General features: G+C 60.0%; 420 protein-coding genes, 6 tRNA genes, 1 pseudogene and 2 riboswitches (2 of these 429 cut by a window edge). Of the genes and pseudogenes, 246 read left to right on the top strand and 181 right to left on the bottom strand.

The features are described from left to right. Together AAGF34_RS22945 and AAGF34_RS22940 are read left to right on the top strand one after the other, a co-directional pair. A protein-coding gene (locus AAGF34_RS22945; protein WP_342618020.1) for a hypothetical protein crosses the window boundary here: on the top strand, positions 1-1,079 show its 3' portion. The gene continues 349 nt to the left of window position 1, outside the view; 1,079 of the gene's 1,428 nt are visible here — the last part of the coding sequence; its start codon lies beyond the left edge, outside the window; the stop codon is at positions 1,077-1,079. A 26-nt stretch (positions 1,080-1,105) separates the two neighbouring features. Further along, complete coding sequence (locus AAGF34_RS22940; protein ID WP_342618019.1) at positions 1,106-2,749, top strand: NAD-binding protein; 1,644 nt, start codon at positions 1,106-1,108, stop codon at positions 2,747-2,749. Between the two features lie 2 nt (positions 2,750-2,751). Here AAGF34_RS22940 and AAGF34_RS22935 read toward each other — a convergent pair whose 3' ends face one another. Continuing rightward, complete coding sequence (locus AAGF34_RS22935; protein ID WP_342618018.1) at positions 2,752-4,320, bottom strand: methyl-accepting chemotaxis protein; 1,569 nt, start codon at positions 4,318-4,320, stop codon at positions 2,752-2,754. 240 nt (positions 4,321-4,560) lie between these two features. On the opposite strand from AAGF34_RS22935, the gene AAGF34_RS22930 reads away from it, so the two are divergent. Beyond that, entirely contained in the window at positions 4,561-5,373 is an 813-nt protein-coding gene (locus AAGF34_RS22930) for a crotonase/enoyl-CoA hydratase family protein (protein WP_342618017.1), read from the top strand. Positions 5,374-5,376: 3 nt separating this feature from the next. Here the strand turns inward: AAGF34_RS22930 and AAGF34_RS22925 are convergent, their stop codons facing one another. Further along, complete coding sequence (locus AAGF34_RS22925) at positions 5,377-8,934, bottom strand: transglutaminase family protein (RefSeq protein WP_342618016.1); 3,558 nt, start codon at positions 8,932-8,934, stop codon at positions 5,377-5,379. A gap of 165 nt (positions 8,935-9,099) precedes the next feature. Between AAGF34_RS22925 and AAGF34_RS22920 the strand changes: the two genes are divergently transcribed. The 4 genes and pseudogenes from AAGF34_RS22920 (at position 9,100) to AAGF34_RS22905 (ending at position 14,860) form a co-directional block, all read left to right on the top strand. Next, positions 9,100-9,948 carry a ComEC/Rec2 family competence protein gene (locus tag AAGF34_RS22920; protein WP_342618015.1) on the top strand — a complete coding sequence of 283 codons (849 nt, stop codon included), beginning with the start codon at positions 9,100-9,102 and terminating at the stop codon, positions 9,946-9,948. A 743-nt stretch (positions 9,949-10,691) separates the two neighbouring features. Then, positions 10,692-12,353 (top strand): annotated as a pseudogene (locus AAGF34_RS22915) (DNA internalization-related competence protein ComEC/Rec2); the annotation flags it as partial. 89 nt (positions 12,354-12,442) lie between these two features. Next, the gene (locus tag AAGF34_RS22910) at positions 12,443-13,900 is read left to right on the top strand and encodes a circularly permuted type 2 ATP-grasp protein (RefSeq protein WP_342618014.1); all 1,458 of its coding nucleotides are present in this window, start codon (positions 12,443-12,445) and stop codon (positions 13,898-13,900) included. Between the two features lie 3 nt (positions 13,901-13,903). Next, a complete protein-coding gene (locus tag AAGF34_RS22905; RefSeq protein ID WP_342618013.1) occupies positions 13,904-14,860 on the top strand; it encodes an alpha-E domain-containing protein in 957 nt (318 codons plus the stop codon). A gap of 13 nt (positions 14,861-14,873) precedes the next feature. Here AAGF34_RS22905 and AAGF34_RS22900 read toward each other — a convergent pair whose 3' ends face one another. Next, a complete protein-coding gene (locus AAGF34_RS22900) occupies positions 14,874-16,436 on the bottom strand; it encodes a methyl-accepting chemotaxis protein (protein WP_342618012.1) in 1,563 nt (520 codons plus the stop codon). 139 nt (positions 16,437-16,575) lie between these two features. Between AAGF34_RS22900 and AAGF34_RS22895 the strand changes: the two genes are divergently transcribed. Then, on the top strand, positions 16,576-17,445 hold the full coding sequence (locus AAGF34_RS22895; RefSeq protein ID WP_342618011.1) for an HDOD domain-containing protein: 870 nt from the start codon (positions 16,576-16,578) through the stop codon (positions 17,443-17,445). Between the two features lie 24 nt (positions 17,446-17,469). On the opposite strand, the gene AAGF34_RS22890 is transcribed toward AAGF34_RS22895, so the two are convergent. The 5 genes from AAGF34_RS22890 to AAGF34_RS22870 form a co-directional block, all read right to left on the bottom strand. Continuing rightward, a complete protein-coding gene (locus AAGF34_RS22890) occupies positions 17,470-18,729 on the bottom strand; it encodes an SPOR domain-containing protein (protein WP_342618010.1) in 1,260 nt (419 codons plus the stop codon). 3 nt (positions 18,730-18,732) lie between these two features. Continuing rightward, positions 18,733-19,704, bottom strand: coding sequence for a lytic murein transglycosylase B (mltB, locus tag AAGF34_RS22885; RefSeq protein WP_342621165.1), 972 nt, complete (start codon positions 19,702-19,704; stop codon positions 18,733-18,735). Between the two features lie 206 nt (positions 19,705-19,910). Next, the gene (locus AAGF34_RS22880; protein ID WP_342618009.1) at positions 19,911-21,980 is read right to left on the bottom strand and encodes a DUF3488 and transglutaminase-like domain-containing protein; all 2,070 of its coding nucleotides are present in this window, start codon (positions 21,978-21,980) and stop codon (positions 19,911-19,913) included. Continuing rightward, positions 21,977-22,975, bottom strand: a complete 999-nt coding sequence (locus AAGF34_RS22875; protein WP_342618008.1) for a DUF58 domain-containing protein — start codon at positions 22,973-22,975, stop codon at positions 21,977-21,979. Before AAGF34_RS22875 ends, AAGF34_RS22880 begins: the two co-directional genes overlap by 4 nt. Before the next feature lie 5 nt (positions 22,976-22,980). After that, positions 22,981-23,901, bottom strand: coding sequence for a MoxR family ATPase (locus AAGF34_RS22870; protein ID WP_342618007.1), 921 nt, complete (start codon positions 23,899-23,901; stop codon positions 22,981-22,983). A gap of 41 nt (positions 23,902-23,942) precedes the next feature. Here AAGF34_RS22870 and AAGF34_RS22865 point away from each other — a divergent pair, with 41 nt between their 5' ends. The 7 genes from AAGF34_RS22865 (at position 23,943) to AAGF34_RS22835 (ending at position 31,330) form a co-directional block, all read left to right on the top strand. Further along, on the top strand, positions 23,943-24,896 hold the full coding sequence (locus AAGF34_RS22865) for a histone deacetylase family protein (protein ID WP_342618006.1): 954 nt from the start codon (positions 23,943-23,945) through the stop codon (positions 24,894-24,896). A gap of 22 nt (positions 24,897-24,918) precedes the next feature. After that, on the top strand, positions 24,919-26,199 hold the full coding sequence (locus tag AAGF34_RS22860; RefSeq protein ID WP_342618005.1) for a mechanosensitive ion channel domain-containing protein: 1,281 nt from the start codon (positions 24,919-24,921) through the stop codon (positions 26,197-26,199). 123 nt (positions 26,200-26,322) lie between these two features. Then, complete coding sequence (locus AAGF34_RS22855) at positions 26,323-27,072, top strand: electron transfer flavoprotein subunit beta/FixA family protein (protein ID WP_342618004.1); 750 nt, start codon at positions 26,323-26,325, stop codon at positions 27,070-27,072. A gap of 26 nt (positions 27,073-27,098) precedes the next feature. Further along, positions 27,099-28,031 carry an FAD-binding protein gene (locus tag AAGF34_RS22850; protein WP_342618003.1) on the top strand — a complete coding sequence of 311 codons (933 nt, stop codon included), beginning with the start codon at positions 27,099-27,101 and terminating at the stop codon, positions 28,029-28,031. Positions 28,032-28,094: 63 nt separating this feature from the next. Further along, positions 28,095-29,885, top strand: coding sequence for an acyl-CoA dehydrogenase (locus AAGF34_RS22845; protein WP_342618002.1), 1,791 nt, complete (start codon positions 28,095-28,097; stop codon positions 29,883-29,885). A gap of 51 nt (positions 29,886-29,936) precedes the next feature. Next, positions 29,937-30,893 (top strand): nitronate monooxygenase family protein, encoded by a 957-nt coding sequence (locus AAGF34_RS22840; protein WP_342618001.1) that lies wholly within the window; start codon positions 29,937-29,939, stop codon positions 30,891-30,893. Positions 30,894-30,943: 50 nt separating this feature from the next. Continuing rightward, on the top strand, positions 30,944-31,330 hold the full coding sequence (locus AAGF34_RS22835) for an MAPEG family protein (RefSeq protein ID WP_342618000.1): 387 nt from the start codon (positions 30,944-30,946) through the stop codon (positions 31,328-31,330). On the opposite strand, the gene AAGF34_RS22830 is transcribed toward AAGF34_RS22835, so the two are convergent. The 4 genes from AAGF34_RS22830 to AAGF34_RS22815 all read right to left on the bottom strand — a co-directional run bounded on the left by AAGF34_RS22830 (position 31,331) and on the right by AAGF34_RS22815 (position 34,636). After that, positions 31,331-32,011, bottom strand: a complete 681-nt coding sequence (locus tag AAGF34_RS22830; protein WP_342617999.1) for a glutathione S-transferase — start codon at positions 32,009-32,011, stop codon at positions 31,331-31,333. An 11-nt stretch (positions 32,012-32,022) separates the two neighbouring features. Continuing rightward, entirely contained in the window at positions 32,023-32,958 is a 936-nt protein-coding gene (locus AAGF34_RS22825; RefSeq protein WP_342617998.1) for a rhodanese-related sulfurtransferase, read from the bottom strand. Between the two features lie 19 nt (positions 32,959-32,977). Further along, the gene (locus AAGF34_RS22820) at positions 32,978-33,772 is read right to left on the bottom strand and encodes a class III extradiol ring-cleavage dioxygenase (protein WP_342617997.1); all 795 of its coding nucleotides are present in this window, start codon (positions 33,770-33,772) and stop codon (positions 32,978-32,980) included. A gap of 129 nt (positions 33,773-33,901) precedes the next feature. Further along, a complete protein-coding gene (locus AAGF34_RS22815) occupies positions 33,902-34,636 on the bottom strand; it encodes a siderophore-interacting protein (RefSeq protein WP_342617996.1) in 735 nt (244 codons plus the stop codon). A 33-nt stretch (positions 34,637-34,669) separates the two neighbouring features. Here AAGF34_RS22815 and AAGF34_RS22810 point away from each other — a divergent pair, with 33 nt between their 5' ends. Continuing rightward, complete coding sequence (locus AAGF34_RS22810; protein ID WP_342617995.1) at positions 34,670-35,134, top strand: MarR family transcriptional regulator; 465 nt, start codon at positions 34,670-34,672, stop codon at positions 35,132-35,134. A gap of 3 nt (positions 35,135-35,137) precedes the next feature. On the opposite strand, the gene AAGF34_RS22805 is transcribed toward AAGF34_RS22810, so the two are convergent. The 6 genes from AAGF34_RS22805 to AAGF34_RS22780 form a co-directional block, all read right to left on the bottom strand. Further along, positions 35,138-36,502 (bottom strand): MBL fold metallo-hydrolase, encoded by a 1,365-nt coding sequence (locus AAGF34_RS22805; protein ID WP_342617994.1) that lies wholly within the window; start codon positions 36,500-36,502, stop codon positions 35,138-35,140. Between the two features lie 79 nt (positions 36,503-36,581). Continuing rightward, entirely contained in the window at positions 36,582-37,718 is a 1,137-nt protein-coding gene (gene dnaJ / locus AAGF34_RS22800; RefSeq protein WP_342617993.1) for a molecular chaperone DnaJ, read from the bottom strand. 90 nt (positions 37,719-37,808) lie between these two features. Further along, complete coding sequence (gene dnaK, locus AAGF34_RS22795) at positions 37,809-39,755, bottom strand: molecular chaperone DnaK (RefSeq protein WP_342617992.1); 1,947 nt, start codon at positions 39,753-39,755, stop codon at positions 37,809-37,811. Positions 39,756-39,845: 90 nt separating this feature from the next. After that, on the bottom strand, positions 39,846-40,409 hold the full coding sequence (grpE, locus tag AAGF34_RS22790) for a nucleotide exchange factor GrpE (RefSeq protein ID WP_342617991.1): 564 nt from the start codon (positions 40,407-40,409) through the stop codon (positions 39,846-39,848). Positions 40,410-40,526: 117 nt separating this feature from the next. Beyond that, a complete protein-coding gene (locus AAGF34_RS22785) occupies positions 40,527-40,880 on the bottom strand; it encodes an FKBP-type peptidyl-prolyl cis-trans isomerase (protein ID WP_342617990.1) in 354 nt (117 codons plus the stop codon). A gap of 116 nt (positions 40,881-40,996) precedes the next feature. Next, positions 40,997-41,308: a winged helix-turn-helix transcriptional regulator gene (locus tag AAGF34_RS22780; protein WP_342617989.1), complete on the bottom strand. Its 312-nt coding sequence runs from the start codon at positions 41,306-41,308 to the stop codon at positions 40,997-40,999. Positions 41,309-41,484: 176 nt separating this feature from the next. Between AAGF34_RS22780 and AAGF34_RS22775 the strand changes: the two genes are divergently transcribed. Beyond that, the gene (locus AAGF34_RS22775; RefSeq protein ID WP_342617988.1) at positions 41,485-41,772 is read left to right on the top strand and encodes a late competence development ComFB family protein; all 288 of its coding nucleotides are present in this window, start codon (positions 41,485-41,487) and stop codon (positions 41,770-41,772) included. A 15-nt stretch (positions 41,773-41,787) separates the two neighbouring features. Here the strand turns inward: AAGF34_RS22775 and pabB are convergent, their stop codons facing one another. The 10 genes from pabB to AAGF34_RS22725 all read right to left on the bottom strand — a co-directional run bounded on the left by pabB (position 41,788) and on the right by AAGF34_RS22725 (position 59,605). Further along, the gene (gene pabB / locus AAGF34_RS22770) at positions 41,788-43,671 is read right to left on the bottom strand and encodes an aminodeoxychorismate synthase component I (RefSeq protein ID WP_342617987.1); all 1,884 of its coding nucleotides are present in this window, start codon (positions 43,669-43,671) and stop codon (positions 41,788-41,790) included. Between the two features lie 78 nt (positions 43,672-43,749). Next, on the bottom strand, positions 43,750-46,038 hold the full coding sequence (rpoD, locus tag AAGF34_RS22765) for an RNA polymerase sigma factor RpoD (RefSeq protein ID WP_342617986.1): 2,289 nt from the start codon (positions 46,036-46,038) through the stop codon (positions 43,750-43,752). A 213-nt stretch (positions 46,039-46,251) separates the two neighbouring features. Next, the gene (dnaG, locus tag AAGF34_RS22760) at positions 46,252-48,177 is read right to left on the bottom strand and encodes a DNA primase (RefSeq protein WP_342617985.1); all 1,926 of its coding nucleotides are present in this window, start codon (positions 48,175-48,177) and stop codon (positions 46,252-46,254) included. A 16-nt stretch (positions 48,178-48,193) separates the two neighbouring features. After that, positions 48,194-50,026 (bottom strand): gamma-glutamyltransferase family protein, encoded by a 1,833-nt coding sequence (locus tag AAGF34_RS22755; RefSeq protein ID WP_342617984.1) that lies wholly within the window; start codon positions 50,024-50,026, stop codon positions 48,194-48,196. Then, entirely contained in the window at positions 50,023-50,595 is a 573-nt protein-coding gene (locus AAGF34_RS22750; protein WP_342617983.1) for a peroxidase-related enzyme, read from the bottom strand. The genes AAGF34_RS22755 and AAGF34_RS22750 overlap by 4 nt, the downstream gene beginning before the upstream one ends. Before the next feature lie 73 nt (positions 50,596-50,668). Further along, positions 50,669-50,890 (bottom strand): SlyX family protein, encoded by a 222-nt coding sequence (locus tag AAGF34_RS22745; protein WP_342617982.1) that lies wholly within the window; start codon positions 50,888-50,890, stop codon positions 50,669-50,671. Positions 50,891-50,929: 39 nt separating this feature from the next. Beyond that, a complete protein-coding gene (locus AAGF34_RS22740) occupies positions 50,930-53,821 on the bottom strand; it encodes an EAL domain-containing protein (RefSeq protein WP_342617981.1) in 2,892 nt (963 codons plus the stop codon). 103 nt (positions 53,822-53,924) lie between these two features. After that, a complete protein-coding gene (locus tag AAGF34_RS22735) occupies positions 53,925-56,984 on the bottom strand; it encodes an efflux RND transporter permease subunit (protein WP_342617980.1) in 3,060 nt (1,019 codons plus the stop codon). A gap of 12 nt (positions 56,985-56,996) precedes the next feature. After that, positions 56,997-58,154: an efflux RND transporter periplasmic adaptor subunit gene (locus AAGF34_RS22730; protein ID WP_342617979.1), complete on the bottom strand. Its 1,158-nt coding sequence runs from the start codon at positions 58,152-58,154 to the stop codon at positions 56,997-56,999. A 56-nt stretch (positions 58,155-58,210) separates the two neighbouring features. Then, positions 58,211-59,605 (bottom strand): efflux transporter outer membrane subunit, encoded by a 1,395-nt coding sequence (locus AAGF34_RS22725; protein WP_342617978.1) that lies wholly within the window; start codon positions 59,603-59,605, stop codon positions 58,211-58,213. A 105-nt stretch (positions 59,606-59,710) separates the two neighbouring features. Here AAGF34_RS22725 and AAGF34_RS22720 point away from each other — a divergent pair, with 105 nt between their 5' ends. Beyond that, positions 59,711-60,655: an AEC family transporter gene (locus AAGF34_RS22720; protein ID WP_342617977.1), complete on the top strand. Its 945-nt coding sequence runs from the start codon at positions 59,711-59,713 to the stop codon at positions 60,653-60,655. 22 nt (positions 60,656-60,677) lie between these two features. Here the strand turns inward: AAGF34_RS22720 and AAGF34_RS22715 are convergent, their stop codons facing one another. The 8 genes from AAGF34_RS22715 to AAGF34_RS22680 all read right to left on the bottom strand — a co-directional run bounded on the left by AAGF34_RS22715 (position 60,678) and on the right by AAGF34_RS22680 (position 68,794). Then, complete coding sequence (locus AAGF34_RS22715) at positions 60,678-61,898, bottom strand: lyase family protein (protein WP_342617976.1); 1,221 nt, start codon at positions 61,896-61,898, stop codon at positions 60,678-60,680. A gap of 23 nt (positions 61,899-61,921) precedes the next feature. Further along, entirely contained in the window at positions 61,922-62,821 is a 900-nt protein-coding gene (locus AAGF34_RS22710) for a sugar phosphate isomerase/epimerase family protein (RefSeq protein ID WP_342617975.1), read from the bottom strand. 6 nt (positions 62,822-62,827) lie between these two features. After that, positions 62,828-63,718, bottom strand: a complete 891-nt coding sequence (locus AAGF34_RS22705) for a 4-hydroxyphenylpyruvate dioxygenase (protein ID WP_342617974.1) — start codon at positions 63,716-63,718, stop codon at positions 62,828-62,830. Between the two features lie 24 nt (positions 63,719-63,742). Further along, entirely contained in the window at positions 63,743-64,504 is a 762-nt protein-coding gene (locus AAGF34_RS22700; RefSeq protein WP_342617973.1) for an ABC transporter ATP-binding protein, read from the bottom strand. Between the two features lie 392 nt (positions 64,505-64,896). After that, on the bottom strand, positions 64,897-65,685 hold the full coding sequence (locus tag AAGF34_RS22695; protein ID WP_342617972.1) for an ABC transporter ATP-binding protein: 789 nt from the start codon (positions 65,683-65,685) through the stop codon (positions 64,897-64,899). Next, positions 65,682-66,668 carry a branched-chain amino acid ABC transporter permease gene (locus tag AAGF34_RS22690; RefSeq protein WP_342617971.1) on the bottom strand — a complete coding sequence of 329 codons (987 nt, stop codon included), beginning with the start codon at positions 66,666-66,668 and terminating at the stop codon, positions 65,682-65,684. The genes AAGF34_RS22695 and AAGF34_RS22690 overlap by 4 nt, the downstream gene beginning before the upstream one ends. Before the next feature lie 20 nt (positions 66,669-66,688). After that, positions 66,689-67,564, bottom strand: a complete 876-nt coding sequence (locus tag AAGF34_RS22685) for a branched-chain amino acid ABC transporter permease (RefSeq protein WP_342617970.1) — start codon at positions 67,562-67,564, stop codon at positions 66,689-66,691. A 30-nt stretch (positions 67,565-67,594) separates the two neighbouring features. Further along, positions 67,595-68,794, bottom strand: coding sequence for an ABC transporter substrate-binding protein (locus AAGF34_RS22680; RefSeq protein WP_342617969.1), 1,200 nt, complete (start codon positions 68,792-68,794; stop codon positions 67,595-67,597). A gap of 269 nt (positions 68,795-69,063) precedes the next feature. Here AAGF34_RS22680 and AAGF34_RS22675 point away from each other — a divergent pair, with 269 nt between their 5' ends. Together AAGF34_RS22675 and AAGF34_RS22670 are read left to right on the top strand one after the other, a co-directional pair. After that, on the top strand, positions 69,064-69,870 hold the full coding sequence (locus AAGF34_RS22675) for an IclR family transcriptional regulator C-terminal domain-containing protein (protein WP_342617968.1): 807 nt from the start codon (positions 69,064-69,066) through the stop codon (positions 69,868-69,870). A 9-nt stretch (positions 69,871-69,879) separates the two neighbouring features. Beyond that, positions 69,880-70,713 (top strand): ThiF family adenylyltransferase, encoded by an 834-nt coding sequence (locus AAGF34_RS22670; RefSeq protein ID WP_342617967.1) that lies wholly within the window; start codon positions 69,880-69,882, stop codon positions 70,711-70,713. Between the two features lie 30 nt (positions 70,714-70,743). Here AAGF34_RS22670 and AAGF34_RS22665 read toward each other — a convergent pair whose 3' ends face one another. Next, a complete protein-coding gene (locus tag AAGF34_RS22665; protein ID WP_342617966.1) occupies positions 70,744-71,646 on the bottom strand; it encodes a LysR family transcriptional regulator in 903 nt (300 codons plus the stop codon). An 85-nt stretch (positions 71,647-71,731) separates the two neighbouring features. On the opposite strand from AAGF34_RS22665, the gene AAGF34_RS22660 reads away from it, so the two are divergent. Both AAGF34_RS22660 and AAGF34_RS22655 read left to right on the top strand, forming a co-directional pair. Further along, a complete protein-coding gene (locus AAGF34_RS22660) occupies positions 71,732-72,085 on the top strand; it encodes a protocatechuate 4,5-dioxygenase subunit alpha (protein WP_342617965.1) in 354 nt (117 codons plus the stop codon). Between the two features lie 27 nt (positions 72,086-72,112). Beyond that, positions 72,113-72,961 (top strand): class III extradiol dioxygenase family protein, encoded by an 849-nt coding sequence (locus AAGF34_RS22655; protein WP_342617964.1) that lies wholly within the window; start codon positions 72,113-72,115, stop codon positions 72,959-72,961. Positions 72,962-73,018: 57 nt separating this feature from the next. Here AAGF34_RS22655 and AAGF34_RS22650 read toward each other — a convergent pair whose 3' ends face one another. Then, positions 73,019-73,573 carry a PAS and helix-turn-helix domain-containing protein gene (locus AAGF34_RS22650; RefSeq protein ID WP_342617963.1) on the bottom strand — a complete coding sequence of 185 codons (555 nt, stop codon included), beginning with the start codon at positions 73,571-73,573 and terminating at the stop codon, positions 73,019-73,021. A gap of 105 nt (positions 73,574-73,678) precedes the next feature. On the opposite strand from AAGF34_RS22650, the gene AAGF34_RS22645 reads away from it, so the two are divergent. The 5 genes from AAGF34_RS22645 to AAGF34_RS22625 all read left to right on the top strand — a co-directional run bounded on the left by AAGF34_RS22645 (position 73,679) and on the right by AAGF34_RS22625 (position 76,343). Continuing rightward, positions 73,679-74,386, top strand: coding sequence for a CoA transferase subunit A (locus AAGF34_RS22645; protein ID WP_342617962.1), 708 nt, complete (start codon positions 73,679-73,681; stop codon positions 74,384-74,386). A gap of 2 nt (positions 74,387-74,388) precedes the next feature. Beyond that, complete coding sequence (locus tag AAGF34_RS22640; protein WP_342617961.1) at positions 74,389-75,027, top strand: 3-oxoacid CoA-transferase subunit B; 639 nt, start codon at positions 74,389-74,391, stop codon at positions 75,025-75,027. A 60-nt stretch (positions 75,028-75,087) separates the two neighbouring features. Next, entirely contained in the window at positions 75,088-75,702 is a 615-nt protein-coding gene (locus AAGF34_RS22635; protein ID WP_342617960.1) for a cold shock and DUF1294 domain-containing protein, read from the top strand. A 138-nt stretch (positions 75,703-75,840) separates the two neighbouring features. Next, positions 75,841-76,083, top strand: coding sequence for a type II toxin-antitoxin system Phd/YefM family antitoxin (locus tag AAGF34_RS22630; RefSeq protein WP_342617959.1), 243 nt, complete (start codon positions 75,841-75,843; stop codon positions 76,081-76,083). Further along, the gene (locus tag AAGF34_RS22625) at positions 76,080-76,343 is read left to right on the top strand and encodes a Txe/YoeB family addiction module toxin (protein WP_342617958.1); all 264 of its coding nucleotides are present in this window, start codon (positions 76,080-76,082) and stop codon (positions 76,341-76,343) included. Before AAGF34_RS22630 ends, AAGF34_RS22625 begins: the two co-directional genes overlap by 4 nt. Positions 76,344-76,381: 38 nt before the next feature. Here the strand turns inward: AAGF34_RS22625 and AAGF34_RS22620 are convergent, their stop codons facing one another. From AAGF34_RS22620 to AAGF34_RS22610, 3 genes are all read right to left on the bottom strand, one after another. After that, the gene (locus tag AAGF34_RS22620) at positions 76,382-77,602 is read right to left on the bottom strand and encodes an MFS transporter (protein ID WP_342617957.1); all 1,221 of its coding nucleotides are present in this window, start codon (positions 77,600-77,602) and stop codon (positions 76,382-76,384) included. Positions 77,603-77,679: 77 nt separating this feature from the next. Next, on the bottom strand, positions 77,680-78,210 hold the full coding sequence (locus AAGF34_RS22615; protein ID WP_342621164.1) for a YbhB/YbcL family Raf kinase inhibitor-like protein: 531 nt from the start codon (positions 78,208-78,210) through the stop codon (positions 77,680-77,682). 159 nt (positions 78,211-78,369) lie between these two features. After that, a complete protein-coding gene (locus AAGF34_RS22610) occupies positions 78,370-79,278 on the bottom strand; it encodes an AraC family transcriptional regulator (protein WP_342617956.1) in 909 nt (302 codons plus the stop codon). Between the two features lie 129 nt (positions 79,279-79,407). Between AAGF34_RS22610 and AAGF34_RS22605 the strand changes: the two genes are divergently transcribed. From AAGF34_RS22605 to AAGF34_RS22560, 10 genes are all read left to right on the top strand, one after another. Beyond that, positions 79,408-80,076: a lamin tail domain-containing protein gene (locus AAGF34_RS22605; protein WP_342617955.1), complete on the top strand. Its 669-nt coding sequence runs from the start codon at positions 79,408-79,410 to the stop codon at positions 80,074-80,076. A gap of 27 nt (positions 80,077-80,103) precedes the next feature. After that, a complete protein-coding gene (locus AAGF34_RS22600) occupies positions 80,104-81,093 on the top strand; it encodes an SdiA-regulated domain-containing protein (protein ID WP_342617954.1) in 990 nt (329 codons plus the stop codon). Between the two features lie 108 nt (positions 81,094-81,201). Then, positions 81,202-81,732 carry a TlpA disulfide reductase family protein gene (locus tag AAGF34_RS22595; protein ID WP_342617953.1) on the top strand — a complete coding sequence of 177 codons (531 nt, stop codon included), beginning with the start codon at positions 81,202-81,204 and terminating at the stop codon, positions 81,730-81,732. A gap of 14 nt (positions 81,733-81,746) precedes the next feature. Further along, positions 81,747-83,735, top strand: a complete 1,989-nt coding sequence (locus AAGF34_RS22590; RefSeq protein ID WP_342617952.1) for a cache domain-containing protein — start codon at positions 81,747-81,749, stop codon at positions 83,733-83,735. 10 nt (positions 83,736-83,745) lie between these two features. Next, positions 83,746-84,381 (top strand): response regulator transcription factor, encoded by a 636-nt coding sequence (locus AAGF34_RS22585; RefSeq protein ID WP_342617951.1) that lies wholly within the window; start codon positions 83,746-83,748, stop codon positions 84,379-84,381. A 150-nt stretch (positions 84,382-84,531) separates the two neighbouring features. Beyond that, complete coding sequence (locus tag AAGF34_RS22580; RefSeq protein WP_342617950.1) at positions 84,532-84,900, top strand: c-type cytochrome; 369 nt, start codon at positions 84,532-84,534, stop codon at positions 84,898-84,900. 91 nt (positions 84,901-84,991) lie between these two features. Beyond that, complete coding sequence (locus AAGF34_RS22575; protein WP_342617949.1) at positions 84,992-85,984, top strand: DmsE family decaheme c-type cytochrome; 993 nt, start codon at positions 84,992-84,994, stop codon at positions 85,982-85,984. A 63-nt stretch (positions 85,985-86,047) separates the two neighbouring features. After that, complete coding sequence (locus AAGF34_RS22570) at positions 86,048-88,141, top strand: MtrB/PioB family decaheme-associated outer membrane protein (RefSeq protein ID WP_342617948.1); 2,094 nt, start codon at positions 86,048-86,050, stop codon at positions 88,139-88,141. Between the two features lie 16 nt (positions 88,142-88,157). Continuing rightward, on the top strand, positions 88,158-91,223 hold the full coding sequence (locus tag AAGF34_RS22565) for an OmcA/MtrC family decaheme c-type cytochrome (RefSeq protein ID WP_342617947.1): 3,066 nt from the start codon (positions 88,158-88,160) through the stop codon (positions 91,221-91,223). A 125-nt stretch (positions 91,224-91,348) separates the two neighbouring features. After that, positions 91,349-91,741 (top strand): helix-hairpin-helix domain-containing protein, encoded by a 393-nt coding sequence (locus AAGF34_RS22560; RefSeq protein ID WP_342617946.1) that lies wholly within the window; start codon positions 91,349-91,351, stop codon positions 91,739-91,741. Between the two features lie 67 nt (positions 91,742-91,808). Here AAGF34_RS22560 and AAGF34_RS22555 read toward each other — a convergent pair whose 3' ends face one another. From AAGF34_RS22555 to gabT (AAGF34_RS22510), 10 genes are all read right to left on the bottom strand, one after another. Continuing rightward, positions 91,809-93,377 (bottom strand): DHA2 family efflux MFS transporter permease subunit, encoded by a 1,569-nt coding sequence (locus AAGF34_RS22555; RefSeq protein WP_342617945.1) that lies wholly within the window; start codon positions 93,375-93,377, stop codon positions 91,809-91,811. 41 nt (positions 93,378-93,418) lie between these two features. Further along, positions 93,419-94,639, bottom strand: coding sequence for an HlyD family efflux transporter periplasmic adaptor subunit (locus AAGF34_RS22550; protein ID WP_342617944.1), 1,221 nt, complete (start codon positions 94,637-94,639; stop codon positions 93,419-93,421). Positions 94,640-94,676: 37 nt separating this feature from the next. Continuing rightward, positions 94,677-96,131 (bottom strand): efflux transporter outer membrane subunit, encoded by a 1,455-nt coding sequence (locus AAGF34_RS22545; RefSeq protein WP_342617943.1) that lies wholly within the window; start codon positions 96,129-96,131, stop codon positions 94,677-94,679. Further along, entirely contained in the window at positions 96,118-96,642 is a 525-nt protein-coding gene (locus AAGF34_RS22540) for a MarR family transcriptional regulator (protein ID WP_342617942.1), read from the bottom strand. The genes AAGF34_RS22545 and AAGF34_RS22540 overlap by 14 nt, the downstream gene beginning before the upstream one ends. Before the next feature lie 136 nt (positions 96,643-96,778). After that, positions 96,779-98,257 (bottom strand): NAD-dependent succinate-semialdehyde dehydrogenase, encoded by a 1,479-nt coding sequence (locus AAGF34_RS22535; protein WP_342617941.1) that lies wholly within the window; start codon positions 98,255-98,257, stop codon positions 96,779-96,781. A 121-nt stretch (positions 98,258-98,378) separates the two neighbouring features. Next, the gene (locus AAGF34_RS22530) at positions 98,379-99,194 is read right to left on the bottom strand and encodes an ABC transporter permease (protein ID WP_342617940.1); all 816 of its coding nucleotides are present in this window, start codon (positions 99,192-99,194) and stop codon (positions 98,379-98,381) included. A gap of 9 nt (positions 99,195-99,203) precedes the next feature. After that, a complete protein-coding gene (locus tag AAGF34_RS22525; protein WP_342617939.1) occupies positions 99,204-100,442 on the bottom strand; it encodes an ABC transporter permease in 1,239 nt (412 codons plus the stop codon). Between the two features lie 24 nt (positions 100,443-100,466). Further along, positions 100,467-101,492 (bottom strand): ABC transporter substrate-binding protein, encoded by a 1,026-nt coding sequence (locus AAGF34_RS22520; RefSeq protein ID WP_342621163.1) that lies wholly within the window; start codon positions 101,490-101,492, stop codon positions 100,467-100,469. Between the two features lie 46 nt (positions 101,493-101,538). Then, positions 101,539-102,615 (bottom strand): ABC transporter ATP-binding protein, encoded by a 1,077-nt coding sequence (locus AAGF34_RS22515; RefSeq protein WP_342617938.1) that lies wholly within the window; start codon positions 102,613-102,615, stop codon positions 101,539-101,541. Positions 102,616-102,626: 11 nt separating this feature from the next. Then, positions 102,627-103,919, bottom strand: a complete 1,293-nt coding sequence (gene gabT / locus AAGF34_RS22510) for a 4-aminobutyrate--2-oxoglutarate transaminase (RefSeq protein WP_342617937.1) — start codon at positions 103,917-103,919, stop codon at positions 102,627-102,629. A gap of 179 nt (positions 103,920-104,098) precedes the next feature. Between gabT (AAGF34_RS22510) and AAGF34_RS22505 the strand changes: the two genes are divergently transcribed. The 3 genes from AAGF34_RS22505 (at position 104,099) to AAGF34_RS22495 (ending at position 109,916) form a co-directional block, all read left to right on the top strand. Continuing rightward, a complete protein-coding gene (locus AAGF34_RS22505; RefSeq protein WP_342617936.1) occupies positions 104,099-105,490 on the top strand; it encodes a PLP-dependent aminotransferase family protein in 1,392 nt (463 codons plus the stop codon). Positions 105,491-105,563: 73 nt separating this feature from the next. Continuing rightward, positions 105,564-108,188 (top strand): alanine--tRNA ligase, encoded by a 2,625-nt coding sequence (gene alaS, locus AAGF34_RS22500; protein ID WP_342617935.1) that lies wholly within the window; start codon positions 105,564-105,566, stop codon positions 108,186-108,188. 204 nt (positions 108,189-108,392) lie between these two features. Next, a complete protein-coding gene (locus tag AAGF34_RS22495; RefSeq protein WP_342617934.1) occupies positions 108,393-109,916 on the top strand; it encodes a methyl-accepting chemotaxis protein in 1,524 nt (507 codons plus the stop codon). Positions 109,917-109,934: 18 nt separating this feature from the next. Here AAGF34_RS22495 and AAGF34_RS22490 read toward each other — a convergent pair whose 3' ends face one another. Together AAGF34_RS22490 and AAGF34_RS22485 are read right to left on the bottom strand one after the other, a co-directional pair. Further along, positions 109,935-110,939, bottom strand: coding sequence for an ATP-binding protein (locus AAGF34_RS22490; RefSeq protein WP_342617933.1), 1,005 nt, complete (start codon positions 110,937-110,939; stop codon positions 109,935-109,937). 65 nt (positions 110,940-111,004) lie between these two features. Continuing rightward, complete coding sequence (locus AAGF34_RS22485) at positions 111,005-111,742, bottom strand: response regulator transcription factor (protein ID WP_342617932.1); 738 nt, start codon at positions 111,740-111,742, stop codon at positions 111,005-111,007. Between the two features lie 223 nt (positions 111,743-111,965). On the opposite strand from AAGF34_RS22485, the gene AAGF34_RS22480 reads away from it, so the two are divergent. Continuing rightward, positions 111,966-112,592, top strand: coding sequence for an EF-hand domain-containing protein (locus tag AAGF34_RS22480; RefSeq protein ID WP_342617931.1), 627 nt, complete (start codon positions 111,966-111,968; stop codon positions 112,590-112,592). Between the two features lie 24 nt (positions 112,593-112,616). Here the strand turns inward: AAGF34_RS22480 and AAGF34_RS22475 are convergent, their stop codons facing one another. Further along, the gene (locus tag AAGF34_RS22475) at positions 112,617-112,982 is read right to left on the bottom strand and encodes a thioredoxin family protein (RefSeq protein ID WP_342617930.1); all 366 of its coding nucleotides are present in this window, start codon (positions 112,980-112,982) and stop codon (positions 112,617-112,619) included. A 116-nt stretch (positions 112,983-113,098) separates the two neighbouring features. On the opposite strand from AAGF34_RS22475, the gene AAGF34_RS22470 reads away from it, so the two are divergent. Then, complete coding sequence (locus AAGF34_RS22470) at positions 113,099-113,875, top strand: ferredoxin--NADP reductase (RefSeq protein ID WP_342617929.1); 777 nt, start codon at positions 113,099-113,101, stop codon at positions 113,873-113,875. Between the two features lie 26 nt (positions 113,876-113,901). Next, positions 113,902-114,909, top strand: coding sequence for an adenosine kinase (locus tag AAGF34_RS22465; RefSeq protein ID WP_342617928.1), 1,008 nt, complete (start codon positions 113,902-113,904; stop codon positions 114,907-114,909). Positions 114,910-114,911: 2 nt separating this feature from the next. On the opposite strand, the gene dinG is transcribed toward AAGF34_RS22465, so the two are convergent. From dinG to AAGF34_RS22435, 6 genes are all read right to left on the bottom strand, one after another. Beyond that, complete coding sequence (gene dinG / locus AAGF34_RS22460; RefSeq protein ID WP_342617927.1) at positions 114,912-117,059, bottom strand: ATP-dependent DNA helicase DinG; 2,148 nt, start codon at positions 117,057-117,059, stop codon at positions 114,912-114,914. A 4-nt stretch (positions 117,060-117,063) separates the two neighbouring features. Further along, positions 117,064-118,008, bottom strand: coding sequence for a pseudouridine synthase (locus AAGF34_RS22455; protein ID WP_342617926.1), 945 nt, complete (start codon positions 118,006-118,008; stop codon positions 117,064-117,066). 28 nt (positions 118,009-118,036) lie between these two features. Next, the gene (trmB, locus tag AAGF34_RS22450) at positions 118,037-118,792 is read right to left on the bottom strand and encodes a tRNA (guanosine(46)-N7)-methyltransferase TrmB (protein WP_342617925.1); all 756 of its coding nucleotides are present in this window, start codon (positions 118,790-118,792) and stop codon (positions 118,037-118,039) included. A 39-nt stretch (positions 118,793-118,831) separates the two neighbouring features. Further along, on the bottom strand, positions 118,832-119,734 hold the full coding sequence (gene gluQRS / locus AAGF34_RS22445) for a tRNA glutamyl-Q(34) synthetase GluQRS (RefSeq protein WP_342617924.1): 903 nt from the start codon (positions 119,732-119,734) through the stop codon (positions 118,832-118,834). Continuing rightward, positions 119,731-120,774: an FAD-dependent oxidoreductase gene (locus AAGF34_RS22440; RefSeq protein ID WP_342617923.1), complete on the bottom strand. Its 1,044-nt coding sequence runs from the start codon at positions 120,772-120,774 to the stop codon at positions 119,731-119,733. The genes gluQRS and AAGF34_RS22440 overlap by 4 nt, the downstream gene beginning before the upstream one ends. A 78-nt stretch (positions 120,775-120,852) precedes the next feature. Beyond that, on the bottom strand, positions 120,853-121,794 hold the full coding sequence (locus tag AAGF34_RS22435; RefSeq protein WP_342617922.1) for a LysR family transcriptional regulator: 942 nt from the start codon (positions 121,792-121,794) through the stop codon (positions 120,853-120,855). Between the two features lie 89 nt (positions 121,795-121,883). Here AAGF34_RS22435 and AAGF34_RS22430 point away from each other — a divergent pair, with 89 nt between their 5' ends. Further along, positions 121,884-122,585 (top strand): pirin family protein, encoded by a 702-nt coding sequence (locus tag AAGF34_RS22430; protein WP_342617921.1) that lies wholly within the window; start codon positions 121,884-121,886, stop codon positions 122,583-122,585. An 89-nt stretch (positions 122,586-122,674) separates the two neighbouring features. Beyond that, positions 122,675-123,229 (top strand): flavodoxin family protein, encoded by a 555-nt coding sequence (locus AAGF34_RS22425; protein ID WP_342617920.1) that lies wholly within the window; start codon positions 122,675-122,677, stop codon positions 123,227-123,229. Between the two features lie 55 nt (positions 123,230-123,284). Here the strand turns inward: AAGF34_RS22425 and AAGF34_RS22420 are convergent, their stop codons facing one another. The 3 genes from AAGF34_RS22420 to AAGF34_RS22410 all read right to left on the bottom strand — a co-directional run bounded on the left by AAGF34_RS22420 (position 123,285) and on the right by AAGF34_RS22410 (position 125,286). Next, a complete protein-coding gene (locus AAGF34_RS22420) occupies positions 123,285-124,097 on the bottom strand; it encodes a DUF2145 domain-containing protein (protein WP_342617919.1) in 813 nt (270 codons plus the stop codon). Between the two features lie 2 nt (positions 124,098-124,099). Further along, the gene (locus AAGF34_RS22415; RefSeq protein WP_342617918.1) at positions 124,100-124,459 is read right to left on the bottom strand and encodes a hypothetical protein; all 360 of its coding nucleotides are present in this window, start codon (positions 124,457-124,459) and stop codon (positions 124,100-124,102) included. A gap of 77 nt (positions 124,460-124,536) precedes the next feature. Beyond that, positions 124,537-125,286 (bottom strand): sulfurtransferase, encoded by a 750-nt coding sequence (locus AAGF34_RS22410; protein WP_342617917.1) that lies wholly within the window; start codon positions 125,284-125,286, stop codon positions 124,537-124,539. 38 nt (positions 125,287-125,324) lie between these two features. Here AAGF34_RS22410 and dnaE point away from each other — a divergent pair, with 38 nt between their 5' ends. The 4 genes from dnaE to AAGF34_RS22390 all read left to right on the top strand — a co-directional run bounded on the left by dnaE (position 125,325) and on the right by AAGF34_RS22390 (position 131,473). Continuing rightward, positions 125,325-128,894 (top strand): DNA polymerase III subunit alpha, encoded by a 3,570-nt coding sequence (dnaE, locus tag AAGF34_RS22405; RefSeq protein ID WP_342617916.1) that lies wholly within the window; start codon positions 125,325-125,327, stop codon positions 128,892-128,894. Between the two features lie 153 nt (positions 128,895-129,047). Next, positions 129,048-129,311: a FeoA family protein gene (locus tag AAGF34_RS22400; protein WP_342617915.1), complete on the top strand. Its 264-nt coding sequence runs from the start codon at positions 129,048-129,050 to the stop codon at positions 129,309-129,311. 1 nt (position 129,312) lies between these two features. Beyond that, positions 129,313-131,208 (top strand): ferrous iron transporter B, encoded by a 1,896-nt coding sequence (locus AAGF34_RS22395; RefSeq protein WP_342617914.1) that lies wholly within the window; start codon positions 129,313-129,315, stop codon positions 131,206-131,208. A 4-nt stretch (positions 131,209-131,212) separates the two neighbouring features. Next, on the top strand, positions 131,213-131,473 hold the full coding sequence (locus AAGF34_RS22390) for a hypothetical protein (RefSeq protein WP_342617913.1): 261 nt from the start codon (positions 131,213-131,215) through the stop codon (positions 131,471-131,473). Positions 131,474-131,483: 10 nt separating this feature from the next. On the opposite strand, the gene tolA is transcribed toward AAGF34_RS22390, so the two are convergent. The 16 genes from tolA to AAGF34_RS22310 form a co-directional block, all read right to left on the bottom strand. Next, positions 131,484-132,410, bottom strand: a complete 927-nt coding sequence (gene tolA / locus AAGF34_RS22385) for a cell envelope integrity protein TolA (protein WP_342617912.1) — start codon at positions 132,408-132,410, stop codon at positions 131,484-131,486. A gap of 17 nt (positions 132,411-132,427) precedes the next feature. Next, positions 132,428-132,868, bottom strand: a complete 441-nt coding sequence (locus AAGF34_RS22380) for a biopolymer transporter ExbD (RefSeq protein ID WP_342617911.1) — start codon at positions 132,866-132,868, stop codon at positions 132,428-132,430. A gap of 18 nt (positions 132,869-132,886) precedes the next feature. Continuing rightward, positions 132,887-133,585, bottom strand: a complete 699-nt coding sequence (gene tolQ / locus AAGF34_RS22375) for a protein TolQ (protein ID WP_342617910.1) — start codon at positions 133,583-133,585, stop codon at positions 132,887-132,889. Between the two features lie 15 nt (positions 133,586-133,600). Next, entirely contained in the window at positions 133,601-134,785 is a 1,185-nt protein-coding gene (locus AAGF34_RS22370) for a pyridoxal phosphate-dependent aminotransferase (RefSeq protein WP_342617909.1), read from the bottom strand. A gap of 10 nt (positions 134,786-134,795) precedes the next feature. Beyond that, a complete protein-coding gene (gene nusB, locus AAGF34_RS22365) occupies positions 134,796-135,329 on the bottom strand; it encodes a transcription antitermination factor NusB (RefSeq protein ID WP_342617908.1) in 534 nt (177 codons plus the stop codon). Next, positions 135,329-135,802: a 6,7-dimethyl-8-ribityllumazine synthase gene (gene ribH, locus AAGF34_RS22360; protein WP_342617907.1), complete on the bottom strand. Its 474-nt coding sequence runs from the start codon at positions 135,800-135,802 to the stop codon at positions 135,329-135,331. The genes nusB and ribH overlap by 1 nt, the downstream gene beginning before the upstream one ends. Before the next feature lie 24 nt (positions 135,803-135,826). Further along, positions 135,827-136,942 (bottom strand): bifunctional 3,4-dihydroxy-2-butanone-4-phosphate synthase/GTP cyclohydrolase II, encoded by a 1,116-nt coding sequence (ribBA, locus tag AAGF34_RS22355; RefSeq protein ID WP_342617906.1) that lies wholly within the window; start codon positions 136,940-136,942, stop codon positions 135,827-135,829. A gap of 21 nt (positions 136,943-136,963) precedes the next feature. Next, entirely contained in the window at positions 136,964-137,608 is a 645-nt protein-coding gene (locus AAGF34_RS22350; RefSeq protein ID WP_342617905.1) for a riboflavin synthase, read from the bottom strand. 57 nt (positions 137,609-137,665) lie between these two features. Next, on the bottom strand, positions 137,666-138,802 hold the full coding sequence (ribD, locus tag AAGF34_RS22345) for a bifunctional diaminohydroxyphosphoribosylaminopyrimidine deaminase/5-amino-6-(5-phosphoribosylamino)uracil reductase RibD (protein ID WP_342617904.1): 1,137 nt from the start codon (positions 138,800-138,802) through the stop codon (positions 137,666-137,668). 23 nt (positions 138,803-138,825) lie between these two features. Continuing rightward, entirely contained in the window at positions 138,826-139,449 is a 624-nt protein-coding gene (locus tag AAGF34_RS22340) for a hypothetical protein (RefSeq protein WP_342617903.1), read from the bottom strand. A 61-nt stretch (positions 139,450-139,510) separates the two neighbouring features. Further along, the gene (locus tag AAGF34_RS22335) at positions 139,511-144,532 is read right to left on the bottom strand and encodes a PilC/PilY family type IV pilus protein (protein WP_342617902.1); all 5,022 of its coding nucleotides are present in this window, start codon (positions 144,530-144,532) and stop codon (positions 139,511-139,513) included. 14 nt (positions 144,533-144,546) lie between these two features. Further along, positions 144,547-145,152: a hypothetical protein gene (locus tag AAGF34_RS22330; protein WP_342617901.1), complete on the bottom strand. Its 606-nt coding sequence runs from the start codon at positions 145,150-145,152 to the stop codon at positions 144,547-144,549. A 21-nt stretch (positions 145,153-145,173) separates the two neighbouring features. Next, positions 145,174-146,397, bottom strand: coding sequence for a hypothetical protein (locus AAGF34_RS22325; RefSeq protein WP_342617900.1), 1,224 nt, complete (start codon positions 146,395-146,397; stop codon positions 145,174-145,176). 59 nt (positions 146,398-146,456) lie between these two features. Then, positions 146,457-146,915 (bottom strand): type IV pilus modification protein PilV, encoded by a 459-nt coding sequence (gene pilV / locus AAGF34_RS22320; RefSeq protein WP_342617899.1) that lies wholly within the window; start codon positions 146,913-146,915, stop codon positions 146,457-146,459. 13 nt (positions 146,916-146,928) lie between these two features. Continuing rightward, positions 146,929-147,459, bottom strand: a complete 531-nt coding sequence (locus AAGF34_RS22315; protein WP_342617898.1) for a GspH/FimT family pseudopilin — start codon at positions 147,457-147,459, stop codon at positions 146,929-146,931. Next, on the bottom strand, positions 147,453-147,914 hold the full coding sequence (locus AAGF34_RS22310) for a type IV pilin protein (RefSeq protein ID WP_342617897.1): 462 nt from the start codon (positions 147,912-147,914) through the stop codon (positions 147,453-147,455). Before AAGF34_RS22310 ends, AAGF34_RS22315 begins: the two co-directional genes overlap by 7 nt. A 310-nt stretch (positions 147,915-148,224) precedes the next feature. On the opposite strand from AAGF34_RS22310, the gene AAGF34_RS22305 reads away from it, so the two are divergent. After that, a complete protein-coding gene (locus tag AAGF34_RS22305) occupies positions 148,225-148,779 on the top strand; it encodes a GspH/FimT family pseudopilin (RefSeq protein ID WP_342617896.1) in 555 nt (184 codons plus the stop codon). Here the strand turns inward: AAGF34_RS22305 and nrdR are convergent, their stop codons facing one another. From nrdR to AAGF34_RS22290, 3 genes are all read right to left on the bottom strand, one after another. Further along, positions 148,780-149,229, bottom strand: coding sequence for a transcriptional regulator NrdR (gene nrdR / locus AAGF34_RS22300; protein ID WP_342617895.1), 450 nt, complete (start codon positions 149,227-149,229; stop codon positions 148,780-148,782). A gap of 16 nt (positions 149,230-149,245) precedes the next feature. Beyond that, positions 149,246-150,490 (bottom strand): serine hydroxymethyltransferase, encoded by a 1,245-nt coding sequence (gene glyA / locus AAGF34_RS22295; RefSeq protein ID WP_342617894.1) that lies wholly within the window; start codon positions 150,488-150,490, stop codon positions 149,246-149,248. Between the two features lie 42 nt (positions 150,491-150,532). Continuing rightward, a riboswitch (ZMP/ZTP riboswitch) is annotated at positions 150,533-150,661 on the bottom strand. Positions 150,662-150,678: 17 nt separating this feature from the next. After that, complete coding sequence (locus AAGF34_RS22290) at positions 150,679-151,488, bottom strand: lytic transglycosylase domain-containing protein (RefSeq protein ID WP_342617893.1); 810 nt, start codon at positions 151,486-151,488, stop codon at positions 150,679-150,681. 701 nt (positions 151,489-152,189) lie between these two features. Between AAGF34_RS22290 and AAGF34_RS22285 the strand changes: the two genes are divergently transcribed. Then, positions 152,190-154,853: a DUF349 domain-containing protein gene (locus tag AAGF34_RS22285; protein WP_342617892.1), complete on the top strand. Its 2,664-nt coding sequence runs from the start codon at positions 152,190-152,192 to the stop codon at positions 154,851-154,853. 52 nt (positions 154,854-154,905) lie between these two features. Continuing rightward, positions 154,906-156,558: an HD domain-containing phosphohydrolase gene (locus AAGF34_RS22280; protein ID WP_342617891.1), complete on the top strand. Its 1,653-nt coding sequence runs from the start codon at positions 154,906-154,908 to the stop codon at positions 156,556-156,558. Here the strand turns inward: AAGF34_RS22280 and AAGF34_RS22275 are convergent. The 4 genes from AAGF34_RS22275 to AAGF34_RS22260 form a co-directional block, all read right to left on the bottom strand. Continuing rightward, a complete protein-coding gene (locus AAGF34_RS22275; protein ID WP_342617890.1) occupies positions 156,536-157,315 on the bottom strand; it encodes a UDP-2,3-diacylglucosamine diphosphatase in 780 nt (259 codons plus the stop codon). The genes AAGF34_RS22280 and AAGF34_RS22275 overlap by 23 nt on opposite strands. A 15-nt stretch (positions 157,316-157,330) precedes the next feature. After that, positions 157,331-157,837, bottom strand: a complete 507-nt coding sequence (locus tag AAGF34_RS22270; protein ID WP_342617889.1) for a peptidylprolyl isomerase — start codon at positions 157,835-157,837, stop codon at positions 157,331-157,333. Positions 157,838-157,840: 3 nt separating this feature from the next. Continuing rightward, positions 157,841-158,428: a peptidylprolyl isomerase gene (locus AAGF34_RS22265; RefSeq protein ID WP_342617888.1), complete on the bottom strand. Its 588-nt coding sequence runs from the start codon at positions 158,426-158,428 to the stop codon at positions 157,841-157,843. Between the two features lie 71 nt (positions 158,429-158,499). Continuing rightward, positions 158,500-159,042, bottom strand: a complete 543-nt coding sequence (locus AAGF34_RS22260) for a tetratricopeptide repeat protein (protein ID WP_342617887.1) — start codon at positions 159,040-159,042, stop codon at positions 158,500-158,502. A gap of 226 nt (positions 159,043-159,268) precedes the next feature. Here AAGF34_RS22260 and cysS point away from each other — a divergent pair, with 226 nt between their 5' ends. The 7 genes from cysS to AAGF34_RS22225 all read left to right on the top strand — a co-directional run bounded on the left by cysS (position 159,269) and on the right by AAGF34_RS22225 (position 165,107). Then, on the top strand, positions 159,269-160,663 hold the full coding sequence (gene cysS / locus AAGF34_RS22255) for a cysteine--tRNA ligase (protein WP_342617886.1): 1,395 nt from the start codon (positions 159,269-159,271) through the stop codon (positions 160,661-160,663). Continuing rightward, positions 160,663-161,313 (top strand): DNA-3-methyladenine glycosylase 2 family protein, encoded by a 651-nt coding sequence (locus AAGF34_RS22250; protein ID WP_342617885.1) that lies wholly within the window; start codon positions 160,663-160,665, stop codon positions 161,311-161,313. The genes cysS and AAGF34_RS22250 overlap by 1 nt, the downstream gene beginning before the upstream one ends. A gap of 49 nt (positions 161,314-161,362) precedes the next feature. Then, positions 161,363-162,340 (top strand): acetyl-CoA carboxylase carboxyltransferase subunit alpha, encoded by a 978-nt coding sequence (locus tag AAGF34_RS22245; protein ID WP_342617884.1) that lies wholly within the window; start codon positions 161,363-161,365, stop codon positions 162,338-162,340. Between the two features lie 12 nt (positions 162,341-162,352). Continuing rightward, positions 162,353-163,327, top strand: coding sequence for a tRNA lysidine(34) synthetase TilS (tilS, locus tag AAGF34_RS22240; protein ID WP_342617883.1), 975 nt, complete (start codon positions 162,353-162,355; stop codon positions 163,325-163,327). A 4-nt stretch (positions 163,328-163,331) separates the two neighbouring features. Beyond that, entirely contained in the window at positions 163,332-164,612 is a 1,281-nt protein-coding gene (locus tag AAGF34_RS22235; RefSeq protein WP_342617882.1) for an aspartate kinase, read from the top strand. 25 nt (positions 164,613-164,637) lie between these two features. Continuing rightward, positions 164,638-164,730 (top strand) — tRNA-Ser (locus AAGF34_RS22230). A gap of 125 nt (positions 164,731-164,855) precedes the next feature. Next, positions 164,856-165,107: a hypothetical protein gene (locus tag AAGF34_RS22225; RefSeq protein ID WP_342617881.1), complete on the top strand. Its 252-nt coding sequence runs from the start codon at positions 164,856-164,858 to the stop codon at positions 165,105-165,107. A gap of 14 nt (positions 165,108-165,121) precedes the next feature. Here AAGF34_RS22225 and AAGF34_RS22220 read toward each other — a convergent pair whose 3' ends face one another. The 3 genes from AAGF34_RS22220 to AAGF34_RS22210 are packed head-to-tail and all read right to left on the bottom strand — an operon-like array spanning position 165,122 to position 167,755. Then, positions 165,122-165,964 (bottom strand): ABC transporter permease, encoded by an 843-nt coding sequence (locus AAGF34_RS22220; RefSeq protein WP_342617880.1) that lies wholly within the window; start codon positions 165,962-165,964, stop codon positions 165,122-165,124. After that, positions 165,961-166,764, bottom strand: coding sequence for an ABC transporter ATP-binding protein (locus AAGF34_RS22215; protein WP_342617879.1), 804 nt, complete (start codon positions 166,762-166,764; stop codon positions 165,961-165,963). Before AAGF34_RS22215 ends, AAGF34_RS22220 begins: the two co-directional genes overlap by 4 nt. A gap of 4 nt (positions 166,765-166,768) precedes the next feature. Beyond that, on the bottom strand, positions 166,769-167,755 hold the full coding sequence (locus tag AAGF34_RS22210; protein WP_342621162.1) for an ABC transporter substrate-binding protein: 987 nt from the start codon (positions 167,753-167,755) through the stop codon (positions 166,769-166,771). 178 nt (positions 167,756-167,933) lie between these two features. Between AAGF34_RS22210 and AAGF34_RS22205 the strand changes: the two genes are divergently transcribed. The 18 genes from AAGF34_RS22205 to AAGF34_RS22120 all read left to right on the top strand — a co-directional run bounded on the left by AAGF34_RS22205 (position 167,934) and on the right by AAGF34_RS22120 (position 184,162). Then, complete coding sequence (locus tag AAGF34_RS22205; RefSeq protein WP_342617878.1) at positions 167,934-168,485, top strand: prepilin-type N-terminal cleavage/methylation domain-containing protein; 552 nt, start codon at positions 167,934-167,936, stop codon at positions 168,483-168,485. Beyond that, positions 168,478-168,945: a prepilin-type N-terminal cleavage/methylation domain-containing protein gene (locus tag AAGF34_RS22200; RefSeq protein ID WP_342617877.1), complete on the top strand. Its 468-nt coding sequence runs from the start codon at positions 168,478-168,480 to the stop codon at positions 168,943-168,945. Before AAGF34_RS22205 ends, AAGF34_RS22200 begins: the two co-directional genes overlap by 8 nt. 2 nt (positions 168,946-168,947) lie before the next feature. Next, a complete protein-coding gene (locus tag AAGF34_RS22195) occupies positions 168,948-169,805 on the top strand; it encodes a prepilin-type N-terminal cleavage/methylation domain-containing protein (RefSeq protein WP_342617876.1) in 858 nt (285 codons plus the stop codon). Continuing rightward, on the top strand, positions 169,802-170,212 hold the full coding sequence (locus AAGF34_RS22190) for a hypothetical protein (RefSeq protein WP_342617875.1): 411 nt from the start codon (positions 169,802-169,804) through the stop codon (positions 170,210-170,212). The genes AAGF34_RS22195 and AAGF34_RS22190 overlap by 4 nt, the downstream gene beginning before the upstream one ends. 46 nt (positions 170,213-170,258) lie before the next feature. Continuing rightward, positions 170,259-172,031, top strand: coding sequence for a GspE/PulE family protein (locus AAGF34_RS22185; protein ID WP_342617874.1), 1,773 nt, complete (start codon positions 170,259-170,261; stop codon positions 172,029-172,031). A gap of 5 nt (positions 172,032-172,036) precedes the next feature. After that, positions 172,037-173,275: a type II secretion system F family protein gene (locus AAGF34_RS22180; protein WP_342617873.1), complete on the top strand. Its 1,239-nt coding sequence runs from the start codon at positions 172,037-172,039 to the stop codon at positions 173,273-173,275. A 2-nt stretch (positions 173,276-173,277) separates the two neighbouring features. Then, complete coding sequence (locus AAGF34_RS22175; protein WP_342617872.1) at positions 173,278-173,754, top strand: hypothetical protein; 477 nt, start codon at positions 173,278-173,280, stop codon at positions 173,752-173,754. A 144-nt stretch (positions 173,755-173,898) separates the two neighbouring features. Next, positions 173,899-174,291 (top strand): type II secretion system protein, encoded by a 393-nt coding sequence (locus AAGF34_RS22170; protein ID WP_342617871.1) that lies wholly within the window; start codon positions 173,899-173,901, stop codon positions 174,289-174,291. Between the two features lie 45 nt (positions 174,292-174,336). Then, entirely contained in the window at positions 174,337-174,621 is a 285-nt protein-coding gene (locus AAGF34_RS22165; RefSeq protein ID WP_342617870.1) for a hypothetical protein, read from the top strand. Beyond that, a complete protein-coding gene (locus tag AAGF34_RS22160; protein WP_342617869.1) occupies positions 174,618-175,334 on the top strand; it encodes a methyltransferase domain-containing protein in 717 nt (238 codons plus the stop codon). The genes AAGF34_RS22165 and AAGF34_RS22160 overlap by 4 nt, the downstream gene beginning before the upstream one ends. Positions 175,335-175,348: 14 nt before the next feature. Further along, on the top strand, positions 175,349-177,529 hold the full coding sequence (locus AAGF34_RS22155; RefSeq protein WP_342617868.1) for a tetratricopeptide repeat protein: 2,181 nt from the start codon (positions 175,349-175,351) through the stop codon (positions 177,527-177,529). 251 nt (positions 177,530-177,780) lie between these two features. Then, entirely contained in the window at positions 177,781-178,761 is a 981-nt protein-coding gene (locus AAGF34_RS22150; protein WP_342617867.1) for a hypothetical protein, read from the top strand. 9 nt (positions 178,762-178,770) lie between these two features. Beyond that, positions 178,771-179,457: a PilN domain-containing protein gene (locus tag AAGF34_RS22145; protein WP_342617866.1), complete on the top strand. Its 687-nt coding sequence runs from the start codon at positions 178,771-178,773 to the stop codon at positions 179,455-179,457. Then, entirely contained in the window at positions 179,454-180,104 is a 651-nt protein-coding gene (locus AAGF34_RS22140) for a hypothetical protein (RefSeq protein WP_342617865.1), read from the top strand. Before AAGF34_RS22145 ends, AAGF34_RS22140 begins: the two co-directional genes overlap by 4 nt. Beyond that, positions 180,101-180,460 (top strand): hypothetical protein, encoded by a 360-nt coding sequence (locus AAGF34_RS22135; protein WP_342617864.1) that lies wholly within the window; start codon positions 180,101-180,103, stop codon positions 180,458-180,460. The genes AAGF34_RS22140 and AAGF34_RS22135 overlap by 4 nt, the downstream gene beginning before the upstream one ends. Next, complete coding sequence (locus tag AAGF34_RS22130) at positions 180,457-182,175, top strand: secretin N-terminal domain-containing protein (RefSeq protein ID WP_342617863.1); 1,719 nt, start codon at positions 180,457-180,459, stop codon at positions 182,173-182,175. The genes AAGF34_RS22135 and AAGF34_RS22130 overlap by 4 nt, the downstream gene beginning before the upstream one ends. Then, a complete protein-coding gene (locus AAGF34_RS22125; RefSeq protein ID WP_342617862.1) occupies positions 182,175-183,080 on the top strand; it encodes an AAA family ATPase in 906 nt (301 codons plus the stop codon). Before AAGF34_RS22130 ends, AAGF34_RS22125 begins: the two co-directional genes overlap by 1 nt. Beyond that, entirely contained in the window at positions 183,077-184,162 is a 1,086-nt protein-coding gene (locus AAGF34_RS22120; RefSeq protein ID WP_342617861.1) for a hypothetical protein, read from the top strand. Before AAGF34_RS22125 ends, AAGF34_RS22120 begins: the two co-directional genes overlap by 4 nt. A 22-nt stretch (positions 184,163-184,184) precedes the next feature. On the opposite strand, the gene AAGF34_RS22115 is transcribed toward AAGF34_RS22120, so the two are convergent. After that, on the bottom strand, positions 184,185-184,646 hold the full coding sequence (locus AAGF34_RS22115; RefSeq protein ID WP_342617860.1) for a DUF192 domain-containing protein: 462 nt from the start codon (positions 184,644-184,646) through the stop codon (positions 184,185-184,187). Between the two features lie 243 nt (positions 184,647-184,889). Between AAGF34_RS22115 and icd the strand changes: the two genes are divergently transcribed. The 3 genes from icd (at position 184,890) to clpA (ending at position 189,068) form a co-directional block, all read left to right on the top strand. Continuing rightward, positions 184,890-186,149 (top strand): NADP-dependent isocitrate dehydrogenase, encoded by a 1,260-nt coding sequence (gene icd / locus AAGF34_RS22110; RefSeq protein WP_342617859.1) that lies wholly within the window; start codon positions 184,890-184,892, stop codon positions 186,147-186,149. 157 nt (positions 186,150-186,306) lie between these two features. Continuing rightward, positions 186,307-186,669 carry an ATP-dependent Clp protease adapter ClpS gene (clpS, locus tag AAGF34_RS22105; protein ID WP_342617858.1) on the top strand — a complete coding sequence of 121 codons (363 nt, stop codon included), beginning with the start codon at positions 186,307-186,309 and terminating at the stop codon, positions 186,667-186,669. A 77-nt stretch (positions 186,670-186,746) separates the two neighbouring features. Continuing rightward, positions 186,747-189,068, top strand: a complete 2,322-nt coding sequence (gene clpA, locus AAGF34_RS22100; protein WP_342617857.1) for an ATP-dependent Clp protease ATP-binding subunit ClpA — start codon at positions 186,747-186,749, stop codon at positions 189,066-189,068. A gap of 37 nt (positions 189,069-189,105) precedes the next feature. On the opposite strand, the gene AAGF34_RS22095 is transcribed toward clpA, so the two are convergent. Further along, positions 189,106-189,594 (bottom strand): DUF1499 domain-containing protein, encoded by a 489-nt coding sequence (locus tag AAGF34_RS22095; RefSeq protein WP_342617856.1) that lies wholly within the window; start codon positions 189,592-189,594, stop codon positions 189,106-189,108. Positions 189,595-189,786: 192 nt separating this feature from the next. Here AAGF34_RS22095 and AAGF34_RS22090 point away from each other — a divergent pair, with 192 nt between their 5' ends. Next, positions 189,787-190,593, top strand: a complete 807-nt coding sequence (locus AAGF34_RS22090) for a patatin-like phospholipase family protein (RefSeq protein ID WP_342617855.1) — start codon at positions 189,787-189,789, stop codon at positions 190,591-190,593. A gap of 198 nt (positions 190,594-190,791) precedes the next feature. Here the strand turns inward: AAGF34_RS22090 and AAGF34_RS22085 are convergent, their stop codons facing one another. Beyond that, the gene (locus tag AAGF34_RS22085; RefSeq protein WP_342617854.1) at positions 190,792-191,337 is read right to left on the bottom strand and encodes a phasin family protein; all 546 of its coding nucleotides are present in this window, start codon (positions 191,335-191,337) and stop codon (positions 190,792-190,794) included. Positions 191,338-191,581: 244 nt separating this feature from the next. On the opposite strand from AAGF34_RS22085, the gene AAGF34_RS22080 reads away from it, so the two are divergent. From AAGF34_RS22080 to AAGF34_RS22040, 9 genes are read left to right on the top strand one after another with little or no spacing between them, the layout of a single operon-like run. After that, positions 191,582-192,025, top strand: a complete 444-nt coding sequence (locus tag AAGF34_RS22080) for a thioesterase family protein (protein ID WP_342617853.1) — start codon at positions 191,582-191,584, stop codon at positions 192,023-192,025. Next, entirely contained in the window at positions 192,022-192,717 is a 696-nt protein-coding gene (locus AAGF34_RS22075) for a nitroreductase (RefSeq protein WP_342617852.1), read from the top strand. The genes AAGF34_RS22080 and AAGF34_RS22075 overlap by 4 nt, the downstream gene beginning before the upstream one ends. Before the next feature lie 9 nt (positions 192,718-192,726). Then, complete coding sequence (locus tag AAGF34_RS22070) at positions 192,727-194,577, top strand: ABC transporter permease (protein ID WP_342617851.1); 1,851 nt, start codon at positions 192,727-192,729, stop codon at positions 194,575-194,577. Continuing rightward, the gene (locus tag AAGF34_RS22065) at positions 194,570-195,397 is read left to right on the top strand and encodes an ATP-binding cassette domain-containing protein (RefSeq protein WP_342617850.1); all 828 of its coding nucleotides are present in this window, start codon (positions 194,570-194,572) and stop codon (positions 195,395-195,397) included. Before AAGF34_RS22070 ends, AAGF34_RS22065 begins: the two co-directional genes overlap by 8 nt. After that, the gene (locus tag AAGF34_RS22060; RefSeq protein WP_342617849.1) at positions 195,390-196,064 is read left to right on the top strand and encodes an ABC transporter ATP-binding protein; all 675 of its coding nucleotides are present in this window, start codon (positions 195,390-195,392) and stop codon (positions 196,062-196,064) included. The genes AAGF34_RS22065 and AAGF34_RS22060 overlap by 8 nt, the downstream gene beginning before the upstream one ends. Further along, positions 196,061-197,269 carry a nicotinate phosphoribosyltransferase gene (pncB, locus tag AAGF34_RS22055; protein ID WP_342617848.1) on the top strand — a complete coding sequence of 403 codons (1,209 nt, stop codon included), beginning with the start codon at positions 196,061-196,063 and terminating at the stop codon, positions 197,267-197,269. Before AAGF34_RS22060 ends, pncB begins: the two co-directional genes overlap by 4 nt. Positions 197,270-197,320: 51 nt before the next feature. Beyond that, on the top strand, positions 197,321-198,313 hold the full coding sequence (locus AAGF34_RS22050; protein WP_342617847.1) for a D-glycerate dehydrogenase: 993 nt from the start codon (positions 197,321-197,323) through the stop codon (positions 198,311-198,313). Positions 198,314-198,337: 24 nt separating this feature from the next. Continuing rightward, positions 198,338-199,717 carry a DNA recombination protein RmuC gene (gene rmuC, locus AAGF34_RS22045; protein WP_342621161.1) on the top strand — a complete coding sequence of 460 codons (1,380 nt, stop codon included), beginning with the start codon at positions 198,338-198,340 and terminating at the stop codon, positions 199,715-199,717. 58 nt (positions 199,718-199,775) lie between these two features. Continuing rightward, entirely contained in the window at positions 199,776-200,894 is a 1,119-nt protein-coding gene (locus tag AAGF34_RS22040) for an MFS transporter (RefSeq protein WP_342621160.1), read from the top strand. A gap of 30 nt (positions 200,895-200,924) precedes the next feature. Here the strand turns inward: AAGF34_RS22040 and AAGF34_RS22035 are convergent, their stop codons facing one another. Together AAGF34_RS22035 and AAGF34_RS22030 are read right to left on the bottom strand one after the other, a co-directional pair. Further along, positions 200,925-201,797, bottom strand: coding sequence for a TIGR00730 family Rossman fold protein (locus AAGF34_RS22035; protein WP_342617846.1), 873 nt, complete (start codon positions 201,795-201,797; stop codon positions 200,925-200,927). Between the two features lie 29 nt (positions 201,798-201,826). Further along, positions 201,827-202,417, bottom strand: a complete 591-nt coding sequence (locus AAGF34_RS22030; protein WP_342617845.1) for an XRE family transcriptional regulator — start codon at positions 202,415-202,417, stop codon at positions 201,827-201,829. A 115-nt stretch (positions 202,418-202,532) separates the two neighbouring features. On the opposite strand from AAGF34_RS22030, the gene kbl reads away from it, so the two are divergent. Next, complete coding sequence (kbl, locus tag AAGF34_RS22025; protein WP_342617844.1) at positions 202,533-203,756, top strand: glycine C-acetyltransferase; 1,224 nt, start codon at positions 202,533-202,535, stop codon at positions 203,754-203,756. After that, a complete protein-coding gene (locus tag AAGF34_RS22020; protein ID WP_342617843.1) occupies positions 203,753-204,700 on the top strand; it encodes an NAD-dependent epimerase/dehydratase family protein in 948 nt (315 codons plus the stop codon). Before kbl ends, AAGF34_RS22020 begins: the two co-directional genes overlap by 4 nt. An 81-nt stretch (positions 204,701-204,781) precedes the next feature. Here the strand turns inward: AAGF34_RS22020 and efp are convergent, their stop codons facing one another. Both efp and earP read right to left on the bottom strand, forming a co-directional pair. Further along, entirely contained in the window at positions 204,782-205,336 is a 555-nt protein-coding gene (efp, locus tag AAGF34_RS22015; protein ID WP_342617842.1) for an elongation factor P, read from the bottom strand. Between the two features lie 119 nt (positions 205,337-205,455). Next, a complete protein-coding gene (gene earP, locus AAGF34_RS22010) occupies positions 205,456-206,589 on the bottom strand; it encodes an elongation factor P maturation arginine rhamnosyltransferase EarP (RefSeq protein ID WP_342617840.1) in 1,134 nt (377 codons plus the stop codon). Between the two features lie 31 nt (positions 206,590-206,620). Here earP and uvrC point away from each other — a divergent pair, with 31 nt between their 5' ends. The 6 genes from uvrC to AAGF34_RS21980 all read left to right on the top strand — a co-directional run bounded on the left by uvrC (position 206,621) and on the right by AAGF34_RS21980 (position 211,830). After that, positions 206,621-208,597: an excinuclease ABC subunit UvrC gene (uvrC, locus tag AAGF34_RS22005; protein ID WP_342617839.1), complete on the top strand. Its 1,977-nt coding sequence runs from the start codon at positions 206,621-206,623 to the stop codon at positions 208,595-208,597. A 19-nt stretch (positions 208,598-208,616) separates the two neighbouring features. Beyond that, the gene (gene pgsA / locus AAGF34_RS22000) at positions 208,617-209,192 is read left to right on the top strand and encodes a CDP-diacylglycerol--glycerol-3-phosphate 3-phosphatidyltransferase (RefSeq protein ID WP_342617838.1); all 576 of its coding nucleotides are present in this window, start codon (positions 208,617-208,619) and stop codon (positions 209,190-209,192) included. 167 nt (positions 209,193-209,359) lie between these two features. Continuing rightward, positions 209,360-209,632, top strand: a complete 273-nt coding sequence (locus tag AAGF34_RS21995; RefSeq protein WP_057675617.1) for an HU family DNA-binding protein — start codon at positions 209,360-209,362, stop codon at positions 209,630-209,632. A 17-nt stretch (positions 209,633-209,649) separates the two neighbouring features. Next, positions 209,650-209,725, top strand: a tRNA-Val gene (locus AAGF34_RS21990). Between the two features lie 65 nt (positions 209,726-209,790). Next, on the top strand, positions 209,791-211,722 hold the full coding sequence (locus AAGF34_RS21985; RefSeq protein WP_342617837.1) for a SurA N-terminal domain-containing protein: 1,932 nt from the start codon (positions 209,791-209,793) through the stop codon (positions 211,720-211,722). Positions 211,723-211,754: 32 nt separating this feature from the next. Further along, positions 211,755-211,830: transfer RNA gene (locus AAGF34_RS21980), tRNA-His, on the top strand. A 179-nt stretch (positions 211,831-212,009) separates the two neighbouring features. Here AAGF34_RS21980 and AAGF34_RS21975 read toward each other — a convergent pair. Together AAGF34_RS21975 and AAGF34_RS21970 are read right to left on the bottom strand one after the other, a co-directional pair. Beyond that, entirely contained in the window at positions 212,010-212,411 is a 402-nt protein-coding gene (locus tag AAGF34_RS21975; RefSeq protein ID WP_342617836.1) for a hypothetical protein, read from the bottom strand. Positions 212,412-212,649: 238 nt separating this feature from the next. Further along, on the bottom strand, positions 212,650-213,864 hold the full coding sequence (locus tag AAGF34_RS21970; protein ID WP_342617835.1) for an acyl-CoA dehydrogenase family protein: 1,215 nt from the start codon (positions 213,862-213,864) through the stop codon (positions 212,650-212,652). A 91-nt stretch (positions 213,865-213,955) separates the two neighbouring features. Here AAGF34_RS21970 and cdd point away from each other — a divergent pair, with 91 nt between their 5' ends. Genes cdd through deoA form a run of 4 tightly spaced genes read left to right on the top strand, consistent with a single transcriptional unit; the run spans position 213,956 to position 217,400 of the window. Then, a complete protein-coding gene (gene cdd / locus AAGF34_RS21965) occupies positions 213,956-214,396 on the top strand; it encodes a cytidine deaminase (RefSeq protein WP_342617834.1) in 441 nt (146 codons plus the stop codon). Continuing rightward, positions 214,393-215,199: a purine-nucleoside phosphorylase gene (locus AAGF34_RS21960; protein ID WP_342617833.1), complete on the top strand. Its 807-nt coding sequence runs from the start codon at positions 214,393-214,395 to the stop codon at positions 215,197-215,199. The genes cdd and AAGF34_RS21960 overlap by 4 nt, the downstream gene beginning before the upstream one ends. A gap of 4 nt (positions 215,200-215,203) precedes the next feature. Next, positions 215,204-216,037, top strand: coding sequence for a deoxyribose-phosphate aldolase (gene deoC, locus AAGF34_RS21955; protein ID WP_342617832.1), 834 nt, complete (start codon positions 215,204-215,206; stop codon positions 216,035-216,037). Positions 216,038-216,050: 13 nt separating this feature from the next. Then, positions 216,051-217,400 (top strand): thymidine phosphorylase, encoded by a 1,350-nt coding sequence (gene deoA, locus AAGF34_RS21950; protein WP_342617831.1) that lies wholly within the window; start codon positions 216,051-216,053, stop codon positions 217,398-217,400. Here deoA and AAGF34_RS21945 read toward each other — a convergent pair. Further along, complete coding sequence (locus AAGF34_RS21945) at positions 217,390-217,827, bottom strand: universal stress protein (protein WP_342617830.1); 438 nt, start codon at positions 217,825-217,827, stop codon at positions 217,390-217,392. The two genes, deoA and AAGF34_RS21945, sit on opposite strands and share 11 nt — an antisense overlap. Positions 217,828-218,168: 341 nt before the next feature. Here AAGF34_RS21945 and AAGF34_RS21940 point away from each other — a divergent pair, with 341 nt between their 5' ends. Beyond that, positions 218,169-218,537, top strand: a complete 369-nt coding sequence (locus AAGF34_RS21940; RefSeq protein WP_342617829.1) for an H-NS histone family protein — start codon at positions 218,169-218,171, stop codon at positions 218,535-218,537. Between the two features lie 64 nt (positions 218,538-218,601). On the opposite strand, the gene AAGF34_RS21935 is transcribed toward AAGF34_RS21940, so the two are convergent. Genes AAGF34_RS21935 through AAGF34_RS21925 form a run of 3 tightly spaced genes read right to left on the bottom strand, consistent with a single transcriptional unit; the run spans position 218,602 to position 220,393 of the window. Next, on the bottom strand, positions 218,602-219,177 hold the full coding sequence (locus AAGF34_RS21935) for a YceI family protein (RefSeq protein WP_342617828.1): 576 nt from the start codon (positions 219,175-219,177) through the stop codon (positions 218,602-218,604). Positions 219,178-219,228: 51 nt separating this feature from the next. Continuing rightward, positions 219,229-219,804: a YceI family protein gene (locus tag AAGF34_RS21930; RefSeq protein ID WP_342617827.1), complete on the bottom strand. Its 576-nt coding sequence runs from the start codon at positions 219,802-219,804 to the stop codon at positions 219,229-219,231. Positions 219,805-219,832: 28 nt separating this feature from the next. Further along, positions 219,833-220,393 carry a cytochrome b gene (locus AAGF34_RS21925; protein WP_342617826.1) on the bottom strand — a complete coding sequence of 187 codons (561 nt, stop codon included), beginning with the start codon at positions 220,391-220,393 and terminating at the stop codon, positions 219,833-219,835. Between the two features lie 153 nt (positions 220,394-220,546). Here AAGF34_RS21925 and surE point away from each other — a divergent pair, with 153 nt between their 5' ends. From surE to rlmD, 5 genes are read left to right on the top strand one after another with little or no spacing between them, the layout of a single operon-like run. After that, positions 220,547-221,311, top strand: a complete 765-nt coding sequence (gene surE, locus AAGF34_RS21920; protein ID WP_342617825.1) for a 5'/3'-nucleotidase SurE — start codon at positions 220,547-220,549, stop codon at positions 221,309-221,311. Between the two features lie 12 nt (positions 221,312-221,323). Continuing rightward, the gene (locus AAGF34_RS21915) at positions 221,324-222,091 is read left to right on the top strand and encodes a protein-L-isoaspartate(D-aspartate) O-methyltransferase (RefSeq protein ID WP_342617824.1); all 768 of its coding nucleotides are present in this window, start codon (positions 221,324-221,326) and stop codon (positions 222,089-222,091) included. 19 nt (positions 222,092-222,110) lie between these two features. Beyond that, on the top strand, positions 222,111-223,013 hold the full coding sequence (locus tag AAGF34_RS21910; protein WP_342617823.1) for a peptidoglycan DD-metalloendopeptidase family protein: 903 nt from the start codon (positions 222,111-222,113) through the stop codon (positions 223,011-223,013). 11 nt (positions 223,014-223,024) lie between these two features. After that, positions 223,025-223,987: a sigma-70 family RNA polymerase sigma factor gene (locus tag AAGF34_RS21905; protein ID WP_342617822.1), complete on the top strand. Its 963-nt coding sequence runs from the start codon at positions 223,025-223,027 to the stop codon at positions 223,985-223,987. An 18-nt stretch (positions 223,988-224,005) separates the two neighbouring features. After that, positions 224,006-225,472: a 23S rRNA (uracil(1939)-C(5))-methyltransferase RlmD gene (gene rlmD / locus AAGF34_RS21900; protein WP_342617821.1), complete on the top strand. Its 1,467-nt coding sequence runs from the start codon at positions 224,006-224,008 to the stop codon at positions 225,470-225,472. A 40-nt stretch (positions 225,473-225,512) separates the two neighbouring features. On the opposite strand, the gene AAGF34_RS21895 is transcribed toward rlmD, so the two are convergent. Continuing rightward, complete coding sequence (locus tag AAGF34_RS21895; RefSeq protein ID WP_342621159.1) at positions 225,513-225,914, bottom strand: hypothetical protein; 402 nt, start codon at positions 225,912-225,914, stop codon at positions 225,513-225,515. A 125-nt stretch (positions 225,915-226,039) separates the two neighbouring features. Beyond that, a complete protein-coding gene (locus tag AAGF34_RS21890; protein ID WP_342617819.1) occupies positions 226,040-226,735 on the bottom strand; it encodes a Bax inhibitor-1/YccA family protein in 696 nt (231 codons plus the stop codon). Positions 226,736-226,918: 183 nt separating this feature from the next. Here AAGF34_RS21890 and AAGF34_RS21885 point away from each other — a divergent pair, with 183 nt between their 5' ends. Then, a complete protein-coding gene (locus AAGF34_RS21885) occupies positions 226,919-227,326 on the top strand; it encodes a heme-binding protein (protein ID WP_342617818.1) in 408 nt (135 codons plus the stop codon). Between the two features lies 1 nt (position 227,327). On the opposite strand, the gene AAGF34_RS21880 is transcribed toward AAGF34_RS21885, so the two are convergent. Continuing rightward, positions 227,328-228,149: a pyruvate, water dikinase regulatory protein gene (locus AAGF34_RS21880; protein ID WP_342617817.1), complete on the bottom strand. Its 822-nt coding sequence runs from the start codon at positions 228,147-228,149 to the stop codon at positions 227,328-227,330. A 150-nt stretch (positions 228,150-228,299) separates the two neighbouring features. On the opposite strand from AAGF34_RS21880, the gene ppsA reads away from it, so the two are divergent. The 7 genes from ppsA to dnaB all read left to right on the top strand — a co-directional run bounded on the left by ppsA (position 228,300) and on the right by dnaB (position 236,157). Next, positions 228,300-230,690: a phosphoenolpyruvate synthase gene (gene ppsA / locus AAGF34_RS21875; protein WP_342617816.1), complete on the top strand. Its 2,391-nt coding sequence runs from the start codon at positions 228,300-228,302 to the stop codon at positions 230,688-230,690. Positions 230,691-230,695: 5 nt separating this feature from the next. Further along, positions 230,696-232,966, top strand: a complete 2,271-nt coding sequence (locus AAGF34_RS21870) for a VC_2705 family sodium/solute symporter (RefSeq protein ID WP_342617815.1) — start codon at positions 230,696-230,698, stop codon at positions 232,964-232,966. A gap of 122 nt (positions 232,967-233,088) precedes the next feature. Further along, entirely contained in the window at positions 233,089-233,454 is a 366-nt protein-coding gene (gene rpsF, locus AAGF34_RS21865) for a 30S ribosomal protein S6 (RefSeq protein ID WP_342617814.1), read from the top strand. An 83-nt stretch (positions 233,455-233,537) separates the two neighbouring features. After that, entirely contained in the window at positions 233,538-233,780 is a 243-nt protein-coding gene (gene priB / locus AAGF34_RS21860; RefSeq protein WP_342621158.1) for a primosomal replication protein N, read from the top strand. Positions 233,781-233,797: 17 nt separating this feature from the next. Then, positions 233,798-234,079, top strand: coding sequence for a 30S ribosomal protein S18 (gene rpsR / locus AAGF34_RS21855; protein ID WP_117173696.1), 282 nt, complete (start codon positions 233,798-233,800; stop codon positions 234,077-234,079). A gap of 12 nt (positions 234,080-234,091) precedes the next feature. Beyond that, positions 234,092-234,544, top strand: a complete 453-nt coding sequence (rplI, locus tag AAGF34_RS21850) for a 50S ribosomal protein L9 (protein WP_342617813.1) — start codon at positions 234,092-234,094, stop codon at positions 234,542-234,544. Positions 234,545-234,750: 206 nt separating this feature from the next. Continuing rightward, positions 234,751-236,157 (top strand): replicative DNA helicase, encoded by a 1,407-nt coding sequence (gene dnaB, locus AAGF34_RS21845; RefSeq protein ID WP_342617812.1) that lies wholly within the window; start codon positions 234,751-234,753, stop codon positions 236,155-236,157. Positions 236,158-236,184: 27 nt separating this feature from the next. Here the strand turns inward: dnaB and AAGF34_RS21840 are convergent, their stop codons facing one another. The 3 genes from AAGF34_RS21840 to AAGF34_RS21830 all read right to left on the bottom strand — a co-directional run bounded on the left by AAGF34_RS21840 (position 236,185) and on the right by AAGF34_RS21830 (position 239,002). After that, positions 236,185-237,843 (bottom strand): PhoH family protein, encoded by a 1,659-nt coding sequence (locus AAGF34_RS21840; RefSeq protein ID WP_342617811.1) that lies wholly within the window; start codon positions 237,841-237,843, stop codon positions 236,185-236,187. Between the two features lie 179 nt (positions 237,844-238,022). Further along, on the bottom strand, positions 238,023-238,502 hold the full coding sequence (locus AAGF34_RS21835; protein ID WP_342621157.1) for a peroxiredoxin: 480 nt from the start codon (positions 238,500-238,502) through the stop codon (positions 238,023-238,025). A 134-nt stretch (positions 238,503-238,636) separates the two neighbouring features. Beyond that, positions 238,637-239,002 (bottom strand): Mth938-like domain-containing protein, encoded by a 366-nt coding sequence (locus tag AAGF34_RS21830; protein ID WP_342617810.1) that lies wholly within the window; start codon positions 239,000-239,002, stop codon positions 238,637-238,639. A 113-nt stretch (positions 239,003-239,115) separates the two neighbouring features. Here AAGF34_RS21830 and AAGF34_RS21825 point away from each other — a divergent pair, with 113 nt between their 5' ends. Genes AAGF34_RS21825 through moaD form a run of 5 tightly spaced genes read left to right on the top strand, consistent with a single transcriptional unit; the run spans position 239,116 to position 244,683 of the window. Continuing rightward, positions 239,116-240,384 (top strand): pyridoxal phosphate-dependent aminotransferase, encoded by a 1,269-nt coding sequence (locus AAGF34_RS21825; protein WP_342617809.1) that lies wholly within the window; start codon positions 239,116-239,118, stop codon positions 240,382-240,384. 31 nt (positions 240,385-240,415) lie between these two features. Beyond that, positions 240,416-241,738 (top strand): homoserine dehydrogenase, encoded by a 1,323-nt coding sequence (locus tag AAGF34_RS21820; protein WP_342617808.1) that lies wholly within the window; start codon positions 240,416-240,418, stop codon positions 241,736-241,738. Beyond that, positions 241,735-243,174 (top strand): threonine synthase, encoded by a 1,440-nt coding sequence (gene thrC, locus AAGF34_RS21815; RefSeq protein ID WP_342617807.1) that lies wholly within the window; start codon positions 241,735-241,737, stop codon positions 243,172-243,174. The genes AAGF34_RS21820 and thrC overlap by 4 nt, the downstream gene beginning before the upstream one ends. A 13-nt stretch (positions 243,175-243,187) precedes the next feature. Next, the gene (glp, locus tag AAGF34_RS21810; RefSeq protein ID WP_342621156.1) at positions 243,188-244,435 is read left to right on the top strand and encodes a gephyrin-like molybdotransferase Glp; all 1,248 of its coding nucleotides are present in this window, start codon (positions 243,188-243,190) and stop codon (positions 244,433-244,435) included. Further along, positions 244,432-244,683 carry a molybdopterin converting factor subunit 1 gene (gene moaD / locus AAGF34_RS21805; protein WP_342617806.1) on the top strand — a complete coding sequence of 84 codons (252 nt, stop codon included), beginning with the start codon at positions 244,432-244,434 and terminating at the stop codon, positions 244,681-244,683. The genes glp and moaD overlap by 4 nt, the downstream gene beginning before the upstream one ends. On the opposite strand, the gene dapA is transcribed toward moaD, so the two are convergent. After that, positions 244,680-245,579: a 4-hydroxy-tetrahydrodipicolinate synthase gene (dapA, locus tag AAGF34_RS21800; RefSeq protein ID WP_342617805.1), complete on the bottom strand. Its 900-nt coding sequence runs from the start codon at positions 245,577-245,579 to the stop codon at positions 244,680-244,682. The two genes, moaD and dapA, sit on opposite strands and share 4 nt — an antisense overlap. Positions 245,580-245,853: 274 nt before the next feature. On the opposite strand from dapA, the gene AAGF34_RS21795 reads away from it, so the two are divergent. The 3 genes from AAGF34_RS21795 (at position 245,854) to AAGF34_RS21785 (ending at position 250,513) form a co-directional block, all read left to right on the top strand. Continuing rightward, positions 245,854-246,339, top strand: a complete 486-nt coding sequence (locus tag AAGF34_RS21795; RefSeq protein ID WP_342617804.1) for a molybdenum cofactor biosynthesis protein MoaE — start codon at positions 245,854-245,856, stop codon at positions 246,337-246,339. Positions 246,340-246,599: 260 nt separating this feature from the next. Then, on the top strand, positions 246,600-249,203 hold the full coding sequence (gene clpB, locus AAGF34_RS21790) for an ATP-dependent chaperone ClpB (protein ID WP_342617803.1): 2,604 nt from the start codon (positions 246,600-246,602) through the stop codon (positions 249,201-249,203). Positions 249,204-249,286: 83 nt separating this feature from the next. Continuing rightward, on the top strand, positions 249,287-250,513 hold the full coding sequence (locus AAGF34_RS21785; protein WP_342617802.1) for an MFS transporter: 1,227 nt from the start codon (positions 249,287-249,289) through the stop codon (positions 250,511-250,513). A 13-nt stretch (positions 250,514-250,526) separates the two neighbouring features. On the opposite strand, the gene AAGF34_RS21780 is transcribed toward AAGF34_RS21785, so the two are convergent. Beyond that, positions 250,527-251,420 carry a DMT family transporter gene (locus AAGF34_RS21780; protein WP_342617801.1) on the bottom strand — a complete coding sequence of 298 codons (894 nt, stop codon included), beginning with the start codon at positions 251,418-251,420 and terminating at the stop codon, positions 250,527-250,529. A gap of 115 nt (positions 251,421-251,535) precedes the next feature. Here AAGF34_RS21780 and AAGF34_RS21775 point away from each other — a divergent pair, with 115 nt between their 5' ends. From AAGF34_RS21775 to AAGF34_RS21750, 6 genes are all read left to right on the top strand, one after another. Next, positions 251,536-254,823 carry a response regulator gene (locus tag AAGF34_RS21775; protein ID WP_342617800.1) on the top strand — a complete coding sequence of 1,096 codons (3,288 nt, stop codon included), beginning with the start codon at positions 251,536-251,538 and terminating at the stop codon, positions 254,821-254,823. An 86-nt stretch (positions 254,824-254,909) separates the two neighbouring features. Beyond that, positions 254,910-256,712: a fumarate reductase (quinol) flavoprotein subunit gene (frdA, locus tag AAGF34_RS21770; protein WP_342617799.1), complete on the top strand. Its 1,803-nt coding sequence runs from the start codon at positions 254,910-254,912 to the stop codon at positions 256,710-256,712. Then, positions 256,705-257,460: a succinate dehydrogenase/fumarate reductase iron-sulfur subunit gene (locus AAGF34_RS21765; protein WP_342617798.1), complete on the top strand. Its 756-nt coding sequence runs from the start codon at positions 256,705-256,707 to the stop codon at positions 257,458-257,460. The genes frdA and AAGF34_RS21765 overlap by 8 nt, the downstream gene beginning before the upstream one ends. Then, positions 257,457-257,882: a fumarate reductase subunit C gene (locus AAGF34_RS21760; protein ID WP_342617797.1), complete on the top strand. Its 426-nt coding sequence runs from the start codon at positions 257,457-257,459 to the stop codon at positions 257,880-257,882. Before AAGF34_RS21765 ends, AAGF34_RS21760 begins: the two co-directional genes overlap by 4 nt. Continuing rightward, positions 257,879-258,235: a fumarate reductase subunit FrdD gene (gene frdD, locus AAGF34_RS21755; protein WP_342617796.1), complete on the top strand. Its 357-nt coding sequence runs from the start codon at positions 257,879-257,881 to the stop codon at positions 258,233-258,235. Before AAGF34_RS21760 ends, frdD begins: the two co-directional genes overlap by 4 nt. A 104-nt stretch (positions 258,236-258,339) precedes the next feature. Continuing rightward, positions 258,340-260,016 (top strand): formate--tetrahydrofolate ligase, encoded by a 1,677-nt coding sequence (locus tag AAGF34_RS21750; protein WP_342617795.1) that lies wholly within the window; start codon positions 258,340-258,342, stop codon positions 260,014-260,016. 317 nt (positions 260,017-260,333) lie between these two features. Here the strand turns inward: AAGF34_RS21750 and AAGF34_RS21745 are convergent, their stop codons facing one another. The 6 genes from AAGF34_RS21745 to AAGF34_RS21720 form a co-directional block, all read right to left on the bottom strand. Next, complete coding sequence (locus tag AAGF34_RS21745) at positions 260,334-261,956, bottom strand: ABC transporter substrate-binding protein (RefSeq protein WP_342617794.1); 1,623 nt, start codon at positions 261,954-261,956, stop codon at positions 260,334-260,336. 63 nt (positions 261,957-262,019) lie between these two features. Then, complete coding sequence (locus tag AAGF34_RS21740; protein WP_342617793.1) at positions 262,020-263,003, bottom strand: peptide ABC transporter ATP-binding protein; 984 nt, start codon at positions 263,001-263,003, stop codon at positions 262,020-262,022. Next, complete coding sequence (locus AAGF34_RS21735; RefSeq protein WP_342617792.1) at positions 263,000-263,995, bottom strand: ABC transporter ATP-binding protein; 996 nt, start codon at positions 263,993-263,995, stop codon at positions 263,000-263,002. Before AAGF34_RS21735 ends, AAGF34_RS21740 begins: the two co-directional genes overlap by 4 nt. 44 nt (positions 263,996-264,039) lie before the next feature. Further along, positions 264,040-264,942: an ABC transporter permease subunit gene (locus AAGF34_RS21730; RefSeq protein WP_342617791.1), complete on the bottom strand. Its 903-nt coding sequence runs from the start codon at positions 264,940-264,942 to the stop codon at positions 264,040-264,042. Then, positions 264,939-265,949, bottom strand: coding sequence for an ABC transporter permease subunit (locus AAGF34_RS21725; protein ID WP_342617790.1), 1,011 nt, complete (start codon positions 265,947-265,949; stop codon positions 264,939-264,941). The genes AAGF34_RS21730 and AAGF34_RS21725 overlap by 4 nt, the downstream gene beginning before the upstream one ends. Before the next feature lie 106 nt (positions 265,950-266,055). Beyond that, positions 266,056-266,511 (bottom strand): SWIB/MDM2 domain-containing protein, encoded by a 456-nt coding sequence (locus tag AAGF34_RS21720; RefSeq protein ID WP_342617789.1) that lies wholly within the window; start codon positions 266,509-266,511, stop codon positions 266,056-266,058. Between the two features lie 176 nt (positions 266,512-266,687). On the opposite strand from AAGF34_RS21720, the gene rraA reads away from it, so the two are divergent. Continuing rightward, entirely contained in the window at positions 266,688-267,206 is a 519-nt protein-coding gene (gene rraA, locus AAGF34_RS21715; RefSeq protein ID WP_342617788.1) for a ribonuclease E activity regulator RraA, read from the top strand. Positions 267,207-267,213: 7 nt separating this feature from the next. Here rraA and AAGF34_RS21710 read toward each other — a convergent pair whose 3' ends face one another. Further along, entirely contained in the window at positions 267,214-268,164 is a 951-nt protein-coding gene (locus tag AAGF34_RS21710; RefSeq protein ID WP_342621155.1) for a DMT family transporter, read from the bottom strand. A gap of 125 nt (positions 268,165-268,289) precedes the next feature. Here AAGF34_RS21710 and speB point away from each other — a divergent pair, with 125 nt between their 5' ends. Both speB and AAGF34_RS21700 read left to right on the top strand, forming a co-directional pair. After that, a complete protein-coding gene (gene speB, locus AAGF34_RS21705) occupies positions 268,290-269,213 on the top strand; it encodes an agmatinase (protein WP_342621154.1) in 924 nt (307 codons plus the stop codon). Positions 269,214-269,254: 41 nt separating this feature from the next. Next, on the top strand, positions 269,255-270,556 hold the full coding sequence (locus AAGF34_RS21700; RefSeq protein WP_342617787.1) for an FAD-binding oxidoreductase: 1,302 nt from the start codon (positions 269,255-269,257) through the stop codon (positions 270,554-270,556). A 15-nt stretch (positions 270,557-270,571) separates the two neighbouring features. On the opposite strand, the gene AAGF34_RS21695 is transcribed toward AAGF34_RS21700, so the two are convergent. Continuing rightward, positions 270,572-272,044, bottom strand: a complete 1,473-nt coding sequence (locus AAGF34_RS21695; protein ID WP_342617786.1) for a PLP-dependent aminotransferase family protein — start codon at positions 272,042-272,044, stop codon at positions 270,572-270,574. Between the two features lie 112 nt (positions 272,045-272,156). Here AAGF34_RS21695 and AAGF34_RS21690 point away from each other — a divergent pair, with 112 nt between their 5' ends. The 24 genes from AAGF34_RS21690 to AAGF34_RS21575 all read left to right on the top strand — a co-directional run bounded on the left by AAGF34_RS21690 (position 272,157) and on the right by AAGF34_RS21575 (position 298,239). After that, a complete protein-coding gene (locus AAGF34_RS21690) occupies positions 272,157-272,930 on the top strand; it encodes a gamma-glutamyl-gamma-aminobutyrate hydrolase family protein (protein WP_342617785.1) in 774 nt (257 codons plus the stop codon). Between the two features lie 39 nt (positions 272,931-272,969). Continuing rightward, positions 272,970-274,337 (top strand): glutamine synthetase family protein, encoded by a 1,368-nt coding sequence (locus tag AAGF34_RS21685; RefSeq protein WP_342617784.1) that lies wholly within the window; start codon positions 272,970-272,972, stop codon positions 274,335-274,337. A gap of 66 nt (positions 274,338-274,403) precedes the next feature. Further along, positions 274,404-275,852 (top strand): aspartate aminotransferase family protein, encoded by a 1,449-nt coding sequence (locus AAGF34_RS21680; RefSeq protein ID WP_342617783.1) that lies wholly within the window; start codon positions 274,404-274,406, stop codon positions 275,850-275,852. Between the two features lie 148 nt (positions 275,853-276,000). After that, positions 276,001-277,065, top strand: coding sequence for a polyamine ABC transporter substrate-binding protein (locus AAGF34_RS21675; protein ID WP_342617782.1), 1,065 nt, complete (start codon positions 276,001-276,003; stop codon positions 277,063-277,065). A 41-nt stretch (positions 277,066-277,106) separates the two neighbouring features. After that, positions 277,107-278,261 (top strand): polyamine ABC transporter ATP-binding protein, encoded by a 1,155-nt coding sequence (potA, locus tag AAGF34_RS21670; RefSeq protein ID WP_342617781.1) that lies wholly within the window; start codon positions 277,107-277,109, stop codon positions 278,259-278,261. 5 nt (positions 278,262-278,266) lie between these two features. Continuing rightward, positions 278,267-279,193 (top strand): ABC transporter permease subunit, encoded by a 927-nt coding sequence (locus AAGF34_RS21665; RefSeq protein WP_342617780.1) that lies wholly within the window; start codon positions 278,267-278,269, stop codon positions 279,191-279,193. Beyond that, a complete protein-coding gene (locus AAGF34_RS21660) occupies positions 279,190-280,032 on the top strand; it encodes an ABC transporter permease subunit (protein ID WP_342617779.1) in 843 nt (280 codons plus the stop codon). Before AAGF34_RS21665 ends, AAGF34_RS21660 begins: the two co-directional genes overlap by 4 nt. Before the next feature lie 61 nt (positions 280,033-280,093). Beyond that, the gene (locus tag AAGF34_RS21655; protein ID WP_342617778.1) at positions 280,094-281,419 is read left to right on the top strand and encodes a DUF3138 family protein; all 1,326 of its coding nucleotides are present in this window, start codon (positions 280,094-280,096) and stop codon (positions 281,417-281,419) included. Positions 281,420-281,565: 146 nt separating this feature from the next. Then, entirely contained in the window at positions 281,566-283,053 is a 1,488-nt protein-coding gene (locus AAGF34_RS21650; RefSeq protein ID WP_342617777.1) for an aldehyde dehydrogenase, read from the top strand. A 59-nt stretch (positions 283,054-283,112) separates the two neighbouring features. Continuing rightward, positions 283,113-284,417: a 4-aminobutyrate--2-oxoglutarate transaminase gene (gene gabT, locus AAGF34_RS21645; RefSeq protein WP_342617776.1), complete on the top strand. Its 1,305-nt coding sequence runs from the start codon at positions 283,113-283,115 to the stop codon at positions 284,415-284,417. A gap of 11 nt (positions 284,418-284,428) precedes the next feature. Continuing rightward, entirely contained in the window at positions 284,429-285,760 is a 1,332-nt protein-coding gene (gene glnT / locus AAGF34_RS21640) for a type III glutamate--ammonia ligase (protein WP_342617774.1), read from the top strand. 282 nt (positions 285,761-286,042) lie between these two features. Beyond that, the gene (aceA, locus tag AAGF34_RS21635; protein WP_342617773.1) at positions 286,043-287,362 is read left to right on the top strand and encodes an isocitrate lyase; all 1,320 of its coding nucleotides are present in this window, start codon (positions 286,043-286,045) and stop codon (positions 287,360-287,362) included. Positions 287,363-287,466: 104 nt separating this feature from the next. Then, positions 287,467-288,087, top strand: a complete 621-nt coding sequence (locus tag AAGF34_RS21630; RefSeq protein WP_342617772.1) for a 2'-5' RNA ligase family protein — start codon at positions 287,467-287,469, stop codon at positions 288,085-288,087. 279 nt (positions 288,088-288,366) lie between these two features. Beyond that, positions 288,367-290,280, top strand: coding sequence for a threonine--tRNA ligase (gene thrS, locus AAGF34_RS21625; RefSeq protein ID WP_342621153.1), 1,914 nt, complete (start codon positions 288,367-288,369; stop codon positions 290,278-290,280). A 151-nt stretch (positions 290,281-290,431) separates the two neighbouring features. Then, complete coding sequence (gene infC / locus AAGF34_RS21620) at positions 290,432-290,956, top strand: translation initiation factor IF-3 (RefSeq protein ID WP_342617771.1); 525 nt, start codon at positions 290,432-290,434, stop codon at positions 290,954-290,956. Between the two features lie 187 nt (positions 290,957-291,143). After that, positions 291,144-291,347: a 50S ribosomal protein L35 gene (gene rpmI, locus AAGF34_RS21615; protein WP_094481090.1), complete on the top strand. Its 204-nt coding sequence runs from the start codon at positions 291,144-291,146 to the stop codon at positions 291,345-291,347. A 24-nt stretch (positions 291,348-291,371) separates the two neighbouring features. Beyond that, entirely contained in the window at positions 291,372-291,731 is a 360-nt protein-coding gene (rplT, locus tag AAGF34_RS21610) for a 50S ribosomal protein L20 (RefSeq protein WP_342617770.1), read from the top strand. Positions 291,732-291,833: 102 nt separating this feature from the next. Continuing rightward, on the top strand, positions 291,834-292,904 hold the full coding sequence (gene pheS / locus AAGF34_RS21605; RefSeq protein WP_342617769.1) for a phenylalanine--tRNA ligase subunit alpha: 1,071 nt from the start codon (positions 291,834-291,836) through the stop codon (positions 292,902-292,904). Between the two features lie 31 nt (positions 292,905-292,935). Next, a complete protein-coding gene (gene pheT, locus AAGF34_RS21600) occupies positions 292,936-295,371 on the top strand; it encodes a phenylalanine--tRNA ligase subunit beta (protein ID WP_342617768.1) in 2,436 nt (811 codons plus the stop codon). Between the two features lie 32 nt (positions 295,372-295,403). Further along, positions 295,404-295,739 (top strand): integration host factor subunit alpha, encoded by a 336-nt coding sequence (locus tag AAGF34_RS21595; protein WP_342617767.1) that lies wholly within the window; start codon positions 295,404-295,406, stop codon positions 295,737-295,739. A 102-nt stretch (positions 295,740-295,841) separates the two neighbouring features. Continuing rightward, a complete protein-coding gene (locus AAGF34_RS21590) occupies positions 295,842-296,291 on the top strand; it encodes a MerR family transcriptional regulator (protein ID WP_342617766.1) in 450 nt (149 codons plus the stop codon). Between the two features lie 38 nt (positions 296,292-296,329). After that, positions 296,330-296,406 (top strand) — tRNA-Pro (locus AAGF34_RS21585). Positions 296,407-296,532: 126 nt separating this feature from the next. Then, the gene (locus tag AAGF34_RS21580) at positions 296,533-297,555 is read left to right on the top strand and encodes a sensor domain-containing diguanylate cyclase (RefSeq protein ID WP_342617765.1); all 1,023 of its coding nucleotides are present in this window, start codon (positions 296,533-296,535) and stop codon (positions 297,553-297,555) included. A 51-nt stretch (positions 297,556-297,606) separates the two neighbouring features. Then, complete coding sequence (locus AAGF34_RS21575) at positions 297,607-298,239, top strand: heme-binding beta-barrel domain-containing protein (RefSeq protein WP_342617764.1); 633 nt, start codon at positions 297,607-297,609, stop codon at positions 298,237-298,239. A gap of 43 nt (positions 298,240-298,282) precedes the next feature. Here AAGF34_RS21575 and AAGF34_RS21570 read toward each other — a convergent pair whose 3' ends face one another. The 5 genes from AAGF34_RS21570 to AAGF34_RS21550 all read right to left on the bottom strand — a co-directional run bounded on the left by AAGF34_RS21570 (position 298,283) and on the right by AAGF34_RS21550 (position 302,482). Then, positions 298,283-299,146 carry a hypothetical protein gene (locus AAGF34_RS21570; RefSeq protein ID WP_342617763.1) on the bottom strand — a complete coding sequence of 288 codons (864 nt, stop codon included), beginning with the start codon at positions 299,144-299,146 and terminating at the stop codon, positions 298,283-298,285. Positions 299,147-299,442: 296 nt separating this feature from the next. Then, positions 299,443-300,879, bottom strand: coding sequence for an exonuclease domain-containing protein (locus tag AAGF34_RS21565; protein WP_342617762.1), 1,437 nt, complete (start codon positions 300,877-300,879; stop codon positions 299,443-299,445). Positions 300,880-300,884: 5 nt separating this feature from the next. After that, positions 300,885-301,430: an NUDIX hydrolase gene (locus tag AAGF34_RS21560; protein ID WP_342617761.1), complete on the bottom strand. Its 546-nt coding sequence runs from the start codon at positions 301,428-301,430 to the stop codon at positions 300,885-300,887. A gap of 21 nt (positions 301,431-301,451) precedes the next feature. Then, on the bottom strand, positions 301,452-302,147 hold the full coding sequence (locus AAGF34_RS21555) for a fumarylacetoacetate hydrolase family protein (protein ID WP_342617760.1): 696 nt from the start codon (positions 302,145-302,147) through the stop codon (positions 301,452-301,454). 29 nt (positions 302,148-302,176) lie between these two features. Further along, on the bottom strand, positions 302,177-302,482 hold the full coding sequence (locus AAGF34_RS21550; protein ID WP_342617759.1) for an antibiotic biosynthesis monooxygenase: 306 nt from the start codon (positions 302,480-302,482) through the stop codon (positions 302,177-302,179). A gap of 50 nt (positions 302,483-302,532) precedes the next feature. Here AAGF34_RS21550 and pgeF point away from each other — a divergent pair, with 50 nt between their 5' ends. After that, on the top strand, positions 302,533-303,324 hold the full coding sequence (gene pgeF / locus AAGF34_RS21545) for a peptidoglycan editing factor PgeF (protein ID WP_342617758.1): 792 nt from the start codon (positions 302,533-302,535) through the stop codon (positions 303,322-303,324). On the opposite strand, the gene AAGF34_RS21540 is transcribed toward pgeF, so the two are convergent. Further along, positions 303,253-303,564, bottom strand: coding sequence for a hypothetical protein (locus AAGF34_RS21540; protein ID WP_342617757.1), 312 nt, complete (start codon positions 303,562-303,564; stop codon positions 303,253-303,255). The two genes, pgeF and AAGF34_RS21540, sit on opposite strands and share 72 nt — an antisense overlap. A gap of 89 nt (positions 303,565-303,653) precedes the next feature. Between AAGF34_RS21540 and phaC the strand changes: the two genes are divergently transcribed. The 5 genes from phaC (at position 303,654) to AAGF34_RS21515 (ending at position 309,843) form a co-directional block, all read left to right on the top strand. Beyond that, entirely contained in the window at positions 303,654-305,384 is a 1,731-nt protein-coding gene (phaC, locus tag AAGF34_RS21535) for a class I poly(R)-hydroxyalkanoic acid synthase (protein ID WP_342617756.1), read from the top strand. Between the two features lie 30 nt (positions 305,385-305,414). Next, positions 305,415-306,593 (top strand): acetyl-CoA C-acetyltransferase, encoded by a 1,179-nt coding sequence (locus tag AAGF34_RS21530; protein ID WP_342617755.1) that lies wholly within the window; start codon positions 305,415-305,417, stop codon positions 306,591-306,593. Between the two features lie 41 nt (positions 306,594-306,634). Beyond that, positions 306,635-307,372 carry an acetoacetyl-CoA reductase gene (gene phbB, locus AAGF34_RS21525; RefSeq protein WP_342617754.1) on the top strand — a complete coding sequence of 246 codons (738 nt, stop codon included), beginning with the start codon at positions 306,635-306,637 and terminating at the stop codon, positions 307,370-307,372. Between the two features lie 99 nt (positions 307,373-307,471). Beyond that, a complete protein-coding gene (locus tag AAGF34_RS21520; protein ID WP_342617753.1) occupies positions 307,472-308,434 on the top strand; it encodes a 1-phosphofructokinase family hexose kinase in 963 nt (320 codons plus the stop codon). A gap of 140 nt (positions 308,435-308,574) precedes the next feature. Continuing rightward, positions 308,575-309,843, top strand: a complete 1,269-nt coding sequence (locus AAGF34_RS21515) for an HD domain-containing phosphohydrolase (RefSeq protein ID WP_342617752.1) — start codon at positions 308,575-308,577, stop codon at positions 309,841-309,843. Between the two features lie 3 nt (positions 309,844-309,846). Here AAGF34_RS21515 and AAGF34_RS21510 read toward each other — a convergent pair whose 3' ends face one another. From AAGF34_RS21510 to AAGF34_RS21500, 3 genes are all read right to left on the bottom strand, one after another. After that, positions 309,847-310,662 carry a sulfite exporter TauE/SafE family protein gene (locus AAGF34_RS21510; protein ID WP_342617751.1) on the bottom strand — a complete coding sequence of 272 codons (816 nt, stop codon included), beginning with the start codon at positions 310,660-310,662 and terminating at the stop codon, positions 309,847-309,849. 256 nt (positions 310,663-310,918) lie between these two features. After that, on the bottom strand, positions 310,919-311,254 hold the full coding sequence (locus tag AAGF34_RS21505) for a cell division protein ZapA (RefSeq protein ID WP_342617750.1): 336 nt from the start codon (positions 311,252-311,254) through the stop codon (positions 310,919-310,921). Then, positions 311,251-311,472: a DUF904 domain-containing protein gene (locus tag AAGF34_RS21500; protein ID WP_342617749.1), complete on the bottom strand. Its 222-nt coding sequence runs from the start codon at positions 311,470-311,472 to the stop codon at positions 311,251-311,253. The genes AAGF34_RS21505 and AAGF34_RS21500 overlap by 4 nt, the downstream gene beginning before the upstream one ends. 57 nt (positions 311,473-311,529) lie before the next feature. Next, a riboswitch (cobalamin riboswitch) is annotated at positions 311,530-311,764 on the top strand. 70 nt (positions 311,765-311,834) lie between these two features. Between AAGF34_RS21500 and AAGF34_RS21495 the strand changes: the two genes are divergently transcribed. Genes AAGF34_RS21495 through AAGF34_RS21425 form a run of 15 tightly spaced genes read left to right on the top strand, consistent with a single transcriptional unit; the run spans position 311,835 to position 326,863 of the window. Next, on the top strand, positions 311,835-313,784 hold the full coding sequence (locus tag AAGF34_RS21495) for a TonB-dependent receptor (protein WP_342617748.1): 1,950 nt from the start codon (positions 311,835-311,837) through the stop codon (positions 313,782-313,784). After that, positions 313,784-315,121 (top strand): cobyrinate a,c-diamide synthase, encoded by a 1,338-nt coding sequence (locus AAGF34_RS21490; RefSeq protein ID WP_342617747.1) that lies wholly within the window; start codon positions 313,784-313,786, stop codon positions 315,119-315,121. Before AAGF34_RS21495 ends, AAGF34_RS21490 begins: the two co-directional genes overlap by 1 nt. Then, positions 315,118-315,969, top strand: coding sequence for an ABC transporter substrate-binding protein (locus AAGF34_RS21485; RefSeq protein WP_342617746.1), 852 nt, complete (start codon positions 315,118-315,120; stop codon positions 315,967-315,969). Before AAGF34_RS21490 ends, AAGF34_RS21485 begins: the two co-directional genes overlap by 4 nt. Continuing rightward, positions 315,966-316,583 (top strand): bifunctional adenosylcobinamide kinase/adenosylcobinamide-phosphate guanylyltransferase, encoded by a 618-nt coding sequence (cobU, locus tag AAGF34_RS21480; RefSeq protein WP_342617745.1) that lies wholly within the window; start codon positions 315,966-315,968, stop codon positions 316,581-316,583. The genes AAGF34_RS21485 and cobU overlap by 4 nt, the downstream gene beginning before the upstream one ends. Beyond that, complete coding sequence (locus AAGF34_RS21475; protein ID WP_342617744.1) at positions 316,571-317,479, top strand: ABC transporter substrate-binding protein; 909 nt, start codon at positions 316,571-316,573, stop codon at positions 317,477-317,479. The genes cobU and AAGF34_RS21475 overlap by 13 nt, the downstream gene beginning before the upstream one ends. 53 nt (positions 317,480-317,532) lie before the next feature. Beyond that, positions 317,533-318,564: an iron ABC transporter permease gene (locus AAGF34_RS21470; RefSeq protein WP_342621152.1), complete on the top strand. Its 1,032-nt coding sequence runs from the start codon at positions 317,533-317,535 to the stop codon at positions 318,562-318,564. After that, the gene (locus AAGF34_RS21465; protein WP_342617743.1) at positions 318,561-319,385 is read left to right on the top strand and encodes an ABC transporter ATP-binding protein; all 825 of its coding nucleotides are present in this window, start codon (positions 318,561-318,563) and stop codon (positions 319,383-319,385) included. The genes AAGF34_RS21470 and AAGF34_RS21465 overlap by 4 nt, the downstream gene beginning before the upstream one ends. After that, on the top strand, positions 319,375-319,944 hold the full coding sequence (cobO, locus tag AAGF34_RS21460) for a cob(I)yrinic acid a,c-diamide adenosyltransferase (RefSeq protein ID WP_342617742.1): 570 nt from the start codon (positions 319,375-319,377) through the stop codon (positions 319,942-319,944). The genes AAGF34_RS21465 and cobO overlap by 11 nt, the downstream gene beginning before the upstream one ends. 4 nt (positions 319,945-319,948) lie before the next feature. Beyond that, positions 319,949-320,668, top strand: a complete 720-nt coding sequence (gene bluB, locus AAGF34_RS21455) for a 5,6-dimethylbenzimidazole synthase (protein ID WP_342617741.1) — start codon at positions 319,949-319,951, stop codon at positions 320,666-320,668. Continuing rightward, a complete protein-coding gene (gene cbiB, locus AAGF34_RS21450) occupies positions 320,665-321,681 on the top strand; it encodes an adenosylcobinamide-phosphate synthase CbiB (protein ID WP_342617740.1) in 1,017 nt (338 codons plus the stop codon). Before bluB ends, cbiB begins: the two co-directional genes overlap by 4 nt. Then, positions 321,678-322,697: an aminotransferase class I/II-fold pyridoxal phosphate-dependent enzyme gene (locus AAGF34_RS21445; RefSeq protein ID WP_342617739.1), complete on the top strand. Its 1,020-nt coding sequence runs from the start codon at positions 321,678-321,680 to the stop codon at positions 322,695-322,697. Before cbiB ends, AAGF34_RS21445 begins: the two co-directional genes overlap by 4 nt. Further along, positions 322,694-324,334: a cobyric acid synthase gene (locus tag AAGF34_RS21440; protein ID WP_342617738.1), complete on the top strand. Its 1,641-nt coding sequence runs from the start codon at positions 322,694-322,696 to the stop codon at positions 324,332-324,334. The genes AAGF34_RS21445 and AAGF34_RS21440 overlap by 4 nt, the downstream gene beginning before the upstream one ends. A 42-nt stretch (positions 324,335-324,376) precedes the next feature. Beyond that, entirely contained in the window at positions 324,377-325,462 is a 1,086-nt protein-coding gene (gene cobT, locus AAGF34_RS21435) for a nicotinate-nucleotide--dimethylbenzimidazole phosphoribosyltransferase (RefSeq protein WP_342617737.1), read from the top strand. A gap of 28 nt (positions 325,463-325,490) precedes the next feature. Next, complete coding sequence (locus AAGF34_RS21430; RefSeq protein ID WP_342617736.1) at positions 325,491-326,315, top strand: adenosylcobinamide-GDP ribazoletransferase; 825 nt, start codon at positions 325,491-325,493, stop codon at positions 326,313-326,315. Further along, positions 326,312-326,863 (top strand): histidine phosphatase family protein, encoded by a 552-nt coding sequence (locus AAGF34_RS21425; RefSeq protein WP_342617735.1) that lies wholly within the window; start codon positions 326,312-326,314, stop codon positions 326,861-326,863. The genes AAGF34_RS21430 and AAGF34_RS21425 overlap by 4 nt, the downstream gene beginning before the upstream one ends. Before the next feature lie 33 nt (positions 326,864-326,896). Here AAGF34_RS21425 and nth read toward each other — a convergent pair whose 3' ends face one another. Beyond that, positions 326,897-327,538 carry an endonuclease III gene (gene nth, locus AAGF34_RS21420; RefSeq protein ID WP_342617734.1) on the bottom strand — a complete coding sequence of 214 codons (642 nt, stop codon included), beginning with the start codon at positions 327,536-327,538 and terminating at the stop codon, positions 326,897-326,899. A 1-nt stretch (position 327,539) separates the two neighbouring features. Then, the gene (locus AAGF34_RS21415) at positions 327,540-328,340 is read right to left on the bottom strand and encodes an HDOD domain-containing protein (protein WP_342617733.1); all 801 of its coding nucleotides are present in this window, start codon (positions 328,338-328,340) and stop codon (positions 327,540-327,542) included. A 68-nt stretch (positions 328,341-328,408) separates the two neighbouring features. Between AAGF34_RS21415 and AAGF34_RS21410 the strand changes: the two genes are divergently transcribed. Together AAGF34_RS21410 and AAGF34_RS21405 are read left to right on the top strand one after the other, a co-directional pair. Next, positions 328,409-329,599 (top strand): PLP-dependent aminotransferase family protein, encoded by a 1,191-nt coding sequence (locus AAGF34_RS21410; protein WP_342617732.1) that lies wholly within the window; start codon positions 328,409-328,411, stop codon positions 329,597-329,599. Between the two features lie 84 nt (positions 329,600-329,683). After that, positions 329,684-330,328, top strand: a complete 645-nt coding sequence (locus AAGF34_RS21405) for a DsbA family oxidoreductase (RefSeq protein WP_342617731.1) — start codon at positions 329,684-329,686, stop codon at positions 330,326-330,328. Here AAGF34_RS21405 and serB read toward each other — a convergent pair. Together serB and mfd are read right to left on the bottom strand one after the other, a co-directional pair. Further along, on the bottom strand, positions 330,325-331,050 hold the full coding sequence (serB, locus tag AAGF34_RS21400) for a phosphoserine phosphatase SerB (RefSeq protein ID WP_342617730.1): 726 nt from the start codon (positions 331,048-331,050) through the stop codon (positions 330,325-330,327). The two genes, AAGF34_RS21405 and serB, sit on opposite strands and share 4 nt — an antisense overlap. 21 nt (positions 331,051-331,071) lie before the next feature. Continuing rightward, on the bottom strand, positions 331,072-334,560 hold the full coding sequence (gene mfd, locus AAGF34_RS21395; protein WP_342617729.1) for a transcription-repair coupling factor: 3,489 nt from the start codon (positions 334,558-334,560) through the stop codon (positions 331,072-331,074). 44 nt (positions 334,561-334,604) lie between these two features. Here mfd and ispD point away from each other — a divergent pair, with 44 nt between their 5' ends. The 7 genes from ispD to ispF all read left to right on the top strand — a co-directional run bounded on the left by ispD (position 334,605) and on the right by ispF (position 340,630). Continuing rightward, positions 334,605-335,339: a 2-C-methyl-D-erythritol 4-phosphate cytidylyltransferase gene (gene ispD / locus AAGF34_RS21390; RefSeq protein ID WP_342617728.1), complete on the top strand. Its 735-nt coding sequence runs from the start codon at positions 334,605-334,607 to the stop codon at positions 335,337-335,339. 114 nt (positions 335,340-335,453) lie between these two features. Further along, on the top strand, positions 335,454-336,227 hold the full coding sequence (locus AAGF34_RS21385; protein ID WP_342617727.1) for an ABC transporter ATP-binding protein: 774 nt from the start codon (positions 335,454-335,456) through the stop codon (positions 336,225-336,227). A gap of 1 nt (position 336,228) precedes the next feature. After that, the gene (locus AAGF34_RS21380) at positions 336,229-336,930 is read left to right on the top strand and encodes an ABC transporter ATP-binding protein (RefSeq protein WP_342617726.1); all 702 of its coding nucleotides are present in this window, start codon (positions 336,229-336,231) and stop codon (positions 336,928-336,930) included. Positions 336,931-336,961: 31 nt separating this feature from the next. After that, a complete protein-coding gene (locus tag AAGF34_RS21375) occupies positions 336,962-338,176 on the top strand; it encodes an ABC transporter substrate-binding protein (protein ID WP_342617725.1) in 1,215 nt (404 codons plus the stop codon). A 98-nt stretch (positions 338,177-338,274) separates the two neighbouring features. Next, positions 338,275-339,162 (top strand): branched-chain amino acid ABC transporter permease, encoded by an 888-nt coding sequence (locus tag AAGF34_RS21370; RefSeq protein ID WP_342617724.1) that lies wholly within the window; start codon positions 338,275-338,277, stop codon positions 339,160-339,162. A 28-nt stretch (positions 339,163-339,190) separates the two neighbouring features. After that, positions 339,191-340,129, top strand: coding sequence for a branched-chain amino acid ABC transporter permease (locus AAGF34_RS21365; protein ID WP_342621151.1), 939 nt, complete (start codon positions 339,191-339,193; stop codon positions 340,127-340,129). Positions 340,130-340,150: 21 nt separating this feature from the next. Next, on the top strand, positions 340,151-340,630 hold the full coding sequence (ispF, locus tag AAGF34_RS21360; RefSeq protein ID WP_342617723.1) for a 2-C-methyl-D-erythritol 2,4-cyclodiphosphate synthase: 480 nt from the start codon (positions 340,151-340,153) through the stop codon (positions 340,628-340,630). Here ispF and AAGF34_RS21355 read toward each other — a convergent pair. Beyond that, positions 340,590-341,903, bottom strand: a complete 1,314-nt coding sequence (locus tag AAGF34_RS21355; protein ID WP_342621150.1) for an ATP-binding protein — start codon at positions 341,901-341,903, stop codon at positions 340,590-340,592. The genes ispF and AAGF34_RS21355 overlap by 41 nt on opposite strands. Before the next feature lie 104 nt (positions 341,904-342,007). Further along, positions 342,008-342,751: a two-component system response regulator OmpR gene (ompR, locus tag AAGF34_RS21350; RefSeq protein WP_342617722.1), complete on the bottom strand. Its 744-nt coding sequence runs from the start codon at positions 342,749-342,751 to the stop codon at positions 342,008-342,010. 217 nt (positions 342,752-342,968) lie between these two features. On the opposite strand from ompR, the gene AAGF34_RS21345 reads away from it, so the two are divergent. Genes AAGF34_RS21345 through AAGF34_RS21335 form a run of 3 tightly spaced genes read left to right on the top strand, consistent with a single transcriptional unit; the run spans position 342,969 to position 346,401 of the window. Beyond that, a complete protein-coding gene (locus AAGF34_RS21345) occupies positions 342,969-343,208 on the top strand; it encodes a hypothetical protein (protein WP_342617721.1) in 240 nt (79 codons plus the stop codon). A 24-nt stretch (positions 343,209-343,232) separates the two neighbouring features. Continuing rightward, on the top strand, positions 343,233-343,955 hold the full coding sequence (locus AAGF34_RS21340; protein ID WP_342617720.1) for an SIMPL domain-containing protein: 723 nt from the start codon (positions 343,233-343,235) through the stop codon (positions 343,953-343,955). Between the two features lie 10 nt (positions 343,956-343,965). Further along, the gene (locus AAGF34_RS21335) at positions 343,966-346,401 is read left to right on the top strand and encodes an HDOD domain-containing protein (protein WP_342617719.1); all 2,436 of its coding nucleotides are present in this window, start codon (positions 343,966-343,968) and stop codon (positions 346,399-346,401) included. Positions 346,402-346,431: 30 nt separating this feature from the next. On the opposite strand, the gene AAGF34_RS21330 is transcribed toward AAGF34_RS21335, so the two are convergent. Further along, positions 346,432-347,202 carry a 3-hydroxybutyrate dehydrogenase gene (locus tag AAGF34_RS21330; RefSeq protein WP_342617718.1) on the bottom strand — a complete coding sequence of 257 codons (771 nt, stop codon included), beginning with the start codon at positions 347,200-347,202 and terminating at the stop codon, positions 346,432-346,434. Positions 347,203-347,271: 69 nt separating this feature from the next. Between AAGF34_RS21330 and AAGF34_RS21325 the strand changes: the two genes are divergently transcribed. Continuing rightward, positions 347,272-348,159, top strand: coding sequence for an alpha/beta hydrolase (locus AAGF34_RS21325; protein WP_342617717.1), 888 nt, complete (start codon positions 347,272-347,274; stop codon positions 348,157-348,159). Positions 348,160-348,189: 30 nt separating this feature from the next. Then, positions 348,190-350,445, top strand: a complete 2,256-nt coding sequence (locus tag AAGF34_RS21320; RefSeq protein ID WP_342617716.1) for a bifunctional (p)ppGpp synthetase/guanosine-3',5'-bis(diphosphate) 3'-pyrophosphohydrolase — start codon at positions 348,190-348,192, stop codon at positions 350,443-350,445. 20 nt (positions 350,446-350,465) lie between these two features. Here AAGF34_RS21320 and AAGF34_RS21315 read toward each other — a convergent pair whose 3' ends face one another. From AAGF34_RS21315 to AAGF34_RS21305, 3 genes are all read right to left on the bottom strand, one after another. Beyond that, positions 350,466-350,963, bottom strand: a complete 498-nt coding sequence (locus AAGF34_RS21315; RefSeq protein ID WP_342617715.1) for a heme-degrading domain-containing protein — start codon at positions 350,961-350,963, stop codon at positions 350,466-350,468. Continuing rightward, the gene (upp, locus tag AAGF34_RS21310) at positions 350,960-351,613 is read right to left on the bottom strand and encodes a uracil phosphoribosyltransferase (protein ID WP_342617714.1); all 654 of its coding nucleotides are present in this window, start codon (positions 351,611-351,613) and stop codon (positions 350,960-350,962) included. Before upp ends, AAGF34_RS21315 begins: the two co-directional genes overlap by 4 nt. Positions 351,614-351,697: 84 nt before the next feature. Further along, entirely contained in the window at positions 351,698-353,272 is a 1,575-nt protein-coding gene (locus tag AAGF34_RS21305; protein ID WP_342617713.1) for a helicase HerA-like domain-containing protein, read from the bottom strand. A gap of 57 nt (positions 353,273-353,329) precedes the next feature. On the opposite strand from AAGF34_RS21305, the gene AAGF34_RS21300 reads away from it, so the two are divergent. From AAGF34_RS21300 to AAGF34_RS21240, 13 genes are read left to right on the top strand one after another with little or no spacing between them, the layout of a single operon-like run. Continuing rightward, positions 353,330-354,049: a YebC/PmpR family DNA-binding transcriptional regulator gene (locus AAGF34_RS21300; RefSeq protein WP_342617712.1), complete on the top strand. Its 720-nt coding sequence runs from the start codon at positions 353,330-353,332 to the stop codon at positions 354,047-354,049. An 8-nt stretch (positions 354,050-354,057) separates the two neighbouring features. Then, complete coding sequence (purD, locus tag AAGF34_RS21295) at positions 354,058-355,350, top strand: phosphoribosylamine--glycine ligase (RefSeq protein WP_342617711.1); 1,293 nt, start codon at positions 354,058-354,060, stop codon at positions 355,348-355,350. A gap of 29 nt (positions 355,351-355,379) precedes the next feature. Further along, positions 355,380-355,994: a 1-acyl-sn-glycerol-3-phosphate acyltransferase gene (locus AAGF34_RS21290; RefSeq protein WP_342617710.1), complete on the top strand. Its 615-nt coding sequence runs from the start codon at positions 355,380-355,382 to the stop codon at positions 355,992-355,994. A gap of 5 nt (positions 355,995-355,999) precedes the next feature. Next, entirely contained in the window at positions 356,000-356,926 is a 927-nt protein-coding gene (gene hemF, locus AAGF34_RS21285; RefSeq protein ID WP_342617709.1) for an oxygen-dependent coproporphyrinogen oxidase, read from the top strand. Continuing rightward, entirely contained in the window at positions 356,923-357,537 is a 615-nt protein-coding gene (gene nadD / locus AAGF34_RS21280) for a nicotinate (nicotinamide) nucleotide adenylyltransferase (protein WP_342617708.1), read from the top strand. The genes hemF and nadD overlap by 4 nt, the downstream gene beginning before the upstream one ends. Further along, the gene (gene rsfS, locus AAGF34_RS21275) at positions 357,537-358,235 is read left to right on the top strand and encodes a ribosome silencing factor (RefSeq protein WP_342617707.1); all 699 of its coding nucleotides are present in this window, start codon (positions 357,537-357,539) and stop codon (positions 358,233-358,235) included. The genes nadD and rsfS overlap by 1 nt, the downstream gene beginning before the upstream one ends. Positions 358,236-358,243: 8 nt before the next feature. Further along, positions 358,244-358,711 (top strand): 23S rRNA (pseudouridine(1915)-N(3))-methyltransferase RlmH, encoded by a 468-nt coding sequence (rlmH, locus tag AAGF34_RS21270; RefSeq protein ID WP_342617706.1) that lies wholly within the window; start codon positions 358,244-358,246, stop codon positions 358,709-358,711. Positions 358,712-358,759: 48 nt separating this feature from the next. Continuing rightward, on the top strand, positions 358,760-359,353 hold the full coding sequence (locus AAGF34_RS21265) for a Maf family protein (protein WP_342617705.1): 594 nt from the start codon (positions 358,760-358,762) through the stop codon (positions 359,351-359,353). After that, complete coding sequence (gene rng / locus AAGF34_RS21260) at positions 359,353-360,834, top strand: ribonuclease G (RefSeq protein ID WP_342617704.1); 1,482 nt, start codon at positions 359,353-359,355, stop codon at positions 360,832-360,834. Before AAGF34_RS21265 ends, rng begins: the two co-directional genes overlap by 1 nt. Positions 360,835-360,856: 22 nt before the next feature. Beyond that, the gene (locus AAGF34_RS21255) at positions 360,857-363,289 is read left to right on the top strand and encodes a glycosyltransferase (protein ID WP_342617703.1); all 2,433 of its coding nucleotides are present in this window, start codon (positions 360,857-360,859) and stop codon (positions 363,287-363,289) included. A gap of 21 nt (positions 363,290-363,310) precedes the next feature. Beyond that, positions 363,311-364,198 (top strand): alpha-1,2-fucosyltransferase, encoded by an 888-nt coding sequence (locus AAGF34_RS21250; protein WP_342617702.1) that lies wholly within the window; start codon positions 363,311-363,313, stop codon positions 364,196-364,198. A 2-nt stretch (positions 364,199-364,200) separates the two neighbouring features. Further along, the gene (locus AAGF34_RS21245; RefSeq protein ID WP_342617701.1) at positions 364,201-365,226 is read left to right on the top strand and encodes a glycosyltransferase; all 1,026 of its coding nucleotides are present in this window, start codon (positions 364,201-364,203) and stop codon (positions 365,224-365,226) included. Between the two features lie 11 nt (positions 365,227-365,237). Continuing rightward, on the top strand, positions 365,238-366,455 hold the full coding sequence (locus AAGF34_RS21240) for a glycosyltransferase (RefSeq protein WP_342617700.1): 1,218 nt from the start codon (positions 365,238-365,240) through the stop codon (positions 366,453-366,455). Here the strand turns inward: AAGF34_RS21240 and AAGF34_RS21235 are convergent. Genes AAGF34_RS21235 through AAGF34_RS21215 form a run of 5 tightly spaced genes read right to left on the bottom strand, consistent with a single transcriptional unit; the run spans position 366,450 to position 371,922 of the window. Then, complete coding sequence (locus tag AAGF34_RS21235) at positions 366,450-367,796, bottom strand: hypothetical protein (RefSeq protein WP_342617699.1); 1,347 nt, start codon at positions 367,794-367,796, stop codon at positions 366,450-366,452. The genes AAGF34_RS21240 and AAGF34_RS21235 overlap by 6 nt on opposite strands. A 5-nt stretch (positions 367,797-367,801) precedes the next feature. Next, positions 367,802-368,689 carry a DUF6492 family protein gene (locus AAGF34_RS21230; protein WP_342617698.1) on the bottom strand — a complete coding sequence of 296 codons (888 nt, stop codon included), beginning with the start codon at positions 368,687-368,689 and terminating at the stop codon, positions 367,802-367,804. Beyond that, positions 368,686-369,405 carry a polysaccharide deacetylase family protein gene (locus AAGF34_RS21225; RefSeq protein ID WP_342617697.1) on the bottom strand — a complete coding sequence of 240 codons (720 nt, stop codon included), beginning with the start codon at positions 369,403-369,405 and terminating at the stop codon, positions 368,686-368,688. The genes AAGF34_RS21230 and AAGF34_RS21225 overlap by 4 nt, the downstream gene beginning before the upstream one ends. Then, positions 369,402-371,135, bottom strand: a complete 1,734-nt coding sequence (msbA, locus tag AAGF34_RS21220) for a lipid A export permease/ATP-binding protein MsbA (RefSeq protein ID WP_342617696.1) — start codon at positions 371,133-371,135, stop codon at positions 369,402-369,404. The genes AAGF34_RS21225 and msbA overlap by 4 nt, the downstream gene beginning before the upstream one ends. Beyond that, positions 371,128-371,922: a glycosyltransferase family 2 protein gene (locus tag AAGF34_RS21215; protein WP_342617695.1), complete on the bottom strand. Its 795-nt coding sequence runs from the start codon at positions 371,920-371,922 to the stop codon at positions 371,128-371,130. The genes msbA and AAGF34_RS21215 overlap by 8 nt, the downstream gene beginning before the upstream one ends. A gap of 82 nt (positions 371,923-372,004) precedes the next feature. Here AAGF34_RS21215 and AAGF34_RS21210 point away from each other — a divergent pair, with 82 nt between their 5' ends. From AAGF34_RS21210 to AAGF34_RS21180, 7 genes are all read left to right on the top strand, one after another. Beyond that, on the top strand, positions 372,005-372,859 hold the full coding sequence (locus AAGF34_RS21210) for a glycosyltransferase family 2 protein (protein WP_342617694.1): 855 nt from the start codon (positions 372,005-372,007) through the stop codon (positions 372,857-372,859). Positions 372,860-372,869: 10 nt separating this feature from the next. Further along, positions 372,870-374,138: a Tol-Pal system beta propeller repeat protein TolB gene (gene tolB / locus AAGF34_RS21205; RefSeq protein WP_342617693.1), complete on the top strand. Its 1,269-nt coding sequence runs from the start codon at positions 372,870-372,872 to the stop codon at positions 374,136-374,138. A gap of 23 nt (positions 374,139-374,161) precedes the next feature. After that, positions 374,162-374,704, top strand: coding sequence for a peptidoglycan-associated lipoprotein Pal (gene pal, locus AAGF34_RS21200; protein ID WP_342617692.1), 543 nt, complete (start codon positions 374,162-374,164; stop codon positions 374,702-374,704). Positions 374,705-374,712: 8 nt separating this feature from the next. After that, positions 374,713-375,510, top strand: coding sequence for a tol-pal system protein YbgF (gene ybgF, locus AAGF34_RS21195; RefSeq protein WP_342617691.1), 798 nt, complete (start codon positions 374,713-374,715; stop codon positions 375,508-375,510). 11 nt (positions 375,511-375,521) lie between these two features. After that, the gene (locus tag AAGF34_RS21190; protein ID WP_342617690.1) at positions 375,522-376,310 is read left to right on the top strand and encodes a tRNA threonylcarbamoyladenosine dehydratase; all 789 of its coding nucleotides are present in this window, start codon (positions 375,522-375,524) and stop codon (positions 376,308-376,310) included. Positions 376,311-376,358: 48 nt separating this feature from the next. After that, positions 376,359-376,434, top strand: a tRNA-Lys gene (locus AAGF34_RS21185). Positions 376,435-376,452: 18 nt separating this feature from the next. Further along, positions 376,453-376,528 (top strand) — tRNA-Lys (locus AAGF34_RS21180). 112 nt (positions 376,529-376,640) lie between these two features. Here the strand turns inward: AAGF34_RS21180 and AAGF34_RS21175 are convergent. The 3 genes from AAGF34_RS21175 to AAGF34_RS21165 form a co-directional block, all read right to left on the bottom strand. Beyond that, positions 376,641-376,838, bottom strand: coding sequence for a hypothetical protein (locus AAGF34_RS21175; RefSeq protein ID WP_342617689.1), 198 nt, complete (start codon positions 376,836-376,838; stop codon positions 376,641-376,643). Positions 376,839-376,940: 102 nt separating this feature from the next. Continuing rightward, complete coding sequence (locus tag AAGF34_RS21170; protein ID WP_342617688.1) at positions 376,941-377,177, bottom strand: hypothetical protein; 237 nt, start codon at positions 377,175-377,177, stop codon at positions 376,941-376,943. Positions 377,178-377,307: 130 nt separating this feature from the next. Then, positions 377,308-377,619, bottom strand: coding sequence for a DUF805 domain-containing protein (locus tag AAGF34_RS21165; protein WP_342617687.1), 312 nt, complete (start codon positions 377,617-377,619; stop codon positions 377,308-377,310). A gap of 115 nt (positions 377,620-377,734) precedes the next feature. Here AAGF34_RS21165 and AAGF34_RS21160 point away from each other — a divergent pair, with 115 nt between their 5' ends. After that, positions 377,735-377,977 (top strand): hypothetical protein, encoded by a 243-nt coding sequence (locus tag AAGF34_RS21160; protein ID WP_342617686.1) that lies wholly within the window; start codon positions 377,735-377,737, stop codon positions 377,975-377,977. 22 nt (positions 377,978-377,999) lie between these two features. On the opposite strand, the gene AAGF34_RS21155 is transcribed toward AAGF34_RS21160, so the two are convergent. From AAGF34_RS21155 to dapC, 6 genes are read right to left on the bottom strand one after another with little or no spacing between them, the layout of a single operon-like run. Next, entirely contained in the window at positions 378,000-379,940 is a 1,941-nt protein-coding gene (locus AAGF34_RS21155; RefSeq protein WP_342617685.1) for an ATP-binding cassette domain-containing protein, read from the bottom strand. After that, positions 379,937-380,821 carry a 50S ribosomal protein L3 N(5)-glutamine methyltransferase gene (gene prmB / locus AAGF34_RS21150; RefSeq protein WP_342617684.1) on the bottom strand — a complete coding sequence of 295 codons (885 nt, stop codon included), beginning with the start codon at positions 380,819-380,821 and terminating at the stop codon, positions 379,937-379,939. The genes AAGF34_RS21155 and prmB overlap by 4 nt, the downstream gene beginning before the upstream one ends. Further along, positions 380,818-381,978: a succinyl-diaminopimelate desuccinylase gene (dapE, locus tag AAGF34_RS21145; RefSeq protein ID WP_342617683.1), complete on the bottom strand. Its 1,161-nt coding sequence runs from the start codon at positions 381,976-381,978 to the stop codon at positions 380,818-380,820. The genes prmB and dapE overlap by 4 nt, the downstream gene beginning before the upstream one ends. Then, positions 381,978-383,141 (bottom strand): PilT/PilU family type 4a pilus ATPase, encoded by a 1,164-nt coding sequence (locus AAGF34_RS21140; RefSeq protein WP_342617682.1) that lies wholly within the window; start codon positions 383,139-383,141, stop codon positions 381,978-381,980. The genes dapE and AAGF34_RS21140 overlap by 1 nt, the downstream gene beginning before the upstream one ends. Before the next feature lie 24 nt (positions 383,142-383,165). Continuing rightward, on the bottom strand, positions 383,166-383,990 hold the full coding sequence (gene dapD / locus AAGF34_RS21135) for a 2,3,4,5-tetrahydropyridine-2,6-dicarboxylate N-succinyltransferase (RefSeq protein ID WP_342617681.1): 825 nt from the start codon (positions 383,988-383,990) through the stop codon (positions 383,166-383,168). Positions 383,991-384,011: 21 nt separating this feature from the next. Next, a complete protein-coding gene (gene dapC, locus AAGF34_RS21130) occupies positions 384,012-385,217 on the bottom strand; it encodes a succinyldiaminopimelate transaminase (RefSeq protein ID WP_342617680.1) in 1,206 nt (401 codons plus the stop codon). Positions 385,218-385,306: 89 nt separating this feature from the next. Here dapC and AAGF34_RS21125 point away from each other — a divergent pair, with 89 nt between their 5' ends. The 7 genes from AAGF34_RS21125 to AAGF34_RS21095 all read left to right on the top strand — a co-directional run bounded on the left by AAGF34_RS21125 (position 385,307) and on the right by AAGF34_RS21095 (position 394,019). Next, on the top strand, positions 385,307-385,672 hold the full coding sequence (locus AAGF34_RS21125; protein WP_342617679.1) for an Hpt domain-containing protein: 366 nt from the start codon (positions 385,307-385,309) through the stop codon (positions 385,670-385,672). A 19-nt stretch (positions 385,673-385,691) separates the two neighbouring features. Continuing rightward, entirely contained in the window at positions 385,692-386,099 is a 408-nt protein-coding gene (locus AAGF34_RS21120; protein ID WP_342617678.1) for a response regulator, read from the top strand. A gap of 114 nt (positions 386,100-386,213) precedes the next feature. Further along, positions 386,214-389,729: a chromosome segregation protein SMC gene (gene smc, locus AAGF34_RS21115; RefSeq protein WP_342617677.1), complete on the top strand. Its 3,516-nt coding sequence runs from the start codon at positions 386,214-386,216 to the stop codon at positions 389,727-389,729. 13 nt (positions 389,730-389,742) lie between these two features. Continuing rightward, the gene (locus AAGF34_RS21110) at positions 389,743-390,780 is read left to right on the top strand and encodes a cell division protein ZipA C-terminal FtsZ-binding domain-containing protein (protein ID WP_342617676.1); all 1,038 of its coding nucleotides are present in this window, start codon (positions 389,743-389,745) and stop codon (positions 390,778-390,780) included. A 33-nt stretch (positions 390,781-390,813) separates the two neighbouring features. Further along, entirely contained in the window at positions 390,814-392,910 is a 2,097-nt protein-coding gene (ligA, locus tag AAGF34_RS21105) for an NAD-dependent DNA ligase LigA (RefSeq protein WP_342617675.1), read from the top strand. After that, positions 392,907-393,446, top strand: coding sequence for a peptide deformylase (def, locus tag AAGF34_RS21100; RefSeq protein WP_342617674.1), 540 nt, complete (start codon positions 392,907-392,909; stop codon positions 393,444-393,446). The genes ligA and def overlap by 4 nt, the downstream gene beginning before the upstream one ends. After that, entirely contained in the window at positions 393,447-394,019 is a 573-nt protein-coding gene (locus tag AAGF34_RS21095; protein ID WP_342617673.1) for a hypothetical protein, read from the top strand. A 2-nt stretch (positions 394,020-394,021) separates the two neighbouring features. Here AAGF34_RS21095 and AAGF34_RS21090 read toward each other — a convergent pair whose 3' ends face one another. Beyond that, positions 394,022-396,619 (bottom strand): [protein-PII] uridylyltransferase, encoded by a 2,598-nt coding sequence (locus AAGF34_RS21090; RefSeq protein WP_342617672.1) that lies wholly within the window; start codon positions 396,617-396,619, stop codon positions 394,022-394,024. A gap of 13 nt (positions 396,620-396,632) precedes the next feature. After that, positions 396,633-397,448, bottom strand: coding sequence for a type I methionyl aminopeptidase (gene map, locus AAGF34_RS21085; RefSeq protein ID WP_342617671.1), 816 nt, complete (start codon positions 397,446-397,448; stop codon positions 396,633-396,635). Between the two features lie 99 nt (positions 397,449-397,547). Between map and purL the strand changes: the two genes are divergently transcribed. Further along, positions 397,548-401,585 carry a phosphoribosylformylglycinamidine synthase gene (gene purL, locus AAGF34_RS21080; protein ID WP_342617670.1) on the top strand — a complete coding sequence of 1,346 codons (4,038 nt, stop codon included), beginning with the start codon at positions 397,548-397,550 and terminating at the stop codon, positions 401,583-401,585. Position 401,586: 1 nt separating this feature from the next. Here purL and AAGF34_RS21075 read toward each other — a convergent pair whose 3' ends face one another. Beyond that, on the bottom strand, positions 401,587-403,608 hold the full coding sequence (locus tag AAGF34_RS21075) for a U32 family peptidase (RefSeq protein ID WP_342617669.1): 2,022 nt from the start codon (positions 403,606-403,608) through the stop codon (positions 401,587-401,589). A gap of 145 nt (positions 403,609-403,753) precedes the next feature. Here AAGF34_RS21075 and AAGF34_RS21070 point away from each other — a divergent pair, with 145 nt between their 5' ends. After that, entirely contained in the window at positions 403,754-403,981 is a 228-nt protein-coding gene (locus AAGF34_RS21070; RefSeq protein ID WP_342621149.1) for a hypothetical protein, read from the top strand. A gap of 73 nt (positions 403,982-404,054) precedes the next feature. Here AAGF34_RS21070 and AAGF34_RS21065 read toward each other — a convergent pair whose 3' ends face one another. Genes AAGF34_RS21065 through AAGF34_RS21045 form a run of 5 tightly spaced genes read right to left on the bottom strand, consistent with a single transcriptional unit; the run spans position 404,055 to position 407,594 of the window. Continuing rightward, entirely contained in the window at positions 404,055-404,840 is a 786-nt protein-coding gene (locus AAGF34_RS21065; RefSeq protein WP_342617668.1) for a peptidylprolyl isomerase, read from the bottom strand. Positions 404,841-404,855: 15 nt separating this feature from the next. After that, the gene (locus AAGF34_RS21060; protein ID WP_342617667.1) at positions 404,856-405,131 is read right to left on the bottom strand and encodes a BolA family protein; all 276 of its coding nucleotides are present in this window, start codon (positions 405,129-405,131) and stop codon (positions 404,856-404,858) included. Further along, entirely contained in the window at positions 405,128-405,682 is a 555-nt protein-coding gene (locus AAGF34_RS21055) for a septation protein A (RefSeq protein ID WP_342617666.1), read from the bottom strand. The genes AAGF34_RS21060 and AAGF34_RS21055 overlap by 4 nt, the downstream gene beginning before the upstream one ends. Continuing rightward, a complete protein-coding gene (msrB, locus tag AAGF34_RS21050) occupies positions 405,679-406,089 on the bottom strand; it encodes a peptide-methionine (R)-S-oxide reductase MsrB (RefSeq protein WP_342617665.1) in 411 nt (136 codons plus the stop codon). The genes AAGF34_RS21055 and msrB overlap by 4 nt, the downstream gene beginning before the upstream one ends. Positions 406,090-406,112: 23 nt before the next feature. Beyond that, a complete protein-coding gene (locus AAGF34_RS21045) occupies positions 406,113-407,594 on the bottom strand; it encodes a YdiU family protein (protein ID WP_342617664.1) in 1,482 nt (493 codons plus the stop codon). 90 nt (positions 407,595-407,684) lie between these two features. On the opposite strand from AAGF34_RS21045, the gene AAGF34_RS21040 reads away from it, so the two are divergent. The 6 genes from AAGF34_RS21040 (at position 407,685) to AAGF34_RS21015 (ending at position 414,248) form a co-directional block, all read left to right on the top strand. Further along, positions 407,685-409,313 carry a 3-(methylthio)propionyl-CoA ligase gene (locus AAGF34_RS21040; RefSeq protein ID WP_342617663.1) on the top strand — a complete coding sequence of 543 codons (1,629 nt, stop codon included), beginning with the start codon at positions 407,685-407,687 and terminating at the stop codon, positions 409,311-409,313. A gap of 115 nt (positions 409,314-409,428) precedes the next feature. Then, positions 409,429-411,531, top strand: a complete 2,103-nt coding sequence (locus AAGF34_RS21035; RefSeq protein WP_342617662.1) for a 3-hydroxyacyl-CoA dehydrogenase NAD-binding domain-containing protein — start codon at positions 409,429-409,431, stop codon at positions 411,529-411,531. Between the two features lie 24 nt (positions 411,532-411,555). Next, entirely contained in the window at positions 411,556-412,731 is a 1,176-nt protein-coding gene (locus AAGF34_RS21030) for an acetyl-CoA C-acyltransferase (protein ID WP_342617661.1), read from the top strand. 10 nt (positions 412,732-412,741) lie between these two features. After that, complete coding sequence (locus tag AAGF34_RS21025; protein ID WP_342617660.1) at positions 412,742-412,966, top strand: hypothetical protein; 225 nt, start codon at positions 412,742-412,744, stop codon at positions 412,964-412,966. 13 nt (positions 412,967-412,979) lie between these two features. After that, positions 412,980-413,774, top strand: coding sequence for an SDR family oxidoreductase (locus AAGF34_RS21020; RefSeq protein WP_342617659.1), 795 nt, complete (start codon positions 412,980-412,982; stop codon positions 413,772-413,774). A 21-nt stretch (positions 413,775-413,795) separates the two neighbouring features. After that, complete coding sequence (locus tag AAGF34_RS21015; RefSeq protein ID WP_342617658.1) at positions 413,796-414,248, top strand: PaaI family thioesterase; 453 nt, start codon at positions 413,796-413,798, stop codon at positions 414,246-414,248. Positions 414,249-414,250: 2 nt separating this feature from the next. On the opposite strand, the gene AAGF34_RS21010 is transcribed toward AAGF34_RS21015, so the two are convergent. Continuing rightward, positions 414,251-415,204, bottom strand: a complete 954-nt coding sequence (locus AAGF34_RS21010) for a histone deacetylase (RefSeq protein ID WP_342617657.1) — start codon at positions 415,202-415,204, stop codon at positions 414,251-414,253. 98 nt (positions 415,205-415,302) lie between these two features. Between AAGF34_RS21010 and AAGF34_RS21005 the strand changes: the two genes are divergently transcribed. The 8 genes from AAGF34_RS21005 to AAGF34_RS20970 all read left to right on the top strand — a co-directional run bounded on the left by AAGF34_RS21005 (position 415,303) and on the right by AAGF34_RS20970 (position 424,970). Further along, on the top strand, positions 415,303-415,473 hold the full coding sequence (locus tag AAGF34_RS21005) for a hypothetical protein (RefSeq protein WP_342617656.1): 171 nt from the start codon (positions 415,303-415,305) through the stop codon (positions 415,471-415,473). Positions 415,474-415,589: 116 nt separating this feature from the next. Further along, on the top strand, positions 415,590-417,164 hold the full coding sequence (gene pap, locus AAGF34_RS21000; protein WP_342617655.1) for a polyphosphate:AMP phosphotransferase: 1,575 nt from the start codon (positions 415,590-415,592) through the stop codon (positions 417,162-417,164). Positions 417,165-417,296: 132 nt separating this feature from the next. After that, the gene (locus tag AAGF34_RS20995; protein ID WP_342617654.1) at positions 417,297-419,684 is read left to right on the top strand and encodes a Tex family protein; all 2,388 of its coding nucleotides are present in this window, start codon (positions 417,297-417,299) and stop codon (positions 419,682-419,684) included. Positions 419,685-419,755: 71 nt separating this feature from the next. Further along, positions 419,756-420,562: an HDOD domain-containing protein gene (locus tag AAGF34_RS20990; RefSeq protein ID WP_342617653.1), complete on the top strand. Its 807-nt coding sequence runs from the start codon at positions 419,756-419,758 to the stop codon at positions 420,560-420,562. A gap of 5 nt (positions 420,563-420,567) precedes the next feature. Continuing rightward, positions 420,568-421,653, top strand: coding sequence for a phospholipase (locus tag AAGF34_RS20985; RefSeq protein WP_342617652.1), 1,086 nt, complete (start codon positions 420,568-420,570; stop codon positions 421,651-421,653). A gap of 55 nt (positions 421,654-421,708) precedes the next feature. Next, entirely contained in the window at positions 421,709-422,794 is a 1,086-nt protein-coding gene (locus tag AAGF34_RS20980; protein WP_342617651.1) for a DUF3617 family protein, read from the top strand. Positions 422,795-422,803: 9 nt separating this feature from the next. Next, on the top strand, positions 422,804-423,625 hold the full coding sequence (locus AAGF34_RS20975) for a serine hydrolase (RefSeq protein WP_342617650.1): 822 nt from the start codon (positions 422,804-422,806) through the stop codon (positions 423,623-423,625). After that, positions 423,603-424,970, top strand: coding sequence for a tetratricopeptide repeat protein (locus tag AAGF34_RS20970; protein WP_342617649.1), 1,368 nt, complete (start codon positions 423,603-423,605; stop codon positions 424,968-424,970). Before AAGF34_RS20975 ends, AAGF34_RS20970 begins: the two co-directional genes overlap by 23 nt. Here AAGF34_RS20970 and AAGF34_RS20965 read toward each other — a convergent pair. Next, on the bottom strand, positions 424,962-426,098 hold the full coding sequence (locus tag AAGF34_RS20965) for an iron-containing alcohol dehydrogenase (RefSeq protein WP_342617648.1): 1,137 nt from the start codon (positions 426,096-426,098) through the stop codon (positions 424,962-424,964). The two genes, AAGF34_RS20970 and AAGF34_RS20965, sit on opposite strands and share 9 nt — an antisense overlap. A gap of 70 nt (positions 426,099-426,168) precedes the next feature. On the opposite strand from AAGF34_RS20965, the gene AAGF34_RS20960 reads away from it, so the two are divergent. Beyond that, on the top strand, positions 426,169-427,149 hold the full coding sequence (locus tag AAGF34_RS20960; RefSeq protein WP_342617647.1) for an alpha/beta hydrolase: 981 nt from the start codon (positions 426,169-426,171) through the stop codon (positions 427,147-427,149). Between the two features lie 4 nt (positions 427,150-427,153). On the opposite strand, the gene AAGF34_RS20955 is transcribed toward AAGF34_RS20960, so the two are convergent. Both AAGF34_RS20955 and AAGF34_RS20950 read right to left on the bottom strand, forming a co-directional pair. Beyond that, the gene (locus AAGF34_RS20955; protein WP_342617646.1) at positions 427,154-427,780 is read right to left on the bottom strand and encodes a protein phosphatase CheZ; all 627 of its coding nucleotides are present in this window, start codon (positions 427,778-427,780) and stop codon (positions 427,154-427,156) included. 103 nt (positions 427,781-427,883) lie between these two features. Then, positions 427,884-428,831 (bottom strand): folate-binding protein, encoded by a 948-nt coding sequence (locus AAGF34_RS20950; protein ID WP_342617645.1) that lies wholly within the window; start codon positions 428,829-428,831, stop codon positions 427,884-427,886. 88 nt (positions 428,832-428,919) lie between these two features. On the opposite strand from AAGF34_RS20950, the gene mltG reads away from it, so the two are divergent. From mltG to AAGF34_RS20920, 6 genes are read left to right on the top strand one after another with little or no spacing between them, the layout of a single operon-like run. Continuing rightward, a complete protein-coding gene (gene mltG, locus AAGF34_RS20945; protein ID WP_342621148.1) occupies positions 428,920-429,864 on the top strand; it encodes an endolytic transglycosylase MltG in 945 nt (314 codons plus the stop codon). Next, entirely contained in the window at positions 429,861-430,487 is a 627-nt protein-coding gene (gene tmk, locus AAGF34_RS20940) for a dTMP kinase (RefSeq protein ID WP_342617644.1), read from the top strand. Before mltG ends, tmk begins: the two co-directional genes overlap by 4 nt. Beyond that, positions 430,484-431,497 carry a DNA polymerase III subunit delta' gene (locus AAGF34_RS20935; RefSeq protein ID WP_342617643.1) on the top strand — a complete coding sequence of 338 codons (1,014 nt, stop codon included), beginning with the start codon at positions 430,484-430,486 and terminating at the stop codon, positions 431,495-431,497. The genes tmk and AAGF34_RS20935 overlap by 4 nt, the downstream gene beginning before the upstream one ends. Positions 431,498-431,506: 9 nt before the next feature. Continuing rightward, positions 431,507-431,866, top strand: coding sequence for a PilZ domain-containing protein (locus AAGF34_RS20930; protein ID WP_342617642.1), 360 nt, complete (start codon positions 431,507-431,509; stop codon positions 431,864-431,866). Beyond that, positions 431,867-432,652 (top strand): TatD family hydrolase, encoded by a 786-nt coding sequence (locus AAGF34_RS20925; RefSeq protein ID WP_342617641.1) that lies wholly within the window; start codon positions 431,867-431,869, stop codon positions 432,650-432,652. 7 nt (positions 432,653-432,659) lie between these two features. Further along, entirely contained in the window at positions 432,660-433,316 is a 657-nt protein-coding gene (locus AAGF34_RS20920) for an ankyrin repeat domain-containing protein (RefSeq protein WP_342617640.1), read from the top strand. Positions 433,317-433,381: 65 nt separating this feature from the next. Here the strand turns inward: AAGF34_RS20920 and AAGF34_RS20915 are convergent, their stop codons facing one another. The 5 genes from AAGF34_RS20915 to guaB all read right to left on the bottom strand — a co-directional run bounded on the left by AAGF34_RS20915 (position 433,382) and on the right by guaB (position 439,654). Continuing rightward, on the bottom strand, positions 433,382-434,299 hold the full coding sequence (locus AAGF34_RS20915) for an adenylate/guanylate cyclase domain-containing protein (RefSeq protein ID WP_342617639.1): 918 nt from the start codon (positions 434,297-434,299) through the stop codon (positions 433,382-433,384). Between the two features lie 112 nt (positions 434,300-434,411). Then, on the bottom strand, positions 434,412-435,332 hold the full coding sequence (locus AAGF34_RS20910; RefSeq protein ID WP_342617638.1) for an LD-carboxypeptidase: 921 nt from the start codon (positions 435,330-435,332) through the stop codon (positions 434,412-434,414). 22 nt (positions 435,333-435,354) lie between these two features. Next, a complete protein-coding gene (gene tadA, locus AAGF34_RS20905; RefSeq protein ID WP_342617637.1) occupies positions 435,355-436,398 on the bottom strand; it encodes a tRNA adenosine(34) deaminase TadA in 1,044 nt (347 codons plus the stop codon). Positions 436,399-436,416: 18 nt separating this feature from the next. Further along, positions 436,417-438,030 (bottom strand): glutamine-hydrolyzing GMP synthase, encoded by a 1,614-nt coding sequence (gene guaA, locus AAGF34_RS20900; protein WP_342617636.1) that lies wholly within the window; start codon positions 438,028-438,030, stop codon positions 436,417-436,419. Positions 438,031-438,184: 154 nt separating this feature from the next. Further along, positions 438,185-439,654 (bottom strand): IMP dehydrogenase, encoded by a 1,470-nt coding sequence (gene guaB / locus AAGF34_RS20895; RefSeq protein ID WP_342617635.1) that lies wholly within the window; start codon positions 439,652-439,654, stop codon positions 438,185-438,187. 74 nt (positions 439,655-439,728) lie between these two features. On the opposite strand from guaB, the gene AAGF34_RS20890 reads away from it, so the two are divergent. Continuing rightward, a complete protein-coding gene (locus AAGF34_RS20890) occupies positions 439,729-440,250 on the top strand; it encodes a DUF4124 domain-containing protein (RefSeq protein WP_342617634.1) in 522 nt (173 codons plus the stop codon). A gap of 1 nt (position 440,251) precedes the next feature. On the opposite strand, the gene AAGF34_RS20885 is transcribed toward AAGF34_RS20890, so the two are convergent. Both AAGF34_RS20885 and AAGF34_RS20880 read right to left on the bottom strand, forming a co-directional pair. Continuing rightward, a complete protein-coding gene (locus AAGF34_RS20885) occupies positions 440,252-440,599 on the bottom strand; it encodes an RnfH family protein (protein ID WP_342617633.1) in 348 nt (115 codons plus the stop codon). Continuing rightward, positions 440,589-441,032 (bottom strand): type II toxin-antitoxin system RatA family toxin, encoded by a 444-nt coding sequence (locus tag AAGF34_RS20880; protein WP_342617632.1) that lies wholly within the window; start codon positions 441,030-441,032, stop codon positions 440,589-440,591. Before AAGF34_RS20880 ends, AAGF34_RS20885 begins: the two co-directional genes overlap by 11 nt. A gap of 96 nt (positions 441,033-441,128) precedes the next feature. Between AAGF34_RS20880 and smpB the strand changes: the two genes are divergently transcribed. After that, a complete protein-coding gene (smpB, locus tag AAGF34_RS20875; protein ID WP_342617631.1) occupies positions 441,129-441,602 on the top strand; it encodes an SsrA-binding protein SmpB in 474 nt (157 codons plus the stop codon). Here the strand turns inward: smpB and AAGF34_RS20870 are convergent. The 11 genes from AAGF34_RS20870 to AAGF34_RS20820 all read right to left on the bottom strand — a co-directional run bounded on the left by AAGF34_RS20870 (position 441,599) and on the right by AAGF34_RS20820 (position 456,607). Next, positions 441,599-442,480, bottom strand: a complete 882-nt coding sequence (locus AAGF34_RS20870) for a DMT family transporter (protein WP_342617630.1) — start codon at positions 442,478-442,480, stop codon at positions 441,599-441,601. The genes smpB and AAGF34_RS20870 overlap by 4 nt on opposite strands. A 14-nt stretch (positions 442,481-442,494) precedes the next feature. Beyond that, the gene (typA, locus tag AAGF34_RS20865; protein WP_342617629.1) at positions 442,495-444,318 is read right to left on the bottom strand and encodes a translational GTPase TypA; all 1,824 of its coding nucleotides are present in this window, start codon (positions 444,316-444,318) and stop codon (positions 442,495-442,497) included. Between the two features lie 16 nt (positions 444,319-444,334). Next, entirely contained in the window at positions 444,335-445,333 is a 999-nt protein-coding gene (truB, locus tag AAGF34_RS20860; RefSeq protein WP_342617628.1) for a tRNA pseudouridine(55) synthase TruB, read from the bottom strand. A 2-nt stretch (positions 445,334-445,335) separates the two neighbouring features. After that, positions 445,336-445,704, bottom strand: coding sequence for a 30S ribosome-binding factor RbfA (rbfA, locus tag AAGF34_RS20855; protein WP_342617627.1), 369 nt, complete (start codon positions 445,702-445,704; stop codon positions 445,336-445,338). 10 nt (positions 445,705-445,714) lie between these two features. Next, entirely contained in the window at positions 445,715-448,639 is a 2,925-nt protein-coding gene (infB, locus tag AAGF34_RS20850) for a translation initiation factor IF-2 (protein ID WP_342617626.1), read from the bottom strand. Between the two features lie 81 nt (positions 448,640-448,720). Continuing rightward, on the bottom strand, positions 448,721-450,217 hold the full coding sequence (nusA, locus tag AAGF34_RS20845; RefSeq protein ID WP_342617625.1) for a transcription termination factor NusA: 1,497 nt from the start codon (positions 450,215-450,217) through the stop codon (positions 448,721-448,723). Positions 450,218-450,258: 41 nt separating this feature from the next. After that, positions 450,259-450,879 (bottom strand): ribosome maturation factor RimP, encoded by a 621-nt coding sequence (gene rimP / locus AAGF34_RS20840; RefSeq protein ID WP_342617624.1) that lies wholly within the window; start codon positions 450,877-450,879, stop codon positions 450,259-450,261. Between the two features lie 140 nt (positions 450,880-451,019). Further along, positions 451,020-452,612: a dipeptide ABC transporter ATP-binding protein gene (locus AAGF34_RS20835; RefSeq protein ID WP_342617623.1), complete on the bottom strand. Its 1,593-nt coding sequence runs from the start codon at positions 452,610-452,612 to the stop codon at positions 451,020-451,022. Then, a complete protein-coding gene (locus tag AAGF34_RS20830; protein ID WP_342617622.1) occupies positions 452,609-453,673 on the bottom strand; it encodes an ABC transporter permease in 1,065 nt (354 codons plus the stop codon). Before AAGF34_RS20830 ends, AAGF34_RS20835 begins: the two co-directional genes overlap by 4 nt. A 112-nt stretch (positions 453,674-453,785) precedes the next feature. Further along, positions 453,786-454,811, bottom strand: coding sequence for an ABC transporter permease subunit (locus tag AAGF34_RS20825; protein WP_342617621.1), 1,026 nt, complete (start codon positions 454,809-454,811; stop codon positions 453,786-453,788). Continuing rightward, on the bottom strand, positions 454,811-456,607 hold the full coding sequence (locus AAGF34_RS20820) for an extracellular solute-binding protein (RefSeq protein ID WP_342617620.1): 1,797 nt from the start codon (positions 456,605-456,607) through the stop codon (positions 454,811-454,813). Before AAGF34_RS20820 ends, AAGF34_RS20825 begins: the two co-directional genes overlap by 1 nt. 42 nt (positions 456,608-456,649) lie before the next feature. On the opposite strand from AAGF34_RS20820, the gene fabI reads away from it, so the two are divergent. Next, a protein-coding gene (gene fabI, locus AAGF34_RS20815) for an enoyl-ACP reductase FabI (RefSeq protein WP_342617619.1) crosses the window boundary here: on the top strand, positions 456,650-457,282 show its 5' portion. Its footprint extends 165 nt past the window's final position; the window shows 633 of its 798 coding nt (coding positions 1-633); its start codon is at positions 456,650-456,652; the stop codon falls past the right edge of the window.

Below are 457,282 nucleotides of genomic sequence, written 5' to 3'. Positions count from 1 at the left end.
AGATCATGGCAGGTGGCCAGACCTCCCTGTCTGCCTACGGCGGCGTGCACGAAGCGGGCAAGGAGCTGGGCGACAAGGCTTGGCCCTTCTGGTGTCCGGACGCGGATCGGCCCGACACTTGGAAGGCGCAGGGCTATCCGGTGGTGCCGGGCTTCGTGGCACGGGCCAGCGCGCAATTGCAGTCGCCCGGCCTGGGCTTTGCCTGGACCAGCGTACCCGGCAACCATGACGTGATGCGCCAGGGCACCGCCTTGCCAAACCCGGCGATCGAGGCCATTGCCCGGGGCAGCGTCAAAGCACTGGCCGCCACGCCGGGTTTTAGGCCCGAGGACCCGCTGAATCTGTTCGTGGACCAGCCCGAGCTGTTCTCCACCGGGGGCGTGAACCGCCAGATTTCTGCCTCGACCCAGCGGCGCGCCGTGGATTTGCGTGAGTGGATGGCTGCCCATATGCAGCACGGCGCACTGGGCTACGACCCGTCGCACCTGCGTGACGGCCGGGCCGACACCTGTATCGATACCGAGCATGTGCGCATCATCCTGCTGGACACCAACCACCCGGGCGGTGACTACCAGGGCAGCATTGGCGCTGCGCAAGTGGCGTGGCTGGAGGCCCGTCTGGCCGAGGTGGAGCGTCAGCCCGGGCGGATTGCGGTGCTGGCCAGCCACCATGGATCGGTCTCGCTCATCAACACCCGAGGCGACGATCCGGAACGGCTGCTGGCCCAGGCATTGACGGACGTGGTACATCGCCATCCCTGCGCGGTGGCCTGGCTGGTGGGGCACAGGCACTTGCATCGTGTCATGCCGCATCCCAGCCCGACTGGCAATGGTGCGGGTTTTTGGGAAATCACCACCGCCTCGCTGATCGACTGGCCATCGCAGACCCGGGCTGTGGAGTTCATCCGCCACGGCGACGGCACGCTTGAGATTGTCTGCACCTTGCAGGACCACCACGCGCCAGCAGGTAGTCTGGCCGCCTTGCACAGGGACCTGGCCAGGCTTTTCGCCGGTGATTCTGCGGGGCACATGCAAGGCACTGCGGGTGACGGAAACGTGCGCCTGTTTCTGAAGCGCTGATCAACCTGAAACCTGCACACTTCTTCATGCAATTCCATCTCAAACGATCCAGCAGACGATTCTTGGCCATTCTGGTGGTGCTTCCCATCACCGTGGTGTTCCTGGCACTCATCTACATGGTCGGCATGGAGCACCTGGAGGGGCGCACGCGGACCTTTTTGCAAAGCCTGCAGTGGGCTACCGAGACCATCACCACCACCGGCTATGGTGCCGACAGTGCCTGGAGCCATCCGGCCATGGCGCTGTATGTGGTGCTGGTGCAGTTTGCCGGGCAGTTCCTGATCTTCCTGGTGTTTCCGATGGTCATCCTGCCGTACTTCGAGGAGCAGTTCGAGGTGCGGCTGCAGCACCGCCTGCCCGCCATGGACGGCAAGGTGCTGTTCTACCGGTTCGGCCCCACCATCGAAGCGCTGCTGGATGAGTTCAAGAACAAGGGAACGCCCTTCGTCATCCTGGAAGAGGACATGGAGGTTGCGCGCAACCTGCGTGACCGTGGCTATGAAGTGGTGTTTGGCAAGCTGGCCGATGACCCGGCGGTTCTGACCAATGTGGCGCAGGCCAAGGCTGTTGTGGCCAACGACAATGACCACGCCAACGCCACTTTCACCATGGTGGTCCGCGAGCAGGGTTTCACGGGGCCCTTGTACGCGCTGGCCGACGATCCGGTCTACCGCTACCCCATGATCCGCATAGGTGCATCCGAGGTGTTCACTCCGGCGCACGTGCTGGGTGCGGCCCTGGCGTCGCAGGCCAGTACGCGCATCAGTCCTCCGGCCGAAGGCATGCACCTGTTGGGAACCAAGATCGGCATGGCGGAATTTCGTGTGCGCGCCGAAAGCCCGCTAGCCGGCAAAAAGCTGGGCGAGCTGAGGCTGCGGGAGCGCCACGGCGTCACCTTGATCGGCCAATGGATGGGCGGCGTTTTCACCACCACCAAAGGGCCCCAGACCCAGGTGGAGGCGGGCGCCATTCTGGTGGCCGTGGGCACGCACGCCAATCTGGAAGCCGTTGAGCGCATGGCCATGCCGATTCGCCGCGCCGGCCCCATCGTGCTGGCCGGGTTGGGTGCAGTCGGGCAGAAGGTTGTGGAGATGCTCAAGGATGCAGGCGAAACCTGCGTGGTGATTGACCGCCAGCCCGGTCCGGGCGTGGATCTGGTGGGCAGCGTGCTAGAGCGTGCCACTTTGAGCCGTGCCAACTTGCGCGATGCCAGCGCCGTGGTGCTGGCACTGAGTGATGACAGCGAATCGGTCTTTGCCAGTGCCGTGGTGCGCGATTACGCACCGCAGGTGCCGCTGATCGTGCGGGTGCAGCGCACGCGCAATACCGCGCGCATGTACCGCTCGGGTGCTGACTTCGCCATTTCGGTTGGCCAGGTGGCCGGGCAGATCCTGGCCTTTCAGCTGCTGGGCGAGCAGGCCTTGCAGGTCGAAAACCGCATCAAGTTTGCCCGTCTGCATCCTGGCGCCCTGAGTGGGCGCCATCCCTGGCGCAACGAGGAACTGGACAGCACGGGTGCCAAGGTGATTGCGGTGGAGCGTGCGGGTGAAATCATCGTGGAGTTTGCCGATGACTTCGTCGTGCAGGATGACGACGCATTGTTCGTTTGCGGCTCACTCAACAGCCTGGAGCGCTACCAGCGCGCCTTCAAGACGACCAGCACGGTCTAGGGTCAGCCCTCCAGCCGGGGCAGGTGCAAGTTGTTTTGTGCGCCCAGGTTGAAGACGGCCACGGCCCGTACCAACTCCTGCGCCTGGTTTTTCAGGCTGGCTGCGGCGGCAGCCATTTCTTCCACCAGGGCGGCATTTTGCTGGGTGGTCTGGTCCATCTGCCCCAGGGCGGAACCTACCTGCACCATCTCGTGTGCCTGATGGTCTGTTGCCGAACTGATGCCTCCCATGAGATCGGTGACGCGGCGAATGCTCTGCACCACCTCGGTCATGGTTTCACCCGCCTGATCCACCAACGTGGTGCCTTGCGCAACGCGGTCCACACTGGCTGATATCAGCAACTTGATTTCCTTGGCTGCGTCAGCGGAACGGCCCGCCAGCGCACGTACTTCGCTGGCCACCACGGCAAAGCCTCGACCCTGCTCACCGGCCCGCGCAGCTTCGACGGCGGCATTGAGCGCCAGGATGTTGGTCTGGAAGGCGATGCCGTCGATGACGCCAATGATGTCGCTGATCTTGCGCGACGACTCGTTGATGCCCTTCATGGTTTCCACCACCTGAGCTACTACCTCGCCACCCTTGGCGGCAACCTGGGATGCGTTCAAGGCCAATTGGTCGGCCTGGCGCGCGGCTTCTGCGTTCTGGTTGACGGACTGATTGACCGTGTCCATGGATGCGGTGGTGGTCTGCAGCGCATTGGCCTGGTTCTCGGTCCGCACCGACAGGTCGTGGTTGCCATTGGCAATCTCTGAGCTGGCAATGGCCACACCTTCCGAGCCGGAGCGCACACCTGCCACTACCTTGCGCAAGGACTCCTGCATTTGCGAAAGTGCCGCCATGATGCTGCCGGGTGCCGTCGTGCCAGCCTGAGAGGTCTGGCTCAGGTCGCCGCCTTCGATCTGGTTGGCGTATGCCACCACATCACTGGGGTCTGCGCCAATCTGGCGCAGCACGGTGCGCCCGGTCAGGGCCAGGAAGGCACCCACCACGCCCAGGACCAGTGCGCTGATGCCCAGCATTCCCAGCAAGGCCGCACGGGTCAGCGTGGTGGCAGATTCGCGTTGCTCGTCCGCCGTCTTGTTGGCCTGATCCACGATCTTGGCGATCGCACTGCGATGGCCCGCATATTCGACCTGCATGGCGCGAATGGTGGAATTGATGGTGTCAATGTCGCTGGCGGCCATTGCCGGGATCAGCTCCTTATTGATCAGTTTGAAGATGGCTTGTGCATGCTTGTCCGACTCGACCAGGCCTGCGTGCAGTTCATCGCCAATGTCCTGCTGTTTCCAGTATTCACTGCGGGTTTCGTAGGCCTTCTGCAACACGGGCAGTTGCTTGATCAACGCCTCCTGCTCGGAGGAGGGGGAGTTGATGGCCTGTACCGACACAAGATAGCTTTCCATCACGAACAGAGGCGGCGGAAGCACGTCGGCTACAAGGTCCTTGGTCTGGATGATGCGTTCATAGACCGGGCCGTTGACCTTGATGCGACCAAGGACCACATAAGATACCAGGCTGACAGCCAGCAGGCCAATACCGAACACAGCGGCCAGTAGCCAAAAACGTTTCACAAGTCTCATAAATCCAACCTCTTTGTCTATTGTCGTTACGCGAAATAATGCTTCCAACCGGTTTGCCAACCCATCCGATAAGGCCACAATGTAACTGCACTTATGGTTGCCAGAAATTTCCGGCTTGGCAACCGGATAAACACCTGCAAGCCCTGTGCAAAGATGGGTACGGTGAAGGCAATGCATCAAGTATCGTGCCAGGCGGGAAGGCGGATTGGCAATCACAGGAGAGGTAAGTACATGGCCTATGAAACACTGACGATTGATCTTCAGGACCACATTGCGACCGTCACTTTGAACCGGCCCGAAAAAGGCAACGCATTGAATGCGGGTATGTGGAGTGAAATCCGGCAGGCATTTGAATGGGTCGATCACACCGCCCAGGCACGTGTTGCCATTTTGCGGGGCGAGGGGCGACATTTCTGCACCGGCATTGATCTGCACATGATGATGAACGTGGTGCGTCAGATCCAGACCGATTGTGACGGTCGCACCCGCGAAGAGCTGCGCAACATCATCATCGACATGCAGGGCACGCTGACCAGCCTGGAGCGCTGCCGCAAGCCGGTGCTGGCCGCCGTCCATGGTGCCTGCATAGGCGGTGGGATAGATCTGATCTGCTGTGCCGACATGCGCTACGCCACGGCAGATGCACAGTTCAGCATCCGCGAAATCGACATTGGCATGACTGCCGATGTGGGTACCCTGCAACGCATGCCCAAGCTGGTGGGCGAGGGCATGGTGCGCGAGCTGGCCTATACCGGTAGGGTGTTCAGCGGTACCGAGGCGGCAGCCATGCGCCTGGTCAACCGCACGTTTGAGTCGAAGGAGGCCTTGTACCAAGGGGTGCAGGAAATCGCCGCGACCATCGCGCTCAAGGGCCCCCTGGCCATACGCGGCACCAAGGAGATGATCACCTACGCCCGCGACCACAGCGTGGCCGACGGACTGAATTACGTCGCAACCTGGAACGCCGCCATGCTCATGAGCGCGGATCTGGCCGAGGCCATGCAGGCCTCCCTGCAAAAGCGCAAGCCGGTATTCAAGGACTGAGCGTCAGCCCCTGCGCAAATCCTTGGTGAACGGAAACTCCTTGCTGGCCGCCACGTTGATGGTGGCCGGGGGAATGACCAGGGTGCCAGGCGTATGGCCCATGGCGGCAAAGCGCGACAGGCGGCGGCTCTCGGCCTCAAACGCGTTGACCGGGAAGTTCTCGTAGGCCAGGCCGCCCGGGTGGGTAACGAAGTACTGGCAGCCACCCACCGAGCGCTTCATCCAGGTGTCCACGATGTCAAAGGTCAGCGGCGCATGCAGGCCGATGCTGGGGTGCAGGCTGCTGGGCGGGTTCCAGGCCTTGTAGCGCACACCGGCAACAAATTCGCCCACCGTACCCGTGCTCTGCATGGGCAAGGCCTTGCCGTTGCAGGTGATGACGTAGCGGCTCTCGTTGAGGCCGCTCACGCGCACCTCCATGCGCTCCAGGCTGGAGTCCACATAGCGCGCGGTACCACCGGCACTGCTTTCCTCACCCATCACATGCCAGGGTTCCAGCGCGTTACGCAAGGTGAGCTCGATGCCCATGGACTGCACACCACCCACCAGCGGAAAGCGGAACTCGAAATGCGGTGCAAACCAGCTCTCATCGAATGCATAGCCGGCCTGCTTCATCTCACCGATGACATCGTGGAAGTCCATCTGGATGAAAGTCGGCAGCATGAAGCGGTCATGCAGCTCGGTGCCCCAACGGGTGACCGGGGCCTTGTAAGGCGTTTTCCAGAAGCGGGCCACCAGGGCACGCAACAGCAACTGCTGCACGCTGCTCATGTGCGGATGCGGCGGCATCTCGAAGGCGCGCAGTTCCAGCAGCCCCAAGCGGCCCGTGCTGGAATCGGGCGAGTACATCTTGTCGATGGAGAACTCGCTGCGGTGGGTGTTGCCGGTAACGTCGATCAGGATGTTGCGCAAGGTGCGGTCCACCAGCCAGGGCGGCATGCTCTGGCCATAGGTTTCGCGGTTCTTGTAAATCTGCTCGATGGCGATTTCCAGCTCGTACAGCTGGTCGTTGCGCGCCTCGTCCACACGCGGTGCCTGGCTGGTCGGGCCGACAAACATGCCGCTGAACAGGTAGCTAAGGCTTGGGTGGTTGTGCCAGTACAGCAGCAGGCTGGCCAGCAGTTCGGGTTTGCGCAAAAAGGGGCTGTCCGCCGGTGTGGCGCCACCCATCACGAAGTGGTTGCCGCCACCGGTGCCGGTGTGGCGACCATCGGTCATGAACTTCTCGGCCGACAGGCGCGACTCGAAGGCCGCGTTGTACAGGAACTCGGTGTTGTAGACGAGTTCCTTCCAATGGGTAACAGGGTGGATGTTGACTTCGATCACGCCGGGGTCGGGCGTGACTTGCAGCAGCTTGAGACGTGGATCGCGCGGAGGCGGGTAGCCTTCCAGCACGATCTTGACCTTCAGCTCGGTGGCAGTGGCTTCGATGGCGGCCAGCAGGTCCAGATAGTCCTCCAGCAGTTCCAGCGGCGGCATGAACACGTACATCACGCCGGACTTTTCCCCCACAGCCTCGGCCTTGGGGCCGTTGGCGCGGCGCGGGTCACGCACTTCCACGCACAGCGCGGTGCGGGTGATCCAGTGGGCAGACTCCTGCCGGTTGGGCATGCGGGCAAAGTCGGCCGGTTCTGCCTGGGCGCTGCTTTGGGCATTGGCCGCGACTGCGCTGCTTGCCGCACTGGCGCGGCTCTGGGTTTTGCGCGCGGCTTCACTCTGCGCGCCGGTGCCAGCCAGATACGGTGTAGCGCCACCTGGAGCACCGTTGCTGCCCAAGGTACCCGCCTTGTCGGCTCCTGTTGCCGCCGTTGAGCCAGCAACCGAGCCGCCCGGCGCATAGCGCTGTGCAAATGCGGCATGCGGGGGCAACGCGCCGCGCGGCGCGGTCGGGTCCAGCTCCACCAGATAGGGATAGTCGCCTTCGCTGACCCAGGGCAGGGAGTCCAGCGGCAGGCGCAGGCCCATGGGGGAGTCGCCGGGCATCAGGTACATGCGCTCGTCCCGGAAGAACCAGGGGCCGGTCTTCCACTCAGGGCCGGTCAGGCGCGGGCCGTCACTGGACTTGAGTGGCAGCACAAAGCCCACCACCGAGTCGAGCTTTTGCTCGAACACGCGGCGCAGGCGCGAGCGTTCCATCTCGTCGTCCAGGCGCGACTTGAAGGGGTCCACATTGACCGGCAAGCGGCGTTCGCGCCAGAGGTAGTACCAGGTGTCCTCGTAGGCGGGCTGCACGTATTTGTCGGTCAGGCCCAGGCGAGCCGCCAGGGTGCGGATGAAGCGGCCCGCTTCCTCGCTGCTGTAATGCGTGGGGTTGCGCTCGTCCACAAATAGCGCGGGATTTTTCCAGACCGGTTGCTTGTCGGCGCGCCAGTAGATGTTCAGGGCCCAGCGCGGCAATTGCTCGCCCGGGTACCACTTGCCCTGGCCGAAGTGCAGAAAACCGCCCTGGCCGTATTCGTCACGCAGCTTGTGCACCAGGGCAGTGGCAAAGCCGCGCTTGGTTGGGCCCAATGCGTCGGTATTCCATTCGGCCGCATCGCGGTCATCCACCGCGACAAAGGTGGGCTCGCCGCCCATGGTCAGGCGCACGTCGCCAGCAACCAGTTCGCCATCGACCTGCTCGCCCAGTTCCATCACCGCGTCCCATTGTTCCGGGGTGTAGGGCTTGGTGACACGCGGTGACTCGTACAGGCGGGTGACCTGCATGTGGTGGCTGAACTCGACCTCGCTCTTGTCCACGCCGCCTTCGATAGGCGCAGCGCCCGAGGGTTGTGGCGTGCAGGCCAGGGGGATGTGGCCTTCGCCCGCCAGCAGACCGGAGGTCGCATCCAAACCGATCCAGCCGGCACCGGGCAGGTACACCTCGCACCATGCGTGCAGGTCGGTGAAGTCCACTTCGGTGCCGCTGGGGCCGTCCAGTGCCTTCACGTCGGGCTTGAGCTGGATCAGATAGCCGGAAACAAAACGCGCGGCCAAGCCGCAGTGGCGCAGCAGTTGGACCATCAGCCAGGCCGAGTCACGGCAGGAGCCGGAGGCCTTGGTCAGGGTTTCATCCGGCGTCTGCACGCCGGGCTCCATGCGGATGGTGTAGTTCACATCCTTGTGCACCATCTGGTTCAGGTCCACCAGGAACATGACGCTGCGGCGCTTGGTGTAGTCGATCTTCTTGAGATAGCTCTCGACCAGCGGCGTCATCTTGTCCGCCATCAGGTAGGGCGCGAGCTCCTGCTTGAGGTTGGCTTCGTAGGTGAAGGGGAACTCTTCCGCCTCGGGCTCCAGAAAGAAGTCGAAGGGGTTGTACACCGCCATTTCGACCACCAGATCCACCGTGACCTTGAACTCGCGGGTCTTTTCCGGAAACACCAGGCGCGCCTGGTAGTTGGAAAACGGGTCCTGCTGCCAGTTCAGAAAATGGGTCTCGGGCTCGACCTTGAGCGAATACGAGATGACCTTGCTGCGGCAATGGGGCGCCGGGCGCAGGCGGATGACCTGCGGGCCCAGGGCCACCAGCCGGTCGTAGCTGTAGTGGGTAACGTGGTTGAGCGCTGCGTGAATGGACATAGGTGGTGTATCTCGGTAGATAGGTGCTTGGGCCTCGTCTGGCGTGTGCAGGTCGCTTCGATAGTAGCAAGAGTTCATTGTCCGGCTTTGACAGCCGTCACCTTGGTAAAAGCAAGAGACGGGCCATCCCGCTTGGTGCCTGCCCGAACCGCTAGCATGCAGGGCATGGCCGAAGTGCATCTTTTCAGCTCAGACCCACCGCACCAGCGCGTCGGCCCCTTTGCCGCATTGCTGGGCTGGGTGCTGGGGGCGGCCCTGCAACTGCAGCAGGCTAACCTGTGGCCGCTCCGGGCCTACCTGCTCCTGGCGCTGGCGGGTCTGGCGTGGTGCGTGTGGCAACGCCGCCGGCCGGCCTGGGCACGGAAGCACCGACAGTTGGGCTGGTTGCTGGCGATGGCACTGCTCGGGTTTGCCAGCACCGGTTTGCGTTGCCTGGCATACGAGACGCGAACCCTGCTGCCGGCGCTGGAAGGGCGGGACGTGCAGGTCACGGGCGTGGTCGTCGACATGCCGCAGCGCAGTGAGGCCGGCTTGCGCTTTACCTTGGCCATCGAGGCGGCCGTGTTGGACGGGCAACCAGTGGACATGCCACCCCGGGTTGATGTGGGCTGGTACACCACCGGTGTATCTGCAACAGGCGATACGGTGGCCTTGCAGCGCCAGCCCGAGGACGTGCATGCCGGAGAGCGTTGGCGCATGACCTTGCGGCTCAAGGCGCCACACGGCAGCCGAAACCCTTTTGGCTTTGACTACGAACTGTGGTTGTGGGAGCGCGGGGTCCAGGCAACGGCCTATGTGAGGGCCAGTGCAGCGGACCCGGTACCGCAGCTGCTGGGGCAGACCTGGACGCACCCGGTGGCGCTGCTGCGTCAGACGGTACGTGAGCGCATTGCGACCCATGTGGAGCAGCGTCAGTATGCAGGGCTGATTGCCGCATTGGTGGTGGGCGACCAGAACGCTATAGATGGTTTTGGGAAAAAGAGTTCTTCCTTGAGCTATTTCCTCAATAAATAAAGAAAAACTGAGGAAAATCAACGAACTTTTAAGAAGGGCTAACTCTTCGAGCTGCCCAAACCACATTTGGGCGGGCAAATGAGTGCTTCCCTGGCATATTGGGTCCTTCCGCACATGTGGGTAAAAGAGTCTTTCTCTGACCGAAAAGATTGCATCCGCAAGAGTGCACCAAATTTGAATCAATCTGCTCTTTGGATGCTGAGGCACCCAATGGGGGCGGTTAGTTGCACTCCCGCACTTTGTTAGGAGCGGATTTTCAAGGAGCGTTTTCGATAAGTACTGCCGAATGCTGCCGGAGAAGTTTTCTATTGCCGGGTACTCTTGCGAAGGCTGTGTAGCTCTTTGCCATATCGCTGCATCACGTTGGCGATCATTTCCGGAAGGCCAATTTCCAAGCCTAAAGCGAACGACTCAATTACCCATGGCATATCTCAGGGAATCACTATTTGCCCAATAAGTGGAAAATTCCTTATAAATCAACGGTCAGTTACATTCTCTAACGCCTGAGAGAGAAGGAGGCTGCAGTTATTGCCTTTGAGTGTGCAATGTTGAGGTTTCCTGCAAGGTAGGACAAATTTCAGCTGCCCATTCGGAAAGCCGCTATTGGCGCGGGTTTCGGCGCTTTAGGGAATAACTCTTTTATCCTGCGCTTTCACTGAAATCGAGACTCAGGGAAGAACTATTTACCCAAAATTCCTAGGGAAGAACTCATTGCCCAGGGAAGGACTAAATTACCAAAAACCATAGACCGGGTGGACTGGGACGTGTTTCGTGCTGCGGGAGTGGCGCATCTGGTCAGTATCTCCGGTTTGCACATCACGATGTTCGCCTGGGCTGCTGCCTGGCTGGTCGGCTGGCTGTGGCGCCGATCGGGGCCCTTGTGCTTGTGGTTGCCCGCACCCACCGCCGCCCGGGTCGGCGGCCTGGCACTGGCCTTGGCGTATGCCGTGTTTTCGGGTTGGGGGATTCCGGCGCAGCGCACCTGCCTGATGCTGGGTATCGTGACCGTGCTCAGGCTGTCCGGAGCGCGTTGGCCCTGGCCGCAGACCTGGATGCTGGCGTGTGCGGCGGTGGTGGCCATGGATCCCTGGGCGCTATTGCAGGCTGGCTTCTGGCTCAGTTTTGTGGCGGTGGGTGTTCTGTTTGCCACAGATGACGGCGCCTTGCGCGAGCCGGTTGCGGATGGCCGGCTGCAGGATGCCGCGGCGCGCCTGCGCGCCATGCTGCGCGAGCAATGGGTGGTCACGGTGGCACTGGCGCCGCTCACGCTGTTCCTGTTTGGGCAGTTGTCCATCGTCGGGCTGGTGGCCAATGCCTTTGCCATTCCCTGGGTCACGCTGGTGCTCACGCCGCTGGCGATGGCTGGCGTTGCCTGGCCGTGGTTGTGGAATTTGGCAGGCAGCGCCATTGCGCTGCTGCTGTCCGTGCTGCAGGCGTTGGTGGCTTGGCCCTGGGCCACACTGGCATTGCCTGCGGCGCCCTGGTGGCTGGCAGCGGCCGGTGTTGTGGGCGGGATTCTGCTGCTGGCGCGTCTGCCCTGGCATGTACGCGGTCTGGGGCTGCCGCTCCTGTTGCCGGTGCTGCTGTGGCAGGCGGCGGTTCCGGGCCACGGTGCGTTCGAGTTGTTGGCGGCCGACGTGGGGCAGGGCAATGCCGTGCTGGTGCGCACGGCCAGTCATGCGCTGTTGTACGACGCCGGGCCGCGCTACAGCCTGGAGAGTGATGCCGGACACCGCGTGCTGTTGCCCCTGCTGCAGGCCCTCAACACGCGTCTGGATACGGTGGTGATCAGCCACCGCGATACCGACCATATCGGCGGCGCTGCGGCGGTTCTGACCATGCAACCCCAGTCCACCCTGCTGAGCTCCATTGCGGCGGACGACAGGCTGCAAGCTGTGCATCCGGCGCAGCGCTGTGTGGCGGGCCAGCATTGGGAGTGGGACGGCGTGCAGTTCGACATGCTGCATCCGCAGGCTGGGGATTACGAATCACCGCGCAAGCCCAACGCGCTGTCCTGCGTGCTGCGCATCCAGAGTGCCGCCATGCCCGTGCCCGTGGTGGCATTGTTGGTAGGCGATATTGAAAAGCCCCAGGAGGATGCGCTGGTTGCGGCCCAAGCTGCCATCAAGGCAGACTTGCTGCTGGTCCCTCACCACGGCAGCAAGACCTCCAGCAGCGATGCGTTTCTGGATGCCGTGCAGCCGCATGAAGCATGGGTTCAATCGGGGTATCGCAACCGCTACGGACATCCGGCTGCCACGGTCTTGCAGCGCTACCAGGAGCGCGGCATTGTGGTGCGTGACTCGCCTCATTGTGGTGCTATGCAATGGCTCTCGACAGAGCCTGCGCAGGTGCACTGCACGCGTACCGAAAGCGTGCATTACTGGAGTCACCGTGTTCCATAGGAGTGCATGAGTCGAGCGATGAATCAGGGTTAGTATGTTGGTGCGAAGCTTGCTTAGAAGATCAACAGAGATTGAGTTCAAGAGGATTTATGCAGAAATTTGACGAGATGTACACCAAGCTGCCCTACGAGTTCTTCTCCAAAGGTGAGCAAATCCGCGATCACTACAAGATCTACGATGAGTGGCTGGCCCGCCAACCTGGCGACATGATGGCCAAGCGGCGCGAGGAGGCGGAAATGATCTTCCGCCGCGTCGGCATCACGTTCGCGGTGTACGGTGAGAAGGACGAGAGCGGAGCCGGTACCGAACGTCTGATTCCCTTTGACCTCATCCCCCGCATCATTCCTGCCCACGAGTGGGCCAGCATGGAAAAAGGCCTGGTGCAACGCGTCAATGCGCTCAACCGCTTCATCCACGACATCTACCACGAGCAGGAAATCCTCAAGGCCGGCGTCGTGCCGCGCGACCAGATCGAGGGCAATGCCCAGTTCCGCCCCGAGATGGTGGGCGTGGACGTGCCGCACCAGATCTATTCCCACATCTCCGGCATCGACATCGTGCGTGCGCCCGACGCCAAGGGCAACGGCGAGTACTACGTGCTGGAAGACAACCTGCGCGTGCCCAGTGGTGTGAGCTACATGCTGGAAGACCGCAAGATGATGATGCGGCTGTTCCCCGACTTGTTCAGTGCACACCGCGTTGCACCGATCGCGCACTACCCCGACCTGTTGCTGGAAACGCTGCGCGCCAGCAGCCCCGAGACCAGCGCCGACCCCACGGTGGTGGTGTTGACTCCCGGCATGTACAACAGCGCCTACTTCGAGCATGCCTTCCTGGCCCAGCAGATGGGCGTGGAACTGGTCGAAGGCCAAGACCTTTTTGTGAAGGACAAGTTCGTCTACATGCGCACCACGCGCGGACCGCGTCGCGTGGACGTGATCTACCGCCGTGTGGATGACGACTTCCTGGACCCCACCGTGTTCCGCCCGACCTCCACCCTGGGTTGTGCCGGGCTGGTGGATGCCTACCGCTCGGGCCATGTGACCATCTGCAACGCAGTGGGCACGGGCATCGCGGACGACAAGTCCATCTACCCGTATGTGCCCAAGATGATCGAGTTCTACCTGGGTGAAAAGCCCATCCTGAACAACGTCCCCACCTACATGTGCCGCAACAAGGACGATCTGGCCTACACCCTGGCCAACCTGAAGGATCTGGTGGTCAAGGAAGTGCACGGCGCCGGTGGCTACGGCATGCTGGTGGGACCGGCTGCAACCAACGCAGAAATAGAAGACTTCCGCAAGGCCCTGCTGGCCAATCCCAGCGGCTACATCGCGCAGCCCACGCTCAGCCTCTCGAGTTGCCCCACCTTTGTGGAAAGCGGCATCGCACCGCGCCACATTGATTTGCGCCCTTATGTTCTCTCTGGCAAGACGGTGCAGATGGTGCCCGGCGGCCTGACACGGGTGGCCCTGAAGGAGGGCTCGCTGGTGGTGAACAGCAGCCAGGGCGGCGGCACCAAAGATACCTGGATTTTGGAGAACTAGAACATGCTGTCACGTACCGCCGATCACCTCTTCTGGATGTCCCGCTATACCGAGCGGGCCGAGAACACCGCGCGCATGCTGGATGTGAATTACCAGACTTCACTGCTGCCCCAATCCGAAGCCGTGGCCCTCATGGGATGGCAGGGCCTGCTGAGCATCAGCGAACTCACCGGTGCCTACAACAAGCGCTTTGAAACGGTCACAGCGCAGAATGTGATGAGCTTCATGGTCAAGGACGAAAGCAATCCGTCCTCCATCGTCTCCTGCCTGGGCGCTGCCCGGGAAAATGCGCGTGCCGTGCGTGGCACCCTGACCACCGAAGTCTGGGAGACGCTCAACCAGACCTGGCTGGAAGTCAAGCGCATGATCAAGAGCGGCGAGTTCGAGGCCGATCCCGCGCAGTTCTTTGAATGGGTGAAGTTCCGCTCGCACCTCTCACGCGGTGTCACCGTGGGCACCATGCTGATGGACGAGGCCCTGTACTTCATGCGCATGGGCACATTCCTGGAGCGCGCCGACAACACCGCGCGTCTGGTGGATGTGAAGTTCCATGCGGTGCAGAGCGACTTTTATGGCGTGGCCAATGAGCGCGACCAGGAATACGACTTCTACCACTGGAGCGCCATCCTGCGCAGCGTCTCGGCCTTCGAGGTCTACCGCAAGGTCTACCGCGATGTGATCCAGCCTGAGCGCGTGGCCGAGCTGCTCATCCTCAAGCCTGACATGCCGCGCTCATTGCACGCCAGCCTCAATGAGGTGGTGAACAACCTGGCCCTGGTCTCCAGCAATCCTGCCAGCGAAACTCTGCGTCGCGCGGGCAAGCTGCGCGCTGAACTCAAGTACGGCCGCATCGACGAGATTCTCGCCACGGGCCTGCACGCCTATCTCACACAGTTCCTGGACCGTGTGAACGATCTGGGCGCGCACATCAGCCGCGAGTTCCTGGTCGCGGGAGCCTGACGGCGCAGGGCGGTCACGACGTTTCCAGCTTGAATACGGAAACGTTGTGCACCAGGTCATCGGCCAGTGATTTCAGTCGCGCAGCGGCGTCGGCCATCTCGTGCACCAGGGCGGCATTCTGCTGGGTTGCATGGTCCAGTGAGCCAACAGCTTCACCAATCTGAGCCACTCCCAGTGCCTGCTCTTCGCTGGCACTGGTGATTTCGGTCATGATGTCGGTGACCCGCCGTATGGAGTCCACCACTTCCTGCATGGTGGCACCCGCCTGATCGACTTGCAGTGTGCCTTGCTCCACGCGTTCCACACTGGTACTGATCAGGGTCTTGATTTCACGCGCGGCCTCGGCACTGCGACCAGCCAGCAGGCGCACTTCACTGGCAACCACGGCAAAGCCGCGTCCCTGCTCGCCCGCCCGTGCTGCTTCAACGGCTGCATTGAGCGCCAGGATGTTGGTCTGGAAGGCAATGCCGTCGATCACGCTGATGATGGCGGAGATGCGTGTGGAGGCTTCATTGATGCCCTTCATGGTGTCTACCACCTGGCTGACCACGGCTCCACCCTTGGTCGCAACCGCCGAAGCACTCACTGCCAGCTGATTGGCCTGCCGGGCCGAGTCGGCATTGCGTTGCACTGTGGCATTGAGCTCCTGCATATTGGCAGCGGTTTCTTCCAGTGCGCTGGCCTGGTGTTCGGTGCGGGCCGACAGATCGGCATCGCTTTGGGCGATATCTGTACTGGCGGCGGCAACACCTAGCGCGCCGCGGCGAACCTCACTCACGATGGAGGCAAAGCTGCGCTGCATACCCTGTATGGCATGCAACAGACTGGTCTGGTCACCCGCACGCAGTTCAATGGGCGTGGCCAGATCACCACCGGCCATGCGCTGCGTAATTGCCACGGCCTTCACCGGTTCTGCACCCAGCAGCGAGATGACCCCGCGCGAGATCAGCATGCTCACCGCAATCAGCACAGCAGCGAACACCACGGTGGCCAACGTGGCGTGGAAGATCCGTTGGGAGATGTATTTGTCCACCGTGTCCACATACACCCCCGAACCCAGCACCCAACCCCAGGGCGCAAAGCCCTTGACAAAAGACACCTTCTGCACCGGCGTGTCGCTGCCGGGTTTGGGCCAGAGGTACCAGACAAAGCCACTGCCGTTGGTCTTGACCGTCTGAGCGAATTCCACGAACAGGTGCTTGCCGGTGGGGTCTTGGGTGTCGCTGACATCCTTGCCGTCCATTTCCGGCTTGATCGGATGCATCACCATGTGCGCATCCATGTCGTTGATCCAGAAGTACTCGTTGCCGCTGTAGCGCATCACCTTCAGGGCGTTCATGGCGCTCTTGCGGGCCTCTTCATCCGAGAGCTTTCCGGCGGCCACCTGAGCATGAAAGTGACTCACCACACCATGCGCCGTTTCCACCGCCTGCTGCACACCCAGTTGCCGCTCTTCCATGATGAGTGTGCGTTCAGTCACCAGCAGAAAGGCCACCAATGCACTGATGCCCAGCAGGCAGATGGCTGTCAGAAGTGCCAGTCGACGGGAAATCGTGAGGGAATCAAAATGAAACATGATCGTCTCCTCTTTACATGCGTGACACAAACATGTCACTTTTGCCGACTGTGGCACCTTCATCACCCCAAAGTCTTTGACTGAAGTCAACCGCGGACGCGAAACATCCCACCGATAATCTTTGTCAAAAGGGGCCTGTATGGACGTAGCTGAGATTGACCGGGAACTGGATCACGCGCGGGACAAGGGCCCTGTGAAGGACATCGTCATACCGCCTTGCCCGGACCTTTTGATGGAGTTGCGCAAGGAAGTAGGCAAGGGCGATCCGGACCCCGGAGAAATTGCGCGTATTGCCGCCAGCGACGTGGCCATGGCCGCATCCCTGCTGCGCATTGCCAACAGCCCTTTGTACGCACGCTCGCGTTCTGCTTCCACCGTGGCACAGGCCGTGGCCATGCTGGGTGTGGGGCAGACCATTGACATCCTGACGTGCTTTCTCACGCGCAACGCGATTCGGGTCAACTCACCGCTCATCGAGCATTTCTGGGAGACGTCCACCCGGCGCGCCATTGCCATGGGCTTCATTGCCAGGCAGCTGTATGGCGTGGACCCGGACATCGCCCATACCTGCGGACTGTTTTGCCACGTTGGCATACCCATCCTGTTGATGGGTGTCAAAGGCTATGCCGGAACGCTGGCCGAGGCTCTGGCGCGTCAGGATCGCAGCTTCGCCCAGACCGAGAATGCCGCCCACAAGACCGACCACGCGGTGGTGGGCGCCATAGTTGCCAAGACCTGGCGGCTACCCCCGGTGGTTGCGCTGGCCGTACGCCTGCACCATGACTTCACCATATTGCAGGACAAGGGCTTTTCGGAAGAAGTGCGTACGCTGGTTGCCATGGCACTGGTGGCCGAGACGCTGGTGGCGCGGCATGAGGTCGTTACAGTGCACCGCGAATGGGACCGGTTTGGAGCGGCCTGCCTGACCCATTTGAATGTGGTCGAAGCAGAGATGGACGCCTGGCTGGATACGCTGTACCCGCTGTTTGAAAGCGCTGCCGTGCTGTAAACGCCGCGCATCGGCACAGGTCTTTCAGGGCTTGAAGACCTGGGCCTCCAGATGCAGGCCGCGTATGGTGTCCGCCGCGCGGTCGGCCTCGGCCTGGGTCTCGAATGGACCGACCCGCACCCGGGTGCGCGGGCCCTTGGACGACTTGACCTCCTGCGATTGCGCGGGCAAACCGGCATCCTTGAGCTTGGTGTAGGCATTGCGGGCGTTGTTCTCGTCGGCAAACAGTCCCACGTTGACCACATAGCTGTCTGCAGTCTGCGCCGCAGCCGCCGGGCTGGATGCCGCCGGTTTGGGTTTGGCTGCGCGCGCACTCCTGGCGGCCTCTGCATGGGCCCGGGCTTCTGCCTTTGCCGCCTTCTTGCCTTTTGCGACCTTGGCCGGTTTTTCTGCTTTGGCCGGGGCTTGCGCCGTCGGCGTTGCAGCAGATGCGGCAACAGGTGTTGAAGCTGCCGGCGCAGGCGTTGGCGCGGAAACGGGCGTTGGCGTTGGCATGGGAGCGGAAGTCGCGCTCTGTGGTTCGGGTACTGCGGCCGAGTTGGCCACCTGCACCATACCCTGGCTCATGCGCGAAACGGTGTTGGATGCCTGCGTGGCCGGTGCCGAGGCGGTATCTTGCGGCGCAGATGCCATTGCTACTGCTTGCTTGCCCTGTGCGGCTTGCCACTCTTCCACGGTCGCGGTAGGCGCCTGGCCCATCTTGCTACTGTTCAGGGGCAAGCTACCGGTGTCAGGTAGGGACTGCACGATGACGGCCACCAGGGCGCACAGCACCACATTCAAGCCCGCGAGGAGCCCCAAGCGCCGCCGTCCGGCCAACTGCTGTTGCAGCAGGGTCTGCGCTTCTTCCAGCGTGGCGCTGTCGGCCAGCGCACGCTCGATGCGTTTGTTGGTTGCCGCATACAGCCAGGCATTGCCCAGCGCACCGGGTACCGCAATGGCTGCCAATACCAGCAGCGCCAACAATCCCCACAGGCCGCTGGAAGGGAGTTGGAATACCAGGCGACCAATGCCGAACAGCAGCAGGGCCGCAAACACCACCGCACCGCCGTAGGCCAGGGCTGCACCCCAGAGGCGCCGAAATGCCAGCCAGTTGAGCGTGAGCAGCGCCGCTTCCCAATTCCAGCTCAGGCTGCTGCGGCCGGCCGCATCGAAGCGGGTGAAGGCCTTGAGGTAGTAGTCCGTACGGATGGGGCCGAGTGCGGCGCGATACAGATCGATGGTGGCGCTGGCATCGGAGCGATCCAGCAGCATTTTTTCGGGGGCGGCGTTGGGTGGGGCCATGCCTTATTTTGTCACGCCACTTTCGCGCGTTGTGGCCATTTGGGTCTGCGAACCCATGGCATCGGCCACGGCCCGGCCCAGCTCAATGACGGCCATGGCGTAGTAGCTGCTCCAGTTGTAGCGGGTGATGGTGTAAAAGTTCTCAGTGCCAGCCAGGTACAGCGGTTCGGCGTCCCCGTTTTGCAGTTCAATCAAGGCCAGGGGGCCACCGTAGGTTCTTGCCGCTTCGTCCACTTGCACGCCCTTGGCGGCCAGCTGTTCCACGCTGAAGGTTGGCACGATGTCCGGTGCCATCAGGGCTTCCTTGTCAAACAAGGCCGGGTCCACGCTGACGCCAAAGTGGGTGGGCATGCCGCGTTGCCAGTTGAAGGCCTTGAAGTAGTTGGCGACTGACCCTATCACATCGGCCTGGCTGTTGAACAGATCCACGCGCCCGTCACCATCGAAGTCAATGGCGTACTTGACCCAGCTCGACGGCATGAACTGCGGCCAACCCATGGCACCGGCATAACTGCCGCGCAGCGCCAGCGGATCGGTGTGGGTGCGGGCGGTCAGAGCCAGGTACTCTTCCAGCTCCGACAGAAAGAAGGCAGTGCGGGCCTCGGCCTTGGGGTGGGCCGCGGGAAAGTCGAACGCAAGCGTGCACAGCGCATCGATCACGCGGAAGTTGCCGGTGTGCTGTCCATAGATGGTTTCCACACCAAGAATGCCCACGATGATGCTGGCGGGCACGCCGGTCTGTTCTTCGGCACGCTGCAATGTCTCGATGTTGGCCAGCCAGAATTGGGTTCCGGCCTTGATGCGCACGGGCTCCACGAAGCGGCTGCGGTAGGCCTGCCAGTTCTTGGGCACGCCTGCGGGCGGCGGGAGAATGGCCTTGGTGATGGCCGGTACAAGGCGTGCCTCACCGATCGCATGGCGCACCCAGTTCACATCCAGCCCACGGCGTGCGGCAATGGCATCGGCCTGTTGCATCACCTCCGGTCGGCTGGCATAGGGAGTGCCGGTTGCCTTGCTGTTGGTCGAAGCGGTTTTGGCCTTCACCTTGAGCTTGGTCTTGGCTTTGGAGGGCGCGGCGTGCCCTGCGTGATTTCTTTGGTAAGGAAGGGACTGGATGGCCGTAGCCGCATGGGCTGCGGTAGCGGCGCACAGCACGGCGGCAATTAGGAGGGCAAAGGGTTTCACGGTGTCTTGGGAGCTCGTTGAGGCCAGTGCAACTGGCGGTATTGCCGCTGCAGTGTACCTAGCGCGATACGCGTGGCATGTGCGTCCTGCGATGCAGGCGCATAGCGCCATGCCTCCAGACGCAATAGCCAATCGTGCAATTGCCGGATATCCGCGCTGGCCTGCCTGGAAGCTCCGCTCGGGTCGAAACCCCATTGCTTCCGCAAGGCCATCGCCAACTGCCGGGGTGCGGCATTGGCGTCCACGACCAGCCCAGCCTGTTCCAGGCGGTGCGCCGCGCCGTGCAGCAGACGCAGCCAGGGGTCCTGGCGCATGCGCTCCCACTGTGTCCAGGCCGCGCCTGCCAAACTGACCAGTACGATCAGACCAATGAGCAGATAGCTCAGGTCTTCCCAACCCGGTGATTCAAATCCGATGTTGCGCAGCAGGTCCAGTTGGCGCGCCTGCGAGTAGTTGAGCACCCACTGGTTCCAGCGGTTGTTGGTGGCTTCCCATAGCGCACGCAGATTGACTTCGAAGCCTGGGCTCAGCGTATTGAGCGCCTGGGCCACCAGTCCCGGTACCGGCACCAGACGCTGCAGCGAACCGGTGCGCCCCGGTGCCACGGCAGATGTGGGGTCCACGCGGACCCAGCCGCGGCCTGCCATCCAGACCTCTGCCCAAGCGTGGGCATCACTCTGACGCACTGTCCAGAATCCGTCGACCGCGTTGGGCTCGCCGCCCTGGTAGCCCGTTACCACGCGCGCCGGGATGTCCAGTGCACGCATCAGCAGCACAAAGCTCGATGCGATGTGCTCGCAAAAGCCCTGCTTGCGGTCAAACCAAAATTCGTCGGCCGTGTGGGTGCCGAACACACCCGGGTCTAATGTGTAGGTGTAGCCACCGGTGCGCAGCTTGTCCATTACCACCTCCACCAGCGCCGGCGCATTGGCACGGGCATAGCGCGGGTCGCGCCGTATGTCTTGTGCCAGTTGCAAGGTGCGCGGGTTGAAGCCTGGAGGCAGCTCGACCAGATCCTGCAAGCCCAGTTCCTCCTTCATAGGGCCGTGCCGGAAGGTGGTGTAGCTCTCTGCCTTGAAGCGCACCAGGTCCACCATCGGCCGGTCCGCCGTCCATTGCAGGTCCGCCTGCATGTGCACGCCGTAGCCCGGCAGTGCGGGCGCTTTCGGCGCGGCATCGAGCAAGGGCAACCAGGCCTGGTTGCTGCCTTCCAGCGTGACTTCGTAACGCACTGGGTCGCCACGCACCTCAAGCCGGTCTGCCAGTTGCATGTGCGCGGGAAAGCCGCTGCGCAGTGGCTTCCAGTCCCGTCCATCAAAGGTGGACAGCACCGGCCCGCGGAAGTACAGGTCGCGCTGGGCCGGCGGCTTGCCCTCGAAGCGGATGCGCATGGCAATGCTGTCGTCTAGCGCCAGATTGGCAATGCTGCCCACCCGCATGCTGTTGGACAGCCCGGTATGCCCGGCCCCGCCATCACCCGGCATGCCCCACAGCGGCGCGATGCGAGGGAACAGCACAAACAGCACCACCATGATGGGTGCACCTAGCAGCGCCATGCCCGCCGCCGTGCGTGCCGCCAGTGCCAGAGGCGGGCGACCCACCGGCATGTGGTGGTTGACCAGGGCCGTCAGCAGCCCCAGCAAGCCGATCACCATGGCGAACGCTGTCAACAGGCTTTGCGAGAAAAAGAAGTTGGACAGCAGCGTGAAGAAGCCCAGGAAGAACACCACAAAGGCGTCGCGCCGGGCATGCATCTCCAGTGTCTTGAGCGCCAGCAACACCACAATGAAGGTCACGCCGGCGTCGCGGCCCATCAGAGTGCGGTGGCTGTAGAACGTGGCGCCGCTGGCGGCCAACAGCATCAGCAGCAACAGCCAGCGCGAAGGCAAGGTGCCACCGCGAACCGCAATCCAGCCACGCCAGACCAGCACCAGCGCCGTCATCACGCTGCACCACAGGGGCAGGTGGTTGACCTGGGGCAGTGTGATCCAGGCAATCACACACAGCAGGAACAGCGTGTCGCGCGTGTCGCGGGGCAGATGCTGCAGACGGTCGAGGACATTCATCGCGGTGCAGCTCCATACAGAGCCAGGGCCGCCAGACAACTGCGCTTGTGCGCTTCGCCGCTATCCGGCGCGACTTCCACGCCCGGCAGTTGCAGTCCATAACGGAAGTCCTGCTGGTTGGCCAGCAGCACCCAGGCGCACAGGCGCGAGAGTCTGGCCTCCAGTGGCATGGAGACGCCGGTGTGCTGCAGGTCCAGCCAGAGCTCAAAGTGTTGGGCTTGCTGGGTGTCGCGGCTGACCAACTGGTCGGCCTTGGCCATTTTTTTCCACACCACCATCTTCAGCGGGTCGCCGCGCCGGTAGGCCCGCACCCCATCGAACTCGCCGCTGTTGTGCCGCTGTACCGTGTGGGCGCCAGCGGCGCTGGGCTCACCCGGCGGAAGCGGTGGCGGATGGATTTCTGGCGTCGGGTACACCAGTACCTGGGCGGCGGGACGCCAGACCGTCCATACCCGGAACGTGCCCATGGGAAAGTGGGTTTCCGCCGTGAGGGTGGGCAGTGCCTGCAGGCCCCGCTGCCGGGGGTGAAACGCCAGTGTGACCTTGGCACTTCCCTCTGGCGGCACATCGGTCCAGGTCCAGTGCTGCGTGCCCAGCACGGCCAGTCCAATGCCATAACGCGTGCGTTTGCGCTGGCTGTGCAGATAGATGGGAATGCTGGCCACACCGCCGGCAAAGCAGGGCTCGGGCGCCGTCAGGTGCAGGGTCAGGCCGCGCAGGGTGCCGTGGCACACATGCATGCCCACCACGGCACAACCCGCCAGCAAAAAGGTGAGAACGTAGCCAAGATTCAGTTGGTAGTTGATGCTGGCAATCAGCAACACCAGTAGGGTGACAGCCAACATCCAGCCCGGGCGTGTGGGCAGGATGTAGACCGTGCGCTGGGTCAGCGTGATGCTGTCGCTGGGTCTGAGGCGGCTGACCCAGAAGTGCTGTACCCGGGCACGCGCATGCTGCACCGGGTGCCATAGGGGGTGGGGGAGCGCAGCCTGCACGTCTCTTATGGCAGCGGTACCGCCGCCAGCATGGCCAGCACCTGCTCCCGTGGTCCGCGTGCCGCACTGTCCACGGGGACCAGGCGGTGGGCAATGGTTTGTGGCAGGATGGCTCGTACATCGTCGGGTGCCACATAGTTGCGCCCGCTCAGCAGGGCCTGTGCTTGGGCGGCCCGCAGGACCGCAATGCCGGCGCGCGGGCTCAGGCCTTGCACAAACCACTGACCGCTGCGGCTGGCCGCAATCAGGTCTTGCACATAGTCCAGCAGCGGGCCAGCCGTATGTACTGCGCGTACCGCAGCCTGCAACTGCTGCAGCTCACCGGTCCGCAAAACCGGTTGCAGTGCATCGGCCATGCCGCGCCGGTCGGTGCCACTGAGCAGTTCACGCTCCGCAGTACGGTCCGGGTAGCCCAGCGAGATGCACATGAGAAAGCGGTCCAGTTGCGACTCGGGCAGAGGATAGGTCCCGACCTGCTCCAGCGGGTTCTGGGTGGCGATGACAAAGAAGGGTTCGGGTAAGGGGCGGGTCTGGCCTTCCACCGAAACCTGTTTTTCTTCCATGGCCTCCAGCAGCGCACTTTGCGTCTTGGGGCTGGCGCGGTTGATCTCGTCGGCCAGCAGCACCTGCGCAAAGATGGGGCCGGGGTGGAATACAAAGGCCTCCTTGCCACGTTCGTACACCGAAACGCCGGAGAGGTCGCTGGGCATCAGATCGGAGGTGAACTGCACCCGAGAAAACTGCAGACCGAAGCTGCGCGCCAGCGCGTGGGCCAGAGTGGTCTTGCCGACTCCCGGCACATCATCGATCAGCAGGTGTCCACCGGCCAGCAGACAAGCGACACAGTCCTGGATCTGGGCCGACTTGCCCACAATCACCGTGTTAAGCTGATCCATCAAAGTATTGAGCGTATGTTGGGCGTCCATGGTTGGACGTTACCCGAATTTTCTGAAAAGCGAGTTTTCAGGTGAACAAGACAGGTTTCTTTTTTCACGGCGATTGCAGCCAGCATGAAATGGGGGCAGGGCACCCGGAATGCCCGCAGCGTCTTGCGGCCATCGAGAAGCGGCTGCAGACGCAGGGCGTGGCCGAACAGCTGCTGCGCCGGGAGGCACCTCTGGCCTCCATTGCCGATCTGGAGCTAGCCCATGACCGCATGTATGTGGCGTCGCTACGCGGTCTGACCGATGGCCTGCGCGATGAAGTGCTGGCAGGTGGCCCGGAGCATGCGCAGATCGATCCAGACACCAGCATCAATATCCACACTTACGATGCCGCGCTGCGTGCCGCAGGTGCCGCCGTTGCAGCAGTGGATGCGGTGATGGATGGTGAGATGGACAACGCGTTCTGCAATGTGCGCCCGCCCGGTCACCATGCCTGCCACGCCAAGGCCATGGGGTTCTGCTTTTTCAACAACGTGGCGGTGGCGGCGCGTTACGCACTGGAGCGTCGTGGCCTGCAGCGGGTGGCCATCGTGGATTTTGATGTGCACCATGGCAATGGCACCGAGGACATCGTCGCCGGCGACGAGCGCATCCTGATGGTGAGCTTTTTCCAGCATCCGTTCTATCCATATGGCGGCACAGCGTCCACGGCCAGCAATCTGGTGAATACGCCAGTGCCTGCCTATACCAAGGGTGAAGCCATCCGTGAATTGGTGGCATCCAGCTGGATTCCTGCTCTGGATGCGTTCCGCCCAGAATTGGTTTTGATCAGCGCCGGCTTTGATGCCCACCGTGAAGACGATCTGGGGCAGATGGGTCTGGTCGAGAGCGACTATGCATGGATCACCCTGCAACTGATGGAAGTTGCAGCACGCCATGCCCAGGGACGCATCGTCTCCTGTCTGGAAGGCGGCTACAACCTGGACGCACTGGCCCGCAGTGTGGAAGCACACGTGCGCGTCCTTGCGGGACTTTGAATAGATTGGAGTTGAGGAACCCATGGCAATCGTGCAAATCATCCCTGCACCCGAACCCATAGACGATTTTGAAGGCTGGCTGAATGCCTTTGCCCAGACCACGGTACTGATAGAGCTGGCGGCCTTGCTGGTCTGCGTGTTGCTGGCCTGGGCATTGGTGCGCGGGCTGCGGCGCGGTCTGGGTCTGCAGGAGGAGCGCTCCATCTGGTTTGGGCGGCGCAATATCGATGGCGTGCTGTTCCCGCTGGCGTTGCTGTGCCTGGCATTTGTTGCGCGCGAGATCCTTGCCAAACATGTGTCGGTGGCCCTCTTCAAAGTGGCCATCCCGGTGCTGGTGTCCCTGCTGGTGATTCGCGTGGGCGTCAAGGTGCTTCAAGTGGCATTCAGCGAGTCCAAGTGGGTACGTCCGCTGGAGCAAACCATATCCTGGGTAGCCTGGTTGATCATGGTGCTGTGGGTCAGCGGACTGCTTCCGGTGGTACTCAATGAGCTGGACATGATCACCTGGAAAGTGGGCTCTACTACGCTGTCGGTGCGCAATGTGCTGGAGGGCGCACTCACCGGCGGGGCTGTACTGATATTCACGCTCTGGATTTCCGCCGGAATTGAATCCAGGGTGCTGCGCAACGCCACCGGCGGCGAGTTGTCCCTGCGCAAGGCCATCAGCAATGCCACGCGTGCCTTGCTGATGTTCGTGGGTCTGATGCTGGCGCTCTCCGCAGTGGGGATTGACTTGACGGCGCTGTCGGTGCTGGGTGGTGCGGTCGGCGTCGGTATCGGACTGGGCTTGCAGAAGCTCGCCGCCAACTATGTCAGCGGCTTTGTCATCCTGGCCGAGCGCAGCATGCGCATTGGGGACAACGTGCGCGTGGACGGCTTCGAGGGTTTGATAACCCAGATCAATGCCCGTTACACCGTGATCCGGTCGCTCACCGGGCGGGAGTCCATTGTTCCCAACGAGCTAATGATCACCAGCCGGGTCGAAAACCTGTCCCTGGCCGATCCGCGTATCTACCAGTCCACGGTGGTTACGGTGGGGTACGACAGTGATGTGGATTTGGTCCGGTCGCTCTTGCTCAAGGCGGGACAAAGTCAGCCTCGGGTGCTCTCGGATCCTCCTTGCACGGCGACGTTGTCCAACTTTGGAGCCGATGGCCTGGAGTTCACCCTGGGGTACTGGATAGAAGACCCGCAGAACGGGCAGGGCAACCTCAAGTCCGACATCAATCTGGCCATTTTGGCGGCGTTGCGTGCCAACCAGATCGATATTCCGTACCCGCAGCGCGTAATACACCAGCGCTGACGAGAGGCGAAATAAAAAATAGTACGACCGTGCTATTTTTTGGATAATTAGCCGCATACAATCAAAAGAGTTGACGTGCACGTCAATTCCGAACACCCCATTACAAACTCTGGAGCAGCAAGCATGAAAGCAATGGTCGCGGTCAAACGCGTGGTGGACTACAACGTCAAGGTCCGGGTCAAAACCGACGGCACAGGCGTGGATATTGCCAACGTCAAGATGAGCATGAACCCCTTTGACGAGATCGCCGTCGAAGAGGCTGTGCGCCTCAAAGAGAAGGGCGTGGTCACCGAAATCATCGCCGTCTCCTGCGGTGTAGCCCAGTGCCAGGAAACCCTGCGCACCGCCATGGCCATTGGCGCAGACCGCGCCATCCTGGTGGAAACCGCTGCCGACCTGCAACCCCTGGCGGTAGCCAAGCTCTTGAAGGCTTTGGTGGACAAGGAACAGCCCGGCCTGGTGATCCTGGGCAAGCAGGCCATCGACGACGACTGCAACCAGACCGGCCAGATGCTGGCGGCCCTGGGCGACTGGCCCCAGGCCACCTTTGCCAGCAAGGTCGAGATCGTGGACGGCAAGTTGAAGGCTACGCGTGAAGTCGACGGCGGCTCCGAGTCCCTGTCCTTGACCCTGCCCGCCATCATCACCACCGATCTGCGCCTGAACGAGCCGCGCTATGTGACGCTACCCAACATCATGAAGGCCAAGAAGAAGCCGCTGGAGACCGTCAAGCCCGAAGATCTGGGGGTGGATGTGAACCCGCGCATCAAGACCTTGAAGGTCAGCGAGCCTCCGGCCCGCAGCGCCGGCATCAAGGTGAGCGATGTGGCCACATTGGTCGACAAGCTCAAGAACGAGGCGAAAGTCATCTAAGAACACAGCGACAAGGAACACACACCATGACATCCCTCGTTATTGCCGAACACGACAACGCCAGCATCAAGCCCGCGACCCTCAACACCATCACCGCAGCCACCCAGCTCGGTGGCGATGTGCACGTGCTGGTGGCTGGCCACAACGCTGCAGCCGCTGCCGCCCAAGCCGCCCAGATCGCCGGTGTAGCCAAGGTCATCCATGCCGATGAGGCCGGTCTGGCCCACGGCCTGGCAGAAAACGTCACCGCCCAGGTGCTGGCCATTGCAGCCAACTACAGCCACATCGTGCTGGCTGCCACGCCCTCGGGCAAGAACATTGCGCCGCGCATTGCCGCCAATCTGGATGTGGGTCAGGTGAGCGACATCACCAAGGTGGTGAGCCCCGACACCTTTGAGCGTCCCATCTATGCGGGCAACGCCATTGCCACGGTGCAGGCGCTGGATGCCACCAAGGTGCTGACGGTGCGCACCACGGGCTTTGACCCGGCAGCTGCCACCGGTGGCAGTGCTGCAGTGGAAACTGCAAGTGCAGTCGTCGCAGCAACCAGCGTGAGCTTCCTGGGCTCGGAGATTGCCAAGAACGACCGCCCGGAGCTCACCAGCGCCAAGATCATCGTGAGCGGCGGCCGTGCCCTGGGTTCATCCGAGAAGTTCACCGAGGTCATCACCCCACTGGCCGACAAGCTCAATGCGGCCATGGGTGCAAGCCGTGCGGCGGTGGATGCGGGCTACGCGCCCAACGACTGGCAAGTGGGCCAGACCGGCAAGATCGTGGCACCCCAGCTCTACATTGCCGTAGGCATCAGTGGCGCCATCCAGCACCTGGCGGGCATGAAGGACTCCAAGGTGATCGTGGCCATCAACAAGGATGGCGAGGCTCCGATCTTCTCGGTGGCGGACTACGGTCTGGAGGCGGACCTCTTCACCGCAGTACCGGAGCTGGTCAAGGCGCTGTAATTTGCGCAGGTTAGAAGGGCATCCAGAGTGGTGCCCTTTTTTTGTATCTTTTTGGAGTTTGTCATGAGTTTTGTTGCCCCCGTCAAGGACATGCTGTTCAACATCGAGCACCTTGCCAACATCGAACAGATTGCCCAAATCCCGGCCTTTGCCGATGCAGGGCTGGACACGGCACAGGCTGTGCTGGAGGAAGCCGCCAAGTTCACCGAAGGCGTGCTCGCTCCCCTGAACTGGGAAGGCGACAAGAACCCCACCAGCTGGAAGGACGGTGTGGTCACCGCAACGCCGGGTTTCAAGGAGGCGTTCAAGCAATTCGCAGAAGGCGGCTGGCAAGGTCTGCAGCACCCGGCTGACTTCGGCGGCCAGGGCCTGCCCAAGACCATTGGCGCGGCCTGCATCGAAATGACCAACAGCGCCAACCTGAGCTTTGCGCTGTGTCCGCTGCTGAGCGACGGCGCCATTGAAGCCTTGTTGACCGCAGGATCTGACGAACTCAATGCGGTCTATCTGGAAAAACTCGTCAGCGGCGCCTGGACCGGCACCATGAACCTGACGGAGCCGCAAGCGGGCTCCGATCTGGCCGCCGTGCGCACCCGTGCCGAACCGCTGCCGGATGGCACCTACAAGATCTTCGGCACCAAGATATTCATCACCTGGGGTGAGCACGACATGGCCGAGAACATCGTGCACCTGGTGCTGGCCCGCGTGCAGGGCGCGCCCGAAGGCGTGAAGGGAATCTCCCTCTTTGTGGTACCCAAATTCCTGGTCAACGCGGACGGCTCCCTGGGCGCGCGCAACGATGTGCACTGCGTGAGCATCGAACACAAGATGGGCATCAAGGCCAGCCCGACGGCCGTGCTGCAGTACGGTGATCACGGCGGTGCCATCGGTTATCTGGTAGGCCAGGAGAACCGCGGCCTGGAGTACATGTTCATCATGATGAATGCGGCCCGCTATGCGGTGGGTGTGCAGGGCATCGCGGTGGCCGAGCGCGCCTACCAGAAGGCCGTGACCTTTGCCCGCGAACGCGTGCAGAGCCGCCCGGTAGATGGCTCCATGCCCAGCGCAGCACCCATCATCCACCACCCCGATGTGCGCCGCATGCTCATGACCATGCGCGCCTACACCGAGGGTTGCCGTGCGATGGCATCGGTTGCTGCCAGTGCCTACGACGCCGCCCACCACCATCCGGACGCCGACACGCGCAAGGCCAACCAGGCCTTCTATGAATTCATGGTGCCCCTGGTCAAGGGGTACAGCACCGAGATGAGCCTGACCGTGACTTCACTGGCGGTGCAGGTGCATGGCGGCATGGGTTTCATCGAAGAGACCGGTGTGGCGCAGTACTACCGCGATGCCAAGATCCTCACCATCTACGAAGGCACTACCGCCATCCAATCCAACGACCTGGTGGGCCGCAAGACGGCACGCGACGGTGGCCAGACAGCCAAAGGCATTGCCAGCCAGATCGCAGCGACCGAAGCCGAGCTGGTGCAAAGCGGTTCGGCAAACGCAGCGGCCGTAGCCAAGCGCCTGAAGGCTGCGCGCGAGGCGTTCCTGCAGGTGGTGGACTTTGTGGCTGGCAATACCAAGGCCAGCCCGAATGCGGTGTTTGCAGGCAGCGTGCCTTATCTGATGCTGGCCGGCAATGTCATGGCCGGCTGGCAGCTCGCACGCGCATTGTTGGTGGCAGAGAAGGCAGTGGCTGCAGGCACCGACGTGCCGTTCATGCAGGCCAAGATCACCACCGCGCGCTTTTACGCCGACCACATCCTGAGCCAGGTACCCGGTGTGCGCGATGCCATTGTTGAAGGCGCTGACAGCGTGACCAGCATGGCGCTGGATGCGTTCTGAAGACAAGACAAAGCCCAGACAACGATAAACACAAAGAGAGAGACTCGCCCCATGTCCAAACTGCCTTCTCCGCTAGACCGCCTGCCGTTTCCGGTCATTGGTTCACCGCTCTTCATCATCAGCAATCCCAAGCTGGTGATTGCCCAATGCATCGCCGGCGTGGTGGGCTCCATGCCCGCACTCAACGCCCGGCCTGCTGAGCAACTGGAAGAGTGGCTGATCGAAATCACCGAGGCACTGGCCGCGCACAACGCAGCGCATCCGGACCGTCCCGCAGCGCCCTTTGCCATCAACCAGATCGTGCACAAGAGCAACGAGCGGCTGGAACACGACATGGCGCTGTGCGTCAAGTACAAGGTACCGATCATCATCACGTCGCTGGGTGCACGGGAAGACGTGAACGCCGCGGCGCATTCTTATGGCGGTGTGGTGCTGCATGACATCATCAACAACAAGCATGCACACAAGGCCATCGAGAAGGGTGCTGACGGTTTGATCGCGGTGGCTGCAGGTGCCGGCGGGCATGCGGGCGTGAAGAGTCCGTTTGCATTGGTGCAGGAAATCCGCCAGTGGTTCGACGGTCCGTTGGTGCTCAGCGGTTCCATCGCCACCGGCGGCGCCGTGCTGGCAGCACAGGCTATGGGCGCGGACTTTGCCTACATTGGTTCGGCCTTCATTGCCACAGCGGAAGCGCGTGCGCCTGAGGCCTACAAGCAATGCGTCGTCGACAGCAACTCGGACGATATCGTCTACAGCAACCTGTTTACCGGCGTGCACGGCAACTACCTGGCACCCAGCATCCGTGCCGCTGGCATGGATCCCGACAACCTGCCGGTCAGCGACCCGAGTGCCATGAACTTTGGTGGAGAAAAAGCCAAAGCCTGGAAGGAAATCTGGGGTTGCGGCCAGGGCATTGGTGCCGTGACCAAGGTGCAGACTGCGGGTGAGTACATCGCCCAGCTCAAGCGCGAATATGCGGAAGCCCGGGCGCGTCTGCTCGCACTTTGAGCGCATGATCCGCCTTGCGCGCTGGTTGCGTTTTCAACAAGGAATAAGACATGGTTTGGATTGACCTGGTGGCCGTGCTGGCCTTGCTGCAGATGATCTTCTTTGCGGTGCTGGTCGCGCTGGCGCGTACCCGCTATCAGGTGCATGCACCCGCCACCACGGGACATCCCCAGTTTGAACGCCTCTACCGGGTGCAGATGAATACGCTGGAATTGATCGTGGTCCTGTTGCCGGGGCTGTATCTTGCTTCGCATTACTGGTCACCCCAGCCCGTGGCGTGGGGCGGCGCCATCTATCTTGTGGGCCGCATGGTGTACTGGAAGTCGTATGCCAAGGACCCCGCCAGCCGCAGCCTGGGTTATGGGCTCAGCGTTTTCCCGGTGCTGGCCATGCTGGGAGCCGCCCTGCTGGGCATTGTCCTCAAGGTCGTGGTCTGACTACTGCAGATTGGGCCGATCTGAACCGGGCAACGCAAAGCGGGTGATACGGGGCGCGTCGCCCGCCTGCCATGGTGGTACTTTTTCCATGATGGCCTGAAAGGCCGCAGAATCCTCGAAGCGCTTTAGCCACTGCGCCAGTTGCGGCCAATCCTGTGCGGCAAACCATTGCGGATCGGTGTGGGCAAACTGCCGTACAAAGGGCGCAATTGCAGCATCCAGAAATCCCCATTGCACGCCATGCAAGCATGGGTTTGTTGACAGGCGCTCGGCCAATGGGCGCAAGAATTCGCTACCGGCCTCCCTGTGGGCCAAGCCATCAGCCAACGCAAAGCGGGCAGGGTACTTGTAGCGATCCAGGGCTTGCTTGAAAGGGCCGTCATTCAATGCAATGCAGTTCAGCGCGTCTTGCATGGCCGTCTCATCGGCGGGCAACCAATGGTGTTCATCGCCTTGCTGCAGGGCCCAGAGCATGATGTCCAGACTCTGCTCAATCACTTGGCCGTCAGGGAGCAGCAGCACCGGCACAGTTCCCTTGGTGGATGCCATAAGCATCTGCCGCGGCTTGTCCCTGAGCAGAATTTCGCGCAGCTCGACTTCCACGCCACTGGCCTGCAATGCCAGCCGCGCACGCATGGCGTACGGGCAGCGGCGAAAGGAATAGAGAACCGGCAGGGTCATATGAACAGGCCCTAGGCGGCGTCACCAATATGTGTGCGTTGCCGGGCCTTGGCCAGCTCCCACTGGCGTTGGCGTTCCCGGGCGCCGTTCTTCTGCGCCTCACTGGTGTGGGCATGGCAACGCGGGCAACTGACGCCAGCCTCATACAGCGGCGACTCCATGGCGCCGTCCTCCAGTGGCTGGCGGCAGGCGCGGCACAGCGCGTGCGAGCCGGGCACCAGGCCGTGGCCCACCGATACCCGCTCATCGAACACAAAGCACTCGCCTTGCCACAGACTCTGTTCTGGCGGCACCGTCTCCAGGTACTTGAGAATGCCGCCCTCCAGGTGATAGACCTCGTCATAGCCCTGGGCACGCATGTAGGCGGTCGACTTTTCACATCGGATGCCGCCGGTGCAGAACATGGCGACCTTGGGCTTCTTCCCTTGTGCGGTGGTATGTGCCAGTGGCTCGGACTGCTGGACCCAGGCGGGCAGTTCGGCAAAGGTACGGATGTGCGGATTGATGGCATGGGCAAACGTGCCAATCTCCACCTCGTAATCGTTGCGCGTGTCCACTACCACCACGTCGGGATCGCTGATGAGTGCGTTCCAGTCCTGCGGCTTGACGTAGGTACCGGCCATCTGGGTGGGGCTGATGCCCGGTACATTGAGGGTGACGATCTCTTTCTTCAGCCGCACCTTCATGCGGTGAAAAGGGGCTTTGTGTGACCAGGATTCCTTGTGCGGCAGGTCGGCCAGCAGCGGGTCGGAGCGCAGAAAGGCCAAGACGGCATGCACGTCCTCTGCAGCCCCGGCAATGGTGCTGTTGATGCCTTCACGCGCCAACAGGATCAGGCCCTTGACGTTGTGCTGTTGGCATAGGGCCAGCAGCGGCGCCTTGCGGCTCTCGAAGTCGGGAAGGTCGACGAACTTGTAAAAAGCCGCAGTCAGAAAGGGGGCAGACATGCCCGTATTTTGCAACGCTTCAATCAAACGCCCAGGCACCCAGGCAACTCGGGCCCACGGCGCCACGCCAGAGTCGGCGTGCCGGTTGGTTCGAGCCCGCGCCGCTGGCCACCATCAAGGGCAGTAGATGCTCTTCGCGCGGATGGGACGCACGGCCGCCGGGTGCGCTGCTCCACTGCGCCAAATGCCGGGTGCGCCCGTCGCGGTCAGTGCTCAGCGCCGTGTCCAGCCAGTCGTGAAAGGCAAAGGACGCGGGAGCCGCCGCCTGGAAGTCGCGCAGGTTGTGATAGCTCATTCCCGAACCCACGATCAGCACGCCCTCGTCGCGCAGAGGTGCCAGGGCTGCGCCCAGCGCGCAATGCAGGGCAGGGTCCAGACTGGCTTGCAACGACATGGCCACGACCGGAACGTGCGCCTCGGGGTAGATAACTTTGAGCGGTATGAAGACACCGTGGTCCCAGCCGTATTGCGGATCAACCCGGGATGCATGTCCCGCAGAGCGCAGCAAACTGGCAGCCCGTTCCGCCAACTCCGAATTCCCCGGAGCCGGGTACTGCAGCGCATAGGTTTCTGGCGGGAAGCCGTAGTAGTCGTATATCAGTTCGGGGTGCAGGCCGCCGGTAAAACTGGGCACGGACTCTTCCCAATGGGCAGTCACAATCAGTATGGCTGCGGGCTGGGCGGGCAACAGCGAGGGGATGCTGCGCAGGAAATCTTCGGTGGCCTGGTAGCGCTGTTTGCGCTCACCGGTCATGAAAAATGAGGGGCCACCCCCGTGGGGCAGGTACACGGCGGGCATGCGCACAGTGGTCATGGGTGTTCCAATGGGTTGAGCCGCCATTTTGCGGCAGGTAAAGAGCGCGTATCGCCATAGCTGCTATGTGCCATTGGCATGACTTGGCGCACACGTTTCATGCAAGCACTCTCACTGCGTGCGCGCCAGTTACAAGGTCTCGTGAAAGTCGGCAGCGCCGGCTTTCCAGTACGCAGAAATGCGTGAAGCCTCGCGCGGCAATTGGCGCCCATTGATGAGTACCTCGCGCGCCTGGACCATGACGGATGCTTCACCGGCGCACCACACAAAACCTTCGCCCGCAGGCAACGGCGTATTGCGCAAGGCGTCCACCCACGCACGCGCATCAGTCAACCAGTGAACCTGCGCTGCACTGCGGGAAGTCGGCAACTGGCGGTCCAGCGGGTCGGCGATCTGTGCAAACACCAGGGCCGTGCTGCCTGTGGGAAGCTCCAGCAGCCTGCGACGTATGGCGGGCAGGGCAGAGGCGTCGCCCGCCAGCAGATGCCAGTCGTAATCGGTGGGCACGATCATGGAACCCTTGGGGCCGCCAATGACGGCTGCATCGCCAACACGGGCCTGCCGCGCCCATTCGCAGGCCGCGCCATGGGCATGCAGTGCGAATTCCAGCGTCAGTTCGCCGCGAGCCGTATTGATGTGCGTGGGCGTGAAGTCGCGCATGGCGGTTGCGCCGTTGCGGTCCGGGATGATGAGTTTGACATGGTCGTCAAACGACAGCGATACAAAGCTGTGGAGTGATTCACTTGCAAAGGTGAGGGACAGAAAGCCAGGGCTTGGTGCTTCGATACGGCTGATGTGCACGTCGCGCCGGAGCAATTCGTGCCGCACACGCTGAATGCGGCGCAAGGGGGATGCAATGGTCATGTGTTTGCAATCTAGTTGATAATGTCATCTATTATGAAAAAAGAAGTTGATATTGTCAACCAATTGCCTTTTGCGTCCGAGGACGATGTGCTGGAGCTCATCCACGCCGTGATGCATCAGGTACGCGCGCGCCACGGGCGAGCCGCTCCCGATGGGGGCCAATCCATCGCGCACATGGAGGGCAAGGTGATGAATTTCTTTGCCCGGCACCCGGGGGCCACGCAGAGCGATCTGGTTGTGCACTCAGGCCGTGACAAGGGGCAAGTCGCGCGCCTGCTGGCGGGCATGAAAGACAAAGGCCTGCTGGAGTCCGTCACTGACGAAAAGGACCGCAGGGTGGTGCGCCACTTCCTGACCGAAAAGGCAAAGGACCTGCATGCCGACGTCAAACGCCAGCGTCAGCAGCTTTCTCGGTTGGCGGTGGCAGGGTTCAGTGCGCAGCAGAAGCAGCAACTGCTGGAGTTGCTGCGCCAGGTGCAGAACAACCTGCGTGAATAGACCCTAGGTCGGCCAGGTGGAGCCGTGCTCCGGCACCATGGCGCGCCAGCCGAGTTCCCGCGAGATGCGGGCGCGCAACGCGTCCGAAGCCTGCAGCTCGCCATGCACCACATACACCTGTGACGGGGCAGAGGGCATGGTCTTGAGCCAGTTCAAAAGCTGGCCGGCATCCGCATGGGCCGAGGCCGATTGCAGTGACACGATTTCAGCCTGGACTTCCACATCGCGGCCATGGATGCGCACCGAACGCGCGCCGCTGGCCAGCGTGGCACCGCGTGTACCGGGCGCCTGGTATCCGGTCAGGATGATCATGTTGCGGTGGTTGCCGGCATGCTGCGCCAGATGGTGCAATACGCGCCCGCCAGTGGCCATGCCGCTGGCCGAGAGAATCACCATGGGGCCATGGCGTGTGGCCAGGGCCTTGGACTCGTCGGTGCTGCTGACCATGGTGGCACTGTGGGTGAGGGCACGTACCTCCGCTCCGGTAAGCCGGTGTTCGCCGGGATGCGATTCAAACAAATGCGTGGTGTGGACCGCCATGGGGCTGTCCAGAAACACCGGCAGACCCTTGGGCACTTCACCGCGCGCCTTGAGCTGGTTGATGGCGTGCAGGATGGCCTGTGCCCGGCCCACCGCAAAAACGGGAACCACGGCCACGCCACCGCGTGCAGCCAACCGGTGCAGTGCGGGGCCGAGTTCAGCCAGCACATCATCCAGTGGATGGGTACGGTCACCGTAGGTGGATTCGATCAACACCGTATCCGCAGCAGGTGCCCTGTCGGGTGGATTCATCAGCGAATCGTCGGGTCGGCCCAGGTCACCGGAGAACAGAATGCGGCGCCCGGCCAACTCCAGCAGAATGCTGGAGGCGCCCAGGATGTGGCCCGCAGATTGAAAGGTGGCTTGCCAGCCGGGGATGGGCTGGAACGTAACGCCCATGTTGACTGACTTGATCAGGGGCAGACAGTCCAGCGCGTCCTGGCGCGTGTACAAGGGCAAGGCTGGTGCATGTTTGGAAAAGCCATGGCGGTTGGCAAACAGGGCGTCCTCTTCCTGGATATGGCCGCTGTCGGGCAACAGGATCTTGCACAGGTCGCGCGTGCCGGTGGATGCGTACACATGGCCTGCGAAACCTTCCTTGGCCAGCAGGGGCAGGTAGCCGCTGTGGTCCAGATGGGCATGGGTCAGCAGCACCGCATCGATGGTATCGGGCACCACGGGCAGCGGGCTCCAATTGCGCAGACGCAGTTGCTTGTAACCCTGGAACAGCCCGCAGTCCACCAGCAGGCTTTTGCCTTCGTGGCGGACCAGGTACTTGGAGCCGGTGACCGTGTTGGCCCCGCCCAAGAAGGTAATGCTTACGCCCATGATTGTCTATCCCCAAAAAGAAATGCCGTCTGATCCTTTATAGACCGGACGGCATGATTTGCCCAGCGACTGGGTCAGCTTAGCTGAAGAAACTCTTCAGGCGATCGGCCCAGGTGTCGCCCGAAGGAGAGTGCTTGCTGCCTCCCTTCTTGAACGACTCATCAAGCTCGCGCAACAGCTTGCGCTGGTGCTCGCTGAGCTTGACCGGCGTTTCCACCACGATGTGGCAGTAGAGGTCGCCGGGGTAGCTAGAGCGCACACCCTTGATGCCCTTGCCGCGCAGACGGAACTGCTTGCCGGTCTGGGTGCCTTCGGGAATGTCGATGGCAGCCTTGCCCGCCAGCGTGGGTACATCAATCTCGCCACCCAGGGCAGCAGTGATCATGCTGATAGGCACAGAGCAGTGGATGTCATCGCCGTCGCGTTCGAAGATGTCGTGCTTCTTGAGCCGGATCTCGATGTACAGATCGCCTGCGGGGCCGCCATTGGTGCCGGGTTCGCCATTGCCTGCGCTGCGGATGCGCATGCCTGCATCGATACCAGCGGGGATTTTGACTTCCAGCGTCTTCTGGCGCTTGATCTTGCCCTGGCCATGGCAGGCGGTGCAAGGTTCAGGAATGACCTTGCCATTGCCGCGGCAGGTAGGGCAGGTCTGTTGCACGCTGAAAAAGCCCTGGCGCATCTGCACATTGCCGCTGCCGCCGCAGGTGCTGCAGGTCTTGACCTGGGTGCCGGGCTTGGCGCCGCTGCCCTTGCAGGTGTCGCAGTTGTCCCAACTGGGGATGCGGATCTGGGCGTCCTTGCCCTTGGCCGCTTCTTCCAGCGTGATTTCCATGGCGTAGCTCAGGTCGCTGCCACGGTAGACCTGACGGCCACCGCCGGCGCGACCGCGCTGCTGGCCGAACATGTCGCCAAAGATGTCGCCGAAGGCTTCGGCAAATCCGCCAAAGCCTTCCGCACCAGGACCGCCCGCACCGCGGTTGGGGTCCACACCGGCATGGCCATACTGGTCGTAGGCGGCGCGCTTCTGCGCGTCCGACAGCATTTCGTAGGCCTCTTTGGCCTCCTTGAATTTCTCTTCTGCGACTTTGGAGCTGTCACCCTGGTTGCGGTCCGGGTGGTACTTCATTGCCAGTTTGCGATAGGCCTTCTTGATGTCCTCTTCGCTGGCGTTCTTGGGTACGCCCAGAATTTCGTAAAAGTCTCGTTTGGCCATGTTCAGTTTGGGTCTGTTTACAACGAAGAAGCCGCGTTGAGCCACCCAAGGTGTTCAACGCGGCGCAGGGGGCGAAAAACGCCCGGGTGATTAGCCCTTCTTGACTTCCTTGACTTCGGCGTCCACCACATTGTCGTCCGCGGGCTTGGTGGAGGCTTGCGCGCTTTCGTGCGCAGCACCTTCCGTGCCACCGGCTTCGGCAGCCTGCTTGGCCTGCATGTCGGCGTACATCTTCTCGCCCAGCTTCTGGCTGGCAGCCATCAGTGCTTCACTCTTGGCCTTGATCGCGTCCTTGTCGTCGGACTTGAGCACGTCTTCCACTTCCTTGAGGGCGGCCTCGATCTTTTCCTTCTCACCGGCTTCGAGCTTGTCGCCGTACTCGCCCAGGCTCTTCTTGACGCTGTGGGCATTGGCTTCGGCTTCATTGCGGGCCTGCACCAGTTCCAGCTTCTTCTTATCGTCGGCAGCGTTCAGCTCGGCGTCTTTCACCATTTGTTGGATCTCAGCTTCGGTCAGACCGGAGTTGGCCTTGATGGTGATCTTGTTTTCCTTGCCGGTGCCCTTGTCCTTGGCGCCCACGTGCAGGATGCCGTTGGCGTCGATGTCGAACGACACTTCAATCTGCGGCACGCCACGGGCTGCTGGCGGAATGCCTTCCAGGTTGAACTCACCCAGCAGCTTGTTGGCAGAGGCGATCTCGCGTTCACCCTGGAACACCTTGATGGTCACGGCAGGCTGGTTGTCGTCCGCGGTGGAGAAGGTCTGTGCAAACTTGGTCGGGATGGTCGTGTTCTTGGTGATCATCTTGGTCATCACGCCGCCCAGGGTTTCGATACCCAGGGACAAAGGTGTCACGTCCAACAGCAGCACGTCCTTGCGGTCACCGGACAGCACCTGGCCTTGAATGGCAGCACCCACGGCGACGGCTTCATCGGGGTTCACGTCCTTGCGCGGCTCCTTGCCGAACAGTTCCTTGACCTTTTCCTGCACCTTGGGCATGCGGGTCATACCACCCACCAGAATCACGTCATGGATGTCGGCAGCGGACACGCCAGCGTCCTTCATGGCAGTGCGGCAGGGAGCGATGGTGCGCTCGATCAGTTCCTCGACCAGGCTTTCCAGCTTGGCGCGGGTGAGCTTGATGTTCAGGTGCTTGGGGCCGGAGGCATCGGCAGTCACATAGGGCAGGTTGATGTCGGTCTGCGCGCTGCTGGAGAGCTCGATCTTCGCCTTTTCGGCGGCTTCCTTCAGGCGTTGCAGGGCCAGCACGTCCTTGCTCAGGTCCACGCCTTGTTCTTTCTTGAACTCGCTGATGATGAAGTCGATGACGCGCTGGTCAAAGTCTTCGCCACCCAGGAAGGTGTCACCGTTGGTGGACAGCACTTCGAATTGCTTTTCTCCATCGACATCGGCGATTTCAATGATGGACACGTCAAAGGTACCGCCGCCCAGGTCATACACAGCGATCTTGCGGTCGCCCTTTTCATTTTTGTCCAGACCGAAGGCCAGTGCGGCTGCAGTCGGTTCATTGATGATGCGCTTGACATCCAGACCAGCGATGCGGCCAGCGTCCTTGGTGGCTTGGCGCTGGGCGTCATTGAAGTAGGCCGGCACGGTGATCACGGCCTCGGTCACGGCTTCACCCAGGTAGTCTTCGGCAGTCTTCTTCATCTTGCGCAGAACGTCGGCGCTGACCTGTTGGGGCGCAAGACGGTTGCCGCGCACTTCCACCCAGGCGTCACCGTTGTCGGCAGCAGCAATCTTGTAGGGCATCAGGTCGATGTCCTTTTGCACTTCCTTTTCGGTGAACTTGCGGCCGATCAGGCGCTTGACTGCGTACAGCGTGTTCTTAGGGTTGGTCACGGCCTGGCGCTTGGCGGATGCACCGACCAGCACTTCGCCGTCTTCCTGGTAAGCAATGATGGAGGGCGTGGTACGCGCGCCTTCTGCGTTCTCGATCACTTTGGCCGTATTGCCTTCCATGATGGCAACGCAGCTGTTGGTGGTACCGAGGTCAATGCCGATGATTCTTCCCATGATTTACTCCTGATAATTCAAAAAATTCAGATGTGGATAACTTGTGGGCTACTTGTGTGCTTTCAAGCCCATTTGGTGGATTACTTGTGATTACTTGGGAGCTGCCACAGTGACCAGGGCAGGGCGCAGCACGCGGTCTGCGATGGAGTAGCCCTTTTGCAGCACGGTGACGACCGTGTTGGCTTCCTGCTCGGCAGGCACCATGCTGATGGCCTGGTGCTGATGCGGGTCAAATCGTGTTCCCGCGGCGGGGTTGATGGCCACCACCTTGTTGCGTTCCAGCGCGGCAACCAGCTGGCGCAAGGTGGCTTGGGCACCTTCGCGGATCTGTTCAACCGTAGCGTCCTTGATGATCAGACCGGCTTCCAGGCTGTCGGCAACCGGCAGCAGGCTTTCGGCAAAGCTTTCCACCGCGAACTTGCGCGCCTTGGAGATTTCGTCTTCAGCACGGCGACGGGCGTTTTCTGCTTCTGCCTTGGCGCGCAGGAACTGGTCGGCCAGATCCGCACTTTTGGCCTGCAGCGTAGCCAGTTCGGCTTGCAGCTTGGGCAGGGCGTCCGCTTCATGCGCATTCAGGGTGGCAATGAGCTCCTCGGCACTTTGCTGGCTTTGCGTGGATTCAGTGGGAGTGGGGTTGGAAGTTGGTTCAGTCATGCTGGATGGGGTGCCGCAGTGGCTGCTAATAAAACGTTGCCCAGCACATGGGGGCAATCGGGAAGGTTTCAAGTACTCGCTAACACAAATTGTGTAGGCGGGGACGGGCTAGGGGAATCAGCCGATGACGTCCAGCAGTTCGACGTCGAACTTGAGCGTGGCGTTGGGAGGAATCACGCCGCCCGCACCGCGTGCGCCATAGCCCAGGGCGGCAGGGATGATCAGGGTACGGGCGCCGCCCACCTTCATGCCTGCCACGCCTTCGTCCCAACCCTTGATGACCATGCCAGCACCCAGACCAAAGACAAAGGGGTCATTGCGGTCCTTGCTGGAGTCAAACTTGGCGCCTTGCACGCCGTCGTTGTAGAGCCAGCCGGTGTAGTGCACCTTGACGCGCTTGCCAGCGACCGCTTGCGTGCCGCTGCCCTCGACCGTGTCCAGATACTGAAGTCCGCTTGTAGTGGTTTGCATGAAGTTTCCTTGGGGTTATGCGTGATGGCGCAGGGCACCAATCCTGCGCTCCTGATTCGGCAGCGCGGGCAAACCGGCAATTATGCCGCAAGGCCTCTGAGCCGGGCCTATGGGAATTACTTCACTTTCTTGGTCAGCCCGGCTGCCCAACGGGTGGCGAATGCAGGCAACTCAGCCAGTCTTTTGGCCAGATCGGAGCCGGCCGGGGTCAGGCAGTAGCCTTCGCTGACATGGGTGACGAACCCCGCTTCGCGCAGTTCCTTGATACGGGTGTTCAGTGTGTTGGGGGTGATTCCGCCCACGCTGTCCTGCAAAAGCCGGAAGGTCTGTGCGTGCCCATCCCTCAGAGCCCAGATCACTCGCATGGCATAGCGGGATTCCAGCAAACCCAGCAACTGTCCCAGAGCCTGCGATTCTTTTGCACTCATGCACTCAACCTTCTTTTAGCAACGCGTTTTCTTGCCAGCTTATCGCAATTCAGGCCTTGCTACAAGATTCATAGCTAAGAGTCGGCCAAATGGTTGTCTTGCACTTGTCAGTGCCCTGGCGTGGTGCTAAGGTGTCCGGCAGTCAAAAGGCACATGGCCCGCAATGGAGAAAATAAATGGAATACAACTTTGATCAGGTCCACAATTATTACGAACGCCTGGTATTCGAGGAAGTCGCTGTCCGCGCGCAAAGCGAGGCATATAGCCACTTCACCCCTGACATGCTGGCCGACGTGGCCTGTCTCTCGCTGAACCGGCTGCCCGCCCGCTATGTGCGCCACGATGTGGACATGATGTTCTACCTCACCGAGCAGGAGCGCCATGCGATCGAGCAGTCGCTTGATGAGGTGCTGAAGTTCTCTTTCGGCTTTGTGCAGGAGCGCCTGGCCCGCTCGGCGCGCTGATCCGGCACTACTTACTCAAACCCGCTGCACATCTCCTGTTGCATCGCGCACCCACTGCGCGCGCTGCAGGCCGCGTAGCGCGCTGCAGACCATCAGGGCTTGCGCTGACAGTGCGTCCTGCAGGTGCAGCACTTTCTCGGTGATGTGGGGGCAGCGCTCCAGCAGGCGCGTGCGCATCACGCCTCTCAATACGCCGCTGGCCAGCGGCGGTGTGTACCACCGACCGTTGGATTGGATCAGCAGGTTGCTGCGTGCGCCTTCGCTCAACTCTCCCAGCGCGTTGACAAAGATGGTGTCAAACGCGTCCAGTGCCACGGCCTTCCGGATGGCCGCGTCGTAGCCGCTGCGCAAGGATGTCTTGTGCATCAACAGGGCAGTCTCATGCGGTGGCAGCAGGGTGTCCGACAAGACCAGACGCGCCGGACCGAGGGCCAATGGCGGCAGCGCTGCATGCTGCACGGTCATGCTGCCATCGTGGCACAGGTCCAGACGCATCCGGTACTGCTGCGTCGGCTCCAGCGTGGCGAGCTTCTGCTGCAACACCTCGTCCATGTCCTGCTCATCCATGCGAAAGCCCAAGGCCTCTGCGCTGCCCTGCAAACGGCGGCGATGGTGGTTGAGGTGGTGGATGCGGCCGTGGCTCACGCGCATGGTTTCAAACAAGGTGAAGCCCGGGTCCATGGCAGTGAGGAAGCGGGCCTTGGCCTGGGTTTCGGCATATTCCGTGTGCGCGTCTGAATCCAGCACCACCCCACTGCCCACGCCCAGGGTGACAGGCCTGCGCCCGGCCTGGGCAGCGCCCAGGGTCAAGGTTCGGATGGCAACCGACAGGCAGAAATCTCCCATTGCTGCATGCGCCTTGGGCGCATCTATCCAGCCGATGGCGCCGCAGTACAGGCCGCGCGGCGAAGACTCGAGATCGGCAATCAGGTCCATGGTGTGCAGCTTGGGCGCCCCAGTGATGGAGCCACAGGGAAACAGGGCGCGCAATACCTCAGCAAATCCCACGCCATCACGCAAGGTCGAAGTCACCGTAGACGTCATCTGGTGCACGGTGGTGTAGGTTTCAATCGAAAAGAGATGCGGGACCCGGACCGAGCCTATCGATGAAATGCGCCCCAGGTCATTGCGCAGCAAGTCCACGATCATCACGTTCTCGGCGCGGTTCTTGGTGTCGTGCTGCAACCAACGGGCCTGCTGCTGGTCGGCTTCAACATCCTGCAGGCGCGCAGCGGTTCCCTTCATGGGTCGGGCAGTCAGTTGCCCGACGTGGTGACGCAGAAACAGTTCCGGGGACGCAGAGATAACCCATTGGGCATCTTGATCAGTTCCGCCATCCTTTGAACCGGGCAGGCATGCCAACGCACCAAAGGCCACGGGCTGCATGCTGCGCAGGCGCCGGTACAGCGCCACAGGAGAACCATACTGTGACCCCTGCATCCGCAGGGTGTAGTTCACCTGGTAGGTCTCACCCCGGCTGATCAGGTCGCGAATGCGCGCAATGTCACTCGCGAATCGCTCGGGTGTTACGCTGCTCTGCAGATCGCATACGCCTGCGGCACCGGGCGCATCGCAGCCTTCGCGCTGTGCCAGCCACTGGGATACGGCATCTGCGCAGAGGTGCTGCAGAGAACGAAAAAGGAATACACGCAACGCGCTGGCGTCGTCCTGCGCGAGCGCAGCCAGTCCTGCTTGCTGGAGCTTGCTGCCCCATTCGTAGTCGATGAAGAGCGCCGCATGCAGGCCCGCTTGCTGGTCGGTCTGCACCAACTGCCAGAAGGCGTCCAGCGACTGCGCATCGGTGCAGCGGCGCTCATGCACAAACCCGCTGTACAGCCTGCTGGTGGGACTCTGCGCCGTGGCATCACAGTCGTCCAGCAGGACAAATACGTCATCCAAAGCAACTCCTCATCAGGGGAAAAGCCTCTGCGCTGGCGCAGAGGCGTCCCGGCGCAACACCGGGAACCGTATCCCTGATTACAGCGTGTCGGTGAAGCTGCGCAGTTTGTCGGAGCGACTTGGGTGTTTCAATTTGCGCAAAGCCTTGGCTTCGATCTGGCGAATGCGTTCGCGCGTCACGTCAAATTGCTTGCCCACTTCTTCCAGCGTGTGGTCGGATGTCATTTCGATGCCGAAGCGCATGCGCAGCACCTTGGCCTCGCGCGGCGTCAGGCTGTCCAGGATGTCCTTGACCACGTCGCGCAGACCGGCCTGCATGGCGGCTTCCATAGGCGCCGTGTTGGCGCTGTCCTCGATGAAGTCGCCCAGGTGGCTGTCGTCGTCGTCGCCGATCGGCGTTTCCATGGAGATCGGCTCCTTGGCGATCTTCATGATCTTGCGGATCTTGTCTTCCGGAATCTCCATCTTCTCGGCCAGCACGGAGGCATCGGGCTCAAAGCCGAATTCCTGCAGGTGCTGACGGCTGATGCGGTTCATCTTGTTGATGGTCTCGATCATGTGCACCGGAATACGGATGGTGCGTGCCTGGTCGGCAATGGAGCGGGTGATGGCCTGACGGATCCACCAGGTGGCGTAGGTCGAGAACTTATAGCCGCGGCGGTATTCGAACTTGTCCACCGCCTTCATCAGACCGATGTTGCCTTCCTGGATCAGATCCAGGAACTGCAGGCCGCGGTTGGTGTATTTCTTGGCAATGGAAATCACCAGGCGCAGGTTGGCCTCGATCATTTCCTTCTTGGCCGCGCGCGAAGAGGCCTCGCCTTCGTTCATGCGCTTGTTGATGCCCTTGAGCTGATCCAGCGGCACCACCACACGGGCCTGGATGTCGGCCAGCTTTTGCTGCAGATCCTGCACCGGCGGAATGTTGCGGCCCATGATGGAGCTCCAGGGCTTGCCGGCAGCGGCCTGCTTTTCGATCCACTTGAGGTTCAGCAGATTGGAAGGTGCCGGGTTGCCGTTCTTGTCGCGGCCACTGAACTCGGCAATGAAGTTTTCCTGCGGGTAGCCGCACTTGTCCACGATGATGCGGCGCAGTTCGCGTTCCTTCTTGCGCACATCGTCCACCTGGCCACGCACCATGTCGCACAGCTTCTCGATGGCCTTGGCGGTGAAGCGGATGGTCATCAGCTCTTCGCTCAGCAGCTTCTGGGTCTTGACGTAGTTAGGCGTGCCGTAGCCTTCCTTGTCGTAGACCTTGTGCACTTTTTCGAACAGCTCGCGCAGGCGGTCAAAGCGTTCCAGCGCCTGCTTCTTGAGCTCTTCGAGTTTCTTGGTCAGTGCCTTGGAGCCGCCCTTGCCGTCGTCATCGTCGGCTTCGTCGAACTCGTCGAAGTCTTCTTCGGCCACATAGTCGTCGGCCTCGTTGGGGTTGGAGAAGCCGTCCACAATGGTGGTGATGACGACTTTGCCTTCGCGGATTTCCTCGCCCAGGCGCAAGATCTCGGCGATGGTGGCGGGCGATGCACTGATCGCTTCCATCATGGCCATCAGGCCGCCTTCGATGCGCTTGGCGATTTCAATTTCGCCTTCGCGGGTCAGCAGTTCCACGGTACCCATTTCGCGCATGTACATGCGCACCGGGTCGGTGGTGCGGCCGAATTCGCTGTCCACGGTGGACAGGGCGGCTTCGGCTTCTTCTTCAGCTTCTTCCACCGTGGCAGCGGTGGATACATTGTTGTTGAGCAGCAGGGTTTCCGCGTCCGGCGTCTGTTCGTACACCGCCACGCCCATGTCGTTCAACATGGAAATCACCACTTCCAGTGTTTCGGCATCGATCAGCTTGTCGGGCAAGTGGTCGGAGATTTCGCCGTGGGTCAGGTAGCCGCGGGTCTTGCCCAGGGTGATCAGGGCCTTCAGGCGCGAGCGGCGCTTGGCCATGTCTTCTTCGGACAGCACGGTCTCGTCCAGACCGAATTCCTTCATCAAGGCGCGTTCCTTCGCCTTGCTGATCTTCATGCGCAGTGGCTTGACCTTTTCGCCGCTGGCAGCTGCAGCTTCCGGTTCACCGACCAGGTCCGCTTCAATGTCGGACATGTCCAGATCATCGGCGTCACCAGCCGACGCAGCGGCCGCCTTGGGTTTGCGTCCGCGCTTGGCTCCGGTCTTGGCAGGTGCGCTGGATTCCGCAGCCGCAGCCTTGGGAGGGCGACCCGGCTTCTTCTTGGTCAGTGTGTCTTCGGGTTCTGCGGCTTTGGAGGAGGCTTTGGATGCGGGCACGGAGCTGGCTTTCTTGTCGGTCTTGGCGGCTGACTTTGCGGCTGGTTTGGCAGTGGACTGAGCGGGCTTGGCTGATTTTTGAGCGGGCATGCGAAAACCTCAGGACAACAAAAACAATTTGGGCGAACAGAACAAACTTCAACCAGAAGCGCAAATGGGCCTCAGGTGGCAGGGATGGGAAGGAGATTCCCTTGGCAAGATGTGGGGGCGATCATTTGGGATGCAATCCTTGCGGAGAGGTGGCCTGTGTGAACGTGGTCTACTTTGGCCGGGCCCGGAGGTGTTGCTGTCGCTCTTGCCGAATCAACCGAGGATTATACCGTCGTTTTGGATTTTCTCGATAGCGGCAATGAGTTGTTTCTTGCGTGCATTGAGGACTTTGTAGCGCTCCAGGGCCTGCGGATCGGCCTTGGAGGCGGCAATGGCCTCCTGCTCCAGCAGGTTGAGGCGGTCTATCAGCATGCGGTTGAGCAGATCGCGCAACTCCGTGCCGGATTCGCTGACCGGCTGCACCGGAATGGCCAGCTCGCCCATCAGCCGCAGAGCCAGGGGCTCGCAAGCGTGTCCGGCCAGGCTCTCGCGCAGGGCTTCCCAGGGCAGGGCACCATGGTCATGCAACTGCGCTTCCAGCCAGGCCATCAGGGGGCCATGGGGTTCGGGCAATTCGCATAAAAGCCCGTGGTCCTCATTGCTGAGTACAGACCACAGTTCGGAGTGCCCCAAAAGAATGCGCGTTGCGTGGTCGGCCCTGCTGGTTGGTGCGGTGCGGGAGCCCGTTCGTCCGCCCGAGTAGCCGTAGTTGCCCCCAGAGCCGCCCTTGTTGTAGGGGCGCTTACCGGAGTTGCCAAAACCCTGGCCCGGAGCAAAACCGCTCTCTGTCTTGCGCCAGGTGTTGTTGCGCTGCTGCTGGGCCGGAGCAGCGGTGGGGTTCCACAGCTCGGCCAGCTCTCGACCGGTGAGTTGCACCAGGTCGGCGATCTCGCCCAGCAGCTGCATCTTGAGAGCGCCCTCGGGCATCAGGTTCCACAGCGGTTTGGCATTGCTGGACAGGTGTGCCCGGCCTTCCGCGCTGTTGAGGTCCAGGCCTTCGCGCGCCGATTCAATCAGGAAGCGGCTCAGGGGTGTGGCCTCCGACACATAGCGCGCAAAGGCCTCTTTGCCATGGGCGCGGATGAAGCTGTCCGGATCGTGCTCGGGCGGCAAAAACAGGAACTTGATGCTGCGCACGTCGGTGGCATAGGGCAGGGCGCCGTCCAGCGCCTTGCGCGCAGCCCGGCGGCCGGCGGCGTCGCCGTCAAAGCTGAACACCACAGCGTCAGTGAAACGGAACAGCTTTTGCACATGGTCGGTAGTGCAGGCCGTGCCCAGCGTGGCTACCGCATTGGGAAAGCCCAGTTGTGCCAGGGCCACCACGTCCATATAGCCCTCGGTCACCAGCACGTAGCCCTGGTCACGCAGGGCCGAACGGGCTTCGAACAGGCCATAGAGCTCGCGGCCCTTGCTGAACACAGGCGTTTCGGGTGAGTTCAGGTATTTGGGCTTTTCGTCACCCAGCACGCGCCCGCCAAAGCCTATGCACTCGCCCTTGATATTGCGGATGGGAAACATCACCCGGTCACGGAAGCGGTCATAGCGCTTGTCTTCACCACCGTCCTCTTCCACGTTGTGGATCACCAGGCCGCTTTCCACCAGCAGCGGATCGTCATAGTGCGGGAACACGCTGGCCAGGCTGCGCCAGCCCTCGGGTGCATAGCCCAGGCCGAACTGCTTGGCCACTTCGCCGGAGAGGCCACGCCCCTTGAGGTAGGCAATGGCGCGGGGCGAATCCTTGAGGTGCTTGCGGTAGGACTCACCGGCTTTTTCCAACACCGAGGTCAGCGTGTGCTGCTTTTCGCGCTGCTCCTGCGCGCGGGCACGGTCCTGGGGCGAGGCGTCATCTTCCGGGACCACCATGCCGTATTGCTGGGCCAGGTCGTGCACCGCTTCGATAAAGGTCATGCCGGCATGGTCCATCAGAAAGCTGATGGCGTTGCCGTTCTTGCCGCAGCCGAAGCAGTGGTAGAACTGCTTGGTGGGGCTGACCGAGAACGAGGGCGACTTTTCACCGTGAAAGGGGCACAGCCCCATGAAGTTGGCGCCGCCCTTCTTGAGCGGCACATAGCGGCCCACGATCTCCACGACGTCGGCGCGGGCAAGCAGTTCCTGGATGAAGGTTTGCGGGATGGCCATGGCTGTACTGTAGTGGCTAGTCGCCCAGGACTACGCCTTCGCGGCGGGGGTCGGCGCCGCCGAAGAAGCCGGTGGCCGTGCGGGTGATGGCCTGCAGGCCACTGGGCAGTGCGGTGGGCGTGACTACGTGTCCGCGTGCACGCAGGGCTTCCAGGGTGGTGGTGGGCATGCGCCCTTCTTCGACGTACAAGGGCCCACCCAGGCTGCCGAAATTGGGCAGGTCAATGGCCTGCTGCGCGTTCAGGCCCCAATTCAGCGTGGCTATCAGCGTCTTGGCGGTGAAATGGATGATCATGGCGCCACCCGGGCTGCCCGCACTCATCACCACCTGGCCGCTGTCCTTGTCGAAAACCAGCAGGGGTGACATGGAGGAACGCGGACGCTTGCCCGGCTCCACCCGGTTGGCAATGGGCCTGCCGTCGCTGCCCACCGGTTCGAAACTGAAGTCGGTCAGCTGGTTGTTGAGCAGAAAGCCCCCGGCCAGCCCTTTGCCCCGGTTGACCAGCAGGCGCGCACCCCAGTTGCTCTCGATGGTGGTCGTCATGGCCAGCGCATTGCCGTAGCGGTCGAAGATGGAAATGTGCGAGGTGCCGTACTCCGGCTGATCCGGCATGGGCGCGTATGCCATGCGGATAGCCCCTTGCGCACCTTGAGCTTGCGGGGACAAGGCGGGCACGCCTGGCGATACGCTGGGCATGCGCATGCTGCCGGGCTGCAGGTTGATGGCCTTGGCGCGCGCTGCCAGGTAGTCGGGTGCCAGCAGACCGCTCCACAGGGCGTCGGGCACCTTCACGAAAGCCGGGTCCCCTACGTACTGGGCGCGGTCGGCAAAAGCAAGTCGGGATGCCTCGGTGTACCGGTGCAGCCACTCGGGGCCGGGCAGGCCGTTTTCCAGCGGCAGTGCGTCCGCACCACTGGCCTGGAGCATGCCCAGGATCTGGCCTATGGCCAAGGTGCCGGAACTGGGCGCGGGCATGCCGCACACGGTGTACGTCTTTGTGGCAACGGCATGGTCAAAGCACAGCGGCGTACGCACCTGGGCCTTGTAGCCGGCCAAGTCCTGCAGGGTCATCCCACCGGGGTTGGTGTGCTGCTGCACCTTGCGCACGATGGCCTTGGCAACGTCGCCCGCCATCAGGGCGTCGGGCCCCTGCTCGGCGATGGCCTGCAAAATGGCGGCCAGCTCGGGATTGCGCAGTACATGGCCCACGGCGAGCGGCTTGCCCTCTGCATCGAAGTAGAAGTGGCGCGCGTCCGGATCCAGCTGCAAAGAGGTGTCGCCGGAAAGCAGCGTGGCCATGCGTGGACTGATGGCAAAGCCCTCAGTGGCTAGACGTATGGCTGGCGCAAACAAATCTTTCCAAGGCAGCCTGCCATGGTCCTTGTGCGCCAGCTGCAGCATGCGCAATACGCCTGGCACACCGACCGAGCGCCCGCCCACGATGGCATCCTTGAATTCCATGGGCTTGCCCTGTGCATCCAGAAAGAGCTCCGGCGTGGCAGCGGCTGGCGCTGTTTCACGTCCGTCGTAGGCCTGGATGCCGTCGCGGTTGGCATGCATCAGAAAGGCGCCACCGCCTATGCCGCTGGACTGCGGTTCCACTAAGTTCAGGACCATCTGGATGGCGATGGCCGCATCCACAGCCGTGCCGCCCGCTTGCAGGATGTGTTGCCCGGCCTGGGTTGCCAAGGGATTGGCTGCTGCTATTGCGTAGGTCCGGGTGGCACGGCCCTCCTTGGGCGTAAAGCCACTGGCGCCTTCTGGCTGCACCAGCGGCTGCGCCAGCGCGGCAACGCCAAGCCCCAGCAGCGCGCACCAGCCGAGGGCGGTGCGCACACGGTGCTTCATGTTTTGGCCCTGGGCACGCGACCCAACAGGTAGAACTCCGGATTGGGCATCATGCCGGTGACACTGGCCACGCGATTGGACAGACCAAAGAAAGCGGTGATGCCGGTGATGTCCCAGATGTCTTCATCATTGAAACCATGGGCCTGTAGCGCTTCAAAGTCGGCTTCGTCCACGGCATGGCTTTGGTTGCAGACCTTCATGGCAAAGTCCAGCATGGCACGCTGGCGCGGGGTGATGTCGGCCTTGCGGTAGTTCACCGCGACTTGGTCGGCAACCAGGGGCTTTTTCTCGTAAATGCGCAGCAGGGCACCGTGGGCCACCACGCAATACAGGCACTGGTTGGCCGCACTGGTGGCGGTGACGATCATTTCGCGGTCGCCCTTGGTGAGGCCGGAGTCTTCGCGCAGCATCAGCGCATCATGGTAGGCAAAGAAGGCACGCCACTCGGCAGGGCGGCGCGCCAGCGCGAGGAACACATTGGGGACAAAGCCGGATTTTTCCTGCACCTCCAGAATTTTGGTCTGGATGTCCTGGGGCAGGGTATTGAGATCTGGCAGTGGGAAGCGCATGGCAAGACTCCTGGGGTTGGCATGGGGCGGTGTGGGGCAGGGCGATTGCCGTGCCGGGCTACCGGAGCGCGGGTCAATAGTGGGGTGGCAACTCGTCGCGCAATGTGCGCGCCTGGCCGCCTTCGGCGGTACTGGCCGAGAGTTCGCGCAGATCGCGCACCTGCGCAACCAGGGCGTCGATGGTCTGTTGCTGGCGGATGATGATCTGGTCGAGCTTGTCAATCACATCCTCGGCAAAGCTGGCCTTGATTTCCAGCGCTTCCAGGCGGCGTTCGATGTCATTGGTGTGGGTCATGGCATGGATTGGAACAGAAGACCGGGGCATGCACCTGGGTCACATGATCTTGACCAGCGTCTCCAGCTCATCTGGACTGACCGGTCGGGCAAACAGATAGCCCTGGCCGTAGTCGCAACCCGCTTCCAGCAGCAATTGGCGCTGCTGTTCGGTTTCCACGCCTTCGGCAATCACCTTCATGCCCAGCGCATGGGCCATCACGATGATGGCCTTGCACAGGGCCAGATCGGTGGAGTCGGGTATCAGGTGGCGCACGAAGGACTGGTCGATCTTGATGTAGTCGATGTCGAACTTCTGCAGATAGGCCAGGGACGAATAGCCCGTGCCAAAGTCGTCCAGCGATACCTTGATGCCGGCATCGCCAAAGGCCAGCAACTGCTCGCCCACGACCTCGCTGGTGTCGAGCAGCAAACCTTCGGTGATTTCCACCACCAGTGCTTCACCCGGCAAGCCCATGGCTTGCATCTGCATTCCCCAGGGCGCCTGTCCGGTGTCAACGTGGCGGAACTGCACCGGTGAGCGGTTGACGCTGATCTGGAAGTCGGGATGCAGGGTGTGGCGCCATTTCTGCACCTGGGCTGCGGCCTGCTGGAACACCCAGTCCCCGATGTCCACGATGAGCCCGCTGGATTCGGCGATCGGAATGAATGCCGCCGGGCTCACCATGCCGCGCTTGGGGTGCTGCCAGCGGATCAGGGCTTCGGCCTTGCGGATGACACCGGTGCCCAGCTCAATGATGGGCTGGTACAGCACGCGGAACTGGCCGTCGTTGAGCGCGGTGCGCAAATCGCTGGCCAGCCGTACCCGGGTCTGCGCTGCCTCCTGCAAGGCGGGTGTGAAAAAGCTGAAGCGGTTGCGGCCTTCGCCCTTGGCCACGTAGAGCGCCTGGTCGGCATTTTTGAGCAGATCCTCGATTTCGGTGGCGTCCAGCGGATACATCGTGATGCCGATGCTGGCGGATACAAAGACCTGCTCATCACCAATCTGGAACAGGGCGTCCATGGAGCGCAGGATCTTCTGCAGCAGCGGCTCCAGATGGTTGGTGTTGGAGATGTCGGTCAGGATGATGGTGAACTCGTCACCGCCCATGCGGGCTACGGTGTCGGAGTCGCGTACACAATGCTTGAGTCGCGTGGCTGCCTCCACCAGCAACTGGTCGCCGCTGTCATGGCCCAGGGTGTCGTTGACTTCCTTGAAATGGTCCAGATCGATGAACAGGATGGCCAGCTGCAGACCGTCGCGGCGGCAGCGCTTGATTTCCTGTTCCAGACGGTAGCGCAGCATGCGCCGGTTGGGCAGACCGGTGAGGGTGTCAAAAAAGGCCTGCTGGCGGATCAGCGCCTCTGCGTTCTTGCGCTCGGTAATGTCGGTATGGGTGCCAATCATGCGCAGTGGGCGTCCGTCAGCGTCACGGCTGATCACCATGCCGCGGCTCAATACCCACTTCCAGGTGCCGTCCTTGCAGAGCACCCGGTGCTCATTGTGGTAGGTCGGGGCTTGTCCGCTGAAATGGGCTTCCCGGTCCAGCTCCATCTGTTCCAGGTCGTCCGGATGGGTGCGTCGGTCCAGTTCCTCGGCGGTATTGCCGAGCTCGCCTTCGACAAAACCGTACATCTCGATCAGTCGCTTGGAGAAGTATTCGATTCCGGTGGAGATGTGCCAGTCCCAGACGCCGTCGCCCGTGCTCTCCAGTGCCAGTTTCCAGCGGTTTTCCGTGTCCAGCAAGGCAGCCTGGGCGACCTTGGCTTCGGTGATGTTCTGTATCACCGAGGTGCGCAGCACCAACTTTCCCTCAACCTTTTTCGAGGTGCCCACAGAATGGAGCCAGATGCGTCGACCCTTGGTCGTAATGGCCTGCAACTCAAGGTCATGGGACTGCTTGTCGCCGTAATAGGACTCGCGTAGCAAGGCGACCGACTCCGGCAGGAAGAAACGCTCCACCGTCCCCATGGCCGTGGTGGGCGTGTATTCCTGGGCCGAGGTTTCGAATATGCGATAGACGCCCTCGGTCCAGTACACGTGATCGGCCACCAGATCCACTTCCCAGCCACCCACCTGGGCCAGCGACTGCATGGAAGCCAGCAGCTTGTCCAGCCGCAGGCGGTCACTTTTTGCCTGCACGTAGTCGGAAACGTCTGTAAAAGTTCGCACCATGCCGCCGTCGGGCAACAGTTGCGACTTGACTTCCAGGGTGCGACCCTGGGTTGTCACGCGCAGATATTGCGAGGGCAAGGGTGCTTCTCCACCACTGGCAACATAGCTGCGGGCATGGTCATCCACCAACTCCAGCCTGGGGCCGAAATCGCCGCGGTCCATCTGCCTTTGGTTCATCTCCTTGAGCGTGGGCTGCGTGCTAAGGAATTCCGCGTCCAGGTTCAGGAGCTCGCACGCCCGCGCGTTGAAGGAACTCAGCTGCATCTGTCCATTGAAGACAAAAATGCCCTGGCTGATGCTTGAGAGCGTGTCGCGCAGGAGGTTGGACCGCTTCAGCAGCTCGGCTTCCACCGCCTTGCGGTCGGTGATGTCGGTATGGGTGCCGATGATCCGCAACGGTTGACCCTCCGGATCACGCTGCACCACCATCCCGCGCGTCACGATCCAGCGCCAGCTTCCGTCCTTGTGGCGCATGCGCATGTCCAAGGTGTAGACAGGCGTCTTGCCATCCAGATAATTCCGGAAGGTCTGTTGCATCAGCGCTACATCGTCGGGATGCACCAACCTCACAAAGGCTTCGAAGTTGGGCTTTACTTCCCCAACTTCATAACCCAGAATTTCTTGCCACCGGGCCGAGAAGGACTGCTCGCCGGTTGCCATGTTGTAGTCCCATACACCCAGGCCCGAACCTTCCAGTGCCAGCTTCCAGGGGTTGTCCTCCTCGGAAAAGGGCTTGGAATTGCTCCAGTGTTCGGTGGCTGAATGGTCGCTTGGCATCTCGGATTCGTATCGGCACGCAGGTTGGGCACACCTGCTTCCCCACTCGCCTGTTGGCGCTCAGATGCAAGCTCCGTCCCCCGCTTTAACTCTCAACCGCATATTACTTGCTTGGCCGTGCAAATTTGCGCGTCGTCCATTGCCCAAGGTCATCCACATAGGTAAATACCGCAGGGATCACCAGAAGGCTCAGGAAGGTGGAAGTGATCAGGCCGCCGATCACCGCAATGGCCATGGGCGCCCGGAAGCTGGTATCGGCTGCACCCAGCCCGATGGCAATGGGCATCATGCCCGCACCCATGGCCAGCGTGGTCATGATGATGGGGCGGGCCCGCTTGCGGCAGGCGTCCAGCAGCGCATCCCAACGGCTCATGCCGTGCTCGCGGCGCGCCAGGATGGCGTACTCCACCAGCAGGATGGAGTTCTTGGTAGCCACGCCCATGAGCATGATCAGCCCGATGAGGGACGGCATGGAGAAGCTCTTGTCCGCCAGCAGCAGCCCCACGAAGGCGCCGCCCAGCGACAGGGGCAGGGCAAACAGGATGGTCACCGGGTGCAGCAGGCTCTTGAACAGCAGCACCAGCACGATGTAGATGCACAGCACGCCGGTGAGCATGGCCAAGCCGAAGCTGGCAAACAGTTCGCCCATGACCTCGGCATCACCCACCTCGCGCACCGCCACGCCAGGCGGCAGGTTGCGGATGGAGGGCAGGTTCTGCACGGCAGCCGCCACCTCGCCCAGGGGCAGGCCGGAGAGTTCCACGTCGAAGTTGATGTTGCGCGAGCGGTCATAACGGTCAATCACAGCCGGGCCACCGGCCACCTCCAGCGTGGCCACTTGGCTGAGCATCACCGGACCGCGTACACCCGGCACGCTCAGGCGACCCAGCAAATCCAGGTCGCTGCGCGCCGCACTGTCGAGCTTGACCACGATGGGAATCTGCCGCTGGCTCAGATTGAGTTTGGGCAGGGCCGCGTCATAGTCGCCCAGCGTGGCGATGCGCAGGGTCTCGCCAATGGCGGAGCTGGTCACACCCAGGTCGGCGGCACGGGCAAAGTCGGGCCGTACCGCAATTTCGGGCCGGACCAGGCTGGCGCTGGAGGCAATGTTGCCCAGGCCCTGGATGGTGCGCAAATCCTTCTCCACCGCCAGTGCGGCCGAGGTGAGGGTGGCTGGGTCCTCGCCGCTGAGCACGAGCACATATTTCTCACCCGAGCCACCCAGCCCCACCTTGCTGCGGATGCCCGGTATGGGCTCCAGCGCGTTGCGGATTTCCTGCTCGATGCCCTGCTTGCGGGGGCGTTCGTGGCGCGGGTCGAGCTGGATGGTGAGTGTGGCCTTGCGCACTTCGGCTGCGCCGTCCGGTGCAAACGGGTCGCTGCCGGCGGTACCGCCGCCAATGGTGGTGTACACGCTCTTGACGTGGTTGATCTTCATCAGGCGCAAGCGGGCGTCTTCGGCCACGGCCTTGGTCTCAGTCAGCGTGGAGCCGGGGGGCAGTTCCAGAAAGGCCTGGGTCTGCGAGTTGTCATCCGGCGGGATGAAGCCCTTGGGCAGCAGCGGGATCAGCATCAGCGAACCCACAAAGAATGCCAGGGCTGCCAGCGCGGTGGTGAAGCGGTGCTTGACGCACCAGGCTGCCCAGCGCATGTACAGACCCAGCCAGCGCGGCTCCTTGTGGGCGGCGACCATAGGTTTGAGGATATAGGCCGCCATCATGGGTGTGAGCACCCGTGCTACCAGCAGCGAGGCGGCCACCGCCAGCGAAGCCGTCCAGCCGAACTGCTTGAAGAACTTGCCGGGAATGCCCGCCATGAAGGCTGTAGGTAGAAACACGGCGATCAGGGTGAAGGTGGTGGCAATCACGGCCAGCCCGATTTCATCTGCGGCTTCCATGGCCGCCTGGTAGGGCGTCTTGCCCATGCGCAGATGGCGCACGATGTTCTCCACCTCCACGATGGCGTCGTCCACCAGAATCCCGATCACCAGCGACAGGGCCAGCAGCGTCACCACATTGATGGTGAAGCCCAGATAGTGCATGCCGATGAAGGCCGGGATGGCTGACAGTGGCAAGGCCACGGCCGACACAAAGGTGGCGCGCCAGTCGCGCAGGAACAGCCAGACTACCAGCACCGCCAGCACCGCGCCTTCGTACAGCAGGTGCATGGAGCCGTCGTATTCCTCCTGCACCGGGGTCACGAAGTCGAACGCCTCGGTGATCTGGATGTCGGGGTGCTGTTTGCGCAGCTCGTCCAGGGCGCTGCGTACGGCATTGCCCACCTCCACTTCACTGGCGCCCTTGCTGCGGGCCACCTCGAACCCCACCACCGGCTTGCCATCCAGCAGCGCGGCAGCACGCGGTTCGGCTACCGTGTCACGGATGGTGGCGACCTGGTCCAGGCGGATGCGGCGGCCATCGCTGAGCGCAAACTCCATGGCATTGAGTTCCTGCGCCGAGGCCACGGTGGCCAGTGTGCGCATGGGCTGCTCCGCGCCGCCCAGATCGGCACGGCCACCGGCCGATTCCTGCTGCATCTGCTTGAGCTGGCGCGAGATATCTGCCGCCGTTGCACCCAGTGCCTGCAGCTTGGCAGGGTCCAGTGCCACCTCCACCTGGCGATTCACGCCGCCGACACGGTTGATGGCACCCACTCCGCGCACCGACAGCAGTTTGCGGGTGATGGCGTTGTCCACAAACCAGCTCAGGGCCTCGTCATCCATCTGCGTGGAACCAATGGTGTACGCCAGCACCGGTGAGCCTGCCAGATTGATCTTGCTGACGGCCGGGTCCCGCAGATCGGCTGGCAAGTCGGCGCGCACCTGTGCCACGGCAGAGCGCACATCGTCCACCGCTTCCTGGCCCGGCTTTTCCAGGCGGAATTCGGCGGTGATGGTGACGCCCCCATCCTGCACCTTGGTGTAGATGTGCTTGAGCCCCTGCAGGCTGGCAATGGCGTTCTCTATCTTGCGTGCCACCTCGGTTTCCAGCTGCGCCGGTGCGGCACCGGGCAGGGATGCGCTCACCACCACGGTGGGCAGATCCAGGTCCGGGAAGTTCTGCACTTTCATGGCGTTGAAGGACAGCAGGCCGGCAAAGGTGAGCATGACAAACAGCATCACGCCCGCTACCGGGTTCTTGATCGACCAGGCCGATACATTCATGGCGTGGTCCTCTTACTTGGCGGCAGCCGCAGCTGCCTTGCCATCGGCCACCGTGCCAATGCGCACGGTATCGCCATCGTTCAGGAATCCGGCACCGGCCACGGCGATGGTGGCATCGGCCTGCAGGCCCTTGAGCACCTCCACCTGGTCGCCCAGGCGCCGTCCGATTTCCACTTTCTGCTGTGCTACCTTGTTGCCCGCACCCAGGGCGAACACATAGTTGAAGCCGTCGCGCACGACCACCGACTGTTGCGGCACCGTCAGCCCGGCCGAGTTGCCCAAGGCAAACTCGCCCTTGGCAAACATGCCGGCCTTGACGCCGGCTTGGGTAGGGCTGCCTGCCAGATCTACGTAGACCAGAGCGGCGCGGGTCTGAGTGTCCACGGTGGGAGCCACCATGCGCACCTTGCCCTTGACCACCGTGCCGCTGGCCGTGGTGACCTGCACGGTGCTGCCAACCTGGATGCGGCCCAGTTCGGCAGCGGTCACTTCCGCGCGCCACTCCAGACGCCCCTGGCGTATCAGGCGGAACATCTCCGTGCCGGCTCCCAGCACCGCTCCGACCGTGGCGCTGCGCGCAGAAATCACGCCGCTGTCTGGTGCCAATACCTGTGCGTGTTGCAGGCGCAGCAGTTGCGAGTCCAGTTGCGCCTTGGCAGAGTCGACGCGGGCCTTGGCCGATAGCTCAGCAGTGAGATATTGGTTGACCTGCTGATCGCTCAGGGCGCCACTGCCTTTTACGGCGCGGGCACGTTCGGCATTGGCTGCTGCTTCGGCGGCATTGGCGGTGGCTTCGGCCAGCGCGGCGCGCGCCAGGGCCACATCGGCCTGCACGCTCTCGGCGGCAAAGGTGGCCAGCAACTGACCGCGGCGCACGCTGTCGCCAATGTTGGCGTGCAGCTCCTGCACCCGCAATCCGCCGGTCTCGGCGCCAATGCTGGCCTCCTGCCAGGCGGCAATGTTGCCGTTGGCGCTCAGCTTGATGGGCAGGTTGGCGGATGCGGCCTTGGTCACGCTCACGGTCAACGCGGCCTTGGCCGGTGCCGCAGCGGCGGGTGCATCCACTGCGTGTGCGTGGGGTGCTGCCAGCAACAGGGCGGACAGCCCCAGCACGGCGGTGACAGACAGGAGCAGTCCAAGGGAGACAGGGCGCAAGGTGAAGCGTTTCATGGTGTGTTTGGTTTCAGGCTATTGGGGTTGTTATGGCGTTGAACGGTGTGTTCGGCTCAGGGTGTGTTGGCGTCCCAGCCGCCACCCAAAGCCCGGTACAGGGCGACCCAGGCGCGGTTGCGTTCCAGCAGCAGATTGAGCTGGGTGGACTTGGCCGCCAGCGCTGTGCGGCGCGCGTCCTCCAGCTCCACCAGGCTGGCAAAGCCTTGCCGGTAGCGCTGCTCGGTGGCTTGCAGTGCCTCGTCATACCCTTGTGCAGAGACTTCGGTGTCTGCGCTGCGGGCATCGGTGCTTTGCAGATTGACCAGGGCTTCCTCCACTTCGCGCACCGCCTGGCGCACCTTGCCCTGGTAGGTCACCACCGAGGTGGCATAGGCGGCCTCTGCGGACTGCACGGCGGCGGCGCGTTTGCCGTTGTCAAACAATGGCAGGTTCAGTGCCAGGGGGCCGAAAGACCAGGTATTGAGATCCTGGTCCGCGTCATTGGCACTGAAGCGCAGCGCCCCGATGGAGCCGTTCAATGTCAGGCGAGGCAGGCGCTGGGCCTTGGCGCTGCCCACCTGGGCAGCGGCCACGGCCACATCGCGCTCGGCACTGAACACGTCCGGCCGTTGTGCGATGGTCTGTGCGGGAACATGCGTCACCGCCAGTGGTTTGGCGTGCAGCGGCTGCGCCAGCGCCGCCTGCAGCTGGGGCTGCAAATCGGCCTCTGCCAGGCCGGTGAGCGCCACCATCGCCTTGGTATTCAGCGCACACTGGGTGGACTGCTGCACCACGCGGTTGTTGGCTTCCGCAGCGCTTGCGCGTGCCAGTGCGGCCTGGGCCGGCGCAGTGAATCCGGCCTTGGCATTGATATCTGCCAGCCGTGCGGTCTGGGCACGCGAGGCCGCATCCGCGCGGGTCACCTCCAGCAACTGCATGCAGGTGGAAAGGTCGTAATACAGATTGGCCACATCGGCGGCAACCGACACGCGGGCGTCGTGCCACTGGGCCTTGCTGCCATCCACCTGGGCCTGTGCCGCGTTGTTCACGGCCTTGTTGGCCCCGACCAGATCGACCTCCCAGGCTGCCTGCAGACCCAGCGTCTGGGTTGTTCCCATGGGAACGCCGATTTGGGTGACGCCTCGGCTGGCGCTGTACTGTGCACTGACCTCGGGCACCAGTGCGGAAGCTGCTGCAGCCTGGTTGGCGCGGGCGGCCTCCATGCGTGCCAGGGCTTGCGAGACTGACGGGCTCACGCCTTGTGCCGCGTTGATCAGCTCCACCAGCAGCGGGTCTCCCTGCTGTTGCCACCACTGGGCCAATGCCACTACGTTGCCTTCATGCGGCAAGGGAGCCTGCCACTGATCGGCCACGGTGGCTGGTACCTGCGAGGGGGGGATCAGGCTGGAACATGCAGCCAATGTGAGCGTAGCTGCCAGGATGGTTAGGCGAAGAATGGGCGGATTCATGGTGGCGATTTTGCAGTGGTTTGCAATTTGGCATATCAGGTATGCAGGCAGCGAAGGATGGCGGCACGTACACTGCCCCCCAATTTCCTCGCAAACGCCCGGCCCATGCTTGATATCCTGTCCATCACCAGTCCGATCTACTTCATCATCGGCTTGGGATTTGGCCTAACAAAAGTGGGGTTGTTTTCCAAGCTGGACATGCGGGTGTTTGGCAAGTTTGTGCTCAATCTGGCCCTGCCTGCGCTGGTGTTCAAGGCGCTGTCGCAGCGGCAGTTTTCCGAAGTGTTCAACAGCAGCTATCTGCTGGCCTACATGGTGGGCACCTTGCTGGTGCTGGGCGTTGGCTATTCCTGGACGCGGTATGCAACGCGCCAATCGCCGCTGACCAGCACCTTCTACGCCATGGGCATGGGGTGCTCCAACAGCGGCTTCGTGGGCTACCCCATCCTGCTGCTGACGCTGGCACCGGTGGCCGGCGTGGTGCTGGCGCTCAACATGCTGGTGGAGAACCTGGTCATCCTGCCGCTGCTGCTGGTATTGGCCGAGCGCGGCAAGGGCAGTGGCCATGCGGGCAAGGCGTTGGCCCAGTCGCTGGTCAAGGTCGCCAAGACGCCCTTGATCGTGGGATTGCTGGCCGGGCTGGCCATCTCTATCTCGGGCTGGAAATTGCCAGCACCGGTGACACAGACCGTGACGCTGTTTTCCAATGCCAGCGGTGCCCTGTCGCTGTTCGTGATTGGTGGTGCGCTGGTGGGCTTGCCACTGGCCGGCATGGGGCAACGGGTATGGCCCATCGTGCTGGGCAAGCTGGTGCTGCATCCGCTGATGGTCTTGCTGTGCATTCTGGCCTTGCCGTATCTGGGGCTGGCAGCGTTGGACCCGTCACTCAGGACCGGTGCGCTGCTGCTGGCCGCCATGCCGATGATGGGCATCTACCCCACACTGGCACAGGCCTACGGGCAGGAAGACTTTGCCGCAGCGGCCACATTGGCTGCCACCGTGCTCTCGTTTTTCTCCATCAGCGCCTTGCTGTGGGTGCTGCAACACTGACTGTGATGGGAGCGATCGCCGCTCAGGCGGCCAAGCGGTGGTTTGCGGCGGGTAGCTCGGCGCGCAGGGCGTTCAGGTAGTTGCGTGCCATCTGGCCGGCGCCCACGGCAAGGGCGGGGTCGAACCAGGTCTTGGCACTGTCCTTGTCCACCGAACTACCGGCGGCCTGCACATGGCCTTGCATGCGTTCGGTATCCACCACCAGATAGGGCAGGGCGGATGCCATGGCCTTGGAGGCGGCGTGGGCAGACATGAGGAGCTGCGCCCATTCGGCCAACTCGGCCTGCCAGCCACCCAGGGCGCGCTCATGCTCCTGCGGCATGCTGGCCAGAATGGCCGCCACGCGCTGCGGTACGCGTTGTGCAGCGGCAAGTACCGCCATGCTGGCCACCGGATTGTTCTTGTGCGGCATGTCGCTGGATGCGCCGCGGCCGGGCTCGTGGCGCTCCCACACTTCACCCACCTCGAACTGGCCGAGCAGGGAGATGTCCTTGGCAATCTTGCCCAGGCTGCCGGTCATCAGCCCGAGTTCGCAGCCCAGCGCAATCCATTCGTCACGCTGGGTATGCCAGGGCGCGCAAGGCACGCCCAGTCCCAGCGCCTGCGCCATGTGTGCGGCGATCTGCGGGCCCTTGTCGCCCATGCGGGCCAGGGTGCCAATGCCGCCGCCCAATTGCACCTTGAGTGCGCCGGTCTTGACGGTCTGCAAACGCTTGAGGCTGCGCACCAGCGGGCCGGCCCAGTTCACGCATTTGAGGCCGAAGCTGGTCACCGAGGCCGGCTGCATCAGGGTGCGTGCCAGCATGGGAGTGTCCATGTGCTTCTGCGCCAGGTAGAAGATGGCGTCTATGCACTGGCGCAGATCGGCTTCCACCATTTCCAGCACGTCGCGGGTAATGAGCGCCATGCCGGTGTCGATCACATCCTGGCTGACACTGCCAAAGTGCACAAAGGGCACGGCATCGCGATTGAAGAGGCCCACGGTCTCCTTCAGCGTCTTCACCAGCGGAATGGCCAGACTGCCAGAGCGCGCGCTTTCGCGCACGATCTTGGAGGCGTCGAACAGATCGACCTTGCAGGTTCCCACGATGGACTGCGCAGCCGACTCCGGGATTAGGCCGGCAGCTGCCTGGGCCTGGGCCAATGCCGCTTCAAAGCGCAACATGGCGGCCACGAAATTGCGGTCGCCAAAGGCACCCATCACTTCTGGGGTCGACAGAAAGCCTTCAAAGACGTTGCTCATGGCCAGGTACTCGCAGCAGGCGCTCAGCCGGTGCGCTTGAGGCGCAGGGCATTGGGCAGCGGCACCGAGCGGCGCAGCACATCCTCACCCAGCCAGAGCGCCGCTTTTTGCGCGCGGCGGGCCACGACGTCCAGCGGCATCTGCTGGTAGTCATCGTTGAAGACTTCAAAGCTGTAGTCGCCGCGATAGCCCAGTTGGTGCAGCTTGAGCACCAAGGCGGCCAGGGCATCGCTGTGCACGCCTTCACCGGGGAAGACGCGGAAGGTGCGCGCCGTGCTGATGCGCTCCTCCACCGTCTTGATTTCGTTCCACATGAAGTCGGCCAGCTGCACCAGAAAGATCTTGTCCGGGTCCAGCAGCTCCAGGTCTTCCATGGGCGTCTTGGTGGCGAACATGTGGAAGGAGTCAAAGCCCAGCCCGAGGTTGGGCATGTCGGCCTCGGCAATGATGTCCCAGGCTTGCGGAAACTCGTTGATGTTGCGTCCCCAGGACAAGGCCTCGAACGCGATTTTGATGTTCATGGGAATGGCCAGCATGGCCAGCTTGCGCAGGTCCTGCACCAGCTTGTCCTTGTCGCCGGTGGCGTGCGTGGAGGTGGAGGAGCAGGCCAGCATCACGTGGCAGTCCAGCGCGTGGCACATCTCCATCATGGACTTGGCAATGTCCACCTTGTAGTCGTGCAGGTGTCCTGACAGGCCCTCGAAGTCGCGCAACACCTGAAAGCCGGTGACGCGCAGGCCGCTGTCCTTGACTTCCTGCACGGCAGCGCGCCAGCCGTCCGGGTGCCCTACCAGGTCGCGCGCCAGCAACATCACCTGGGTGAAGCCGGCGTTCTTGATGGCCTGCAGCTTGGCCTTGAGCGGGCCGGCCAGCGAGATGGTGTCCATCCCGAAGTTGTCGAAATTGCCCTGGAATTGCGTCATGGCGGATCAGCTCCGGACCTGTAGCACCAGCTCGAACATGGCTCCACTGACTGGTGTGCGGGTCAGGGCACCGCGCTGGGCCTGCTGCTCATCCTTGGGCGGAACGAAGTCCATGCCCAGCTTGCGCAGCGCTGCCACGGTGGCAGGCACGTCGGGCGTGCCCAGGCCTATGCGCTGCAGGCACTCGTCGTCTTCCACATCCAGGATGCCGGGCTCGGGCTCGATGAGCTGCAGGTAGAAGGTCTTGCACGGGCTTTGCAGAATGCGCCCCTTGGGCAGAATGCCAAAGCGTTGCGTGTCTTCCAGCGCGGTGAAGCCGAACAGTGAGCCGTAGAACTCGGTCCAGTCTGCCGTGCGCTCGTTGCCGATGTACTGCACCACGCCGAAGAGGTGCAGGCCGGTGACGGCCGGTGGATGCTGGTCCACGGTGGGAATGGGTATGAAGTCCACGTCGTAGATGGAGAAGTCGCCATGCCGGTCCACAAAATAGATGCGGCTGGTGCCCACGCCATGGATGGCCGGGATGTTGAGCTCCATCACCTCCACATGCACAGGTACGGCCCAGGCGCCGCGGTCTAACGCGCGCTTGTAGGCGGCGGCGGCATCCTGCACGCGCAGGGCGATGGCTGCAATCTGTGGGCGCTCGGTGACCACCGCACCGTCGCCATGGGCATTGACGATGATGTTCAGATCGCCCTGACGGTACAGCAGCACTTCACGCGAGCGGTGGCGGGCTATGGGCCGAAAGCCCATGGTCTCCAGCACGTTACCCAGTGATTGAGGTTTGGAAGTGGTGTATTCAATGAATTCCACCCCCATCAGACCCAGCGGGTTGGGGCCTTCGAAAATGTCCTCACGCTCGATGCCGCCTTGGCGTAGGTTCTGACTCTGTGGCATGGTAGGTTCTCCCGGTAGAAGGCGTCAGACGACGGAAGTCAGATCAGAGGCAGGCGCCGCAGCGGCACCGTGCGCACCGCCCAGGAACAGGCGTTCGATGTTCGGGTCCTCCAGCAGGTCGGAGGCGGGTTTTTGCAGCACCAGGCGGCCGGACTCCAGCGCAATCGCTTCGTCCGAAATCTTCAGGGCGCTCTTGACGTTCTGCTCCACCATGAGCACGGTGGTGCCCTGGTTGGCCAGACGGCGCAGCAGCTTGAACACATCCTGCACTACCATGGGGGAGAGGCCGATGGAGGGTTCGTCGATCAGGATCACCTTGGGGCGCAGCAGCAGGGCGCGGCCGATCTCCAGTTGCTTCTGCTCACCGCCGGACAGGGCCGATGCGGCCGAGTTCATGCGCTCTTTCACGCGGGGGAAGAACTCCAGCACCTCGGGAATGCGCTCGTGCGTGGTCTTCATGCCCAGCGTGATGCCGCCCAGTTCCAGGTTCTCGAACACGGTGAGCTGGCCAAACAGGTTGCGGCCTTGCGGCACGAAGGCAATGCCGTGTGCCAGCAATTGTTTCTGCGTTGCACCAGCGATTTCCACACCGTCGAGCTTGATGCTGCCTTGGCGCGGTTTGAGCAGGCCAAAGAGCGTCTTGAGTACGGTGGACTTGCCCGCGCCGTTGGGTCCGAGCAGCAGGGTAATGGTGCCCTTCTTGGCCTTGAACGACAGGTTGTTGAGGATCATGAAATCCTTGTAACCGGCCACTACGTCGTTGAATTCAATGCAGGTTTCAGACATGTTTTGTTCCAGGTGTTGTTTCTGCTTGCGTTTGGTACGAGGCATTGCGCGCGTTGCGGGTGGGCATGCTGCTGCCACCGGGGTGGATGGTTCCGCGAATGTCCTCCGCCCTGCAGGCTCCCCCTTTATTTCGCTGCACCACCCACCCCGATGTCAGCGGCAAACCGCAGTGTTGGCGTGCAATGACTGAAAGCCCTTGGCGTGCCAACAATGCCTCTTGACTCGGGATGGCGTGGCGCTCAGCGCGGTGAGGTAAAGGAGGAGGCCGAAGGCCGGGGGACACGAACGGCGCTGAGTGCCACGTCAGCCCGAGTCCCGCATGGCCACGCCCAGAAGAGCAAGCGACACGACGAGAACAGACGGCGGTGGTACGTGCGGAATGCGGCATGGCGTTAGCTGCCCAAATAGGCGTCCAGCACCTCTTTGTTGGCGCGGATTTCCGCCGGAGTGCCGATGGCCATGACCTTGCCTTCGACCATCACCATGATGCGGTGGCACAGGTCCATCACAAAGTCCATGTTGTGTTCAATCACCACAAAAGAACTGTGTTTGCCAATCTGCGGGTTCTGGTTGAGTTGCTTGAGCAGGGTGGAGATGCCGCCCACCAGACTCGGGTTCACACCGGCGCAGGGCTCATCCAGCAACACCAGATCGGGCTGGCTCATGAAGGCCATGGCAATGTCCACCAGCTTTTGCTGGCCGTACGACAGCTCGCCCGCTTTCTTGTGGGCCACGTGGCGGATGCGGAACTGGTCGATCAGTGCGTCGGCCTTGTCACCCAGACCGGAGTCGCCGGGGGCGAACATGCGGCTGAACATGGAGCCCTTGTGTTCCTGGGCAGCCACGATCAGGTTGTCGCGCACGCTCATCTTGCCGAATACCTGCAGCGTCTGGAAGGTACGGCCCACGCCGCGCCGGTTGAGCTCCAGCGGACCGAGCTGCGTCACGTCTTCGCCGTTGAGTTCGATCTTGCCGGCGTCAGGTGTGATCTGGCCCAGCATGCTGTTGAACAGCGTGGTCTTGCCTGATCCGTTGGGGCCGATCACGCCGAAGATTTCTCCGGGTTGCACCTGGAAGCTCACGCCGCCTACAGCCTGGATCGCGCCGTAGGATTTCTTGAGGCCGGTCACCTGGAGGACCGGAGCATTGGCTGCGCGGTCATGGTGGTGGGGATGTGTCATGCCTGGGCTCCCATGCTCTTGGCAGAAAGCGCGCGTGCAGCAGACGCTTCCTTGGCTTGTTTCTTGGCGCGGATGCGGTCGGGAATGCTCAGCAGACCGTCGGGCAACCAGATCATCAGCAGCACCACGGCGCTACCGAACACGAACAGATACCAGGCTTGGGCAAAGCGCAGCCACTCGGGCAGCACCACACCCACGGCAGCACCCAGTACCGGGCCCAGGAAGTAGCCGGGGCCGCCCACAACCACCATCAGATACATCATGATGGAGGAGCCCACGGCGAAGGGGGCAGGCTCAATGAACTGCACCAGCGAGGCCAGCAGGCCACCCGCAATGCCTGCATAGGCGGCACCGATGGCAAAGCTCAGCAAGGTGTAGGCGCGGGTGTTGATTCCCAGGCTCTCGGCGCGGATGGGGTTGTCACGCAGGGCAGTGAACGCCTTGCCCCAGGGGCTGCGCAGCAGGCCCATCAGCAGCAGGCCCATGACCACGGTAGCACCCAGCACGAAGTAGTAATAGGCCAGGTTGCTTTCCAGCGAATAGCCGAACAGCGAGGGGCGGGCAATGTTGTTGATGCCGAAGGTGCCGCCGGTCAGCCACTCTTCGTTGCGCATGACCAGCCACACCGCCGTGTTGAAGCCCAGGGTGGCGAAAGCCAGGTAGATGGTTTGCACGCGCAGGGCCGGAAAGCCCAGGATGATGCCCACCACAAAGCAGATCGCTGCGGCAACGGGCAGGCCCAGCCAGAAGCTCAGGCCGGCCTTCATCATCAAGGCGACCACGTAGGCGCCGATGCCGAAGAAGGCGGCATGTCCCAGGGACTTTTGACCGGCATAGCCGACGGTGAGGTTCAGGCCCATGGTGGCGATGACGAACACCATCCAGTAGCTCAGCAGGTAGATGCCGTAGTTCTTGAGAAAGGGCGGGGCGATCAGCAGAATCGCGCCAGCCACCAGCCAGGCAATGAGAGAGAATTTTTTCATGATGCGTGTCTCTTGCGGGTTCAAACCTTGCGCTCTTCCTTCTTGCCCAGGAGTCCCTGCGGCTTGAAGAGGATCACAACCATGAAGATCACCAGTGCGACGGCGTCCTTGTAGGCTGGCGAGATGTAGGCCGCAGCCAGGTTCTCGCAGATGCCCACAATCAGCCCGCCCAGCAGGGCGCCGCGGGAGTTGTTGAATCCACCGATGATGGCGGCGAAGAAGGCCTTGTTGCCCAGGCTCTCACCCATGTCGAACTTGGCCAGATAGGTGGGCGTGACCAGCAGCGCGGCAGCCACGGCCAGCACGGCGTTGATGGCAAATGCGTAAAAGATCATGCGGGGCACGTTGATGCCCAGCACCGAAGCACTTTCGGTGTTTTGCGCAACTGCCTGCATGGCGCGACCGGTCACCGTCTTGGTCATGAAGGCCTGGGTTGCAAACACCAGCGCGATGGCCAGCACAAAGGTACCCACATCAGCCAGCGTGATGGTCACGCCGGCGATGTTGTACAGCTTGTCGGCAAACAGACTGGGAAAGGGTGAGGCTTCTGCGCTGTAACCAGCACGGATGACGCTGCGCATGGAGATGGACAGGCCGATGGTGGCCACCACGATGGGCATCATGCCGTACTTGAACAGTGGGTCCACTATGCCGCGCTTGAAGACCCAACCCAGGACCACTACAGCCACCAGGGCCGACAGCCCGAAGCTCACCAGCAAAGGTGCGCCCATGGACATGAAGGCCAGCATCATGAAGGCCGGCAGCATCACAAACTCGCCTTGGGCGAAGTTGATGGTGCCGCTGGCCTGCCACAGCAAGGTAAAGCCCAGCGCAGCCAGGCCGTAAATTGCGCCCGTGGCCATGCCACTGAACAGCAGTTGGAGGAAGTCGGTCATGGGAAGGTCCGCAGTACGTTCAGAAAAGGCTTACTTCTTGGCGGCAGGCTTGGCGGCGCCAGCAGGTGCAGCAGAGGCAAACAAGGATGGATTGACCGGTGGCAGCACGGTGGTGACTTCCTGCTTACCGTTCTTCACTTCCACCAGATAGCTTTCGCGGTCCAGGTCGCCGTTCTGGTCAATGGCCACGTCCACCAGCACGCCAGGGTACTTCTTGGCGCTGATGACCAAGCCGTGCAGGGCTTGTGCAACGGCCTTGCGATCGAGTTTGCCGACCTTTTCAATGGCAGCCTTGAGCATGTAGACACCGGTGTAGCCCTTGATGCCGTTGTGATCGGAGATGTACTTGTATTCCTGGTAGAACTTGGCCTTGAACTTCAGCACCTCGGGGTTGGGTGCGTCCACGGTCAGACCGACGTGGCCTACTGCACCATTGGCAGCGTCGCCAGCGAGCTCAATCACCTTTTGGCCGGTCAGGGTGGTTTCACCGATAACAGGCTTGTTCCAGCCTTGCTTGCGCAGCTCGCGCAGGATGCGGGCGGACTCTTCCTCGTTGGAATAGCTGAACAGGGCGTCAGCGCCGCTTTGCTTGGCTTTGAGCACTGCAGCGGAGAAGTCGACCTGACCGGAGTCGGTGGAGATTTCTGCTACGACCTTGGTGGCGGTGTTGGCCAGGTTCTTCTTGATGTTGTCCAGACCGCCCTTGCCGAAGTCGTTGTTCACGTAGAGGACAGCCAGTGTCTTGACCTTGGCCACGTCGCTGATGTAGCGCGCAATCTTGGGGAAGCTCTGGGCCTGGCCAAACGCGGTACGGAAGATGTAGGGGTTGCCCTGCTGGGTGATGGCTGCAGCTTCACCACCGGTGAAATTGGGGATCTCAGCGCGGCGGCTTTCGGCCATGGACACCATGATGGAGCCGGAGAACACCGGGCCGTAGATGGCGAACACGTCTTCATCAATGGCCTTTTGTGTCAGGCCCTTGGCCACGCCGGGGTTGCTCTGCGTATCGGCCGTGGTGGTTTCGATCTTCTTGCCCAGGATGCCGCCAGCGGCATTGATTTCCTTGACGGCCATTTCAACGCCGTTCTTGAAGTTGGTGCCGGAAGTTGCGCCCGCACCGGAGAGTTCCACGATGTTGGCGATCTTGATGGTTTGCTGTGCGAAGGCGGTGCCAGCACAGACCAGCGCCGCGCAGGCTGCGATCAGTTTGAGGGTGGTGCGTTTTTGCATGAAGGTGTCTCCTCTAGGGAAGTAGTTACTCATTTGGGCCAACTGAGCCAGTGCAAGGAGAGCGGCAGTCGCGGAGCGGTTGGTGTTCCGTTTTGTGCGTTGATCGCTCAATTTGGCTGATTCGGAGCGAACTTTAGCGGTGACATCTCAAAACAAAAAGCTTAATTTCCAATTTATGACCGATTAACGAACATAAATGTTCGATAATCGATCGTTTCGAGGGTTAGCACTTAGGCCGGGCGGCGCTCCTTGAAATCAAAATTGCTGCCATGGCATTCCAGACACCACAAGACCCAAGCACCCAGAGCGCGCTGGCTCAGGGGCTGGACAAGCGCGACTGGATTGCCGGCCTGGAAAAAGGGCTGTCCATCATCGAGGCCTTTGACGACGCACATTCCCGCATGACGGCCAGCCAGACCGGTGAGCGCTGCGGCATGACCCGCACCGCCGCGCGCCGCTATCTGTTGACCTTGCAGCATTTGGGCTATGTGGCCACCGATGGCAAGCTGTTCTGGCTGACGCCGCGCGTCTTGCGGCTGGGCCAGTCCTATCTGGAGTCGGCGCGCCTGCCTCGCGTGGTGCAGCCTTTCCTGCAGCGGGTCACCGCCGGCACCAACGAAATTGCGTATGTGAGCGTGATGGACGGGGACGACATCGTCTACGTGGCACGCAACGGCAGCAACCGCAGCATGAATACCGGCTTTGTCCTGGGTTCGCGGGTGCAGGCGCGCGTCACTGCGGCAGGCATGCTGATGATGGCCTTGCGCGGCCCGGAGTGGGTGGACCGCTGGCTGGCAGACCACGAACTCAAGGCCTACACCTCGCACACCATAGACAACAAGGACCGTTTGCGCCTGGAGCTGGCCCGCGTGCGCCAGCAGGGCTGGGCGGTTTCCGAGCAGCAGCTGGAGCTGAATTACCGGGGCATCGCCGTGCCACTGATAGACCACCATGGGGATCTGGTGGGCGCGGTCAGCGTCTCCATGCCCATGGGCCATGAATCGACTGAGGACGCGCTGCGGCGTGTCCTGGGGGTGCTGCAGGAAACTGCACGCGCCATGCGCAACCTTCTCTGACAACACAGCATGATCAACGGAAACACAGAAATCATCGCCCACATCGGCTACCCCACCCACACCTTCAAGTCGCCGATGATTTACAACCCCTACTTCGAGCAGGCGGGAATCAATGCGGTGGTGGTACCTATGGGGTGCCAGGTACCGGACTATCCGGCGTTTCTCAAGGCCGTGTTCAGCCTGACCAATATCCGCGGTGCCCTGATCACCATGCCGCACAAGGTGACCACCGTAGGGCTGCTGAACGAAGTCACGCCCACGGTCAAGGTGGCCGGTGCCTGCAATGCAGTGAAGCGCCGCGCCGACGGCAAGCTGGTGGGTGACATGTTTGATGGCGAGGGCTTTGTGCGGGGCGTGCAGCGCAAGGGCTTAAGCCTGAAGGGCAAGCGCGTGCTGGTGGTGGGTTCTGGCGGTGTGGGCAGTGCCATCGCGGCATCCCTTGCCGCAGCTGGCATTGCAGCGATTGCCCTGTATGACGTCAACACAGCCAGCGCAACCGCCCTGGGCCAACGCTTGCAGCAGAACTACCCCTCTATCAACGTGACCACCGGTTCCAACGATCCGCACGGCTTTGATTTGGTGGTGAACGCCACACCCATGGGCATGAACGAGGGCGACCCGCTACCGCTGGACGTCTCTCGCTTGTCGGCCAACACCTTTGTGGGCGAAGTGGTGATGCGCACCGAGATGACCGCCTTCCTGCAGGCGGCCAAGGCCCAGGGATGCGCGGTGCAGGTGGGCTCGGACATGCTGTTTGAGCAGATTCCGGCTTATCTGGAGTACTTTGATTTGCCGACCACGACGGCGGAGGTGTTGCGGTCGGTGGCGCGGTTGAGTTACTGAGTTTCTTGTTGGGAGAGGGGGCCAAACACCTCAAGCAATAACCGCCTTTGCAACCTCATCCACCTGCCCCCGCAACCAGGCATGCGCGTGGTTGTGCTGGTGCCGCATGTGCCAGACCATGAACATCGGCATGCGTGGGCAGGCCAGGGGAACCTTGGTGCTCGCGAGGTCGCGCAGCATATGCCGACCCAGCAGCCCAGGCCCGGTTGCCAGCAGATCCGTTCCCTGGACGAAGGGGGCAATGCCCGCAAAGCCGGGTACGGTGACGGCGAATTGCCGGTGCACGCCCTTGTCGGCAAGCCACTGGTCGAAGTCCAGTGAGCGGCGTGGCTCGTACACCACGGTCACGTGGCGGGCTGACAGGTATTGCGCGCGCGTGAGCGGCGGCTGACGTACCTGCGGGTCATAGAACACCTGGTACTGGTCTTCGAACAGGCGTTTTTGCACCACGTCTGTCCCGTCGGGCGGTCGGGGACTGATGACCAGTTGGCAGCGCTCGTTGCGCAGCATTTCCAGGCTGGGTACGTCGGACGGAATGACCCGCAGCGCCAATCCAGGCGCCCTGGTGCGCAGGCGCGTCATAAGTGCTGGCAGCAGCAGATCGCGCTGGAAATCGTTGGCGGCAATGGTGATGGTGGTGTTCCAAAGGGCCGGATCAAACTGGTCGGACTGGGCAAATCCTTGCAGCGTGGACAGCAGCTCGCGCGCTTGCGCAGCCAGCTTTTCGGCGCGTTCGGTCGCCACGATGCCGCGCCCGGATTTCACAAACAACGGGTCGTTGGTGATGGCGCGCAGCTTGTCCAACAGGTGGCTGACGGCGGATTGGGTGACGCCCAGGCGCTCAGCCGCGCGGGTGACGGAGCCGGTTTCCACTACCGCCACAAGCAATTGCAGCAGACGCCCGTCCAGGTCCAAATGATCGAATTTACTCATATATTCAATCATGATTGATCTGTTTATCTTTGGCAATGGATGGCTGACACTGCAACCACTTTCAACCCCATGCAGGAGACAGACTGTGGCTTCCAAACCGGCATTGCCCCCCATTCCGGGCACCAATCCTTTTGATGGCGAGTACGCCAAGCGTGGTTACGCACTCAACAAGATGTGCTTTTCGTTCAACTCCGCCGAAAACCGCGCCGAGTTCCTGAAGGACGAAGAGGCCTACATGACCAAATACCAGCTCACCGATTCGCAAAAGGCGGCCATCCGCTCCAAGCAGGTGCTGCAGCTGCTGGAAGAGGGCGGCAATGCCTACTACCTGGCCAAGTTCGCCGGCATCTTCAAGCTCGACATGCAGGACATTGGCGCGCAACAGCGCGGCATGACCAAGGACGAATTCAAGGCCATGCTGGTGGCCGCCGGTAAATAAAACACCCTACGTAGGAGCACACACAACATGGCAAAAATCATTGGCGGTCTGGGCACTTCCCACATTCCCGCAATCGGCGGCGCAATCCACAAGGGCTTGCAGCAGGAGCCCTACTGGAAACCCTTTTTTGATGGCTTTCCACCCGTGCAGCAGTGGCTGGGCAAGGTCAAGCCCGACGTGGTGGTGATGTTCTACAACGACCACGGCCTGAACTTCTTCCTCGACAAGATGCCTACCTTCGCCGTGGGCGCCGCAGCCCTGTACAACAACGCCGACGAAGGCTGGGGCATTCCCACGCTGCCTCCGTTCAAGGGCGAGGTGGATCTGTCCTGGGAAATCATCAACCATCTGGTCGACCAGGAGTTTGACGTCACCACCTGCCAGGAAATGCTGGTGGACCATGCCTGTACCCTGCCGCTCAAATTGTTCTGGCCCGAGGGTGATTGCCCGGTGACGGTGGTGCCGGTGTGCATCAACACTGTGCAGTTCCCGCTGCCCCATGCCCGCCGCGTGTTCGCATTGGGTCATGCCGTTGGCGAGGCGGTGGCTGCCTGGAACAGCGACAAGAAGGTGGCTTTTGTGGCATCCGGGGGCCTGAGTCACCAGCTTGAAGGCGAGCGCGCCGGCTTCATCAACAAGGAATTCGACCTGCAATTCCTGCAAAGCCTGGAGACCAACCCCGCGTGGGCGACCCAGTTCAGCATCCATGAGCTGGTGGAAAAGACCGGCACCCAGGGTATCGAGCTGCTGGCCTGGTTGGCCATGCGCTCGGCATTGTCCGCTGGCGCCAACAGCGGCGTGCGCAAGGTACACAGCAACTACCACATCCCGATTTCCAACACGGCCACCGGGTTGCTGGCACTGGAAACTTTCTGACCAGAGCGTGGCTCCAGGAAGCAAAGGGCAGGCGAGAAGTCGCTTGCCCTTTTTCATTCAGCCGGCGGTGAGCTTGTGCACCAGATCGGCGGTGGTGGACGCCTTGTACTTGCGCATCAAGCGGGCCCGGTAGATTTCCACGGTGCGGTGGCTGATGGCCAGGGTCTTGCCTATGAGTTTGCTGGTGAGACCTTGCATCAGGTAGGCTGCCACTTCGCGCTCTCGCGCCGTCAGCTCGGCTTTGACCGGGCGGCTGGCGCTCAAGTCCTCAAAGCACCAGATGCCGGCCTCGTGAGGCGCGTTGCGGTTCAACGCCCGTCCGGTGACATGGCACCAGAACGGTTCGCCTGCGTGGCTGCCACCCACACGTTTCATGATGCGGTCGTCTGAATAGGTACCGTTGCGGTTCAGGATGGGTGCTATGCGCGCACCGGTTCGCTCATATTCGTCGGCGCTGGGGTAGAGCACCAGAAAGGACTGGCCCACAAGTTGCGTGCGCTCGGCACCGAACATGTCACACAGATGCTGATTGCAATCCATGATGGTGCGGTTGCGCGACAGGGCCAGGCCGACCGGGGCCATCTCGAACGCGAGGCGGTAATCAATATCCATGGCGTGTTCAGCGGTGAACGGTTTACAAGGGTTGGACTCTACGAAAAACTACGTATCTCATTACGTAGTATCGTATGACCATCTGTTTTTGAGGAGAACCAGGCAGTGAACAAGATATATCCCAGCGCCGATGAAGCGCTCAAAGGTCTCGTCCGAGACGGCCAACTGATGGCTGTGGGCGGTTTCGGTCTGTGCGGAATCCCGGAGGCGCTGATCGAAGCGCTCAAGGACAGCGGCGTCAAAGACCTGACTGTCATTTCCAACAACGCCGGCGTGGACGGCTTCGGTCTCGGCAAGTTGCTGGAAACGCGCCAGATCAAGAAGATGATTTCCTCCTATGTGGGCGAGAACAAGGAGTTCGAGCGCCAATATCTGGCGGGCGAACTGCAACTGGAGTTCACGCCCCAGGGCACACTGGCAGAGAAGCTGCGTGCTGGCGGCGCGGGCATACCTGCCTTCTTCACCAAGACTGGTGTGGGCACCATCGTGGCCGACGGCAAGGAACTGCGCGAGTTTGATGGTGAAACCTATGTGATGGAGCGCTCCCTGGTTCCTGACGTCTCTCTCGTCAAGGCGCACCGCGCCGACAAGTCGGGCAACCTGCAGTTCCGCTTTACCGCGCGCAACTTCAACCCGGCTGTGGCTATGGCCGGCAAGATCACCGTGGTGGAAGTTGAAGAGATCGTGGAAACCGGAACCTTCGAGCCCGATCAGGTGCATCTGCCAGGCATCTACGTACACCGCATCGTGCTCAATGCAACGCCCGAAAAGCGCATCGAGAAACGCACCATCACCGAGAAAGCAGGAGTTTGACCATGGCCTGGACGCAAGACCAAATGGCAGCACGCGCTGCGCGGGAACTGGAAGATGGTTTCTATGTGAACCTGGGGATTGGTATCCCCACGCTGGTGGCCAACCACGTGCCCGCCGACAAGGAAGTCTGGCTGCAATCGGAAAACGGCATGCTGGGCATCGGCCCGTTCCCCACGGCAGACGCGGTGGACGCAGACCTGATCAACGCTGGCAAGCAGACGGTGACCACCATCAAGGGCTCCAGCATCTTTGGCTCGGACCAGAGCTTTGCCATGATCCGTGGTGGCAAGATCAACCTGAGCATTCTGGGCGCCATGCAGGTGAGCTCCAAGGGTGATCTGGCCAACTGGATGATTCCCGGCAAGATGGTCAAGGGCATGGGCGGCGCCATGGACCTGGTGGCAGGCGTGAAGCGCGTCATCGTGCTGATGGAACACGTTGCCAAGAAGAAGGACGGTACCGAAGACTTCAAGATCATCCCCAGCTGCACACTGCCGCTCACCGGCGTGGGTGTGGTAGACCGCATCATCACGGACTTGGGCGTCTTCGACGTGACGCCACACGGCATCAGCGTCGTTGAGCTGGCTGAGGGCGTGACGCGCGAGTTTGCGCAGAGCAAGACAGGTGTGCCGCTGATCTGACAACCGCATTGGCAACACACGTGCAAAAGCCCCGGGCTCCTAGCGTTCGGGGCTTTTTTTATGCGATTTGAAGGCGTCCTCACGTACTGGAACGAAGAACGCGGCTTTGGCCGTATCGACTCAATGCAGGGCGGCGAGCCCATCTTCGTTCATGTGTCTGCTTGGCCCAAAGGGGTAGGGCGACCAACGCCGAATCAAGCAGTCACTTTCGAAGTGGAGATGAGCCCAAAGGGTAAGAGAGCGCGTAACGTTCATTTGATTCGCCCTCGCCGGTTGTCTGTGCCAAGGCAACGCGACAGTTCGGCCCAATGGGGCACTGCGTCTCTCTTTGCCATACCAGCATTCCTCTTGCTCTACGCGGCGCTCAGCTACTTGTGGCGACTCCCGCTTTGGGTGGCAGGCATTTATGTCGGCCTGAGCGCAGCGACCTTTATCGCCTATGCAGTTGACAAATCAGCAGCAGCGCGCGGCAATTGGCGCACGCCAGAGAGCACGCTCCACTTGCTGTCACTTTCCGGCGGCTGGCCGGGGGCATTGCTGGCGCAGCAGCTGCTACGCCACAAGTCTTCCAAGCGTGAGTTTCGGTTGGTCTTCTGGGGTACGTTCACATTGAACATCATCGGTCTCGTCAGTCTGGCATCTCCTTTGGTTCGCAAAGTACTCGCTGGCGTGTGAGTCCGGTTCTTTCGATTCGTGCTGATGTGAATGGCGAATCGCGAATTGCAGAAATTCCGTGCTTCAAGTTGTACGTTGGTTGGTTGACATAGCGTACGAAATTGCGTACCATTATTGCCGAATCTAAGGAAGTACACCATGCACGCACTCACCGCCAGCGAAGCCCGCGCGAATCTTTATCGCATCATTGATGAGGCGGCAGAGTCTCATCAACCCATCATGATTTCTGGCAAGCGATCCAGTGCTGTATTGCTGTCGGCTGAAGATTGGAGTGCCATCCAAGAAACGTTGTATCTTCTTGCGGTGCCGGGGATGCGCGAATCCATCAAGGCCGGTATGGCTGAGCCTCTGGCAAAGAGTGCGAAGGCACTGAAGTGGTGAGTTGGGAAGTGGTGTTTGCCAAGCAGGCACTCAAAGACGCAAAGAAAATTAGCACCAGCGGGTTGAAGCCAAAGGCGCAGGAATTGCTGGAGATTCTGGCGGCTGATCCGTTTCAGAATCCACCGCCGTATGAAAAGTTGGTAGGTGACCTTGCAGGTGCCTATTCGCGCCGCATCAACATTCAGCACCGTATGGTGTATGAGGTTTTCACCGAGGAACGTATTGTTCGTGTGTTGCGAATGTGGACGCATTACGAATAAGCGGTCCAACGGTGCGACCCACTAGGGCGGCAGCGGCTCTAAGTTGCCGCAACGCAGACCGAGTCGTTGACCCTGCCGTTGCGCCGCTCAAGCAGCACGGAAGCCGCAAATACAAACAATCCAAAGAACGACAGCACGGCGCCAACATAGCCGGTTGCCGCATAGCCATATCCGTAGGCGATCACCAGGCCGCCTAGCCATGCGCCCAATGCGTTGGCGATGTTGAAGGCGGAATGCATCGACGCAGCAGCCAAAGTCTGGCCGTCTGCGGCCACGTCCATCAGCCGGGTTTGTATGGCCGGGCCAGCGGCAAAGGTGCAGCCAATCAGGAACGTCGAGATGTACAGCATGACGGGATAGGCTGCCGTGAGGCTGAACAGAGTCATCACCACGATGTTGAATACCAGCATGCCGCCTATGGTTCCCATCAGGGACTTGTCGGCCAATTTGGAGCCCACCACATTGCCCACATTCATACCGATGCCAAACAGCACCATGATCACCGGGATCATGGCGGCAGGCAGGTGAGTAACCATGGTGGTCGTACTGGCAATGTAGGAGAAGATGGAAAACATTCCACCAAAGCCGGTGGCAGCCAACGTGAGTGTCAGCAGCACCTGCGGATGCGTGAACGCTACCAGCTCCCGCATCACGCTGGCACCCGCAGCCGGCTTGTCGCGCGGCAGGTAGATCCAGATCAGTGTCACGGTCAGCGCGCCAATTATTCCAACGGCCAGGAACATCATGCGCCAGCTGAGGAATTGCCCGAACAGCGCCATGACCGGTGTGCCAGCCAAGGTGGCAACCGTAAGCCCCAACATCACATAGCCTACGGCCCGTGTGCGCATGTGAATCGGCGCGAGTGAGGCCGCCACCAGCGCGGATACGCCGAAGTAAGCGCCGTGCGGCAGCCCCGAGAGAAAGCGCAGGACGATGAAACTCAGGAAGTCGGGAGCTAGTGCACTGGCCAGATTGCCGATAGCGAAGACTGTCATCAGGATGAGAAGCAATGTGCGGCGCGAAGACTTCGCACCTGCAATGGCAATCAGCGGTGCGCCGACCACCACACCCAACGCATAGGCGCTGATCACATATCCTGCCTGCGGGATCGTCACGGCAAATGTGCTGGCGACACCCGGCAGCAGACCCATGATGGCGAACTCACCCGTTCCTATGCCAAAACCGCCGCAGGCCAGAGCGACGATGACCAGGCCTATTTGCAGAGGTGTCAATGGGGAAGAGTCTTTTTTCGCAGTCATGGTTTCCTTGGAATGAGGTCACCGAGTCTATGCAAAACACGATGCCCTCATGCCGGGCTGCGGCAATGGATGGCGCGCTAGCGCCCGTACCGCGCCGTGATGGATGCGGTAGCCAGCTTGTTGGCGTTCAGCATGAAGCCAATCAGCGCTGCGGAGGCATCGGCGGGCACATCGAGCTTGTCTACCTTCAGCGCAAAGACGGTGAAGACGTAGCGGTGCGGTGCGTCGCCGGGAGGCGGGCAGGCGCCGCCGAAGTCATTGCTGCCAAAGTCGTTGCGACCTTGTTTGGCGCCTGCCGGCATGGCGCCAGCTTTGCCCGCGCCCGCTGGCAGGCTGCTCACCGAGGCCGGCAGATCGTAGCTGACCCAATGCCACCAGCCGCTGCCGGTGGGGGCGTCCGGGTCATAGGCGGTGATGGCAAAGCTCTTGGTGCCAGCAGGCACATCGCTCCAGTGCAGGGCAGGGGAGATGTTGCCGCCCGAGCATCCGAATCCCTGGAACACCTGGGCGTTGCCCAGTGTCTTGCCATTGCCAATGTCGGTGCTGCTCAGCTCCAGCGCGCTTGCTTGCAAAGAGACACCTGTGGCCAAGGCGAGTGCGCACACCATGGGGAAAAAAGACTTGTTCATGTACAACTCCTGATAACAACCGAGATCTGAACCGCCGATCTCCAAAGGCCGGCACGGACAGCAAAGCGGTGCTGCGTGCTGGGTCCCATGTTCCAGGAATGTGCCTGCGCCGTGCGCTCAAAACGCCACGCGAAACGCTCAGGTATTGGCGACCGCAGTGGGGGCAACCCCAAACTGGGCTGCAAAGCCGCGGCTGAAGCTGGAGAGGGACTGGTAGCCGCAAGCCAGCGCAATGGATTTGAGAGGGCGGCGGCTGGATTGCAACAGGCCCAGCGCATGGTGCAGCCGGGTTTCCTTGAGTATGGTTCGCAACGAGGTCTCTTCTTGCGCCAATCGCCTGCGCAAAGTGGCGCCACTCACGTGCAAGGCCGCTTCGAAGTCGCTGGAAGACCAATTGCGCGCCGGCGCTTGGGCCACCAGCAGCCGGATGCGCGCGGCCATGGAAGGGTCCTGCGCATGCAGGAACTGGTCATGCCCGGCGCGCGCCAGTGCCAGCAGCAATCCGATCAACGCATGGTCGCGTTGTGCGGCGTTTGGCGCCTGGCTGGTGGGGGCCATGGCAGCCAGGTAGTTCTGCACGCCGCTCAGCAAGGGTGTCAGCTCGCCACAGGTGAATGGTCTGGCGATAGCGGTGGCCCGGGAGGTGCGGTCGCCATGCTCGCCCAACAGGGTGCGCGTCATGGAAATGACGTGCCAGGAAAAAGGCTGCACCCAGGCGCGATAGCCTGCATTGCCCCCCGGAGGTGGCAGATTCTCCACTCCCATGCGGCAGGCATGGTGCACCATCAGAAATTCGCCACAGGCAATATCCGCCTGCTTACCCTCCACATCCACGCGCTTCACCCCGGCCAGGGGAACCACCAGCAGAGGTGCGTCCACTTGTACCGCGCGCAGGCGGTAGGCGCGTTGCGCCAATACGGTGATGTGCTCCGCGCCCGACTGCAGGCCAGCCTCCAGCCACCCGGGCAGACTGGGGGCTGATGGTGCAAATCCTGGAATCAGGTTGGGTATTGCCGAAGAAGAATTTTCGCGGTGTGGTTCGTTCATATTGCTCATCCTTTTGGTGGATCAAATGTGGCGAATCTGGTCACTTTCTGTAACACCCGGTGTCTAGTATCGGCCTTTTAGAAATTCAGGGTCATCCGATCCTTGGCTCACTTCTTAGGAACCTCACACATGTTTTCACTGAAGAAATCGCTTCTCGGTTGGGCTGCCACGGGCCTGGTTTTCTGCGCCATGTCGGCACAGGCGCAAGTTCGCATTACCGAAGTCGCGCCCTGGAGCAGCAGCAATTCCACGGTCGCCGCCGACTGGTTTGAAATGACCAACTTTGGAAGTACCGCGGTGAGCATTGCGGGTTGGAAAATGGACGACGACAGCGCCAGTTTCAGCTCGGCGGTCGCGCTAAACGGTGTGACCACCATCAACGCCGGCCAGTCAGTGATCTTTGTGGAAGGAGGTGCTACGCAAGTCACCGCCTTGAAGAACGACTGGCTCACAGGCAGCACCCCTATTGGTTACTACAGCGGCAGTGGAGTCGGCTTGAGTACCACCAGCGACCAGGTGAACATTTTCGATAACACAGGTACCCTGCAGGCCAAGGTGATCTTCGGTGCATCGGACGCCACCTCTCCCTACCAGACGTTTGACAATGCCGCTGGCCTCAATGGTGTGACCATTTCGCAGCTTAGCCAAGTGGGTATCAACGGTGCACACACCGCAGTCTCCGGCACCGAGATCGGATCCCCTGGCAGCATTGCCGCTGTGCCAGAAAACGAGACCTTTGCCATGCTGCTCGCTGGCCTGGGCATCGTTGGCGCTATCGCGCGTCGCCGCCGGTCCTGATTCTTTTTATCCCGGATTCCATCACGCATGAAACTCAAACACATTTTCCTGGCTGCGTTGGCAGCCACCAGCTTGTGCGCTAACGCGGCAAGCTCCATTCAACTGGGCAACTACTCCGTCAGCGGCATCTATTCGCTGGATATTCTTGCCGGAACCACGGGTACGGGGGTGTCCGGCCTGGAAGCTTCTGCAGTGGCGTATGCCCGTGACCGCGGCACCCTGTTCTTTGTCGGCGATGAAGGCACCGGCGTGGTGGAGATTTCCAAGACCGGCCAGACCCTTGGCACCATGTCCTTTGACTGGACCGGCACCGGAAGTACCAAGCACGATACGGAAGGCCTGACCTACTTGGGCAATGGAACGCTGGTTGTGGGCGAAGAGCGCCTCTATGACGCCTACAAGTTCAACTACAGCCAGGGCGGCACCGCTAGCCTGACCAACAGCTCTGTGCACGTTGTCACGGGTTACCCCAACAACAACAGCGGCATGGAAGGTATCAGCTACGACCCGCGCAACGGCAGCTTTGTTGCCGTCAAGCAGGAAAGCCCCGAGAACATCTTTGCCGGCACACTGAGCTTCGCCGCGGGACAGACTGGCACATCGACTGTGACCCAGCTGTTTAATCCTGCGCTGATGGGTTTGAGCACACTGTCCGATGTGCAGACGCTCTCTCCGGTGGATTCCTTTGCGGGAACGCCAGCCGCCGACAACCTGCTGGTGCTCAGCTTGGGCTCCAAGATGCTGATCGAAGTCAACCGCCAGGGGCAGGTGCTGAGCTCGTTTGACCTCTCGACCGTTGTGCCGAACAACGCCATTGAAGGCGTTACGGTGGATGAAAAGGGCGTCATCTATCTGGTTGCGGAGCAGGACCAGACCGCAGGCGCTCCGGCGGGAGCGAAGTCGCAACTGATCGTGTTGACGGCTGCGGTGCCAGAGCCTGAAACCTATGCACTGTTGCTGGCTGGCCTGGGCCTGATCGGTGCTGCCGTCAAACGTCGCAAGCGCCAGCAGGCCTAAGCGCGCGGGAAGCATTTGGCGACGGGGGCTTGGCCCCTGTTCTTGTTTCCGTATTGGCTGACCTAAAGCAAATCCGCAGGCAATCGGCTTCTGCTATGTTCGGTCCCTATGCAAATACATTCATGCAGGGTGCTGTGCGCGGTGGGCCTGAGCTGCGCGCTGGCTTGGGGCGGGCCCGTCCTGGCCAAGACCGCCGATGAGGTGGTGGTCGGCGCGAGCTTGCGCGAGGCTACCCTGCGTGGACTCAACGGACCGGACCGGGCGCTGTCCCAATACCGGGGCAAGCCGCTGCTGATCAATGTGTGGGCGAGCTGGTGCGGCCCGTGTCGCATGGAGATGGGCTCGTTGGAGCGGCTGGCTTGGCAGACCCAATCCAGGCAGTTTGCCGTCATAGGCATCTCCACCGATGACAGCGAGGCCGCCGCGAAGGCGTATTTGCGCAGTGCCAACGCCACACTCAACCACTACATTGACCGGGCGCTGGAAATGGAGAACATGCTGGGTGCCAATCGCCTGCCGCTTACCGTGCTGGTGGATGCCAAAGGGCGCGTGTTGGGCAAGTACTACGGTGCCCGGGAGTGGGACAGCCCGCAGGCGCAAAAGTGGATTGCCGGCCTGATCCGTTCGGCGCAACCTTGAGGGCCCGCAGAACCATGGTGCAAGGGTCTGGTCGCTACGTGAAGCTGTTGGCTACGCTGACCATCTCGGCCATTCTGTTATCGGTGGGTTTTCTGCTCTGGGGTTTGCGTGACCGGGAGATGAACCATGCCCGCATGGAGACGGCCAATCTGACCCAGATGGTGGTGCAACAGACGGAGCGGCAGTTTGAGACCATGGATCTGGTTCTGAAAGGCGTGCAGGAGCGCCTGCAAACCCCCTTTGGTACGCAGCAGGATTTATCAGGCCAGACGGTGCGGCTTTTGCTCAATTCCAGAGTGGCGGGGATGCGCCAGGTCCGCTCCCTGTTTCTGCTGGATGCCCAGGGTCGGCTCATCAATGCCTCCGGTACCAACGCGCCGGCGTCGACCAACCTGGCAGAAACCGACTATTTCCGGCGCCTGGTGCAGCGCGGGGCAGATGGCCTGGTGATAGGGCGGCCACTGCGCAACAGTGACGACACCGGCTGGACGCTCAACCTGGCACGTCCGCTGCTTGCGGAGAACGGGCGTTTTCGCGGGGTAGTGGTAGTGGCCGTGGACCTGACAACCTTCGAGAAGATGTACAGCGTGGTGCAACTCGACTACGTGCGGCCCATTGCCTTCTACCTGTCTGACGGAACCTTGTTTGCGAGTTGGCCCCATCGTGAAAGCGCCTTGGGGCAGTTCGCTCCCGAGTGGGGCAAGTTGCTGGAAACAGACCCGACCAGCGCCGTGCAGGCGGTGGACCATGTGGCCGAGGACGGCACGCCACTGACCTATGCCATGGGCCATCTGGCCGGATTTCCCATACGGGTCAGCGTGGCGGATGACGCGTCCCAACGGCTGGTAGCCTGGCGCGAGACGGCATGGCCGATCGGCATTGGTGCCTTGCTGGTGAGCGTCTTTACGGCCTTGGTGGCCACTTATCTGGTGGGAAAGCTGCGCCTCAAGCACCAGCTCACCATGGCTTTGAATGCGGCCGATGAGCGCTACCAGCATACGGTGAATTCGGTCATGGATGCCATCGTGGCAGTGGACGAAGCGATGCGCATCGTGCTGTTCAATCCGTCTGCGGAAAAAATGTTTGGCCGCAAAGCAGTGGCAGTCACAGGCCAGCCCTTGGACCTGCTGATCCCGTCGGGTTTGCGCGGTATGGAGTCGCCACGGGCCGCAGCGGGAAACGCAGAGATCATGGGCCTGCGATCCGACGGCACGGAATTCCCTCTCGAAGCTACGCTTTCACGCTCCGTCATCGGCGGAAAGATGCAGATGACGGCCGTCTTGCGCGACGTTTCCGAACATCGCGCTGCCGAGGCAGAGTTGCGGCTGGTCAACACGCAGTTGCGCGAGCTTTCGGCGTCCTTGCAGAGCGTGCGGGAAGAGGAGCGCAAGCGCATTTCGCGCGAGTTGCATGATGACCTGGGCCAGCAGCTCACCGGGCTCAAGCTCAGCCTGTCCTGGCTGGGCAGCCGGCTCAAGGATGGCAAGCCGACGACGGTGAAGGATGTGGATGAAATGCGTCACCAGATGGATGCCGCCATCGGTTCGGTCAGGCGCATCGCCACGGAATTGCGGCCCCGGGTTTTGGACGATCTGGACTTTCGTGAGGCCTTGAGCTGGCAGGCACAGGACATGTTCAAGCACAGCGGAATCCAGGTCGACCTCCATTTGCAGGATGCGGACCGGGTCCAGGACGACATCCTGGCCACGGCACTGTTCCGTATCGTGCAGGAGGCTTTGACCAACGTGGCGCGGCATGCGCAGGCCAGCAAGGTAGAAGTTTCCCTGGGGTTCCGCGACAACGCCTTGCTCCTGTCCATTCAGGACAACGGCTGCGGCTTTGATTCCGGCAGGGCCAGCCGGGGCATCGGGCTGGTCAGCATGCGGGAGCGATGCGCTGCCATCGGCGCAGGTTTTGTGGTCCGCAGTTACGCGGGTGAGGGAACGCGGCTGGAAGTCAGAGTGCCGGCTGAAGAGGCTGAGTCGCCCCAGAGAAACGCATGAAAGCAGTTATATGAAGCACGATGTATTGATCGCCGACGACCACGCCATCATTCGCGACGGTCTGAGAAAGATCCTGGCAGACACCGATGACCTGGTGGTGCAGGGCGAGGCGGCCAATGGCAACGCTTTGCTGGAGCAAGTGCGGGCAAGGGACTGGAGTCTGCTGGTGCTGGACATTTCCATGCCGGGGCGCAATGGTTTGGAACTGGTCAAGATGGTCAAAAACCTGCGCCCCAAATTGCCCATATTGATCTTCAGCATGCATCCGGAGGAGCAGTACGCGGTGCGCGCCATTCGTGCTGGCGCATCCGGGTACCTGTCCAAGGAAGGTGATTCGGAGCTGCTGTTGCCCGCTATGCGCCGGGTGGTCGCGGGCGGCATGTTCATCAGCCCGAACGTGGCAGAGTTGCTGGCCAGCGATATGGCGCCCCAGAGCCAGAGTCTGCCGCACACCTTGCTGACGGACCGGGAGTTCGACGTGTTCAGCCGCATCGTGCGCGGCATGGGGCTGACCGCTATCGCTGCGGAGCTTTCACTCAGTGTCAAAACCGTCAGCACGCACAAGACCCATATCCTGGCAAAGATGAACTTGAGCACCCAGATTGACTTGGTCCGCTACGCAATTGACCACCATTTGGTTGACTAAGCTCAAATAAAGCTTCGTATAGGAATATTCCTATGCGAAATCTACTGTGCTTCCTATATCGGTAGACAAGGTACGCGCGCAAAATTGTTTGCAAGGTAAACCGCGAGTAAACCTTTGTTAATCAATCTGCATTGTTAGGGGCCAAGTCGTATGAAATCCGCAACCTTTACTTCTTTTCGTGCTGTGACGTGTGTCACTTCGTTTGCATTGGCTGCTTTCCTTGGCCTGGGCGGAAGTGCATTTGCTGCCGATGTGGACGCCGATGCTGCCCAGTCGCTGGCCAAGAAGAACGACTGCTTCAAGTGCCACGCCATTGACAAGACCAAGAAGGGCCCCTCGTACAAGAAGATTGCCGCCAAGTACGCCGGCAAGGCTGATGGTGAAGACAAGATCATTAAGAACATCACCACGGGTCCCAAGATCAAGCTGGAAGATGGCACCGAAGACGAACACAAGATCATCGATACCAAAGACGCCAAGGCACTGAAGAACCTGGCGCAGTGGATCCTGGCGCAATAGGCCCTTGACGCCCGGGGCGCAAGCGCCGGGCTTGAGCGGCTAGGACTGTCGGATGGGCCCGGAAACACGGGCACACATTAGGGAAACGGAAATGAAGCTCATGAGACGGTTGATGACGTGGTGTGTGGCCGCGGGGGTGGTGCTGTGCGTATCGTCGGTGCAGGCCGCCGACGAGCCCCAAGACCTGGTACTAAAGGGTGATGCAGCCTGCACGGCCTGTCATGACGAATCCGATGCACCCGAACTTCTTGCCATCGGCAAGACCCGGCATGGAACGGTGGCCGACACCCGCCCTCCAAACCCGATCGGCAAAACCCGCCATGGAACGCAAACGGACATTCGCACACCTACCTGCACCAGTTGCCATGGCGCGAGCGAGGCCCATCTGGACTACAAGGGGTCCGGAAAGCGGCCTCACCCTGATGTCGTCTATGGTGGCAAGACGCCTTCGAGCGCACAGGTTCGAAACGAAACATGTCAGGAGTGCCACTCCCACGATAGCAAGCGTGATCACTGGGACGGCAGCGTACATCAGACACGTGATGTAACCTGTTCCGCTTGCCACAAGGCGCACGTCGCCAAGGATCCGGTGCGTGACAAACGGATGCAGAGCGAGACCTGCTTCGCATGCCACAAGGCCCAGCGCACACAGCTGAACAAGCCGTCACACCATCCTTTGGTTGAAGGCAAGATGTCGTGCTCCGACTGTCATAACCCGCATGGCTCGGCTGGTCCCAGCTTGATGAAGCGCGACAGCGTAGTTGACACCTGCTATGCCTGCCACATGGAAAAGCGTGGCCCCTTTGTGCATAGCCACCAACCCGTTGATGAGAACTGCGGCAACTGCCACGAGGCGCATGGCACCACGGCACCAAGTCTGTTGAAGAGCCGACCGCCGTTCCTGTGCCAGACCTGCCATACCACCCATGGAGCGATCCAGCCTTCTGTGGCCAGCGGTTCAGTCGGCAATCCGGGCTGGTGGAATGGAGCCGCAATCACCCAGGGACGGGGCTGTCTCAACTGCCACACCCAGGTGCATGGCAGCAACAACCCAGCTTCCGCTGGACAGCGCCTCTTCCGTTGAGAAGGTGTAACGATCATGACAACACGCAAAGAACATTGCAGCTTTCAGCAGACGGTACTTGTCGTGGCGCTGTTGGCGGCCTTTGGTCAGGCCTATGCCGACGACGACATGGACAAGCTGACCAAGCCCGACACGACCTCCGTTTCCGTAGGCGCTGCAGGCACATCGGGTTCCCGCAAAGACCGCAGCCTCTGGAGCCAATACAACGGCTACGGCGATTCCGACTCTGCTGTCCTACTGGACTATGAGTACATCCGGCGCGAGGAGGCAACCGGGCTATGGACGCGCAGCGAGGGTCGCAATCTGGGGCTGGACAACCGGGAGCTGAACTTCTCCCGTGAGATGCAGAGCGACTGGAAGTTCTCCATTGAATACAGTGAGCAGGTTCATCACGATCCGCTGACGCTCAACACGGGCATGCAGGGCATTGGCAGCACCAATCCGGTAACCAATTCCGTGGCATTGGCGGGTGGAACGAATGTCAACCTGGACCTTAAGAGAAAATCGTTTTCGCTCTCAGGTCTCAAATGGATTTCATCCAACCTGTCCGTCGAGGCGAACTTCAAGAGTGAAGACAAAGATGGAACCCGCCTTTCCGGCGTCGGTGGATATTGCTCCAACGTAATCAGCCCGATCTGTTCAGGGACCAATTCAACGGTGGCTGCGTTGTTCCTCATGCCGGAGCCGGTCAATTCCACTACCCAGCAATTTGAAGGTGCCGTCCACTATTTTGAAGACAAGCTCAGCATCACTGCCGGCTACTACGGATCTTTTTACAAGAACGATAACAGCACCGTTTCCCTCGGCGGGATTGGCGGCGTATTGGGCGCCGGAGCGACGCAGGCTGCACTGGCCACCAACCTTTCGCAACCGGTTGCGCTCGCCCCCGACAACCAGGCACACCAGATCTATCTTTCGGGCACCTACGCGTTCCAGCCCACCACACGTGCCAATTTCAAGGTCGCCTACACCCATGCCACACAAGATGAAAGTTTTGGCAGTCTGGGTTCTGGAAGCTTGGGCGGCGCTGTTGATACCACCTTGGCGCAAGTTGGACTGACCATGCGACCCGGCAGCGACTGGACGCTCAATTTCAATGGCCGCTACGAGCAGAAAGATGACAGCACCCGGATCGCCAACTATTACGCCGACAGCTCGGGTACTCTTTACACGAACTCGCCGAGCAACTCCTTGCGCATGACTGGCAAGGCCGAGGCACTTTACCAATTTTCACGTGATACACGCGGGTTGTTGGCCATTGACTATGCGTCCATCAACCGCAATCGTCCTGTTTCCACGTCGCTGGTTCCAAGTGACTCCATGGCCGCCATGCGGGAGCGGACAAATGAAGTCGGGTTTACCGCGGAGTTGCGTCGATCACTGTCGGAGACCCTCAATGGCTCCCTTAGTTTGAGGCATAGCGAGCGGGATGGCTACCGCTGGTATTCGCTAGATCCCACCACCGGCTATGCGTTCATTTCCTACTCTGCCAGCAGCAATCTGAGCGGAACGTTCCCTGTGACGATGCTGGACCGCAATCGCGACGCCGTGAAGATTGCGTCTGACTGGATGGCAAGCGATGCGCTGTCGATTCAAGCTTCGGTCGAGCAAGGAACGGATCATTACAGTGGACCCACGTCGGCAGGCGTGAACAACGCAGACACGTTTTCTGTCAACCTGGATGCCAGTCTCAAGCTCAATGACAAGTGGGCTTTAACGGCGTATGCCAGCAGCGGAAAACAGACCATGGGCATGCGCCAAGATGTTGGGTATATCGCTGAATTAGGCAACCTGAATACCACGGTCGGATTGGGTGCAACGGCAAAGATCAGCTCGAAGCTTGAACTGGGGGGCAACGTTTCCTTTCTGGAAGACCGCAATACCTACCGGATCAACATGACCACGGGTGCTGCAGTCGTCAACCCGCCTTCGGACGAAATCTATCGTTCCATGACTCTCAAGCTGTATGCCAAGTACCAGTTGGACAAGGCATCGGAAATCCAGTTTGAACTGATCAATCAGCGCACTGAATACAACCAGTGGGCCTGGGGCAGCAGTACGACACCTTTCGCTTACGCCGACAACTCGACAGTCTCGCTGCAGCCCATTCAAAACGTCACTTTCGTAGGCGGCCGTTACGTCTACAAATTCAAGTAAGCACAGGGGAACCGACATGAAACGCACATTCTTTGGCAGTAGCCTGCTGGCATTAATCAGTGCAACACTGATCAGTTGCGGCGGCGGTGGCAGCGACGGCGTTGCCACCAGTTCTTCTTCCACTTCCGGAACGGCGCCTGTTACAACTTCCGGTACGACCAATGCGGCGGCTCTGTCCACAGCGGCTATGGCCAATTTGTCCATCAGCGGTTCGGTGCAGGGAGTGACCATCCACAGCCCACCGGTCATCACGTTCCAGCTGGTCAATTCGGACAACAACACGGCCTTGACTGGTGTTGATCAATTGTGGGTCAAGCGAACTGACGTGAAGACAGGTGCAGTAGCCAGCCCCGCTGGAAGCGGCACAACGGACAGCGTTCCCTTCTATCCCAATCTTTCGTTTGCCATTGCAAAGTACGTCCCTGGTTCCAATGGCAGCCCGGGAAAGTGGGTGAGCTACATGGTTTCGACGCCAACCCTGGATTCGACCGGAAAGGCAACCGCCTACACGCCCGGAGCACCCGGAACCGAAAACAATGGCACGCTGGAATACCTCGGCAACGGCCAATACAAATACACCTTCCGTCGAGATATTACGCAAGTTGCCCAGCAGGTTGCCAGCTCCACTGCACCCAACGGCACTACACAGCAGATCGCTGATCTTGGCGATCTGACCTACGATCCCAATGCGCTACACCGTCTGGTTATCCAGGTCTCCAGTGTGGTGCGCGGCTCCAAGAGCAGCAGCACAAGTTCCTCTGCCAGCACGTACTGCCACACCAACAACGGCATCTGCCCGGATGGCTATGCCAATACGTCCTACGACCAGATCCGTACACCAGTCGACCTGGTATTCGACTGGATTCCGGCAACGGGTCGCGTGATCACGGCAAGCGACACCGATGTTGAGCAGCGCGAAATCGTCAACGTTGCAGCCTGCGCGTCTTGCCATAACAAGTTCACTTTCCATGGCGGAAATGAACTCAAAGGTTGGGGCGGCGGACGTCAGGAAGCACGCCAGTGCGTTGTTTGCCATACCGATCAACGCAAGTACGGAAGCGCCGGTACGGCAGCCACACAGTACGCAGCTGACGGCCTCACTTTCACAAGCGCCACCACTCCGACCATCAACGGACTGGATGCATCGGATCGGCATTCCAACCTCGACTTCCCGGTGTTCATCCACAAGATCCACATGGGTGAAGAGCTCAGAAGGTCCGGCTACAGTGTCGGTGGGGTTGCGTTGAACGATACCAAGTATCCACAGCTGATCACCAACTGCGCCAAGTGCCACAGTGGCGACACCACAAAGCCTGATGGCACCGCCAACACGGTGACCAAGATTGACGGTACCGTTGTGCAGATGGCGACGCCACAGGGTAACAACTGGAACACCAAGCCCAGCCGACTGGCGTGCGGTGCCTGCCACGACATTATCAACTACAACACCGGCGCAGGCCACGGAGCGAATGGTGTAGGCGGTGCGCAGCCAAATGACAGCATGTGTAGCAGTTGCCACAACTCGGTGGCGATCAAGAAGGTGCACGTCGCCGTCACACCGCAGGACACGGCCAGCAGCATGTTCGCAAATTGCGCTAGCGCCGGCACTTGCAACGGAAATACCAATGCCGCCTGGTTGGCCTCCAATCCGAACAACCTGCCTGATGGTGCGGTCAAGGTGACATACGACATAAGCAGTGTGTCGCGCAACAGCAGCAAGCAGCCGGTCATGGTCTTCCGCATGCTGCAGAACGGCGCACGTGTGGATTTCAATGCCAAACCGGCTCCAGGAACACCCAACTCCACCTTGAGCGGGCTTGAAATGTGGGATGGCTTCATGGGTTCACCCAGTGTGTACTTTGTATTCGCAAGACCACAAGACGGCGTCACGGCTCCTGCCGACTTCAACGGCAGCAGCAGCAAGTATTTGCGCAGCATCTGGAATGGCAAGGACACGGGAGCCACCATGACCGGTCCTGACGCCAATGGCTACTACACCGTGACGTTTACGGGGGTAACGCTGAACGACGACGCAACCATGTTGACCGGCGGCCTTGGCTACACCTATGCGCCCGCAACCACGATGCCTTTGACCCAGACCAATCTGACGAACTACCCCATCACCCCAGCCACGGCCAATGGCCAGAACGGATCGGTCACGCTGACCGCAGGAATGCCCAACAAGACGGGCGGATTGATCGTGGTGGCGCCTGATGTGCAGGTGGTCGGTACGGGCTATACCGGACGTCGCCAGATTGTTGAAGACAAGCGTTGCAACAACTGCCACCAGGAGCTGGGCGCGTTCAATACGTCCCAATTCCATGCGGGTCAGCGCAATGACGGAACCACATGTTCTTGGTGCCACAACCCGAACCGGACCAGTTCCGGATGGTCGGCCGATTCGACCAACTTCGTCCACGGCATCCACGGCAGTGCGAAGCGCAAGAACAGTTTCACCTGGCATGCCGCTTCCACCACGGATGGGTTCTGGACCATCGGATACCCCGGCGTCCTCAAGAACTGCGAGGCCTGCCACGTACCCGGTTCCTATGACTACTCGGCCAATGGACGGTTGACGGTCGCTGCGAACAAGACGTATCGCTACACTGCGGTCAGCCCCAATAACGATACAAGCACTTTCAGTAGCTCTGCATCGGCCCTGACCAAGTTTGCCTATTCGCCGTACATCGTTCAGGATACCAATTACGGTGTCGGCTTCAGCACCTCGACCAACAATGGGTCTACGGCAGCGGCCTCCACAAATCTGGTGGAGTCCCCGACGGCAACGGTCTGCTTTGCATGCCATGACGACTGCGACAGAACCAAGGACGGTACGACTTATACGGCTGCAAATGGCACCACTGCAACGTACAGCTGCCCAGTGCCCACTGACTCGACGAAGACCTACGCCAGGAACGCCAATCTGAACGCCTATGCCCGTGACCACATGCTGGCCAATGGTGGTGTTCTCTATGCGCCGCGCGGATCCAATGCAACGCCGAATGCTGCTGGCACGGAGACCTGCTTCACCTGCCACGGTCCAAACAGTGCCGCCAACATCAAGGCAGCGCACTCGAAATAGCGGCCTTTGTGCGTGACATACTCAAACCCGGGCGCGAAAGCCCCCGGGTTTTTTTTGGACAGCGAAATGGATTTATTTCTTGAAGGTTAGCTATGCAAGTGAAATGCATTTTCTTGGTTGTGGCGATGGTCTGTATTCCAATTGCACAGGCACAACCGGCTGCTCCGCATCAGGATGGTGAGCCAGCGGTGATAGGCGGTATGGAAAGCACGCCCAAAAGCAAGGCCCGCTTGGCCGAACGCCGCAAGGCGTTGGCAAAGATCAAGCTGGTTGATATCAACAGTGCCACTGAAGTTCAACTCAAGAAGCTGCCGGGCATAGGCGACGCCGAAGCCAAACGCATCGTTGCAAACCGGCCGTATGGGAGCAAGGTTTGGCTGGTGACCAATGGTGTCATTGGTGAAGGACCGTACACCAACATTAAGCACCTGATCGTTGCCAAGCAGCCATTCAAGACCGCGGAGGAAAACGTGGCCCTCTACGACAAGTTGAAAAAGGAAAAGGCCGTCAAGCCTTGAAAGCAGAAAACCCGCGGACGCAATGGCCGCGGGTTGCATGGGTAGCTGACTCAGTGGCGCTCGTGCATCAGTGCGCCCCGGCAGCAGCCTCAGCCGAAGCCGCTGCACCAGCCCCTTTCTTTGGCGGGCGTGACAGCCACACCATGGGGATGAGCAGGATGAAGATGATGGCTGAGCCGTGGAACACGTCATTGGCCGCCAGCATGAAGGCCTGTTGATCAATCAGGCGATTGATTTGCGACAGCGCCTGCTCGGTGTCCATCCCTGCAGCTGAAAAGTTCGCCAACGTGGAGTTGGTGGCCATGCTGCCGCGGTTGATCAGTTCCGCGAGTTGGGCATGGTGCATGGCGGCCCGGTCCTGCCAGACCGATACGGCGATGGATGTGCCGAACGAACCGCCCACGATCCGCGCAAAACTCGACAGACCGGAAGCGCCTGCGATCTTGTCAGGTGTCATGCCGCTGAGCGTGATGGTGGTCAGCGGGATAAAGAAGAATGCCAACGCAATGCCCTGGATGATGGTGGGAATCATGATGGTTCCAAAATCCGCCTGGGTGTTGAATTGCGAGCGCATCCACAGCACCAGCGCGAAGACCACAAAGGCAAAGCTGGTGAGCGCACGCGGGTCGTATTTCTGGACGTTCTTGCCCACCAAAGGTGAGAGCAGAATCGCAAACAACCCCACCGGCGCCATCAACTCACCGGCCTGGGTAGAGGTGTAGCCCATGAACTGCTGCAACCACAGGGGCAGCAATACCAGGTTGCCCATGAAGAGGCTGTAGGCCACCGTCATGCACAGCGTACCCGTCCAGAAGTTGCGGATCTTGAGCATGCGCAAGTCCACCACCGGGTGCTCGTCGGTCAGTTCCCAGGCGATCAGGAACGCGAATCCGATCGCGGATGCTGCCGTCAGCGCGATGACTTCCGGCGACTGGAACCAGTCCAGCTCCTTGCCCTTGTCCAGCATGATCTGCAGGCAGCTCACCGACACCACCAGCAGTGCCAGACCGGTGCTGTCAATCGGCAACTTGCGGATCTGGGTTTCACGCTTGTGAAAGATGGTCCAGGTCATGGAGGCCGCAGCGATGCCAACCGGGATGTTGATGAAGAAGATCCAGCCCCAATGGGTGTGATCCGTGATCCAGCCACCCAGCAAGGGCCCCATCACCGGGGCCACTAGCGTGGTCATGGCCCACATGGCCATGGCTGTCCCCGCCAGTGCGGGCGGGTAGCTGCTGAGCAGCAGCGTTTGCGCCAGCGGCATCATGGGACCGGCCACAAAACCTTGCAGCGCCCGCATGGCAATGAGCGTGCTCATGTTGGGAGCCAGGCCGCACAGCCAGGATGAAATCACAAACAGCAACACGCTGGTGACGAACAGGCGCACCTGTCCGAAACGTTGCGACAGCCAGCCCGTAAGGGGAAGGGCAATCGCATTGGCCACGCCAAAGCTGGTGATCACCCAGGTGCCCTGGTTGGGGCTGACGCCCAGGTCACCCGCAATCGCGGGCAACGACACGTTGGCGATGGAAGAGTCCAGCACGTTCATGAACGTGGCAGCGGACAGCGCAATCGTTCCCCACAGGCGGGCGGAGCCCTGCAGGGGAGGATGCGCAATATGAGCAGGTGCGGACATGTGGGGTCGCAGTGTCAGTGTGTGGTGCCGTGAGGCGGGCCTTAGTGGCTACCCTTGCCCGCATTGGCGGCAATGATCTTGTGGACTTCGTCGTCCGCGCCCTTGTCCATCAGTGCATAGACCTCGGTCTGCACAGCAGAGGACGGATGGGCCGCATCGGCCAGCGACTTGCCGCTCTGGTCCGTGATGTCCACCGTGGCTTCCATCGACAGGCCCACGCGCAGAGGGCTTTGTGCAACTTGCTTGGGGTCCAGCGCGATGCGCACCGGCACACGCTGCACCACCTTGATCCAGTTGCCGGTGGCATTCTGCGCGGGCAGCAAGGCAAAGGCGGCACCAGTGCCGGCACCCAGACCTGCCACCGTACCCTTGTATTCCATTTTCTTTCCGTACACGTCGGCAGTCAGCGTCACGGGTTGGCCAATGCGGATGTTGCGCAGCTGCACTTCCTTGAAATTGGCGTCCACCCAAAGTTGGTTGAGCGGGATGATGGACATCAGGGGCGAACCGGCAGCCACACGCTGACCCAGTTGCACGCTACGCTTGGCCACATAGCCATCGACAGGAGCGGGCAGGGCAGCACGGTGCAGCGCCAGATAGGCCTCGCGTACCTTAGCGGCGGCAGCCATCACGCTGGGATGCGAGTCAACGCGCGTGCCTTCGGTCAGCGTCTGGTTGCTGTTGAGCTGTTCACGTGCGGCCGTGACACCGGCCTGCGCTGCAGACAGGGCATTTTGGGCGGCAGCCACTTGCGACAGCGTGTGGTTGAGCTCTTCCTTGGAAACCGCGCCATTGCCCACCAGCGACTGGCGGCGGTTCAGGTCATCGGTAGCGCGTGCCAGATCGGTCTTTGCGCGTGCCACGTCGGATTCACGGATGGCGATCTGTGCCGAGAGGGTGGTGTTGTTGGCATACAGGGTGCGCACTTGGCGTACGGCCTGGGCCAGGTTGGCCTCAGCCTGGTCAAGTGCGACCTTGGCATCGGCCGGGTCCAGTTGCACCAGCGCCTGACCGGCCTTCACGAAGTCGGTGTCATCGGCAAAGATGGATGTGACGGTTCCGCCTACTTGGGGCGTGATCTGCACCACATTGCCTTGCACATAGGCGTTGTCGGTGGACTCTTCATGGCGTTGCAGGTACCAGTCGTAGGCGCCGTAGGCCAGGCCGATGAGAACCACGATGCTGACAAATTTGAGTGCTTTGGCGCGCTTGGATGTGGGAGCTACGGCAGGAGTGGCAGCGGGTGTTACAGGTGCGTTCATGGTGCGTACTTTTCTGTTTGGGGTGGTGCGATGTGGCTTATTGGGCGGTGGCGGGCTTCAGGTCTCCGCCTACGGCATTCAGGATTTGCACTTGGGTGTCCAGTGCGCGTGCTGCCAGGTCTACTCCCTGGCGACGTTGCTGCAGCACAGGTGCTTCGGCGCTCAATACATTGAGGTAGTTGCCCAAGCCCGCCTGGTAGCGCTGCAAGGCAATGGAGTAGGCGGTTTCGGCCGAGGCCAGTGCGGCGCTTTGTTCGGTCTGCTGGCGGCGTATGGCCTGTGCAGATGAGAGGCGGTCGGCCACTTCATGCACGGCTTCGAGGACCTGCCCGTTGTAGCTCTCGATGGCGGCGTCCAGATCGGCGGTTTTGCCGCGCAGGTTGGCGCGCAGGCGGCCGCCTTCGAACAGTGGCAGGCGTATGGCTGGGCCCACGCCCCATTCGGAGCTCTTGCTCTCCAGCAGCTTTTCAAAGCCAAAGCTGGAGAATCCTGTGAAGGCCACCAGATTGACGTTCGGATAGAACTGGGCTTTGGCGGCGTCCACGTCGTTCTGCGCAGCCTCCACGCGCCAGCGCGCCGCAGCAATGTCGGAGCGGCGACCCAGCAGATCCAGCGGCATGCTCTGTGCCACGGCCACACCCTGAATCTTCTCCAGTGCCGGTAAGGTCATGTTCAGCGCAGATGCCGGCTGGGCGGTGAGCGCAGCCAGAGCATTCACTGTCAACGCTTTCTGTTCCTTGAGCACTTCGATCTGGAACCGAGCGTCGGGTAGTCCGCCAGCTGCCTGTTGCAGTTCGAGTTGGGTGTCCAGTCCGGCATTCAGTCGGTCATGCACCAATCCCTGGATCTGGATACGTTGGTCCAAAGTACGCTGAGCCACGTCCAGCTGGGCCTGGATGCGCACCAACTGAAAGTAGTTGCGGGCGACGTTGGTGGCCAGCAAGCCCCTGGCGGCACGGGCATCGGCTTCGGCAGCCTTGATCTGACCGATGGTGGCGTCCAGCGTTGCACGGTTCTTGCCGAAGAAGTCCAGCTCCCAGCTTGCGGATGCCTGCAGGTTGCCGCTGTCCCACTCTGATCCCCCAATCGGAGGCGGGTAGATGGAGTTGGCCGAGTAGAGCTGGTGCTGCAGGTCCAAGGCGGCGGTCACTTGAGGGTAGTCCGCAGACTTGGCCGTGGCACTTGCGGCCTGTGCCCGTGCCAGACGCGCTTGCGCCGTTTTCAAGGTCGGGCTGTCCTGCAATGCCTTTTCCACCAGACCATTGAGCTGGCTATCGCCAAATGCCTGCCACCAGTCGTTGTCGGTTGCCACGCGGTCAGCATCCTTGCTGGCGTCCAGATTCTTCAGGCCCAGTGTGTCTGCCTTGATCGGCTGCGCAACAGGCTCGATGCCTGAAAAATTGGCACATGCAGCCAGCGTGGCAATCGCGACGCTGCTGAGGGTCAGGCGCGCAAGCTGCGCTATGCCGCGGGAGTAATCAGTGCGCTGCATCGGTATCGGTTCCGTGGGTAGGGTTGTCATTTGCAAGGTTGGAAATGGATTTGGCGTTGTTCAGGATGCGACGCAGGTACTCGCGCAGGTTGTGGAAATCGTCATCCGTGAAGCCTGTGAGATGGGCGTTCTGCACGCCACACAATATGCCGGGTATCTGCTCTGCAGCCTGCTTGCCGGCAGGGGTGAGTTCGATATTCACCACGCGACGGTCGCTCTCGGAGCGCACGCGTCTGCACAGGCCCTTGGCTTCCAGACGGTCCAGCATGCGGGTCATGGCGCCGGCATCCAGATTGCATTGGCGGGCCAGTTCGGCAACCGTGCTTGTCTCACCCCGATAAAGCTTGTAGAGGGGAACCCACTGCGCATTGGTCAGATCGGTGTGGGCGAGCTGTCGCTCCACTTCCTGCCCGACCATATTGATGATCTGGCGCATCAGATAGCCCACGCTGTCTTCGGGTCGGTAATTCTCCGACCGGTAAAAAGAGCGGGGAGGCAAAGATTTCTTCATGGCTGGCAATTGTTATTGCCTAGGCAATTAATGTCAAGGCTGTTAATGCCATGACATATATTGAAGCAGGGTTATTCAGAAAGCACAAAGCCCCTTGCGGGGCTTTGTGCTTGGATGGGTGTAAACGGTTACATGCTTACTTCAGGATGTCGCCCACGCAGAGGTACTTGATCTCCACGTAGTCGTCCATACCGAAGTGCGAGCCTTCGCGGCCCAGGCCGGATTGCTTGACGCCGCCAAAAGGCACGTGTTCGGTGGCCAGAATGCCCACGTTGACGCCGACCATGCCGTATTCGAGCGCTTCACCCACGCGGTGGATGCGGCCGATGTCGCGGCTGTAGAAGTAGCTGGCCAGGCCGAACTCGGTGTTGTTGGCCGCATCGATGGCTTCTTGCTCGGTCTTGAACTTGAACACCGGGGCGAAGGGCCCGAAGGTTTCTTCCTTGGCGCACAGCATGTCTGCAGTGGCGCCGGATACCACGGTGGGTTCAAAGAACTGGCCTTGCAGGGCGTTGCCACCGGTTTCCACCTTGCCGCCCTTGGCAATGGCATCGGCCACATGGCGCTTGACCTTGACGATGGCGGCGTCCTCGATCAGCGGGCCCTGGGCTACGCCGTCCTCAAAGCCGTTGCCGACCTTCATGGCCTTGACCTTGGCGCTGAACTTGGTCACGAACTGGTCGTATACGCCCTCTTGCACATAGAAGCGGTTGGCGCAGACGCAGGTCTGACCGGCGTTGCGGTATTTGCTGGCCAGTGCACCTTCCACAGCGGAGTCGATGTCGGCGTCGTCAAACACGATGAAGGGTGCATTGCCGCCCAGCTCCAGCGAGAGCTTCTTGATGGTGGGAGCACATTGCTTCATCAGGATGCGGCCGACTTCGGTGGAACCGGTAAAGCTCAGATGGCGAACCACGTCGCTTTCGCAAATGGCCTTACCTACGGCGATGGACTGATCCGCGTCGGCGGTGATCATGTTGAGTACACCGGCGGGGATACCGGCGCGCAGGGCAAGCTCGGCGGCGGCCAGAGCAGTCAGCGGCGTCAGCTCGGCCGGCTTGATGATGACGGTGCAGCCGGCAGCCAGGGCGGGCGCCACCTTGCGCGTGATCATGGCCAGTGGGAAGTTCCAGGGCGTGATGGCGGCGCAAACGCCGATGGGCTGCTTGATCACCATCAGGCGGCGGTTGTTGTCGAACTGTGGCAGGGTCTCACCGTTGACGCGCTTGGCTTCCTCCGCGAACCACTCCACAAAGCTGGCGCCGTAGGCTACTTCGCCCTTGGCTTCGCCAAAAGGCTTGCCCTGCTCAGCGGTCATGATGCGCCCCAGGTCTTCTTGGTTGGCCATGAGCAGGTCGAACCACTTGCGCAGGATGATGCTGCGTTCCTTGGCGGTCTTGGTTTTCCAGGGGCCCCAAGCGGCGTTGGCTGCGGCAATGGCTTTTTCGGCATCGGCCGCGCCCAGGTTGGCCACGTCGGCCAGCTTGCGGCCGTTGGACGGGTCCAGCACGTCAAAGCGGGAAGTCCCGGCGATCCATTGCCCGTTGATCAGTGCCTCCGTCTTGAGCAGGCTGGGGTCTTTGAGCAAGGCGAGAGGAGAGGTTTTCATGTCCATGGTTCTATTCCTGTAAGGCAAATGTCTGGGGCTGTCGGGGCAGGGCGAAAGCTCTAAGCGTAGCGGCTTTTTGATTTCCGCACTGTGCCAGATGACACGGGGTTGTTGGTTCCATTTGGCATCACTTCCTTCTTCCCCTGAGCCATTCCAATACCATCATCAGCGAAGCAGTGAACAGTATCAGCAACGTGGCAACGGCGGCAATGGTAGGCGAGATGTTTTCGCGAATGCCGGTGAACATCTGGCGCGGCAGTGTGGTCTGCGCTGGTCCGGCAAGAAACAGCGTCACCACGACTTCGTCAAACGAGGTGGCAAAGGCAAAGAGCGCACCCGAGATCACGCCGGGCGCAATCACCGGCAAAGTGATGCGAAAGAAGGTGGTGACCGGGTTGGCGCCCAGGCTCAGGCTGGCCTTGACCAGGTTCTGGTTGAAGCTCTGCAGCGTGGCCAGCACGGTGGTCACCACAAAAGGGGCGCCTAGCGCAGCATGGACCAGTACCAGCCCGGTGTAGGAGTCTGACAGACCGATCTTGGCAAAGAACAGGTAGGTGCTCACGCCCACCACCACGATGGGCACCACCATGGGGGCAATGAGCAGGCTGGTGACCAATCCCTTGCCGAAAAAGCGCACCCGCGCCAGGCCCACAGCGGCCAGGGTGCCCAGTGAAGTGGCAATCAATGTGGCCAGCGGGGCGACGATGAAGCTGTTGCGGGTGGCGCGCGCCCAGTCGTCGGACGCAAACAGCTCCTGGTACCAGCGCAGGGACCAGCCCGGGATCGGGTACGACAGGAATGAGGAATTGCTGAACGACAGCGGAATGATCACCACGATAGGCAGCAACAGGAAGCCCAGGACGGCGGCACAGACCAGTCGCAGGCCGTACCAGCCAGCCTTGTCGGCCGGGGTGTAGTACGCGGGAAATTGAGAAGGGCGCATAGTTTGGATTTATCCCAGGCTGAGTTCGGCCTTGCCAAAGCGGCGGTACACCGCGTACAGGGCCAGCGTGGTGATCAGCAGCACCGAACCCAGTGCGCAGGCCATACCCCAGTTGACTTCTACATTGGTGTACTGGGCCACGTAGTAGCTCAGCATCTGGTCACCGGCACCACCGAGCAAGGCAGGGGTGACGTAGTAGCCAATGGCCGTGATGAACACCAGCAGGCCGCCCGCGGCCACGCCAGGGTAGGTCTGCGGCACGTAGATGCGGAAGAACGCGGCCAGCGGCGCACTGCCCAGGGATACGGCGGCGCGCACGTAATTGGCGGGCACCGACTTCATCACGCTGTATAGCGGCAGGATCATGAAGGGCAGCAGGATGTGCACCATGGCGATCACCACGCCCAGGCGGTTGAACAGCAAAGGCACAGGGCCGTCGGTCAGGCCTGAGAACATCAGGAAACGGTTCACCAGTCCGTTGCTTTGCAGCAGCACGATCCAGGCAGCAATGCGCACCAGCACCGAAGTCCAGAAGGGCAGCAGCACCAAAATCATCATCAGGTTGGCACGGCGCTCGCTCAATGTGGAGAGCCAATAGGCCAGTGGATATCCAATGAGTATGCAGATCAGTGTGACGACGGCGCTGATGGAGAAGGTGCGCAGCAGGATGTCGCTGAAGGCCGCTTCTTCGGCACCCACCCGCACGATGGAGCCTTGCGCATCGCGCTTGAGGTCCAGCGAGGTCAGCAGATAGTCGGGCGTCCAGCGTGAACTGTTCTTGGCAATGGCCCACCAGTAGGGGAGTTCGCCCCAGCGGGCGTCCTGCGCAATCAGTTTGTCCTTCACCTGCGCTGCGCTCAGGCCTTCCACGTCCAGCTTGGCACGGTAGGTGCTCATGATGAGCGAGCGTGCACCGCTCACTTCCGAATTGAGTCTGCGCGCCAACACACCGGCCTGTGCGGTTTCGGGGATGGCGGCGAGGTCACTGACAAGCGCTTGGTAGGCCTCGTCCGGTGGAGCGGCCTTGCGGTCCCAGCCCGACAGGGCCTTGCCGGTTTGCACCAGGCTGTCTGCGACCTCCGGGTTCTCCACTGCGCGGATCAGCAGTGCTCCCAGCGGCACCAGAAAGGTGAGCGCCAGGAACACCAGCAAGGGCAGGGTCAGGGCCATGGAACGCAAGCGCTTGCGTCGTTCAACCCGGGCCAGTTTGGTGGCCAGGGACACCGGTGAAAGCGCTGCTGCGGTCATGGTCTGTCTTACCCCTTGTTCAACTTATTGCGCTGCCCAGGCGGCAAAGCGCTTTTCCAGAGCTTCGCCCTGGTCGGCCCAGAAGGTGATGTTGAATTGCAATGCGTCCTTGCTGTTGGCAGGGGAAGTGGGCAACAGGGCCAGCACCTTGGCATCGATCTTGGGCAGGGCCTTGTTGTTGGTCGGGCCGTAGGAGATGTACTTGGCGTACTCGGACTGCTCGTTGGCGCTGGAAGCCATGGCGATGAACTTGGTGGCCAGGTCCTTGTTGGGCGTGCCCTTGGGCATGACCCAGTAGTCCAGGTCATAGATGCCACCGGTCCAGGTGATGGCCAGGTTCTTGCCTTCGCGTTGTGCGGCGTCGATGCGGCCGTTGTATGCGGTCGTCATGGTTACGTCGCCCGCCACCAGGAACTGGGGCGGCTGCGCACCGGCTTCCCAGAACTGGATGTTGGACTTGAGTTCGCTCATCTTCTTGAAGGCGCGGTCAGCACCTTCCTTGGTGGCCAGCACCTTGTAGACGTCAGCCGTCTTGACGCCGTCCGCCATCAGCGCAAATTCCAGGTTGTAGCGCGCACCCTTGCGCATGCCGCGCTTGCCAGGGAACTTCTTGGTGTCCCAAAAATCGGCCCAGGTAGTGGGCGGTGTCTTGAGCTTGTCGGCGTTGTAGGCCATGACCGTAGACCAGATGAAAGTGCCTACGCCGCACTCGTGCACGGCTGCCGGCTGGAAGTCAGCCTTGGGAGCCAGCTTGGACCAATCCAGCTTTTCAAACAGACCTTCGTCGCAGCCGCGGTTGATATCGGGGCTTTCCACTTCAACCACGTCCCAGGTGACCTTCTTGGCTTCAACCATGGCCTTGATCTTGGCTTGCTCGCCGTTGTATTCCACCGGCACGATTTTGGCGGCTCCGCTCTTCTCGAAGGGCTCAAAGTAGGCCTTCTTCTGCGCGGCGCCGTTGGCACCGCCAAAGTTCACCACGGTCAGTTGGCTTTGCGCCAGCACCGGCAGGGCCAGAACACCAGCAATAGCAATCATCAGGGGCTTCATATTCATCGACGTTTCCTTCTAGAGAGGTAGGTTGAAATGCTGAGATTCAGCGGTACACACGCAGGTGTTCTGGGGGGGCATAGACATGAATCGTCTGGCCGGGGTGGGGCAGGGCGGCGTGTTCCAGCGGCATCTTGATCGTGGCGGCTTCCTGGCCGGCCACTTCGCAGCGCACGCGCAGGTGGTCCCCGAAATAGATCAGATCGATCATGCGGGCCTCGATGGTGTTGGGGCCTGCAGATTGCGCCAGTTGCAGCCGCTCGGGCCGCACGCCGCACTGCACGGTGTCGCCGATCTGCGCGCGATTGACATTGACGCCATGCAGCTGTACGCCATTGGGCAGCACCACATTGCATTGGTTGCCCTGGGTCTGAAACACCTTGGCATCGAGCACCGTGCTGTCACCCACAAAGCTGGCCACGAAGCGGTTCACCGGTGTTTCGTACAGCGTCTCTACAACATCGATCTGCTGGATGATGCCGTCGTTGAAAACAGCCACACGGTCCGACATGGTCAGCGCTTCCGACTGGTCGTGTGTCACGTAGACAAAGGTCACGCCCAGGCGGCGATGCAGCTCCTTCAATTCGATCTGCATGTGCTCGCGCAGCTGCTTGTCCAGCGCGCCCAGCGGTTCGTCCATCAACACCAGCTGCGGATCAAACACCAGGGCACGCGCCAGGGCCACGCGCTGGCGCTGGCCGCCGGAGAGTTGTGCCGGATAGCGGTTGCCCATGGCGCCAAGCTGCACCATGTCCAGTGCGCGGGCTACCTTTGCCTGCTGCTCGCCGGCTGGCACCTTGCGCACGGTCAGCGGATAGGCGATGTTGTCGGCCACCGTCATGTGCGGGAACAGGGCGTAGTCCTGAAACACCATGCCGAAATTGCGCTTGTGCGGGGGCGTGCGGGTAATGGGCACGCCCGCCAGGCTGATTTCGCCAGCGGTGGGCGACTCGAAACCAGCCAGCATCATCAGCGTGGTGGTCTTGCCCGAGCCCGAAGGTCCGAGCAATGAGATGAACTCGCCTTGCTGGATCTGAAGGTTCAGGTCCCGTACAACCAGATTCTTGCCGTCATAGGTCTTCTCGACGCCAGTAAAACTGACGAGGGCTTTCTTGTCACTCATCACGGTCAAACTCAGGCGACCGCGTCAAAGCAGGCAGCAATGATGTCCAGACCTTCATCCAGGATGGCGTCGCTGGCGGTCAGCGGCACCAGAACGCGAATCACGTTGCCGTAGGTGCCGCAGGTCAGCAGAATCAGTCCGCGTTTGGTGGCTTCGGCGGCGATGCGCTTGGCCAGATCGGCATCGGGTTGATGGATGTCACCGTTCTTGAACAGCTCCATGGCCACCATGGCACCCAGGCCCCGCACGTCGCCAATGGCCTTGTGCTTGGCTGCAATCGCCTTCAGGCCCTGAGTCAGGCGTACACCGACATCACGGCTGCGCTGCAGCAGGTTTTCCTTCTCGAATACGTCGAGCACTGCCAACGCGGCGGCGCAGGCAATGGGGCTGCCGGCATAGGTGCCACCCAGGCCGCCAGGGCCGGCTGCATCCATGACTTCGGCACGACCGACCACGGCAGAAATGGGGAAACCACCGGCCATGGATTTGGCCATGGTGATCAGGTCCGGGGCAACACCGCTTTGCTCCACGGCGAACCAGGTTCCGGTGCGGCCGGCACCGGTCTGCACTTCGTCGCAGATGAGCAGGATGCCGTTGGCATCGCACAGTGCGCGCAGCCGTTGCAGCAGTTCTGGAGGCGCCACGTTGAAGCCGCCTTCGCCTTGCACTGGCTCCAGGATGATGGCTGCCACACGCTTGGCTTCGATGTCGTTCTTGAAGATGGCTTCGATGGAGGCGATGGAGTCATCCACGCTCACGCCGCGCAGGGCGTTGGGGAAGGTGGCGTGGAACACTTCCGAGGGGAAGGGGCCAAAGCCTGTCTTGTAGGGCGCTACCTTGCCGGTCATGGCCAAGGTCATCAGTGTGCGGCCGTGGTAGCCGCCGCCAAAGCAGATCACACCAGAGCGGCCGGTGGCGGCGCGGGCGATCTTGATGGCGTTTTCCACCGCTTCGGCGCCGGTGGTCAGGAACAGCGTCTTCTTGGCAAAGTTGCCGGGGGCCTTGGCGTTGATGCGCTCGGCCAGTTCCACGTAGGGCTCATACGCCAGCACCTGGAAGCAAGTGTGGGTGTACTGGTCGAGCTGGTCCTTGACGGCCTGGATGACGGCAGGGTGGCGGTGGCCGGTGTTGAGCACGGCGATACCGCCGGCAAAGTCGATGTAACGGCGTCCTTCCACATCCCACACTTCGGCGTTTTCGCCCTTGGCAATGAAGATCTGGTGGCTGTGGCCCACGCCACGGGGTATGGCCGCTTCGCGACGGGCAAACAGGGCAGCGTTGGTGAAATTGGCGTCGCGTTGCATGCAAAAAAACTCCTGATGGATATTGGGAATGGCAGTCCGGGGCGGGCCTGCGGTGAAGCGGCGACTTTAGGGCCGGGTGGGAGGGACTAACATATACAGATAGCCCTTGGTTTTGAATGCACTGTGCAGGCTGCCGGGCCAGTACATATTTCCCCTTACTCTCGTTGGCAGCGCCTTACATGTTTGTTCTTGATCCCAAATCCACCGTTCCGTTGGTGACCCAGATCGTTGTGGGTTTTCGCCAAATGGTGGATGACGGCTCGTTGCGGGCCGGAACCAAGGCGCCATCGATTCGCCAGTTCGCCCATGCCCACGGCGTGAGCGTCTACACCGTGGTGGACGCCTACGACCGCCTGGTGGCACTGGGGTACTTCCAGTCGCAAGCACATTCGGGCTTCTTTGTGCGCAGCCGGGGCACGGCTGGCACGACCGTGAGCGGCGGAGCCGGGTCGTACAGCTTTGACTCCATGTGGTACCTGTCGCGCATTTTTGAAAACCGCAAGCTGCACAACAAGCCCGGATGCGGCTGGCTGCCCGGTGACTGGCTCTTCGGCGATGGTCTCAAGCGCAGTCAGCGCGCGCTGCTGGCCGCTGATGTCGAGATGGGCGGCTACGGTGACCCGCGCGGCTTTTTGCCTCTGCGTCAATTGGTGCGCGACAACCTGGCTGCCCGTGAAATCGTTCTGGGCGCGGACCAGGTGCTGCTGACCCAGGGCTCAAGCCAGGCCATGGATCTGGCTGCGCGCAACCTGGTGCGGGCTGGGGACACGGTTCTCGTGGACGAGCCGGGCTATGCCAATTTGCTGTTTTCGCTGCGCTTTCTGGGCGCCAAACTGATAGGTGCCCCGCGCTCGCCCAGTGGCTACGACCTGGATGTGCTGGAACAGCGCATCATCGCGCACCGCCCCAAGGTGTTCTTCACCCAGCCGCGCCTGCAGAGCCCGACCGGGTCGACCGCATCCCTGTCCCATCTGCACCGGGTGCTGCAACTGGCGGAAAAGTACGACTTTGTGGTGGTCGAGAACGACATCTACGCCGACCTCGACCCGGAGTCCCGCCCTTCGCTGGCCAGCCTGGACCAGCTCAAGCGGGTCATTTATGTGGGCAGCTTTTCCAAGACCATTTCACCCAACATCCGGGTCGGCTTCATGGCCGCTTCGGCGTCTCTGCTGGAAGAATTGACGCGTCTCAAGATGTTTTCAGGCCTCACCTCTTCCGAGTGGACCGAGCGTCTGGCCTACGGGGCCTTGATAGACGGCCGCTGGCGCAAGCACATCAAGTCGCTCAAGGACCGATTGGCCCAGGCGCAGCAACTGCTTTCGGCGCAGCTGCTGGCAGCAGGTTTTGCGCTCTTTACCGAACCCAAGGCCGGCATGTTTCTCTGGGCCTGTCATCCGGCGGTCCACAACGCTGCAGAACTGGCCTACAAGGCGGCCGAGCAGGACGTGCTGCTTGGGCCGGGGCATCTGTTTTCCGTCGATCTGGAGCCCAGCCCCTGGTTGCGTTTCAATGTGGCATGGTCGCAGGACGAAGCGGTCCAGCGCTTTCTGGCGGAACTGAAGACTCCCTGAGCGGGCACCGCTGGGGCCGCGGCGGGCGATAATACGCGGCTAATCTTTTTGAACCTGCCCCGAGAAGCCCGACATGACCCAGCCTGTAATGAGTGTTGCCGACATCCGCAAGACCTTCCTCGACTTTTTTGCCTCCAAGGGCCACACCGTGGTGGAAAGCAGCCCGCTGGTGCCGGGCAACGACCCCACGCTGATGTTCACCAACTCGGGCATGGTGCAGTTCAAGGACGTGTTTCTGGGTACCGACAAGCGCTCTTACGTGCGCGCGGCTTCCGTGCAGGCTTGCCTGCGCGCCGGCGGCAAGCACAACGACCTGGAAAACGTGGGCTACACCGCGCGCCACCACACCTTCTTCGAGATGCTGGGCAACTGGAGCTTTGGCGACTACTTCAAGCGCGAGAGCCTGAAGTGGGCCTGGGAACTGCTGACCGAGGTCTACAAGCTGCCCAAGGAACGCCTGCTGGCCACCGTGTATGCCGAAGACGATGAGGCCTTCGACATCTGGACCAAGGAAATCGGCCTGCCGCCTGAGCGCGTCATCCGTATCGGTGACAACAAGGGCGGACGCTACAAGAGTGACAACTTCTGGATGATGGCCGACACCGGCCCCTGCGGCCCCTGCTCGGAAATCTTCTACGACCACGGTGAAGGCATTCCCGGCGGCCCACCCGGAAGCCCGGACGAGGACGGCGACCGCTTCATCGAAATCTGGAACAACGTGTTCATGCAATTCAACATGGACGAGACCGGTGCCGTCACGCCGCTGCCCGCGCCCTGCGTGGACACCGGCATGGGCCTGGAGCGCCTGGCCGCCATCCTGCAACACGTGCACAGCAACTACGAGATTGATCTGTTCGACCAGCTCATCAAGGCCGCAGCGCGTGAAACCGGCACCACCGACCTGAGCAATCCGTCGCTCAAGGTGATTGCCGACCACATCCGCGCCACATCCTTCCTGGTCAGCGACGGCGTCATCCCCAGCAACGAAGGCCGCGGCTATGTGCAGCGCCGCATCGTGCGCCGTGCCATCCGCCATGGCTACAAGCTTGGCAAGAAGACACCGTTCTTCCACAAGCTGGTCGCCGACCTGGCCCGCCTGATGGGTGACGCCTACCCCAAGATGCGCGAGCAGGAAGCCCGCATCACCGAAGTGCTGCGCGTGGAAGAAGAGCGCTTCTTCGAAACCCTGGCCACCGGCATGGAAATCCTTGAAGGCGCGCTCAAGGACGGCGCCAAGGTGCTGCCCGGTGACGTGGCTTTCAAGCTGCATGACACCTATGGCTTTCCGCTCGATCTGTCGGCCGACGTGTGCCGCGAAGCGGGCGTGCAGGTGGACAGCGAAGGCTTCAACGCCGCCATGGAAGCGCAGAAGGCCAAGGGCCGTGCCGCAGGCAAATTCAAGATGGACAAGGCGCTGGAGTACACCGGCGCGGGCAACACCTTTGTCGGCTATGACCACCTGACCCAAAGCGCCAAGGTATTGGCGCTGTATGCCGAGGGCACGCCGGTTGCCGAGCTCAAGGCAGGCCAGAACGGCGTCGTGGTGCTGGACACCACGCCCTTCTATGCTGAGAGCGGCGGCCAGGTGGGCGACGTGGGGGCCATCTTCACCGACTCCTCCATGTTTGAAGTGTCTGACACGCAGAAGATCAAGTCCGATGTCTTCGGCCACCACGGTGCGGTCAAGTCCGGCACCCTGGCAGTGGGTGACACGGTCACTGCCCATGTGGACGCCGCAGTACGTGCCGCCAGCATGCGCAACCACTCGGTCACCCACCTGATGCACAAGGCCTTGCGCCTGGTGCTGGGTGACCATGTGCAGCAGAAGGGCAGCCTGGTGGACTCCGAGAAGACCCGCTTCGACTTCACCCACAACGCGCCGGTCACGCCCGAGCAGATCCGCGAGATCGAAGCCCTGGTGAACACCGAAATTCTGGCCAACGCGCCAACGCAAGCACGCCTGATGCCCATAGATGAAGCCAAGCAGACCGGCGCCATGATGCTGTTCGGCGAGAAGTACGGTGACATCGTGCGCGTGCTGGACATCGGCACCACCACCGAGTTGTGCGGCGGCACCCATGTGCAGCGCACCGGTGACATCGGCTTCTTCAGCATTGTGAGCGAAGGCGGCGTGGCCGCCGGTGTGCGCCGTGTGGAGGCCGTCACCGGCTTGGTCGCCTTGCACCATGTGCAGGAACTGGAAAGCACACTGGACGACGTGGCGGGTAAGCTGCGCGCCACTGCCGAAGAGCTGCCGGTGCGCGTGGACGGCATGCTTAGCCAGATCAAGGAACTGGAAAAGGAACTGGCGGCCGTCAAGGGCAAGCTGGCTTCTGCGCAAGGCGACGAACTGCTCACCAGTGCGGTGGACGTCAAGGGCGTGAAGGTGTTGGCAGCTCGCCTGGAAGGCGCTGACGCCAAGACCTTGCGCGACACCATGGACAAGCTCAAGGACAAGCTCAAGACGGCGGTCATTGTGTTGGCAGCGGTGGACGGCGAGAAAGTGCAGATCGCAGCCGGCGTGACTGCCGACACCGTGGGCAAGGTCAAGGCCGGTGAACTGGCCAACCACGTCGCCAGCCAGGTCGGGGGCAAGGGCGGTGGCAAGCCCGATATGGCCATGGCCGGTGGCACTGAGCCCGGCAAGCTCTCCGGGGCATTGGACAGCGTGTTGGCCTGGGTTACCGCCAAGCTGTAATACCCTGCCGGGGCGTGTGACTTAACGGGGCCTTACAGCCCCGTTTTTTTATTTGCGATTTAGCCAACATTTGAGGGTGTTCTCGGGTGTTCACACGTCCGTCATGCAAGTACATTACGCGCATCGAGCATCTGGCACGTTGGTTCACGCAGGTCCGGTTGACGGGTTCGTGGATGACGGGTCGGAGATAAGGGAAAAAATACGATGCAAACAAATGGTGTGTTAGGGCTTGGCGTCGCGGTGCTGCGACGGTTGACGTTCTCCCGCAAGATTGCATTGATCGGTTTTCTTTCCGCCATGCCCATCCTGGTTGTGCTCTGGGCATTTTTCGTCGGCACAGAACCCAAGGACGCTTTTCAGGTTGTCATGGGGCTCTGCATCGTGGACGCCGCGGCTTTGGTGTATGTCCTGGTGGCTTGCTACGTCAGCGTGACGCAGGACATCGCGCAGATGGTGCAGTATGTGGATCGCATGGTTGCCGGCGATCTGCGCCAGCCTGTGGTGAGCCGCAGCAAAGACGAATTGGGGAGCGTTTTGACGGTGGTTGGTCAACTGGGACGGACAGTGTCTGCCATGGTGGCCAATGTGCGCGGAAATGCCGCCTTTGTAGCCTATGCCGGGCAGAGCCTGGAGCGTGACAGCCGTGATCTGTCGGATCGCACAGAACAGCAGGCGGCCAATCTGGAGCAAACATCCGCCAGCGTGCAGGAGCTGGCCTCTGCAGTGCAAGTCAATGCGGGGACGGCAGTCAGCGCCAACGGCCATGCCAGCGAAGTGCGGGATGCGGCAGTAGGTGGCGCCAGCGCCATGGAGGAGGCCGTCGTTTCCGTGGAGGCGATTCAGGCCAGCGCCAAGCGCATGGATGAAATTGTGGGTGTGATCGATGGTCTGGCTTTTCAGACCAATATCCTGGCGCTCAACGCGGCGGTGGAGGCCGCACGCGCAGGCGAGTCGGGACGCGGCTTTGCCGTGGTAGCTACCGAAGTGCGTTCACTGGCACAGCGTTCAGCCGCCTCTTCCAAGGAAATCCGCGAGTTGATCGGAGCCTCTTCCGCGCAGATTGCGGCCAGCGTGCAGAAGATCCATGCAGCCGGTTCCACCATCAAGGGCATGGTGGCGGGCATCCGCGAAGTGGCCGGCAGCATGTCGCAGATCTCCAATTCCAGCGCCGAGCAGAGTTCTGGTCTGAGCGAGATCACGGCTGCAGTGCGCCAGCTTGACGAGATCACGCAGCGCAACGCACAGATGGTTGGTCATGCGGTGGAAAAGGCCGAAGACATGCGCCGTCGCGCCACTACGCTGGTGGATTCGGTAGCCATGTTCAAGCTGATTCAAGGCTCACCTGAAGAGGCGGTTGCGCTGGTGCAGCGCGCTGTGGCGCACAGGCGCAGTGGCAGCAGGGACAGCTTCCTGCGCGACCTGACGGAGCCATCCAAAGGGTTTCATGACCGGGACATGTACGTCTTTGCTCTGGATGAGCACGGTACCTACCTGGCCTTTGGCGGCAATCCATCCAAGGTCGGCACGCGGGTGCAGGACATTGCCGGTATCGATGGCGAAGGTTTGCTGCAAACCATCATGGCCCAGGCCAATTACGAGCCTGGATGGGTGGAGTACAACATTACGAACCCCACAACGGGTACCGTGCAGACCAAGATGTCTTACGTGACGGCTGTCGACGATATCTATTTGGGCTGCGGCGTATACAAGAACCTGGTTGCCAACTGAGCCCGGTTGGGGCGCTGTTCAGGTCGTTGCGGGAAAGCGCATTTCCACCTGCAGGCCGCCGCCGGATCGGTTGCTGAGTGCGAACGTACCGCCATGGCGTTTGACAATGTCGTTTGCTGTGGCTAGGCCCAGTCCCACACCCCCGGTGTGGCGGTTGCGTGAGGACTCCACTCGGTAGAAGGGCAGCAAAACCTTGTCCAGGGCCTCGGGCGGTATGCCAGGGCCGCGGTCGCAGATGCACAGGCTCACCTCGGAGCCAATGCGTTGCAGGATGATTTCGGCGCCTCCGCCGTAACGCACGGCGTTGTCCATGACATTGGCAATGCTTCGGCGTATGGCGGAGACTTGGGCCTTGATAGGCAGCGCGTAATGCTGCTCGGCGGTGGTCTGCACCATCGCAACGGCATCACCGCAATCCTGGCTATCGTGTACCTGGCTTTCCACCAGGGAGCGCAGGTCCAGCTCCACCCAGGGTTCCGCCTCAGCCGCGCCGCGCAGATAGTCCAATGTGGCGCGGATCATCTGGTCCATCTCGGCAATGTCCCTGCCCAGACGCTGTCGGTCGTGCTCGTTGTTCAGGGACTCCACACGCAGCGCCAGCCGGGTTAGCGGTGTGCGCAAGTCATGCGACACGGCGGCAACAAACTGGTCACGTTCTTCCAACTGGGTGCATATATGCGCCTGCAGCTGATTGATCATGCTGGTGGCCTCCCGGCATTCGCGGGTTCCTTGCGGTGTGATGGGCGCGCGATGGATATTGCCGGCCAATTCGCGTGTGGCCTGCGCCAGCCGATGCATGGGGGCCGCCAGCCAGCGTGCACCTACCCAGGCCGCCAGCAACACCGCGCTCAGGCGCACGCTGATGTCCATCAGCATGCCTTGCAGCGGCGAACCGTGCGGGGGAGGGGGCATAGGGTGTGGTGGCGGATGCACGCCACCCCATGGCTCGGGGCGGAATTCGAAGAGCAGGGAAAGCGCCAGTACATGGCTGGCAATGGCCACTACGCTCAGCAGAAGTGCCAATCTTCCGAACAAGCTGTCGGGGAGCCATCTTTGCAGGACTTGCGCAGTCCTGCGCAGCAGGGGCATCAAGCGCGCCACGCGACCCTTCCCTGCACGGACTGCACGTTGAACATATAGCCCGCACCGCGTATGGTCTTGATCATCGAGACCTCGCGGGAATCGTCGGCCAGCTTATGGCGCAGACGCGACACCAGCAGATCGATGCTGCGCTCAAACGCGTCCATGGCCCGGCCACGGGCCTGCTCCATCAACTGGTCTCGGCTGAGCAGTCTGCGTGGTGTTGAAAGAAAGGTGTTGAGCAGGCGGAACTCCGCATTGGACAAGGCCACCACCAGGCCGGTGGGGGAGACCAGGGTGCGCAGATTGCGGTGCAGTTCCCAGCCATCAAATACCACCACTTCGCTGGACGCCACGGCCTCCTCCGGTTGCGGGCCTTGCGAGCGCCGCAGAACGGACTGGATGCGCGCAACCAGTTCGCGGGGTTCGAAGGGTTTGCTCATGTAGTCGTCCGCACCGTTTTCCAGACCCAGGATACGGTCCAGGGTGGAGGTGCGGGCCGTCAGCATGATGATGGGCGTGCGGGTCTGGCGGCGGATCTCCCGTGCCAGCATCAGGCCGTCCGCGCCGGGCAACATGATGTCCAACACCACCAAGTCCACGTTGTGGCGCCTCAACTGCTCGCGCATGCTTGGCCCGTCGCTGGCGCAATGTACCTCGTAGTTGAATCGGGTGAGGTATTCACCCAACAGCTCGGTGATCTCGGCGTCGTCGTCGACCAGAAGGATGGAGGTTTTTGCAGTCATGGCGTCCCTTGTGCAGAGACAAGTTTAGAAACAAGGTCCCGGGCATAAGCGCTGAATTGCCACGGGAAACCGGTACTGTAACGGGCTTCTTTTGCAGTTTTGTATCAGCTTTGATACCAATTTGAAAAGACCAGCTTACCTGCGCCGCCAAGAATGGAGTGGTCGCTCGGGCCCTGTATGCAACGGGTGACATCTTCATTCACCAGCAGTAAAGGAATTGACCATGAGCACAATCGGGGGAGTCAGCAGCTCCGGCAATGCATGGGCCACACCCAGCGCGCAGCGTAGTCAGCACCAGGCAAAAATGTTTGCCAAAGTGGATACGGATGGCAGCGGCAGTGTGGACCAGAGCGAACTCAGCGCCATGCTGAGCGACATCAGCCAGAAGACCGGGACCAGTCTGGGTGACAGCAAGCAGCTGTTCACCAAGATGGACACCAATGGTGACGGCAGCCTGTCCAGTGACGAATTGGGTCAGGGCATGAAGGACCTCCTGCCACCACCCACCACCATGGATTTCGCCCAGTCGCACGCGCAGGACGGCCAACCAGCGCGGTCAAGCGGCGCTGGCGGAACAGGTGGAACGCAGTCAACCTCCAGCATCTCCAGTAGCACGACCTACGATCCATTGGACGTCAACCAGGACGGTACGGTGTCCTCCATGGAGCGGCTGGCTGGCATGCTCAAGGAACTGGCGCAAGGCGCAAACTCCTCGGATTCTTCTGGCAGCTCAGGAAGCTCCAGCAACTCGGAAGTGGCCAAGCTGGCACAAAAGCTCTATGAGCAGATCAGCGCCAGCCTGCAGCAGTCCGGCAACAGCACCACCAGCACACTGAGCGCGACAGCCTGATCTGCCCGGCTCGCCTGAGGTGGGTCAGGCAGCCCGCTGCATGCTGATGCGCTGCGTGATGGCCTGCACTTCGGCAGGCAAGCGGCTGAGCCCAGTATTGCCCAGGTGGGACTGAATCAGCCGCCGCAACGTCTCCAGGTGGGGCGTCACAGTGCCAAAAAAGCGGGCCTGCCCGCCCGTGGCAATCAGAATGGTGGGGAAGTTCTCTACTTCGATGGGGTCGACCAGGTCCGATTCGTCTTCGATATCAATCCAGCGGAACGTGGCACCAGGGAATTCCCCCTGCAGACGCTCAAACAAGGGGGCGTACTCGTTGCAGGTACCACACCACTGAGCGCACAAACAGGCCACCAGCAAGGGGGCGGAAGACGGGTTTTCTGGGTTTGACATGGCGCAAAAGGACTGCTTATAAGTTCTGGAGCTATGGATATGCCGGATTGTGGCAGGCCAACCTTTTACACTATAGGGTTTGCTGCAACGCAACTTTGACCCACCACAAGGCCCCCATGAGTGCATTTCTGGAAGAAACCGTATTAAGCGTACACCACTGGACAGACCGCTTGTTCAGCTTCACCACCACCCGTGACCCCGCATTGCGGTTTTCCAACGGCCACTTCACCATGATCGGCCTGCGCCAACCCAACGGCAAGCCGCTGCTGCGCGCCTACAGCATCGTCAGCGCCAATTACGAAGAGCATCTGGAGTTCCTCAGCATCAAGGTGCAGGACGGCCCGCTGACCTCCCAGCTGCAACACATCAAGGTGGGTGACAAGATCGTGGTCGGCAAGAAGCCCACGGGTACCCTGTTGATCGACTACCTGCTGCCGGGCAAGAACCTGTATCTGCTGGGCAGCGGCACCGGCTTGGCGCCGTTTCTGAGCGTGGCGCGCGATCCGGCCACCTACGAGCGCTTCGAGAAGGTCATCGTGGTCCATGGCGTGCGCGAAGTGAAGGAACTGGCCTATTACGACTACCTCACCAACGAGCTGCCCGACCACGAGTTCCTGGGCGACATGGTGCGCGAGCAGATGCTGTACTACCCCACGGTGACCCGTGAGCCCTTCCGCAACCAGGGCCGCATCACCGACCTGATCGAGTCCGGCAAGATGCAGGCGGATCTGGGTCTGCCCAAACTTGACCCCGCAAATGACCGCGTCATGATCTGCGGCTCCCCCGGTTTGCTCAAGGACTTGAAAGTCATTCTGGAAAAGCGTGGCTATGCCGAAGGCAGCACCACATCGCCCGGCGACTTTGTCGTTGAGCGTGCCTTCGTCGAACAATAGCTTCAACCTGCTACCTCCGGAAACCCATGTCCCATTACGATCTTTACGCCATTGGCAACGCGCTGGTGGACTCCGAATACGAAGTCACTGACGCGCAACTGCAGGCCCTGGGCGTGGAGAAGCGGCACATGACGCTCATCGATGCCGAGCGCCGCGCCCATCTGCTGGCGGGTGTGCAGGGGCTGCACAGCCGTCGCACGGGTGGCGGCTCGGCCGGCAACACCGTGGTGGCCGTGGCGCAGCTGGGGGGCAAGGCCTTCTATTCCTGCCGTGTGGCCGATGATGAACTGGGGGCCTTCTACCACCAGGACCTGCTGGCCAATGGTGTCGCCACCAATCTCTCGCATATGCCGTTTCCCGAGGGGCAGACCGGCATCTGCATGGTGATGGTGACGCCCGATGCCGAGCGCAGCATGAGCACCTTCCTGGGAGCAACGGCAGACATCGATCAGACCTCCTTGCATGCCAAGGACATTGCCAAGTCCAAGGTCTATTACATGGAAGGCTATCTGTCCGCCTCGCCCACCGGGCTGGACGCCGCCCTCAAGGGGCGTGCCATTGCCAAGGAAGCGGGCGTCAAACTGGCTACCACCCTGAGCGACATGACCATGATCAACTTCTGCCGTCCCGGTCTGGAAGCCATGGTCGGCAGCGATCTGGACTACCTGTTCTGCAACGAGGAAGAGGCGCAGGTCTGGTGCGGCAGCAAGGACCTGCCCACCATCGTCACCCATATGTCCAAGCTCGCCAAGGTCGTCTGCCTGACCCGCAGCGCCAAGGGCTGCCTGGTGATCGAAGGTGCGCAGCAGACCGAAGTGCCCGCGGTCAAGGTTCAGGCCATCGATACCAATGGCGCTGGCGACATGTTTGCGGGTGCCTTCCTCTTCGCGGTCACCCACGGCCACAGCCACGCGCAGGCAGCGGCGTTGGCCAACCGTGCGGCAGGACAGGTGGTATCGCAGTATGGCAACCGCCTCACGCCCGAGCAATTGCAGGCCATCCGGGCTGAATTCGAAGCGTCGCTCAGCGCCTGATTTCAGACGGGCTGTGCAGCCTCGCGGCCCTGGCGCCGCAGCTGCCGGTAGGGTGGCAAGCCACCCAGCATTCTTCTTCCATACGGCTGCAATTGCAGCCGTTTGTCATAGCAGATCACCTGGGCGCGGTCTTCCTCGGTGCGGATGGCACGGCCGGTCCACTGCAGCAGCTTGATGGCGGTGGCCGGGATCACCAGCTCGCTGAACGGGTCACGTCCCATCTTGCGCAGCCATTCGGCGCGCGCCTCGTCCACCGGTTCGCTGGGCGGCGCAAAAGGCAGCTTGCAGATGAACACGGTTTCACACAGCTTGCCGGGTAGGTCCAGCCCTTCGCCAAACGATTGCAACCCGAACAGCACCGAGGGCAAACCCGCTTCCACACGCGCCATATGGCTGGCCAGCAGGCGGGTGCGCGACAAGCTGCCCTGCACCAGCACGGTGTCCATCAGGCGTGTGGGCAGTGCCTGGGTTGCGGCGCGCATCTGGGCACGCGAGGTGAACAAGGCCAGCGCGCCGTGCTGCACCTCGTCCAGATCGCGGATCAGCAGCTCCACCATCTCGGCCGTGTAGGCATCTGCCTGCTTGGGTTCGGCACGGGTGTGCACCACGGTCAGCGTGCCTTGTTCGGTGTAGTCAAAAGGGCTGGAGACTTCCAGCGTGCTGACGTTGGGGTTGCCGGACAGACCGGCCTCCTGCAAAAAGTAGTCAAAGCTGCCGCAACTGGTCAGCGACGCGGAGGTGACCACCGCACCCCGCACTTGGCTCCACAGAAATTGGCGCAGCAGGTCGCCCGGCACCATGGGGCAGGCGTGGGCGCTCAGGTTGAGGTAACCGTTTTCGCTCTCGGCCTGCAGCCATTTAGCCAGGGGCTGCTCGCCATGCTCCAGCAGCAGCTGGGCCGTGCCGCTGAGGCTGGCCAGGCGTGGCGCCAGCGCGCCCAGCTTGGCGTAGAGCTGCGCGCACAACGCAGCCATGGACGGGTCTTCCTTGGCGATGGCTTTCACATCCACACCCAGCGCTTCCAGCGCCTTTTGCAGGCCAGTGGCTTGCGCGCTGATCTGGGCGATGGGCTCATGCAAGGGTTCCGGCAGCACACCATGCGCAAACCGCAGCGTGCCGTCGGCGCCTTCTGTCGTGCCGTGCACCAGGTCCAGGGCCAGGCGCTGGGTTTGGGTCAATACGGTCTTGAGCTGAGAGCACACGGTGGTAATGTCCTCGCCCAGGTGCAGATGCAGGCGCTTGGCCACGTCCTGCATGGTGCGTGGCAGCTTGTCCAGCCAGCGCAGGTTGCTCAGGTCCATGGCGCTGGAGAATTGGTCTAGCGCGACGGCAGGAAGGTGGTGGCCTTCGTCAAACACCACCAGGCAGTTGTCCAGATCGGGCAGGGTCTTCAGGCCCAGGGTTGCCAGCACCAAGTCGTGGTTGGCGACGATGACCTGCGCCTCAGCCAGGCGGGTGCGCGCGTTGTAGTAGCTGCAATCCTTGTAGCGCGGGCAGTGGCGCGCGGTGCAGGTGTGGCGTTCGGCGGCCACGGCAGACCAGTCGCTGGGTTCGGGGGCTTGGGCCAGGGTGTCGCGGTCCCCGTCCCATTTGTTGCCAGCCAAGAGTGTGGCCATGTGGTCGTAAAGCTGGATGCGCCGTTCCTCGATGGCTTCTTGTGACGCGGTGGACAGAGCAACGGCCGGGAAGTCCTCCTCGAACAGGTCTTCTTCACCGCTTCCGGTGCCGGCCAGGCGGTCCAGCTTGACCTTGCACACATAGCGTCCGCGCCCTTTGGCCAGGGCAAACACAAAGGGTTTGTCCATGCTGGCGGCCAGCACAGGCAGGTCCTTGTGGATGAGTTGCTCCTGCAGGGCCACCGTGGCAGTGGACACCAGCACGCGGGTCTTGCGCTCCAGCGCCATGGCCACGGCTGTGCTGAGGTAGGCAGCGCTCTTGCCCACACCGGTGCCGGCCTGGATCACGGCAATGGCCTTTGCCGGTGCGGCCTGGTCTCCCAGGTCGGCTGCGGCCAGTGTTTCGGCCACGCGCTCGGCCATGGCGTGCTGGCCGCTGCGGATTTTGAAGCCGGGGGAGCTGCGCACCACCTGTTCGAAGGTCTGGAGGGCGAGCGCGCTCAAAGCGGCGGGAGTGGAAGGGGTAAAGCTCAAAACATCAATCTGAAATAGGAACCGGATGGTCGGCCGCCACGTCTTGCAGGGGCAGCAGCGACAGGCCGCTGGTGAAGTGGCGCGGCTCGCCGGTCACCGGGTCGGTAAAGGCCAGCGTCTTTGCCAGCAGCTGCAAGGGCTTGCTGGTGTCGGCACTGCCTTCGGGCGTGAGGGTGGGGTAAATGCCGTCATGGACCAGCGGCAGCCCGAGCGCATGCATATGCACCCGCAGCTGGTGGCGCTGGCCTGTGACGGGCTGCAATTCATAGAGTGCATATTCGCCAGTCTGTTGAATCGGGCGGATATGGGTGAGGGCGTTGGCAGGGCCCGGCACTTCGGCCTGCTGCATGAAGTGGCTGCCTTCGGCGATGCGGGTGTGGCGCGTGACCGGCCAGGCCAGCGCCGGGTTCCAGCGGGCCACCGCATGGTAGGTCTTGCGTACCTGGTGTTCTCGAAACAGCCGGTGGTAGAGGTTGCGCGTGGCCGGATTGCGGGTGAACAGCACCAGCCCGGCGGTATCGCGGTCGATGCGATGGGCGGGTGCCAGGCTGTCGGTGCCAAAGGCTTTGTTCAGGCGCACCAGCAGCGTCTCGCGTACATATTTGCCAGACGGAATCACCGGCAGAAAGTGTGGCTTGTCGGCTACCACGATGTGTTCGTCCTGCCAGACGATGCGTTCTTCAAAGGGCACCTTGGGTTCGGTCGGCAGACTGCGGTAGTAGTAGATGCGCTGCCCGGTGTGGACCGGTGTGTCGGCTCGCAGGACCAGTCCTTGTGAATCCACGATGTCGCCCGCGTTCAGGCGTTGCTGCCAGTCTTCGCGGACCACGGCAGTGAAGCGCGCTGCGAAGAATTCCAGTGCATTGGCCCGGACTCCGTCAGGCACCACCACGCAACTCGGGCTCAGGCCGTCGCGCGGTGGCGGTGGATTGGGGCGATAGCGGGCCATGGTCTCAGGATTGCCTGACGCGAGAAACTCAGACGCGCTCGAAGACCAGATCCCACACGCCGTGGCCCAACCGGATGCCACGGTTCTCGAACTTGGTGAGGGGGCGGTAATGCGGCTTGGGCGCGTAGCCCTTGAGCTCGGGGTTGCTCGCCAGCGCGCGGTTGCGCAACTGCGGCTCGGCGCTGAGCACTTCCAGAATCTGCTGGGCGTAGGGCTCCCAATCAGTGGCGCAGTGCAGATAGCCGCCGGGCTTGAGGCGTGCCGCCAGCTTGGCCACCAGCGGTGCCTGGATCAGCCGGCGCTTGTTGTGCTTGGTCTTGTGCCAGGGGTCGGGGAAGAAGATGTGCACGCCGTCCAAGCTGGCCAGGGGCAGCATGTGGTCAATGACCTCCACCGCGTCATGCGCACAGATGCGGATGTTGGTCAGCTGGTTCTCGCCAATGCGCTTCAGCAGCGCGCCCACGCCGGGCTCATGCACCTCACAACACAGGAAGTTGGTATCGGCCAGGGTGGCCGCAATCTTGGCCGTGGCTTCGCCCATGCCAAAGCCGATCTCCAGCACCACAGGGCGCTGGGTGGGCGCTGCGTCCGGCGAGGCAAAGGCCGCCTGGAAATCCAGCAGGCTTTGCTGGTAGGGGAGCAGGAACCTGGGGCCCAGCTGCTGAAAGGCTTTGGCCTGGCCGACCGTGGTGCGACCTGCGCGTTTCACAAAGCTCTTGATGGTGCGCATGAAAGGCTTGGGGGCCTCCGCGCCGTCTTGGGGTGGGGTGTTCTCGGTATTCATGATCAGGTGGGGTGTCGCCAACGGACACGCTATTGCGACTCAATACATGGCGCGCCAGTGGGCAACCCAGGCGGCCAGTGCCATCCCCCTATTGTCGCGGTTTCCGCGGGGATGCAGTCCCAGGCTTTCGGCGGCCTGATCCAATGCAGCCAGCGCGGCTTCAGCGGTGCTGGTATCCAGCGCAGCGGCGCCATTTTGTTTGCTGAGCTTTTGGCCATCTTCTGCCAGCACCAGCGGCGTGTGCAGGTAATGTGGCGTGGGGTAGCCCAGGGCCCGCTGCAGCAGGATCTGGCGCGGCGTGTTGTCGGACAGGTCTTCCCCGCGCACGACATGGGTGACGCCCTGGTCCGCATCGTCCACCACGACTGCCAGCTGGTAGGCAAACAGGCCGTCTGCCCGCAGCAGCACGAAGTCGCCCACGGCCTGGGCAACATCCTGCACCTGCGGGCCGCAGCGCCTGTCCGTCCAGTGCACCACCGATTGCTCTGGCGTGCGAAAGCGCCAGGCACGTGCCGGCTTGCCGTGCAAGCCATCGCGGCAGGTTCCGGGGTACACCAGTTCACCGTGGCGCGGCTTGGTCTTGCCATTGGCGTGCAGGGCTTCTTCTATGTCCTTGCGGGTGCAGGCGCAGGGGTAGGCCTGGTCGCACTCTATGAGCCGGTCCAGGGCCCGGCGATACAGGTCTGTACGCTGGCTTTGCCACACGGGCGGTTGGTCGGGGTACAGGCCGCAGGCGGCGAGTTGTTGCAGGATGTGCTGGTCTACTCCGGGCACACAGCGCGGCAGATCGACATCTTCGATACGCACCAGCCATTGGCCTTGCTGTGCGCGGGCATCCAGCCAGCTCGCCAGCGCGGCCACCAGCGAGCCTGCATGCAGCGGACCCGTGGGAGAGGGCGCAAACCTGCCCCTATAGGCTTGCGACGGCCCGGCGGCGCTCACAACATGGCGAGTGCCAGTTCCAGTCCTGACACAAAGGCGTCTTCCACGCGGTGGCCCAGGCACCAGTCGCCGCAAACACCCAGGCCTAGCTTGGCGTCCCACAGGTGGGACACGCCCAGGGGCTTTTCCGTCTTGGCGTAAAGCCAGCGGTGCACTTCGGCGTGGGCCGGTTCGGCACGGATGCCGGTGACTTCGGCAAAGGCCTTGATCAGCTTGGCGGTGACACGGCTGGCGTCGTCCTGCAGATGTTCCTGTGACCAAGCGGCGCTTGCCTGCACCGTCCAGCGCTCCACGGCACTGCGTCCGGGCTTGCTGGATTCACGTGCCAGCCAGGCGATGCGGTGGTGGGTGCTTCGGGCGGCATTCCATTGCGGGCCCAGTGTGGTCAGACCGGGCTGAACGGCTTGCGGAAAGGCCACCATCAGGGTCCAGCATGGTGCCACCGTGGACTTGGCCACTTTCTTGGCCAGTGCCGAAGCCGCCTTGTGCGTCTTGAGCAGCACTTCGGCTTGCGGGCCGGGAATGGCCAATACGACGGAGTCAAACCCGCTGAATACATGCGTGCTGTCTTCTGCACCTGCGGTGCGCAATTGCCACTTGTGCGAATCCAGCGCATCCTTTTCGATGGCGGTGACGCGCACCTGCAACTCGACCGAGCGGTTGTCAATCAGGGGCTGGGCCCAGGCGCGCACCAAGCTGCTCATGCCGGGTTTGGCGACCCAGTGCGGCTCGCGCGCCGGCAGGCCTGCTTCGGCCACGCGGCCGTGGGAGTCCAGCACTTGCACCGTATTGGCACTCCAGCGGCGGCAGATGCTGGGCGTGGTTTCCAGCGCTTGCGCAAAACGGCCGTCACGCACCGTGAAATATTGGGCGCCATGGTCAAAGCTGCCAAAGGCACTGCTGCGGGTGGACATGCGTCCGCCAAAGCCATGGCTCTTCTCGAACACCGTCACGCTATGGCCCGCCTGTACCAGAGTGCGGGCACAGGCAATGGCTGCCATGCCTCCCCCCACGATTGCGATGCGTTTGGAATTGCTCATGTGCGCTTTCTCCGTTTGTGAAAGGGTTTGCATGGTTTATACACGCACATAGAGCCGCCTTCGGGCTTGGCAGCGACTTTAGTAGCTGGCGTGGTTCTCCAGCAGCGCGTTGCGCGTGGTCGGGCTCTCCAATTGAGACAGCCACCACTGCATGGCGCGGCCCTGGCTCTGGTTCTTGGTCTGGCGCCAGGCGTAGTGCACGGTGACCAGGCGTTTGGCGCGTTCGGTCTGTTTGAACACCAGGCGGCCGGACTCCAGATAGCGCGTGGCCATGCCCGCGGGCAGGTGACCGACACCCAGTCCGCGCAGTTGTGCGTCCAGCTTGTCGCGCATGCTGGCCACGGTAAAGACCTCCTGGCCACTGAAGATGCCAAAGGTCTGGCCACTGCCGCGCTGCACCGAGTCTGCTACCGCCACGGCCCGGTGCTGTTGAATGACTGCATCGGATAACGGCTCCTGTGCCTTGGCCAATGGGTGGTGCGGGGCGATGGCAAAGATGAAATGGGCTGTGCCCAAAGGCTTGCTCTGCAGTCCGCTCACATTGCTGGAATCCGGGCCTGTGCCTATGGCCAGATCGGCCTGGCCCGAGGTGAGGGCTTCCAGCGTGCCCGAGAGCGTTTCGTCGCGCAGGCGGATTTGGGTGGGAGGGTTCAGGGCGTAAAAGGCATCGCAGAGTTCCATCATGGTGGTTTTGGAAACAATGGTGTCCAGGGCGATGGTGAAGCGCGATTCCCAACCGGTGGCGACACGTTTCACGCGGTTTGCCACCGCGTCAATCTCCCCCAGCAGGCGCGCGCCTTCACTGAGCAGCTCGGCGCCGGCCGCAGTCATCTTTGCCTGGCGCGAGCTGCGGTCAAACAGCAGCACGTCCAGCGCATCTTCAATTTGGCGAACCCGGTAGGTCAGCGCGCTGGGCACCATGCCCATTTGACGGGCCGCCGCGGCAAAGCTGCCGGTACTCGCAATGGTTTGCAGCATGGAGAGAGCGTCGGGCGTCAGTACATCGCGGGGAGTTTGCATGAAAGAGGGTGTTTTGGTTGAAAACATTTGAATGATGCCATCAATCAGCATGCAATGCAGAAGGTCACCCCAGCCCTAAAGTAGATGCCATGATCACATTACGCAAATCCTCTGAGCGCGGCTATGCCGACCACGGTTGGCTCAAGTCTTTCCACAGCTTTTCATTCGCGGGCTACTACGACCCCAAGCACATGGGCTGGGGCAATCTGCGCGTGATCAACGAAGACCGCATCGCCCCAGGCACCGGCTTTGGCACGCACGGCCACCGCGACATGGAAATCATCAGCTACGTGGTGCAGGGCAATCTGGCCCACAAGGACAGCATGGGCAACGTCAAGGGCATCCCGCCCGGCGACGTGCAGCGCATGAGTGCGGGCACTGGCGTGCAGCACAGCGAGTTCAACCATGCAGAAGGCCAGACCACGCACTTTTTCCAGATCTGGATTGAACCTGATGTGCGCGGCATTGCGCCCGGTTACGAGCAAAAGACGTTTGCCGCAGATGAAAAGCGCGGTGTCCTGCGCCTGCTGGCCTCCAGTGACGCGGCGGGTGGGTCCGTCAAGATTCATGCAGATGCGCGTCTCTATGGCGGCCTGTTTGATGGTGAACAGGCTGCTTCGCTGACCCTGGCACCGGGACGCAAGGGCTATGTGCAAATGGTGAGCGGCGAATTGCAGGTGAACGGTTTGAAGCTCGGCAGCGGTGACGCGGCCATGCTCGAGGGAGAGACCCGTATCGAACTTGGTGCGGGCAAGCAGGCAGAGGTGCTGGTGTTTGATCTGGCACCCTGATCGTGTTGAGAGTGGAGTGTGCCGCCCTGCGGTAGATTCCCAGTTGTTGTGTTTGTGTTTTCCAAATTAACCAATCAAGGAGTATTCGAATGGCAAAAGTTGTTGTGATTTACCACTCGGGCTATGGCCACACCCAGCGTTTCGCCCAATCCGTGGCACAGGGCGCTTCAGCCCAGCTGATCGCGATCGACGCGGACGGCAATCTACCTGAAGGCACCTGGGAAACACTGGCTGCAGCGGATGCCATCATCTTTGGTTCGCCCACCTACATGGGCTCGGTGAGCTGGCAGTTCAAGAAGTTTGCGGATGCCTCGTCCAAGCCCTGGTACACCCAAGCCTGGAAGGACAAGGTCTTTGGCGGCTTCACCGCCAGCGCCAACGTCAATGGCGACAAGTTCAGCACCCTGCATTACTTTATGACCCTGGCCATGCAGCACGGTGGCATCTGGGCTGGTACCGGCATCATCTACAACAACACCAAAGCCTCACAACGCACGGACATCAACTACCTGGCATCCAGCGGTGGCCCGATCGCCCAGACCCCGGGTGACGCAGGTGCTGACGAAATGAATACCGGTGATCTGGAAACCGGTCGCCAGTACGGCGAGCGCGTCGCGGCTCTGGCCGCCAAGTTCCGCGGCTAAGCGGCAGGGTGGGCGCCCTCTGCGGGCGCTGCCTTCAAAGTGGACCCTTGGCGGCTCAGCGAATGACTTCGCTGGCGCTGGTTGGGTCCACTTGCCGTATGTAGCTGGCCATGGATTCCACGGTTACCGTGTCAATCAGGTCGGCAAAACGGCGCTCGTCGGGGTGGTCGTCAAATGCCACATTGGCCCGAAACATGCGCGCACCCAATCGTGTGAAGGCGTTCAGCTTGAGCGTGCTGGGCTGGTAGCCCGTCAGCTTGAGCCATTGCTGCGCCTGCTGGCGAGTGGCAAGTGGCGGAGTGATGCCGACTTGCTGTGAAGTGGCAAGGGTCAGCAACTCCAGTACCCACTGATTGGAATTCTGGTATTTGTCGGAAAACGGATACGCCAGCATGTTGTAGAGCGGCTGGTGCATGGACAACGCGCGTTTGTCGTCGTTCACTATTGCCAGTAGCTTTTCCTGCACAGCGGGTGAGGGCACGATGAGCAGCGCTTCGTATGCGAACAGGTCATCCAGAAAGAAGTTGGCCAGACCTTCGTGCCACAGAGCCGACTGGTTGGAGTTGCAGGCATTGAGCAGGTGGGTGGTGCGCCACTGACCGCTTGCCGCATCCTTGCTGACAAACGCTATGTGGGAGTAACGCAAGCCGTATTTGGAGAGGTCTTGACCGACCCTTCCAACCAGTGCAATGCGAGGTTGCAACTGCTCCAGCCGTTGGTGGAGCTTGTACGCCGCTTGAAAGGCCTGCTGGATGGATTCCGGCTTGGGAGGCGCATCCGAGCAGGCAGTACCGGCTGTAGCTGCATTCGTCATGCACAGGCACAGGCACAGCAGTAGCGTGCCCCACAGTTTGGCTGCAGTGCGCATGCTTACTTGATCTGCGATTGGTGCAGCAGCGCTTGGCCGATGGCATTGGGAACAAATGCCAATAGTTGACCGGATGCCATGAGCGCGTAGCCAGTGGATTCCGCCACCACCCGAATGCTGGTGCCTGTGGCCACCGAAGCCGCCTTGACGGCCTTGGTGGATGCCTTGACGACAAAGGTGCTGCCCGCTTCCACGCCCTTGAGCGTCAGAGACACTACTTCACTTGCGCCTTCCACCACCCCCACGACAACGAAGGCGCCGCCCAGGCCCAGTGCCGAGGCCTGGCTGCCTTTGTCGCTTTGGGCAAATGCGGGCGCGCACAAGGCGGCGCCAAGGCAGGCGATCGTGATCAGTCTTTTCATGGAAGGTTTCCTGTGGGATTGCAGACCGCTGGAATCATACTGAGAACGAACGCGGCCAATTCAGGGGCGTATGCGTGTCATCCCTGTGTCAGTTCAGGTGCCGCCTCGAGCCGCGCATCAACCGCACGGCGCTCGTCAAATACAAAGCAGCCGCCGTGGTAATGGGCATCGCCGACTTCCTCGAAGTACTTGAGGATGCCGCCTTCCAACTGGTACACGTGCTCCAGACCCATCTGGTGCATCAGGATGGCGGCCTTCTCGCAGCGAATGCCACCGGTGCAAAAGCTCACCACGGTTTTGCCTTCCAGCTCAGCCTTGTGTTCCTGCACCGCGTGAGGGAACTCCGTGAACTTGGTGATGCGCCAGTCGATGGCGCCATCAAAGGTACCGGCGTCCACTTCAAAGTCATTGCGCGTGTCCAGCGTCACCACGGGCCGGCCTGAATCGTCATGCCCTTGGTCCAGCCAGCGTTTGACCGTGGCAGGTGGTACTGCTGGTGCGCGCCCTTCTGCCGGCCGTATGGTGGGGTGGTTCATGCGGATGATTTCGTTCTTGACCTTGACCAGCATCTTCTTGAAAGGCTGGGTGCCCGACCAACTCTCCTTCGGCGCAATGTCGGCAAAGCGTGCATCGGTGTGCAGCAGGGCGACAAAGCCGCGCACATACCACTCGGGCCCGGCCAGGAACAGGTTGATGCCTTCCTCCGCCAGCAAAATAGTCCCCTTGAGCTGCAGGGCCGTTGCGCGCTCCAACAACAGCTCGCGCAGGGCGTGCGCGTCGGGCAGGGGGACGAATTTGTAGGCGGAGATGTTGAGGATGGTGTTCACGCCCCAATTTTAAGTGGCCGCATCCCTACAATCCCACCATGTTCGTACATCTGCGCCTTCACACCGAATTTTCCGTGGTTGACTCCACCTGCCGTATTGACGAGGTGGTCAAGGCGGCTGCCAAGGACGGCCAACCCGCACTGGCCATCACCGATCTGTCCAATCTGTTCGGTGGTATCAAGCTCTACAAGGAGGCGCGTGGCAAAGGCGTCAAGCCTTTGCTGGGGGCCGAGATCGTGCTGGAGGGGCTGGGATCGGACGTGCTGGCTGTTTCGCGCATGATTTTGCTGGTGCAGAACAAGCAGGGTTACCTGAACATTTCCGAGTTGATTGCCCGTGCATTTACCCAGAACGTGCTGACCACGGGCGGCAAGCAGCAGGCCGTGGTCAAGTTGGCCTGGCTGAAAGAACTGAATGAAGGGCTGATCTGTCTGGCAGGCGCCCAGGCCGGGCCGGTGGGGCAGGCGCTGGTGCAGGGCGATACGCAGCGCGCCTATGACGTGGCGCTGCAGTTGGCGGGCATATTCACCCACCGCTTCTACCTGGAATTGCAGCGCGCCGGACGTACGGACGACGAGCCCCACGTCATGGCCACGGTGCAACTGGCTGCACGCATGAAGCTGCCGGTGGTGGCTACGCATCCCATCCAATTCACGCTGCCCGACGATTTCGAGGCGCATGAGGCGCGTGTCTGTATTGCCGATGGCGAAGTGCTGGGCAATGCCAAGCGCGTACGCCGCTTCACGCGCGAGCAGTATTTCAAGAGCAGCGCGCAGATGGAGGCCTTGTTTGCCGACATTCCGTCAGCCATTGCCAACACGCTGGAGATTGCCAAGCGCTGCAGCCTGACGCTGGTGCTGGGCAAGCCGCAGTTGCCGGACTTCCCCACGCCCGAAGTCAACGGTGTGCGCATGTCGCCGGAGGAGTATTTCCGCTATGCGTCACTGGAGGGTTTGAAGGAGCGCATGCTGCATCTGTATCCCGATGCCGCCGAGCGCGAGAAGCGCATGCCCGAGTACCTGGAGCGGCTGGAGTTCGAGCTGGCCACCATTCTCAAGATGGGCTTCCCCGGCTACTTCCTGATCGTGGGCGACTTCATCAACTGGGCCAAGAATAACGGTTGCCCGGTGGGGCCCGGACGGGGCTCCGGTGCCGGTTCGCTGGTGGCCTATGCGCTCAAGATCACCGACCTGGACCCGATCAAGTACAAGCTGCTGTTCGAGCGCTTCCTGAACCCGGAGCGGGTGTCCATGCCCGACTTTGATATCGATTTCTGCCAGACCAACCGCAACCTGGTGATCGACTATGTGAAGAGCAAGTACGGCAAGGACGCCGTGAGCCAGATTGCCACCTTCGGTACCATGGCCGCGCGTGGCGTGGTGCGCGACGTGGGCCGCGTGCTGGACATGAGCTACACCTTTTGCGATGGCATCAGCAAGCTCATCCCCAACAAGCCCGGCACCAACGTTACCCTGCAGTTGCCGCCCACCGATGGCAAGAAGAGTGACAAGTACGTCTACGCCACCGAAGCCGAGCCGATTCTGGCCGAGCGCGAGGCCAAGGAAGAAGACGTCAAGACCCTGCTGGAGCTGGCACGCAAGCTCGAAGGCCTGACCCGCAACATCGGCATGCACGCCGGGGGCGTGCTGATTGCGCCGGGTAAGCTCACCGACTTCTGCCCGCTGTACCAGCAGCCCGGTAGTGAGTCGGCGGTGAGCCAGTACGACAAGGACGACGTGGAAGCCATCGGCCTGGTGAAGTTCGACTTCTTGGGTCTGGCCACGCTCACCATTCTGGAGATTGCGCGCGAGTTCATCATGAAGCGCCACCCGGGGCAGGAAGGCTTTGCCTACGAAAACCTGCCGCTGGACGATGCCAAGGTGTACCGGCTGTTCCAGGAAGGCAAGACGGAAGCCGTGTTCCAGTTTGAAAGTCGCGGCATGCAGGGCATGTTGCGCGACGCCAAGCCCACGCGCCTGGAAGACCTGATCGCCTTGAACGCGCTGTATCGCCCGGGCCCTATGGACCTGATTCCCAGCTTCGTGGCCCGCAAGCACGGGCGCGAAGAGGTGGAGTACCCGCACCCCGCCGTGGCCGACATGCTCTCCGAGACCTACGGCATCATGGTCTACCAGGAGCAGGTGATGCAGACGGCGCAGATCCTGGGCGGATATTCACTGGGCGGCGCCGACTTGCTGCGCCGGGCCATGGGCAAGAAGAAGGCCGAAGAGATGGCCGAGCACCGCGAGAAGTTCCGCGCCGGTGCCCTCAAGACCCACAACATTCCACAGGAGAAGGCCGACGAGGTGTTCGACTTGATGGAGAAGTTCGCGGGTTACGGCTTCAACAAGTCGCACGCGGCAGCCTACTCGCTCCTGGCCTACCACACGGCCTGGATCAAGGTGCATTACACGGCCGAGTTCTTCTGCGCCAACATGACCGTGGAAATGGACGACACCGACAAGCTCAAGGTGTTGTTTGAAGATGCGGAGAAGATGGGCCTGACCTTTGAGCCGCCCAATGTGAACCGTGGCAAGTACCGGTTCGAGCCCATTTCCGACAAGCAGATCCGCTACGGGCTGGGCGCCATCAAAGGCACTGGCGAACAGGCGATCGAGGCCATCGTGGCTGCGCGCGAGGGCAGGGGCCCGACCGCTGAGGCCGGCCCGTTCACCAGCCTGTTTGACTTCGCCCGCCGCGTCGAGCGCAGCCGCTTGAACAAGCGCTGTGTGGAAGCACTGATCAAGGCTGGTGCCTTTGACACACTGCAGCTCAACCGCGCCAGCCTGGTGGCTTCCATTGACCTGGCGTTTGACTTTGCCAATGCATCTGCGGCCAACGCCAACCAGGTGGGCCTGTTCGACATGGGCGACGACGACCACGGCTCCAGCACGCAGGAACCCGATCTGGTGGAAGTCACGCCCTGGGGCGTGAAAGAGCGGCTGACCTTCGAGAAGACAGCGGTAGGCTTTTATCTCTCCGGCCATTTGTTTGACGAGGTGGAGACCGAGGTGCGCAAGTTCGCCAAGCGGCCCATTGAGGAACTGCTGGAAACCCGCGAGCCGCAGTTGCTGGCCGGCATCGTGACCGACCTGCGCGTGATCAACGGGCAGCGGGGCAAACTCGGGCTGTTCAAGCTGGACGACAAGTCCGCCACCATCGAAGCGCGTGCGGACGAGAACCTGCTCAATGCGCACAAGAACCTGCTCAAGGACGATGAACTCATCATCGCTATGGGCAAGGCCCAGCCGGACCGCTTCTCAGGCGGCATGCAGTTCACCGTGCAGCAGATCTGGAGCCTGGAGCAGGCACGTTGCCGCTTTGGCAAGTACCTGCGGGTAGCGGTCAATGGCCGCGCACCAGACATTGCGCGCTTGCTCAAGGACTTCCCGGCCCAGCGCGAAATATCCGAGCAGGGCGAACTGGTGCGGGGCCTGGGTGTGCGCCTGCAGCTCAAACGGGATGCCGATGAAGCGGCTCAAGGTTGTGCGGGTGCCGAAGTGGTGCTGGCACTGGGTGAAGAAGCGCGCTTCTACCCCAGCGATGCGGCGCTGGCGAGCTGGCGTGCACAGGCTGATCAGGGCCGCGCCGTCATCGCCTACGACTGACAGGCGACGCCATAAAACCGGTCCTTTGATCTGGCTCAAACGCCGCGCGATTGGTACGGATAGGGGGCATGCCAATCAATCTAAATGAGATAGACTCTCATTTAGATTGCGCGTTGTCCATGCCTTGGAGACGCCAAACCCCAAGGATCCAACATGCTTCTGTCCCAATTGCCCAATGGTGCCCATGCCCTTGTGAAGCGTGTCTTCAGCGGTTCAAGCGAAGTGGATCAGGCAACGGTGCAGCGGCTGGAGGAGTTAGGTTTCATCGCCGGTGAGCCGGTGCTGATGCTGCGTCGTGGTCCTGGTGGCCGTGAACCGCTTGCCGTGCAGGTGGGCGAGACAATGTTTGCGCTGCGCCTGGTGGAAGCCTGCAGCGTGGAAGTATCGGCGCCTGATTCGGTGAAGGCGCTAGCCTGATATGTCCCAAACGTTGACCGCCGCGCCCAAAGTGATTGCCCTGGTGGGCAACCCCAACTGCGGCAAGACCGCGCTCTTCAATCTGCTGACAGGTGCTCGCCAGAAAGTGGCCAACTATGCCGGCGTCACGGTGGAGCGCAAGGTCGGCACTGCCCGGCTGCCGTCCGGCAAGACGATATCGGTGGTGGATCTTCCAGGCTCCTACAGCCTCAAGCCCAGCACGCCCGATGAGCAGGTCATGCTGGAAGTGGTGGAAGGGCGCCGCGTTGGCGAAGCCGCACCCGATGCCATCGTGGCGGTGGTGGACGCCACCAACCTGCGCATGAATCTGCGCCTGGTTTTGGAGCTCAAGCAGTTGGGCAAACCGCTGATCGTGGCGCTCAACATGGCGGACGTCGCACGGGCCCATGGTTTGCATATCGACGTGCAGCGCCTCAGCGCTGAGTTGGGCTGCCCGGTGGTGGAGACTGTCGCCGTCAAACACGAAGGCCACGCAGCATTGCTGGCGCAATTGGAAGTGCAGATCAACCAACTGGCGCAGGTGCCTGATGCGCAGGCCACAAAGCAACCGCGGGCTGCAGCAGCATGGAGTTCGGTGGAGCTGCAAACCCAGGTACGCCGCATATTGGCGCTGGTGGCGCCACAAGTGCCTGCCATGGGCCGCTTTCAGTACCGGCTGGATGCGGTGGTGATGCACCCGGTGTGGGGGCTAGTGTTGCTGGCCACCATCCTGTTCCTGATCTTTCAGGCGGTGTTCTCCTGGGCCAATGTGCCCATGGACCTCATCAAGGACGTGATGGCAGCGGTGGGGGACTGGACCACGGCTCATATGGAAGACGGCCCGCTGCGCAGCCTGCTGGTAGACGGCGTGATTGCTGGCGTGGGCGGCGTGTTGGTGTTCCTTCCGCAGATCCTGATTCTGTTTTTCTTCATCCTGTTGCTGGAAGATTCCGGCTATCTGCCGCGCGCCGCCTTCTTGCTGGATAACCTGATGGGCAAGGTCGGGCTCTCGGGGCGCGCGTTCATTCCGCTGCTGTCGAGCTTTGCCTGCGCCATCCCCGGCATCATGGCCACGCGCACCATTGCGAACTGGCGTGACCGCCTGGCCACCATCATGGTGGCGCCGCTGATGACCTGCTCGGCCCGCCTGCCGGTGTATGCCTTGCTGATTGGCGCCTTTGTCCCAGCGCGCCAGGTGGGCTGGTTTGATCTGCGCGGGCTGACCCTGTTCGGCTTGTACATTGCCGGCGTGGTCAGTGCCATGGCGGTGGCTTGGCTGCTCAAGCGGGTTTGGATGAAGTCGCACTACCAGCCTCTGATGCTGGAGTTGCCGCCGTACCGCCGCCCCAGCTTGCGCAATCTGGGGCTGGGGTTGTGGGAGCGGGCGCGCATCTTCATGAGCCGTGTGGGCGGCATCATCTTTTCCCTGATGGTGATCCTGTGGTTTTTCTCCACCTTCCCCGGTCCGCCAGCGGGTTGGGATGCATCCCAAGGACCGGCCATCCAATACAGCCTGGCCGGCATGCTGGGCAAGGCACTGGAAGTGGTGTTTGCGCCCATTGGTTTCAACTGGCAGATTTCCATTGCCTTGGTTCCGGGCCTTGCCGCTCGTGAGGTGGCTGTAGGCGCACTGGGCACGGTGTATTCACTGTCTGCCGCCGAGAGTGGTGTGGCCGAGGCACTGGCGCCAGTGATTGCGCACGGCTGGTCCCTGGCCACCGCCTACGCGCTGCTGGCCTGGTATGTGTTTGCACCGCAATGCTTGTCCACGCTGGCGGTGGTGCGCAGGGAAACCAATTCGTGGAAATACCCGCTGCTGATGGCGGGCTACCTGTTTGCGCTGGGCTATGTGGCCGCCTTTGCAACCTTCCGCATCACGCAGGCATTGGGAGGCTAGTGCGATGGTGCAGTCTTTGATCGCAGGTTTGCTGGTGGGCGCTAGTGCAATCTATGCGCTGTGGACTCTCTGCCCCAAGGCAGCACGCGGTCGCCTCACTGCCAGTCTGCTGAAGCTGCCGCATCCGCGCTTCCTGGAAAAGCCTCTGCTTCAGGCGGTCAAGCAGCAGGGTGGTTGTGGTTGTGATGGGTGTGACCGGGTGTCCTTGAAGGCGCCTGCCAAGCCCCAAGAAGGTTACGCGTCCATCGTGATTCACCGCCGATAGGCGGCTATGCCTAGTCCTTGGGGCGAAAGCCAATCAACATGGGATTGGGGATACGGCCGTCCACATCTCTTGGCAGCACTCCGGTCTTTTCGATTGCACGGGTAATGGCGTCATCCCACGATTTCACTCCGCTGGATTGGGTGATGCGGGCACTCAGGATATCGCCGCTTGGGGATGTGCGAATTTCCACCTCGACGCGCGGGTTGCCGTTGATGTTGTCCGGATAGGTGATGTTGGGCTTGATGCGCGCCTGGATGCGGCCGGCATAGCTGGCAGATGGGCCGCTGGACTGTGCTGCTGAAACACCGCCCGGCGTACTGCCGCCGCCATCACCTCCGGCAAGCCGCTCGAAGCGCTTGATCTGGTCTGCCCGCGCCTTGGCCGCCGCAGCTTCAGCCTGCTGGTCCTGCTTGCGTTGCGCTTTTTCCTTGTCCGCAGCCAGCTTGTCAGCCTGCTCTTTCTTGAGCTTGTCCTGCTTCTCTTTGTCTTTCTTTTCCTGCTCCAGCTTGGCCTGCTTTTGCTTTTCCAGCTCTGCCAGTTTCTTTTTCTCCAGCTCGGCCTTTTCCAATGCCAACTGCTTCTCCTTGAGCTGTTTGGCTTTTTCCTTTTCCTTGGCAAGGGCGATGTCGGCCTGGGCCTTGATCTCTGCCGGCGTGGGGCCAGGGTCGGGCTTGGGTTCTGGTTTGACCTCCGGCGGTGCCGGTTTGGGGGGCTCGGGCTCAGCCACCGGTTCGGGTGCAGGTGGGGCTGCCTCCACCGGAATGGCGGACCACAACTCGGCTTCCACCGGGGTCTGAACCGCTTCGCGTTTCCATTGCACGCCCACGGTGAGAACCGCTACAAGCACCAGATGCGCCAGGATGGCCAGAATCAGCGCACGCAGCATCCCCGGCGCGGGTGGCGGCGCAAATTCCAGGCGACGAGCGGAGGATTCCATGGGGTGTGGCGGGGAGCTTAGTTGGCGAGCTGCACCGACAGGCCCACACGCTGGATGCCGGCGCGTTGCAGTGTGTCCATCACACGGACCACGCTTTCGTATTTCACGTTCTTGTCGGCGCTGATGACCACCGCCGAATTGGCCGCTGCCGCGCTGTCCTTGCCGCCTTGGGCACGTTTGACCGCTGCAGCCAGATCCTTGAGGGAAATGGGAGCAGTCTGGTCGCTGGTCTTGAGTTCCAGCGCGTCATCCTTGCTCACGGTGATCTGGATCACTTGGTCCGGCTGGCGTGCGGCCTTGCCCACACTGGGCAGGTCGATCAGGCTGGGCGTGATGAGCGGTGCGGTCACCATGAAGATGATGAGCAGCACCAGCATCACGTCGATGAAGGGCACCATGTTGATTTCGTTGATGGTGCGGCGTCCGCGTCCATGACCTCGGCTGGCAACGGCTGGCATGTTGGGCTCCTGATTTCTTCAGCGTTGCGTGGGTTGCGCAGCCTGCGCACCCACATTGCGTTGCAGGATGTTGGAGAACTCTTCGATGAAGGTCTCCTGCTGGATGGCGATGCGATCCAGGTCGCGCGCAAAGCGGTTGTAGGCCACCACCGCTGGAATGGCGGCAAACAGGCCGATGGCCGTGGTGGCCAGCGCTTCGGCAATGCCGGGTGCAACCGTGGAGAGCGTGACCTGCTGCAAAGAAGCCAGGCCGGTGAACGCATGCATGATGCCCCACACCGTGCCGAATAACCCCACGTAGGGCGATACCGAGCCGACGGAGGCCAGAAAGGACAGGTTGCTTTCCACCGCGTCCATCTCGCGCTGGAAGCTTGCACGCATGGCGCGGCGTGCTCCGTCCATCAGCGTGCCGGCATCGGTGATGCGGCGTTCACGCAGCTTCTGGTATTCACGCATGCCGCTGGCAAAAATGCGCTCCATGGGACCGCAGTGGCTGGCGCGCTTGACGGCGGCATTGAAGAGCTCGTTGAGGCTGGCGCCGGACCAGAATTCACGCTCGAAGTCTTCGTTCTGGCCCTTGACCTTCTTGAGCGCAAACAGCTTGCGGAAGATGGCGGCCCAGCTGGCGATGGACACCAGCATCAGCAGCAGCATCACGGCTTGCACCACGATGCTGGCATTGAGCACCAGATGGAGAATGTTGAGGTCTTGGTTCATGGATGGCTTCGGTTGTCAGGCGAGGAGGGCGCGCAGGCGCTCCACCGCGGTTTGCAATTGCGCCAGCGAACTGGCAGTCGAAAATCGGATGAAGTTAGCAGTCTCAAAATGTCCAAAATCGCGACCCGGTGTCACTGCCACATGGGCGCGGTTCATGACTTCCAACGCAAAATCCCAGCTGCCGTTGACGCCCAGTTTGCTGCACGCGGCCGAACAATCGGCCCAGGCATAGAACGCGCCGTCTGGCATGACGGGTACGGTCAGACCCAATGCGTTCAGTGCGGGAATGAAATAGTCGCGCCGGGCCTTGAACTCTTCGCGCCTTTGTTCAAAGGTGGCAATGCTTTGGGCTTCAAAGCAGGCCAGCGCGGCATGCTGCGCGATGGCGCTGGGGCAGATGAACAGGTTCTGCGCGAGGCGCTCCAATGCCGACACCAGCTTGTCGGGCACCACCATCCAGCCCAGGCGCCAGCCGGTCATGTTGAAGTACTTGCTGAAGCTGTTGATGCTGATGATGGAGTCGTCAATGTGCAGGGCGGTCTGGCCGAACTGCGCATCAAAACTCAGGGCCAGATAGATTTCGTCCACCAGGGTGATGCCGCCGCGCGCCTGCACTACTTGGTGGATGCGACGCAGCTCGTCGGGATGAATCGAGGTGCCGGTGGGGTTGGAGGGCGATGCCAGCAATACACCGCGCGTGCGCTGAGTCCACGCGGCTTGCACTTTGTCAGCGCTGAGCTGGAAGCGCTCGGCAGCCGTGGTGGGGATCAGTGTCGCCTGGCCTTGTGCCGCGGTCACGAAATGCCGGTTGCAAGGGTAACTGGGGTCGGGCATGAGGATTTCATCACCCGCGTCGATCAACGCCATGCAGGCCAGGTGCAGCGCTGCGGACGCACCAGCCGTCACCACAATGCGGCTGGCCGGCACTTTGGCGCCAAATCGCGTGGCATACCAGTCGGAAATACGTTCACGCAGAGGCATCAGCCCAAGCGCCGGGGTGTACTGTGTCAGGCCGTCACGCACGGCACGTGCTGCTGCTTCCTGTACCAATGCGGGGGCGGTGAAGTCGGGCTCGCCAATGTTCAGAAATACCATGGGCGAATCGGTGTGGGCCACGGTGGCGCCCAACTCGGCCGCCGCCTTGGCCACTTCCAGCACGTAAAACGGCTCTATGTTTCGTGCGCGCTCGGAAATCTGCATCGGTGCTGGTTTAGCGAGGTTTCTTGGCGCGGTCGGCTTCGACTTCGGCCGCACGCAATTGCGGAGCCAAGCCGTTGAGCACGGCGTTCACGTATTTGTGGCCATCGGTGCCACCAAATTCCTTGGCCAGCTCGATGCACTCGTTGATCACCACGCGCCAGGGCACGTCCAGGCAATGCTGCATCTCATAGACACCAATCCACATGACGGCGTGCTCAATGGGCGAAATTTCGGCAAACGGGCGATCCAGCAAGGGCGTGATCAGTGCGTCCAACTGTTCGGCTTGCTCGTTGCAGCCATGCAGTAGTGCGTCGAAATGCGCGGCGTCGGCTTTGTTGAAACCGGCCAGGTCACGGGTGAAGGCATCCACATCGTCCACCGGGTTGCGGCCCACCAGGCTTTGGTATAGGCCCTGCAGTGCGAATTCGCGGGCGCGGCTGCGGTTGGATTTGCTGCCAGCCTTGCGCGCGCCGGTGCTGGTCACGCCGGTGCGTGATTGGCGGGGCGGTCGGGCAGGGGCGCTGGGGTGGTTGAAATCACTCATCAGATGGACTCCAGCAGATTGGCCATTTCCACGGCCACACGGGCCGCGTCACGGCCTTTTTCTTCCTGGCGGGCCACGGCCTGCTCCAGGTTTTCCGTGGTCAGGATGGCGTTGGCAATGGGGAGTTGGTAGTCCAGACCAATGCGCGTGACAGCGGCACCGGATTCATTGGCAACCAGCTCGAAATGGTAGGTTTCCCCACGGATGATGCAGCCCAGGGCAATCAACGCATCGAACTGCGATTTTTCCGCCATCGCCTGCAAGGCCACGGCCACTTCCAGTGCGCCCGGTACGGTGATATGGGTGATGTGTTTCTCGGCCACACCCAGTGCCAGCAACTCCGCCTTGCAGGCCTGTGCCAGGGCATCGGTGATGTTGGCGTTGAAGCGCGCCTGCACGATGCCGATGGTCAGTTTCTTGCCGTTCATGCGGCTGTCGCTTGCGGCTACGTTGCCTTTGTCTGCGCCAAACATAAAGAGTTCCCTTGAAGAATTGATTTACTTGCTGATGTAGCCGGTGATTTCCAGGCCATAGCCGGCCATGCTGGGCATGCGGCGCGGGCTGCCCATGAGGCGCATCTTGTGCACACCGCACTGGCGTAGCACCTGTGCGCCTATGCCGTAACTGCGCAAATCCATGCGGCCACGCTCGGGGCCATGGGCAGCACGTGCAGAGCCCTCAAACTGGGCCAGCAGCTGCTCGGCGCTTTCGCCACAGTTGAGCAGGACCACCACGCCCTTGCCCTGCTGGGCGATATGGGCGAGGGTGGACTCCAGGCTCCAGGTGTGCATGGTGCGGCCCACTTCCAGTGCGTCCAGCACCGAAAGCGGTTCGTGCACGCGCACGTCCACCGTGTCATTTGCACTCCACTCGCCCTTGACCAGGGCCAGGTGGATGCCGCTGCCAGTGCTGTCCCTGAACGCATGGGCAGCAAAGTCGCCAGACGCTGTGTGGATGGTGCGGGTTCCAACCTGTTCGATCAAGGACTCCACGCGGCTGCGGTGGGCAATCAGGTCGGCAATGGTGCCGATCTTCAGGCCGTGCTCTGCGGCAAACAGCTGCAGGTCAGGCAGACGAGCCATGGTGCCGTCGTCGTTCATGACTTCGCAAATGACCGCAGCGGGGCTGCAGCCCGCCATGGCGGCCAGGTCACAGCCGGCTTCCGTATGACCGGCGCGCATGAGAACGCCGCCGTCCACCGCTTGCAGGGGGAAGATGTGACCGGGCTGCACCAGGTCAGCAGGGACGGCATTCTTGGCCACCGCGGCTTGCACGGTACGCGCGCGGTCTGCGGCAGAGATGCCAGTGGTGACACCTTCGGCCGCTTCGATGGACGCGGTAAACGCAGTGCCCTTCTTGTCGCCGTTGCGGGCGGTCATGGGGGGCAGCTGCAGGCGCTCGCAGCGCTCGCGGGTGAGGGTGAGGCAGATCAGACCACGGCCATAGCGGGCCATGAAATTGATGCCGTCAGCCGACACATGGTCAGCCGCCAGAATCAGGTCGCCTTCGTTTTCGCGGTCTTCCTCGTCCACCAGGATGACGATCTTGCCGGCGCGCATGTCGGCCACGATGTCTTCAATGGGGGAAATGGGTACGGGGGCGTAAGTGCTCATGGGGAGAAGGAAAATGGATGATTAAACGGGTGCCGAGGGCACAGCTTGAGCTGGTGCCGTCAGCATGCGCTCCACGTAGCGTGCGATCAGGTCAATTTCCAGGTTGACCTGGCTGCCTTCCCGAAGGGCTGACAGAGCCGTGTTTTCAACGGTATGGGGAATCAGGTTGATGCTGACCTCGCAACCCTGTGCCAGATCGGCAACCTGGTTGACTGTGAGGCTGACACCGTTGATGACGATGGAGCCCTTGTACGCCAGGAATTTGCCCAATGCAACGGGGGTCAGTACACGCAATTCCCAGCTTTCGCCAACTTGGGCAAAACGGGTTACGGTGCCTATGCCATCCACATGGCCTGATACCAGGTGGCCACCCAGGCGATCATTGGCGCGCAAGGCCTTTTCCAGATTGATCGGGCCTTCGCGGTCCAGTCCGGCGGTCTTGGCCAGGGATTCGGCTGAAATGTCCACGGTGAACTGATGGGCAGGGGCGTCCAGAGTTGTGACCGTCATGCAGGCGCCGTTGAGCGCAATGCTGTCTCCCAGGCTCACGTCTTCCAGGTAGTCCGCAGGGCAGGTGATGGTTAGGCGCTTGCCGTGCGTGGAAGAGCTGCCTAAAGCGTGAGCGGCGGCGATGCGCCCCACGCCGGTAATGATTCCGGTAAACATCCCCGCATTTTCGCAGGGATTGGGGCTTGATCCGTGTCTGGCTTGTAATCCCGCAAATTAAAAATTGTCGCGACCTGTTACCCGTGCCAGGATGCGCAGGTCCGGGCCGACCATTGCCGTGGACAGGAAGGTGAGTGGCAAAGCCTGCGAAAGTTCGGAAAGGGGGCCGAATTGCGCCATATCTGCCCCCTGTCCCATCAGTTTGGGTGCCAGATAGACTAGAAATTCGTCGATAAGACCTTCGCGCACCAATGACCCGTTGAGTTTGTGGCCTGCTTCTACGTGCAGTTCATTGATTTCCCGGGTTCCCAGATCCCGCAACATGGCAGCCAGATCCACCTTGCCGGTGGGGCTGCCATCCACGTTGTGTCCAGGCTGGTACAGAACGGTGGCCCCTTGCGATTCCAGTGCACATGCCTTTTCTGCATCTTCCTGCGCGGCATAGATAAACAGCTTGCGCCCCGCAACGAAGATGGGGGAATCCAGTGGTGTCTCGAGCTTGCTATCCACCACCACCAGATGCGGTTGTCTTGGGGTTTCCACAAGACGTACATCCAACCGCGGCTTGTCCTGTAGCACGGTTCCTATGCCAGTCAATACCGCACTGGCGCGGGCGCGCCAGGCATGGCCGTCAGTGCGTGCCTCTGTGGAGGTAATCCATTGGCTCACTCCGTTGGGAAGGGCGGTCTTGCCATCCAGCGAAGCGGCAACTTTCATGCGCACCCAGGGCATCTTGCGCACCATGCGGCTGAAAAATCCAATGTTGAGTTCCCGCGCTTCAATCGCCAAAGGGTGGTCGGGAGCCAATACTTCCACCTCCACGTCCGCGGCGCGCAGGCGGGCAAAGCCTTGCCCCGCGACAAGCGGGTTGGGGTCGGTATTGGTTGCAATGACCTTCTTGATACCTGCAGCGATGAGCGCGTCACAGCACGGGCCGGTGCGGCCATGGTGTGAGCAGGGCTCCAGGGTGACGTAGGCTGCGGCGCCAACGACCGAGTGGCCCTTGGCCGCGGCATCGCGCAGGGCCATGACCTCGGCGTGCTGGCCACCGGTTTGCTGGGTGTGGCCTTGGCCGAGAAGCGCACCGTCGGGAGTCATGATGATGCAGCCGACTCTGGGGTTGGGGTCGGAGAGTTGCATCGCTTCAGCCGCAAGTGCAAGTGCTGTTGTGAGTTGTGGACTGGCAAGCGGCATTTCAATTTTTGGATTTGGATCGGCTATTGCGAGGGTAGGGTGGGGTCAAGCTTCACTTCAAATTCCAACAGGGACTTGACTGCCAAAGTCCCCAAAATGCCGGGGCTAAAGCGCATCGCAGTGAAGGAGTCAACTATTAGCTTGCGAGCAATTTCCGACAGAAAATTATCGCTCAGTACCACCCGATCCACTTTGCCATTTTCGTTGATGAAAATGCGGACCATTACCGGCAACGGCATTACATCTGGTATGAAGGTGGCGGGGGGGGCGCCACTGTCGTCCAGAAATGCAGGCTTGGAGGTAAGCTGCTCCACAGGGAAGTAGTATGGGCCAGACACGGAGTCTCCCGAAGGTATCGTGCTCACTTCGCTTGGGTGCGAAATGGGAGGGGCTGATTGTTCCATCTCCTTTTGCACGATTGCTTGCACTTCTTTTTGTGTGAGCGAGGAAGTGGCGATGTCAGGTGAAGGCGGTAGGTCTGAACTTATCAGGCGCATTGAGACCATGGAGGCACTGGCATTCACATATTTGCTGCCCAAGGGATTGGAATCACTCCAGATCAGCAACACAACGCTGTGAGCGGCCACCGAAATTATCACGGCGGCCAGCCATTCGCCCTTACCGCGCAGCAACGCTCCTTGCTTCAATCTGGGTGACGTGGGAATGCCGACAAGTGACATATGGATGGATCACTGCCTATTTCCAACTCTATTGGCTCGTTAGCTCGCGCCAGGAAACCCGCCGAACTCCCGCGCCGCTGAGATAAATGGGGGGCTTACTGGTTATCGTTGACACTGGGCTACCCAGCGCGGCAGTTCCTTGAGTGATGGCAACGATAGATCCATTTTGCAATTCAATAGGAACCGGTCGAGTGGCAATGATGGCGCCAAGGTTTGTTCCAACTACACCGTTTGATCCATTTACTGCACCGCCATTTACATAATTCAGTGCATAAAGGTAACTGTCTCCACCTGCGGTGCTGTTCAGGCAAGGGTCAGCGGAGGGGAGAGTTGGCGTGATGGTGGTAAAAAGAACTGTGCCCAGGACCAGCGTCGCATCCGTTGCCGAGCGTTCTCCGGCAGTAAGGAAGTCTACATACCAGCCGTCGTTTGTTGCCCAGTCCACTGTATTGGATGTGCTGGTTTTGACTTGGTCATTGGGCACACAAATGGAAGCGGGCGTATTTGCTGGACACAATCCCGCAGTCAGTACCTGTCTGACAAATTTGCTGCCCGTGTCCCTTGGAGACGTGAGTGTATTGGTATCGCTACGGTCAACTACTCCGTAGAACGTCTGGTAGTCAGTATTGGTAATGTCGCTAATACCTAAATATCTTCCGGTGCCAACGTAAACCATGGTCTTTCCATTTACGGTTGCCATGTCAGGCTTTGCAGTAATAGGTTGAGCCTTTCCATTTGCATCCTTGAAACTAACAAGCTTCTGCGCATCGTAGCCCGAGGCACCAATGTCTCCATTGATATCGAACCGCCACAAATTTCCGGCGGTGTCTCCACCGTAGGCTGCAACGCTGGTGTTGTCTGTATCGGGATACAGCGCACGTGAATCAATTCGCCCCATCTCTCCGGTGACGCCGGTGTCTATCTGACTTGCGCCCAGGCCGGTCGTTGTGCCATCTATAACATTGCGAATATAGAGATGAGACTTGCCATCAGCGGTGTTGTAACCGGAAGACAGCAGCACCACCCATTTGCCATTCTTGAGTTTGGTTATTTTGGGGTTTCCATAGGTATATCCCATATTTGTGTCGGTAAATTCCCACAAAAATATAGGGTTGGCGGGATCCGTCACATCCAACGCGTAATACCCTTTGCCACCGCCATTGAGTCCACCAATAAGAATAGTTCGCCATTCATTATCAATGCAACCCGTTACGCCACTTCGACAAGGGCCATATACATCACTGATGGTCGGAGTGCCGTCCACAAAGTATTGATGGTTATTGGAATATGTCATGTCAGCCAATTTATAGAGGTTGGGGACGACCCTTGATGGAATATAGGCCCAAGCCTCCTTGCCTGTCGTTGCATTAAATGCATGCAACATTCCGTCATTTGCTCCAACATAAACCATACCTGTTCGACTGGCCATTGCAGTCTTGAAAACATTGAAGCTTGTATCGGTATAGTTTTGCAATGGCACCTTTACATAGCGCGCTTCTGAAGACACGATGTCACCCAAAATATTAACACGACTGCGATAGTATGTGCCTTCATTTGTTCTATCACCCCGGATATAGTTGATCAGCATTTGCGCTGTGGCACCGGACGGGTTGCTCACACAGCCAGTTCCCGTAGAGCAGAATTGAGACAGGTATGGTTTCCAATTACTGGTGGAAAATGTACTAAGCAAACTGGCATTCGAATCCACAAAATCCACCAAGGTGCCAGAAATATTTGTCTTGATTGTGCGAGATGTATTGGGGGTTGCGGGGATTAGTGATGTTGCTGCCTCGTCAACATTAACGACTAGAGTATTGTTGGTCTCATTGCTGTTGGCGTCGAATGAGTCGCCAGAAGTATAGGACACAACACTGGATTTGACATAGTAGCATTTTGTTCCACTGGAGTCGGTGTAGCGGAACGCGCTATTTGTATAGTACGTGGTTTGGGCTGTCCACACTGTTGTGGAGCAATCAAGTAGTCTGCTGGCGTACCAGTTTGGACTGGATAAGCTGCCGTCTGACGCAATCACTTTGCGAGTTAACTCGCCTGTCCAGAGCATGGACTTGTAGGATGAACTGAAAACAAAATTATCTGTAGTCGTAACATTCGGGTTGCTGCTGGCTGCCGCGGCAGAAGTTCCGTCACGCGGCTGTGCTGGAATATTACCCAAAGTGGTCGCCAGACCTGTCGACAACGAAGTGGGATCCTTCGCACTGAAGTAGGTTCCTCTGCCGTTTACTGCGGCATGCCACAAGTCATCGATATTGGCGTTGGAGTCAGCAGAGGGAATGGGCCAATAACATTGGCCTGAGCTTTGCCACGAGCAAACGCCGGTAGAAGTATTGGCAGTCGCTCCAATCAGGATTGATTTGAAATCTCCTGAAGTATCACTCCAGTAATCATTGGTCTGCGAGTTGGTAGGCGCATAAATCATTTGCCCTTGCGATCCCAGACCCAGTGTAAATGTAGTCATGTGTTGCCAAGTTGCCGTGTCACGGTCTCCTCCCTTTGGGACACTGTTATTGCACAAATCGTAGCCGGTGGAAGATGTGCACGTTCCGGTGGTATCGGCGGTGGAATTGGGAGTGGCGGTGCGAAGGTCTGTACTATAGTAATACTGTGCCACGTCTGCCAGGGTATCTGACGTGCCGTTGGCGATAACAGTCTGGCATTGTGTAGCCAGTAACTGAGTGTAGGGTGAATTCGCGCTTTGTGAAGCGTTCGTACAGGAGCTAACGTTACCCCAACTGGACCAAGATGTGTATTGGCAGCGGGTCGTCGAACTCGTGGTACACGTAGCAGTCGCGTCCACATAGGCACTAAATGAACCGATTACCTGCTGACACTCCGTTGCAACCAATACGGTGTAAGGCGATGAAGGTGAGGCCGTAACGGGAGTGCATGCGGCGTTATTGGTTGTGTTGGTAAAGCTGGTGGTTGGTTGATAGTACCGACATTCTGTGGTTCCTCCGACCGTGCATGTGCCTGTGGCATTGACCCAAGCTGTATAGCCAGTAAAAACGGTACCCGAACAGGCTGTACGGGTGCGACCTGTCGTATCAGGAGTGCATTGCGCGTCTACGGCGTAATAGGCCCAGGCAGTCCAAGTTGCTCCACTATCCGTGGAATTGGAATAAGGAAATTGACATTGTGTACGATTGCTTCCAGTGCCAACCGAAACACAACTGGAAGCGTTACCCCATGCTGTCCATGAGCCGCCGCTGTTGGTGGATGTCCTTTTTAGAATAGAGGGGGCAGTGGCAAAAACCTGGGATCGGGTCTGCAAATAAGTGTTTCGATACTGATTGATCAAGGGCGCAGTAGAGACTTGCAGCTTGCTGGTCCTTGCTTGCAAGGTAGAAGTGCCGCCATCACCATACGGGGCCGGTAAACCAATGTCCTGATTGCCGACGGCTGTGCTGCCATCCAATTTGTAGCCTGCTCCGCCGTTCCAGAATCCATCGGTTGACAGAATCGTATAGTTGCGCTGGCAATAGTATTGCAATGGATCAGAAACTACCACGCCGTTGTACGTGGTTCCATTGAGTTTCCCACCATATAAACGACCAGCATCCGACAATCTGGCTCGCAACGGCGTGGAATTACTTGGCTTGGCTTTTAGTAATTGGCTGTACCACGTGAACTTCTGAGTTCCGGTAAATTCGCCAAGATTGACAAAATCCGTATTTGCGTTATTGTTAATTGTCATGTAGCCAACGCGATAACGTGACTTGCCTGCAGCAATATCAGAATTTGTATCTATAGAAGCAAATGCATTGCTGGCCGCCGTCTTCATCATCTGCATGCGGGTGCGATAGTAGGTCCACCAATTCGCATAGTTGGTCATTTCTTCGTTGCCAGTGCATGTGCTGGCGGCGCAGTCTGATCGTGTTGCGTACTTCACCGTTCCTCCCGGATAGGGATATAACGCTGTAGTACTAGGAACGATGACAGTCATTATGGTGAAGCCCGGTACCGTTGTGGTGGTGAAAGCGGTCTGAGTCGATGTGAAGGTGCCGGAGTTGGAAATAGTGGGAGTACCCAAGGAAGTGCTCAAACTCGAAGTGGCAACCGGCCCAGCAGTAATTGTGATGACATTCGACGAAACCGTTGCGGCAAAGCCTGAAACATTACAAGCAGTAGAGGACGGAAGACTGCCGTTACATGCATTGATTGCCGCAGCAATTTGGGCCGCAAATGTACTGGTATTTGTACCTGTCGATGTGACGGTGCTATTCAGAATTTGATAGGTATTGCTGCCGACGACAAATGAGATGGAAGAAACTGTGGTACCACTTGCGACAGAGTTAATGGCAATTGTGCTTGTTCTCGGCGCTGGCGCTCTCACATAAGCATGGGTGCTTGAAAATGCTGCTTGGCAATTGGCACCGTTGCTGTCACACCAGCGCACTGGTGCCGGAAATGTGTAGGTGCCTGTCGGTGTGCTGGAAGTGGTGCAGTTCTTTAAACTACTGGAGTCGCAGTATTCACCTGCGATGGTCGTGAAAAAATACCGCTGACTGGTCGATGTAGGGGTGATGTTGCTGGTTGACGTACTTTGTACGCCATAGGCATCATTCTTGACCGCATTCCAGTTGGGATTGCTGGTGCTTCCATTCGAGTCGGCGCCTGTACTTGTACTGACACCGGTCATATTGAGGTAAGTTGTCGAATTGGTGGCACCTGTGGAGCCCACCGCAATTGGCGGGACGTAGCGCACGGCAGGGTTGTAATAAACACCGTTGTAGGCAGCATTACGGAACATATATTCGTAACGTGTGGAACTCGGATCCTGTCCCGTACTGCCGCAAGATGAATTGGTCGTGGACTGCGACGCACAGGCCCAATCCGGCATGAAATCCCAACTCATACTGCCAGAGTCATCCAGCAAAAAAAGTACGTTCGGTTTTACATCATTTGCCGAGGTCACTGCATAGGTACTCAGTGGCGTACTGGAAAGGTCGGTTGCTTCAGTTTGACCTATTGCAGATAACAATAAAGTCGTCGCCAAACATCTGATAATCGTTGGAGATATATTAAAGGACATGATGCAACTCCTTCTCATTTGTACACAATGGATTGCACATAACTAACCGTACTGTGTGGACCATCTACTCGGACAGTAATCCGGTAGCAAAAGGGATGTGGTGGATTGGGCTGGGTTGAACCAGCAGATGCACTGCCACCGGAGTTGGCCAAACTCGCAGCGGTTGGTGAAATGACGCAGGTCATTTTATCGGTGGAGCCTGCGGCCGGGCATAGCCTGTCAATGATGTAGGACACGGTGTTCCCAGAGGCATCGGTTGTCAGCGTCTTCACGCTACGATTGACCTTAATGTAGCGATTCCAGTAGTTATCCCAAGATAGTTTGTCGTTTGTAGCATCAGGTGAAAATAAAGGATCACTTCCGTTGGCGACGTATCCTTCAGTATTTACGTCCACCGCTAGGGTCGTATCCGTTGCGCTATTAAGCCATGTCGTAGCCGACTCAATTCCCAAATCAGCAGAGTGCGTTGCGGCTTGCTGAAACGCCAAGTTGCCGGCAATCAAATTATTGGTGTCCACCGACCGTATGATTGCCAGTGCAGCCAATGTCATGGCCACTAGCACAATCAAGGCGATGATAAGTACCACTCCCTCCTCAGTTTTTTTAATTGAGCTTCGCATTTGGCAATTTCCGGTAACTTCTTACGAGCACAAAGTTGAAGATGCAATTGGGGGTCTCAATTGCGGTACTAGCCACACCGAATTTCTAACGGGTATCAAAGTCTGGAAAGCCCTATATCTGTAGTGACGCCACTCCTGATCAGTTGCATCGTCTGTGCCTAATACAATCGGTTGCGCCAAGTCAAAGGAATTGTGTGTTACATCATGATTCACATCCCAGGATGGAGCCATTGCTGGGCCATCTGATATTGATGCTAATGCTGACGTATTTGAAACAATGGCACTGTTGTTGGCAACAGTCACTATATTTTTGTCGCGCTCGTCACTTCGGGTGACTAGCATGATATTCAGTCCCCAAATTCTGGCCCAACCACATGAGTCGATAGGTTGGGTTTGATCATTGGTTACGACACTGCCATCCCATAATGCACCACTGTTGTCCTTCCAATATACTGCGCGCATGCTAACAACATTTTCTGCTATCGGAATCCATACGGAACTCAATCCAGATTTGCTATTCAGACTGCAATCGTTCACATTGAAATCACATACAGTGAGGCTCTTATTTCTTACGGCATATACAAGCACGGTCGGACCATTTGTAGGCATGGTAGGAGTGGGGGTGGCATTGACTCCACTTGGTCCGGGACCAAGGTTGAAAAGTGTTACGCCGGCTCCCCCCGAAGAGGCTGAAACAGTACCGTCGGTTGAACTGACGGAAGTAACTTGAGTAATGGGTAAAACAGCGGAACCACAAGAATCAGCAGTGGTGCCAAGCGTGGCGATGACTCGATCTCCAACAGAAAATACGGTTGTTGTACTCTTTAACTTGTAAACCGATCCACTGGATCCACTGGGATCAATTTCACTGCCTTGCGAAAGACTGTTGCCGTTACCATACATCACCATGATAATGTCAGTATTGGCATCACCCGCCGGTATTAAAGATGTGCCATCAGTGCTGACAGGATTCACTGATACCGGTGCCAAACGGACCGACTTGCTGATTGCACTATTGTCTGCAACATTCCACGTTACGCCGCAATTCAATAGCGCGACTGAGCTCAATCCATATCCAGCTCGCTGGACGTTGGTTTGCAATTGATAGAGCGTAATAGCGCCCGTGCTTTGTGCGTTAGCTCCACCCGATGCATTTCGATTCCGTGCTTCTGAATAGGTAAATACTTGAAGCACGACCAGGCTGGCAATCATACCAATGACTAAGCCCACCAGGATTTCAATCATGCTGAATCCTGCCACGTGGGAACGGTTCTTGAATATACGGTGAGTCAATTCAATATCCCCTATGGTTTAATCTGCGCAATCGCTACATATCGATGTGGCGCAACGTAATGGGGATCATTTGTGTCACTAGGATCACTTGGCGAACGCCAAAACAATGTGATGGTGACGGTTCCTTCCCCTGGATCGTTTGCCGTATTGTTTACAGACACCGTGGGATCTTGGGGCGTAGGCAGCGTGGATGTAACTAGTGCCTTCCAAGCATCGTATTTGTCGTGGACTGCTCCGCCTGCAGTAAAGTTATTAAAAAGCGATGTTGACTGTCGGTCACTCATCCACATTTGTCCGAGCAATTGATTGGCAAGCATCGATGCCTCTGAACGGAATCTCGCTTCCGTCACTTGCTTCACGGCAGTACCTTGGAGACCCACTATGCCGAGAATGCCAACGGCAAACAGAAGAATGGCAATAAGAGCCTCAATGAGCATCATGCCGCTTTGAGAGTGTTGTGCTTCTTTCATATTCATCGTCAGATCAGCATGCCTGCGGACTGCTTGGGTTTGTGTCAGTTAAACGCGGATCACAGCTTCGAATTTGCCCTCCCGGTGCCACAATGATGCGCAGGCAGCGAATTGAGCCGCCATCTTTTTCACATGTGCCATTGCTATTTGAAATATTAATTACCGAAGTACTTCCATCGGATAGCGAAGTAACCTTGCCGAAGCCATTGAAATTCAATACTAAAGGGGTTGCACTGGTGGAAATTGCAATTTCAGCTGGAATTTCCGTTGCCGGCATGGATGGCAATGTGTCCGCGCAATTTGTGCAAGTCAGACTCCAGCTACGGTTTGCCGATAAGTTGAAAGCAACGATTGTGTTACGTCTCACAGCCTCGGCTTTTGCAAGACTCAATCCGTTGTGAATTGCTTCTGTCGCATTGCGAACCTTTCGATTCTGCAAAAATGCTGAGAAGCTAGGTAGTCCCATAACCACCAACACAACCATGATGACCACTGCCATCATGGTTTCGATGAGGCTGACACCTCTTTGTCTGGAAATTAACACGTACCCCCCGTGTTAGTTAGCCAGCAAGCCTGGGTGGAGCTGGTTCGCCAAGCAGAAGGCGCCGGCGATGCGATGGTTGTAGTCTTCGCATTGGTTTGATCCAATGTATAAGTAAATCCCGCCATCGAGCCTTGCCCTTGCGCCCGCAGCGTATAAACAGAGGCCGTGGCCGCGACGGAACAATCAAAATTAAAATATTTGCTGGTTGTGGTGTCGGAATTGCAATCCGGGGCACCAGCATAGGTTTTGTTATCTTGGTAATACTGTTCGAGCTTGACTCGCTTGACGGCCAACGTTGAAGTAGCATCAGGAATCTTTCCGCGAATCACATAATTACTGTAGGAAGGTAAGGCAATGGAGGCCAAAATTCCCACAATCGCAACAGTAATCATTAACTCAATAAGGGTAAATCCGCGCTCAACGGGCAGGCCGTGAGCAGTATTTCTAATTTGCATAAATTGAGTTCCGTAGGGATATCTGAATTACAAAAAATACCCAATGTCCCAGGGGTTAGTTTGGGCTACTGCGTTGCATGCTAAATGAAAGAATTGACACGTGCGTGTCTGATTGACAAGTGGTCGCCAAAAGAGTACGGGCGGTAGCATCCAGGGCAACGAGTTGCGGGCGTCGATTGTGAGGCGTTAGAATCCCTGCGCCTGATTCAACGGCTACAGGCATTTCCAACTTCAAGCAGCTTTCTGCCGCGCTGCAATTTCCCTCTTCCTAATTTATTGAGCGCTCCTAATGGAGCGGGAAATGGTGTGCATGCGAAAAGTTGGGTTGCAAATTGGAAGTTCACCAATTGAAATGCTGCTAGTAGTCGCTATTTTGACTGCGACAGTGGCGCTTTGTGCTTCAGGAATGAGTAATCTGGTGAGCGAATGGCGTCTTCGCTCCGTGTCATTGGCTGTATGCGATGGTTTGCGTCTGTCCCGTATCGAAGCAATCCGCAGGAACGGGCATGTCGTGATGTGCAAATCCAATGATGGGTTCCAGTGCAAAACTACTGGAGACTGGTCGCAGGGGTGGATTGTTTTCCACGACATCAACAATAGCCGTCTAGTCGACGGTGGAGAGACAGTCTTGTTTCGGGAAGCAGCGATATCCGGAAAATTGCTGCTTTCCGGGAACACCCCAATTTCGAAAGATGTCTCTTACACTTTTTCGGGCGAGGCCATTTTGCCTAAAGGCGGATTTCAGGCAGGCACGTTCACTATTTCCACTCGAGACTCGAGCTCAGTGCCAATTTTTTGCATTGCAGTCAATAAGAGAGGTACATATCGTGTGTATAAATCCTACAGCGGAATTTGTGCCAGCTAACTACTTGCTCACCTCATCCACCAACGTCTTGAACTCATCAATATCCTCAAAGTTGCGGTACACGCTAGCGAATCGCACGTAAGCAACCTTGTCGAGCTTTTTGAGCTCGCGCATCACCAGTTCACCAATGCGGGTGGATTGCACCTCACGCAATCCCAGATTCAGCAGCTTTTCCTCGATCCTTTCGATCGCCGCGTCCACCTGTTCTGTGCTGACCGGCCGTTTGCGTAGCGCCAGGTTCATGGAGGCCTGGAGCTTGGCTCGCTCAAATTCGATGCGTCGTCCATCCTTCTTGACGATGGACGGGAAGTTGACGTCCGGGCGCTCGTAAGTGGTAAAGCGCTTCTCGCAGGAGCCGCATTGCCTGCGACGACGAATGAAGTCCCCATCTTCGGCAATCCGGGTCTCCACGACCTGGGTTTCGGAATTTCCGCAGAAGGGGCACTTCATGTTCAGGTCACTCGACTTATTTGTAGACCGGGAACCGCTGGGTCAGGGCGTGCACCTTGGCTCGAACGGCTTCGATGTTGGCTGCGTCGCGTGGATTGTCCAGCACGTCCGCAACCAGATTGGCAGTCAAGCGCGCTTCTTCGTCCTTGAAGCCGCGCGTGGTCATGGCTGGTGTGCCTATACGCACGCCGCTGGTGACCATGGGTTTCTCCGGGTCGTTGGGGATGGCGTTCTTGTTGATGGTCATGTGAGCGCTGCCCAAAACGGCTTCAGCTTCCTTGCCGGTGATGCCTTTGGACCGCAAGTCAACCAGCATGACGTGGCTTTGGGTGCCGCCGCTCACAATCCGAAGACCGCGTTGCGTCAGGGTTTCGGCCACGATCTGGGCATTCTTCAATACCTGCTGCTGGTACTGCTTGAAGCCGGGTTCCAGCGCCTCCTTGAACGCGACTGCTTTTGCGGCAATCACGTGCATGAGGGGGCCGCCTTGCAAGCCAGGGAAGATCGCGCTGTTGATCGCCTTTTCGTGCTCAGCCTTCATCAGGATGATGCCGCCACGGGGGCCACGCAGACTCTTGTGGGTGGTGGAGGTCACAATGTCGGCGTGCGGCACCGGGTTAGGGTAGACGCCAGCGGCAATCAGACCCGCATAGTGGGCCATATCCACCATGAAAATGGCGCCGATGTCTTTGGCCACCTTGGCAAAACGTTCAAAATCAATGTGCAAACTGTACGCCGAAGCGCCGGCCACGATCAGCTTGGGCTTGTGCTCATGGGCCTTGCGCTCCATGGCGTCGTAGTCAATGGCTTCTTTGGCGTCCAGTCCATAGCTCACCACGTTGAACCATTTGCCACTCATGTTGAGGGGCATTCCGTGGGTCAGGTGGCCACCTTCGGCCAGGCTCATGCCCATGATGGTGTCGCCTGGCTTCAGGAAGGCCAGGAATACGGCTTCATTGGCAGAGGCACCGCAATGGGCTTGCACATTGGCCGCTTCTGCGCCAAACAGCTGCTTCACGCGGTCAATGGCAAGTTGCTCGGCAACGTCCACAAATTCGCAGCCGCCGTAGTAGCGCTTCCCTGGATAGCCTTCTGCATACTTATTAGTAAGCTGGCTTCCCTGGGCAGCCATGACGGCGGGGGATGCGTAGTTTTCGCTGGCAATCAGCTCGATGTGGTGTTCCTGACGGGCATTTTCGGCCAGGATGGCCTTCCACAGTTCGGGATCGGTCTGTTCAACAAGAATGTTGCGGTCGTACATGGCAGTCCTTTAAGACATTGGGCCTGTGGGTGTGGTTTGACACAGGGCTGCCCAGGCGAACGGCTGATCGCAGCGACTTATCACCATCGTGCGGCACGCTCCCCTGTGGTATCCCACATCAGCCCTGAAAACCGGTTGGTCAAGGGCCTATCGCCAGTCGCGTGCAGTGCGAGTTTAACTGAGCCGGATCAGGAACTGAAAAGGCTGGCCACGGTTTCCGTTTGTGGCTTGGCAGGCGATGAGGCTTTTACCGGTACCGACGTTGTGTTTAGCTGAGGGACGGAGCGACCTGCAGCGACCTGCTGTAGGCGAGCGTGCTCGGCCATCACCTTGGCGGCGTAGCCACCGTCTTCATCCAGATTGCCCGCGCCTACGTAGAGCTTGAGTCCACCCTCCAGCGAGCCAGCGCGTGCCACGCACTCCTGCAGCACTTTGACGCCCACGCGAAGATTGGTGAGCGGGTCAAAGGCGGCGAACTGGCCACCGAAGAATTGGTACTTCTCGCTATGCACCTTGGTCATGACTTGCATCAAGCCTTGGGCGCCCACATTGCTTTGGGCAAATGGATTGAATCCCGACTCCACGGCCATGACAGCCAGGATCAGCGTTGGGTCGAGCTTGTTCTTGGCGCCTGCGTCATAGGCTTCGGCAACGAGCGCACTAAGGGGTTCTGGCGCAATGCCGTACTTCTTGCTGAGCCAATAGGTGATGGCCGCCTGTTGCTTGGGCAGGCTCTTGGGGTCAGCGGCTGTGGCGCGGTCTACAGCGTCGGTATTGCTGACAAAGCCGTTGATGGCGGCTTGGCGTTCCTGCAGCCAGGTGATGAGTTGTGCCTCGCCAGCATCCCGCAGTTCGGGGCGGGCAGCCAGTGTGATGATGGCAAACATCACGGCCAAGCCCAGCAGGGCGAAACCGTTGTGTGTGATTTCAAAAAAGCCCTGGGCGATGTCGCTTACAAAAACGCGCAGCCCTCGGTTGAATTTTTCGGTCGCTGTCATAGCTCTTCCTTCTTAGGCGGGTCCCCATTCCATTGGCCGCCAGCAGAATGGCTGGAGCAAACAGTGGGTACCACGTTTGGGTTGGTACGCTATCAATATCCTGCGTCGTCCTCTAGACATGTGCAGCGATTTGAATATGCCGGGTTCGGCAGCGGATGCGGGTAATCCCTCGGGTGGTTGAGGGATGCGCGGATTCTAGGTGTTCGCATTATAACTAGTCAACCATATCAATCATGTTTTATATATGTCTTTGTTTTGACAAATGGTCGATTTCAATCCCCATGCGGGTTCCGACTGCATGGCACGTCCAGTGAAATTTCCCAATGGCACTTGCTCTGTTCATTGAAACAGCGGTTTGAAAAGCTGGGGGCATTCATCTAAAGTGCACTGGCCTGCGCAGGTGGGCATGTGTCGGCAGTAGCCAGTCCGTCAACTGAGTTGAGCGCGATAAAGCGGCCCCGACGCTCTTGGAGGCAATCCATTGCTTCCGGTCTGTCCGGTGACTTCAATCTCACCAGACAGCGAAACCAGGCGAATCAGGACAGACCGTCCCTCGCCAAGCCCGGATTTCTTGCACATCGCAGGTATCCGGGCTTTCTTTTGCCCGCAAATAGGGACTGTCAGTCGAAAAAAAGGGAATGCAGTCAATTAACAGCGAAAATAGCGGGCTGTTTTACCCATCACCTCGACCTGAGCCTACTGTGACGTCATCTCATTCCGCCAAACACACCGACATCTCCCAACTGGACGCATTGACCAAAGGTGCATTTTCCGCACCTACTGCCGGCGAGCGCGCAGCACGGGTTCGCGACTGGCTGGCAGGCAAGCCTTCATCGGAAGAGCTGGCAGAAGTATTCAAGGAGCTCAGTGTCAAAGACAAGGGCGCAGCCAAACTGGTGCGCGAGCGCCTGGACGAAGTGCGCCGCTCCAAAGGGCAGGAGGCCATGGCCGCCGAGTGGGCTGCCAAGGCACAAGCTCTGCTGGCCATAACCAAGCTCAATATTGCCGACGCACTGGCATGGCAACGCGACGCCGCCAAGGCTGGCGCGCCTTTGAGCAAAGAACCGTTGGCCACTTTGAAGCTGGAGTTGGCCGAGCGCGTGCGCGGTATCGAAGATTTACAGCATCAGGTGCAGGTGCAGCGCGAGGCCGCGGTGCTACTGGCCCAACGGATTGAAGTCCTGTCCACAAAATCCTGGAAGGATGCAGAAGTGGCGCTGGACAGCCTGAAAGTGGATGTTGAACATTGGCAGGCCCAGGCATCTGCTTTATTGAGCAATCCTGGCTGGGCCAGCGTGGATGCCAAGTTTCCTCCGTTGCTGGACGCGTCGCGGGCCCAGTTGCTGGTGGTTTGGGATGCCTTTCAGGGCGCATTGGCACAGGCTGTTGCGGCGGCCAATGACCCCAGTAGCGCGTTGCCTCCCGTTCCGGTATGGGCCGACGAGCTGCGGGTGGCACGGGGCGTGCCGGTAGAAGTTGTTTCCAAGCCGTCAAAGCCGCAAGTCGACCCGGAAGTGCGTGCTCAAGCCACCCAATCGGTCAAGGAAGCGCTGTCCAAGTTGGAGTCGGAAGTGGGCGAGGGCCACGGCAAAGCCAGCGCGGGTGCTGCTGCGGCACTGCGCCAGGCCTTGAAGGAATTTGGAAAGCTGATTGATTCAAGTCTGGAAAACCAGGCGCATGCGGCTCTGGCTGCGGCTGGTGAACTGGAAGGGTGGCAGCGTTGGCGGGCCGACCAGCTTCGCGAGGAGTTGGTCGCAAAGGCCGAAGGCCTGCTCAAGCGCCCGGAAGGTCAGGCCATTGGCGGTCGCAAGATGCAGGAAAACTTGCGCACCCTGCGCGAGCAGTGGAAGCAGACTGACCAGGGAGGTGTACCCAACCACGCCTTATGGAAGCGCTTTGATGAGGCCTGCAACGAAGCACACAAGGTCGTTGAAGCCTGGCTGGAAAAGGTCAAGGCAGAGGCGGCCGAGCACAAGGCCCAACGCTTGGCCCTGATTGAAGAGGTCAACGCCTGGGCCGAGCAAAACCGTACGGCCTTGGATGACGACTGGAAGGGTTTCAATCGCATCCTGCACCAGTTCGGTGACCGTTGGCGTGAAGGCGGTCACGTGGGTGAGAAGGTGTTTGCCGAACTCCAGCCACTCTGGAAACAGGCAATCGCCAATGCGGCGGCTCCGTTGGAGGCTCTGCAGGCGCAAAGTCTGCTGAGGCGCCAAGCCATGATTGAAGAGGCCAAGGTCCTTGGCGCGGCGCCAGTGCTGCGTGTGGATGCCGTCAAGGCGCTGCAGCAACGCTGGCAGGCCGAGGCGCACACGGTTCCCATGGACCGGCGCCAGGAGCAAAAGCTGTGGGACGCTTTCCGCAAACCCATTGATGATGCCTTTAACCGCAAGACACAGGAGCGGGAAAAAGCACAGTCCACCCTCAACGCACGTGACCGCGTAGTGCTGGAAGCCGCAAAGGCGCTGGAAGCGGCCAATGCTTCGGGTGATGCACAGGCGATCCGGGCTGCCATGGCTGCACTGGATGCGGCCTTGAGTGGCCAAGCGCTGGCTCAGGAAGAAGTCAAACAAGCCGGTGCTCAGGAGGATGCTGCCAAGGAGGCCGTTGCGCCCGAAGCGCAGCCCGCCGAGGCACAGGCCAACGAAGGTGAAGCGGCCGAGCCGGCAGCAACCGCACCGGCTCCAGTAGTGGCTCCCAAACCCAAGCCCGTGGTGGCTGTGCGGGGCGATGACCGTCCTGGCATGAAGAAAGAGGCGCCCGCTGCGCCGGCTGGAAGGGCTGGCAAATGGAATGACCGCAAAGATGCGCCCAGGGCAGGGCGGGACGGCAAGCCTGATGCCAGAGGGCGCGGGGATGAGCGCGCACGTCCTGCCGCCTGGCAAGAGGCTCCCCGTCTGGGAGATGCCGCTTTCCGGGCTCAGCGGGAGGCGCTGGAGCATGCGCAGCTCGCACTCAAGAAGCTGGCCGCCCAAGCCCATGGTGAAGCACTCAGTCAGTTGCTGACGGCCTGGGAAAAGCGTGATGCAGCGCTCTTGCCCAATGCCCAGGAGCTGGGTCCCAAGGTCACTTCGGCCACCCGCAGTGTCTGGCAACAGGCTTTGGGCGGACAGTTCAAGGCGGCTCCCAAGGGGGTGACACCGGCAGAGGCACTGTTGCGTCTGGAAATGGCGGCGGAAGTTCCCACGCCTGCCGAACACCTGTCCGCAAGGCGCATGCTGCAATTGCAACTACTGACTCGCCGCAATGATCCAGCTCCAGCGCAGACTTGGGGGCAGGATACGGCGGTGATCTTTTCTGGTGCGTACAACGCGGAAGATGCACGTCGTCTCCAAAATGCGGTAAAGGCCTTGCTCAAACGCTAGCTCCTGGCAGCGCTAGGCACGCAGTTGTGGAACAATGTTTTCGGCACATGCGATGTGCCGCCTTGGTGAACACCAGGAGGTTTATGTGGATTCGGTAGAAAACCTGTTGCGCCGCCTTGAGCAACTCAACTCCATCGGGACGGCCTTGTCCAAGGAGCGCGACATCACTCGCCTGCTTGAGAGCATCGTGGTGGCGGCCAAAACCATTACCCATGCGGACGGTGGAACCTTGTATCGCATGGCCGAAGATGGCAAGTCCTTGCGCTTTGAAATTTTGCGCACCGACTCGCTCCAGATAGCCATGGGCGGTACTTCGGGCAACCCCATCAATTTCCCTGAGCTACCGCTCTACACTGACAAGGGTGCCAACAACGACTCGCTGGTGGCGGCGTATTCAGCGATTCACAAGCAGACTGTCAACTTCGCAGATGCCTACACGGCGGAGAATTTTGACTTCTCCGGTACGCGCAGTTTCGACAAACGCACCGGTTACCGATCTCAGTCGTTTTTGTCGGTTCCCATGAAGGACCAGGACGGTGAGGTATTGGGAGTCTTGCAACTGATCAATGCCACCGATCCAAAGACTGGCCGGGTTGTCTCGTTTTCCGGCCCCGACCAAAGCCTGGCGGAGTCCTTGGCGTCCCAGGCGGCGATTGCCATCACCAACCGCAACCTGACCAACCAGCTCGAAGAGCTGTTCGAGTCGTTCATCAACCTTATCAATCTGGCAATTGACGAAAAGTCCCCGTACACGGGCGGTCATTGCCAGCGGGTGCCGGCATTGACGATGATGCTTGCCGAAGCGGTCAACGCCCATGCGCAAGGCCCTCTGGCTGACTTTGTGATGGATGACCGGGATCGCTATGAGCTCAAGATAGCCGGCTTGTTGCACGACTGCGGCAAGGTCACCACGCCCGTGCATGTGGTCGACAAGTCCACCAAACTGGAGACGTTGTGCGACCGTATACAGCTCATAGATACACGTTTTGAGGTTCTCAAGCGCGATCAGGAAATTGCTGCATTGCGGGCGCAACTGGCGTTGCGCGACGTCAAGGACGCCGATGCGGAAGGCAAGCTATGGGAACAATGCCAGGCCCAGGTCGACGCGCTGACCAGTGATCGGGAATTTTTGCGTACTGCCAACAAAGGCGGTGAGTTCATGAGCGACGCACATTTGCAGCGCGTGCGTGAAATTGGTACCGGCAAGACCTGGCGCAGTGTCAATGGTGAAGAGACGCAGTTCCTTACCGACGACGAAATGGATAACCTGACCATACGCGCCGGGACATTGAATGCCGCTGAGCGGGAGACCATCAATCACCACATCGTGGCCACGATCAAGATGCTGGAGCAATTGCCTTGGCCCAAGCATCTGCGCAATGTGCCGGAGTATGCGGGTGGACACCATGAGCGCATGGATGGCAAGGGCTATCCCAAGGGGCTGACGCGCGACCAGATGTCGGTACAGGCGCGCGTCATGGGCATAGCTGATATTTTTGAAGCGCTGACAGCGCGCGACAGACCTTACAAACCAGGCATGAAGCTGTCGCAGGCCATGTCCATCATGAACAAGTTCCGCAATACCGGGCATATTGATCCCGACCTGTTTGACGTGTTTGTGAAAGAAGGCGTGTATCTGCGCTATGCCCAGCAGTTCCTGGATCCGTGGCAGATTGACGAGGTCAATCCGCAGTCCTGGCAATAGATGCCAAAGGCAGCCGTGCCAGGTTTGCCCGGGGGCCGTCGATCGTCAGGCGAAGCACTTCGGCCCGCACCGGTTTCGCGTTGACATCCCAGTCGCTGAGAACCGTGCGCAGGCATTGTGCGCCCAATTGGTGCTGCGCCGGCTGGTGGGTGTGCCCGTGTATCAGATGCTTGCTGTGGGCGTCTTGCAGCAGTCGCAGCGCCGCTTGGATATTGACATCCGCATAGGCCGGCTGGGATTGTTTTCGGTTCTCGCTTGCGTTGCGTATTGCGCGTGCAATGCCTTGGCGCTCGGACAACGGTTTTGCCAGGAAGTCGCGCTGCCATTCACTGCTACGTACCTGTGAGCGAAATGCCAGGTATTCGTGGTCTTCGGTGCACAGTGCATCGCCATGGCTAAGCAGCCAGCGCTCTCCGCCAAAGACCAGCACGCTGGGGTCGGGTAGGGCGGTTGCCTGGCAGGCCTGCATCAGGGGTGGGCCCATCAGGAAGTCCCGGTTACCCTGCATGATGTAGAGCGCCAACCTGTCACCCGCAGCGCGCAATACGTGGACGCATTCTGCTTCAAAACTGCCCGGTTGCAATGCGTCATCGCCAACCCATACTTCAAACAGGTCACCCAGGATGAAGACCGCGTCTGCATCGGTAGATCGCATGTAACCGGCCCACGCTTCAAAGGTGTTGCGGTCAGCGTCCTGCAGGTGCAGGTCGGATATGAAGTCCACGCACCGCCAGTGGGATGGAGCCAGCAGATCCATCCCTGTCCTCAGCGTTTAAACGACAACTGCTTTTTCGATGACCACGTCATCGACTGGCACGTCGTCGTGGTAGCCCTTGCGCGTTGTCTTGACGGCCTTGATCTTGTCGACCACGTCAGTGCCCGAGATCACCTTGCCGAATACGGCATAACCCCAGCCTTGCGAAGTGGGGGATGTGTGGTTCAGGAAGCCGTTGTCCGCCACATTGATGAAGAACTGCGCGGTGGCGGAATGCGGATCGCCGGTGCGGGCCATGGCTACGGTGTAGTTGGCGTTCTTGAGGCCGTTGTTGGCTTCATTCACGATGGGGGCATCGGTGGGTTTTTGTGCCATGCCGGGCTCCATGCCGCCACCCTGGATCATAAAGCCGGGGATGACGCGGTGGAAAACGGTGTTGTTGTAGTGGCCCTTGTTCACATAGGCCAGGTAATTGGCAACCGACTTGGGCGCCTTGGCCTCATCCAGTTCCAGGGTAATGACGCCGTAGCCGGTGACGTGGAGTTCTACTTTAGGGTTGCTCATGATTTATTTAACCAAAGTGGCAGAGTTGATGACGATGGGAGTGAGGGGAACGTTCTGGTACGGGCCTTTGTTGCCGGTTGGGGCGACGCGGATCTTGTCAATGGTGTCCATGCCGGCCACAACCTTGCCGAATACGGCGTAGCCGTATCCATCGGGCGCGGGCGCGTTCAGCCCCTGATTGTCCACCACGTTGATGAAGAACTGGGCCGTGGCGGAATTGGGGTTACCGGTACGGGCCATGGCAATAGTGCCGCGATCGTTCTTCAATCCGTTTCTGGCTTCCAGGGGGATGGGTTCGCGCGTAGGCTTGTCTTTCATTTCTTGGGTCAGACCGCCACCTTGCACCATGAAGCCGTCCATCACGCGATGAAAGATCGTGCCGTTGTAGTGCTTGTCCTTGACGTACTGCAGGAAGTTCTCCACCGTCTTGGGTGCCTTGTCGGCATACACCTCCACGGTGAAGTCGCCCAGGCTGGTCTGAAACTTGACCTGGCTGGTTGTACTTGCCGCATCGGCCAGAGCCGCTGTGCTCAGGCACAGAGCGGCGGTGATTCCAAGTGCCAGGCGGCGGCTGATGTATGTCATCTTCATTGCAACATTCCTTCAAAAAATATGCGTACTCGGTCCGCTTGTGCGGGCACGGGATTGTCGCTTGGGTTGGCTCAGTTTGCTTTTGGGCAAGCACTGTCAGACATTTTGCAGGGCGCATTCACTGGCGTTTTCAAAAGCTGACGGATCAAAGTCAGTTTGGGGCCGAGTGTCGCCTGACTGGCTGGGGCGAGTTCTGCCGCTTTGCTGTAGGACTGACTCGCCAGCTTGGCGTACACATCGCCCAGATTCTCATGCGCAGTGGCATAGCCCGGATTGATGCGGATTGCCATTTCCAGTGCAGAGCGGGCCTTGTCGAGTTGGTTTTGTCCTGCGTACAGCACGGCAAGGTTGTTATAGGGTTCAGGTAGCTCAGGGTAGTCTTGCGTGAGCTGCGCAAAGGTGGCGATCGCTTCTTGAGGGTCGCCGCTATCGCGCTGGATCACCCCCTTGATGAAGCGCATTTGCGGATCTCTGGGCTGGGTTGCCAGAAACGCATCCGCCTTGACCAGGGCTGCGCTCAGCTTGCCTACGCGTACCAACTGCGTTACGTCGGCGTATTCATCCGCTCGGGCGGTCTGGCAAAACATGCCCATTCCCAAGGCGACAAGCCACAAGGACGAAAAAATCAGTGAACGTACTTGCTGCATGCAACCTCATGTGCTTTTCCTGCCCGTTGCCCAGCGAATGTGGCCCAAGTCGGGAGGCGCTTTATACTGTGGTGATTGTATCTTAGCCCCCCGAGGCAGGCGCCTGCGATAGCCGGGGCTGTGCACCTCGAAACACCCATACCCGACACCCTGTTGCAATAGCCATCAGTCCAGAGACCGATTTCACAGCCCCATGAGTTTGCGCATTCACAACACGCTGAGTCGTGCCATAGAAACCTTTGTCCCCTCAGAGCCCGGGCACGTTCGCATGTACGTATGCGGAATGACCATTTATGACCTCTGTCACATTGGTCACGCGCGCATGATGATGGCATTTGACGTGGTGCAGCGCTGGCTCAAATGCAGCGGCTATCGCGTCACCTATGTGCGCAACATCACGGACATTGATGACAAGATCATCAACCGTGCGCTCGATCGCGGTATCACCATTCGCGCATTGACTGACGAAATGGTGGTGGCCATGCACCAGGACATTGATGCGCTGGGCATCGAGCGGCCCACCATTGAGCCGCGGGCGACGGAATATGTACCGCAGATGCTGGACCTCATCAGCCAGTTGCAGAAGAAAGGTTTGGCTTACCAGTCAGACTCGGGCGATGTGAACTATTCGGTACGTAAGTTTCCTGGCTACGGCAAGCTTTCCGGCAAATCCCTGGACGAATTGCGGGCTGGTGAGCGCGTTGCAGTGCAGGATGGCAAGGAAGACCCGCTGGACTTCGTGTTGTGGAAGGCTGCCAAATCTACGGAACCCGAAGATGCCAAGTGGGATGCCGCCCAGTGGGGCCATTCTTTTGGAATTGGCCGTCCGGGCTGGCATATTGAATGCTCTGCCATGAGCTGCCAGACGCTGGGTGAAACATTCGACATCCATGGCGGCGGTGCGGATCTGCAGTTCCCGCACCACGAGAATGAAATCGCACAAAGCGAAGGCGCCAGTGGCAAGCCCTTGGCGCGCTTCTGGGTGCACAACGGCTTTGTGCGCGTGGACAACGAGAAGATGTCCAAGAGCCTGGGCAATTTCTTCACCATCCGTGATGTGCTGACCCAATACGACGCCGAGACGGTGCGCTTCTTCCTGCTGCGCACCCATTACCGCACCGCCCTGAATTACAGCGACGCCCATCTGAACGATGCGCGTAGCGGCCTCAAACGGCTGTACACCGCATTGGACCTGGCACCTACAACCGATTCAAGCGTCATCGATTGGAGCAACCCCTATGCCGCTCGATTCAAGGCCGGCATGGACGAAGACTTTGGAACCCCTGAAGCCGTAGCTGTGTTGTTTGACCTGGCTTCCGAGATCAATCGCACCAAATCGCCCGAGCTGGCGGCATTGCTCAAGTCGTTGGGTGCCTGCCTGGGCTTGCTGCAACAGGAGCCCAAGAGCTACTTGCAGGCGGGCGCCACTGTTTCTGAAGACCGCATTGCGGAACTGATTGCCGAACGTGCAGCTGCCAAGGCGGCCAAGGACTTTGCCCGGGCGGATGGCATTCGCAAGCAGTTGCTGGAAGAGGGCATTGTGCTCAAGGACTCGCCCACCGGAACCACCTGGGAAGCAGTGCAGTAATGTCGGCAGCCAAGACCCAGGAAATCATTCCCGTCACGCCCGACTACTGGGAAGAAGCGTGCAAGCATCTGGTGAAGAAGGACCGGGTGATGAGCAAGCTCATACCCCAATTCGGCGACGCCTGCCTTCAGACGCGGGGTGATGCCTTCATCACACTTGCGCGCAGCATCGTGGGCCAGCAGATCTCGGTGTCTGCTGCGCAAAAGGTATGGGATCGATTTGCACTCTTGCCCCGCAAGATCACGCCCGCCAACGTGCTGCGCCTGAAGGTGGACGACATGCGTGCAGCGGGTTTGAGTGCGCGCAAGGTGGAATACCTGGTCGATCTGGCGCTGCACTTTGACAGCGGTGCACTGCACGTGAAGAACTGGGCCAGCATGCCGGATGAGGAAATCATTGCCGAATTGGTGGCGATTCGCGGCATTGGGCGTTGGACGGCCGAGATGTTTCTGATATTTCACATGATGCGGCCCAACGTGCTCCCCCTGGATGACGTGGGCCTCATCACGGGCATCAGCCGCAACTATTTTTCGGGTGATGTGGTCAGTCGCAGCGACGCCCGCGAGGTGGCCGCAGCCTGGGTTCCATATTGCAGTGTGGCAACTTGGTATATTTGGCGGTCTTTGGACCCGCTGCCGGTCGCGTATTAACAGAACGGCCCCTTTGTGTGGGGCTTGCTTCTTTTTGAGGAGAATTGCATTGGCCAAAAGAACTTTTTTGGATTTCGAGCAACCGATTGCAGAACTGGAAACCAAAATCGAGGAGTTGCGCTACGTGCAGAACGAATCTGCAGTGGACATTTCTTCCGAGATTGATCAACTGGCCAAGAAAAGCCAGCAGCTCACCAAGGACATCTACAGTGACCTCACGCCCTGGCAGATCACCAAGATTGCCCGGCACGCTGAGCGTCCCTACACGCTGGACTATGTGTCCGAAATCTTCACCCATTTCGTGGAGCTGCACGGCGACCGGCATTTTGCCGACGACCTGAGCATCGTGGGGGGACTGGCCCGTTTCAATGGCACACCTTGCATGGTGATAGGCCAGCAAAAAGGGCGCGATACCAAGGAGCGTGGTCTGCGCAACTTTGGCATGAGCAAGCCCGAAGGCTATCGCAAGGCGCTGCGTCTCATGAAACTGGCCGAGAAGTTCAAGCTGCCGGTATTCACCTTTGTGGACACGCCTGGTGCCTACCCCGGAATTGACGCCGAAGAGCGAGGCCAGTCCGAGGCCATCGGGCGCAATATATTCGAGATGGCGCAGCTTGAGGTCCCGATCATCACCACCATCATTGGCGAGGGCGGCTCTGGTGGCGCACTGGCTATTTCGGTGGCAGACCAGGTGGTGATGATGCAATATTCCATCTACTCCGTCATCAGCCCCGAAGGTTGCGCTTCCATCTTGTGGAAGACCTCCGACAAAGCCCAGGAAGCGGCTGATGCGCTGGGAATTACGGCGCACCGTCTGAAGGCCTTGGGTCTGGTGGACAAGATTGTCAATGAGCCCGTGGGCGGTGCCCATCGCGATACCAAGCAGGCCGCGGCTTTTCTCAAGCGCGCACTGGCTGATGCCTACCGGCAGCTGGCCGACCTCAAGGTCAAGGAATTGCTGGATCGCCGCTATGACCGCCTGCAGAGCTACGGCCGCTTCACCGACACCAAAGCGGGCAGCAAGTAAGCTGCACCTGCCATGACGCAATCGCTGCAGCAGGCGATGCGTGCCTTTGACCCGGCGCTGCCCTTGGGGGTTGCGCTCAGTGGTGGAGCAGATTCCACCGCGTTGCTGATCCTGTGTGCCCGCAAGTGGCCAGGACAGGTGGTTGCACTGCATATCAATCACGGTTTGCAGGAGGCTGCCAAAGATTTTCACGCGCATTGCCAGCAGTTGTGTGAGTCGCTGCAGGTGCCGCTGCGTGTGAAATCAGTCAATGCTGCCAACGATCCCGGACAAAGCCCGGAAGACGCTGCACGCATTGCGCGCTACCAGGGCTTGGTGGAGTTGGCAGCGGAGGGCGAAACACTGCATTCCATCGCAGTCGCTCAGCATGCGGATGATCAAGTCGAAACCCTGCTGTTGGCGCTGAGCCGGGGTGCCGGCTTGGCAGGCTTGAGCGGGATGCCGTTGCACTGGGTGCGCAATGGAGTCGACTTCTATCGACCGTTGTTGGAAGTGCACGGCGCAGTGATCCGCGCTTGGCTGGAGCAGGAACACATCCGTTTTGTGACGGATCCGACCAATGCAGACGAGCGCTACACCCGCAACCGCATCCGCAAGAATTTGCTCCCGGCATTGCAGGATGCGTTTCCCTCGTTTCGCGAGACCTTTGCCCGTAGCGCACGCAATGCCGCACAGGCGCAGGAATTGCTGGACGAGATTGCGTCGCAGGACTTGCAGCAGGTCTTGCGCGAGCGCGATGGACGACCCACCATCGAGTCACTGCAACGGCTGAGCGAAGCCCGGCAGGCCAATGTCTTGCGCCATTGGCTCAAGACCCGCTTTGGAGTCATTCCTGCCGCTGCGCAGTTGCAAGAGCTGCAAAGCCAGATTGCGGCATGCACCACGCGCGGCCACCGCATCCACATCAAAGTCGGCTCTGGTTTTGTGGAGCGCAGGAGGGAAGTGCTCGATTGGTACAATCCAAAGGTTTTGCCCCACTCCAATTGATTCAATGGCTTTGATTGTTCACAAATACGGCGGCACGTCGATGGGTTCCACGGAACGCATCCGCAATGTCGCCAAACGCGTCGCCAAATGGGCACGCGCCGGTCACCAGATGGTGGTGGTTCCTTCCGCAATGAGCGGTGAGACCAACCGTCTCCTGGGCTTGGCCAAAGAGCTGGCCCCCGCCAAACCCGGCGAGGCCTATGGTCGCGAACTCGACATGCTGGCCGCCACTGGCGAGCAGGCTTCCAGTGCCTTGCTGGCCATTGCGTTGCAGGGTGAGGGCATGGAGTCAGTGAGCTATGCCGGATGGCAAGTTCCCATCCGCACCAACAGCGCCTATACCAAGGCGCGCATCGAGTCCATCGAAGACGCCAAGGTCCGCGCCGATCTGGCCGCAGGCAAGGTGGTCATCGTCACCGGCTTCCAGGGGATCGACGACGGCGGCAACATCACCACACTGGGCCGTGGTGGCTCAGACACCTCTGCGGTAGCCGTGGCTGCGGCCATGAAGGCCTCTGAATGCCTGATCTATACCGACGTGGACGGCGTCTACACCACCGACCCGCGTGTGGTGCCCGAGGCGCGTCGCCTGAAGACCGTGAGCTTTGAAGAAATGCTGGAAATGGCGTCCATGGGCTCCAAGGTTCTGCAAATCCGCTCGGTCGAATTTGCCGGCAAATACAAGGTTCCACTGCGCGTACTGAGCAGCTTTACACCCTGGGACATCGACATTAACGAAGAGGCCGCATCCGGCACATTGATCACCTTTGAGGAAGACGAACACATGGAACAAGCCATTGTTTCCGGCATTGCATTCAACCGCGATGAAGCCAAAATCTCCATTCTGGGCGTGCCCGATACCCCCGGCATTGCGTACCAGATCCTGGGCGTGATTGCCGACGCCAACATCGATGTGGACGTGATCATCCAGAACGTCAGCAAAGAGGGCAAGACCGACTTCAGCTTTACCGTCAACCGCGGCGACTATGCCAAGGCAGTGGACCTGCTCAAGACCGCCGTGCTGCCCAAGCTGGGCGCCAAGGAAGTCATTGGCGACACCAAGATCTGCAAGGTTTCCATTGTCGGCATCGGCATGCGCAGCCACGTGGGCATCGCCAGCAAGATGTTCCGCGCCCTGAGCGAGGAGGGCATCAACATCCAGATGATCTCCACCTCTGAAATCAAGACTTCTGTGGTGATCGACGAGAAGTACATGGAGCTGGCCGTTCGCGCTTTGCACAAAGCTTTTGACCTGGACCAGCCAGCGTTTCCAGAAAACGCTTGAAGTCGTGCGATAATTCGCACCGCCAGGAAACGTGACCGAGTGGCCGAAGGTGCTCCCCTGCTAAGGGAGTATGGGGTGTAGAGCCTCATCGAGGGTTCGAATCCCTCCGTTTCCGCCAAGAAGTGAAAGCCTGAGTTCCGATTCACAAGGAATTCGGGCTTTTTTCTTTGTGCCACCCTTGCGCTGACAAGTCTATTGGCTCTGTCGTACCCTGTAGGCCCACCACCCTGAAGGAGTGTTGCCATGACCAAGATGCTGGAAGTCAACATCAAGCTTTTCATCCATGCACCAGACGACTGGGAGATCCACAAGACTTCCGAAGCCACGGATGTGATCAAGTTGCCCAACGGTCAGTACCTGGATATGACCTTTACCCCCATGCTGGCACATGACCCCGAGCAGGAGTGGACCACCGAGGGTACTGATGCGCTCACGGAGGAGCTGATGGATTGGGTCGAGTACGAAGAGGTTACCTTCGAATTCGTTGGGCACTAGCCCAGCCGGTGCATTCAGAGTTTCTCGCCCGCGCTGCGTGGTTGCCACTTCAGCAGGCGTCGCTCCAGCAGGCCCACCAAAGCGTCAATCGCCAGTGCACATGCTGTCAGGACAACGATGCCGGCCACCACGGTGTTGACGTCAAATGAGCCTTCGGCTTGCAGGATCAAATAGCCCACGCCGCGGGCCGATCCCAGGTATTCCCCCACCACGGCACCCACAAAAGCCAGCCCCACACTGGTGTGCAAGCTGGAAAACACCCAGCTGGTGGCACTCGGCAGGTACACGTGGCGCATCAACTGGCGTTGGCTAGCTCCCAGCATGCGCGCATTGTTGAGCACGATGCTGCTGACTTCGCGCACACCTTGGTAGACATTGAAGAACACGATAAAAAACACCAGCGTGACTGCAAGCGCCACCTTGCTCCAGATGCCCAGGCCAAACCATAGGCCGAAGATGGGCGCCAGGATGACCCTGGGCATGGAGTTGGCCGCCTTGATGTACGGGTCCAGCACTGCGCTGGTGGCAGGGGAGAGCGCTAGCCACAAACCGGCAAAAAGGCCGGTGGCAGTGCCTATGGCAAAGGCCAGCAGGGTTTCGCTGAGCGTAATCAGCAGATGGGGGTAAATCTCCGCAGGCAAGGGCAAGGTGAACCAGGTGCTGTCCTTGGTGCCCACTTCCAGCGATGACGGGTTCTGGGTGAACCATGCCCACAGACGCTGCGCCACGGCCAGCGGATCTCCAAAGAAGAATGCCATTTGCGGAGTGCGCGAGGCCCAGTGCCAGGCCATCAGCAGCAATGTCAGCAGCGCCAGTTGCCACAAGCGGGTGAATCGGGGTTGGCGGTACTGGCTCATGCGCGCTCCATTTGCTGTTGGTATCCGCGCAATACCTCTTCGCGCAGACAGTGCCAGATGGCGGTGTGAAGCTCCACAAAACGAGGCAATGAGCGCACTTCGATGACGTCACGCGGGCGTGGCAAATCAATCGCGAAGTCACCGATCGGGTGGGAGGCCGGCCCGGCGGAGAGCACCACCACGCGGTCACTCATGGCAATTGCTTCGTCCAGATCGTGCGTAATGAATAGCACCGCCTTCTTCCTGGCGCTCCACAGTTCCAGCAGTTCGTTTTCCATCAGCTGGCGGGTCTGAATGTCCAGGGCGGAGAAGGGCTCATCCATCAGGATGATGTCCGGATCGAGAATCAGGGTTTGAGCCAGCATGACCCGCTTGCGCATGCCGCCACTCATCTGGTGCGGGTAGCGGTCGCCAAAGGCCCCCAGACCTACGCGCTTGAGCCAAAGTTGGGCCTGTGCGCGTGCATCGCCGCCAGCGGCGCCACGAAACAGCAGGCCTGCCGCCACATTGTCCAGCGCGCTTTTCCAGGGCATCAGGCTGTCGCCTTGAAACATGTAGCCGGCACGGGCGTTGATACCGCGCAGCGGCTCACCAAATACCTGCACCTCGCCTTGCGAAGGTGCAAGCAACCCGGCGGCCACGTTCAGCAAAGTGGACTTGCCGCAACCGGTGGGGCCCACTACCGATACAAACTCCCCCGCTGCTATTTGCAGGTCCACAGCATGGGTGGCCGTATATGCACCCTGGCCATCGCGGGCCGGGAAGGTGCAGCTCACGCCTTCTAAAGTCAAAGCGTGCATGGGGTCAAGGCTTGGCGTATTTCACATTGGCTTTGCGTACAAAGTCATTGGTGTAGATCCGGGGCAGGTCTATGTTCTTGCCTTCCAGGTCCTTGTCAAACTGCTTGAGCATGGCAAGCGCCGTGGCTGCTCCTTTCTCCGGAAAAGTGCCGTCCGGGGAAATCGCCTCACGCACCTTGAGCCAGGCGTCCAGGTACAGTGCACGGTCACCCAGCAGATAGCTTTCGGGTACCACCTTCACGATGTCGCTGGGCCCGGCTGCTTGCAGCCATTTGAGCGCACGCACCATGGCATTGGTCAGGGCCTGCGTGGTCACCGGGTTGCTGTCAATGAATTCCTGGCGGGTATAGAGGCAGCCCGCAGGCATGGGGCCACCATAGACCACTTCGGTCTCCTTGAGCTTGCGCGTGTCCGCCACAATTTTGAAGTCGCCGGCGCGTTCCAGCGTGCTGATGACGGGGTCCAGGTTGGCAATGGCATCTATCTGACCACTGCGAAATGCCGATACCGCGCCCGGGCCTGCGCCCACACCGACGAAAGACACGTCGGAGGGTTTGAGCCCTGCCTTGGCCAGCACAAAGTTGGTCATGATGTTGGTCGAAGAGCCTGGCGCCGTTACACCAATTTTCTTTCCCTTGAGGTCGGCCACCGTCTTGTAACTGGGTAGCGTCTTGGTATTGACTGCCAGCACAATTTGCGGGGCGCGACCCTGCAATACAAAGGCACGTATGAACTGCCCTTTGGCCTGCATGCTGATGGTGTGCTCAAAGGCTCCGCTGACCACGTCAGCGCTTCCGCCCACCAGGGCCTGCAAGGCCCGACTGCCACCAGCAAAGTCGCTGATTTCCACGTCCAGCCCCTCTGCCTTGAAGTAGCCGAGTTGCTCGGCAATGGTCAGTGGAAGGTAGTAAAAAAGGTTCTTGCCGCCAACCGCTATGGCAACCTTCTTCTTCTCCGGGACCTGTGCACCGGCAATACCGCACAGGCCCATGGTTGCCAGTGCCAAAGTACCGCCCACTACAGCGCGGCGTTTCATGCGTGGATCAAATTGCAACATGTGTCGTCCTCATTTTTTGTAAGTACCCCGACTGAAGGGGTGCATCAATTATGATGGCTTGCCCGTACCACGGCGAGCGAGCTTTTCGAACACCGACGCGTGACGAGAGACTGTGTACAACAACGACCAGATGACCCAGAAGACCGGCAGATTGCGCTGTGCCAGCCAGCCTGTGGTGTATCCGTCGGTTTTTTTGCAGCATGGTTTTACCTTGATCGAACTGATCATGGTGCTGGTTGTAACCGCCGTGTTGGCAGCCGTGGCAATGCCCAGCTTCAACAGCGTGAGTGGATTCAGTGCACGCGGCTTCCATGACCAGACCCTGGCCTACTTGCGGTTTGCTCAAAAGACGGCCATAGCGCAAAGGCGTACCGTGTGCGTGGGTTTTACCAGCAGCTCCATCACCCTGGCGATAGCCTCGGCAGTAGGCACCAGCAACTGCGCTACGGCAGGCAGCTTGATCGGGCCGCAAGGCGAATCTCCGGTGGTACTCAATGCAAAGGCCGGCGTAGCCTACAGCGCAACGCCGATTGCTTTCAATTTCGACAGCCTGGGGCAGCCCATTACCTCCAGCGGCACGGCGCAGACCACGCAAACCATTCAGGTCAGCGGCGTGGGCAGCACGATTGCCGTTGAAACAAGCACAGGGTTCGTCCATGAGTAGGCGGCTCAGCCGGGGTTTTACCCTGATTGAGCTGATCATCTTCATAGTGGTGGTCGGTCTGGCCATGGCTGGCATCCTGGCGGTCTCCAACACGGTGGTCAGGTCCAGCGCCGATCCGCAGGTGCGCAAGCAGGGGCTTGCCATTGCGCAGTCGCTGCTGGAAGAAATCCTGCTCAAGGAGTACAGCAAACCCGCAGGCAGTACGGTGGTGGGATTTTCCGGAGGGGGGGCACGCAACCTGTATGACTGTGTCAGCGATTACGACGGCTACGTCACCACCGGTGGCATTGTGGACGCCAGTGGAAGCGCCGTCAGTGGTCTGAGCGGGTACAACCTGTCGCCAGCCGTATCCGTCACGTCCGCATCTTTGGGTTCCGTGGCAGCCTATCGGATCGTGGTGTCGGTCACCAGCCCGCGAGGCGATGTCATATCGCTCACGGGCTACCGGGGAAACTACTAGCGATGCGTGCGTCGCCCCATCTGCCACAGGATCAACTTGGTTTCACCCTGATCGAATTGGTGATCGTGATTGTCATACTGGGCGTGGTCAGCGCCATGGCGGCCGTCTTTATGCGTGGACCAATTGATGCCTACTTTGCCGTAGCGCGTCGCGCAGCGCTTACCGACCTCACCGACACCGTATTCCGGCGCCTCGAACGGGATGTGCACAAGGCCTTGCCCAATTCCGTACGCACGCCGAATACGGCGGGGGCCAATCAGTGTCTGGAGTTCATCCCGACCAAGACTGGCGGACGCTACCGGGCCGACGGTACGTCGTCGGCGCTGACCTTCAATGCGGCGGATACGTTATTCAATATGCTGGGGCAGAACAGTCTGTTGCCTAATGACCAGCGCATCGTCGCCGGGGACATCATCAGCGTGTACAACCTGGGGCCCATGGTGAGCGGGGCAGATGCCTACAACCAGGACAACACTTCGGTGGTGACTGCGGTGGGCACCGAATTCCAGAACACCACACCATACACCGGCTGGGAAACGCCGCTAACCATTGCCAACAAGCAGTTTCCGCTGGAGTCCGGCGGCAGCCGTTTTCATGTGATTCCGGCGGCGGAACATATCGTCTCCTACGTGTGCAGCGGCAACAAGCTCTACCGCACCGTAAACGCAACCAGTTTCACCAGCGCCTGTCCTGCAAGTGGTTCGGTCATTGCCAACAATGTGAGCACCTGTTTTTTCGACTACAGCGGCGATGATCTTTCCCGCAATGCCCTGTTGCGCATCGTGCTGCAGGTGAGGGACAGCAGCGGCAATGAGTCGGTGCAGATGCAGCAGGAAATTCATGTGAACAACACGCCATGAAGCGCAGAGTCCATTTCCAGTCAGGTTTCGCTGCGATTGCCGCCATCATCGTCCTGACCGTGCTGGCAGGCATGGGGGCGTACATGGTGAGCTTCTCCAATACACAGCAACTGGGTTCGGCGCAGGACATGCAGGGCACGCGCGCATATTGGGCGGCGCGAGCTGGGCTGGAGTGGGCATTGGGTGCGGTGACCGTGGACGCCACTACCTGCCCGTCGTCACCTCCTGCAACGGTGGATACCGGGAATGTATTCAATCTGAACGTGAGCTGCAGCATGCAGACCTACCCGGAAAACGGGGTGACGGTGACCATCTTTTCGTTTCAGTCCATTGCATCCAGCGGTACCGTGGGCTCCATCGGGTATGTGGAGCGCAGTGTTTCGGCGTCCTACGAGGTGCCGCGATGAAGACCCCCGTGCTATCATTTTTTCCAAACCGCACAAGGAATTGCGCATGAACTTGGCCGCCACAGCGCTTGGCACGCCCGCTGTACCCGAAGCTCCCCGTCCCGTACCCGGGCGTCCGGAGAAGCTGCGTCTGGGGGATGTGCTGGTTCAGCAGAAGCTGATTTCGCAGGAGCAACTGCAGCAGACCCTGGACCTGCAGCGCACCACAGGCAAGAAGGTTGGCCGCCTGCTCATAGAAACCGGCATCATCACCGAAGAGCTGCTCGCCAATGGCTTGGCGCGCCAGTTGCGCATTCCATTCGTCAACCTCAAGACCTTTCCATTTCGTGCCGACGTAATCAAGCTGCTGCCGGAGTCCGTGGCCCGTCGCTTCAAGGCGCTGGCGCTGGAAGACAAGGGCGATGTGCTGCTGGTTGCACTGGCCGACCCACTGGACCTGTTTGCCTACGACGAGCTCACCCGCATCCTCAAGCGCAATATCGCCATTGCCGCGGTGCCGGAAGGCCAATTGTCGGCCGCCTTTGACCGCCTCTATCGCCGTACCGAAGAAATCAGCGGTCTGGCGCGCGCCCTGGAAAAAGACCTGGGCGACGCGGTGGACTTCGGTGAACTCACTGCATCCGTAGGCACCGAAGGTGCGCCCGTGGTGCGCCTGCTGCAGTCGCTATTTGAAGATGCCATGCAGGTGGGGGCTTCCGACGTGCACATCGAGCCGCAGGAAACCAGCCTGCAAATCCGCGTGCGTGTGGACGGCGTGCTGCAGGTGCAGACGCAGGCCGACAAGCGTATTGGTGGCGCCCTGGCGCAGCGCCTCAAGCTCATGGCCGGGCTCGATATTTCCGAAAAACGGCTGCCGCAGGATGGCCGCTTCAGCGTGCGTCTGAAGGACCACACGATTGACGTGCGTCTGTCCACCTTGCCGACCAATTACGGGGAGTCCGCCGTCATGCGCTTGTTGGTGCAGGGCGCCGGCATGCGCCGCCTAGACAGCATTGGCATGCCAGAGGCCATGTTGGCGCGCTTTCGCGATCTGCTGGGCCGCACCTCCGGCATGGTGCTGGTCACCGGTCCTACCGGTTCCGGCAAGACCACCACGCTGTATGCCGCGCTGGCGGAAGTGAATGCCGCCGAGCTCAAAGTCATTACCGTGGAGGACCCGGTCGAATACCGCCTGGCCGGGCTGACGCAGGTGCAGGTCAACGATAAGATCGAACTCACCTTCGCCAAGGTGCTGCGCTCCTGCCTGCGGCAGGATCCGGATGTGATTCTGGTGGGCGAAATGCGCGATGCCGAAACGGCAGAGATCGGTTTGCGGGCCGCCATCACAGGTCACCTGGTGCTGTCCACGCTGCATACGCGGGACGCTATCAGTACCCCGTTTCGTCTGCTCGACATGGGTGTGCCCGCGTTCATGGTTTCCACATCATTGCAGGGCGTGATTGCCCAGCGTCTGGTGCGGTTGAACTGCCGTGAATGCAGCGCCCCGCACAAGCCTACGGCGCAGGAGGCTGGCTGGCTCACCGGCATGCTGGCCGATGGAGAAAACATCCAGGCCAAACGCGGCTTGGGTTGTTCTGCATGCAACGGCACCGGCTATGTAGGTCGGCAGGGCGTATATGAGTTGTTCGAAATGGACGCGGTGCTGACCCAACTGGCGTCACGCGCCGATCCGGGCGAATTCATGCGCGCCGCGCGCGACCGCATGAAGGGGCAGACCATGGCCTTTCACGCACTAGAGTTGGTGCGTCAGGGGCGAACTTCGCTGGCCGAGGCCATGCGCATCGGTTTCGAAATCGATGCCGCTGACCTGGAAGACTGAGCCGGATGCCTACCTACACCTGGCGCGGTCGCAATTCCCGCGGAGAGTCCGTCACGGGCGAACTGGACGCGATGACCGAAAGCGGTGTGGCAGACCAGTTGCTGGCCACCGGCATTGCGCCGGTTCACATCGCCGAGGCAAAAGTCACCAAGTCGGAGCAGGGCGAGGGCCTGCTGGCCCGGTTGAACCGCAAACCGGTGGTGGTGGATGACCTGATGATTTTTTCGCGCCAGATGTACACCCTCAACAAGGCCGGGGTGCCTATCCTGCGCGCCTTTGCCGGCTTGCAGGCGTCGGCCACCAAGCCCGCCATGGTGGAGCTTTTCAAGGACATTCGCTCCAGCCTGGACCAGGGGCGGGAATTGTCGGCCTCGCTGGCGCGGCATCAGGACTTGTTCGGGAACTTCTATATCTCCATGGTGCGCGTGGGCGAGATGACAGGCCGTTTGACCGAGGTGTTTCTGCGGCTGAACGAGCATATGGAGTTCGAGCGTGATGTGCGCGAGCGCATCAAGCAGGCCATGCGCTACCCGACCTTTGTGATGATCGCAATGGCCCTGGCCATCGTGGTGCTGAACATCTTTGTGATTCCGGTATTTGCCAAGGTGTTTGCCGGCTTCAATGCGCAGCTTCCTTTGCTCACGCGCGGCTTGCTGGCGTTTTCGGGTTGGATGGTGAGCTGGTGGCCGTTGCTGATCGCACTCACCATAGGCGCCGTGGTGGCGGTTCGCGCGTACCTGCGAACGCCACAGGGGCGCTACAGATGGGATGCCCAAAAGCTCAAGCTGCCCATCGTGGGCGACATCATTCTGAAGGCTACGCTGTCTCGATTTGCGCGCAGTTTTGCCCTGTCCAGCCAGAGTGGCGTGCCACTGGTGCAGGCGCTGACCGTGGTGGCGCAGACTGTGGACAACGCCTTCATAGGAAGCCGCATCGAGCAAATGCGCGACGGCATTGAGCGGGGCGAGAGCATTTCCCGTTGTGCCACGGCAACCGGCGTATTCACTCCGGTGGTGCTGCAGATGATCAACGTAGGTGAGGAGACCGGCGAGCTGGACAACCTGTTGTTCGAGATCGCCGAAATGTATGAGCGCGACACCGATTACGCCATCAAAGGCCTGTCAGCCGCCATCGAGCCCATCTTGCTGGCCGTGATTGCAACCTTGGTGCTGTTGCTGGCGTTGGGCGTCTTCTTGCCGCTGTGGAACCTGGGCCAGGCTGCCATGGGCAAGGGGGGTGGCTAGGGATGCGGCGCAATTACACGCGCAGGGCGCTGGAATGGGGCCTTTTGGCCGCGGTGATTCTGGCGTTGACAGGTTACTTTTTCCGGGAGTTTCGGTTGGTGCAGGCGCAAGGGGAATTGGCAGCTGTCAAGTCCACGCTGGGATCTCTTCGTACGGCGTTGCTGCTCGACTTCCTGCAACGTGAAGCCAAACATACGGGTGCCGATGTGGCGATGCAGCGCAATCCGTTTCTGCTGCTCGATCACCTTCCGGGCAACTACGTCGGCGTGCTCGACAGCAGCAAGGGCCAGTCCGTTCAGGCCGGAACCTGGGTATTTGATTCGTACTGCGTATGTATCGGCTACGAGCCATTGAATACCCAGGGCCTGAATACACAGGAATATGCCCCGGCCATGTGGTTTCGCATCAGTACGCCACCGGGCCCGCTTCAGATCAACGCTACGCAAAACTACCAATGGGCGGGGCAGCTCGTTGAATGATGCCGCATACGCAACAGAACTTTGACTCAGCGCAGAAAAGTTTGGCCTGTAAGGTAGTGATTAGCTAAAAGTCAGTATCATTTATAGCAATGTGCAGGTAGCCGCCTGGGCTGAATCAAACTACATACTTGGAAGGCGAACATCATGGGCAATGAGCAACGCGGTTTTACGCTGATTGAGTTGGTAATGGTCATCGTGATTTTGGGCGTATTGGCTGCAGTCGCATTGCCTAAGTTTGTCGATCTGAGTTCCGATGCCAAGAACGCAGCCATTACGGGCGCTGCTGGTGCGTTGTCTTCGTATGCATCGATCAATTACGCCGCTGCACAAGCCAAGAATACCCAATCCATAGCGGTTTCTGGCGCAACCCCAGCCAACGCACTTACGGCCGGTATGGCGACATGGGATAGTGCTTTTCAAATTTCTTCCCAAGGGTCGTGCGGCACAGTAGCGGGTGCAACGGCTGGCGTAACGTTGACTCATAGCAAGGGTACGTCTGCCAACTCCGCCGTCGCAACCATCGTGTGCACTGGCTGATGTCCTCTGGGTGCGCCTGCGGTGCACCCCAAAATGGGGGCCAACGTGAGTAAGTCTGCTGCGGTCGCCGCCGCTTTGCTGGAAGCCTTTTTCCGATCGGTTCCGGCCAATCGCAAGAAGCGCATTACCGATGGTGAATGGGCCGGGGCATTGCATGCCTTTCACAAGGAAGCCATAGCCATTCGCAAGCAGTTTGGACTGGGCCCTTTGGGGCGGGCGTTGGCAACCTACCAATTCCAGAAGAAACTGCTGGCCGCCGGATTTGACGCGGCCACTGTTCGCAAAGTTGTTTTCTCCCTGGTACTCAATGCATTTGTTTCCAGCACATGAGTGTCTGGAGCGGATGGATCGTGCGTCGCATTGAGAGCTGGTTTTCCAGCTTCCAGAGGCGCCATGATTTGTTACCCGTTGTCACTGCAGTTGCACCCAATGACGGCAATAAATTGCTGCTGCACGTGGGTTGTGGTCACGCTACTTTGGCCCATATTCCAGTTGAGGGCTTCCATCGCGAGGGCTGGAAGGAATTGCGTCTGGACGCGGATGCAACGGTGCACCCGGACATTGAAGCGACGATGACCCACATGGTCAGCGTGGGTAGCGGTTTTGCCGACGCCGTCTACTCTTCGCATGGCCTGGAACACCTGTACTGGCACGATGTGCCCAAAGCTTTGGCCGAATTCTGGCGCGTGTTGAGGGACGATGGATTCGCTGTGATCACTTGTCCGGATGTACAGGCCGCGGCTGCCATGATTGCGCAAGACCGCATGTTCGAACCGGCTTACGAGTCGCCGTCCGGAACCATTACTCCCTTCGACATCTTGTACAGCTACCGGCCCTTTGTGGAGCAGAACCCGCAATGGATGTCACACCACTGCGGTTTTACCTTGAGCACGCTGACTCAGGTGCTACGTGAAGCGGGCTTTCCCATGGTTGCGGGTTTCAGGCGTCCAGGCGCTTTCGATCTGTGGGTGCTGGCGAGCAAATCGCAACGCTCAGAGGGTGAAATGCGCACGTTGGCAAAAGATTATTTGGTCAGCATCTGAGCGAGGCACATAGCATGCGCCTCCTTGCACGTTGGGTGTCACGCTGGCTGGAGAGCCGGGGTTTGGGCCACGTTGCAGATGCCGTGGATCAAAGAGGGGCCTCCGCTGGCGACGCGTCTGCCTTGCACGCCATGGCCAAGCGTGCTTTGGGCCGCAGTGACCACCTGCAGGCGATAGCGCTTTTGCGTCAGGCCATTGCTGTCAACCCGAAGGCGCCAGACATCTGGTGCAGTCTGGGCGCGGCCTGTCGCCATGGCGGCGCCTTCGAGGACGCCCGTACGGCCTATGAGCAGGCACTGGCACTTAAGCCCGATTACCCCGAAGTGCTCAGCAACCTGGGGGAATGGCATATCGCCAACGGGGAGCCCGAAGCGGCCTTGCCTTGGTTGGAGAGGGCCTTGCAGATTGCTCCCGGTTTCTTCCAGGCGCGCATCAACCAGACGGCGGCGTTGTTCGAGTTGGGGCGCTTTGAGCAGGCCCGCCAGATCGCAGAACAGATAGTGAATGACGAGCCTGCCAGCGCGGAGGCCTGTCTGAACTTGGGCAACGTGCTGGTACATACGGGTAAGACCAAACTGGGGATCAGGCAATACCAAAAGGCACTGGAGTTGCAGCCGCACTATGCCGAAGCGCACTTCAATCTCTCTTCCTTGCTCGGTTCCAAGGAAGACTTGGCCCTGGCCATTGGCTACCTCAAGCGCCGGCTGGAAGAGCGCGGGGACAGCGTGCAGAACCTGGGCATGCTGGCGTCTGCCTACCAAGCCGCCGGTCAGCTGGAAGAATCGGAGCGGTTGTGCCACCGGATCCTGCAGCGCCAGCCAGACAATCTGACAGCGCTGATCACGCTGGGCTCCTGCCTGAGCAATGGCGGGGATTCGGCGGCTGCAGCTGCGCTATACAAACGGGTGGTGGACAGCGACCCGACCCAGGTGGCCATGGGCTCCAACATTCTGTTTGAGTACAACAACGTTTATGCCGTGGGACGCGAGCAGCTATTTGCGCTTCACCGTGCGTGGGCCCAGCGTTTTGAGAAGCCCGTGCTGGAGCTGCCGGACTTTGCCTCGTACGACCGCAATCCACAACGACACCTGCGCATAGGCTATGTTTCTGGAGATTTCATCCGTCACCCCGTGGGCTTTTTGTTGCGCGACGTTTTGCAGAACCACGACAAGCAGCAGTTCTCGGTCCACTGTTTTTCCATGGTGATCCGGTCCGAGGACGTATTGCCGGAGCTGCGCCAGGCGGCTGACAGCTGGGACGACATCTTCTTCCTGTCGGACGAAGAGGTGGTCAAACTGGTGCGCGAGCAGCAGATCGACATCCTGGTGGACCTGTCGGGTCACACGGCCTTTCACCGGCTGCTGGCATTTGCTCGCAAACCAGCGCCGGTGCAAGCCGAATGGATTGGCTACTTTCACTCGACCGGGCTGGAGTCCATCGACTACTTCATCACTGACCCCGTGACTTCGCCGCGTGGTAGCGGGCAATTGTTCAGCGAGGTTCCGGTGCACCTGCCGCATACCCGCTTTTGCTATGGACCACCCGATTACGCGCCCGATGTGTCGTCCTTGCCGTCACGCGCCAATGGGTACATTACTTTTGGCTCTTTCAACCGCCTGCCCAAACTCACCGACGAAACAGTGCAAGCTTGGAGCCGTATTTTGTTGGCATTACCTCACAGCCGGCTGGTCCTCAAGAGCGGGGCGCTTTCAGATGCCGCTGTCAGCAGGCGTGTGCGCCAACGCTTTGAGCAGCAAGGCATCGACTCTGCCCGCCTGCAGCTGCGCGAGGGTTCCAGTCACCGCGACATGCTAGTGGAATATGGCGACATCGACATTGCGTTGGACACTTTCCCTTTCAACGGCGGAATGACCACGCTGGAGGCGCTATGGATGGGTATACCGGTAGTGACACTTGCGGGGGACACAGTGGTATCGCGGCAGACAGTATCGGCGTTGGCCAATCTGGGGCTGGATGCAGAGCTGGCCTTTGCAAGCGTTGATGCCTATGTGCATGGCGCAGTGAAATTGGCGTCAAACCCGCTGCGCCTCGCACAGTTGCGGCAGAGTCTGCGTCCGTTGATGATGGCCAGTCCGTTGCGCGACGCTCGCCAGTTCACGCTGGATCTGGAGGCGCTGTTTCGCCGCATGTGGTCGGCCTGGTGCCAGGGAAGCAAGCTACCCTCGGACCTTTAGCTGTGCGGGTACTGCCTGCGCATCGTGATCGCAAACCGTGGAGTCAACGCAAAAAACGCGCACCGTCGCCCGTTTAGAGGGGCAATAGCTATTATTATGTGAGCAAGCCAGCCAAGCCCTCGGGGTTGGGCTTGGTGAACTAGATAAATCTGTACCCAATTCCGCATTCGAGGTAGTTCCTGAAAATGCAGTGGCCCTGGAAACGAGCTAGCTCGAAAGACCAACTGATCGTTTCGTGGTCCGCGCAGCAATTGGCGTATGTACAAGCCACCAGGGAAAGCGGGAGCCTGGTTGTAAAGCGCATGGGCGTGGAGCAGCAGGGGAGTGACAAGCTCAAGGATTTCACTGACCGGCTGATCGCCAGTGGCCTGGGCAACAGCAGCGCAATGGTCATGCTCAGCACAGAGCAATGCATGTTGCTGCAAATTCCCGCACCCGCCGTCCCACCTGAAGAATTGCGTTCCGCAGTGCGTTACCAGATACGCGACATGGTGGACACCCATATCGATGACCTCACGCTGGATGTACTGATGGTGGGTGATGGCCAGGACAAGAGTGCCGGTCAGGTCTTTGTGGTGGCGGCCCTAAATACCGTGGTGCGCGAAGCCATGCAACTGGCCGAAGCCATGGAGTGGGATTGCCGCGTCATCGATGTGCAGGAGATGGCCCAGCGCAACCTGCAATCCGCGTGGGCCAAGTCTTCCGGTCTGGCCGATCGCGCCACGGCGGCCTTGGTGATCGTCAACGAAAAGCAGGCGCTGTTTACCATCAGTGCACGGGAAGAGCTGTATTACAGCCGCCGACTGGACCTGCCCGCTGGCTTCTTGGCCATGCAGTGGCATAGTGATGTGCACCAGGCAACCGCCGCACTGGATGCCTACACCCCAGTGGGCGAATACGTTCCCGACTACGGGAGCCCGGCCAGCGGATTCGGGGCGGATGACTCCACGCTGGGTGGTAATGACCGCGTGCAACGCTTTCTGGTCGAAGTCCAGCGCTCTCTGGATTTGTGGGACCGCACCTGGACCAGCCTGCCGATGGCGGGCGTGGCGGTATGTGCAGGTAGCCGCTCGGCGGATCTGGCGGATTGGCTGAGCCGTGGACTGGGACAGACCGTGGCCGTCATGGATCCAGCGCAGATGTTCGACGGGGTTCCGGAGCTCAACGATCAGGAGCGCATGCAATGCCTGCCGCTGCTGGGACTGTTGTTGCGTGTCGAAGGATCCGGCTGAAGTCAGACCATGCCCCAGCAAATCAATCTCTGTACCGCAGTTTCCGCCCCGCAGCGGCAGCGCTTTCCTGCCTCCGTGATGGTGGCTTACCTGGTTGCCAGTCTGGTGCTGCTTGCGCTGGTGTCGGGTTTCTGGCTCTGGAGTCTGGACAGCTCGGCAAAGACCTATGAACAAACACTGGAGCTGCAGGCGCGCGAAATCAAAAGCCTGCAGGCCGCCATTCAACGCGGGCGCGCCGCCGCGAGTCCGGTGGACCCGGCCCTGTTGCGCGAGGTGCAGGATCAGCGTGCTTTGATTCAGCAGCGTGAAAACATGCTGCAGCAAGTGAGCCAGGGCTTGTACCAGCCGGGTGGCAGGCACTCGGACCGTCTGCAGCTGCTGGCACACAGTATCCCGGCGGATACCTGGGTCACCCGTGTCAAGGCGGATAGGGCGGTTTTTGAAGTGTCCGGCTACACGCTGGATACCAGCAGCCTGAACGATTGGGTAACGCGACTGGGCCAACATCCTTTGATGCAAGGCCTGAAGCTGGACACCGTAGCCGTAAACCTGGTGCCGGAAGCCACCGCGGCAATTGCCAAGGCGGCTGCATCCGCGCCGGCCGCTGCGGCCCGACCCATGTGGACCTTTACGCTGCTAAGTGCTGCCCCTGCAACCGGCGCAGAGGCTTCCTCTCCCACAGGAGCCAAGCCATGAAGCAACAATGGCAGGAACTGCTGGCGCGCGTGGACGCACTGAGTTTGCGGGAGCGCGTGTTTCTTTTTCTTTCGGTATTTGTCTGTGTGCTGGCGGGCGCCGACTTCTTCTGGTTCACTCCGGCGACGGTCGCACACCGCCAGCTGCTGCAGCGCTTTTCTGCCCAAAGCGCCGAACTCGATCGGCTGCGCAATGAGTTGCGCGTCAGCGGCGTACCCAGTGACCCGAGCAAGGACGCCCGGGATGAACTGCAAAGCGCCAAAGCGCGTGTGCAGGAGCTCAATGCACAGATCACAGCCCTGGCGCCAACCGACACCAAGGGGCCGGCTTTGGAACTGGTACTGCAGCGCCTGCTACGCCGCCAGGATGGTTTGACCTTGGTCAGCCTGGATACGATGCAATCTGCCAACGCGTCCGGTAGCAATGGCGCAGCCGCTTCAGCGTCTGCCGCGAATGCCGGTGATGCAGCCGTCTCCAAGCGCGGGTTGGTGCTCAAGGTCACGGGGCCCTATGGCGAACTAGTGAAATATGTGCAGGCGTTGGAGTCAGCCCTGCCGGGTCTGCGTTGGGGGACCATGGAGCTCAAGACCGACAAGCGTGGCAACGAATTGACATTGCGCGTGTATGCCGTGGGAGTACAGCTGTGAAGACTCTCAACCTGGCAAGATGGCTGGCCGTTGCATTGGCGTTGCTTGCAACGTCGCTGTGCGCGCAACAGCGAGACCCAACGCAACCTCCACCCGGATTTTCCGATGCTCCCGTAGCGGACAAGGGCAAGGCTGACCTGCCCGTCGTGGACGGTGCTGCCATCGTCACGCGCAACGGAAAGCCTTTCCTGGTTTCGGGGACCCGACTCTACGCGGCGGGCCAGTCGATCGGCCCGTACAAGATCGAGCGCATCACCGAAACCGAAATCTGGCTGCGCCAGGGTAAAGAGCTTCGCAAAATCCAGAGATTCAACGGCATCGAGCGCCACACTGCCACCGAAAGGCCCACTCCATGACCCCACCTTTTTCGCACGCACTGTGCGTTGCCTGTCTGCTGTCCCTTGGCTTTCTGGGCGGTTGTGCCAATGACCACGTGTTGCGTACCCCCGATGTGAGCGCAGCCATGCGGGCCGACTTGCCGGTCGCGGCGCCCAAGGCGCCACCGGTCGTACCCGCGCAGGTGAGCGAAGCGCTGGCTGAGCCCGCACCTGCACCCGTCAAACCTGCGCCGGAACCACGGCTGGATCTGCTGGTGAGCAACGCGCAGGCGCGCGACGTGTTTCTGGCCATCGTGGCCGATACGCGCTACAGCATGCTGATGCACCCGGACGTAACGGGCACACTGTCCGTCACCCTGCGTGGCGTCACTGTGCAGGAGGCGCTGGAGTCGATCCGTGATGTCTACGGCTACGACTTCAAGATCGAGGGACGCCGCATCACGATTTACGCGCCCACCCTGCAAACCCGCATCTTCACCGTGAACTATCCCAATTCGCCGCGGTCCGGCACCAGCGAAATCCGGGTTTCAGCAGGCGGTTCGCAGATGACCTCGACCAGTGCCGGCACATCAACAAACGGCGGATCTTCATCAACCACCACCCAGCAGGCCGAGAGCAGCAAGGTATCCACCACCAGCAAGACGGACTTCTGGTCCGAGCTGACCGGTGCAGTCCGGGGTATCGTGGGAAATGGCGATGGACGCAACGTCATCACCAGCCCGCAGGCCGGCATCATGGCTGTGCGTGCCATGCCGGATGAGTTACGCCAAGTTGAGAAGTTTCTCAAGGCTGCGCAGATCGCCGTGGAGCGTCAGGTCATGCTGGAAGCCAAGCTGGTGGAAGTGGAGTTGCGTGACGGCTTTCAGAGCGGCGTGAACTGGGGCGCTTTTGCATCTGGTGTCGATGGCACTTTGGCTGTCGGTGTGCTGGGTAGTGCTGTCAACAGCACCAACGCCTTGCTGCAAGGGGGCGCTACCGCAGTCAGCGGGGTGGTTTCTGCTCCGGCCGTTGCAGCAGGCGGCGGCCTGTTCGGCCTGGCCTTGCAGACCAACAGCTTTGGCGCCGTGCTGGGCTTTCTGGAAACCCAGGGTGACGTACAAACCCTGTCCAGCCCACGCGTGGCCACGCTGAACAACCAGAAGGCGGTGCTGAAGGTCGGCACTGACGCGTTCTACGTCACCGGCGTCTCAGGCGGCTCCAACACCACTACAGCGGCCAGCTCCACAGGCACGACAACGACATTGCCCACGGTCAACCTGACGCCGTTCTTTTCCGGCATTTCGCTGGACGTTACCCCCCAGGTGGACGATGGTGTCAACATCACGCTGCATGTGCACCCGGCAGTGACATCTGTGACCGAAGTGTCCAAGCAGATTGACCTGGGTTCGGTGGGCTCCTACAAGCTGCCGCTGGCATCCAGCGCCGTGAACGAAACCGACACGCTGGTGCGCATTCAGGACGGGCGCATCGTGGCCATCGGTGGGTTGATGCAGATGGATTCCACACGCAATGTTTCGGGCGTGCCCGGTACGACCGGAAGCGCGTTTGCGGCCCTGTTCGGCAACAAGCTGTCTTCGGGGCGCAAGCGCGAGGTCATTGTGCTGATCAAGCCCACCATCATTCGAAGTGCCGAGGACTGGGAAGAACAAAGTCGTAAGGCACGGTTGGCGCTAGAGGATATGGACGACGCACGGGCCCGCGTGATCCAACTGGACGGCAACTCCGCAAAGTAATGTATCTGGGGCATTTTTCGCTGCGGGAAGCGCCTTTTTCCATCACACCGGATACCGACTTTTTCTATCCGCACGAAGGTGCGCAGGCCACGCTCAATATGCTGCTGGTTGCCCTGCGTAGCGGCGAGGGCTTTCTCAAGGTAGTGGGAGAGTTGGGGTGCGGCAAGACAGTGCTGTGCCGTCAGTTGCTCAAGACATTGCAGGGCGAGTTTGTCACCGCCTACATTCCCAACCCCGACATGGGTCCTGACGATTTGCTGCTGGCGCTGGCTGATGAGCTGGGCGTGCCCATAGGGCAGCCGGTGCAGCGCCACCAGATCATGAATGGCATAGGCGCCTGCCTGGTGCAGAACGCACGCCAGGGCAAGCGGGTGGTGGTGTGCATCGATGAGGCACAAGCGATTCCGGTGCGCACCGTGGAAAGCCTGCGCCTGCTGTCCAATCTGGAAACCGAAAAACGCAAGCTGCTGCAGATCGTGTTGCTCGGACAACCCGACCTGGACAGCAAGCTGGAGAGGCCGGAAATTCGCCAGCTGCTTCAGCGCATCACCTTTAGCGAATACCTGGGCCCCATGCCGCTGAAGCATGTGCCGGTGTATCTGGCGCACCGCCTTGCAACGGCGGCGCTGGACGCAGACCGTGTTGCGGATGTGTTCACCCCCGAGGCCGCCACTGCCATCGCCCGCGCCAGCGGCGGCGTGCCGCGCCTGATCAATGTGCTGGCACACAAGTGCCTGATGCTGGCCTATGGGGAAGGGGAGTCCGAAGTCAGTCTCTCGCATGTACGGCTGGCCGTGGCTGATACACCGGGACTCAGGCGGCCGGCACCCTGGTGGCGGCGCTTGCGCGCCGTCTGGATGCGCAGACCGGGTGTGCTGCGGGATGCCAATGGGGGTGCACTGTGAGCGTCATCAACAAGATGCTGCGCGATCTGGACGCGCGCAACCACACCGATGGCAGTCCGACGCACGGAATGCAGGACGGTTCGGGCGCCGCAACGGCCAGTCGGGGCGTGGCCGCATTGCCGGCTGTGGCACGAGCCACCCCGGCGCCACGCCTGCTGCTTGCGGCTGGCGCGGTGGTCGTGTTGGTTGCAACGATGTGGTGGTGGCTGCGTAGCGCCCCGGCCCCCGAACCCCACCTTTCGACGCCAGTGCCAAACGCGCTGTCGCAGCCATCAGTTTTGAATGCTGTTGACACGCAAGCGTCAGCTACGCCTCCTGCACTGGTGCCGGCAACACAGCCGGAAGCGCCTGCAAAGTCTGCAGTCAAGGCGCCAGCTCCCGTGCAGCGCGCACAACGGTCCAACGTCGTACCCGCCACGCAACCGGTTGCGCCATCCAAAGCCGCAGTGGTCGCCGCGATCAAGCCTGTCGCGCCAACGCCTGTGCCGTCGGGTGCAAGCAGTGGTGCCGTGTCGCCCGCGGTGACAGCACCCGTGATTGCGGCAGAGCCTGCCGCTACGGGCAGCCGCCAACTGCAGGCTGGGCGCGAGGCGCTGCTGCAGGCACAGGTCTTGTGGAATTCCGGCTCGCATGACGCGGCGATGGACTTGCTGCAACAGGCCCTGAGCGTGGTCGAACGTTCAATCACCGCGCCCGCAGGCCAGGCGCAGACTGCGCTCATGGCTTCACTTGCACGAGAGCTGGGGCGCATGCTGGTGGCAGACGGCCGACCGGCAGCTGCCATTGATCTACTCAGCCGTCTGGAACCCGCGCTGGGCCGGGAGGCCGATATCTGGGCTCTGCGGGGCAATGCCGCGCAGCGGCTGGGTCGGCATCAGGACAGTGTCAACGCCTACGCCATGGCCTTGCAATTGCGGCCCAATGAGCAGCGTTGGATGCTAGCGTCTGCCGTCTCCCTGGCAGCCATGGGGCAAACTGTGAATGCTACGGAAATGGCAACCAAAGCCAGTGCGCTGGGGCCCGTGAGCAAGGAAGTGCAGGCCTATCTGCGCCAAGCCGGGGTGCGACTGGGCGAACCCTGATGCTGGCGCTTGCGCAAGATGCCTAGTTGGCGCCTTCCTGGGTGAAGATCTTGCCGTTCAGCTTGCTGCCGGCCTTGATGCCTTTCTTGGCAAACCAGCCTTGGTTCATCTCCAGCACATAGCGGACCGGCCTGAGCGAGCAATGGGAGTCCGTGGTCTGCGGCTTCATGTCTTCCAGGTTCACGATGGTGCCGTCATCCGCAACAAATGCCGCAGTGAGTGGCAGAACGGTGTTCTTCATCCAGAAGCACTGCTTGCTGGGCGCCTGAAACACAAAGATCATGCCTTCGTTCTGGGGCATTTCCGAGCGGAACATCAGGCCGATCTGGTGCTGTTCCGGTGTCAGGGCCACCTGGGTATCGATCTGGTGGATACCGGCGGACAGGGTGATGCGCTGCAGCTGCGTTTGCGGCGTTCCCTGCGACCATGCCGGAGCGGCGAAACACAGGACCAGGGAGAGGCAAGCGGTGTAAATGGATTTCATGGCGCTATTTTGAAGCATGTCCGCTTGGCGCCCGTGCGGTCCGGTCAGGTTCACCGTGACTTTACAAATACCGGGCGGCCAATTCGAAGTTGCAGGAGCTTGATGCAGGTCTAAAGGCGCCCGCGAAGTGCAAGGCATTGCCGTGAGTGCACCATACATTGCGGATAATATGGCTCAGCGCATTGTCTTGTGGTGCCACACAGGTGCTACAGCAAGATTCCCCATCCACGGAGACGGTTATTCATGTCCAGCTACCAGCATATCCAAGTTCCTGCCCAAGGCAGCAAAATCAGTGTCAACGCGGACATGTCCCTGAATGTTCCCGATGAACCCATCATTCCGTACATCGAAGGAGACGGAACCGGGCTGGACATCACGCCGGTGATGCTCAAGGTGGTGGATGCTGCCGTTGCCAAGGCCTATGGCGGCAAGAAAAAGATCCACTGGATGGAGGTCTATGCCGGCGAGAAGTCCACCCGTGTCTACGGCCCGGACGTCTGGCTGCCGGAAGAGACGCTGCTGGCGCTGCGCGAATACGTGGTTTCCATCAAGGGCCCGCTGACCACTCCGGTTGGTGGAGGAATCCGGTCGTTGAACGTGGCCTTGCGCCAGGAGCTGGACCTGTATGTGTGCCTGCGTCCGGTGCAGTATTTCAAGGGCGTACCGTCCCCGGTCAAGGAGCCAGAGAAGACCAATATGGTGGTGTTCCGCGAAAACTCGGAAGACATTTACGCGGGTATCGAATACGAAGCCAAGAGCGACCAGGCCAAGAAGCTGATCAAGTTCCTGATGGAAGAAATGGGGGTGAAGAAGATCCGCTTCCCCGACACGTCCGGCATTGGCGTCAAGCCCGTGTCCATCGAGGGAACCGAGCGCTTGGTGCGCAAGGCCATCCAATACGCCATCGACAATGACAAGCCCAATGTGACCATCGTGCACAAGGGCAACATCATGAAGTTCACCGAAGGGGGCTTCCGCGACTGGGCCTACGCCCTGGCCAAGCGCGAATTTGGCGCGCAACCCATTGATGGCGGCACCTGGTGCCGTTTCAAGAATCCCAAATCCGGCAAGGACATCGTCATCAAGGACGTGATTGCTGATGCCTTCCTGCAGCAGATACTGACCCGACCGGCCGATTACTCGGTGCTGGCTACGCTCAACCTGAATGGTGACTACATTTCCGACGCTCTGGCCGCCCAGGTGGGAGGCATTGGTATTGCGCCTGGTGCCAACATGTCTGACTCGGTGGCCTGTTTTGAGGCCACCCACGGTACCGCTCCCAAGTACGCGGGTAAGGACTACGTCAATCCCGGCTCCGAAATCCTTTCGGCTGAGATGATGTTGCGTCACATGGGCTGGAAAGAGGCGGCCGATTTGATCCTGCGTTCCATGGAAAAAGCCATCCTGAGCAAGAAGGTGACCTACGACTTTGCCCGCCTGATGGAGGGGGCTACCCAGGTGAGCTGCTCCGGCTTCGGGCAGGTCATGATCGACCAGATGTAAACCACATCCGGGCCGCTCATCGCGCGGCAGGCAAAAAACCGCAGTTGGATTGAAGGTCTTCTGCGGTTTTTTCGTTCCTGTGTCTTGATTGCCACAAGAATGTCACCAGATCATGACTGTGATGCAGTCTTTGAGGGTGATCGATAGAATCGAAAGCATGGCAACTAAAAAACCTGAAACCCCACCTCCCAACCCGGTACGCGTGCCGGATCGGGATGATAGTGATTCGGTGGTGCTCGAGCGGGTTCCCCTGCGGGTCAAGCCGCCCGGTATGTACCAGGTGGTCATGCTCAACGATGACTACACCCCTATGGAATTTGTGGTGGTGGTGATCCAGGAGTTCTTCGGAAAGGACCTGGAGGCTGCCACACAGATCATGTTGAAGATTCATCTGGACGGTAAAGGCGTGTGCGGCGTGTATTCCAAGGATGTGGCAACCACCAAGGTGGACCAGGTCCTGGATGCGGCGCATAAAGCGGGGCATCCGCTGAAATGTTTGGCCGAGCCGGTTGAATTTTGAGAAGAACCCCAGACCTTGCAACTCTGTCGTTCAAAACGGTTTACAGTTAATCATCAACGCAAGGCAAAGGAAACCACATGATTGCCCAAGAATTGGAAGTTAGCCTGCACATGGCGTTCGTGGAGGCGCGTCAGCAACGCCACGAATTCATTACCGTGGAGCACCTGCTGTTGGCTTTGCTTGATAACCCCAGTGCTGCCGAAGTGTTGCGCGCCTGCTCGGCCAACATCGACGACCTGCGCAAATCGCTGGCCAACTTCATCAAGGACAACACGCCCCAAGTGGCGGGTACCGACGAGGTGGATACGCAACCCACACTGGGTTTCCAGCGCGTGATTCAACGCGCCATCATGCATGTGCAAAGCACCGGCAGTGGCAAGAAGGAAGTGACTGGCGCCAATGTGCTGGTGGCCATCTTCGGCGAAAAGGATTCCCATGCCGTGTATTACCTGCATCAGCAGGGTGTGACACGACTGGACGTGGTCAACTTCATTGCCCACGGCATCAAGAAGAGCGACCCGCCCGAAGCTACCAAGTCCAATGATGCACCCAGCGAGTCGGAAGAGGGTGGTGGCGAGAAGAACGAAAAATCTTCTCCGCTGGAACAGTACACCATCAACCTGAACCAGCTTGCCAAGGAAGGCAAGATCGATCCGCTGATCGGTCGCGAGTACGAAGTGGAGCGCGTCATCCAGATCCTTTGCCGCCGTCGCAAGAACAATCCTCTGCTGGTCGGTGAGGCAGGCGTGGGCAAGACCGCCATCGCCGAAGGTCTTGCATGGCGCATCACCCAGAACGACGTGCCGGAAATCCTGGCCGAGGCCGTGGTGTATTCGCTGGACATGGGTGCGCTCCTGGCTGGCACAAAATACCGTGGCGATTTTGAGCAGCGCCTCAAGGGTGTGCTCAAGGCACTGAAGGACAAGCCGCACGGCATTTTGTTCATTGACGAGATCCACACCCTGATCGGTGCGGGCGCTGCTTCCGGCGGTACGCTGGATGCGTCCAACCTGCTCAAGCCAGGTCTGAGCTCAGGCCAGCTCAAGTGCATTGGTGCGACCACATTCTCCGAATACCGCGGTATCTTCGAAAAGGATGCAGCGCTGTCACGCCGCTTCCAGAAGGTGGACGTGGTGGAGCCCACCGTTGAGCAGACCGTGGAAATTCTCAAGGGCCTGAAGTCCCGCTTTGAGGAGCACCACAACGTCAAGTACGCGGTGGCCGCTTTGCAGGCCGCTGCTGAACTGAGCGCCAAGTACATCAATGACCGTCATCTGCCCGACAAGGCCATTGACGTGATTGACGAGGCGGGTGCCGCACAACGCATTTTGCCGGCCAGCAAGCGCAAGAAAACCATTAGCAAGACCGAGGTCGAAGAGATTGTGGCCAAGATTGCCCGCATTCCCCCGGCCAATGTGTCCAACGATGACCGCGGCAAGCTCAAGACGCTGGAGCGCGATCTCAAGAACGTGGTGTTCGGTCAGGACAAGGCGCTCGACGTGCTGGCAGCGGCCGTCAAGATGGCCCGCTCCGGACTCGGCAAGGGCGACAAGCCGATCGGCTCGTTCCTGTTCAGCGGACCGACAGGCGTGGGCAAGACCGAAGCTGCCAAGCAGCTCGCCTACATCATGGGCATTGACCTGATTCGCTTTGACATGAGCGAGTACATGGAGCGCCATGCGGTGAGCCGTCTGATCGGTGCGCCTCCCGGTTATGTGGGCTTTGATCAGGGCGGTTTGCTGACCGAAGCGATCACCAAGAAGCCGCACGCGGTGCTGCTTCTCGACGAAATCGAGAAGGCACATCCGGACATCTTCAATGTGCTGCTGCAGGTGATGGACCACGGTACCTTGACGGACAACAACGGACGCAAGGCCGACTTCCGCAACGTCATCATCATCATGACGACGAATGCGGGTGCTGAGACCATGAACAAGGCCACCATTGGCTTCACCAATCCGCGCGAATCGGGCGACGAATTGGCAGACATCAAGCGTCTGTTCACACCGGAGTTCCGCAACCGTCTGGATGCACAGGTGAGCTTCAAGGCGTTGGATGAAAACGTCATCCTGCGCGTGGTGGACAAGTTCCTGCTGCAGCTCGAAACCCAGTTGGCCGAGAAGAAGGTGGACGTTACCTTCACCGACAAGTTGCGTAAGCATCTGGCCAAGAAGGGCTTCGATCCGCTCATGGGTGCACGACCGATGCAGCGTCTAATTCAGGACACCATCCGGCGTGCGCTGGCAGACGAGTTGCTGTTTGGTCGCCTGACCGACGGCGGTCGCCTGACGGTGGATCTGGACGACAAGGACGAAAGCAAGACCGAAGTGTTGCTGGACATCCAGCCTTTGCCCAAGAAGGAAGGCAAGTCCAAGCCGGAGGAAGCTACCGCAGGCTGATCCGATACTGCGCCATGCGGCGCAGGCCAAACAGGGCTCAGTTCTTCTGGAACTGGGCCCTTATTTTTTCAACGCGCTTGCGGTTGACACCCAAGTCCGACGCACCCAGTCGGCTGGCGGAGCGAACCTGAATGACGTGTGCACTGCGGTCCAGCCAGAATTCCACGTCGTCTGTAAATTTCAAAACAGCGGTGGTGCATTGGACATACAGGTAGTCTGCCTGCTGGGTGACAACGGTGGTGCGATCCATGCCCTTCAACAGGGTCGCCAGCCGGGCCATGGCTGCATCTCCATCGCCGGCGTATCCCAAGGGCGCGATGCGCGCATAGTCCCGCTGCGGATGGTTGGGGTACAGATCCGCCTGACTGGAGACGCTATTGGGCGTGGAGGAGGGCGGTTTCAGTCTGCCTTCGCGCACGCCCAGATCGGCGGGCATGCGGCCTTTGAGCAAGCCCAGTTGACCCACCAGCACTACGGCTGCGGCCATCAACAAGATGAAGAGAATTCCAAATCCCAGGACTTTCACAGGTATTCCTCGCAATATCGGGTGCCGCAGAAGGCGTCGCCTTTGCAGACAGAATAGCGGATATAGAAACACCGGTCCTTTTCGAACGCAATGACGTCATTTCGCCCCTTCTTTTTTCCCGCCTTGCTGGCATTTGTTTTGGCTGCTTGCTCATCGGCACCCGTCATCGAAACGCCAGTACCGACGCAGCCTGTGCAGCCTCCCGTTGCCATCAAGGTGCCACCCAGAGTCGGTCTGGCCTTGGGTGGCGGCGCAGCGCGCGGGTTTGCCCATGTCGGCGTGATTCAGGTTCTGGAGGAAGCGGGCATACGTCCTACATTGGTGACCGGAACTTCTGCGGGCAGTCTGGTCGCTGCCATTTACGCCAGCGGCAAGAACGGTGCGCAGTTGCAGCAGGTCGCCGAAACTATGGAAGAGGCGGCAATCGCCGATTGGAGCCTGCAGATATTTAGCCGAGGAGCATTACGTGGCGAGGCATTGGGCCGCTATGTCAATGCGCAGGTGAATGGCCGGCTCATAGAAAACATGTCCCTGCCTCTGGGCATAGTTGCCACCGACCTGAATAGCGGGCAGGAGACGCTGTTCCAGCGCGGGGATACGGCCACGGCGGTTAGGGCTTCCAGCGCGGTTCCAGCGGTATTTCAGCCGGTGCGGATATCCGGGCGCGACTACGTGGATGGTGGCCTGGTGTCTCCCGTGCCAGTACGTGCCGCGCGCCGAATGGGCGCGGAGCTGGTCATTGCGGTGGACATTTCCACACCGCCGGACGGTAACTTGTCGGGCGGGACCCTGGAAATCCTGCTCCAGACGTTTTCCATCATGGGTAAGAGCATCAACGCCTATGAGCTCAAAGACGCCGATGTGGTGATTCGCCCCAATCTTTCCGGCATATCGAGTGCCGACTTCAGCGCACGCAAGCGCTCCATTGAGGCGGGCCGCCAGGCCATGCTGCAAGCCTTGCCCCTGTTGCGTGCGGCCATCGCTGCCAAGACCCGGTGAAATGGTTGAGCCAAAAAAAAGGCCCCGTCTTGCAACGAGGCCTTGAAGGGATCCCTGAACCTGATGGTTTCGAAAGGACCCGAGGAGACAACCGGTAGAAACAAAGAGTTCCTGATGGGTTTAATTATCTCAGGGTTTTCCCTCGGTTTCTAGAGCCAGAAGAGAAAAAAGACAAATATTCTCTTTCTGGCGTCGAAATTAGCGCTTCTTGGCAGTGCTGGCTGCTTTGGTAGCAGTGGAAGCAACAGCGTTGAAATTGGCTTCTGCCACTTCAGTGGCCTGCTTTACAGCCTTTTGCACGGATTCCAGTGCGTTGTTGGCGGCAGAAACAGAGCTCTTCAGGATGGCAACAGCGGCTTCAGAGCCAGCAGGTGCATTCTTGGCAGCGCTGTCAACCAGGGTTGCAAACTTGGCTTGAGCGTCGGCGGCCTGGCCTTCGATAGCCTTGGTGAACTCGGCACCGGTGCTGGTGGCGATGTCATACAGGTGACGGCTGTAGGCAGCGGTCTTTTCGGCCAGGGGTTGCAGCAGGCCGGATTGCAGGGCGATCAGCTCTTGCACGTCCTTCACGCTCAGAACGGTCTGGGCGTGGCTGGAAACTTCAGACAGGGCAGCCTTGGAGGCCGTCAGGTTCAGTTCCACAATCTTTTCAACGCCTTCGAATGCCTTGTTGGTCAGACCAAACAGGGTTTCGATGTTGGCTTTTTGTGCTGCGACGACTTGTTCAACGGTAAGAACGGACATTTTGTAACTCCAAATAGGTATGAATCGACGGGACTACTTGCCTGCGTTCCCATGGGGCTTGTGCGACTCAATGTTGCACCGCAGCATGGTTTGCATTGTAGTCAGGCATTCGGCCTTTGCAAGCTCTTTTTGTTGCGATGCAGCAATTTAGAGAGGAGCTTCTAAATGTTTACGGTGGTGAGGGGGCCGGTCACGCCCGCGACACCACCGAATTGAATCGTCGACGGACTGGCAAAATCAAGGGATGTCTACCACGCCTACCCAGCGCCCAGAACCCGAACCGCGCAGTGCCTACAAGGTCTTTCGCACGATACCCACGCGATGGAATGACAACGATATTTATGGGCATGTCAACAACGTCGTTTATTACAGCTGGTTCGATACTGCGGTCAACACCTGGCTGATCGAGAGTGGTGTGTTGGATATCCATGCCGGCGCAACCGTAGGGTTGGTGGTGGAGACGCATTGCAATTTCTTTGCGCCGCTGGCTTTCCCGCAGCCTGTAGATGTTGGGCTGCGCATTGCGCACCTGGGCAAGAGCAGTGTGCGCTATGAGCTGGCGGTGTTCTCCGAGTCCGGAGCGTGCGCGGCCAAAGGCCATTTTGTGCACGTCTACGTAGATGCGCAGACGCACCGACCGGTAGACCTTCCCATCCCTTTGAAAAACCTCCTGGAGACCGCTGCATGACCCGCTCTGCGATAGACGAAGCTATTACCTCCCGACGCTCGGTGCGCGCATTCACCCAGCAGCCGGTGGCCCGCGCCGACATCGAGCACATTCTGGAGGTCGCCAGTCGCGCGCCGTCGGGCACCAATTGCCAGCCCTGGAAGGTGTACGTCCTGCAGGGAGCCAAGCGCGACGAACTGGTGCGCCTGACATGTGCTGCCCATGACGCTCTGCGCGCCGACCCCAGCCTGGCGGAGCTCTACAAGGAAGAGTACGACTACTATCCCCAGAAATGGGTCAGCCCCTACATCGATAGGCGTCGCGAAAACGGCTGGAGTCTGTACGGCTTGCTGGGTATCGGCAAGGGCGACAAGGACAAGATGCATGAGCAACACCAGCGCAACTTCCATCTATTCGACGCGCCCGTGGGCCTGATGTTTACCGTGGACCGCGTCATGGGCCGCGGCTCCCTGGTGGACTACGGTGCTTTTCTGCAGAACGTCATGGTGTGCGCTCGGGGGCTGGGGCTGGACACCTGCCCGCAGGCGGCATGGAACGGCTTTTCCAGCATCGTCCTTCCGCTGATTGGCGCGGGCCCGGACGAAATGCTGGTCTGCGGCATGGCCCTGGGCTATGCCGATCAACAGGCCATTGTGAACACGTTTCACACACCCCGCGTACCGGTACAAGATTTCACGCACTGGCTGGACTGAAGCGCCGCAATGGCTGCCTTGGCGATTGCACTGCTGGACGGACTGAGCTACGCAAGTACGCTGTTTCTGGTGGCAGCCGGACTGACCCTGATCTTCGGGGTCACGCGCATCGTCAATTTTGCCCATGGCAGCTTCTTCATGCTGGGTGCGCTCTTTGCGGCCCACTGGCTGGTGGACTGGTTTCCGGCGTGGGCTGATAACGCATGGCTGTATGCCTGCGCCATGGCGTTGGGAGCGCTGTGTGCCGCATTGGCCGGGGCGCTGGCCGAGGTGGTCTTGTTGCGCCGGCTTTATGGCGTCCCTGAGCTCTATCAGCTGGTTGCCACCTTTGGTTTGACGTTGGCAATGCACGATGGCATGCGCTGGATATTCGGACCCGACGAAGTGTTTGCGCCACGCTTTCCTGGCCTCAAGGGTTCGATTGCCATCGGCGACGGCTTTTTCCCCACGTATCAGTTGCTCACGATTGCGCTGGGCCCCTTGTTGTGGGCCGTTCTGCATGGCACCTTGCACCATACGCGCTGGGGTGTGCGCCTGCGTGCGGCCACGCTGGACCGTGACATGCTGTCCGCACTGGGTGTATCACCCCGTCCCCTGATGCTGATTGCCGTGGCGTTGGGGTGTGCACTTGCGGGGCTAGGCGGAGCGCTGCAGTTGCCGCGCGAGCCGGCCAACCTTCAGATGGACATGAACATCATTGTGGAAACATTTGTGGTGGTCGTGACGGGCGGGCTCGGCAGCATTGGTGGCGCCTTTCTGGCGGCTTTGCTGATCGGCCAGGTGCACTCCTTGGGGACCGCACTGATGCCTCAGGCCACGCTGGTCCTGGTCTTTGTCACCATGGGGCTGGTGCTGGCCTTGCGCCCTCAGGGGCTGGCGGGAACCGAGCTGCAACCCGTGCCACATGAGCAGGGCATCCGTTTTGCCCTATGGCCGCGAACCGCCGCGCGATTCTCGTGGTTGTGTGTCGGCCTGGTCGGGCTTGCCGCTCTGGCATGGTCTGCCGGACCGTATTGGCAATCACTGTGCGGTGATGCACTGATACTGATCGTTGTGGGTGTGAGCATGCAGGCCATGATGGCCTTAGGTGCCCTGGTGAGCTTTGGTCATGCGGCCTTCTTCGGATTGGGGGCTTACGTTGCTGCATGGGTGCATCTGAGCTGGGGTTGGGGCCTGGGGCATGCCCTATTGGCGGCCAGCGTTTCCAGCTTGTGTCTGGCTGCCTTGGCTGGGCTCGTTCTGGTACGCCGCAGCGGTGTGTATCTGGCGATGCTCTCGCTGGCGTTGGCGCAGGTCCTGTGGGCCACGGCAAGCCAATGGGGCCCGGTGACCGGGGGCGACAACGGTCTGATCGGCCTGCAACTGGTTACGGAGGCTGGCCGACCGGTTTTCTACGCATTGCAGGTGCTGTTGGCCGTGGGGGCCGTTGTTTTGTTGCGGAGCTTGGTGCGTTCGCCCCTGGGCGCGGCTGTGCAGGCCGTGCGGGATGCGCCCTTGCGGGCTGCTGCCAGTGGTCTGCCCTTGTATCGGGTTAAATGGAACATGCTGGTGCTCAGTGCGACGATGGCCGGCTTGGCCGGCGGCCTGTTCGCCGCGCACAAGGGCTCGGTGTTCCCATCAGCCCTGGCGGTTGCCACCTCGGTCGACATCCTGTTGGTGGTGTTGCTGGGTGGCATGCACCAGCTCTGGGGCAGCGTGGCCGGCGCCTTGGTGCTGGTCGTGGCCAGCAGTGCGCTTGGTCGCGGGTTTGACTATTGGCGCGGAGCGCTGGGCCTGCTGGTGATGATCATCATGGTGTGGGCGCCTTCGGGCCTGCTCGGATTTCGCCGCGCGCTTGCGACCAGGGATTTTCATGACTGAAACGTCGGGTCTGGAGGTACGCGATCTGGCTCGTCACTTTGATGGCGTGCAGGCGGTTCGTGGCGTGAGTTTCAAGGTTCTGCCCGGTGAGTGCGTGGCGTTGATTGGTCCCAATGGGGCAGGCAAGTCCACCACCTTCGCCTGCATCGCGGGGCAGCATGCCCTGAGCGCCGGGCAGATCGTGTGGAATGGCGAGCGGGTGGACCTGCTGCGGCCGGCGCAGCGCCTGCATCGCGGCATGGCGCGCACCTTTCAGGTGGCGCAGACCTTCGAGGCCTTGACCGTGCTGCAAAACGTGCAGCTTTTGTTGCGCGATACACCGGTACTTCACCCCTTGCGATCGCTGGATGCCATGCCGCAGGATCGTGCCCTCGCGCTGCTGCAACGTGTGGACTTGCACGAACAGGCTGCATTGGATGCACGCCAACTCCCTTACGGCGCCAAGAAGCGGCTCGAGCTGGCCATGGCGCTGGCCGGGCTGGAACCTGGTACATCGCAGCGAGCGGTCCAAACAACCCATACCGCCAGACTGTTGTTGCTGGATGAGCCGGCGGCAGGTCTGGCACCCGCAGAGCGCGCTGCATTGATGCGTCTCGTGCAAGCGCTGACCCGCAATCCGGGCGCAGACTGTCCCCTGGCCGTGCTGTACACCGAACACAACATGGACGCAGTGTTTGGCGTGGCAGATCGCGTGATAGTGCTCATGGAAGGGCGCATCGTGGCCAGCGGCAGTGCGCAGGAAGTTGCCGCGGATCCGTTGGTGCGTTCGCGTTATCTGGGGCAAACCTTCCGACTGCAAGAGGAGGGTGCCCATGCTTGAAGTAACCCGTCTCAATGCCTGGTATGGGGACGCACAAGCGCTGTTTGACGTGTCCTTGCAGGTGAAGCCGGGCGAGCTGGTGGTGCTGGATGGGCTCAACGGAGCTGGCAAATCCAGCTTGCTGCAGTCCCTCATGGGTCTGGGACCGCGTGCGCAAGGAGGCATCGTTTTTGCTGGTCGGGACATTTCCCATTTGCCAACGCATCGGCGCGCCTTGATGGGGCTGGGTTATGTGCCCGAGAATCGGCGCCTCTTTGCGGATTTGACGGTACTGGAGAACCTCACCGTGGCCGCACGTCCTGGCGTGTCTCATGGTCAGCAGCCTGACATGTACGGCCAACTGGAACAGGTATTTGCCATGTTTGCCCCGCTGAAGCCTCTGCGCAAACGCCGCGCGGCCGAGATGAGCGGGGGAGAACAGCAAATGCTCAGCATTGCCCGCACGCTCATGACTGCGCCCACCATGCTGCTGCTGGATGAGCCGTGTGAAGGGATCGCTCCGGTGTTGGTGGAGTCGATTCGGGATGCCTTGTTGGCGTTGAAAGCACAGGGTTTGCCCATGTTGATTGCGGAACAAAATGCCCTACTGTCCGATCATGCGGACCGGGTCATTACACTGGTGACCGGGCACATCAGCCGGCCCCTTTCCGAGCACAACGAAACATGATCATTACCAGCCTTCTGGATACCGACCTTTACAAGTTCACCATGATGCAGGCGGTGCTGCACCAGTTCCCCGGTGCGCAGGTAGAGTACCGCTTCAAATGTCGCAACCCCGGAATCCAGCTGGCTCCGTTTGTCGATGAAATCCGTGAGGAAATCCGGGCCTTGTGCGGCTTGCATTTCCTGGACAGCGAGTTGGCCTACCTGCGCTCCATGCGCTTCATCAAGAGCGACTTTGTGGACTTTCTGGGCCTCTTCAAGCTCAACGAAAAGTACATCACGGTCACGCCGTTGCCGTCGGGCGAAATCGGCATCGAGATCGTCGGCCCCTGGCTGCACACCATCTTGTTTGAAATACCGGTTCTGGCCATCGTCAACGAGGTCTATTTCCGCAACATGCAGAAGGTGCCGGACTTTGTCGAAGGGCGCAAGCGCCTGGATGTGAAGATCGGCCAGTTGCGGGCCGAAGGCCTGAGCGACCTGAAGATCGCAGACTACGGAACCCGGCGCCGTTTTTCGCGCGCCTGGCACGAGGAAGTCATGCGCGTGCTGGCCGCACGCCTGGGCACCAGCCACAGCCCCGGACAGACGCGCTCCATGCCGGGTCAGCTCGCCGGCACCAGCAATGTGCTGCTGGCGATGAAGCTGGGCCTCACCCCCCTGGGAACCATGGCGCACGAATATCTGCAGGCCTGCCAGGCACTGGGGCCTCGCCTGCGTGATAGCCAGATCTTTGCCTTTGAATCCTGGGCCCGGGAATACCGTGGAGACTTGGGCATTGCGCTCAGTGACGTCTATGGCATGAATGCCTTTCTGCGCGACTTTGACATGTATTTCTGCAAGCTCTTCGATGGCGCACGGCACGACAGTGGCGACCCGTTCCAGTGGGGCGAGCGCATGCTGGAGCACTACACGCGAAACCGTGTCGACCCACGCACCAAGACGCTGATCTTCAGTGACGCGCTGACCGTGCCACGCACCATTGAGCTGTACCAGCAGTTCCGGGGGCGTTGCCAACTGGCTTTCGGTATTGGCACCAATCTCACCAACGATCTGGGCTACGAGCCCCTGCAAATCGTCATCAAGATGGTGCGTTGCAACGGCCAGCCTGTGGCCAAACTCTCTGACACACCCTCCAAGAACATGTGCGAGGACGAACGTTATCTGGCCTATCTGCGTCAGGTGTTTGAAATCGAGCAGCCAGCCTGAGGCGCACTGCGTGCCCTGAACTGAAGACCCCCAATCCCAATTCACTGATCCATGACCCAACCCGCCGTCCTCATCACCCGCGCCATATTCCCGCACGTTCTGGAGCAGCTCAGCCAGCACTTTGATGTCGAGTCCAACCAGGAGGACGTCATCTGGTCGCGCGAAGAGCTGGTGCGGCGCCTGCAGGGCAAGGCTGGCGCCTTCATGACTGGGACCGAACGGGTCGATGCCGAATTGCTGGCGAAGTGCCCCGGGCTGAAGCTCTGCGCCAACATGACTGTCGGGTACAACAATTTCGACTTAGGCGCGATGAGCGCAGCTGGTGTGCTGGCCACCAACGCCCCCGACGTGCTGACCGAAACGACGGCGGACTTTGGCTTTGCCCTGTTGATGGCAACGGCGCGCCGCATAACTGAGAGCGAACATTACCTGCGTGCCGGCAAGTGGACGCGCTGGAGCTACAACATGTTTGCCGGAGCTGAGGTGCACGGAAGCACCCTGGGCATCGTGGGCATGGGACGCATCGGGCAGGCGGTGGCCAAGCGCGCGGCACTGGGCTTTGGCATGCAAGTGATCTACCACAACCGCTCCCGTCTGGACGCCGCCACCGAGGCGGCCGTGCAGGCGCGTTACGTGGGCAAGGAGGAACTGCTCAAGACGGCGGACCATGTGATGCTGGTGCTGCCGTATTCGGCCAGCTCGCACCATACCATTGGTGCCGCCGAGCTCGCGCTCATGAAGCCCACAGCCACGCTGATCAATATCGCCCGTGGCGGCATTGTGGATGACGCTGCCCTGGCCGAAGCGCTGCGCGAAGGGCGCATCGCTGCCGCGGGCCTGGATGTGTTTGAAGGCGAGCCTTCGGTCAATCCGGCTCTGCTCACCGTGCCCAATGTAGTGCTGACTCCGCACATCGCCAGCTCCACCATCGGAACGCGTAAAGCCATGGCGGCCCTGGCGGTGAGCAACCTGATCGGCTTTCTGGTGCATGGCAAGCCGGTCACACCGCTGAACCCAGAAGTCCTGTCGCCGCGTGGCGCTTAAGTGGAAGTTGCATCCTTGAACCCTATGCTTTTCTGGGCCTTGCTGGCCCTGGTGCTGTTGAACACCGTGGTCCTCGCGTGGCTGGCCTTGCGCAAGCACGATGCGCAGCACGACCAATTGCGTCTTCAGCAGGAAGAGGCCGCGCGCCAGCAACTGCTGTCCGCCATGGCCGCGCAGACGCAGAACATGGAGCGCGCCTTGCGCCAGGAGATTGCCGAGTCCGGCCGCAGTGCGCGGCAGGAAGCATCGCAGAGCTTGGCCACCTTCCAGCAGACCTTGGTGCAGCAGGCGGCTGAGGCCACCCGAACCCAGAACAGCCAGATTGATGCCTTCGGCCAGCAGCTTGCTTTGCTGCAAAAGACCTTGTCCGATACGCTGACCTTGCAGCTTGGCAATGTGAGCGAGTCCAACGCGCGTCGCATGTCCGAAATCCGCCAGACGCTGGAGGCGCAACTGGCGCAGCTGCAGACCAGCAACGCCGCCAAGCTGGACGAAATGCGCTCCACCGTGGACGAGAAGCTGCAATCCACCCTGCAGGCGCGTCTGGGTGAGAGCTTCAAGCAGGTGGCCGAGCGGCTGGAACAGGTGCACAAAGGGCTGGGCGAAATGCAGACCCTGGCGCAAGGCGTGGGCGACCTCAAGCATTTGCTCACCAACGTCAAGACCCGTGGCATGTTCGGTGAAGCGCAGCTGGCCAGCCTGCTGGAGCAGGTGCTGGTACCGGACCAATACGCCGCGCAGGTGGCCACCAAGCCGGGCAGCAAGAACGTGGTGGACTTTGCCATCAAGCTGCCGGGCAAGTCCGACTCGGGCGAGCCACTGTGGCTGCCAATCGACGCCAAATTTCCCAATGAAGATTACGAACGCCTGCTCGATGCGCAGGGCAGGGCGGACGTGCTGGCGGCTGAGGCGGCAGGCAAGGCACTGGAGCTGCGCATGCGTCTGGAAGCCAAGTCGATCAACGAAAAATACGTGGAGCCGCCCTACACCACGGACTTTGCAATCCTGTTTCTACCTACCGAGGGCTTGTATGCCGAGGTGCTGCGCCGCCCCGGTCTGATGGAAAGCCTGCAACGCGACCACCGCATCACGCTTGCGGGTCCGACCACGCTGCTGGCCATTCTGAGTTCCCTGCAAATGGGCTTTCGCACACTGGCACTGGAAAAGCGCAGCAGCGAGGTCTGGCAGGTGCTGGGCGCGGTCAAGAACGAATTCGGCAAGTTCGGCGATGTGCTAGCCAAGGTCAAGTCCCAGACCGAGACGGTGCTCAAGACACTGGACAACGCCCAGGTGCGCAGCCGGGCCATGGACCGCGCCTTGCGCAAGGTGGAGAGCCTGCCAGACACCCAGGCCCAGACACTGATCGCGATGGACAGTGGTGATCTGGACGGCGAGATTGGCTAAGGCTTCTTCCTGGGCCCTGGCCCGCCTGGTCGCGGGTCACATCTGTTTGCATGGCGCCATGGCCGGTACCCGCATGGCAGCGCCCTTGCTGGCTCTGCAGCAGGGCTATGGTGCGCTGTCGGTCGGCAGCCTGTTGGCGCTGTTTTCGCTCACCCAGGTATTTCTAGCCATTCCTGCAGGGCGTTATGCCGACCGCCATGGGCTCAAGCGCCCGGTGGGTCTGGCCCTGATTGTGGCCGTGTTGGGTGCAACGCTTGCCGTACTGTGGCCACGTTTTGAAATCCTGTGTCTGACTGCCCTGTCCATGGGTGGTGCCACGGGGTCTGCCTCGATCGCACTGCAACGCCATGTCGGACGCGCGGCCCATGATGCAACCGAGCTCAAGCGCGTGTTCAGCTGGCTATCCATAGGACCTGCCGTGTCGAACTTCTTTGGCCCCGTGGTCGCCGGACTGTTGATCGACCATGCCGGCGTGTGGATGGGTGGCGCGGCGGCAGATAGCAATGGTTTTCGTGCAGCCTTCCTGTTCATGGCCTTGTTGCCGCTGCTGACCTGGGCCTGGGTGCGGCATACCGAGGAATTGCCACCCGTGGAACATCCTGCCGGTGTGCCCAAACCCCAGGTGTGGCATTTATTGCGCGAGCCCTCCATGCGCCGTCTGCTACTGGTGAACTGGCTGCTCTCCAGCTGCTGGGATGTGCACACCTTTGTCGTCCCCGTGCTGGGGCACGAGCGGCAGTTCAGTGCCTCAGTGATTGGCGCCATTCTGGGAAGTTTTGCGGTGGCCGCAGCCTGTGTGCGTGTCCTTATGCCCATGTTGGCAGTGCATCTGAAAGAGTGGGTGGTGGTCAGCGGCGCGATGGTGATAACAGCGTTGCTGTTTGCCATCTATCCCCTGATGCATACGCCGCTGGCCATGGGTATCTGCTCGGTGTTACTCGGACTGGCGCTGGGAACGGTGCAACCCATGATCATGAGCACTTTGCATCAGATCACGCCCCACGCGTTGCACGGGCAGGCGATTGGCCTGCGGCTGATGAGCATCAACCTCTCCAGCGTACTCATGCCCATGCTGTTTGGCACTGCGGGCATGGTGGTGGGCGTGTCCATCGTGTTCTGGACTGTGGGCGCAGCGGTGGGGCTGGGCTCGCGCGCCGCCTGGCATCTGCGCCCCTGAAAGGCCTGCCCGACGGACAGGTTGGAGCAGTCAGTCGGCCCGAAGCCCGTAAAAGGATCGGATCATGTCCCAGGCTTCCTGTGGATCGTCGGAATACTGGACCAGGGCCAGATCCTCCTGCGCAATGGTGCCTTCCTCCACCAGCACATCCAGGTTCACCAGCCGCTTCCAGTAGTCGGTTCCGAACAGAATAATGGGTACCGGTTTGGACTTTTGCGTTTGCACCAGCGTAATCACTTCAAATAGCTCATCCAAGGTGCCAAAGCCTCCTGGGAAGGCCACCAATGCCTTGGCCCGCATCATGAAATGCATCTTGCGGATGGCAAAGTAATGGAACTTGAAGCTCAGCGAAGGCGTCACATACGGGTTGGCCTTTTGCTCATGTGGCAAGGTGATGTTGAGGCCGGGTGTGGGGGCACCCAGTTCGTGCGCACCGCGGTTGGCCGCTTCCATGATGCCGGGACCGCCGCCAGTGCAGATGTACAGCCGCTGGTCCTTTGGAGCGTTCAGGCTGTACTGTGCCACCAGGCGCGCAAACAGGCGGGCGTTGTCATAGTGTCGGGCGTTGCGCATATGCCGTTGGGCAATGGCGATTTGCTCCACGTCACCAACGGCCTGTGCCTTGGTCAGGCGTTCCTGTGCGACTTCGGGGGAGACAAAGCGTGCGCTGCCAAACACCACCACGGTATCGTCCACACCCTGTTCAGACTGGTCCAGATCGGGCTTGAGCATTTCCAGTTGCATGCGCATGCCGCGGGTTTCGCGGCGCAACATGAACTCGGGGTCGGCAAAGGCCAGGCGGTAGGCGTCCGGTTGCAGGACAGTGCCTTCGTAGGCCATTGCATTGAGTTCGGCCCAGGCGTTGGCGAGGCGGCTTTCTTTGAGGTTTTGCGTGTTTTCCATGGGGTTATTGTGCACGCTGAAAAAGACACTTATGCCGGGTGTATCACTACCAGCCAACCGCTGGCCGCGGTTTTTCCCGTGTTGCGAATGCAGTGTGCATTGTCGGCACTGTAGCGTGCTGTTTCGCCGACCTTGAGCTTCTGGCTGGTATCTGCCAATTGCACTTCCAGACTGCCGGTTGTGACGGTAATGTGTTCCCGGGTGCCGGGCTCATGCGCCTCGGAGTCCAGCGCGCCACCGGGCTGCAGCCTGAGCTCATACCATTCAAACTGCCCAGCCATCTCCACGGGGCCCAGGATGCGCAGTTCGCACAGACCATCCGGACTGCGCAGCGACGGTGTGGCCTGGGTGGCTACCAGCGTGATGGCCGGCGCGGCCTGCGGCGGTGCACCGCCCAGCAGATCTGCGATGGGCACACCCAGCGCATTGGCCAAGCGCCAGACCACGGCGACGGTAGGGTTGGCCTGCGCCCGTTCAATCTGCGACAGCATGGACTTGGATACTCCAGCCTTGCGGGATAGCTCTTCCAGTGACAAGGCACGCGCCTGGCGCAGTGCGGCCAGGGTATCGCCCACACGGGGCGGCTCGTTTTCGATTTCACGGGGTTTTCGGCTAGCCATAGGTATACGTACGGTAATCGGGTGTTGTTCGATATAATGAAAAAATATTCGATATGCTGTATATTTGCAAAATCGTTAAACCATTGTGCCAGACTCCCGAACAAAAGGTGCCGCCATGACAATCAACGCTTCTTTCTATGCTCATCTGAACAACGAGCTCGACAGCATCCGTGCGGCCGGGTTGTACAAGTTCGAACGCATCATTGCCACGCCGCAGGGCGCGCACATCCGCATCTGCAAACCTGACGGCACGCAGCAGGATGTGCTGAATTTTTGCGCCAACAACTACCTGGGCCTGTCCTCGCATCCCCAAGTGGTGGAGGCCGCGCACGAGGCGCTGCGTACCCACGGCTACGGCCTGAGCTCGGTTCGCTTTATTTGCGGCACCCAGGATTTGCACAAGACATTGGAGGCACGCCTGTCCCGCTTCCTGGGTACGGAAGACACCATTCTTTATGCAGCAGCATTCGATGCCAATGGCGGCCTGTTCGAGCCTCTATTGGGCGAGCAGGATGCAGTCATCAGCGATGCGCTGAACCACGCTTCCATCATTGACGGCATACGCTTGTGCAAGGCGCAGAAGTACCGCTATGCCCACAACGACATGGCCGACCTGGAGCGTTGCCTCAAGGAAGCGCGGGCCGCGGGTGTGCGGCATATCCTGGTGTTTACCGATGGTGTGTTTTCCATGGACGGAACCGTGGCGCAGCTCGACACCATGCGCGCTCTGTGTGACCGCTATGACGCGCTGCTGGGTATAGACGAATGCCATGCCAGTGGCTTCATGGGCAAGACCGGTCGCGGCACGCATGAGTTCCGCGGTGTCTATGGCAAGGTGGACATCGTCACCGGCACGCTGGGCAAGGCACTGGGCGGCGCATCGGGCGGCTTTACCAGTGCCCGTCGCGAGGTGGTGGAGTTGCTGCGCCAACGCTCACGCCCGTACCTGTTCTCCAATACCGTGGCGCCCAGCATCGTGGGTGCGTCACTGGCGGTCCTGGACTTGCTGGAAGGTTCCACCGCCCTGCGCGACAAGCTGGAGGACAACACGCGCTATTTCCGTCAGGCCATTACCGCTGCAGGCTTTGACATCAAGCCCGGTGACCACGCCATTGTTCCCATCATGGTGTACGACGCGGTGGCCGCGCAAAAGCTGGCGGCTCGCATGCTGGAGCTGGGTATTTACGTGGTGGGTTTCTTCTTCCCCGTGGTGCCCAAGGGACAAGCCCGCATCCGTGTGCAGATGAGCGCCGTGCATGACCGCGCCCATCTGGAACAGGCGGTGGCTGCCTTTACCCAAGCCGGTACCGAACTCGGATTGATCGGAGGCAAGGCGTGAGTGTTCCCAAGATTTTGATCATCGGTGCCAATGGGCAGATTGGTACCGAGCTGACAGTTGCGCTGGCACAGCGCTACGGCACTGAAGCCGTGGTCACCAGCGACTTGGCGCCCGAAGGGCGCGTGGTCGGCGTGCACCACGAAATGCTGGATGCCACGGAGGCCTCTGCCTTGACCGAAGTGGTCAAACGCCATGAGGTGACACAGATCTACCTGCTGGCTGCGGCCCTGTCGGCCCGGGGTGAGCAACATCCCCAGTGGGCCTGGGACTTGAACATGAAGGGCTTGCTCAATGTGCTGGAGCTGGCCCGTACGCACAAACTGGAACGTGTGTTCTGGCCCAGCTCCATTGCAGCCTTTGGCCCGACCACACCGCGCGATGCCACACCGCAAAAGACCGTGATGGAGCCCACCACCATCTATGGCATATCCAAGCTGGCGGGCGAGGGCTGGTGCGCCTGGTACCACCGCAACCACGGTGTGGACGTGCGAAGCCTGCGTTATCCGGGTTTGATCAGTTGGAAGACCTTGCCCGGTGGCGGCACCACCGACTATGCCGTGGACATCTTTCACTCGGCCATCAAGACCGGGCGCTACACCTGTTTTCTGGGGCCGGACACGCGCCTGCCCATGATGTACATGCCGGATGCCATACGCGCCACGCTGGAACTGATGGATGCACCTGCGGACAGCGTGCAGGAGCGTGGCTCCTACAACCTGGCGGCGGTGAGCTTCACGCCCGAAGAGATTGCCGCAGCCATTCGCAAATACATCCCCGGCTTTGAGATCAGTTACGCGCCGGATTTCCGTCAGGCCATTGCCGACAGCTGGCCGCGCTCCATTGACGACACTACCGCGCAGGCGCAATGGGGTTGGAAGGCCAGGTTTGATCTGGACGCCATCGTGGCGGACATGCTGGAAAACCTGCGGCGCACCTTGAAATAAAGCCTGCCTCCTTTGGACCAATGAAAAAGCCCCGCATCGCGGGGCTTTTTTGTAACCGACCGAGGCCTTGCGGCCGGGCGCTTAGACGCGCTTGCGGTATTCGCCGGTACGGGTGTCGATTTCGACCTTGTCGCCTTGGGCCACGAAAATTGGCACGCCCAGTTCGAAACCGGTGGCGATCTTGGCGGGCTTCAGAACCTTGCCGGAGGTGTCGCCCTTGACGGCGGGTTCCGTCCAGGTGATTTCGCGCACCACGCTGGTGGGCAGTTCCACGGAGATGGCCTTGCCGTCGTAGAACACCACTTCGACTTCCATGCCGTCTTCCAGGTAGTTCAGCGAGTCGCCCATGTTTTCGGCTTCCACTTCGTACTGGTTGAATTCGCTGTCCATGCACACGTACATGGGGTCGGCAAAGTAGGAGTAGGTGCATTCCTTCTTGTCGAGGATGACCTGGTCCATCTTGTCGTCGGCCTTGAAGACCACTTCGGTGCCAAAGTTGGCAATCAGGCTCTTGAGCTTCATGCGCACGGTGGCGGAGTTGCGGCCGCCACGGCTGTATTCGGTCTTGAGGACGACCATGGGGTCCTTGCCGTGCATGATGACGTTGCCGGCGCGAATTTCTTGAGCGATTTTCATAAAAGTCTGGTAGCAGTAGTTGCTGCGGGCCACAGGCCATCAGCGGTGTATGCCGCGTTCTGCGGCGGAGCGTGATTGGTCGCCAAAAAGTCAGGGCGAGATCAGCAAAGCCCTGGATTTTAACGGTTTTTCTGCACAAATTGAAGCAAACGAGTCAACAGGTCACTCATTTCGAGCTGCCGTGCACGTGCCGCTGTGACCTGGAATTGCCATTGCGCAAATTCGCCACCCTGAAAAACCTGCAATGCCCCAGCGGCTTGCGCGTCGTCCAGCAGGCCATTCCAGGCCAGATGCAGCCTTTGAACCGCAGGGCTCCACTGCATTTGCTGCATGAAGGCCTGGAGCTTGGGAGCGTGGGCCCCGTCATCCTGCTGGTAGATGTGCCACACAAAGGGTTTTCCAGCCCACAGGGCGCGTATGACCGAGTCCTCGCCGCGCACAAAATTCAGGTCGCAGCTGCGCAGCAGGACGTCAAAGTCAGGCTGGCTGAGCAGCGGCAGGTAGGTCACCTGCAAGGCCCCGCGGCGGGTTTCCTCGCCCAGCACGGCCCGCACCGCGTTGTGGGCCCGACCTTGCGTCACCAGCAGATGCGTCGCTTGACCGGCCGCAGCCAAGTGGGTGATCAGTTGTCCGAGCAGCGCAGGCTCGTAGCAGAACAGGGATACCAGGAAGGTGTGGCCGTCTTCAATGCCATGCTGCTGCAGAAAGCTGGTTCGAACGGCTGCCGGCAGGGGCGCATCACTCACATCGGGCTCCCGCAACAAGCCTCCGGTTCCTTGGGTAAAGCCGGGGTAATAGAAATACTTGGTCCAACCCTTGGCCGGCCCATGCATCACCGGCGAGGGCAGGGCGTGGCTGCGTTCCACGTAGGGCTCGGCAGACAGGTACTCCAGGTTGATCCACCTCGGATGCCGCGTCGGGCTGTTTTGATGCTTGTCATGTCCGGCTGCCAGGGCGTTTGCAAAGTGGGCAATAAAGGGCTCGGGAAGCTCACATCCAAAAGCCTCTATCCACACCTCTGCGCAGGGCAGGTTGCGCACCGCGTCCACGTCGCTACCACGTTCCCATGCCAGAACTTGAACCCGCGGCCAAATGCCTTGCAGCGCGCCAGGTGCCATCCACTCCAGGGCGCTGGCATCGTCCACCCATAGGCGCACCTGGTAGCCACGCTGCGCAAGATCAGCGCTCAGGCGCCAGCAGACACCGAGGTCACCATGGTTGTCGATCACGCGGCAAAAAATATCCCAGAGCATGGTCGGTATTGTCCATGGACAATACAGCCCCATGATTCCCGAGCATCCAGAAGAACTCCTGCGCGAAGTCGCATCACTGCCGCCCTTGCCGGGGGTGTACCGCTATTTCGATGCCCAAGGCCAAGTGTTGTATGTGGGCAAGGCCATCAATCTGAAGAAGCGGGTATCGAGCTACTTCCAGAAGAACCACGGCGGCACGCGTATCGGCCATATGGTCAGCAAGATCGTACGCATGGAAACTACCGTGGTGCGTTCCGAAGCTGAGGCGCTGCTGCTGGAAAACAACCTCATCAAGACGCTCAATCCCAAGTACAACATTCTGTTTCGGGATGACAAGAGCTACCCCTACTTGAAGATTTCAGGACAACCGCTCAGCGCCAAGCGGCTTGCGGAAAACGTGTCTGCAGAGGCGTCTTCTGCCAAGCTGGCGGCCAATCCCCATGCGTTTGCGCGCGTCTCCTACTACCGCGGCAGTGTGGAAAAAAAACACCGCTATTACGGACCTTATCCCAGCGCCTGGGCGGTCAAGGAAGCTATTCTGCTGATGCAAAAGGTGTTCCGCTTGCGCACCTGCGAAGACCCGGTGTTCAGCAACCGCACCCGTCCGTGTCTGCTCTATCAGATCAAGCGCTGCTCGGCTCCCTGCGTCGGCCATATTTCGGCAAAGGACTATGCATTGGATGTTGAAAACGCCGAGCGATTCCTGCGCGGAGATGCGCAAGACGTGATGCGCGAGCTCGAAGGCCGCATGATGGCCCATGCCGACAAGCTGGAGTTTGAGCAGGCCGCGGAAATCCGCAACCAGGTGGCGTCGCTTTCCAATGTGTTGCACCAGCAGTCGGTGGACAACGTGTCGGACCGCGACGTGGATATTCTGGCAGTGAAGGTGCAGGGCGGCAAAGCCTGTGTGAATCTGGCCATGGTGCGGGGTGGCCGGCACCTGGGGGATCGTCCTTACTTCCCGGCACACGTCGACGACGCGGTTGGTCTGGAGGATGCAGACGAGGCCAAACGACCCAGTGTGGAAGTGCAGGTGCTGGAAGCCTTTCTGGCTCAGCATTACATTGACGTGCCCATGCCTTCGGTGCTGGTGGTGAGCGAGCCTGTGAGCAAGGACTTGCTGAAGGCGCTTTCCGAACAGACTGGCATGAAGGTGTCTGCTGTGCACCAGCCGCGCGAGCAACGCCGCGCTTGGTTGGACATGGCACAAACCAATGCCGATCTGCAACTGGCCCGTCTGCTGGCGGAAGAGGGATCACAGCAAGCTCGCACGCGTGCGTTGGCAGAGGCGCTTGACCTGGCGGCGGAAGACCTGGATGCCTTGCGCATCGAGTGCTTCGACATTTCCCATACCGCTGGTGAGAACACACAGGCGTCATGCGTGGTCTTCCATCACCACAAGATGCAGAACGCCGAGTACCGTCGCTATAACATTGACGGCATTACCGGAGGCGACGACTACGCCGCTATGCGCCAGGTGTTGACTCGGCGTTACGGCAAATTGGCCGAGGCGCTCAACGAAGCCAAGCATTCTGGCGTTACGTCCGCGGGAACAGGTCGCCTGCCGGATCTGGTGCTGGTGGACGGGGGCAAGGGCCAAGTAGCCATGGCGCGCGAAGTGTTTGAATCCCTGGGGCTCGATTTGTCCCTCATCGTGGGTGTCGAGAAAGGCGAGGGCCGCAAGGTCGGGCTGGAAGAGCTCGTGTTTGCCGACGGACGTGAGAAGGTCTATCTGGGCGCGGATTCAGCGGCGCTGATGCTGGTGGCCCAGATACGTGACGAGGCCCACCGATTCGCAATTACCGGCATGCGCGCGCAGCGTGCCAAGGTGCGTTTGGGCGGCGGCAAGTTGGAGGAAATTCCGGGCATAGGCCCCAAGCGTAGAGCCAAGCTGCTGCAGCGTTTTGGTGGCGTGCGGGGCGTTGCTTTGGCTAGTGCGGCAGACATTGCCACGGTGGATGGCATATCGCACGAGTTGGCGGAAGAAATCTACAGAGCGCTGCATTAGGCGTGCCACAATCACCACCATGTTTTTGACCATCCCCACCATCATGACCTGGGCGCGTATCGTTGCGATACCGTTCATCGTGGCGGTGTTTTATCTGCCAGACAGCATGCTGTCATTGGCCGACAGGAATCTGGCCGCCACTGTCATGTTCGTGCTGTTTGCCCTCACGGATTGGCTGGATGGGTATCTTGCTCGCAAGCTCAATCAGACCTCGTCGTTTGGTGCGTTCCTGGACCCGGTGGCTGACAAGTTCCTGGTGTGTGCCTGTGTTTTGGTGCTGGTGCATTTGCAACGTGCCGATGTCTTTGTGGCGCTGATCATCATTGGACGTGAGATCGCCATTTCCGCACTGCGGGAATGGATGGCTCAGATTGGTGCATCCAAAAGTGTGGCCGTCCACATGATCGGCAAAATCAAGACCGTGGTGCAAATGGTGGCCATCCCCTTTTTGCTATTTGACGGAATGCTCTTTGGGCTGATCAACACCCACATGTGGGGTGTTGTATTGATCTGGGTGGCATCTGTGCTGACCGTTTGGTCCATGGTTTACTACCTGCAAAAGGCGCTTCCAGAAATTCGCGCCCGAGCCCGGTAACAGGTCAAAAAGCCATTAGAATTCGCGTCCGCACCGTTGGAAATGTTGCGCGGCGTATTGACACACGAGGGGCCCATGGCTTTAATCGATCACGGCAGTTGTCACTGCCAGTCCGCACGCCGTGCCAGAACATTTCTTCCAACTTTGCATTCATTCAAGGGGTCTTTGTGAATAAAACTGAATTAATTGAGCACATCGCAAAACATGCAGATATTTCCAAGGCTGCAGCGACCCGTGCTTTGGAATCCACCATCGGCGCAGTGAAGACCACTCTGAAAAAAGGTGGCTCTGTATCGTTGGTTGGTTTTGGTACATTTGCGGTTGGCAAACGTGCCGCCCGCACCGGCCGCAATCCGCGTACCGGCGCTGCGATTAAAATAAAGGCTGCTAAAGTTCCTAAGTTCCGCCCAGGCAAGGCATTGAAAGATGCATTGAACTGAGCGCTGGTTTTCAGGTGGGGTGATTAGCTCAGTTGGTAGAGCGGCGCCCTTACAAGGCGTAGGTCGGCGGTTCGAGCCCGTCATCACCCACCACCCACCCAAGCAAAGGCGAACAAGTTTGTTCGCCTTTTTTGTTGATTTGATGGAGAGTCAATCGCATGTTCGATTTTGTTCGCAAGCACACCAAGATCATGATGTCCCTCATGTTCTTGTTGATCATCCCCGCATTTGTGCTGGTGGGTATCAACGGCTTTCGTAGTTTCAACGCAGGTGGCGACACCGTTGCCAAGGTAGGTGGCTACTCCATCAAACAAGCCGAGTGGGATGCTGCGCACAAGAACGAAGTGGACCGTGCGCGCAACTCGCAACCCAACCTGGACCCCAAGCTGCTGGATGCGCCCGAACTCAAGTACGCCACGTTGGAGCGTCTGGTGCGTGAACACGTTCTCAGCGATGCTGCAGCCGATGCCCATCTGACGAGCACCGATGCCCGTCTGGCGCGTGAATTGCAGCAAAGTCCGGCCATTGCATCATTGCGCAAGCCGGACGGCACATTGGACATGGCACGTTACCGTGAGCTCGCCGCAGCACAGGGATTGACGCCAGAAGGCTTTGAAGCGCGCGTACGCAGGGATCTGGCGCTGCGCCAGGTGGAAGGCGGAATCACCGGCACTGCGCTTGCACCTGCCGCACAAACCAATGTGGCACTGAACGCCTTCTTTGAGCGCCGCGAGGTGCAGGTTGCCAATTTCCTGCCCGCCGATTACAAATCCCAGGTGAATCCCACCGATGCGGAGCTGGACGTTTATTACCAGGCTAATCAGAAACTGTTCCAAGCGCCGGAGTCTGCCAGCGTGGAATACGTGGTTCTGGACCTGGATGCGGTCAAGAAGACGATTTCCCTGAACGCGGACGAGGTCAAATCTTATTACGACCAGAACGTTGAACGTCTGAGCGGCAAGGAAGAGCGTCGTGCCAGTCATATCCTGATCAATGCGCCTAAGAGCATGTCGGCCGCTGATCGCGCCAAGGCCAAGGAGAAGGCCGCTGCGTTGCTGGAACAGGTGCGCAAGGCTCCAGATACTTTCGCGGACGTCGCCCGCAAGAATTCGCAGGATGCCGGTTCGGCGCCCTCTGGTGGTGACCTGGATTTCTTCGGACGAGGTGCGATGGTCAAACCATTTGAAGATGCCGCCTTTGCTTTGAAGAAGGGTGAAATCAGTGGTCTGGTGGAGTCGGACTTCGGCTACCACATCATCAAACTGGTCGATATCAAGTCGCCCAAACAGAAGAGTTTTGAAGAGCTCAAACCCACCATCGAGAACGACCTGCGCAATCAGCAGGCGCAGCGCAAGTTTGCGGAGGTGGCCGATACGTTTACCAATGCAGTCTACGAACAGTCAGACAGCTACAAGCAGATCGCCGAAAAGCTCAAGCTTGATATCAAGGCCGCCACCAATGTGCAGCGCAAGCCAGCCGCTGATGTAAACGGTGTCTTGGCCAATGCCAAATTGCTTACCGCCATCTTCAGCCCTGACTCGGTGGAGAAGAAGCGCAACACCGAAGCTGTTGAGATCGGGCCCAATCAATTGGTCTCTGCGCGCGTTACCAAGTATGCAGCCGCACGTGTGTTGCCCTTGGCCGAGGTGCGCAACGATGTGCGTGATCGTCTGATTGGCATTCGCTCTGCTGAATTGGCCAAAAAGGATGGCGTAGCCAAACTGGAGGCGTGGAAAGCGCAACCGGACGCGGCCAAGTTGGGTGCGAGCGTGGTCGTCTCACGCGATCAAGCCAGCTCCGTGCTACCCGCTGTGGTTAACAAAGCCATGCACGCGGACACGTCCGCACTTCCCGCGTGGGTTGGTGTCGATCTGGGCAACCAGGGATATGCGGTAGTGCGGGTAAACAAGGTGCTGGAGCGCAATCCGCCTGCGGAAGCACAGTCCAAGCAAGAGCGGGCCCAATACGCGCAATGGGTGGCCAGCGCAGAAGATCAGGCCTACTACGAGATGTTGAAGACCCGCTTCAAGGCGCAATTCAAGGTGAACAAGCCGGCGCCTGTTATTGTTACGGCAGGAAGCGCGCAATAAGGCATTTCATCAGGTTATAATTTACGTCTACGGTGGCTGTAGCTCAGTTGGTAGAGTCCAGGATTGTGATTCCTGTTGTCGTGGGTTCGAGCCCCATCAGCCACCCCAGTGTTAATTGAAAAAGCCCACTATTAATCGATAGTGGGCTTTTTTGTTCTGCGGTACCTGCATCAGGCAGGTTTTGCGCATCTCGGCACCAGGGCTACGCTTCAGAGACACTGCAACATTAACGTGCAGTGCCTCTCAGACAACCCAAAAGCATCAAGACGACGCGTGCCCGTAGCGCCTTACTTGGATGCGGGCAAGCTGCGGCGCAGCTCGTCGAATTGCCGCTGCAGCTGCTCCAGCAGACGCTTGATTTGCTGGTTGTCCTGTTTGAGTGCCTCGACTTCGCTCGCCAGTGATACAGCTGGAGCCTTTGCCGCAGGTTCGGATGCTGGCGCAACGGGAATCACCACTGGCTGTGTCGCAGGAGCTGCGGCAGGAGTCGCAGCGACTGGTGCCTGCACTTCCGCCGGGGCCTTGCGTGTCAACACGTATTGCGTACCCACGCAGTTGCAGGGGGTGTTGGCGTAGTCTTTCAGCAGGCTTTGTTTGGAACTCGAAACTACCTTCCAGTCCCCTTTTTTTGCATCATCCAGGCAACTGGGCTGAGAAAGGGGCCGCAGGTGTGCACCGAGGTTTCGCATAGGTAGATGTCGTTGCTGTCGCGCTTGCGAAGCAACTCGACTGAGCTTGCGCAAAACGCCGTCTTCTGTTCCAGCTTTGGCGCTTGCGCTTGAGCCGCTTGGTGCATTGTCAGAAGGGCCACCAGCAGGGGCGCAAAGGTTTGAATCTTCATGTGTTAGCTCCGATATTGAACTGCCGATGATCGGACTAACGGCATGTGGTTGGATGCTCCGTACACCTGACGCAGTTCACGCCGCCTCAATGGCCAGATCCCAGCTCCCGAATCACCTGCTTGCCCAACGCCATCATGTGCACCTGGTCCGGGCCGTCCGCGATGCGGCACCAGCGTGCATAGTTGAAGGCTTCAGCCAGAAAATAGTCTTCCGTCAGGCCGCCTGCGCCATGCATCTGAATGGCCATGTCTATGACTTCCGAGCCCAATTGCGGCACCATGATCTTGGCCATGGCGATCAGGTCCATGGCGGCCTTGTTGCCTTCGCTGTCCATCTTGTTGGCAGCACGCAATGTGAGCAGACGGCACATTTCCACTTTGGACGCCATGAGCGCAATGCTCTCGCGTACCGAACCTTGCTCGCTCAGCTTCTTGCCAAATACAGTGCGGCTGGTGATGCGTTGGCAGGCGGTTTCCAGGGCGCGTTGGGCGGCCCCGATCACACGCATGCAATGGTGGATACGTCCCGGCCCCAGGCGGCCCTGCGCGATCTCGAAACCGCGGCCTTCACCCAGCAGGATATTGGACTTGGGGACGCGCACACCATCAAAGACCACCTCCGCGTGGCCGTGTGGCTCTTCCCAGTAGCCCATGGTGCTCAGGGGGCGAACGATGGTCAGTCCCGGCGTATCGCGCTCCACCAGAATCTGCGATTGCTGGATATGGCGGTTGGGATTGTCGGGATCGGTCTTGCCCATCACGATGAAAATCTTGCAGGCCTCGTGCATGGCGCCAGTGGCAAACCATTTGCGACCGTTGATCACGTAGTCGTTGCCGTCGGCACGGATGGACAGTTCCACGTTGGTGGCGTCGCTGGAGCCTACAGCGGGCTCGGTCATCAGATAGGCCGAGCGTATTTCACCGGCCAGCAGGGGTGTGAGCCATTTCGCCTGCTGTTCGGGCGTGCCGTATCGCGCGAACACTTCCATGTTCCCGGTGTCCGGCGCGCTGCAGTTGAACACCTCGGATGCCCAAAATACGCGGCCCATGATTTCCGCCAGGGGTGCATATTCCACATTGGTGAGCCCGCAGCCGCCATGCTCGTGACCGGGCATGAACAGGTTCCACAAACCCTGGGCACGCGCCTTGGCCTTGAGTTCCTGCATCAGTGGGGGCGCAGTCCATCGTGCGTTGGCAAGTTGCTCCTTGAATCGATGTTCATTGGGCAGCACATGTTCCTGCATGAACGTGCCCAGCTTTTGCTGCAATTCTTTTACCCGGGGTGAATGTTCAAAGTCCACGATGTACTCCTGTCAAAGCATGTCGAGAAGATAGCGGCATTTGATGGAATTTCGCGTCGCTTTGGAGACCCCGGCAGCTATCATGGTTGTCATGACGAATTCGAACAGGCATGAGGTGCAGTTGTCGGCGGAGCAGATTCAATCGCTCTGGTCGGCGGCGCGCTCCGCGCAGTCCAAGGCCTACGCGCCGTATTCGCGCTACCAGGTTGGCGTGGCTTTGCTGGATGAAAACGGTGACATCCATAGCGGCTGCAATGTGGAGAATGCCGCGTATCCGCAAGGATGGTGTGCCGAGGCCAGCGCGCTCAGCGCTATGGTGATGGCGGGTGCCAGTCGGGTGAGCGCGGTTCTGCTGGTGGGTAGCGGCAGTGCCTGGGTTACGCCGTGCGGCGGCTGTCGTCAGAAGCTACGTGAATTTGCTGGTCCGGACACGCCAATCTACTCGGCAAGTGCACAGACGCTGGGGCCCGTGCATACCTTGGGGCAATTGCTGCCACACAGCTTCGGTCCGGACCAATTGGACTCGGTATGACGAACGACGCGCTGAAGATCGTGGCGCAGCGTGCGCCGGGATTCGTGCCCACTGTAGCGGTGGTGCTGGGCAGTGGTTGGAACACCCTGACGGACTATCTGGAGCGGCCGGTTCGGATCGCCTATGCGGACTTGCCAGGATTCCCCCAGGCCGGGGTAGCCGGACATGGCGGAGAACTGTGGCTGGGCAGCTTGGGAAGCCATGCAGTTGCCGTGATGAGCGGACGCAAGCATGGCTACGAGACAGGCGCTGTGGATGCCATGCATGCGCCTTTGCAGGCTTTGCAGGCCTTGGGGTGCCGGGTGCTGGTGCAGACCAACGCTGCGGGCAGTTTGCGCGCCGGAATGCCGCCACACAGCTTGATGCTCATCAATGATCACATCAACCTGCCGCAGCGCTCACCCTTGGTGGGGCAAACGGGTTCACAACGCTTTGTGGACATGATGAAGGCTTATGACCCGGTCCTGTTGGCGCAGGCTTTGAAGCTGGCGCAGGAGCAGGGTGTATCTCTGCATAGCGGCATCTATGCATGGGCTTTTGGACCGCAATTTGAAACGCCTGCTGAAATACGTATGCTGGCCCAATTGGGCGCAGACGCAGTCGGCATGAGCACGGTGCCTGAAACCATTTTGGCGCGCTATTTGGGAATGCGGGTTTTGGCACTGTCGATGATTACCAATATGGGGGCAGGGCTCTCAGACGAGCATTTGAGCCACGCCCATACCTTGAGTCAGGCCGCCGCTGCCAGCAGTGGGGCGAGTGAGCTTCTGGCCCATATCGTTGGAAATCTTGTATTTGAGTGAAATGATGTCTACCACCAAAAAAATCGTGTCCGTTGTGACGCAGGCAGCCAATTCGCTGGACGCGCCGGGCCAGTCATTGGCAAATACGCGACTGGCGCTGTCCTGCCTGGACCTGACCAGCTTGAATGAGGCAGACACCGAATCTGACATCGCGACCCTGTGCAGTCGGGCGCAGAGCCGATTTGGGCCTGTCGCAGCCGTTTGTGTATGGCCACGTCTGGCCGCCTTTGCGCGAAAGCAATTGCCGGCGCATATCGCGGTGGCGGCGGTCGCCAACTTTCCGGACGGAAGTGCAGACCTGCAGCGCGTTCTGGCCGAGATTGGCGAGATTGTTCAGAGTGGTGCGCAAGAAGTGGACTTGGTAATTCCCTTTGGGCATTTGCTGGCCGGCAATGACGCGGTGGCGGTTTCGCTGCTTTCGGCTGCGCGCAAGGCCAGTGAGGGTTTACGATTGAAGGTGATTCTGGAAACTGGCGCCCTGGTTGGAGGCGCGCACATTCTGCGAGCCTCGCGCCTGAGCCTGGCGGCTGGCGCGGATTTTCTGAAAACCAGTACGGGCAAGACCAAAGTCAGTGCAACACCGGAAGCAGCACGCGTCATGCTGGGAGCCATTGCGGCGGACCCCGCTGCCGCATCACGTGTGGGTTTCAAGGCTTCGGGGGGGATACGCACAGTGGCTGACGCCGCGCTGTACATCGCTTTGACGAAGGAATTTCTGGGCGCGGATGCAATCACTCCGCAGCGCTTCCGTATAGGGGCGAGCAGCCTTCTGGCGGATATTGAGTCGGTGCTGACGGGCGACGCACCGGCTGTGCAGGCGCTCCAGGGCAGCTACTGAAAGCGCGAACAGCATGCTGGCCCAGGAGGTGATTCGCCGCAAGCGTGATGGGCTGGCTTTGAGCGAGGCCGAAATAGACATGTTCGTTGCAGGTCTGGTCAGCGGCGCCTGGAGCGAAGGTCAGTGCGCCGCAATGGCCATGGCCATTTTGTTGCGAGGAATGTCGGCCAAGGAGACGGTTGCCCTCACCAAGGCCATGACCCGATCCGGTCAGGTCATGGATTGGAGTGGACTGGATCTGTCAGGTCCGGTGTTGGACAAACATTCCAGTGGTGGCGTGGGCGACAAGGTGAGCCTGATGCTGGCACCCATTGTTGCGGCCTGTGGGGGGTATGTGCCCATGGTTTCCGGACGAGGGCTCGGACACACCGGAGGCACGCTGGACAAGCTGGAGAGCATCCCCGGCTATCAGATTGCACCGGACACCGAGCTCCTGCGCAAAACTGTGCAGACCGCAGGGTGCGCCATCGTGGGACAAAGTGCCGATCTTGCTCCGGCCGACCGGCGCCTGTATGCCATACGGGACGTTACTGCAACGGTCGAGTCCATGGCGCTCATCACCGCGAGCATTCTCTCCAAGAAGCTCGCGGCTGGTTTGCAGGGCCTTGTCATGGATGTCAAGGTAGGCAATGGTGCCTTTGCTTCGACAATGGAACAAGCCCGGGAGTTGGCGCATTCGCTGGTACACGTGGCAAATGGCGCAGGCTTGCCCACACGGGCCTGGATCACTGACATGAACCAGGTGCTGGGTGACAGTTGTGGCAACGCGTTGGAGGTGCGGGAGGCCGTGGAGTTTCTTGCCGGCGCGAGGCAGGAGCCGCGTCTGCTGGAAGTGACGCTGGCACTTGGCACGGAACTGCTTCAGCTCGGTGGGCTGGCAAAGGACGGTGACCATGGCCTGCGCTTGGCTGGCGACGCATTGCATAGCGGGCGTGCCTTGCAGCACTTTGGGCGCATGGTCCATGCGTTGGGCGGGCCAGCAGATTTCTGTGAACGCTACACCAGCTATTTGTCGGCTGCACCCGTGCAACAAATAGTAAAGGCTCCGCGTGCGGGGTGGGTACAGGCCATGCAAACGCGTGATATTGGTCTCATTGTCATAGCGTTGGGCGGTGGCCGACAACGGGTCATCGATCGTATTGACGCTCGGGTGGGACTGTCCAACATGGTTCAGCTCGGTCAGCACGTGGAGGTCGGCGACACCCTGGCAGTTGTCCACGCAGCAGACGCTTCCGCAGCCCTGGAAGCGCAACAGAACCTGCTGGGTTTGATCGAAATTGGTGATCAGCCCGTCACACCACGGTCTCCCATGGTGGAGCGCGTGGGCAATGGGGCTGAAGCCGCGCTACGACTCAATTGGTAATCACACACAGTACGCTGCAAGGTGCATGTTCGATCAACGCGCCCGATACGGACCCGCGCCACCAGCGCGCCGCCCAGCTATCCAAGTGTTTGTGGCCGACGACGATCAGATCTGCATGCGCCTTGCGTGCAAATTCGGAAATTTCGTGCACGGTTTCGCCTGTGAGCAACTGGCCTTGGGCTTGGTAGCCCGCTTGCACCATGCGAGCAAGTCCGTCGTCCAGAATGGTCTGAAAGCGTTGCTTGTCACGTTCGGCAATCTCCGGAATGTAAATGCTGCCGTCGTAACCTGCCAGATTGGCGGGGGAGGGCATGACAGCCACCAGCCACACCTCAGCATGACTCCATTGTGCAATTTCCTTACTCTCCAACAGAGCACGCTGCCCGGCTTCGGTGCCATCGTAGGCCAGCAGAATTGATTTATACATGGCTAAAACCTCCAGGTTCGGACCATGGTAGTCGGGCACACCCGGTGTGACAAGTGCCTTATGTCAATATTTCCCGGTCTTTATTTGACTTGTCGGAAGTTTTATATCGAAAGGATTTAATAAACGTACGGACATTGATAATTCGCTTGAACTGGTTTTCTGGAGGTCATCTGTACGTCGAAAGATGACTGGGAATTGCTGCGCCGCAATAGAGAGAATGTCAAATAATAGGTATAACAAATTGAAGAAAGATACTCCTAACTATTTACTGTCTTTATTAAATGGTGGTACATTTCCCCTTCAGTGGAGTTGATTCTGCTGAACCTTTGATACCCCTTTCATTGTTGGAAAAATACATAATGTCTAAACTGATCGATCTGCAAAGCCAAATTGCCAGCTTGCAAAAGCAGGCTGAAGAGATTCGTGCCAAGGAATTTGAGGCAACGATTATTGAAATCCGTCAAAAAATGGCTGCTTTCGGAATTACTGTGAAAGACTTGCAGTCCGCCAAGGTCAAGGCAAAGCCCGGACGCAAGGCCAAGGCTGCTTCCGACAAGCCCGCCAAGGTCAAGAAGGCTACCGCTGCGGTGGCTGCCAAGTACCGTGGTCCGAATGGTGAGACATGGTCTGGCCGTGGATTGACCCCCAAATGGCTGGCCACGCTGATCGCGCAAGGTCAGACCAAAGAACAGTTTCTTATTGCCGCTTAAGGTCAATACGTAAAAAAGCCTCGCTGCTTTTCGGCAGCGAGGCTTTTCTTATTTGGGTCAGGTATTATTGCTTGATGCCTTCAACCTGGATCACCAGACGGACATCCTTGGGAAAGCCCCAGTCAATACCGTAAGCCATGCCGAATTGGGTACGGTCGATGGTGGTTTCAAAGTCACCACCACAGGTTTCGCGCTTGACCATAGGGTTCACATAGCAATTGAACTGGTTGGCCTTGAGGGTGACGGGTTGGGTCTTGCCCAGCAACGTCAGGTTGCCGCTGATCTGGCTGACCTTGTCACCGTTGAAGGTGAACTTGTCGCCTACAAACTTGATGGTGGGGTACTTGGCAGCGTCAAACAAATCTGCGCTTTGCAGATGTTTGTTGAAGGCGTCAAAGCCGGTGTTGATCGATGTAACGTCGATGGTCACGTCCACCTTGCCAGTCTTTCCGGCCTTGTCGAGTTGCGCGGTGCCTTCCTTCTTGTCGAAGCGACCGCGGTTGGTCGAAGTGCCGAAGTGGCCGATTTCAAACGTCACGTAGGTGTGCGCTGGATCGAACGCATATGTGGCGACTTCTGCATGTGCGACGCTGGAGAGCAAGGCAGTTGCTGCAGCAAGGGCCAAAATGGTCTTGTTCATTAAAAATACTCCTGAGACTAGTGGTTGGGAAAAGGAAATGAGGAATTTGGTTTAGAGCTTGCCCATGCCGCTGACGGCGAGCTTGAATTTGACTTGTACGTCGTCTGCCACCATGGAGGTGTCGGCCCACTCGTTTTCGCCAATCTTGAAGTTCAGACGCTTAATCGTGAACTGTCCGGTGGCAGTGGTTGCGCCGTTGGCCTGAGTCAAAGCGACGGGAATCTCAACGTCCTTGGCGTTGCCCTTGATGGTCAGCTTGCCGTTGATCTGGAACTTGCCGCCACCCAGGCTCTTCACGCTTGAAGACTGGAACGTGGCTTGCGGAAACTTGGCAATATTGAACCAGGTTGCCTTGGGAAGCTCCGCATCGGATTCGGGGGCACCCAGAGTTGCGCTACCGGTATCGACGGTGAACGCGATCTTGGCTGTTTCGGGCTTGGTGGTATCGAAGCTGATCTGGGCGTCAAACTTCTTGAAGTGGCCTTCGAGCGGTACGCCCATTTGCTTGGTTGTGAAAGCAATATCGCTTTGGGCAGGAATCAGCTTTTGTTGTGCAAAGGCACAGCCGCCTGCAAGTAAGCCAGCAAATGCCAGTGATATCAGTGTGAGGGTGGAGCGAGGTTTCATGGTCATTTCCAGGTAATTGGGGAGAGACTTAACTGCGCAAGGACATGCGCTGGAGCAGGCCATCCCGGTCGACAAAGTGATGCTTTAGTGCGGCTCCCACATGTACGACCACCAAAGCGGCCATGGCGTAGGCGCTGAATTTGTGCCAGGGTTTGAGCAATTCGGCCAACTCTTTGCTCGGTGACACAAAGTCGGGCAACGGGAACTGACCGAATAGCACCACAGGAAAGCCCGTGGCAGAGGTATATGCCCAACCCACAAGGGGAACAACGAAAAACAGTGCGTATAGAGCGACATGTGTTGCCTTGTGCGCCCACAACTGCCAACCGGGCATGGAAATCTCAATGGAGGCAGGCAGGGGCGGCGTAGCATGCGTCAGTCGCCAGAGTAGGCGAAATGCAGATAAGGCCAGGATGGTGATGCCAGCCCATTTATGCCAGTTGAAGAGCTTCAGACGCTGTGGTGAAAATGGCAAGTCGGCCATATACAAACCAAAGCAAAAGATAGCAACTAATGCAATAGCCAGCAGCCAATGCAAAATAATTGACAAGTGGTTGTAACGTTTGGTTGCAATTGATTCGGAACGCATGATGAAAGTCTAAGGTTCAAACGATTGCCAATATTTGCTTCAAATTGTTGACTAGGTTGCAATTTTTTGAATGAAAGCAAATGGAACCCGCCAATGCCTTCAGACCCACAATGGGATACCCAGACCTACAATCAGGGTGAATAACTGCACACCATGAAAATTCTCATTTCCAACGACGATGGCTTTCAGGCGGCCGGCTTAGTGGCTTTATACGAGGCGCTCAAAGACGTCGCCCAGGTCGAGGTCATTGCCCCTGAGGTCAATAACAGTGCCAAATCGAACGCACTGACCCTGCATTCACCCCTTTACGTGCACACCGCATCAAACGGATTCCGCTATGTGAATGGCACTCCGGCAGATTGTGTGCACCTGGCCTTGTCCGGCGTGCTTGATTACAGACCGGATCTGGTCGTGTCCGGCATCAACAATGGCGCCAACATGGGGGATGACACCATTTACTCCGGTACCGTGGGCGCAGCCATGGAGGGCTATCTGTTCGGAGTTCCCGCGATCGCTTTTTCCCAAGTGCAGCGTGAATGGCTGCATTTGGAAAGCGCGGCGCGCAAGGCCCGGGAGCTGGTACTGGGAATGCAACAACAGCAACTGATTGGCTCCAAACCTTGGCTGCTCAATGTGAACATTCCCAACCTTCCATACGAGCAGATCGGACGCACCAAACTGTGTCGTCTGGGGCGTAGGCATGCAGCAGAGAAAGCCATCACCCAGGTCAATCCACGCGGTGAAACCATGTATTGGATAGGTGCTGCTGGTGGCGCGATGGACGATGCGGAGGGGACGGACTTTCACGCCACGGCAACCGGGCATGTGGCTATCACGCCTTTGCAGGTGGATCTGACGGACCATGCCAACCTGGGCTACTGGGCCCAGACTGCTGCGCGCCTGCAAGGCAGCGCTTGACCACCGACAGGAATGAAGCAAAGACCCTCATTCCCCGCGCGGCTGAATCCGTCGCCGCCAGCTACCAAGCCCGCCTCGAAAGGTTCGGGTTCCAATCCAACCGTCCCGGGCCGCCCGCAAGGGTTGGGTATGGATTCCGCGGCGCACCGCCAGCGCATGGTCCAACTCTTGCAAAGGCAAGGAGTGCAAGACAGCGCCGTTTTGAGCGCCATGGGTACGGTGGAGCGCCACCGCTTTGTGGACAGCGCATTGGTCAATCAAGCTTACGAAGACACCAGTCTGCCCATTGGGTTGGGGCAGACCATTTCCAAGCCGGGTGTGGTGTCGCGCATGATCGAGCTGCTACGCAATGGGGCGCAGGGGCGGCTTGGACGGATTTTGGAGATTGGCACAGGATGTGGCTACCAGGCTGCCGTGCTGAGTTTGCTGGCGAGCGAGGTTTACAGCATCGAGCGTTTGCGCGGCTTGCATGACAAGGCACGCGAAAACCTGCGCCCAATGAGGTTGCCCAATGTGCATTTGCTTTTTGGTGACGGCATGGTGGGCTATGCCAAGGGTGGGCCCTATGCAGGCATCATTTCCGCAGCAGGTGGTGAGGCGGTGCCACAGGCCTGGATCGACCAACTGGCAGTGGGCGGACGATTGGTTGCGCCGGTCGTGAGTGGTCATGGCAAGCCGGGAGGGCAGTCGCTGCTGGTATTGGACAAGACCGTAGTGGGGATACGGCAAACCATTCTGGAGGCTGTGCACTTTGTCCCCCTAAAATCAGGCGTTGCCTAGAACTAGCAAGAAAGTGTTTATGTCCCGTATCTTGAATCGTGCAGTTGTTTTGGGTGCAGTCGTGTCGCTACTCAGTCTGGCTGGTTGCGGCTCCAGCCCCATGAACCGTGCACCGGTGGAGGATAGGGGTGCATCCACATCTTCCGTGCCAACCGTTGCGACCGCCGTCAAACCGCCGCCGGGCTTTGAAAACGCAGGCAAGCCTGGTTACTACACCGTCAAACCTGGCGACACACTGATTCGCATCGGTCTGGATTCTGGGCAGAGCAACAAGGACATTGCGCGCTGGAACAATCTGGACAATCCCAATCACATCGAGGTGGGGCAGGTGCTGCGTGTGGTGCCGCCCACCGGTGAAGCGGTGGTAGTGACCAAGCCGGTGACCACCGGTGCCGTGACCACCACGCCCATTGCCACACCAGCCGCGGCCGCAGCATCGGCTGCGGCTTCTGCACCGGCCAAGCCTGCTTCTGCGCCTGCTGCAGTGCCAAGCACTGCCAAGGCTGCCTCGGCGCCAGCATCCGCAGTTGCCCCGGTGGCCGCCGGCAGCGACGAGGATCTGGCATGGATCTGGCCGGCAAAGGGGGTCGTGGTCGGCGAATTTGACGAAGCCAAGAACAAGGGCGTTGATATCTCCGGCGCTGCGGGTGACCCGGTGCTGGCCTCGGCAGATGGCAAGGTGGTGTATGCCGGGGCCGGATTGCGTGGCTATGGCAATCTGATCATTCTCAAACACAACAACACCTTTCTCACTGCATATGCGCACAACCAGAGCTTGCTGGTAAAGGAAGACCAGGTGGTCAAGAAGGGGCAGAAGATTGCTGAGATGGGCAATAGCGACGCTGATAAGGTTAAGCTGCATTTCGAAGTCCGTCGCCAGGGCAAGCCGGTGGATCCTCTCAAATACCTGCCAGCCAAGTGATGGTGTGAGCCATGAAAAAGGACATTCAGGAGCTTTTGAATCCCTTGAATGATTCCTTGGATGGGGAATCACCAGTCGATACTGAACTGGTTAGGGATGTTTTGGAGCTGCATGCGGGCGATGAGTCTGCAGATGCGCTGTCTGTCTACCTGCGCGGTGTGCGCAGGGCTAAATTGTTTACTGCAGAAGAAGAGCTGGAAACAGCGCGTCGCGTAAAGGCTGGCGACTTTGCAGCACGGCAAAGCATGATTGAACATAATCTGCGGCTGGTGATCAGCATTGCCAAAGCCTATGCAGGACGTGGTGTTCCACTGGTTGACCTGATCGAAGAGGGTAACCTGGGCCTGATGCACGCCATTGACAAGTTTGAACCCGAACGCGGGTTTCGCTTTTCCACCTATGCAACCTGGTGGATACGCCAGTCAGTGGATAGAGCTCTGATGTACCAGGGGCGTGCAGTGCGCCTGCCGGTCAACATCGTTCGGGAAGTCCATCAGGTGCTGCGCGCCAAGCGTCTGCTTGAGAATGACGCGTCCCTGGTATCCCAGCGCCCTGATGGCATTCGCAACGATGACATTGCCGCTTTGCTGGGCACAGAGGCGGCCCACGTGGGCGAGTTGCTGGCGATGGCAGAGACACCGCGATCCCTGGATGCCAGCATGGACCCGCAAGGCCAGGACCAAAGCCTGGGAGATCTGCTGGTGGACGAACTGACGCTCGGCCCGGAGCACCTGACCCAGGCCCACGAAGTTGATAGGCTGCTGACGGAATGGGTGGGCACACTGGTCCCACGTGAACGCGAGATCATAGAGTCGCGCTTCGGATTGCATGATACCGACGCGCAAACACTGGAAGTCATCAGCGAGCGTCTAGGCATGACCAAGGAGCGCGTGCGTCAGGTGCAGAACGAGGCGCTGTTCAAGCTCAAGCGACTCCTCTCCCGGCGTGGCATCAGCCGGGATGCGTTGATGTAACCCTGAGACAATCGGGGGATGGAAGAAACCACCACTCCCCCAATTGTTGAAGCGCAGCTTCCCGATGGCTGGCTTGCCGTCAAATCCCTGGACCTGGAAGCCCAGGGCGTTGCCCACAAACCCGATGGAAAGGTAGTCTTCATCGAAGGCGCCTTGCCTTTTGAAACGGTCAGTGCACGCATCAACCGCAGCAAAAGCAGCTTTGAAAAAGGCACGCTGAGCGAGATTCACAAGGAGTCTTCACAGCGTGTTAGACCCGTCTGCCCTCATTTCGGTCTGCACGAAGGTGCTTGCGGCGGCTGCAAGATGCAACATCTGCACATTGGTGCACAGGTCGCTGTCAAACAGCGGGTGCTGGAGGATAACCTGTGGCACATCGGGAAGGTTAAGGCGGGTAACGTCATGCGTCCGATCGAAGGTCCAACCTGGGGTTACCGCTATCGCGCACGTCTGTCGGTGCGGTACGTGCGCAAGAAGGGCTCCGTATTGATCGGTTTTCACGAGCGCAAAAGCCATTTTGTCGCAGACATGAAGGAGTGCCACGTTCTGCCTGCCAAGGTCAGCGCCTTGTTGATGCCGTTGCGCGGGTTGATCGCATCGATGGATGCCGTCCAGACCTTGCCGCAGATTGAGCTCGCAGTGGGTGATTTGCCGGGTGCGGAAGGGCAAGGTGCCGTCATGGCGTTGGTGTTGCGGCACATGGAGGCCCTAAGTCATACCGACAAGGAAAGACTGCGCGACTTTGCCGCAGCGCATCCCGGCGTGCAGTGGTGGCTGCAGGCCAAAGGGCCGGACACCATCGTGCGACTGGATGAGCGGGCTGGACACGAAACCCCGACATTGGCCTACCACTTGCCCGAGTTCGGCATCACCATGCCCTTTAGGCCCACGGACTTTACACAGGTGAACCCGTTCATCAACAGAACACTGGTAGTGCGTGCGTTGGCCCTGCTCGACGTACAAAAGCATGAGCGCGTCATTGACTGGTTCTGCGGCTTGGGAAACTTCACGCTCGCGTTGGCGCGTCAGGCACGAGAGGTTCTTGGGGTAGAGGGGGCAGAGTCACTGGTCGCCCGATCTCGCGAAAATTGCAGCTTTAATGCGGCAACCGCAGGCGTACAACCGGCCCTGGCGCCGACCCGCTTTGTGGCCCGCAATTTGTTCGAAATGACGCCCGAGATGCTCAGCTCGGATGGCGTATCCGACAAGTGGCTGGTGGATCCCCCCAGGGAGGGCGCCTTTGCCTTGGTCCAGGCGCTGGCTGCTCTGCGCTCATCCGATGGTGGGGCAGCTGCCGGTGACGCTTCAGCCTGGACGCCACCGAAGCGCATCGTCTATGTAAGCTGCAATCCCGCTACCTTGGCGCGCGATGCTGGCGTACTGGTGACCGAGGCAGGTTATCGCTGTACAGCTGCTGGTGTGATCAATATGTTTCCGCATACGGCACACGTTGAGAGCATTGCGGTATTTGACCTGCTGAGCTGAACGCTAACCGAGGGCCGGGATTGGGCCTTCGGACGCTCTTCTAGCCCTTTTCAGCGGCTTTGGTTTCTGCGGGTTTGGGTTTTGCTTTTGTCTTGCTTTCGGCCGCGTCTTTCTTGTTCTTCGGCTCGGATACGACTTCCTCGCCAGCGGCCACGGGGGGAACCGGTTCGGCTTTCACGCCTTTGGGTTCCACACCTTCAATCTTGTTTTCCCGCATGTACTGATCCATCTCCTTCCATCCACTGAAGATGGCGGCTTTGGACGCCTTTTCATTCATGGCATAGCAGTCCTCGATGTTGCGCATGCCATAGCGGCAGGCGCTGCCAATCGCTTTGGCATCAGCCTCTTTCTGAATGGCTTTCGGGTCAGCCAATAGCTGGTCTATCAGATCGCAGCCAGTCAAAAGAAGGGTCAATGCCAGTAGAAGGGAGCGTGCAATCATGGGAAAAGCCAATAGGACATAACTGTTTATCGACGTGCGTGCGGTCAAGTTGAGGATAGCGCCATATTCTTAAGCAGTAAAAAGGGCCCGTAAAGGGCCCCTTTTATACAATCGTGTCCGATCGATCAGTCGCGCTCGCCGCCAAAGATGCCCAGCAATGCAAGCAGGTTCTGGAAGACGTTGATGATATCCAGATACAAGGCCAGAGTGGCCGTGATGTAGTTGGTTTCGCCACCGTCAATGATGCGCTTGATGTCGTACAACATGTAGGCGCTGAAAATGCCGATGGCCGCAACTGATACCACGAGCATACCGGTGCTGGAGCCAACAAACAGATTGATCAGGCTGCCAACCATCAGCACGACCAAGCCGACAAACAACCACTTGCCCAAGCCCGACAGATCGCGTTTGATGACGCTGGCCAAGCTGGCCATGACCAGAAACACACCTGCAGTACCACCGAAGGCCGTCATGATGAGCTCAGGGCCATTGCGGAAGCCCAACGTCAATTCAATCATGCGCGAGAGCATCAACCCCATGAAAAAGGTGAATCCCAGCAAGACCGGCACGCCAGCCGCTGAATTCTTTGTCTTCTCAATGGCGAAAATGAAGCCAAAGGCCATGACCAGGAACAAGATCATGCCCAGCCCGCCAGTGAACAACTGGCCAATACCCGAGGCCACACCCACCCATGCACCCAGCACCGTGGGCACCATGCTCAGTGCCAGCAGCCAATAGGTATTGCGCAGCACCTTGTTGCGCTGTTCTGCGGATATGCCGTAGCCAAAGCTGGAGCCCAGCGTGGTATAGCGATCAGTCATAGTCAATCTCCTGGTAAAAAACCTACGTGGTAGGTGCGGCAATTTTAGGCTTTATCAAGGTCTGTGCCGGTAAAGAAAGCACCATTGCACCGATTTCTTGTAGGGCTGATGTGCCTTTGGACACCGTAATGGCGGGGCAGGGTGCAGTTATGCTTGCCGTTTTGCACAGAATCTGGACTTGTCATGAAATCAAAATACGTACTGGAAGCCGCCGAAGTCAAAGCCATCGCCGCCGCCGCGGAGGCCGAAGCGCAGAAAAACAACTGGGCTGTCACCATTTGTATTGTGGATGATGGGGGGCACATGCTGTGGCTGCAACGTCTGGATGGGGCTGCGCCTGTGTCCGCTCATATTGCTCCGGGAAAGGCCCAAACGGCGGCCATGGGTCGACGTGAAAGCAAGGCCTATGAGGACATGATCAATGGCGGGCGCGTTTCCTTCCTCAGTGCCCCAGGCTTGGACGGCATGCTCGAGGGTGGTGTGCCGATCATCAAGGACGGACAATGCCTGGGCGCCGTTGGGGTCAGCGGCGTGAAGTCCACTGAGGATGCGCAAATCGCCAAGGCCGGTATTGCGGCAATCGGCCTCTAATTCAATAGGCCAGTCGGCCCGGGTGGATTTCCTGAAGAATCGTTGTGGCGATCTCTTCGATCGACTTGGTCGTTGTGGACAGTGAGCGGATGCCGGCCCGGCGCATCATGGCTTCCGCTTCGTTGACCTCCATGCGGCAGTTCTCCAGAGAAGCGTAGCGGGAGTTGGGCCGCCGCTCTTGTCGGATTTCGCTTAGGCGTTCAGGCTGAATCGTCAATCCGAACAACTTGCCCTTGTGCGGTACTAATGCCGGCGGCAACTGGCGTCGGTCGAAATCTTCCGGAATCAGAGGGTAGTTGGAAGCCTTGAGCCCATATTGCATGGCCAGGTACAGAGAAGTTGGTGTCTTTCCGCTACGGCTCACGCCGACCAGAATCACGTCGGACATCTCCAGGTCCCGGTTCAATTGACCGTCGTCATGGGCCAGCGAGAAGTTGATCGCCTCAATGCGGTCGTTGTATTCCTTGCTTTTGCTGGCGTCACTGAAACGCCCAATGCGGTGATTGGACTTGATGCCCAACTCGTTCTCCAACGGATGCACAAACGTCCCGAACATGTCCAGAAGCATGCCGTTGCAATGCTCCTCAATGACCTTGAGGACCTCCATGTTCACCAGGGTGCTGAATACGATGGGGCGATTGCCGTCAACCAGCGCCGCATGGTTGATCTGTCGCGTTGCCTGATGCGCCTTGTCCACGGTATCGATGAATGGAAGGCGTACATGGTGTGCCTTTGTCTCGAATTGGGCCAGGATGGCGTTTCCGAACGTTTCAGCGGTGATACCGGTTCCGTCGGAGACAAAAAATACAGTGCGTTGTGGCATGGTGGACGAAATTGAGGTTGGGGCAGGGGCGGCGCCCTACAATGCTGGCAATTTAGCGCATTTTGCACGGTCTACGCGCACAGAACTCCAACAATATAGCGTGCGGTGCAAAGGCGGCTCACACCGGTTTTTAAACTCTGGAGCATTGCTATGTCGAACCTTTTTAGCCCAACCGATCTGGTTGTCCCGTTTGAGCATTTGCGCATGACCGATGTCGCATCGGTTGGCGGCAAAAACGCCAGTTTGGGGGAGATGATCTCCCAACTGCCGCAAGGTGTAAGGGTCCCCACGGGATTTGCCACCACCGCGCATGCCTTTCGCGAATTCCTGAAATTTGACAATCTGGACAAGCGTATCAGCGATCGTCTGGCGAAGCTGGACATCGAGGACGTGCGCGCACTGGCTGTGGCCGGAGCGGAAATTCGCGCCATGCTGGAGGCTCAACCCTTCCCACCAGAACTGGAAAAGGGCATCCGCGACGCATTCGCGGTACTGAGCGCAGGCAACGACAAGGCATCTTTTGCCGTGCGTTCTTCTGCCACAGCCGAAGATCTGCCAGACGCATCATTTGCCGGCCAGCAGGAGACCTTCCTGAACGTGATGGGCATTGAAGAAGTGCTGCACAAGATTCGTGAAGTGTTCGCCTCCCTCTACAACGACCGTGCCATCAGCTACCGGGTTCACAAGGGTTTTGCCCACGACGTAGTGGCGCTCAGTGCTGGCGTGCAACGTATGGTGCGCTCGGACATCGGCGCGTCAGGTGTCATGTTCACGATCGATACCGAGTCCGGTTTTTCCGATGTGGTGTTCATCACCTCCAGCTACGGTCTGGGCGAAACGGTGGTGCAGGGCGCAGTGAATCCGGACGAGTTTTACGTGCACAAACCCATGCTCCGTGCGGGCAAAAGGGCCATCATCCGGCGTAGCCTGGGCTCCAAATTGCTGCAGATGGAGTTCTCCACGCCCGAAGAAAAGGCCGCGACGGGCAAGCTGATCAAGACCATCGACGTGCCGACCGAAATGCGCAACCGGTATTCCCTGACGGATGCCGATGTAGAGCAACTGGCTAAGTACGCCCTGGTTATCGAGGAGCACTATGGCCGTCCCATGGACATCGAATGGGGTAAAGATGGCCTGGACGGTCTGCTCTACATCCTCCAGGCGCGTCCGGAGACCGTGAAGAGCCAGACCAGTGACAAGGTGGAACACCGCTACAAGCTCAAGGGCCGGGGAACTGTCCTGGTGGAAGGGCGTGCCATTGGCCAAAAGATCGGAACTGGTCCAGTGCGCATCGTGCACAGCATTGCAGACATGGACCAGGTTCAGGCCGGGGACATTCTGGTGACCGACATGACCGATCCCAACTGGGAGCCGGTGATGAAGCGTGCTTCTGCAATCGTGACCAATCGTGGCGGGCGCACCTGTCATGCCGCCATCATTGCGCGTGAGCTGGGTATTCCTGCTGTAGTGGGTTGTGGACACGCCACCGAAACCCTCAAGGACTCTACGCTGGTGACCGTGAGCTGCGCGGAAGGTGACACCGGTTTTGTTTATGACGGCCTGCTGGAAACCGAAGTATCGGAAGTCCAGCGCGGTGAAATGCCTGACATTCCCGTGAAGATCATGATGAATGTGGGCAATCCCCAGTTGGCATTTGATTTCTGCCAGTTGCCCAATCAAGGCGTGGGCTTGGCCCGTCTGGAATTCATCATCAACAACAACATTGGCGTGCACCCCAAAGCGATCCTGGACTATCCCAATGTGGATGCGGACCTCAAGAAGGCAGTGGAGTCGGTGGCACGGGGCCATGCCTCACCCAAGGCGTTTTACGTGGACCGAGTCGCCGAAGGGGTAGCAACCATTGCCGCCGCGTTCTGGCCCAAGCCGGTCATCGTGCGTCTGTCGGACTTCAAGAGCAATGAATACCGCAAGCTGATCGGTGGCAGCCGCTACGAGCCGGAAGAAGAGAACCCCATGCTGGGCTTCCGCGGTGCGGCGCGCTATGTCAGTGAGGAGTTCGGCGAAGCCTTTGCCATGGAGTGCGAGGCGCTCAAGCGCGTACGAAATGACATGGGATTGACCAACGTGCAGGTGATGGTGCCCTTCGTGCGCACCCTTGGCCAAGCAGAGAAGGTCACGACCCTGATGGCCAAGCATGGTTTGCGCAGAGGGGAAAACGAACTCAAGCTGATCATGATGTGCGAAATCCCCAGCAACGCGCTGCTGGCTGATCAGTTCCTGGAGTATTTTGATGGCTTCTCCATTGGATCTAACGACCTGACCCAACTGTCATTAGGCCTGGACCGTGATTCGGGTCTGGAGGTGCTGGCTGCAGACTTCGATGAGCGTGATCCTGCGGTGAAGGCCCTGATTTCCATGGCGATTTCTGCATGCAAGCGCCAGGGCAAATATGTGGGCATTTGCGGTCAGGGACCCAGTGATCATCCAGACTTCGCCCATTGGCTCAAGGATCAGGGCATTTCCTCCATTTCCCTGAATCCGGACTCCGTCATCGCTACCTGGCAACAGCTCGCCGTTTGATGTCCATGGCGTTTCCACGTCGGCAGTGGCCCTTGCATGCGGTGCTGTTGCTGGTGTGGTTCGCCTCATCCTTCGGGGTGGTCTTCTTTGCCCGCGATCTCCAGCAGGTTTTTGCTGGCTGGCCCGTAGCATTCTGGTTCGCTGCGCAGGGATCCCTACTGGTCTTCATTGCCATCGTGGTGATCTTTGCGCGTGCCAGCAACCAGCGTGACCCAGTTGATCCGGAGTTCGATCAGATCGCCTTTCGTCAGCGTACCCGCAAATACCACTGGCGCTTTGCGCTGGTGGTTGCGGGAATTCTTGCGCTGCTGTTGGTGTTGGCTTTCGCCGAGCGTATGGGCATGCACAAGGCCTGGATTGCCGGCATCTTCCTTTCGTGCACGCTGGTGTTGTATTCCGTCATCGGAGTGTATGGCCGCACCTCGGAGGCCAGTGAATATTACGTTGCGGGTCGGCGCATTCCGGGGCTGTACAACGGGATGGCAACGGCTGCTGATTGGATGAGTGCGGCGTCCTTCATCAGTCTGGCGGGAGGGCTGTATCTGCAGGGCTTTTCCGGTTACGGCGGGCAACCGGGTGGTCTCGCCTACATCATGGGTTGGACCGGAGGTTTCTGTCTGGTGTCGTTGCTTGTGGCGCCGTATCTGCGGCGCTTGAACCTTTACACCGTGCCCGATTACTTTGCAAAACGCTACGGTGGCCGATGGCCGCGCATGATCGCTGCCATGGCCGCAGTGGTTGTGTCCTTTACCTATGTCGTGGCACAGATCTACGGCGTGGGCTTGATCACTTCGCGTATCACGGGCGTGCACTTTGAAATAGGCATTCTGCTGGGCCTGGGAGGCGTTCTGGTGTGCTCCTTCCTCGGAGGCATGCGCGCAGTGACCTGGACGCAGGCTGTTCAGTATTGGGTGATGATCCTGGCGTTTTTGATTCCGGTTTCCTGGCTGGCGTACAAGCAGGTCGGAAATCCTCTTGCTCCGATTGCATACGGGCAACAACTGCAGAAGATCGCCACACTGGAGCAAGATCTGGTGGATTCGCCTTTGGAGCGACAAGTCATTACAGAATATGCCAAGCGAGCGGATCAGCTTGAAAAGAAGCTGCAGAACGTGGAGCAGTCGCTGCGCCAGGAACGGCAGGAAATCCGTAACAAGCTCAATGCCATGGGCAGTAAGGCAGACGACGATGCGGCTAATCAGTTGCGCCATGATCTGGCTGCTCTTCCGAGAGATGCGTCGGTTGCCCGCGAACGCTGGAGCAATCAGGCATCTGACTATCGCGAACGGTCTAAGCCTTTAGGCGGGCTGGCGCGACACCAATTACCGTTTGAAGGTGACCCTGATGGCTCTGCCGAGCAGCAAAGCATCTTTGACAGCTCGCGCCTGAACTTCCTGGCACTGATGTTCTGTCTGATGGTGGGAACGGCTGGTTTGCCCCACTTGCTGACCCGCTACTACACGACGCCGACGGTGGCGGAAACGCGCCGCTCAGTAGCCTGGTCCTTGGTATTTATCGCACTGCTTTACGTCTCCGCGCCAGCGCTGGCGGTATTGGTGAAATACGAGGTTATGGCTCATCTGGTGGGTCAGCAGTTTGACGCGCTACCCGCATGGATGGCCCAATGGTCGCGCGATCCTTCGCTGTTGAGTTATTCCGACGTCAACGGGGACGGCATCCTGCAATTTGCCGAGTTGAAGATCGGCCCTGACCTGGTGATGCTGGCATCGCCGGAAATCAGTGGCTTGCCCTATGTGGTTTCGGTATTGGTGGCCGCTGGTGGCCTTGCGGCTGCCTTGTCTACCGCGGACGGGCTGTTGCTTACCATCGGCAACGCCTTGGCGCACGACGTGTATTTCAAGGGTGACAGTAGCAAGGCGCAGGCTATGCGCAGAGTCATGTGGTCCAAGTTCGCGTTGTTGGTGGTTGCATTGATTGCCGCCTATGTGGCGGCGCAACGTCCGGCCGGCATCCTGTATCTGGTAGCTGCCTCCTTTTCATTGGCCGGCGCTGCATTTGTGCCAGCCATGGTTCTTGGCATCTTCTGGCGCCGTGCAACGCGGGTTGGCGCAATTGGAGGCATGTTGACCGGATTGGCGGTCACCATTTATTACATGCTGATCAATCAGGCGGGTGTGCGTCAACATCTGGGACTGGACGGGAGTGGTTTGTGGATGGGGATTCAACCCGTATCGGCAGGGGTGTTTGGCTTTATGGCCGGTTTGTTGGTCACTGTAGTCTTGAGCCTTGTTTCCACACCCGAAGCCTCGGACTGAGGCTGATTTGGCCAGTCCCGTGCTTCTGGGTTACAATCGTGGGCTTCGCCTTGCTGCACCCTGTTTAGACGCCGGGGGTAGCTTTTCCGACCCGCATGCCGGGGTATCCACAAGGAGTATCAATGCGTCATTATGAAATCATCCTCATGATCCACCCGGATCAGAGCGAACAAGTTCCCGCTATGCTGGAGCGTTACAAGGGCATGATCACCGCTGGCGGTGGCAAGGTGCACCGTGTTGAAGACTGGGGCCGTCGTCAGATGGTTTACATGATCAACAAGCTGGCCAAGGCCCATTACCTGTGCATCAACATCGAAGCCGATCAGGCTGTGATGTCCGAACTGGAACATGCGTTCAAGTTCAACGATGCCGTGTTGCGTCACCTGACGGTTCTGAAGAAGAAGGCTGAAACCGGTCCTTCCTCCATGATGAAGACCGTGGAGCGCGAAGAAACACGTAAGGCCCAACAAGCCGAGTACCAAGCCTGATCCTGAAAAATCGATTCTTTTCCCGTTAAGGAGTGCAAGCCAATTCACTGGAACTGAGTGCCGGTATCGCAGAGGTCGAACCCATGCGTTACACACCGGCAGGACTGCCAGCCCTGAACTGCAGACTCGAACATGAGTCTCAGGTTGAAGAGGCCGGTGGAATCAGAACCGTGAAAGTCGCCATCAAGGCGGTGGCCTTTGGAGCACTGGCAGAACGGCTTGCAAAGCAGGCAGTTGGTAGCCAGTGGCAATTCAAGGGTTTTTTGGCAAATGCGCGACAGGGAAAGTCAGTCGTTTTTCACATTCAAGATTTTTTGCAAGATTAATTTTTTAGGAGTCCATCATGCCCGGACCAAAACGTTTCAACAAAGACAAGCGCCCCAAGCGCAACACCCAATCGCTGCTGTTCAAGCGCAAGCGCTTCTGCCGCTTTACCGTGACCGGCGTCGAAGAGATCGACTACAAGGACATCGACACGCTGCGTGATTTCATTGCTGAAAACGGCAAGATCATTCCCGCACGCCTGACCGGCACCCGCGCTATTTTCCAGCGCCAACTGAACACCGCTATCAAGCGCGCGCGTTTCCTCGCGTTGCTGCCTTACAGCGACCAGCACAAGATCTAAGGAGTACGACCCATGCAAATCATTCTGCTCGACAAGGTCGTGAACCTCGGTAACCTCGGCGAAATCGTCAAGGTCAAGGACGGCTACGCCCGCAACTTCCTGATTCCTTCTGGCCGTGCTCGTCGCGCTACTGAAGCTGCCAAGACTGAGTTCGAAGCCCGCCGCGCTGAGCTGGAAAAAGCTGCTGCTGCCAAGCTGGCTGAAGCCCAAGCCCTGGGTGAAAAGCTGGCAGGTACCGCCATCAAGCTGACCCAAAAAGCTGGCGTGGATGGACGACTTTTCGGCTCCGTTACCAACTTTGACATCGCTGAGGAGCTGTCCAAGAACGGTTACAAGGTTGCCAAGTCCCACGTGCGTATGCCCAACGGCCCGATCAAGGTCATTGGCGACAGCACCGTGAGCGTGGCTCTGCACACGGACGTGGTGGTAGATATCACCGTTTCTGTGTACGGCGAAACCGCCTAAGTCGTAACCACTAGCTCAGCCTGCTTGCAGGTGGGGCCGGTTGATACAAAAGCCGCCGGGCTCGCCCTGCGGCTTTTGTTTTTGTGGATCGACTTATCCACCGATGTACACAGTTTGTGCACAGAATCTCCATTAGGTTATACCCAGCCAAACCTCTCGACGCACGCCGATTAGAACCGTAGCATCAAGGGTTACAAGGAATATTCATGTCAGCCGTCATTTCCCCGTTTGATGAATACGGACAGGACCGTCAAGTAGCACAGCTGCGGATTCCACCGCACTCCATTGAAGGCGAGTCCAGCGTTTTGGGCGGTCTGTTGCTGGATAACACGGCGTGGGATCGCGTGGGCGACATTTTGTCCGACAGTGATTTTTACCGGTATGAGCACCGTCTCATCTACGCCGCGATCGGTGTGCTGGTGAATGGGAACAAGCCGGCAGACGTGATCACCGTTTTCGAGCATCTGCAAAGCCAGGGCAAGGCGGAGGAAACCGGCGGCCTGGCCTACCTGAATTCGTTGGCACAGTACGTACCCAGCGCCAGCAATATCCGCCGCTACGCAGAGATCGTGCGTGACCGCTCCATATTGCGCAAGCTGGTGACAGCCAGCGACGAAATCGCCACCAACGCCTTCAATCCGCAAGGCAGGGCGGTTTCGCAAATCGTGGACGAGTCCGAGCAGAAGATCTTCAACATCGGGGAGCAGGGCAAGCGCAACAAACAGGGATTTCAGGCCATGGAATCCCTGGTGGTCAATTTGCTGGACCGTGTGCAGGAAATGGCCGACAACCCGAATGACGTGACGGGAGTGCGAACCGGCTTCTACGATTTTGACCGCATGACGGCTGGTTTGCAGCCGGGTGATCTGATCGTGCTGGCAGCGCGTCCCTCCATGGGCAAGACGGCATTGGCCATCAATATCGCAGAACACGTGGCACTCAATGAGGGACTACCTGTTGCAGTGTTCTCCATGGAAATGGGTGCAGCGCAGTTGGCGGTTCGTATCGTTGGCTCCATTGGTCGAATCGACCAGGGGCATTTGCGTACCGGCAAGTTGACTGACGAGGAGTGGCCACGTCTTTCCGAGGCCATCGAACGCTTGCGCACCATCTCTCTGCACATTGATGAGAGTCCTGGTCTGAACTCCAGTGAGGTGCGGGCCAATGCGCGGCGTCTTTCGCGCCAATATGGTCAGCTGGGGTTGATCGTGGTGGACTACTTGCAACTGATGAGTGGTAACGGCGGAAGCGACAGTGAAAACCGTGCAACCGAGCTCGGCGAAATATCCCGAGGACTCAAGATGCTGGCGCGCGAGCTCAAGTGCCCGGTCATTGCTTTATCCCAGCTCAATCGCAGTGTGGAGCAGCGCCCGGACAAACGCCCCATGATGAGTGACTTGCGCGAGTCAGGCGCTATCGAGCAGGATGCCGACATCATCATGTTCATTTACCGTGACGAGTACTACACCAAGGAGGCCTGCAAGGAGCCTGGTGTGGCGGAAGTCATCATTGCCAAGCAGCGTAACGGCCCAACCGGCACGGTCAAGCTCGCATTCCTGCGCCACATCACCAAATTCGAGAATCTGGCGGCCGGAGGCGGTGGGGACTACTGAGCCCCCACGCCTGGCCCATAACCTGTTTTAAAGCACTTCGCTGGCAAAGTCGGCAAGGCGGGAGCGCTCACCGCGCGCCAGCGTGATGTGCCCACCGTGCGGCCAACCCTTGAAACGGTCCACGGCAAACGTCAAGCCAGAAGAGCCTTCAGTCAGATAGGGTGTATCAATCTGCGCCAGATTGCCCATGCAGATGATCTTGGTGCCGGGGCCGGCACGGGTGATCAACGTTTTCATTTGCTTGGGCGTCAGGTTCTGCGCTTCGTCAATGATCACGTACTTGTTCAGGAAGGTGCGTCCCCGCATGAAGTTCATGCTCTTGATCTTGATGCGGCTGCGGATCAGTTCATTGGTTGCCGCACGCCCCCATTCGCCGGCGCTGGTATCGGTCTTGCCCAACACTTCCAGGTTGTCATCTAGCGCGCCCATCCAGGGGCCCATCTTCTCTTCTTCTGTGCCGGGCAGAAAGCCGATGTCCTCACCCACACTCACCGTGGCACGGGTGACGATAATTTCGGTATAGCGGCGGTCATCCAGTACCTGTGTCAGTCCGGCAGCCAGAGCCATCAATGTCTTGCCGGTGCCGGCAGTGCCGGTTAGTGTCACGAAGTCCACTTCGGGGTCCGTCAGCAGATTCATCGCGAAGTTCTGCTCGCGGTTGCGCGTGGTGACACCCCACACCGCATTCTTGAGGTGGTTGAAGTCTTTCAAGGTCTTCAGCACGGCCGTGGTGCCGCGAATTTCGGTCACACGCGCATACAGACTGGGCTCCCCGGGAGACTCAAAGTACACAAACTGGTTGATCATCATGCTGGGCACTGAAGGACCGTCCACCTTGTAGAAGGTGTGCTGGCCTTGCTGCCAGCTCTCCACGCTTTGGCCATGCGTTGCCCAGAAGTCGCTGGGCAGTGCCAGCGCGCCAGAGTACAGCAGGTCTCCATCTTCCAGCGTCTTGTCATTCTGGTAGTCGTCAGTTGCCAGACCCAGTGCACGTGCCTTGACGCGCATGTTGATGTCCTTGGAAACCAGAACGACTTCACGCGGGGTGAACTTCTTGCGCAGAGCCTCAACAACACCCAGGATCTGGTTGTCGGCCTTGCCTTGTGGCAGGCTGGTAGGCAGTGCATAGTCCAGCGGCTGTGTCTGAAACAGCAGCTTGCCACGGGCATCACGATTGCCCGTGCTGGCCAGTTTGAAGCCAGCCGTGATGTCGGCGCCAGGTGCGCCCGCAAGCGTGTCGAGCGTGCGGCTGGTCTGACGGGCGTTGCGCGCAACTTCCGTCATCCCCTTTTTGTGCGCATCCAGCTCTTCGAGCACGATCATGGGCAGGTAGATGTCGTGTTCTTCAAAGCGGAACAGGCACATCGGGTCATGCAGCAAGACGTTGGTGTCCAGCACAAACAGTTTGGCCGGACCCGTCTCCGTGCGCCTTGTCTTGCGCGTGGTCGTAGTGGTTTTTCCGGCAGTTGTCTTGGCAGCTTTTGCTTCAGCCGGTGCAGGTTCAGGCGAGAGGAACCGCGGGCTCTCCTTGGCCACTGGTTTGATGATGGGAATCACTACGCCCACGGGCTCTGCAGCCGCAGCGGTAGCGGCTTTGCGTTGCGGTCGGCTGGTGCGCTCTGAGGCATCAAAAGCTTTGGCAGGCAGGCGGTCAGCACGTTTGGAAGGGGCGGGGGGCAAGGGCATGTAGTGTGGCTCGCGAAGGAAGGTTGATGAAAAACAGATGCCGCAGAAGTGAAAAAGCCACCTTGAGCCAAGGTGGCTTTTTTAGGGAGCGCGGTTGCAGGAATCAACGGCATGTGCCCCATTATGCATAAGCTGGATGACACCGCCACTGGACGTGTGTCAAAACAACAAACCGCGATTCAGGCGGCTTTTTTGTTCAGCATCTTGACCGACTTAAGCACTTCGTCTACGTGGCCTGGCACCTTCAGACCACGCCATTCTTCTTTCAGCAGGCCATCCGCGCCCACCAGGAACGTGCTGCGCTCAATGCCTTTGACTTTCTTGCCATACATGATCTTGTTCTTGACCACACCAAACATGTGGCACATTTTTTCTTCTGTATCGGCGATCAACTCAAAAGGCAATTCCAGCTTGGCCTTGAATTCGTCGTGCGACTTCATGTTGTCACGGGAAACCCCGAACACAGTGGCGCCGGCTTTCACAAAGTCCTTGTACTTGTCGCGGAATTGCATTGCTTCTGTGGTGCAGCCGGGTGTATTGTCTTTGGGGTAAAAGTACAAAACCAGCGTCTTTCCGGCGTGGGAGGTGTTGGTCACCTTGACGCCACCAGTTGCATTTGCTTCGAATTCGGGAAGGGGTTTATTGACAACAATCGCCATAAGGGTATAAATATCTCGCGTGCAGGTGTCAGGCAAAGTGAAGGTCGAACAAGGTGACAGCGTCAATCACTCTCGGCCACAACCTGCGATTTTACCCTGAAACTGACAGCGCTTCCTTTGGGCGCGTGAATGATTCACACCAAAAGTGCCGCGATTACCCTTCTTCCTTCGCCGGCCAGAAAGTTGAATGTCCGGCAGGCCGCCTGGGTATCCATGGTTTCCACACCAATTCGCAACCTGTAGAGATTTTGCAGACAACGGGGGTGCGGGAACCGGATACGGTCACCACTACCGAACACGATCAGTTCAGGTTGCATGTCGGCAAACACATCGAAGTGCTCGGCCGACAACCCGTCAAAACCTGGGCACTGCCAAATGGAAGTCCCTTTCTGCGGACTGATGTACAGGCTGCTGGTGAACCTCTCCCCATTCACGCTCACCCAACCGGGGCCATAGCCGGTAATGCTATGGCGGTTGCTGGCGTCGGGTAAAAGTTTCATGGTTTGGGTGACGGGATGGGAAAAGTGGCGTTGCCTTTGAAGAGGGCAGGCAAATCGGGCAAGTAACTGTGGTCAAATTATAGGTTTCGCCCCGCACCCCTGTTGGAGAGACTTTGAAACCCATTCGAAAATCCGCGAAATTGTCCAATGTGTTGTATGACGTGCGTGGTCCTATTGTGGACGCGGCGCGCCAGATGGAGGACGAGGGGCTGAAGATCATCAAGCTCAACATCGGCAATTTGGCGCCGTTTGGGTTCGACGCACCCGAGGAAATCCAGCAGGACATGATCCGCAACCTGCCCAATTCAGCGGGTTACAGCGACAGCAAAGGCATATTCGCTGCGCGCAAGGCGGTCATGCACTACACCCAGCAGCAGGGCATTGTGGGTGTGACGCTGGACGATATCTATCTGGGAAATGGCGCCAGTGAACTCATTGTCATGGCCTGCAATGCGTTGCTGGATGACGGGGACGAGTTGTTGGTGCCGTCTCCTGACTATCCGCTGTGGACGGCCGCGACCAGCCTCTCCGGCGGCATCCCCGTGCACTACCAGTGCGATGAAGAGAATGGCTGGATGCCCGATCTGGTCGATATCCGCGCCAAGATCACCTCGCGCACCAAGGGCATTGTGGTCATCAATCCCAACAACCCCACGGGCGTGTTGTACAGCGATGAACTGCTGCGTGGCATTGTTGCCATCGCCCGCGAATTCGGCCTGGTGATACTGGCCGATGAGGTATACGACAAGGTACTGTATGAAGGCGCCCGACACACGGCGATTGGCAGCCTGTCCACCGATGTATTGACCCTGACCTTCAATTCACTCTCCAAGGCCTACCGCTCTTGCGGATACCGTGCCGGCTGGATGGTCATTTCTGGCCCCAAGGAGCATGCCAGCGATTTCATTGAAGGGCTGAACATGCTGGCCAACCTGAAGCTGGGCTCCAACGTGCCCGGCCAGTATGCGATTCAGACGGCCTTGGGTGGTTACCAGAGCATCCAGGACCTGGTGAAGGAAGGCGGGCGTCTGCGGCGCCAGCGCGACCTGGCGTATGAGCTGATCACGGCCATCCCGGGGGTCACGTGCGTCAAGCCTGCAGCGGCGCTCTACATGTTTCCGCGTCTGGACCCGAAGATCTACCCCATTGAGGACGATCGCCAGTTCTTCATGGAAGTCCTGCGCGCAACCCGCGTGATGCTGGTGCAGGGCACGGGCTTCAACTGGCCGACGCCCGATCATTTCCGCATCGTGTTCCTGCCGCATGAGGACGATTTGCGTGAGGCTATCGGGCGACTGGCCCGTTTCCTGGAAACCTATCGCAAACGCATGGGGACCGACGGCTTGGTCACCAAGGCCAATACCGCTGCATCTGTCGCCTAACTCTTTCCCACTTTTTCACCAGCTAGATTCCATGAAACCCATCCAAGTAGGCCTTCTGGGCATAGGCGTTGTAGGCAGTGGCACGTTCAACGTGCTTAAACGCAATCAGCAGGAAATACAGCGCCGTGCTGGCCGCGGTATTGAGATCACCATGGTGGCCGACCTTGACGAGGCCCGCGCCCGTTCCGTCGTCGGTCCGGATGTGCAGGTGGTGAACGACGCACGCAAGGTCATCGCCAATCCGGACATCGACATCGTGATCGAGCTGATTGGCGGCTATGGCATCGCCAAGACGCTGGTAATGGAAGCCATCGCTGCGGGCAAGCATGTGGTTACTGCCAACAAGGCCTTGTTGGCAGTGCATGGCACGGAAATTTTTGCAGCTGCATCCGCCAAGGGCGTGATGGTGGCATTTGAGGCGGCAGTCGCTGGCGGTATCCCCATCATCAAGGCATTGCGCGAAGGTCTGACAGCCAACCGTATCCAGTGGATTGCCGGGATCATCAACGGCACCACCAATTTCATCCTGTCCGAAATGCGTGACAAGGGGCTGGACTTTGGCGTGGTGCTCAAGGAAGCCCAGCGCCTGGGCTATGCCGAGGCTGACCCCACGTTCGACATTGAAGGCATCGATGCCGCGCACAAGGCCACCATCATGTCGGCCATCGCGTTTGGTATTCCGGTGCAGTTTGACAAAGCTTATGTGGAGGGTATTACCAAGCTCTCTTCGCAGGACATCAAATACGCCGAACAACTGGGCTATCGCATCAAGTTGCTGGGCATAGCCAAGCGCCGCGCCGACGGTATTGAATTGCGTGTACACCCCAGTCTGGTTCCTGCCAAACGCCTGATCGCCAATGTGGAAGGCGCCATGAACGCCGTGGTGGTGCAGGGCGATGCAGTCGGTACCACGCTGTACTACGGCAAGGGTGCGGGTTCGGAGCCCACCGCGAGCGCCGTGATTGCTGATCTGGTGGACATCACACGCCTGCATACGGCCGATTCCGCGCATCGCGTGCCCCACCTGGCATTCCAACCGAATGCCATGAGCGACACGCCCATATTGCCCATGACCGAAGTGGTGACGAGTTACTACCTGCGCCTGCGCGTGGCCGATCAGGCCGGCGTGCTGGCCAAGGTGACCGGCATTCTGGCCGACTCCGGCATCAGCATTGACGCGGTGCTGCAGCGTGAGGCCGACGAAGTGGGGGGGGCGGACGCCACCCAGACCGATCTCATCATCCTCACACACGATTGCCAGGAGGCGCAGATGAACACTGCATTGGCCCGCATGCAGGCGCTGCCCACCGTGCTGGAGCCCATTACCCGCATTCGTAAGGAAGAGTTGGCATGAAATACCTCAGCACGCGCGCTCCGGCTTCGTCTACCGAGCGCAAGCGCTTTTGTGAAATCCTGCTGGAAGGCCTGGCGCCGGACGGTGGCCTGTACATGCCGGAACAGTATCCCCAAGTCAGCGACGCAACGCTCAGCCGTTGGCGTACCGTGTACCACAAGCAGGGATATGCAGAGCTGGCATTCGAAGTGCTGTCGCTGTACATCGACGACATCCCCGCTGCCGACTTGCGAGCCCTGTGCGCAAAGACCTACACCGCAGAAGTGTTTGGTACTGGCGAAATCGTGCCGTTGCGGCACGTGGAAGAAGGGCTCTGGATCGAGGCATTATCCAATGGCCCCACGCTGGCCTTCAAGGACATGGCCATGCAGTTGCTGGGCAACCTGTTCGAGTACGAACTGGCACGCCGTGGTGCCGAGCTCAACATCTTGGGTGCGACCAGCGGAGACACGGGAAGTGCCGCTGAATACGCCATGCGTGGCAAGAAGGGCGTGCGCGTCTTCATGACCAGCCCGCACGGACGCATGAGCCCGTTCCAGCAGGCGCAGATGTTCAGTCTGCAGGACGCCAACATCTACAACATCGCCATTGAAGGCGTGTTTGACGATTGCCAGGACATCGTCAAGGTGGTCAGCAACGACCTGGAGTTCAAGCGCAAGTACAAGATCGGCACCGTCAACTCCATCAACTGGGCGCGCTTGCTGGCTCAGGTGGTGTACTACTTTGCTGGCTACATCCAGGCTACCGAGAGCAACAGCGAGCGGGTTTCTTTCAGCGTGCCCAGCGGCAATTTCGGCAACGTCTGCGCCGGCCATGTGGCCCGCATGATGGGCCTGCCCATAGCCAAGCTGGTGGTCGCCACGAATGAGAACGATGTGCTCGACGAATTCTTCCGCACCGGGGTTTACCGCGTGCGGGGCAGCGCCGATACCTTCGAGACTTCCAGCCCCTCCATGGATATTTCCAAGGCCAGCAACTTCGAGCGCTTTGTGTTCGACCTGCTGGGGCGCGATGGGTCACGTATCAAGTCTTTGTTTGGCGACGCCGTCAACAGCCAGGGGCGTTTTGATCTGAGTGCGGATCCGCGTTTCGCAGAAGCCGCCACCCGTTTTGGTTTTGTCAGCGGCCGGAGCACGCATGCGGATCGGCTGCAAACCATCCGCGCAACGTGGGAGCAGCACGGTTTCATGATCGACCCCCATACCGCGGATGCACTCAAGGTGGCGCTGGAAAATCGCGCTGCGTCCAAGACCATGGTGGTTCTGGAAACGGCATTGCCGATCAAGTTCTCATCCACGATTGTGGAAGCGCTGGGCCGTGAGCCGCAACGCCCTGCGGGCTTTGAAGGTATTGAGGCGTTGCCCAAGCGCGTGCAGGTCATGTCGGCCGACGCCAATGCGGTGAAGGCTCTGATCGCCCGCGAGTGTGGCTACTGATACGCAGGACAAGATGGCTACCGTGCAGCGTGCGCCACTGAAGTCACTGGACGAGGCGCTGGCGCAATTGCTGGCCTCGGTGACACCGATTTCCCAGACCGAACGGGTCGCAACGCTGGAGGCCGATGGCCGTGTGCTGGCGCAGGAGGTGGTTTCTGCCCTCCACGTTCCGCCGCAGGACAACAGCTCCATGGACGGCTATGCGGTGCGGTGCCAGGACATTGCTGTGGCTGGAGTGGTGTTGCCGGTGTCCCAGCGCATCCCGGCAGGGGCCGCTGGATCGCCCTTGCAACCCGGGACCGTGGCACGCATATTTACGGGCGCTCCTGTGCCATTGGGCGCTGATTCCATCGTCATGCAGGAAGATTGCGCGGCAGTTGAGGGCATCGAAGGTTCGCCAGCGCAAGTGCAGGTGAATGCGATCCCAAAGGTGGGGCAGTGGATTCGGCGAGCGGGTGAAGACGTGACCCGTGGCGCCGTGGTTCTAGCCAAGGGACAGCGCCTGGGACCGGCGGCGCAGGGCATGGCCGCCAGCGTGGGCATGGACAGTCTTGCCGTGGTGCGCAAGCCGCGTGTGGCGCTGTTTTCCACGGGCGATGAACTGGTCATGCCTGGCGCGGTAGCGCCACAGGACATGAGGCCTGGTGCCATCTACAACTCCAACCGGTTTTTCCTGAGCAGCCTGCTGCGGCGTATGGGTTGCGAGGTGACGGACTTTGGCATCGTGCCTGACACATTGGAGGCAACCGTAGGCACTTTGCGCGAGGCCAGTGCCTCCCATGACTTGGTGCTGACCAGCGGTGGCGTGTCCACTGGAGAAGAGGACCACATCAAACCCGCGGTGCTGCAACTGGGTAGCCTGGATCTGATGCAGATCGCCATGAAGCCCGGCAAGCCATTTGCCCACGGAAGGGTGGCGCAAGCGCACTTTATCGGGCTGCCCGGCAATCCGGTGTCCAGCTTTGTGACGTTCCTGCTGCTGGTGCGGCCCTTTCTGCTACGTCTACAAGGGGTTGAGAGCGTGGCCCCCACGGTGGAACTGGTTCGGGCCGATTTCGACTGGCCACGTGCCGACAAACGCCGCGAATTCCTGCGTGTGCGGCGCAGTGCCCAAGGCAGTCTGGAATTGTTTCCCAACCAGAGTTCCGGCGTGCTGACCTCTGCGGTGTGGGGTGACGGCTTGCTGGACAACCCCGGCGCAAACGTTATCCAGAAAGGTGATGTGGTGCGTTTCCTGCCTTTTTCGGACCTGCTTGCATGAAGATCACTGTGCGCTATTTCGCCTCCATTCGAGAGGCTCTGGGTACCGGTGCTGAAGCGTGGGAGACGCAGGCTGACACGCTGGCACTGCTGCGCGACGAGCTGATTGCGCGCCCCGGTGCCTTTGCAGAAGTGCTTGCGCGCGGGCGTGCGGTGCGCATGGCGCTCAACCAGGTCATGAGCAGCGAATCCGCAGCCCTCAGCGAAGGCTGCGAAGTAGCATTTTTTCCGCCCGTCACGGGCGGTTAAGCGGTCGCGAACTGCTTTTCCAATAAATCCATGGCAAAGGCCTGTCGAGCCGGCATCATTGGTTCGCGCAGGCTGTTGTCAATCAACCCCATTTGCGCCAGCGCACTCTTGATGCACGCCGGGTTGGGTTCGGCAAACAATGCGGAAACCAGCGGCACCAAGGGCTTCCAGTGCGCCCGTGCCTCTGCCAGGTCACCGCTACTGATCAGACGGATCACGGCCGCAAAATCCTCCGTGCGCACATGGCTGCTGGCGGCAATGGCACCGCGCCCACCGGCTGCCACCGTGCTGAAAATCTGGTGGTCCTCACCGGCCAGCACTTGCAGCTGGCCATCCGCAATCAGCTGCTGCGTCTTGGCGGCGCTGCCACCGCAGTCCTTGATACCCTGGATATTGGGATGCAGGGCCAAGTGTTGCAGCGTCTGTACGGACATCTCCACGCCTGTGCGGTAGGGAATGTCGTAGATCAGCACGGGCTGGCTGGCGGCGCTGGCAATGGTCTCAAACCAATGCAGCAGCCCATCCTGTGAGGGGCGGATGTAGTGGGGTGCTGCGACCAGCAGACCATGCAGGGGATGGTCCGCTGCCTTGCGCACAAAGGCCAGGGCATCCTGCAGGTTGTAGCCGGAGTAGCCCAGAATGGCGGGGAGCCCATCGGCATGTTCCAGGACCGTCTCCAGCACCTCCCATTGCTCCTGCTTGCTGAGCGCTGCCGCCTCACCCGTGCTGCCGCAGACCACATAGCCGGCAATACCTGTCTGGCGGTAGTGGGCCAGCAGCCGCTTGAGCGCCACATGGTCCACCGCCCTGGTATCGGCGGTGAAGGGGGTTATCAAAGGAATCCACAGTCCGGAAAAATCGGCTGTGGAGGGCGAGACTGTCTGCGCTGTCGGCATACCTTGTCCAATCAAAAAATGACCGCAAAAGCCGCCTGCAAAAAAGCGCTGAATCCGGGACCGGGCCCATACGGGCAACTGGTTTGGTTCCATCGCTCATCTGAGGACGGAACCGAAGCTCCGGTCAGATGAGCTTGGTCTTCTTGGATTTGCTGACGCAGGTGTTTCCGCACGCAACCGTCTGGATGGTGCGGGAGGCGGGAAGAACACATGCGAACAACATGGACTGAAGTGTAGCAGTGCAACCAACGGTGCCTGATGCCAAAATGCCGCCATGACACATGCACGCGTATCCATCCAGACCCAGGACTTTGATTTGTCGGAAGAAGTGGCGCGCCTGCGCGCGCTGGACAAGCGGGTCGGGGCGGTGTGCAGTTTTGTGGGCACGGTCAGGGATCGCAATGGTGATGCCGATCCATCGGTGCAGTCCATGGAGCTGGAGCATTACCCTGGGATGACGGAGAAATCGATCGAAGCCATGATCGACGAGGCGCACAAGCGTTTTGACATCTTCGGCGCACGGGTAGTGCACCGGGTCGGGCTGCTGCAGCCTCTGGATCAGATTGTTCTGGTGGCGGTCACCTCGGCGCACCGGGGCGAGAGCTTCAAGGCCTGTGAGTTCCTGATGGATTACCTGAAGACGCAGGCGCCGTTCTGGAAGAAAGAAACCACGCCCGACGGTGCCCATTGGGTGGATGCACGGGTCAGTGATGACGCGGCTTTGTTGCGTTGGGGGATCAGTGGAGGCAACGCGGCATAGTTGCCTGGCTTTTGGTGGGTTGATGCGGGGGTAGCGTAGGCCCCTCATGCGTTCCCTTGGGCCGCAAAATTGGGGCCTACGCTACCCCCGCATCAACCTGTCGGCGTCGTTGGTCCAGGCACGAAGGCACAACCCGCGCAAAAAACAGTTCTTTGACGCAAATCAGCCTTTGGCAGACCTAAGTGCCCCAATGCACTTGAAAAGCAAGCCGCTAGCCCCCAAGCTGTGAAGCAACCGACCTAACCGTCAAAGGAATTCACATGCGTACCGACAAACTCACGACTAAATTTCAGGAAGCCCTGGGTGATGCCCAGTCTCTGGCATTGGGCAATGACCATGCCTATATCGAACCCGTCCACGTGCTGGTGGCCATGCTGCGGCAGCAGGACGGCCCCAAGGCACTTTTGCAACGTGCAGGCGTCAATGTCAACAACCTGCTGGCAGCAGCTGAAGCCGCTGTCAAGAAGCTGCCCACAGTGCAGGGTCAAGAACAGGTGCAGGTGGGGCGTGACACTGTTACTTTGCTGCAGGCAGCCGAGAAGGAGTCCATCAAGCGGGGCGATCAGTTCGTTGCCAGCGAACTGTTTCTGCTGGCCATGGCCGACCACAAGGGGGATGTCGGCAACTTGGCACGCGCCAATGGCCTGACCCGCAAGAGCCTGGAAGCCGCCATTGATGCCGTGCGTGGTGGACAGAACGTGGACAGCGCCGATGCAGAAGACCAACGCGAGTCGCTCAAGAAGTACTGCATCGACCTGACTGAACGCGCCCGTCAGGGCAAGCTGGACCCGGTGATCGGTCGCGATGACGAGATCCGCCGTGCCATCCAGGTGCTGCAGCGCCGTACCAAGAACAACCCGGTTCTGATTGGTGAGCCCGGCGTGGGCAAGACCGCCATCGTGGAAGGCCTGGCACAGCGTATCGTGGCCGGCGAAGTGCCGGACTCTCTGAAGGGCAAGCGCGTGCTGTCGCTGGACATGGCATCCCTGCTGGCGGGTGCCAAGTTCCGCGGTGAGTTTGAAGAGCGGTTGAAGAACGTACTCAAGGATCTGGCCAAGGATGGCGGCCAGACCATTGTGTTCATTGACGAACTGCACACCATGGTGGGCGCTGGCAAGGCTGAGGGCGCCATGGACGCGGGCAACATGCTCAAGCCCGCGCTGGCCCGCGGCGAGTTGCACTGCGTGGGTGCCACCACGCTGGACGAATACCGCAAATACATCGAGAAGGACGCTGCGCTGGAGCGCCGCTTCCAGAAAATCCTGGTGGGTGAACCCACGGTCGAGGCCACCATCGCCATCTTGCGTGGCCTCAAGGAGCGCTACGAGGTGCACCATGGAGTGGACATCACCGACCCGGCCATCGTGGCCGCCGCCGAGCTGTCCAATCGCTACATCACCGACCGTTTCCTGCCGGACAAGGCCATCGACCTGATCGACGAGGCAGCCTCCAAGATCAAGATCGAGCTGGACTCCAAGCCCGAGGTCATGGACAAGCTGGACCGTCGACTGATCCAGTTGCAGATCGAACGCGAAGCCGTGAAGAAGGAAAAGGACGAAGCGTCAATCCAGCGCCTCAAGCTGATCGATGAAGAGATCAAGAGCCTGCAAAAGGAAATCGCCGATCTGGAGGAAATCTGGAAGGCAGAGAAAGCCACGGCACAAGGCAGCGCCAATGTGCGGGAAGAAATTGACAAGCTGCGCCAGCAGATCGAAGCACTGACCCGCAAGGGCGATCTGGCCAAGGTGGCCGAGTTGCAATACGGCAAGCTTCCCGAGTTGGAAAAACGCCTGAAAGAAGCGCAGGAAAACGAATCCGGCAAGGCCAGAGCCAAAGGCAAGGAAGGCACCGGACCGCAATTGCTGCGTACCCAGGTGGGCGCCGAGGAAATTGCCGAGGTGGTGAGCCGTGCCACGGGCATTCCCGTTTCCAAGATGATGCAGGGCGAGAAGGACAAACTGCTGCAGATGGAAGACAAGCTGCACCGGCGCGTGGTGGGGCAGGAAGAGGCCATCTCGGCCATTGCCAACGCCATCCGCCGTTCGCGCTCGGGTCTGTCCGACCCGAACCGCCCCACCGGCTCTTTCCTGTTTCTGGGCCCCACCGGTGTGGGCAAGACCGAACTGTGCAAGGCGCTGGCGGGCTTCCTGTTTGACAGCGAAGACCATCTGATCCGCATCGACATGAGCGAGTTCATGGAGAAACACTCGGTCGCACGCTTGATCGGTGCGCCTCCGGGCTACGTGGGTTACGAAGAGGGCGGCTACCTGACGGAAGCCGTGCGTCGCAAACCCTATGCAGTGCTGCTGCTCGACGAAGTGGAGAAGGCCCATCCGGACGTGTTCAACGTGCTGTTGCAAGTGCTCGACGATGGCCGTCTGACCGATGGCCAGGGCCGTACCGTGGACTTCAAGAACACCATCATCGTGATGACCAGCAACATCGGCTCGCATCTGATCCAGAGCATGGTGGGCCAGGACAGCGAAGACATCAAGGAGGCTGTGACCGGCGAGCTGAAGAACCACTTCCGTCCCGAGTTCCTCAACCGCATTGATGAGACCGTGGTGTTCCATGCGCTGGATGCGCAGCACATCGCGTCGATCGCCAAGATCCAGTTGCAGGTGCTGATGGCACGTCTGTCCAAGATGGACCTGACACTGGAAGTGTCGGACGCCGCTGTGGCCGAGCTGGCTAAGGTGGGTTTCGATCCGGTGTTCGGGGCTCGACCATTGAAGCGGGCTATCCAGCAGCGCATCGAGAACCCGCTGTCCAAGCTGCTGCTGGAAGGCCGCTTTGCGCCCAAGGCAACGATCAGCGTGGGGGTCGACCCGATTCAGTCACCGGGCCAGTTCAGCTTCAGCTGAAGCCTGAACCGGTAGGGCGAGTCACTGTCCTGGCGGTGACTTAGCGGCGGACAGGGGAATGCGTGGGCGTCTAAGATGCGCGCATGACCTCTGCATCCGCCGCTTCCCTTTCCACTGCCGCGCCTCTGCGTCAGGACGCCACTGTCATTGGCCTGGTCGGTCTGGCGCACGCCAGCTCGCATTTCAGCCATCTGATCCTGCCGCTGATGTTTCCGGTCTTCATGAAAGAGTTCGGCCTCAACTTCTCGCAGGTCGGGTTGTTGATGACCGTGTTTTTCATTGTCTCCGGTGTTGGCCAGGCCTGTGCCGGTTTTGTGGTGGACCGGCTGGGCGCCAGGCCACTGCTGTTTGCCGCGATGGTGATCTTTGTTCTCACCTGTCTGGCTGCGTCCATGGTCAACGGCTACGCCGGCTTGATTGCCGTTGCCACGCTGGCCGGTGCGGGCAATGCGACTTTCCATCCGGTGGACTTCACCATCCTGAACCAGCGGGTGTCGCAGCCGCGCCTGGGATATGCCTTCAGCGCCCATGGCCTTACCGGCAATCTGGGCTGGGCAGCCGCGCCCGTCTTCATGGCTGGCATCACGGCTGGATTCGGCTGGCGCAACGCCTACGTGGCGGCGGCGCTGATGTATGTGCTGATTCTGATTCTGCTCGTTCTGCAGCGCGACAAACTTAGCACCCAGGTGGTGCACAAGCCGCATGTGGCCGACCCGTCGGTCAAGACCGAACATGCCATGGCCTTCATGAAGCTGCCGGTGGTGTGGTGGTGTTTCGCCTTCTTCCTGCTCTCCACCATGACCCTGGCCGTTGTGCAGGGTTTTGCCGTGTCCATTCTCAAGGCCATGTACGGCGTTGATTTTGAGGCCGCCACCATGACCATTACTGCCTACATGTTGGCCGGTGCTGTGGGCGTCTTTGTGGGAGGCTTTGTGGCGGCGCGCAACGTCAACAGTGACCGTGTCGTTGCCTTGTGCATGGCCGTCGGGGCCATACTTCTGGCCTTGTGCGGCACCGGTTGGCTGGGCTCCCAGGCTGCCATGGTGATACTGGCGTCCACCGGTTTTGCCATCGGCATTGGCAACCCGTCGCGCGACATGATGATCAAGAAGGCAACGCCCAAAGGTGCGACGGGGCGCGTGTATGGCCTGGTCTATTCCGGCCTGGACACCGGATTCGCAATCTCACCGTTGCTCTTTGGCGCACTGATGGACCATGGTCACTACGGCGCCACATTGCTGGGGGCCGCTGTGGTTTTAATGCTCAGTGTGGTGGTGGCGCTGGGCGTGGGTCAACGCACGCAGCATTGAAAAAGCGCTCGCCTCAGAGCTTTTCCAGCAGCCCCTGCAGTCGCCATTGCAGGGGGTTGAGTCCCATGACCAGCAGGCAGGCCAGCAGGATGAGCGCACCACCCATGGCCATGGCAAGGCCGGTGGGCTCGCTCAGCAGCAGCACCGCCCACAGCACGCCAAAGCCGGTGCTCATGAAGGTGGAGCTGAGTGCTGCCATGGGAGGTACGTGGCGCATGATGCGCATGTACATCCAATAGGCCAGGCCGGAAGTCACGATACCGGTCACTGCCACTGCGGCCAGTGCGTGCCACTCAAAGTGGGCGCGGGGAAGGTCGTAGACCGCGCCAGGCACCATCAGCAGCACCGCAGTCGCATGCATGCCAGCAGTGATCTGCAGCGGCTCCATACGGGCAATGGCTCTTTTCAGAAACGGTGTGGATATGCCGGAAATGGCGGCTCCGGCCATGCAGGTAATCGCCGCCACAACCAGAGGCAGCGTGGGCTCCACCGGTCCCAAACGAACCAGTAGCGCAGCGCCTGCCAGGCCCAGCAGGCTTCCCAGAACCTTGGGCGCGGTGAGATGCTCCTCCTTCATCAGAGCCGACGCGAAGGCGCCGAACATGACGGAGGTGACGGTCAGCAATGAGCCATATCCCGCAGGCAGTTGCAGCGAAGAGCGCGCATACAAGGTGTGGGGGCCCGCAACGGCCAGCAGGCCCAGCAGGATCAGTTCCTTCCAGTGCCGCCAGGGCCAGGGCGTCTTGAGTTTCCACATGATCAGGCTGAGCATGACCGTTGCCAGCAGCATGCGCAGGGCCGCCGCCAGATTGGGGCCAAGCGCAGGTGCGGCAATGCGTGTCAGCATGAACGATGCCCCCCACAGCGCGGACAGGGCAACCAGCTGAAAAAAGTATTTGGCTTTCACTGAAACACATTCTGCTGCATGCCCGCAGTGCCTGACTATGCCGAAAGCGACACTTTGTACCGCGATTGGCAGGGCGAGGCATACGCAACGGCAATTGCTGCACCTAGAATCCCTCATGATCAAACATGGGCAATCGGGCAATACGCGCTGGCCGAAATGGCCGCTCCAGCGCGCCATTGCAGTGTTTGCACTGGTGGTGGGCGTCGTGATTTGTGTCCTGTTTGCCTACGGCCTTTGGCGTGATTACCCATCGGCGGTGACGCTCGCCGTCCCACCGGAAGAAATCCTTAGCCACTGGCGCAAGCGTGCCCTTTACGAGTCCATGGCCGTGCTTGCGGTACTGCTGTTCCTGGCCGTGTGTACAACCGTGGTGCTGGCGCAGTTGCGCAGACGCATGCAGGCGGAGTCCGCGTTGCAGCTCAGTGAAATCTCGGTGCTGAAGTCATCGCTTCCCACACTCTGGATTGGCTCGGATGGGCAGATTTTGCGGGTGAACCAGGCGACCTGTGACCTTCACGGTTATACCGAAGCCCAGATGTTGTCCATGACCGTGATGGACCTGAACCCCAGTATGCCCGCAGCGCACTGGCCGGGGCATTGGAAGCGCTTGCGCAAGGCCGGTCACATGCAGTTCGAGACGACCCACCGCACGGCAAGCGGCGCCGTGGTGCCCATAGAAGCCGAGTTGAATTTCATCGTGTTTGATGGCCGCGAATACAACTTCGCTTTCTTGCGGGACCTGACCGCACGCAAGCAGACCGAAGCGGAAATCCAGCGCAGCGGCGCGATGTTGCGCGGTGCGATGGACGCAGTGGACGAGGCCTTTGTCCTGTTCGACAGCGATGACACGCTGGTGTATTGCAATGACAAGTACACCCAGCTCTATCCCCAGTTGCGTGACGTGGTGGTGCCCGGCGCCAAGTTTGAGGACATGATTCGTGAAGGCACACGGCGCGGCCTGTACCGCGAATCGCAAGGGCGTGAAGAGGAGTGGATTGCCGAGCGCCTGAGGGCTCACCGCCAAGGCGACGAGACCCGCGTGCAAGTACGGGATGATGGCCGCGTCATGCGCGTAATAGACCGTCGTACGCCCGAAGGAAACATTGTGGGCATACGCATCGACATCACGGACATGGTGCGCGCTACCGAAGAAGCGCAGGAGGCCTCCCGCTACAAGAGCCAGTTCCTGGCCAATATGAGCCACGAGATCCGCACGCCCATGAATGCCATCCTGGGATTGCTGGCACTGCTGCAGAAGACCGAGCTGACTGCCACGCAGCGCGACTATGCCGAAAAGACGCTGGGCGCTGCCCGTTCATTGTTGGGACTGGTGAACGACATTCTGGATTTCTCCAAGGTCGAGGCCGGCAAGATGGAGCTGGATCTGCAGCCTTTGCTGCTGGAGCGCATGCTGGATGACATTGCGGTGATTGCCTCCTCCAGCGTTGGTACCAAGTCAGTCGAGGTGTTGTTCGACATCGCAGCCGATGTGCCGGCCGAAGTGGTGGCGGATGGGTTGCGGCTGCAACAGGTACTTCTCAATCTGCTGGGCAACGCCATCAAGTTCACGGAAGAAGGTCAGGTGGTCTTGCGCATCCGTGTCGTTCCCACGCAGTCGGCAGACGCGGGTCAGGGAGTCGAGTTTGCGGTGATGGACACCGGCATCGGCATTCCGCCGGACAAGCAGGAGCATGTATTTACCGGCTTTTCGCAGGCTGAATCCACCACGACCAGGCGCTTTGGCGGCACTGGCCTCGGTCTGGCTATTTGTCGGCGGCTGGTGGCGCTGATGGGCGCGGAATTGCGTCTTCAGAGCACACCGGGGCAGGGCAGCACATTCCGCTTCACGCTTCCCCTGTCGCGCACAGGGCGTGGCGACACGCTGGTGCTTGGGGCCCAGCTGTCCAAGCGGCCGCTGCGTGTGCTCATCGTGGATGACCACGCGGCGGCGCGCGATGTGATTGGCAACCTGACGCGTGCCTGGGGATGGCACACCGAATCGGTAGCTGGCGGGGAACAGGCGCTGCAGCGGCTGCAGAGCAATGCGCAAGGTGAGCCTTCGGGTTGGGATGTCATCCTGCTGGATTGGCAGATGCCCGGCATGGACGGCTGGGAAGCGGCAAGACGAATCCGGGCACTGCCCCAAACCGCCATGCAGCGCCCGCGCATCGTGATGCTGACGGCCAATTCCCGCGACACGCTCGCCGTGCGTCCGCAGCAGGAGCAGGCCCTGGTCGAGTGCCTGCTGTTCAAGCCTGTGACTCCCAGGGCATTGCAGGACGCTGCGCTGGGGCGTCTTCCCGCTGATACCCGCGTGCTGCAGACCCGCAACGGCAACTGCCCACTGGCGGGCATGCGTATCCTGGTCGTGGAGGACAACCTGATCAACCAGCAGGTTGCTGAGGAGCTGCTGCACGCAGAGGGGGCATCGGTCTCGCTTGCTGCCAACGGTCAGCTGGGTGTGGATGCAGTACGGACGTCCGAGCCGGCGTTTGATGTCGTCCTGATGGATATCCAGATGCCCGTGCTCGACGGTTATGGTGCCACCCGCAAGATCCGTCAGGAGTTGGGCTTGACCGCACTACCTATCGTGGCGATGACCGCCAACGCCATGGCCAGCGACCGGGCAGCCTGTCTGGCGGCCGGCATGAACGAGCATGTGGGAAAGCCCTTTGATACGCAGCACCTGGTGACGGTGCTGCTGCAAGTGACCGGCAGAGCGCCGGCTGAATTCAATAGTGTGGTCGATAGCGAAGTGGAATTTTCCAGTCCCTACCTCGACGTGAAGACCGCCGTGGATCGGCTTTCCGGCATGCAGGACGTGTATCTCGGGCTGGTGCCGGAATTCGTGAAAGCGCTGGACCTGGTGGATGCGCATTATCGTCAGGCCGTGCTACAGCACGACATGCCGTCACTCGTGGCCCAGATGCATTCACTCAAAGGCGTAGCCGCCACGCTGGGGGCGCAGCCCTTGTCGGACCATGTGGCGGGCCTGGAAGCACGGTTCAAGCAATGCACGAAGGCAGACGAGGCGCTGGACCACCTGCCCGCGCTGGCGACCCTGGTGCAGGCCACCCGAATGGCCGCTGAACGGGTTCTGCAGCAGCTGGATGCCGCCGTTGTTTCGTCTGTAGCTTCGCCCGCACCTGCATCGCGTGCCCACCCGGCTGCGAGTGCGCAGCAGTGGGCTACTGCGCAAGTTTTCCTGCGCTCTCTGTGTGCCTTGATGGCCAGGAGCGACCTGGACGCATTGGAACAATTCGCCCAGCGTGGTGATGCCTTGGAGGCGCTGGACCCCGATGCAGTCGACGCCATCGGGCGCTCGCTTCAGCTGCTGGATTTCAGAACCGCCATGCAACTGTGTGCGGTGCAGAGCAGGGCGTTACCGCAGGCGTCTAGTTGACTGGCTCTTGACTTAGGTCAGTCATTGAATAACGCACAGGCGTAGAGTTACCCCACAGTGCTAGCCGCACATCGAAGGGGAATCGAATGCAAGTAGTACAGGCAGACGTCGCCATCATTGGCGCAGGAGGTGGCGGGCTGAGAGCGGCCATTGCCGTGGCCGAAGCCGATCCCACGCTGCGCGTGGCCCTGGTATCCAAGGTCTATCCCATGCGCAGCCACACAGTGGCTGCAGAAGGCGGTGCCGCAGCGGTCACGCAGGCGCATGACAGTCTGGAGGCGCACTTTCACGACACAGTAGCCGGAGGCGACTGGCTGTGCGAGCAAGATGTGGTTGAGTCCTTTGTGGCGCAGGCCCATGACGCCATGGTGCAGATGGAGCACTGGGGCTGTCCCTGGAGCCGGCGCCCAGACGGCCATGTGAACGTGCGCGCCTTTGGCGGCATGAAGATCGAGCGCACCTGGTTTGCCGCGGACAAGACCGGCTTTCATATGCTGCACACCTTGTTCCAGACTTCCATCAAGTACCCGTCCATCCAGCGTTTTGACGAATATTTCTGTGTGGATCTGGTGCAGGACGAAGGCCGTGTGCAGGGCGCGGTGGTCATCAACATCGCGACCGGCGAGTTCACCCTGATTCAAGCCAAGGCGGTCATCATCGCCACCGGCGGTGCGGGCCGCGTGTTCCGCGAGAACACCAACGGCGGCATCGTCACCGGTGACGGCATGGCGCTGGCCTACCGCCACGGCGTGCCGTTGCGCGATATGGAGTTTGTCCAGTATCACCCAACCTGCATGCCCGGCACCGGGCTGCTGTTTACCGAAGCTTGCCGGGGCGAGGGCGGCTTTCTGCTCAACAAGGACGGCTACCGCTACCTGCAGGACTATGGCCTGGGACCGGCCACGCCGGAGCCGCGCAACAAGGCCATGGAGCTGGGCCCGCGTGACCGCCTGAGCCAGGCCTTCTGGCACGAGAAACAAAAAGGCCGCACCGTGACCACACGCCACGGTGAAGTGGTGCATCTGGATCTGCGCCATCTGGGCGAGAAGAAATTGCGTGAGCGCCTGCCGCAAATCTATGAGCTGGCGGTGGAATACCTGGGTGTGGACCCGGCCAAGGAACCGATTCCCGTGTTGCCTGCCGTGCACTACACCATGGGCGGCATCATTGCCGACGGCAATACGGCGGCCACTTTGCCGGGGCTGTATTCGGTGGGCGAATGCTCCAGCGTGGGCATACACGGTGCCAACCGCCTGGGCTCCAACTCACTAACGGAGTTGATCGTGTTTGGAAAGATTGCTGGCGAGCAGGCCGTGCGTTTTGCCAAGGAACAGGGCAAGCAGGGCGCACCGGTCGCACGCTTGCTAGAGCAGGCCAACGACGCACAAGCCAGTGCCGAGGCACTGCGCACGCGCCGCACGGGGACTGAACGCGTGGCCACCATCCGCCGTGAAATGGCGCAGACCATGGAAGACGGTTGCGGCATCTACCGCATGGAGTCCACCATGCAGAAGACCTGTGACAAGCTGGCCGAGCTGCGCCAGCGTTACAAGAACATCAAACTGGACGACACGTCGCAAGGCTGGAACACCGACTGGCTGCTGGCCATCGAACTGGGCTATCTGCTGGAAGTGGCCGAGGCCATGGCCCATTCGGCGCTCAACCGACGTGAATCGCGCGGCTCGCACCAGCGGCTGGACGGTTTTGAGGTACGGGACGACGTCAACTTCCTGCAGCATTCGCTGGCCTACTACCAGGGCGACGGACCGCCGCGCATAGCCTACGGTCCCGTCAAGATCACCAGCTCGCAACCCGGTACCCGTGCCTATGGTGCAGCCGGAGAGAAGGCAGATGCCGAGCAGCATGCCAAGGAGAAGTCAAATGGCTGAGCCCAGCAAAATCATAGAGATTCAGGTACTGCGCTACCGCCCCGAGCAGGAATCCGTTCCGGTGTGGCAGAGCTACCAGGTGCCGTTCACCGAAGACATGTCGGTGCTGCAGGGACTGCAGCACATCAAGGACGAGATTGACGGCACGGTGAGCTTTCGCTGGTCCTGCCGCATGGCGATCTGCGGCAGCTGCGGCATGATGATCAACTCCAAGCCCAGCCTGTCGTGCCAGACCTTCTTACGCGATCTTTTGCCGGGGCCGGTGCGGGTGGAAGCACTGGCGCATCTGCCCATCGAGCGCGACCTGATCGTGAGCGTAGAGCCTTTCGTGAAGAAGCTCGAAAGCATCAAGCCCTACATCATCCCCAAGGAAGAGCGTACCCTGGCCCAAGGTGAGTATCTGCAAACGCCCGCGCAACTGGAGAAGTTCGAGCAGTTCAGCTCTTGCATCAACTGCATGCTGTGCTATGCCGCCTGCCCGCAGTTCGGCTTGAACCCCGACTTCACCGGACCCGGCGTGTTGGCCCTGCTGCATCGCTACAACGCTGACTCGCGCGATGGCGGGCGCGCACAGCGCATGGAAATATTGAATGCGGAAGAAGGAGTCTGGAGTTGCACTGCGGTGGGCTACTGCTCCGAGGTTTGCCCCAAAGGCGTGGACCCTGCCAATGCCGTTAACCAGAACAAGGTGAACAGTGCCCTGGACTACTTCATCCGTTTCCTCCCCAAGAAAGGAGAACCAGCATGAAGCCCGAATCCAACAGCGGCGGCGTTCGCCGCAATCCGCCTTATGTGCGCCCCATGGAGGGCTGGTGGAGGCGCAATCCTTTCTTCGTGCGCTACATGGCGCGTGAGGTCACCGCAGTGGGCGTGTGGGTGTATGCGCTCATCTTGACCGTGGGGGTGGTCCGGCTGGCGCAAGGCGAGGCCGCTTGGAATGGCTGGTTGCTGGCCTTGCAGTCGCCCATGTCCATCGTGCTGCATCTGGTGCTGCTGGTCTGCATGGTGCTGCATGCCTACAGTTGGTTTGAAATCATGCCCAAGACCATGGCGCCTATCGTGGTGGGTGGCGAGCGGGTCTCCGCAGAGCGCATCCAGCGCAGCGGCTGGACCGCTGCCGTGGTGGTGACGATTGTTGTGCTGCTGCTGGCAGTGTGGAGCCAATCATGAAACGTTCCAACGCACCGTTTTTCTGGCTGATGTTTGGCGCAGGCGGCATGCTCTCGGCCTTGCTGGGCACGGCGCTGATCTTCATCACCGGTCTGGCCGCGCCACTGGGAGTCGGATTGAAGACCGACTTCATGAGTTATTCGCGCACGCTGGCTTTTGCGCAGAACTTCGTCGGCAAGGGTTTTGTTTTTGTGGTCATCGTGCTGTTTGCCTGGCATGCCGCGCACCGCATCTTTCACAGCCTGCATGACGTTGGCATTCCGCATGGCACGCCTTCCAAATTGGTGTGCTATGGCAGCGCATTGGTGATGACGCTGGTGGCTGCCTACAGCTTGCTGCATATCGGGTTTTAGGGAGCATGTGCCGGTCAGGTTTGTGTGCTGCAGACCACAGTGCCAGAGTTGCAAATCGGGAGCCTCCCCGTTATGGTTGATGACCCATAAAAACAGGAGACAACGTGGCACTTTCCGACATCGACATTGCGCAGGCTGCAAGCCTTGTTCCCGTCATACAACTGGCCAGGGAGCGGCTTGGCATTCCGGCCGAAGCGCTGGAGCCCTATGGTCACTACAAGGCCAAGATTGATCTGGGCTGGCTGGACCGGCATCCCGGCCCCGACGGCAAACTCATTCTGGTGACGGCCATCAGCCCGACTCCCGCGGGCGAAGGCAAGACCACTACCACAGTCGGACTGGGCGACGCGCTCAACCGCATCGGCAAGAAGGCGGTCATCGCCTTGCGCGAACCGTCGCTGGGGCCGGTGTTTGGCATGAAGGGCGGCGCCGCAGGCGGTGGCTATGCGCAGGTGGTTCCCATGGAGGACATCAATCTGCACTTCACCGGCGACTTCAGTGCCATCGCATTGGCGCACAACCTGCTTGCCGCATTGCTCGATAACCACATCCACCACGGAAATGCCTTGGGGCTCGATGTGCGCCGTATCACCTGGCGCCGTGTGATGGACATGAACGACCGGGCTTTGCGCAACATCGTGGTGTCGCTGGGTGGCCCAGGCAATGGCTATCCGCGCGAAGATGGTTTTGACATCGTGGTGGCGTCCGAGGTCATGGCCATCTTCTGCCTGGCCACCTCTCGCCGGGATTTGAAGGAGCGGCTGGGCAACATCATCGTAGGTTACACGCGCGAACAGCTGCCAGTGCGCGCACGCGATCTGCAGGCGCACGGCGCCATGGCGGCATTGCTCAAGGATGCCATCAAGCCCAACCTGGTCCAGACCCTGGAAAACAACCCAGCCATCATCCATGGCGGCCCATTCGCCAACATTGCGCACGGCTGCAACACCATTACCGCCACGCGCGCTGCCCTGAAGCTGGGTGACTATGTGGTGACCGAGGCGGGCTTTGGCGCCGATCTGGGGGCAGAGAAGTTCATCGACATCAAGTGCCGCAAGTCGGGCCTGCGGCCGGATGCGGTGGTGGTGGTCGCAACCGTGCGTGCGCTCAAGCACCATGGCGGCGTGGATGCCAAGAACCTGAATGTGCCCGATCTGGCAGCCTTGGAGCGAGGCATGGCCAATCTGGAGCGGCACGTGAGCAACGTGCGCAACCACTACGGCCTGCCATGTGTGGTGTCGGTCAATCACTTTACCTCGGACACGACCGAAGAAATCGATCTGCTGCGCTCCAGCATGGAGCGGTTGGGCGTGCCCATGGTGGTGGCCAGGCATTGGGCCGATGGCTCCAAGGGCGCCGAGGAATTGGCGCGCAAGGTGGTGAAGATCGCAGAGGCGGGCACAGCACGCATGAGCTATGTCTATGAGGACAGTGACTCCTTGTGGGACAAGATGAAAGCGATTGCCACCAAGGTGTATGGCGCTGCAGACATCAATGCCGATGCGGCCATACGCGCGCGCATCCAGAAGCTGCAGGATGACGGCTATGGTCACTATCCAGTGTGCGTGGCCAAGACCCAGTATTCGTTTTCCACCGACCCCAAGCTACGCGCGGCTCCCAGCGGTCACGTCGTGAATATCCGGGAAGTGCGGCTGGCGGCCGGAGCCGAGTTTGTGGTGATGATCTGCGGCGACATCATGACCATGCCGGGCTTGCCAAGGGAGCCGTCCTCCATGCGTATCGACGTGGACGACGATGGAAAGATTTCAGGGCTGTTCTGAGTCGAACGGGTCGAAGTCACCCAACAGGAGGGCGGGCCGTTGCAGCGTTCTGCAAAAGTCGGCCCAACTCTGCTCTGCAGACGTTTCCATGATCACGGACTGTGAGCCAATGCAGGGAGAAGATGCAGCCTCGCTTGCAGCCGTTTCGCTGTTGCCAAGCGATCCGTCAGCATTCTGCGATGGAACAATCACGTTCACCAGGACTTCTCCAATTCAAGGGTGACTAGGGGCGATACATTTCGATCATATTATTGACCAAGCCGAACAAAAAAAAGCCCGCTCTGTTGAAGCGGGCTTTTTCGTGGGCGAAGTAGAAGTTACTTCTTGATATCGACACCGTAGAAGGTGTGCTTGGAGAAGGGGCTCAACTTGAAGTCCACCACTTCCTTGCGCACCGGTGCAATCTGCACGGCGTGGGCGATGGTGAACCAGGGAGCTTGCTCCTTGAACACCACTTGGGCCTTTTCGTACAGCTTGGTGCGTTCGGCGGGGTTGGTCACCTGCTTGGCCTTGAGCACCAGATCGTCAAACGGCTTGTAGCAGAACTTGGCCACATTGGAGCCATTGCTCTTGGCGGAGGCGCAGCCCAGCAAGGTGTTCAGGAAGTTGTCTGGGTCTCCGTTGTCACCGGTCCAACCCATCATGCCCATCTGGTGTTCACCGTTCTGCATGCGCTTGCGGTATTCGCCCCATTCAAAGCTCTTGATTTCGGCCTTCACGCCGATCTTGGCCAGGTCAGCCTGCATCAGCTCGGCAATGCGCTTGGCATTGGGGTTGTAGGGGCGTTGTACCGGCATGGCCCACAGGTCGGTGGTGAAGCCATCAGGGTAGCCTGCAGCAGCCAGCAACTTCTTGGCTTCAGCCGGGTTGTAGGCGTCGTCCTTGATCGCCTTGTTGTACGACCATTGGGTAGGAGGAATCGGGTTGGTTGCGGCCACACCGGTGCTCAGATACACGGCCGACACGATGGCCTTCTTGTCCATGGCCATGTTGAGTGCCTTGCGCACGCGCACGTCGTCAAAAGGCTTCTTGGTGGTGTTATAGGCCAGGTAGCCGATGTTCAGGCCGGGTTGCTCCAGCACGGTGACATTGCTGTCTTTGCGCATGGCATCCAGGTCGGCGGGGTTGGGGTAGGGCAGCACATGGCATTCACCCTTTTGCAGCTTGGCCCAGCGCACCGAGGCGTCTGGTGTGATGGCGAAAATCAGGTCGTCAATCTTGGCCTTGCCGGCCCAGTACTGGGGGAACGCCTTGAAGCGGATGATGGCGTCCTTCTGGTATTGCACCAGCTGGAAGGGGCCGGTACCCAGTGGGTCCTGGTCGATCTTCTCGGGAGTGCCAGCCTTGAGCATGGCAATGGCATATTCCTTGGACTGCACGCCGGCGAACTGCATGGCAAGATTGGCCAGGAAGGGCGCCTCAGGAGCGTTGAGCGTGACCTTGATGGTGTATTCGTCAATCTTGTCCACCGACTTCAGCAGCGATGGCATACCCATGTCGCCAAAGTAGGAGTGGTTGGAACTGGTGACCTTGAAGTAAGGATCGTTCTCTTTCCACTGACGCTCAAACATGAACAATGCGTCGTCGGCATTGAAGTCGCGCGTTGGAGTGAAGTTCTTGTTGCTCTGCCACTTCACGCCCTTGCGCAGATTGAAGATGTATTCGGTGCCGTCTTTGGAGATGGACCATTTCTCAGCCAGTCCGGGAATCACCTTGGTGCCGCCGCGCTCGAAGTTGACCAGGTTGTCGTAGATCTGTTCGGTTACGTCAAACGAAGTGCCGGTGGTGTTGATACTGGGAGAGAAGTTTTCCGGACTGCCCTCAGAGCAGTAGACCAGGGTCTTTGCAGACGCGGCACCTACGGCCAGCAGTGCGGGCAAGGCGATGGCGGCCAGCATCGCAGTCTTGTGCATTTTGAAATGCGCCAGGGTACGTTTCATGGATTTCCTCCGAGAAAAAAATTGCATGTTACGTTACCCGTACGATGTTTTGTCAATCGCAGATCAGTTTGTCATCAATTTCTCAGCTTCAAAGCAGGCAACTTTGCGTCCGCTCAACTCCTGCAGCAATGGTCGCTCGGCATGGCACTGCTGCGTAGCGTGCGGGCAACGCGTCGAGAACACGCAGCCCTTCGGTGGATTGAGTGGGGATGGCAACTCACCCGTCAACACAATGCGTTTGCGGGACTGGCCACTGCCGGCCAGACCGGGTGTGGAAGCCAGCAGTGCCTGGGTGTAGGGATGCAGCGGCTTGCTGAAGATGGCTTCTTTCTCGCCCTGTTCGACGACGCTGCCCAGGTACATCACCAGCACATCGTGGGCAATGTGGCGCACCACGCCCAGATCGTGCGAGATGAATAGATAAGCCAGTCCCAGTTCCTGCTGCAAGTCTGCCAGCAGATTCAATACCTGGGCCTGAATGGAGACGTCCAGTGCCGATACCGGCTCATCGGCCACCACCACCAGAGGGTTGAGCATCAATGCCCGCGCAATGGCAATGCGCTGGCGTTGCCCGCCGGAGAACATGTGCGGGTAGCGGTCGTAGTGTTCCGGACGCAGCCCCACCTTGGCCAGCATGGCATGGGCCTTCTGCGAGCGCATCTCCGCGGTGAGCTCGGTGTTGATCTCCAAGGGCGCTTCGAGAATCTGGCCTATGCGCTTACGTGGATTGAGCGAACCGTACGGGTTCTGGAAAACCAGTTGCACTTTCTGGCGCAGCGTCTTCTTGTCTTGCGCGGTGGCTTTGACAACATCCACGCCGCCTAGCTGAAGAGAGCCTTCCGATGGAGCTTCGATGAGTGAAACCATGCGGGCCAGCGTGGACTTGCCACAGCCCGATTCGCCCACCACAGCCAGCGTCTTGCCCGCTCGCAGCGTGAAGGAAACTCCACTGACCGCTTGCAGTTGTGCAGGCGCGCGCAACGGTCCTCTGCTGATGGGGTACACCTGTTTGAGTTGGTCGGCAACGACCACTGCGTTGTCGCTCATACCGTGCCCTCCGCGATCAGCCCCTTTGCTGCTGCACTGCCCAGGGGAAAGTGGCAGCGTACTGCGCCTTGTGGAGTTTGCCGCAGGGCGGGCCGCTGCTCACATTCGGCACGGTGGTAGTTGCAGCGGGGCCCGAACAGGCAACCGGCTGGGCGGTCGTACAGACCAGGCACCATGCCGGGGATGGTAGTCAAACGGCTGCTGCCGTGGCTGCGCTCGGGCATGGAAGCCATCAGGGCTTCGGTATAGGGATGCATGGGTGTGGCAAACAGGTCTTGGGCGCTGCGCTGTTCCATCAATTGCCCGGCGTACATCACGGCTACCCGTTGCGCCATCTCACTGACCACGCCCATGTTGTGCGTGATCAGCACCAGGGCCATGCCGCGTTCCTTTTGCAGATTGCGCAGCAGGTCCAGGATTTGGGCCTGGATGGTGACGTCCAGCGCTGTGGTGGGCTCATCGGCAATCAGCAACTTGGGATTGCAGGCGATCGCCATGGCAATCATGACCCGTTGGCTCATGCCACCTGAGAATTGGTGGGGGTACAGATTGAGACGGCTCTCGGGCGCGGGAATACCAACCTGCTCCAGCAGTTCGATGGAACGAGTGCGTGCCTGCGCGCGTGTCATGCCCATGTGCAGTTTGAGTGTCTCTGCCAATTGGAATCCCACGGTAAAGCACGGGTTGAGGCTGGTGGTGGGGTCCTGGAAGATCATGGCCAGGTCCTTGCCCGTCATGCGCCGGCGTTCGCGGTCCGTGAGGGTCAACAGATCATGTCCATCAAAGCGCATGGCGTCGGCCTTGACGCGGCCCGGATAGCCCACCAGGCCCATCAGGGCCATCATGGTGACGCTTTTGCCCGAGCCGGACTCTCCGACGATGCCCAGGACCTCGCCGGGCTCGATACGGAAGCTCACGCCATCCACTGCGTGCATCACGCCGTTGTGTGACGGAAACTCCACCGTCAGGTTTTCAATTTCAAGCAGTGCCATGTTGTGGTTCTGTGTGGGTTGCAGCTTTGGATTTCACGAATGCATCAACGTTTGAGTTTGGGGTCCAGCGCATCACGCAAACCATCACCCAGCAGGTTGAATGCCAGCACGGTGATCAGGATGGCCAGGCCGGGGAAGGTCACGACCCACCAGGCGCGCAGCACAAACTCGCGCGCGTCAGCCAGCATGGTGCCCCACTCCGGCGATGGCGGCTGCGCTCCCAGGCCCAGAAAGCCCAGCGCCGCGGCATCCAGAATGGCCGCAGAGATGCCCAGTGAAGCCTGCACGATCAGGGGTGCTGTGCAATTGGGCAGGATCTCGCTGAACATCAGACGCCAATGGCTTGCGCCGCTCATGCGGGCTGCGGTCACGTAGTCGCGCGAAGCCTCGGCAATCACCGCCGCACGCGTGATGCGCACATAGTGCGGCAGCACCACGATGGCCACTGCCAGCATCGCGTTGATCAGACCAGGTCCAAGAATGGCCACGATCACGATGGCCAGCAGCAGACTCGGCAGCGTCAGGATGATGTCCATCAAGCGCATGACGGCCACTTCGAAAACGCCGCGGATGTAACCTGCCAGCAGGCCCAGCACCGTGCCGGTAACGATGGAAATCACCACGACAGCCACACCGATCAGTAGCGACAGCCGTGCACCAAAAATCAGCCGCGAAAGAATGTCACGGCCAATCGCGTCGGTGCCCAGCAGGTGGGCAGAACTACCACCGGTGCTCCAGGCCGGAGGAACCAGAAAGACCGAGTTGTCAGTCGTGTCAGGCGCGTAGGGCGCGATCTGGTTGGCCAGTGCGGCCATCAGAACCACCAGGCAGACAATCACCAAGCCGCCAACCGCACCCTTGTTGGCGGTGAATGAACGCCAGAAGTCACGCAGTGGACTGACGTGCTGCACGATGGCATCGGATTTTGTGGAAGTCATGCTGCTCATGATTGATGCCGGATACGTGGATTGATGATGCCGTAGGTCACGTCCACCAGCAGGTTGACGCCCATCACCACCATGCCCAGCAGCAGCATGCCGCCTTGCAACACGGGGTAGTCGCGGCGGCTGATGGCTTCGATCAGCCACTTGCCCACGCCAGGCCAGGAGAAGATGGTCTCGGTCAGGATGGCGCCGGTGAACAGAACGCCTACCTGCAAGCCGATCACCGTGATCACGGGAATCAGCGCATTGCGCAGGGCATGAACTGCCACTACGCGCAGGTTGGACAGGCCCTTGGCCCGTGCCGTGCGGATGTAGTCCTCGCCCAGCACTTCCAGCATGGCTGAACGGGTCATGCGCGCAATCACTGCCAGCGGATTGGTACCCAGCACGATGGTGGGCAGGATCAGGTGCGACACCGCAGACGCAAAGGCACCGGCCTGGTCCGATAACAGAGAGTCGATCAGCAGAAAGCCCGTCACCGGTTCAAAAAAATACTCCACCGCAATGCGCCCCGATACCGGCGTGAGGTCCAGTTGCACCGAGAACAGCAAGATCAGTAGCAGACCCCACCAGAAAATCGGCATGGAATAGCCCGCCAGCGAGACGCCCATTACACCCTGGTCCAGAAAGGAATTGCGTTTGACTGCGGCCAGAATCCCCGCAGGGATGCCGATGATGAGGGCAAACAGGATGGCACACAGCGCCAGTTCGATGGTTGCCGGAAACAGCGCAGCAAACTCACTGAGTACCGGCGCCTGGGTGATGATGGATTTGCCCAGATCGCCATGCAGCACCTTGCCGATGTAGATGCCGTATTGAACGATCACGGGCTGGTCCAGACCGTACTCGGTCAGCAGCCGTGCGTGGCGTGCTGCGTCAATGCCGCGCTCGCCCGCAAGAGTTTCAATCGGGTCGCCCGGCACCAGGCGGATCAGAAAAAACGCCAGCAGCGTCATGCCGAAAAAAGTCGGAATGATCAGGCTCAGACGGGTTAGTGCAAAGCGCAACATGAATGGACTCTTCTAGTTGAAACAGGCGGCGAGCATACACAAATGGTCACAAACGAAAAAAGGCCGGCGTATGCCGACCTTTCCAATTTGGCGCAAGGCCTTCGCTTTACTTGAGGTGCTTGCCGATCAGACCAGCCAACTCAAACATCGTGACCTGGGCCTTGCCGAAAATGTCTTTCAGCTTGCTATCAGCGTTGATGTTGCGCTTGTTGACCTTGTCTTGCAAGCCATTCTTCTTGATGTAAGCCCACAGCTTGCTCACCACTTCTGTGCGGGGCAGTGCTGCAGAACCGACCACAGCGGCCAGAGCGGCGCTGGGAGTCATGGCCTTCATGAAGGCAGCGTTGACGGTGCGCTTCTTGGCGGGGGCCTTCTTTGCAGCGACTTTCTTCGCAGGAGCTGCTGCCTTCTTGGCGGGTGCAGCTTTCTTTGCAGGAGCAGCCTTCTTGGCTGGTGCAGCGGCCTTGGCTGCTACTTTCTTGGCTGGCGCCGCCTTTTTAGCGGGTGCAGCCTTCTTTGCGGGAGCGGCTTTTTTTGCAGCCGGTTTTTTTGCAGTTGCCATGATTGATTGTCCTTCTAGAAGTTGATTAATCACCAGTGAAAAACTGCTTCTTCACCGGTAGCCGGATGCTACTGGAGAAAAAGGCTGTTTCCAAGCGGAGAAATGCTTTTTTCACTCGAGGATGTTGTTTTTTTCATTGGAGAATGGAACTTTTAGGCAAAAAGGAGTGTCGCGGCATGAGTCAATCGTTTGCAACCTGTGATTTTTGTGATGTCCACAAGAGTGATTCCTCGGGCGCATTTCGCGTTCTTCCCCCTGTTTTTCGCGACTTTGGGCAGGTCACGCAGTTCTGCGGCCCTGTGGAAACAGTGAAATGCCACGAAGACAACACCCTCGTCAAGGCGGCAGTGGACGCGCAGGGCTGGATTGATACGGCACAGGGACGCATAGGTAAGGTGCTGGTTGTCGATGGCGGGGCCTCCTTGCGGCGAGCACTGCTGGGCGGCAATCTGGGTGCCGCAGCGGCGCGCAATGGTTGGGCCGGGGTGGTGATTGACGGCTGTGTGCGCGATAGCGCCGAGCTGGCGACCCAGGCTGTAGGCATACGGGCTTTGGCGCCCATTCCGTTGCCCACGGAAAAGCGCAACGAAGGCCAAAGCAATGTACCCGTGCAGATTCAGGGCGTGTGGGTGAGGCCCGGCGACTGGTTGTATGCCGACGCTGACGGCATCGTGGTCAGCGACAAGGCCTTGTAGGCCCGGCTCAAAGGTGCGGTTCCACGGCCTCGGCCTGCCGCCCCGGCAGTGTGGCCAGCAGTACGCCCAGGAGTGCGATGGCAAAGGCCAGCACCTGCATGCCGCCCAAGGATTCGCCCAAAACTAGCACGCCCACCAGAGCTGCGGTGACAGGTAGCAGCACGGTGAACACGCCTGCGTGGGACGCGGGTACGTGCCTGGAGCCGGACATCCACAGCCACACGGTCCATACGCTGGCGGCCAGCGCGTAGAAGACCAGCAGCAGCCAGGATGCGGGCTGCACCGCGGCAAAGTCAAATCGCAGCGCGGTGTAGATACCCAGCGGAGAAACCAGCAAAAAGCCGCAGAGGTTGATGATGGCGCTGATGCGTTTGGGTGACACCGACCCGGTGAGCTTCTTGCCGATCACGGCGTAAAAGGCTTCGCACAGTACCGCACCCAGCACCAGGGCGTTGCCCAGCCATACGCGGGCGGAGTCGGACGGGCTGGTGCTGGGGCCCGGTGTGTGGCCGTGCTGGCTCCAGGCCAGCAAGCCAATCCCCAGTGCGCCACAAGCGATGGCGGCCCAGATGCGCAAGGCTATTTTTTCCTTCAGAAAGAGCCAGCTCATCAGCGCAACGACTGCGGGGATGGTTGCCATGATGACCCCTGCCGACACGGCGCTGGTCATGCTGACACCAAACAGCATGCAGATGGAAAACAGAAAGTTGCCGAAGAACGACTCCAGAAACAACAGTTGTTTGGTGCCGCAGGACAACGGCTTCTCGTCGGCTGGTTTGCGCAGCCAGCCGGCCATGGCGATGCCACCGATGCCAAAGCGCAGCCAGGCTAGCAGGAAGACGGGCAGGGCGGCGACCAAGGGCTTGGATAGCGCCACATAGCTGCCAGCCAGCGCCATGCTCAGGGCCAGGTAGCCATAGGCGGCCAGACGTTGTGCGGGAGGTGACAGATGGGGCATGGCGGCCAAGCGTACCTCAACCGGGTGCGCTCAGTGGTTTGTCAGCCCGCGCCGGAATTGGCCCCAGCTATGGCGGCGCCATGCGTTACCTTACCGGCCTGGTTCAATACATCACGGGGATATCCATGGCTATCGGAGAGTTTGCCTACGCCAATAACAGCAACCGTTTTCTTGCTGCACCACCGTTGCAGCAACAGACCTATGCTGTCTGCGGTATTCCATTTGACGGAGCTGTCACCAACCGGCCGGGTGCGCGCTTCGGCCCTCAGGAAATCCGACGGGCATCCCTGATGCTGTGTGACGGCATCCATCCGCTGTTTGACGTAAGTCCCTTGGGGCATATTGGGGACGCAGGTGACATGCGTTTGCCCAATGCTTCGCCGCTTACCGAGGTGCGTAGCGCCATCGAACAGCAGGCTGCTGTGCTGATGGGGGTACACCATTGCGCGTTTATCGGAGGTGACCATTCCGTCACCCTGCCGCTGTTGCGTGCCCTCAGGAAGCAGCACGGCCCCGTGGCGCTGATCCACTTTGACGCGCATTGCGACACCTGGGTGAACCATTTCGGTGAACCGTCTGGACATGGCACCTGGACCTATGAGGCCATCCAGGAAGGTCTGGTGGAACGCAGCAAGACGGTGCAGATCGGCATCCGCTCCAGTGGCGAACGTGCGGCACGTGAATACGTCAAGGACCAAGGCGGCATGATCTACAACGCGCGCGATCTGCGTGGCAAGGACGGTGCGCAGCTTGGCAGCATCATCGAAACCATCAAGGCACGCATCGGCAATACACCTTGCTACCTCACGCTGGACATCGACTGCCTGGACCCCGCTTTCGCGCCCGGCACAGGTACACCCGAACCAGGCGGCATGACCAGTTCGCAGGTGATGACATTTCTGGAAGAGCTCGCGCCGCTGAACTTCGTCGGTATGGACTGCGTGGAAGTGGCACCCGCCTACGACCATGCCGAGCTCACCAGCAACGCGGCAGCGCAGTTCATCTGGACCTATCTGTGCGGCCAGATAGCCAAGACTTCCCGGGCTTGAGCCCCATTTTCACTCGTCCTCTTCAAGCAAAGACACACACCATGCTGCTGGAATCCGACACCCAACTCAACCAGAAAAGCTACTATGAAGCCAGCGTGCGGCGAGAGCCGCTCACGGAGCCGCTGAGTGGTGACTTGCAGGCTGACGTGCTGGTGGTAGGCGCTGGCTTTGCCGGACTGTCCGCAGCAATCGAACTGGCCGAGCGCGGCTACCAAGTCGTGGTGCTCGAAGCGGACCGCATCTGTAGCGGCGCGTCCGGGCGCAACGGTGGCCAAGCCATCGTGGGCTATGCCAGCGGCCAGGACCCTTTTGAAGCGCAACTCGGCAAGGCGGATGCACGGCGCATCTGGGACATGTCGGTGCAGGCACTGGACCTGATGGATGCACGTATTGCCAAGTTCCAGATCGAATGTGACCGGGTTTCTGGATACCTGTACGTGGCCGACTCTCCACGCAAGGCGCGCGCGCTGGAAGAGGACATGCAGGCCATGGAGCGGGACTACGCGTTCAAGACGGACTTCGTCCGTGGAGCGGATGTGCAGCGCTACATCCAGAGCCCGCGCTACCATGCGGCTGCCTTCGAGCGTCAGTCCGGCCACCTGCATCCGCTGAAGTACGGACTGGGGTTGGCACGCGCGGCACGCAGCCTGGGTGTGCGCATTTTCGAGCGCTCGGCGGTGGTTGATATCCAGCGTGGCATCAAACTCAAGGCCAAGACCACCCGGGGCACGGTGACGGCTTCGTTTGGCGTGCTGGCAGGCAATTGCACGCTGGGCGAATACGGCCCCCGAGTGGCGCCCGAAATCACACCGCGCATCATGCCGGTCGGGACCTACATCATTGGTACGGCGCCGCTACCCGTAGGGCAATGTGAGCAACTGATTCCGGACAACGCAGCGGTCTGCGACAACAATTTCGTGCTAGACTACTTCCGCTTCAGTGCCGACCGGCGCATGCTGTTTGGCGGTCGCGTGAGCTACTCGGCCCGCACTCCCGCAAACCTGTCACATGTCATCGCCAAGCGCATGGGGCAGGTCTTTCCCCAGTTGCGCAATGTGCCGGTGGAATACGTCTGGGGCGGCTTTGTAGACATCAGCATGAACCGTGCGCCGGACTTCGGTCGCCTGGGGGACAACCTGTACTACCTGCAAGGCTTCAGCGGCCATGGCGTCACGCTCACTGGGCTTGCCGGCAAGCTGGTGGCCGACGCGGTGGCTGGGCAGGCTGAGCAATTTGATTTGTTTGCGCGGGTGCGGCACCAGAAATTTCCCGGTGGACCGCTGCTGCGCAAGCCCAGCTTGGTCCTGGGCATGGCGTATCACCAGATCAAGGATCTTTTCTAGAGCTGATCTTGCGCGTCAGGCAGTACGCTTCAGTTCTGCCTGGATTGCCTTGGCCAAAACCGGGCCGTATCGGTGAATGCTCGCCAGTGGCGCGTAGCCGTAGCCGATGACCAGACCTTTGGCGTCGGTGCGCTGCAGGCAATAGGCGCTCAGTGCCCGCACAGTCAGGCCCAGGCTGCCGATGCGCAGGGCCAGGGCCTTGTCGTCGACGCTATCAGGCAGACGCAGGCACAAATGCAGGCCCTGTTCGGCTCCAGTGATGCGGGCCCTTTCACCCAGGCAAGGCTGCAGCGCCTCCAGTAGACATTGGCGGCGCTCGGCATAGCTGTGGCGGGCGCGGCGCAAGGCACTGGCAAAGTGGCCCAGTTCAATGAACTCGGCCAGGGCCGCCTGCAGCGGCATTTGCCCGGGGCGATTCAGGTCGTAGTGCGCCTGCTTGAAGGCACCGACGAGCCGCTGCGGAACCACCAGATAGCCCAGCTTCAATCCCGGATAAAGCACCTTGGAAAACGAGCCCATGTAGAGCACACGTTGGTCCTGGTCCAGTCCGGCCAGTGACGACAACGGCGGACCGCTGAAGCGGAACTCGCTGTCGTAGTCGTCCTCCAGAATCCAGGCGTTGTGTGTGGCGGCAATGGACAACAACTGCTGGCGGCGCGGCAGGCTCATCACGGCGCCAGTCGGATACTGGTGCGATGGGGTTGTATAGATCAGGCGGGGCGGGTGTTTTTCATCAGCAGGAGTGGGAGCCATGCCGTGCACATCCACTTTCACGGGATGGAGTTTGAGCCCCGTGGCCATGAAGGCCTTGATGGCACCCCAATAGGCGGGATCTTCCAGCCACACGGTGTCACCATGATCGCCCAGCAACTGCGCGCACAGCTCCAGGGACTGCTGGGTTCCGCTGGTGATGATGACTTGGTCCACATCCAGCGGCACACTGCGAAACACGCGCAGGTAGTCCGCCACCGCGCGACGCAGTGGCGCGTGTCCACCGGTGTAGCTGTAGTCCAGCATTTCCGGGTAGGTCATACGCCAGTGCTTGTTCTGCAGGCGCTGCCAGAGTGCTACTGGAAACGCGCTGAAATCCGCAACTCCCGGCGTAAAGGGCTGAACCTCCAGCTGCGTGGCGCAGAAGGTGGTGGAAAGAGCCATTCCCCGCTTGGATAGTTGGGCTTGCCGCGTAGAGGTGCGGGCGTGGTTGGTGCGGCCCTGCGCCTTGGGAACGTTGTCGTTGATGAAGGTGCCGCTGCCGACGCGGCTGACCAGATAGCCTTCCACGCCGAGCTGGTTGAGTGCGGCCACCACCGTGTTGCGCGAGAGTTTCAGGTCTTGCGTGAGTTCACGGCTGGAGGGCAGGCGGTCACCCGCGGACAGCTTGCCGTCCAGGATGGCGCGGCGCATGGCCTCATACAACTGGCGATGCAGCGGCATGTTGTCCTGTTGGCTCAAACGCCCCATTTCGGTGAGTAGAAGTTCTGACAGCATGCTGCGTCTCAAGAGTGGAGTGGGTTTCAAATGGCACCATGGAGCCACTTTAAATGGCTCCGGATTGAGTCCAATTCTGCAACACAATTGCCACAAGAAAACGGAGACAACCATGAAAAAGCCATTACCACTGGTTTGGCTACCTGCTGATCATCGCCTGCTTGGCAATGACCAGCGCACCATGCCATTTCTGGTTCTGGGCGACAAGTACGCCAGGGCCGTCAAGTGCAATGCGGATGCACAGCCCGTATTGTTTCCGCTGGCCGATGCGGATCAGATCGATGCCCTGCTGGCATTGGTGGATGGCGTCATGCTGACCGGCTCCCCATCCAACGTACATCCGCAGCATTTTGGCAAGACGCTGTCCGACCCCAGCCTCATGCTGGACGAGCAACGCGACAGCTTGACCCTGGCATTGGTCAGGGCTTGTGTTGCGCAAGCGGTTCCGCTATTGGGCATTTGCCGGGGCTTTCAGGAAATCAATGTGGCGCTGGGCGGCACGCTGCACCAGAAGGTCCATGAATTGCCAAGCCATATGGACCACCGCGAGTCACCTGACGACAGCTATGAACTGCAGTACGCACCCAGCCACGAAGTGCGTCTGGAAGCTGGTTCCACCTTTGCGCGATGGGCCGGTTCTGACGTGGCTCAGGTGAATTCGGTACACGGGCAAGGCATTGACCGTTTGGCACAAGGATTGCGTGCATTGGGTCGCGCGCCCGACGGCTTGGTGGAAGCATTTGAAGTGCAGGGCGCACCCGCCTTTGCCTATGCGGTGCAATGGCATCCGGAGTGGAAGACTTCAGACAATCCTTTTTACGCAGCAATATTCAAGGCCTTTGGCGAAGCGTGCCGTGCGCGGCAGGTGCAACGCCTGGGAGCCTGACAACGGTTCAGTACGCTGCCCTGCAGCAAGGAGTGAGTGATGAGTGATAACAAGACGATGAATTTCAATGATCTGGAGCAATGGCTCAATGAGCGCCGGGTGACGGAGGTCGAATGCCTGGTCCCCGACTTGACCGGTGTGGCTCGCGGCAAGATCCTGCCTCGCGCCAAGTTCACCGAAGACCGCGGCATGCGTCTGCCGCAAGCCATTGTGGCCATGGGCGTTACCGGAGAATTCCCCGAAAGCGGACCGTACTACGATGTGATTGACCCCACCGACAAGGACATGCAACTGCGTCCGGATCCGTCCACGGTGCGCATCGTGCCCTGGGCCGTCGACCCCACGGCGCAAGTGATTCACGATTGCTTTGACCATGCCGGCAATCTGGTGCCCTTTGCTCCGCGCAGCGTGCTGCGTCGGGTGTGCGATCTGTTTGCCGCAGAAGGTCTGCAACCCATCGTGGCGCCCGAACTGGAGTTCTATCTGACTGCGCGCAATACGGATCCCAACACGTTGTTGAAGCCGCCCATTGGTCGTAGCGGCCGTGCGGAAACATCACGTCAGGCCTATAGCATTGACGCGGTGAACGAGTTCGATCCGCTGTTTGAAGAAATCTACGATTACAGCGACAAGATGGAACTCAACGTGGATACGTTGATTCACGAAGTCGGTGCAGGACAGATGGAAATCAACTTCTTCCATGCACAACCATTGGGCCTGGCTGATGAGGTCTTCCTGTTCAAGCGCACGGTGCGTGAGGCTGCGCTGCGTCACGACATGTATGCCACTTTCATGGCCAAACCCATTGAAGGTGAGCCGGGCAGCGCGATGCACGTGCACCAGAGCCTGGTGGACGTTGCCAGCGGCAAGAATGTATTTAGCAACTCCGACGGCACACCGTCGGAAACCTTCATGCATTACATCGGTGGCTTGCAGCGTTACATTCCCGCAGCCATGGTGCTGGTCGCACCCTATGTGAACAGCTATCGCCGCCTTTCACGCAACACGGCCGCACCGATCAACATCGAGTGGGGTTACGACAACCGCACCGTGGGCATCCGCTCACCCATCTCTTCGCCTGCAGCGCGGCGTGTGGAGAACCGTGTGATCGGCGCCGATGCCAATCCGTATGTGGCCATGGCCATGACGCTGGCCTGCGGCTACCTGGGTATCAAGAACAAGATCAAGCCCAAGGCCGAGATGCGTGGAGATGCCTATTTGTCGGCGTACTCGTTGCCACGCAGCCTGGGTGAAGCGCTGGACTGGCTACGTAAGGAAACCGACCTGCATGAAGTGCTGGGCAAGGAGTTCGTGACGGTCTACACCGAAATCAAGGAACTTGAATTCGATGAATTCATGAAGGTGATTTCTCCGTGGGAGCGTGAACACCTGTTGTTGCACGTCTAATCCCGCACCCTGTATTCATACCCAACCCGTACCAGTTCGCTGGTCGCGCTATCGAGAGGATTTTTTATGAGCAAGAACGCGTTTGCGCCGGTGATTGCACCCCCGGCCATTGTCAGCAAGGCACAGGCGGTGGACACCAAGGCCATTCAGGCTTTGGATAGTGCCCACTACATTCACTCGTTTACGGACCATGGCGATCTGGCCACGCGCGGTTCGCGCGTCATGACCCATGCAGACGGAATTTATGTCTGGGATTCAGAGGGCAAAAAAGTACTCGATGGCATGAGCGGTCTGTGGTGCGTCAATGCGGGCTACGGCCGCAAGGAATTGGCCGATGCGGCCTATCAGCAGATGATGACGCTGCCTTACTACAACAGCTTCTTCCAGACCACCAACGTGCCCGCTACCAAGCTGGCCGCCAAGCTGGCCTCATTGGCTCCGGATGTGGGAGATCGCAGCTTCAACCATGTGTTCTATTCGAGCAGCGGCAGTGAAAGCAATGACACCAACGTGCGCATGGTGCGTCGTTACTGGGATCTGATGGGACAGCCGCAGCGCAAGGTCATTATCGGACGCCACAACGGTTACCACGGCAGCACGATGGCGGGCGCATCGCTGGGCGGCATGAGTGGCATGCATGCGCAGGGCGATTTGCCAATCCCCAACATCACCCATATCGAGCAACCGTACTATCTCGAAAACGTTTTGCCGGGCGAGAGTGAGGCTGATTTCGGTGTGCGTGCTGCGGGTTGGCTGGAAGCCAAGATTCTTGAAATCGGTGCGGACAAGGTCGCCGCGTTTATTGGTGAACCGGTGCAAGGTGCTGGCGGCGTCATCATTCCTCCCGCCACCTACTGGCCCGAGATTCAACGCATCGTCGACAAATACGGAATCCTGCTGATCAGCGACGAGGTGATTTGCGCATTTGGTCGTCTGGGTCACTGGTTTGCCTACGAAAAATTTGGCTACAAACCCGACCTGGTAACTTTCGCCAAGGGCGTGACCAGCGGCTACATCCCGTTGGGCGGTGTGATGGTCGGCAACCGTGTTGCCTCTGTGTTGATAGAGAAGGGCGGGGAGTTCAACCACGGCTATACCTACAGCGGCCATCCGGTGGCTTGTGCAGTGGCTCTGGCCAATCTGGAGCTGATGGAGCGCGAGAACCTAGTGGGTCGTGTGAAAGACGACATCGGCCCGTACCTGGCCAAGCGCTTTACAGAACTTAACAATCACCCGCTGGTGGGGCGCGCGGAAACCTGCGGATTTACGGCGGGTTTGTTGCTGGTCAAGAACAAGAAAACCATGGAGCGTTTCAACGGTGACTTAAGCGTTGGCATGGTGTGCCGCGGACACTGTTTCTCCAATGGATTGATCATGCGCGCCGTTGGAGACCGCATGATCATTGCCCCTCCGTTGATCATGACCCATGCTCAGATTGATGAACTGATCGATTTGATAGTGAAGTGCCTTGATTTGACTTATGCCGACGTACAGAAAAATGGTTGGTTGGCATAGGGATTGCATGTAGCATTTTGGTGCCTCTACAGTATTAATATCGTTTAGCGTTTCACACTCTATAAACCCCAGGAGCTTCAAATTGATTAAATTTTCCAGCACGAAATTGGTTAGCAAACTTCTTGGAGGACTGGCAGTGGCGGGCCTCATGACCTTCGCAGCCGGGTCTGCCATGGCAGATGAGGAAAAGGTTCTAAACATCTACAACTGGTCGGACTACATCGCTGACGACACCATCGCCAACTTTGAAAAAGAGACTGGCATCAAGGTTCGCTACGACACCTATGACAACAACGAAATCCTGCACGCCAAGCTGGTGGCAGGCAAGACGGGATACGACATCGTTGTGCCTTCTTCCACCTTTGCTCCTCTGCAAATCGGTGGAGGATTGCTGGCTAAGCTCGACAAAAGCCTTTTGCCCAACCTGAAGAACTATGACCCCGCTGTGCAGGCACAGATTGCCACCATCGATCCGGGCAATGAACACCTGGTGAACTGGCTATGGGGTTACACCACCATCGGCATCAACACCGCCAAGGTGAAGGCCGCATTGGGTGCTGAACCCATGCCCGACAATGTGTGGGAACTGTTCTTCAATCCCAAGTACATCAGCAAGCTCAAGAGCTGTGGCGTGTCCGTTCTGGATGCAGGCAGCGAAGTGCTGCCCGCTGCGCTGCATTACCTGCACAAGGACCCCTTCAGCAAGAACCCCGCTGATTACCAGGAAGCGTCCGCTTTGCTCAAGGCAGTGCGTCCCTATGTGACCCTGTTCAGTTCGTCGGGTTACATCAACGACATGGCCAGTGGCTCCATTTGCATGTCCTTGGGCTGGAACGGCGATATCAACATCGCCCGCGCCCGTGCGATTGAAGGCAAGACCGGCCAGGACATCAAGGCACTGGTGCCCAAGGATGGTGCAATCTTGTTCTTCGACATGATGGCCATTCCCGCGGATGCAGCACATCCCAAGAATGCGCACCTTTTTATGAACTACATCATGCGTCCGGACGTGCAGGCAGCCATCACCAACAAGGTGAAGTACGCCAACATCAACCTGGCGTCCAAGAAACTGATCAATCCCGATATTGCCAACAACCCGTCGTCCTATCCGACCGCGGCTGAAATGGCAACCATGATCCCTCCCAAGGCTTTGACCAATGACATTCGCCGCCTTGAAAGCCGTGCCCACACGGCCTTCAAGACCGGTCTGTAATCCGAGTCTTGTATAGAAAAATAACTAATTAGGAAACATCTGTGGCGACCAATTCGAATCCAACTCCTAGCGCGGCGAAGACCGGCGGGAAGCCATTTCTGCAAATCAATCGCATCGTCAAGAAATTTGACGACGTGTTTGCTGTGGATGAAGTCTCATTGGATATCCAGCAGGGTGAAATCTTTGCGCTGCTGGGTTCTTCCGGTTGCGGCAAGTCCACGCTTTTGCGGATGCTGGCGGGATTCGAAACCCCCACTTCCGGCCAGATTTCGCTGGCCGGTCAGGACATCGTGGGGTTGGCACCTTACGAGCGTCCAATCAACATGATGTTCCAAAGTTATGCCCTGTTTCCGCACTTGACGGTATGGGACAACATTGCCTTTGGCCTGCACCGCGACGGCATGCCCAAGGATCAGATTGCAGAGCGGGTCGGACAGATGCTGGATCTGGTGCAGCTCAAGCAGTACGCCAAACGCAAGCCGCATCAGTTGTCCGGTGGACAGCAGCAACGTGTTGCCTTGGCACGCAGTCTGGCCAAACGACCCAAACTCCTGTTGCTGGATGAGCCGTTGGGCGCGTTGGATGCCAAGCTGCGCCAGCGCACGCAACTTGAACTCGTGGACATCATTGAGCAAGTGGGGGTGACCTGTGTCATGGTGACCCATGACCAGGAAGAAGCCATGACCATGGCCACCCGCATTGGCGTCATGAGTGAGGGCAAGATCCTGCAGATTGGCGCGCCGGCCGATATCTACGAAACACCCAATTGCCTGTTTGTTGCCGACTTCATCGGAAGTGTCAACATCTTCAAGGGCTCGGTGGAGGCAGATGCGCCAGACCACGTGATCGTGGCCTCACCCGAATGCAAGCATTACGTGAGCCACGGTATCACCGGGACAGAAGGCATGGAGGTCAGCATTGCTGTGCGGCCCGAAAAGATGTCCATTCAATCGACTCCGCCAGAAGACAGCGCACGCGAATCGCTGGCCGAAGTCGGCTACAACGTGGTGCAAGGAGTAATTGACGACTTGGCCTATCTAGGTAGTTTGACGACGTACCACGTCAAGCTGGAGAACGGCGCCATAGTGAAAGTAACACACACCAACGCGGCCCGCCATGGTGAAACACAGCTCACCTGGGGTGACAAGGTGTATGTGTGGTGGTGTGGCAGTGATGTCGTGGTCTTGACGCAGTAATTCCCATGGCCACCGCTGCACTCAAAAACCATTCTCTGCACGCCAAGCTGACTGGCGCCTGGGGGCGTACCGCCGTAATCGGCGTGCCCATGGTGTTTCTGCTTGTCGTCTTCCTGCTGCCGTTTCTGGTGGTGTTCAAGATCAGCCTGTCCGAAATGGACGCGGTGTTCTTCAAGGAAATTCTCACTTGGCGTGATGATGTGATCGTGCTTTCAATCAAGTACGGGAACTACATCAGCCTGACGCAGGACTCGCTGTATTTCAATGCCTACTTCAGCTCGCTGAAAATTGCAGCCATCACCACGGTGATCTGCCTGTTCATCGCCTATCCGTTTGCCTATTTCATGGCGCGTAGCCCGGCAGACAGAAGGCCTGCGCTGCTCATGCTGGTGATGTTGCCGTTCTGGACGTCCTTTCTGTTGCGCGTATATGCGTGGAAGATGCTGCTGGCTGACTCGGGTGTTTTCAACAACATGGCTATGGCGCTGGGGTTGATTTCCGAACCGGTCAAGATGATGAACACGCCGTTCTCCCTGGTGCTGGGCATGGTCTACACCTATGTACCGTTCATGATCCTGCCCTTGTATGCCAATCTGGTGAAGATGGACTTGCGTCTGCTGGAAGCTGCGCTGGATCTGGGTGCCACGCCTTGGCAAGCTTTCTGGCGCATCACGGTGCCCCTGTCCAAGAGCGGCATCATTGCCGGCTCCATGCTGGTGTTCATCCCCTGCGTCGGTGAGTTTGTGATTCCGGAATTGCTGGGTGGACCGGAGACCCTGATGATTGGTCATGTGCTGTGGGATGAATTCTTCAGCAACAACGACTGGCCCATGGCGGCGAGTGTAGCTGTGGTCATGGTAGGGCTGATCATCATTCCGTTGGCCTTGTTCAACAAATACCAGGCTGAAAGCACTTCGGGAGGTCGCGCATGAAATTCAATGCCGGAAAGCTGACCTCCAATATATGGATGGTGGCAGTCTTTGTGTTCCTGTACATGCCCATCCTCACGCTGATCGTCTTCAGCTTCAATGCCAGCCCCATGGTGACCAACTGGGGCGGATTCTCACTGCGCTGGTATTCGGCGCTGGTGGAAGATCGAGAGATCATCGATGGCTTCAAGCTGTCGTTGCGGATTGCCTTTTCCACTGGCTGTTCGTCTGTGATCCTGGGTACGCTGGCTGCGCTTACCTTGCACCGCTTCAAGCGTTTCCCTGGACGTACCTTGTTCGCTGGCATGGTGAATTCACCGCTGGTGATGCCGGAAGTGATCATCGGTTTGTCCTTGCTGCTCATGCTGGTGTCGGTGCAGCGCATCTTCGGTTTTCCCGAGCGCGGATTCAGCACCATCTGGCTGGGGCATACCTTGCTAGGCATGGCCTATGCGACCGTGATCGTTCTGTCCCGCTTGCAGGAGATGAGCCCGTCGCTGGAAGAAGCTGCGCAAGACCTGGGTGCAAGGCCTTTGCAGGTATTCTTCCTGGTGACCTTGCCTCTGATCTCGCAAGCGATTGCATCAGCATGGTTGCTGACCTTCACCTTGTCACTGGATGATGTGGTGATCTCGGCATTCCTGAACGGGCCCGGGTCCACCACCATGCCTATTACCATTTTCAGTCGAGCCCGCCTGGGCCTGAGTCCAAGTGTCAATACGGTAGCAACCCTGACGGTAGCAGTGGTAAGCATTGGGGTGTTCGCGGCAAGTATCCTTATGTCCAGAGCAGAGAAGAAGCGCGCACTGGAAATGGCTGCCGCCTACCGCAAGGTGGATTGATAGGTAGTCGGTTTCGGTGTGTATTTGTATATAAATGTCGAGTTCAAAACAGGAGTAAGAAATGAGCTTTCAAAGAAAACTGATAGTGGTTGCCTTGGCCAGTGCCATGCCTTGGATGAGTGCCCACGCACAATCCTCCGCAGACTTGATTAAGGAAATCGAGGCGCTGAAGGCTCAGCTGCAAGCCCTGACACAGAAGGTTGAGGCCATGAGTGCGCAGCCTGACACCACTGCGTTGGTGCAACAGGTCAATCGCATCGAGCAGAAGCAGGACTTGGCGGCCGATGATCAGGAGAAGTCTGGCTTCAAAGGTTTGAAGGTCAATGGGACGATTGAAGCTGCGTATAAATACGATGACCTCGGCAAGAACCACTCTTTCGGATCCTCAGCGGGGTATGGTGATGAATATGGCATGCTGCAGATTACCAAGGAGTCCCAGGATGGCGAGGGCGTGGATTGGACATTGCGTTTGCTGCCTGGCTCCACCTCTTACAACCAAGTTCATGAGGCATCCATCTCCATTCCTCTGACCAAAGAGCATCGCATCATTGGTGGCTTGATCCCTGACTTTCAGGGGTATGAGTTCTCCTTTGCCAATGCCAACGCCACACTGGGCAACCAGCTGATTACGCACAATGCCCTGTTCGACTTGGCAGGCGCTACCTCCTATACCGGCTTGGGTATGTCGCACACCTTTGTGAACGGTACCTATGCGTTGAAATGGGTCGTGGGTAATATCGATAGCAATCTAGACCCCCATAAAGATTCGAGCGGCAATGTGGTCGTTGCAACAAGTTCCTCCGCCAGTAGCAACGATACGAAGTCCGTCGGCTTTGCCGCGCGAGGAGACTGGTTCATTGACGAGTTCTCGTACATCGGTCTGTCAGTGGCACACGGTTCCAACAACCGCAACTTTGACATCGTGGCGATCGACGGTGGCTACACGCACGGCGACTGGATGTTCAATGGCCAGTTGAGCACAGGTCAGCAACGTAATGCGGCAGCCAATGGTGATGACGCTACATGGACCGGTGTTTCTGCCTTGGTCGGTTACAAACTGACGCCCCGTCTGAATTTGCTGGCTCGGGCCGACTACTTTGATAACCGCAAGAATGGTGGTGGCACGTACGTTTACAACGGAGCTGGTGGTAGTGGATCTGTTGGCCTTGGCCCAGAGCTTGACTCCTCTGGTGCCATCATCGATCCCAACGTTGGTGCGAACCTCACGCGTGTTTCCCTCGGTACCAACTACCAAATCAATGCCAACACGCAGTGGAAGGTTGAATACCGTTTGGATCAATCCTCCGGATACAACTTCACCGATGTGGATGGCAATGTCAAGCAGACAAAGAATTTCTTTGGAACATCGTTCGTGGTGTCCTTCTAAGACTGCCCTGTTTACCTAACCCACCCAGACGGGGTCGCAGCAATGCGGCCCCGTTTGCATTTGTGGCTTCCATTGGTGCCACTTTTTGAACATTTGAAGAATCCAGTTTGGCAGCGAGACAAGCCGCAAAGCAAGAGAGCAACTCCATGACTAACCCCCAAGCAATCATCCCCAAGACATTCGATGGCCGTGCCCTGATCAATGGCAAGCGCACCAACGCCGTGGACGGCCAGTTGTTCGACTGTATTTCTCCTGTTGATGGACGGATATTGACGCAGGTTGCGCGTTGCGGCGCGGCCGATATCGATGCCGCGGTAGGTGCGGCGCGTGCAGCCTTTGAAGATCGGCGCTGGAGTGGCATGGCCCCTGCCCAGCGTAAACGGGTGATGATCCGTTTTGCCGAACTGATCCAGCAGCATGGCGATGAGTTGGCCATTACTGAAACCTTGGACATGGGCAAGCCGGTGAAGTACGCCCGCGCTGTGGATGTCAACAGCGCTGCCAATTGCATTCGCTGGTATGGCGAAGCAGTGGACAAGATTTATGACGAGATTGCCCCCACGCCTGCCACTGCGCTGGCCCTCATCACACGGGAGCCCGTGGGCGTAGTGGGCGTCATCGTTCCGTGGAACTACCCCATGATCATGACGGCGTGGAAGATTGCTCCTGCGCTGGCCAGTGGCAATTCGGTGGTTCTCAAGCCCAGCGAGAAGTCACCCTTGACTGCTCTGCGCCTGGCGGAGCTGGCACTCGAAGCCGGGATCCCGGACGGGGTCTTCAATGTGGTCACCGGTTACGGACCGGAAGCCGGTTCGCCATTGGCTCTGCATATGGACGTGGATTGCATTGCGTTTACCGGCTCCACCCGCGTGGGCAAGCAAATCCATGTGATGGCGGGGCAGAGCAACCTCAAGCGCGCGTGGACCGAGCTGGGCGGCAAGTCGCCCAATATCGTGTTTGCCGATTGCCCCGATCTGGACCGCGCAGTAGCCGCGGCGGTTGGCAGCATCTTTTTCAACCAAGGCGAAAGCTGTAATGCGCCTTCGCGCTTGTTTGTGGAGGCCAGTATCAAGGAGCGGTTTCTGGAAAAGGCTCTCGCCCTGGTGCCGGGCTACGCGCCCGCCAATCCGACACTGCCAGGCACCGTTATGGGCGCCGTAGTGGACCAGCTGCAGATGAAGACGGTTCTGGGATACATCGAAAGCGGGAAAGCCGAAGGCGCCAAGCTCATTGCCGGTGGCGAGCAGGCATTGGCGGAGACGGGTGGCTGCTACGTGCAGCCCACCATATTTGACGGCGTGAAGCCTGAAATGAAGATTGCCCGTGAGGAAATCTTCGGGCCGGTGCTTTCCGTGCTGTCGTTCACCGATGCGGCCGATGTGGTGCGCCAGGCCAACGACAGCGTGTACGGCCTGCAAGCGGGTGTTTGGACTCGTGACATCAACAAGGCGCACGGCGTGGCGCGTGCTCTGCGTGCCGGTACCGTGCACGTGAACCAGTACGATGAAGACGATATCACTGTTCCCTTTGGGGGCTTCAAGCAGAGCGGGGTAGGGCGCGACAAATCGCTGCACGCCTTTGACAAATACACCGAAACCAAGACCACATGGATCCGCATCGATAGCCCGGTTTGACCGCGCGGCGATTGCACCTCACACTTACCTGTTACAGCATTTTCTCAAGGAGATTTCACATGAATGCAGCACTCAAACCTTCCGCTTTGGCTAGCGCCACTGCGGCCGGCACCAACGCCGAATGGCATGCCCGTCGTCTGGCTGCCACACCTCGCGGTGTGGCCGTGATGGGTGACTTCTTTATCGACCACGCCAAGAACGCCGAGTTCTGGGACATCGAAGGTCGTCGTTATATCGACTTTGCTGGCGGCATTGCAGTTCTCAACACCGGCCATGTGCATCCCAAGGTGCAAGCCGCCATTGCTGCACAACTGCAACGCTTTACCCACAGCTGCTACCAGGTTGTGCCGTATTCCGAATACGTGACTCTGGCAGAGCGCATCAACGCCATCGTTCCCATTGCCGGCGACCGCAAGACTGCGTTTTTCTCTACTGGCGCAGAAGCCGTGGAAAACGCGATCAAGATTGCACGGTCCTATACCAAGCGCAGCGGCGTGATTGCCTTTGGCGGTGCTTTCCACGGACGCAGCATGTTTGCGGTGGCCTTGACCGGCAAGGTCCAGCCCTACAAAGCCGGCTTTGGTCCCTTTGCCCCCGAGATTTACCACGCACCGTTCCCGGCTGAAGGTGCCAATCTGGAAGACACCAAGTACGCGGTGGAGCAGCTCTTCAAGTGCGACATCGATCCTGCGCGCGTTGCAGCCATCATCTTTGAACCAGTGCAAGGCGAGGGCGGCTTCAACCCGATCCAGGCCGAGGCCGTCAAATGGCTGCGCGAGCTGTGCGATCAGCATGGCATTTTGATGATTGCCGACGAAGTGCAAACCGGCTTTGCCCGTACCGGCAAGATGTTTGCCATGGAGCACTTCGGCGTATCTCCCGACATCATGACCATGGCCAAGAGCATGGCCGGTGGCACGACCTTGTCCGCCGTGGTGGGCCGGGCCGAAGTGATGGATGCGCCCAACCCTGGCGGTCTGGGCGGCACCTACGCAGGTCATCCGCTCGCGATTGCTGCGTCCCACGCTGTGCTGGACGTGATGGCCGAAGAGAAGTTGCCCGAGCGCGCCAACAAACTGGGTGCACAACTCAAGGTGCGCCTGCAAGCAGCCAAGGCCAAGAACCCATGCATGGGCGATATCCGCGCACTGGGCGCCATGGTGGCCTGCGAGTTTGTGAATCCGCAGACCGGAGCACCGGATGCAGACCTCACCAAGAAGCTGCAGCAGGCAGCGCTGAAGAAGGGCCTGTTGTTGCTCACCTGCGGTGTGTACGGCAACGTGATCCGCTTCCTGTTTCCGCTCACCATTGAAGACAGCGTGTTTGAAGAGGCGCTGCAGATCCTCGACCAAGTATTTGCCTGATTGGAAAGCCTATGAATCCGTATCAGCCGGTTATTGACAGCCTCAAGTCACAAGGCATCCATTCCATTCTCACCCAGTTTTGTGACATCCATGGGGTCGCCAAAGGCAAGCTGGTACCACTGGACAACCTGAAGGAGTGGGTCGAGCAGGGCGCGGGCTTTGCAGGCCCCAGCATTTGGGGTACGGGGCTGCCGCGCTTTGGCGCACGTAGCGAGTACTACGGCCGCGTGAACCTGGGGTCATTGCAGGCTCTACCCTTTATGCCTGGAGTGGCGCGGGCCGTTTGTGACGGATTCGCCGGGGGTGAACCGTTGGAAACCTGCTCACGTCAAATGCTTCAGTCCGTGTTGCAGCGCATAAGGGATCGAGGCTGGACCCTGTGGGTCGGCATCGAGCCGGAGTTCTTTCTGCTCAGGCGAGGAGCGGACGGACATTGGCAGGTGGCCGACGGACAGGACCAGCTAGACAAACCATCCTACGACCTCAAGGCGATTCATCGCAACGCAGGCTTTCTGGAAGACATGCGCAGCACCCTGGTGCAGCTGGGTTTTGAGCTGCAGCAAATCGACCATGAGGACGCGTGCGGCCAGTACGAGATCAATTACCGCTTTGACGACGCGTTGGCGGCTGCAGATCGCTACATGCTCTTCAAGATGACGGCGCATGCGGTGGCGCAAAAGCACGGCATGGTCTTCAGCAGCATGCCCAAACCCCTTGCAATGGCTCCTGGCAGCGGATTGCATTTCCATCTAAGCATTACCGATGCGCAAGGCAAGGCGATATTCACCGATGTGCGAGGTGCCGGTGGCCTGAGCGCGCAGGGGCAACAATTTGCTGCCGGTTTGCTTCACCATGCCGATGCGCTCAGCGCGCTGTGCGCACCCACAGTCAACAGTTACAAACGATTGGCCAGTAGCAGCAGTGCATCTGGCACGACATGGTCACCGGTCTGGAAGGCCTGGGGTGACAACAACCGTACCTGCGTGGTTCGCACCGTGGCCGGGCGGATCGAGTGGCGGCTGCCGGACCCCTCGTGCAATGTCTACGCGGCCATCGCCGCTACCTTGGCTGCTGGCGTAGATGGCATTGACCGCAATCTGCAGGTGCCGGCTCCGTGCGACGAAGATCTGTATGAGCGCCGCGCTAGCGGAAAGGACATGCCACCGCGTTTGCCGAGAAACCTGGAAGAGGCCATTACCTCGCTGGAGGCGGACAAGGCCTTGCGAGCCTTGGTGGGTGAAGCCTTTTGCCAGCAGTTCATCCAGCTCAAACGTGCCGAGTGGGATGCCTACAGTCAGCATGTGAGTGACTGGGAATTGGGGCGTTACGCAGACGCTTTCTAGCGGGGCTGAGCCTGGAAGCATCCAGGCTTTTATGTTGTGTTGCAACATTTTATATAATGAAATATTGGTTGATGTTTGTGTCGATCAATATTTTGTATTGTGGAAAATGCTTTCTACTCAATAAAACAAAGTGCCTAAGTAGTTGATTTAAAAAGGAAAAATTTAAGTCTTATATAAGACATAAGATTGGTTTTAAGTCTTGTATAAGACTTAGAATTTGCCCATGGACAGCGAAAAATTCGCGAACAGTTCCACCGATTTAATCAACCTAGGAGTGTTTACATGCCTCAATCCCTGACAGAACAACTCAGCCGCGAACAACAGATTGCCGCCCTGGAAAAAGACTGGGCTACCAACCCCCGTTGGAAAGGCATCAAGCGCGGATACACCGCAGCCGACGTAGTGCGTCTGCGCGGATCATTCCAGGTCGAGCACACCCTGGCTCGCCGTGGCGCAGAAAAGCTGTGGAACTTGGTGAACAACGAGCCCTACGTCAACTGCCTGGGCGCACTGACGGGTGGCCAAGCCATGCAGCAAGTCAAGGCCGGTATCAAGGCCATCTACCTGTCTGGCTGGCAGGTTGCTGCAGACAACAACGAATATTCCGCCATGTACCCCGACCAGTCCCTGTACCCAGTGGACTCGGTGCCAAAGGTTGTGGAGCGGATCAACAACTCCTTCACCCGCGCCGACGAAATCCAGTGGTCCAAGGGTGTGAACCCCGGCGACGCGGGCTACATCGATTACCACGCGCCCATCGTGGCCGATGCCGAAGCTGGTTTTGGTGGCGTGCTCAACGCCTACGAACTGATGAAGGCCATGATCCGCGCCGGTGCCGGTGGCGTTCACTTCGAGGACCAGTTGGCTTCCGTGAAGAAGTGCGGTCACATGGGTGGCAAGGTGCTGGTTCCCACGACGGAGGCCGTGCAGAAGCTGATCGCTGCCCGTATGGCTGCCGACGTCTACGGCGTGCCCACGCTGGTGATTGCCCGTACCGACGCAGAAGCCGCAGACCTGCTGACCAGCGACTACGATGCCAATGACAAGCCTTTCCTGACCGGTGAGCGTACGGCTGAAGGCTTCTACAAGACCCGCAAGGGCCTGGACCAGGCGATCTCCCGCGCCGTGGCCTATGCAGACTATGCTGACCTAGTGTGGTGCGAAACCGGCACGCCTGATCTGGAATTTGCCAAGAAATTTGCGGACGCGGTGCATGCCAAGCACCCAGGCAAGATGCTGGCCTACAACTGCTCGCCGTCCTTCAACTGGAAGAAGAATCTGGACGACGCCACCATTGCCAAGTTCCAGAAGGAGCTGGGTGCCATGGGCTACAAGTACCAGTTCATTACGCTGGCCGGTATCCACAATATGTGGTACCACATGTTCGATTTGGCACAAGACTACGTCAAGCGCGGCATGTCCGCCTACGTGGAGAAGGTGCAAGAGCCGGAGTTCGCAGCACGTGATCGCGGCTACAGCTTCGTGTCGCACCAACAGGAAGTGGGCACCGGTTATTTCGACGAGATCACCACCGTGATCCAGGGCGGCAAGTCCAGCGTGACTGCGCTGACAGGCTCCACCGAAGAAGAACAGTTCCACTGACCCTGGCAGTCGCCATCAAGGCCGGACCCCGCAAGGGGCTCCGGCTTTTTTTATTTCGTTTCGGGCTGAAATGGCCACAATTGCAGGTGTGTGAAAGGACCAATATGTCCGAGCAACTGTCTTTGCCTGGTTTTGAGTCCGTGACCTCAAACTTCATCCGTCCGACCAATGTGCTGCGGCGTGTATGGCCGCGGCATAACGTATTTTTTGCATTGCTGCCCAGTGCCGAGGCGGGTGTTGAAATTGCGCGTGTAGCTGCGCAGTTGTCTCAGTCGCTCGGAATAGGAGGCAAGGCGGTATCGGTCGACCGTTTGCATATCTCCTTAAGGGGTGTTGGTGGCTACTTGGATGTGCCACCACCTGAAGTGGTACGGACGGCAAGGTTCATTGGTGATGCTGTGGCCGCATCGGCGGACGCATTCGATATTGTCTTTGATCACGCCATGAGCTTTCGCAATGCGGCGGCCTTTGTGCTTTGTGTGGGTGAGGGGCTGGAGGAGGTCAAAGCACTTCGCTTCCGATTGGGACTGGCAATTGCCAATGCTGGCGGACCGAACAAGGCAAACGCATTCTCTCCTCACATGACTTTGTCGTACCGGGGAAAGGTGGCGCAAACGCACGCTATCGCACCTCTTCGTTGGACGGCAAGCACGCTTGCGCTCATTGACAGCCACGTTGGCGAATCGCACTACGAGGTGATGGGAAGTTGGTCTCTCAGGCGCTGAATCTCTGTGTGCGGATTCAATGATGGGGAATCTTCCTGGGTTTGCGTTCCTGGCGGAGTCATTCGAGCAGGGCAAGCGACTGCGGTTAAAATGGGCGACCCCAATTTATGTAAGAGCGAGAAAGGCACCTTGGTTATGACACCGCGAACTACACCGGCAGCCGATACCAGCATCTAAGGCCGTAGTCCGTGCGCCTTGGGCGCAGTCAGCTACCAACTTTCAGTCAAGCGCGGATTCCACCGCGCTTTTCTTTTTGCCCTCTCAACGCATTGCTTTTTTATGATTCAAATTACGCTCCCAGACGGTTCTCAACGTGAATTTTCAGGCCCAGTAACGGTGGCTGAGGTTGCTGCATCTATTGGAGCTGGACTGGCCAAGGCGGCGCTGGCTGGCAAAGTGGACGGCAAGGTTGTCGACACCAGCTTTCAGATGCAGTCCGACAGCAAGCTCTCCATCGTCACGGCCAAGGACGCTGACGGTCTGGAAGTCATTCGCCATAGCACGGCCCACTTGCTGGCGTATGCGGTCAAGGAGTTGTTCCCTGACGCGCAGGTCACCATTGGTCCCGTCATCGAAAATGGATTCTTCTACGACTTTTCGTACAAGCGCCCGTTCACCCCGGAAGACCTAGTCCTGATCGAGAAGAAGATGCTTGAGCTGGCGAACAAGGATGAACCGGTGGTACGTCGGGTGTTGCCGCGTGATGAAGCTGTGGCCTATTTCAAGAGCCTGGGCGAAAACTACAAAGCAGAGATCATTGCCAGCATCCCCAGCAATGAAGAAGTCTCGCTCTACCGCGAAGGCTCCTTTGAGGATCTGTGCCGCGGCCCCCACGTACCTAGCACTGGCAAGCTCAAGCACTTCAAGCTCATGAAGTTGGCGGGAGCCTATTGGCGCGGGGACCACAAGAACGAGATGCTGCAGCGCATTTATGGCACCGCATGGGCTACTAAAGAGGAGCTTCAGCAATATCTGACCATGCTGGAGGAGGCGGAAAAGCGCGACCACCGCAAGCTGGGGCGCGAGCTGGATCTGTTCCATATTGACGACCATGCCCCCGGACTGGTGTTCTGGCATCCCAAGGGTTGGACTTTGTGGCAGCAGGTCGAGCAGTACATGCGTCAGGTCTACCGAGATAACGGGTACCAGGAAGTCAAGGGCCCTCAGCTTTTGGATAAGGGGCTGTGGGAGAAGACGGGTCACTGGGATAAGTACCGCGAGAATATGTTCATTACCGAGTCGGAAAAGCGCGAGTACGCGCTCAAGCCGATGAATTGCCCCGGGCATATCCTGATCTTCAAGCAGGGAATCAAGAGTTACCGCGATTTGCCTCTGCGCTACGGGGAGTTCGGCAACTGCCACCGTAACGAGCCGTCCGGAGGATTGCACGGCATCATGCGTGTGCGCGGTTTTACCCAGGACGATGGTCACATTTTCTGTACAGAGGACCAGATTCTTTCGGAGTGTGTGGCTTATACGACCCTGCTGCAAAAGGTGTACGCCGACTTTGGTTTCTCCAACATCATTTACAAGGTCGCGACGCGACCCGAAAAGCGTATCGGCTCCGATGAGAGTTGGGACAAGGCCGAGCATGCACTGATTGAGAGTCTGCGGGCCTCTGGCTGCGAATATGAGATCAGTGCTGGCGATGGCGCTTTCTATGGCCCCAAGATTGAATACACACTGAAAGATGCGTTAGGGCGCCAATGGCAGTGCGGCACCATGCAGGTAGATTTCTTCATGACCGAGCGTCTGGATGCGGAGTATGTGGCGGAAGATGGGGCCCGCCATCGTCCGGTCATGCTGCACCGCGCCATCGTCGGCAGCCTAGAGCGATTCATCGGAATTTTGATCGAAGAGAGCGCTGGTGCCTTGCCTGCCTGGCTGGCTCCGGTACAGGTTGCGGTGCTCAATATCACCGATTCTCAGGCGGAATATTGCAAAAACGTCGCAAAAACGTTGCAAAATCAAGGGCTTAGGGTCAAATTAGACCTGCGCAACGAGAAAATTACGCTTAAAATACGCGAGCATTCGATGCAAAAGCTGCCGTATCTGCTTGTTATTGGTGACAAAGAGATGGCAGCAGGCGCTGTTGCAGTGCGCGCCCGGGGTGGACAAGACCTCGGAGCAATGTCCCTTGATGCCTTTGTGCAAAAAATCCAGGCTGACATTGCGAGCAAGTCCTCGGTCTAAGGTCGTTTCCAAAGATGTCGGTTTGCCCGTGTGTGCTGTGCGGCATTCGCCACGTGTTGTGGCAAAAATAGTAAAGGATTGAGCCATCGCTACTGAATTTCGTGACCGCCGTCAGCGTGAAGAACGTAAACACCGTTTGAACCGGGAAATCATGGCCCCTGAGGTTCGCCTCACGGGCGTTGACAATGAGCCACTCGGTGTGGTCAGCCTGATGGAAGCCCTGCGCATGGCAGGCGAGCTTGATGTTGATCTGGTTGAAATTGCTGCCACGGCGAATCCGCCGGTCTGTCGATTGATGGATTACGGCAAGTTCAAATACCAGGAACAGAAAAAGGCTGCGGAAGCGAAGTCCAAGCAAAAGGTGATCGAGGTCAAGGAAATCAAGTTCCGGCCTGGCACCGACGATGGCGACTACAACATCAAATTGCGCAATATCCGGCGCTTTTTGGATGATGGTGACAAGTGCAAGATTACCTTGCGCTTCCGGGGTCGCGAGATCACGCACCAGGAAATTGGATTGGCTTTGTTGCAGCGTATGCGTGACGAGCTGGGTGACTCGATCATCGTGGAGCAGTTCCCCAAGCTGGAAGGGCGACAGATGATCATGATGATTGCACCGGGTCGCAAGAAGCCGGGTGGCGGTGCACCCAAGCCTGTAGTGGAAACTACAGCGTAATTTTTTCAACCGGTCTGGTCACCGGTTGAAACAAGTAGTGATGGGTCAAGGCCCGTTGCGAAAGTGGTGAGGTAATTCTCACCACACAAGTGGCGAAATCAAACTCGCCACAAAAGTGGCTCGGGGCCAACAAGGCTGGAAGTCGTTTCCAGACGCCTCACGAGCACAAGATAGAAGGAGCATAACAATGCCCAAAATGAAGACCAAGAGCGCGGCGAAGAAACGCTTTCGCGTTCGTCCCGGTGGAACCGTCAAACGCGGCCAAGCCTTCAAGCGTCACATTCTGACCAAGAAGACCACCAAGAATAAACGCCACCTGCGCGGATCCACTGGAGTTCATGAGACCAATATGGGTCACATGGCACAGATGCTTCCTGGCCGTGGTATTTGATTAACGACGAACAAGGAGTAACTCATGCCTCGCGTCAAACGTGGTGTAACGGCTCGCGCCCGCCACAAAAAAGTTCTGGCCCTTGCAAAAGGTTTTCGCGGTCGCCGCGGTAATGTCTTCCGCATCGCCAAAGAAGCGGTGATGAAGGCTGGGCAATATGCCTACCGTGACCGTCGTACCAAGAAGCGTGTCTTCCGTCAGTTGTGGATTGCCCGTATCAATGCTGCTGCGCGTCAGTGTGGCCTGACGTACAGCCAATTTGCCAACGGTCTGAAGAAGGCCAATATCGAGATCGACCGCAAGGTTCTGTCCGATATCGCTATTCATGACATGGCTGCATTTGCAAGCATCGTGGAGCAGGTCAAGGCCAAGCTGGCTGCTTGATTCACGAGTAGGGCGCATACAGTGCCTTGCGTACGAAGTAAGGGCTAGAGCTTTCACGGCACTAGCCCTTTTTCATTTGAACCGAATTCATCCCAAAATCGTATGACTACCGAGTTGAACGCCATCGTCGAATCCGCACAGTCCGCATTTGCGCTCGCTGCAACGCCTGCTGACCTGGAGAATGCCAAAGCCCAGTTTCTGGGTAAATCCGGCAAGATTACCGAGCTGATGAAAGGTATGGCGGCACTCAGTGTCGACGAAAAGAAAGCGCGCGGCGCAGCCATCAATGTGGCCAAACAGGCAATCGAAGCCGCTTTGACTGCACGGCGGCAGGCACTTGCCGACGCCGAGCTACAAGCGCAATTGCAGGCCGAAGCCCTGGATGTAACGCTGCCAGGACGCCAGCGCGGGCAGGGTGGACTGCACCCTGTATCACTGACTCTGGAGCGCATTGAAGCAATCTTCGGCTCCATGGGGTTCGATGTGGCCCAAGGCCCCGAGATCGAGTCGGATTGGTTTAACTTCACCGCGCTCAACACACCGGAAGACCATCCGGCGCGCTCCATGCACGACACCTTCTATGTGGAAGGTGGCTCGGAGTCTGCGCCCAATCTGCTGCGCACCCATACCAGTCCCATGCAAATCCGCTATGCGGTGCAGCACGTCAAGAAACACCGTGCGTCCGTGGGGGCAACGCAGGGCCTGTACTCCGGTGACATGCCGGAAATCCGTGTCATTGCACCAGGACGTACTTACCGTGTGGACAGCGATGCCACCCATTCCCCCATGTTCCACCAGTGCGAAGGACTGTGGGTGGGTGAAAACGTGAGCTTCAAGGATTTGAAGTTCGTGTTTACCGATTTCTGCCGTACCTTCTTCGAGAGCGATGACCTGGTGCTGCGTTTCCGCCCCAGTTTCTTCCCGTTCACCGAACCCAGCGCGGAAATCGACATCCAGTTTCAGAGCGGGCCCTTGGCGGGTCGGTGGCTGGAAGTGGCCGGATCCGGCCAGGTGCATCCCAACGTCATTCGCAACATGGGTCTGGATCCTGAGAAATTCATCGGCTTTGCCTTTGGCATGGGACCGGATCGCCTGACCATGCTGCGCTATGGCGTGAACGACTTGCGCCTGTTTTTTGATGGTGATGTGCGCTTCCTGTCGCAATTCCAATAAGAGCCGTTAAGTACACACGTTTGAGCTGAACATGCAATTCCCTGAATCCTGGCTACGCACTTTTTGTAATCCCGCCATCGGTACTGCCGAATTGGCCGAGACCCTGACCATGGCCGGACTGGAGGTCGAAGAACTCCAGCCCGTCGCGCCTCCGTTCACCAAGATCGTGGTGGGCGAAATCAAGGAAGCCGAGCAACACCCCAATGCAGACCGCTTGCGCGTTTGCAAGGTGGATGTGGGGCAGGCAGAGCTGTTGAATATCGTGTGCGGCGCGCCCAATGCGCGCGTGGGCATACGCGTTCCCTGCGCGCTGGTGGGGGCCGAATTGCCGCCTGGCGAAGATGGCAAGCCTTTCCTGATCAAGGTCGGCAAGCTGCGCGGAGTCGAGAGCCAGGGCATGTTGTGTTCTGCGCGGGAGCTGAAGCTGTCCGAGGACCACGGCGGTTTGCTCGAATTGGCAGCGGATGCACCACTCGGTCAGAACATTCGCGAATACCTGAATTTGGATGACACGTTGTTCACCCTCAAGCTGACGCCGAATCTGGCGCACTGTCTGAGTGTGTACGGCGTGGCACGTGAGGTTTCGGCCCTGACCGGCACACCTTTGGTTGCTCCCGAATTTCCTGCAGTTGCCGTCGGCAACAGCGACCGCTTGCCTGTCAAGATTAGCGCACCCGATCTGTGCGGTCGCTTTTCGGGTCGCGTGGTCCGCAACGTCAACACCAAGGCCAAGACACCCCAATGGATGGTGGATCGTCTGGCGCGCTGCGGTCAGCGCAGTGTTACTGCGCTGGTGGACATTTCCAATTACGTGATGTTCGAGCTGGGTCGTCCCTCTCACATCTTTGATCTGGACAAAATTCAGGGCGGTCTGGACGTGCGCTGGGGCAAGTCTGGCGAGCAAATCAAGCTGCTCAATGGCAACACCGTCACCGTTGACGACAAGGTGGGCGTGATTGCAGACGATGCGCAGGTCGAGTCACTTGCCGGCATCATGGGCGGTGACGCCACTGCGGTATCGGACGACACACGTAATGTGTATGTGGAAGCCGCGTTCTGGTGGCCAAAGGCCATTGCAGGCCGTTCGCGCCGCTTCAACTTTTCCACGGATGCTGGTCATCGGTTTGAGCGCGGTGTGGATCCTGAATTGACGGTGGAGCACATTGAGCGCATCACGCAGTTGATCGTTGAAATATGCGGCACGGCTGACACATCTTGTGGCCCCATGGATGATCAAAAGCCGGCGATGCCCCCCTCCAAACCGGTGAGTTTGCGCGTGGCCCGTGCGTCCAAGATCATTGGCATGCCCTTGTCGCAGCAGCAGTGCACGGACGCGCTGAGTCGTCTGGGTCTGTCGCTGACGCAAACCGAAGGCCTCATTACTGTGACGCCACCGTCCTATCGCTTCGACTTGCAGATTGAAGAGGATCTGATTGAAGAAGTCGCGCGCATGGTGGGCTACAACAACCTGCCGCATACGCCGCCGCTGGCGCCAATTACGGCACGTATCCGTGCGGAGGCGCAGCGCAGTGCATTCGCTGTGCGCCGTGCATTGGCAGCGCTGGGCTACCAGGAAACCATCAACTTCAGTTTCGTGGAAGAACGCTGGGAGCACGAGCTGGCGGGTAACCCCAACCCTATCAAGTTGCTCAACCCGATTGCCAGCCAGATGAGCGTGATGCGCTCCTCGCTGCTTGGTTCACTGCTGCAGGTTCTCAAGTTCAACCAGGCGCGCAAAGCCGCACGCGTACGTGTCTTTGAAGTGGGTCGTGTCTTCCTGCGCGATGCATCCGTGAAAAGCACTGACGCCACGGTGGAAGGATTCAATCAACCCATGCGCATTGCCGGACTGGCCAGCGGTAGCGCCGATCCGTTGCAATGGAGCGTGGCCGACGCGCCGGTTGACTTCTTCGGCGTCAAGGGAGACGTCGAGAATCTTTTGGCGCCTCTGGTTGCCATATTCAAACCAGCCACACACCCCGCCATGCATCCAGGACGTTGTGCTTCGGTGTGGCTGAACGAAAAGTGCATTGGTTATGTGGGCGAGTTGCACCCCAAATGGCGCCAGTCCTACGAGCTGCCCACGGCGCCCGTACTGTTTGAACTTGACCTGGAGCCTGTACTGGCACGTCGCGTGCCCCTGTTCAATCCGGTTGCCAAGATTCAGGCGGTCCAGCGTGATGTGGCTGTGGTGGTGAAAGACGCGGTGACCTATGCCGAACTGATGCGAGTCATCTGGTCGGCACCTACCGCAGGCTTGTTGCGCGACGCCCAGCTGTTCGATGTGTATCGCCCCAAGTTGCCCAAGGATGCGGTTGCTGCCGAGGGCGCTACCGACAGGAGTCTGGCCGTACGCCTGACGCTCAACAGCGACGAGGCCAGCCTGACCGAGGAGCAAATTGAGGCGGCTGTGAAAGCCATTGTGGATCAGTTGATTTCCGCGTTGGGCGCCCGCCAGCGGGCCTAAACTACACGCAACATAAAGACGAGCGACACACTATGGAATTTTCTGTCGAAAGCCTGGAGACGCCTGCGCTGACCAAAGCGCAGCTGGCCGATTTGCTGTTTGAACAAATCGGTTTGAACAAACGTGAATCCAAGGACATGATTGACGCATTCTTTGACCTGATATCCGCCAGTCTGGTGGAGGGTACGGACGTCAAGATCTCCGGCTTCGGCAATTTCCAGATCCGCACCAAGGCGCCGCGCCCGGGACGCAATCCGCGCACCGGGGAGGCCATTCCCATCAAGGCACGGCGCGTAGTGACTTTCCACGCAAGCCATAAACTCAAAGAGCAAATCCAGGAAGAGGGCAAGCCGGCGGCTTCGGTTTAAACAGTTCGGCACAATTATTTGCTGCTCGCTGGCGAGTTGCTCTTTGCGTGGGGACAAACTTAGAGTAACCTCTGCGCTTTAGTCCGTACAGCATTGATTTCAATGGAGAAAACTCTCCCCCCTATTCCCGCCAAACGCTACTTCACTATCGGTGAAGTGGGCGACTTGTGTGGCGTCAAACCTCATGTGCTACGGTATTGGGAGCAGGAATTCACGCAACTGCGCCCCATGAAGCGCAGAGGTAATCGACGCTATTACCAACACCACGAAGTGCTGATGATTCGACGCATCCGTGACTTGCTTTACGACCAGGGCTTCACCATCAGCGGTGCACGCAACAAGATGCAGGAATTGCTGCAAAGCGAGCGGGACAAGAAGCGCAATGGCGAGGTCATGCTCGATGGCGTGGACGATCTGGATGTTGATGGCGGCGATTTGGATGACCTGGATTCCGTGATTGCGGTGGAGTCTTCTGAAGATGCGGGCGTGCCGTTGTTCCAATTGCGCCGCGAACTGTTTGAAATACGTGAACTACTCGCAGTCGTGGACTGAAAAAGGCGAATCTTTCGGGCTATAATGCTAGGCTTGATCGGTGTGTGGCGCAGCCTGGTAGCGCACTTGCATGGGGTGCAAGGGGTCGAAGGTTCGAATCCTTTCACACCGACCATTCAATAGTTTGAAAGCCTCCTGGTAGCAATACCAGGAGGCTTTTTTCATTGGGAAGTGGACGGCAATGTAGATTCCCTGCGCGATCTGGCCGATACTGATGCCAAGGTGGTCAAGGAGTGGATCATTGAAAGCGCCCGACATTCCGGTTGATGAAGTGCATCGAATGGCTGCCTTGCGTTCGACGGGGGCACTTTTTTCGCCGTCGGAAGAGCGCTTTGACCGGATTACCCGATTGACGTCGCAATTGCTGGGCGTTCCCATGGCGGTCATCAGCTTAGTTGCTGATCAGACCCAGTGGCACAAGTCGTTCACGGGTCCTGTGACAGCCGAAATTCCCAGGCGAATCTCCTTTTGCGCCCATGCAATTCTTTCCAGCAAGGCATTTGTGGTGGAGGACGCGAGGCTGGATCCCAGGTTTGCTGACAATCCGCTGGTAACGGGTGAACCCTTCATCCGCTTTTATGCCGGGTACCCGCTGGAAATGCCGGATGGAAGTCGCGTAGGCACGCTGTGCGTCATGGATACCCAGCCACGCAAGTTGACGCGACAGCAGCTTCAGGGGTTGCGGGATCTCGCCGCCATTGCGGAGTCTGAGTTGCAGCGCGGCCAACTCAATGCATCCCAGCGTGAACTGATTCGTGAAAGAGACGAGTTGAAGCTCAAGGCCTCGGTAGACGGCCTCACCCGCGTCTGGAACCGCTCGGCGATCACCGAGCTGGTGGCCGCAGAAATTGCCAGGGCCAAGCGTGGTGCCCCCTTGTGTGTGGCCATGGTCGACGTGGATCACTTCAAGAAGGTAAATGACACCTACGGACATCGGACTGGTGACATCGTTTTAGTTGAGCTTGCCGCGCGCATACGTCGAGCCGCGCGTGAGTTTGATGCGGTAGGGCGCTACGGTGGGGAAGAATTCATCATCGTCTTGAGCAACTGCAATTTGGAGACTGCAAAGGCCGTATGCGAGAGAATTCGTCGCTTTGTGGAAGACGATCCCTTTGCCGCCCCGACTGGCGAGCTGCGCGTGACGGTTAGCATTGGGCTTGCCGCATTGGATGCAGAACATGCGGACTTGGAAAGCCTTGTAGGAGTCGCCGATGCTGCGCTCTACAAGGCCAAAGGCAATGGGCGCAACCAGATTGCCTATTGAGTTGCAGACGTTTCGTAAGGTTGGTTTTCAGGATTCATGGAAAGGGAGATCGTGAGCGAGTTTTCTGAGGATATTTACACCGAGCCGGGTGATGTGGATGTGGATACTTTGCGCAATCTTGGGCCTTTGCGGTCCATGGCCGGTGTGTGGCAGGGGCAGCGTGGCCTGGATGTCAAACCCAAGGTCGATGGGCCACGCAAGCAGGCCTTTGTGGAGCGCATGGAACTTCAGCCTATTGATCCGCAGACCAATGGGCCGCAGCTTTTGTATGGCTTGCGTTACCACACCCATATCACCAAGCCGGAACAGGTCAAGACCTACCATGAGCAGGTGGGTTACTGGCTATGGGAGCCTGCCACCGGCACGGTGATCCATACGCTTACCATTCCGCGCGGCATGGTGTTGATGGCCTCGGGGAGGGCCAAGGCGGAAGACACATCCTTCGAGTTGACCGCGAACCATGCGGATCCCAGCTTCGGCATCCGCTCCGCACCGTTCCTGGACTATGCCTTCAAGACCACGGAGTTCCGCATCAAAGTCAGCATCAACAACGATGGAACTTGGACGTACGAAGAAGACACAGTGCTATTGATTCGCGGCAAGGAGGAGCCGTTTCACCACACGGACCGCAACACGCTCATCAAGATTGCGGATGCAACCCCCAATCCGCTGGCCAGATCCTGAAGGACGCACTTGAGGCAAGGCGACAGTCGCCTCAAGTGCTGTGCTACACGTTATCGTCTGCCGCGGCCTTGGCGCGCGCGCTGGGCACATCGCGCTCCCAACGGATTGGCTGGCCCCGGCGAGTCCACAGATAGGCGAGGGCGGCCAGGCAAAGAGCCACCAGGGCAACCAGACCATACACCACGGCTACAGGAACACGGTCTGCCTCTGCCTTCTCCAGACGCTCGCGCATGGCAGCCAGGCTGGCTTCATTCTTCACAGCCTGATCAAGCAGCGTGCGCAAGTCTGTCTGCAACTGCTGCATCTTCTGTGCGTCACGCGCCATGTCGTCCTGCAGTGAACTTTGCGTTGTGGTGGCTTCCAGATTCTTGACCCGCTCAGCCAGGGTTTCCACTGGATCAAGCTTGAGCCGTGATTTACCGGTGCCCTTGGCCTGCGCAGCAGGCGGCTCAACCGGCTTTTCAGGCTTGGCAGCGGGCTTGGGGGCGGGCTCCTTTTTGCGTGCCGGCTCCTTGGTTGCCTCCTTAGGGATGGCGGCCTTTGCAGGCTTCGGTGTCTTGGCCGCCTTGGGAGGGGCAACTGGCGCTGCGACGGCAGGCTCTGGCTTGGGGGAAGTCTGTGCTGGTGCACTTTCGGCAGGCGCTGCAGGAGTCACAACCGTGGGTACTTGTGGCACAACGGGTGCAGCCCGAACAGGCTGGCTCTGGGAGTCAGGTGGGAAATCAGCCAATAGCACGTATTTGCGCGAAGACTTTTGTCCACATCCCGCACGCAGATACACCGTGACCACAGGTTCATCGACCGGGGTGGAGGAAGTAATCTTCAGGTTGTAGGAGTCCGATTGTCCGGCGGGTTCAACCTGCACCTGGACCCGGCTTGCATCCTGGCGGCTTTCTCCGTGAAACACTTCAGCATCTGCGCAAAGACCGGAACCTGATTGCCCGGAATCCAGTTGCACGGGGACTTGTAATTCAAGAGCTTGGCCGATCCATGCTGCGCCTCGTGCTCTTCCCAGAGTCAGCGCTGCGCTTCCCAGCGCGGTTCCAGCCAAAACAACTCCCACAGTGACCGCTTTGAATCTCATACCCGCCTCATATGTTTTTTGCATTCTCGCATGCAGGATACATTTATGACACTCCGATGATGGGAGCGGCAGCATCAATTTGCGCTAGATGCAACTGTCAGCCATGCACCCAATTGTCTTCATTGCACGCAATCTTGATTGCTGGTCTCCATGGAGGCTGGCAAATGAAATAGGTCCGCGCCCGAAGTTTCCATCATTGCGAAGCGCTTGGTCAGCAGACGGTAGACGTCCAGGTCAAAGGCGAGAGGCTTTCTAGCTTGACTTAAGTCATCCAGTTCGGTCGCATCGTTGACCGTGGCGATATGACACCAGTGGTCAAATACATGAATGTCTGTCTTGCCTGAAGACTGGTGGTACTCACGGATTGCCACCTTGCCGGGATAGGGCCAGGCACGCAACTGGTGAGCCGCAAGTGCCATCTGTACCCGAACCCGATGCAGGGAAAGTGACTCATGTCCGGCGCAGGCACCCTTGCAGCGTCCCGTTTGGGCGGCAAAGCAAATGCCTTTGCCTGACTCCAGTCCCAGCAGTCGCGGGCAAAGCTGATAGGTGTCAGCCAGCAGCCGCAGGGCATCCGTGGCCTGACGCTTGGAGCGGTAGGTGCCGAAGATGCGGCCCCAAGCGCCGGGCTCCATGTCGTCCAGTTGGACCAATTTGAGCATGGGGTTGGAGCTGGGTGATTCATCCAACTGCCAGGCACACAGCGCTCTTTCGCGGCGAAGCTGGCGGTTGTAGACCGGCTGCTGCTCCTTGACCAACCGTGCTTCCAGCAGCAATGCACCCAGTTCTCCCGCGGTCTCCCGCCATTCAACCCTGCGTATTTCGGTCAGGATGCGCATCTCCCGTGCAACCTTGGTCGCGGACTGAAAGTGCGACATCACCCGGCTGCGCATGGACACGCTCTTGCCGATATACAGCGGCAGCGGGCCTTCCCCGTAAAACATATAGACACCCGGTACATCTGGAATGTCGGTCACATCGGTTTCCAGCTTGGGTGGCAGGCAGGCGCTGCCCTGCAGTAACAGTTTGGCGGCCTGCTGTACGGTATCCAGTCCCAACTCCTGTTGGGCGAGCTTGAGCCACTGCAACACCACGTCCACGTCACCCATGGCTCGGTGGCGTGCCAAGGTATGCAGCCCATGGCGCTGCATGATGGCGTCCAGGCCATGTCCCTTGAATTGCGGGTACAGTTTGCGTGACAGCCTGACCGTGCACAGTGTTTTGACTTTCAGAGGCCAGTCCAGGCGGGCCATCTCGTTTTGCAGAAAACCGTGGTCAAAGCGCACGTTGTGCGCCACCAGTACGGCGCCGTCCAGCATCGCAAGCAACGGTTGCACTGCCTCTGCGAAGGTCGGTGCGTCGGCCACCATGGCATCGCTGATGCCGGTGAGCGACTCAATGAATGGCGGAATCCGGGTACCGGGGTTGACCAGGGTGCTCCAGCGCGCAGTTTCTATCCCATCTTCTACCCGCACGGCCGCGATTTCAGTGATGCGGTCATGCACCGCGTTACCACCTGTGGTCTCCAGATCCAGCATGACATAACACGGCAGCATGCTGATCAGGCGATGTCGATGTGATGGATATTGAAACGCCCCGTACGACGGTCCGCGAAATAGCGCTCCAGCGTCTCCTTGGTGGTGCGAAAGGCAATTTCATCCCAGGGAATTTCGCTTTCCAGGAAGAGCCGCGCCTCGATGGTTTCCACACCGGGCGCGAACTGGTCACTGGTGAGTTGGGCCAGGTAGAACAGATGTACCTGGCTCACGCGGGCCACGTTGACTAGGCTAAAGAAGCCGAGCATCTCGAATTGCGCTCCGGCCTCTTCCAGGGTTTCACGCGCGGCGCCTTCCAGCGTGGTTTCGTTCAACTCCATGAAACCGGCCGGCAGCGTCCATTTTCCCCAGCGCGGCTCGATATTGCGTTTGCACAGCAGCACCTTGTCACCCCAGAAGGGCACCGTGCCCACCACGTTCAGCGGATTTTCATAATGAATGGTGTTGCAGGCCGGGCATACGGCGCGTTCCTTGGTATCGCCGTCGTCGGGGATGCGGTAAACCACGGAGGTTCCACACTCTCTGCAAAATTTGATGGGAGGGCGCTGCATTGGATACGTGCTGTGGTCAGTTCAAACGATCTGGACGCGCAGGCTTTGTAGTCCATCCACACGGGCCTCCAGCACGTCCCCGCGCACCACTGCCGCGACGCCCGCCGGGGTACCGGTGAAGATCAGGTCGCCGGGCTGCAGTGTCCATGCAGTAGATAGCTGTTCAATGGTTTCGGCAATATTCCAGATCAATTGCGAAATGTTGCCGGATTGCCGTACCTGCCCATTCACTGTCAGTGAAATTCCCGCCTCCGCTATGCCGGGGACCTGGGATGCGGGTGTGATTTCGCCAATCGGGGCGGAATGGTCAAAGCCCTTGCCTATGCTCCAGGGGCGCCCCTGCTTCTTCATGTCGTTCTGCAAGTCCCGTCGCGTCATGTCCAGGCCTACGGCGTAGCCATAGATGTGCCGCTGGGCGTCCGCGGCCTTGATATGGCTGCCCCCGGTCCCAATGGCTACGACCAACTCCACTTCATGGTGCAGATTCTGGGTAAGCGTAGGGTAGGGCATGTTCGCCATCGCCGTGGCGGGCGCCGACACAATGGCGTCAGCAGGCTTGAGAAAGAAGAACGGCGCCTCACGCCCGGTGGCGCCCATTTCCTTGGCATGTTCTTCGTAGTTGCGGCCCACGCAATAAATGCGATGAACCGGAAAACGCTGATCCATGCCGTGGACAGGGACGCTTGCAACTTCTTGGGCTGGAAAAACAAATGACATATTCGACAAATATCCGGACTGAAGGCTGGTTACTGGCTGGACTTGGTCACCAGCTCAAAATGCTCCACAACAGGTGCCACCGCGAAGAAGGGACCCACGATGGCACGCCATTGTGCAAACGCATCTGATTGGCGGAAGTCCACGGTATGGTTTTCCAGGGTTTCCCAAAATATCTGCAATATGTACCGGTCCGGATTTTCAATTCCCTTGTTAACCTTGAACCCCCGAAAACCTTTGGCATGTGAAATGACCTCGCGCAGGCCGCGGGCGATGGCTTCATCAAACGCCTGGTTTTGACCGCTGTGTATACGAATGTCTGCCAATTCGAGAATCATGGGGGCTCCGTCTAGGTTTGGGAATTGCAGGGGGCATTATGCTGTGGGCCATGCAATCCCAATATTTTGACTGGCTGGTTCCCGACTGGCCTGCTCCGCCACACGTTCGGGCTGTATGCACCACGCGCCAAGGCGGTGTGTCGGAGGGCATCTACGCTGGTTTGAATCTCGGCACCCATGTAGGTGACGAGCCGCAGTCTGTTCAAGCCAACCGCCAGCGGCTCCAGGAGGCGACAGGTGCACACGCGGTGTTTCTGAACCAGGTGCACGGAACCCATGTGCAAGCGTTGGATTGCCAAAGCGCTGACGGTTTTTCCGCGGATGCGGCGATTACCGAGCACCCTGGCGTTGCTTGCACCGTGATGGTTGCCGACTGTCTGCCCGTTCTGCTGTGCGATGCGCAGGGAAGGCGGGTCCTGGCGGCGCACGCGGGCTGGCGCGGCCTGCTGGGTGCGCAAGGGCAGGGTGTACTGGAGCAATCGGTGGCCGCTATGCGCGCTGGGTTGCCGTCTCGCGGGCAGGCGGGAGGCGAGAGTCTGTTGGCTTGGCTTGGCCCCTGCATAGGCCCCCAGGCCTTTGAAGTAGGCAACGAAGTACGCGAGGCTTTTGTCGCGCAATCCGAGGCTGCTGCTGTCTGCTTCATTGCCACAGGGCCTGGCAAATGGCTGGCCAATTTGCCTGCCTTGGCCAGACAGCGTTTGGCTGCACTGGGAATAGAACGAACGTTCGGAAATGACGGTAGTCAGGCGTGGTGCACGGTGGCCAATCCGTCAAGGTTCTTCTCGCATCGGCGCGACCGGGTCAGTGGCCGCATGGCCGCCTGCATCTGGCGTCTGGATTGACGCCGGATTCTCCACTTCCTGTGCCCGCGCCAGATAGGCGGCGCGTTCCTGTTCTTCGCGCGCTCGTATTGCGCGCTTTCTGGCAGGCGTCCCCATGATGTAGAGCACCAGCCCTACCGGCAACAGGCCATACAACACAAAGGTGACAATGGCGCCCAACACCGTCCCATTGCTGTTGGTGGCCTCGGCAACACTCATCATCAGCGCAACATATAGCCAGGCAATTGGAACTATGTACATATAGGGTTTGTATATCTTCTTGTAAGGAAAAAGGGACTCTCAAGCTGAGATACTAGCGTCGTCAATGAAATCAACTAAAGAGGTGACACGTGGGGCAAAACAATCCTGATTTCCTGAATGAGGCAACCCAGCAATTCCAACAGGCTTTGACGCAGGGATGGACACAAGCGCTGGAAGCCTTCAAGAAGGTGGATGTGGGAGCCACCAACGGTCTTCCGGGTCTGGGCGCAATGCCGGGCAAACTGCCGAAAATCCATTTTGCTCCGGAAAAAATGCAGGAGTTGCAGCAGCAGTATTCCAAGGAAGCCTTGAGCTTGCTGTCCGAAGGCTTCAAACCGGCCAAGGTTGCTGCGGACCGGCGTTTTGCAGATGCCTCCTGGAACGAGAATCCGCTGGCAGCCTATTCCGCTGCGGTGTATTTGCTCAACGCCCGCACCTTGATGGGCATGGCGGATGCTGTGGAGGCGGATGCCAAGACCCGCAACCGCATTCGTTTTGCCGTTGAGCAGTGGGTCGCCGCCGCCGCACCCAGCAATTTTCTGGCCTTCAACGCCGAAGCTCAAAAGAAGGCCATCGAAACCAAAGGCGAGAGCATTGCCAAAGGTGTCCAGAACCTGGTGCACGATATTCAGCAGGGCCATGTGTCCATGACGGACGAAAGCCTGTTCGAGGTTGGCAAGAACGTCGCGACCACCGAAGGCGCTGTGGTGTTCGAGAACGATCTGTTTCAGCTTCTCGAATACAAGCCACTCACCGCCAAGGTCTACGAAAAGCCTTTCCTGTTGGTGCCGCCCTGCATCAACAAGTTCTACATCCTGGACTTGCAGCCAGAAAACTCTCTGATCCGCTATGCCGTGTCCCAGGGGCACCGCACGTTTGTGGTGAGCTGGCGCAATCCAGATGCGTCTCTGGACCACAAGACATGGGACAACTACATTGAAGACGCTGTGATCAAGGCGATCACGGTCGCGCAGGAGATCAGCGGTTCGCCCAGCATCAATGCTTTGGGATTTTGCGTAGGCGGAACCATGCTGACCACGGCCCTGGCCGTGCTGGCCGCGCGTGGAGAAAAGCCGGCCGCCAGCCTTACGCTGCTGACCACTTTGCTGGACTTCACCGACACCGGCATTCTGGATGTGTTCATCGATGAGGCGTTTGTGAAATTCCGTGAAGCCGAGCTGGGCAAGGGAGGGCTGATGAAAGGCACCGACCTCGCCAGCACCTTCAGTTTCCTGCGTCCCAACGACCTGGTCTGGAACTACGTGGTGGGCAACTACCTCAAGGGTGAAACACCGCCACCGTTCGATCTGCTGTACTGGAACTCCGACAGCACCAATCTGCCCGGACCGTTCTACGCCTGGTACCTGCGCAACACCTACCTGGAGAACAAGTTGATCAAGCCAGGCAAGGCCACGGTTTGCGGCGAGAAGATCGACCTGGGCAAGCTCGATCTGCCGGTCTACATCTACGGATCACGCGAAGACCACATCGTGCCCATCGGTGGCGCCTATGGCTCCACCCAGGTGCTGCCAGGCAAGAAGCGGTTCGTCATGGGGGCCTCAGGCCATATCGCAGGCGTGATCAATCCCCCCGCAAAGAACAAGCGAAGCCACTGGATCCGCTCCGATGGCAAGTTACCCAAGACACAAGAAGCCTGGCTGGAGGGCGCGGTGGAGCACCCTGGCAGCTGGTGGACAGATTGGGCAGCATGGCTCAAGAGCCATGCTGGCAAGCAAATTGCAGCGCCCAGGACTTACGGCAAAGGCAAGTACAAGGCCACCATGCCCGCCCCTGGTAGCTATGTGAAAGTCAAGGTCTAGATTCCCCCTCACCACTTCGGAGACTTAAAAATGGAAGACATCGTTATCGTTTCAGCTGCACGTACCGCAGTTGGCAAGTTTGGCGGCACGCTGGCCAAGTCGGCTGCGCCTGAGCTGGGAGCCGCCGTCATCAAGAGCCTGCTGGAGCGCACCAAATTGGGCGCAGACCAGATTGGCGAGGTCATCATGGGCCAGGTGCTGGCGGCCGGCCAGGGTCAGAATCCTGCGCGCCAGACCCTGATCAAGAGCGGTATCGCCAAGGAAACACCGGCGCTCACCATCAATGCAGTTTGCGGCTCGGGCCTCAAGGCCGTGATGCTGGCGGCGCAAGCCATTGCCTATGGCGACAGCGAAATCGTGATTGCCGGCGGTCAGGAAAACATGAGCGCCTCTCCCCACGTATTGCTGGGAAGCCGCGACGGCCAGCGTATGGGTGACTGGAAGATGATCGACTCCATGATCGTGGACGGCCTATGGGACGTTTACAACCAGTACCACATGGGCATTACTGCCGAGAACGTCGCCAAGGCCCACGGCATAACCCGGGACATGCAGGACGCATTGGCACTGGACAGCCAGCGAAAGGCTGCTGCAGCGCAGGATGCAGGCAAGTTCGCCGACGAGATCGTGCCGTTCAGCATTGCGCAAAAGAAGGGTGACCCCATAGTTTTCGCGGTTGACGAGTTCGTCAACCGCAAGACCAATGCCGACGCACTGGCTGGTTTGCGTCCCGCCTTCGACAAGACGGGCAGCGTTACTGCAGGCAATGCCTCCGGCATCAATGACGGAGCCGCGGCAGTGATGGTGATGACAGCCAAGAAGGCGGCCGCCTTGGGTCTCACACCCATGGGACGCATTGCCAGCTTTGCCACTAGCGGGCTCGACCCCGCCATGATGGGGATGGGCCCGGTTCCTGCTTCGCAAAAGGCGCTGGCCCGTGCCGGCTGGAAGGCCCAGGACCTGGACCTGCTGGAGATCAACGAAGCCTTTGCCGCACAGGCTTGTGCAGTCAATCAGCAAATGGGCTGGGACACCTCCAAGGTCAACGTGAACGGTGGCGCCATCGCCATCGGCCACCCCATTGGCGCATCCGGTTGCCGCATTCTGGTGACCCTGCTGCATGAGATGCAGCGCCGCAACGCCAAGAAGGGTATTGCCAGCTTGTGTATCGGTGGTGGTATGGGTGTGGCCCTGACCATCGAGCGTTAATTGTTAGTGCGTAGTCAATTCATATCAAAAAGGAGATAGCCATGAGTCAAAAAATCGCATACGTTACCGGAGGCATGGGTGGCATTGGTACCGCTATTTGCCAGCGTCTGTTCAAGGATGGCTTCAAGGTCATCGCAGGTTGCGGCCCCACACGTGACCACGCGAAGTGGATCGCCGAGCAGGCGGCTCTGGGCTACACCTTCTACGCCTCCGTGGGCAATGTGGGAGATTGGGACTCAACCGTGGAAGCCTTTACCAAGGCGCGAGCAGAGCATGGCACCATCGACGTGCTGGTGAACAACGCCGGTATCACCCGTGACCGCGTGTTCCTGAAAATGACACGCGAAGACTGGGATGCCGTGATCGACACCAACCTGAACTCCATGTTCAACGTCACCAAGCAAGTGGTGCCGGGCATGGTGGAAAAGGGCTGGGGCCGCATCATCCAGATTTCCTCAGTCAACGGTAACAAAGGCCAGGCCGGCCAGACCAACTACTCGGCTGCCAAGGCTGGCATGCACGGTTTCTCCATGGCTCTGGCCCAAGAAATGGCGACCAAGGGCGTTACCGTCAATACCGTGAGCCCAGGCTACATCGGTACCGACATGGTCAAGGCCATCCGCGAAGACGTGCTGGAAAAGATCGTTGCAACGGTTCCCGTGAAGCGTCTGGGCGAGCCGTCGGAAATTGCCTCCATCGTGGCCTGGCTTGCCAGTGATGAAGGTGGCTATGCCACTGGTGCTGACTTTTCCGTCAACGGTGGTCTGCACATGGGGTGATATCCCCTGTGGTGCCGCAGGCACCACAGACCGGCAAACCCTGCTGAGGCTTGACCTTCAGCAGGGTTTTTTCATGCGTGCTGTGCTAACCTTTTTGCCATGACCAACATACTGACGATCACCATGAATCCGGCGCTGGATGTGTCCACGGCCGTCGATGAAGTGCGGCACACCAGCAAGCTGCGTTGTGAGCCTATGCAACGCCGCGCAGGTGGCGGTGGCGTCAACGTGGCGCGTGAGTTGCACAAGCTCGGAGCTGGCGTGCTGGCCTTTTATACCGCTGGCCACAGCATGGGCCGGGTCATGTTGTCGCTGTTGCAGCATGAAGGTGTCTCCTGTCACCCCTTTGCCATCAGCGCCTCGTCTCGCGAAAGTTTTACGGTGCTCGAACACAGCACGGGGCACGAATACCGATTTGTCTTGCCTGGCCCAGAACTCACGACACAGGAGTGGGAGCAGGCATTGGTGGATATTGAAAAGCTGTGCAGCCCGCAGTCGTTGGTGGTGGCCAGCGGCAGTTTGCCCCCGGGTGTTCCAGTGGATTTCTATGCCCGCGTGTCGGAAGTGGTGCAACGCGCCCACGCTGCCTTGGTGGTGGATACCTCCGGCGAGCCCTTGCGAGCTGCACTGGCGCACGGCGTGTACATGGTCAAGCCCAGCCTGCATGAATTGCGGGACCTCTGCGACAAACCCTTGTCCCGTCTGTATGAAGTCCGGGATATGGCCAAGGATATGGTGCAGCACGGTGCTGCGCAGATCATGGTGGTTTCCATGGGGGAAATGGGCGCGCTGATGGTCACGCAGCAGGGGAATTGGTACGCGCCGCCGCTGCAAGTGGAAGTGCACAGCGCAGTCGGAGCGGGTGACAGCTTCGTCGCTGGAATGGTGTGGGGCCTGTCACAGCAGCAGAGCCCGGTGCAGGCATTTGCCAAGGGCGTGGCGTGTGCCACGGCGACGCTCATGAGCACAGCCAGCGGTCTGGGCGATGCTGCACAGGTCTTGCAGCTGCTTGAGCAGGTGCATTGCTTTGACCAGTTTCCAGATCAAGTGTTGCCTATTTGATAGACATTCTTAAAGCCTGCTGATTTAATTTGTAAAAGTGCGCTGCGAACACGTAGGGGGCACTTGGCCATAGTCATAATGGTTGCAAGGGGAATTTGCCGAACATTATTCCAAACGGCACCTTACGGATACTTGGGTTTATGAATACAGACGAATTCGACTTCGTTGCATTGGACGATTTGCGCGTCGGATTGTTTGTGGATCTCAATTTGGGATGGCTGGCCCATCCCTTTTCCAGCAGCCGTTTCAAGATTACCACCGAGCGTCAGATTGACACCCTGAAGTCGCTGGGTGTGGACCGTATCCGGTATGTTCCTGCCCGCAGTGACCCGATTGGAAGTGGGGAGCCCTCTCCCGCAGCATCGGCATTGAGCGCTTCCTTCCAGCCTCCCGCACCGGAAAAGACACAGGCTGCGACGGCCGCCACAAAGTCCGCGCTCAAGGCGGGCCAATGCGAGCGCCGCTTCACGGAAACCACTCAGCAATACCGGCAGGCGATGGAGTGGTTGCAGACCGACCCCAAGAACGCTGCACAACTTTGCCAAGACATGGTGCAATCACTGACGTCGGAAATGTTGACTCAGGGTGATGTGGCCATACGCCTTCTGACAGAGGCAGCGGGTGACAAGAGTGCCATGCACCCGGTCAATGTGGCGGTGATATCGCTGCTCCTGGGCAAAGCCCTGGGCGTACAAGGCACTGCGCTGGATGAACTGGGTCTGGCGGCCTTTTTGCACGATATGGGAAAAATCAAGTTGCCCGAGCGCGTGCGCCGCTGGGAGAGCAACTTCTCGTCCGGCGAGCTCAAGGTCTATCAGGACCACGTAGTTCAGGGCGTAGAACTGGCCCGCCATATGGGCTTGTCTGCCGGCACCGTCAGGGCCATTGCGCAGCACCATGAAATGGTGGATGGCAGCGGTTTTCCGCAGCACCTCAAGGGTGATGCGATGACGCTCAATGCGCGCATACTGGCGCTGGTCAACCGCTATGACGGCCTATGCAATCCGGGCAAGCTCAGTGCGGCCATGACGCCACACGAAGCGCTTTCCACCATCTTTTCCCAGCAGAAAACACGCTTCGACGCCAATGTGCTCAGTGCCTTCATCCGCATGATGGGGGTTTATCCACCCGGTTCGGTAGTGCAGCTCAATGACGAGCGCCATGCCATGGTGGTCTCGGTGAATTCGGCGCGGCCGCTCAAACCCCGCATCTTGGTGCATGAACCAACAGTCCCACGGCATCAGGCCGCGGTACTGGATCTCGAGCTGGCGCCCAACACCAGCATTCGCAGAAGCCTCAAGCCTTCGAGCTTGCCGGCCACAGCGCTGGACTATCTGCAGCCACGCCAACGCATCTGCTACTTTTACGAACCCGCACTCGACAGTGAGGCCGCAGCGCTCAATCCGTAGCGCTCAGCCGTGCAGGCCCTTCCACAGCATGTACGCTGCCAGCAGGTAGAGCACCAGCGCAAAGATGCGCTTGAGTTGTACCACGGGCAGGCGGTGTGCCAGCGCGGCGCCCAGGGGGGCCGTGAGCACGCTGCAACTGGCGATGACCGCCAGTGCGGGTAGCCAGATGTAACCCAGTGACCAGGGCGGCAGTCCGCTGACTCCCTGTCCACCCACTGCATATCCTGCTGCATTGGCTATTGCAATGGGGAAGCCCAGTGCCGCGCTGGTGGACACGGCGTTGATGATGGCGACGTTGTGGGCCACCATGAACGGCACGCTGATGAAGCCACCTCCGGCCCCCACCAACCCGGACACCAGACCGATGGTTGCCCCAGTTCCCAGCAGTCCTGCCATGCCTGGAATAGTCCGTCCGGGCTTGGGCTTCTTGTCCAGAAACATCTGGGTCGCCGAGAAACTGATGAAGGCCGCAAAGATGAGTGCCAGCGTCGTTCCCTTGAGCAAGGCAAAAATACCCAGGCTTCCCACGATGCCGCCCAGCACAATGCCCGGTGCCAGACCGCGCGCAATGTCCCAGCGCACCGAGCCACGCTGGTGATGCGCACGCATGCTGGAGAGCGAGGTGAAAACGATGGTGGACATGGAGGTGGCGATGGCCATCTTCACCGCCAGGTCGGCACTGATGCCGCGCGTGGACAGGATGATGGTGATGAAGGGAGCCAGCACCATGCCGCCGCCGATTCCCAGCAGCCCGGCCAGAAAGCCACCTGCGAGCCCCAGCATGGCCAGCTCGAAAATCAGTTGGGGTTCCAGCGTCATGCAAGGGGGTTGAATAAGGTGTCTGCGAATGCCACCGGACCGGCATCCTGAACCGGGGTTCAGGTGGGCGAGGTCAGCACAAACCTTGGGTTCATCTGACGCGAGATGATCACGCTGGAGTGGCAATGTTCCAAGCCCAGGCTCAATGAGCATTGGTTCAAGGAAATATAAAGCCCGGCGAGCTTCGCAGACCACTCCATTGTAGGCGCAGCTTTCAGCCGCGTGCCAGGCACCCTGCGATTGGCTGCAAAAAGATTCAGAGCAGCTGGCCGTCTTCGCTCAAGGCGTCGTCCAGGCGGGTCAGCAGGGACTGCAGCACGGCATTGTCTTCGGAAGCTGAGGCCGGTTGCGAGGGCGCAGCTGCCGCTTCTACGGCCACGGATTCCACAGCACCCTTGTCGGAAAGATCGAATGCCAGATTCAGTGCTGCCAGCACGGCAATGCGGTCACGCGCACGCACCTTGCCTGCATCTCGGATCTTGCACATGGCTTCGTCCACCCGCTGCACGGCTTCGCGCAGACGCTCTTCACCGCCTTCGGGACAGCCCAGCAAATAGCTTTGGCCCATGATCTGCACTTCTAGCTGGTTCATGGCGCATCCTTCTGTGCAGTGGATTCCGGCAATCGCTCCAGCAGCGCATCCACCCGCGCTCGGGCCGCGCTCAGACGGGACTTGAGGGAGTCTCGTTCCTGCGTGAGGAGTTCGAGCTGCCTGGCAAGCAGGGCGTTGGTGCGCTGCACCTCGGCATAGCGCAGCAGCAAACGTTCCACACGCTCGGCAATTTGGTCGACTTGAGACGGTTTCGACATGGGTGTCGCGTTGTTCACCATAGAAGTCGCATTGTAGGGTTTGGCGCGAGGGCCTCAGGCTAAAATGCTTTCGTTGGTGCTCGCGGTGTGGTTCACACGCCGCAGTTCAACGGGAAGCAGGAGGGCCGGACCTATTCAGGTCAGCCTAACCTGCGCTGCCCCCGCAACGGTAAGTGGACGCGTCCTCCGACGCAGCTTTCATCACAGCCACTGGACACTTGAACACGTGTCCGGGAAGGCGATGAGGGTCGTTCCATCAGCCCGGATACCGGCCAACCAGGTGGTTGCACGTTGGTGCGACCTTTTACGCCCATACGCCGTCGGGGAAGACAGCAAGGGTATTCAGTCGGGTTGTTTTCAATATGAAGTCTAGAGTTTTGGGTGCACGTGTCAGCGTGCTTGGTGTTGCCCTGTGTGCAGCGTATTCCATGGGCGCAGAGGCGCAATCCGTCAACCTTCTCAGGGAAGTGGTCGTCACTGCCAGCCGCTTTTCGGAATCGGTGGATGCACTTCCCTATGGAGTGAGCGTGATCACCGCCCAGGAAATCGAAGCATCCGGAGCCACCTCGGTGAGCGAGGCCATCATGAAGATTCTGGGCGTGCCCGGGCGTCTGGACACCAGCGGTGGCAACAATTACGCTGTTGATCTGCGTGGTTTCGGTCAGACGTCGGACAGCAACCAGGTTGTGATCTTGGATGGACGCAGACTCAACGAACAGGATCTGTCGGGAACCAATATGGGAATCATCCCGATTGAGTCCGTGCAAAGAATCGAGGTCATCCGGGGCAATGCGGCCGTGATGTACGGCGAAGGCGCAACCGGCGGCGCCATTCTGATCAGCACCAAGGCAGGCCAGGGCGTGGAGCGTCACAATGCGGCAGTGGTATCCGCATCCACGGGCAGCTATGGGTTGCAGGAACTTCGTACCAGCGCAACGGTGGCGGCTGGAGCCGTTTCGCTGGATGTAGCGGGCTCCGAGCGCAAATCCGACGGTCACCGGGACAATTTTGCGTCCACCAACAACAATCTGGACGCTACGGTGCAATGGTCCAACGACTGGTTGCGTGTGGGAGCCCAGGCTGCGCGCAACCTGTTGCACAGCGGATTGCCAGGATCACTCACGGCGGCCCAATATGACGCCGATCCGCACACTGCAAAGTCCATGGTGAACTATGGTCAGATCAAGAGCGAGGTCTATGGTGTGTTTGCAGAAGCCATCCTGGAGGACTGGAAGCTGGGGTTTGACTATGGCGAGCGCAACAAGAAGCAGGCCTACTACAGCCCGAGTTACTACTCCGATGCAAATGTGGACGCCATAAGTGCCAACCTGCGTGCGCGCAACGAACGCAAGGGTGAGACGTTTGCCAATGTCTTCACCGTGGGTGCGGACATGGGCGACTGGAAGTACGACGATCTCGCCCCATCCAAAGCCAGATCGCAGTCCAACGCCATCTACATTACCGACGATATAAGTTACCTGCCCTCGGGAACGCGGCTGAGCCTGGGCGTGCGCAATGAGACTGTCAAGAAGACACGCGACGGGGTTGCCACGGGCGTGGATGACTCGCAAACTGCCTGGGATGTGGGGCTCACGCAGGATCTGGGGCAGGGCGTTCACGTCTATGGCCGTACGGGCCAGAGCTTTCGCTTTGCCAACGTGGACGAGATCAATTTTGTGACTCCCGGCACTTCACTCAAGCCACAGACCTCCAAAGACGTGGAACTGGGTGCGCGTTGGCAATATGCCAAGGGCCGCGCGGAACTGCGTTGGTACCGCAGCGATCTGAACAACGAGATCGGCTACGACGGCACCGCCATCGGACCCAATTCCGTATTTGGCTACGACGGCGCCAATGTCAATTTTGATCCCACCCGCAGGGAAGGCGTCGAGTTTGAAGGCCGTCACGATATCAGCACATCCGTCGCACTGCGCGTGAATGCGGCAGCGCGCCAGGCCCGTTTTGTGTCCGGCCAGTACGCCGACAAGGACGTTGCCCTGGTGCCTGCACATACCGCCGGTCTGGGCCTGGACTGGAAGGTTGCGGCCGGCCATCTGTTGAACTTTGGTGTCAACTGGGTTTCGTCGCAAAGCCCCGACTTTGCCAACAAGTGCACCATGCCGTCGTACACCACGGTCGACGCGCGTTACTCCTACTCCATGAAGTCGGCTGAGTTTGCTTTGGGCGTCAGCAACCTGGGAGATACCAAGTACTACACCCAGGCCTATGGTTGTACCGCCGCTGGCGTGACGACTTCCATCTATCCGGAAGCAGGTCGTGCCGTCACTGCAACTGCGAAGCTGAAGTTTTGATGCCTTCTACCCGCTGCCCCGCCATCCTGGTTGCCGCCCCGGCCTCGGGCCAGGGCAAGACCACCATCACCTCGGCCCTGGCGCGTCTGCATGCGCGGCAGGGGCGGCGGGTACGGGTTTTCAAATGCGGGCCTGATTTTCTTGATCCCTACTGGCACACACTGGCCAGCGGGGCGCCGGTCTACCAGCTCGATTTGTGGATGACAGGTGAGGAGGATTGCCAGGCGCGGCTGACGGCGGCGGCACATGAGGCCGATCTGATCATCGTCGAAGGTGTCATGGGTCTGTACGACGGTGAGCCCAGTGCGGCCGATCTGGCGCAGCGCTTTGGTTTGCATGTGCTGGCCGTGGTGGATGCTTCCGCCATGGCAGGTACTTTTGGCGCACTGGCGTTTGGTCTGCAGCACTACCGCAAGGACTTGCCATGGGCAGGCGTACTGGCCAATCGCGTTGCCAGCACGGGCCACGCCTACATGCTGCGCAACGCCATTCCCGAGGCCCGCAACTGGCTGGGCGCGGTCATGCGCAATGCCGATATGACGCTGCCGGAGCGCCACCTCGGTCTCACGGTGGCCAGCGAAGTGCCTGATGCCATGGCCCGGCTGGATGCTGCGGCAGACGCGCTGCAGGACACGCCACTGGGGCAGATGAGCCTGCAGGACCTGCGGCGCTGGGATACCGAGTTCCCTCTGCTGCACGACGCCCGTGCAGTGCCCGCGTTGCTGGCGGGCAAGACCATTGCCATCGCGCGCGATGCAGCGTTCTGCTTTATCTACACAGCCAACCTGGATTGCCTGCAGTCCATGGGCGCAACGCTGCGCTTCTTCTCGCCATTGGCCAATGAAGCGGTGCCCGATTGCGACGCCGTGTGGCTGCCCGGTGGCTATCCGGAGTTGCACGCCGACCGCATCGCTGGAAGTGCGCAAACCCGCAGCAGCCTGGCCCAACACATCGCGGCGGCCAAACCGGTGTGGGCCGAATGCGGCGGCATGATGGCGCTGTTTGAGACGCTGGTGACCACGGACGGCCAAACCCACGCGCTTTGGGGCCTGCTGCCTGGAGAAGTCACCATGCATACGCGTCTGGCGGCCTTGGGCCCGCAGCAGCTTGAACTGGCCACCGGCTTGCTGCGCGGCCATACCTTTCACTACTCCACTACAGAGACCACGCTGCAGCCCGTGGCACGTACTGCACGCCCGCAAACCGAGCCATCGCCTCAGGCCGGAGAGGCGCTGTGGCAGCAGGGTGCGGTGCGCGCCAGCTACTTCCATGCATGGTTCCCCTCGTCACCGACGGCCGCGGCATCGCTGTTCCTGCCGACGGGGGAGGTCACATGAGCGCGACCCCGTTGGACTTTGCCCTGGGGCCACAGCGCATCGTCTGCCTGACCGAGGAGACTACCGAATGGCTGTATCTGCTGGGGCAGGAGCAGCGCATCGTGGGCATCTCTGGCTACACCGTGCGTCCGCGCCGCGCGCGTGAGGAAAAACCCAAGGTCAGCGCTTTTCTGAGCGCCAAGATTGACAAGATTCTGGAGCTGAAGCCGGACTGCGTATTCGGCTTTTCGGACCTACAGGCCGACATTGCATCGGCACTGGTACGCCAGGGTGTGCAGGTCACCATCTTCAACCAGCGCAGTGTGTCCGAAATCTTTTCCATGCTGTTCCAGGTGGCTGCCATGGTCGGTCAGTCCGAACAGGGGCTGCAGCGCATCCACGCCATGCAAGTCGATCTGCAGGCCATGCAGCACACTGTGGCTGAGCGCCTGGCGCAGGGCGCGCGACGACCCAAAGTGTTCTTCGAGGAATGGGACACGCCGCACATCAGTGCCATCCGCTGGGTGTCGGAGCTGATCGGCATCGCCGGTGGCGACGACTGCTTTGCCGAACTGGCGTTGGAGCCACTGGGCAAGAACCGCATCATTGCCGATGGTGCAGAAATCGTGCGTCGCAGCCCAGACATCATCTTTGGCTCCTGGTGCGGCAAGAAGTTCCGGCCTGACAATGTGGCTGCGCGCGAGGGTTGGGCGGGTACCCCGGCCGTGAGCGGCGGACAATTGTTCGAAATCAAGTCGCCCGACATCCTGCAGCCCGGCCCGGCCGCGCTGACGGATGGCGTGCAGAAAATCCACCGGCACATCCTGGCCTGGATGGATGCCGATTTGCAGGAGCGCATGCGCGGATGAGCGAAGGTATTGCACACAGTGAGCTGATTCTGGGCGGCCAGCGCAGTGGCAAGTCGCGCCGTGCCGAAATGCTGGCCCGCCAGTGGCTGGATGCCGATCCTGCCCACCAGGCAGTTTTGATTGCCACAGCGCAACCCTGGGACGCAGAAATGCAGCAGCGCATTGCGCGCCACCAGGCCGACCGCGCGGCGCGCGTGCCCGGCATGCGCACCGTGGAGGAGCCTGTGAATCTGGCTGAGGCGCTGGCGCAACAGGCGCAACCACAAACGCTGGTCGTGGTGGATTGCCTCACCTTGTGGCTGACCAATCTGCGCATGCCGCCCACGGCGAATGAAGCCGCTGTGGGCCATGGCGACGTGCAAGCGGACCACGATGCGCAGGCGGAAGAGCGCCACATCGCGAATCTGCTGGCGGCTATTGCACAAGCCAAAGGGCCGGTCGTACTGGTAGGTAATGAAATCGGGCTGGGCGTCATTCCCATGGGTGCGCAGGTGCGCTCCTTTGTCGATGCGCTGGGTCGGCTCAACCAGGAGGTGGCACGGGAATGCAAGCGCGTTACCCTGATGGCCGCGGGCCTGCCTTTGACTTTGAAAGACACTCCATGCGTTCCCTGATCCTCCGGTTGGCACGCGGTCTGACTGTGCTGGTCACGGGTTGGATGCTGGCAGGTGCGGCACGCGCTACCGTGCAGGTCACGGATGACCGCGGTACTACCATTACGCTGGAGCGCAGCCCGCAGCGCATCGTCAGCCTGTTGCCATCATTGACCGAAACCGTGTGCGCCCTGGGCCAATGCCAACGGCTGGTGGGCGTGGACCGGTATTCCAACTATCCCGAGAGCGTGACCAAATTGCCGCAAGTGGGCGGTGGCATGGATCCCAATATCGAGGCCATCGTGGCCTTGCGGCCCGACGTGGTGCTGGTCGCCTTGTCGTCACGCTCTGCCATGCGGCTGGCCGCGCTCGGTATTCCGGTGTTTGCCCTGGAGCCCAAGACCCATGCGGACGTGCAGCGCGTGATCGGCAAGCTGGGCCAGCTGCTGGGCGTAGGCGATGCGCAGAAGATCTGGCGCGAGATCGACGCCGGAGTGTCGGCGGCGGCGCAGTCCCTGCCGCCCCAGGTGCGGGGTACCCGCATCTACTTCGAGGTCAACAGCGGCCCCTATGGCGCGGGCGAGTCCTCGTTCATTGGTGAAATACTGACCCGGCTGGGTGTGAAGAACATCCTGCCGGCCAAGCTCGGCCCTTTCCCCAAGATCAACCCGGAGCTGGTAGTGCGCGAGAACCCGGACCTGATCATGGTCGGGCAGGCCAATCTGGAAGGCATGGAGCAGCGTCCCGGCTGGAGCAACATCCGCGCCATCCGCGAGAAGCATGTGTGCGTGTTTCCGTCGGAAGAGTCTGACGTGCTGGTGCGCCCCGGGCCCCGCATGGCTGAGAGTGCGCGCATTCTGGCGCGTTGCTTGAGCGATAAGGCGCCTGCCGCAGCCAAGACCGAGGTGCGCAAGTGAAAGCCTCCTCCACCGGCTGGCTGATCGCACTGGCCGTGGTGGTGTGTGTAGCCATGGTGCTGCTGGGCCTGTGCATTGGCAGCGCCGGGTTTGAGAACACCGTAGGTACTTTGTGGGGTTCGCAGTCCGGTGAGGTGGAGCGTGCCATGGCTCACCAGATCGTCTGGGACATCCGCATGCCGCGCACCGTGGGGGCACTGGCTGCAGGTGCCTTGCTGGGCCTGGCCGGGGCGCTGGCGCAAGGCCTGTTTCGCAACCCGCTGGCTGATCCCTATCTGTTGGGCAGCGCATCCGGCGCCTCGCTGGGCGTGGCCCTGGCCCTGGCCAGCATGGGCGGCGCAGCGGGCATGGTGGGCGGCAGCATGATGAGTGACGGCGGTGGCGCCGTCAGCGTGTTTTCCAGCAGCATCTGGGTGCGCCTGGGCCTGACCGGTGCCGCATTTGGTGGCGCCGTGGCAGCGGTGTTGCTGACGCTGGCGCTGGCGCGCGGTGTGCAGCACACGCTGCGCTTGCTGCTGGCCGGTGTGATCGTGGGTGTGGTGCTGGGGGCGGTGACTTCGCTGGTGTTGCTGTTTTCGCCGGACTCCCTGCAGGCCATGCAGGCATTTCTGCTGGGCTCCACCAGTTTCATTGGCTGGCCGTCCTGCTTTTTGATGACGGGGATTTGGGTGGTTTGTGTAGTCGCGGCCTGGGCCCTGGCGCGGGTACTGGATGGCCTGAGCCTGGGCGAGACGACTGCGCACACGCTGGGTTTGCCCATTGGCCCGTTGCGCGCTGCGCTGGTGGCAGTGCTGGCGTTGGCCACCGGCACTGCGGTGGCCCAGACCGGGCTGATTGCCTTTGTAGGTCTGGCCGCTCCACATCTGGTACGCGCCATGGTCAAGGTGCCGCACCGCCAGCTCATGCTGCTGGCCAGCGCCATGGGGGCGGTGCTGCTGGGAGGTGCCGACCTGTTGGCACGCTGGCTGATTGCCCCGCAAGAGCTGCCCGTGGGCGCATTGACCGCAGTGTTGGGCGGCGGCTATTTGCTGTGGCTGATGCACCGGGGCAGTGGCAGCCATGCGCTGGGAGGTCGTAGCGCATGAAGCAAACCGTTACCAGAGCACCCGCCATAGACACCGGCGTGGCACTGAGCGCCCATGGGCTCAACGCAAGCCTGGGTGGCCGGGCTGTGCTGCACGACATTGACCTGGACATTGCGCAAGGCCAATGGACCAGCATCCTGGGGCCCAACGGCGCGGGCAAGTCCACCTTGCTCAAGGCCTTGGCAGGCGTGTTGCCGCACCAGGGCACAGTGTCGCTGCTGGGCCGACCGATACAGCAGGTGCACCACCGTTTGCGTGCGCAGCAGCTTGCCTGGCTGGGGCAGAACGAATCCAGTGCCGATGACCTCACAGTGTGGGATGTGGTCATGCTGGGCCGCCTGCCGCACCAGGCCTGGCTGGCACCGCCCAGCGACGAAGACCGCGCGGCGGTGGAGCGCGCCCTGCGCTACACCCAGGCCTGGGACTGGCGCCATCGCGCCCTGGGCCAGCTCTCGGGCGGAGAGCGCCAGCGCGTGCTGTTGGCCCGGGCTCTGGCCGTGGAAGCCCAGGTGCTGCTCATGGATGAACCATTGGCCAATCTGGACCCGCCGCACCAGGCCGATTGGCTCTGCGTCGTGGAGGCTTTGCTGGCCCACGGCACGACGGTGGTGAGTGTGCTGCACGAGATCACCATTGCCCTGCATGCCAACCGGCTGGTGGTGATGCGCGATGGGCGTGTGACCCACCATGGCGCCACGGCCGACCCGGATACCCACCGCGCTCTGTGCGCGGCGTTTGACAACCGCATCGCCATCCATGCCCTGAACGGGCAATGGGTGTCATTGCCCCAACTGATACGCCAGGATAGCCATGGAAATTGAAACCCCGCCCACCGAGAAGCCCTACGAAAAAGCCGAGGGCGAACGCCGCGGCATCGTCATCGTCAACACCGGCGACGGCAAGGGCAAGAGCACCGCGGCCTTCGGGCTGGCACTGCGTGCGCATGGCCGCGGCAAGCCCGTCAAGATATTCCAGTTCATGAAAGTGCCCAGTGCCCGCTTTGGCGAGCACCGCATGTTCGAGCAGCTAGGTATTCCCATCGAGGGCCTGGGCGACGGCTTCAGTTGGAAGAGCCAGGACCTGGAGCGCTCTGGGCAATTGGCGCGCGACGGCTGGGCCAAGGCGCGCGCTGCCATTCTGGGGGGCGACTACTTCATGGTGACGCTCGACGAAATCACCTATCCGTTGATCTATGGCTGGATGCCGCTGGACGACGTGCTGGAAACCCTGCGCAACCGCCCAGCCCATGTGCACGTGGTGCTGACCGGCCGCCGCTGCCCGCCTGAGATCGTGGCGCTGGCCGATACCGTGACCGAGATGACCCTGGTCAAGCACGCCTTCCAGGCCGGCATTCCCGCACAACGCGGCATTGAAGACTGATGCCATGAGCACCGCCGCCGCTTCCAATGCCGTTGCCGCTGCGGACTTCTCTGCGGCAGAGCGCAGTGCGGTGTACCGCGCCATCTTTGAGCGGCGTGACATGCGGCACTTTGCTGGTGGCACAGTGGCGCCGGACATCATGCGCCGATTACTCACTGCGGCACACCACGCGCCCAGCGTGGGCTTCATGCAGCCCTGGCGCTTTGTGCGCCTGTCGGACGCCGCTGTGCGCGAGCAGGTGCACGCATTGGTGGAGGCCGAGCGGCTGCAAACCGCGCGCGCATTGGGCGAGCGGGAAGAGGCCTTCATGCGCCTGAAGGTGGAAGGCATGCGCGACGCGGCCGAAGTCTGGGCCGTGGCCCTGGCCGACGGGCGCGATGCCCACGTATTCGGGCGGCGCACGCTGCCGCAGATGGATCTGGCCTCGGCCGCCTGTGCCATCCAGAACCTCTGGCTGGCTGCGCGGGCCGAAGGCCTGGGCGTGGGTTGGGTTTCCTTGTTCGACCCTTTGGCGTTGGCCAGGCTGCTGGGCATGCCCGACGGTGCCGAGCCGATTGCCTTGCTGTGCATTGGCCCGGTGCATGCGTTCTACGAAGAGCCCATGCTGCAACAGGAGCGCTGGGCCAAGCGCTGTGCGCTGGACGATCTGCTCTTCGAGAACCGCTGGGGCACCGCGTTACAAACCCCGCCGCCGGCGGACGGCCCCGAGGATCCTGCGCCATGACTGGCCTGACATTGGTGACGGCTGTTCTGCTGGCCCTGGCGATTGACCACCGTTTGGGCGAGCCGCCGGTGCGCTGGCATCCGGTGGTCTGGATAGGCAATTACCTTTCGGCTGCTGGAACCTGGCTGCAGCGCCACGCGCAACAGGACCCGCAACGCAGGGACTACCGGGCTCTGCTTCTGGGCAGCATGGTCTGGCTGGCCGGTGCGGTGCTCGTGAGCGTAGTAGCCTGGGCGCTGCAAAGCGCGTTGCTGATGCTGCCATGGTGGGCCGCCGCACTGGGGTTGGGCGTGCTACTCAAGCCCTTGCTGGCCTGGGCCATGCTCAAGCGCGAAGTGCTGTCGGTTGAGAACGCGCTGGCGCAGTCACTGGCTACCGGACGGGAACGTTTGAGTTGGTTGGTCAGCCGCGATGTCACCGTGCTCAATGGCAGTCAGGTACGCGAGAGCGCCATCGAGACGCTGGCCGAGAATTTCAGCGACTCGGTGGTGGCGCCCCTGTTCTGGTTTGTGCTGCTGGGCTTGCCCGGTGCGGCCCTGTACCGCTTTGCCAATACCGCCGATGCCATGTGGGGCTACCCCGGCGTATACAAGGGCCGCAACTGGGCCTGGGCTGGCAAGTGGGCGGCACGGGCAGACGATGTGCTCAACTGGGTGCCCGCACGTATCACGGCGGGCCTGCTGTTGCTGGCCAGTGGCGTCAAAGGGCTGCGAGTAGCCGTGCAACTGCCGCAGGAGGCGGGCCGCACCGCATCGCCCAACAGTGGCTGGCCCATGGCGGCCATGGCACTGGTGCTGGGCGTGGGGCTGCACAAGCCCGGCGTCTATGGCCTGAATCCGCAAGGTCGCGCACCTGCCGCCGCCGATACCCATGCCGCGGTGCGCACCGGCAACCTGGCCTTGGTGCTGTTGCTGCTGAGCCTGATGGTCATGGCGTTGGTCGGGTTGGCTTGGCACAGTGTTTTGGCCGGGCTGAGCGTGGGCGGCGTCGCTAGTGGAGGCATGCGAGCATGAACATACCGCCCCGTATGCATGGTGGAACCGACGCGCTGGGTGCTGCGCCGTTCGACTTTTCCACCAACAGCAATGGCTGCGGCCCTTGTCCGATGGCGTTGGAAGCGGTTCAGGCAGCAGACGCCAGCCGCTATCCGGACCCACATTACACGCAGCTGCGTCAGCGATTGGGGCGCTTCCATGGCGTGGAGTCCGAGCGCGTGGTGCTGGCGACCAGTGCCAGCGAATTCATTTTTCGGTTCACGGCCTGGATGAAGCAGGGTGGCACAACCGCCGTCTGGATTCCGGCCACGGCATATGGCGACTACGCGCATGCCGCCAATGCATGGGGCATGCATCGTTGCACGCATCCACACGAGGCAGAACTGCTGTGGGCTTGCGAGCCGTCCAGCCCGTTGGGTCAGGCGCACGCGCCGTGGCCCGCATGGCTGATCGAGGGGCATCAGGCCTCGCAGCATCTGGTGCTGGACTGTGCCTATGCGCCGCTGCGTCTGTCCGGATCACCCAGCCTGACAGAAACCCAGCGCGAGCAGGTCTGGCAGCTGTACTCCCCGAACAAAGCGCTTGCGCTGACCGGTGTGCGCGCCGCCTACGCCATTGCGCCGCTGCACGCACTGCAGGCTGTGTGCCAGCTCGATGCCCTGGCGCCGTCTTGGCCGGTGGGCGCGCACGGGGTGGCGATGCTACAGGCCTGGACGCAGGACGCCACCCAAGACTGGCTGCGCCAGAGTTTGGTCACCCTGCGTGCCTGGAAGGTTGCTCAGCTGCAGTTGCTGCAAGACCTGGGCTGGCAATGCCTGCCCAGCAATACCAATTTCTTTTGTGCCGTGCCGCCTGTTGGCACGGAGCTGAATGCGCTGCTGGACCAACTGCGCGCGCAGGGTATCAAGCTGCGCGACGCGGCCTCTCTGGGCTTGCCCGGCCACGTGCGCATCAGCGTGCAAGGGGCGGAGGCGCAGCGGGTCTTGGCCAATGCCCTTACTGCCCTACAACCCACCATGGAGGTCACGCAATGACCGCTCGTTGCATCATGGTGCTAGGTACCACCAGCGGCGCCGGCAAAAGCTGGCTGACCACGGCGCTGTGCCGTTACTACCAACGTCAAGGTCTGAAAGTCGCGCCCTTCAAGGCCCAGAACATGAGCAACAACGCAAGAGTTGTAGGCCCCCACGCTCCGCCGCTGCGCGGGTCGCTGCCCCCCGAGGGGGCCGCGTTTGGCCTTGGGGCGGCCCGGCGGCCAAACCAAGTTGCGCTTGAGAACATGGGTGGCGAGATTGGCAGTGCCCAGTACTTCCAGGCGTTGGCCGCACGAGCCGTGCCGGACGTGCGCATGAACCCCTTGCTGCTCAAGCCCGAGCATGACACCCACAGCCAGGTGGTGCTGATGGGGCAGGTGAACGAGGAGCTTTCGCGCATGCCTTGGCGCGGGCGCAGCGCCAGCGTGTGGCCGGTGATCGCCCAGGCGCTGGACGCGCTTTGCGCCGACAACGATGTGGTGGTGATCGAGGGTGCCGGTTCGCCCGCCGAGATCAATCTCTCCAGCAGCGACATCGTCAACATGCGGGTGGCGGTGCATACCAACGCCGCCTGTCTGCTGGTCACCGACATTGACCGTGGCGGCGCCTTCGCCCATCTGTACGGCACCTGGGCCCTGCTGCCCGAGAACGAACGCCATTTGATCAAGGGCTTTGTGCTCAACAAGTTCCGGGGCGACGTCGGCCTGCTGGCACCGGCACCGCAGATGCTACAGGACCTTACCGGAGTACCGACAGTGGCCACATTGCCCATGTGGTGGCAGCACGGCCTCCCGGAAGAGGATGGTGTCTTTGACATGACCCCCACGCTCGGCGCTGCCGCGTCCTCGCTGCCCCCCAAGGGGGCCCTCGCGGCTCGGGGCGGCCCAGCGCCGCTCACGCCATTCACGCGGGTGGCCGTCATCGCCTACCCGCGCATCAGCAACCTGGACGAGTTCCAGCCTCTCAAGAACGTGCCTGGCGTGCGCCTGCAGTGGGTGCGCAGCCCGTCCGAACTGGTGGGGCTGCGTCCTGCGGACTGGATCATCCTGCCGGGTTCCAAGAACACCAGCGGCGACTTGGCCTGGCTGCGCGCGCACGGGCTGGATGCCGCCGTGGCCCACCATGCAGGGCAGGGCGGGGCGGTGCTGGGCATTTGTGGCGGCCTGCAGATGCTGGGCGAGTCGCTGATCGACCCGCACGGCATCGATGGCAATGCGCCCGGCCTGGGGCTGCTGCCGCTGGTGACCGTGTTCGAGGTCGACAAGACGGTTTGCCGTACCAACGCACGCTTTACAGATGCTCTGGCCGACGTGGAAGGGCCGTGGGCCTCGCTGGCCGGTGTGGAGGTGTCCGGTTACGAAATCCATCACGGGCAGACCCAACCCCACGCCGCCATGCGGGCCGCCGGCAATGTGGCAACCGAAGTGATGCCGGGTGGTCTGGCATGGCTGAACCCGCAGGGCAATGTGCTGGGCCTGTACCTGCACGGCCTGCTGGAGGACGCGGCCGCCTTGCAGGCCCTGTTTGGCAGCCACCTGGACAAGCCGGTGCCCACGCTGGACACGGTGTTCGACGGGCTGGCCGACTTCATCGAGAACAACTTTGCGCCCGGCGTGCTGCAATCCCTGCTGCGCTGAGCTTTCCCTTCTTTATTCACCTCTTTCACACCGGAGACCTTCATGCACAATCCCTTGCCCCAACTCAGCAACATCCAGAATGACGCGCTCACCCAGAGCCTGCAACACACGCTGGACAACAAGACCAAACCCCTGGGCTCGCTCGGACGTCTGGAAACTTTGGCCCTGAAGATCGGCCAGATCCTGGGCACCGAGCAACCCGTGCTGACCGCGCCGCAGATGGTGGTGTTCGCAGGTGACCACGGCCTGACCGCGCGCGGCGTGTCGGCCTTTCCCAGTGACGTGACGTGGCAGATGGTGGAGAACTTCCTGGCCGGTGGCGCTGCGGTCAGCGTGCTGTCCAAGCAGAATGGCATCGCGCTCACTGTGGTGGATTGCGGCGTTAAGCACGATTTCCTGGCGGGTCTGCCCGCGGGTGCTACGCGCCCTGGTCTGCAGGTACGCAAGGTGGCCGGTGCCGAATCCGGAACGGCTGACTCTTCCGCTGGCCCGGCCATGACGGCCGAGCAATGCACGGCGGCTCTGGAGCAGGGCATGGAACTGGTCAAAGGCTTGCCGGGTAATGCCTTGCTGCTGGGGGAGATGGGCATCGGCAATACCTCCGCCGCGTCGCTGATCCTCGCGCGCCTGGCTGGCCTGGATATCGAAGTCTGCACCGGTGCGGGTACCGGTCTGGACGCGCCCGCGGTGCAACGCAAGACGGCGGTGCTGCGCGAAGTGCTGCAAAAGCATGCCCACGCGAAGGCGCCGCTGGACGTGCTCGCAACCATGGGCGGCTTCGAGATCGCCACCATGGTGGGCGCGGTGATGCAAGCCGCCACCGAGCGCCGCGTGATTGTTGTGGATGGCTTCATTGCCACCAGCGCGGTGGTGGTGGCCAACGCCTTGCAGCCACTGGTGCTGCAGCGCTGCGTGTTTGCGCACCGCTCGGGCGAGCGTGGCCACGAATTCATGCTGCAGCATCTGGGCGCCCACGCCTTGCTGGACCTGGGCCTGCGCCTGGGTGAGGGCTCCGGCGCTGCTTTGGCCTGGCCGCTGTTGCAGTCCGCCTGCACCATCCTGCGCGACATGGCCAGTTTTGCGTCGGCCGGTGTGTCGGAAAAGTCGGACGATCCAGTGAAGGTCTGAAACACTTGCGCCCATCACCCGTTAGCCCATGAGCTTTCTGCGCAACTACCTGCTGGCCCTGCAGTTCTTCACTCGCATACCGGTGACCGGGCGGCTGGCTGCGTGGGTGGGTTACAGCCCGCAAATGCTGCGTGCCAGTGCCGCGCATTTTCCGGGCGTGGGCTGGATGGTGGGCGCACTGGTGACGGTGCTGCAACTGGCATTGTTCATGGGGTTGCCGGTGGGTGGTTATTCGCCACTGGTGGTCGCCGCACTGGGTACCGCCTTTGGCATTCTGTTGACCGGCGCGTTCCACGAAGACGGTCTGGCCGATGTGGCCGACGGCTTGGGTGGTAGCTATCAGCGCGAGCGTTCGCTGGAGATCATGAAGGACTCGCGCGTGGGCGCTTTTGGCGCCATTGCCATCGCCATGGTGCTGCTGACCAAGGTTGCGCTGGTGGCCGAGCTGGCGTTCCTGGGGCCCGTTGTGCTCGCCGCAGTGCCGTTCCTGGCGCACGTGGTGTCGCGTACCTGGCCTTTGCTCACCATCCGGCTGTTGCCACACGTGGGCGATACGGCCCAATCCAAGTCCAAGCCGCTGGCCGAGCAAATCACCCGGCAAGCCTTGCAGGTAGCAACGGTATGGTGTGTGTTGGCTTTTGCGTTGGTGGCCGCAGTTTTGGGTCTGGGGCCGGTGATGCTACGCACCCTGGGCGGCGCACTGCTGGCAAGTGCCCTGGGTTTCGCCTGGATGCACAGGTTGTTTGCCCGCCGTCTGCAGGGTTTTACCGGTGATTGCCTGGGCGCCATCCAGCAGGTTTGCGAGCTGGCGTTTTACCTGGGCTTTCTGCTGGCCTGGGGGGCGCGGGCGTGAGCCTGTGGCTGGTGCGCCATGGCAAGCCCCTGGTGGCGCCGGGAACCTGCTACGGCATGCTGGATCTGGACGCCGAACCCGCGGCAACGCACGCGGCGGCAGTGGCTTTGGCCGAGGTGGTGCCGCGCAATGCGGTGGTGCTGAGTTCGCCGCTCAGGCGCTGCCTGCAGCTGGCGCACAGCCTGAAGCAGCTCCGGTCGGACTTGCCTGCAGAGCAGGAGTCGCGTTTGCGTGAAATGGATTTCGGCGACTGGGAAGGCGTGGCCTGGGACACTATTCCCCGTGCCGCCGTGGATGCATGGACGGCAGACTTTGCATGCCACCGGTTCGGCGGAAAGGAGTCTGCCAACGAAGTGCTGGCGCGTGTTGCCGAGGTCTGGGATAGCTCTCTTGCATTGCAGGCAAGCCAGGGCCGCGATGTGGTGTGGATCACCCATGCCGGTGTGGCGCAGGCGACCACGCTGATTGCACGCGGGATGCGTGCAGTTACGCGGTCCGAGGATTGGCCTTTGCTCGGGCTGCAATACGGTGCCTGGCTGAAGTTTTAGCGCAGGTAGGTTCGACGCATACCGTGGCCGGTTTCAGGTGGGCGCAGGCGTCTTGGGCTTGAAGTCGCACACGGCGCTCACTGCACATTGCCAGCACAGCGGCTTGCGTGCCTGGCAGATGTAGCGGCCGTGCAGGATCAGCCAGTGGTGGGCATCCACCAGATACGGTTTGGGGATGCGCTTGAGCAGTTTTTCTTCCACTTCCAGCGGCGTCTTGCCGGGTGCCAGGCCGGTGCGGTTGCCCAGGCGAAACAGGTGCGTGTCCACCGCCATGGTGGGCTCGCCAAAAGCCACGTTCAGTACCACATTGGCCGTCTTGCGACCCACACCCGGCAGGCTTTGCAGTTCCTCACGCGTGCGTGGCACCTCGCCATGGAACTGGTCCACCAGAATGCGGCAGGTTTGCATCAGGTGATTGGCCTTGCTGCGGTACAGGCCGATGGTCTTGATGTAGCCCTCCAGCCCGTCCTGCCCCAGGTCCAGAATTTTCTGCGGGGTGTTGGCCACCGCAAACAACTTGCGCGTGGCCTTGTTGACGCCCACGTCGGTGGCCTGGGCCGACAGCAGGACGGCGGTCAGCAGCTCGAAGACGGAGGCAAATTCCAGCTCGGTTTGTGGGTGCGGATTGGCGGCTTGGAGCGTGGCGAAAAAGGTTTCAATGGAAGCAGGGTTCATATCAGCTGACGTTAACAAACTTTTCCCGATCCGGAAAACTTGCGCGCATCCAGCGGATGTCCAGCTCCAGCGCTGCGATCACATCCCATGGCAGTGTTTCTATGGAATCCGGGCTGGCGTCCTGGGTTTCGGCCAGCAGCCCCGCCAGATGAATCACCGCCCCTAGTCGAGAGAAGCCGTCTTCCGCCATAGGGTCTGCCGCATGTCTGAGACCCTGCACGATTTGGGGCGGAAAGTTCCAGTGTGCGGCCATTTCGGCGGTGATTTGCCCTTCGGTAAAGCCCAGCAGGTGTTGTTCGCGCTGCCAGCGCACACCCGGTATCACCGGCAGCGCTTCGATCGCTTGCAGGATATCGGGCTCTGCCTGCGCAATCAGCAACTGCCCCAGTCGCAGCATCATGCCGGTGAGCCAGCCGGTGGGCGCCGGAATGCCCGCAGGTGGCGCAAGCCACTGGGCATAGCCTGCGCAGTGCATGGCCGACGTCCAGAAGCGGTGGCGATCCAGTCCTGCAAACTCATGGATGGACGAGCTCAGACTGGCACCGATGGCCAGGCTGCCCACCCGCTCCAAGCCAACCAGCGTGACCGCGTCCTCCAGCAGGCCGACGCTGCGTGGCAGGCCAAACTGGCTGCTGTTGGCCAGTTTGAGAAGCCGCGCAGCGATGGCCGGCTCTTTCGAAATCACCGTACAGATATCGTCCATGGTCGCGCGCTCGTTGCTTAGCATGCTTATCAGGTCGACGGTGACCGGTGACAGTACGGGCAGCCGTACACCTGCAAAAAAAGATTCGAGATCTGCCACGGCGGTTCCTGGAGTTTTCAAAGGACAATCTTAGGGTATTTACCCCAAAAACCATCTGTAGAGACGCTATGCAATTCGCTGAAAGACTGAACAACGTAGAGACTTCCGCTATCCGTGAGCTGTTCAAACTGTTGGGAAAGCCGGGAATCATCAGTTTTGCTGGAGGGTTTCCGGACAGCACCATGTTCGACGTGGAAGGCATTCGCGAAGCCACCAACCTGGCCCTCACCGAAGAGCCCGGGCCTGCCCTGCAATATGGCGCGACCGAGGGCTACCAGCCGCTGCGTGAGCAGCTTGCCACTTTCATGCAGAGCAAAGGCGCACAGGACGTGGCATCCGAGCAGTTGATCGTTACCACCGGCAGCCAGCAGGCGCTGGATCTGCTGGGCAAGACCATGATCAGCCCCGGCGACAAGGTGATTGTGGAAGGCCCCACCTTCCTGGCCACCATCCAGTGTTTCCGCCTGTACGGCGCACAACTCATCAGTGCCCCGGTGGACGGCAACGGCGTGCAGACCGACACGCTGGAGCAACTCATCGCCGAGCACCGCCCCAAGCTGGTGTACCTGATTCCCACCTTCGGCAACCCCAGCGGCGCCATGCTGAGCCTGGAGCGCCGCAAGCGCGTGCTGGAGCTGGCGGTGAAGTACCAGACCCTGATTGTGGAAGATGACCCCTACGGTGACCTCTACTTTGGCGAGGCGCCGCCGCCCAGCATGCTGGCGCTGAGCAGCCAGGTACCCGGCAGCCGCGAACTGCTGGCCCACTGCGGATCGCTCAGCAAGGTGCTCAGCCCGGGGCTGCGTGTGGGCTGGCTGATTGCGCCGCCCGAGCTATTGGCCAAGGCCACCATGTGCAAACAGTTCAGCGATGCGGCCACCAGCACCTTTGCCCAGGCCACGGCGGCGCAGTACCTCAAGGCCGGGCGCATGCCGGGTACGCTGGCACATGTCCGCAAGGTGTATGCCGAGCGCGCATTGGCCATGGGCAACGCTTTGCGCAAGGATCTGGGCGAAGCTATCACCTTCGTGCAGCCGCAGGGCGGGCTGTTCGTGTGGGCCCGGCTGACCGGCGCCAATGGCAAGGTCTGTGATGGCAATGCGTTTGCCAAGCGCGCCATCGACAAGGGCGTGGCCTTTGTGCCTGGAGCTCCGTTCTACGCGGCCAATCCGGACCTGGCCACGCTGCGCCTGAGTTTTGCCACGGCCGATGTGGCGCGCATCGAAGAGGGCGTGGCGCGGCTGGCGCAGGCCCTGTAACTGGGTGTTGTTTGTTGGCGCTACACCCGTAACGGGTTGCTTGGCGCACCAAAGGGTTTTTGTAAATCAGGTCCAATCGAGGCTATGAAAAAGCAAATCAAGATCGACTTTGTGTCCGACGTATCCTGCCCCTGGTGCGCCATTGGCCTGCAGTCCCTGCAGACTGCGCTCAAGGAACTCGATGGTGAGCTGGATGCCAGCCTGACGTTTCAGCCTTTTGAGCTCAACCCTCAGATGGACCCAGAGGGTGAGGACATCCTGGAACACCTGAGCCACAAATACGGCTCTACGCCCGAGCAGATGGCCGCAGCCCAGGAGAACATCCGTGCACGTGGTGAGGCACTGGGCTTCACTTTCAACATGGGCAAGCGCAGCCGCATCTACAACACCTTCAACGCGCACCGCTTGCTGCACTGGGCCGAGCTGGAAGGCAAGCAGGTTGCCCTGAAGAATGCGCTGTTCAAGGCCTATTTCACCGAGGGCGAAAACCCCAGCGACAACGCCTTGCTGGTGCGTGTGGCAGCCTCCGTTGGTCTGGATGCCACCCGGGCGCAGTCCATTCTGGGCAGTGACGAGTTCGCCGACGAGGTGCGGGAGCAGGAGCAGTTCTACCAGCAGAGCGGCATCCACTCGGTGCCAGCCATCATCCTCAACGACCGGCATCTGATTTCCGGCGGCCAGCCGCCGGAGGTGTTTGCGAAGGCCCTGCGCCAGATCGCGGAGATCTAACGCAATACTGTCAGCAGGCGGTCCAGGCCGCCGCTGTTGATGGCCACGTTGGCCTTCTCGCGCACGGCCGGTTTGGCGTGATATGCCACGGACAGGCCGGCCACGCCCATCATGGGCAGGTCGTTGGCACCGTCCCCCATGGCGATGATTTGGCGGGGCTCCACGCCGATCAAAGTCGCCACTTCCAGCAGCGTGCGGCGTTTTTCATTGCCGTCGCAGATGTCCCCCCAGGGCTGATCCACCATGCGGCCGGTCAGCACTCCGCAACTGGGGCCAGCCTCCACCTCCAGCACATTCGAGCGGGCGAAGTCGATGCCCAGGCGCTCACGGATGCGGTCGGTGAAAAAGGTAAATCCGCCGGACACCAGCAGCACCTTAAGGCCCGCAGCCTTGCAGGCGGCCACCAGTTCGGCGGCACCGGGATTGAGCTGCAGGCGCCGCGTGTACACCTCTTCCATGTGGGCCACTGTCACACCCTTGAGCAGGGCCACGCGCTTGCGCAGGCTTTCCTTGTAGTCGGCAATCTCACCGCGCATGGCGGCCTCGGTGATGGCGGCTACTTCGGCCTTGCGCCCGGCGGCATCGGCGATTTCGTCCACGCACTCGATGTTGATGAGGGTGGAGTCCATGTCAAAGGCAATGAGCTTGAAGTCCTTCAGGCGCAATGGCGGGGTAATGCCCTGGGTGACCAGGCCGGGTTCGATTTCTGCGGGAGTTGTCATGGTTTATTGGGGGCGTAATGCTCAGGCTGCGACGGATTTGGTATTGGGCTGGCCCAGGCTGCGCAGGATGTCGCGCACCATCTGGGCGCGGTCCTTCACCTCGGGCAGGTTGCGCTCGATGCGCAGCTTCTCGTTGCCGGCCAGCTTGATGTGCTTGTTCTTCTGGATCAGCTCGATGATGCGTAGCGGCTCGATCGGCGGGTCTTTCTTGAAGGTGATGGTGATCACGCCCGGTGCGGCGTCCACCTTGACCACGCCGTAGGGCTTGGCGATCACGCGCAGGCGGTGCACGTCAATCAATGTCTGCGCCTGCGCCGGCAGCTTGCCGAAGCGGTCCACGATCTCTTCGAGCAGGGCGTCGATCTGGTCGGTGTTCTTGGCGGTGGCCAGCTTCTTGTAGAACGACAGGCGCAGGTGCACATCGCCGCAGTATTCGTCGGGCAACAGCGCCGGGGCGTGCAGGTTGATTTCGGTGTTGACGTTGAGCGGGCTCAGCAGGTCGGGCTCGATGCCAGCCTTGAGGCAGCGCACCGCCTCGGACAGCATCTCGTTGTAGAGCTGAAAGCCCACCTCCAGCATATTGCCGCTCTGGTTTTCGCCCAGTACCTCGCCGGCACCACGGATCTCCAGGTCGTGCATGGCCAGATAGAAGCCGCTGCCCAGCTCTTCCATCTGCTGGATGGCGTCCAGCCGTTGCTGGGCCTGCTTGGTCAGGCCTTCGATGTCGGGCACCATCAGATAGGCATAGGCCTGGTGGTGGCTGCGACCCACGCGACCCCGCAGCTGATGCAGCTGCGCCAGGCCGAACTTGTCGGCTCGGCTCATGACGATGGTGTTGGCGGTGGGCACGTCGATGCCGGTCTCGATGATGGTGGAGCACAGCAGCAGGTTGCTGCGCTGGGCAATGAAGTCGCGCATCACGGCTTCGAGCTGGCGTTCAGGCATCTGGCCGTGGGCCACGGCAATGCGGGCTTCGGGCAACAACTCTTCGAGCTTGGCGCGGCGGTTCTCAATGGTCTCCACCTCGTTGTGCAGGAAGTAGACCTGGCCGCCGCGCTTGAGCTCACGCAGCACGGCCTCGCGGATCACGCCGTTGCCCTCGGTGCGTACAAAGGTCTTGATCGCCAGGCGGCGTTGCGGCGCGGTGGCAATCACGGAAAGGTCGCGCAGGCCTTCCAGCGCCATGCCCAGCGTACGCGGGATGGGCGTGGCGGTGAGGGTCAGCACGTCCACCTCGGCGCGCAGCGCCTTCATGGCCTCCTTGTGGCGCACACCAAAGCGATGCTCCTCGTCGATGATGAGCAGGCCCAGGTCCTTGAAGTGGGTCTTTTCGCTGAGCAGCTTGTGCGTGCCCACGACGATGTCGATGGTGCCGTCGGCCACGCCCTTGAGCGCGGCGGTGATTTCCTTGGCCGAGCGGAAGCGGCTCATCTCCGCAATCTTCACCGGCCATTTGCTGAAGCGGTCCACCAGCGTCTGGTAGTGCTGTTCGGCCAGCAGGGTCGTGGGGGCCAGAAAGGCCACCTGCCTGCCGCCCGTCACAGCCACAAAAGCGGCACGCAGGGCAACCTCAGTTTTGCCAAAGCCCACGTCACCACACACGAGGCGGTCCATGGGGCGCGGGCTGATCATGTCCTGGATGACGGCGTGGATGGCGGCCTTCTGGTCGGCGGTTTCCTCGAAGCCGAAGTCGTTGGCAAAGGCCTCGTAGTCGGTGGGCGAATAGCGGAAGGCGTGGCCCTCGCGTGCGGCGCGGCGGGCATAGATGTTGAGCAGTTCGGCCGCAGAGTCGCGCACCTGTTCGGCGGCCTTGCGCTTGGCTTTTTCCCACTGGCCGGAACCCAGCTTGTGCAAGGGCGCCTCATCGGCGCTCACGCCGGTGTAGCGGCTGATCAGTTGCAACTGGCTCACCGGCACATACAGCGTGGCCTTGTCGGCGTACTCCAGGTGCAGGAACTCCTGCAGCTCCGGTTCGCCTTGGGCATTCTTATTGCCCATATCCATGTTGACCAAGCCCCGGTAGCGGCCAATGCCATGCGATGAATGCACCACCGGGTCGCCCAGGTTCAGCTCGGAGAGGTCTTTGATCAGCGCCTCGACGTCACTGACCTGTTCCTGCTTCTTGCGTCTGCGCGTGGCGGGGCCGGCGGCAAACAGCTCGGTCTCGGTGATCAGGTCCACGCCGGCTTCGAGCCAGCCAAAGCCCACGGTCAGCGCGGCGGTGGCAATGCCCCACTTTTCGCTGCTGTGGACAAACTCCTCCAGCGAATCGAAGGCGGGCGGATTGATCTGCGAGGCGCGCAGGAAGTCCAGCAGGCTTTCGCGCCGGCCATCGCTTTCGGCCAGAACCAGCATGCGCTGCTGGGTATTGCGGGCGTAGTCCTTGAGCTTGACCAGCGGGTCTTCGGTGCCACGTAGCGCGGCCATGGGGGGCAGGGCGCTGATGTCGACAAAAGCGCCGGCGGTGTCCTCGGGCGACGCGGCTTTGATGGCCAGTTGCGCATGGCCGTTGCACAGTGCATAGAACTGCTCGGTACCCAGGAACAGACTCTCGGGCGGCAAGGCCGGGCGCTCGGGGTCACCCTGCACCAGGCGGAAGCGGTCCTTGGTGTCCTGCCAGAAACGCTGGAAGGCGGACTCCAGATCGCCATGCAGCACCACGGTGGCGTCGCCACCCACGTAGTCGAACACGGTGGCGGTGTGCTCGAAGAACAGCGGCAGGTAGTACTCGATACCGGCGGTGGCAACGCCGTTGCCCATGTCCTTGTAGATGCGGCTCTTGGTCGGGTCACCTTCCAGCAGCTCGCGCCAACGGCTGCGAAAGCGCGCGCGCGCGTCGTCATCCATGGGGAATTCGCGCCCGGGCAGCAGGCGGATTTCGGGCACCGGGTACAGGCTGCGCTGGCTGTCGGGGTCGAAGGTGCGGATGCTGTCGATCTCGTCGTCGAACAGGTCCACCCGGTAGGGCACGGGCGAACCCATGGGGAAGAGGTCGATCAGGCCGCCACGCACCGCATATTCACCGGGGCTCACGACCTGGGTCACGTGGCTGTAGCCGGCGAGCGTGAGCTGGGCCTTGAGGCGGGCCTCGTCGAGCTTTTGCTTGACCTTGAATTCAAAGGTGTAGCCCGCCAGAAAGCTGGGCGGCGCCAGGCGGTACAGGGCCGTGGTGGCCGGCACGATGATCACATCGGCGCCAGTCTCCTTGTTGCGCTGGGAAATGCGCCACAGGGTGGCCAGCCGCTCGCTGATCAGGTCCTGGTGCGGCGAGAAGGTGTCGTAGGGCAGCGTCTCCCAGTCAGGAAACAGCGCGCAGCGCAATGTGGGCGCGAAGAAGGCAATTTCATCGAGCAGGCGCTGTGCATCCGTGGCGTCGGACGTGATGATGGCCAGCGGCTTGCCGCTCCCTTTTTCACGTTCGCCCAGGCGGGCCAGGAGGAGTGCGTCAGCAGAACCCGCAGGGCGGGGCAGGGTGTAGCGTTTGCCGCTGGAGAGTTTGGGTAAATCCATGGATGGCATCGATTTTAGAATGGGGCGGTACTCTGTAGCCCTCCATGCCCCAAACACCCTTGCAAACCTCCGACACTTTTTCTTCGCAAACCGCTGCGGAACACGACCGTTTATGGGCCCTGATTCCCTGCGCCGGTAATGGTTCGCGTTCGGGTGCACAAGGCCCCAAGCAGTACCAGTCGGTGGCGGGCAAGCCCATGGTGATGCATACGCTGGCTGCGTTTGCAGGGGTGGCGCGGCTGGCAGGCACGTTGGTGGTGGTGTCCGCTGGAGATGGTTTCTTTGAAAAATCCAACGTGCCAGTCCAGGTGAGCGCTTGCGGTGGAGCCACGCGAGCGCAAACCGTGGCCAATGGTCTGCATGCTTTGCTGCAGCAAGGTGCTTCCCCTCAGGATTGGGTGCTGGTCCACGATGCTGCGCGTTGCCTGGTCACCGCAGAGCAGATCAATGCCCTGATCGACGCCTGCCTGCTGGATGCGGTGGGGGGGCTGCTGGCACTGCCGTTGCCCGACACGCTCAAGCAGGGCAGCCAGGGTCGCGTGGCATGCACCCTGGAGCGTAGCGACAAGTGGCTGGCGCAGACACCGCAGATGTTTCGCATCGGCGCCCTGCAGGCCGCGCTGGCGGCGGTTGGCGATGCAGTCACCGATGAGTCCAGCGCCATGGAAGCCATGGGCCAAAGCCCTTTGCTGGTACACGGCTCAGCGCAAAATTTCAAGGTCACTTATCCGCAGGACTTTGCTTTGGCCGAAAGCGTGCTGCTGTCGCGCCGGAACTGAAGCCGCCCCTGTTTTGGCACGGCAGAAAGACTGTCTGACGGTTTTCTGACGCTTGCGAAAGCTATCGGGTTTGTCCTAGGCGGGGAAAAAAGTTTCGTCGGCACCATACGCCGCATGACGACAGACTGCATTCTCCAGACGCAAAAGCTCAGCAAGGAGTTCAAAGGCTTCGTGGCCGTGGACAAGGTGGACCTGTCGGTGCGCCGCGGCAGCATCCATGCGCTGATCGGGCCCAATGGCGCGGGCAAGACCACTTGCTTCAACTTGCTGACCAAGTTCATCAAACCCACATCGGGCGTGATTCTGTTCAACGGGCAGGACATCACGCAAGATGCGCCGGCGCAGATTGCGCGCCGCGGCATCATCCGCTCCTTTCAGATTTCGGCCGTGTTTCCGCACCTGAGCGTGCTTGAGAACGTGCGGGTGGCACTGCAGCGCAAGCTGGGGACGTCCTTTCATTTCTGGAAGCCGGAGAGCTCGCTGCACGGGCTTAACGACCAGGCCATGGAGCTGTTGAATGCTGTTGATCTGGAACCCTATGCAGACACGCTCACCGTTGAACTCTCCTATGGTCGCAAGCGTGCGCTGGAGATTGCCACCACATTGGCCATGGACCCCGAGCTGATGCTGCTCGATGAGCCTACGCAAGGCATGGGCCTGGAGGATGTGGACCGTATCCGCCAGCTCATCAAGAAGGTCTCCACCAACCGCACGATTCTGATGGTGGAGCACAACATGAGCGTGGTTTCCAGCATTGCCGACACCATCACGGTGCTGCAGCGCGGCGCCACGCTGGCGGAAGGACCGTACGCCGAAGTGTCCAAGAACCCCGCAGTGATTGAGGCCTACATGGGCAGCGCCAACACCGAACTGGTGGGGGCCCACTGATATGAGCAAATTTCTTGAAATCCGTGATCTGCATGCCTGGTATGGCGAATCGCATGTATTGCATGGCGTCAACTTCGATGTGAACGAGGGCGAAGTGGTCACCCTGCTGGGCCGCAACGGTGCGGGACGTACCAGCACCATGCGCGCCATCATGGGCCTCACAGGCAGCCGCAAGGGCTCCATCAAGGTCCATGGCAAGGAAACCATTGGCGCATCCACCCACGCCATTGCGCGGCTGGGCATAGGCTATTGCCCCGAAGAACGCGGCATCTTCTCCAGCCTGTCCACCGAGGAAAACCTGCTGTTGCCGCCCGAGCTGTCCAAAGGCGGTATGAGCGTGCAGGAGATCTACACCATGTTCCCCAATTTGCAGGAGCGCGCCAACAGTCAGGGCACGCGCCTTTCCGGCGGCGAGCAACAGATGCTGGCAGTGGCCCGCATTCTGCGCACCGGAGCGCGCCTGTTGCTGTTGGACGAAATATCCGAAGGCCTTGCGCCGGTGATCGTGCAGAAGCTCGGTGAGATGGTCAAGATGCTGCGCACCAAGGGTTACACCATCGTCATGGTGGAGCAGAACTTCCGTTTCGCCGCGCCGCTGGCCGACCGCTTCATGGTCATGGAGCATGGCGAGATTCAGCAGGAATTCACACAGGCCCAACTGCCTGAGCGTATGGCCCAGTTACACGAGTACCTGGGTGTTTGATTTGTCAAGAACCATCAACAAGGAGATAGCGATGAAACTCAAGAAGATTGCGGCCGTTTGCGCGTTCAGCTGTGCAGCAATGGGCGCACTGCCCACATCCGCCCAGGCACAGATTTCGGGCGACGTGATCCGTATCGGCATCATCACGGACATGTCGGGCTTGTATTCCGATATCGACGGTCCTGCAGGTGCAGAGGCTATCAAGATGGCCGTGGCGGAGATGGGTGGAGCCATCAACGGCAAGAAGATCGAAGTGCTGGCAGCGGATCACCAGAACAAGCCCGACGTGGCCGCCGCCAAGGCCCGCGAGTGGTTTGATACCCAGGGTGTGGACATGCTGATCGGTGGCACCAACTCCGGCACCGCTTTGGCCATGGCCAAGGTGGCTGCAGAAAAGAAGAAGCTGTTCATCGCCATCGGTGCAGGCTCTTCCGCTCTGACCAATGAGCAGTGCAATCCCTATACGGTGCACTATTCCTACGATACCGTGGCGCTGGCCAAGGGCACCGGCAACGCGGTGGTGAAGGCTGGCGGCAAGAGCTGGTACTTTCTGACGGCGGATTACGCTTTCGGCGCATCCTTGCAGAATGACACGGCCAACGTGGTCAAGGCGGCTGGCGGCACGGTGGTGGGCTCGGTCAAGCATCCCCTGTCTGCCAGCGACTTTTCCTCTTTCCTGTTGCAGGCACAAGGCAGCAAGGCGCAGATCCTGGGTCTGGCCAACGCCGGTGGTGACACCATCAATGCGGTCAAGGCGGCCAATGAATTCGGCGTGACCAAGACCATGAAGCTTGCTGGCCTGCTGGTGTTCATCAACGACATCCACTCGCTGGGTCTCAAGGCCACGCAGGGCATGTACCTGACCGACAGCTGGTACTGGAACAAGGATGCAGAAACCCGCACCTGGGGTCGCAAGTTCTTCGAGAAGGTCAAGCGCATGCCTTCCAGCGTGCAGGCTGCCGACTACTCGGCAACGCTGCAGTTCCTGCAAGCCGTCAAGGCCACGGGTACCGATGATTCGGACAAGGTTCTGGCCCAGATGAAGAAGACCAAAATCAACGACATGTTTGCCAAGGGCGGCTACATCCGTGACGACGGACGCATGGTGCACGACATGTACCTGATGCAGGTCAAGAGCCCGGACAAGTCCGTTGAGCCATGGGACTACTACAACGTGGTGGAAACCATCAAGGGTGAAGAGGCATTCACCACCAAGGCCGAAAGCAAGTGCGCGGCCTGGAAGTAATGTCCTGACCTCCTGGCCATGCCTGGTTGCCCAGGGGCGTTCGTCCCCGGGGCAACCTGGTGAATGGCTGCGATACCTGATTCATTGATGGAGATTTGATGATCGAGATTTTTGGCATTCCGCTGCAGGCATTTCTGGGGCAGTTGCTGCTGGGGTTGGTCAATGGCTCGTTCTACGCCATGCTCAGTCTTGGGCTGGCGGTGATCTTCGGGTTGTTGGGCATCGTCAATTTTGCCCACGGCGCGCTGTACATGATAGGTGCCTATGTGGCCTGGTACAGCCTGGAAAAGTACGGCCTGAACTACTGGGTGGCGCTGGTGCTTTCCCCGGTGGTGGTCGGCGCAATGGGGGTGGTGATCGAGCGTCTGTTTCTCAAGCGCCTGTACAAGCTGGATCCGCTCTACGGACTGTTGCTGACTTTCGGCCTGGCTTTGATTGCCGAAGGTGTGTTCCGTGACCAGTTTGGTGTGTCGGGCCAACAGTACCCGGTGCCGGAACTGCTGCAGGGTGCGACCAACCTGGGCTTCATGGTGTTGCCCAACTACCGTGCCTGGGTGATCGTTGCCTGCCTGTCGATCTGCATCGGCACCTGGTTCCTGATTGAGAAAACCAAGTTGGGTGCAACCCTGCGTGCCAGCACCGAGAACCCGGCGCTGGTGCAGGCCTTTGGTATCAACGTCCCGCTGATGGTGACCATGACTTATGCCGGCGGAGCAGGCCTTGCCGCACTGGCCGGGGTGCTGGCCGCGCCGGTAATCCAGATCACGCCGTTGATGGGCTCCAACCTGATCATCGTGGTGTTTGCGGTCGTGGTGATCGGTGGCATGGGCTCGATTCTGGGCTCGGTCATCACGGGGGTGGTGTTGGGCTTGCTCGAAGGATTGACCAAGGTGTTCTATCCGGAAGCATCCAGCATTGTCGTGTTCGTCATCATGGTGCTGGTGTTGATGATTCGCCCCGCCGGTTTGTTTGGCAAGGAAAAATAACGTGAGTTCCGCAACTTCCTCCTCCGCTGTGGCGTCCCGTCAGGGCAAGGTGCTCTGGCTGGTCGTGTTCGCCTTCCTGCTGATCGCTCCCGTGGTGGGCTTGTACCCCGTGTTCCTGATGAATGCGCTGTGCTTTGCCATCTTCGCCTGCGCCTTCAATCTGTTGCTGGGCTATACCGGACTGCTGTCCTTCGGTCACGCGGCCTTCATGGGCTCTGCGGCCTACGTTACCGGCTGGCTAGTGCGCAGCGCGGGCTGGCCGCCGGAAGCGGGTGTGCTGTTTGGCACCCTGTTCGCTTCCGCCCTGGGACTGCTGGTAGGGCTGGTGGCCATTCGGCGGCAGGGCATTTACTTTGCCATGGTGACGCTGGCCATGGCACAGATGATCTACTTCATCTGTCTGCAAGCGCCCTTCACCGGCGGTGAGGACGGTCTGCAAGGCGTTCCGCGCGGCAAGCTACTGGGCGTGTTGTCCCTGGATAACGACACGGCCATGTATTTCGTGGTGCTGGCGGTCTTTGTCGGCGTGTTCTTGGGCGTGATGCGTATCGTGCATTCGCCCTATGGGCAGGTGCTCAAGGCCATCCGCGAAAACGAGCCGCGCGCCGTTTCCCTGGGCTACGACGTGGACCGCTATAAATTGCTGGCCTTTGTTCTGTCCACCACCATCGCCGGTCTGGCCGGATCGGTCAAGACGCTGGTGTTGGGCTTTGCCACCTTGTCCGACGTGCACTGGTCCCTTTCCGGTGAAGTGGTGCTGATGACGCTTCTGGGCGGCATGGGAACCTTTGCCGGCCCTGTGGTGGGCGCGTTCACCATCGTTGGTTTGCAAAACTTCCTGGCGGATCGGGTAGGCTCTTGGGTCACGGTGATCATCGGTGCCATTTTTGTGTTCTGCGTGATTGCCTTTCGCAAAGGAATTGTGGGTGAACTGCTGGCCTGGCAACAACGTCGCCGGTCTGCGTGAACCCGCCAAGGGGTTCATGCCATGCAAATTCGGGTAGGTGAGGGCTGGGACATCCACGCCCTCGTGGAAGGTCGCAAGCTCATGCTGGGCGGGGTGGAAATTCCGCACAACAAGGGCTTGCTGGGGCATTCAGATGCCGACGCTTTGTTGCACGCCATCACTGACGCACTCTTGGGTGCCGCCGCATTGGGCGATATCGGCACCCTGTTTCCCGACACCGATGTCCAATTCAAGGGAGCCGATTCCGCCGTGCTACTCGGGCATGCTGCAAGCCGGGTGCGGGAGAAAGGGTTCGCCATTGGCAACGTAGATTGCACAGTGATTGCCCAGGCTCCCAAGCTCGCACCCTATAAGGTTGCCATGGCATCGCGCATTGCGCAGGTGCTCTCCGTTGCCGTGGAGCAGGTCAATGTGAAGGCCAAGACTGCAGAGAAGATGGGCCCGGTGGGCGAGGGGTTGGCTATGGAAGCTCGTGCGGTTGTGCTGCTGACAAGGCCATAGTCCCGCGCTGCAGCTTGAGATTGGCTGATAGACCACCCGTGGTGGAATTGTTGAGCACAAAGGCGCCGCCCATGCGCCGCACTGTCTTTTCCACGATCGCCAGGCCCAGACCCGCGCCGTTGGCCGCCGTACGCGCAGCCTCACCACGGTAGAACGGCTGGGTGAGATTCGCAATCTGATTGGACGCAACGCCTACTCCGTGGTCGCGCACCTTGACGTAAATCCACTTGTCGCGGGCCAGCGCGGTGATGTCGATTTCCGCAATTCCGGTGTTCACGGTTTTTCCGTATTTGCGTGCGTTTTCGATCAGGTTGGAAATCACGCGACTCAGTTCGACCTCATCGGCCAATACGGTCAAGCCGTCTTCGAGCTGGATGTTCAGGCGCATGTCGGCGTTGTCGCGAAACGGCAGTGCGCAGGCTTCGACAATGGGTTTGAGTGGCACGGGTGTCAGCGCCACCATGTCCGGCCGGGCGTAGTCCAGGAATTTGTCGATGATGGCGTCCAGTTGCGCTATATCGGCCGCCATGTGCGCGCGTGCGTCCAGGTCGGATACGCTGAGTTCGGTTTCCAGCCGCAGCCGTGCCAGCGGGGTACGCAAATCGTGTGAAATGCCGGCCAACATCAGGGCGCGATCCTGGTCCAGCTTGGCCAGACGCTGCGCCATGCGGTTGAAGCCGATGTTGACTTCCCGGATCTCGCTGGTCTGCACCGACTCATCCAGATGGCTTTCCTGGAATTTGCCTTCGCGCACCCGGCTGGCCGCAAAAGAGAGCTCCTTGAGCGGCTTGTTCACCAGGCGTGCTATCGCCGCCGCGCCGGTCAGCGACAGAACGGCTGCCACCAGCAGCCAGACAATCCAGGTCTTGCCAACGGATGGGGTAAAGCGTTCCAGGTCCGTGAGAAACCAGTATGGGTCACCGTCCATGTCGAAACTGACCCACAAGCCCTTGTTTCCATTGACTTCCTTGGCCACTACCGTGTTATTGCCCAGGTGCTGGCGCAGCTCTATGGCGATGTCGGAGGTGTCGCCGTCCACTGGTATGGGCTTGTCCGAAGGCTCACGCGGCACGATGCGCAAGCCTTCCTCCTGGGCCATGGTCTTGAGCAGGGACAGGCGGGCAATGGCGTCTGCGTTGATCAGTGCAGCACGGCTCAGATTGACCTGCGACACGATCTGGTGGGCAGTCTGTATGGCCCGAGGTTCGAACTCCATGGCCCGCAAGGTCTGCAGCCACGCCAGGATGCTGCCCAGCAGCAACAGCGCCAGCATGAAAAAAGTGCGCCAGAAAAGGTTCAGACCACCGATGCGCGGTGTGTTGTGACCTTCTTCAGACTCGTCCAAGGCATTTACTGCGGCCTCTTCGAAGTCATTGATTACGGTTTGGGACACGCAGCCTCTTCAGGGATGAACACATAGCCCACACCCCAGACGGTCTGAATCATGCGCGGATTGGCAGGATCGGTCTCAATGAGTTTGCGCAGGCGGGAAATCTGCACATCCAGGCTGCGGTCGAAAGGTTCGAATTCGCGGCCACGGGACAATTGCGCCAGCTTTTCCCGGGACAGGGGCGTGCGGGGGTGCCGTACCAGGGCCTTGAGCATGGCAAATTCACCCGTGGTCAGCGTCAACTCCTCGCTCTGCCGGTGCAGCGTGCGCGCACCCAGGTCAAAGCGGAACGGGCCAAACTCCACCACCTCGTTGTCTACGGAGGGGGCACCAGGAACCTCGGGCACCGGGCGGCGGCGCAGCACCGCGTTGATGCGCGCGAGCAGCTCACGCGGGTTGAAGGGTTTTCCCAGGTAATCATCGGCACCGACCTCCAGTCCTACGATGCGGTCCACATCCTCGCCCTTGGCAGTGAGCATGATCACAGGGGTCAGGTCGTTGGCGGCACGCAGTCTTCTGCAGATGGACAAGCCGTCTTCGCCGGGCATCATCAGGTCCAGCACGATCAGGTCTGCGGTCTCACGCATCATCACCCGATTCAGGGACTTTCCATCTTCGGCCAGCAATACGTCAAAGCCTTCCTGTGTGAGATAGCGTTTGAGCAAGTCACGGATGCGGGCATCGTCATCCACTATCAGTATCTTGTCGGGGCGGTCGTGCGTTGCGGTCATGGACGTCTCAATTTGTAACAGGCGGGATTTTGCGTGCTGTCAGCCTGGTATGGAGCCAGTAGGGGCAACATTTGACACAATGTTACAAATATTCAACCCTGCGCGCCTTATGCACTGAGGACAATGTCCACAGGGTTGAGTGTTCAACCGTTGGACCTGTATGTTGCATCGTCATCTCTATCTTTCAATATCGTTGCTCTTGTTGTGCGGGTTCGGCTTGGCACACGCTGACCAGTCCAAAGGGTCGCGTGGGGGAAGCGATGGCGGGCCGCGTGGTGCCGACGGCATGGCCAGAGGCGATCAGGATCGTTCCGTCCAGGTGCGGCGCGACGTTCTGCGCGAAGCGGTCAAGTCGCAGGAGGATGATGCCCCCGTGATGCTTCGTCAGCTCTCCGCTGAAGAAAAGGCCTTGTTGCGTCAGCAACTGCGCCAGCAGCGCCTGGAAGGCTCCCGCTGAAACCCATCTCGAGACCGTATTTGCATGAATAAATTGCACCCCGTCGCGCGTTGCGCGGCTCTTGGTCTGCTGGCCGTCGTCTTGGTTGCCACCAGCGCACGAGCCCAGACCACCGTCGAACCGCACAACGTGGTGCAGCTTTCCGCCAGCGGCACTGTGGAAGCCGTACAGGACTGGTTGACGCTGACGCTTTCCACCACCAAGGAGGGTAGCGACCCGGGCGCGGTGCAGGGCTATTTGCGCCAGGCCGTTGACGGCGCCTTGGCAGAAGTGAAGAAGACGGCCCAGCCGGGAGCCATGGAAGTGCGCAGCGGGGCGTTCAGCCTGCAGCCGCGCTACAGCAATGACGGCAAGATGAGTGGCTGGGTCGGCACGGCCGAACTGGTGCTGGAAGGTGCGGACTTTCCCCGCATTGGAAATGCGGCCGCCAAGGCGCAGCCGCTGACCATCAGCAATCTGAATTTCAGCCTGAGCCGCGCCACCCGCTCCCAGTTGGAGTCGCAGGCGCAGAAACTGGCCATTGATGCCTTCAAGACCAAATCCGCTGAAATTGCGCGCGGTTTTGGCTTCGGGGATTACACCCTGCGTGAAGTGGCGGTCAGCGCGTCGGACCAGAGTCTCGGGCCCCGGCCGCTGATGCTGGCCAAGAGTGCGCGATCCTTCGCTGCGGACAGTGCGCCAGTACCCCTTGAGAGTGGCAAGTCACAGGTGTTTGTCACAGTATCTGGAGCGATACAACTCAAGTAGCATCGGGTGCATGGCCGAATCTCCTGCAAATCAACAACATAGTCGTTCTCCTTCTTTACTCAAGCCATCGGACACCCTTGGACGCTTTGAGCTCAAGCGCCTTTTGGGCCAAGGGGCGCAATCCACCGTGTGGCTGGCGCACGATCCGCGCCTGGAGCGTGAGGTTGCCATCAAGGTCTTGCGACCGGTCGCCGGCGTTGACGAACAGGCGATCAAGCAGTGGCTGCAGGAAGCGCGCAACGTAGGGCGCGTCAAGCATCCCAGCATCGTTCCCGTTTTTGAAGCCGACATCCAGGATCAGCACGCCTATCTGGTGTTCGAGTACGTTGCAGGGGACACCCTGGCACAGCTTCTGGCGCGTAAGGGGCCTTTGCCGGCACGTGAGGCCGTGGCCTACATGATGGACGTGCTCGACGCCATTGCCGTGGCCCATACCGAAGGTGTGGTGCATAGGGACATCAAGCCTTCCAATATCCTGGTGGACAGCACAGGGCGGGCACGCATTATGGATTTCGGTATTGCCGCGCGCACCCACACCACTGCCGGTGGTGAGCAGGTGGCGCTGGGAGGAACCGTGGGTTATTTGTCGCCGGAAGCCATTGGCGGTGCGCAGCCCGTGCCTTCCATGGACTTGTTTGCCTGCGGCTTGGTATTGGCGGAGTTGTTGATTGGCAAGCCATTGGTCGATGAGGCCGATCCCAATCGCGCCATGTACCGTCTGGCCCATGAGCAACTGGTGCTGCCAGCGGAAGTCGGGTCCGATGTGGACGACGCCTTGCGTTCCCTGGTGAACAGGGCGCTGGTACGAGATCCGCAGCAACGCTTCCCGGACGCACGCAGCCTGTTCAATGCCCTCAACGAATGGCGGCAGCCCGCGCAAGGCGACATCGTGCAGGGTACGGCCGGCGGGACTTTGGAATTCCTGTTGCGCCGCATGCGACACAAGTCTGACTTCCCGGCGCTTTCCGAATCGGTGATGCGCATTCAGAGCATGGCTACCTCCGAGACCGAGAGCGTCAGCAGCGTCACCAACCAGATCCTCAAGGACGTGGCGCTGACCAACAAGTTGCTGCGGGTGGTCAACAGCGCCCATTTCGCTCGCAGCGGTGCCATCAGCACGGTTTCGCGAGCGGTCTCGCTGGTGGGGTTCAACGGCATCCGCAACATGGCGCTGAGCCTGGTTCTGCTGGAGCATATGCAGGACAAGGCCCATGCTGCCCAAATCAAGGATGAGTTCGTCCGCTCCTTGCTGGCCGGTACGCTGGGTGCCGAGATGTGTACCACCGCCAAGGAGGCGGAGGAGGCCTTCATTGGCGCCATGTTCCAGAACATGGGGCGTTTGCTGGTGCAGTTCTATTTTCCAGAAGAAGCGCAGCAGGTCCGCGCCTTGATGGAAATGCAGGCTCCTCCGATAACCGAAGAGACCGCGTCCCTGAAAGTGTTGGGCCTGAGTTACGAAAACCTGGGGCTTGGTATCGCCAGGGCCTGGGGACTGCCCGAGAGCATTCAGCGATGCATGCGGCATCCGGTTGGTTCACCGCCCAGCAACGTTTCTCTGGATCCGTTGGAGCGGTTGCGCTGGGTGGCCACGGCGTCCAACGAAATTGCCGATGTCTTGCTCAAGCATGAGCCCAAGGAAGCCGCTGCCCATGTGGCTCAAGTGGCGCGCAAGTATGCCCACTGCGTGGGCACCACCGAAAAACAGCTCAGTGCGGTGGTGGAACAGGCCAAAATCAAGTTGCAGGATATGGCCGGCGCAATGGAGATCCGGGTGAAACCTGGATCGGCAGCGCACAAGGTACTGCATGGGTCGGGCAGCGATGCCGACGCTGGACCCACGTCCGGCGCGGATTCCAACTTTGTCAGTCTGGAGTTGCAGGCGACGCCGGCGGTAGACGTCAAAACCCCGGTGCAGTCGGTCAAGTCGACCCAGGTGGCCGAGACCCTGGCTGCCGGTATTCAGGACATCACCAATGCCATGGTGGAAGACTTCAAGTTGACGGATGTGCTGCGCATGGTTCTGGAAACCATGTTTCGCGCCATGGGCTTCGATCGCATCATCTTCTGCATGCGGGACCCCAAGACCGAAACCGTCACCGGCCGTTTTGGCCTGGGTGACAAGGTGGAAGTTTTCGTCAAGGACTTCAAGGTGCCGCTCAAGGCCGCCACGCCAGACCTGTTTGCCGTGGTCTGCATCAAGGGTGTGGACAGCATGATCAGTGATGCCAGCGAGTCGCGCATCCAGGCTCGACTGCCTGCCTGGTATCAGAAGACCTTGAATGCGCCTGCATTCCTGCTGTTGCCCTTGCACATCAAGGCAGCTCCGTTTGGCCTGATCTACGCCGACAAGACGACCAAAGGCGCTCTGGAGCTCAATGAAAAGGAACTGGCCTTGCTGCGCACGCTGCGCAACCAGGCCGTGATGGCTTTCAAGCAGTCGCGCTAGCGGACGGCCTTTCTTCCAGGGCTTGCCGGCTTATTGGGCGACCCAGCCGCCATCCATGTTCCAGGCCACGCCACGGACATTGTTGGCAGCCGGTGAGCAGAAGAAGACGGCCAGCGCACCCAGCTCTTCGGTGCTGGTGAATTGCTTGGAAGGCTCTTTCTCGCCCAGCAGCAGGCCGGTGGCCTCTTCGTTGGAAATCTTTAGCGCGGCGGCCTTGGCGTCTACCTGCTTTTGCACCAGCGGCGTCAGAACCCAGCCGGGGCAGATCGCGTTGCAGGTCACGCCGGAGGTGGCGTTTTCCAGGGCGGCGACTTTGGTCAGGCCGACGACGCCGTGTTTGGCCGCAACGTAGGCGGACTTTTCTGCAGAGCCCACCAGGCCATGCACAGATGCCACGTTGATGATGCGGCCCCAGTTTTTGGCCAGCATGCCCGGCAGGGCAGCGCGGGTCGCGTGGAAGGCGCTGGACAGATTAATGGCAATGACCGCGTCCCAGCGCTCCACCGGGAAGTTTTCAACCCGTGCCACATGCTGGATGCCGGCGTTGTTTACCAGGATGTCCAGACTGCCAAAGGTCTTGGTAGCGAATGCAACCATGTCTTCGATTTCGGCAGGCTTGCTCATGTCGGCACCGTGGTATGCCACCTGCACGCCCAGCGCTGCCACTTCCGCCTTCGGGCCCTCCACATCGCCAAAGCCGTTGAGCACGATGTTGGCGCCTTGTGCTGCCAAGGCCTTGGCGATACCCAGGCCGATGCCGCTGGTGGAGCCTGTGACGAGAGCAGTTTTACCTTTCAACATGGGTGTTCTTTCTGGAATGGTTGAGGGTTTGAATTAGGATGGAGTCATTATGAAACACAGAGCATCTGTATGGCTGACCCGACGCTGAATTTCATCCACTGTCCCGATGCAACAGGCGGCCACCGCATGGCATTCTGGCAGTGGGGCGATCCCCAGGCCGCCCATACCGTTCTGTGTGTTCATGGGCTGACCCGTCAGGGGCGGGATTTTGACGTGCTGGTGCAGTCGCTCATTGCGCGTTCGCCCCATCCCTTGCGCGTGATCTGCCCTGACGTTGCGGGCCGCGGCATGAGTGAGTGGCTTTCCGATCCCCAGGCATACGCTATTCACGTTTACGCAGGCGACATGCTGGCACTGTTGGCGCAACTCAAGCCCCAGACCCTGGATTGGGTGGGTACCAGCATGGGCGGGTTGATTGGCATCGGGGTAAGTGCCCACGCGCATACGGTGGGCACTACGGTGCGCCGGCTGGTGCTCAATGACGTGGGTCCGGCGTTGGAGTGGGAGTCGTTGCTACGGATCGGAAACTATCTGGGCAAGAACATGCACTTCGACACACTGGAACATGCAGCGGACCATTTGTGGGGCATCTCCACCGGATTCGGGCCGCATACGCGCCAGCAGTGGCTGGCGCTGTCGGCGCCCATGGTCAAGCCGGACCCGCAGGGGGGCGTGCGCTTGCACTATGACCCGGCCATTGCCGTGCCTTTTCTGGCCCTTACCCAGGAAGTGGCCCAGCAGGGCGAAGCGGCACTGTGGCAGCTGTATGACAGCCTCACTGCGCAGACTCTGCTGGTAAGGGGGGCGGAGTCGGATTTGTTGTCCGCCCAGACTGCCCACCAGATGACACAACGCGGGCCGCGGGCCCGTTTGCTCGAGTTTGCCGGCGTGGGGCATGCGCCCACCTTTGTCACGGACGAGCAGGTGGGCGCGGTGTGCTCCTTCCTGCTGGACTGACCGTAACCAGACGCTTGTGCGCACCCATTTATGAAAAGTACATCTGCCGAATATGGCAGCACGGTTCCGCCTCCTGTGATTGCCCTTGCTGGGGAGGCCCTGCCCGAGCAAGTCGGTGCGCTGGCGCGCGCGCGCGCATTTGCCGAGCCCCTGCTCACCAGCGAAACCCTGGATACGGGTGAGAACATCCTGGCGCACGCCGATGCCGTGGCCGCCATCCTGAAATCCATCGGTGGTTCGGAGGCTATGCAGGCCGCCTGCTACCTGGTCTATGCCTGCGACCACCTGAACAAGCCGCATGATGTGATCGCCAAGGCCTTTGGTGAGAATTTTGCCAACCTGGCCATGGAGACCACCAAGCTGGTGCGGGTGCAGCGCATGGCGCGCGCCGCGCAGAACTCGGCGACCCATGCCGGAAGCAACGCACCCATGGCGCAGACCGCCGCTGCGCAAACCGAGAGCGTGCGCAAGATGCTGCTGGCGTTTTCGCGTGACCTGCGTGTGGTGATGTTGCGACTGGCGTCACGACTGCAGACGCTGCGCTTCTTTGCCGCCACCAAGCTGCCCGTGCCTCCTGGCCTAGCCAGGGAATCGCTGCAGGTCTTCGCGCCTTTGGCCAACCGGCTGGGAATCTGGGAAATCAAATGGGAGCTGGAGGACCTGTCCTTTCGCTTTCTTGAGCCCGAAACCTATCGCCAGGTCGCCCGGCTGCTGGACGAAAAGCGCACCGAGCGCGAGGCGTCGGTGGAAGCGCTTCGCCAGCAAATGGTGCAGGACCTGGCGGCACAGGGCATACAGGCCATGGTGCAGGGCCGCCCCAAGCACATCTACAGCATCGTCAAGAAGATGCGCGGCAAGTCCCTGGGCTTCGAGCAGGTCTACGATATCCGGGCGCTGCGCATTGTGGTGCCCACCATTCCCGATTGCTACGCGGCGCTGGCCTGGGTGCACGATCATTTCACGCCGCTGACCGACGAGTTCGACGACTACATTGCCCGGCCCAAGGCCAATGGTTACCAGTCATTGCACACCGTGGTGCGGGACAAGGCGGGTAAGCCTATTGAGGTGCAACTGCGCACGCAAGCCATGCATGACCATGCCGAGCACGGTGTGGCCGCGCACTGGGCCTACAAGGAGGCGGGCACCAAGGGCTACGCGGGCGTTTCCGCCAGCAGTGAGTACGACGCCAAGATCGCCGTGCTGCGCCAGTTGCTGGCCTGGGAGCGGGATCTGTCGGGCGCACAGGAGGGCGAGGGCGCCCAAAGCGGCGCACAGGACGCCGCCCTGCTGGACGACCGCATCTACGTGTTGACACCCGATGCCGCCGTGGTGGAATTGCCCAAGGGCGCCACCGCAGTGGACTTTGCCTACAGCGTGCACACCAGCCTGGGTCATCGCTGCCGGGGTGCCAAGGTGGACGGCCAAATGGTGCCGCTCAACACACCGCTGAAAAACGGTCAGACCGTGGAAGTGACCACCGTCAAGGAAGGCGGCCCTTCACGCGACTGGCTCAACCCCGAGCTGGGTTTCCTGGCCAGTCACCGGGCGCGGGCCAAGGTGCGCGCCTGGTTCAACGCCCAGGCCATGGGTGAAACGCTTTCCAAGGGCCGCGAAGCCGTGGAAAAGCTGCTGCAGCGCGAAGGCAAGACGGCCATCAAACTGGACGACCTGGCATCCCAACTGGGTTTCAATTCCGCCGACGACCTGTTCGAGGTGGTGGGAAAGGATGAATTCTCGCTGCGCAACATCGAGATCGTGTTGCGCCCGCCGGAGCCGGCACCCGAGCAGGACGAAGTACCGCTACTCAAGAAGCCCAGCACATCGCGGCAGACCGGCAAGGGCGGCGTGCTGGTGGTGGGCGTGGATTCGCTCATGACCCAGTTGGCCAATTGCTGTAAACCGGCGCCACCGGACCTCATCATCGGCTTTGTGACCCGTGGCAAGGGCGTGAGCGTGCACCGGGCCGACTGCTCCAACCTGCGCAACATGATCCAACGCAGCGGCGACCGCTGCATCGACGTGGCCTGGGGTACGCAGCCGGGCAAGGATGCCAGGGTCTACCCGGTGGACGTGGCGATCGAGGCCCATGACCGACAGGGCCTTCTGCGCGATATTTCCGAGGTCTTTGCCAAGGAAAAGATGAACGTGATCGGTGTGCAGACCCAGACCATCAAGGGCACCGCCTGGATGACCTTCACCGTGGAGGTGTCTGAGTCCGGGCGGCTGGCGCGGGTGCTGGGCATTGTGAGCGAGCTGCAGGGCGTACGCTCTGCGCGCCGCCGCTAGCTCGCCATTGACCGGGGCACTCAGGGCTCCAGCGCGACCTCGGCCAGTGGGATACCGCAGAGTTCGGCCAGCGCTTCCACCACGATGGCGTGATCTTCACGTTGCGGCACGCCAGAGACAGTCACCGCGCCCACACAGCCCACGCCTTTGACGCGGATGGGAAAACTGCCGCCGTGCTCGGCATAGTCATTCAGCGATACACCTGTCTTTTGCGGTAACGAGGTGTTGTCCTTCTGGTGCGCCAGGCCAACCGCGTAGGAACTGCGGTGCAGCAGCTCCACCACATTGCGCTTGCGTCGAACCCATTCAGAGTTGTTGGGCACCACGCCCGGCATGGCGTAGAAGAACAGGGTTTCCTTGGCGCGTCGTACCTCGATGGTCACGCCCACCTGGCGCGCCTCGCAGATCAGCTTGATGCGGCAGCCCAAATCCCAGGCCACGGTTTCGTCAAACTGGCTGAGCTGCAGCAGTTGCTCCTGCAGCGCCAGACGCTGCATGTCTTGGTCTAGCTTGCTCATTGGGTGCCAAAGATACGGTCGCCCGCATCTCCCAGTCCGGGCAGTATGTAGCCGTGGTCATTGAGTTCACGGTCGATGGCGGCGGTGTAAATCGGCACGTCCGGATGCTCCTTGTACATGGTGTTGATGCCTTCCGGGCAGGTCAGCAGGCACAGGAATTTGATGGATTTGGGGTTGCAGGCCTTCAGCCGCGTCACGGCAGCGGCGGCGGAATTGCCGGTGGCCAGCATGGGGTCGACCACCACGATGTCGCGCTCTTCCATGTTCTTGGGCATCTTGAAGTAGTACTCCACGGCCTGCAGGGTCTTGGGGTCGCGGTACAGGCCGATGTGGCCTACGCGGGCACCGGGCACCACCGAGAGCACGCCGTCCAGAATGCCGTTGCCGGCGCGCAGGATGCTAACAAACACCAGCTTCTTGCCGTCAATGACCTTGGCGGTCATGCTTTCCAGCGGGGTCTCGATCTGCACCTCCTGCATGGCCATGTCGCGGCTGACTTCGTAGGCCATCAGGCTGCTGAGTTCATTGAGCAGACGGCGAAAGCTGTTGGTGCTGGCTTCTTTCTTGCGCATGAGGGTGAGCTTGTGTTGCACCAGCGGGTGCTCGATCAGGTGCACGTTGGCACGGGCGGCGGGGTCTATGGGGATCATGTGAGCCTTTCTTCTTGACTAAGCTTTGTAAGTTGTGACCATAGTGTCGCAGGCCCGGGGTGTCATTGCCAGGCCATCGAGGGTTTAGCGGCGGCTAGAGCCGAATATGCCTCCGAGCACGCCGCGGATGATCTGCCGGCCGACTTCCCGGCCTATGGAGCTGGCCGCACTCTTGATGAGCTGCTCGCCTGCGCTGGCGCGGGTGCGGCGGGTTCCGCCACCCAGCAGATCACCAATGCCGTCCAACAGGCCGCGTTCCTGTACCGGGGCCGTCGCTGCCGCGCCGGATGTCCCTTGGCCGGACGGCGTGGAAGCTGCCTGTGCGGTTGTGGTCTGGTTGGCAGGCGCCATGCGTGAAACCGTGCGCCCCTTGAGCGCCTCGAAGGCGGATTCCCGGTCCACTGCCTTTTCGTACACGCCGGCAACGATGGAGTTGTCCAGCAGCTCCTTGCGTTGTGCTGCTGTGATGGGGCCGATCTGGCTGGCCGGTGGAACCACGAAAGCACGTTCGGTCAGAGCGGGACGACCTTTTTCATCCAGCAGGCTGACCAGCGCTTCGCCCACACCCAGCTCGGTGATGGCAGTGGCCACATCCAGCCCTGGATTGGCACGCATGGTCTCGGCCGCGGCCTTGACGGCCTTCTGGTCGCGCGGGGTGAAGGCGCGCAGGGCATGCTGCACCCGGTTGCCCAACTGGGCCAGCACCGAGTCCGGGATGTCCAGCGGGTTCTGCGTCACAAAGTACACGCCCACGCCCTTGCTGCGCACCAGCCGCACCACCAGTTCGATGCGTTCCAGCAGCACCTTGGGCGCGTCGTTGAAGAGCAGGTGGGCCTCGTCGAAGAAGAACACCAGTTTGGGCTTATCCAGGTCGCCCACCTCGGGCAGCGTCTCGAACAGTTCGCTCAGCATCCACAGCAGGAAGGTGGCGTAGAGGCGCGGCGCGTTCATCAGCTTGTCGGCTGCCAGGATGTTGATCACGCCCCGGCCGTTGCCGTCGGTCTGCATGAAGTCGGCAATGTTGAGCATGGGCTCGCCGAAGAAGCGGTCGCCGCCCTGGCTTTCCACCTGCATCAGGCCGCGCTGGATGGCGCCGATGCTGGCGGCGCTGATGTTGCCGTATTCGGTGGTGTAGGTCGCGGCGTTGTCGCCCACATGCTGGCACATGGCGCGCAGGTCTTTCATGTCCAGCAGCAGCAAACCATCGTCGTCGGCAATCTTGAACACCAGCTGCAGCACGCCTTCCTGGGTTTCGTTGAGGTTGAGCATGCGCGCCAGCAGCAGGGGGCCCAGGTCGCTGACCGTGGCCCGAACCGGATGTCCTTGCTCACCGAACACATCCCAGAGGGTGGTTGGATAGGCCTGGAAGGCAGGTTCTTCCAGGCTGCGTTCCTTGAGCACCTTGGCCAGCCGGTCCGTCAGGCTGCCCGGTTGCGAGATGCCGGTGAGGTCACCCTTGATGTCGGCCATGAAGACCGGCACGCCCAGGTTGGAAAAGCCTTCGGCCAGGGTCTGCAGCGTGATGGTCTTGCCGGTTCCTGTGGCGCCGGTGATCAGGCCGTGGCGGTTGGCTTTGTCAGGACGCAAAAAACACTGGACGGGGTTCTTGGCCTGCGCATGCTGGGCAACCAGTATGCCCTCCGGGTGGTTCTGAGCCATGGGATTCCTGAAAAGTACAATTCCGCCGTAGCGTAACGAATTTTTAAAGGATTTCGCGTGGCAGGACACAGCAAATGGGCCAATATTCAGCACCGCAAAGGTCGTCAGGACGAGAAGCGGGGCAAGATCTGGACACGCATCATCCGTGAAATCACCGTTGCCGCCCGCGCAGGGGGGGGCGACCTCAGCGCCAATCCCCGACTGCGCCTGGCCGTGGAAAAGGCCAAGGCCGCCAACATGCCGGCCGACCGGGTCAAGTACAACATCGATAAGGCCACGGGCAATGCCGAAGGCGTGAGCTACGAGGAAATCCGCTACGAGGGCTACGGCATTGGCGGCGCCGCCATCATTCTGGACACCATGACCGACAACCGCGTGCGTACCGTGGCCGAAGTGCGCCACGCGTTCAGCAAGCACGGTGGCAACATGGGTACGGAAGGCTCGGTGGCATTCCAATTCAAGCATTGCGGACAATTGATATTTGCTCCGGGCACCAGTGAAGACAAAGTCATGGAAGTGGCGCTCGAAGCCGGTGCTGAGGATGTCATTACTGATGAGGATGGTGCGGTCGAGGTGCTGACCACCCCTTCCGATTTCGAGGCGGTCAAGGCTGCGCTGGAAGCGGCGGGCTTGGTGGCCGAAGTGGCAGGCGTCACCATGCGCCCCGAGAACACCATTGAACTCAGCGGAGAAGACGCCGAGCGCATGCAAAAGTTGCTGGACGTGCTGGAAGATCTGGACGACGTGCAAGAAGTCTTCCACAACGCTGCTCTGTAAAGGTCCTTATGAAAGTACTCGTAATTGGTGGCGGAGGCCGTGAGCACGCGCTGGCCTGGAAACTGGCGCAGTCGCCCAAGGTGCAAATGGTGTACGTGGCACCGGGCAATGGCGGCACGGCCACCGACCCCCGGCTGGAAAATGTGCCGATTACCGACATCGTGGAGCTGCGCAACTGGGTGCAGGAAAACAAGATTGCATTGACTGTTGTCGGCCCCGAAGGCCCCTTGGCAGCCGGCGTGGTGGACGAGTTCCGTGCCCACGGCATGCGCATTTTCGGCCCGACCAAGGCAGCTGCGCAGTTGGAAAGCTCCAAAGCCTTTTCCAAGGCGTTCATGCGCCGCCACGGTATTCCGACTGCCGAATACGCCACATTTTCCGACCCTGCTGCGGCGCACGCCTATGTGCGCAAGATGGGCGCGCCTACCGTGGTCAAGGCCGATGGCCTGGCCGCCGGCAAGGGCGTGGTGGTGGCGATGACGGAGCAGGAAGCCCACGAGGCGATCGACTTCATGCTGGTGGACAACACGCTGGGTGTCACCCACAACGAGGGCGGCGCCCGCGTGGTGGTGGAGGAATTTCTGGAAGGCGAAGAGGCTAGCTTCATTGTGCTGTGTGACGGCAAGAACGTATTGGCCTTGGCCACCAGCCAGGACCACAAGAGGCTGCAGGACGGCGACCAGGGGCCCAATACCGGCGGCATGGGTGCCTATTCACCGGCACCCGTGGTGACACCCGATGTACACGCCAAGGCCATGCGCGAGGTGATCCTGCCCACCATCCGTGGGATGGAAAAGGACGGTATTCCGTTCACCGGTTTTCTGTATGCAGGGCTGATGATTGACGCACAAGGCCAGCCCAAAACGCTGGAATTCAACTGCCGCATGGGCGACCCCGAGACGCAACCCATCATGATGCGCCTCAAGACCGACCTGGTGGATGTGCTGTGGGCCGCCACCGAACCCGGGCCGCACGGCAAGCTCGATGAGGTCGAGTTGCAATGGGACCGGCGCGCAGCCTTGGGTGTTGTGCTGGCAGCCCCTGGATACCCACTGAATCCGCGCAAGGGCGATGTGATCACCGGCATTGGCGAGCACACCGAGGACTGCGCGGTCTTCCACGCAGGCACCGTGCTGAAGGATGGCGTCCTGCAGACCTCAGGCGGGCGCGTGTTGTGCGTGACAGCGCTGGCCGACAGCTTGCGCCAGGCTCAGCAGAAGGCCTATCAGGTGATCAAGGATATTCACTTCGATGGCATGCAGTACCGCACCGATATTGGCCATCGGGCGCTCAAGGGCTGAGGCGTTGCGTCCAGTGTTGGAGTATTCGCGTGGCAGATGACTTTCCCCGGCCGCTTCCGGTGCAACTGCCTGGCAGCCGTCTGGCCCGCTGGGTTTTTGAAGCCGTAGGCTGGAGCATCCAGTTTGATGGATTGCCGTCCAGGCAGGGTGTGATGGTGGTGTATCCGCACACCAGCAACTGGGATTTTGTCTATCTCCTGATTGCTAAATGGACGGTCGGCATGCAGCTGCGCTTCTGGGCCAAGGACTCGCTGTTTCGCTGGCCCTTGCTGGGTCGCTGGATGCAGTGGCTGGGTGGTGTACCGGTGGACAGGCGCTCACCCCATGGCATCGTAGGGCAGATGGTACGAACCATCCAGCAATGCCGGGAAGAAGATGGTTACTTCTGGCTGGCTCTGACACCCGAAGGCACACGCAAATGGACGCCTGGCTGGCGCAGCGGCTTCTATCAGGTGGCGCTGGGCGCGAACGTGCCCGTGGGAATCTGCAGCGTGAACTACCGCGAAAGGCGGGTGTATGTCTCCCACTTTTACCACCTGACGGGTGACGTGCAGGCAGACATGGAACGTATCGCAAACGCCTTTCAAGGTGCCGTTGGCAAGCACCACGCGCAAGCTGCGCCCATACAAATCATGGAGAAATAGGCTTGATGCCGTCCGAATCCACACTTTCACCGGTCGTCGTACGCGACTACCTGATGGGACTGCAAAGCCGCATTACCCAGGCCATCGCCGACGTCGATGGCACACAGTTTCTTGCAGACCCATGGGAGAAGGCGCCGACTGAGCCTTTGCAGGGTCGTGGCATTACCAAAATATTGGAGAACGGCAACGTCTTTGAGCGCGCCGGCTGCGGGTTTTCGCATGTGCTGGGCCCCAAGTTGCCACCCAGCGCCACCCAGCATCGTCCGGAGCTGGCTGGTGCTCCTTTTGAGGCCATGGGTGTCTCGCTGGTGTTCCATCCCCGCAATCCGTATGTTCCCACGGTGCACATGAATGTGCGCATGTTGATGGCCAAGGCACAAGACGGTGCTCCGGTTTGCTGGTTTGGTGGCGGCATGGACCTGACGCCGTACTACGGGTTTGAGGAGGATGCGCGCCACTTTCACCGTGTCTGCAAGGACGCGCTGGCCCCGTTTGGCAGCGACAAGTACCCGCGTTTCAAGACCTGGTGCGATGAGTACTTTTTCCTCAAGCACCGCAATGAGCCCCGCGGTGTGGGGGGGGTGTTCTTCGACGACTTTTCCGAACTGGGCCAGGCGGGCAGCTTTGACATGCTGCGTGCGGTGGGCGACGGGTTTCTGGCGGCCTATCTGCCCATTGTGGAGCGGCGCAAGCACACGGCCTACGGCGAGCGGGAGCGTGCGTTTCAGTTGTATCGCCGCGGGCGCTACGTGGAATTCAACCTGGTATGGGACCGGGGCACGCACTTCGGCTTGCAGTCCGGCGGGCGTACCGAGTCCATACTGCTGTCCATGCCGCCCCACGCCACCTGGTCGTACCAAACGGTGCCCGAAACCGGGTCGCCCGAAGCTGCGCTGTACCAGGACTTCCTGGTGCGCCGGGAGTGGGTGTGAGTGGCTTGAAGGCCCAGCGAGTCGGCTTGTTTGGCGGCGCATTTGACCCACCGCACCGGGCGCACGTTGCGCTTGCCCAGGCGGCCATTGAGCAGCTGAATCTGGACGTGTTGCATGTGGTTCCCACTGGACACGCCTGGCACAAGCAGCGCACGTTGACAGAAGCCCGGCACCGCCTGGCAATGTGCCATCTGGCATTCGCCAATGTGTACCGTGCCCTGGTGGATGATCGTGAAATCATGCGCAGTGGCCCGACCTACACCATCGATACGCTCAGGGAACTGCAGGCCATTTATCCCCAGGCGCAGCTCTATCTCGTGATGGGTGAAGACCAGGCCAAGGCACTCCCGAGCTGGCACCGCGTGGAGGAGTTGGGGGGCACTGCTATAATTTGTGTAGCTTCACGCTCCGATTCGAACGCTGCCACGGCTATGTCCAGCGGCGGTTCCGCACTGCGAGGCGCTGTTTTTCAGCCCGTGCAGATGCCTCCCAGCCCTTTGAGTGCCACCGAAATCCGCGACAAATCCGCCCGCGGACAAAGCGTTGCGCCTCTGGTCTTTGAGTCCGTTGCGCGTTATATTGACCAACACCACCTCTACCAATCAGCCTGATGACCACTTCTACCGTTGCCAAAAAAGACACCCAAAAGCTACAGCGCGCCATTGTTGATGGCCTGGAAGACGTCAAGGCTCAGGACATCGTGGTGTTTGACACGGAACATCTGTCACCCCTTTTCGAGCGCGTCATCATTGCCTCCGGCACCTCCAATCGCCAGACCAAGGCGCTGGCCGCCAGCGTGCGCGATGCGGTGCGCGAAGCCGGTTTTGCCAAGCCCCGCATCGAGGGTGAGGACAACGGCGAGTGGATCATCGTGGACTGCGCACAAGTCGTTGTCCACATCATGCAACCCAACTTCCGCCAGTACTACCACCTGGAAGAGCTGTGGGGTGAAAAGCCCGTGCGCCTGAAGCTGGGTGCCGCCAAGCCCACCTCGCTGGTGAAGGCCGAAGGTACGCCCGCAGCCAAGGAAAAGGCACCCACGACGCTCAAGCGCTCCAACGCCGCCAAGAAGGGCGTTGCAGAGGCCTTCCCGTCCAAGGCGCAGGTGAAGAAGAACGAAGCGGCAGCGGCCAAGAAGACTGCTGCCAAGAAGGCTCCTTCCAAGTCCACCGCTGCCACAGCGCCGGCCAAGAAGGCCGCAGTGAAGACGGTTGCCAAGACGGTCGTGGTCAAGGCGCCCGCCAAGACCGTGGCGCGGACGGCAGCCAAAAAGGCCGCGGCCAAAAAGCCAGCCAGCCGCAAGGCCTGATTGCACCTGTGCGGCTGCTGATTGTTGCGGTCGGACTTCGGGTGCCCGATTGGGCGCAGACGGCCTGGGATGATTACGCCAAGCGCTTTCCCCACGAGATCAAGGTCGAGCTCAAGGCGGTAAAGACCGAACCCCGCGGTTCCAAGACACTGGATACGCTGTATGCGGCCGAACGGGCGCGCATGGAGGCTGTCATTCCCAAAGGGTGCCGCATTGTCGTGCTGGACGAACGTGGCAGCAACCTGACGACCATGGCGCTGGCAGGGCGCCTGAAGGACTGGCAACTGGGCGGCGGTGATGTGGCCCTGGTGATTGGTGGCCCGGACGGCATAGACCCAGCCTTCAAACAAGCTGCGCATGAGCGCATCCGTCTGTCAGACATGACCTTGCCGCATGCGTTCGCGCGCGTCTTGCTGATTGAGCAGTTGTACCGGGCGTGGTCCATCAACGCCAACCACCCCTACCACCGCGAATAATTGCCGCTGCCGGTCATGGCACCCGGCCACGCCTCTACACTCCAGCCCATGCCGCGTTTTATCTACCTTGCCTCCCAAAGCCCCCGCCGCAGCCAGCTGTTGACGCAATTGGGCGTTGCCCATGAATTGCTGCTGCCGGGTGCAGAAGAAGATGCCGAGTCGCTGGAAGAAGTATTGCCAGGTGAGGCGCCCAAAGCCTACGTGCAGCGGGTCACGCGCTTGAAGCTGGAAGCGGCCTTGGCGCGTTTGAAGGCCCGTTGTTTGTCGCCAGCTCCCGTGTTGTGCTCCGACACAACAGTTGCACTGGGCCGGACCATCTATGCCAAGCCAGCGGATGCAGCCGATGCCGTACGCATGCTGCGGGCCTTGTCCGGACATACGCATAGAGTCTTGACCGCTGTTGCCATTGGCTGGAGTGGTCAGCAGGCGCAAGCGTGCAGCGAGTCACGGGTGACGTTTGCGCCCATGACCGCGGCCGAGATTCAGGCCTATGTGGATTCAGGCGAACCCATGGGCAAGGCCGGTGCCTACGCGGTGCAGGGCAGGGCGGCGGCTTACATTTCCCGCATCAGCGGCAGCTACACTGGCATCATGGGACTGCCACTGTACGAGACTGCACAACTACTCAAGGGATGCGACTGATGCCAAACCAGCACGACATTCTGATCAATTGGGCACCGCAGGAAACCCGTGTTGCCATTGTCGAAAACGGTGCCGTGCAGGAGTTGCACGTAGAGCGCACGCTGGAGCGTGGGCTGGTCGGCAATGTGTACCTGGGCAAGGTGGCCCGCGTGCTGCCCGGCATGCAGTCTGCCTTCATCGACATCGGTCTGGAGCGCGCCGCTTTTCTGCACGTGGCCGATGTGTGGCATCCGCCGCAGGATGGCGAGACCATCAGCGCTGCACGCAATGCGTCGGCACAGATCCCCATCGAAAAGCAGGTGTTCGAGGGACAGGCGCTGATGGTGCAGGTGATCAAGGATCCGATTGGAACCAAGGGCGCACGGCTGTCCACCCAGATCAGCATTGCCGGTCGATTGCTGGTGTTTCTGCCGCAGGATGATCACATCGGGATTTCGCAACGCATTCCGCCGGCCCAGCGGGAGGAGCTGCGTGCACGCATGCTCAATCTGGCCGGCAGTGAGGGCGGGGGTTTCATCCTGCGTACCAATGGTGAAGACGCCAGCGACGCCGAACTGGGTGACGACATACGCTATTTGCGCAAGGCCTGGGCACGCATCAAGGACGCCTCCGTACGCTTGCCGCCGCAAAGTCTGCTGCACCAGGACCTGAACCTGATGCAGCGCGTGTTGCGCGACCTGGTCAGCGAATCCACGCAGACGATACGGGTGGATTCGCGCGAGCAGTTCGAGTTGCTCAAGACCTTTGGCGCCGAATTCATGCCCATGGCGGCTGAAAAGCTGCAGCACTACAAGGGTGAGCGCCCCATCTTCGATCTGTTCTCCATTGATGAGGAAATTGCCAAGGCGATGGCGCGCCGGGTGGAGCTGAAGTCTGGCGGTTACCTGATCGTGGACCAGACAGAGGCTCTGACCACGGTGGATGTGAATACCGGTGGCTACGTGGGTGCGCGCAATTTCGACGACACCATTTTCAAGACCAATCTGGAGGCCGCCCAGGCCATCGCTCGTCAGCTGCGGCTACGCAATCTGGGCGGCATCATCATCGTGGACTTCATCGACATGGCGCGCGAAGACCACCGGGAAGCGGTGCTGGCAGAGTTCCGCAAGCAATTGGCGCGCGACCGCGTGAAGACCACGGCGGGTGGTTTTTCACAGCTCGGGTTGGTGGAGATGACACGCAAGCGCACGCGCGAGTCCCTGGCACACATGCTGTGCGAGCCATGCCCGGTATGCGAGGGCAAGGGCATAGTGAAGACCGCGCGCAGCGTGGCCTACGACATCTTCCGCGAGATATTGCGCGAGGCGCGCCAGTTCAATCCGCGCGAGTTCCGTGTGGTGGCTTCGCCCAAGGTGATCGAATTGTTCCTGGACGAAGAGAGTCAGCACCTGGCGGGCTTGAGCGAATTCATCGGCAAGCCGGTGTCGCTGCAGAGCGAGGCGGCGATGGCGCAGGAACAGTACGACATCGTGCTGCTGTGACACAAAGCAGGAGCAGCACGGTTTGCGCATAGCGGTCCTCAGCAGAAATTTTTCCAGCACCGGTGGAGGTGCTGAGCGCTATGCCATTGCACTGGTGGAACAGCTCGCTCCCCGCCACGAAGTGCACGTCTTTTCGCAGACTATTGCGCACCAGTTTCCTGGGGTGACCTACCACACGGTCCCCTTGCCCATGAAGCGGCCGCGCTGGATCAACCAGCTGTGGTTTGCCTACGCAACCTGGAAAGCCACGCGATCGGGCTTTGACATCGTGCACTCGCACGAAAACACTTGGCATGGCAATGTGCAGACTGTTCACGTGCTGCCGGTGAAGCACACCTTGTTTGATGGCAAGACAGGTGTGGCCAAGCTGCTGCGATGGGCCAAGGTGGTCACCAGTCCGCGATTGCTGGCCTATCTGTGGCTGGAAAAAGCCCGCTACGCGATTGCGCCACGACGCACCGTCATCGTTACTTCGGACTGGCTACGTCAGGTGATGGAGCGTTGCTTCCCACAGGTTCGGACGTCCCTGAAGGTGGTGGCGCCTGGTGTCACTGGAGTATTCGCTAGCGCTGATCTGGATGAGAAACGAACTGCACGCGCCGCACTGCAACTGCCCAAGGCAGGGCAAGGGCTGCTTTTCGTGGGCAATGATTTTCGCAAGAAGGGTTTGCCCACGTTGTTTCAAGCCTTGCTAGGTTTGCCTGACATCTGGTTGGCAGTAGTTGGTCAAGGTGAGCAGGACGCCGCCATGCGGCAGATGGCATCCGAGCTGCACTTGACGGAGCGTGTGCATTTTCTGGGTGCGCTGGAGCAAATGGATACCGCCTATCGTGCGGTCGACTGCCTCGTGCATCCCACGCTGGAAGACACCTATGCGATGGTAGTGTTGGAAGCGATGTCGCATGGCTTGCCCGTGGTGGTCAGCGGTCCGCGCTACTGTGGCATCGCGGCAGAGTTGACGGCTGGCTTGAACGCCGTTGTGTTGCAGGATCCCCAATCGACGCAGGAAGTCCGGCAGGCCATAGCTGGAATTTTGCGCGACCCTTTGGCGGCCTCCGCGCTGGGCAACCATGCCAGGGCGTTTGCCGCGCAACATACCTGGCAGCAGGTCGGCCAACAACACGAGCAGATTTACCAACGGGTGGCACCGCGCTTTCAACAGCGCTGGCTGGTTCTGTCGCATGCGTTCAACATGGACGGTCGTGCCGCAAGCCAGACCATTACCGACAAGCTGCCCCATCTGGAAGCAGCGGGCATTGAACTGGTGGTACTCAGCGGTGTGTCGGGACGACAGGATGCCTGGTATGAGCACTATCAGTTGTGGCCTGCGGGTCCGGCAGGCATTCGTTTCGAGCTACGCCACGTGATGCGAAAGCATCTGGGGCCGGGCATGGGCTACCGCGCAGTGATGCTGTTGGCTTCTTTGGTACTTCTGCCATTCATGTTAGTGGAAAAGCTGCTGCGACCGGTGGAGAGCTCCTGGTCCTGGTGGCTGAGCGCGTACATCAAAGGACTGCTTTTGCTGCGCGCGCGCAAATTTGACCTGATCTATTCCACGGGTGGAGCATTTGCCGCCCATGTAGGCGCAGCGGCACTGAAGCGAACCACGGGTGTGCGCTGGCTAGCCGAGGTGCACGACCCCATGGTGACACCCGGCTCCGTGCCAACGACACCGCAGCAGAAGATGCAGGCGCGCGTGGAAACAACCATATGCCGAGAAGCCGATGTGGCCATATGGTTCACGGAAGCGGCACTCGCAAGCGCCAAACGGCGTAATCCGGAGCTGGGTGAGCGCGGCCACATGATGTTGCCTGGGGTTGATGCTCCGGCTTTTCAACTGGAGCCCTACAAGCCCACTTCGAAGTTTGTCATCGGGCATTTCGGCTCCCTGTCGGAAACCCGAAATCTCAGTCTGGTGATATCCGCGATGGACCAGCTGATGGACGAAATTCCCGCCTTGGTTGGCGTGATGGAGTTGCACGTGTACGGTGGACCGCTGGACCATATATCCGATGCGGCAAGGCAAAATGCCAAGTATGGATTCCTGCGGCATTTTGGTCGCATAGAAACCGACCCGGTTACTGGCAAGAGCGGGCGAGAACAGATTCTGCAGAAGATGCGCAGTGCCGATGTGCTCTTGCTTCTGCACGGCATCGAGCCCATTTGCGCCGAGTACATTCCGTCCAAGATGTATGAATACCTCTGGATGCAGCGGCCCATATTGGCGCTGGTGTATTGCAACGTGCAGCTTGGTGCCATATTGAGTGGAAGTGGCCACACGACCATTGACATGCAGGACGAATCTGTCAAAAGCGCGGCCTCAAATATCGCAAAGATTCGCGAAAAGATGGAAGCCTATGCTGGCATGTGGATGACATCTGGGATCCCAGATAGTCCCCTGGGCTCCCGGTATTCGACCGGAAATACCGTACGCCAGCTTCTGAATTGGATTTGAATCGTGAAGGTGTACTAAGTCATGTGGCTTGAGAACGTAGTCGCACGTATAGAAGGCGGATTGGGCAATCAGTTGTTCCAATATGCTGCCGCACGCTCGTTGGCGGACAGGCTTGGCTGCGGTTTGCAACTTGATATCCGCGCCATTCATGTCAATGGCGATCGCCCGTTTCAATTGGGCTTGTACAACATCAGGGCCAATATTCTGGATGCGTCACGGGCCGCAGAGCTTCCAGAGGTACGCTCGAGTCGATTGGGACGAATCAAGTCGCGACTATCTCAACGGTTCCCCACGGTGTTTTCCTTTCCTGCCTTTTGGCCCCGTGGATTTGTGTTTGATCCCCGCTTCGCGCGAATCAGCAAACCGTCCTATCTGATTGGATATTGGCAGACTGAGAAGTATTTCAAGTGGAATCGGGAGCGGTTACTCAGCGATATTCAACTGGTTTCTTCTCCTCGCTCAGGTGCAGAGTACATCCAGCAGATCAGGGGAACTACGAGTGTGGCATTGCACATTCGCCGAGGCGACTACGTTAGCAAAACCAGTGCAGCCGCAATTCACGGGATATGCGATATCGCCTATTACGCACGAGCGCTCGAAGATCTGGGCAAGAAGATTTCAGGAATCCACGTGTTTGTTTTTTCAGATGATCTGGAGTGGAGTCGACAGAACCTGCACTTCGATTTTCCTGTGACATTTGTGGACAATTCCGGGCCTGAAAGCACGCAGATTGATCTGGAATTGATGCGGCATTGCAAGCACCACATCGTTGCAAACAGCTCGTTTAGCTGGTGGGGGGCATGGTTGGCCCAGGCGCAAGGGCAGTTGGTGTATGCGCCAATAAAATGGTTTTCGGATAGCGACATGGATTCGTCGGACGTTGTGCCGCACAACTGGATTCGGCTGTAACCATGTCCGAACAAGCTTTTGTATCCCCCTTAGTCTCGGTGGTCGTACCGATTCACAACGGCGCGCTATGGATTCAGGAGACCTTGGATTCCCTATTGCATCAAAGTTATCGCAATCTCGAAGTCCTGCTGATTGATGACGCTTCTACGGATGACCTGCGTGGGGTACTAGCCACTTTTGATGATCCCAGGTTGCGGGTTGAGCGCCTGACTGTGAATGGCGGTGTAAGTGCTGCCCGCAATGTGGGCATTCAAATGGCGTGTGGTGAATTCATCGCCTTTTGTGATGCGGATGACATAGCGCTTGAACACCGTATTGAAGCGCAAGTACAACTATTGAATGTCCACCCGGAGGTAGACTTGTGCGGCACTGCCTTCACCTGTTTTGACGCAGTGAGCGAAAGCGTTGTTCGGCATCCGAAAAACAACGCGGAGATTCGTCGCGCACTCATGACCGGAAACTGCTTTGGACTATCAACGGTACTGGCAAGATCCGAAGTGCTCAAGATGAACCTGTTCGATGAAAGCCTTGGGTTGGCCGAAGACTATGATCTTTGGACACGGCTGGCAATTGAGAACACGGTCTTTGCCAATATCCAGGAAAGTCTGGTGCGCTATCGGTTGCACGGGCAGCAGGCAAGCAAGGGAAAAGGAGAGCGACTGGATATTCAGTCACGCAGGGTTCGGGCCAGGTATTGTGCTGCGTTATTGAGAAGTGATGCGCTGAACCAGACCGTGGCAAGTGAAACTATCGCGATGGTTGACATGCGGTTTGCAGCCAATCTATTGACCGAGCGAATTCAGTCGCTGACAGGCTTTGAAACCAGCGACTTCCGCTTCTTGCTTGCTTGGATGTACCAGCGGTTGGACAGTCATGGTCCATTCAACTGGACGCAATGGAAAAAGCTGCAACGGCAATTGAATCTTCGCCTGAACCTCAACTACCGATTGAACAATTTCTTACTGGCATTGTGTGAACCACTGTTGTCTCCTGCCAAGAGAGACCTGTTGTTAAAGCTCAAAACCTGATTGGCAAAATTATGAGTAAGTCTCTGGCTGAGAAGTGGACCAGGCGCAAGGAAAAATTCAGAAGATCATGGGACAAAGTGGTATTCAATGCTTTTCTGCATCCGCAAACGGCCGCGCAACATAAAGAAATTTTGCGCACGGCAGAGTTGGCACTGGCGCATAAGTCGGAACATGAATCGGCGGAAATTTGCTTGCAGTCTTCCAGTCTGATCACACGACAGGGCTGGACGCTGAAGGTAGAGACGGAACTGAAGTACCGGGAGTCGTTGAAGAGCATCACGGATGAACGTATCCTGATTCATGTTCCCGACCCGATGCATTCGCCGGCCGGCTACTCACTGTTTACAAATCTGGCGCAAAGTCTGTCGTTCATAGGCGTACCAACACGAACACTCGGGTGGGAGGAGCCGCTTGCAGAAGTTTTTGCGCAGTTTTCACCATCCGTTTTCTTGACCAGTGACCATATAGAGTATTTGTCCAGAATCAACTGGAAGGCGGTATCCGATTACAAGCAGCAGGCACGTTTGCGTGTGGGATTGACTGCCTCGTTGGAGGAGTATGGCAATACTCCGCTTATGGGGCGACTGGAGTGGGCTCAAAGGAATGAGGTCGACTTCTTCTACTCATTCCGGGACGATGACTATGTCAACCGCCGCGCGGAATATGTGCCATTCAAGGCCCAAGGTTTCAAGATCGTATTCATACCATTCGGTGCCAACATACTGCACTACTATCCGGTCGAAGGATTTCAAAGAGATCTGGACTTTGTTCTGATTGCAACACGCAAAAGTGAACATGCCAGCTACTTGAGGTCCATTTCCAGTCAATACCATGGTTTTATTGATGGCCCCGGCTGGAGGCATGCACCGGGTTTTTCCTTCAATCGGGCGCGCGACCGGTACATATACGCCCGTGCGAAAGTCGGGTTGAACGTCCATTTGCCGGAGCAGATTCAGTGGCCTTGTGAGCTCAATGAGCGCACCTACCAACTGGCCGCCTGCGGTGTGCCGCAGCTGATTGACCACCCGCTTCTGCTGGACAAGCTATTTTCAAGGAATGCGTTCTTTGTTGCGGACTCGGTTTCACAATACAAGAAAATGTTCCGGGAAATCATGGCTGACCCGCAGCAAGCTGAGCAACGGGCGTTGTTGGCTCAACGCGAAGCCTTTCAATTCCACAACACGTTTCTCAGGGCAGAGCGGTTTGTTCAGCAACTCGGTGGTTTATAGCGACTTCCCCATTTTGGGATGGGAAATATTGCCCGCAGAGAAGAGGCAAACAAAAAATAGCAATGACTCCAGAAAGATGTCATCACAGACTTCTGCAACCAGCCACGCCAGTGCCAATGTTGCCATGAGCCACATGGTCGATTTTGACCATAGGGTGGATTGACCCCAGGCTAGGTAATACGTACTACCAACGGCAGCCAGCAGAAGCAGCAGTCCCGGTAGCCCCATGGCCAGACCAAAATCCAGCCAGCCACTCAAGGTGGCAACGACAGTAGTGTCCTTCTTTTCTGGGTACTTTTCCTTTACCAGGTATTTGAAAGAATCGTTCAGCGAACCATAGCCCAACGGTTTCTCCAATAGAAACTGGGCGCCCAAGACAGCGTAGGCAGTACGTACATAAGCACTGTCTTTGGTGACAGTGCCATCGGCCAGCACTGGCGGGCCCATCGCTTCATGGTTGGACCAATTGTCGTATTTGTCTGTCTGGAAGCCTGCTGTCACCGTCGCACTGAAGTTATCCCATTCATTGATGGACTTTGTGTGCACATACAAAATGGTGACGCCAGTGACAATGATCCCGGAAAGAATGGCAATTACCTTCCAGTTCTTCCTCCTAGCAACGAGTTCGATCAGAACAAAGCAGCCGAGCACGATGGTGCCAAGAGCCATGCCGTTCTTGGTACCTACCAACAAGAAGGCCAGTAAGTTCAGCACCAGCAGAAGCGCGATGCCCAAAGACCGGAGAGTATTGCCCTTGTCAAGTATCTGGAAAGTTTGAGACAGCATGCTCAGCGTAATGGCCAATGACAGCATGCCAAAGACAACGATGCTGATTTTGTTTCCGTAATATCCCATCTCCCACGGATAGGGCATAGTAAAACGGCCTAGTGAATAGGAAATCTGGAAATAGTTGGCGTAGAAGAATAGTAAGAAGGCAAGCAGACCGAAAAAGATGCCTTTCCGCCATCTGCTGTTTGAGCCGGCAACGAGTCCGGTTCCAATACCGAGAAATGCGGCAAAGGCACCAGGAAGCCAAGAGTGTTTTAGATGATAAAGCTCTCTGGGGCTGTTTTGCGATAGGACCAGATAGTGAAAGATAACCCATAGCCCCAGAGCGGTAATCAATTGAATCGGACGGGCAGAAGGACCACGCAAGAGATCACTGTGCTGAACGGTCTGTTTGAGCCCCAGGGCTCCACCGACAAATAGCAGTAAATTCCTTAACGCCAAGGTGCCTTCTATGGGCCAGATAATGATTAGCGCAATGCCACACAGCAGCATGATCCTGTTGACGACTGATAACTTAGCTTGCATTGTTCTGACTGCTTCTATGTATTGCATATTTCCTAAATCCTTCCAAACTTTCGTCGCAGCCTGCGCCCCAGCCTGGAAAGACTTCCTCCCCCTTCTTCGGGCCAGTCCATTTCACGCTCCCAGGCGGACTGGTAGATCACTCCACAATAGAGTCTTGACAGCAGATCCAGGGTCATGCCGGACCGAAAGTCCCGGTCCTTTTGCCAAGCGTAGTGGTAGACCTTGAAGAATTCCTGCGACGGTAGCAGCTCTATAGCCTTGTAGGCAAGTAGAGCCTCGCCATACCAGCGCGACTCTATAGGCGCTGTTGTGATGGCATCTACAAAGTTCATGCCCCGCGGACTTAAGTATTTGGCCTCCAGACTTTTCCAGACATCGCGGTGCCAGACCAGGGGGAAGGGGCCAAAACTGTACTTCTTGCCGCTTCTGCCAAATAGCTTTTGTACAAGTTCGGCCTCACCCTGAAATGCGGTTAAGACCCGGCTACGCCTTTGAAGCAAAGCGCCCTCTAGGATGTCGTGCGCCTCGTCTATTACCGTGTAAGGTGTGCCGTTGGGTGCAACAAAATCAGCGGCAGAAAAGGGGCGTATGAAGAAGGCATCCGAATCCAGGCAAACATAGCTCTCACACAGGTCGAGGCGCCAGAATTCGGATTTGACGATCTGCTGGGAAATACTCCCTGCCAACTTTTCGATTCGGTCCAATTCCGGGCGAGGGGATGCACAAATGATGTCTTCGTCATCAATCAGTTTGACATCCAGTTGCCCAAGGTGTTCACGGAAGAGGGCCGCATCCTTTGCCTGAACCGAAACATAGAACGGAAGCCGCTCTTGGTTGTATTGCTTGACGGAGTGTGCCAAGCGGACAACGCGCTTCAAATCAGTTGGATAGCTCTTGCAATACAGAACGAGTTGCTTCATGCATGTCTATCTTCATAGTTTGTCAGGATTTTCGCCGCAAACAGAAACGGATGGCACGCCCTGGCGATCATGATTCGGTTGAGGGCGTAGGGCGGGGACCCTGTCCGTACCTTGCCACGGTGGGTGGTTGTGGCAGTCTTGTATCCAGCTTGCTCCACCAGACTGAAAAGTGATGCATTCAAGCGACCGTACGGATAACAAAAATGGCGCACCTCGCATTGCAGGGCAGATTCAAGTTCGGTCTTGGAGTCGGCTATTTCACGCAGTGCCGTGGCTTGGTCAAGCGTATTCAGATCGGCATGGGTGCGTGTATGGGACCCGACATCCATGCCATGCTGCAGCCACTGCTGCCATTCGGCTTTGCTCATCAGGGGCTTGGGAAGGATTCCCAACGCATGGTCCCACACATTGCTACCACCCAGTTGCGAACTGACGCCATAGCAAGTCGCGGTAAATCCATTTTTTCTCAGAATTGGCAACGCATTGATCAGGTTATTTTGATAGCCATCATCAAAAGTGAGACCTACGACTTTGCCACTCATTTCTCCGCTCAAATAGGGCTCCAGGTCGTGCATGGAAAGCCCCCGATAGCCCAGCAGCCTTAGCATGGTCATCTGCCAGGCGAATGAACGGGGGTGTACCACCAGACCGCGCAGTTTGGCCCCTCGCGGTGGCGGCACGTCAATCTGGTGATACATCAGTATGGGGATATTCATACTTGCAACCTGTTGAGGCCCGCGTACAGACCATTTTTTTCCATGAGAGACTTGTGCGTACCGGTTTCGACAATTCGTCCTCGGTCAAGCACGACGATGTTGTCCGCATTTTCGATGGTGCTCAGGCGGTGGGCGATGATTAATGTAGTCCGGTTCTTGGTCAGTGTGGCCAATGCAGCCTGAACCTGGCGTTCAGACTCATTGTCCAGCGCCGATGTAGCCTCATCCAGAATCAGAATTGGGGCATCTTTCAAAATGGCACGAGCAATGGCGATGCGCTGTCTTTGTCCTCCTGAAAGCTTGGCGCCATTTTCGCCAATCAGGGTTTGAAGTCCTTCAGACAACTGCTGAATAAACTCCCAGGCATGGGCCGCGATGGCCGCATTTTGAATTTCCTGATTGGAGCGCTGGACTGAATCACCGAAAGCGATATTGGCGGCAACCGTGTCATTCAACAGCACCACCTCCTGGCTCACCAGCGCAATATTACGGCGCAGACTCTGAAGCGTCAGTTGCCGTGTGTCGATGCCATCGATGCAAATCGTTCCTGAAGTGGGGTGGTAAAAGCCCGGCAGCAGGGCACCCATGGTGGTCTTTCCCCCACCGGAAGCGCCTACGAGCGCGGTACTTTGTCCGGCGGGCAGGGTCAGGTCAATATGGGTGAGGGCCTGGGTCTCACTATTGGGATAGCGAAAGCACACATCACGGAACTCGATGGCGCCGCGTACGTCATTCAACTCAATAGTGCCGTTGTCTTGTTCCGTCGGCGAATCCAGCAACTCAAACACGCTTTCACTTGCCGACAAACCTCGCTGCATTTGCGGGCTTATGGTTGTCAACTGCTTGATTGGGGAAATCAGCAGGAGCATGGCAGTGATGAAGGATACAAAGCCACCGGCGGAGGCGCCTGCTTGGCCAGTCGTTTGGCTCAAGGCCAAATAAGTGATGAGAGCAATTGCGCAGGCCGCCGTTATATGGGTAATCGGGGTCATTGCGGACGCGGGCACCGCCTCGCGCATCATGGAGCGGCGGAAGGATTCGGTATCCGCATAGAAGCGCGCACTTTGTTGCTCTTGTGCTCCGTAAATTTTGATGACTTTGTGGGACGCTACGGATTCTTCGATGGTGTGAGAAATCTTGCGCATGGCATTCAGGCTCATTTTGCTGGCGCTTCTGATCCTCTTGCCGAATCCTTTGATGATGACCGCAATGACGGGGCCAACTGCCAGCGTGATGAAGGTCAGCTTCCAGTCCAGGTAAAGCAAATACCCAAGAAGTGACACCGCTGTCAGGGATTCGCGTACAGCAGTCACCAGGACCGTCGTCGCCGCCTGATTGACGTTGTCGGCGTCGTACAGGATGCGTGAGATCAGCTTGCCGGAGGATTGGTCGTGGAATGTCTGTGTCGGCAGCGTGAGTATCTTGCTGAACATTTGACGTCTGAGGTCCGTGACTAGCCTCGTGGACACCCAGGTCATCAGATAACTGGTCAGGAACGAAAGCACCCCACGCAGCACGAACAATGCCACGATGCCAGCTGGAATCAACCAGACCATGCGTGGTTCTGTCGCATGAAAACCATGGTCCAGCAGGTATTTCATGATGGCAGGAAAGGCCGGCTCGGTGGCTGCTGTTCCCATCATGCCAATGACCGCCAATCCGAAGGCTTTCCAGTAAGGCTTTACATAGCCCAGCAGACGCAAGTAGAGCGCGCTGTCTGACCTAGCCACGGGGCTGCCTTTCCTTCGTGTCTGGAGCGCCCCAGGCCGCCCCCTTTTGCAATTCAATCGCTTTCACATACCGGTAAAAGGTTCCCTCAAAATTGCCCAGAGCAATGACGAAACCGGCCCATCCGTCCAGAAAGCCTAGCTTGAAAACATAGTGCTTCACAAAGGACCAGGCGCCGTGGGAAAGAGCAGAGCCCATGCTCAGCTTCTTGTGTTTGATTTTCTCTGCGCCTAGGCTGGAATAGCGGTTGGCTTTGTGCATGACTTCCGCCATGTTCTTGAACGGGAATTGCCAGATGGCGTTGCTCATGTGGCCTATGGGTTTGCCGCTATCCAGCACATAGCCCTCGTGTACAGGCTTGAGGTCGTAGTGCATCTTGCCCTTGCGAAAGAGTTGGGGTTGGCGGTAGTTGGGGTACCAGCCTGAATACTTGATCCACTTGCCCATGAAGAAGTTGCGCCGGGGCGTCCAGTAGGCATCGGCGGCATCCGGGCTGCTGATCAGCGCACGGATTTCTGCTGCAGCCTCCGGGGTGCAACGCTCGTCAGCGTCCAGGCTGAAAATCCATTCGTGTGAGCATGCCGCAATGGCGTTGTTGCGCAAATCGCCAAAGCCGTTGAACTTGACTTGCACCACGCGCGCACCCATTTCTGTGGCGATTTCGGGTGTGCCGTCGGTGCTCCAGGAGTCCACCACAATAATCTCGTCCGCCCAGCGTGCGCTTTCGATCGTGGCGCGGACCTTTTCCGCTTCGTTGAAAGCGATGATGTACACGGAAACCAGAGGCATTGAAGGTGATACCATCAAAAAACGTTAGGGGCGATACGCCAGCTTGTAGGGGCTATGCCCGGGCGGCTAAGTCTATTCCAAAATGCCACACGCCGATTTGATCTCCCTAGTCATCACCACCTACAACCGCAGCGATGCCTTGGCTGCTGTATTGAAGGCGCTGGCCGCCCAGGATGACAAGGGCTTCGAGATTGTGATTGCCGATGACGGCTCCACACAGGAACACCAGGACAGTGCCCGCGCGGCCATTCTGCGCAATGGTCTTTCCGCAACCCATGTTTGGCACCCGGATGTGGGTTTTACCGCTTCACAGGTACGTAACCTGGGAGTCGCCGCCGCAAAAGGTGACTACGTGGTCCTGCTGGATGGGGATTGCGTTCCTGAAACAGACTTCGTTCGCAGGCACCGGCTGCTGTCCGAGACGGGATTTTTTGTGAATGGCAGCCGCGTCATGCTGTCCGAGCCGTTTACTACGGAGGTACTCCAGAACCGGGTTACGGTGTTCGGGCGCAACTGGCCGTTCTGGCTGGGCAGGCGCTTGGCTGGCGAGTCCAGCAAATGGGCTGCCCTGATGCGTCTGCCGGACTTTGCCGGCCGCAAACATGCCGAATTCAAGTGGAAAGGCATCCGCAGCTGCAACATGGGGGTGTGGCGCCAGGATTACGAAGCGATCAACGGGTTCGACGAGTCCTTTGTGGGCTGGGGCCATGAAGACGCCGACTTCGTCCTACGTTTACACAATGCCGGTATAAAACGTAAAAACGGGTTTTGCGCCACCGAGGTCTTCCACCTGTGGCACAAGCAATCCAGCCGCAGCGAAGAGTCCAGAAACGCGGCGCTTGTGCGGCAACGCATGGGCAGTGGACAGACCCAGGCAACACTTGGTTACAGGGAAAGCCTGGGCGCAAAAGATGTGGTGATTAGCAGATGGGGATAATCGGGTCACGATGACGAAAATTCTTTCAGTATTTCTTCTGGTCTTGGTGCAATCCACGGCATGGGCACAGTTCCGTGTGGAGGTCTCGGGAGTGGGGCTTACGCAAGTTCCTGTGGCCATCGCTGCTTTCCGTGGAGAAGAGGCTGCCACCCAAAAAATTTCCGCCATTGTCCAGGCCGATCTTGAGCGCAGTGGCCAGTTCAGAGGCGTGGATGCCGCTGGCGCCAGCCTGGATGAGACAACGCGCCCGGACTTCTCCAACTGGCGGCAGAAAAATGCAGACGCTTTGCTGGCTGGCAGCGTCACCCGCTTGGTGGATGGACGCTTTGATGTGCGTTTTCACTTGTGGGACGTCGTGCGCGGACAAGATTTGGGAGCGCAAAGCAAAGCCGTGGTAGCAGGTGACCTGCGCGTGGCCGCCCACGAAATTGCCGACTTCGTTTATGAAAAGTTGACCGGCGACAAAGGCATTTTTTCAACCCGTATTGCCTATGTCACCAAGAGAGGGCAGGGCTTTAACCTTTGGGTGGCGGACGCCGATGGAGAGAGCCCGCAAAGTGCCTTGGCAAGCCCGGAGCCCATCATTTCTCCCGCCTGGTCGCCCAATGGCCGCCAGTTGGCCTATGTGTCCTTTGAAGCCCGCAAGCCCACCATTTATGTGCATGAGGTTGCGAGCGGCAAACGGCGTCTGGTAGCCAATTTCAAAGGCTCCAACAGTGCTCCGGCCTGGTCGCCCGACGGCAAGACACTGGCTTTGACACTGAGCCGGGATGGCGGCTCGCAGCTCAATTTGCTGGACCTTTCAGTTCCAGGATCAGAGCCGCGTCGCATTGCGCAGTCCGGCTCCATTGACACCGAACCGGTTTTTACCGCTGACGGCAAGACCATTTACTTTGTAAGTGACCGCGGCGGATCACCACAAATCTACCGGGTAGCTGTTGCGGGCGGGAATCCGGAGCGCGTCACGTTTTCTGGCAACTACAACATATCTCCCGCGCTGAGCCCGGACGGACGTTGGCTGGCGTACATATCCCGCGTAAGCGGTGCGTTTAAGCTCCACGTCATGGAACTGTCCTCAGGTACCGCGACACCCATCACAGACACGGTTGCTGACGAGCGACCCAGCTTTTCGCCCAATAGCCGCATGCTGATTTACGCTACCCAGCAGCAGGGCAAAGAAGCTTTGATGACCACCACACTGGATGGAAAGATCAAGGCGCGTCTGGCAGGGCAGACCGGCGACATCAGGGAGCCCAACTGGGGCCCCTTTCAAAAATAGTCATTTGCAACAAGGAGTTCGGAATGAAGCGTTCATTAGTGGTTATCGGGCTGGTGGCCATACTCAGTGCCTGTGGATCGGCAGTCAAGTTGGACAAAGTGCCGGTTGAGGACAAGGCAGGCTCCTCTTCCCAGACATCCACAACCGACGCAAACAAGGCGGATGGTTCTGCTGTTGGAAAAGGTGCCGTGACTTCGGTGGACCTTACCAAAGCGGGTCAGGACGCGGCCATTCAGAATGTCACCCGCGTGGTGTACTTTGATTTCGACAGCTATGTGATTCGCCCCGAGTTCCAGTCTGTGATCGAGGCGCATGCCAAGTACATCCGCTCCGACAAGAGCCGCAAGGTGTCCATTGAAGGGCATACCGACGAACGTGGGGGCCGGGAATACAACTTGGCTCTGGGCCAGAAGCGGGCCGAAGCCGTGCGCAAGGCCTTGACACTGCTGGGCGTGCCGGACAGCCAGCTGGAAGCCGTGAGCTATGGCAAAGAGAAGCCAGCTGTCCAGGGGACAACTGAGGCAGCGATGGAAAAGAATCGTCGTGCTGAGATTTCCTACCGATGAGTACATTCATGTTGGCAAATCGGCCCCTTATTTCGCGCTTCTGTGCACTTGCCTGCATGCTGGTAATGGCCAGCTCTGCCTCTGCGGGCCTGTTTGATGATGAAGAAGCCAGGCGTGCAATCCTGGATCTGCGCCAGCGCCTGGAGGCGGTCAAGCAGGAAAAGGCAGACACTGACCGCAAGATCGCTGACGAAACCCAGCGCGCTTCCGATGAGGCTGCGCAGCTACGCCGCAGCATTCTGGACCTGCAGAATCAGCTCGAAACTGCACGAGGCGATATGGCCAAGCTGCGCGGACAGAATGAGCAGCTTGCACGCGATGTATCTGAGTTCCAGCGCAAGCAAAAGGACGCCAACGCCGGATTGGAAGATCGACTGCGCAAGTTTGAACCGCAGACCGTCAGTGTGGACGGCCGCGAATTTTTGGCGGATCCCGCAGAAAAGCGGGACTATGAAGCCACGTTGGCGCTGTTTCGCAAGGGAGACTTCGCCAACTCCGGCAGCGGCTTTGTGGATTTCCTGAACAAGTACCCTCAGTCTGGCTACCGGCCGTCTGCGTTGTTCTGGTTGGGCAATGCGCAGTACGCTACCAAGGACTGCAAGAGCGCAATTGTGAATTTCCGCAGCCTGATATCCCAGACGCCAGATCACGTGCACGTTCCCGAGGCCCGCTTGACCATCGCCAATTGTCAACTCGAGGCCAAGGACACCAAAGGTGCCAAGAAGACCCTTGAAGAGCTGATCGCGGCGCATCCGTCCACCGATGCGGCCAATGCTGCCAAAGACCGCCTGAGCCGGATGAAGTAGGCCCCTGCCGCGTGGAAGACTTGCAAGCAGATAACGCGCGGCGGTTTGGCGGGCTGCAGCGCCTGTATGGCATTGAACCAGCCCAACGCATCCAGGCCAGCCACGTCGCGGTGATCGGCATTGGCGGTGTGGGGTCCTGGGTAGCCGAAGCGCTGGCGCGCAGTGGTGTGGGGGCAATCACGCTGGTCGATATGGATCACATCGCCGAATCCAATGTCAATCGGCAGATCCATGCGTTGTCCGACACCCTGGGCATGGCGAAAGTCCAAGCCATGCAGGCGCGCATTGCCCTCATCAACCCTGATTGCAAAGTCCATTGCATTGACGCTTTTGTGGAGCCCGACAACTGGCCCGGTTTGCTTCCCAGAGATGTCACAGCGGTAGTCGACGCGTGTGATCAGGTGCTGTCCAAGACTGCCATGGCGGCTTGGGCGCGGCGTACCAAATTGCCCTTTGTCTGCGTCGGTGCGGCTGGAGGCAAACGCCTGGGGCACTTGGTGGATGTGGCAGATATTTCCAAGGTCACACATGACCCTTTGCTGGCCCAGGTGCGCTACCGGCTACGCAAGTTTCATGGTGCGCCTAAAGAGGGCAAGACGATGGGCGTAACCTGCATCTACAGCCGTGAGGCAGTAGCTCCGCCAGACGCTTCGTGCAACCTGGATTCCGACGGCTCACTCAACTGCCATGGGTACGGCTCCATGGTCACTGTGACTGCAACGTTCGGGATGTGTGCTGCTGGTGCATTGATTGAGATAATTTTTGCTTCAATGAAAGAATCGAAAAAATTAACGCTATAATCTTAGGCTTGGCAGATTACAAGGACGTCACTGTCTAAGTGAGCTGACGGGACGTTAGCTCAGTTGGTAGAGCAGCGGACTTTTAATCCGTTTGTCGTGGGTTCGACCCCCGCACGTCCCACCAAAGATTTTTGGTTTAAGTGGGTTCTTAGCTCAGCTGGTAGAGCAGCGGACTCTTAATCCGTAGGTCGAGAGTTCGAATCTCTCAGAACCCACCACTTAATCAAGGACTTAGCCGCAAGGCTAGGTCCTTTTTTCATTGTGGCGCGGTGCTATGTTGCGTTGTTAGGAAGCCTTGCGCCCAGACCCTGCATGCATCTACGACGCCAGCTATCTTCTGACGATCACCGTGTTGGATTTGAGTGCCGCGTGTTTTTGCGCCGAACGCTTGTTTTCGGCACTTACTGCCTCATCAACCGCATGCAGGCTTTGCACCAGCAGTTCCACGATTTTTTCCGTGGTAGGTTGACGATATTCGCGCAAAAGCGCTGCGGCAATGATTGCCGCCGATTCCAGTCTTTTGTCCAATTTCTGCTCCAACGATGGGACTCTGAAGGTCCATGTCTGATGCGATTCTAGCCCGGTCCGCAGATGCCTTGCGGGCGCAATCCAGCCAACACGAAACCGCATTCAGTGATGTGTCATTTCACGTGCGATGACCATTCTGGCGTGCGCGTAAGCGGCTTCAGCCGCGGCGGTGTCGGAGGGGTAGCTGTTGGGCACCTTGATTGGTTCCGGATGGGAACTCAGGCGCGCAAAGTCACCGCTCCTTTCCAGGGTGACAAAAGCCTTCCAGCGTCCACCTTGCGCCTTCTCTACCGAGATCGAGGCGCAGTGCCCATCGAGTTCTAGCAACGGGTAGTGCATTGCCGTCTCCTTTTTTGCGAATGAGATGATTTCAGCGTAGCAAAAGCCTAATGAAATTCAACCGCATTTTCGGGAGAACAGAGACAAAGGGTTGACTAAAGAGCCTTGTTCAGAGGTGGGCCTAAGGGGTTTATTGGCTTGAAGCCTTGCCTTCCTGCGCCATGAAAACAATCAATACGATCCAGCCGACCAGGGGGATGAAGCCAATCAACTGCCACCAGCCGCTTCTGCCGGTGTCATGCAGTCTTCTGGCACCTGCTGCAATCGAGGGCAGCAGTGTAGCCAGGGAAAACAGGCCACTCAGCACCGGCGAAATCAGTGAAGTGGCTGCGCTCACCAGAAAGATAAACAGCACAAACCACCAGAATTCGGGGCGCTTGGCAGTTCCGTTAAATTCGGCATACTTGGTGAAGCAGGTCTTGATCGCGTCTTGAAAGTTCATGGCGGATAGGTAATTTGAAGTGAAACACGTAAGGGCCGCCGCCATTGTGGGGCAGCTTTACATTCACGTCCAATACCAAAAACGTGTGCAGACAACTGGCAAAGGAGGATTCCTAATGATTGAAAACACCGAGAAATTCAAGGTGATTGCCGACAAGTTCCCCAAGGTCGCCTCTGAGTTGAAGCGTTTGTGGGGCACGCCCGGTTTCAATACCTATCTGCTGAGTCTGGAGCAAGACACCAGCGAAGAGCACCGGGTGGGTTTTCCGGAGGCGGTACTGCTGGCGCTCTTTGACCTGGGCGCAGAGCACGACAAACAGTTCCCTGACCTGGTCCAGGGAGACAAGTGGATTTCCTAGGGGCGCCCAAGCATAAGGAGGGTCAACCCTCCAGCTGCGTGGTGAGATCCAGCCATTGTTCTTCGAGTACCTTGAGCTCCTGATTCACCAGCTTCAGGCGCTTGCCAGCCTCGGCAATTTCGGACGGGTGCGGATTGGTAGACAGTTTGGCTTCCAGCGCGGCCCCCTCTGTGTTGAGGGTGGCCATCTTGTCCTCCACCGCCTGCAGTTCTTTCTTCCATTTGCGGATCTGCTCCGGCGTATTGGTCGGTGGCGCGACCGGCTCCGGCGTCACGGCAGCCTTGGGTGCCTGCGATTTGGCTTGTTCCTTGGCTGCTTCGCGCTGGCGTTTGGCTTCGTCCAGCAGGTAGCGCTGGTAGTCATCCAAGTCGCCGTCAAACGGCTCCACGCCGCCGCGTGACACCATCCAGAACTCATCGCACACGGCGCGCAGCAGTGCGCGGTCGTGGCTGACCAGCATAACGGTGCCTTCAAACTCATTCAGGGCCATGGAAAGCGCTTCACGCGTTGCCAGGTCCAGGTGGTTGGTAGGCTCGTCCATCAACAGCAGGTTGGGGCGCTGCCACACCAGCATGCACAACACCAGGCGCGCTTTTTCGCCACCGCTCATGCTGCCCACGGCCTGTTTGACCATGTCGCCGCTGAAGTTGAACGTGCCCAGGAAGCTGCGCAGGTCCTGCTCCCGTGTGGGTTGGCTGCCAATCTTGCTGGCGGCCGTCAGGTCCTTGGCGAGGCGGATCATGTGCTCCAAGGGGTTGTCGGTAGGACGCAGCACGTCGAGTTCCTGCTGCGCGAAGTAGCCGATATTCAGCCCCTTGCCTTCGGTCACTTCGCCGCCCAAGGGTGCGAGATCGCGGGCAATGGTCTTGACCACGGTCGATTTGCCCTGGCCGTTGGCGCCCAGAATGCCAATGCGCTGGCCAGCCAGGACCGATTTGCTGACGTTGCGCACGATGACGGTGGGCGGCGTTTTGGGCGGTGCATCTTCTGGCGGCGGGTAACCGAAGCTCACGCCTTGCATGGACAGCATGGGGTTGGGCAGATTGGCCGGCTCGCTGAATTCGAAGGTGAAGTCGGCTTCCGACAGCAGCGGCGCAATCTTTTCCATGCGGTCCAGCGCCTTGACCCGGCTCTGGGCCTGCTTGGCCTTGCTAGCCTTGGCCTTGAAGCGCGCAATGAACTTCTGCAAATGCGCGATCTTGTCCTGCTGCTTGGCATAGGCGTTTTGTTGCAGCTCCATCTGCTCGGCACGCATGTCTTCGAACTTGCTGTAGTTGCCGCCGTAGCGCACCAGTTTGCCGCCATCGATGTGCAAGGTGACGTTGGTCACGGCATCCAGAAACTCGCGGTCGTGGCTGATGACGACCATGGTGCCTTCGTATTTCTTGAGCCAGGCTTCCAGCCAGACCAGCGCATCCAAGTCCAAGTGGTTGGTGGGTTCGTCCAGCAGCAGCAGGTCGGAAGGGCACATCAATGCGCGTGCCAGTTGCAGGCGCATGCGCCAGCCGCCTGAGAAGCTGTTGACGGGGTTATCCAGCTCGGTGGTCTTGAATCCCAGCCCCAGGATCAGGGCCTGGGCGCGGGCTGCGGCGTCATATTCACCAGCATCGTGCAGGCCGGTATAGGCATGCGCCATGCGGTCATAGTCATCGGTAGCTTCCGCGGCCGCAACTTCGGCCCGTGCCGCAAGCAGCGCCACATCGCCTTCCACCACGAACTCAGTGGCACTTTGGGATGTTTCCGGCATGTCCTGCGCCACCTGGCCCATGCGCCATTGGGTGGGGATGAAGAACTCGCCGCCGTCTTCGTGCAGCGAACCATTCAGCAGCGCAAACAGGGACGACTTGCCCGCACCGTTGCGCCCCACCAGACCGACTTTTTCACCGGGGTTGAGTGTGACGGACGCGCCATCGAGCAGCACCTTGACGCCGCGGCGCAAGGTGATATTTTTCAAATTGATCATAGAAGCGCGTCGCGCGTAAGTAAGAGGACCTGGTCTTCGCCAGCGCTGGTTTCCAGCCAGACGGCAGCAAGATCAGGAAAGGCGGCTTCAAAGAAGTCGCGCTCGTGGCCTATTTCAAGGACCAGAACTGCACCCTCGTTCATGTACTGAGGGGCGTTCTTGAGCAGGGTGCGGACAAAGTCCATGCCGTCGGTGCTGCCTGCCATATTGCCGTCCAGCGCAATGGCCGGTTCGGCCTGGTATTCCGGGGGCAGGGTGGTCATGCTGTGTGCGTTCACATAGGGTGGGTTGCACAGAATCAGGTCGTAGCTGCGTGGCACGGCATGGAGGCCGTCGCTCTGGTACAGGGCAATGCGCTCCTGCAGATGGTGGCGCTCCACATTGATCGCCGCAACGGCCAGCGCGTCTGCCGAGATGTCTGCGCCGTCCACCACGGTATCGGGGTACACCAGGGCCGCGATGATGGCCAGGCTACCGTTGCCGGTGCACAGGTCCAGCACGGTGTGCGTCGCGTCCGTAAGCCAGTAGTCCAGGCTGCCATTGACCAGCAACTCGGCGATCAGCGAGCGCGGAACGATCACGCGCTCGTCCACATAGAACGGCAGGCCCTGCAACCAGGCCTCGCGCGTCAGGTAGGCGGCGGGCTTGCGTGACGAGATCCGGGCTTCGATCAGCAGGGCGCACTCCTCGATTTCGGCAGCGCTCACCGGGCGCATCTCCTGTGAGTCGTCACCTTCCAGCGCGGTATCCAGCGGCAAGCCCAGGCGCCACAGAACCAGCCAGGCAGCTTCGTCGCGTGCGTTGGTTGTGCCGTGGCCAAAATGTACCTGCGCCTGGCTCAGACGCTCGGCAGAGTTTTCGATAAGTTCCAGCAGCGTCATGTGCCAGCCTGACGGTTGAGCAAATGCAACGTGCGCTTGTAGATGTTTTTCAAAGGCTCGATGTCGGCGACACGCACATGTTCGTTGATCTTGTGGATGGTCGCGTTGGGCGGGCCGAGTTCGATCACTTGGGGGCAGATCTGCGCAATGAAGCGCCCGTCGCTGGTGCCACCGGTGGTGGAGAGCTGGGTGTCTATGCCGGTCTCGTCACGAATGGCATGCACCACCGCATCCACCAGTGTGCCGGGCGTGGTGAGAAAAGGCAGGCCGCCCACCACCCAGGTCAACTCATATTCCAATCCATGGCGGTCCAGCACCTGCGTCAGGCGCTGTTGCAGGGACTCGACCGTGGATTCGGTGGAAAAGCGGAAATTGAAGTCGATGACCACATGCCCCGGTATCACGTTGCTGGCGCCGGTGCCACCATGGATATTGCTCACTTGCCAGGTGGTGGGCGGGAAGAAAGCGTTGCCGGCATCCCACTGGATGGCGACCAACTCCGCCAGTGCTGGCGCCATCTGGTGAATGGGATTGCGGGCCAGGTGCGGATAGGCGATATGGCCTTGCACACCCTTGACGGTGAGCTTGCCGCTCATGGTGCCCCGGCGGCCGTTCTTGATCATGTCGCCGGTGCGCTCCACCGAAGTGGGCTCGCCCACGATACAGTAGTCCAGCTTTTCGCCTCGCGCCTTGAGCGTGTTGCAGACGACGACGGTGCCGTCGTTTGCGGGGCCCTCTTCATCGCTGGTAAGCAGCAGCGCGATGTTCAGCGCAGGGGAGGGGGTATCGCGCAGAAACTCTTCAATGGCCACCACAAAGGCGGCCAGCGAGGTCTTCATATCTGCAGCACCGCGGCCATAGAGCTTGCCGTCCCGGTGCGTGGGTACAAAGGGGGCGCTCTGCCATTCGTTGAGCGGCCCGGTAGGAACTACGTCGGTATGACCAGCGAAAGCCAGCGTGGGAGCGCCGGCAATCGGGCTGCTGCGTTTGGCCCAGAGATTGGTGACCCGAAAGTCATCCGGACCACTGACAATGGATTCGCACACAAAGCTCAAGGGGGCGAGGCGTTCTGCGATCAGTTGTTGGCACCCCTCGTCCAGCGGGGTGACCGAAGGGCGGGCAAGAAGTTGTTCCGTCAGATAAAGGGTGGATCCCATCAGTGCTTCACATCCAGTGTGATTTCGGTGAATGAGGCGCCTTCTTCTTCCTCCTGCGGCTCCACAGCAGCCTGTGCCTTGGTCGTGAAATCGTTTTGCATGCGCCACATCAGGTTGGTGGGCGAGTCGGCATGGGACAGGCCTTCCTTGCGATCCACCACACCGCTGACGATCAGGCGCGCAATGTCTTGCTCGAAGCACTGCGAGCCTTCGGCCATGGACTTTTCCATGGCTTCCTTGACGCCGGAGAAGTCGCCTTTTTCAATCAGTTCGGAAATCAGCTTGGTATTGAGCATGATCTCCACGGCAGGGGTACGCACGCCCGAGGTGGTGCGCAGCAGGCGCTGCGACACGATGGCCTTCATGGCCGCGCCTAGGTCGCCCAGCATGGTGGCTCGCACTTCCACCGGGTAAAAGCTCAGGATGCGGTTGAGCGCCTGGTAACTGTTGTTGGCGTGCATGGTGGCCAGGCACAGGTGGCCGGATTGCGCGTACGCGATGGCCGCTGACATGGTCTCACGGTCGCGGATTTCGCCGATCAAGATCACATCGGGTGCTTGGCGCAAGGCGTTCTTGAGCGCCGTCTGCAAGTCCTTGGTGTCCGTGCCGATTTCGCGCTGGTTGACCACCGACTTTTTGTTCTTGAACAGGAATTCGATCGGATCCTCAATGGTCAGGATATGGCCGGTCACATTTTCATTGCGATGGTCCATCATGGAGGCCAAAGTGGTGCTTTTGCCAGCGCCGGTAGCCCCAACCATCAGTATCAGGCCGCGCTTTTCCATGATCAGATCGGCCAACACCATGGGAACGTTCAAGTCTTCCAGGGGCGGCACATCCACTGCGATGTAGCGAATCACCGCAGCCACCGTACCGCGCTGGCGCATGGCACTGACGCGAAAACGCCCGACACCGGCAATCGGAAAGCCCATGTTCAGCTCACCCTCTTCATCCAGCTCCGCCATGCGCTCCGGTGGAAGCACTTCAGCCAGCAGGCTGCGTGGCGCATCAACCGGCAATATCTGCGAGTTGATCGGCACGCACTGCCCGTTGATCTTGATGAGGGCTGGCGCCATGGCTGACAAATAGACGTCGGACGCCTTCTTCTCGCCCATCAGGCGAAGAATCCGTTCCATTGTTCCCGTCGGAGTTGTCGTAGCCATGTGCAGCCTCCCGAAAAAATGAATTTAGTCGCGCAGCAAGTCGTTCAGCGAAGTCTTGGCCCGGGTCTGGGCATCCACGCGCTTGACGATGACAGCGCAATATAGGCTGTACTTGCCGTCTGCGCTAGGCAGATTGCCGGAAACAACCACGGAGCCGGCCGGAATGCGGCCATAGCTCACGGTGCCGGTGGCGCGGTCATAGATCTTGGTGCTCTGGCCGATGTACACGCCCATGGAAATGACCGAGTTCTCTTCCACGATCACGCCTTCGACCACTTCGGAGCGGGCACCGATGAAGCAGTTGTCTTCGATGATGGTGGGGCCGGCCTGCATGGGTTCGAGCACACCGCCAATGCCCACACCGCCGGAGAGGTGCACGTTCTTGCCGATTTGTGCGCAGGAGCCCACGGTAGCCCAGGTGTCCACCATGGTGCCTTCGTCTACATAGGCGCCGATGTTCACATACGAAGGCATCAGGATCACGCCCTTGCCCAGGTAGCTGCCACGGCGGGCCACGGCAGGCGGCACTACGCGCACGCCAGAGGCTTTCATGCCTTCTTCGTCCATGTGGGCAAACTTGGTCGGCACCTTGTCATAAAAGCCCAGGTCACCGGCCTTGATGATTTCGTTGTCCTTGAGGCGGAAGCTCAGCAACACGGCCTTCTTGATCCACTGGTGCGTAGTCCACTGGCCCACGCCTTCACGGGTGGCCACGCGCAGTTTGCCGGAATTGAGCTGAGCAATCACGTGCTCAACGGCTTCGGTAACTTCCTTGGGGGCGCTGGCGATGGACAGGGAGGCGCGGTTTTCCCAGGCCTGGTCGATGATGGTTTGCAGTTGTTGTGTCATGGCAAATGGTTGTGGTTGGAATCAGGATCTGGATTGCACGAACTGGACGATGCGTTGCGCTGCTTCTACGCATTCTTCGGTTTCAGCGACCAAAGCCATGCGGATACGCCCGGCGCCGGGGTTGAATCCTTGCGCTTCGCGCGCCAGATAGCTGCCCGGCAATACCGTCACATTGTAATTTGCGAGCAAGTCCCGCGCGAAATCGGTGTCACTGCCCTGGACCTTGGCCCACAGGTAGAAGCCTGCGTCCGGTAGCGCCACATCCATCACGGCAGACAACATGGGTGTGACCTGGGCAAACTTGGCCCGGTATTTGGCGCGGTTTTCCACCACATGGGCCTCGTCATCCCAGGCAGCAATGCTGGCTGCCTGCACCACCGCGCTCATGGCACTTCCGTGGTAGGTGCGGTAGAGCAGGAACTGCTTGATCAGTTTGGCGTCACCGGCACAGAAGCCGCTGCGCATGCCCGGCACATTGCTGCGCTTGGACAGGCTGGTGAAAGACACCAGATTCCTGAAGTCGCTGCGCCCCAGCTTGGCAGCCGCTTCCAGCCCACCCAAAGGAGGTTCATCACGGAAATAGATCTCGCTGTAGCACTCATCGGAGGCAATGACAAAGCCATATCGGTCGCTCAATGCAAACAGCTTCTCCCACTCGGACAGGGGCATGACCGCGCCCGCAGGATTGCCGGGGGAGCAGACAAAGAGCAACTGGGTACGCGCCCACACGGCATCGGGCACGCTGCCCCAGTCCTGTGCGAAGTTGCGTGCCGGGTCGGACGGCACAAAGTAGGGTTCTGCACCGGCCAGATACGCGGCACCTTCGTAGATTTGGTAGAACGGATTAGGGCACACCACCGTTGCGGATGTGCCACTCGCGCCGGGGTTTATGACGGTCTGCGCGAATGCAAAGAGCGCTTCCCGCGAGCCGTTGATGGGCAGTATCTGGGTAGCGCTGTCGAGCTTCAGTGCGTAGCGACGCTCCAGCCAATGTGCCATGGACGCGCGCAAGGCGGGGTCACCCGCAGTGGCCGGGTAAACCGACAGCCCACCGCTGTTCTGGATGGCATCGCAATAGGCCTGCTTGACCAGATCCGGCGCGGCATGGCGGGGCTCGCCAATACCCAGGCTGATGGGGGAATAGGCGGGGTTGGGCGTGACTTGGGCAAACAGCTGCCGCAAGCGCTCAAAAGGGTAGGCCTGCAGGCGGGACAAATTGGGGTTCATGGTGCGGAATTATGTCTGAGCATTGGCTACACTCGCACAGGCTTGGCATGCTGTTGTCTGCCAAGCCTGTGCATGAGGAGTGCTATTCAATGTCAACGCCAACATTCACCTATCTGGATACCGAGCTGGCCTTTTCCCAAATTGGTGATGCACAAGTGATGGACAGCATGCTGGTCATGCTGCAGGAGTCGTTGCAGCGGGATATTGCGCTGATAGCCGATCTGCTGGCTTCGGACGAACTGGCCGGCGCCAACCGGGTGCTGCATGCGCTCAAAGGTTTTGTTCCCATTTTTTGCTGTGAAGGCTTTTGTACACAGGTGGTCGACGTGGAGGCACTGAGCAAGGTTGGCCCCTCCAGCAATGTTGCACAGGCCTATGCGACCCTCCGACCCGAGTTGCAGCGGCTACTGGATGACGTCAACACGTATCTGGCGCAAAGCCAAAGCGCTGCCTGAACGAATCACGGAGCCCTCCATGGATATCAAAAGAGCGCGCGTGGTGGTGGTTGAAGACGAAAAGATCATGTGCACATTCGTCATGGGCAATTTGCGCCGGCTGGGCATTCTGGATCTGTTTGCCTTTGAGGACGGTGCCTCTGCCATGCGTGAACTGCCCAACCTCAAGCCCGACCTGATCATCACCGACGTGCACATGCAACCCGTTGGCGGTATTGAGTTTGTGCGCAGCCTGCGGGCCTCACCCCATTCCCAACTGGCCAATACGCCGGTGATTTTCCTGAGTGCGGATTCCAGCGCGGCCACTGTGGGCGAGGTCCTGCCGCTGGGTGTTGCGGGGTACATCGTCAAGCCGCCCAGCCTGGCTGCCATGGACGCAAAAATAGAACTGGCCCTCAATGGCCCCAAAGGCAGCAAGCCGCGCTAGTAGCCGCCACCGTGCAAGGAGTTGCCTGCACGGTATCATCGAAGCTTGTGCCGCGCTAGCGCGGCTCCATAAATTCCAATGAAATCAACCGCTTAACGCAAGCTAGACCGTCACGTGCGTCTCAATTCAATCAAGTTATCGGGCTTCAAGTCATTTGCAGAACCCACCAACTTCCTGTTGCCGGGCCAACTGGTCGGCGTGGTTGGGCCCAATGGTTGCGGGAAGTCCAACATCATGGACGCGGTGCGCTGGGTCCTGGGTGAGAGCAAGGCCAGCGAATTGCGCGGCGAGTCCATGCAGGACGTGATCTTCAACGGCACCAACACGCGCAAGCCGGCCAGCCGCTCCAGTGTGGAGCTGGTGTTCGACAACACCGACCACCGGGCCGGAGGCCAATGGGGCCAGTTTGGCGAAATCGCCGTCAAACGGGTGCTCACCCGCGACGGTGGCTCCAGCTACTTCATCAACAACCAGCCGGTGCGTCGCCGCGATGTGCAGGACGTGTTTCTGGGCACCGGTTTGGGCCCGCGAGCCTACGCCATCATTGGCCAGGGCACCATCAGCCGCATCATCGAATCCAAGCCGGAAGAGTTGCGCCTGTTCCTGGAAGAGGCGGCAGGCGTGTCCAAATACAAGGAGCGCCGCCGCGAGACCGAGAACCGGCTCAGCGACACCCGTGAAAACCTCACCCGCGTCGAAGACATCCTGCGCGAGCTCAACGCCAACCTGGAAAAGCTGGAGAAGCAGGCCGAGGTCGCGCAGAAGTACAACACGCTGCAGGCCGAAGTCACGCAGAAGCAGCACCAGCAGTGGTTTCTGAAGCGCGCTGAGGCGCTGGCTGACCAGACCAAGGTGCAGACTGAAGGCCTGGCTGCCGTCAATGCGCTGGAAGCGCGCATGGCTGATCTGCGCCACATTGAATCCGAGCTGGAGTCAGTGCGCCAGGCGCACTATGCGGCGGGTGACCAGGTTAACCAGGCCCAGGGTCTGCTGTACGAAGCCAGTACCGATGTGGGCCGCTTGGAAGCGGAAATCCGCTTTGTGGTGGAAGGTCGCCAGCGCGTGGAGCAGCGCCTGGTCACGCTCAAGGAACAGATCGCCCAATGGGCCACCCGCAAGGAAGATGCGCAAGCAGAGATGGAGCGCCTGGCCGAAGTAGCCCTGTTGGGCGAAGAGCAGGCCGAACTGCTGGCCGCCCAGGTGGAAGACCAGGCGCAGCAACTGCCTGCCATGGAAGTGTCCCTGTCCCAGGCCCAGTCCGCCGCCAATGCGCAGCGTGGCGCAGTCGTGCAGGTGCAGCAGCAAATTCAGGTGCTGGCCGCAGAGCAACGCAATATCGAAGAGCAAAGCCGCCAGCTCGGCACCCGGCGCGAACGCCTGTCCGCCGACCACAATGCGCTCGCGGCGCCGGATGAGGAGCGGCTGCAATCGGTGCAGGAGCAGCTGGAAGAATCGCAGGAAGCCAAGGCCATTGCGGAAGAACGTCTGCATGAGCTGCAGGAATCGGTCCCCGCACTGGACGAAGCGCGCAGCCAGGCCCAAAAGACCGTCAATGAAGAGTCAGCCCGCCAGGCCGATCTGTCGGCGCGGTTGGAAGCGCTCAAGACACTGCAGGAAAAGGTCAAGACCGACGGCAAGCTGCAGCCCTGGCTGGCGCGGCATGGGCTGGACCATCTGCAGGGCTTGTGGAGCCGTATCCATATCGAGCAGGGCTGGGAAAATGCCCTCGAAGGCGCATTGCGCGAGCGCCTGGGTGCCCTGGAAGTGTCGCGCCTGGAGATGGTGCGCGCCTTTGCCAATGACGCGCCTCCTGCCAAGCTGGCGTTCTATACGCCGCCCCAGGCCGCGGTACCCGAAAGCGCCTCGGTCTTGCCACGCCTGTCGGACCTGCTGCGCGTGCACGATGCAGGCCAGCGCGGTGTGCTGGTGGACTGGCTGCACGGCTGCTACACCGCTGCCAGCTTTGAAGATGCCCTGGCCCAACGCAGCCAGCTCAAGCCGGGCGAAGCCATTTATGTGAAGTCCGGCCATGTGGTGAGTTCCCATGGCGTGAGCTTTTACGCCCAGGACTCCGAGCAGGCCGGTCTGCTGGCGCGTGCCCAGGAAATCGAGAATCTGGAAAAGCAGCTGCGCGCCCAGATGCTGATCGCCGACGAATCGCGTCTGGCCCTGTCGCGAGCTGAAAGTGCCTACGCGCAAAGTGCCCAGGCACTGGTGACCGCACGCCGCGAAGTGGCCGATGTGCAGACCCGCAACCACGCCTTGCAGGTGGAGGCCTTGCGTCTGACCCAGTTGGCCGAACAGGCCCGCGCCCGCAGCGCCCAGATCGAAAGCGATATCGCCGAGGTGGATGCCCAGCTGGAAGACCTGCAGGAGCGCCGGGCCACGGCAGAAGGCCGTTTCGAGGCGTTGGACATGCAGTTGGCAGACAGCCAGGAGCGCCACGCACAATTGGAAGAAACCGTCATCGAATGGCAGGGCAAGCTCAACCAGTGCCGCGAGCAGCAGCGCAGCCTGGAGCGCCAGGCGCAGGAAGCCAGCTTTGCGCAACGCAGCCTGCAGGCGCGCAATGCCGAGCTGTCGCGGGCCATGGAAACGGCAGACCAGCAAACGGCATCCATCCATGCCGAAGAGCAGCGTGCGCAGGAAGAATTGAACCGCCTTACCGATGCAGCCGCACAAGCTGGTCTGCAGAACGCACTGGCCCTGAAGCTCGAACGCGAACAGGCCCTGGCCGCCAAGCGCAGCGAATACGATGACCTGACCGCCAAGCTACGCGGCAGCGACGAGCGCCGCATGCAGCTCGAACGCGAGCTGGACCCCTTGCGCCAGCGCATCACCGAATTCCAGCTCAAGGAACAGGCCGCCCGCCTGGGCTTTGAACAATACGAAGCCCAGCTCGCGGATGCCGGTGCGGATCTGGTGGCCATCGAGCAAAGTATCAAGGACGGCAATGTGCGTCTGTTTGGCATGCAGAGCGACATTGACCGCATCCAGCGCGAAATCACCGCCCTGGGCGCAGTCAATCTGGCCGCATTGGATGAGTTGACCGCCGCCCGCGAGCGCAAGACCTTCCTGGACTCGCAAAGCGCCGACCTGACCGAGGCCATGAACACCCTGGAAGACGCCATCCGCAAGATCGACGCGGAAACGCGCGACCTGCTGTCGGGCACCTTCAACCAGGTCAACGAACATTTCGGCCGCATGTTCCCCGAGTTGTTCGGCGGCGGCAATGCGCGGCTGGTGATGACGGGCGATGAAATCCTAGACTCTGGCGTGCAGGTGATCGCCCAGCCGCCCGGCAAGAAGAACCAGACCATCCACCTGCTGTCGGGTGGAGAAAAGGCGCTGACCGCCATCGCGCTGGTGTTTGCGATTTTCCAGCTCAACCCCGCACCGTTCTGTCTGCTGGACGAAGTGGATGCGCCGCTGGACGATGCCAACACCGAGCGCTATGCCAAGCTGGTGGCCAGCATGAGCAAGAGCACCCAGTTCCTGTTCATCAGCCACAACAAGATCGCCATGGAAATGGCCGAGCAGCTGATCGGCGTGACCATGCAGGAACAGGGCGTATCGCGCATCGTGGCAGTGGACATGGAGTCTGCGGCCACCTTCGCCGAACTGGCTTGAGGGCTAGCACAAGATGAGCAATTTACAGATCGGATTGGCCGTCGCCGGTGGACTGGCGTTGGTCGGTGTCGTGGGCTACAACACCTGGATGTCGCGCAAGAATGCGCCGCGCCAGGCCGCGCCCGATGCACTCGTTGAGCCCGCCATGGACACGGTGGAGCCGGCTTTCACCGATGCAGAGGTCCATGCCACGGATATGGCCTTGCCGACACCGTCCAAGAAGCCGGCACTGGACGCGCTCATCGATGTGATTGCTCCTCTGACGCTGGACCCCAGCGCCGCACCGGTGTCTGGGGAAGCGGCCATTGCCGCACTGCCGGCTACACGCCGGGCCGGTACCAAACCGTTTGCGGTGGAGGGCTTCAACACCCAAACCCAGCAATGGGAAAGCCCGGCCAACGGACAGCGCTACAGCAGCTTTCAGGCCGGGGTGCAACTGGCTAACCGCACCGGTGCGCTCAACGAGATCGAATACTCCGAATTCGTCGTCAAGGCCCAGGCCTTTGCCGACGCGGTGGGTGCCACGCCGGAATTCCCCGAGATGCTGGACGAGGTGGCGCGTGCCCGAGAGCTGGATCAGTTTGCCAGCGCACATGACGCGCAGCTGGGTTTTTGCATCCGCGCGCGCAATGCCTCCTGGAGCCCGGGCTATGTGCACCAGAACGCTGCCCGCCTGGGCTTTGTGGTCGGTGTGATCCCTGGGCGCATGGTGCTGCCCGCCGCGCAGGAGGGGCTGCCGCCCGTGCTGGTACTGAGCTTTGACTCGCAGGCCGCATTGGCCGAAGACCCAGCGCAGTCTGCGATCCGCGATATCAGCCTGCACCTGGATGTGGCCCAGGCCGATCGGGCAGAACATCCGTTTGAGCGCATGCGTGACGCCGCTTTTGCCTTGGCGGAGGGCATGGACGGCGTGGTGACCGACGACAACGGCCAGCCTTTGGCGCTGGAGACTATGGAAGTCATCGCCTCCGAGCTGCAAACGCTGTACAACACGCTGGAGCAGCGCGATCTTGCGGCCGGCTCGGCAGTGGCACGTCGGCTTTTTTCCTGAGCCATTCCCCCATTTTTTAGAAGAGCATAGGCCATGGCCAATCTGGACTTGTTTGCAACAAACCCGGACGAGGCCCAGGATCGGTCTCGGCTGGATGCACTGCGCGCACAGTTGCACACGCTGGCGCACCAGTACTACGTGCTGGACGCGCCCACGGTACCCGATGCGGAATACGACCGCTTGTTCCGGGAGTTGCAGGCGCTTGAAGCAGCGCACCCCGACTGGCTGACACCAGACTCTCCCACCCAGCGTGTGGGTGGCAAGCCCTTGGACCAGTTTGCATCGGTGCGCCACGCCGTGCCCATGCTGAGCATCCGCACCGAGACCGATACCGAATCCACCGGCGCCGAGGCGTTTGACGCCCGGGTGCGCAAGGAGCTTGAGCTAGTCGAGGGCGACCCGGCCGTGGAGTACGTGGCCGAGCTGAAGTTTGACGGCCTGGCCATCAATCTGCGCTACGAAAGCGGCGTACTGTTGCAAGCGGCCACGCGCGGTGACGGCGAAAACGGCGAAGACGTGACACAGAACATCCGCACCATCGGGCAGATCCCGCTGCGGCTGCCAGCTGTGGTGCCGCAGGTACTGGAGGTGCGCGGCGAGGTTTATATGCGCCGGGATGACTTTGAAGCGTTGAACGAACGTCAGCGTGAGAAGGGCGAAAAGACCTTCGTCAATCCGCGCAATGCTGCAGCCGGTGCCGTGCGCCAGCTGGACCCTGGCATAGCTGCACAAAGGCCTTTGAGTTTTTTTGCGTATGGCCTTGGCGAAGTGACACCAGCAGAGCAAGGTGGCCCCGCCTTTGCCACCCATTACGGCATGTTGCAGACACTGAAGTCGTGGGGCTTTCCGGTTGCGGCACAAGTGGAAGTTGCGCACGGCGCGTCTGCTTTGATTGCCTATCACCAGCGTATAGCGCGTGAACGTGATCAACTGCCGTATGACATTGATGGCGTGGTCTATAAGGTCAACAGCCTGGCATTGCAGCGGCAGCTCGGGTTTGTTACCCGAGAACCACGTTGGGCAGTGGCCCACAAATATCCGGCGCAGGAGGAGATCACCAAGGTATTGGGCATTGATGTGCAGGTGGGGCGCACCGGCAAGCTCACGCCTGTGGCGCGACTGGAGCCTGTTTTTGTCGGTGGAACCACCGTGTCCAACGCCACACTGCACAACCTGTTTGAGGTGCGCAAGAAAGAAGTTCGTGTTGGGGATTCGGTGATCGTGAGGCGTGCGGGCGACGTAATCCCCGAAGTGGTGGGGAAGGTTCAAAGTGTTTTGAACCCGGAACCATTCAGGCACTATCCGCGAAGCCCCTATGTGCCCAATTTTCGCATGCCCACCAAATGCCCCATTTGTGGAAGCGATGTCGTGCGCGAAAAGGGAGAGGCAAACCATCGCTGCACGGGCGGGCTCTTCTGCAGTGCCCAACGCAAGCAGGCGATATTGCACTTTGCCCAGCGCCGTGCCGTTGAAGTTGAAGGTCTGGGCGAAAAGTTGGTGGATCAATTGGTAGAAAGCAATGTGGTCCGCACGTTGCCGGATTTGTACAAGCTCGGCCTGACGACGCTCGCTGCGCTGGAGCGGATGGCAGACAAATCCGCCCAAAACATCGTAGACGCGCTGGAAAAATCCAAGCAGACCACCTTGCCGCGCTTTCTGTTCGGGCTGGGCATTCGACATGTAGGAGAGGCCACTGCCAAGGAACTGGCGCGCCACTTTGGCTCGCTGGACGCCATCATGGACGCCAGCGAAGAAGTCCTGTTGCAGGTCAGCGATGTGGGGCCCATCGTGGCCAAGAGCATACGTACCTTTTTTGACCAGGCGCACAACCGCGAAGTGGTCGAACAGCTGCGCGCCTGCGGCATCCATTGGGAAGAGGGCGCGCCTACGTCCGACACGCCCAAGCCGCTGGCGGGCAAGACCTTTGTGTTGACTGGCACCTTGCCTACGCTGGGCCGCGATGCCGCCAAGGATCTGATCGAGGCGGCCGGTGGCAAGGTCTCCGGCTCGGTCAGCAAGAAGACGCATTTTGTGGTCGCAGGCACCGAGGCGGGCAGCAAGCTCGACAAGGCCAATGAATTAGGTGTTACCGTACTGGATGAAGCCGCTTTGCTGGAGATGCTGAAATGACCGTTCGGGACATATTGAAGATGGGCGATGCGCGCCTGCTGCGCGTGGCACAGCCGGTGACGGAGTTCGACACCGATTTGTTGCACCTGCTCATCACCGACATGCTGGACACCATGCGCGCGGCCAACGGCGCGGGATTGGCCGCGCCGCAAATCGGCGTGGACCTGCAACTGGTCATTTTCGGTGGTGATGGCGCCAACCCGCGCTATCCCGATCGCCCGCTAGTGCCGCCCACGGTGCTCATCAACCCCACCATCACGCCACTGAGCGACGAAGAAGTAAGTGACTGGGAGGGCTGCCTGTCCGTGCCCGGGCTGCGCGGCATGGTGCCGCGCTGGGCACACATCCGCTACACCGGTTTTGACCAATATGGGGACGCGATAGACCGGGTGGTTGATGGTTTTCATGCCCGCGTGGTGCAGCACGAATGCGATCACCTCTGGGGCAAGCTGTATCCCATGCGGATTCGTGATTTTTCACGGTTCGGGTTTACCGAGGTGCTGTTTCCTGGCCTTGCCAGCATGGAGGATGACTGAATGACCGCAACCGGCCGGATTCATCTGTTTGCCTTTGCCTGCGCTACGTTGTTGTCGGGTTGCGCCACGACCCGCGTGGATATTGCGCCGTCGACTCCCGCGAACCTGTGCCAGCCGATCGGTCGTGAGGAGACTGCGCTGGTCCTTTGGCGCACCCAGTGGCGCCCCGATCAGAAGGATGTGCTGGAACGCGTGCAGGCGGCAGATGCCGGAATCCGGCGTTTCTTCACCACATCGACCTGCTACACACGCGCTTCTGTTCGCCGCGTGGATACGCTTGCAGAGCCGGAACAAAGCACCGATTTGCTGGTGCAGGAGTCGCAGGCGGACGTGCTGGTAGCCCTCAAGATCAAGGAGCTGGGGCCGGTGGTCAAGATACTGGCGTCACCTTCGCTGGTAGAAGGCTTCACCGAAGTGGTCTTTGATCTGTCGGTGCAGCGCCGGGGCGTGCCTGAGGGCGCAGGGGAATACTCGGTTCACTGGACCAATGGCGGCCCCGGTGTGGTCAGAGGCACGGCAAGCCTGCCCAACGACATGCACGATGCCCTCGCGGCAGCCTTCTTCGCTCACTGAAATCAGGACGCCAGAGCGTCAAGCAACTCGGTTTCGATCTCGATCTGGGTCCTGTTGTGCTGCAACTGCGGCCCCTGGATGAGGAAGGTATCTTCCACCCGTTCCCCCAGTGTCACCACCTTGGCCAGTTTCACCTCAATCTGGTGGTGTGCCAGCACACGGGTGATGGAATACAGCAGACCCTGACGGTCGCTGGCCGAAATATTCAGCAGCCAGAGCTGCGCTCTCTCATCGGGACGCAGCGTCACGCGCGGCGCGATGGGGAAGCTCTTGACGCGGCGTGACACCCGGCCACGGCTGGGTGCGGGCAGCGGCGTCTCCTTGGCAATGGCATTGGTCAGGCCGCTTTCGACCATGGCGGTGAGTTCACGGAAGTGCTCGTCAATGCCACCGGCGGTGATCACCTGGAAGGTGTCCAGCGCGTAGCTGGTTTTGCTGGTGTGGACCTTGGCATCCAGAATGCTGAAGCCGCTCTGGTCAAAGTAGCCGCAGATGCGGGCAAACAGATCCGGCTGGTCATGGGTATAGACCATGACCTGCAGGCCTTCGCCAATGGGGGAGCGCCGTGCCCGGACGATGGGGTGGTCGGTATCCACATGGCGGGAAATCTGCTTGGTGTGCCAGGCAATGTCGGACGCTTCGTGGCGCATGAAATAGCTCACGTCCAGCGTATCCCACAAGGGCTTGTGCGCCTCAAACGGCATGGCGTAAAGGGCCACCATCACCAGGGCTTCACGCTTGCGGGCTTCTACCTCGGCATCTGGATCGGGTGCGCGGCCGCCCAAGGCGCGGGCGGTGTACTTGTACAGGTCTTCCAGCAGCTTGCCCTTCCACGCGTTCCAGACCTTGGGGGAGGTGCCGCGGATATCTGCAACCGTCAACAGGTACAAGGCTGTCAGGTTGCGCTCGTTGCCCACGCGTTGAGCGAAGTCAGCGATGATCTTGGGATCACTCAGATCTGCCTTCTGCGCGATGCGGCTCATGGTCAGGTGCTCGCGCACCAGGAACTCAATCAGGGCCGTGTCTTCCGCATCGATCCCGTGTGCCTTGCAGAAGCGCCGGGCCTCGATCGTGCCGAGTTCGGAATGGTCGCCACCACGGCCCTTGGCGATGTCATGGAACAGTGCCGCGACGTAGAGCACCCAGGGCTTGTCCCAACCGGAAGCCAGTTGCGAGCAGAACGGGTACTCGTGCGCATGCTCCACGATGAAGAAGCGGCGCATATTGCGCAATACCATCAGGATGTGCTGGTCCACGGTGTAGACATGGAACAGGTCGTGCTGCATCTGACCGACGATGCGACGGAACACCCACAGGTAGCGCCCCAGCACCGAGGTCTGGTTCATCTGCCGCATGGCGTGGGTCAAGCCCTCGTGCTGCGTGATGATTTGCATGAAGGTCTTGCGGTTGACTGGGTCGCTGCGGAACTTGGAGTCCATCAGGTCGCGCGCGTTGTACAGGGCGCGCAGGGTACGCGCCGACAGGCCCTTGATGCCGACCGTGGTCTGGTAGACCAGGAAAGTTTCCAGGATGGCGTGCGGATTGCGCTGGTACAGGTCGTCGCTGACCACATCCAGCGTGCCGGCCTTGTCATTGAAGCGGTCGTTGATGCGCTGCGGTGTGTGCGTGGAGGGGTTCAGCCGCTCCTCGATGTTCATCAGCAGAATCTGGTTGAGCTGGGCTACGGCCTTGGCGGCCCAGTAGTAGCGGCGCATCAGGTGTTCGCTGGCCCGCACTACGCCCTTTTGATCGGCATCGCTTTCGCTGTTGCTGTAGCCAAAGGCCTCGGCCACCGCCGTTTGCAGATCGAATATCAGGCGGTCTTCACGGCGCCGAGCCAGCAGGTGCAGCCGCGCCCGGATTTGGACCAGCAGCGCCTCGTTGCGCTGGATCTGCTTGATTTCGAAGGCGGTTGCCAGACCATTCTGGGCCAGTGCCTTCCAGTTGTCGCCCAGACCCGCCGCCTTGGATACCCACAGAATGATCTGCAGGTCGCGCAGGCCACCGGGTGACTCCTTGCAATTGGGCTCCAGGGAGTAGGGCGTGTCTTCAAACTTGGTGTGGCGCTGGCGCATCTCCAGCGTCTTGGCCACAAAGAAGGCCTGGGGGTCCATGGCCGCGAAAAAGGCCTTCTGGAATTTGCTTGCCAGTTTGCCGTTGCCGGTGATCAGGCGGCTCTCGAGCAGCGCAGTTTGGATGGTCACGTCCCGTTCGGCTTCGCTCAGGCATTCCGAGAGGCTACGCACGCTGGAGCCTATTTCCAGACCCAGATCCCAGCAATTGCTGATGAACGCTTCGATGCGGCCTTTGAGGTCGGCATCGTTGTCGGGCGAAGTACCGTCCGGCAGCAGCACCAGCACGTCCACATCCGAATAGGGGTACAGCTCGCTGCGGCCAAACCCGCCCACCGCAAGCAGGGCACAAGCTTCCGGTAGTGCGGCCATTTGCCACAGTTCCACTAGCATCGCGTCTACCAGGTCTGAATTGGCGCGCAGGGCGTGGCGTACGGTTCGGGTGGATGCGGCGCGTTCGCCGAGGGTCGCAAGCAGCTCCGCCTTGCGGGTGCGGTAGGTTTTGCGCAACGCGCCGATATCAGTCATGCAGCAATCGGGCTCAGGCAGCGGCTGGAACGAATGCAGGTATGGGAGGGCTGCCAGCGGACAGCGTCAACACTTCGTAGCCCGTGGGGGTGACCAGCACTGTATGTTCCCACTGAGCAGATAGCGAATGGTCCTTGGTGACAATGCTCCAGCCGTCTTTCTCGGGGCCTTCCTTGATGTCGCGTTTGCCGGCGTTGATCATGGGCTCGATGGTGAAGGTCATGCCCTCCACCAGCTTCTCCAGCGTGCCGGGGCGGCCGTAGTGCAGCACCTGGGGCTCTTCATGGAAGCCGCGTCCTATACCGTGGCCGCAGAATTCGCGCACCACGCTGAAGCCGTTTTTCTCGGCAAAGGTCTGGATGGCATGGCCGATGTCACCCAGATGGATGCCGGGCTTGACCATTTTGATGCCATGCCACATGGCGTCATAGGTGATCTGGCATAGGCGCTTGGCGGCGATGGAGCCTTCGCCCACGATGTACATGCGGCTGCTATCGCCATGCCAACCGTCCTTGATGACGGTGACGTCCACGTTGACAATGTCGCCCTTCTTCAGCGGCTTGTCGTTGGGAATGCCGTGGCAGACCTGGTGGTTGATGGAGGTGCAGATCGACTTGGGGTAGGGCGTGTTGCCACCACCGGTGTAGTTGAGCGGCGCGGGGATGGCCTTTTGCACGTCGACGATGTAGTCGTGGGCCAGTTTGTCGATGGCGTTGGTGGTCACGCCAGGCTTGATGAACGGGGTCAGGTAGTCCAGAACTTCGGCAGTCAGTCTGCCCGCAAGGCGCATGCCTTCTATGCCCTCGGCATCTTTGATGGTGATTGTCATGCCCTCAATTATCCCATCGGGCTGGGGGCCGGGTGGGCGCGGGTAAAATTGTCCCTTTCCCGGTCCCCTCAATCCAGCCCATCTTTCAGGCCCCCACAAGTGACCCTGCATATCTCTTCCTTCGAGGGCGGCAACGCGCTCAGCAATTTCCGAGTCCAACAACTTCTGCCCGCACTGCAGGGTATTCACGAAAAAATCAACGCAATTTCCGGACGCTACATCCATCTGGTCGCCACCGAGGCTCCGTTGGATGCCGCTGCCAGCGACAAGCTGGCCGCTTTGCTCACCTATGGTGACCCGTATGCTGGCCCTGCGGAAGGCCCGGTCATCGTAGTCAGTCCGCGCTTTGGCACGGTATCTCCCTGGGCTTCCAAGGCGACCGACATTGCACACAACTGCGGCTTTACCCTCAAACGCGTGGAGCGCTTGGTGGAATACCGCCTGACCTTGAAGAACGGGTTGCTGTCCAAGACAGCCTTGACGACAGAGCAATTGCAGGCCGTAGCCGCCTTGCTGCACGACCGCATGACCGAAAGCGCCATGCTGGACCGCAGCCAAGCCAATGACCTGTTCCACGCGCTGGAAGCTACACCCATGGACCATGTGGATGTGCTGGGCGGGGGCAAGGCGGCGCTGGTGGAAGCCAACAAGGGCTGGGGCCTGGCCCTGGCCGCAGACGAGATCGATTACCTGGTGGAGGCCTTCACCAAGCTCGGGCGCAACCCCACTGACGTGGAACTGATGATGTTCGCCCAGGCCAATAGCGAACACTGCCGCCACAAGATCTTCAACGCGCAGTTCACCATTGACGGCGTGGCCCAGAGCAGCAGCCTGTTTGGAATGATCCGCCACACCCACCAGCAGAATCCGCAGCACATGCTGGTGGCGTATTCCGACAACGCATCCGTGATGGAAGGCGCAGAGGTCGAGCGCTTCGTGGCGACCGCGGCGCACAGCGTGACCGGCGATAACGGCCCGGCTGCCTACAACCGCCAGAGCGCGACCCAGCACATTCTTATGAAGGTCGAGACCCATAACCATCCCACCGCCATTTCGCCTTTCCCCGGCGCATCCACCGGTGCTGGTGGTGAAATCCGTGACGAGGGCGCCACGGGCCGCGGCTCCAAGCCCAAGGCGGGCTTGACCGGTTTTACCGTTTCCAAACTCTGGGGCGGCTGGTCGGACCAGGCCGAAGGCAAGCCCGAGCACATCGCCAGCCCGTTGCAGATCATGATCGAAGGGCCCTTGGGCGGTGCTGCGTTCAACAACGAGTTTGGCCGACCCAACCTGCTGGGCTACTTCCGCGAATACGAGCAGACCGTGACGACCGACCAGGACAGTCTGCAGCGCGGCTACCACAAGCCCATCATGATTGCGGGCGGGCTGGGTGTGATTGACGCCAGCCAGACCCACAAGGTGGAGTTCCCCGCTGGCAGCCTCCTGATTCAGCTGGGTGGGCCCGGCATGCGTATCGGCATGGGCGGCAGTGCGGCCAGCTCCATGGCCACCGGGGCCAACGCGGCGCACCTGGACTTTGACTCGGTGCAGCGCGGCAACCCCGAAATCGAACGCCGTGCGCAAGAGGTGATCAACCAGTGCTGGATACTGGGTCAGAACGGCGGCCCCGATGGCCGTGGCAACCCTATCCTGGCCATCCACGATGTGGGTGCGGGGGGCCTGTCCAACGCCTTCCCTGAACTGACCAACGATGCCGGTCGTGGAGCCCGCTTTGATCTGCGCGCCGTACCCCTGGAAGAAAGCGGCATGGCGCCCAAGGAAATCTGGTGCAACGAGAGCCAGGAGCGCTATGTGCTGGCCATCGCTCCCGAGTCGCTGGACCTGTTCAAAGCCTTGTGCGAACGCGAACGCTGCCCGTTTGCGGTGGTGGGCGTGGCAACTGAAGAACGCCAGTTGGAATTGGTGGACGCAGGCAAAGAGTCACCGGTGGACATGCCCATGAATGTGCTCTTGGGCAAACCACCCAAGATGCAGCGCGATGTGACCAGCATTGCACGCATCGCCCAGCCGCTGGACCTGAGCGGTGTGACGCTGCGGCAGGCCGTCATCGATGTGTTGGCCCACCCCACTGTGGCCTCCAAACGCTTCCTGATCACCATCGGTGACCGCACCGTGGGTGGTCTGTCGCACCGCGACCAGATGGTGGGCCCCTGGCAGGTGCCGGTGGCCGATTGCGCCGTCACCCTGGCCGACTACAAGGGCTTTGCCGGTGAGGCCATGTCCATGGGCGAGCGCACACCGCTGGCCGCGCTCAACGCACCAGCGTCCGGTCGCATGGCCGTGGCCGAAGCCATTACCAACCTGCTGGCTGCCCCCATCGAACTGAGCCGCGTGAAGCTCTCGGCCAACTGGATGGCCGCCTGCGGTGAACCCGGCGAAGACGCAGCCCTGTATGCAACGGTCAAGGCCGTCGGGCTGGAACTGTGCCCGGCACTAGGCGTGTCCATCCCCGTGGGCAAGGATTCCTTGTCCATGCGCACGCAGTGGAAGGCCGCCGATGGCGACAAGAAAGTGACCTCGCCCGTGTCGCTCATCATCTCGGCCTTTGCCACTCTGGCGGATGTGCGCGGCACGCTCACTCCCCAGCTCAATGCCACGGAAGACACGACGCTGGTGTTGGTCGATCTGGGCCGAGGCAAGAGCCGCATGGCGGCCAGCATCCTGGCGCAGATACTCAACCAGAGCGGCGACACCGTGCCCGATCTGGACCAGGCGCAAGACCTGGTGAATCTGGTAAACGCCGTCAATGCCCTGCGCGCCAAAGGCCAGCTGCTGGCCTACCACGACCGCGGCGATGGTGGCCTGCTGGCCACAGTGGCCGAAATGGCATTTGCCGGCCATGTGGGCGTGAGCCTGAATGTGGACATGCTGGTCACGGAAGGCGACGGCATCTGCGACAGCCGCATGGACGTGGGCGACAGCAAAAACTGGGCAGGCCAGGTCAGCGTGCGCCGCGACGAGCTCACGCTCAAGGCGCTCTTCAATGAAGAGTTGGGCGTGGTGCTGCAGGTGCGCACTGCCGAGCGCAGCGAAGTCATGCAGACCCTGCGCGAGCACGGCCTATCCGCCTTCAGCCACTTTGTGGGTAAGACCCGTCCGGCGTCGAGCGCAATCGATGCGGGCAAAGGTGAGCTGCAGATCTGGCGCGACGCCAAGGCGATATTCAGTGCGCCATTGTCAGATCTGCACCAGGTCTGGGACGCGGTGAGCTGGAAGATCTGCCAGCAACGCGACAACCCGGTCTGCGCCGACTCGGAGCACGCCGTTGCCGGACTCGCTTCCGACCCTGGCATGCACACCCATATCCCTGCATCGCTGCAAGGGCTGCTGGAACGCGCTCCCGCCGTGCTCAAGAACCGCCCCAAGGTGGCGGTGCTGCGCGAGCAGGGCGTGAACTCCCATGTGGAGATGGCCTATGCCTTCGCAGAGGCTGGCTTTGACCCTTTCGATGTCCACATGACTGATCTGCAGACCGGGCGCGCCAAGTTGGCCGACTTCCAGGGCGTGGTGGCCTGCGGCGGCTTCAGCTATGGCGACACCCTGGGTGCCGGCATCGGCTGGGCGCGCTCCATCACCTTCAACAACGCGCTGTCGGACCAGTTCCAGGCCTTTTTTGGCCGGGGCGACACGTTCGGCCTGGGCGTGTGCAACGGTTGCCAGATGTTTGCCGAGCTGGCCGACATCATTCCCGGTGCGCAGGACTGGCCGCGTTTCACCACCAACCAGAGCGAGCGCTTTGAAGCACGCCTGTCTCTGGTGGAAGTGCTAGAGAGCCCCAGCCTGTTCCTCAAGGACATGGCGGGTGCACGTCTGCCGATTGCCGTAGCGCACGGGGAAGGCTATGCCAACTTCAAGTACCGCGGGAATGCAGCCAAGGCCATTGCGGCCATGCGCTTTGTGGACCACACCGGTGTTGCTACCGAGACCTACCCGTTCAACCCGAACGGCAGCCCCGCCGGCCTCACTGCGGTGACCACGGCCGACGGCCGCTTCACCGCCATGATGCCGCACCCCGAGCGCGTGTTCCGCAATATCCAGATGAGCTGGACCGACCTGGACAAGAGCGCCCACAGCCCCTGGATGCAGCTGTGGCACAACGCCCGCAGGTGGGTCGGTTGATTCAGTGACCGAATTCCGTTGCTGACGGCCGCTGTTTGTAGAACTTCAGCGGCTGCTCAGTAGCGGCTTGGGCGAGTTCTTCGCGTGACTGCCGCGCCACCGCGGTTTTCATCTTGCCCACCACATGCATTTCGCAGGGCCTGCAGTCAAAGCGCAGGGTGAGCTTCTCCTTGCCATTGATGAGTTGCAGCGGCTCGGCTTTCACCTGGCCTTGCACGCCGGTCACGCCCTTGGCCTGCTTGGGGCACAGGCTGAGTGAAAAACGCACGCAGTGCTTGGTGATCATCAGACTGACTTCGCCCAGTTCTTCGATGGCCTCGTAGGCCGGTGCAATGACCTTGACGCCGTGGCGCTCGTAGAACCGATGTGCCGCCTGATTGAATACATTGCCCAGATAACTCAGCGTGTCTTCCGGGAAGGGCACTGGTGGCTCCACTGCCAGCGCACGTGGTAGCCGCGTGAAGGCAGCCAGACGGGCGGCTTCCAGACGTTCCACCGCATCGCGACGCAAGGCGTTCAAGGTGGAGGAGGGCACAAACCAGGGTTGGCTGAATTCCACCGACACATCCAGCGCCTGGTAAATGGTGTTGCCCATGCGGCTCAGGTTGTCATGCAGTGCCTGCTGCGCGACAAGCCCGTCCTTTGCCAACTGGCGTTGCAAGGGCGTATCGGCGCTAGCTGTGTGGCCATCTTCATCCGTAAGGGTCAGCCGCACACCTTCGGACGTTTCGCTCAGCTGGAACCACACGCCGATGCGCCGGTCGCTGGACTTCTTCTCCAGCACCCGCGTCCAGTGCACATCGCGGTTGCGGTTGACTTGGGTGCCTTTGCGCAGGTCTTTCAATCCGGCAACGGCATCCTTGGGAAAGACGCGCCATTTGCCCTTGGCCGGGCTGATGGCCTCGACGCGGTTCACGGCCAGACCCACCAGCTCCTTTTGCAGGTCGTAGTAGCACAGTCCATCGCCATTGTGCAGGGCCATGGAGCGGTCATCCAGTTCCAGATCCACCCAGTTGGGGCCGACCTGGGTGATGTAGCCTATCGGCTGGCCGGGGTTCTTGGGGCTGTCGAAGGCACCAATGGTTTCCTGACGGCCATTGACAAAGTAGTCGGTGAATTCACGGTTGAAATTCTGGTCCGGGTCCGGCGTGAAGGTAAAGGTCGTGGTTCCGCTGCTGGATCGGGCCAGCGGCTGATCACCTCCCTGACGGTTTTCAATCAGTTCGTCCAGCAGCTTGCGGTAGTGGGCGGTGATGTTCTTCACATAGCCCATGTCCTTGTAGCGCCCCTCGATCTTGAAGCTGCGTACCCCGGCATCCACCAAAGCGGCCAGATTGGCGCTCTGGTTGTTGTCTTTCATGGAGAGCACATGCTTGTCGTGCGCCACAAAGCGGCCTTTGGAGTCCACCACCTGGTAGGGCAGGCGGCAGGCCTGGCTGCATTCGCCCCGGTTGGCGCTGCGTCCGGTGTGCGCCGCGCTGATGTAGCACTGGCCGCTGTAGGCAACGCACAATGCGCCGTGCACAAAAAACTCCAGGGTGCAGCGCTGCGGATCCGTGGCGGCGCGAATGGCGGCGATGTCCTTGAGCGTGAGCTCGCGTGCCAGCACGATTTGCGACAGGCCGGCGTCCTGCAGGAAGCGCGCCTTTTCCGGTGTACGGATATCGGTCTGGGTACTGGCATGCAGCTGGATGGGCGGCATATCGATTTCGAGCAGCCCCATATCCTGGATGATGAGCGCATCCACGCCTGCGTCGTACAGCTGCCAGGCCAGCTTGCGCGCAGGCTCCAGTTCGTCATCGCGCAATATGGTGTTGAGGGTGACGAAGATGCGGCTGTTGAAGCGATGGGCGTGGCTGACCAGCTTGGCAATGTCACTGACGCTGTTGTCGGCGCTGGAACGCGCGCCAAACGATGGACCGCCGATGTACACGGCGTCGGCTCCGTGGTTCACGGCCTCCAAGCCAATGTCCAGGCTGCGCGCGGGAGCCAGCAGTTCCAGTTGGTAATCTAATAACGACATGGGGCGTGATTATCCCAGTCATGGTGCCAGCGCGCTTGTGGCCGCCAGGCGCATTTTCCAGGCCACGGCCACTGCCGCGCAGTTCAGCCTAGCTGATGGACCTAGAATGCCTCACATAAACACATTGCTTTGGGGGTTGACAACTATGGTAAATCTGCACTGGGAGGAAACTCCCTCAGTTTGGACCGCATCACTGGATGGCATTCCGGTGTGCACGCTCAAGCCCAAAGACATAGGCGGTTGTATCGCCAGCTGGCTCGATGGCCGGCTCTGGGCGCCACCTGCCCATTTACCCAAGGCCATGCCCCAGCCCACCCGGTTTTTTGCCGATCTGCAAGAAGCCAAGGCCGCTGTGGAGCAAATCCTCCAATAGTTTCTGCACTTACCCGCGCGCATAAAAAAACGCGGCCTTGGCCGCGTTTTTTTGTTGGAGAGGGATGTACGCCTTACTCGATCTTGGCCTTGGCGCGCAGTTCTTCCTGGTATTTGGCCATCTTCTGTTGCAGCAATTGCTGGGCAATCTGCGGCTTGACGTCCTCAAATTTGGGCAGCTGTGCATCGCGGACATCGTCCAGGCGGATGATGTGATAGCCGAACTGGCTCTTAACCGGTTTTTCAGTCATCTTGCCTTTTTGCAGGGCCACCAGCGCTTCAGAGAATTCCTTTACGTAGTTACCAGGATTGGCCCAATCCAGATCGCCACCCTTGGCACCGGAGCCTGGGTCTTTGGACAGCTTCTTGGCCAAGTCTTCAAACTTGGCGCCCTTCTTGATTTTGGAAATGATGTCCACTGCATCAGCTTCCTTTTCCACCAGAATGTGGCGGGCCTTGTATTCCTTGCCTGCATTGGCGGAAGCGAACTTGTCGTACTCGGCCTTGGCTTCTTCGTCCGAAACGGCATTGTTCTTCTGGAAGTCGGTAAACAGCTCACGAATCAGGATGGACTGCTTGGTCAGTTCGATCTGGTTCTTGTAGTCGTCGGTGGCGTCCAGGCCCTTGTTGTGGGCTTCCTGGGCAAAAATTTCGCGGGCGATGACTTCATCACGCAGCTGACCCTGCATTTCAGGGGTGATCTGGCGTCCGGAGCGGGCCACCTGCTGGGCCAACGCATCGATGCGCTCCTTGGGAATGGCAACGCCATTCACGATGGCTACGTTTTGGGCCAAGGCTGCGCCCGACATGGCTCCAATGGCGGCCGCAAGGGCCAGAGCCGAGAAAATTTGCTTCTTCATGTGGTTTCCTGGTGATCAATCTAAGGTTTCTATGGCCAAAGCGTGTACTCCCGCAGCCATGAATTCTTGCAGCGCATCATACACAAGGCGATGACGCGCCACGCGTGACTTGCCGGTAAATAAGGGTGAAGCTATGCGGACCCTGAAATGGGTTCCCACACCGCTCGCGCTGGCCCCGGCATGGCCTGCGTGCTGCGCGCTTTCATCCAGCACTTCCAACGTACGGGCCTGCAAGCGCTCACGCAAGCAGGATTCCATTTGCGCCGCGGTGGGTTCCAAAGCAGTATTCATTGGGAAGCCCCGTCGTGCGGAACGTCGCCACTCTTGATATGGGGCGCGATATAGAAGCCCTGCGCAATGAGGAAGGTGAGTGGAAACACATAGCCCCACACCTTGAAACTCACCCAGGCCTCCGTGCTGTAGTACAGCACCACATAGGCATTGATGGCTGCCATGAAGGCCGTGTAGCCTACCCAGGCGATGGTGAGGCGGTGCCAGATGCGGTCAGGCAGCTCCAATTGGCCGCCCAACATCAGCTTCAGAACGTTCTTGCCCATGCCCCAGAGCGCAACGGCCAACGCAATGGACATGGCGGCATACAACACCGTGGGCTTCCACTTGATGAAGCGCTCGTCATGCAGTGCCAGCGTCAGAGTACCAAAGACCAAGACCAGCAGCAACGTGATCTTCTGCATGGTCTGCAAACGGCCGTCCATGCGGTACACCACAAACATCTGCAACGCGGTAGCTGCCATCAGTACCGCCGTGCCAACGTAAATGTCAAAGAGCTTGAAAGCCCCGAAGAAAAGCAGAAAGGGTAGAAAGTCGAGCAGTGTTTTCATTCAGGCTTGAAGTGTAGCGAAGCCGAGTTCATGCAATAACGCAGCCCGGTAGGATCCGGTCCGTCGTTGAATACATGGCCCAGGTGGGCACCGCAATCGGCGCAGTGCACTTCGGTTCGCTTCATCCACAGCATACCGTCTTCCTGTGTACCTATTGCGTCAGGACTAACTGGCTGGAAGTAGCTGGGCCAACCGGTGCCGGACTCGTACTTTGCGTCCGACGCGAACAAGGGCTTGTCGCAGCAGATGCAAAGGTACATGCCCTTGGACTTGTTGTTGGCCCAGCGCCCGGTGTGTGCGCGTTCCGTGGCTTCCTTACGGGTGACGTCAAAGGCCAAAGGCTCGGCGCCCTTGGCTTTGAGCAGGGCTTTCCATTCGTCGGCGGTTTTCTCGATTTTGTAGGTCATGACGGTTCTCGGGTTGTACGGGTTCAGGAACTGCAGCTGATTTCGATGCTGGGCGCCCAATCGGGCGGAAAGTCGGCAAAAGCCGCATGTTCTGGGTGTTCGTCGCAGGGCGACTGCAAAACTTTCAGCAAATCGGCCACCATACCGAAATCTTTCTGCCGGGCCGCCCGGATTGCCAGTTCACCCAGATGATTGCGCAGTACGAACTTGGGGTTGACTTGCAGCATACGCCGCGAGGCAGACTGCCGGTCTGGTGGTGTGTGAAGATTTGCAAAGCTGCTCAGCCACGCGTCGATTCCGTCCCGATTCAGGAACAGATCCCGCACGGAGGCATCGGCCGGGTCCTGCGCAGCAGTCCAATGGCTTAGCCGACGCCAGAAGATGGTGAAGTCCACGGATTCGCTGGCCAGCAGTTGCAGGATGGACTCCAGTAGCTCTGTTGGAGCCTCTGTTCCTTCCGGCAGGCCCAGCTTGGCGGCAAACCGCAGTGCCAGAGCCCGTGGGTAGATGGTTTGAAAGGTCTCCAGTGCGGCGATGAGCGTCTGTTGATCCTCGACCAGGGGAACCATGGCCTGACCCAGGCAGAACAGGTTCCAATAAGCAATCTGGGGCTGCTTGCGGAATGCGTAGCGCCCCTCTTGATCTGAGTGGTTGCAGATGTGGGCCGGGTTGTAGCCATCCATGAACTGGAACGGCCCGTAGTCAATCGTCAAACCCAGAATACTCATGTTGTCGGTGTTCATGACCCCATGGCAGAACCCCACCGATTGCCAGTGCGCCACCATATGTGCCGTGCGCTCGGTCACTGCGGCTACGAAGGCAATATAGGGGTTGCCGCCCCAACGGGAGTCACCTCGGCAAGCGGGGTAGTACCGGTCTATGACGTAGTCGGCTAGGACCTTCAGTGCTTCGTGCTGGTTGCTGTGGCAGAAATGTTCAAAATGGCCAAAGCGGATGAAGCTGGGCGCAACACGGGTGACCACCGCTGCTGTTTCCATGGTCTCGCGGCGCACCGGCATGTCCGACCCCACCACGCTGAGTGCGCGCGTGGTCGGAATGCCCAGGCCATGCATGGCTTCGCTGCACAAGAACTCGCGGATGCTGCTGCGCAGGACGGCTCGGCCGTCTCCCATGCGCGAGAAGGGCGTCAGCCCGGCTCCTTTGAGTTGCAGCTCCATGCCTGCCGCTTCGCCCAGCAAAATGGCGCGCCCGTCGCCCAATTGGCCGGCCCAGACGCCAAACTGGTGTCCGCTATACACCGACGACAGCGGCTTGCTCCCCTCAAGCTCGGCATTGCCACAGAGCGCCTGCAACCACGAATCCGAGTGCATCCACTGCGGCGGCAGACCCAGTTCTGCGCCCAAGGCGGCACTGTGTCCGACCCAGTAAGGAGCGGGCATGGGCGCTGATTGCATGGGAACGTAAAAGCGCTCGCCCAAGGCGGCAAAATGGTGTTGCCAGGAAAGGCCGTGGTCGAGCACAGGAGGAGCGGGCGGGAAGGGCATCTAGGGATTCTCCCTTAGAGGGCTAACTCCCCGGGTTTCTGGGGCTTTGCTACGGGTACTATGACATCACAAAAATCACGGAGACTACCCATGCTTGGATTAATGCAAAGTCAGCAACTTCTCATTTCTTCCCTGATCGAATTTGCGGCCCGCAACCACGGCGATTCCGAGGTAATTTCCCGCCGTGTGGAGGGCGATATCCACCGCTCCAATTACAAACAGGTGGCAGCGCGCTCGCGCCAGGTGGCCAATGCGCTGGACCGCTGGAACCTCGGTTTTGGTGACCGGGTTGCCACGCTGGCGTGGAATGGTTACCGCCACCTGGAGCTGTATTTCGGTGTGAGTGGCTCCGGGCGCGTGGTGCACACGCTCAACCCGCGCCTGCACCCGGACCAGATCGTCTGGATCGTCAACCATGCCGAAGACCAAGTGCTGTGCTTCGATATGACCTTTCTGCCCATCGTGCAGGCCGTGCACAGCCGTTGCCCCACCATCAAGCATTTTGTCGCCCTGTGTGACGAAAGCAAACTGCCGGCGGACAGCGGTGTGCCCGGACTGATCAGCTATGAGAGCTGGATTGGGCGCGAGTCCAGTACCTATGACTGGCCTGATTTTGACGAGAACTGTGCCTCCAGCATGTGTTACACCAGCGGTACCACGGGCAACCCCAAGGGCGCGTTGTACAGCCATCGCTCCACCGTGCTCCATGCTTATTCGAGTGCCTTGCCGGACGGACTCAACGTGAGTGCCCGGGACTCCATCTTGCCAGTGGTACCGATGTTCCACGTCAATGCCTGGGGCTTGCCGTACTCTGGAACCATGAACGGTGCCAAGCTGGTGTTTCCCGGTCCGGCCATGGATGGAAAGTCCATCTATGAGCTCATCGAGTCCGAAAAGGTCAACTTCGCTGCTGGCGTGCCCACGGTCTGGCAGATGCTGCTGTCGCACGTGCAGTCAGCCAACGTGCGTTTTTCCACCCTCAAGCGCACCGTGATCGGTGGCTCGGCCTGCCCGCCGGCCATGATTAACCTGTTCAACGATGTGTATGGCGTGGAAGTGCTGCATGCCTGGGGCATGACGGAAATTTCACCCCTGGGCACCGTTTGCTCACTCAAGAACAAGCATCTGGCGCTGCCACCCGAGGAAAAGCTGAAGTTGCGACTCAAGCAGGGCCGCAACATCTTCGGCGTGGACATGAAAATCGTGGACGGCGAAGGCAAGGAGCTGCCCTGGGACGGCAAGGCCTGCGGCGACCTGCTGGTCAAGGGTCCCTGGGTGATCAGCGAGTACTACAAGGGCGAGGGTGGCTCGCCGCTGGTAGATGGCTGGTTTCCCACAGGCGATGTGGCAACGATTGACCCCGAGGGCTATATGCAGATCACCGACCGCAGCAAGGACGTGATCAAGTCCGGCGGCGAATGGATCAGCTCCATCGACGTCGAAAACATTGCCATGGCGCACCCGGCGGTAGCCATGGCAGCCTGCATCGGCATGCGCCATCCCAAGTGGGACGAACGGCCGGTGATTGCGGTGATGAAGAAACAGGGCGCCGATGTGAGTCGCGACGAACTGCTGGCCTTCTTTGAGGGCAAGACGGCCAAGTGGCAGATCCCGGACGACGTGATTTTCGTGGATGCCATTCCTTTGGGCGGCACCGGCAAAATGCAAAAGAGCAAATTGCGCGAGATGCTGATGGACTACCGCCTGCCCAATACCTGAACCATCCGTCACCGTCACAGGGTAGGCGGGGTCGCACCCGTGACAACCCTGTGATTCCCGTCACAAATAGCTTCTAGAATCAAAAAGAACGACCGTTCTATTTTGAGGAGACCGCATGACTGCGCATTACCAAGTCCATGGCGACATCGCCGTAATCACCCTCGACAACCCGCCCGTCAATGGTCTGGGTTTGTCGACCCGGCTGGCGATTGCCGACAGCATGACCAAGGCTTTGGCCGACAGCGCTGTGCAGGCCATCGTCCTTACCGGGGCCGGCAAGGCATTTTCAGGTGGCGCAGACATCAAGGAGTTCGGCAAGGATGTGGCCTTTCGGGAGCCCAACCTGCTGAGCATCATCGCCTTGCTGGAGAACTCGACCAAACCCGTGGTTGCGGCCCTGCATACGGTGGCCATGGGCGGTGGACTGGAGCTTTCGCTGGGCTGTAACTACCGCATTGCCGCGCCCGGCACCAGCATCGCGCTACCTGAAGTCAAGATCGGCCTCATCCCCGGTGCCGGTGGTACACAACGCCTGCCGCGTGCCTTGGGCGTGGAGCCTGCGCTGAACATGATCGTGAGCGGCGGGACGGTCAAGGCCGAGATGCTGGCCATGCTGCCGGGGCAGAAGCTGTTCGACAAAATGGCCGCGTCGGCAGATTCCCTGGCGGAAGAGGCCCTAGCCTTTGCGCGTTCTGTGGCTGCAGTGCGCCCGCTGCCGCGCGTGCGCGACCTGCCATGTAAACACCCGCAGGGAGATGCCTATTTCCAGTTCGCCCGCAACATGGTCAAGGGCATGGCCAAGCATTTTCCTGCGCCGGCCAAGTGCGTGGATGCCGTGGAGATCGCCACCAAGAAGAAATTCGAAGAAGGCATGGCGGCGGAGCGCGAGCTGTTCCTCAACCTGATGTGGACTTCCGAATGCCGCGCGCTGCGTCACCTGTTTCTGGCGGAACGGGCCGCCTCCAAGATCCCGGATGTGCCTTCGGACACACCACAGCGCGAAATCAAAAGCGTGGCCGTCATCGGTGCCGGCACCATGGGCGGCGGCATTGCCATGAACTTCCTCAACGCCGGCGTTCCGGTGAAACTGCTGGAAGCCAAACAGGAAGCACTGGATCGGGGTGTGGCCACGATCCGCAAGAACTACGAATCGCAGATCAAAAAGGGCAAACTCAAGGCCGACAAATACGAGCAGCGCATGGCCCTGCTCAGCACCACGCTACGCTATGACGAACTGAAGGAAGCGGACCTGGTCATCGAGGCCGTGTTCGAAGACATGGGTGTCAAGGAGACCGTGTTCAAGGAGCTGGACTGCGTGATGAAGCCCGGCGCCATTCTGGCTTCGAACACCTCCACGTTGGACCTCAACCGCATCGCCGCATTCACCAACCGTCCGCAGGACGTGGTGGGTCTGCATTTCTTCAGCCCGGCCAATGTCATGAAGCTGCTGGAAATTGTGCGTGGTGAAAAGACCGGCAAGGACGTCATGGCCACCGTCATGAGCGTAGCCAAGAAGATCCGCAAGACCGCCGTCGTCTCGGGCGTGTGCGACGGCTTCATCGGCAACCGCATGATCGAGCAGTACGCACGGCAGGCCGGCTTTCTGCTGGACGAAGGCTGCACACCGCAGCAGGTGGACAAGGCCGTGGAGAAGTTCGGCTTTGCCATGGGCCCGTTCCGCATGAGCGACTTGGCCGGCAATGACATCAGCTGGGCCATCCGTAAGCGCCGCTACCAGGAAAAGCCGAACCTCAAATACAGCAAGACGGCCGACCTGCTGTGCGAAAAAGGCCGCTTCGGCCAGAAGACGGGAGCCGGCTGGTACGACTATGTGGCGGGCAAGCGCGATGCCATTCCCAACGCGGAAGTCGAAACCCTGATTGCGGAGCACCGCAAGGCGCTGGGCATCACCCCGCGCAAAATTTCGGATGAGGAAATCGTGCAGCGCCTGGTGTTCTCGCTGGTGAACGAGGCCGCGCACATCCTGGAGGAGGGCATAGCCAACAAGGCCAGTGACATCGACATCGTCTATATCTTTGGCTACGGATTTCCGGTGCACCGCGGCGGGCCGCTGCGCTATGCCGATGAGCTGGGCCTCTTCAATGTGGTGCAGACGATGCAGCGTTTTGCGCAGAACCCGCTGGACGACGCGGCCTTCTGGCAGCCCGCGCCGCTGTTGCAGCGACTGGTCGCTGATGGCAAGACCTTTGGCCAATAAGCCCCCCGAACAGGAGAACCCGACATGACCCGCGCTGTAATTGTTTCCACCGCCCGCACCCCGCTTGCCAAGAGCTGGAAGGGTGCCTTCAACATGACCCACGGTGCCACGCTGGGTGGCCATGCCATTGAGCACGCCATCCGCCGCGCAGGCATCGATGCCGCCGAAGTCGATGACGTGCTCATGGGCTGTGCCACACCGGAAGGGGCTACCGGCGCCAACATCGCCCGCCAGGCCGCGCTGCGCGCTGGTTGTCCGGTGACGGTATCGGGCGTGACCATCAACCGATTCTGTTCCTCCGGGCTGCAGACCATTGCCATGGCGGCCCAGCGCATTGTGGCCAACGAGGGCGATGTGTATGTGGCCGGTGGCGTGGAAGCCATCTCCTGCGTGCAGCAGGAGATGAACCAGCACATGCTGAGCGATCCCTGGCTGGTGCAGCACAAGCCCGAGATCTACTGGAACATGCTGCAGACAGCGGAAAACGTGGCCAAGCGCTACGGCATCGGGCGCGATGCCATGGATGAATACGGCGCAGCCAGCCAGCAGCGCGCCACGGCCGCCTTGGAGGCTGGGCTGTTCAAGGAAGAAATTGCACCCATCTCCGTCACCATGGGTGTGGCCGATAAAGGCATGGGCCTGGTGACGCGGCAGGTGACGGTGGAAGACGACGAGGGCATTCGCCCCGGCACCACGTTCGAAGGCATTCACGGGCTGCGCTCGGCACTTCCCGGCGGACTGGTCACGGCGGGCAATGCCAGCCAGTTTTCCGATGGCGGTGGCGCCGTGGTGGTGGTGGACGAAACGCTGGCCGAGCGCCGTGGTCTGAAGCCGCTAGGCCGCTTCCTGGGCTTTGCCGTGGCAGGCTGCGAACCGGATGAGATGGGCATAGGCCCGGTGTTTGCCATACCCAAGGTGCTCAAGCGCCTGGGCCTGTCCATGCAGGATATCGACCTGTGGGAACTCAACGAGGCTTTTGCAGTACAAGTGCTGTATTGCCGCGACAAGCTGGGCATTCCCGCGGACCGCCTGAACGTGAACGGCGGGGCGATTGCGGTGGGCCATCCGTACGGTGTGTCCGGTCAGCGCTTGACCGGCCATGCGCTGATTGAAGGCAAACGGCGCGGTGCCAAGCGGGTGTGCGTGACCATGTGCATTGGAGGGGGCATGGGCGCTGCGGGTATCTTCGAGGTTTTATAGGTCGAACAAGATGAGCTTTTTCAAGAAATACAACGGCAGCACGCACGCAAGCCATGTGCGCCTGGAGCGCACGGTCTGGACACTGATTTATGGCGGGCTGCTGGCGCTGGTGCTGGGGTATTTCACCGAAACTACGCAAGGGGCTGACGCCAGCGGTCTGTATGCCGTAGGCTCGATTGCGCTGGCCATGGGCCTGGTGGCGTTTTACCTGCGCGCCCGCCAGCGCGACAAATGAAAAGAGGTGGCATATGACAGCACGCACGGTTCAACAGCTGTTCGACCTCAGCGGCAAAACCGCGCTGGTCACCGGTGGCTCCCGCGGGCTGGGGCTGCAAATGGCGCACGCCTTGGGTGAGGCCGGCGCGCGCATCATGCTCAGCGCCCGCAAGGCCGATGAACTGGAGCAGGCGGTGGCCGAACTGCAAGCCGCCGGCATTGACGCACGCTGGACCGCCGCGGACTGCGCCAAGGAGGCCGACATCGAGCGCCTCACCACCGAAACCCTGCACCGCATGGGCGACGTGGACATTCTGGTGAACAACGCTGGCGCCAGCTGGGGCGCCCCGGCCGAAGACCACCCGGTGGATGCCTGGGACAAGGTCATGAACCTCAATGTGCGGGGCTACTTCCTGCTCAGCCAGTCCATTGCCAAACGCAGCATGATTGCGCGTCGCTCCGGGCGCATCATCAACGTCGCCTCCATCGCCGGACTCAACGGCAACCCGGCTTTCTTGAAGACCATTGCTTACAACACTTCCAAGGGCGCGGTGATCAATTTCACCCGCACACTGGGCGCCGAATGGGGCGCCTACAACATAACGGTCAACGCCATCTGTCCGGGCTTCTTCCCCAGCAAGATGACGGCCGGACTGATCGCTTCAGTAGGTGAAGAGCAGATGAAGGCGGGCGTGCCGCTGCAGCGCCTGGGTGACGACGAAGACCTCAAGGGCGCCTGCCTGCTGTTCGCGTCAGACGCTGGCAAACATATTACGGGGCAGTGGCTGGCGGTGGACGGCGGTATCAGCGTGGTGACAGGCGCATAAGACATTGAAAGCCCCAACAACATGACCCAAACGCCACTTTCCTTCGGCGCAGACATCCCTTTTGTCAAACACCTCGGAATGGTCCTGACGCGTTTTGACGGCGGACATTCCGAAATTGAACTTGCCCACAAGCCCGAGCTGCTGAACTCCTTTGCCGTGACCCATGGCGGCGTGGTCATGACGCTGCTCGACGTGACTATGGCCAGCGCTGCACGCAGCGTCTGTCCGGAGCTGGGCGTGGTCACCATCGAGATGAAAACCAGCTTCATGCGGCCCGCCACACCCAGCGAATCGGGACCGCTGGTGGCCAAGGGGGAACTGATGCACCGCACTGCCACCATGGCCTTCACCCAGGCCACGGTCTATGACGCGCGCGGCCACGCCTGTGCGCATGCTACCGGCACCTTCAAGTACATGAAGCGACTGGCCGCAACCGGTCGCAGCGTGCATCCGCTGCAGATCAGCACGGACTGATATCAGGAGCCGACCTTGCGCGCAGGCGCCAGGTTGCGCCAGCGCTTCCAATATTCCACGGCTATACGGTAGGTGTTGAACTGCACCTGCACCGTGGTGCGAATATCGGTTCCATAACCGCCGCCCATGGCAAACACACAGGGCAGGCGGCGTGCAAAGCACCAGTCAAAAACCCGGCGGTCGCGCGCCTGCATGCCGTCAAAGCTGAGCTTGAGGCGCCCCAGTCGGTCGCCCTCGTGGGGGTCGGCACCCGCCAAGTACAGCACGACACCGGGCTGGAAGCGCCCCTCCAGTTCCAGCAGCGCATTCTCCAGCGCGCTCAGGTAGTCGCCATCGGTACAGCCATCCGGCAAGGCGATATCCAGGTGACTTGCTTCCTTGCGGAAGGGGAAGTTCTTGTCTCCGTGCAGGGACAGCGTGAACACGCTCTTGTCGTTCTTGAAGATGCTGGCAGTACCGTTGCCCTGGTGCACATCCAGGTCCACGATAGCCACTTGCAACGGTCGATGTTGCCCATGCAGGCGCGCCCATTCCGCCTGCAGCACGCGGGCGGTAACAGCCAAATCGTTGAAAACACAGAATCCACCGCCCTTGTCAGCGTAGGAGTGGTGCGTGCCACCGGCCAGATTGGCGGCAACGCCTTCACGCATGGCTGCACGCCCGGCGGCGATGGTGCCGCCTACTGACCTGCGGGCACGCGCCGCCATGGCCGGGCTCCAGGGAAAACCGATCTCCCGCAGGATTCTGCTGTCGACACTGCCGTCCGCAATGGCCTGGATGTAGGCCGGGTCATGCGCCAGGGCCAGTTCACCTTCGGTCGCCTCCGGCGCCTGTTGCATGCTGACCTGGGGTAGGTGCTCGGTCAATTGATCGCGCAGCAGCTTGTACTTTTCCATGGGGAAACGGTGTCCCGCGGGCAGGGGAAGCACGAAGCGGTCACTGTAAAAAGCTTGCATGCGGGGATTGTGAGGCAAGCCTGTTGTACCGGCTTGGCAGGACCTTTTCAAAAAATGTTCAAATATGGGGGTATTCACTTTTTCTCTTGGAAATTCAAATGGGCAACAAAATCGTTACCGAAGCTGATCGCAAGGCTTCTCCCCGTCCCGCACCCCAGCCCGGCTTCACGCTGCCCACCGGCGGCCGTGGCCAGCGCATCAGCCTGGAACGTGGCGTGGCAACGCGCAGCAAGAAGAACCCCGGCAAGCGTCCGAGCAAGGGCGGCTAAGCCAACCGGTTCCCCAGAAAAGGCCCTCCCAGAGGGCCTTTTTTCATGGTGCCGTGAAAAGTGTGGATGGGGCGTGCGCGCAGGCACACAATGGAGGGGTTCACCCGGGAGTATTCATGTTCGAGTCAGCCGAAATAGGCCACAAGGTCAGCAAAGCACAATACAAGGAGCAGGTACCCGTTCTGCGCGAGTCTCTGCTGGAGGCGCAGGCCACGCTGTTTGCCCAGAAGAAGTTGCCTGTGGTGGTGCTCATCAGCGGGGAAGACGGCGCTGGCAAGCGCGAAACCATCAGCGTTTTGTATGAGTGGATGGACCCGCGCTACCTCTCCACCCTGGCATTTGAAGAGCCTACCGACGAAGAGCGGGAACGCCCGGCTATGTGGCGTTATTGGCGTGCACTGCCACCCAAAGGCCGCATCGGCATTTTTTCCGGGTCCTGGTATTCCGACCCTATCCGCATGCGCATCAGCGGGGAACTCAGCGAAATGGAGCTGGACGCCCGCGCCGCGCAGATCAACCGCTTCGAGACCATGTTGGTCAACGAAGGCGCTCTGGTGCTGAAGTTCTGGATTCACCTCACCAAGGAAGCGCAGCGCGCGCGCTTCGAGGCGCTGGAGAGTGATCCGCACACCGCCTGGCGCGTGACCCCCTGGCATTGGCAGCGGCTCAAGACCTATGACGCCCTGCACGAAGTTTCCAGCCACCTGCTGCGCATGACCAATACGGCTGCTGCGCCCTGGGTCATCGTGGAAGGCGTGGACGACCGTTTCCGCTCGCTCAAGGTGGGCCAAGTTCTGCAGGCGGCGCTGGCGGCCAAACTGGCGGAAAAGCGGCACCCGACCTTCCCCGGTGCGCCCATGGTGCGGGCCGATACCGATGGGCGCAACGTGCTGTCTGCAATGGATCTATCGCGCAAGTTGCCGGACAAGGATTACAAGGCCGAACTGGGGCTTCTGCAGGGGCGACTGTCCGAATTGGCCCGCGATTCGCGCCTGGCCAAACGGTCCGTGGTCGTTGCTTTCGAAGGGGCGGACGCAGCAGGCAAGGGCGGGGCGATACGCCGCGTCACGGCGGCATTGGATGCGCGCCAGTTCCAGGTGATTCCCGTGGCTGCACCCACCGAAGAAGAACGGGCCCAGCCTTATCTGTGGCGCTTCTGGCGGCACCTGCCTCGCAAGAACCACTTTGCGATCTTTGACCGCACCTGGTATGGCCGGGTGCTGGTGGAGCGGGTCGAGGGCTATTGCACTCCCGCCGACTGGCAGCGGGCCTACAGCGAGATCAACGACTTCGAACACGAGTTGATCGAGTCCGGCACCATCGTGCTGAAGTTCTGGCTGCAGATCAGTCAGGAGGAACAGCTGCGTCGCTTCAAGGAGCGCGAAAAGATTGCCTTCAAGCGCTTCAAGATCACCGAGGAGGACTGGCGCAACCGCGAAAAGTGGGACGCATACCAGCAAGCCCTCTGCGACATGGTGGAGCGCACCAGCACCGGCGACGTGCCCTGGACCCTGGTGGAGTCCAACGACAAGAATTTTGCACGGGTCAAGATTCTGCGCACCATCTGTGAGCGGCTGGAAGCGGCGCTGCATGAGTCTGACAAATCGTTCAAAGCCCCCAAGCCCCCAAAATCAGAGCAGGGCAAGAAGAGTGGCAAGAAGAAACGCGGCGATAAGGCCTCCGGGAAATAGCTGCCCACAGCGGTCAGTGCCTGCCTGCATCGGACCGGTCCGCCACTGTGGCAAACTTCGGGCCGCTGTCGGCTAGGCCGGCGTATTCAAGGCAGATTGCCTTCTTTCGGAATTTCTCACTCTCTTCTTTCCATGCAGAAAATCATCGCGCAAATCGCGCAAGAAATCCGTGTTCGTCCCGACCAGGTTGCTACCGCTGTGGAGCTCCTGGACGGGGGCGCCACGGTTCCCTTTATTGCCCGCTATCGCAAGGAGGCCACCGGTGGCCTGGACGATATTCAGTTGCGTGAACTCGAAGCCCGCCTGAGCTACCTGCGCGAGCTGCGCGACCGCAAGCTGGCCGTGATCAAGAGCATCGAGGAGCAGGGCAAGATGACGCCGGTGCTGCTGGCCGCCATCGATGCCTGCCCGACCAAGCAGGAACTGGAAGACCTGTACCTGCCCTACAAACCCAAACGCCGCACCAAGGGCATGATTGCCCGTGAAGCCGGCATTGAGCCGCTGGCCGACAAGCTGTTTGCCAACCCCACGTTGGTTCCCGCAGATGAAGCGCAAGCCTTTGTGCTGAAGGAAAAAACCGAAGCTGGAGACGACTTCACCACCGTGCAGGCGGTACTGGATGGCGTGCGCGACATCCTGTCGGAGCGCTGGGCCGAAGACCCAGTGCTGGTGCAGGACCTGCGCGAATGGCTGTGGCAGGAAGGCTTGCTACAGAGCAAGCTGATCGAAGGCAAGGATGAGAACAACGCCGACGTCGCCAAGTTCCGCGACTACTTCGATTACGACGAACCCATTGGCCGCGTGCCTTCGCACCGCGCGCTGGCCGTGTTCCGTGGCCGGGCACAGGACATTCTGGATGTCAAACTGGTCCTGCCTGAGCCGCCCGTGACGGTGCCGGTAGCCGTTGCCGGTGCTGCCAAGACCCGCCCGGCACCGGTGGTGACACTGGCCGAAGGCCGCCTGGCACACAAGCTGGGCTGGAGCCATATGGGCCGCGCCGCGGATGACCTGATCCGCAAATGCGTGGCCTGGACCTGGAAGGTGAAACTCAGCCTGTCCACCGAACGCGATCTGTTTGCCCGTCTGCGCGAAGAAGCCGAAAAGGTCGCCATCAAGGTCTTTGCCGACAACCTGCGCGACCTGCTGCTGGCCGCACCCGCCGGACCGCGCGTGGTGATGGGCCTGGACCCAGGCATCCGTACCGGCGTCAAGGTCGCTGTGGTGGATGCCACCGGCAAGCTGGTGGAAACATCCACCGTCTATCCGCATGAACCGCGCAAGGACTGGGAGGGTTCGTTGCACACCCTGGGCGCCCTGTGCATGCGCCATGGCGTGAACCTGATTGCCATCGGCAATGGAACGGCCAGCCGTGAAACCGACAAGCTGGCGGCTGACTTGATCAAGCTCATGGCCAAGGGCAACGGCCCCGCCATCGACAAGGTGGTGGTATCCGAGGCGGGAGCCTCGGTTTACTCCGCCAGTGAATTTGCCTCGCAGGAAATGCCCGACGTCGATGTGAGCCTGCGCGGCGCGGCCAGCATTGCGCGGCGTCTGCAGGACCCGCTGGCCGAACTGGTCAAGATCGACCCCAAGAGCATTGGCGTGGGTCAGTACCAGCACGACGTCAACCAGAGCGCACTGGCCAAGTCGCTCGAATCGGTGGTGGAGGACTGCGTGAATGCGGTCGGTGTGGACCTCAACACCGCCAGCGTGCCGCTGCTCTCGCGCGTGTCCGGCCTGTCCGGCACGGTGGCCAAGGCGGTGGTGCGTTGGCGCGAAGCGCACGGCGCATTCAGCAGCCGCCAGGATTTGCTGCAGGTGACCGGCCTGGGCGCCAAGACCTTTGAGCAAAGCGCCGGTTTCCTGCGCATCCGTGGCGGCACCAACCCGCTGGACATGACCGGCGTGCACCCGGAAACCTATCCGGTGGTGGAGCAGATCATTGCCAAGGTGGGCAAGCCGGTGAACGAGGTCATGGGCCGCGCCGAAATGCTCAAGACCTTGCGCCCCGAGCTGTTTGCCAATGCGCAGTTCGGCGTCATCACTGTCAAGGACATCCTGTCCGAGTTGGAAAAGCCGGGACGTGATCCACGTCCGGACTTCAAGGTGGCCCGCTTCAACGACGGCGTGGAAGACATCAAGGACCTGAAAGAAGGCATGGTGCTGGAGGGCACGGTGAGCAATGTGGCCGCGTTTGGCGCGTTTGTGGATCTGGGAGTGCACCAGGACGGCTTGGTGCACGTGAGCCAGTTGGCGCACAAGTTTGTGAACGACGCGCGCGAGGTGGTCAAGACCGGAGACATCGTCAAGGTGCAGGTGGTGGAAGTGGATGTGGCGCGCAAGCGCATCGCACTGACCATGAAACTGGGCGCAGCGCCAGCGCGTTCGGCATCCGACAGGGCAGGGGACAACCGCTACCAGGGCCCGGCGCGTGGGGAGAGGCAGCAGGGGAGCCGTCGCGATGAAGGCTTCGGCGGTCAGTCCGCCATGGCCAGCGCATTTGCCAAGCTCAAGCGCTAGTCGGCTCGGCAAGGGCCGATTGCAGACCATAATGTTTGCATCTGTTCTTCCTGCGCCCTGAGTCCGATCACATGAATATCAACGCGTTGTTGGTTCGTCAGTTCAACCTGCCCAGCATCCCCAAGGTGGTGGCGCTGCTGTTGAATGAGCTGGATCGCCCGGAAGTGGACCTGAAGAAGGTCAACCAACTGATTGGCACCGACCCGGCTCTGACCACCCAGATATTGCGACTGGCCAATTCGGACTTCTTCAAGCTGGGCGGCCAGATCAACAGCGTCTCGGAAGCATTGGCCCTGCTGAACCTGTCACTGGTGCGCACCATGGCCCAGGAGGCCGCGCAGATCGCCTCGGTCAAGGCGGTGCCCGGCATCAACCTGCAGCGCTTCTGGGACTACAGCCTGAATGTGGCGCGTGTTTCCCGCGCCCTGGCGCGCGTGGTCAAACTGAACCAGCAGGCCGCTTTTACCTGTGGGCTGATCCACGCCATCGGTGAGCTGGCCATGCATCTGGCCATGCCGGAGGCTACCGCCTTGCTGTCCGAGCGGTTCGATCCGTTTGACATGCGCCGCGCGCAGTCTGAGCGCAATACCTTTGGCTATTGCTACGCGACGGTGGGTGCCGGCTTTGCCCGCATGTGGCACTTTCCGGATGCCATGGTCGACGCGCTGGAGCACCAGTACGCGCCGTTCGAGAACAATGTCTACGAACCCTTGGCCGGTGTGATCCATCTGGCGTCCTGGCGCGCACGGGGCAAAGAAGCACGCATGAACGAGCGCGCCCTGGCCGTGACCTTTCCTGGCACCGTCGGACTGGCCCTGGGCCTGGACATCGATATGGTGTTGCAGCAGGACCCGTTCGACTGGGCCGCCCACGCCTAGGCAGCATGGCAGTTCGCGCACTGCAGATCTACGCCGGCCCCAAGGCGCTGACCCACATGGCCCGCAATGGGCTTTCCCCACACGATGTACACACCATCGCCGCGGCAGCCGGTGGCCCCAAGGGGCTGTTGCTGGGCCAGCTGGACCAGTTTGTCTTCGGTGACTGGCTGACGCAGTCTCAGCAACCGGTGGATCTGATTGGCGCCTCCATTGGCGCCTGGCGCATGGCCACGGCCTGTCTGGCGGATACCCGAGTCGGGTTTGAGCGACTGGAACATGACTACATTCACCAGCACTACGAAATCCCGCCGGGCCGCAAAAGCCCCAGCCCGGAGCAGGTGAGCGAAACCTTTGGCCACACCATTACCGCGTTCTATCAGGGCCGGGAAACGGATGTTGTCAGCCATCCGCGCTACCGGCTGCACGTCGTCACCTCGCGCGGGCGCCATCTGCTGCACACCGAGCACCGGTTGGGCACACCCCTGGGTTACCTGGGTGCCTTTGCCAGCAATGCGATGCACCGAAAGGCCATGGGTGCATGGCTGGAGCGCGTGGTGTTCTCCAGCCAGTCGGTTAGCGACCTTCCTTTTGCCACCGATGACTACCGCACGCGCCAGGTGGCCTTGACGCAAACAAATCTTCGCGCGGCACTGCAAGCCAGTTGCTCCATTCCCTTCGTGCTGCAGGCGGTGCACAACATTGCAGGTGCGCCGCCCGGTGCCTATTGGGACGGTGGCATAACCGACTACCACCTGCACCTGAACTATGCCGCGGCGCGGCCGCAAGGGGTGGTGCTGTACCCGCATTTCCAGAAGCAGGTGATCCCGGGCTGGCTGGACAAGCGCCTGCGGTGGCGCCACAAAGCCACTGCGTTTCTGGACACCGTGGTGCTGCTCGCGCCCCGGGCCGAATGGGTGCAGACCCTGCCCTATGGCAGGCTGCCTGATCGCAGTGATTTCCTGCGCTACGGGAACAACGTGGGCGCACGGGTGCGTGCCTGGTCCACGGTGACCGCCGCCAGCCTGCAACTGGCAGACGAGTTTGCACACTGGTTGCGCCGACCGGATATGGCGCAAGTTTTGCCTTTGTAATCCTGCACCTGCGCTCTACAATTTCGCCTCAATACACATGTTTGAGGGAGTTCGTATGCGCAATCACCTTGCTGCCTGGATTCTGGGTTCCGGCCTGCTGGCCACCACAGCCTTTGCAGCTACCGGCGAATACTGGGAAATCACCAACAAGATGGAAATGCAAGGCATGGCCATGCCCGGTATGACCAACAAGGTGTGCATGGCCAAAGGCACCGAGAGCGACCCCCGCAGCAGCACCGACAAAGATTGCGAAATGACCGACATGAAGGTGTCGGGAAACAAGAGCTCCTGGAAGATGCGCTGCACCAAGAACGGTGAGGTGATGACCGGCAGTGGCGAGATGAGCGCCACGCCGGACCGCACCGAGGGCACGATCCACTTCACCACCGCCAAGACTGGCACCATGACCATGAGCTTTGTCAACAAGCGCGTTGGCGGGGCTTGCGATCCGGATGAAATGAAAAAGAAGATCGAAGCCCAGGTTGCCGCCAACAACAAGGAAATGGCCAAGATGTGCGAGGGCGCCACCACCAATCGCGAGTGGCTTAGCAAAGCGTCCATGATTGTGGGCAAGGACGCGATTTGTGCTGCCAAGAAAGACCAGTTTTGCGAGATCGTGAAGCGCGACGCGGGGCGTGATGTCGAGGTGTACTTCTCCATCAAGAATCCCCAGCCAGCCGTCAGTCAGGCCTGTGGCATCAGCCTGGATGCTGCAAAGAAGTCGCTGTGCAAATCCATAGACGCTGGCAATGCCGACTTCAACAAGCAGATGCGCGGTGACATGCGCTCATACAACGGCCAGCGCCTGCGCGCCGAATGCCCGGCCGAGATGAAGGTCTACGCTGAGCAAAGTCGCAAGCGCTATTGCGAGGGCCGCGGCTTCACGGAAAAGCAGCGCGTTTCGCTGGCCGATTGCCTCAAAGGTGGCTCCGGTGATGACCAGGCCATGAATACACCAGACCCGGATGAACCTGCCATGCCCACGTCCGGCGGCAAGCAGACAGCTTCCCAGTCGAGCACTCAGTCCACGCAGACCGAATCTGGCAAGTCCGGAGTCTCCATTCCCGGCCTGCCGGGAAATATTCCGGCAGACGCGGTGATTGACGGAGCCAAGAAGCTCAAGAATCTGTTCGGTTTTTGAGTGCCTGGGTTGCGCCAGTGGTTCGTGCTGCTCGGCCTGAGCCTGCTTGCAGGCTCGCAGGCGTGTGCGGCAGCTACCCCGACGCCATCGACTGAAGACCCTTTTCCTCAGGTTGCGCAGTCCTACCTGGTGGAGTTGGACGGCGAGCGGATCTGGCACCGCAATACGTCGCAGCGCCTGGCTCCGGCCAGCCTGACCAAGCTGATGACTGCCTTGCTGGTGTCCGAGCAGATGGCACCCGAAGCTCTGGTGCAGGTGGATGCTGCAGCGGCCAAAGAGACCGGAAGCAAGCTGGGACTGCGCTCTGGTGAAACCTGGCGCACGCACGACCTACTGGCGGCCGCACTGATTGCCTCCGCCAATGACGCGTGCAGAGCACTGGCGGATCAGGTGGCCGGAACCGAGACAGCATTCGTGCAGCGCATGAACCAGCGTGCCAAAGAGATGGGCCTACGCAACACCCGCTACGTCAACGCATGCGGCCACGATGCGCCCGGGCACTACGCCAGTGCAGAGGATTTGCGGGTGCTCGCCCTTGCCGTGATGAGGACCCCTCTATTGGCTACGTTGGTGGCACAAGAGCAGATGCAGATCACCAGTACGAACACCCAGCGGACCTTCGTGCTTGCTAACAAGAATGCGCTGATCGGTCGCTACGAGGGTACCGTGGGGATCAAGACCGGCACCACACCGCTGGCCGGCAAATGCCTGGTGGCTCTGGTGCGACGGGGCACGCACAGCGTGCTTCTGGTGCTGCTCAAAGGCAAAGACCGCTGGTGGGACGCGGTGGACATACTGGACATAGCCCTTGCACGTGCCAACACACCCTGATGCAGGCGGGAAACTCCCACGCGGCGCAGTAATCTGGCTGGGACTGTTGGTAGTGCTGATCTATGCCAGTTCGCAGGGGGGCGTCTTCCAGTTTGATGACTACAACGTCATCGTCGACCAGCCCGCAATACACAGCGGCTCGGCTTGGCTGGCCGACTGGGGCGAGGGCATACGACCCTTGCTCAAGCTGAGCTACCTGCTCAACTGGACTTCGGGCTGGGGAACCGTCGGCTTTCACTTGGTCAATATCCTGATTCACTTCGGAGCGGTGCTTCTGGTGTACCGCCTGTCGCACATACTGCTGCTTGCCAAAGGCATGGCCGATCAGCTGCCATACGCGCCCTGGCTGGCCGCAGCACTGTTTGCGCTGCACCCGGCCCATACCGAGGCGGTGACCTATATCTGCGGGCGTTCCTCATCGCTGATGGCCTTGCTGTTTCTGGCCGGCGTATGGAGCCACGCCACTGCGGTGTCTATGCATTCCACGGCGCTGCGCAAACTGTTGCCACCCTTGTTCATGGTCCTGGCCCTGAGCGTTAAGGAGACCGCCATGACATTTCCGCTGGCGCTGCTGCTATGGGATACGTTCAGCGGAATGGGCATCAAGGCCGCATTGAGAAAGGCCTGGCGGAGCTGGGCCGTGTTGCTGTTGGCCGCATTCTTCTTCCTGCTCAATACCGCTTACCGGGAAGCGATGTGGCGCAGCCTGGAGTTCAATTCGCTCCCGGGCAACTTGGCCACGCAGCTCACTGCACTGCTGTATCTGGCAAGGCAGTGGGCAGTGCCGCTGTGGCTCAATATCGACCCCGACCTTCCCGTGCAGCATGACTTTGCGCACGCATTGCCGGGCTTGGCCCTGCTGTTGGCGTCTTTTGCGGTCCTGCTGTACGGTTGGCACTCCAGGTCAATACCGGCCTTCGCAGTTGCATGGGCCTTGCTGGACTGGATGCCTTTGTACCTGTTTCTTCCACGGCTCGATGTGGCCAATGATCGCCAGTTGTATCTGGCCACCTGGCCTTTGGGTCTGGCTCTGGTGGTGGAGTTGCAGAGCCGACTATCGCAACGCATTGCAATGGGCGTAGCCGCTGCGCTGCTGCTCGCCGGTGCGGTGCTGACGGTGCAGCGGAATCAGGACTATCGCAGCGAAATTGCCCTGTGGGAGCAGACGGTTGCGCTGTCCCCCGGCAAATCAAGGGCGCATAACAACCTGGGGTATGCCTATATGGAAGCGGGCCGCACGGCGGATGCGCGGCGCGAATACCTGCAGGCGCTGCGGCTGGACGCTGGCAATGTCAAGGCGCGCCTGAATTTGCGGCGCATGAACGCGGCAAGCGCTTCACATTGAGGCGGCCAACATCTCGCGGTACTGATCGGGTGTCGCAATACGCGGATTGGTCTTGTGGCAGTGGTCGGCCATGGCCCCCTGGATTACGGCATCCCACTGTGCCTCGGTCACACCCATGGCGGTCAGACCGTTGGGCAGGCCCAGACGGGCATTCATGTCCTTGATGGCTGCACCTATGTCAGCCGCATTGCTCAAGCCCATGGCATGTGCCATGCGCTGCAAACGGTGGTCCTTTTGCATGGACGGCGCCGATGCGTTGAAGGCAATGACGGCCGGCAGGAATACCGCATTGAGCGTGCCGTGGTGCAGTCGCGGGTTGACGCCGCCCAGGCTGTGGCTGAGCGAGTGCACGCAGCCCAAGCCTTTCTGAAACGCCATGGCGCCTTGCATGGACGCGCTCATCAGGTTCAGCCGCGCTTCACGGTCTGCGCCGTTGTGGGTAGCCGGCTCGATGTGGGCCCAGGCGCGCTGCAATCCATCCAGTGCGATACCGTCCGCAGGTGGGTTGAATGCGGGCGCCATGAAGGTCTCCATGCAGTGGGCAATGGCGTCCATGCCGGTAGCCGCAGTCAGCATGGGCGGCAGTCCGAGCGTGAGTTCCGGGTCGCAGATGGCCGCCTTGGGAACCAGATGCCAGGAGTGAAAGCCCAGTTTGCGGTGGTCTTCCACGATGATGATGGCGCCGCGCGCCACTTCGCTGCCTGTGCCACTGGTGGTGGGTACCGCAATCAGCGGTGCCACTTTGTCCGAGATGCGGGGTGAGCCGCCTTCGATGGTGGCGTAGTGGGTGAGGGGGCCTTCGTGCGTGGCTGCGATGGCCACGCCCTTGGCGCAATCAATGGCGGAGCCACCACCCACGGCAATCAACCCATCACAGCGCTGCGCCCTGAACACATCCACTGCCGCACGCACCGCACTCTCTGTAGGGTTGGACGGTGTCTGGTCAAACACCGCGCAGTCCACGCCTTGCAGCGCATCCAGTGCCTTTTGCAGAATACCGGCAGCCTTGACGCCCTGGTCGGTCACGATCAGGGGGCGACTGATGCCCACACGCTGGCACTCGGACTTGAGCAGCTGTATCGCGCCAAAATCAAACTGGACCTGGGTGATGTAATAGATAAGTGACATGGTGGAACTGCCTGCTTGCCCGTGTAGGATGACCGCCAGACTGTAACAAGCTTGCCCACGGCCAGGCACTATGACAAACCATCACCGCAACCCGCTTTCGCTGCTCACTCCCACCATGCACAAAGTGCTGGAGCGCATGCACCGCGTGCAGAAGATCCCCATGCACGCCATGACGCCGCAACAGGCCAGGCAGGCCTATGCCGGTGCCGCCGATGTGCTGGAGATACCCGCGCAGGCACGCGACCGGGTGGAAGATTTCACCGTGATGGCACGCGACGGTTTTGCCATTCCGGTGCGGCTGTACGCACCCACCGGCAGCAATCTGCCGGTGCTGGTGTACTTTCATGGCGGAGGCTTCACCATCGGCAGCATCGCCACACACGACGTGTTGTGCCGGCGCCTGAGCTGCCTGGCCCATTGCGCGGTGCTGTCGGTGGACTACAGGTTGGCACCAGAACACAAATTTCCGACCGCGCAGGACGACGCCTGGGACGTACTGCGCTGGGCGTCCACCGCCGGGGCCGAGCGCGGGCTCGACAGCAGTCGAATTGCCGTAGGTGGAGACAGTGCAGGGGGTACTTTGGCCGCGGTATGTGCTATTCAAGCGCGCGACGAGCAAGTGCCATTGGTATTGCAACTGCTGTTCTACCCTGGCACGGCCGGCCATCAGGACACGCCTTCGCACCAGCGCTTTGCCAAGGGCTTTGTGCTGGAGGAGCCCCACATCACCTACTTCTTTGAACTGTACATTCGCGGCCCACAGGATCGTGACGACTGGCGTTTTGCTCCACTGGATGGACGCACGCCAGATGGCTACGAAGCCGATCTCAGTGGTGTGGCCCCGGCCTGGCTGGGTTTGGCCGAATGTGACCCGTTGGTGGATGAGGGCGTTGCCTATGCCGACCGGCTACGCATGGCCGGTGTCCCCGTCGATATGGAAATCTACAAGGGAGTGGTGCACGAATTCATCAAGATGGGGCGTGCCTTGCCGGAAGCGGCGCAAGCGCACGCAGATGCAGCCAGAGCGCTGCGCAGCGCCTTCGGTCTTTGATTGATTAAAAGCCCAGAGAGGCCAGCAAGTCGTCCACGTCGGTTTGTTGCAAGGCTTTGTCTGCTGTCTGGGGGCCGTGCAGGACATGGGTGTCCACCGTGGCGGGTTCAGTTTCTTCGGGGACCGCAGGTTGTTCTGGTGAACTATCGACCAGCAATTGAACCAATTGCAATTCGGTCTTGGTGATGATGTCGATGACCTTCTGGATCACCTGACCGGAAAGATCCTGAAAGTCCTGCGCCATCATGATGTCGCTGAGTACTTCGCTTTGCTGTTCAGCAAACTTGGACGTGCTTTGCGCAAACTTGCCACAGGTCACCATCAGGCCGCGGGCCATGTCGACATTCATATTGGGATTGGCAGCCAGGCGGGTCAGGGACTCCCCCAGCTGGATTCCACGGGTCTGAAGATCGTTGCACTCCGGTTTGGCCTTTTCGACCAGCGTCAACACTTTGTTGGCAGCGTCTTCAGTCATTTTGCCGACATAGGCCAGACGATCACGTGCGTTGGGTATTTCCTGGACGATGTTCTGCAGATTGTTGTTGCCCAGTACCGTCAGCGCTTCATGCATTTCACGGGTGATGGCGCCCAGGCGGGCAAACGCTTCTTCTTTTGAGAGAGGTGTTGACATTATTTTTGCCGTTTGAGATGTGTGACGTGGCTGGCTGACATTATGAAACCGAAGTCAGCCCCCAACTGGCAAACGCCACGCAGTTTTATCGACTTTGCACGGCCTAAATATCTTCCATCAGCTCATAAGGTAAAGGAAGGAGCTCCAGCAAAGCACCGGTGGCCGATTCCAGGTGCAAGCTGCCGGAAGCCAATGCGGACAACTGCAACGAAATGATGGCATCCCATCCGCCTTCCGGGCTGATGGCGGCCTGCACCACCAGACCGACCGGCTGGGTGGCATCTTCGCTGTGGAAGATTTCCTGACCCGAGGCCAGGGCGGTCGCGCTGTGGACCAGCATGGCACGGCGCTTGAGCGTGCCACGGAACTGGCTGCGGGCCACCACTTCCTGGCCTGGGTAGCACCCTTTCTTGAAGTTCACACCGCCCACGGATTCGTAATTCAGCATCTGCGGCACAAAGGCCTCAAACACAGGCTGGCTCAGGGTTGCCACGCCGCTGCGCACCTCACCCCAGATCCAGGTTTCCAGCGCCAGGGCTTCACCCGCCGGTGGCTGGGTTCCGTTGGGGGCGATCCAGAGTTGGCGCTCCACGCCCAGCGCGGGGTACAGCTGGACGACGGTTGCGTCTGCGCTGTGGGTCAGGACCCAAGCCGGCTGCCCAGCTGCCAAAGTGGCCTGTCCAGCCAGCCCGTACAGCGCGAAGCTGTCACTGGCATCCGTCAGTTTGGCCTTGGCTCTGAGCACAAACATGGACAGGCGTTTGAGTGTGGTGGCCAGCAAATCGCGGCTGCACACCAGTAGCACCTCGGTCGGACTGCGTTTGAAACCGATGAAGCTGGCCTGCATGCGTCCCTTGGCCGAGCAAAACGCAGCCAGGCGCGCCTGGTCCAGGCCCAGCAGCGAAAAGTCCTGGGTAAGCTGACCATGCAGAAATTTGGCAGCATCCTCGCCCTCCACACGGATCACGCCCAGATGGCTGAGTTGCGCAACGCCGTTCAGCTTGGCTGCGGAGTCAACAGAAGAAGAGGTCGGTTGGGTGGTCGTGTTCATGTGTCCATTATGATTCCCCTCATGTTTTCCCACTTGGTTTAGGGCCGTGCGCTTTGTTTTTTCTTTGTTAGTTGCTGCGGCTTTGGGATTGGGCCTGTGTGGTTATGTCTGGATCAACAGTTCCATGGACCTGACGGCTGACTCGGTGGATTTATCCATCGAACCCGGCTCCAATCCGCGCGATGTGGTTCAACAGGTGCAGCAGGCTGGCGTTTCCGTCAATGCATCACTTCTGTACTGGTGGTTCCGCCTGTCCGGCCAAGCACGCCAGATCAAGGCGGGCAGCTATGAGCTGGACCGCGGCATCACGCCTGAGCGCCTTCTAAGCAAGCTGGTGCGCGGCGAAGAAGCCTTGCGCAGTGTCACCTTGGTGGAAGGCTGGACCTTGCGCCAGGTGCGGGATGCCCTTCGCAAGGCGGACCAACTGAAGCCCCTTACCGCAGACCTGACGCCGGACGAACTGATGCAACAGGTCGGCAAACCCGGGGTGCCGGCAGAAGGGCGGTTCTTTCCGGATACCTATACCTATTCCAAGGGCAGCACGGACTTGGCCTTGCTGCAACGCGCCGCGCGCGCCATGGACAAAAAGCTGGAGGCCGCCTGGGCTCAGCGCTCTGCGCAAAGTCCGCTCAAGTCTCCCCAGGAGGCGTTGACACTCGCCAGCATTGTGGAAAAGGAGACTGGCAGGGCCAGTGACCGCCCCCAGATTGCCGCTGTCTTCTCCAACCGCCTGCGCATTGGCATGCGCTTGCAAACCGACCCCACTGTTATATACGGCCTGGGCCAGGGCTTTGACGGGAACCTGCGCAAGGCGGATCTCCAAAACGATACGCCATGGAATACCTACACCCGCACGGGCTTGCCACCTACGCCGATTGCCATGCCGGGGCGCGGCGCGTTGTTGGCGGCAGTGCAGCCGGCGACGTCCAACGCGCTGTATTTTGTTGCCCGCGGAGATGGCAGCAGTGAATTCAGCGCCACACTGGACGAGCACAATCGGGCAGTCAACAAATACCAACGCGGGCAGCAATGAGCGGAACCTTTATCAGTTTTGAAGGCATCGACGGGGCCGGCAAGTCCACCCACATCGAGCGGCTGTCCCAAGCTTTCAAGGCCCAGGGAAAGGTTGTTACCTTGACCCGGGAGCCGGGTGGAACTCCTTTGGCTGAACGCTTGAGAACCATGGTGCTCAACGATCCGATGGATGCCATGACCGAGGCCTTACTCGTATTCGCCGCCCGCCGCGACCACATCGTCGAGGTCATCCGACCAGCCTTGGCGCGTGGCGAAGTGGTGCTGTGTGACCGCTTCACCGATGCGACATTTGCCTACCAAGGTGGCGGGCGCGGTTTTGATTGGGGGGTTCTGGAGCGTCTGGAGCAATGGGTGCAGGGTGGTGACGTGCTGCTTCAGCCCCATTTGACCATCTGGTTCGACCTTCCACCCGCAGTGGCCGCTGCTCGGCTGGCGTCCGCACGGGTGCCGGACAAGTTTGAGGCCCAATCTGGCGCTTTCTTTGAAAAAGTGGCCGCCGCCTATGGTCGCCGCTGTGCTTCCGATCCCCAACGCTTTGCCCGTATCGACGCCAACCTGACGCCTGATGCGGTCTGGGAACAGGTGATTGCCTCGGTGCGCATAAAGGCGCTGCTGCCATGACCGAGCAGATCGATCTGCCCCCGCCCTGGATTGCATCGCAAACCCGGCAACTGTTGACCCAACAGGGCCACGCCTGGCTGTTGCACGGTCCCTCGGGCCTAGGGCAATACCGACTGGCACTGGAATTGGCCCGTGCCTGGTTATGCGAGAGCCCGAGCGACCATGGTGCCTGCGGCCAGTGTTCCAGTTGCCACGCCATTGCGGTGCGTACCCACGCCGATCTGTGCGTACTCATGCCGGAGACCACCATGATGGAGTTGGCCTGGCCATTGAGTGAAAAAGCGCAGGCTGAGATTGATGACAAGAAGCGCAAGCCCAGCCGGGAGATCCGCATCGACGCCATGCGCGACGCCATCGAGTTCTCGCAGCGCACCAGTGCGCGTGGCCGCGGAAAGGTTGTGCTGGTTTATCCGGCAGAGCAGATGAACGCGATTACCGCCAATGCCTTGCTCAAGACTCTGGAAGAGCCAGCCGGCGATGTGCGCTTTGTTCTGGCTACCGAGTCTTCGCACCAGCTATTGCCAACCATTCGCAGCCGCTGCCTGGGCCATGCCATGGTCTGGCCCGAGACCACCGTGGCACAGCAATGGCTGCAAAGCCAAGGGGTGGACGTGGCCCAGACTTCCAGCCTGCTCAAGGCTGCTGGTGGCCGTCCGGAAGACGTCTTGAGTTTGCAGGCTTCTGGCCGTCGTGCGGAAGATTGGCAAAGATTTCCGCAGGCGATGGCCGCAGGGGAAACAGCGTTTGTGAAAGATTGGTCTGTTCAGCACCTGGTCGACGCGCTACAGAAGCTTTGCCACGACACTTTGTGTGTGCTTCAGGGGGCTGAGCCGCGCTTCTTTGATCTCAAACGCCCCGACTCGGCCCACGCGCCGTCACTGGCTGCGCTTTCCCGTTGGGCGGCGGCATTGAAACAAAGCCGCAGCACGATGGATCATCCATTCAATGCCGGGCTGATGCAGGAGGCGCTTGTGGAACAAGCCAGAACGGCCCTAAACTCAGCTCACTGAAGAATATCCATGGCCACTGAATCCGTATCCCCCCGCCCCAGCGTCATCCAGCTTTCCATTAAGGAGCGGGCTGCCCTGTACGCAGCCTACATTCCCGCCTTTGCGGACGGCGGTATCTTCATTCCCACCACACGGGATTACGCCTTGGGTGACGACGTCTATGTGCTGCTGTCCCTGCCCGATGACATGCAGCGCTACCCGGTCGCCGGCAAGGTGGCCTGGGTCACGCCGGCAAGGGCTGCTGGTGGTCGCACGCAGGGGGTGGGAATCACCTTCCCCAAAGACGAGAAGAGCAGGGCGCTCAAGCTCAAGATTGAAGAGATTCTGGGTGCCCACATGGCGTCCGAACGACCAACGCAGACCATTTGAGTGTTTACCGATTCCCACTGCCATCTGACCTTTCCCGAGCTCGTTGAATCGCTGGACACTATCCGGCAGGCCATGTCGGACGCCCAGGTTACACGGGCCCTGTGCATCTGCACCACGCTGGAAGAGTTTCCACAAGTTCATCAACTGGCCACCCAATACGACAATTTCTGGGCCAGTGCCGGTGTGCACCCGGATAACGAGGGTGTGGCCGAACCCAGTCTGCAGGACCTGCTACATCTTGGCGCACTGCCCAAGGTGATAGCCATTGGCGAAACCGGTCTGGACTATTACCGCCTGAATGGACGCAGCATCGTCGACATGGAGTGGCAACGGGAGCGGTTTCGCACGCATATCCGTGCTGCACGCCAGTTGCGTAAGCCCCTGGTCATCCATACCCGCAGTGCCTCCGATGACACCTTGGCATTGCTCAAGGAGGAGGGTGAAACTGGTGGTTCTGATTGCGCGGGTGGCGTATTCCATTGCTTCACAGAAACCATGGAAGTCGCCAAGGCGGCACTGGACCTGGGCTTTTACATTTCCTTTTCCGGCATCGTGACTTTCAAGACTGCAGGCGATTTGCGGGAAGTGGCCGCCATGGTGCCGCTGGATCGCATGCTTATCGAGACGGATAGCCCCTATCTGGCGCCTGTGCCATTTCGTGGGAAGACCAACAATCCGTCTTATGTTCCCTATGTAGCGAAACAGCTGGCTGCGGTTAGAAATGTGCCTGTGGAAATCATTGCCAAGGCCAGCAGCGATAATTTTTCACGCCTATTCCGCGTTTGATATCTTGATGCATTACCTTAAAAGGTTCTTGTATCTATATGTTTTTGTTGTATTTTCATGCGCGCATGCCGGATCCTATGAGGACTTCTTCGTTGCGATCACGCATGACAACACCCACGAACTCAAGGCGCTGCTTGCGCGGGGCATTGACCCCAACACGGTAAACCCCGAAGGTCAATATGCGCTACTGGTAGCGCTTAGGCAAGACTCCTTTGCCGCAGCTCAGCTGCTGATATCCCAACCATCCACCCTGATCGAAGTCCGCTCCAACAAAGATGAGAGTCCTCTGATGCTGGCTGCGCTCAAAGGCCAGACAGCCATCTGCCGACAATTGCTGGATCGCGATGCCGACGTGAATAAGACAGGCTGGACCGCATTGCACTATGCCGCGACTGGCGGTCATCCCGAGATCGTCCGGCTTTTGCTGGACCATTACGCCTATATCGATGCTGAATCTCCAAACGGAACCACACCTTTGATGATGGCAGCCATGTATGGCAACGCAGATACGGTTCAAGTGCTGCTGGATGCCGGTGCTGACGTCACAGTGAAGAATGCACAAGGCCTATCCGCCTTGGAGTTCGCACAAAAAAATCAGAATGCATCCACCGTGCCGGCCATTTTGGCGGCCATACGGGCAATCAACAGCAAGGCCGGGTGGTGAATGTGAAGTAACGATTGCTTCATACGATGTATATTATGTTAATAAATAAATACGAACAATGAAGCTCATGTGACCTTGAACTGAATCGTTGGCACGGTGGGATCCGCGAACGAAGCTCCCAGGGCCAACTCTCCACTGCCGTGCAGCACACACTCCTCACGCCGCAGCAACACGTCACCACCTTTGGATCCAGCAAATCGGATCCAACTGCCATAGCTGCTGAGATCGACCAGCACCACGCTGCCGTTTCTCCATTCCAGTCGGGCGTGGGTTCGTGATACACGGGGGTCGTTGACCATGAAATCGACGTTGCGCACACGGCCGATGTGGGCCGGAAGCTCAAAGGACCGGAAACGCTTGGTCTGGCCCAGCCACTTCAGCTCGATTTCACGGCCCAGTACGTCGGACGCGCCATCTACGGCATCGGGATCCATGTCACCCTGCATGGTCAGGAATTCAGAGGCCTGTTCTTCCCGCCATTCAATCTGGTAAACGTTGACGGGCTCGGCGCGTCCACGGACGCTGATGGGGCCCAGCATGCGAAAAGTCACACCCTGAGCCTCGTTGACCCGTTGAAGCGAAGCGGAATCTGCCCAAATCTGGTGGGGACCGCACAGGTCGCACAACCGTGACGCGACGTTCACTGCATCTCCATAGCAGTCGTTGTCCACCATTTCCACATCACCGCTGGCCAACCCGATCCGAATGGGCAAAGTCGCCTGATGCGGAGAGCGCAATACCTGCTTGTGGTGCTCGCGCTGAAGTTCAACTACCGCCTTCACGGCACTCTCACCATCCGCGAAAAGTGCCAGCACACCGTCGCCTAGAGTCTTTACCACGCGCCCGTTGGATTGCTCACAATGGCGCACGATCCAGGCCGTTATTTGGGTAATGGTTTCGGTTGCCTGCGCATTGCCTAGGGCCTCGAACACGGCTGTGCTGCCATGCAGGTCCGTAAATACGACAGTGGCTGGAACACCCATTCCCGTTTATCCCGATACGTGGTTAAGTTGGGAGTTTAGAGCATTGAATCAGGCCGCAGAAGGAATACCTTCGTATGGCCGACATTCATCACGATTCGGGCAATTTTCCTCTTCATATATGGCCCCAGGCCATCAGGGCATCGCGCCCTTGCACCACCAAATCCACCTTGGCCCCAACTGGCAGCAGCACTTTGGTCGGAACATGTCCAAAAGGTAGATTGCTGAGGACAGGGATTCGCAATTGGGACGTCAACCACTGCGTGACTGTACGCAGATTGAAGCCTTTGTCATGGGGTGTCAGCTTGTATTCGGTAAATTGCCCCAGTACGATGGCTTTCTGCCTGGCCAACACACCGCTGTGCAATAACTGGGTCAACATCCGCTCCACGCGGTACGGCGGCTCCGCCACATCTTCCAGGAACAGGACACCGCCCTTGACCTCGGGAAAGTAGGGAGTTCCCAACAGGGAGACCAGTACCGCCAGGTTGCCCCCCCAAAGCGTGGCACTGCTACAGCCCCATTCTGCAATTTGATCCGAGCGGTTCCCTGCAGGCAGTCGCCACCCAGCGCCCTCGCCTTGCCCCAGCAAAAGGTCCTGAAAGCAGTCTTCCATGATGTCATCGGGAAGCGGATCGGCACCAAAGCCTTCACATACGGCAGGCCCAGCCCATGACACCGCGCCGGTTTTCTTAAGGAGCGCCAATTGCAGCGCAGTGAAATCACTGATGCCAACGAAGTGGGTCCCACCCTTGATCGCTTTGGAAATTGCCTTGTAGGGAATGCGATCCAGAATCCGGGTCAGCCCATAACCCCCGCGCGATATCAGCGCCACATCGGCGCCGCTGTCTGCCGCACGCTGAATGGCTGCCACGCGCGTGTCATCGTCGCCGGCAAAGCGCATATGGCTGCGCAACGCATCGGAGTCCACCTCCACTTCATGCCCCAGTGTCTTGAGACGTTTGACGCCGCGGCGAAAAGCTGCCTTGTCTCGCACAGCTCCCGAAGGGGAATAGATGTAGATATGTTTTTTCACCGGATCATTATCGGTTAGCTCGTCACTTGGAAATCCAGGCTCGCTCGCCAGCGCGGTGACCTGCGTCGGGATATGGTGCCTGCCACGCACTGTATTCAACAGATGTGACATCTGGTGCCGACACGCTCTGCACAACGCAGCCGTCCACACGCCCCGGCAAACGTTTCGCGAGTTGATTTGCCAGCGCCAGTGTCGAAGGAGTTGCCATGGCGGTAACGCCGGTCAGGTCCAGCCTCTCCACCAGCTCCACCAATGACTGCGCATGAAAGTCGAAAGAGTGAAAGTCCGCACGCTTGGGTTTGTCGCTCTTGCCAAAACCGATCAGATCGGGGACCACCACGCGCAGCCCCTGCCCTATTCCTTTGGCAATCAGCTCATGCAATGAATAGCTCCATCCAGGTACGGGATGGAGCAGCAACCAAACCCGCGCGCCCGACCTTGGCCCCTCGTCAACGAAGTGCATTCGCAAGCCCGCCAGGCAGGGCAAATCGGATACGTAATGGGGATGCCATGGATACGACGGTAGACCGTCAAACCGGCCGTCCGGCGTGCGTAATGCATCCTCACGTAAGGGCTCAGCCAATTGGCGCTGCAGGGATCGCTTGTCGCGAAAGAACGCCTGCAACAACGATGTTGCTTGGGAGGCCATGACGCCGCCCTGCACGCTGGTCTGGTGGTTGAGCTGGCTTTGTGCAAACAGGTTCAGCACCGATCCGGCACAGCCGGTCTTGCTGTCGGGCGCGCCAAAAACGACGCGGCCGATCCGCGCATGCAATATGGCCCCGCTGCACATGGCGCATGGCTCCAGCGTCACATACAAGGTGCAATCGTCCAGCCGGTAATTGCCCAAGGTGTTTGCGGCTGCGCGCAATGCTGCGACTTCTGCGTGGGCAGTGGGGTCCGACGATCGAATTGGGTGGTTGCGCCCCGTTCCAATGACCACGCCATCCTTGACCACAACCGCACCCACCGGCACTTCACCCGCCGCAGCAGCCTCTGCGGCCAGTTGCAGCGCCAATTGCATGAAGTCCGTATCCTGCGGCTGCGCGGACGGGGACGCGGTCATGGTGTCAGGCGCTGCGGCTTATTCCCACTCGATGGTGGCGGGCGGTTTGCTGCTGACGTCGTAGGTGACCCGGTTGATGCCGCGCACTTCGTTGATGATGCGGCTGGACACTTTCTTGAGCAGCGCATAGGGCAGCTCAGCCCAATCAGCCGTCATGAAGTCACTGGTCTGCACGGCGCGCAATGCCACCACATAGTCATAGGTGCGGCCGTCCCCCATCACGCCCACGCTCTTGACCGGAAGGAACACGGTAAAAGCTTGGCTGGTGAGGTCGTACCAGCTCTTGCCAGTTGTTTCATCCACGAAATTGCGCAACTCTTCGATGAAGATGGCATCGGCGCGCCGCAGCAGGTCGGCATATTCCTTCTTGATCTCGCCAAGGATACGCACGCCCAGGCCTGGCCCGGGGAACGGGTGGCGGTACACCATGTGGTAGGGCAAACCCAGCGCCACACCGAGTTCACGCACCTCATCCTTGAACAGCTCGCGCAGGGGCTCCAGCAGCTTCAGGCCCAATTGCTCGGGCAGGCCACCCACGTTGTGGTGGCTCTTGATGGTGACCGCCTTCTTGCTCTTGGCACCGCCGGACTCGATCACGTCAGGGTAGATGGTGCCCTGCGCCAGCCAAGCCACATGGCGCGCCTGGTCATTCTTGAGCTTGGCTGCTTCGGCCTTGAATACTTCCACGAATTCACGGCCAATGATCTTGCGCTTGGCCTCCGGATCGCTCACGCCTGCCAGGTGCCCCAGGAACTGCGCTTCCGCATCCACACGCACGACCTTGGCATGCAGCTTGCCAACGAACATGTCCATCACCATGTCGCCCTCGTTCAGACGCAACAGGCCATGGTCCACAAAGACGCAGGTCAGCTGGTCCCCAATAGCGCGGTGGATCAAAGCTGCCGCCACGCTGGAGTCCACGCCACCGGACAAGCCGAGAATGACCTCCTCGTCGCCCACCTGTTCACGGATCTTGGCCACGGCTTCGGCAATGTAATCGCCCATGATCCAGTCGGGACGCACATTGCAGATGTCCAGTACGAAGCGCTCCAAAATGGCTGCTCCGCGCTTGGTGTGGGTGACTTCGGGGTGAAACTGCACACCATAGAAACGGCGCACTTCGTCGGCCATGCCGGCAATCGGGCAACTCGGAGTACTGGCCATCAGTTTGAAGCCGTGCGGCAGCTCGGTCACCTTGTCCCCGTGGCTCATCCACACTTGCAGCATGCTTTCGCCTTCAGATACATAGTCCTGAATGCCTTCGAGCAACGCGGTGTGGCCGTGGGCCTGCACGTCTGCATGGCCGAATTCGCGCTTGTGGCCACCTTGCACCATCCCACCCAACTGGTGTGCCATGGTCTGCATGCCGTAGCAGATACCCAGCACCGGAATACCCAGCTCAAAGGTCGCCTTGGGTGCCTTGTCGGTGGTCTCTTCGTACACGCTGGCATGGCTGCCCGACAGGATGATGCCCTTGAGCGAACCGTCCCGCGCATAGGCACGCAACCAGTCGTCGGTCACATCACAAGGATGCACTTCGCAAAAAACATGTGCCTCGCGCACACGGCGTGCGATCAGCTGCGTGACCTGCGAACCGAAGTCAAGAATGAGGATTTTCTGATGGTTGGACATATGGCCAGTTACCTAACAGTAAGAAAAATAAGTCAGCCGGCGCACGTGCATTCAGCCAGAAACACCGCGGGACTGGCTTAGCCAGCCCGCCGGTGTTGCCCCCTGCAAGGGGGAAAGCGGCCACACGCAGTGGGCAAGCCCGGGGGGGTGACTATCACTCCGCCCGGTAGTTAGGCGCTTCCTTGGTGATCTGCACATCGTGCACATGGCTTTCTCGGATGCCTGCGGTCGTGATCTCCACAAATTCGGCCTTGTCCTGCATGTCGGCAATGGTGGCGCAGCCACAGTAGCCCATGCTCGCACGCACGCCGCCGGCCATCTGGAACACGATGGCAACCATGGAGCCTTTGTAGGGCACGCGTCCTTCAATGCCTTCGGGCACCAGCTTGTCGGCGTTGGGGTTGCCGGTGCTGGACTCCTGGAAGTAGCGATCCGCACTGCCCTGCTGCATGGCGCCAATGCTGCCCATGCCGCGGTAGCTCTTGTAGCTACGGCCCTGATACAGAATGACTTCGCCGGGTGCTTCTTCCGTACCGGCAAACATGCCGCCCATCATCACCGTGCTGGCACCAGCTGCGATGGCCTTGGAAATATCACCGCTGTAGCGGATTCCGCCGTCGGCGATCAACGGCACGCCAGTGCCCTTGAGTGCCGTTGCAACGTTGTCGATGGCCGTGATTTGCGGCACGCCCACGCCTGCCACGATACGTGTGGTGCAGATGGAACCAGGGCCGATTCCGACCTTGACGGCATCGGCGCCCACTTCGGCCAGGGCCAGCGCTGCAGCGCCGGTGGCGATGTTGCCGCCCACCACGTCCACGTGTGGATAGTTCTGCTTGACCCAGCGCACGCGTTCGATCACGCCCTTGCTGTGGCCGTGCGCAGTGTCCACCACGATGGCATCCACACCGGCCTTGACCAGAAGTTCCACGCGCTCCTCAGTGCCCTCACCCACGCCGACGGCCGCGCCTACGCGCAGACGGCCAGTCGCATCGCGTGCGGCATTGGGGAAGTTGAGCTGCTTGGTAATGTCCTTGACGGTGATCAGGCCCTTGAGCTCAAAGGCGTCGTTGACCACCAGCAAGCGCTCCAGCTTGTACTTGTTGAGCAGCGCCTTCGCGGCCTCGGGTGTGGTTCCATCAGGAACGGTCACCAGACGCTCGCGGGGCGTCATGATTTCGCGCACGGTCTGGTCATAGCGGGTCTCGAAGCGCAGGTCACGCCCCGTCACAATGCCCACCACCTTGCCTCCTTCGCATACCGGGAAGCCGGAGACGCCCAACTGGTCCGACAACACCATGACCTGGCGCACCGTGGTGTCTGGCGTTATGACGACCGGGTCGCGCAGCAGACCGGACTCATAGCGCTTGACCTTGGCCACCTGAGCGGCTTGTTCCGTTGGCGTGAGGTTCTTGTGAACAATGCCCATGCCGCCTTCCTGCGCGATGGCGATGGCCAGACGCGCTTCCGTCACCGTATCCATGGCGGCGGAAACCAATGGCAGGTTCAGGGCGATATTGCGGGAAAAGCGAGTGGCGAGAGAAGTGTCCTTGGGAAGGACCTGGGAGAAGGCTGGTACCAACAACACATCGTCGAAGGTCAGCGCTTTGCCGAGAAGGCGCATGTCAAAGCTCCAAAAGACGGATTGTACCCGCGCTCGGGATGACAAATTCCGTGTGTGGCGGCTACACTGCGCGCATGAGAATACATTCCGTTTTTCTGGGCCTGGTTTTCGTTGCATTGAGTGGCAGTTGCCTCGCGCAGTGGCAATGGCTGGACAAGGATGGCCGCAAGGTATTCAGCGACCGTGCGCCCCCCTCTGATGTTCCGGAAAAGAACATCTTGAAGCGCCCCAACACGGCGGCAAAAGCGGCCGCAGTCACTGATGCTGGCGCGAATGCCGTTGGCAATGCCACGGCACCCGTTCCTGCACCCGCCGCGTCCAGTTTGCCGATTACGGGGGGCCTGGACAAGGATCTCGAAGCCAAGAAGAAGCAAGCCGCAGAAGCAGATGCCGCCAAACGCAAGGCTGCCGAAGAAGCCAATGCCAAGGCCAAGGTAGAGAACTGTGCCCGTGCCAAACAGGCCAAGGCCAACTTTGATTCCGGCATTCGCATATCGCAGACCAATGCAGCCGGTGAGCGTGAGATTCTGGACGACGCGGCACGCGCCGCAGAAGTCAAGCGCATTCAAAGCATCATTGACAGCGATTGCCGTTAGGTTAGTACCCTGACTTTGCTCCGGCGCGGCGCTTGGAAAACAGTCCGGTGCCACGTGCACCTTGCCGCGTAAAGCGTTCGCGACGGGCCATTTTGGGGTCCACTTTGAGTGGCCTGTACAACTCCACACGGTCGCCATCACGAAGCGGATGGTCCGGCGACACTTTCCGCCCCCACACCCCTGTCACGAGCGTATCGACGTCCGCGTCGGCAACATTGTCGAGCAGGTGGCTGGTGCGCACGGCATCGGCCACGGTGCTGTTATGCGGCATTCGCACTTCGACTTGGATCAACTGACGCGCCGCCGCGCTGTAACAAACGGCGACTGAAATCAATGCTTCACTCGCCATAGACCTGCTGAGCGCGCTTGACAAAGGCCTCCACTAACGTGGAGGCGATCTTGTCGAAAACCGGCCCGACCAGCCTGCCCAGGGTGGCATTTTCAAAGCCGTAATTCAAGGTCAAATCGACCCGGCACGCGCGTTGGGAGCCGTCTCCTACGGGTGAGAATTCCCATACGCCATCCAGATTGGAGAACGGCCCCTTCACCAGCTTCAATTCAATTCGGCTGAACTCGGTGTTGGTGTTGCGGGTCACGAATTTCTGGTGCACACCGCTGAACGAAATGCCTATTTCAGCCAACATCCCATGGGCGTCTTGCTCAAGCACGGTACCTTGGTCGCACCAGGGCAGGAACTTGGGATACTGGGCCACATCATTCACCAGCACATACATTTCCTGCGGGCTGTACCAGATCAAAACGGACTTGTGAACAGTTTTCATAGAATAGGGGTTATGCGCGGGATTGTAGACAAGCCCTGAATGTGCATTGTTGAGAGCACAGCTTTCTTTTCCAATCTTCGCCCCTATTTGCTCCCCATGGCCAAAAAACCCGAAACTGCTCCCCGTATTGCCGATAACAAAAAGGCCGCCTTCAACTATTTCTTCGAGGAATGCGTTGAGGCGGGCATTGTGCTGGAAGGCTGGGAAGTCAAGTCCCTGCGTGAAGGCAAGGTGCAGCTTACCGATGGCTACGTGGTGATCCGCAACGGCGAACTGTTCATCATCGGACTGCAGATCAACCCCTTGCACACGGCGTCCAGTCACGTGAGTCCGGACAAGGTGCGCACCAAGAAGCTGTTGCTGCACAAGGAAGAAATCAAACGCCTGATCGGCAAAGTGGAGCAAAAGGGTTACACCCTGGTTCCCATCAATCTGCACTGGAAAAATGGCAAGGTCAAGTGTGAAGTGGCGCTGGCCAAGGGCAAGGCCGAACACGACAAGCGCGACACCATCAAGGACCGTGAAGGCAAGCGCGAGGTGGAGCGCGCCATGAAGGACCGCAACCGTTAGGAAATCGGAACGCGGCGCCTCCAGCCCAGCCACTCGTTGGCGACCAGAGCGCCAATCACCAGGACGCCACCGGTCAGGACCGAGGTGCTTGGCGCTTCATTGGCGCCCACCCATACCAGCAGGATGCCGAAGATCACTTCCAACAACTGCAACAGCGAAATTTCAGGTGCGGACAAAACCCTGGCGCACACCATGCACAGAACGCAAGGCACAGCCAACTGAAAGACGCCCAATGTGCCCAGCAGCACAACGTCGTGCATGCTGGCCTGCAAGGGGAACGCCAGAACACACGTTGAGGCCGTCGACAGAAAGGCGCCCAGCATGACCGCCGGTACCAGGTCCAGGTCGTGACCCTGGTCATGCGAGTGCTGGCTGATAGTCCAGTTCACGGCCGCTGCAATGGGGATGGTCAGTGCCACCAGGCTGCCCACGATGGATGCCGAACCGACTTGCGACGCAAACATGTAGGCGATGCCGGCACCCGCCACCAGAATCGCGACCCAGGTCCGCAACGGTACGCGGTAACCAATGAAAATGCGCGCCGCAATGGCAGTCAGCAGCGGTCCTACCGCCAGAATGACCAGAACGTTGCCCACACTGGTGAGCGTGAACGCCACCATGTAAGCCGTAAACATCACCGCCCAGCACACGCCGGAAAGCCAGAGTGCTACCCCGGCGTCCCGAATCTTGCGAAAAACCGCCCTGCCCTGGAAGTAAGGCAGGATCAGCATCAGGCTAATAGATGCAAACAGAGAGCGCCAGAAGGTCACTTCAAATTTGCGGGCGAATTCCAGATGGCGGGTGACCACCCCTGCGGTAGACCACAGGAAGGCCACCAGCACCATCAGCAAGACGGCCTGGGAGTGGCGCAGCTTCATGGGGTCGACATGGATCAGCGGCTGGCGCGTTTGCGATCGCTTTCCTTCAGGTGACGCTTGCGCAGACGCACCGACTTGGGCGTGATTTCAACCAGCTCATCTTCCTCGATGAATTCCACGCCGTATTCCAGCGTCAGTTCAATCGGCGGTGTGATCTTGATCGCATCTTCCTTGCCGGATACGCGGAAGTTAGTCAGCTGCTTGGTGCGGGTGGCGTTCACCACCAGATCGTTGTCACGGCTGTGGATACCCACAATCATGCCTTCGTACACTGGATCGTTGGCCTTCACGAACATGCGTCCGCGGTCATCCAGCTTGCCCAGTGCGTAGGTGAAGATTTCGCCATCGTCCATGGAGATCAGCACGCCGTTCTTGCGGCCACCGATTTCACCCTTGTGCGGCTCGTAGCTGTCAAAAATGTTGGAGATCAGGCCGGAACCACGTGTCAAGTTCAGGAATTCGTTGGAGAAGCCGATGAGTCCACGTGCGGGAATGCGGTATTCCAGGCGCACGCGGCCACGTCCGTCCGGCTCCATGTTCACCAGTTCGCCCTTGCGCTCGCCCAGGGCTTGCATCACGCCGCCCTGGTGCTGCTCTTCAATGTCGGCGGTCACCATTTCGATAGGCTCGTACTTCTCGCCGTCGATTTCCTTGAACATCACGCGCGGCTTGGAAACAGCCATTTCATAGCCTTCGCGGCGCATGTTTTCCAGCAGGATGGTCAGGTGCAGTTCACCGCGACCCATCACTTCGAAAATACCTTCTTCGTCGGTTTCATTCACGCGCAGGGCCACGTTGTGCTGCAGTTCCTTCTGCAGACGGTCCCAGATCTGGCGGCTGGTCACGTATTTGCCTTCGCGGCCTGCCAGCGGGCTGGTGTTGACGCAGAAGTTCATGGTCAGCGTGGGCTCGTCCACCTTGAGCATGGGCAACGGCATGGGGTTGGTCGGATCTGTCACCGTGACACCGATACCGATGTCTGCAATACCGTTGATCAGCACGATTTCGCCGGGACCGGCTTCAGTGGCCTGCACGCGGTCCAGACCCTGGAAGGTCAGGACTTGGTTGATGCGACCCTTGACGGTCTTGCCGTCCGGGCCTTCCATTACCAGCACGTCCATATTCGGTTTGATGGTGCCCTGGCTGATGCGGCCTACGCCGATGCGGCCCACGAAAGTGGAAAAGTCCAGCGCCGAGATCTGCAGTTGCAGAGGTGCGGCCGGATCACCGCTTTGCGACGGAACGTGCTTGAGAATGGTGTTGAACAGGGCCGACATGTCGGGGCCCCATTGCTCACCCTGCTCGCCCTCTTCCAGGGAAGACCATCCATTGATACCGGAGGCATAGACCACGGGGAAGTCGAGCTGTTCATCGGTTGCACCCAGCTTGTCGAACAGATCGAACGCTGCGTTGACAACCTTGTCTGGATTGGCTCCGGGCTTGTCCACCTTGTTGACGACGACGATGGGCTTGAGGCCCAGGGCCAGCGCCTTCTTGGTCACGAAACGGGTCTGGGGCATGGGGCCTTCCTGCGCATCGATGAGCAGCAGCACGCCGTCCACCATGGACAGTGCACGTTCCACTTCGCCACCGAAGTCGGCGTGTCCGGGGGTGTCCACGATATTGATGTGTGTGCCTTCCCAGCTCACTGCGCAGTTCTTGGCCAGAATCGTGATACCACGTTCTTTTTCAATGGCATTGTTGTCCATCACGGTGTCGACCACTTTTTCGTGCTCGGCAAAGGTGCCCGACTGACGGAGCAACTGGTCCACCATGGTGGTTTTGCCATGGTCAACGTGGGCGATGATCGCGATGTTACGGATTTGTTTACTGCTCATAGTTCACTTTCAAACACTAACTTAATTTCTGTTGCATCAAGGATTCACTGACTTCCGGTGGGCTCAAGAGCCGCGTGGGGATCAACTCACCCGCTTTCACATGGGCACTGCCCAGCAGCGCCCGCGGTTGCTCGGCAAATACCGCCACCGCATCGGCATCGCGCCAGGATCCCCGCCTGCGCATGCCACTCAAAAACCGTGCCGCATTCTCACTGTCCAGCGTGACCACGTCATGACCTGCTAGCAACGCCTCGGTAGGCCGCACGCAGGTCAGTCGCTGCGCGTCATCCATGGCTTCGAGCGCCTGCACCGTCACACACTGCGATTCATCAAAACCGCCTGTGCGGATACGCCGCAGGGCGCTCAGGTGCGCGCCACATCCCAGCGCTTCACCAATGTCTTCTCCCAGAGTGCGGATGTAGGTGCCTTTGCTGCACTCCACCTCCAGATCCACTTCAGGCTTTTCACCGTCCAGTCGTGCCTGCACGATACGGATGGCGTATATCGTCACATGGCGTGCCTCACGCTCCACTTCCATGCCGGCCCGCGCATACTCATAGAGGGCCTTGCCATCCTTTTTCAGAGCACTGTGCATGGGTGGCACCTGGGCTATCGGCCCTACAAAACCTGCCACCACCCGTTTCAGCAACTCCCCGTCCACATGCACGTCGCGCTCGCTCAGCACTTCACCTTCGGCGTCCGCCGTGCTGGTCTTGATACCCAGCCGCAGCGTGGCCGCATACGCCTTGTCCGCATCCAGGTGCATCTGGCTGAACTTGGTAGCAGCACCAAAGCAAATCGGCAACACACCTGTGGCCAACGGATCCAGCGTACCGGTATGACCGGCCTTCTCGGCGCGCAACAGCCACTTCACCTTCTGCAGCGCCTGATTGCTCGACAGGCCCAATGGCTTGTCCAACAACAGCACCCCATGCACGGGGCGCCGCTGCACACGTGTACGGCTCTGGCCCCCCAAGGGTGCCTTCGCACCCAAGGGCGAACCGGCTGCTTGCATGGTCAGTCTTCTTTCGCGCGCGAGGACACGGCCTTGGCAATCAGGGCATTCATGTCCGCGGCACGCTCCACCGTCTGGTCAAAGATGAAGTGCAAGGTTGGCACCGTATGAATGTGCAAACGCTTGAACAAGCCAGCGCGCAAAAAGCCAGCAGCCTGGTTCAACCCTTCAGCCGTCTGCACCGGGTCACCCACCAGCAAACTGAAAAACACCTTGGCATGTGCATAGTCCGGCGTCACCTCGACGGCCTGGATGGTCACCATGCCCACCCGCGGGTCCTTGAGCTCGCGCGCAATCAGCTCGGTCAGATCACGCTGGATCTGATCGGCCACGCGGAAGCCGCGGTTGGGTGTGGATGACTTCTTTTTCATGCCTGGGGGCTCACAGCGTACGAGCGATTTCCTTGACTTCAAAGAACTCGAGTTGATCGCCCTCGTTGATGTCGTTGTAGTTCTTCAGCTTGACACCGCACTCGAAGCCTTCCTTGACTTCGCGCACATCGTCCTTCATGCGCTTGAGCGAGTCCAGTTCGCCGGTATAGATCACCACGTTGTTGCGCAACAGACGGAAATGGGCGCTGCGATTGACGAAACCGCTGGTAACCATACAACCTGCCACGGTACCGATCTTGGAGGCCACGAACACGGTGCGGATTTCGGCCGTACCGATCACTTCTTCGCGCTTCTCTGGTGCCAGCATGCCGGACATGGCCGCCTTCAACTCATCGACGGCGTCGTAAATGATGTTGTAGTAGCGGATATCCACGCCATTGCCTTCGGCCAGCTTGCGCGCGCCGGCATCGGCACGCACATTGAAGCCAATCACCACGGCCTTGGAGGCAATGGCCAAGTTGATGTCGGATTCACTGATCGCCCCTACCGCGGCGTAGACCAGTTGCACCTTGACTTCTTCGTTGGACAGCTTGAGCAAGGAGGTTGCCAGTGCTTCCTGCGAGCCTTGCACGTCGGCCTTGACGATGATGGGCAACATCTTGACGTCGCCGGAAGACATGTCGGAGAACATGTTTTCGAGCTTGGCGGCTTGTTGCTTGGCCAGCTTGGTATTGCGGAACTTGCCGGCACGGTAGGTCGCAATTTCACGGGCGCGGCGCTCGTCGGACAGAACCATGAACTCGTCACCGGCTTGCGGCACTTCTGTCAGACCCTGAATTTCCACCGGAATGGACGGACCGGCAGACTTAATGGGCTTGCCGTTTTCGTCCAGCATGGCACGCACACGACCATAGGTCTGGCCAGCCAGCACCACATCGCCGGTCTTGAGCGTACCGCTCTGCACCAGGATGGTTGCCACGGGACCGCGTCCCTTGTCGAGCTGGGCTTCGATGACCAGACCCTTGGCCATGGCATCCACCGGAGCCTTGAGTTCCAGCACTTCGGCCTGCAGCAGCACCTGCTCCAGCAGTTCGTCAATGCCCTGGCCGGTCTTGGCCGACACCGCCACAAAGGGCGAGTCACCACCGAACTCTTCCGGCACCACCTCTTCCACCACCAGCTCGTTCTTCACGCGCTCGGGGTTGGAGTCCGGCTTGTCGATCTTGTTGATCGCCACCACGATAGGAACACCTGCGGCCTTGGCGTGCTTGATGGCTTCCTTGGTTTGTGGCATCACGCCGTCGTCGGCTGCAACCACCAGAATCACGATGTCGGTGGCTTGCGCACCGCGGGCACGCATGGCGGTAAAAGCCTCGTGACCCGGGGTATCCAGGAAGGAAATCATGCCGCGTGGCGTTTCCACATGGTAGGCACCAATGTGCTGGGTAATACCGCCGGCTTCACCCGCAGCCACCTTGGCACGGCGAATGTAATCCAGCAACGAAGTCTTGCCGTGGTCCACGTGACCCATCACGGTCACAACCGGTGCGCGCGGCAAGGACTCGGATTGCTGGCCTTGCACTTCGTCGTCGGTAAAGGCTTCCGGATCGTCCAGAGCGGCAACCACGGCCTTGTGGCCCAGCTCTTCCACCACGATCATGGCGGTGTCCTGGTCCAGCGGCTGGTTGATAGTGACCATCTGGCCCAGCTTCATCAATTGCTTGATGACTTCGGATGCCTTAATGGCCATCTTGTGGGCCAGTTCGGCCACGGTAATGGTTTCGGGCACGTGCACTTCAATAACACGGGCTTCCACCGGCGCTGCCTGCTGCTGCATGCCGTCACGATCACGGTCATTGCCGCCACGCTTGCCTCGCGGGCCGCTGCGCCAGTTGGTGGAGCGGCCGGCTCCCGCACTGGTATCGCCGCGAGTCTTGAGTTCTTTCTTCTTGCCCGGATCTCCGGCCCAGCTGCTTGAGAGCTTGGCGGACTTGACTTCCTTGCCGCTTCCTGCGGGCGTGGCAGCAGCGGGTGCGCCGGCTGCCGGCTTAGCAGGCGCCTTTGCAACGGCAGTGCCAGCTGGTGGCTTGTGCAACGTGCCTTTGATCCCGGCCTTTGCAGCAGCCTCGGCCCGGATTTCTTCCGGGCGCTTGGCCACCAGCACGCGCTTGGGGGCGGACATCATGCTGCGAATCGCGGCGGCTTCTGCCTCGGCCTTGCGGCGGCGGTCGCCCAGATCGGCGGCACGTGCGGCCTCATCATCGGCTTGCGCCTTGGATGCAGCAGCCTGTTGCGCTGCAACTTTCTGGGTTTCCTGTTCGCGCGCCTGTTCTGCAGCGGTATCCACGACCGGTGCTGGAGCGGTGGTCGCAGCCACGTCGCTTTTTACCTTGGGCTTGGCTGCGGTCTTTGCAGCAGCCTCTGCCGCCGCGCGCTCCTGGGCTGCACGTGCTTCCGCGGCCTGCTTCTCGGCGGCTTCGCGGGCACGGGCTTCCTGCTCTTCGCGCTCCTTGCGGCGTTGTGCCAATTCCTCTTCCTGACGGCGGATCAGTTCGGCTTGGCGACGGGCTTCTTCCTCACGACGCGCCAGCTCAGCATGGTCCACAGCAGGCGCGGAAACAGCCTGGGGTTGTTCTTCCTGCTCGGTCGTCTCAACCACCTGGTCGACACCATCTTCGCGTCGCACAAAGGTGCGTTTCTTGCGCACTTCCACCTGGATAGTGCGCGCCTTGCCACTGGAATCCGCCTGCTTGATTTCGGTGGTCTGCTTTTTCACCAGCGTGATCTTCTTGCGTTCTGGCGCAGCCGTGCCGTGGCTGTTCTGCAGAAAGCCCAGAAGCTTGTGCTTGTCGGCATCGGTAAGTGTGTCGGATGCGGCACTCTTGGCCACACCGGCAGACTTCAGCTGCTCAAGCAGCGTTTCAGTTGATTTCTTGAGTTCGTTGGCAAACTCGGCGACGGTCGTACTGGACATTTGTTGTGTAACCTTTGGCGTCGGCTAACAGGGCCCGGAAGGCAGCTGTTAGCCATTACTGGAATTTCGAATGCATGACCATTACTCGTGCGAAGCGGCTTCATTGGTAAACCAATGTTCGCGCGCTTTCATGATCATGGCGGTAGCCTCTTCGGGTGACTGACCGGTGATATCGGTCAGCTCATCAACCGCGAGGTCGGCGAGGTCGTCACGGGTATGCACTCCGTTGTCGGCCAATTTGCCGATCAACTCTGGCGTCAGCCCGCCCAGGTCCCGCAGATCCTGGGAGACTTCGTCCACACTTTCTTCGTGTGCGATCTCCATGGTCAGCAAGGCATCCTTGGCGCGGTTGCGCAATTCGTGCACCGTGTCCTCATCAAAGCTTTCGATTTCCAGCATTTCCTGCAAGGGAACGTAAGCCACTTCTTCCAGGCTGGTGAAACCCTCGGCGATCAGGATGTCGGCGATTTCCTCGTCCACATCCAGTTTTTCCATGAACAGGCGACGGCCCACATTGGTTTCGTCAGCCAGCTTCTGTGCCGACTCGGCGGCATCCATGATGTTGATCTTCCAGCCGGTCAGTTCTGACGCCAGGCGCACGTTCTGACCGCCGCGGCCAATGGCGATGGCGAGATTTTCTTCGTCCACCACCACATCCATGGCGTGGCGCTCTTCGTCCACCACGATGGAAGACACATTGGCCGGAGCCAGGGCGCCAATCACGAATTGGGCCGGGTCTTCGCTCCACAGCACAATGTCCACGCGCTCGCCAGCGAGCTCGTTGGTCACGCCATTGACGCGGGTACCACGCACACCCACACAGGTGCCGATGGGGTCCACACGCTTGTCATGGGACAGCACGGCGATCTTGGCGCGTGAACCGGGGTCACGGGCGCAGGACTTGATCTCCAGCAGGCCTTGTTCGATCTCGGGCACTTCCTGGCGGAACAGTTCGATCATGAACTCAGGGGCCGAGCGCGACAGCACGATGGGTGCACCACGCAAGGTCAGGTCCACTTCCATGATCATGGCGCGTACGCGGTCACCGGTACGCAGGTTTTCCTTGGGGATCATTTCGCTGCGGCGCAGACGGCCTTCGACGCGGCCGCTCTCCACAATGATGTCGCCCTTGTCCATGCGCTTGACGGTACCGACAAAAATCTTTTCGCCGCGTGCCATGAAGTCGTTGAGCAGCATTTCGCGCTCGGCATCACGGATCTTCTGCAAGATCACCTGCTTGGCGGCCATGGCACCGATACGACCGATGGGAACCGATTCAATGGGCTCCTCGATGTATTCATCGACCTCGATATCGGGGATCTGCTCTTTGGCTTCAAACAGCAGGATTTCCTGGTCGGGCAACTGCAGACCCGCCTCGTCGGGAACCACATGCCAACGGCGGAAAGTCTCGTAGTTGCCGCTGTCGCGGTCCAGAGCCACGCGGATATCCACATCACCAGCGTAGAGCTTCTTGGTCGCCTGCGCCAATGCGGCTTCCACGGCGCCCAACACCACATCACGTTCCACGTTCTTTTCACGGGAAATTGCCTCTACCAGCATCAACAGTTCGCGATTCATGCCATGACTCTCCTGAACACTTAAATCAAAACCAAAACCAGCTATTCCTGGCCCACAGCGGGCTCTTCTCCGCCGGTGCTGCCACCTTGCCCACGCCCCTTGAAGCTCACAATCGGAGCCAGGCGCGCTTCACGCAACTCATCCAGCGCAAAGCCGAGAACCTGCATAGGCGGCGGCACACGCTTCTTGCTAACCCTTTGACCCGGCTTGACCGCAGGGGCATCGCTCCAGACGATCTGCCACCCCACGGCTCCATCGGCCAATTCGACACGTTCCAGCGTGCCGCGAAATTTCTTGCGATTGGCGTGCACCTGGCCGTTGGCCGCAGCACCCATGGGCGCTTTCAGCGTGATGTCGATCACCTGACCGACAAAGCGCTCGAAATCTGCCACATGGCGCAAAGGGCGATCGATACCGGGAGAGGAAACCTCCAGACGCCGGTACTCCACCCCATCGACTTCCAGTGCAAACTGCAACTGGCGCGTGACCTTCTCGCAGTCTTCCACGGTGATGAACTGCTCCACGACCGGCGCACCTTCCACAGGCTTTTCCCAGGGCAAATCGATGGTGATACGCAGCAGGCCGCCGGCAGAGCGTTCAATCTCCACCAGGTCATAACCCAAGCCGCTTACCGTCTGCTCAACGATTTCCTGTAACGCCACGCCGTATCCACCCCAGACCAAAAATACACACTAGCCAAAAACAATCGACCAAAAAAAACGGGCGGTAAATACCCGCCCGTTTGGTCGTGAGCTTGGATTGTACTGCAAAAGAGGTATAAGTGCCTTGATTTCTAAGGGAATTATTGTGAAGCTGCCAGAAGCGTGCGGGTATAGGGCTGTTGGGGGCGGGAAAACACCGACTCCAGCGCCCCTTGCTCCACGATTTCGCCGTCTTTCATGACCACCACCTGGTGCGCCATGGCCTGTATGACCTCCACGTCGTGGGTAATTAGCAGATAGGCCAGTCCGCGCTCGGCCTGCAAGCGCTGCAGCAGTACCAATATCTGCTGCGCCATGGTGACGTCCAGTGCACTGGTGGGCTCATCCAGCACCAGTACCCGTGGCTGCACGATCAGCGCCCTGGCAATGGCAATGCGCTGACGCTGACCGCCGGAAAACTGGTGTGGATAGCGCTGCAGCAAACCGGGGAATTGCACCTCATCCAAACCCACGTCCCGCAACGCCGAGATCACCCTGTTGCGCAGCACGGCAGCTTCCAGCCCTGACTCATGCACCAACAGGCCTTCCCCCACAATATCCTCCACGGTCAGACGGGGCGAAAGAGAGGAAAACGGATCCTGAAAAACAACCTGCGCCTGTTTGCGGTTCTGCAGGTCAAGGGCTCTGCCCTGCCCCCAGGATTTGCCGAACAAGGTCACTTCACGGCTGAACGGCAACAGCCCCAGCACCGCCAGCGCCAGCGTGGACTTGCCGGAGCCGGACTCCCCCACGATGCCCACGGTCTGGCCGACCTGCAGGCGTATATCCGCCTGCCGTACCGCAACGAACTCCCCCTTGGAAAACCAACCGCGCACGCCGGGTAGCGGCACGGGATAGGTCACCCGAAGGCCACGCGTCTGCACGGCGGTTTCCGCCTCAGGCGCAATGGGCACTACGTCACGCTGGGGCCGACTGGCCAAAAGCCTGCGCGTATAGACGTGCCGCGGGTTCGCAAAAATGTCAGTGACGAGCCCCTGCTCCACGATATGGCCGCGCTCCATCACTGCCACGCGGTCGGCAAAGCGTCGCACCAGGTTCAGGTCGTGGGTGATCAGCAGCACGGCCATGCCGTGCTTGGTTTGCAGCGCGTCCAGCAGCCCCAGAATCTGCTGGCGTACCGTCACATCCAGAGCAGTGGTGGGTTCATCGGCAATCAGCAGTTTGGGCTTGCAAGCCAGCGCCATGGCAATCATGGCGCGCTGGCGCTGCCCGCCAGAGAGCTGATGCGGGAAGGCCTTGGCGCGGCGTTCCGGCTCTGCGATGCCGGTTTCGGCCAGCAAATCAACGGCCTGTTGGGACGCGTCTCTGGCAGTCACACCCATCTTGAGCTGCAAGACTTCGGCAATCTGCTCGCCCACGGTGAAGAGCGGATTGAGCGCCGTCATGGGTTCCTGAAACACCATGGCGATGTCCTGGCCCCGCAGGGCCCGCAGGGGCCCAGGCGCCAATTGCAGCAAATCCACATGGCCTTGAGCAGAGTCAAACAGTGCCTCGCCACCGACCACCGCGCCCTCGGCCAGACGCAGCAGGCTCAATGCAGTAACTGTCTTTCCGGAGCCGGACTCTCCTACCAAAGCCAGTTTCTCGCCCGCTTCTACGCGAAAGCTGACGCCTTGCACCACCGTGTGCCCGCCAAATGAAATGCTGAGGTCGTTGACGTCCAGCAGGCTCATTCCTGTGCCTTTCGTGGATCCACGGCATCCCGCAGCGCGTCGCTCATGAAGGTCAACAGCAACAGGGTGATGACCAGCACCGCAAAGGTGGACAGCGATATCCACCAGGCGTCTATATTGTTCTTGCCCTGCGACAGCATCTCGCCCAACGAAGGTGTGCCGGGTGGCACACCCAAGCCCAGAAAGTCCAACGACGTCAAAGCCAGGATGGCTCCGCTCATGCGAAACGGCAGAAACGTCACCACCGGCGTCAGGCTGTTGGGCAGAACGTGGCGGGTGATGATCTTCCAGTTGGATACACCCAGTGCGCGGGCTGCGCGCACGTAGTCCATTTGCCGGTTGCGCAGGAATTCGGCGCGCACATAGTCCGACAGACCCATCCAGCCAAACAGGCTCAGCAAAATCAGCAGCAGGGCCACACTGGGCGCGAACACCGCGCTGAAGATGATCAACAGGTACAGCTCCGGCATCGAGCCCCACACTTCGATGAAGCGCTGAAAGGCCAGATCGGTCTTTCCGCCAAAAAAGCCCTGAACCGCACCGGTCACCACACCGAGCACGGTGCCGGTGACAGTCAGCGCCAAAGCAAACAGCACACTGACGCGAAAGCCGTAGATCAGCTGCGCCAGCAGATCCCGCCCACGGTCATCGGTGCCCAACCAGTTGTCCGCGCCGGGCGGAGCCGGGTTGGGAAACTTCGCAAAGTAGTTCAGCGTCCTGGGGCCATAGCGGTTGGGCGCAAACAGGGCCCAATTGCCCGGCTCACTGAGCTTCTGGCGGATGAAAGGGTCCAGATAGTCGGTCGGCGTCGCAAAGTCCCCGCCAAACGTAGTCTCCGGATAGTCCTTGACCATGGGCCAATAAACCTGCCCCTGGTACACCAAAACCAGCGGTTTGTCGTTGGACACCAGCTCCGCCCCCAGGCTCAGCACCACCAGCAGGCAAAAAATCACCAGACTCCCAAACCCCAGCCGATTGCGCTTGAACCGCAACCAAGCCCGCCGCGTAGGAGAAACAGAAATGGCAGCCGCAGCCTCACCAACAGCAGCAGGCTTACCCACCCCTATCTCAAGGTCAAGGCCGCTGTGGATCGGGCTCCGCCCGTCCACCGGCGGCGTCCCCCCGGGGGGAAGGCGAGCGGAGCTCGACTCAGGGGGGGAGCTTCCCTCGGGGTCAATCGAATCTGACACGCGGATCCACCCAGACATAGCAAAGATCGGACAACAGTTTGGTGAACAGCCCGATCAAGGTAAACAAGAACAAAGTGCCCATGACCACCGGATAGTCGCGCCGGATCACACTCTCGTAGCTCAGCAGACCCAGCCCGTCCAGCGAAAACAGGGTTTCAATCAACAGCGAACCGGTAAAGAAAGCACCGATGAACGCTGCCGGAAAGCCGGTCACGATGGGAATCAGCGCATTGCGCATCACATGCTTCCACAACACCTGCCGCTCCGACAGCCCCTTGGCGCGGGCGGTCACCACATATTGCTTGCGGATCTCCTCCAGAAAAGCGTTCTTGGTCAGCATGGCTGTCACGGCAAAACTGCCCAGCACCATGGCGGTGACCGGCATGGCGATGTGCCACAGGTAGTCGGTAATGCGTGCGCCCCACGTCATTTGCTCCCAATTGCTGGAGGTCAGGCCGCGCAACGGAAACCACTGCAATTGCCCGCCAAAAATCACCAGCAAGGCCACACCCAGCACAAAGCCAGGAATGGCATAGCCCACCAGGATGAACAAGGTGGTGACCAGGTCAAAACGCGAACCGGCGCGCACCGCCTTGGCCACGCCCAGTGGAACGGCCACCAGGTAGCTGATGAAGAAGGTCCACAGCCCCAAGCTCATGGACACCGGCAGCTTTTCCCAGATGAGCTGGGAGACTGCTCGGTTTTGGAAGAAACTGGTGCCCAGGTCGAAATGGGCAAACTGCACCAGCATGCGCCAGAAACGCTCGGGTGCGGGTTTGTCAAAGCCATACAGCGCCTTGGCCTGTTCGATGCGTTTGGGGTCCACGCCCTGGGAGCCACGGTAGCTGAAGCCGCCTTCGGCACTGGTGCCCTTGCCTGCTTTGGCTTCGGCCAGATACTGCTCCACCGGGCCGCCGGGCACGAACTGCACCACCACAAAGGTCAGCAACAGTACGCCCAGCAGCGTGGGCACTATGAGCGCTAGGCGCTTGAGGATATAGACAAACATCAGCGGGCCCACCAGGTATCAATGGCCCAGGTCTCGCCAGGGGAATACGGCGGCAAGACGTCGGGCTTGGCCAGTCGCCACGCGTTGTAGGCCATGCGGTGGGTAGAGGCAGACCATTGCGGAATCAGGATGTAGCTATGGGCGATGACCCGGTCCAGCGCCCGGCAGGCGGGCAATAGCTCGGCTTTGGTCTTGGCGCCCACCATTTTGGCGATCAAGGCGTCGACAGCCGGGCTCTTGATGCCAGTGTGGTTGCCGGAATCCTCCTGGTCAGCCGCCTTGCTGCCGAACAGGTCGGCAAATTCTTGACCGGGGTTGTTGGTGCCGCCGTAGGCCAGTGAAGTGATGTCGAATTCAAATTTCTGCAGGCGCTGCTGATACAAGGAGAAGTCCACCGGCCGGAAGGTCATCTTGACGCCGATCTTCTCCAGATTGCGCACCCAGGGCATCACGGTACGTGCGCCCACTTCGTTGCTGTCCAGATACTCCAGCTGCAGCACCTGATTGGCCGCATTGCGCAGGGCACCGTCGCGGTATTCCCATCCCGCGTCCTTGAGCAGTTGCTGGGCCTGGCGCAGGTTGGCACGCAGGCTGTTGTTGCCATCGGTGCGCGGCGCCAGCGCCATGGGGCCAAAGCTTGCCTCGGGTATCTGGCCACGCCAGGGCTCCAGCAGCGCACGCTCTTCAGTGCCCGGCTCACCCTGGGCCTGGCAGTCGGTATTGCCAAACAGCCCTTGCACCCGCTGGTAGGCGCCATAAAACATCTGCCGGTTCATCCATTCGTAATCCAGGGCCAGGCCCAACGCTTGGCGCACCCGCGCATCCTTGAGGAAGGCATGCCGGGTGTTGAGCACATAGCTTTGAAAGCCAGTGGGCAGGCTATGCCGGAACTCTGCCTTTACCAACTCGCCGCTGTCGAACTTGCGCCCGTTGACCCGGCGTGCCCAATCGCCTGCGGAGAAGAAGCGCATCAGATCGAACTCGCCAGCCTTGAGCGCCTCCAGACGCGCGGTGTTGTCCTTGTAGATCTTGACGGTGATGCGGTCGAAGTTGGCCGTGCCCTTGCGCACATTCAAATCGCGGGCCCAGTAGGACGGGTCACGCACATACGTGACGTCCTTGCCAAATACCACCGGCCCGAGCTTGTAGGGGCCGCTGCCAATGGGAACATCCATGACGATCTTGTCGAAGGGCTTGGCCACACCGTTTTCCTCACCCCAGCGGTGGCTGAACACCGGCAGGCCGCCCACGGTAAGCGGCAATTCGCGGTTGGGCTTTTTGAAACGGTAGCGCACAGTCAGGTCGTCCAGCACATCCAGGCCAGCAACATCTTCCAGCTGACTGCGGTAGGCAGGCGACACCAAAGGCCCATTGAGGATGTCAAAGCTGTGCTTCACGTCCCGCGCCAGCACCGGATCCCCATTGTGGAAACGGGCGTTGGCGCGCAAGCGGAAGGTGGCACTCAGGTGATCAGGCGCCACTTGCACATCCTGCGCCAGCAGGCCATAACCGGACGCGGTCTCGTCCATGGAGCCGGTGAGCAGGCTGTCAAACATCAGGCCGCTGAGGTAGGCGGGAGCGGTGCCCTTGATGGTGAACGGGTTGTATTTGTCAAATGTGGAAGTGCGCAGATTGCTGACCAGACGCAGCTCGCCACCTTTGGGGGCCAGAGGGTTGACGTAGGCGAAATGATCAAAGCCGGCGGGATATTTGAGGTCATTCCAGAGCGCGTATCCATGGGCTGCCCAGACCGGAAAGGCACAAAGAGTCAGCAGGGAGAACAGCAAACGACGCATGCGACAATTCTGCACTAGAGACGGCATTTTTCATGAGGACCTATGGGCTTATTAGCAGGCAAAAAATTGTTGATCACCGGGGTGCTCTCCAATCGCTCCATTGCCTATGGCATTGCCAGAGCATGCCACCAGCAAGGTGCAGAGCTTGCATTCAGTTACGTCGGTGAGCGCTTCAAGGACCGTATTGCCGAATTCGCCGCTGAATTCGACTCCCAGTTGGTGTTCGATTGTGACGTTGCAGACGATGTGCAAATTGATGCGCTGTTCAAGGATTTGGCAACCGCGTGGCCCAGGTTTGATGGCTTTGTGCACAGCATAGGCTTTGCGCCCCGTGAAGCGATTGCCGGCAATTTCCTCGATGGCCTGAGCCGTGAAAACTTTCGTACTGCACACGACATCAGCGCCTACAGCTTCCCCGCCATGGCCAAGGCTGCCTTGCCCTACCTGAACGACAAGTCGGCATTACTGACGCTGACCTACCTGGGCGCTGAACGTATTCTTCCCCACTACAACACCATGGGACTGGCCAAAGCGTCGCTGGAATCGTCAGTTCGCTATCTGGCCGAAGCCATAGGCCATATGCCCGATGGGCGCTGCGTCCGTGTGAATGCCATCAGTGCCGGCCCCATCAAGACGGTGGCTGCCAGTGGCGTCAAGGACTTTGGCAAGCTGTTG

The sequence above is a fragment of the Rhodoferax sp. GW822-FHT02A01 genome (assembly GCF_038784515.1).
Classification (GTDB): Bacteria; Pseudomonadota; Gammaproteobacteria; order Burkholderiales; family Burkholderiaceae_C; genus Allorhodoferax.
This window is presented reverse-complemented; position numbering and strand designations above follow the sequence as displayed.

What these genes read in the sequence shown, in the direction of transcription:
- AAGF34_RS22940 (WP_342618019.1), top strand. Translation starts at nt 1,106, where the DNA reads ATGCAATTCCATCTCAAACGATCCAGCAGACGATTCTTGGCCATTCTG.
- AAGF34_RS22930 (WP_342618017.1), top strand. Translation starts at nt 4,561, where the DNA reads ATGGCCTATGAAACACTGACGATTGATCTTCAGGACCACATTGCGACC.
- AAGF34_RS22925 (WP_342618016.1), bottom strand. Translation starts at nt 8,934, where the DNA reads ATGTCCATTCACGCAGCGCTCAACCACGTTACCCACTACAGCTACGAC.
- AAGF34_RS22920 (WP_342618015.1), top strand. Translation starts at nt 9,100, where the DNA reads ATGGCCGAAGTGCATCTTTTCAGCTCAGACCCACCGCACCAGCGCGTC.
- AAGF34_RS22910 (WP_342618014.1), top strand. Translation starts at nt 12,443, where the DNA reads ATGCAGAAATTTGACGAGATGTACACCAAGCTGCCCTACGAGTTCTTC.
- AAGF34_RS22905 (WP_342618013.1), top strand. Translation starts at nt 13,904, where the DNA reads ATGCTGTCACGTACCGCCGATCACCTCTTCTGGATGTCCCGCTATACC.
- AAGF34_RS22900 (WP_342618012.1), bottom strand. Translation starts at nt 16,436, where the DNA reads ATGTTTCATTTTGATTCCCTCACGATTTCCCGTCGACTGGCACTTCTG.
- AAGF34_RS22895 (WP_342618011.1), top strand. Translation starts at nt 16,576, where the DNA reads ATGGACGTAGCTGAGATTGACCGGGAACTGGATCACGCGCGGGACAAG.
- AAGF34_RS22890 (WP_342618010.1), bottom strand. Translation starts at nt 18,729, where the DNA reads ATGGCCCCACCCAACGCCGCCCCCGAAAAAATGCTGCTGGATCGCTCC.
- mltB (WP_342621165.1), bottom strand. Translation starts at nt 19,704, where the DNA reads ATGCAACAGGCCGATGCCATTGCCGCACGCCGTGGGCTGGATGTGAAC.
- AAGF34_RS22880 (WP_342618009.1), bottom strand. Translation starts at nt 21,980, where the DNA reads ATGAATGTCCTCGACCGTCTGCAGCATCTGCCCCGCGACACGCGCGAC.
- AAGF34_RS22870 (WP_342618007.1), bottom strand. Translation starts at nt 23,901, where the DNA reads ATGGACGCCCAACATACGCTCAATACTTTGATGGATCAGCTTAACACG.
- AAGF34_RS22860 (WP_342618005.1), top strand. Translation starts at nt 24,919, where the DNA reads ATGGCAATCGTGCAAATCATCCCTGCACCCGAACCCATAGACGATTTT.
- AAGF34_RS22855 (WP_342618004.1), top strand. Translation starts at nt 26,323, where the DNA reads ATGAAAGCAATGGTCGCGGTCAAACGCGTGGTGGACTACAACGTCAAG.
- AAGF34_RS22850 (WP_342618003.1), top strand. Translation starts at nt 27,099, where the DNA reads ATGACATCCCTCGTTATTGCCGAACACGACAACGCCAGCATCAAGCCC.
- AAGF34_RS22845 (WP_342618002.1), top strand. Translation starts at nt 28,095, where the DNA reads ATGAGTTTTGTTGCCCCCGTCAAGGACATGCTGTTCAACATCGAGCAC.
- AAGF34_RS22840 (WP_342618001.1), top strand. Translation starts at nt 29,937, where the DNA reads ATGTCCAAACTGCCTTCTCCGCTAGACCGCCTGCCGTTTCCGGTCATT.
- AAGF34_RS22835 (WP_342618000.1), top strand. Translation starts at nt 30,944, where the DNA reads ATGGTTTGGATTGACCTGGTGGCCGTGCTGGCCTTGCTGCAGATGATC.
- AAGF34_RS22830 (WP_342617999.1), bottom strand. Translation starts at nt 32,011, where the DNA reads ATGACCCTGCCGGTTCTCTATTCCTTTCGCCGCTGCCCGTACGCCATG.
- AAGF34_RS22825 (WP_342617998.1), bottom strand. Translation starts at nt 32,958, where the DNA reads ATGTCTGCCCCCTTTCTGACTGCGGCTTTTTACAAGTTCGTCGACCTT.
- AAGF34_RS22820 (WP_342617997.1), bottom strand. Translation starts at nt 33,772, where the DNA reads ATGACCACTGTGCGCATGCCCGCCGTGTACCTGCCCCACGGGGGTGGC.
- AAGF34_RS22815 (WP_342617996.1), bottom strand. Translation starts at nt 34,636, where the DNA reads ATGACCATTGCATCCCCCTTGCGCCGCATTCAGCGTGTGCGGCACGAA.
- AAGF34_RS22810 (WP_342617995.1), top strand. Translation starts at nt 34,670, where the DNA reads ATGAAAAAAGAAGTTGATATTGTCAACCAATTGCCTTTTGCGTCCGAG.
- AAGF34_RS22805 (WP_342617994.1), bottom strand. Translation starts at nt 36,502, where the DNA reads ATGGGCGTAAGCATTACCTTCTTGGGCGGGGCCAACACGGTCACCGGC.
- dnaJ (WP_342617993.1), bottom strand. Translation starts at nt 37,718, where the DNA reads ATGGCCAAACGAGACTTTTACGAAATTCTGGGCGTACCCAAGAACGCC.
- dnaK (WP_342617992.1), bottom strand. Translation starts at nt 39,755, where the DNA reads ATGGGAAGAATCATCGGCATTGACCTCGGTACCACCAACAGCTGCGTT.
- grpE (WP_342617991.1), bottom strand. Translation starts at nt 40,409, where the DNA reads ATGACTGAACCAACTTCCAACCCCACTCCCACTGAATCCACGCAAAGC.
- AAGF34_RS22785 (WP_342617990.1), bottom strand. Translation starts at nt 40,880, where the DNA reads ATGCAAACCACTACAAGCGGACTTCAGTATCTGGACACGGTCGAGGGC.
- AAGF34_RS22780 (WP_342617989.1), bottom strand. Translation starts at nt 41,308, where the DNA reads ATGAGTGCAAAAGAATCGCAGGCTCTGGGACAGTTGCTGGGTTTGCTG.
- AAGF34_RS22775 (WP_342617988.1), top strand. Translation starts at nt 41,485, where the DNA reads ATGGAATACAACTTTGATCAGGTCCACAATTATTACGAACGCCTGGTA.
- rpoD (WP_342617986.1), bottom strand. Translation starts at nt 46,038, where the DNA reads ATGCCCGCTCAAAAATCAGCCAAGCCCGCTCAGTCCACTGCCAAACCA.
- dnaG (WP_342617985.1), bottom strand. Translation starts at nt 48,177, where the DNA reads ATGGCCATCCCGCAAACCTTCATCCAGGAACTGCTTGCCCGCGCCGAC.
- AAGF34_RS22755 (WP_342617984.1), bottom strand. Translation starts at nt 50,026, where the DNA reads ATGAAGCACCGTGTGCGCACCGCCCTCGGCTGGTGCGCGCTGCTGGGG.
- AAGF34_RS22750 (WP_342617983.1), bottom strand. Translation starts at nt 50,595, where the DNA reads ATGCGCTTCCCACTGCCAGATCTCAATACCCTGCCCCAGGACATCCAG.
- AAGF34_RS22745 (WP_342617982.1), bottom strand. Translation starts at nt 50,890, where the DNA reads ATGACCCACACCAATGACATCGAACGCCGCCTGGAAGCGCTGGAAATC.
- AAGF34_RS22740 (WP_342617981.1), bottom strand. Translation starts at nt 53,821, where the DNA reads ATGCCAAGCGACCATTCAGCCACCGAACACTGGAGCAATTCCAAGCCC.
- AAGF34_RS22735 (WP_342617980.1), bottom strand. Translation starts at nt 56,984, where the DNA reads ATGAATGTATCGGCCTGGTCGATCAAGAACCCGGTAGCGGGCGTGATG.
- AAGF34_RS22730 (WP_342617979.1), bottom strand. Translation starts at nt 58,154, where the DNA reads ATGAAACGCTTCACCTTGCGCCCTGTCTCCCTTGGACTGCTCCTGTCT.
- AAGF34_RS22725 (WP_342617978.1), bottom strand. Translation starts at nt 59,605, where the DNA reads ATGAATCCGCCCATTCTTCGCCTAACCATCCTGGCAGCTACGCTCACA.
- AAGF34_RS22720 (WP_342617977.1), top strand. Translation starts at nt 59,711, where the DNA reads ATGCTTGATATCCTGTCCATCACCAGTCCGATCTACTTCATCATCGGC.
- AAGF34_RS22715 (WP_342617976.1), bottom strand. Translation starts at nt 61,898, where the DNA reads ATGAGCAACGTCTTTGAAGGCTTTCTGTCGACCCCAGAAGTGATGGGT.
- AAGF34_RS22710 (WP_342617975.1), bottom strand. Translation starts at nt 62,821, where the DNA reads ATGACGCAATTCCAGGGCAATTTCGACAACTTCGGGATGGACACCATC.
- AAGF34_RS22705 (WP_342617974.1), bottom strand. Translation starts at nt 63,718, where the DNA reads ATGCCACAGAGTCAGAACCTACGCCAAGGCGGCATCGAGCGTGAGGAC.
- AAGF34_RS22700 (WP_342617973.1), bottom strand. Translation starts at nt 64,504, where the DNA reads ATGTCTGAAACCTGCATTGAATTCAACGACGTAGTGGCCGGTTACAAG.
- AAGF34_RS22695 (WP_342617972.1), bottom strand. Translation starts at nt 65,685, where the DNA reads ATGACACATCCCCACCACCATGACCGCGCAGCCAATGCTCCGGTCCTC.
- AAGF34_RS22690 (WP_342617971.1), bottom strand. Translation starts at nt 66,668, where the DNA reads ATGAAAAAATTCTCTCTCATTGCCTGGCTGGTGGCTGGCGCGATTCTG.
- AAGF34_RS22685 (WP_342617970.1), bottom strand. Translation starts at nt 67,564, where the DNA reads ATGACCGACTTCCTCCAACTGCTGTTCAGTGGCATGGCCACGGGCGCA.
- AAGF34_RS22680 (WP_342617969.1), bottom strand. Translation starts at nt 68,794, where the DNA reads ATGCAAAAACGCACCACCCTCAAACTGATCGCAGCCTGCGCGGCGCTG.
- AAGF34_RS22675 (WP_342617968.1), top strand. Translation starts at nt 69,064, where the DNA reads ATGGCATTCCAGACACCACAAGACCCAAGCACCCAGAGCGCGCTGGCT.
- AAGF34_RS22670 (WP_342617967.1), top strand. Translation starts at nt 69,880, where the DNA reads ATGATCAACGGAAACACAGAAATCATCGCCCACATCGGCTACCCCACC.
- AAGF34_RS22665 (WP_342617966.1), bottom strand. Translation starts at nt 71,646, where the DNA reads ATGAGTAAATTCGATCATTTGGACCTGGACGGGCGTCTGCTGCAATTG.
- AAGF34_RS22655 (WP_342617964.1), top strand. Translation starts at nt 72,113, where the DNA reads ATGGCAAAAATCATTGGCGGTCTGGGCACTTCCCACATTCCCGCAATC.
- AAGF34_RS22650 (WP_342617963.1), bottom strand. Translation starts at nt 73,573, where the DNA reads ATGGATATTGATTACCGCCTCGCGTTCGAGATGGCCCCGGTCGGCCTG.
- AAGF34_RS22640 (WP_342617961.1), top strand. Translation starts at nt 74,389, where the DNA reads ATGGCCTGGACGCAAGACCAAATGGCAGCACGCGCTGCGCGGGAACTG.
- AAGF34_RS22635 (WP_342617960.1), top strand. Translation starts at nt 75,088, where the DNA reads ATGCGATTTGAAGGCGTCCTCACGTACTGGAACGAAGAACGCGGCTTT.
- AAGF34_RS22630 (WP_342617959.1), top strand. Translation starts at nt 75,841, where the DNA reads ATGCACGCACTCACCGCCAGCGAAGCCCGCGCGAATCTTTATCGCATC.
- AAGF34_RS22620 (WP_342617957.1), bottom strand. Translation starts at nt 77,602, where the DNA reads ATGACTGCGAAAAAAGACTCTTCCCCATTGACACCTCTGCAAATAGGC.
- AAGF34_RS22615 (WP_342621164.1), bottom strand. Translation starts at nt 78,210, where the DNA reads ATGGTGTGCGCACTCGCCTTGGCCACAGGTGTCTCTTTGCAAGCAAGC.
- AAGF34_RS22610 (WP_342617956.1), bottom strand. Translation starts at nt 79,278, where the DNA reads ATGAACGAACCACACCGCGAAAATTCTTCTTCGGCAATACCCAACCTG.
- AAGF34_RS22605 (WP_342617955.1), top strand. Translation starts at nt 79,408, where the DNA reads ATGTTTTCACTGAAGAAATCGCTTCTCGGTTGGGCTGCCACGGGCCTG.
- AAGF34_RS22600 (WP_342617954.1), top strand. Translation starts at nt 80,104, where the DNA reads ATGAAACTCAAACACATTTTCCTGGCTGCGTTGGCAGCCACCAGCTTG.
- AAGF34_RS22595 (WP_342617953.1), top strand. Translation starts at nt 81,202, where the DNA reads ATGCAAATACATTCATGCAGGGTGCTGTGCGCGGTGGGCCTGAGCTGC.
- AAGF34_RS22590 (WP_342617952.1), top strand. Translation starts at nt 81,747, where the DNA reads ATGGTGCAAGGGTCTGGTCGCTACGTGAAGCTGTTGGCTACGCTGACC.
- AAGF34_RS22585 (WP_342617951.1), top strand. Translation starts at nt 83,746, where the DNA reads ATGAAGCACGATGTATTGATCGCCGACGACCACGCCATCATTCGCGAC.
- AAGF34_RS22580 (WP_342617950.1), top strand. Translation starts at nt 84,532, where the DNA reads ATGAAATCCGCAACCTTTACTTCTTTTCGTGCTGTGACGTGTGTCACT.
- AAGF34_RS22575 (WP_342617949.1), top strand. Translation starts at nt 84,992, where the DNA reads ATGAAGCTCATGAGACGGTTGATGACGTGGTGTGTGGCCGCGGGGGTG.
- AAGF34_RS22565 (WP_342617947.1), top strand. Translation starts at nt 88,158, where the DNA reads ATGAAACGCACATTCTTTGGCAGTAGCCTGCTGGCATTAATCAGTGCA.
- AAGF34_RS22560 (WP_342617946.1), top strand. Translation starts at nt 91,349, where the DNA reads ATGGTCTGTATTCCAATTGCACAGGCACAACCGGCTGCTCCGCATCAG.
- AAGF34_RS22555 (WP_342617945.1), bottom strand. Translation starts at nt 93,377, where the DNA reads ATGTCCGCACCTGCTCATATTGCGCATCCTCCCCTGCAGGGCTCCGCC.
- AAGF34_RS22550 (WP_342617944.1), bottom strand. Translation starts at nt 94,639, where the DNA reads ATGAACGCACCTGTAACACCCGCTGCCACTCCTGCCGTAGCTCCCACA.
- AAGF34_RS22545 (WP_342617943.1), bottom strand. Translation starts at nt 96,131, where the DNA reads ATGCAGCGCACTGATTACTCCCGCGGCATAGCGCAGCTTGCGCGCCTG.
- AAGF34_RS22540 (WP_342617942.1), bottom strand. Translation starts at nt 96,642, where the DNA reads ATGAAGAAATCTTTGCCTCCCCGCTCTTTTTACCGGTCGGAGAATTAC.
- AAGF34_RS22535 (WP_342617941.1), bottom strand. Translation starts at nt 98,257, where the DNA reads ATGGACATGAAAACCTCTCCTCTCGCCTTGCTCAAAGACCCCAGCCTG.
- AAGF34_RS22530 (WP_342617940.1), bottom strand. Translation starts at nt 99,194, where the DNA reads ATGCGCCCTTCTCAATTTCCCGCGTACTACACCCCGGCCGACAAGGCT.
- AAGF34_RS22525 (WP_342617939.1), bottom strand. Translation starts at nt 100,442, where the DNA reads ATGACCGCAGCAGCGCTTTCACCGGTGTCCCTGGCCACCAAACTGGCC.
- AAGF34_RS22520 (WP_342621163.1), bottom strand. Translation starts at nt 101,492, where the DNA reads ATGAAGCCCCTGATGATTGCTATTGCTGGTGTTCTGGCCCTGCCGGTG.
- AAGF34_RS22515 (WP_342617938.1), bottom strand. Translation starts at nt 102,615, where the DNA reads ATGAGTGACAAGAAAGCCCTCGTCAGTTTTACTGGCGTCGAGAAGACC.
- gabT (WP_342617937.1), bottom strand. Translation starts at nt 103,919, where the DNA reads ATGCAACGCGACGCCAATTTCACCAACGCTGCCCTGTTTGCCCGTCGC.
- AAGF34_RS22505 (WP_342617936.1), top strand. Translation starts at nt 104,099, where the DNA reads ATGTTTGTTCTTGATCCCAAATCCACCGTTCCGTTGGTGACCCAGATC.
- alaS (WP_342617935.1), top strand. Translation starts at nt 105,564, where the DNA reads ATGACCCAGCCTGTAATGAGTGTTGCCGACATCCGCAAGACCTTCCTC.
- AAGF34_RS22495 (WP_342617934.1), top strand. Translation starts at nt 108,393, where the DNA reads ATGCAAACAAATGGTGTGTTAGGGCTTGGCGTCGCGGTGCTGCGACGG.
- AAGF34_RS22485 (WP_342617932.1), bottom strand. Translation starts at nt 111,742, where the DNA reads ATGACTGCAAAAACCTCCATCCTTCTGGTCGACGACGACGCCGAGATC.
- AAGF34_RS22480 (WP_342617931.1), top strand. Translation starts at nt 111,966, where the DNA reads ATGAGCACAATCGGGGGAGTCAGCAGCTCCGGCAATGCATGGGCCACA.
- AAGF34_RS22475 (WP_342617930.1), bottom strand. Translation starts at nt 112,982, where the DNA reads ATGTCAAACCCAGAAAACCCGTCTTCCGCCCCCTTGCTGGTGGCCTGT.
- AAGF34_RS22470 (WP_342617929.1), top strand. Translation starts at nt 113,099, where the DNA reads ATGAGTGCATTTCTGGAAGAAACCGTATTAAGCGTACACCACTGGACA.
- AAGF34_RS22465 (WP_342617928.1), top strand. Translation starts at nt 113,902, where the DNA reads ATGTCCCATTACGATCTTTACGCCATTGGCAACGCGCTGGTGGACTCC.
- AAGF34_RS22455 (WP_342617926.1), bottom strand. Translation starts at nt 118,008, where the DNA reads ATGGCCCGCTATCGCCCCAATCCACCGCCACCGCGCGACGGCCTGAGC.
- trmB (WP_342617925.1), bottom strand. Translation starts at nt 118,792, where the DNA reads ATGAATACCGAGAACACCCCACCCCAAGACGGCGCGGAGGCCCCCAAG.
- AAGF34_RS22440 (WP_342617923.1), bottom strand. Translation starts at nt 120,774, where the DNA reads ATGAGCAATTCCAAACGCATCGCAATCGTGGGGGGAGGCATGGCAGCC.
- AAGF34_RS22435 (WP_342617922.1), bottom strand. Translation starts at nt 121,794, where the DNA reads ATGCAAACTCCCCGCGATGTACTGACGCCCGACGCTCTCTCCATGCTG.
- AAGF34_RS22430 (WP_342617921.1), top strand. Translation starts at nt 121,884, where the DNA reads ATGATCACATTACGCAAATCCTCTGAGCGCGGCTATGCCGACCACGGT.
- AAGF34_RS22425 (WP_342617920.1), top strand. Translation starts at nt 122,675, where the DNA reads ATGGCAAAAGTTGTTGTGATTTACCACTCGGGCTATGGCCACACCCAG.
- AAGF34_RS22420 (WP_342617919.1), bottom strand. Translation starts at nt 124,097, where the DNA reads ATGCGCACTGCAGCCAAACTGTGGGGCACGCTACTGCTGTGCCTGTGC.
- AAGF34_RS22415 (WP_342617918.1), bottom strand. Translation starts at nt 124,459, where the DNA reads ATGAAAAGACTGATCACGATCGCCTGCCTTGGCGCCGCCTTGTGCGCG.
- dnaE (WP_342617916.1), top strand. Translation starts at nt 125,325, where the DNA reads ATGTTCGTACATCTGCGCCTTCACACCGAATTTTCCGTGGTTGACTCC.
- AAGF34_RS22400 (WP_342617915.1), top strand. Translation starts at nt 129,048, where the DNA reads ATGCTTCTGTCCCAATTGCCCAATGGTGCCCATGCCCTTGTGAAGCGT.
- AAGF34_RS22395 (WP_342617914.1), top strand. Translation starts at nt 129,313, where the DNA reads ATGTCCCAAACGTTGACCGCCGCGCCCAAAGTGATTGCCCTGGTGGGC.
- AAGF34_RS22390 (WP_342617913.1), top strand. Translation starts at nt 131,213, where the DNA reads ATGGTGCAGTCTTTGATCGCAGGTTTGCTGGTGGGCGCTAGTGCAATC.
- tolA (WP_342617912.1), bottom strand. Translation starts at nt 132,410, where the DNA reads ATGGAATCCTCCGCTCGTCGCCTGGAATTTGCGCCGCCACCCGCGCCG.
- AAGF34_RS22380 (WP_342617911.1), bottom strand. Translation starts at nt 132,868, where the DNA reads ATGCCAGCCGTTGCCAGCCGAGGTCATGGACGCGGACGCCGCACCATC.
- tolQ (WP_342617910.1), bottom strand. Translation starts at nt 133,585, where the DNA reads ATGAACCAAGACCTCAACATTCTCCATCTGGTGCTCAATGCCAGCATC.
- AAGF34_RS22370 (WP_342617909.1), bottom strand. Translation starts at nt 134,785, where the DNA reads ATGCAGATTTCCGAGCGCGCACGAAACATAGAGCCGTTTTACGTGCTG.
- nusB (WP_342617908.1), bottom strand. Translation starts at nt 135,329, where the DNA reads ATGAGTGATTTCAACCACCCCAGCGCCCCTGCCCGACCGCCCCGCCAA.
- ribH (WP_342617907.1), bottom strand. Translation starts at nt 135,802, where the DNA reads ATGTTTGGCGCAGACAAAGGCAACGTAGCCGCAAGCGACAGCCGCATG.
- ribBA (WP_342617906.1), bottom strand. Translation starts at nt 136,942, where the DNA reads ATGAGCACTTACGCCCCCGTACCCATTTCCCCCATTGAAGACATCGTG.
- AAGF34_RS22350 (WP_342617905.1), bottom strand. Translation starts at nt 137,608, where the DNA reads ATGTTTACCGGAATCATTACCGGCGTGGGGCGCATCGCCGCCGCTCAC.
- ribD (WP_342617904.1), bottom strand. Translation starts at nt 138,802, where the DNA reads ATGCCGCTTGCCAGTCCACAACTCACAACAGCACTTGCACTTGCGGCT.
- AAGF34_RS22335 (WP_342617902.1), bottom strand. Translation starts at nt 144,532, where the DNA reads ATGTCCTTTAATATATCTCCAACGATTATCAGATGTTTGGCGACGACT.
- AAGF34_RS22330 (WP_342617901.1), bottom strand. Translation starts at nt 145,152, where the DNA reads ATGCGAAGCTCAATTAAAAAAACTGAGGAGGGAGTGGTACTTATCATC.
- AAGF34_RS22325 (WP_342617900.1), bottom strand. Translation starts at nt 146,397, where the DNA reads ATGATTGAAATCCTGGTGGGCTTAGTCATTGGTATGATTGCCAGCCTG.
- pilV (WP_342617899.1), bottom strand. Translation starts at nt 146,915, where the DNA reads ATGAAAGAAGCACAACACTCTCAAAGCGGCATGATGCTCATTGAGGCT.
- AAGF34_RS22310 (WP_342617897.1), bottom strand. Translation starts at nt 147,914, where the DNA reads ATGCAAATTAGAAATACTGCTCACGGCCTGCCCGTTGAGCGCGGATTT.
- AAGF34_RS22305 (WP_342617896.1), top strand. Translation starts at nt 148,225, where the DNA reads ATGCGAAAAGTTGGGTTGCAAATTGGAAGTTCACCAATTGAAATGCTG.
- nrdR (WP_342617895.1), bottom strand. Translation starts at nt 149,229, where the DNA reads ATGAAGTGCCCCTTCTGCGGAAATTCCGAAACCCAGGTCGTGGAGACC.
- glyA (WP_342617894.1), bottom strand. Translation starts at nt 150,490, where the DNA reads ATGTACGACCGCAACATTCTTGTTGAACAGACCGATCCCGAACTGTGG.
- AAGF34_RS22290 (WP_342617893.1), bottom strand. Translation starts at nt 151,488, where the DNA reads ATGACAGCGACCGAAAAATTCAACCGAGGGCTGCGCGTTTTTGTAAGC.
- AAGF34_RS22280 (WP_342617891.1), top strand. Translation starts at nt 154,906, where the DNA reads ATGTGCCGCCTTGGTGAACACCAGGAGGTTTATGTGGATTCGGTAGAA.
- AAGF34_RS22275 (WP_342617890.1), bottom strand. Translation starts at nt 157,315, where the DNA reads ATGGATCTGCTGGCTCCATCCCACTGGCGGTGCGTGGACTTCATATCC.
- AAGF34_RS22270 (WP_342617889.1), bottom strand. Translation starts at nt 157,837, where the DNA reads ATGAGCAACCCTAAAGTAGAACTCCACGTCACCGGCTACGGCGTCATT.
- AAGF34_RS22265 (WP_342617888.1), bottom strand. Translation starts at nt 158,428, where the DNA reads ATGAAGATGACATACATCAGCCGCCGCCTGGCACTTGGAATCACCGCC.
- cysS (WP_342617886.1), top strand. Translation starts at nt 159,269, where the DNA reads ATGAGTTTGCGCATTCACAACACGCTGAGTCGTGCCATAGAAACCTTT.
- AAGF34_RS22250 (WP_342617885.1), top strand. Translation starts at nt 160,663, where the DNA reads ATGTCGGCAGCCAAGACCCAGGAAATCATTCCCGTCACGCCCGACTAC.
- tilS (WP_342617883.1), top strand. Translation starts at nt 162,353, where the DNA reads ATGACGCAATCGCTGCAGCAGGCGATGCGTGCCTTTGACCCGGCGCTG.
- AAGF34_RS22235 (WP_342617882.1), top strand. Translation starts at nt 163,332, where the DNA reads ATGGCTTTGATTGTTCACAAATACGGCGGCACGTCGATGGGTTCCACG.
- AAGF34_RS22225 (WP_342617881.1), top strand. Translation starts at nt 164,856, where the DNA reads ATGACCAAGATGCTGGAAGTCAACATCAAGCTTTTCATCCATGCACCA.
- AAGF34_RS22220 (WP_342617880.1), bottom strand. Translation starts at nt 165,964, where the DNA reads ATGAGCCAGTACCGCCAACCCCGATTCACCCGCTTGTGGCAACTGGCG.
- AAGF34_RS22215 (WP_342617879.1), bottom strand. Translation starts at nt 166,764, where the DNA reads ATGCACGCTTTGACTTTAGAAGGCGTGAGCTGCACCTTCCCGGCCCGC.
- AAGF34_RS22210 (WP_342621162.1), bottom strand. Translation starts at nt 167,755, where the DNA reads ATGGGCCTGTGCGGTATTGCCGGTGCACAGGTCCCGGAGAAGAAGAAG.
- AAGF34_RS22200 (WP_342617877.1), top strand. Translation starts at nt 168,478, where the DNA reads ATGAGTAGGCGGCTCAGCCGGGGTTTTACCCTGATTGAGCTGATCATC.
- AAGF34_RS22195 (WP_342617876.1), top strand. Translation starts at nt 168,948, where the DNA reads ATGCGTGCGTCGCCCCATCTGCCACAGGATCAACTTGGTTTCACCCTG.
- AAGF34_RS22190 (WP_342617875.1), top strand. Translation starts at nt 169,802, where the DNA reads ATGAAGCGCAGAGTCCATTTCCAGTCAGGTTTCGCTGCGATTGCCGCC.
- AAGF34_RS22185 (WP_342617874.1), top strand. Translation starts at nt 170,259, where the DNA reads ATGAACTTGGCCGCCACAGCGCTTGGCACGCCCGCTGTACCCGAAGCT.
- AAGF34_RS22180 (WP_342617873.1), top strand. Translation starts at nt 172,037, where the DNA reads ATGCCTACCTACACCTGGCGCGGTCGCAATTCCCGCGGAGAGTCCGTC.
- AAGF34_RS22175 (WP_342617872.1), top strand. Translation starts at nt 173,278, where the DNA reads ATGCGGCGCAATTACACGCGCAGGGCGCTGGAATGGGGCCTTTTGGCC.
- AAGF34_RS22170 (WP_342617871.1), top strand. Translation starts at nt 173,899, where the DNA reads ATGGGCAATGAGCAACGCGGTTTTACGCTGATTGAGTTGGTAATGGTC.
- AAGF34_RS22160 (WP_342617869.1), top strand. Translation starts at nt 174,618, where the DNA reads ATGAGTGTCTGGAGCGGATGGATCGTGCGTCGCATTGAGAGCTGGTTT.
- AAGF34_RS22155 (WP_342617868.1), top strand. Translation starts at nt 175,349, where the DNA reads ATGCGCCTCCTTGCACGTTGGGTGTCACGCTGGCTGGAGAGCCGGGGT.
- AAGF34_RS22145 (WP_342617866.1), top strand. Translation starts at nt 178,771, where the DNA reads ATGCCCCAGCAAATCAATCTCTGTACCGCAGTTTCCGCCCCGCAGCGG.
- AAGF34_RS22140 (WP_342617865.1), top strand. Translation starts at nt 179,454, where the DNA reads ATGAAGCAACAATGGCAGGAACTGCTGGCGCGCGTGGACGCACTGAGT.
- AAGF34_RS22130 (WP_342617863.1), top strand. Translation starts at nt 180,457, where the DNA reads ATGACCCCACCTTTTTCGCACGCACTGTGCGTTGCCTGTCTGCTGTCC.
- AAGF34_RS22125 (WP_342617862.1), top strand. Translation starts at nt 182,175, where the DNA reads ATGTATCTGGGGCATTTTTCGCTGCGGGAAGCGCCTTTTTCCATCACA.
- AAGF34_RS22115 (WP_342617860.1), bottom strand. Translation starts at nt 184,646, where the DNA reads ATGAAATCCATTTACACCGCTTGCCTCTCCCTGGTCCTGTGTTTCGCC.
- icd (WP_342617859.1), top strand. Translation starts at nt 184,890, where the DNA reads ATGTCCAGCTACCAGCATATCCAAGTTCCTGCCCAAGGCAGCAAAATC.
- clpS (WP_342617858.1), top strand. Translation starts at nt 186,307, where the DNA reads ATGGCAACTAAAAAACCTGAAACCCCACCTCCCAACCCGGTACGCGTG.
- clpA (WP_342617857.1), top strand. Translation starts at nt 186,747, where the DNA reads ATGATTGCCCAAGAATTGGAAGTTAGCCTGCACATGGCGTTCGTGGAG.
- AAGF34_RS22085 (WP_342617854.1), bottom strand. Translation starts at nt 191,337, where the DNA reads ATGTCCGTTCTTACCGTTGAACAAGTCGTCGCAGCACAAAAAGCCAAC.
- AAGF34_RS22080 (WP_342617853.1), top strand. Translation starts at nt 191,582, where the DNA reads ATGTCTACCACGCCTACCCAGCGCCCAGAACCCGAACCGCGCAGTGCC.
- AAGF34_RS22075 (WP_342617852.1), top strand. Translation starts at nt 192,022, where the DNA reads ATGACCCGCTCTGCGATAGACGAAGCTATTACCTCCCGACGCTCGGTG.
- AAGF34_RS22070 (WP_342617851.1), top strand. Translation starts at nt 192,727, where the DNA reads ATGGCTGCCTTGGCGATTGCACTGCTGGACGGACTGAGCTACGCAAGT.
- AAGF34_RS22065 (WP_342617850.1), top strand. Translation starts at nt 194,570, where the DNA reads ATGACTGAAACGTCGGGTCTGGAGGTACGCGATCTGGCTCGTCACTTT.
- AAGF34_RS22060 (WP_342617849.1), top strand. Translation starts at nt 195,390, where the DNA reads ATGCTTGAAGTAACCCGTCTCAATGCCTGGTATGGGGACGCACAAGCG.
- pncB (WP_342617848.1), top strand. Translation starts at nt 196,061, where the DNA reads ATGATCATTACCAGCCTTCTGGATACCGACCTTTACAAGTTCACCATG.
- AAGF34_RS22050 (WP_342617847.1), top strand. Translation starts at nt 197,321, where the DNA reads ATGACCCAACCCGCCGTCCTCATCACCCGCGCCATATTCCCGCACGTT.
- rmuC (WP_342621161.1), top strand. Translation starts at nt 198,338, where the DNA reads ATGCTTTTCTGGGCCTTGCTGGCCCTGGTGCTGTTGAACACCGTGGTC.
- AAGF34_RS22040 (WP_342621160.1), top strand. Translation starts at nt 199,776, where the DNA reads ATGGCCGGTACCCGCATGGCAGCGCCCTTGCTGGCTCTGCAGCAGGGC.
- AAGF34_RS22035 (WP_342617846.1), bottom strand. Translation starts at nt 201,797, where the DNA reads ATGGAAAACACGCAAAACCTCAAAGAAAGCCGCCTCGCCAACGCCTGG.
- AAGF34_RS22030 (WP_342617845.1), bottom strand. Translation starts at nt 202,417, where the DNA reads ATGGCTAGCCGAAAACCCCGTGAAATCGAAAACGAGCCGCCCCGTGTG.
- kbl (WP_342617844.1), top strand. Translation starts at nt 202,533, where the DNA reads ATGACAATCAACGCTTCTTTCTATGCTCATCTGAACAACGAGCTCGAC.
- efp (WP_342617842.1), bottom strand. Translation starts at nt 205,336, where the DNA reads ATGAAAATCGCTCAAGAAATTCGCGCCGGCAACGTCATCATGCACGGC.
- earP (WP_342617840.1), bottom strand. Translation starts at nt 206,589, where the DNA reads ATGCTCTGGGATATTTTTTGCCGCGTGATCGACAACCATGGTGACCTC.
- uvrC (WP_342617839.1), top strand. Translation starts at nt 206,621, where the DNA reads ATGATTCCCGAGCATCCAGAAGAACTCCTGCGCGAAGTCGCATCACTG.
- pgsA (WP_342617838.1), top strand. Translation starts at nt 208,617, where the DNA reads ATGTTTTTGACCATCCCCACCATCATGACCTGGGCGCGTATCGTTGCG.
- AAGF34_RS21985 (WP_342617837.1), top strand. Translation starts at nt 209,791, where the DNA reads ATGTTCGATTTTGTTCGCAAGCACACCAAGATCATGATGTCCCTCATG.
- AAGF34_RS21975 (WP_342617836.1), bottom strand. Translation starts at nt 212,411, where the DNA reads ATGCGAAACCTCGGTGCACACCTGCGGCCCCTTTCTCAGCCCAGTTGC.
- cdd (WP_342617834.1), top strand. Translation starts at nt 213,956, where the DNA reads ATGACGAATTCGAACAGGCATGAGGTGCAGTTGTCGGCGGAGCAGATT.
- AAGF34_RS21960 (WP_342617833.1), top strand. Translation starts at nt 214,393, where the DNA reads ATGACGAACGACGCGCTGAAGATCGTGGCGCAGCGTGCGCCGGGATTC.
- deoC (WP_342617832.1), top strand. Translation starts at nt 215,204, where the DNA reads ATGTCTACCACCAAAAAAATCGTGTCCGTTGTGACGCAGGCAGCCAAT.
- deoA (WP_342617831.1), top strand. Translation starts at nt 216,051, where the DNA reads ATGCTGGCCCAGGAGGTGATTCGCCGCAAGCGTGATGGGCTGGCTTTG.
- AAGF34_RS21945 (WP_342617830.1), bottom strand. Translation starts at nt 217,827, where the DNA reads ATGTATAAATCAATTCTGCTGGCCTACGATGGCACCGAAGCCGGGCAG.
- AAGF34_RS21935 (WP_342617828.1), bottom strand. Translation starts at nt 219,177, where the DNA reads ATGAACAAGACCATTTTGGCCCTTGCTGCAGCAACTGCCTTGCTCTCC.
- AAGF34_RS21930 (WP_342617827.1), bottom strand. Translation starts at nt 219,804, where the DNA reads ATGAAACCTCGCTCCACCCTCACACTGATATCACTGGCATTTGCTGGC.
- AAGF34_RS21925 (WP_342617826.1), bottom strand. Translation starts at nt 220,393, where the DNA reads ATGCGTTCCGAATCAATTGCAACCAAACGTTACAACCACTTGTCAATT.
- surE (WP_342617825.1), top strand. Translation starts at nt 220,547, where the DNA reads ATGAAAATTCTCATTTCCAACGACGATGGCTTTCAGGCGGCCGGCTTA.
- AAGF34_RS21915 (WP_342617824.1), top strand. Translation starts at nt 221,324, where the DNA reads ATGAAGCAAAGACCCTCATTCCCCGCGCGGCTGAATCCGTCGCCGCCA.
- AAGF34_RS21910 (WP_342617823.1), top strand. Translation starts at nt 222,111, where the DNA reads ATGTCCCGTATCTTGAATCGTGCAGTTGTTTTGGGTGCAGTCGTGTCG.
- AAGF34_RS21905 (WP_342617822.1), top strand. Translation starts at nt 223,025, where the DNA reads ATGAAAAAGGACATTCAGGAGCTTTTGAATCCCTTGAATGATTCCTTG.
- rlmD (WP_342617821.1), top strand. Translation starts at nt 224,006, where the DNA reads ATGGAAGAAACCACCACTCCCCCAATTGTTGAAGCGCAGCTTCCCGAT.
- AAGF34_RS21895 (WP_342621159.1), bottom strand. Translation starts at nt 225,914, where the DNA reads ATGATTGCACGCTCCCTTCTACTGGCATTGACCCTTCTTTTGACTGGC.
- AAGF34_RS21890 (WP_342617819.1), bottom strand. Translation starts at nt 226,735, where the DNA reads ATGACTGATCGCTATACCACGCTGGGCTCCAGCTTTGGCTACGGCATA.
- AAGF34_RS21885 (WP_342617818.1), top strand. Translation starts at nt 226,919, where the DNA reads ATGAAATCAAAATACGTACTGGAAGCCGCCGAAGTCAAAGCCATCGCC.
- AAGF34_RS21880 (WP_342617817.1), bottom strand. Translation starts at nt 228,149, where the DNA reads ATGCCACAACGCACTGTATTTTTTGTCTCCGACGGAACCGGTATCACC.
- ppsA (WP_342617816.1), top strand. Translation starts at nt 228,300, where the DNA reads ATGTCGAACCTTTTTAGCCCAACCGATCTGGTTGTCCCGTTTGAGCAT.
- AAGF34_RS21870 (WP_342617815.1), top strand. Translation starts at nt 230,696, where the DNA reads ATGGCGTTTCCACGTCGGCAGTGGCCCTTGCATGCGGTGCTGTTGCTG.
- rpsF (WP_342617814.1), top strand. Translation starts at nt 233,089, where the DNA reads ATGCGTCATTATGAAATCATCCTCATGATCCACCCGGATCAGAGCGAA.
- priB (WP_342621158.1), top strand. Translation starts at nt 233,538, where the DNA reads ATGCGTTACACACCGGCAGGACTGCCAGCCCTGAACTGCAGACTCGAA.
- rpsR (WP_117173696.1), top strand. Translation starts at nt 233,798, where the DNA reads ATGCCCGGACCAAAACGTTTCAACAAAGACAAGCGCCCCAAGCGCAAC.
- rplI (WP_342617813.1), top strand. Translation starts at nt 234,092, where the DNA reads ATGCAAATCATTCTGCTCGACAAGGTCGTGAACCTCGGTAACCTCGGC.
- dnaB (WP_342617812.1), top strand. Translation starts at nt 234,751, where the DNA reads ATGTCAGCCGTCATTTCCCCGTTTGATGAATACGGACAGGACCGTCAA.
- AAGF34_RS21840 (WP_342617811.1), bottom strand. Translation starts at nt 237,843, where the DNA reads ATGCCCTTGCCCCCCGCCCCTTCCAAACGTGCTGACCGCCTGCCTGCC.
- AAGF34_RS21835 (WP_342621157.1), bottom strand. Translation starts at nt 238,502, where the DNA reads ATGGCGATTGTTGTCAATAAACCCCTTCCCGAATTCGAAGCAAATGCA.
- AAGF34_RS21830 (WP_342617810.1), bottom strand. Translation starts at nt 239,002, where the DNA reads ATGAAACTTTTACCCGACGCCAGCAACCGCCATAGCATTACCGGCTAT.
- AAGF34_RS21820 (WP_342617808.1), top strand. Translation starts at nt 240,416, where the DNA reads ATGAAACCCATCCAAGTAGGCCTTCTGGGCATAGGCGTTGTAGGCAGT.
- thrC (WP_342617807.1), top strand. Translation starts at nt 241,735, where the DNA reads ATGAAATACCTCAGCACGCGCGCTCCGGCTTCGTCTACCGAGCGCAAG.
- glp (WP_342621156.1), top strand. Translation starts at nt 243,188, where the DNA reads ATGGCTACCGTGCAGCGTGCGCCACTGAAGTCACTGGACGAGGCGCTG.
- moaD (WP_342617806.1), top strand. Translation starts at nt 244,432, where the DNA reads ATGAAGATCACTGTGCGCTATTTCGCCTCCATTCGAGAGGCTCTGGGT.
- dapA (WP_342617805.1), bottom strand. Translation starts at nt 245,579, where the DNA reads ATGCCGACAGCGCAGACAGTCTCGCCCTCCACAGCCGATTTTTCCGGA.
- AAGF34_RS21795 (WP_342617804.1), top strand. Translation starts at nt 245,854, where the DNA reads ATGACACATGCACGCGTATCCATCCAGACCCAGGACTTTGATTTGTCG.
- clpB (WP_342617803.1), top strand. Translation starts at nt 246,600, where the DNA reads ATGCGTACCGACAAACTCACGACTAAATTTCAGGAAGCCCTGGGTGAT.
- AAGF34_RS21785 (WP_342617802.1), top strand. Translation starts at nt 249,287, where the DNA reads ATGACCTCTGCATCCGCCGCTTCCCTTTCCACTGCCGCGCCTCTGCGT.
- AAGF34_RS21775 (WP_342617800.1), top strand. Translation starts at nt 251,536, where the DNA reads ATGATCAAACATGGGCAATCGGGCAATACGCGCTGGCCGAAATGGCCG.
- frdA (WP_342617799.1), top strand. Translation starts at nt 254,910, where the DNA reads ATGCAAGTAGTACAGGCAGACGTCGCCATCATTGGCGCAGGAGGTGGC.
- AAGF34_RS21765 (WP_342617798.1), top strand. Translation starts at nt 256,705, where the DNA reads ATGGCTGAGCCCAGCAAAATCATAGAGATTCAGGTACTGCGCTACCGC.
- AAGF34_RS21760 (WP_342617797.1), top strand. Translation starts at nt 257,457, where the DNA reads ATGAAGCCCGAATCCAACAGCGGCGGCGTTCGCCGCAATCCGCCTTAT.
- frdD (WP_342617796.1), top strand. Translation starts at nt 257,879, where the DNA reads ATGAAACGTTCCAACGCACCGTTTTTCTGGCTGATGTTTGGCGCAGGC.
- AAGF34_RS21745 (WP_342617794.1), bottom strand. Translation starts at nt 261,956, where the DNA reads ATGAAACGTACCCTGGCGCATTTCAAAATGCACAAGACTGCGATGCTG.
- AAGF34_RS21740 (WP_342617793.1), bottom strand. Translation starts at nt 263,003, where the DNA reads ATGAGCGACAACGCAGTGGTCGTTGCCGACCAACTCAAACAGGTGTAC.
- AAGF34_RS21735 (WP_342617792.1), bottom strand. Translation starts at nt 263,995, where the DNA reads ATGGCACTGCTTGAAATTGAAAACCTGACGGTGGAGTTTCCGTCACAC.
- AAGF34_RS21730 (WP_342617791.1), bottom strand. Translation starts at nt 264,942, where the DNA reads ATGAGCAGCATGACTTCCACAAAATCCGATGCCATCGTGCAGCACGTC.
- AAGF34_RS21725 (WP_342617790.1), bottom strand. Translation starts at nt 265,949, where the DNA reads ATGTTGCGCTTTGCACTAACCCGTCTGAGCCTGATCATTCCGACTTTT.
- AAGF34_RS21720 (WP_342617789.1), bottom strand. Translation starts at nt 266,511, where the DNA reads ATGGCAACTGCAAAAAAACCGGCTGCAAAAAAAGCCGCTCCCGCAAAG.
- rraA (WP_342617788.1), top strand. Translation starts at nt 266,688, where the DNA reads ATGAGTCAATCGTTTGCAACCTGTGATTTTTGTGATGTCCACAAGAGT.
- AAGF34_RS21710 (WP_342621155.1), bottom strand. Translation starts at nt 268,164, where the DNA reads ATGCCCCATCTGTCACCTCCCGCACAACGTCTGGCCGCCTATGGCTAC.
- speB (WP_342621154.1), top strand. Translation starts at nt 268,290, where the DNA reads ATGGCTATCGGAGAGTTTGCCTACGCCAATAACAGCAACCGTTTTCTT.
- AAGF34_RS21700 (WP_342617787.1), top strand. Translation starts at nt 269,255, where the DNA reads ATGCTGCTGGAATCCGACACCCAACTCAACCAGAAAAGCTACTATGAA.
- AAGF34_RS21695 (WP_342617786.1), bottom strand. Translation starts at nt 272,044, where the DNA reads ATGCTGTCAGAACTTCTACTCACCGAAATGGGGCGTTTGAGCCAACAG.
- AAGF34_RS21690 (WP_342617785.1), top strand. Translation starts at nt 272,157, where the DNA reads ATGAAAAAGCCATTACCACTGGTTTGGCTACCTGCTGATCATCGCCTG.
- AAGF34_RS21685 (WP_342617784.1), top strand. Translation starts at nt 272,970, where the DNA reads ATGAGTGATAACAAGACGATGAATTTCAATGATCTGGAGCAATGGCTC.
- AAGF34_RS21680 (WP_342617783.1), top strand. Translation starts at nt 274,404, where the DNA reads ATGAGCAAGAACGCGTTTGCGCCGGTGATTGCACCCCCGGCCATTGTC.
- AAGF34_RS21675 (WP_342617782.1), top strand. Translation starts at nt 276,001, where the DNA reads ATGACCTTCGCAGCCGGGTCTGCCATGGCAGATGAGGAAAAGGTTCTA.
- AAGF34_RS21665 (WP_342617780.1), top strand. Translation starts at nt 278,267, where the DNA reads ATGGCCACCGCTGCACTCAAAAACCATTCTCTGCACGCCAAGCTGACT.
- AAGF34_RS21660 (WP_342617779.1), top strand. Translation starts at nt 279,190, where the DNA reads ATGAAATTCAATGCCGGAAAGCTGACCTCCAATATATGGATGGTGGCA.
- AAGF34_RS21655 (WP_342617778.1), top strand. Translation starts at nt 280,094, where the DNA reads ATGAGCTTTCAAAGAAAACTGATAGTGGTTGCCTTGGCCAGTGCCATG.
- AAGF34_RS21650 (WP_342617777.1), top strand. Translation starts at nt 281,566, where the DNA reads ATGACTAACCCCCAAGCAATCATCCCCAAGACATTCGATGGCCGTGCC.
- gabT (WP_342617776.1), top strand. Translation starts at nt 283,113, where the DNA reads ATGAATGCAGCACTCAAACCTTCCGCTTTGGCTAGCGCCACTGCGGCC.
- glnT (WP_342617774.1), top strand. Translation starts at nt 284,429, where the DNA reads ATGAATCCGTATCAGCCGGTTATTGACAGCCTCAAGTCACAAGGCATC.
- aceA (WP_342617773.1), top strand. Translation starts at nt 286,043, where the DNA reads ATGCCTCAATCCCTGACAGAACAACTCAGCCGCGAACAACAGATTGCC.
- AAGF34_RS21630 (WP_342617772.1), top strand. Translation starts at nt 287,467, where the DNA reads ATGTCCGAGCAACTGTCTTTGCCTGGTTTTGAGTCCGTGACCTCAAAC.
- thrS (WP_342621153.1), top strand. Translation starts at nt 288,367, where the DNA reads ATGATTCAAATTACGCTCCCAGACGGTTCTCAACGTGAATTTTCAGGC.
- infC (WP_342617771.1), top strand. Translation starts at nt 290,432, where the DNA reads ATGGCCCCTGAGGTTCGCCTCACGGGCGTTGACAATGAGCCACTCGGT.
- rpmI (WP_094481090.1), top strand. Translation starts at nt 291,144, where the DNA reads ATGCCCAAAATGAAGACCAAGAGCGCGGCGAAGAAACGCTTTCGCGTT.
- rplT (WP_342617770.1), top strand. Translation starts at nt 291,372, where the DNA reads ATGCCTCGCGTCAAACGTGGTGTAACGGCTCGCGCCCGCCACAAAAAA.
- pheS (WP_342617769.1), top strand. Translation starts at nt 291,834, where the DNA reads ATGACTACCGAGTTGAACGCCATCGTCGAATCCGCACAGTCCGCATTT.
- pheT (WP_342617768.1), top strand. Translation starts at nt 292,936, where the DNA reads ATGCAATTCCCTGAATCCTGGCTACGCACTTTTTGTAATCCCGCCATC.
- AAGF34_RS21595 (WP_342617767.1), top strand. Translation starts at nt 295,404, where the DNA reads ATGGAATTTTCTGTCGAAAGCCTGGAGACGCCTGCGCTGACCAAAGCG.
- AAGF34_RS21590 (WP_342617766.1), top strand. Translation starts at nt 295,842, where the DNA reads ATGGAGAAAACTCTCCCCCCTATTCCCGCCAAACGCTACTTCACTATC.
- AAGF34_RS21565 (WP_342617762.1), bottom strand. Translation starts at nt 300,879, where the DNA reads ATGCTGCCGTGTTATGTCATGCTGGATCTGGAGACCACAGGTGGTAAC.
- AAGF34_RS21560 (WP_342617761.1), bottom strand. Translation starts at nt 301,430, where the DNA reads ATGCAGCGCCCTCCCATCAAATTTTGCAGAGAGTGTGGAACCTCCGTG.
- AAGF34_RS21555 (WP_342617760.1), bottom strand. Translation starts at nt 302,147, where the DNA reads ATGTCATTTGTTTTTCCAGCCCAAGAAGTTGCAAGCGTCCCTGTCCAC.
- AAGF34_RS21550 (WP_342617759.1), bottom strand. Translation starts at nt 302,482, where the DNA reads ATGATTCTCGAATTGGCAGACATTCGTATACACAGCGGTCAAAACCAG.
- pgeF (WP_342617758.1), top strand. Translation starts at nt 302,533, where the DNA reads ATGCAATCCCAATATTTTGACTGGCTGGTTCCCGACTGGCCTGCTCCG.
- AAGF34_RS21540 (WP_342617757.1), bottom strand. Translation starts at nt 303,564, where the DNA reads ATGTACATAGTTCCAATTGCCTGGCTATATGTTGCGCTGATGATGAGT.
- AAGF34_RS21530 (WP_342617755.1), top strand. Translation starts at nt 305,415, where the DNA reads ATGGAAGACATCGTTATCGTTTCAGCTGCACGTACCGCAGTTGGCAAG.
- phbB (WP_342617754.1), top strand. Translation starts at nt 306,635, where the DNA reads ATGAGTCAAAAAATCGCATACGTTACCGGAGGCATGGGTGGCATTGGT.
- AAGF34_RS21520 (WP_342617753.1), top strand. Translation starts at nt 307,472, where the DNA reads ATGACCAACATACTGACGATCACCATGAATCCGGCGCTGGATGTGTCC.
- AAGF34_RS21515 (WP_342617752.1), top strand. Translation starts at nt 308,575, where the DNA reads ATGAATACAGACGAATTCGACTTCGTTGCATTGGACGATTTGCGCGTC.
- AAGF34_RS21510 (WP_342617751.1), bottom strand. Translation starts at nt 310,662, where the DNA reads ATGACGCTGGAACCCCAACTGATTTTCGAGCTGGCCATGCTGGGGCTC.
- AAGF34_RS21505 (WP_342617750.1), bottom strand. Translation starts at nt 311,254, where the DNA reads ATGAACCAGCTAGAAGTGCAGATCATGGGCCAAAGCTATTTGCTGGGC.
- AAGF34_RS21500 (WP_342617749.1), bottom strand. Translation starts at nt 311,472, where the DNA reads ATGTCGAAACCGTCTCAAGTCGACCAAATTGCCGAGCGTGTGGAACGT.
- AAGF34_RS21495 (WP_342617748.1), top strand. Translation starts at nt 311,835, where the DNA reads ATGAAGTCTAGAGTTTTGGGTGCACGTGTCAGCGTGCTTGGTGTTGCC.
- AAGF34_RS21490 (WP_342617747.1), top strand. Translation starts at nt 313,784, where the DNA reads ATGCCTTCTACCCGCTGCCCCGCCATCCTGGTTGCCGCCCCGGCCTCG.
- AAGF34_RS21485 (WP_342617746.1), top strand. Translation starts at nt 315,118, where the DNA reads ATGAGCGCGACCCCGTTGGACTTTGCCCTGGGGCCACAGCGCATCGTC.
- cobU (WP_342617745.1), top strand. Translation starts at nt 315,966, where the DNA reads ATGAGCGAAGGTATTGCACACAGTGAGCTGATTCTGGGCGGCCAGCGC.
- AAGF34_RS21475 (WP_342617744.1), top strand. Translation starts at nt 316,571, where the DNA reads ATGCGTTCCCTGATCCTCCGGTTGGCACGCGGTCTGACTGTGCTGGTC.
- AAGF34_RS21470 (WP_342621152.1), top strand. Translation starts at nt 317,533, where the DNA reads ATGGTGCTGCTGGGCCTGTGCATTGGCAGCGCCGGGTTTGAGAACACC.
- AAGF34_RS21465 (WP_342617743.1), top strand. Translation starts at nt 318,561, where the DNA reads ATGAAGCAAACCGTTACCAGAGCACCCGCCATAGACACCGGCGTGGCA.
- cobO (WP_342617742.1), top strand. Translation starts at nt 319,375, where the DNA reads ATGGAAATTGAAACCCCGCCCACCGAGAAGCCCTACGAAAAAGCCGAG.
- bluB (WP_342617741.1), top strand. Translation starts at nt 319,949, where the DNA reads ATGAGCACCGCCGCCGCTTCCAATGCCGTTGCCGCTGCGGACTTCTCT.
- cbiB (WP_342617740.1), top strand. Translation starts at nt 320,665, where the DNA reads ATGACTGGCCTGACATTGGTGACGGCTGTTCTGCTGGCCCTGGCGATT.
- AAGF34_RS21445 (WP_342617739.1), top strand. Translation starts at nt 321,678, where the DNA reads ATGAACATACCGCCCCGTATGCATGGTGGAACCGACGCGCTGGGTGCT.
- AAGF34_RS21440 (WP_342617738.1), top strand. Translation starts at nt 322,694, where the DNA reads ATGACCGCTCGTTGCATCATGGTGCTAGGTACCACCAGCGGCGCCGGC.
- cobT (WP_342617737.1), top strand. Translation starts at nt 324,377, where the DNA reads ATGCACAATCCCTTGCCCCAACTCAGCAACATCCAGAATGACGCGCTC.
- AAGF34_RS21430 (WP_342617736.1), top strand. Translation starts at nt 325,491, where the DNA reads ATGAGCTTTCTGCGCAACTACCTGCTGGCCCTGCAGTTCTTCACTCGC.
- nth (WP_342617734.1), bottom strand. Translation starts at nt 327,538, where the DNA reads ATGAACCCTGCTTCCATTGAAACCTTTTTCGCCACGCTCCAAGCCGCC.
- AAGF34_RS21410 (WP_342617732.1), top strand. Translation starts at nt 328,409, where the DNA reads ATGCAATTCGCTGAAAGACTGAACAACGTAGAGACTTCCGCTATCCGT.
- AAGF34_RS21405 (WP_342617731.1), top strand. Translation starts at nt 329,684, where the DNA reads ATGAAAAAGCAAATCAAGATCGACTTTGTGTCCGACGTATCCTGCCCC.
- serB (WP_342617730.1), bottom strand. Translation starts at nt 331,050, where the DNA reads ATGACAACTCCCGCAGAAATCGAACCCGGCCTGGTCACCCAGGGCATT.
- mfd (WP_342617729.1), bottom strand. Translation starts at nt 334,560, where the DNA reads ATGGATTTACCCAAACTCTCCAGCGGCAAACGCTACACCCTGCCCCGC.
- ispD (WP_342617728.1), top strand. Translation starts at nt 334,605, where the DNA reads ATGCCCCAAACACCCTTGCAAACCTCCGACACTTTTTCTTCGCAAACC.
- AAGF34_RS21385 (WP_342617727.1), top strand. Translation starts at nt 335,454, where the DNA reads ATGACGACAGACTGCATTCTCCAGACGCAAAAGCTCAGCAAGGAGTTC.
- AAGF34_RS21380 (WP_342617726.1), top strand. Translation starts at nt 336,229, where the DNA reads ATGAGCAAATTTCTTGAAATCCGTGATCTGCATGCCTGGTATGGCGAA.
- AAGF34_RS21375 (WP_342617725.1), top strand. Translation starts at nt 336,962, where the DNA reads ATGAAACTCAAGAAGATTGCGGCCGTTTGCGCGTTCAGCTGTGCAGCA.
- AAGF34_RS21370 (WP_342617724.1), top strand. Translation starts at nt 338,275, where the DNA reads ATGATCGAGATTTTTGGCATTCCGCTGCAGGCATTTCTGGGGCAGTTG.
- ispF (WP_342617723.1), top strand. Translation starts at nt 340,151, where the DNA reads ATGCAAATTCGGGTAGGTGAGGGCTGGGACATCCACGCCCTCGTGGAA.
- AAGF34_RS21355 (WP_342621150.1), bottom strand. Translation starts at nt 341,903, where the DNA reads ATGCTGGCGCTGTTGCTGCTGGGCAGCATCCTGGCGTGGCTGCAGACC.
- ompR (WP_342617722.1), bottom strand. Translation starts at nt 342,751, where the DNA reads ATGACCGCAACGCACGACCGCCCCGACAAGATACTGATAGTGGATGAC.
- AAGF34_RS21340 (WP_342617720.1), top strand. Translation starts at nt 343,233, where the DNA reads ATGAATAAATTGCACCCCGTCGCGCGTTGCGCGGCTCTTGGTCTGCTG.
- AAGF34_RS21335 (WP_342617719.1), top strand. Translation starts at nt 343,966, where the DNA reads ATGGCCGAATCTCCTGCAAATCAACAACATAGTCGTTCTCCTTCTTTA.
- AAGF34_RS21330 (WP_342617718.1), bottom strand. Translation starts at nt 347,202, where the DNA reads ATGTTGAAAGGTAAAACTGCTCTCGTCACAGGCTCCACCAGCGGCATC.
- AAGF34_RS21325 (WP_342617717.1), top strand. Translation starts at nt 347,272, where the DNA reads ATGGCTGACCCGACGCTGAATTTCATCCACTGTCCCGATGCAACAGGC.
- AAGF34_RS21320 (WP_342617716.1), top strand. Translation starts at nt 348,190, where the DNA reads ATGAAAAGTACATCTGCCGAATATGGCAGCACGGTTCCGCCTCCTGTG.
- AAGF34_RS21315 (WP_342617715.1), bottom strand. Translation starts at nt 350,963, where the DNA reads ATGAGCAAGCTAGACCAAGACATGCAGCGTCTGGCGCTGCAGGAGCAA.
- upp (WP_342617714.1), bottom strand. Translation starts at nt 351,613, where the DNA reads ATGATCCCCATAGACCCCGCCGCCCGTGCCAACGTGCACCTGATCGAG.
- AAGF34_RS21305 (WP_342617713.1), bottom strand. Translation starts at nt 353,272, where the DNA reads ATGGCTCAGAACCACCCGGAGGGCATACTGGTTGCCCAGCATGCGCAG.
- purD (WP_342617711.1), top strand. Translation starts at nt 354,058, where the DNA reads ATGAAAGTACTCGTAATTGGTGGCGGAGGCCGTGAGCACGCGCTGGCC.
- hemF (WP_342617709.1), top strand. Translation starts at nt 356,000, where the DNA reads ATGCCGTCCGAATCCACACTTTCACCGGTCGTCGTACGCGACTACCTG.
- rsfS (WP_342617707.1), top strand. Translation starts at nt 357,537, where the DNA reads ATGACCACTTCTACCGTTGCCAAAAAAGACACCCAAAAGCTACAGCGC.
- AAGF34_RS21265 (WP_342617705.1), top strand. Translation starts at nt 358,760, where the DNA reads ATGCCGCGTTTTATCTACCTTGCCTCCCAAAGCCCCCGCCGCAGCCAG.
- rng (WP_342617704.1), top strand. Translation starts at nt 359,353, where the DNA reads ATGCCAAACCAGCACGACATTCTGATCAATTGGGCACCGCAGGAAACC.
- AAGF34_RS21250 (WP_342617702.1), top strand. Translation starts at nt 363,311, where the DNA reads ATGTGGCTTGAGAACGTAGTCGCACGTATAGAAGGCGGATTGGGCAAT.
- AAGF34_RS21245 (WP_342617701.1), top strand. Translation starts at nt 364,201, where the DNA reads ATGTCCGAACAAGCTTTTGTATCCCCCTTAGTCTCGGTGGTCGTACCG.
- AAGF34_RS21240 (WP_342617700.1), top strand. Translation starts at nt 365,238, where the DNA reads ATGAGTAAGTCTCTGGCTGAGAAGTGGACCAGGCGCAAGGAAAAATTC.
- AAGF34_RS21235 (WP_342617699.1), bottom strand. Translation starts at nt 367,796, where the DNA reads ATGCAATACATAGAAGCAGTCAGAACAATGCAAGCTAAGTTATCAGTC.
- AAGF34_RS21230 (WP_342617698.1), bottom strand. Translation starts at nt 368,689, where the DNA reads ATGAAGCAACTCGTTCTGTATTGCAAGAGCTATCCAACTGATTTGAAG.
- AAGF34_RS21225 (WP_342617697.1), bottom strand. Translation starts at nt 369,405, where the DNA reads ATGAATATCCCCATACTGATGTATCACCAGATTGACGTGCCGCCACCG.
- AAGF34_RS21215 (WP_342617695.1), bottom strand. Translation starts at nt 371,922, where the DNA reads ATGCCTCTGGTTTCCGTGTACATCATCGCTTTCAACGAAGCGGAAAAG.
- AAGF34_RS21210 (WP_342617694.1), top strand. Translation starts at nt 372,005, where the DNA reads ATGCCACACGCCGATTTGATCTCCCTAGTCATCACCACCTACAACCGC.
- tolB (WP_342617693.1), top strand. Translation starts at nt 372,870, where the DNA reads ATGACGAAAATTCTTTCAGTATTTCTTCTGGTCTTGGTGCAATCCACG.
- pal (WP_342617692.1), top strand. Translation starts at nt 374,162, where the DNA reads ATGAAGCGTTCATTAGTGGTTATCGGGCTGGTGGCCATACTCAGTGCC.
- ybgF (WP_342617691.1), top strand. Translation starts at nt 374,713, where the DNA reads ATGTTGGCAAATCGGCCCCTTATTTCGCGCTTCTGTGCACTTGCCTGC.
- AAGF34_RS21170 (WP_342617688.1), bottom strand. Translation starts at nt 377,177, where the DNA reads ATGCACTACCCGTTGCTAGAACTCGATGGGCACTGCGCCTCGATCTCG.
- AAGF34_RS21165 (WP_342617687.1), bottom strand. Translation starts at nt 377,619, where the DNA reads ATGAACTTTCAAGACGCGATCAAGACCTGCTTCACCAAGTATGCCGAA.
- AAGF34_RS21160 (WP_342617686.1), top strand. Translation starts at nt 377,735, where the DNA reads ATGATTGAAAACACCGAGAAATTCAAGGTGATTGCCGACAAGTTCCCC.
- AAGF34_RS21155 (WP_342617685.1), bottom strand. Translation starts at nt 379,940, where the DNA reads ATGATCAATTTGAAAAATATCACCTTGCGCCGCGGCGTCAAGGTGCTG.
- prmB (WP_342617684.1), bottom strand. Translation starts at nt 380,821, where the DNA reads ATGACGCTGCTGGAACTTATCGAAAACTCTGCCGAGCGTCTGAGCCAG.
- dapE (WP_342617683.1), bottom strand. Translation starts at nt 381,978, where the DNA reads ATGGGATCCACCCTTTATCTGACGGAACAACTTCTTGCCCGCCCTTCG.
- AAGF34_RS21140 (WP_342617682.1), bottom strand. Translation starts at nt 383,141, where the DNA reads ATGGCTACGACAACTCCGACGGGAACAATGGAACGGATTCTTCGCCTG.
- dapD (WP_342617681.1), bottom strand. Translation starts at nt 383,990, where the DNA reads ATGACACAACAACTGCAAACCATCATCGACCAGGCCTGGGAAAACCGC.
- dapC (WP_342617680.1), bottom strand. Translation starts at nt 385,217, where the DNA reads ATGAACCCCAATTTGTCCCGCCTGCAGGCCTACCCTTTTGAGCGCTTG.
- AAGF34_RS21125 (WP_342617679.1), top strand. Translation starts at nt 385,307, where the DNA reads ATGTCAACGCCAACATTCACCTATCTGGATACCGAGCTGGCCTTTTCC.
- AAGF34_RS21120 (WP_342617678.1), top strand. Translation starts at nt 385,692, where the DNA reads ATGGATATCAAAAGAGCGCGCGTGGTGGTGGTTGAAGACGAAAAGATC.
- AAGF34_RS21110 (WP_342617676.1), top strand. Translation starts at nt 389,743, where the DNA reads ATGAGCAATTTACAGATCGGATTGGCCGTCGCCGGTGGACTGGCGTTG.
- ligA (WP_342617675.1), top strand. Translation starts at nt 390,814, where the DNA reads ATGGCCAATCTGGACTTGTTTGCAACAAACCCGGACGAGGCCCAGGAT.
- def (WP_342617674.1), top strand. Translation starts at nt 392,907, where the DNA reads ATGACCGTTCGGGACATATTGAAGATGGGCGATGCGCGCCTGCTGCGC.
- AAGF34_RS21095 (WP_342617673.1), top strand. Translation starts at nt 393,447, where the DNA reads ATGACCGCAACCGGCCGGATTCATCTGTTTGCCTTTGCCTGCGCTACG.
- AAGF34_RS21090 (WP_342617672.1), bottom strand. Translation starts at nt 396,619, where the DNA reads ATGACTGATATCGGCGCGTTGCGCAAAACCTACCGCACCCGCAAGGCG.
- map (WP_342617671.1), bottom strand. Translation starts at nt 397,448, where the DNA reads ATGACAATCACCATCAAAGATGCCGAGGGCATAGAAGGCATGCGCCTT.
- AAGF34_RS21075 (WP_342617669.1), bottom strand. Translation starts at nt 403,608, where the DNA reads ATGTCGTTATTAGATTACCAACTGGAACTGCTGGCTCCCGCGCGCAGC.
- AAGF34_RS21070 (WP_342621149.1), top strand. Translation starts at nt 403,754, where the DNA reads ATGGTAAATCTGCACTGGGAGGAAACTCCCTCAGTTTGGACCGCATCA.
- AAGF34_RS21065 (WP_342617668.1), bottom strand. Translation starts at nt 404,840, where the DNA reads ATGAAGAAGCAAATTTTCTCGGCTCTGGCCCTTGCGGCCGCCATTGGA.
- AAGF34_RS21060 (WP_342617667.1), bottom strand. Translation starts at nt 405,131, where the DNA reads ATGAATACTGCTTTGGAACCCACCGCGGCGCAAATGGAATCCTGCTTG.
- AAGF34_RS21055 (WP_342617666.1), bottom strand. Translation starts at nt 405,682, where the DNA reads ATGAAAACACTGCTCGACTTTCTACCCTTTCTGCTTTTCTTCGGGGCT.
- msrB (WP_342617665.1), bottom strand. Translation starts at nt 406,089, where the DNA reads ATGACCTACAAAATCGAGAAAACCGCCGACGAATGGAAAGCCCTGCTC.
- AAGF34_RS21045 (WP_342617664.1), bottom strand. Translation starts at nt 407,594, where the DNA reads ATGCCCTTCCCGCCCGCTCCTCCTGTGCTCGACCACGGCCTTTCCTGG.
- AAGF34_RS21040 (WP_342617663.1), top strand. Translation starts at nt 407,685, where the DNA reads ATGCTTGGATTAATGCAAAGTCAGCAACTTCTCATTTCTTCCCTGATC.
- AAGF34_RS21035 (WP_342617662.1), top strand. Translation starts at nt 409,429, where the DNA reads ATGACTGCGCATTACCAAGTCCATGGCGACATCGCCGTAATCACCCTC.
- AAGF34_RS21030 (WP_342617661.1), top strand. Translation starts at nt 411,556, where the DNA reads ATGACCCGCGCTGTAATTGTTTCCACCGCCCGCACCCCGCTTGCCAAG.
- AAGF34_RS21025 (WP_342617660.1), top strand. Translation starts at nt 412,742, where the DNA reads ATGAGCTTTTTCAAGAAATACAACGGCAGCACGCACGCAAGCCATGTG.
- AAGF34_RS21020 (WP_342617659.1), top strand. Translation starts at nt 412,980, where the DNA reads ATGACAGCACGCACGGTTCAACAGCTGTTCGACCTCAGCGGCAAAACC.
- AAGF34_RS21015 (WP_342617658.1), top strand. Translation starts at nt 413,796, where the DNA reads ATGACCCAAACGCCACTTTCCTTCGGCGCAGACATCCCTTTTGTCAAA.
- AAGF34_RS21010 (WP_342617657.1), bottom strand. Translation starts at nt 415,204, where the DNA reads ATGCAAGCTTTTTACAGTGACCGCTTCGTGCTTCCCCTGCCCGCGGGA.
- AAGF34_RS21005 (WP_342617656.1), top strand. Translation starts at nt 415,303, where the DNA reads ATGGGCAACAAAATCGTTACCGAAGCTGATCGCAAGGCTTCTCCCCGT.
- pap (WP_342617655.1), top strand. Translation starts at nt 415,590, where the DNA reads ATGTTCGAGTCAGCCGAAATAGGCCACAAGGTCAGCAAAGCACAATAC.
- AAGF34_RS20995 (WP_342617654.1), top strand. Translation starts at nt 417,297, where the DNA reads ATGCAGAAAATCATCGCGCAAATCGCGCAAGAAATCCGTGTTCGTCCC.
- AAGF34_RS20990 (WP_342617653.1), top strand. Translation starts at nt 419,756, where the DNA reads ATGAATATCAACGCGTTGTTGGTTCGTCAGTTCAACCTGCCCAGCATC.
- AAGF34_RS20985 (WP_342617652.1), top strand. Translation starts at nt 420,568, where the DNA reads ATGGCAGTTCGCGCACTGCAGATCTACGCCGGCCCCAAGGCGCTGACC.
- AAGF34_RS20980 (WP_342617651.1), top strand. Translation starts at nt 421,709, where the DNA reads ATGCGCAATCACCTTGCTGCCTGGATTCTGGGTTCCGGCCTGCTGGCC.
- AAGF34_RS20965 (WP_342617648.1), bottom strand. Translation starts at nt 426,098, where the DNA reads ATGTCACTTATCTATTACATCACCCAGGTCCAGTTTGATTTTGGCGCG.
- AAGF34_RS20960 (WP_342617647.1), top strand. Translation starts at nt 426,169, where the DNA reads ATGACAAACCATCACCGCAACCCGCTTTCGCTGCTCACTCCCACCATG.
- AAGF34_RS20955 (WP_342617646.1), bottom strand. Translation starts at nt 427,780, where the DNA reads ATGTCAACACCTCTCTCAAAAGAAGAAGCGTTTGCCCGCCTGGGCGCC.
- AAGF34_RS20950 (WP_342617645.1), bottom strand. Translation starts at nt 428,831, where the DNA reads ATGAACACGACCACCCAACCGACCTCTTCTTCTGTTGACTCCGCAGCC.
- tmk (WP_342617644.1), top strand. Translation starts at nt 429,861, where the DNA reads ATGAGCGGAACCTTTATCAGTTTTGAAGGCATCGACGGGGCCGGCAAG.
- AAGF34_RS20935 (WP_342617643.1), top strand. Translation starts at nt 430,484, where the DNA reads ATGACCGAGCAGATCGATCTGCCCCCGCCCTGGATTGCATCGCAAACC.
- AAGF34_RS20930 (WP_342617642.1), top strand. Translation starts at nt 431,507, where the DNA reads ATGGCCACTGAATCCGTATCCCCCCGCCCCAGCGTCATCCAGCTTTCC.
- AAGF34_RS20920 (WP_342617640.1), top strand. Translation starts at nt 432,660, where the DNA reads ATGCATTACCTTAAAAGGTTCTTGTATCTATATGTTTTTGTTGTATTT.
- AAGF34_RS20915 (WP_342617639.1), bottom strand. Translation starts at nt 434,299, where the DNA reads ATGGGTGTTCCAGCCACTGTCGTATTTACGGACCTGCATGGCAGCACA.
- tadA (WP_342617637.1), bottom strand. Translation starts at nt 436,398, where the DNA reads ATGACCGCGTCCCCGTCCGCGCAGCCGCAGGATACGGACTTCATGCAA.
- guaA (WP_342617636.1), bottom strand. Translation starts at nt 438,030, where the DNA reads ATGTCCAACCATCAGAAAATCCTCATTCTTGACTTCGGTTCGCAGGTC.
- guaB (WP_342617635.1), bottom strand. Translation starts at nt 439,654, where the DNA reads ATGCGCCTTCTCGGCAAAGCGCTGACCTTCGACGATGTGTTGTTGGTA.
- AAGF34_RS20890 (WP_342617634.1), top strand. Translation starts at nt 439,729, where the DNA reads ATGAGAATACATTCCGTTTTTCTGGGCCTGGTTTTCGTTGCATTGAGT.
- AAGF34_RS20885 (WP_342617633.1), bottom strand. Translation starts at nt 440,599, where the DNA reads ATGGCGAGTGAAGCATTGATTTCAGTCGCCGTTTGTTACAGCGCGGCG.
- AAGF34_RS20880 (WP_342617632.1), bottom strand. Translation starts at nt 441,032, where the DNA reads ATGAAAACTGTTCACAAGTCCGTTTTGATCTGGTACAGCCCGCAGGAA.
- smpB (WP_342617631.1), top strand. Translation starts at nt 441,129, where the DNA reads ATGGCCAAAAAACCCGAAACTGCTCCCCGTATTGCCGATAACAAAAAG.
- AAGF34_RS20870 (WP_342617630.1), bottom strand. Translation starts at nt 442,480, where the DNA reads ATGAAGCTGCGCCACTCCCAGGCCGTCTTGCTGATGGTGCTGGTGGCC.
- typA (WP_342617629.1), bottom strand. Translation starts at nt 444,318, where the DNA reads ATGAGCAGTAAACAAATCCGTAACATCGCGATCATCGCCCACGTTGAC.
- truB (WP_342617628.1), bottom strand. Translation starts at nt 445,333, where the DNA reads ATGCAAGCAGCCGGTTCGCCCTTGGGTGCGAAGGCACCCTTGGGGGGC.
- rbfA (WP_342617627.1), bottom strand. Translation starts at nt 445,704, where the DNA reads ATGAAAAAGAAGTCATCCACACCCAACCGCGGCTTCCGCGTGGCCGAT.
- infB (WP_342617626.1), bottom strand. Translation starts at nt 448,639, where the DNA reads ATGTCCAGTACGACCGTCGCCGAGTTTGCCAACGAACTCAAGAAATCA.
- nusA (WP_342617625.1), bottom strand. Translation starts at nt 450,217, where the DNA reads ATGAATCGCGAACTGTTGATGCTGGTAGAGGCAATTTCCCGTGAAAAG.
- AAGF34_RS20835 (WP_342617623.1), bottom strand. Translation starts at nt 452,612, where the DNA reads ATGAGCCTGCTGGACGTCAACGACCTCAGCATTTCATTTGGCGGGCAC.
- AAGF34_RS20825 (WP_342617621.1), bottom strand. Translation starts at nt 454,811, where the DNA reads ATGTTTGTCTATATCCTCAAGCGCCTAGCGCTCATAGTGCCCACGCTG.
- AAGF34_RS20820 (WP_342617620.1), bottom strand. Translation starts at nt 456,607, where the DNA reads ATGCGTCGTTTGCTGTTCTCCCTGCTGACTCTTTGTGCCTTTCCGGTC.